This is a genomic window from Klebsiella sp. Lac1 (genome assembly GCF_009825425.1).
GTDB classification, from domain to species: Bacteria; Pseudomonadota; Gammaproteobacteria; order Enterobacterales; family Enterobacteriaceae; genus Klebsiella; species Klebsiella electrica.
In genome coordinates this window covers 56,009-517,381 of record NZ_VJZJ01000003.1, presented here as the reverse complement: position 1 = coordinate 517,381, position 461,373 = coordinate 56,009, and the positions used below count along the sequence as shown (strand labels likewise).

General features: G+C 55.9%; 419 protein-coding genes, 10 tRNA genes, 1 other RNA gene and 15 pseudogenes (2 of these 445 only partly in view). 238 read left to right on the top strand and 207 right to left on the bottom strand.

Annotated elements, in window-relative coordinates; genetic code table 11:
- Positions 1-110: the 3' portion of a 3,4-dihydroxy-2-butanone-4-phosphate synthase gene (gene ribB, locus FNY10_RS21475; protein ID WP_100683515.1), read on the top strand. The gene continues 544 nt to the left of window position 1, outside the view; the window shows 110 of its 654 coding nt (coding positions 545-654); its start codon lies off the left edge, out of view; its stop codon occupies positions 108-110.
- A gap of 58 nt (positions 111-168) precedes the next feature.
- Here the strand turns inward: ribB and zupT are convergent, their stop codons facing one another.
- Positions 169-936, bottom strand: coding sequence for a zinc transporter ZupT (gene zupT / locus FNY10_RS21470; RefSeq protein WP_100683514.1), 768 nt, complete (start codon positions 934-936; stop codon positions 169-171).
- A gap of 194 nt (positions 937-1,130) precedes the next feature.
- Between zupT and ygiD the strand changes: the two genes are divergently transcribed.
- Positions 1,131-1,922, top strand: coding sequence for a 4,5-DOPA dioxygenase extradiol (gene ygiD, locus FNY10_RS21465; RefSeq protein ID WP_141963398.1), 792 nt, complete (start codon positions 1,131-1,133; stop codon positions 1,920-1,922).
- Positions 1,923-1,969: 47 nt separating this feature from the next.
- On the opposite strand, the gene FNY10_RS21460 is transcribed toward ygiD, so the two are convergent.
- The 3 genes from FNY10_RS21460 to tolC all read right to left on the bottom strand — a co-directional run bounded on the left by FNY10_RS21460 (position 1,970) and on the right by tolC (position 5,448).
- The gene (locus FNY10_RS21460; RefSeq protein WP_100683512.1) at positions 1,970-3,130 is read right to left on the bottom strand and encodes a glutathionylspermidine synthase family protein; all 1,161 of its coding nucleotides are present in this window, start codon (positions 3,128-3,130) and stop codon (positions 1,970-1,972) included.
- A 5-nt stretch (positions 3,131-3,135) separates the two neighbouring features.
- Positions 3,136-3,804: a DUF1190 family protein gene (locus tag FNY10_RS21455; RefSeq protein WP_160704433.1), complete on the bottom strand. Its 669-nt coding sequence runs from the start codon at positions 3,802-3,804 to the stop codon at positions 3,136-3,138.
- Between the two features lie 171 nt (positions 3,805-3,975).
- The gene (gene tolC / locus FNY10_RS21450) at positions 3,976-5,448 is read right to left on the bottom strand and encodes an outer membrane channel protein TolC (RefSeq protein WP_141963400.1); all 1,473 of its coding nucleotides are present in this window, start codon (positions 5,446-5,448) and stop codon (positions 3,976-3,978) included.
- A 195-nt stretch (positions 5,449-5,643) separates the two neighbouring features.
- Between tolC and nudF the strand changes: the two genes are divergently transcribed.
- The 5 genes from nudF to parE are packed head-to-tail and all read left to right on the top strand — an operon-like array spanning position 5,644 to position 10,048.
- Positions 5,644-6,276: an ADP-ribose diphosphatase gene (gene nudF / locus FNY10_RS21445; protein WP_141963402.1), complete on the top strand. Its 633-nt coding sequence runs from the start codon at positions 5,644-5,646 to the stop codon at positions 6,274-6,276.
- On the top strand, positions 6,273-6,695 hold the full coding sequence (locus FNY10_RS21440) for a DUF1249 family protein (RefSeq protein ID WP_004867771.1): 423 nt from the start codon (positions 6,273-6,275) through the stop codon (positions 6,693-6,695). The genes nudF and FNY10_RS21440 overlap by 4 nt, the downstream gene beginning before the upstream one ends.
- 24 nt (positions 6,696-6,719) lie before the next feature.
- Complete coding sequence (gene cpdA / locus FNY10_RS21435) at positions 6,720-7,547, top strand: 3',5'-cyclic-AMP phosphodiesterase (protein ID WP_131048533.1); 828 nt, start codon at positions 6,720-6,722, stop codon at positions 7,545-7,547.
- A complete protein-coding gene (gene yqiA / locus FNY10_RS21430) occupies positions 7,547-8,122 on the top strand; it encodes an esterase YqiA (protein WP_100683507.1) in 576 nt (191 codons plus the stop codon). The genes cpdA and yqiA overlap by 1 nt, the downstream gene beginning before the upstream one ends.
- 30 nt (positions 8,123-8,152) lie before the next feature.
- Entirely contained in the window at positions 8,153-10,048 is a 1,896-nt protein-coding gene (gene parE, locus FNY10_RS21425) for a DNA topoisomerase IV subunit B (protein WP_131048534.1), read from the top strand.
- A gap of 69 nt (positions 10,049-10,117) precedes the next feature.
- Here the strand turns inward: parE and FNY10_RS21420 are convergent, their stop codons facing one another.
- The 4 genes from FNY10_RS21420 to qseB all read right to left on the bottom strand — a co-directional run bounded on the left by FNY10_RS21420 (position 10,118) and on the right by qseB (position 13,150).
- Positions 10,118-10,432: a putative quinol monooxygenase gene (locus tag FNY10_RS21420; RefSeq protein WP_004867760.1), complete on the bottom strand. Its 315-nt coding sequence runs from the start codon at positions 10,430-10,432 to the stop codon at positions 10,118-10,120.
- A 35-nt stretch (positions 10,433-10,467) separates the two neighbouring features.
- On the bottom strand, positions 10,468-11,049 hold the full coding sequence (locus FNY10_RS21415; RefSeq protein WP_100683505.1) for an NAD(P)H-dependent oxidoreductase: 582 nt from the start codon (positions 11,047-11,049) through the stop codon (positions 10,468-10,470).
- Positions 11,050-11,153: 104 nt separating this feature from the next.
- Positions 11,154-12,494, bottom strand: coding sequence for a quorum sensing histidine kinase QseC (gene qseC / locus FNY10_RS21410; RefSeq protein ID WP_141963404.1), 1,341 nt, complete (start codon positions 12,492-12,494; stop codon positions 11,154-11,156).
- Positions 12,491-13,150 (bottom strand): quorum sensing response regulator transcription factor QseB, encoded by a 660-nt coding sequence (gene qseB / locus FNY10_RS21405; protein ID WP_141963406.1) that lies wholly within the window; start codon positions 13,148-13,150, stop codon positions 12,491-12,493. Before qseB ends, qseC begins: the two co-directional genes overlap by 4 nt.
- Positions 13,151-13,300: 150 nt before the next feature.
- Between qseB and FNY10_RS21400 the strand changes: the two genes are divergently transcribed.
- The 6 genes and pseudogenes from FNY10_RS21400 (at position 13,301) to FNY10_RS21375 (ending at position 21,889) form a co-directional block, all read left to right on the top strand.
- Positions 13,301-13,708, top strand: coding sequence for a YgiW/YdeI family stress tolerance OB fold protein (locus tag FNY10_RS21400; RefSeq protein ID WP_131048537.1), 408 nt, complete (start codon positions 13,301-13,303; stop codon positions 13,706-13,708).
- A 72-nt stretch (positions 13,709-13,780) separates the two neighbouring features.
- On the top strand, positions 13,781-14,650 hold the full coding sequence (locus FNY10_RS21395; RefSeq protein ID WP_131048538.1) for an AraC family transcriptional regulator: 870 nt from the start codon (positions 13,781-13,783) through the stop codon (positions 14,648-14,650).
- A gap of 121 nt (positions 14,651-14,771) precedes the next feature.
- Complete coding sequence (parC, locus tag FNY10_RS21390) at positions 14,772-17,033, top strand: DNA topoisomerase IV subunit A (RefSeq protein ID WP_131048539.1); 2,262 nt, start codon at positions 14,772-14,774, stop codon at positions 17,031-17,033.
- Positions 17,034-17,348: 315 nt separating this feature from the next.
- On the top strand, positions 17,349-18,086 hold the full coding sequence (plsC, locus tag FNY10_RS21385; RefSeq protein ID WP_100683501.1) for a 1-acylglycerol-3-phosphate O-acyltransferase: 738 nt from the start codon (positions 17,349-17,351) through the stop codon (positions 18,084-18,086).
- An 84-nt stretch (positions 18,087-18,170) separates the two neighbouring features.
- Entirely contained in the window at positions 18,171-19,583 is a 1,413-nt protein-coding gene (ftsP, locus tag FNY10_RS21380) for a cell division protein FtsP (protein ID WP_160704435.1), read from the top strand.
- Between the two features lie 33 nt (positions 19,584-19,616).
- Positions 19,617-21,889 (top strand): annotated as a pseudogene (locus FNY10_RS21375) (YgiQ family radical SAM protein).
- Between the two features lie 96 nt (positions 21,890-21,985).
- Here the strand turns inward: FNY10_RS21375 and dkgA are convergent.
- Together dkgA and yqhD are read right to left on the bottom strand one after the other, a co-directional pair.
- Entirely contained in the window at positions 21,986-22,813 is an 828-nt protein-coding gene (gene dkgA, locus FNY10_RS21370) for a 2,5-didehydrogluconate reductase DkgA (RefSeq protein ID WP_100683498.1), read from the bottom strand.
- Positions 22,814-22,957: 144 nt separating this feature from the next.
- On the bottom strand, positions 22,958-24,121 hold the full coding sequence (gene yqhD, locus FNY10_RS21365) for an alcohol dehydrogenase (protein WP_160704437.1): 1,164 nt from the start codon (positions 24,119-24,121) through the stop codon (positions 22,958-22,960).
- Between the two features lie 53 nt (positions 24,122-24,174).
- On the opposite strand from yqhD, the gene FNY10_RS21360 reads away from it, so the two are divergent.
- On the top strand, positions 24,175-24,321 hold the full coding sequence (locus FNY10_RS21360) for a hypothetical protein (RefSeq protein ID WP_160704439.1): 147 nt from the start codon (positions 24,175-24,177) through the stop codon (positions 24,319-24,321).
- Complete coding sequence (locus FNY10_RS21355; protein WP_131048543.1) at positions 24,318-25,217, top strand: AraC family transcriptional regulator; 900 nt, start codon at positions 24,318-24,320, stop codon at positions 25,215-25,217. Before FNY10_RS21360 ends, FNY10_RS21355 begins: the two co-directional genes overlap by 4 nt.
- Positions 25,218-25,268: 51 nt before the next feature.
- On the opposite strand, the gene yghB is transcribed toward FNY10_RS21355, so the two are convergent.
- Complete coding sequence (gene yghB / locus FNY10_RS21350) at positions 25,269-25,928, bottom strand: DedA family general envelope maintenance protein YghB (RefSeq protein ID WP_100683495.1); 660 nt, start codon at positions 25,926-25,928, stop codon at positions 25,269-25,271.
- A gap of 130 nt (positions 25,929-26,058) precedes the next feature.
- Positions 26,059-27,246: a cystathionine beta-lyase gene (gene metC, locus FNY10_RS21345; protein ID WP_100683494.1), complete on the bottom strand. Its 1,188-nt coding sequence runs from the start codon at positions 27,244-27,246 to the stop codon at positions 26,059-26,061.
- Between the two features lie 249 nt (positions 27,247-27,495).
- Between metC and exbB the strand changes: the two genes are divergently transcribed.
- From exbB to FNY10_RS21330, 3 genes are all read left to right on the top strand, one after another.
- Entirely contained in the window at positions 27,496-28,227 is a 732-nt protein-coding gene (gene exbB, locus FNY10_RS21340; protein ID WP_141963414.1) for a tol-pal system-associated acyl-CoA thioesterase, read from the top strand.
- A gap of 6 nt (positions 28,228-28,233) precedes the next feature.
- Positions 28,234-28,659 (top strand): TonB system transport protein ExbD, encoded by a 426-nt coding sequence (gene exbD / locus FNY10_RS21335; RefSeq protein ID WP_160704441.1) that lies wholly within the window; start codon positions 28,234-28,236, stop codon positions 28,657-28,659.
- Between the two features lie 140 nt (positions 28,660-28,799).
- Positions 28,800-29,294: a TIGR00645 family protein gene (locus tag FNY10_RS21330; protein WP_100683491.1), complete on the top strand. Its 495-nt coding sequence runs from the start codon at positions 28,800-28,802 to the stop codon at positions 29,292-29,294.
- 39 nt (positions 29,295-29,333) lie between these two features.
- Here the strand turns inward: FNY10_RS21330 and mgrA are convergent, their stop codons facing one another.
- A complete protein-coding gene (gene mgrA, locus FNY10_RS21325) occupies positions 29,334-30,374 on the bottom strand; it encodes an L-glyceraldehyde 3-phosphate reductase (protein WP_131048545.1) in 1,041 nt (346 codons plus the stop codon).
- A 146-nt stretch (positions 30,375-30,520) separates the two neighbouring features.
- On the opposite strand from mgrA, the gene yghX reads away from it, so the two are divergent.
- Complete coding sequence (gene yghX / locus FNY10_RS21320; protein ID WP_142255832.1) at positions 30,521-31,408, top strand: YghX family hydrolase; 888 nt, start codon at positions 30,521-30,523, stop codon at positions 31,406-31,408.
- 78 nt (positions 31,409-31,486) lie between these two features.
- Positions 31,487-31,774 (top strand): DUF2623 family protein, encoded by a 288-nt coding sequence (locus tag FNY10_RS21315; RefSeq protein ID WP_100683489.1) that lies wholly within the window; start codon positions 31,487-31,489, stop codon positions 31,772-31,774.
- Positions 31,775-31,808: 34 nt separating this feature from the next.
- On the opposite strand, the gene yghU is transcribed toward FNY10_RS21315, so the two are convergent.
- A complete protein-coding gene (gene yghU, locus FNY10_RS21310; protein WP_100683488.1) occupies positions 31,809-32,675 on the bottom strand; it encodes a glutathione-dependent disulfide-bond oxidoreductase in 867 nt (288 codons plus the stop codon).
- A 116-nt stretch (positions 32,676-32,791) separates the two neighbouring features.
- Positions 32,792-33,352 (bottom strand): DsbA family protein, encoded by a 561-nt coding sequence (locus tag FNY10_RS21305; protein ID WP_131048546.1) that lies wholly within the window; start codon positions 33,350-33,352, stop codon positions 32,792-32,794.
- A 279-nt stretch (positions 33,353-33,631) separates the two neighbouring features.
- On the opposite strand from FNY10_RS21305, the gene gss reads away from it, so the two are divergent.
- Both gss and FNY10_RS21295 read left to right on the top strand, forming a co-directional pair.
- Entirely contained in the window at positions 33,632-35,503 is a 1,872-nt protein-coding gene (gss, locus tag FNY10_RS21300; protein WP_131048547.1) for a bifunctional glutathionylspermidine amidase/synthase, read from the top strand.
- 100 nt (positions 35,504-35,603) lie between these two features.
- Entirely contained in the window at positions 35,604-36,785 is a 1,182-nt protein-coding gene (locus FNY10_RS21295; protein ID WP_100683485.1) for a PLP-dependent aminotransferase family protein, read from the top strand.
- A 165-nt stretch (positions 36,786-36,950) separates the two neighbouring features.
- On the opposite strand, the gene FNY10_RS21290 is transcribed toward FNY10_RS21295, so the two are convergent.
- Together FNY10_RS21290 and FNY10_RS21285 are read right to left on the bottom strand one after the other, a co-directional pair.
- The gene (locus tag FNY10_RS21290; RefSeq protein WP_100683484.1) at positions 36,951-37,139 is read right to left on the bottom strand and encodes a hypothetical protein; all 189 of its coding nucleotides are present in this window, start codon (positions 37,137-37,139) and stop codon (positions 36,951-36,953) included.
- A gap of 171 nt (positions 37,140-37,310) precedes the next feature.
- The gene (locus FNY10_RS21285) at positions 37,311-37,643 is read right to left on the bottom strand and encodes a hypothetical protein (protein ID WP_100683483.1); all 333 of its coding nucleotides are present in this window, start codon (positions 37,641-37,643) and stop codon (positions 37,311-37,313) included.
- A gap of 671 nt (positions 37,644-38,314) precedes the next feature.
- Between FNY10_RS21285 and FNY10_RS21280 the strand changes: the two genes are divergently transcribed.
- From FNY10_RS21280 to argE, 4 genes are read left to right on the top strand one after another with little or no spacing between them, the layout of a single operon-like run.
- On the top strand, positions 38,315-39,580 hold the full coding sequence (locus tag FNY10_RS21280) for a flavin-containing monooxygenase (RefSeq protein ID WP_131048548.1): 1,266 nt from the start codon (positions 38,315-38,317) through the stop codon (positions 39,578-39,580).
- A gap of 28 nt (positions 39,581-39,608) precedes the next feature.
- Positions 39,609-40,031, top strand: a complete 423-nt coding sequence (locus FNY10_RS21275) for a RidA family protein (RefSeq protein WP_004867660.1) — start codon at positions 39,609-39,611, stop codon at positions 40,029-40,031.
- A gap of 9 nt (positions 40,032-40,040) precedes the next feature.
- Positions 40,041-40,715 carry a DUF1028 domain-containing protein gene (locus FNY10_RS21270; protein WP_141963420.1) on the top strand — a complete coding sequence of 225 codons (675 nt, stop codon included), beginning with the start codon at positions 40,041-40,043 and terminating at the stop codon, positions 40,713-40,715.
- Positions 40,708-41,859: an acetylornithine deacetylase gene (argE, locus tag FNY10_RS21265; protein WP_100683480.1), complete on the top strand. Its 1,152-nt coding sequence runs from the start codon at positions 40,708-40,710 to the stop codon at positions 41,857-41,859. The genes FNY10_RS21270 and argE overlap by 8 nt, the downstream gene beginning before the upstream one ends.
- 109 nt (positions 41,860-41,968) lie before the next feature.
- Here argE and FNY10_RS21260 read toward each other — a convergent pair whose 3' ends face one another.
- A complete protein-coding gene (locus FNY10_RS21260) occupies positions 41,969-42,571 on the bottom strand; it encodes a short chain dehydrogenase (protein WP_100683479.1) in 603 nt (200 codons plus the stop codon).
- 99 nt (positions 42,572-42,670) lie between these two features.
- Between FNY10_RS21260 and FNY10_RS21255 the strand changes: the two genes are divergently transcribed.
- A complete protein-coding gene (locus tag FNY10_RS21255) occupies positions 42,671-43,561 on the top strand; it encodes a LysR family transcriptional regulator (RefSeq protein ID WP_131048550.1) in 891 nt (296 codons plus the stop codon).
- Between the two features lie 290 nt (positions 43,562-43,851).
- Positions 43,852-44,430: a TetR/AcrR family transcriptional regulator gene (locus FNY10_RS21250; RefSeq protein ID WP_141963425.1), complete on the top strand. Its 579-nt coding sequence runs from the start codon at positions 43,852-43,854 to the stop codon at positions 44,428-44,430.
- Here FNY10_RS21250 and FNY10_RS21245 read toward each other — a convergent pair.
- A pseudogene (locus FNY10_RS21245) lies at positions 44,406-45,525 on the bottom strand (iron-containing redox enzyme family protein). The gene FNY10_RS21250 and the pseudogene FNY10_RS21245 sit on opposite strands and share 25 nt — an antisense overlap.
- A gap of 210 nt (positions 45,526-45,735) precedes the next feature.
- Here FNY10_RS21245 and FNY10_RS21240 point away from each other — a divergent pair.
- Positions 45,736-46,638, top strand: a complete 903-nt coding sequence (locus tag FNY10_RS21240; protein ID WP_160704445.1) for a DMT family transporter — start codon at positions 45,736-45,738, stop codon at positions 46,636-46,638.
- A 46-nt stretch (positions 46,639-46,684) separates the two neighbouring features.
- Positions 46,685-47,842, top strand: a complete 1,158-nt coding sequence (locus tag FNY10_RS21235; protein ID WP_160704447.1) for an MFS transporter — start codon at positions 46,685-46,687, stop codon at positions 47,840-47,842.
- A 217-nt stretch (positions 47,843-48,059) separates the two neighbouring features.
- Here FNY10_RS21235 and FNY10_RS21230 read toward each other — a convergent pair.
- A pseudogene (locus FNY10_RS21230) lies at positions 48,060-48,225 on the bottom strand (transposase); the annotation flags it as partial.
- A gap of 179 nt (positions 48,226-48,404) precedes the next feature.
- Here FNY10_RS21230 and FNY10_RS21225 point away from each other — a divergent pair.
- From FNY10_RS21225 to FNY10_RS21215, 3 genes and pseudogenes are all read left to right on the top strand, one after another.
- Positions 48,405-48,641: a type II toxin-antitoxin system CcdA family antitoxin gene (locus tag FNY10_RS21225; protein WP_100683473.1), complete on the top strand. Its 237-nt coding sequence runs from the start codon at positions 48,405-48,407 to the stop codon at positions 48,639-48,641.
- A gap of 2 nt (positions 48,642-48,643) precedes the next feature.
- Positions 48,644-48,958, top strand: a complete 315-nt coding sequence (locus FNY10_RS21220; RefSeq protein ID WP_100683472.1) for a CcdB family protein — start codon at positions 48,644-48,646, stop codon at positions 48,956-48,958.
- A gap of 151 nt (positions 48,959-49,109) precedes the next feature.
- Positions 49,110-49,505, top strand: a pseudogene (locus tag FNY10_RS21215) (aconitase family protein); the annotation flags it as partial.
- Positions 49,506-49,743: 238 nt separating this feature from the next.
- Here FNY10_RS21215 and FNY10_RS21210 read toward each other — a convergent pair.
- From FNY10_RS21210 to FNY10_RS21185, 6 genes and pseudogenes are all read right to left on the bottom strand, one after another.
- Positions 49,744-50,406, bottom strand: a pseudogene (locus tag FNY10_RS21210) (IS630 family transposase); the annotation flags it as partial.
- Between the two features lie 207 nt (positions 50,407-50,613).
- On the bottom strand, positions 50,614-52,560 hold the full coding sequence (locus FNY10_RS21205) for an AIPR family protein (RefSeq protein WP_141963433.1): 1,947 nt from the start codon (positions 52,558-52,560) through the stop codon (positions 50,614-50,616).
- 813 nt (positions 52,561-53,373) lie between these two features.
- Positions 53,374-54,462, bottom strand: coding sequence for a hypothetical protein (locus FNY10_RS21200; protein ID WP_141963435.1), 1,089 nt, complete (start codon positions 54,460-54,462; stop codon positions 53,374-53,376).
- Positions 54,452-55,090, bottom strand: a complete 639-nt coding sequence (locus FNY10_RS21195) for a hypothetical protein (RefSeq protein WP_141963437.1) — start codon at positions 55,088-55,090, stop codon at positions 54,452-54,454. Before FNY10_RS21195 ends, FNY10_RS21200 begins: the two co-directional genes overlap by 11 nt.
- Positions 55,080-57,176, bottom strand: a complete 2,097-nt coding sequence (locus FNY10_RS21190; protein ID WP_160704449.1) for a hypothetical protein — start codon at positions 57,174-57,176, stop codon at positions 55,080-55,082. Before FNY10_RS21190 ends, FNY10_RS21195 begins: the two co-directional genes overlap by 11 nt.
- 15 nt (positions 57,177-57,191) lie before the next feature.
- Positions 57,192-58,469, bottom strand: coding sequence for a DNA methyltransferase (locus tag FNY10_RS21185; protein ID WP_141963441.1), 1,278 nt, complete (start codon positions 58,467-58,469; stop codon positions 57,192-57,194).
- Between the two features lie 578 nt (positions 58,470-59,047).
- Between FNY10_RS21185 and FNY10_RS21180 the strand changes: the two genes are divergently transcribed.
- The 3 genes from FNY10_RS21180 to FNY10_RS21170 all read left to right on the top strand — a co-directional run bounded on the left by FNY10_RS21180 (position 59,048) and on the right by FNY10_RS21170 (position 60,871).
- Positions 59,048-59,992: an ArdC family protein gene (locus tag FNY10_RS21180; protein WP_141963443.1), complete on the top strand. Its 945-nt coding sequence runs from the start codon at positions 59,048-59,050 to the stop codon at positions 59,990-59,992.
- A gap of 319 nt (positions 59,993-60,311) precedes the next feature.
- A complete protein-coding gene (locus FNY10_RS21175) occupies positions 60,312-60,548 on the top strand; it encodes a type II toxin-antitoxin system CcdA family antitoxin (protein WP_141963445.1) in 237 nt (78 codons plus the stop codon).
- A gap of 2 nt (positions 60,549-60,550) precedes the next feature.
- Complete coding sequence (locus tag FNY10_RS21170; protein WP_141963447.1) at positions 60,551-60,871, top strand: CcdB family protein; 321 nt, start codon at positions 60,551-60,553, stop codon at positions 60,869-60,871.
- A gap of 216 nt (positions 60,872-61,087) precedes the next feature.
- Here the strand turns inward: FNY10_RS21170 and FNY10_RS26665 are convergent, their stop codons facing one another.
- The 14 genes and pseudogenes from FNY10_RS26665 to FNY10_RS21110 form a co-directional block, all read right to left on the bottom strand.
- On the bottom strand, positions 61,088-61,429 hold the full coding sequence (locus tag FNY10_RS26665; protein ID WP_141963449.1) for an FxLYD domain-containing protein: 342 nt from the start codon (positions 61,427-61,429) through the stop codon (positions 61,088-61,090).
- Positions 61,430-61,802: 373 nt separating this feature from the next.
- A complete protein-coding gene (locus FNY10_RS21165) occupies positions 61,803-62,465 on the bottom strand; it encodes an HAD-IB family hydrolase (RefSeq protein ID WP_160704451.1) in 663 nt (220 codons plus the stop codon).
- Positions 62,466-62,539: 74 nt separating this feature from the next.
- Complete coding sequence (locus FNY10_RS21160) at positions 62,540-63,232, bottom strand: AfsA-related hotdog domain-containing protein (RefSeq protein ID WP_227699459.1); 693 nt, start codon at positions 63,230-63,232, stop codon at positions 62,540-62,542.
- A 10-nt stretch (positions 63,233-63,242) separates the two neighbouring features.
- Positions 63,243-64,448, bottom strand: a pseudogene (locus FNY10_RS21155) (acetyl-CoA C-acetyltransferase).
- Positions 64,430-65,935 (bottom strand): FAD-dependent monooxygenase, encoded by a 1,506-nt coding sequence (locus tag FNY10_RS21150; RefSeq protein WP_141963453.1) that lies wholly within the window; start codon positions 65,933-65,935, stop codon positions 64,430-64,432. Before FNY10_RS21150 ends, FNY10_RS21155 begins: the two are co-directional and overlap by 19 nt.
- A 59-nt stretch (positions 65,936-65,994) precedes the next feature.
- Positions 65,995-66,534, bottom strand: coding sequence for an aldo/keto reductase (locus FNY10_RS27205; RefSeq protein WP_255493280.1), 540 nt, complete (start codon positions 66,532-66,534; stop codon positions 65,995-65,997).
- The gene (locus FNY10_RS27200) at positions 66,435-66,881 is read right to left on the bottom strand and encodes an aldo/keto reductase (RefSeq protein ID WP_416309070.1); all 447 of its coding nucleotides are present in this window, start codon (positions 66,879-66,881) and stop codon (positions 66,435-66,437) included. The genes FNY10_RS27205 and FNY10_RS27200 overlap by 100 nt, the downstream gene beginning before the upstream one ends.
- Positions 66,882-67,020: 139 nt before the next feature.
- Positions 67,021-67,989, bottom strand: a complete 969-nt coding sequence (locus tag FNY10_RS21140; RefSeq protein ID WP_004099053.1) for an IS5-like element IS903B family transposase — start codon at positions 67,987-67,989, stop codon at positions 67,021-67,023.
- Between the two features lie 185 nt (positions 67,990-68,174).
- Positions 68,175-69,767 carry an endonuclease NucS domain-containing protein gene (locus FNY10_RS21135; protein ID WP_160703280.1) on the bottom strand — a complete coding sequence of 531 codons (1,593 nt, stop codon included), beginning with the start codon at positions 69,765-69,767 and terminating at the stop codon, positions 68,175-68,177.
- 221 nt (positions 69,768-69,988) lie between these two features.
- The gene (locus FNY10_RS21130) at positions 69,989-72,385 is read right to left on the bottom strand and encodes an AAA family ATPase (RefSeq protein ID WP_167686214.1); all 2,397 of its coding nucleotides are present in this window, start codon (positions 72,383-72,385) and stop codon (positions 69,989-69,991) included.
- Positions 72,386-72,623: 238 nt separating this feature from the next.
- Positions 72,624-72,944 carry a hypothetical protein gene (locus FNY10_RS21125; RefSeq protein WP_019211386.1) on the bottom strand — a complete coding sequence of 107 codons (321 nt, stop codon included), beginning with the start codon at positions 72,942-72,944 and terminating at the stop codon, positions 72,624-72,626.
- A 226-nt stretch (positions 72,945-73,170) separates the two neighbouring features.
- Positions 73,171-74,691, bottom strand: a pseudogene (locus tag FNY10_RS21120) (IS3 family transposase).
- A 612-nt stretch (positions 74,692-75,303) separates the two neighbouring features.
- Positions 75,304-75,379 (bottom strand) — tRNA-Phe (locus FNY10_RS21115).
- A gap of 105 nt (positions 75,380-75,484) precedes the next feature.
- Positions 75,485-76,198 carry a DUF554 domain-containing protein gene (locus FNY10_RS21110; protein ID WP_131048567.1) on the bottom strand — a complete coding sequence of 238 codons (714 nt, stop codon included), beginning with the start codon at positions 76,196-76,198 and terminating at the stop codon, positions 75,485-75,487.
- A gap of 436 nt (positions 76,199-76,634) precedes the next feature.
- On the opposite strand from FNY10_RS21110, the gene FNY10_RS21105 reads away from it, so the two are divergent.
- Entirely contained in the window at positions 76,635-78,791 is a 2,157-nt protein-coding gene (locus FNY10_RS21105; protein ID WP_160703278.1) for an ornithine decarboxylase, read from the top strand.
- A 43-nt stretch (positions 78,792-78,834) separates the two neighbouring features.
- Here FNY10_RS21105 and FNY10_RS21100 read toward each other — a convergent pair whose 3' ends face one another.
- Genes FNY10_RS21100 through FNY10_RS26660 form a run of 3 tightly spaced genes read right to left on the bottom strand, consistent with a single transcriptional unit; the run spans position 78,835 to position 81,284 of the window.
- A complete protein-coding gene (locus tag FNY10_RS21100; RefSeq protein ID WP_100683455.1) occupies positions 78,835-79,527 on the bottom strand; it encodes a response regulator in 693 nt (230 codons plus the stop codon).
- Positions 79,517-81,154, bottom strand: a complete 1,638-nt coding sequence (locus tag FNY10_RS21095) for an ATP-binding protein (protein WP_131048569.1) — start codon at positions 81,152-81,154, stop codon at positions 79,517-79,519. The genes FNY10_RS21100 and FNY10_RS21095 overlap by 11 nt, the downstream gene beginning before the upstream one ends.
- A complete protein-coding gene (locus FNY10_RS26660; protein ID WP_202395387.1) occupies positions 81,063-81,284 on the bottom strand; it encodes a hypothetical protein in 222 nt (73 codons plus the stop codon). Before FNY10_RS26660 ends, FNY10_RS21095 begins: the two co-directional genes overlap by 92 nt.
- A 217-nt stretch (positions 81,285-81,501) precedes the next feature.
- Between FNY10_RS26660 and FNY10_RS21090 the strand changes: the two genes are divergently transcribed.
- Genes FNY10_RS21090 through citG form a run of 8 tightly spaced genes read left to right on the top strand, consistent with a single transcriptional unit; the run spans position 81,502 to position 88,812 of the window.
- Positions 81,502-82,863 carry a 2-hydroxycarboxylate transporter family protein gene (locus FNY10_RS21090; RefSeq protein ID WP_100683453.1) on the top strand — a complete coding sequence of 454 codons (1,362 nt, stop codon included), beginning with the start codon at positions 81,502-81,504 and terminating at the stop codon, positions 82,861-82,863.
- A gap of 17 nt (positions 82,864-82,880) precedes the next feature.
- Positions 82,881-83,744, top strand: a complete 864-nt coding sequence (locus tag FNY10_RS21085) for a fumarylacetoacetate hydrolase family protein (protein ID WP_160703276.1) — start codon at positions 82,881-82,883, stop codon at positions 83,742-83,744.
- A 13-nt stretch (positions 83,745-83,757) separates the two neighbouring features.
- Entirely contained in the window at positions 83,758-84,777 is a 1,020-nt protein-coding gene (citC, locus tag FNY10_RS21080; protein ID WP_131048571.1) for a [citrate (pro-3S)-lyase] ligase, read from the top strand.
- 16 nt (positions 84,778-84,793) lie between these two features.
- On the top strand, positions 84,794-85,084 hold the full coding sequence (citD, locus tag FNY10_RS21075) for a citrate lyase acyl carrier protein (RefSeq protein WP_100683450.1): 291 nt from the start codon (positions 84,794-84,796) through the stop codon (positions 85,082-85,084).
- Positions 85,084-85,959: a citrate (pro-3S)-lyase subunit beta gene (gene citE, locus FNY10_RS21070; protein ID WP_004867558.1), complete on the top strand. Its 876-nt coding sequence runs from the start codon at positions 85,084-85,086 to the stop codon at positions 85,957-85,959. Before citD ends, citE begins: the two co-directional genes overlap by 1 nt.
- 10 nt (positions 85,960-85,969) lie before the next feature.
- Positions 85,970-87,487 (top strand): citrate lyase subunit alpha, encoded by a 1,518-nt coding sequence (citF, locus tag FNY10_RS21065; RefSeq protein WP_160703274.1) that lies wholly within the window; start codon positions 85,970-85,972, stop codon positions 87,485-87,487.
- A 4-nt stretch (positions 87,488-87,491) separates the two neighbouring features.
- Complete coding sequence (citX, locus tag FNY10_RS21060; RefSeq protein ID WP_131048572.1) at positions 87,492-88,031, top strand: citrate lyase holo-[acyl-carrier protein] synthase; 540 nt, start codon at positions 87,492-87,494, stop codon at positions 88,029-88,031.
- Positions 88,009-88,812, top strand: coding sequence for a triphosphoribosyl-dephospho-CoA synthase CitG (gene citG / locus FNY10_RS21055; protein WP_141963475.1), 804 nt, complete (start codon positions 88,009-88,011; stop codon positions 88,810-88,812). The genes citX and citG overlap by 23 nt, the downstream gene beginning before the upstream one ends.
- An 89-nt stretch (positions 88,813-88,901) precedes the next feature.
- On the opposite strand, the gene FNY10_RS21050 is transcribed toward citG, so the two are convergent.
- The 4 genes from FNY10_RS21050 to mutY form a co-directional block, all read right to left on the bottom strand.
- Positions 88,902-90,158 carry a nucleoside permease gene (locus tag FNY10_RS21050; protein WP_131048574.1) on the bottom strand — a complete coding sequence of 419 codons (1,257 nt, stop codon included), beginning with the start codon at positions 90,156-90,158 and terminating at the stop codon, positions 88,902-88,904.
- Between the two features lie 240 nt (positions 90,159-90,398).
- Positions 90,399-91,481: a membrane-bound lytic murein transglycosylase MltC gene (gene mltC, locus FNY10_RS21045; RefSeq protein WP_100683445.1), complete on the bottom strand. Its 1,083-nt coding sequence runs from the start codon at positions 91,479-91,481 to the stop codon at positions 90,399-90,401.
- Between the two features lie 50 nt (positions 91,482-91,531).
- Positions 91,532-91,807, bottom strand: a complete 276-nt coding sequence (locus tag FNY10_RS21040; RefSeq protein ID WP_004867532.1) for an oxidative damage protection protein — start codon at positions 91,805-91,807, stop codon at positions 91,532-91,534.
- 27 nt (positions 91,808-91,834) lie between these two features.
- Positions 91,835-92,893 carry an A/G-specific adenine glycosylase gene (gene mutY / locus FNY10_RS21035; RefSeq protein WP_100683444.1) on the bottom strand — a complete coding sequence of 353 codons (1,059 nt, stop codon included), beginning with the start codon at positions 92,891-92,893 and terminating at the stop codon, positions 91,835-91,837.
- A gap of 136 nt (positions 92,894-93,029) precedes the next feature.
- Here mutY and trmB point away from each other — a divergent pair, with 136 nt between their 5' ends.
- The 3 genes from trmB to FNY10_RS21020 are packed head-to-tail and all read left to right on the top strand — an operon-like array spanning position 93,030 to position 94,845.
- The gene (trmB, locus tag FNY10_RS21030) at positions 93,030-93,749 is read left to right on the top strand and encodes a tRNA (guanosine(46)-N7)-methyltransferase TrmB (RefSeq protein WP_131048576.1); all 720 of its coding nucleotides are present in this window, start codon (positions 93,030-93,032) and stop codon (positions 93,747-93,749) included.
- Positions 93,749-94,075 (top strand): YggL family protein, encoded by a 327-nt coding sequence (locus FNY10_RS21025; protein ID WP_131048577.1) that lies wholly within the window; start codon positions 93,749-93,751, stop codon positions 94,073-94,075. The genes trmB and FNY10_RS21025 overlap by 1 nt, the downstream gene beginning before the upstream one ends.
- A gap of 50 nt (positions 94,076-94,125) precedes the next feature.
- Entirely contained in the window at positions 94,126-94,845 is a 720-nt protein-coding gene (locus FNY10_RS21020; protein ID WP_131048578.1) for a DUF2884 domain-containing protein, read from the top strand.
- 51 nt (positions 94,846-94,896) lie between these two features.
- On the opposite strand, the gene FNY10_RS21015 is transcribed toward FNY10_RS21020, so the two are convergent.
- From FNY10_RS21015 to FNY10_RS20980, 8 genes are all read right to left on the bottom strand, one after another.
- Entirely contained in the window at positions 94,897-96,144 is a 1,248-nt protein-coding gene (locus FNY10_RS21015; protein WP_160703270.1) for an ABC transporter permease subunit, read from the bottom strand.
- 4 nt (positions 96,145-96,148) lie between these two features.
- Positions 96,149-96,961 (bottom strand): ATP-binding cassette domain-containing protein, encoded by an 813-nt coding sequence (locus tag FNY10_RS21010; RefSeq protein ID WP_131048580.1) that lies wholly within the window; start codon positions 96,959-96,961, stop codon positions 96,149-96,151.
- Positions 96,962-97,022: 61 nt separating this feature from the next.
- Complete coding sequence (locus FNY10_RS21005) at positions 97,023-98,069, bottom strand: sugar ABC transporter substrate-binding protein (protein ID WP_100683438.1); 1,047 nt, start codon at positions 98,067-98,069, stop codon at positions 97,023-97,025.
- 312 nt (positions 98,070-98,381) lie between these two features.
- Positions 98,382-99,521: a radical SAM family heme chaperone HemW gene (gene hemW, locus FNY10_RS21000; protein WP_160703268.1), complete on the bottom strand. Its 1,140-nt coding sequence runs from the start codon at positions 99,519-99,521 to the stop codon at positions 98,382-98,384.
- The gene (locus tag FNY10_RS20995; RefSeq protein ID WP_100683436.1) at positions 99,514-100,107 is read right to left on the bottom strand and encodes an XTP/dITP diphosphatase; all 594 of its coding nucleotides are present in this window, start codon (positions 100,105-100,107) and stop codon (positions 99,514-99,516) included. The genes hemW and FNY10_RS20995 overlap by 8 nt, the downstream gene beginning before the upstream one ends.
- 12 nt (positions 100,108-100,119) lie before the next feature.
- Positions 100,120-100,410 (bottom strand): DUF167 family protein YggU, encoded by a 291-nt coding sequence (gene yggU / locus FNY10_RS20990; protein WP_032690761.1) that lies wholly within the window; start codon positions 100,408-100,410, stop codon positions 100,120-100,122.
- The gene (locus FNY10_RS20985; protein ID WP_100683434.1) at positions 100,407-100,973 is read right to left on the bottom strand and encodes a YggT family protein; all 567 of its coding nucleotides are present in this window, start codon (positions 100,971-100,973) and stop codon (positions 100,407-100,409) included. Before FNY10_RS20985 ends, yggU begins: the two co-directional genes overlap by 4 nt.
- Positions 100,974-100,990: 17 nt before the next feature.
- Complete coding sequence (locus tag FNY10_RS20980; protein WP_131048583.1) at positions 100,991-101,695, bottom strand: YggS family pyridoxal phosphate-dependent enzyme; 705 nt, start codon at positions 101,693-101,695, stop codon at positions 100,991-100,993.
- A 16-nt stretch (positions 101,696-101,711) separates the two neighbouring features.
- Here FNY10_RS20980 and FNY10_RS20975 point away from each other — a divergent pair, with 16 nt between their 5' ends.
- Together FNY10_RS20975 and FNY10_RS20970 are read left to right on the top strand one after the other, a co-directional pair.
- Complete coding sequence (locus FNY10_RS20975; protein WP_141963483.1) at positions 101,712-102,692, top strand: type IV pilus twitching motility protein PilT; 981 nt, start codon at positions 101,712-101,714, stop codon at positions 102,690-102,692.
- Between the two features lie 335 nt (positions 102,693-103,027).
- Positions 103,028-103,681, top strand: coding sequence for a LuxR C-terminal-related transcriptional regulator (locus tag FNY10_RS20970; RefSeq protein ID WP_160703266.1), 654 nt, complete (start codon positions 103,028-103,030; stop codon positions 103,679-103,681).
- A 70-nt stretch (positions 103,682-103,751) separates the two neighbouring features.
- On the opposite strand, the gene ruvX is transcribed toward FNY10_RS20970, so the two are convergent.
- The 8 genes from ruvX to metK all read right to left on the bottom strand — a co-directional run bounded on the left by ruvX (position 103,752) and on the right by metK (position 111,068).
- On the bottom strand, positions 103,752-104,168 hold the full coding sequence (ruvX, locus tag FNY10_RS20965; RefSeq protein ID WP_004867490.1) for a Holliday junction resolvase RuvX: 417 nt from the start codon (positions 104,166-104,168) through the stop codon (positions 103,752-103,754).
- Positions 104,168-104,731: a YqgE/AlgH family protein gene (locus FNY10_RS20960; RefSeq protein ID WP_100683430.1), complete on the bottom strand. Its 564-nt coding sequence runs from the start codon at positions 104,729-104,731 to the stop codon at positions 104,168-104,170. The genes ruvX and FNY10_RS20960 overlap by 1 nt, the downstream gene beginning before the upstream one ends.
- A 219-nt stretch (positions 104,732-104,950) precedes the next feature.
- On the bottom strand, positions 104,951-105,898 hold the full coding sequence (gshB, locus tag FNY10_RS20955) for a glutathione synthase (RefSeq protein ID WP_131048586.1): 948 nt from the start codon (positions 105,896-105,898) through the stop codon (positions 104,951-104,953).
- A gap of 20 nt (positions 105,899-105,918) precedes the next feature.
- Complete coding sequence (gene rsmE / locus FNY10_RS20950) at positions 105,919-106,650, bottom strand: 16S rRNA (uracil(1498)-N(3))-methyltransferase (RefSeq protein ID WP_100683428.1); 732 nt, start codon at positions 106,648-106,650, stop codon at positions 105,919-105,921.
- An 88-nt stretch (positions 106,651-106,738) separates the two neighbouring features.
- Positions 106,739-107,446: a deoxyribonuclease I gene (endA, locus tag FNY10_RS20945; RefSeq protein WP_100683427.1), complete on the bottom strand. Its 708-nt coding sequence runs from the start codon at positions 107,444-107,446 to the stop codon at positions 106,739-106,741.
- Positions 107,447-107,540: 94 nt separating this feature from the next.
- Positions 107,541-108,041: a SprT family zinc-dependent metalloprotease gene (locus FNY10_RS20940; RefSeq protein WP_131048588.1), complete on the bottom strand. Its 501-nt coding sequence runs from the start codon at positions 108,039-108,041 to the stop codon at positions 107,541-107,543.
- Positions 108,042-108,120: 79 nt separating this feature from the next.
- Complete coding sequence (locus tag FNY10_RS20935; protein WP_100683425.1) at positions 108,121-109,515, bottom strand: sugar porter family MFS transporter; 1,395 nt, start codon at positions 109,513-109,515, stop codon at positions 108,121-108,123.
- 398 nt (positions 109,516-109,913) lie between these two features.
- On the bottom strand, positions 109,914-111,068 hold the full coding sequence (gene metK, locus FNY10_RS20930; RefSeq protein ID WP_100683424.1) for a methionine adenosyltransferase: 1,155 nt from the start codon (positions 111,066-111,068) through the stop codon (positions 109,914-109,916).
- A 702-nt stretch (positions 111,069-111,770) separates the two neighbouring features.
- On the opposite strand from metK, the gene yqgB reads away from it, so the two are divergent.
- The 3 genes from yqgB (at position 111,771) to speB (FNY10_RS20915) (ending at position 115,023) form a co-directional block, all read left to right on the top strand.
- Positions 111,771-111,887, top strand: coding sequence for an acid stress response protein YqgB (gene yqgB / locus FNY10_RS20925; protein WP_117433773.1), 117 nt, complete (start codon positions 111,771-111,773; stop codon positions 111,885-111,887).
- Positions 111,888-111,895: 8 nt separating this feature from the next.
- The gene (speA, locus tag FNY10_RS20920; protein WP_160703264.1) at positions 111,896-113,872 is read left to right on the top strand and encodes a biosynthetic arginine decarboxylase; all 1,977 of its coding nucleotides are present in this window, start codon (positions 111,896-111,898) and stop codon (positions 113,870-113,872) included.
- 230 nt (positions 113,873-114,102) lie between these two features.
- Positions 114,103-115,023, top strand: coding sequence for an agmatinase (speB, locus tag FNY10_RS20915; protein ID WP_100683422.1), 921 nt, complete (start codon positions 114,103-114,105; stop codon positions 115,021-115,023).
- Between the two features lie 58 nt (positions 115,024-115,081).
- Here speB (FNY10_RS20915) and FNY10_RS20910 read toward each other — a convergent pair whose 3' ends face one another.
- Positions 115,082-115,840 (bottom strand): M48 family metallopeptidase, encoded by a 759-nt coding sequence (locus FNY10_RS20910; RefSeq protein WP_100683407.1) that lies wholly within the window; start codon positions 115,838-115,840, stop codon positions 115,082-115,084.
- Between the two features lie 277 nt (positions 115,841-116,117).
- On the opposite strand from FNY10_RS20910, the gene tkt reads away from it, so the two are divergent.
- From tkt to FNY10_RS20875, 7 genes are all read left to right on the top strand, one after another.
- Positions 116,118-118,109, top strand: a complete 1,992-nt coding sequence (gene tkt / locus FNY10_RS20905) for a transketolase (protein ID WP_160703262.1) — start codon at positions 116,118-116,120, stop codon at positions 118,107-118,109.
- A gap of 331 nt (positions 118,110-118,440) precedes the next feature.
- Positions 118,441-119,460 carry an erythrose-4-phosphate dehydrogenase gene (gene epd / locus FNY10_RS20900; RefSeq protein WP_160703260.1) on the top strand — a complete coding sequence of 340 codons (1,020 nt, stop codon included), beginning with the start codon at positions 118,441-118,443 and terminating at the stop codon, positions 119,458-119,460.
- A 77-nt stretch (positions 119,461-119,537) separates the two neighbouring features.
- Positions 119,538-120,701, top strand: coding sequence for a phosphoglycerate kinase (gene pgk, locus FNY10_RS20895; RefSeq protein WP_100683404.1), 1,164 nt, complete (start codon positions 119,538-119,540; stop codon positions 120,699-120,701).
- Between the two features lie 97 nt (positions 120,702-120,798).
- Entirely contained in the window at positions 120,799-121,878 is a 1,080-nt protein-coding gene (fbaA, locus tag FNY10_RS20890; protein WP_100683403.1) for a class II fructose-bisphosphate aldolase, read from the top strand.
- Positions 121,879-122,066: 188 nt separating this feature from the next.
- Positions 122,067-122,924, top strand: coding sequence for a small-conductance mechanosensitive channel MscS (gene mscS / locus FNY10_RS20885; RefSeq protein WP_100683402.1), 858 nt, complete (start codon positions 122,067-122,069; stop codon positions 122,922-122,924).
- Positions 122,925-123,056: 132 nt separating this feature from the next.
- Positions 123,057-123,698, top strand: a complete 642-nt coding sequence (argO, locus tag FNY10_RS20880) for an arginine exporter ArgO (RefSeq protein WP_160703258.1) — start codon at positions 123,057-123,059, stop codon at positions 123,696-123,698.
- 85 nt (positions 123,699-123,783) lie between these two features.
- Entirely contained in the window at positions 123,784-124,545 is a 762-nt protein-coding gene (locus tag FNY10_RS20875; protein ID WP_131048593.1) for an oxidative stress defense protein, read from the top strand.
- Between the two features lie 53 nt (positions 124,546-124,598).
- Here the strand turns inward: FNY10_RS20875 and argP are convergent, their stop codons facing one another.
- On the bottom strand, positions 124,599-125,492 hold the full coding sequence (argP, locus tag FNY10_RS20870) for a DNA-binding transcriptional regulator ArgP (protein WP_004867418.1): 894 nt from the start codon (positions 125,490-125,492) through the stop codon (positions 124,599-124,601).
- A gap of 167 nt (positions 125,493-125,659) precedes the next feature.
- On the opposite strand from argP, the gene rpiA reads away from it, so the two are divergent.
- On the top strand, positions 125,660-126,319 hold the full coding sequence (gene rpiA / locus FNY10_RS20865; RefSeq protein ID WP_004867416.1) for a ribose-5-phosphate isomerase RpiA: 660 nt from the start codon (positions 125,660-125,662) through the stop codon (positions 126,317-126,319).
- A gap of 267 nt (positions 126,320-126,586) precedes the next feature.
- The gene (gene serA, locus FNY10_RS20855) at positions 126,587-127,819 is read left to right on the top strand and encodes a phosphoglycerate dehydrogenase (RefSeq protein ID WP_131048594.1); all 1,233 of its coding nucleotides are present in this window, start codon (positions 126,587-126,589) and stop codon (positions 127,817-127,819) included.
- 378 nt (positions 127,820-128,197) lie between these two features.
- Here the strand turns inward: serA and FNY10_RS20850 are convergent, their stop codons facing one another.
- The 3 genes from FNY10_RS20850 to zapA all read right to left on the bottom strand — a co-directional run bounded on the left by FNY10_RS20850 (position 128,198) and on the right by zapA (position 129,451).
- A complete protein-coding gene (locus tag FNY10_RS20850; protein WP_100683398.1) occupies positions 128,198-128,794 on the bottom strand; it encodes a 5-formyltetrahydrofolate cyclo-ligase in 597 nt (198 codons plus the stop codon).
- A 102-nt stretch (positions 128,795-128,896) separates the two neighbouring features.
- Positions 128,897-129,080, bottom strand: a non-coding RNA gene (gene ssrS, locus FNY10_RS20845) — 6S RNA.
- A 41-nt stretch (positions 129,081-129,121) separates the two neighbouring features.
- Complete coding sequence (gene zapA, locus FNY10_RS20840) at positions 129,122-129,451, bottom strand: cell division protein ZapA (protein WP_004867406.1); 330 nt, start codon at positions 129,449-129,451, stop codon at positions 129,122-129,124.
- A 166-nt stretch (positions 129,452-129,617) separates the two neighbouring features.
- Between zapA and FNY10_RS20835 the strand changes: the two genes are divergently transcribed.
- From FNY10_RS20835 to FNY10_RS20800, 8 genes are all read left to right on the top strand, one after another.
- Positions 129,618-130,196, top strand: coding sequence for a YecA family protein (locus tag FNY10_RS20835; RefSeq protein ID WP_160703256.1), 579 nt, complete (start codon positions 129,618-129,620; stop codon positions 130,194-130,196).
- A gap of 23 nt (positions 130,197-130,219) precedes the next feature.
- Complete coding sequence (pepP, locus tag FNY10_RS20830; protein WP_131048596.1) at positions 130,220-131,536, top strand: Xaa-Pro aminopeptidase; 1,317 nt, start codon at positions 130,220-130,222, stop codon at positions 131,534-131,536.
- On the top strand, positions 131,533-132,711 hold the full coding sequence (gene ubiH, locus FNY10_RS20825) for a 2-octaprenyl-6-methoxyphenyl hydroxylase (RefSeq protein WP_160703254.1): 1,179 nt from the start codon (positions 131,533-131,535) through the stop codon (positions 132,709-132,711). The genes pepP and ubiH overlap by 4 nt, the downstream gene beginning before the upstream one ends.
- 10 nt (positions 132,712-132,721) lie before the next feature.
- Positions 132,722-133,924, top strand: a complete 1,203-nt coding sequence (gene ubiI, locus FNY10_RS20820) for an FAD-dependent 2-octaprenylphenol hydroxylase (protein WP_160703252.1) — start codon at positions 132,722-132,724, stop codon at positions 133,922-133,924.
- Between the two features lie 434 nt (positions 133,925-134,358).
- The gene (gcvT, locus tag FNY10_RS20815; protein WP_100683392.1) at positions 134,359-135,453 is read left to right on the top strand and encodes a glycine cleavage system aminomethyltransferase GcvT; all 1,095 of its coding nucleotides are present in this window, start codon (positions 134,359-134,361) and stop codon (positions 135,451-135,453) included.
- 25 nt (positions 135,454-135,478) lie between these two features.
- Entirely contained in the window at positions 135,479-135,868 is a 390-nt protein-coding gene (gcvH, locus tag FNY10_RS20810) for a glycine cleavage system protein GcvH (RefSeq protein WP_131048599.1), read from the top strand.
- 114 nt (positions 135,869-135,982) lie between these two features.
- Positions 135,983-138,856 carry an aminomethyl-transferring glycine dehydrogenase gene (gcvP, locus tag FNY10_RS20805; RefSeq protein ID WP_141963512.1) on the top strand — a complete coding sequence of 958 codons (2,874 nt, stop codon included), beginning with the start codon at positions 135,983-135,985 and terminating at the stop codon, positions 138,854-138,856.
- Between the two features lie 59 nt (positions 138,857-138,915).
- Positions 138,916-139,659 (top strand): SDR family oxidoreductase, encoded by a 744-nt coding sequence (locus FNY10_RS20800; RefSeq protein WP_131048601.1) that lies wholly within the window; start codon positions 138,916-138,918, stop codon positions 139,657-139,659.
- 240 nt (positions 139,660-139,899) lie between these two features.
- On the opposite strand, the gene FNY10_RS20795 is transcribed toward FNY10_RS20800, so the two are convergent.
- Together FNY10_RS20795 and FNY10_RS20790 are read right to left on the bottom strand one after the other, a co-directional pair.
- Complete coding sequence (locus FNY10_RS20795; RefSeq protein ID WP_141963514.1) at positions 139,900-141,333, bottom strand: 6-phospho-beta-glucosidase; 1,434 nt, start codon at positions 141,331-141,333, stop codon at positions 139,900-139,902.
- A gap of 119 nt (positions 141,334-141,452) precedes the next feature.
- Entirely contained in the window at positions 141,453-142,181 is a 729-nt protein-coding gene (locus FNY10_RS20790; RefSeq protein WP_131048725.1) for a MurR/RpiR family transcriptional regulator, read from the bottom strand.
- A 49-nt stretch (positions 142,182-142,230) separates the two neighbouring features.
- Here FNY10_RS20790 and yqfB point away from each other — a divergent pair, with 49 nt between their 5' ends.
- Together yqfB and trhA are read left to right on the top strand one after the other, a co-directional pair.
- Positions 142,231-142,542, top strand: coding sequence for a N(4)-acetylcytidine aminohydrolase (gene yqfB, locus FNY10_RS20785; RefSeq protein ID WP_160703250.1), 312 nt, complete (start codon positions 142,231-142,233; stop codon positions 142,540-142,542).
- Between the two features lie 161 nt (positions 142,543-142,703).
- Positions 142,704-143,363: a PAQR family membrane homeostasis protein TrhA gene (gene trhA, locus FNY10_RS20780; protein ID WP_131048604.1), complete on the top strand. Its 660-nt coding sequence runs from the start codon at positions 142,704-142,706 to the stop codon at positions 143,361-143,363.
- 115 nt (positions 143,364-143,478) lie between these two features.
- On the opposite strand, the gene ygfZ is transcribed toward trhA, so the two are convergent.
- The gene (ygfZ, locus tag FNY10_RS20775) at positions 143,479-144,462 is read right to left on the bottom strand and encodes a tRNA-modifying protein YgfZ (RefSeq protein WP_160703248.1); all 984 of its coding nucleotides are present in this window, start codon (positions 144,460-144,462) and stop codon (positions 143,479-143,481) included.
- A gap of 296 nt (positions 144,463-144,758) precedes the next feature.
- Here ygfZ and sdhE point away from each other — a divergent pair, with 296 nt between their 5' ends.
- Together sdhE and FNY10_RS20765 are read left to right on the top strand one after the other, a co-directional pair.
- On the top strand, positions 144,759-145,025 hold the full coding sequence (gene sdhE / locus FNY10_RS20770) for an FAD assembly factor SdhE (RefSeq protein WP_004867358.1): 267 nt from the start codon (positions 144,759-144,761) through the stop codon (positions 145,023-145,025).
- Entirely contained in the window at positions 145,006-145,416 is a 411-nt protein-coding gene (locus FNY10_RS20765; RefSeq protein ID WP_100684294.1) for a protein YgfX, read from the top strand. Before sdhE ends, FNY10_RS20765 begins: the two co-directional genes overlap by 20 nt.
- 5 nt (positions 145,417-145,421) lie before the next feature.
- On the opposite strand, the gene fldB is transcribed toward FNY10_RS20765, so the two are convergent.
- Positions 145,422-145,943: a flavodoxin FldB gene (gene fldB / locus FNY10_RS20760; protein WP_131048606.1), complete on the bottom strand. Its 522-nt coding sequence runs from the start codon at positions 145,941-145,943 to the stop codon at positions 145,422-145,424.
- 177 nt (positions 145,944-146,120) lie between these two features.
- On the opposite strand from fldB, the gene xerD reads away from it, so the two are divergent.
- From xerD to lysS, 5 genes are all read left to right on the top strand, one after another.
- Positions 146,121-147,017 (top strand): site-specific tyrosine recombinase XerD, encoded by an 897-nt coding sequence (gene xerD, locus FNY10_RS20755; RefSeq protein WP_100684392.1) that lies wholly within the window; start codon positions 146,121-146,123, stop codon positions 147,015-147,017.
- A gap of 22 nt (positions 147,018-147,039) precedes the next feature.
- A complete protein-coding gene (dsbC, locus tag FNY10_RS20750; RefSeq protein WP_160703246.1) occupies positions 147,040-147,753 on the top strand; it encodes a bifunctional protein-disulfide isomerase/oxidoreductase DsbC in 714 nt (237 codons plus the stop codon).
- Between the two features lie 5 nt (positions 147,754-147,758).
- Positions 147,759-149,492, top strand: a complete 1,734-nt coding sequence (gene recJ / locus FNY10_RS20745) for a single-stranded-DNA-specific exonuclease RecJ (protein WP_141963520.1) — start codon at positions 147,759-147,761, stop codon at positions 149,490-149,492.
- A 122-nt stretch (positions 149,493-149,614) separates the two neighbouring features.
- Positions 149,615-150,713 (top strand): peptide chain release factor 2 gene (gene prfB / locus FNY10_RS20740; protein ID WP_100684298.1). Its coding sequence is split into 2 segments (ribosomal slippage): positions 149,615-149,689 and positions 149,691-150,713, totalling 1,098 coding nucleotides; the frame shifts between segments, so codons are not numbered across the junction.
- Positions 150,714-150,722: 9 nt separating this feature from the next.
- Positions 150,723-152,240, top strand: coding sequence for a lysine--tRNA ligase (lysS, locus tag FNY10_RS20735; RefSeq protein ID WP_100684299.1), 1,518 nt, complete (start codon positions 150,723-150,725; stop codon positions 152,238-152,240).
- Between the two features lie 124 nt (positions 152,241-152,364).
- Here the strand turns inward: lysS and idi are convergent, their stop codons facing one another.
- The gene (idi, locus tag FNY10_RS20730; RefSeq protein ID WP_160703244.1) at positions 152,365-152,919 is read right to left on the bottom strand and encodes an isopentenyl-diphosphate Delta-isomerase; all 555 of its coding nucleotides are present in this window, start codon (positions 152,917-152,919) and stop codon (positions 152,365-152,367) included.
- 232 nt (positions 152,920-153,151) lie between these two features.
- On the opposite strand from idi, the gene actS reads away from it, so the two are divergent.
- A complete protein-coding gene (gene actS / locus FNY10_RS20725) occupies positions 153,152-153,874 on the top strand; it encodes an amidase activator ActS (protein WP_131048611.1) in 723 nt (240 codons plus the stop codon).
- A gap of 80 nt (positions 153,875-153,954) precedes the next feature.
- Positions 153,955-154,028, top strand: a tRNA-Gly gene (locus tag FNY10_RS20720).
- 391 nt (positions 154,029-154,419) lie between these two features.
- On the opposite strand, the gene xylE is transcribed toward FNY10_RS20720, so the two are convergent.
- From xylE to FNY10_RS20700, 4 genes and pseudogenes are all read right to left on the bottom strand, one after another.
- Positions 154,420-155,892: a D-xylose transporter XylE gene (xylE, locus tag FNY10_RS20715; protein WP_160703242.1), complete on the bottom strand. Its 1,473-nt coding sequence runs from the start codon at positions 155,890-155,892 to the stop codon at positions 154,420-154,422.
- Positions 155,893-156,007: 115 nt separating this feature from the next.
- Complete coding sequence (gene xylA, locus FNY10_RS20710; protein ID WP_141963526.1) at positions 156,008-157,324, bottom strand: xylose isomerase; 1,317 nt, start codon at positions 157,322-157,324, stop codon at positions 156,008-156,010.
- A 677-nt stretch (positions 157,325-158,001) separates the two neighbouring features.
- Positions 158,002-158,322 (bottom strand): polymorphic toxin type 44 domain-containing protein, encoded by a 321-nt coding sequence (locus tag FNY10_RS20705; protein WP_227699465.1) that lies wholly within the window; start codon positions 158,320-158,322, stop codon positions 158,002-158,004.
- 79 nt (positions 158,323-158,401) lie between these two features.
- Positions 158,402-158,856, bottom strand: a pseudogene (locus tag FNY10_RS20700) (Hcp family type VI secretion system effector).
- 307 nt (positions 158,857-159,163) lie between these two features.
- On the opposite strand from FNY10_RS20700, the gene FNY10_RS20695 reads away from it, so the two are divergent.
- Together FNY10_RS20695 and FNY10_RS20690 are read left to right on the top strand one after the other, a co-directional pair.
- Complete coding sequence (locus FNY10_RS20695) at positions 159,164-159,550, top strand: VOC family protein (protein ID WP_131048618.1); 387 nt, start codon at positions 159,164-159,166, stop codon at positions 159,548-159,550.
- A gap of 612 nt (positions 159,551-160,162) precedes the next feature.
- The gene (locus FNY10_RS20690; RefSeq protein ID WP_100684341.1) at positions 160,163-161,716 is read left to right on the top strand and encodes a peptide MFS transporter; all 1,554 of its coding nucleotides are present in this window, start codon (positions 160,163-160,165) and stop codon (positions 161,714-161,716) included.
- Between the two features lie 185 nt (positions 161,717-161,901).
- Here the strand turns inward: FNY10_RS20690 and FNY10_RS20685 are convergent, their stop codons facing one another.
- Positions 161,902-162,681: an acetoin reductase gene (locus FNY10_RS20685; RefSeq protein ID WP_131048619.1), complete on the bottom strand. Its 780-nt coding sequence runs from the start codon at positions 162,679-162,681 to the stop codon at positions 161,902-161,904.
- Positions 162,682-162,877: 196 nt separating this feature from the next.
- Here FNY10_RS20685 and FNY10_RS20680 point away from each other — a divergent pair, with 196 nt between their 5' ends.
- Positions 162,878-165,607 carry a LuxR C-terminal-related transcriptional regulator gene (locus FNY10_RS20680; protein ID WP_160703238.1) on the top strand — a complete coding sequence of 910 codons (2,730 nt, stop codon included), beginning with the start codon at positions 162,878-162,880 and terminating at the stop codon, positions 165,605-165,607.
- Positions 165,608-165,622: 15 nt separating this feature from the next.
- Here the strand turns inward: FNY10_RS20680 and FNY10_RS20675 are convergent, their stop codons facing one another.
- The 4 genes from FNY10_RS20675 to FNY10_RS20660 are packed head-to-tail and all read right to left on the bottom strand — an operon-like array spanning position 165,623 to position 170,313.
- On the bottom strand, positions 165,623-167,095 hold the full coding sequence (locus tag FNY10_RS20675; protein WP_202395382.1) for an MdtP family multidrug efflux transporter outer membrane subunit: 1,473 nt from the start codon (positions 167,093-167,095) through the stop codon (positions 165,623-165,625).
- 5 nt (positions 167,096-167,100) lie between these two features.
- A complete protein-coding gene (locus tag FNY10_RS20670) occupies positions 167,101-169,038 on the bottom strand; it encodes an FUSC family protein (protein ID WP_160703234.1) in 1,938 nt (645 codons plus the stop codon).
- A 9-nt stretch (positions 169,039-169,047) separates the two neighbouring features.
- Positions 169,048-170,076 carry a multidrug transporter subunit MdtN gene (gene mdtN, locus FNY10_RS20665; protein ID WP_131048623.1) on the bottom strand — a complete coding sequence of 343 codons (1,029 nt, stop codon included), beginning with the start codon at positions 170,074-170,076 and terminating at the stop codon, positions 169,048-169,050.
- Positions 170,077-170,082: 6 nt separating this feature from the next.
- Positions 170,083-170,313, bottom strand: coding sequence for a YtcA family lipoprotein (locus tag FNY10_RS20660; RefSeq protein WP_407081248.1), 231 nt, complete (start codon positions 170,311-170,313; stop codon positions 170,083-170,085).
- 313 nt (positions 170,314-170,626) lie between these two features.
- Here FNY10_RS20660 and yjdI point away from each other — a divergent pair, with 313 nt between their 5' ends.
- On the top strand, positions 170,627-170,857 hold the full coding sequence (yjdI, locus tag FNY10_RS20655) for a 4Fe-4S mono-cluster protein YjdI (protein ID WP_100684348.1): 231 nt from the start codon (positions 170,627-170,629) through the stop codon (positions 170,855-170,857).
- 11 nt (positions 170,858-170,868) lie between these two features.
- Positions 170,869-171,141 carry a GNAT family N-acetyltransferase gene (locus FNY10_RS20650; protein ID WP_100684349.1) on the top strand — a complete coding sequence of 91 codons (273 nt, stop codon included), beginning with the start codon at positions 170,869-170,871 and terminating at the stop codon, positions 171,139-171,141.
- A 161-nt stretch (positions 171,142-171,302) separates the two neighbouring features.
- On the opposite strand, the gene FNY10_RS20645 is transcribed toward FNY10_RS20650, so the two are convergent.
- On the bottom strand, positions 171,303-172,541 hold the full coding sequence (locus tag FNY10_RS20645; RefSeq protein ID WP_160703232.1) for an MFS transporter: 1,239 nt from the start codon (positions 172,539-172,541) through the stop codon (positions 171,303-171,305).
- Positions 172,542-172,719: 178 nt separating this feature from the next.
- On the opposite strand from FNY10_RS20645, the pseudogene FNY10_RS20640 reads away from it, so the two are divergent.
- The 3 genes and pseudogenes from FNY10_RS20640 to FNY10_RS20630 form a co-directional block, all read left to right on the top strand.
- A pseudogene (locus FNY10_RS20640) lies at positions 172,720-173,449 on the top strand (SDR family oxidoreductase).
- Between the two features lie 114 nt (positions 173,450-173,563).
- Positions 173,564-174,154 (top strand): YceI family protein, encoded by a 591-nt coding sequence (locus FNY10_RS20635; protein ID WP_160703230.1) that lies wholly within the window; start codon positions 173,564-173,566, stop codon positions 174,152-174,154.
- A gap of 245 nt (positions 174,155-174,399) precedes the next feature.
- A pseudogene (locus FNY10_RS20630) lies at positions 174,400-174,531 on the top strand (integrase core domain-containing protein); the annotation flags it as partial.
- Positions 174,532-174,787: 256 nt separating this feature from the next.
- Here FNY10_RS20630 and FNY10_RS20625 read toward each other — a convergent pair.
- The 11 genes from FNY10_RS20625 to FNY10_RS20575 form a co-directional block, all read right to left on the bottom strand.
- Positions 174,788-176,281: an EAL domain-containing protein gene (locus FNY10_RS20625; RefSeq protein ID WP_416309033.1), complete on the bottom strand. Its 1,494-nt coding sequence runs from the start codon at positions 176,279-176,281 to the stop codon at positions 174,788-174,790.
- Entirely contained in the window at positions 176,268-177,173 is a 906-nt protein-coding gene (locus FNY10_RS20620) for a fimbrial protein (protein WP_131048627.1), read from the bottom strand. The genes FNY10_RS20625 and FNY10_RS20620 overlap by 14 nt, the downstream gene beginning before the upstream one ends.
- A gap of 17 nt (positions 177,174-177,190) precedes the next feature.
- Positions 177,191-177,694, bottom strand: coding sequence for a fimbrial protein (locus FNY10_RS20615; protein WP_100684354.1), 504 nt, complete (start codon positions 177,692-177,694; stop codon positions 177,191-177,193).
- Positions 177,695-177,706: 12 nt separating this feature from the next.
- Entirely contained in the window at positions 177,707-178,237 is a 531-nt protein-coding gene (locus FNY10_RS20610; protein WP_131048628.1) for a fimbrial protein, read from the bottom strand.
- Between the two features lie 10 nt (positions 178,238-178,247).
- The gene (locus FNY10_RS20605) at positions 178,248-180,884 is read right to left on the bottom strand and encodes a fimbrial biogenesis usher protein (RefSeq protein ID WP_160703228.1); all 2,637 of its coding nucleotides are present in this window, start codon (positions 180,882-180,884) and stop codon (positions 178,248-178,250) included.
- Between the two features lie 73 nt (positions 180,885-180,957).
- Positions 180,958-181,683 (bottom strand): fimbria/pilus periplasmic chaperone, encoded by a 726-nt coding sequence (locus tag FNY10_RS20600; protein ID WP_160703226.1) that lies wholly within the window; start codon positions 181,681-181,683, stop codon positions 180,958-180,960.
- Between the two features lie 35 nt (positions 181,684-181,718).
- Positions 181,719-182,258, bottom strand: a complete 540-nt coding sequence (locus tag FNY10_RS20595) for a fimbrial protein (protein WP_131048631.1) — start codon at positions 182,256-182,258, stop codon at positions 181,719-181,721.
- A 71-nt stretch (positions 182,259-182,329) separates the two neighbouring features.
- A complete protein-coding gene (gene fimA / locus FNY10_RS20590; RefSeq protein WP_131048632.1) occupies positions 182,330-182,878 on the bottom strand; it encodes a type 1 fimbrial major subunit FimA in 549 nt (182 codons plus the stop codon).
- A 495-nt stretch (positions 182,879-183,373) separates the two neighbouring features.
- The gene (gene fimE / locus FNY10_RS20585; protein WP_131048633.1) at positions 183,374-183,970 is read right to left on the bottom strand and encodes a type 1 fimbria switch DNA invertase FimE; all 597 of its coding nucleotides are present in this window, start codon (positions 183,968-183,970) and stop codon (positions 183,374-183,376) included.
- A 532-nt stretch (positions 183,971-184,502) separates the two neighbouring features.
- The gene (locus tag FNY10_RS20580; protein WP_100684360.1) at positions 184,503-185,108 is read right to left on the bottom strand and encodes a tyrosine-type DNA invertase; all 606 of its coding nucleotides are present in this window, start codon (positions 185,106-185,108) and stop codon (positions 184,503-184,505) included.
- A 1,065-nt stretch (positions 185,109-186,173) separates the two neighbouring features.
- Positions 186,174-186,785 carry a LysE family translocator gene (locus tag FNY10_RS20575; protein ID WP_141963548.1) on the bottom strand — a complete coding sequence of 204 codons (612 nt, stop codon included), beginning with the start codon at positions 186,783-186,785 and terminating at the stop codon, positions 186,174-186,176.
- A gap of 151 nt (positions 186,786-186,936) precedes the next feature.
- Between FNY10_RS20575 and FNY10_RS20570 the strand changes: the two genes are divergently transcribed.
- Positions 186,937-187,410, top strand: coding sequence for an Lrp/AsnC family transcriptional regulator (locus FNY10_RS20570; RefSeq protein WP_100684362.1), 474 nt, complete (start codon positions 186,937-186,939; stop codon positions 187,408-187,410).
- A 387-nt stretch (positions 187,411-187,797) separates the two neighbouring features.
- A complete protein-coding gene (locus tag FNY10_RS20565; protein ID WP_160703343.1) occupies positions 187,798-188,754 on the top strand; it encodes a nickel/cobalt transporter in 957 nt (318 codons plus the stop codon).
- Here the strand turns inward: FNY10_RS20565 and FNY10_RS20560 are convergent.
- A complete protein-coding gene (locus FNY10_RS20560) occupies positions 188,751-189,257 on the bottom strand; it encodes a MarR family winged helix-turn-helix transcriptional regulator (protein WP_131048636.1) in 507 nt (168 codons plus the stop codon). The genes FNY10_RS20565 and FNY10_RS20560 overlap by 4 nt on opposite strands.
- 81 nt (positions 189,258-189,338) lie before the next feature.
- Between FNY10_RS20560 and FNY10_RS20555 the strand changes: the two genes are divergently transcribed.
- Positions 189,339-190,211, top strand: a complete 873-nt coding sequence (locus FNY10_RS20555) for an EamA family transporter (protein WP_100684365.1) — start codon at positions 189,339-189,341, stop codon at positions 190,209-190,211.
- A 95-nt stretch (positions 190,212-190,306) separates the two neighbouring features.
- Here the strand turns inward: FNY10_RS20555 and FNY10_RS20550 are convergent, their stop codons facing one another.
- On the bottom strand, positions 190,307-190,519 hold the full coding sequence (locus FNY10_RS20550) for a YdgH/BhsA/McbA-like domain containing protein (protein ID WP_015585822.1): 213 nt from the start codon (positions 190,517-190,519) through the stop codon (positions 190,307-190,309).
- Positions 190,520-190,904: 385 nt separating this feature from the next.
- On the opposite strand from FNY10_RS20550, the gene FNY10_RS20545 reads away from it, so the two are divergent.
- From FNY10_RS20545 to FNY10_RS20510, 8 genes are all read left to right on the top strand, one after another.
- The gene (locus FNY10_RS20545; RefSeq protein WP_160703224.1) at positions 190,905-191,231 is read left to right on the top strand and encodes an antibiotic biosynthesis monooxygenase family protein; all 327 of its coding nucleotides are present in this window, start codon (positions 190,905-190,907) and stop codon (positions 191,229-191,231) included.
- Positions 191,224-191,613 (top strand): amino acid-binding protein, encoded by a 390-nt coding sequence (locus FNY10_RS20540; protein ID WP_160703222.1) that lies wholly within the window; start codon positions 191,224-191,226, stop codon positions 191,611-191,613. Before FNY10_RS20545 ends, FNY10_RS20540 begins: the two co-directional genes overlap by 8 nt.
- A 6-nt stretch (positions 191,614-191,619) precedes the next feature.
- Positions 191,620-192,321 (top strand): winged helix-turn-helix domain-containing protein, encoded by a 702-nt coding sequence (locus FNY10_RS20535; protein WP_160703220.1) that lies wholly within the window; start codon positions 191,620-191,622, stop codon positions 192,319-192,321.
- Between the two features lie 481 nt (positions 192,322-192,802).
- On the top strand, positions 192,803-193,411 hold the full coding sequence (locus FNY10_RS20530) for a fimbrial protein (RefSeq protein WP_131048638.1): 609 nt from the start codon (positions 192,803-192,805) through the stop codon (positions 193,409-193,411).
- A gap of 93 nt (positions 193,412-193,504) precedes the next feature.
- A complete protein-coding gene (locus FNY10_RS20525) occupies positions 193,505-194,206 on the top strand; it encodes a molecular chaperone (protein ID WP_100684370.1) in 702 nt (233 codons plus the stop codon).
- Between the two features lie 11 nt (positions 194,207-194,217).
- Positions 194,218-196,704 carry a fimbria/pilus outer membrane usher protein gene (locus tag FNY10_RS20520; RefSeq protein WP_160703218.1) on the top strand — a complete coding sequence of 829 codons (2,487 nt, stop codon included), beginning with the start codon at positions 194,218-194,220 and terminating at the stop codon, positions 196,702-196,704.
- Positions 196,695-197,678, top strand: coding sequence for a fimbrial protein (locus FNY10_RS20515; protein ID WP_131048640.1), 984 nt, complete (start codon positions 196,695-196,697; stop codon positions 197,676-197,678). Before FNY10_RS20520 ends, FNY10_RS20515 begins: the two co-directional genes overlap by 10 nt.
- Positions 197,679-197,755: 77 nt before the next feature.
- A complete protein-coding gene (locus tag FNY10_RS20510; RefSeq protein ID WP_407081484.1) occupies positions 197,756-198,343 on the top strand; it encodes a fimbrial protein in 588 nt (195 codons plus the stop codon).
- 46 nt (positions 198,344-198,389) lie between these two features.
- Here FNY10_RS20510 and FNY10_RS20505 read toward each other — a convergent pair whose 3' ends face one another.
- The 6 genes from FNY10_RS20505 to FNY10_RS20480 form a co-directional block, all read right to left on the bottom strand.
- A complete protein-coding gene (locus FNY10_RS20505) occupies positions 198,390-199,106 on the bottom strand; it encodes an EAL domain-containing protein (RefSeq protein WP_131048642.1) in 717 nt (238 codons plus the stop codon).
- Between the two features lie 133 nt (positions 199,107-199,239).
- Positions 199,240-199,815 carry a response regulator transcription factor gene (locus FNY10_RS20500; protein WP_131048643.1) on the bottom strand — a complete coding sequence of 192 codons (576 nt, stop codon included), beginning with the start codon at positions 199,813-199,815 and terminating at the stop codon, positions 199,240-199,242.
- Positions 199,816-199,819: 4 nt separating this feature from the next.
- Positions 199,820-200,515 carry a flagellar brake protein gene (locus tag FNY10_RS20495; RefSeq protein WP_160703216.1) on the bottom strand — a complete coding sequence of 232 codons (696 nt, stop codon included), beginning with the start codon at positions 200,513-200,515 and terminating at the stop codon, positions 199,820-199,822.
- Between the two features lie 413 nt (positions 200,516-200,928).
- Positions 200,929-201,795: an aldo/keto reductase family oxidoreductase gene (locus FNY10_RS20490; protein ID WP_131048645.1), complete on the bottom strand. Its 867-nt coding sequence runs from the start codon at positions 201,793-201,795 to the stop codon at positions 200,929-200,931.
- A 116-nt stretch (positions 201,796-201,911) separates the two neighbouring features.
- Positions 201,912-203,141 carry an amino acid permease gene (locus FNY10_RS20485; protein ID WP_100684378.1) on the bottom strand — a complete coding sequence of 410 codons (1,230 nt, stop codon included), beginning with the start codon at positions 203,139-203,141 and terminating at the stop codon, positions 201,912-201,914.
- Positions 203,142-203,274: 133 nt separating this feature from the next.
- On the bottom strand, positions 203,275-203,736 hold the full coding sequence (locus FNY10_RS20480; RefSeq protein ID WP_100684379.1) for a multidrug/biocide efflux PACE transporter: 462 nt from the start codon (positions 203,734-203,736) through the stop codon (positions 203,275-203,277).
- 140 nt (positions 203,737-203,876) lie between these two features.
- Here FNY10_RS20480 and FNY10_RS20475 point away from each other — a divergent pair, with 140 nt between their 5' ends.
- The 3 genes from FNY10_RS20475 (at position 203,877) to FNY10_RS20465 (ending at position 206,991) form a co-directional block, all read left to right on the top strand.
- The gene (locus FNY10_RS20475; RefSeq protein WP_100684380.1) at positions 203,877-204,758 is read left to right on the top strand and encodes a LysR family transcriptional regulator; all 882 of its coding nucleotides are present in this window, start codon (positions 203,877-203,879) and stop codon (positions 204,756-204,758) included.
- 105 nt (positions 204,759-204,863) lie between these two features.
- A complete protein-coding gene (locus tag FNY10_RS20470) occupies positions 204,864-206,042 on the top strand; it encodes an acetyl-CoA C-acetyltransferase (protein WP_100684381.1) in 1,179 nt (392 codons plus the stop codon).
- Between the two features lie 253 nt (positions 206,043-206,295).
- Positions 206,296-206,991, top strand: coding sequence for an oligogalacturonate-specific porin KdgM family protein (locus FNY10_RS20465; protein WP_100684383.1), 696 nt, complete (start codon positions 206,296-206,298; stop codon positions 206,989-206,991).
- A 217-nt stretch (positions 206,992-207,208) separates the two neighbouring features.
- On the opposite strand, the gene FNY10_RS20460 is transcribed toward FNY10_RS20465, so the two are convergent.
- Entirely contained in the window at positions 207,209-208,384 is a 1,176-nt protein-coding gene (locus FNY10_RS20460) for an oligogalacturonate lyase family protein (protein ID WP_160703214.1), read from the bottom strand.
- Between the two features lie 536 nt (positions 208,385-208,920).
- Between FNY10_RS20460 and kduD the strand changes: the two genes are divergently transcribed.
- On the top strand, positions 208,921-209,682 hold the full coding sequence (kduD, locus tag FNY10_RS20455) for a 2-dehydro-3-deoxy-D-gluconate 5-dehydrogenase KduD (protein ID WP_160703212.1): 762 nt from the start codon (positions 208,921-208,923) through the stop codon (positions 209,680-209,682).
- 374 nt (positions 209,683-210,056) lie between these two features.
- A complete protein-coding gene (locus FNY10_RS20450) occupies positions 210,057-211,475 on the top strand; it encodes a sugar porter family MFS transporter (RefSeq protein WP_141963574.1) in 1,419 nt (472 codons plus the stop codon).
- Here the strand turns inward: FNY10_RS20450 and FNY10_RS20445 are convergent, their stop codons facing one another.
- Complete coding sequence (locus tag FNY10_RS20445; protein WP_100684387.1) at positions 211,476-212,471, bottom strand: LacI family DNA-binding transcriptional regulator; 996 nt, start codon at positions 212,469-212,471, stop codon at positions 211,476-211,478.
- A 245-nt stretch (positions 212,472-212,716) separates the two neighbouring features.
- Between FNY10_RS20445 and FNY10_RS20440 the strand changes: the two genes are divergently transcribed.
- The 3 genes from FNY10_RS20440 to FNY10_RS20430 all read left to right on the top strand — a co-directional run bounded on the left by FNY10_RS20440 (position 212,717) and on the right by FNY10_RS20430 (position 216,881).
- Complete coding sequence (locus FNY10_RS20440) at positions 212,717-213,958, top strand: MFS transporter (RefSeq protein WP_100684388.1); 1,242 nt, start codon at positions 212,717-212,719, stop codon at positions 213,956-213,958.
- Positions 213,959-213,976: 18 nt separating this feature from the next.
- Entirely contained in the window at positions 213,977-215,410 is a 1,434-nt protein-coding gene (locus tag FNY10_RS20435) for a glycoside hydrolase family 32 protein (protein ID WP_100684389.1), read from the top strand.
- Between the two features lie 118 nt (positions 215,411-215,528).
- Positions 215,529-216,881 (top strand): carbohydrate porin, encoded by a 1,353-nt coding sequence (locus FNY10_RS20430; RefSeq protein WP_160703210.1) that lies wholly within the window; start codon positions 215,529-215,531, stop codon positions 216,879-216,881.
- Between the two features lie 165 nt (positions 216,882-217,046).
- Here the strand turns inward: FNY10_RS20430 and FNY10_RS20425 are convergent, their stop codons facing one another.
- The 5 genes from FNY10_RS20425 to FNY10_RS20405 all read right to left on the bottom strand — a co-directional run bounded on the left by FNY10_RS20425 (position 217,047) and on the right by FNY10_RS20405 (position 222,094).
- Positions 217,047-218,333, bottom strand: coding sequence for an ABC transporter substrate-binding protein (locus tag FNY10_RS20425; RefSeq protein WP_100686135.1), 1,287 nt, complete (start codon positions 218,331-218,333; stop codon positions 217,047-217,049).
- Position 218,334: 1 nt separating this feature from the next.
- Positions 218,335-219,477 carry an ABC transporter ATP-binding protein gene (locus FNY10_RS20420; protein WP_131048652.1) on the bottom strand — a complete coding sequence of 381 codons (1,143 nt, stop codon included), beginning with the start codon at positions 219,475-219,477 and terminating at the stop codon, positions 218,335-218,337.
- Positions 219,478-219,489: 12 nt separating this feature from the next.
- Complete coding sequence (locus tag FNY10_RS20415) at positions 219,490-220,392, bottom strand: carbohydrate ABC transporter permease (protein ID WP_100686133.1); 903 nt, start codon at positions 220,390-220,392, stop codon at positions 219,490-219,492.
- Positions 220,385-221,275: a carbohydrate ABC transporter permease gene (locus FNY10_RS20410; protein WP_004115132.1), complete on the bottom strand. Its 891-nt coding sequence runs from the start codon at positions 221,273-221,275 to the stop codon at positions 220,385-220,387. The genes FNY10_RS20415 and FNY10_RS20410 overlap by 8 nt, the downstream gene beginning before the upstream one ends.
- Positions 221,276-221,773: 498 nt before the next feature.
- Positions 221,774-222,094 carry a cupin domain-containing protein gene (locus FNY10_RS20405; protein ID WP_141963582.1) on the bottom strand — a complete coding sequence of 107 codons (321 nt, stop codon included), beginning with the start codon at positions 222,092-222,094 and terminating at the stop codon, positions 221,774-221,776.
- Between the two features lie 140 nt (positions 222,095-222,234).
- On the opposite strand from FNY10_RS20405, the gene FNY10_RS20400 reads away from it, so the two are divergent.
- Positions 222,235-222,927, top strand: coding sequence for an aspartate/glutamate racemase (locus FNY10_RS20400; protein ID WP_160703341.1), 693 nt, complete (start codon positions 222,235-222,237; stop codon positions 222,925-222,927).
- Here FNY10_RS20400 and FNY10_RS20395 read toward each other — a convergent pair.
- Positions 222,914-223,840, bottom strand: a complete 927-nt coding sequence (locus FNY10_RS20395) for a LysR family transcriptional regulator (protein ID WP_100686136.1) — start codon at positions 223,838-223,840, stop codon at positions 222,914-222,916. The two genes, FNY10_RS20400 and FNY10_RS20395, sit on opposite strands and share 14 nt — an antisense overlap.
- Positions 223,841-223,975: 135 nt before the next feature.
- On the opposite strand from FNY10_RS20395, the gene lysA reads away from it, so the two are divergent.
- Positions 223,976-225,238 (top strand): diaminopimelate decarboxylase, encoded by a 1,263-nt coding sequence (lysA, locus tag FNY10_RS20390; RefSeq protein ID WP_100686129.1) that lies wholly within the window; start codon positions 223,976-223,978, stop codon positions 225,236-225,238.
- On the opposite strand, the gene FNY10_RS20385 is transcribed toward lysA, so the two are convergent.
- The gene (locus FNY10_RS20385; RefSeq protein WP_160703339.1) at positions 225,235-226,233 is read right to left on the bottom strand and encodes a LacI family DNA-binding transcriptional regulator; all 999 of its coding nucleotides are present in this window, start codon (positions 226,231-226,233) and stop codon (positions 225,235-225,237) included. The two genes, lysA and FNY10_RS20385, sit on opposite strands and share 4 nt — an antisense overlap.
- A gap of 219 nt (positions 226,234-226,452) precedes the next feature.
- Here FNY10_RS20385 and FNY10_RS20380 point away from each other — a divergent pair, with 219 nt between their 5' ends.
- Positions 226,453-226,932, top strand: a complete 480-nt coding sequence (locus FNY10_RS20380; RefSeq protein ID WP_131048655.1) for a GNAT family N-acetyltransferase — start codon at positions 226,453-226,455, stop codon at positions 226,930-226,932.
- On the opposite strand, the gene galR is transcribed toward FNY10_RS20380, so the two are convergent.
- A complete protein-coding gene (gene galR, locus FNY10_RS20375; RefSeq protein ID WP_141963591.1) occupies positions 226,893-227,909 on the bottom strand; it encodes an HTH-type transcriptional regulator GalR in 1,017 nt (338 codons plus the stop codon). The two genes, FNY10_RS20380 and galR, sit on opposite strands and share 40 nt — an antisense overlap.
- A gap of 703 nt (positions 227,910-228,612) precedes the next feature.
- Here galR and aas point away from each other — a divergent pair.
- On the top strand, positions 228,613-230,772 hold the full coding sequence (gene aas / locus FNY10_RS20370) for a bifunctional acyl-ACP--phospholipid O-acyltransferase/long-chain-fatty-acid--ACP ligase (RefSeq protein WP_160703208.1): 2,160 nt from the start codon (positions 228,613-228,615) through the stop codon (positions 230,770-230,772).
- Entirely contained in the window at positions 230,765-231,958 is a 1,194-nt protein-coding gene (gene lplT, locus FNY10_RS20365) for a lysophospholipid transporter LplT (RefSeq protein ID WP_160703206.1), read from the top strand. The genes aas and lplT overlap by 8 nt, the downstream gene beginning before the upstream one ends.
- 191 nt (positions 231,959-232,149) lie before the next feature.
- On the opposite strand, the gene FNY10_RS20360 is transcribed toward lplT, so the two are convergent.
- The 5 genes and pseudogenes from FNY10_RS20360 to FNY10_RS27075 all read right to left on the bottom strand — a co-directional run.
- The gene (locus tag FNY10_RS20360) at positions 232,150-233,190 is read right to left on the bottom strand and encodes an NADP(H)-dependent aldo-keto reductase (RefSeq protein WP_131048658.1); all 1,041 of its coding nucleotides are present in this window, start codon (positions 233,188-233,190) and stop codon (positions 232,150-232,152) included.
- A gap of 235 nt (positions 233,191-233,425) precedes the next feature.
- The gene (locus tag FNY10_RS20355) at positions 233,426-233,644 is read right to left on the bottom strand and encodes a YgdI/YgdR family lipoprotein (RefSeq protein ID WP_131048659.1); all 219 of its coding nucleotides are present in this window, start codon (positions 233,642-233,644) and stop codon (positions 233,426-233,428) included.
- A 124-nt stretch (positions 233,645-233,768) separates the two neighbouring features.
- The gene (locus FNY10_RS20350) at positions 233,769-234,482 is read right to left on the bottom strand and encodes a TerC family protein (RefSeq protein WP_100686121.1); all 714 of its coding nucleotides are present in this window, start codon (positions 234,480-234,482) and stop codon (positions 233,769-233,771) included.
- A gap of 63 nt (positions 234,483-234,545) precedes the next feature.
- Positions 234,546-235,241, bottom strand: a complete 696-nt coding sequence (gene mutH, locus FNY10_RS20345; protein WP_131048661.1) for a DNA mismatch repair endonuclease MutH — start codon at positions 235,239-235,241, stop codon at positions 234,546-234,548.
- Between the two features lie 88 nt (positions 235,242-235,329).
- Positions 235,330-235,470 (bottom strand): annotated as a pseudogene (locus FNY10_RS27075) (hypothetical protein); the annotation flags it as partial.
- Between the two features lie 453 nt (positions 235,471-235,923).
- Here FNY10_RS27075 and rppH point away from each other — a divergent pair.
- The 12 genes from rppH (at position 235,924) to recD (ending at position 254,345) form a co-directional block, all read left to right on the top strand.
- Entirely contained in the window at positions 235,924-236,454 is a 531-nt protein-coding gene (rppH, locus tag FNY10_RS20335) for an RNA pyrophosphohydrolase (RefSeq protein WP_100686117.1), read from the top strand.
- A gap of 12 nt (positions 236,455-236,466) precedes the next feature.
- Positions 236,467-238,713, top strand: coding sequence for a phosphoenolpyruvate--protein phosphotransferase (ptsP, locus tag FNY10_RS20330; RefSeq protein ID WP_100686116.1), 2,247 nt, complete (start codon positions 236,467-236,469; stop codon positions 238,711-238,713).
- Between the two features lie 264 nt (positions 238,714-238,977).
- Positions 238,978-239,853, top strand: coding sequence for a prolipoprotein diacylglyceryl transferase (gene lgt, locus FNY10_RS20325; protein WP_100686115.1), 876 nt, complete (start codon positions 238,978-238,980; stop codon positions 239,851-239,853).
- A gap of 6 nt (positions 239,854-239,859) precedes the next feature.
- A complete protein-coding gene (thyA, locus tag FNY10_RS20320; RefSeq protein WP_141963599.1) occupies positions 239,860-240,654 on the top strand; it encodes a thymidylate synthase in 795 nt (264 codons plus the stop codon).
- Between the two features lie 187 nt (positions 240,655-240,841).
- Positions 240,842-241,309, top strand: coding sequence for a prepilin peptidase-dependent protein (locus FNY10_RS20315; protein WP_131048664.1), 468 nt, complete (start codon positions 240,842-240,844; stop codon positions 241,307-241,309).
- Positions 241,300-241,863: a prepilin peptidase-dependent protein gene (locus FNY10_RS20310; RefSeq protein WP_160703204.1), complete on the top strand. Its 564-nt coding sequence runs from the start codon at positions 241,300-241,302 to the stop codon at positions 241,861-241,863. Before FNY10_RS20315 ends, FNY10_RS20310 begins: the two co-directional genes overlap by 10 nt.
- Positions 241,860-242,267 carry a DUF2509 family protein gene (locus tag FNY10_RS20305; RefSeq protein ID WP_100686111.1) on the top strand — a complete coding sequence of 136 codons (408 nt, stop codon included), beginning with the start codon at positions 241,860-241,862 and terminating at the stop codon, positions 242,265-242,267. Before FNY10_RS20310 ends, FNY10_RS20305 begins: the two co-directional genes overlap by 4 nt.
- A gap of 41 nt (positions 242,268-242,308) precedes the next feature.
- Complete coding sequence (locus FNY10_RS20300; RefSeq protein WP_255493289.1) at positions 242,309-242,575, top strand: prepilin-type N-terminal cleavage/methylation domain-containing protein; 267 nt, start codon at positions 242,309-242,311, stop codon at positions 242,573-242,575.
- A gap of 12 nt (positions 242,576-242,587) precedes the next feature.
- Complete coding sequence (gene recC / locus FNY10_RS20295; protein WP_160703202.1) at positions 242,588-245,959, top strand: exodeoxyribonuclease V subunit gamma; 3,372 nt, start codon at positions 242,588-242,590, stop codon at positions 245,957-245,959.
- A gap of 123 nt (positions 245,960-246,082) precedes the next feature.
- Positions 246,083-248,968 (top strand): pitrilysin, encoded by a 2,886-nt coding sequence (gene ptrA, locus FNY10_RS20290; protein WP_160703200.1) that lies wholly within the window; start codon positions 246,083-246,085, stop codon positions 248,966-248,968.
- Entirely contained in the window at positions 248,965-252,510 is a 3,546-nt protein-coding gene (gene recB / locus FNY10_RS20285; protein WP_160703198.1) for an exodeoxyribonuclease V subunit beta, read from the top strand. Before ptrA ends, recB begins: the two co-directional genes overlap by 4 nt.
- Positions 252,507-254,345 carry an exodeoxyribonuclease V subunit alpha gene (recD, locus tag FNY10_RS20280; RefSeq protein WP_141963610.1) on the top strand — a complete coding sequence of 613 codons (1,839 nt, stop codon included), beginning with the start codon at positions 252,507-252,509 and terminating at the stop codon, positions 254,343-254,345. Before recB ends, recD begins: the two co-directional genes overlap by 4 nt.
- A gap of 248 nt (positions 254,346-254,593) precedes the next feature.
- On the opposite strand, the gene argA is transcribed toward recD, so the two are convergent.
- Positions 254,594-255,925 (bottom strand): amino-acid N-acetyltransferase, encoded by a 1,332-nt coding sequence (gene argA, locus FNY10_RS20275; RefSeq protein ID WP_004867060.1) that lies wholly within the window; start codon positions 255,923-255,925, stop codon positions 254,594-254,596.
- A gap of 227 nt (positions 255,926-256,152) precedes the next feature.
- Between argA and amiC the strand changes: the two genes are divergently transcribed.
- The 6 genes from amiC (at position 256,153) to cobS (ending at position 262,740) form a co-directional block, all read left to right on the top strand.
- Positions 256,153-257,406, top strand: coding sequence for an N-acetylmuramoyl-L-alanine amidase AmiC (gene amiC / locus FNY10_RS20270; protein ID WP_100684484.1), 1,254 nt, complete (start codon positions 256,153-256,155; stop codon positions 257,404-257,406).
- Positions 257,407-257,420: 14 nt separating this feature from the next.
- Positions 257,421-258,506 (top strand): threonine-phosphate decarboxylase CobD, encoded by a 1,086-nt coding sequence (cobD, locus tag FNY10_RS20265; RefSeq protein ID WP_141963612.1) that lies wholly within the window; start codon positions 257,421-257,423, stop codon positions 258,504-258,506.
- Between the two features lie 374 nt (positions 258,507-258,880).
- Positions 258,881-259,840 carry an adenosylcobinamide-phosphate synthase CbiB gene (gene cbiB / locus FNY10_RS20260; protein WP_141963614.1) on the top strand — a complete coding sequence of 320 codons (960 nt, stop codon included), beginning with the start codon at positions 258,881-258,883 and terminating at the stop codon, positions 259,838-259,840.
- A gap of 97 nt (positions 259,841-259,937) precedes the next feature.
- Complete coding sequence (locus FNY10_RS20255) at positions 259,938-261,461, top strand: cobyric acid synthase (protein WP_160703196.1); 1,524 nt, start codon at positions 259,938-259,940, stop codon at positions 261,459-261,461.
- Positions 261,455-262,000, top strand: coding sequence for a bifunctional adenosylcobinamide kinase/adenosylcobinamide-phosphate guanylyltransferase (gene cobU / locus FNY10_RS20250; protein WP_141963618.1), 546 nt, complete (start codon positions 261,455-261,457; stop codon positions 261,998-262,000). The genes FNY10_RS20255 and cobU overlap by 7 nt, the downstream gene beginning before the upstream one ends.
- Positions 261,997-262,740 carry an adenosylcobinamide-GDP ribazoletransferase gene (cobS, locus tag FNY10_RS20245; RefSeq protein WP_131048674.1) on the top strand — a complete coding sequence of 248 codons (744 nt, stop codon included), beginning with the start codon at positions 261,997-261,999 and terminating at the stop codon, positions 262,738-262,740. The genes cobU and cobS overlap by 4 nt, the downstream gene beginning before the upstream one ends.
- Positions 262,741-262,982: 242 nt before the next feature.
- Here cobS and FNY10_RS20240 read toward each other — a convergent pair.
- The 3 genes from FNY10_RS20240 to FNY10_RS20230 all read right to left on the bottom strand — a co-directional run bounded on the left by FNY10_RS20240 (position 262,983) and on the right by FNY10_RS20230 (position 263,309).
- Positions 262,983-263,059, bottom strand: a tRNA-Met gene (locus FNY10_RS20240).
- A gap of 46 nt (positions 263,060-263,105) precedes the next feature.
- Positions 263,106-263,182: transfer RNA gene (locus tag FNY10_RS20235), tRNA-Met, on the bottom strand.
- 50 nt (positions 263,183-263,232) lie between these two features.
- Positions 263,233-263,309 (bottom strand) — tRNA-Met (locus FNY10_RS20230).
- A gap of 215 nt (positions 263,310-263,524) precedes the next feature.
- Here FNY10_RS20230 and mltA point away from each other — a divergent pair.
- Together mltA and tcdA are read left to right on the top strand one after the other, a co-directional pair.
- Positions 263,525-264,622: a murein transglycosylase A gene (gene mltA / locus FNY10_RS20225; protein WP_100684490.1), complete on the top strand. Its 1,098-nt coding sequence runs from the start codon at positions 263,525-263,527 to the stop codon at positions 264,620-264,622.
- Positions 264,623-264,754: 132 nt separating this feature from the next.
- Positions 264,755-265,573 carry a tRNA cyclic N6-threonylcarbamoyladenosine(37) synthase TcdA gene (gene tcdA, locus FNY10_RS20220; RefSeq protein WP_131048675.1) on the top strand — a complete coding sequence of 273 codons (819 nt, stop codon included), beginning with the start codon at positions 264,755-264,757 and terminating at the stop codon, positions 265,571-265,573.
- A gap of 430 nt (positions 265,574-266,003) precedes the next feature.
- Here the strand turns inward: tcdA and csdE are convergent, their stop codons facing one another.
- On the bottom strand, positions 266,004-266,435 hold the full coding sequence (gene csdE / locus FNY10_RS20215) for a cysteine desulfurase sulfur acceptor subunit CsdE (protein WP_131048676.1): 432 nt from the start codon (positions 266,433-266,435) through the stop codon (positions 266,004-266,006).
- The gene (gene csdA, locus FNY10_RS20210; RefSeq protein ID WP_141963620.1) at positions 266,435-267,640 is read right to left on the bottom strand and encodes a cysteine desulfurase CsdA; all 1,206 of its coding nucleotides are present in this window, start codon (positions 267,638-267,640) and stop codon (positions 266,435-266,437) included. The genes csdE and csdA overlap by 1 nt, the downstream gene beginning before the upstream one ends.
- A gap of 444 nt (positions 267,641-268,084) precedes the next feature.
- Here csdA and gcvA point away from each other — a divergent pair, with 444 nt between their 5' ends.
- The 3 genes from gcvA to rlmM are packed head-to-tail and all read left to right on the top strand — an operon-like array spanning position 268,085 to position 270,510.
- Entirely contained in the window at positions 268,085-269,002 is a 918-nt protein-coding gene (gene gcvA / locus FNY10_RS20205) for a glycine cleavage system transcriptional regulator GcvA (protein WP_015585849.1), read from the top strand.
- 19 nt (positions 269,003-269,021) lie between these two features.
- The gene (locus tag FNY10_RS20200) at positions 269,022-269,417 is read left to right on the top strand and encodes a DUF423 domain-containing protein (protein WP_100684494.1); all 396 of its coding nucleotides are present in this window, start codon (positions 269,022-269,024) and stop codon (positions 269,415-269,417) included.
- Positions 269,410-270,510 carry a 23S rRNA (cytidine(2498)-2'-O)-methyltransferase RlmM gene (rlmM, locus tag FNY10_RS20195; RefSeq protein ID WP_141963624.1) on the top strand — a complete coding sequence of 367 codons (1,101 nt, stop codon included), beginning with the start codon at positions 269,410-269,412 and terminating at the stop codon, positions 270,508-270,510. The genes FNY10_RS20200 and rlmM overlap by 8 nt, the downstream gene beginning before the upstream one ends.
- Before the next feature lie 145 nt (positions 270,511-270,655).
- Here the strand turns inward: rlmM and xni are convergent, their stop codons facing one another.
- Entirely contained in the window at positions 270,656-271,417 is a 762-nt protein-coding gene (xni, locus tag FNY10_RS20190) for a flap endonuclease Xni (protein WP_141963626.1), read from the bottom strand.
- Positions 271,418-271,537: 120 nt separating this feature from the next.
- Complete coding sequence (locus FNY10_RS20185; protein ID WP_141963629.1) at positions 271,538-273,481, bottom strand: sigma-54-dependent Fis family transcriptional regulator; 1,944 nt, start codon at positions 273,479-273,481, stop codon at positions 271,538-271,540.
- A gap of 271 nt (positions 273,482-273,752) precedes the next feature.
- Here FNY10_RS20185 and ssuD point away from each other — a divergent pair, with 271 nt between their 5' ends.
- The 8 genes and pseudogenes from ssuD to FNY10_RS20145 all read left to right on the top strand — a co-directional run bounded on the left by ssuD (position 273,753) and on the right by FNY10_RS20145 (position 283,259).
- A complete protein-coding gene (gene ssuD, locus FNY10_RS20180) occupies positions 273,753-274,925 on the top strand; it encodes an FMNH2-dependent alkanesulfonate monooxygenase (RefSeq protein WP_131048680.1) in 1,173 nt (390 codons plus the stop codon).
- 46 nt (positions 274,926-274,971) lie between these two features.
- Positions 274,972-276,369 (top strand): FAD/NAD(P)-binding protein, encoded by a 1,398-nt coding sequence (locus tag FNY10_RS20175; protein ID WP_141963631.1) that lies wholly within the window; start codon positions 274,972-274,974, stop codon positions 276,367-276,369.
- A 71-nt stretch (positions 276,370-276,440) separates the two neighbouring features.
- Positions 276,441-277,847: an LLM class flavin-dependent oxidoreductase gene (locus FNY10_RS20170; protein WP_131048682.1), complete on the top strand. Its 1,407-nt coding sequence runs from the start codon at positions 276,441-276,443 to the stop codon at positions 277,845-277,847.
- Positions 277,844-278,863 carry a methionine ABC transporter ATP-binding protein gene (locus tag FNY10_RS20165; RefSeq protein WP_131048683.1) on the top strand — a complete coding sequence of 340 codons (1,020 nt, stop codon included), beginning with the start codon at positions 277,844-277,846 and terminating at the stop codon, positions 278,861-278,863. The genes FNY10_RS20170 and FNY10_RS20165 overlap by 4 nt, the downstream gene beginning before the upstream one ends.
- Complete coding sequence (locus FNY10_RS20160; protein WP_141963633.1) at positions 278,860-279,558, top strand: methionine ABC transporter permease; 699 nt, start codon at positions 278,860-278,862, stop codon at positions 279,556-279,558. The genes FNY10_RS20165 and FNY10_RS20160 overlap by 4 nt, the downstream gene beginning before the upstream one ends.
- Positions 279,555-280,433, top strand: coding sequence for a MetQ/NlpA family ABC transporter substrate-binding protein (locus FNY10_RS20155; protein ID WP_141963635.1), 879 nt, complete (start codon positions 279,555-279,557; stop codon positions 280,431-280,433). The genes FNY10_RS20160 and FNY10_RS20155 overlap by 4 nt, the downstream gene beginning before the upstream one ends.
- A 170-nt stretch (positions 280,434-280,603) precedes the next feature.
- On the top strand, positions 280,604-282,025 hold the full coding sequence (locus FNY10_RS20150) for an MFS transporter (protein WP_141963637.1): 1,422 nt from the start codon (positions 280,604-280,606) through the stop codon (positions 282,023-282,025).
- A 10-nt stretch (positions 282,026-282,035) separates the two neighbouring features.
- Positions 282,036-283,259 (top strand): annotated as a pseudogene (locus tag FNY10_RS20145) (acyl-CoA dehydrogenase family protein).
- Between the two features lie 40 nt (positions 283,260-283,299).
- Here FNY10_RS20145 and FNY10_RS20140 read toward each other — a convergent pair.
- From FNY10_RS20140 to queF, 5 genes are all read right to left on the bottom strand, one after another.
- On the bottom strand, positions 283,300-284,235 hold the full coding sequence (locus FNY10_RS20140) for a sulfonate ABC transporter substrate-binding protein (protein WP_141963639.1): 936 nt from the start codon (positions 284,233-284,235) through the stop codon (positions 283,300-283,302).
- 146 nt (positions 284,236-284,381) lie between these two features.
- Positions 284,382-285,749: an L-serine ammonia-lyase gene (locus tag FNY10_RS20135; RefSeq protein ID WP_100684505.1), complete on the bottom strand. Its 1,368-nt coding sequence runs from the start codon at positions 285,747-285,749 to the stop codon at positions 284,382-284,384.
- A gap of 56 nt (positions 285,750-285,805) precedes the next feature.
- Positions 285,806-287,095 (bottom strand): HAAAP family serine/threonine permease, encoded by a 1,290-nt coding sequence (locus FNY10_RS20130; RefSeq protein ID WP_141963643.1) that lies wholly within the window; start codon positions 287,093-287,095, stop codon positions 285,806-285,808.
- Positions 287,096-287,639: 544 nt separating this feature from the next.
- Positions 287,640-289,007, bottom strand: a complete 1,368-nt coding sequence (gene ppnN / locus FNY10_RS20125; protein WP_131048691.1) for a nucleotide 5'-monophosphate nucleosidase PpnN — start codon at positions 289,005-289,007, stop codon at positions 287,640-287,642.
- Between the two features lie 111 nt (positions 289,008-289,118).
- Positions 289,119-289,964 carry an NADPH-dependent 7-cyano-7-deazaguanine reductase QueF gene (gene queF / locus FNY10_RS20120; protein ID WP_131048692.1) on the bottom strand — a complete coding sequence of 282 codons (846 nt, stop codon included), beginning with the start codon at positions 289,962-289,964 and terminating at the stop codon, positions 289,119-289,121.
- A gap of 68 nt (positions 289,965-290,032) precedes the next feature.
- Here queF and syd point away from each other — a divergent pair, with 68 nt between their 5' ends.
- From syd to FNY10_RS20080, 8 genes are all read left to right on the top strand, one after another.
- Entirely contained in the window at positions 290,033-290,578 is a 546-nt protein-coding gene (syd, locus tag FNY10_RS20115; RefSeq protein ID WP_131048693.1) for a SecY-interacting protein, read from the top strand.
- A 736-nt stretch (positions 290,579-291,314) separates the two neighbouring features.
- Positions 291,315-291,644: a YqcC family protein gene (locus FNY10_RS20110; RefSeq protein ID WP_131048694.1), complete on the top strand. Its 330-nt coding sequence runs from the start codon at positions 291,315-291,317 to the stop codon at positions 291,642-291,644.
- Positions 291,644-292,438, top strand: a complete 795-nt coding sequence (gene truC / locus FNY10_RS20105; protein WP_160703194.1) for a tRNA pseudouridine(65) synthase TruC — start codon at positions 291,644-291,646, stop codon at positions 292,436-292,438. The genes FNY10_RS20110 and truC overlap by 1 nt, the downstream gene beginning before the upstream one ends.
- A gap of 2 nt (positions 292,439-292,440) precedes the next feature.
- A complete protein-coding gene (locus tag FNY10_RS20100; RefSeq protein WP_100684513.1) occupies positions 292,441-292,884 on the top strand; it encodes a flavodoxin in 444 nt (147 codons plus the stop codon).
- Between the two features lie 493 nt (positions 292,885-293,377).
- Positions 293,378-294,730, top strand: coding sequence for a galactarate/glucarate/glycerate transporter GudP (gene gudP / locus FNY10_RS20095; RefSeq protein WP_100684514.1), 1,353 nt, complete (start codon positions 293,378-293,380; stop codon positions 294,728-294,730).
- Between the two features lie 2 nt (positions 294,731-294,732).
- The gene (locus FNY10_RS20090) at positions 294,733-296,088 is read left to right on the top strand and encodes an enolase C-terminal domain-like protein (RefSeq protein ID WP_141963645.1); all 1,356 of its coding nucleotides are present in this window, start codon (positions 294,733-294,735) and stop codon (positions 296,086-296,088) included.
- Positions 296,089-296,103: 15 nt separating this feature from the next.
- Entirely contained in the window at positions 296,104-297,444 is a 1,341-nt protein-coding gene (gudD, locus tag FNY10_RS20085; protein WP_141963647.1) for a glucarate dehydratase, read from the top strand.
- A 70-nt stretch (positions 297,445-297,514) separates the two neighbouring features.
- Positions 297,515-298,654: a glycerate kinase gene (locus FNY10_RS20080; protein ID WP_131048699.1), complete on the top strand. Its 1,140-nt coding sequence runs from the start codon at positions 297,515-297,517 to the stop codon at positions 298,652-298,654.
- Between the two features lie 77 nt (positions 298,655-298,731).
- Here FNY10_RS20080 and barA read toward each other — a convergent pair whose 3' ends face one another.
- Positions 298,732-301,485 carry a two-component sensor histidine kinase BarA gene (barA, locus tag FNY10_RS20075; protein ID WP_141963649.1) on the bottom strand — a complete coding sequence of 918 codons (2,754 nt, stop codon included), beginning with the start codon at positions 301,483-301,485 and terminating at the stop codon, positions 298,732-298,734.
- Between the two features lie 167 nt (positions 301,486-301,652).
- On the opposite strand from barA, the gene rlmD reads away from it, so the two are divergent.
- The 5 genes from rlmD to eno all read left to right on the top strand — a co-directional run bounded on the left by rlmD (position 301,653) and on the right by eno (position 309,472).
- Positions 301,653-302,957 (top strand): 23S rRNA (uracil(1939)-C(5))-methyltransferase RlmD, encoded by a 1,305-nt coding sequence (rlmD, locus tag FNY10_RS20070; protein ID WP_160703192.1) that lies wholly within the window; start codon positions 301,653-301,655, stop codon positions 302,955-302,957.
- 109 nt (positions 302,958-303,066) lie between these two features.
- Positions 303,067-305,304 carry a GTP diphosphokinase gene (relA, locus tag FNY10_RS20065; protein ID WP_100684520.1) on the top strand — a complete coding sequence of 746 codons (2,238 nt, stop codon included), beginning with the start codon at positions 303,067-303,069 and terminating at the stop codon, positions 305,302-305,304.
- A 136-nt stretch (positions 305,305-305,440) separates the two neighbouring features.
- Entirely contained in the window at positions 305,441-306,232 is a 792-nt protein-coding gene (gene mazG, locus FNY10_RS20060) for a nucleoside triphosphate pyrophosphohydrolase (protein WP_100684521.1), read from the top strand.
- A 223-nt stretch (positions 306,233-306,455) separates the two neighbouring features.
- Positions 306,456-308,093: a glutamine hydrolyzing CTP synthase gene (gene pyrG, locus FNY10_RS20055; protein ID WP_100684522.1), complete on the top strand. Its 1,638-nt coding sequence runs from the start codon at positions 306,456-306,458 to the stop codon at positions 308,091-308,093.
- A gap of 80 nt (positions 308,094-308,173) precedes the next feature.
- Complete coding sequence (gene eno / locus FNY10_RS20050) at positions 308,174-309,472, top strand: phosphopyruvate hydratase (RefSeq protein ID WP_100684523.1); 1,299 nt, start codon at positions 308,174-308,176, stop codon at positions 309,470-309,472.
- Between the two features lie 81 nt (positions 309,473-309,553).
- Here the strand turns inward: eno and FNY10_RS20045 are convergent, their stop codons facing one another.
- The gene (locus FNY10_RS20045; RefSeq protein WP_131048702.1) at positions 309,554-310,663 is read right to left on the bottom strand and encodes an SDR family oxidoreductase; all 1,110 of its coding nucleotides are present in this window, start codon (positions 310,661-310,663) and stop codon (positions 309,554-309,556) included.
- 464 nt (positions 310,664-311,127) lie between these two features.
- On the opposite strand from FNY10_RS20045, the gene queE reads away from it, so the two are divergent.
- Complete coding sequence (gene queE / locus FNY10_RS20040; RefSeq protein WP_160703190.1) at positions 311,128-311,799, top strand: 7-carboxy-7-deazaguanine synthase QueE; 672 nt, start codon at positions 311,128-311,130, stop codon at positions 311,797-311,799.
- A 38-nt stretch (positions 311,800-311,837) separates the two neighbouring features.
- On the opposite strand, the gene FNY10_RS20035 is transcribed toward queE, so the two are convergent.
- Both FNY10_RS20035 and FNY10_RS20030 read right to left on the bottom strand, forming a co-directional pair.
- A complete protein-coding gene (locus FNY10_RS20035; RefSeq protein ID WP_160703188.1) occupies positions 311,838-313,316 on the bottom strand; it encodes an FGGY-family carbohydrate kinase in 1,479 nt (492 codons plus the stop codon).
- 26 nt (positions 313,317-313,342) lie between these two features.
- Positions 313,343-314,641 (bottom strand): MFS transporter, encoded by a 1,299-nt coding sequence (locus FNY10_RS20030; protein WP_160703186.1) that lies wholly within the window; start codon positions 314,639-314,641, stop codon positions 313,343-313,345.
- A 319-nt stretch (positions 314,642-314,960) separates the two neighbouring features.
- On the opposite strand from FNY10_RS20030, the gene FNY10_RS20025 reads away from it, so the two are divergent.
- The 5 genes from FNY10_RS20025 (at position 314,961) to FNY10_RS20005 (ending at position 320,529) form a co-directional block, all read left to right on the top strand.
- Entirely contained in the window at positions 314,961-315,746 is a 786-nt protein-coding gene (locus FNY10_RS20025) for an SDR family oxidoreductase (protein WP_131048706.1), read from the top strand.
- A 192-nt stretch (positions 315,747-315,938) separates the two neighbouring features.
- Positions 315,939-317,393 (top strand): FAD-binding oxidoreductase, encoded by a 1,455-nt coding sequence (locus tag FNY10_RS20020; protein ID WP_131048707.1) that lies wholly within the window; start codon positions 315,939-315,941, stop codon positions 317,391-317,393.
- A 175-nt stretch (positions 317,394-317,568) separates the two neighbouring features.
- Positions 317,569-318,918, top strand: a complete 1,350-nt coding sequence (locus FNY10_RS20015; protein WP_131048708.1) for an MFS transporter — start codon at positions 317,569-317,571, stop codon at positions 318,916-318,918.
- On the top strand, positions 318,896-319,678 hold the full coding sequence (locus tag FNY10_RS20010) for an electron transfer flavoprotein subunit beta/FixA family protein (RefSeq protein WP_104895698.1): 783 nt from the start codon (positions 318,896-318,898) through the stop codon (positions 319,676-319,678). Before FNY10_RS20015 ends, FNY10_RS20010 begins: the two co-directional genes overlap by 23 nt.
- On the top strand, positions 319,675-320,529 hold the full coding sequence (locus FNY10_RS20005; protein ID WP_160703335.1) for an electron transfer flavoprotein subunit alpha/FixB family protein: 855 nt from the start codon (positions 319,675-319,677) through the stop codon (positions 320,527-320,529). The genes FNY10_RS20010 and FNY10_RS20005 overlap by 4 nt, the downstream gene beginning before the upstream one ends.
- Here FNY10_RS20005 and FNY10_RS20000 read toward each other — a convergent pair.
- The 4 genes from FNY10_RS20000 to queD all read right to left on the bottom strand — a co-directional run bounded on the left by FNY10_RS20000 (position 320,526) and on the right by queD (position 323,153).
- Positions 320,526-321,101: a glycerol-3-phosphate responsive antiterminator gene (locus FNY10_RS20000; protein ID WP_131048709.1), complete on the bottom strand. Its 576-nt coding sequence runs from the start codon at positions 321,099-321,101 to the stop codon at positions 320,526-320,528. The genes FNY10_RS20005 and FNY10_RS20000 overlap by 4 nt on opposite strands.
- Positions 321,102-321,187: 86 nt before the next feature.
- On the bottom strand, positions 321,188-321,448 hold the full coding sequence (locus FNY10_RS19995; RefSeq protein WP_048023744.1) for a ferredoxin: 261 nt from the start codon (positions 321,446-321,448) through the stop codon (positions 321,188-321,190).
- Entirely contained in the window at positions 321,439-322,710 is a 1,272-nt protein-coding gene (locus tag FNY10_RS19990) for an FAD-dependent oxidoreductase (RefSeq protein WP_160703184.1), read from the bottom strand. Before FNY10_RS19990 ends, FNY10_RS19995 begins: the two co-directional genes overlap by 10 nt.
- Positions 322,711-322,790: 80 nt before the next feature.
- Positions 322,791-323,153, bottom strand: coding sequence for a 6-carboxytetrahydropterin synthase QueD (gene queD, locus FNY10_RS19985; protein WP_100684525.1), 363 nt, complete (start codon positions 323,151-323,153; stop codon positions 322,791-322,793).
- 319 nt (positions 323,154-323,472) lie between these two features.
- On the opposite strand from queD, the gene cysJ reads away from it, so the two are divergent.
- From cysJ to cysH, 3 genes are all read left to right on the top strand, one after another.
- Entirely contained in the window at positions 323,473-325,272 is a 1,800-nt protein-coding gene (cysJ, locus tag FNY10_RS19980) for an NADPH-dependent assimilatory sulfite reductase flavoprotein subunit (protein WP_141963655.1), read from the top strand.
- The gene (cysI, locus tag FNY10_RS19975) at positions 325,272-326,984 is read left to right on the top strand and encodes an assimilatory sulfite reductase (NADPH) hemoprotein subunit (RefSeq protein WP_160703182.1); all 1,713 of its coding nucleotides are present in this window, start codon (positions 325,272-325,274) and stop codon (positions 326,982-326,984) included. Before cysJ ends, cysI begins: the two co-directional genes overlap by 1 nt.
- Before the next feature lie 98 nt (positions 326,985-327,082).
- The gene (gene cysH, locus FNY10_RS19970) at positions 327,083-327,817 is read left to right on the top strand and encodes a phosphoadenosine phosphosulfate reductase (RefSeq protein ID WP_141963657.1); all 735 of its coding nucleotides are present in this window, start codon (positions 327,083-327,085) and stop codon (positions 327,815-327,817) included.
- A 68-nt stretch (positions 327,818-327,885) separates the two neighbouring features.
- Here the strand turns inward: cysH and FNY10_RS19965 are convergent, their stop codons facing one another.
- Positions 327,886-328,929 carry an aminopeptidase gene (locus FNY10_RS19965; protein WP_160703180.1) on the bottom strand — a complete coding sequence of 348 codons (1,044 nt, stop codon included), beginning with the start codon at positions 328,927-328,929 and terminating at the stop codon, positions 327,886-327,888.
- Positions 328,930-329,176: 247 nt separating this feature from the next.
- Between FNY10_RS19965 and cysG the strand changes: the two genes are divergently transcribed.
- The 13 genes from cysG (at position 329,177) to rpoS (ending at position 340,379) form a co-directional block, all read left to right on the top strand.
- The gene (cysG, locus tag FNY10_RS19960) at positions 329,177-330,583 is read left to right on the top strand and encodes a siroheme synthase CysG (RefSeq protein WP_160703333.1); all 1,407 of its coding nucleotides are present in this window, start codon (positions 329,177-329,179) and stop codon (positions 330,581-330,583) included.
- Between the two features lie 9 nt (positions 330,584-330,592).
- Positions 330,593-331,501 (top strand): sulfate adenylyltransferase subunit CysD, encoded by a 909-nt coding sequence (gene cysD, locus FNY10_RS19955; protein ID WP_004866959.1) that lies wholly within the window; start codon positions 330,593-330,595, stop codon positions 331,499-331,501.
- A 9-nt stretch (positions 331,502-331,510) separates the two neighbouring features.
- Complete coding sequence (gene cysN, locus FNY10_RS19950; RefSeq protein ID WP_141963662.1) at positions 331,511-332,938, top strand: sulfate adenylyltransferase subunit CysN; 1,428 nt, start codon at positions 331,511-331,513, stop codon at positions 332,936-332,938.
- Entirely contained in the window at positions 332,938-333,543 is a 606-nt protein-coding gene (gene cysC / locus FNY10_RS19945; protein ID WP_131048959.1) for an adenylyl-sulfate kinase, read from the top strand. The genes cysN and cysC overlap by 1 nt, the downstream gene beginning before the upstream one ends.
- Positions 333,544-333,591: 48 nt before the next feature.
- The gene (locus FNY10_RS19940; RefSeq protein ID WP_100684533.1) at positions 333,592-333,918 is read left to right on the top strand and encodes a DUF3561 family protein; all 327 of its coding nucleotides are present in this window, start codon (positions 333,592-333,594) and stop codon (positions 333,916-333,918) included.
- A 140-nt stretch (positions 333,919-334,058) separates the two neighbouring features.
- The gene (gene ftsB, locus FNY10_RS19935) at positions 334,059-334,370 is read left to right on the top strand and encodes a cell division protein FtsB (protein ID WP_004866952.1); all 312 of its coding nucleotides are present in this window, start codon (positions 334,059-334,061) and stop codon (positions 334,368-334,370) included.
- A gap of 19 nt (positions 334,371-334,389) precedes the next feature.
- Complete coding sequence (ispD, locus tag FNY10_RS19930; protein WP_100684534.1) at positions 334,390-335,100, top strand: 2-C-methyl-D-erythritol 4-phosphate cytidylyltransferase; 711 nt, start codon at positions 334,390-334,392, stop codon at positions 335,098-335,100.
- Positions 335,100-335,579, top strand: a complete 480-nt coding sequence (gene ispF, locus FNY10_RS19925; RefSeq protein WP_131048958.1) for a 2-C-methyl-D-erythritol 2,4-cyclodiphosphate synthase — start codon at positions 335,100-335,102, stop codon at positions 335,577-335,579. The genes ispD and ispF overlap by 1 nt, the downstream gene beginning before the upstream one ends.
- Positions 335,576-336,625, top strand: a complete 1,050-nt coding sequence (gene truD / locus FNY10_RS19920; RefSeq protein WP_160703178.1) for a tRNA pseudouridine(13) synthase TruD — start codon at positions 335,576-335,578, stop codon at positions 336,623-336,625. Before ispF ends, truD begins: the two co-directional genes overlap by 4 nt.
- The gene (gene surE, locus FNY10_RS19915) at positions 336,606-337,367 is read left to right on the top strand and encodes a 5'/3'-nucleotidase SurE (protein WP_100684537.1); all 762 of its coding nucleotides are present in this window, start codon (positions 336,606-336,608) and stop codon (positions 337,365-337,367) included. The genes truD and surE overlap by 20 nt, the downstream gene beginning before the upstream one ends.
- Complete coding sequence (locus FNY10_RS19910; RefSeq protein WP_100684538.1) at positions 337,361-337,987, top strand: protein-L-isoaspartate(D-aspartate) O-methyltransferase; 627 nt, start codon at positions 337,361-337,363, stop codon at positions 337,985-337,987. The genes surE and FNY10_RS19910 overlap by 7 nt, the downstream gene beginning before the upstream one ends.
- Positions 337,988-338,111: 124 nt before the next feature.
- Complete coding sequence (gene nlpD / locus FNY10_RS19905) at positions 338,112-339,233, top strand: murein hydrolase activator NlpD (protein WP_160703176.1); 1,122 nt, start codon at positions 338,112-338,114, stop codon at positions 339,231-339,233.
- A 153-nt stretch (positions 339,234-339,386) separates the two neighbouring features.
- The gene (gene rpoS / locus FNY10_RS19900; RefSeq protein WP_004866938.1) at positions 339,387-340,379 is read left to right on the top strand and encodes an RNA polymerase sigma factor RpoS; all 993 of its coding nucleotides are present in this window, start codon (positions 339,387-339,389) and stop codon (positions 340,377-340,379) included.
- 55 nt (positions 340,380-340,434) lie between these two features.
- Here the strand turns inward: rpoS and FNY10_RS19895 are convergent, their stop codons facing one another.
- Positions 340,435-340,812, bottom strand: a complete 378-nt coding sequence (locus FNY10_RS19895) for a DUF4440 domain-containing protein (RefSeq protein ID WP_160703174.1) — start codon at positions 340,810-340,812, stop codon at positions 340,435-340,437.
- Between the two features lie 105 nt (positions 340,813-340,917).
- Between FNY10_RS19895 and FNY10_RS19890 the strand changes: the two are divergent.
- Positions 340,918-341,091 (top strand): annotated as a pseudogene (locus tag FNY10_RS19890) (LysR substrate-binding domain-containing protein); the annotation flags it as partial.
- Here the strand turns inward: FNY10_RS19890 and FNY10_RS19885 are convergent.
- Positions 341,088-341,507 (bottom strand): MarR family winged helix-turn-helix transcriptional regulator, encoded by a 420-nt coding sequence (locus tag FNY10_RS19885; protein WP_131048956.1) that lies wholly within the window; start codon positions 341,505-341,507, stop codon positions 341,088-341,090. The pseudogene FNY10_RS19890 and the gene FNY10_RS19885 sit on opposite strands and share 4 nt — an antisense overlap.
- 171 nt (positions 341,508-341,678) lie before the next feature.
- Here FNY10_RS19885 and FNY10_RS19880 point away from each other — a divergent pair, with 171 nt between their 5' ends.
- The 4 genes from FNY10_RS19880 (at position 341,679) to FNY10_RS19865 (ending at position 344,436) form a co-directional block, all read left to right on the top strand.
- A complete protein-coding gene (locus tag FNY10_RS19880; protein WP_142255837.1) occupies positions 341,679-342,272 on the top strand; it encodes a non-oxidative hydroxyarylic acid decarboxylases subunit B in 594 nt (197 codons plus the stop codon).
- Entirely contained in the window at positions 342,272-343,699 is a 1,428-nt protein-coding gene (locus tag FNY10_RS19875; RefSeq protein ID WP_160703172.1) for a non-oxidative hydroxyarylic acid decarboxylases subunit C, read from the top strand. The genes FNY10_RS19880 and FNY10_RS19875 overlap by 1 nt, the downstream gene beginning before the upstream one ends.
- A gap of 10 nt (positions 343,700-343,709) precedes the next feature.
- Positions 343,710-343,946 (top strand): non-oxidative hydroxyarylic acid decarboxylases subunit D, encoded by a 237-nt coding sequence (locus tag FNY10_RS19870; protein WP_141963672.1) that lies wholly within the window; start codon positions 343,710-343,712, stop codon positions 343,944-343,946.
- 337 nt (positions 343,947-344,283) lie between these two features.
- Entirely contained in the window at positions 344,284-344,436 is a 153-nt protein-coding gene (locus FNY10_RS19865; protein WP_100684545.1) for a Hok/Gef family protein, read from the top strand.
- Positions 344,437-344,560: 124 nt separating this feature from the next.
- Here FNY10_RS19865 and mutS read toward each other — a convergent pair whose 3' ends face one another.
- The gene (gene mutS, locus FNY10_RS19860) at positions 344,561-347,128 is read right to left on the bottom strand and encodes a DNA mismatch repair protein MutS (protein WP_142255838.1); all 2,568 of its coding nucleotides are present in this window, start codon (positions 347,126-347,128) and stop codon (positions 344,561-344,563) included.
- 126 nt (positions 347,129-347,254) lie between these two features.
- Between mutS and FNY10_RS27070 the strand changes: the two are divergent.
- Positions 347,255-347,419, top strand: a pseudogene (locus FNY10_RS27070) (integrase); the annotation flags it as partial.
- A 79-nt stretch (positions 347,420-347,498) separates the two neighbouring features.
- Here FNY10_RS27070 and FNY10_RS19850 read toward each other — a convergent pair.
- Complete coding sequence (locus FNY10_RS19850; protein WP_141963674.1) at positions 347,499-348,401, bottom strand: LysR substrate-binding domain-containing protein; 903 nt, start codon at positions 348,399-348,401, stop codon at positions 347,499-347,501.
- 102 nt (positions 348,402-348,503) lie between these two features.
- On the opposite strand from FNY10_RS19850, the gene FNY10_RS19845 reads away from it, so the two are divergent.
- Positions 348,504-349,988 carry a carboxylesterase/lipase family protein gene (locus tag FNY10_RS19845; protein ID WP_202395328.1) on the top strand — a complete coding sequence of 495 codons (1,485 nt, stop codon included), beginning with the start codon at positions 348,504-348,506 and terminating at the stop codon, positions 349,986-349,988.
- Between the two features lie 675 nt (positions 349,989-350,663).
- Here the strand turns inward: FNY10_RS19845 and FNY10_RS19840 are convergent.
- From FNY10_RS19840 to FNY10_RS19820, 5 genes are all read right to left on the bottom strand, one after another.
- Positions 350,664-351,452, bottom strand: coding sequence for a heme ABC transporter ATP-binding protein (locus tag FNY10_RS19840; RefSeq protein ID WP_160703170.1), 789 nt, complete (start codon positions 351,450-351,452; stop codon positions 350,664-350,666).
- Positions 351,445-352,440, bottom strand: coding sequence for an iron ABC transporter permease (locus tag FNY10_RS19835; RefSeq protein ID WP_160703168.1), 996 nt, complete (start codon positions 352,438-352,440; stop codon positions 351,445-351,447). Before FNY10_RS19835 ends, FNY10_RS19840 begins: the two co-directional genes overlap by 8 nt.
- Positions 352,440-353,258: a hemin ABC transporter substrate-binding protein gene (locus FNY10_RS19830; RefSeq protein WP_160703166.1), complete on the bottom strand. Its 819-nt coding sequence runs from the start codon at positions 353,256-353,258 to the stop codon at positions 352,440-352,442. The genes FNY10_RS19835 and FNY10_RS19830 overlap by 1 nt, the downstream gene beginning before the upstream one ends.
- Complete coding sequence (locus tag FNY10_RS19825; protein ID WP_160703164.1) at positions 353,255-354,286, bottom strand: ChuX/HutX family heme-like substrate-binding protein; 1,032 nt, start codon at positions 354,284-354,286, stop codon at positions 353,255-353,257. The genes FNY10_RS19830 and FNY10_RS19825 overlap by 4 nt, the downstream gene beginning before the upstream one ends.
- Positions 354,287-354,447: 161 nt before the next feature.
- Positions 354,448-356,820, bottom strand: coding sequence for a TonB-dependent receptor domain-containing protein (locus tag FNY10_RS19820; protein WP_160703161.1), 2,373 nt, complete (start codon positions 356,818-356,820; stop codon positions 354,448-354,450).
- Positions 356,821-357,037: 217 nt separating this feature from the next.
- Here FNY10_RS19820 and FNY10_RS19815 point away from each other — a divergent pair, with 217 nt between their 5' ends.
- Positions 357,038-357,331, top strand: coding sequence for a SelT/SelW/SelH family protein (locus FNY10_RS19815; RefSeq protein WP_160703159.1), 294 nt, complete (start codon positions 357,038-357,040; stop codon positions 357,329-357,331).
- 74 nt (positions 357,332-357,405) lie between these two features.
- The gene (locus FNY10_RS19810; RefSeq protein ID WP_141963686.1) at positions 357,406-357,756 is read left to right on the top strand and encodes a nitrous oxide-stimulated promoter family protein; all 351 of its coding nucleotides are present in this window, start codon (positions 357,406-357,408) and stop codon (positions 357,754-357,756) included.
- A gap of 71 nt (positions 357,757-357,827) precedes the next feature.
- Here FNY10_RS19810 and FNY10_RS27390 read toward each other — a convergent pair.
- The 12 genes and pseudogenes from FNY10_RS27390 to hypA form a co-directional block, all read right to left on the bottom strand.
- Positions 357,828-357,947 (bottom strand): annotated as a pseudogene (locus tag FNY10_RS27390) (metal ABC transporter permease); the annotation flags it as partial.
- 180 nt (positions 357,948-358,127) lie between these two features.
- Positions 358,128-358,985: an iron/manganese ABC transporter permease subunit SitD gene (gene sitD / locus FNY10_RS19800; RefSeq protein WP_416309032.1), complete on the bottom strand. Its 858-nt coding sequence runs from the start codon at positions 358,983-358,985 to the stop codon at positions 358,128-358,130.
- Positions 358,976-359,827, bottom strand: a complete 852-nt coding sequence (sitC, locus tag FNY10_RS19795; protein WP_160703157.1) for an iron/manganese ABC transporter permease subunit SitC — start codon at positions 359,825-359,827, stop codon at positions 358,976-358,978. Before sitC ends, sitD begins: the two co-directional genes overlap by 10 nt.
- Positions 359,824-360,645 (bottom strand): manganese/iron ABC transporter ATP-binding protein, encoded by an 822-nt coding sequence (locus tag FNY10_RS19790; RefSeq protein ID WP_160703155.1) that lies wholly within the window; start codon positions 360,643-360,645, stop codon positions 359,824-359,826. Before FNY10_RS19790 ends, sitC begins: the two co-directional genes overlap by 4 nt.
- Positions 360,642-361,559: a metal ABC transporter substrate-binding protein gene (locus FNY10_RS19785; RefSeq protein ID WP_160703153.1), complete on the bottom strand. Its 918-nt coding sequence runs from the start codon at positions 361,557-361,559 to the stop codon at positions 360,642-360,644. The genes FNY10_RS19790 and FNY10_RS19785 overlap by 4 nt, the downstream gene beginning before the upstream one ends.
- Positions 361,560-361,754: 195 nt before the next feature.
- Positions 361,755-362,183, bottom strand: coding sequence for a TOBE domain-containing protein (locus tag FNY10_RS19780; RefSeq protein ID WP_131048943.1), 429 nt, complete (start codon positions 362,181-362,183; stop codon positions 361,755-361,757).
- 38 nt (positions 362,184-362,221) lie between these two features.
- On the bottom strand, positions 362,222-364,294 hold the full coding sequence (gene flhA / locus FNY10_RS19775; protein ID WP_202395326.1) for a formate hydrogenlyase transcriptional activator FlhA: 2,073 nt from the start codon (positions 364,292-364,294) through the stop codon (positions 362,222-362,224).
- 323 nt (positions 364,295-364,617) lie between these two features.
- Complete coding sequence (gene hypE / locus FNY10_RS19770; RefSeq protein ID WP_131048941.1) at positions 364,618-365,628, bottom strand: hydrogenase expression/formation protein HypE; 1,011 nt, start codon at positions 365,626-365,628, stop codon at positions 364,618-364,620.
- Entirely contained in the window at positions 365,625-366,746 is a 1,122-nt protein-coding gene (hypD, locus tag FNY10_RS19765; protein ID WP_141963698.1) for a hydrogenase formation protein HypD, read from the bottom strand. Before hypD ends, hypE begins: the two co-directional genes overlap by 4 nt.
- Positions 366,746-367,018, bottom strand: coding sequence for a HypC/HybG/HupF family hydrogenase formation chaperone (locus FNY10_RS19760; protein ID WP_160703151.1), 273 nt, complete (start codon positions 367,016-367,018; stop codon positions 366,746-366,748). The genes hypD and FNY10_RS19760 overlap by 1 nt, the downstream gene beginning before the upstream one ends.
- On the bottom strand, positions 367,009-367,881 hold the full coding sequence (hypB, locus tag FNY10_RS19755) for a hydrogenase nickel incorporation protein HypB (protein WP_160703149.1): 873 nt from the start codon (positions 367,879-367,881) through the stop codon (positions 367,009-367,011). Before hypB ends, FNY10_RS19760 begins: the two co-directional genes overlap by 10 nt.
- 64 nt (positions 367,882-367,945) lie before the next feature.
- Positions 367,946-368,296 (bottom strand): hydrogenase maturation nickel metallochaperone HypA, encoded by a 351-nt coding sequence (gene hypA, locus FNY10_RS19750; protein WP_131048937.1) that lies wholly within the window; start codon positions 368,294-368,296, stop codon positions 367,946-367,948.
- 211 nt (positions 368,297-368,507) lie between these two features.
- On the opposite strand from hypA, the gene hycA reads away from it, so the two are divergent.
- The 9 genes from hycA (at position 368,508) to hycI (ending at position 376,333) form a co-directional block, all read left to right on the top strand.
- Positions 368,508-368,957, top strand: a complete 450-nt coding sequence (gene hycA, locus FNY10_RS19745) for a formate hydrogenlyase regulator HycA (RefSeq protein ID WP_100686458.1) — start codon at positions 368,508-368,510, stop codon at positions 368,955-368,957.
- Positions 368,958-369,039: 82 nt separating this feature from the next.
- Complete coding sequence (locus FNY10_RS19740) at positions 369,040-369,648, top strand: 4Fe-4S dicluster domain-containing protein (protein WP_100686459.1); 609 nt, start codon at positions 369,040-369,042, stop codon at positions 369,646-369,648.
- On the top strand, positions 369,645-371,471 hold the full coding sequence (gene hycC, locus FNY10_RS19735; protein ID WP_160703147.1) for a formate hydrogenlyase subunit 3: 1,827 nt from the start codon (positions 369,645-369,647) through the stop codon (positions 371,469-371,471). Before FNY10_RS19740 ends, hycC begins: the two co-directional genes overlap by 4 nt.
- Before the next feature lie 2 nt (positions 371,472-371,473).
- On the top strand, positions 371,474-372,397 hold the full coding sequence (locus FNY10_RS19730) for a respiratory chain complex I subunit 1 family protein (RefSeq protein WP_131048935.1): 924 nt from the start codon (positions 371,474-371,476) through the stop codon (positions 372,395-372,397).
- 16 nt (positions 372,398-372,413) lie between these two features.
- The gene (hycE, locus tag FNY10_RS19725) at positions 372,414-374,123 is read left to right on the top strand and encodes a formate hydrogenlyase subunit HycE (RefSeq protein ID WP_032690989.1); all 1,710 of its coding nucleotides are present in this window, start codon (positions 372,414-372,416) and stop codon (positions 374,121-374,123) included.
- Between the two features lie 9 nt (positions 374,124-374,132).
- Positions 374,133-374,675, top strand: coding sequence for a formate hydrogenlyase complex iron-sulfur subunit (locus tag FNY10_RS19720; RefSeq protein WP_131048934.1), 543 nt, complete (start codon positions 374,133-374,135; stop codon positions 374,673-374,675).
- A complete protein-coding gene (locus FNY10_RS19715; RefSeq protein ID WP_100686463.1) occupies positions 374,675-375,442 on the top strand; it encodes an NADH-quinone oxidoreductase subunit B family protein in 768 nt (255 codons plus the stop codon). The genes FNY10_RS19720 and FNY10_RS19715 overlap by 1 nt, the downstream gene beginning before the upstream one ends.
- A complete protein-coding gene (locus tag FNY10_RS19710) occupies positions 375,439-375,849 on the top strand; it encodes a formate hydrogenlyase maturation HycH family protein (RefSeq protein ID WP_141963714.1) in 411 nt (136 codons plus the stop codon). The genes FNY10_RS19715 and FNY10_RS19710 overlap by 4 nt, the downstream gene beginning before the upstream one ends.
- On the top strand, positions 375,842-376,333 hold the full coding sequence (gene hycI, locus FNY10_RS19705) for a hydrogenase maturation peptidase HycI (protein WP_160703145.1): 492 nt from the start codon (positions 375,842-375,844) through the stop codon (positions 376,331-376,333). Before FNY10_RS19710 ends, hycI begins: the two co-directional genes overlap by 8 nt.
- 152 nt (positions 376,334-376,485) lie before the next feature.
- Here the strand turns inward: hycI and FNY10_RS19700 are convergent, their stop codons facing one another.
- Complete coding sequence (locus FNY10_RS19700; RefSeq protein ID WP_131048931.1) at positions 376,486-377,910, bottom strand: 6-phospho-beta-glucosidase; 1,425 nt, start codon at positions 377,908-377,910, stop codon at positions 376,486-376,488.
- Between the two features lie 29 nt (positions 377,911-377,939).
- Positions 377,940-379,382 (bottom strand): PTS cellobiose/arbutin/salicin transporter subunit IIBC, encoded by a 1,443-nt coding sequence (gene ascF / locus FNY10_RS19695; protein ID WP_100686467.1) that lies wholly within the window; start codon positions 379,380-379,382, stop codon positions 377,940-377,942.
- A 266-nt stretch (positions 379,383-379,648) separates the two neighbouring features.
- Between ascF and FNY10_RS19690 the strand changes: the two genes are divergently transcribed.
- The 4 genes from FNY10_RS19690 to FNY10_RS19675 all read left to right on the top strand — a co-directional run bounded on the left by FNY10_RS19690 (position 379,649) and on the right by FNY10_RS19675 (position 384,627).
- Positions 379,649-380,662, top strand: coding sequence for a LacI family DNA-binding transcriptional regulator (locus tag FNY10_RS19690; RefSeq protein WP_131048929.1), 1,014 nt, complete (start codon positions 379,649-379,651; stop codon positions 380,660-380,662).
- Positions 380,663-380,809: 147 nt separating this feature from the next.
- Complete coding sequence (hydN, locus tag FNY10_RS19685; RefSeq protein ID WP_131048928.1) at positions 380,810-381,337, top strand: electron transport protein HydN; 528 nt, start codon at positions 380,810-380,812, stop codon at positions 381,335-381,337.
- A gap of 12 nt (positions 381,338-381,349) precedes the next feature.
- Positions 381,350-383,584, top strand: coding sequence for a carbamoyltransferase HypF (hypF, locus tag FNY10_RS19680; RefSeq protein WP_160703143.1), 2,235 nt, complete (start codon positions 381,350-381,352; stop codon positions 383,582-383,584).
- Complete coding sequence (locus FNY10_RS19675) at positions 383,581-384,627, top strand: HoxN/HupN/NixA family nickel/cobalt transporter (RefSeq protein WP_131048926.1); 1,047 nt, start codon at positions 383,581-383,583, stop codon at positions 384,625-384,627. Before hypF ends, FNY10_RS19675 begins: the two co-directional genes overlap by 4 nt.
- Positions 384,628-385,376: 749 nt before the next feature.
- Here the strand turns inward: FNY10_RS19675 and norW are convergent.
- Both norW and norV read right to left on the bottom strand, forming a co-directional pair.
- On the bottom strand, positions 385,377-386,510 hold the full coding sequence (norW, locus tag FNY10_RS19670) for an NADH:flavorubredoxin reductase NorW (RefSeq protein WP_160703141.1): 1,134 nt from the start codon (positions 386,508-386,510) through the stop codon (positions 385,377-385,379).
- Positions 386,507-387,946 (bottom strand): anaerobic nitric oxide reductase flavorubredoxin, encoded by a 1,440-nt coding sequence (gene norV / locus FNY10_RS19665; protein WP_131048924.1) that lies wholly within the window; start codon positions 387,944-387,946, stop codon positions 386,507-386,509. Before norV ends, norW begins: the two co-directional genes overlap by 4 nt.
- 187 nt (positions 387,947-388,133) lie before the next feature.
- On the opposite strand from norV, the gene norR reads away from it, so the two are divergent.
- The gene (norR, locus tag FNY10_RS19660) at positions 388,134-389,678 is read left to right on the top strand and encodes a nitric oxide reductase transcriptional regulator NorR (RefSeq protein ID WP_160703139.1); all 1,545 of its coding nucleotides are present in this window, start codon (positions 388,134-388,136) and stop codon (positions 389,676-389,678) included.
- Here the strand turns inward: norR and gutQ are convergent.
- The 7 genes from gutQ to srlA all read right to left on the bottom strand — a co-directional run bounded on the left by gutQ (position 389,641) and on the right by srlA (position 394,796).
- A complete protein-coding gene (gene gutQ / locus FNY10_RS19655) occupies positions 389,641-390,606 on the bottom strand; it encodes an arabinose-5-phosphate isomerase GutQ (protein WP_141963733.1) in 966 nt (321 codons plus the stop codon). The two genes, norR and gutQ, sit on opposite strands and share 38 nt — an antisense overlap.
- Positions 390,599-391,372 (bottom strand): glucitol operon DNA-binding transcriptional repressor SrlR, encoded by a 774-nt coding sequence (gene srlR / locus FNY10_RS19650; protein WP_160703137.1) that lies wholly within the window; start codon positions 391,370-391,372, stop codon positions 390,599-390,601. The genes gutQ and srlR overlap by 8 nt, the downstream gene beginning before the upstream one ends.
- A gap of 71 nt (positions 391,373-391,443) precedes the next feature.
- Positions 391,444-391,803 (bottom strand): transcriptional regulator GutM, encoded by a 360-nt coding sequence (gutM, locus tag FNY10_RS19645; protein ID WP_160703135.1) that lies wholly within the window; start codon positions 391,801-391,803, stop codon positions 391,444-391,446.
- 282 nt (positions 391,804-392,085) lie between these two features.
- Complete coding sequence (gene srlD, locus FNY10_RS19640; RefSeq protein WP_032691005.1) at positions 392,086-392,865, bottom strand: sorbitol-6-phosphate dehydrogenase; 780 nt, start codon at positions 392,863-392,865, stop codon at positions 392,086-392,088.
- A gap of 17 nt (positions 392,866-392,882) precedes the next feature.
- Complete coding sequence (srlB, locus tag FNY10_RS19635; RefSeq protein ID WP_160703133.1) at positions 392,883-393,245, bottom strand: PTS glucitol/sorbitol transporter subunit IIA; 363 nt, start codon at positions 393,243-393,245, stop codon at positions 392,883-392,885.
- Positions 393,246-393,258: 13 nt separating this feature from the next.
- Entirely contained in the window at positions 393,259-394,236 is a 978-nt protein-coding gene (locus FNY10_RS19630; RefSeq protein ID WP_160703131.1) for a PTS glucitol/sorbitol transporter subunit IIB, read from the bottom strand.
- On the bottom strand, positions 394,233-394,796 hold the full coding sequence (gene srlA / locus FNY10_RS19625) for a PTS glucitol/sorbitol transporter subunit IIC (RefSeq protein ID WP_100686499.1): 564 nt from the start codon (positions 394,794-394,796) through the stop codon (positions 394,233-394,235). Before srlA ends, FNY10_RS19630 begins: the two co-directional genes overlap by 4 nt.
- 304 nt (positions 394,797-395,100) lie before the next feature.
- Between srlA and mltB the strand changes: the two genes are divergently transcribed.
- The 20 genes from mltB to FNY10_RS19525 all read left to right on the top strand — a co-directional run bounded on the left by mltB (position 395,101) and on the right by FNY10_RS19525 (position 410,732).
- Positions 395,101-396,174, top strand: coding sequence for a lytic murein transglycosylase B (mltB, locus tag FNY10_RS19620; RefSeq protein ID WP_160703129.1), 1,074 nt, complete (start codon positions 395,101-395,103; stop codon positions 396,172-396,174).
- A 201-nt stretch (positions 396,175-396,375) separates the two neighbouring features.
- The gene (locus tag FNY10_RS19615; RefSeq protein ID WP_160703127.1) at positions 396,376-397,086 is read left to right on the top strand and encodes a metal ABC transporter ATP-binding protein; all 711 of its coding nucleotides are present in this window, start codon (positions 396,376-396,378) and stop codon (positions 397,084-397,086) included.
- A complete protein-coding gene (locus FNY10_RS19610; protein WP_160703125.1) occupies positions 397,083-397,946 on the top strand; it encodes a metal ABC transporter permease in 864 nt (287 codons plus the stop codon). Before FNY10_RS19615 ends, FNY10_RS19610 begins: the two co-directional genes overlap by 4 nt.
- 9 nt (positions 397,947-397,955) lie before the next feature.
- Positions 397,956-398,834, top strand: a complete 879-nt coding sequence (locus FNY10_RS19605; RefSeq protein WP_160703123.1) for a metal ABC transporter substrate-binding protein — start codon at positions 397,956-397,958, stop codon at positions 398,832-398,834.
- A 138-nt stretch (positions 398,835-398,972) separates the two neighbouring features.
- Positions 398,973-399,470, top strand: coding sequence for a nicotinamide-nucleotide amidase (pncC, locus tag FNY10_RS19600; RefSeq protein ID WP_100686503.1), 498 nt, complete (start codon positions 398,973-398,975; stop codon positions 399,468-399,470).
- 80 nt (positions 399,471-399,550) lie between these two features.
- A complete protein-coding gene (recA, locus tag FNY10_RS19595) occupies positions 399,551-400,615 on the top strand; it encodes a recombinase RecA (protein ID WP_100686504.1) in 1,065 nt (354 codons plus the stop codon).
- 69 nt (positions 400,616-400,684) lie between these two features.
- A complete protein-coding gene (recX, locus tag FNY10_RS19590) occupies positions 400,685-401,185 on the top strand; it encodes a recombination regulator RecX (RefSeq protein ID WP_160703121.1) in 501 nt (166 codons plus the stop codon).
- A gap of 254 nt (positions 401,186-401,439) precedes the next feature.
- Entirely contained in the window at positions 401,440-404,067 is a 2,628-nt protein-coding gene (gene alaS / locus FNY10_RS19585) for an alanine--tRNA ligase (protein ID WP_100686506.1), read from the top strand.
- Positions 404,068-404,305: 238 nt separating this feature from the next.
- Positions 404,306-404,491: a carbon storage regulator CsrA gene (csrA, locus tag FNY10_RS19580; RefSeq protein WP_000906486.1), complete on the top strand. Its 186-nt coding sequence runs from the start codon at positions 404,306-404,308 to the stop codon at positions 404,489-404,491.
- A gap of 324 nt (positions 404,492-404,815) precedes the next feature.
- Positions 404,816-404,908, top strand: a tRNA-Ser gene (locus FNY10_RS19575).
- 4 nt (positions 404,909-404,912) lie between these two features.
- Positions 404,913-404,989: transfer RNA gene (locus tag FNY10_RS19570), tRNA-Arg, on the top strand.
- 197 nt (positions 404,990-405,186) lie between these two features.
- A tRNA-Arg gene (locus FNY10_RS19565) sits at positions 405,187-405,263 on the top strand.
- A gap of 226 nt (positions 405,264-405,489) precedes the next feature.
- A tRNA-Arg gene (locus FNY10_RS19560) sits at positions 405,490-405,566 on the top strand.
- 62 nt (positions 405,567-405,628) lie between these two features.
- Positions 405,629-405,705, top strand: a tRNA-Arg gene (locus FNY10_RS19555).
- A 349-nt stretch (positions 405,706-406,054) separates the two neighbouring features.
- Positions 406,055-406,369, top strand: coding sequence for a BON domain-containing protein (locus FNY10_RS19550; protein WP_100685803.1), 315 nt, complete (start codon positions 406,055-406,057; stop codon positions 406,367-406,369).
- Between the two features lie 120 nt (positions 406,370-406,489).
- Positions 406,490-407,056: a fructose-1-phosphate/6-phosphogluconate phosphatase gene (gene yqaB, locus FNY10_RS19545; RefSeq protein WP_160703119.1), complete on the top strand. Its 567-nt coding sequence runs from the start codon at positions 406,490-406,492 to the stop codon at positions 407,054-407,056.
- Positions 407,053-407,481, top strand: a complete 429-nt coding sequence (locus FNY10_RS19540; RefSeq protein WP_131048913.1) for a YqaA family protein — start codon at positions 407,053-407,055, stop codon at positions 407,479-407,481. Before yqaB ends, FNY10_RS19540 begins: the two co-directional genes overlap by 4 nt.
- Before the next feature lie 198 nt (positions 407,482-407,679).
- A complete protein-coding gene (gshA, locus tag FNY10_RS19535) occupies positions 407,680-409,236 on the top strand; it encodes a glutamate--cysteine ligase (RefSeq protein WP_160703117.1) in 1,557 nt (518 codons plus the stop codon).
- Between the two features lie 163 nt (positions 409,237-409,399).
- On the top strand, positions 409,400-409,915 hold the full coding sequence (luxS, locus tag FNY10_RS19530) for an S-ribosylhomocysteine lyase (protein ID WP_004866815.1): 516 nt from the start codon (positions 409,400-409,402) through the stop codon (positions 409,913-409,915).
- 49 nt (positions 409,916-409,964) lie between these two features.
- Entirely contained in the window at positions 409,965-410,732 is a 768-nt protein-coding gene (locus FNY10_RS19525) for an AraC family transcriptional regulator (protein ID WP_160703115.1), read from the top strand.
- On the opposite strand, the gene leuA is transcribed toward FNY10_RS19525, so the two are convergent.
- From leuA to FNY10_RS19445, 14 genes are all read right to left on the bottom strand, one after another.
- Positions 410,711-412,387 carry a 2-isopropylmalate synthase gene (leuA, locus tag FNY10_RS19520; protein ID WP_160703113.1) on the bottom strand — a complete coding sequence of 559 codons (1,677 nt, stop codon included), beginning with the start codon at positions 412,385-412,387 and terminating at the stop codon, positions 410,711-410,713. The two genes, FNY10_RS19525 and leuA, sit on opposite strands and share 22 nt — an antisense overlap.
- 146 nt (positions 412,388-412,533) lie before the next feature.
- A complete protein-coding gene (emrB, locus tag FNY10_RS19515; RefSeq protein ID WP_100685808.1) occupies positions 412,534-414,072 on the bottom strand; it encodes a multidrug efflux MFS transporter permease subunit EmrB in 1,539 nt (512 codons plus the stop codon).
- A 15-nt stretch (positions 414,073-414,087) separates the two neighbouring features.
- Complete coding sequence (gene emrA / locus FNY10_RS19510; RefSeq protein ID WP_100685809.1) at positions 414,088-415,260, bottom strand: multidrug efflux MFS transporter periplasmic adaptor subunit EmrA; 1,173 nt, start codon at positions 415,258-415,260, stop codon at positions 414,088-414,090.
- Positions 415,261-415,389: 129 nt separating this feature from the next.
- Positions 415,390-415,920: a transcriptional repressor MprA gene (gene mprA / locus FNY10_RS19500; RefSeq protein WP_100685810.1), complete on the bottom strand. Its 531-nt coding sequence runs from the start codon at positions 415,918-415,920 to the stop codon at positions 415,390-415,392.
- 84 nt (positions 415,921-416,004) lie between these two features.
- A complete protein-coding gene (gene ygaH, locus FNY10_RS19490) occupies positions 416,005-416,346 on the bottom strand; it encodes an L-valine transporter subunit YgaH (protein ID WP_100685811.1) in 342 nt (113 codons plus the stop codon).
- Positions 416,336-417,064, bottom strand: coding sequence for an AzlC family ABC transporter permease (locus tag FNY10_RS19485; protein WP_100685812.1), 729 nt, complete (start codon positions 417,062-417,064; stop codon positions 416,336-416,338). Before FNY10_RS19485 ends, ygaH begins: the two co-directional genes overlap by 11 nt.
- Positions 417,065-417,271: 207 nt before the next feature.
- Positions 417,272-418,270, bottom strand: a complete 999-nt coding sequence (proX, locus tag FNY10_RS19480) for a glycine betaine/L-proline ABC transporter substrate-binding protein ProX (protein ID WP_160703109.1) — start codon at positions 418,268-418,270, stop codon at positions 417,272-417,274.
- A 71-nt stretch (positions 418,271-418,341) separates the two neighbouring features.
- Positions 418,342-419,406: a glycine betaine/L-proline ABC transporter permease ProW gene (gene proW / locus FNY10_RS19475; protein ID WP_131048906.1), complete on the bottom strand. Its 1,065-nt coding sequence runs from the start codon at positions 419,404-419,406 to the stop codon at positions 418,342-418,344.
- Positions 419,390-420,601 (bottom strand): glycine betaine/L-proline ABC transporter ATP-binding protein ProV, encoded by a 1,212-nt coding sequence (gene proV, locus FNY10_RS19470; RefSeq protein WP_100685815.1) that lies wholly within the window; start codon positions 420,599-420,601, stop codon positions 419,390-419,392. The genes proW and proV overlap by 17 nt, the downstream gene beginning before the upstream one ends.
- A gap of 355 nt (positions 420,602-420,956) precedes the next feature.
- Positions 420,957-421,919 (bottom strand): class 1b ribonucleoside-diphosphate reductase subunit beta, encoded by a 963-nt coding sequence (gene nrdF / locus FNY10_RS19465; RefSeq protein WP_160703107.1) that lies wholly within the window; start codon positions 421,917-421,919, stop codon positions 420,957-420,959.
- Between the two features lie 10 nt (positions 421,920-421,929).
- Positions 421,930-424,074: a class 1b ribonucleoside-diphosphate reductase subunit alpha gene (gene nrdE, locus FNY10_RS19460; protein WP_141963761.1), complete on the bottom strand. Its 2,145-nt coding sequence runs from the start codon at positions 424,072-424,074 to the stop codon at positions 421,930-421,932.
- Entirely contained in the window at positions 424,047-424,457 is a 411-nt protein-coding gene (nrdI, locus tag FNY10_RS19455) for a class Ib ribonucleoside-diphosphate reductase assembly flavoprotein NrdI (RefSeq protein WP_100685818.1), read from the bottom strand. Before nrdI ends, nrdE begins: the two co-directional genes overlap by 28 nt.
- Positions 424,454-424,696, bottom strand: coding sequence for a glutaredoxin-like protein NrdH (gene nrdH, locus FNY10_RS19450; protein ID WP_100685819.1), 243 nt, complete (start codon positions 424,694-424,696; stop codon positions 424,454-424,456). The genes nrdI and nrdH overlap by 4 nt, the downstream gene beginning before the upstream one ends.
- Positions 424,697-424,879: 183 nt before the next feature.
- Positions 424,880-425,311: a carboxymuconolactone decarboxylase family protein gene (locus FNY10_RS19445; protein WP_160703325.1), complete on the bottom strand. Its 432-nt coding sequence runs from the start codon at positions 425,309-425,311 to the stop codon at positions 424,880-424,882.
- A 111-nt stretch (positions 425,312-425,422) separates the two neighbouring features.
- Here FNY10_RS19445 and FNY10_RS19440 point away from each other — a divergent pair, with 111 nt between their 5' ends.
- Positions 425,423-426,784: a PLP-dependent aminotransferase family protein gene (locus FNY10_RS19440; RefSeq protein WP_160703105.1), complete on the top strand. Its 1,362-nt coding sequence runs from the start codon at positions 425,423-425,425 to the stop codon at positions 426,782-426,784.
- Positions 426,785-426,927: 143 nt separating this feature from the next.
- Here FNY10_RS19440 and FNY10_RS19435 read toward each other — a convergent pair whose 3' ends face one another.
- Complete coding sequence (locus tag FNY10_RS19435; protein ID WP_100685822.1) at positions 426,928-427,254, bottom strand: DUF883 family protein; 327 nt, start codon at positions 427,252-427,254, stop codon at positions 426,928-426,930.
- Positions 427,255-427,404: 150 nt separating this feature from the next.
- Here FNY10_RS19435 and FNY10_RS19430 point away from each other — a divergent pair, with 150 nt between their 5' ends.
- A complete protein-coding gene (locus tag FNY10_RS19430; RefSeq protein WP_100685823.1) occupies positions 427,405-427,767 on the top strand; it encodes a DUF2002 family protein in 363 nt (120 codons plus the stop codon).
- A gap of 88 nt (positions 427,768-427,855) precedes the next feature.
- On the opposite strand, the gene alaE is transcribed toward FNY10_RS19430, so the two are convergent.
- Entirely contained in the window at positions 427,856-428,305 is a 450-nt protein-coding gene (gene alaE / locus FNY10_RS19425; RefSeq protein ID WP_100685824.1) for an L-alanine exporter AlaE, read from the bottom strand.
- 715 nt (positions 428,306-429,020) lie between these two features.
- On the opposite strand from alaE, the gene stpA reads away from it, so the two are divergent.
- The gene (gene stpA / locus FNY10_RS19420) at positions 429,021-429,422 is read left to right on the top strand and encodes a DNA-binding protein StpA (protein WP_100685825.1); all 402 of its coding nucleotides are present in this window, start codon (positions 429,021-429,023) and stop codon (positions 429,420-429,422) included.
- Positions 429,423-429,506: 84 nt separating this feature from the next.
- Here stpA and FNY10_RS19415 read toward each other — a convergent pair whose 3' ends face one another.
- The 3 genes from FNY10_RS19415 to FNY10_RS19405 form a co-directional block, all read right to left on the bottom strand.
- Positions 429,507-429,686, bottom strand: a complete 180-nt coding sequence (locus tag FNY10_RS19415; RefSeq protein ID WP_160703323.1) for a hypothetical protein — start codon at positions 429,684-429,686, stop codon at positions 429,507-429,509.
- A gap of 93 nt (positions 429,687-429,779) precedes the next feature.
- A complete protein-coding gene (locus FNY10_RS19410) occupies positions 429,780-430,301 on the bottom strand; it encodes a rhodanese family protein (protein WP_160703103.1) in 522 nt (173 codons plus the stop codon).
- A 9-nt stretch (positions 430,302-430,310) separates the two neighbouring features.
- On the bottom strand, positions 430,311-430,610 hold the full coding sequence (locus tag FNY10_RS19405) for an ArsR/SmtB family transcription factor (protein ID WP_100685827.1): 300 nt from the start codon (positions 430,608-430,610) through the stop codon (positions 430,311-430,313).
- 242 nt (positions 430,611-430,852) lie between these two features.
- Here FNY10_RS19405 and FNY10_RS19400 point away from each other — a divergent pair, with 242 nt between their 5' ends.
- Complete coding sequence (locus FNY10_RS19400) at positions 430,853-431,449, top strand: undecaprenyl-diphosphatase (protein WP_160703101.1); 597 nt, start codon at positions 430,853-430,855, stop codon at positions 431,447-431,449.
- 7 nt (positions 431,450-431,456) lie between these two features.
- Here FNY10_RS19400 and FNY10_RS19395 read toward each other — a convergent pair whose 3' ends face one another.
- A complete protein-coding gene (locus FNY10_RS19395; protein ID WP_160703099.1) occupies positions 431,457-433,247 on the bottom strand; it encodes a sigma-54-dependent Fis family transcriptional regulator in 1,791 nt (596 codons plus the stop codon).
- Between the two features lie 250 nt (positions 433,248-433,497).
- Between FNY10_RS19395 and FNY10_RS19390 the strand changes: the two genes are divergently transcribed.
- From FNY10_RS19390 to FNY10_RS19370, 5 genes are all read left to right on the top strand, one after another.
- The gene (locus tag FNY10_RS19390) at positions 433,498-435,018 is read left to right on the top strand and encodes an aldehyde dehydrogenase family protein (protein ID WP_100685830.1); all 1,521 of its coding nucleotides are present in this window, start codon (positions 433,498-433,500) and stop codon (positions 435,016-435,018) included.
- 752 nt (positions 435,019-435,770) lie between these two features.
- On the top strand, positions 435,771-436,367 hold the full coding sequence (locus tag FNY10_RS19385) for a fimbrial protein (RefSeq protein WP_131048898.1): 597 nt from the start codon (positions 435,771-435,773) through the stop codon (positions 436,365-436,367).
- Between the two features lie 89 nt (positions 436,368-436,456).
- A complete protein-coding gene (locus FNY10_RS19380) occupies positions 436,457-437,122 on the top strand; it encodes a molecular chaperone (RefSeq protein WP_141963775.1) in 666 nt (221 codons plus the stop codon).
- A gap of 113 nt (positions 437,123-437,235) precedes the next feature.
- Complete coding sequence (locus FNY10_RS19375; RefSeq protein ID WP_227699456.1) at positions 437,236-439,695, top strand: fimbria/pilus outer membrane usher protein; 2,460 nt, start codon at positions 437,236-437,238, stop codon at positions 439,693-439,695.
- Between the two features lie 17 nt (positions 439,696-439,712).
- Positions 439,713-440,819 carry a fimbrial protein gene (locus FNY10_RS19370; protein ID WP_131048895.1) on the top strand — a complete coding sequence of 369 codons (1,107 nt, stop codon included), beginning with the start codon at positions 439,713-439,715 and terminating at the stop codon, positions 440,817-440,819.
- Here the strand turns inward: FNY10_RS19370 and FNY10_RS19365 are convergent.
- From FNY10_RS19365 to FNY10_RS19335, 7 genes are read right to left on the bottom strand one after another with little or no spacing between them, the layout of a single operon-like run.
- On the bottom strand, positions 440,816-441,781 hold the full coding sequence (locus FNY10_RS19365; RefSeq protein WP_160703095.1) for an ABC transporter ATP-binding protein: 966 nt from the start codon (positions 441,779-441,781) through the stop codon (positions 440,816-440,818). The genes FNY10_RS19370 and FNY10_RS19365 overlap by 4 nt on opposite strands.
- Positions 441,774-442,760, bottom strand: coding sequence for an ABC transporter ATP-binding protein (locus FNY10_RS19360; protein ID WP_131048893.1), 987 nt, complete (start codon positions 442,758-442,760; stop codon positions 441,774-441,776). The genes FNY10_RS19365 and FNY10_RS19360 overlap by 8 nt, the downstream gene beginning before the upstream one ends.
- A complete protein-coding gene (gene ddpC / locus FNY10_RS19355; protein WP_100685833.1) occupies positions 442,757-443,653 on the bottom strand; it encodes a D,D-dipeptide ABC transporter permease in 897 nt (298 codons plus the stop codon). The genes FNY10_RS19360 and ddpC overlap by 4 nt, the downstream gene beginning before the upstream one ends.
- On the bottom strand, positions 443,654-444,673 hold the full coding sequence (locus tag FNY10_RS19350; RefSeq protein ID WP_131048891.1) for an ABC transporter permease: 1,020 nt from the start codon (positions 444,671-444,673) through the stop codon (positions 443,654-443,656).
- Between the two features lie 54 nt (positions 444,674-444,727).
- Positions 444,728-446,284, bottom strand: a complete 1,557-nt coding sequence (locus tag FNY10_RS19345) for an ABC transporter substrate-binding protein (RefSeq protein WP_416309038.1) — start codon at positions 446,282-446,284, stop codon at positions 444,728-444,730.
- 2 nt (positions 446,285-446,286) lie between these two features.
- Positions 446,287-446,871 (bottom strand): D-alanyl-D-alanine dipeptidase, encoded by a 585-nt coding sequence (ddpX, locus tag FNY10_RS19340; protein ID WP_160703091.1) that lies wholly within the window; start codon positions 446,869-446,871, stop codon positions 446,287-446,289.
- Between the two features lie 37 nt (positions 446,872-446,908).
- Complete coding sequence (locus FNY10_RS19335) at positions 446,909-447,778, bottom strand: MurR/RpiR family transcriptional regulator (protein WP_131048889.1); 870 nt, start codon at positions 447,776-447,778, stop codon at positions 446,909-446,911.
- A gap of 315 nt (positions 447,779-448,093) precedes the next feature.
- Here FNY10_RS19335 and FNY10_RS19330 point away from each other — a divergent pair, with 315 nt between their 5' ends.
- Positions 448,094-448,855, top strand: coding sequence for a transporter substrate-binding domain-containing protein (locus FNY10_RS19330; protein ID WP_141963791.1), 762 nt, complete (start codon positions 448,094-448,096; stop codon positions 448,853-448,855).
- 47 nt (positions 448,856-448,902) lie between these two features.
- Here the strand turns inward: FNY10_RS19330 and FNY10_RS19325 are convergent, their stop codons facing one another.
- Positions 448,903-449,805, bottom strand: a complete 903-nt coding sequence (locus FNY10_RS19325; protein WP_160703090.1) for a LysR family transcriptional regulator — start codon at positions 449,803-449,805, stop codon at positions 448,903-448,905.
- A 135-nt stretch (positions 449,806-449,940) separates the two neighbouring features.
- Between FNY10_RS19325 and speB (FNY10_RS19320) the strand changes: the two genes are divergently transcribed.
- The 6 genes from speB (FNY10_RS19320) (at position 449,941) to FNY10_RS19295 (ending at position 454,446) form a co-directional block, all read left to right on the top strand.
- Positions 449,941-450,912, top strand: a complete 972-nt coding sequence (gene speB, locus FNY10_RS19320; protein ID WP_160703089.1) for an agmatinase — start codon at positions 449,941-449,943, stop codon at positions 450,910-450,912.
- A gap of 13 nt (positions 450,913-450,925) precedes the next feature.
- Positions 450,926-451,744, top strand: coding sequence for an ABC transporter substrate-binding protein (locus FNY10_RS19315; RefSeq protein WP_160703088.1), 819 nt, complete (start codon positions 450,926-450,928; stop codon positions 451,742-451,744).
- A 223-nt stretch (positions 451,745-451,967) separates the two neighbouring features.
- Positions 451,968-452,249 (top strand): PTS sugar transporter subunit IIB, encoded by a 282-nt coding sequence (locus FNY10_RS19310; RefSeq protein WP_032696809.1) that lies wholly within the window; start codon positions 451,968-451,970, stop codon positions 452,247-452,249.
- A gap of 3 nt (positions 452,250-452,252) precedes the next feature.
- Positions 452,253-453,617, top strand: coding sequence for a PTS galactitol transporter subunit IIC (locus tag FNY10_RS19305; RefSeq protein ID WP_141963794.1), 1,365 nt, complete (start codon positions 452,253-452,255; stop codon positions 453,615-453,617).
- Complete coding sequence (locus FNY10_RS19300; RefSeq protein WP_160703087.1) at positions 453,614-454,069, top strand: PTS sugar transporter subunit IIA; 456 nt, start codon at positions 453,614-453,616, stop codon at positions 454,067-454,069. Before FNY10_RS19305 ends, FNY10_RS19300 begins: the two co-directional genes overlap by 4 nt.
- Before the next feature lie 50 nt (positions 454,070-454,119).
- Positions 454,120-454,446, top strand: a complete 327-nt coding sequence (locus FNY10_RS19295; RefSeq protein WP_131048884.1) for a DNA-binding protein — start codon at positions 454,120-454,122, stop codon at positions 454,444-454,446.
- Positions 454,447-454,468: 22 nt separating this feature from the next.
- On the opposite strand, the gene FNY10_RS19290 is transcribed toward FNY10_RS19295, so the two are convergent.
- The 8 genes from FNY10_RS19290 to speB (FNY10_RS19255) all read right to left on the bottom strand — a co-directional run.
- Positions 454,469-455,263: an SDR family NAD(P)-dependent oxidoreductase gene (locus FNY10_RS19290; protein WP_160703086.1), complete on the bottom strand. Its 795-nt coding sequence runs from the start codon at positions 455,261-455,263 to the stop codon at positions 454,469-454,471.
- A gap of 86 nt (positions 455,264-455,349) precedes the next feature.
- Positions 455,350-456,282 (bottom strand): 2-hydroxyacid dehydrogenase, encoded by a 933-nt coding sequence (locus tag FNY10_RS19285; RefSeq protein ID WP_160703085.1) that lies wholly within the window; start codon positions 456,280-456,282, stop codon positions 455,350-455,352.
- 5 nt (positions 456,283-456,287) lie between these two features.
- Positions 456,288-457,016 carry a class II aldolase/adducin family protein gene (locus tag FNY10_RS19280; RefSeq protein WP_100685841.1) on the bottom strand — a complete coding sequence of 243 codons (729 nt, stop codon included), beginning with the start codon at positions 457,014-457,016 and terminating at the stop codon, positions 456,288-456,290.
- Entirely contained in the window at positions 457,017-458,537 is a 1,521-nt protein-coding gene (locus FNY10_RS19275) for an amino acid ABC transporter permease/ATP-binding protein (RefSeq protein WP_160703084.1), read from the bottom strand.
- Positions 458,538-458,570: 33 nt separating this feature from the next.
- Complete coding sequence (locus FNY10_RS19270; RefSeq protein ID WP_131048880.1) at positions 458,571-459,374, bottom strand: ABC transporter substrate-binding protein; 804 nt, start codon at positions 459,372-459,374, stop codon at positions 458,571-458,573.
- 9 nt (positions 459,375-459,383) lie between these two features.
- On the bottom strand, positions 459,384-460,460 hold the full coding sequence (locus FNY10_RS19265; RefSeq protein WP_141963798.1) for an isopenicillin N synthase family dioxygenase: 1,077 nt from the start codon (positions 460,458-460,460) through the stop codon (positions 459,384-459,386).
- Complete coding sequence (locus tag FNY10_RS19260; protein WP_131048878.1) at positions 460,457-461,320, bottom strand: sugar phosphate isomerase/epimerase family protein; 864 nt, start codon at positions 461,318-461,320, stop codon at positions 460,457-460,459. The genes FNY10_RS19265 and FNY10_RS19260 overlap by 4 nt, the downstream gene beginning before the upstream one ends.
- A gap of 12 nt (positions 461,321-461,332) precedes the next feature.
- On the bottom strand, positions 461,333-461,373 hold the 3' end of the coding sequence (speB, locus tag FNY10_RS19255) for an agmatinase (RefSeq protein WP_100685846.1). 910 nt of this gene lie beyond the right edge of the window; only the last 41 of its 951 coding nucleotides appear in the window; its start codon lies beyond the right edge, outside the window; it ends in the stop codon at positions 461,333-461,335.

The following is a 461,373-nucleotide window of genomic DNA, read 5'->3' as shown; positions in this document are numbered from 1 at the left end:
TGGCGCGCGCGCCGGAGTGCATTGCGTTCGCGCAGAAGCATGATATGGCTGTCGTCACCATTGAAGATCTGGTGGCCTATCGTCGCGAACATGAGCGCAAAGCCAGCTGATTGTGGCCCCGCATCATGGCAAAGCCCACCTCAGCGTGGGCTTTGTTGTTTTTTAGCCTCAGCCAATGCCCATGGCCTGCAGCACAACCAGGCTTAACCCCATCACCGACATCCCACACAGCACGCCATAACTTGGGTTGCTCTGCGGATCGATCTCTTTTGCCAGCGGCATCAGCTCATCAACCGACAGCGCCACCATGATCCCGGCAACGGCTGCCATAACGGCGCCCATTACGACGGGCGACACCAGGCTACCGAGGATCAGCCAGGCCAGCAGGCCGCCGAGAATTTCCGCCATCCCGGAAAGCCCTGCCCACAGTACCGCCTTATGCCGTGAACCGGTAGCGGCATAAACCGGGCCAGCCACCGCCAGCCCCTCGGGAATATTGTGTAAAGCGACCGCCAGTGCGACGCCCATCCCCAGCTCGAGGTTATTACTGGCCGTCACAAAGGTGGCGATCCCTTCCGGGAAGTTGTGCAGGCTGATGCCCAGAGTCAATAACATTGCGGTTCGGCGAAGATTACGTGGGCGCGGCATACCTGACAGCAGATCCTGCGGATGCGCGTGGGGCAGCATACGGTCGAGCGCAAAGTAGCCCAGCAGGCCGATGACAAACATGCCGTAACCGAGCAGCGGCGACATGCCTTGCGCGTTCAGCGCGGCGGGAAGCATCTCCATCAGTGAGATAAGCAGCATGATGCCCGCGGCAAAGCCGAGGGAAAATCCCAGCAGCCGGTTGGATGGCTTCTGACCGAGGACGCCGAAAATAGCGCCGATAAATGTGGCGCTACCCGCCAGCAGCGTCAATATTAAAGGTGACGACATTATTCATTTCCTTTGATAATGATTATCATTAATGATATCGGGATTCCCTGCTAACGGCGAGAGGGGGAGGCAGCCCTTTACAGCGAATTACATTCAAATTTTCTGACGATCATCATCATGCTTATCTGAGTTTATCCTGACGCAAAAACGCGTAATGTAAAGACATCACCATTCCTCTGTTTAAGGATATCACCATGTCCCGTACCCGAATGCCAGCGTTGTTTTTAGGCCACGGCAGCCCGATGAACGTGCTGGAAGATAACATCTATACCCGCGCCTGGCGGCAGCTGGGCGAAACATTGCCGCGGCCAAAAGCCATTGTTGTGGTTTCTGCGCACTGGTTTACTCGCGGTACCGGGGTCACGGCTATGGAAACGCCGAAGACGATCCACGATTTTGGCGGCTTCCCGCAGGCGCTGTACGATACGCATTATCCGGCTCCCGGTTCTCCGGAACTGGCGCAGCGTCTGGTTGAGTTGCTGGCGCCGGTCCCCGTGACCCTGGATAAAGAAGCCTGGGGTTTCGATCATGGCTCATGGGGCGTGCTGATAAAAATGTACCCCGATGCGGACATCCCGATGGTGCAGTTGAGCATCGACAGCACCAAACCGGCAGCCTGGCATATGGAAATGGGGCGTAAGCTGGCGGTGCTGCGAGATGAAGGCATCATGCTGGTGGCGAGCGGTAACGTGGTGCATAACCTGAGAACGGCACGCTGGCATGGCGAGAGTACGCCTTACCCGTGGGCAGAATCATTTAATGACTACGTGAAAAGCAACCTGAGCTGGAAGGGACCGGTTGCAGAGCATCCGCTGGTGAACTATCTGGCGCATGAGGGAGGCTCGCTTTCTAACCCGACCGCGGATCACTTCCTGCCGCTGCTCTACGCTTTGGGCACCTGGGACGGCGAAGAACCGATATCTATTCCGGTGGAAGGGATGGAGATGGGATCGCTGAGCATGCTGTCGGTGCTGATTGGGGCGTAGAAGAGAGTGTAATAACCCCGGCAGGCGTCAGCGCCGCCGGGGATATCTTATTCGACGAAAATGTGCGGGTAGAAACGCGACAGATCCTGGGTTATCAACGCCCGATCCTCGCGTACGCCGATACCGGCTGGCCGATCGTTGATGAGCCAGCTGCCGATCAGCGTGTAGCTGTCGCCAAACTTTGGCAGCGGATAGAACTCCTGCACGATGGTGCCTTCTTCTCCGTATGGACCCTCTACCGCTTCCAGCACTTTGCCGTTTTCCACGATCGACACGTTGGCTCCTTCACGGGAGAAAATAGGCTTAATGACGTACTTCTCCATTTCCGGATGCGCATCTTCGCTGAAGTAAGCTGCCAGCAGGTTAGGGTGGTTCGGGAACATCTCCCACAGCAGCGGAAGTAAAGCTTTGTTCGAAATGATGCTCTTCCACGCCGGTTCCAGCCAGCGTACGCCCGCGTCTTCCAGTTTGGTGGAGAACATCTCGCGCAGCATATACTCCCATGGGTAGAGCTTGAACAGGTTGCCAATCACCTGATCCTGCAGGTCGGTAAACTGACCTTTTTCACCCAGACCGATATCTTCGATATACAGAAACTCGGTGGCCACGCCCGCTTCTGCGGCACAGTCCTGCAGGTACTGCACGGTACCGCGATCTTCTTCCGTATCGCGACAGCAAGCCATATGCAGCAGTTGGAAGCCAAACTGCTCGCGCAGCTCGGCAAAACGCTCGATCAGCTTTTCCTGCAGGCTGTTGAACTGGTCGCTGCCTGCCGGCAGCTGGCCGGCGTTGATCTGATCTTCCAGCCAAATCCACTGGAAGAAGGCGGCTTCATACAGCGAGGTCGGCGTGTCGGCGTTGTTCTCCAGCAGCTTCGGCTCGCCTGTGCCATCCCACGCCAAATCGAGGCGTGAGTAGAGCGACGGCTGGTTGGTTTTCCACGACTGGCGCACGAAGCCCCAGGTATGTTTCGGGATGCGGAACTTCGCCATCAGCTCATCGCTGGCGATAACTTTTTCTACCGCCTGCAGACACATTTGGTGCAGGTCGGCGGTGACCTCTTCGAGCTTCTCAACCTGCGCCAGCGTCAGTTTGTAATAGGCCTCTTCGCTCCAGTACGGCTCGCCATACATAGTATGAAAGTTGAAGCCGTATTCGGTCGCCTTTTCACGCCAGTCCGGGCGCTCCGTGATGCTGATTCTTTCCATGTGATTTAGCCGCCCATTGAGCGGGAAGAAGAGGTACCCGCAGCGCTGCGCTGCATGGCGGATTGCTTCGCGACCGATTCACCAAACCCACCGCGGGTGACGGTGCTGGTGGTGGCCGGTTTTGGCGCCATCGCCGTCTTCGGTACGTTCATCGTCCGACCCGGTTGCGCCGCGCCGTAGCTCTTACCACCGGCATCGGTGTACTGACCATAGGCTGGGCTGGCCGGGTTTTTCGAGCTGAACAGCGGCTGCTGTGCACCCATGCCTCCGCCCATCAGACGGCCCATCATGTAGCCTGCCATCAGCGGCATCCAGAAGCTGCCGCTGCTTTGCGCCTGCGCCTGGTTTTCCGGCGCTACGCCCGCCAGAGCCGGCGTTTGCTGGCACTGGCCTTCGCCGAATTCAGCGACGCAATCTTCACGCGTGGCGTATTTCGGCGCGGTACGTACCGCTTCTTTCTGAGCATTGTTGAAAGCGGTGGTACATTCTGCGCTTTTTCCCGGATTGGCGGCAGAGCAGTCATCGGCGTTTTGGTACAAAGAAACCGTCTCGTCGGTTTTTTCACAACCGGCAAGCATAAATACGGCCGTAACGGCAAGGGCGACCGGTGTCAGATGGCGAGCGCTCCAGCTTTTACGGAACGAGGCATGATTAATATTTTTTGTCCGTTTCATATTTGTCTTCCAGGACCCAGTGGTATTGCAAATTGTTAACGCTCAGGATAGAGGATGAGTGGTGGAAAATGAAGCGAAGAGGGGCGGAAAGGAGGGGATCTTTACGTTGCCTTACGTTTAGCGCTTCGCTTAGCGGAATTCGTTAAGCGAAGCGCCATGACGTAATGACGATTACTGGCGGAAAGGATTGGTGCCGCTGGTTTTCGTGGCGCGGGTTGACGCCGATGTCGCCGCCGGGGCTGCATTGCTGCTGTAGCCATCAGCGTTAGCATCCTGCTGCGGGGTTTCCGGCGCGACGCTATCTGGCGAGGTCGACACAGGTTTGCCCAACGTGTTGTTCAGCGCAACCAGATCCTGCTCATTCAGTGTCCCGAGAGCAGATTTGACATTCAGCTGATTAATCAGGTAGCTATAACGTGCGCTGGAGAGCTGCTGTTTGGCGCTGTACAGGGCCGTTGTGGCATTCAGGACGTCGACGATGGTACGCGTCCCCACGGAATAGCCTGCTTCCATGGCATCAAGGGAGCTTTGCGCAGAAACCACCGCCTGTTTGTAGGCGTTGATGCTGCTGATAGAGGCATTGATGTTATTAAAGGAAGAACGCACGGTCTGAACCACGCTGCGATGCGCGCTTTCCAGCAGTTCGCTGGCGCCGACGAAGTTGTACTGCGCCTGTTTCACCTGCGAGTTAACCATCCCGCCCTGGTACAGCGGCAGCGAGAAATTCAGGCCGATTTTGTTCTGCCCGGCATCAGTGTCGCCATAGCGCGTTGGATCGTTGGTTTTTGAACCGTTGTAGGTGGTGTTCGAGATCCCGGTCGAGGCGGTTAAATTCAGGGTCGGCAGATGGCCGTCCTGCGCCTGGCGAATCTGTTCGCGGGCCAGATCCTGGCTCAGACGCGCCTGCAGCAGCGACAGATTGCGGTTTTCCGCTTCTTTCAGCAGCGCGTTCACCGTCTGCGGTTTGTTGGTTTTAAAACCGCCAATGTTCAGCGATGACAGCTGTGGATAGTAGTTGCCGGTTACCTGGCGCAGCGCTTCTACCGCGTTGTCGAGGTTGTTGCGCGCGGTCACTTCGTTTGCCAGTACGGAGTCGTATTGCGAACGGGCGTTCTGCACATCGGTGATCGCCACAAGACCAACGTTAAAGCGCTGGGTGGTCTGATCCAACTGGCGGTAGATGGCCTGTTTCTGTGCTTCGGTATAGGAAAGCGTATCAATGGCGTTCAGGACGTTAAAGTAAGCCGTCGCGGTGTTCAGAATCAGCGTTTGCTGGTTGGTCTGATAGGTGACGTCCTGAATGCCAGCTTGTTTTTCCTGTAGCGTCAGCGAGCGCCATTTCGACATATCGAAAAGAACCTGCGTTAACTGCAGCGAGCCGCTGGTGACGTTCGAGTTCACGCCGTTGCTGTCGCGATAACCATTGGTGTAAGTATAATCCGCGCCCAGGCCAAGCTGAGGCAGTAACGGGCTACGTGCTTCGTTGATCTTCTCGAATGCAGCATCACGATCGGCTGCTGATTTACGCAGGTCAGGGTTGCTGACGCGCGCCTGCTGATAAACCTGCATCAGGTTTTCTGCCTGGCTCATGGCGCTGAAGCCAGTCAGGCCCAGACCGATGAGGATGGGGAAAAGTTTCTTCATTTGCATTCCTTGTTGTGAAGCATAAAGCGCTGCCCAAATTCTAAAAATATTCGCTGATTGTATCGACTCTGCCGCAGTAAAAAGTTGGCGTTACGTGCCATCCGGCGGTAATTTGCACCAATCTAACATACGGACTGTAAAACGATAGCCAAACGGCTTATAAATCCTTACTTTCGGAGGCGCGGGACAGAGACAATGAGCAAGCTCAATCAGCAAGGAATTACCTTCTCGAAAAACGATGTAGAAATTATTGCACGCGAAACGCTTTATCGTGGTTTTTTTTCGCTGGATTTATACCGTTTTCGCCATCGCCTGTTTAACGGCGGGATGAGCGGCGAGGTGACGCGCGAAATTTTTGAGCGCGGGCATGCCGCAGTCTTGCTACCCTTTGACCCGATACGTGATGAAGTGGTGCTGGTCGAGCAAATCCGCATCGCCGCGTATGATACCAGCGAGAGCCCGTGGCTACTGGAAATGGTCGCCGGTATGATTGAAGACGGTGAAACCCCCGAGGACGTTGCCCGCCGCGAAGCGGTAGAAGAAGCCGGACTGGTCGTCGGACGGACAAAACCGGTCCTGAGCTATCTGGCAAGCCCTGGCGGCACCAGCGAAAGGCTGTCGATTCTGGTTGGTGAAGTCGATGCCACAACGGCAAAAGGGATTCACGGTCTGGCGGATGAAAATGAAGACATCCGGGTGCATGTGGTCAGCCGGGAGCAGGCTTACCAGTGGGTTGAAGAGGGGAAAACCGACAACGCGGCCTCTGTCATTGCCTTGCAATGGCTGCAGCTGCATTATCACAATTTACGTAATGAGTGGACAAAATGAAGCGTTATACACCTGACTTCCCGGAAATGATGCGCCTGTGTGAAACCAATTTTGCTCAGTTGCGCCGCTTGTTGCCTCGAACCGATGCAGCCGGCGATGTCGCGGGCTATCAGGTGGGCAATGCGCAATATCGATTAACTATCGTCGAGTCGACCCGCTACACTACATTAGTGTCAATTGAGCAGACGGTTCCGGCGGTAAGTTACTGGAGTTTACCGTCAATGACGGTACGCCTGTATCATGATGCGATGGTCGCTGAAGTGTGTTCGACTCAGCAGATCTTTCGCTTCAAAGCAAAGTATGATTATCCTAATAAAAAGTTGCATCAACGCGACGAAAAGCATCAAATTAATCAGTTCCTGGCGGACTGGCTGAGATACTGTTTAGCACATGGAGCGATGGCGATTCCGGTTTGTTAGCGTCGTGAAACCTAAGGACACCATTTGGAAAGCCTGTTAAATCTGCCTCTGGCTGGTGAGACCAGAGTCAGGATATTACAAATTACTGATACTCACCTGTTTGCTGAAAAACATGAAACGCTGTTAGGTATCAATACCTGGGAAAGCTACCAGGCCGTGCTGGATGCCATCCATGCCTCACAGCGTCCATGCGATCTTATAGTGGCAACAGGCGATCTGGCGCAGGACCATTCCGCCGCGGCCTATCAGCACTTTGCTGAAGGTATCGCGAGTTTTGCCGCGCCCTGCGTCTGGTTGCCGGGCAACCATGACTTCCAGCCGGCGATGTACAGCACGCTGCTGGAATCGGGTATTTCCCCGGCCAAGCGGGTCTTGCTGGGCGAGCACTGGCAAATCTTGCTGCTCGACAGCCAGGTGTTTGGCGTTCCCCACGGCGAGCTGAGCGACTTTCAGCTTGAGTGGCTGGAACAGAAGCTGGCGGAAGAGCCTGAGCGCCATACGCTGCTGCTGTTGCATCACCATCCGCTCCCTTCGGGTTGTAGCTGGTTGGATCAACACAGCCTGCGTAATGCCGGGGCTCTGGATCGCGCGCTGTCCGCTTTTCCGCGCGTAAAGCATTTACTCTGCGGCCATATTCACCAGGAACTGGACCTCAACTGGAACGGGCGGCGGATGATGGCCACGCCTTCGACCTGCGTACAATTTAAGCCGCACTGCGCCAATTTTACCCTGGACACCCTTTCTCCCGGCTGGCGCTGGCTGGAACTGCACGCCGACGGTACTTTGACCACCGAGGTTTGCCGCCTTAACGGCGTGAAGTTTCACCCGGATATCGCTTCAGAAGGATACTGATGGCTACGCTCCTTTATCTGCATGGTTTTAACAGTTCACCGCGGTCGGCCAAAGCGACGGCGCTGAAGGACTGGCTGACGCAGACCTTTCCCGAGATTACGATGGTGGTGCCTGAGCTGCCCGCTTACCCGGCAGACGCGGCGGAGATGCTGGAAGCCATTGTGCTGGAACGCGGCGGGGAACCGCTGGGGGTGGTGGGGTCTTCGCTGGGAGGCTACTATGCCACCTGGCTATCGCAGTGTTTTATGCTGCCGACGGTGGTGGTTAACCCGGCGGTGCGCCCGTTTGAACTGCTGAACAATTTCCTTGGCCCCAATGAGAATCCGTACACGGGGCAGCAATATGTGCTAGAGTCACGCCATATTTACGATCTCAAAGTCATGCAAATCGACCCGCTGGAAGCGCCTGATTTAATCTGGCTGTTGCAGCAAACGGGCGATGAAGTGCTTGATTACCGCCAGGCCGTTGCTTACTACGCCTCATGCCGGCAGACGGTAGAGGAGGGCGGCAATCACGCATTTGTCGGCTTTGAAGATCATTTCACTCAGATTATCGATTTTCTGGGTTTGCGTTAAGCATTCCTGGACTACCTACGAATACACACCATGACGCAATCTTCATATAACGCTGATGCCATTGAGGTACTCACCGGGCTAGAGCCGGTTCGCCGCCGTCCAGGGATGTACACTGACACAACACGTCCTAACCATCTAGGTCAGGAAGTTATTGATAACAGTGTGGATGAAGCACTGGCTGGCCATGCGAAACGCGTGGAGGTCATTCTTCATGCCGATCAATCGCTGGAAGTGATCGACGATGGCCGCGGGATGCCGGTTGATATCCACCCGGAAGAAGGGGTTCCGGCGGTTGAGCTGATCCTGTGCCGGCTGCATGCGGGCGGCAAATTCTCCAGCAAGAATTACCAGTTCTCGGGGGGGCTGCACGGGGTGGGTATTTCGGTGGTCAACGCCCTGTCGAAGCGCGTGGAAGTGAACGTCCGCCGCGATGGCCAGATCTACAGCATCGCCTTCGAGAATGGCGATAAAGTTGAAGATCTCCACGTCACCGGCACCTGCGGTAAACGCAATACCGGAACCAGCGTGCATTTCTGGCCGGATGAGCATTTCTTTGATAGCCCGCGCTTTTCCGTCTCGCGCCTGACGCATGTGCTCAAAGCCAAAGCCGTGCTCTGCCCTGGAGTCGAGATTGTCTTCCGTGACCAGGTAAACAACAGCGAACAGCGCTGGTGTTACCAGGACGGCCTGACTGACTACCTGTGCGAAGCGGTGAACGGCCTGCCGCTGCTGCCGGAAAAACCGTTCGTCGGCAACTTCTCCGGCGAAACCGAAGCGGTCGACTGGGCGCTGCTGTGGCTACCGGAAGGCGGGGAGCTGCTGACCGAAAGCTACGTTAACCTGATCCCGACCATGCAGGGCGGTACCCATGTTAACGGTCTGCGCCAGGGGCTGCTCGAAGCGATGCGCGAGTTCTGTGAATATCGCAATATCCTGCCGCGCGGCGTGAAGCTGTCTGCGGAAGATATCTGGGATCGCTGTGCCTACGTGCTGTCGGTGAAAATGCAGGATCCGCAGTTTGCCGGTCAGACCAAAGAGCGCCTCTCTTCGCGTCAGTGCGCGGCGTTTGTCTCCGGCGTGGTAAAAGATGCCTTTAGCTTGTGGCTGAACCAGAACGTTCAGGCCGCGGAGCTGCTTGCCGAAATGGCCATCTCCAGCGCCCAGCGCCGGATGCGCGCGGCGAAAAAGGTGGTGCGTAAAAAGCTGACCAGCGGTCCCGCGTTGCCGGGTAAGCTGGCGGACTGTACCGCTCAGGATCTGAACCGTACCGAGCTGTTTCTGGTGGAAGGGGACTCGGCGGGCGGTTCTGCCAAGCAGGCGCGCGATCGGGAATATCAGGCGATCATGCCGCTGAAGGGTAAAATCCTTAATACCTGGGAAGTTTCGTCTGATGAAGTGCTGGCGTCGCAAGAGGTCCACGACATTTCGGTGGCGATCGGTATCGATCCGGACAGCGACGACTTAAGTCAGCTTCGCTACGGCAAGATTTGTATTCTCGCGGATGCGGACTCCGACGGCCTGCACATTGCCACGCTGCTGTGCGCGCTGTTTGTGAAGCACTTCCGCACGCTGGTGAAACACGGGCACGTCCACGTTGCGCTGCCGCCTTTGTACCGTATCGATCTCGGCAAAGAGGTTTACTACGCCCTGACGGAAGAAGAGAAAGCCGGCGTGCTGGAGCAGCTCAAACGGAAGAAGGGCAAACCGAACGTCCAGCGCTTTAAAGGGCTGGGTGAGATGAACCCGATGCAGCTGCGCGAAACCACGCTTGACCCGAATACCCGCCGCCTGGTGCAGTTGATTATCAGCGATGAGGATGAGCAGCAGACCACGGCGATGATGGATATGCTGTTAGCCAAGAAACGTTCGGAAGATCGTCGTAACTGGCTGCAGGAGAAAGGGGATATGGCGGATCTGGAAGCCTGACCTGCTGCTTAATCAGAACTGGCGCCCCGCCAGTTCTGACTCACTTCGGGTGTTTTTCTTCGTGCGACCTTAAATGCCGGACTGCAGAATGCGGATGCTGGTCTCCAGCACGTCGCCTTTTACCGCTTCAGCGTAGGCTTTCATATGCGGAGTTTGCAGATGCGCTTCGAGATGGGCAACGCTTTCCCACTGTTCAACCATGACGATTGAATCCGGCGAGGTGCTCTGGAAACTCACGCCGGCGGCGTGGTCAACCAGCGGCGCATAGCCGTGGCAGCCCTCTTCCTGTAAAACGACCGGAACAAGTTTTGCAAACTGATCAAGTACCGCCTGGCGATGGTGTTGGCCCGGGCGTGTGCGAATTTCTGCGATCACTGTCAACATGATTAACTCAACTCCTTCTGTATGTAGATCTTTAGTTAACCAAAAATCTGCGCCAGATGCTTGCGATATTCTGCTATGTCACGCGGAACATCCGGCATTTTAATGACGTCGTTGGCGATAAAGGTCGGCAGAGGGGTCATGCCGAGGAACTGGTTGGCTTTATGGAACGGCAGATACACGCCGTCAACGCCCACGCCGTGGAAGAACTGATCTTTATCGGTGAAGGCATCCATCGGCGCGTTCCAGGTCAGGGAGAGCATGTACTGCTTGCCCTGAATCAGGCCGCCGGAACCGTATTTCTGGCTGGCGTCGGAGCGGGTGCGCCCGTCGCTGGCATACAGCGAGCCGTGGCCTTCGGTGAAGACATCATCAATATATTTCTTCACGGTCCACGGCGCGCCCATCCACCAGCCCGGCATTTGCCAGATAACCACATCGGCCCAGAGGAAATTCTGCACTTCTTGTTGGACGTCGTAATCGCTTTCCGCACGGACGATTTTAACATCATGCCCGGCGTCGCGCAGATAGCCATCCGCGACCTCGGTCAGGGTGTCATTCAACTGGCCGTTTGAATGGGCGAATTTCTTCGCGCCGTTGATAATCAGGATATTGCTCATTTTTTACCCTTCAGGTTTCGAGTTTGTCACTGATTTTATCCCGCAAGGCGGGGCGGTAAAATGAGCAAAATGTGCAAAGTCTTTTGCGTTAATTGCAATAATGGCTACCAGCGCACGCGCGCCGTAAAACCGCCTCCGGGCGCGTTGCTGAAGTCTGCCGTCATCCGGTGCAGCGCGGCAATGCGCCGGACGATTGATAAGCCCAGTCCGCTACCGGGCTCATCCTGGCCGGGAGGGCGATAGAAGCGCTCGCCGATGCGCGCTAGCGCTGCGGGGCTGACGCCTGGGCCATTATCGCGTACGGAAAACTCACGAGCATCAACAGTGATATCGACCTGGCTGCCGCGCGGGCTGTAGCGCACGGCATTATCCAGCAGATTGCGTACCAGCAGACTCAGTAGCAGCGGCTGGCCAGGCTGCGTGACCTGCGTTGCGTGCAGATGCAGGCGTAGCTCAATGCCCGCCTGTTGCGCAGTGTGGTACATCTCCATGACCGACGATTGCAGCAGCTCATCGATGGCAATCGTATGCACATCCTCAAGCTGCGCCAGAGAATCGAGGCGCGACAACGTTAAAAGCTGGTCTACCAGCCGGGTTGCGCGGTCAATTCCTTCATGCAGCTGCGCCAGCGCTTTCTCCCGCCCCTGCGGGTCGTCCATTGACAGCTGCGCGACTTCGGTCTGCACCTTCAGCGCCGCAAGCGGGCTGCGCAACTCGTGTGCGGCATCGGAGGTAAACCGGCGCTCGCGTATCATGGTGTCATGCGTACGAGCAAACAGCTGATTCAGGGCATCGACCAGCGGCCGGACTTCACTGGGCACCTTGTCGACGTTAAGCGATTCCGCCGAGTCCGGCGCGCGCAGGCGCAGCGTTCTGGCCAGCTGTTTTAACGGCGCCAGCTCCCGGCTCAGCAGCACAATCAGCAGCAGGAACATCAGCGGTAGCGCCACCAGCCAGGGAGTCAACTGGGAGGTGACGATATCCAGCGCCATTTCCCGCCGGTAGTCCCACTCCTGACCCACGACAATACGGTAGCGGCCATCGCCGGTGGTTAACTGCAGGAAGCGCCATTCATCATCATCGTTATCCAGATAGCCATCGCTGAAGCCTTCCCGACGATTTTGCCACGGGATGTCCTGACCATTCTCGCCGTCGTGAAGCAGACGCTTACCGTCAGCCGTGAAAATCGTGAACGCCAGCGCGTCGTCATCGAGATGGCCGTGTTTGATCTTCTTTTTTGTCTGCATCGGGGCCGTGAGCGCGTGTAGCTCGTCGAAATTGATGGCGCTCAGCCGACGGGCAAACAGCAGCTGTTGGGTATCAAAGAGCTTATCCAGCTTGTCCGTGGTGTGTTGCCAGGCAATAACACAGGCGATGCCCCAGGCCGCGCTGGTCAGCAGGAAAAAAAGCAGCGTCAGGCGGACGCGCAGGCTAAGTCGTTTCATGCATCACCGAGGGTATAGCCGATCCCGTGAACGGTACGAATAAATTCACTGCCGAGCTTACGGCGCAGGTGATGAACGTGCACCTCGACCGCATTGCTGGAGACATCGTCATCCCAGGTATAGAGTTTCTCTTCAATGAGCTTGCGCGGCAGAACGCGTCCGGCATTGCGCATCAGCAGCTCCAGCAAGGCGAACTCTTTTGGCTTCAGCACCAGGTTGTCGCCGTTCGTCGTCACGGTCAGGCCAATGGGATCGAGCGCAACGTGGCCATGGCACAGTTCGCTGCTGCTCTGGCCGTGGGCGCGACGAATCAGGGCCTCCAGCCGGGCGGCAACTTCAATCAGCGCGAAAGGTTTACACAGATAGTCATCGGCGCCGAGGCGCAGCCCTTCAACCCGCTGGCTGAGCGCATCGCGGGCCGTGAGGATCAGTACCGGTTCGTGGCGGCCCTGATTACGCCATGCACGCAGGATATCCAGCCCGTCGATGCCGGGCAGCGTCAGATCGAGGATCGCCGCATCATAGGGCGCCGTATAGAGCGCGGCTTTACCTTCTTCACCGCGGGTAAACCAGTCGATGCTGAAGCCCATTTTCGTCAGCCCGACTTTAATGCCATCGCCGATGAGCTTATCGTCTTCCACCACTAAAATGCGCATTGGCCGCTCCTGTGGCTGTCATGAATACGCGCAGTAAACCGCGTTGTGGCAGGCACTGTACAGGAATAAAATTTCTTTTTTCTGCTTAAGAAGTTGTTAAGTTTTGCCTGATGTAATCAGGGTCATATAACCAGACAAGGAGAACATCTTATGAAGAAAATGGCTGCAATGACCGCGATCGTCGCTTTAGTTTGTCTGCCGGTGCTGGCTGCTGAACAAGGGGGTTTTAGCGGACCGGGGGCGACGCAAACCAGTCAGACGTCAACGCAAAAAGGCGGTTTTATTGGCCCGGGCGGGAGCGTCACGACGGTGGAAAACGCCAAATCGTTGCGTGATGACACCTGGGTGACCCTGCGCGGTAAAATAGTGCAGCGGGTCTCTGACGATCTGTATAAATTCCAGGACGCCTCCGGGACGGTGAATGTGGATATCGATCATAAGCGCTGGAACGGTCTGACCGTCACGCCGCAGGACAGCGTTGAGATCCAGGGGGAGGTCGACAAAGACTGGAACTCGGTCGAAATCGATGTGAAGCAAATAACGAAAGTCGCACCGTAAGCCCGACATCGCGCAAGATCGGTCAGGAATCGCTATCCTCGCTCTGCCAGAGTATGTCCGCAGGAGGAGACGATGAACGAGACTAGGATGAACCCGGCGTACGTCGGGCGTTTTCAGCGCGTGTGTTTATACATTGAGCGTCATCTGGATGAGCCCCTGTCGCTGGAGACGCTGAGCGCGATCGCGCATTGCTCGCCGTATCACTTTCACCGGCAATTCACCGCCTGTAGCGGCGTACCGCTGTATCGCTATATCCAGTGGCTACGTCTGCGCCGCGCCTGCTGGCGCCTGGCGTTCAGGCCGCAGGATAAAATCATCGATATTGCCCTTGATGCCGGGTTTCAGAATCCGGAGTCGTTCAGTCGTGCCTTCCGTGCCGCGTTCGCTCAAAGCCCCAGCCAGTTCCGTCAACAGCCGGACTGGCAGGAGTGGCATCGACGCGTACCGAAACATACATTACAGGAGCAACATCCGATGACAGTTAAAATAGTCCAGTTCCCTGACACCCAGGTGGCGATGTTGCGCCACCGCGGCAGTCCTGATTTGGTCAATGCTACGGCGGCGCAGTTTATCGCCTGGCGCAAGGCGAGCGGGTTATCGCCGGTCGCCACCTGCGCGACCTGGGGCGTGTCGTGGGACGATCCTGCGACCACTCCCGCTGACGATTTTCGTTTTGATATCTGCGGGTCGGTCAATGAACCGATAGCGGAAAACGCCTTTGGCGTGGTGAATGGCGCTATTCCGGGCGGGCGATGCGCGCTGGCGCGTCACCACGGCTCTCTGGATACGCTCGCGCAAAGCGTCTGGTCTCTCTACCGCGACTGGCTACCGACGTCGGGTGAAACGCTACGCGATTTTCCGCTGTTTTTCCGTTACCTCAACTTCGTGCATGAAGTCGGCGAACACGAGCTCCAGACCGATATTTATCTGCCGCTGCGCTGATTAGCGCTAACGGAATCCTCAGCCGATCTCACGGCCTGTGACTCAGGGCGTGAGATCGGGTATTATCGCGGGTAGTTTTGCCGCCCGCACGGTCGGTACGCAGATTGAGGATTCACGATTAATGAGCGATATGGCAGAGCGCCTTGCGCTGCATGAATTTACGGAAAATGCTTACCTGAACTATTCCATGTACGTCATCATGGACAGGGCGTTGCCGTTTATTGGCGATGGTCTGAAGCCGGTCCAGCGTCGCATCGTTTACGCGATGTCTGAGCTGGGGCTGAACGCCAGCGCGAAGTTCAAAAAGTCCGCCCGCACCGTGGGTGATGTGCTGGGTAAATACCACCCGCACGGCGATAGCGCCTGCTATGAAGCGATGGTGCTGATGGCGCAGCCCTTCTCCTACCGCTACCCGCTGGTGGATGGGCAGGGGAACTGGGGGGCGCCGGACGATCCTAAATCCTTCGCCGCGATGCGTTATACCGAATCCCGTTTGTCAAAGTATGCGGAACTGCTGCTGGGCGAACTGGGACAGGGAACCGTCGACTGGGTGCCGAACTTCGACGGGACGATGCAGGAGCCGAAAATGCTGCCTGCGCGTCTGCCGAACATCCTGCTGAACGGCACTACCGGCATCGCCGTCGGTATGGCAACCGATATTCCTCCGCACAACCTGCGTGAAGTGGCGCAGGCGGCGATTACCCTGATCGAAAAACCGCAGACCTCGCTCGACGAGCTGCTGGATATCGTTCACGGGCCAGACTACCCGACCGAAGCCGAAATCATTACTCCGCGCGCGGAGATCCGCAAAATCTACCAGAACGGTCGCGGTTCGGTGCGGATGCGTGCGGTATGGAAAAAAGAGGACGGTGCGGTAGTGATTACGGCGTTGCCGCATCAGGTTTCCGGCGCCCGTGTGCTGGAGCAAATCGCCGCTCAGATGCGCAACAAAAAGCTGCCGATGGTTGACGATCTGCGCGATGAGTCGGACCACGAAAACCCGACGCGCCTGGTGATCGTCCCGCGTTCGAATCGCGTGGATATGGAACAGGTGATGAATCATCTGTTCGCGACCACCGATCTTGAAAAAAGCTATCGCATCAACCTGAACATGATCGGCCTCGACAACCGTCCGGCGGTGAAAAACCTGCTGGAGATCCTCGCGGAGTGGCTGACCTTCCGCCGCGATACCGTGCGTCGCCGTCTGAACTACCGCCTGGAGAAAGTGCTCAAGCGCCTGCACATTCTCGAAGGTTTGCTGGTCGCGTTCCTTAATATCGATGAAGTGATTGAAATTATCCGCCACGAGGATGAGCCGAAGCCGGCCCTGATGTCGCGTTTTGGCATCAGCGAAACCCAGGCGGAAGCGATCCTTGAGCTGAAACTGCGCCACCTCGCCCGACTGGAAGAGATGAAGATCCGCGGCGAGCAGAGCGATCTGGAAAAAGAGCGCGATCAGCTGCAGGCGATTCTGGCCTCTGAACGGAAGATGAACAACCTGCTGAAGAAAGAGCTGCAGGCCGACGCCGAGACCTTCGGCGACGATCGTCGTTCACCGCTGCGCGAGCGCGAAGAAGCAAAAGCGATGAGCGAGCACGACATGCTGCCGTCTGAGCCGGTGACCATCGTGCTGTCGCAAATGGGCTGGGTGCGGAGCGCCAAAGGCCACGATATTGACGCGCAGGGTCTGAGCTATAAAGCGGGCGATAGCTGGAAAGCGTCGTCGAAAGGCAAGAGCAACCAGCCGGTGGTGTTTATTGATACCACCGGGCGTAGCTACGCCATCGATCCGATCACGCTGCCGTCGGCGCGCGGTCAGGGCGAGCCGATTACCAGCAAACTGACGCTACCGCCGGGCGCCAGCGTTGAACATATGCTGATGGAAAGCGACGATCGCAAGTTGTTGATGGCCTCCGACGCCGGCTACGGTTTCGTCTGTACCTTTAACGATCTGGTGGCGCGCAACCGCGCGGGCAAGGCGCTGATTACGTTGCCGGATAACGCGCGCGTCATGACGCCGCTGGTGATCGAAGATGATGCTGACATGCTGCTGGCGATCACCTCTGCCGGGCGCATGCTGATGTTCCCGGTCAGCGACTTACCGCAGCTGTCAAAAGGTAAGGGGAATAAGATTATCAATATTCCGTCGGCGGAAGCGGCTTCCGGTCAGGATGGCCTGGCGCACTTGTTCGTGCTGCCGCCGCAGAGCACGCTGACTATCCACGTCGGGAAGCGCAAGATTAAACTGCGTCCGGAAGAGCTGCAAAAAGTCACCGGTGAACGCGGTCGTCGCGGCTCGCTGATGCGCGGACTGCAGAAAATCGATCGTGTGGAAATCGATTCGCCGCGTCGGGCCTCGTCGGCGGACGATAGCGAAGAGTAAGACGGGCATCCCCCTGCTGGCAGGCAGGGGATGCTAAAATTTGCCGCAAAATCGTTGTTTATTCAGGTGTTGCGATTAACAATAGGCGCAAAATCATTCAAGATACGTCGGGCGGTCAGCAAATGACACCCGACGCCTGCAATCTGCTAAACAGCGAGTCAGTACCCTATAGACGTGAGTGACGCTTAAACGCGACGACGAGCGTGACAGGCGCGTCGTGCGCTGACGATGTACCGGGCGATATCGCCGTTCGCGCGCATACGAGCTGAAGTTTAACGGGTATTATTCTAAGCGGTTTGGGTTTTAGAGGTAGCTATGCTATTTATTTTTCGACTAATTGTTGTTGTTATTTACTGTATCTTCGTGTGTATATTTGGCTGTATTTACTGCTTGTTCAGCCCGCGTAATCCTAAACACGTTGCCACCTTCGGGCATCTGTTTGGCCGACTCTCTCCGCTGTTCGGCCTGAAGGTAGAAACGCGTAAGCCCGCTGATGCACAGAGCTATGGTAATGCTATCTACATCGCTAACCATCAGAACAACTATGATATGGTGACGGCGTCAAACATCGTACAGCCGCCGACCGTGACCGTGGGTAAAAAGAGCCTGGTGTGGATCCCGTTCTTTGGTCTGCTCTACTGGTTGACAGGGAACCTGCTGATTGACCGTAATAACCGGGCGAAAGCGCATGGCACTATCTCGCAGGTGGTTGATACGTTTAAAAAACGCAAAATCTCTTTCTGGATGTTCCCGGAAGGTACGCGTAGCCGCGGTCGCGGTTTGCTGCCCTTTAAAACCGGCGCTTTCCACGCGGCTATTGCCGCAGGCGTGCCGATTATTCCGGTATGCGTTTCCAATACATCGAATAAAATTAACCTCAATCGCCTGAACAATGGTCTGGTGATTGTCGAAATGCTGCCGCCGGTCGATACCAGCCAGTTTGGTAAAGAGGGCGTACGTGCGCTGGCAACGCACTGCCGCGAGCTGATGGCGGCGAAGATTGAAGAGCTGGATCGCGAAGTTGCTGAGCGCGAAGCGGCGGCAAAGAAATAAACAGGAACTGCTGCGATAACGCGAGCGCAGGGCTAGCGGGAAACGAATTCCCTTTTTGATGAGTTAGTATTCCATGGAGTTAATATGTCACTCAGTCGGCGTCAGTTTATCCAGGCTTCAGGCGTAGCGCTGTGCGCGGGAGCCGTGCCGCTGAACGCACATGCCGCCGGCCAGCAGCCAGCCTTGCCGGTTCCGCCGTTGCTGGAATCCCGCCGCGGTCAGCCGCTGTTTTTAACTCTGCAGCGAGCGCACTGGTCATTTACCCCGGGAACGCGCGCCTCGGTATGGGGCGTGAACGGCCGCTACCTCGGGCCGACGATCCGCGTGTGGAATGGCGATGATGTTAAGCTCATTTACAGCAACCGACTGACGGAAAACGTCGCCATGACCATCCGGGGCCTGCAGGTTCCCGGTCCGCTGATTGGCGGCGCGGCGCGAATGATGTCGCCGAACGCCGACTGGGCGCCGGTGCTGCCGATTCGCCAGAGTGCCGCCACGCTGTGGTATCAGGCCAACACGCCAAACCATATGGCGAAACAGGTCTATAACGGCCTCGCCGGTATGTGGCTGGTGGAGGATGAGGTCAGTAAGAACCTGCCAATCCCTAATCATTACGGCGTGGATGACTTCCCGGTGATTATTCAGGACAAGCGACTGGATAATTTCGGTACCCCGGAATACAGCGAACCCGGCAGCGGCGGTTTTGTCGGCGATACGCTGTTGGTGAACGGCGTGCAGAGCCCGTATGTCGAAGTGTCGCGCGGCTGGGTGCGCCTGCGCCTGCTGAACGCCTCTAACTCCCGTCGCTATCAGCTGCAGATGAGCGATGGCCGGCTGATACACGTTATCTCCGGCGACCAGGGCTTTTTATCCGCCCCGGTTTCGCTAAAACAGCTGTCGCTGGCTCCCGGCGAGCGGCGAGAAATTCTGGTGAATATGACCAACGGCGATGAGGTGTCGATTACCTGCGGCGAAGCGGCAAGCATCGTTGACCGTATCCGTGGCTTCTTCGAACCGTCGAGCATTCTGATTTCTACGCTGCTATTAACGTTGCGTCCGACGGGCCTGCTGCCGCTGGTCACCGATAGTCTGCCGCTACGTCTGCTGCCGACGGAGTTCCTGCCCGGCACGCCGCTTCGCTCGCGGGATATCTCCCTCGGCGACGATCCGGGGATTAACGGCAATCTGTGGGATCCGCAGCGCATTGATATCACCGCCCAGCAGGGCACCTGGGAGCGCTGGACGGTGCGCGCCGATCGGCCGCAGCCGTTCCATATAGAAGGCGTGATGTTCCAGGTACGTAACGTGAACGGGTCCGCACCGTTCCCGGAGGACCGCGGCTGGAAAGATACCGTCTGGGTCGACGGACAGGTGGAGCTGCTGGTGTACTACGCGCAGCCTTCCTGGCCGCACTTCCCGTTCCAGTTCCTGAGCCAGACGCTGGAGCTGGCCGACCGTGGCTCAATTGGCCAGATGCTGGTCAACCCGGCACCATAATGGCGGATACCCTGGCCGAATCGCGGTCAGGGTATCCGAAAATCTCCCTTCATTTCTTTCGTCGATCCGGCTTATAATCGCCGCCCTTTGATTATTTTTTTATCACTTTTCCCGGAAGCAATATGAGCGCAATATCCCTGATCCAACCGGATCGTGACCTTTTTTCCTGGCCGCAGTACTGGGCCGCCTGCTTTGGCCCGGCGCCATTTTTACCAATGTCACGCGAAGAGATGGATCAACTTGGCTGGGATAGCTGCGACATTATCCTGGTCACCGGCGATGCGTATGTCGACCATCCGAGCTTTGGGATGGCGATTTGCGGACGCATGCTGGAAGCGCAGGGATTCCGCGTCGGGATTATTTCTCAGCCTGACTGGAACAATAAAAATGACTTTATGCGCCTCGGCAAACCGAATCTGTTCTTCGGGGTCACCGCCGGCAATATGGACTCGATGATCAACCGCTACACCGCCGATCGTAAACTGCGCCACGATGATGCGTATACCGCGGGCAATGTCGCCGGTAAACGTCCTGACCGCGCCACGCTGGTTTATACCCAGCGCTGTAAAGAAGCGTGGAAGGATGTCCCGGTGATCCTCGGGGGGATCGAGGCCAGCCTGCGCCGTACCGCGCATTATGATTACTGGTCTGATACCGTGCGCCGTTCGGTGCTGGTGGATTCGAAGGCCGATATGCTGATGTTCGGCAATGGCGAACGTCCGCTGGTGGAAGTGGCGCATCGTCTGGCCGCCGGTGAGCCGATTAGCCACATTCGCGACGTGCGTAATACCGCCATTATGGTTAAAGAGGCGCTGCCGGGCTGGAGCGGCGTGGACTCTACCCGTCTGGATACGCCGGGTAAAATTGACCCCATCCCGCACCCGTATGGCGAAGACCTGCCGTGTGCGGATAACAACACCGTTGCGCCGCCAAAACAAGAAGCCAAACGCGTCACCGTGCAACCGCCGCGTCCGAAGCCGTGGGAAAAAACCTACGTCCTGCTGCCTTCCTTTGAGAAGGTCAAAGGGGACAAGGTGCTGTACGCGCATGCGTCGCGTATTCTGCATCATGAGACCAACCCGGGCTGCGCGCGCGCGTTGATGCAAAAGCACGGCGAGCGTTATATCTGGGTTAACCCGCCGGCTATCCCGCTGTCGACGGAAGAGATGGACAGCGTTTTTGCGCTGCCGTATAAGCGCGTCCCGCACCCGGCATATGGCGATAGCCGTATTCCGGCTTACGAGATGATTCGTTTCTCGATAAACATTATGCGCGGCTGTTTCGGCGGCTGTTCTTTCTGCTCTATCACCGAGCATGAAGGCCGCATCATTCAGAGCCGTTCCGAAGATTCGATCATCAACGAAATCGAAGCGATTCGCGACACGGTTCCCGGCTTTACCGGTGTTATCTCCGATCTTGGCGGCCCGACGGCCAACATGTATATGCTGCGCTGCAAGTCGCCGCGCGCGGAACAAACCTGTCGCCGTTTATCCTGCGTCTATCCGGATATTTGCCCGCACATGGATACCAACCATGAGCCGACGATCAATCTCTATCGTCGCGCCCGCGATCTGAAAGGGATTAAAAAAATCCTTATCGCCTCAGGCGTGCGTTATGACATCGCCGTCGAGGATCCGCGCTATATCAAAGAGCTGGCGACTCACCATGTCGGCGGCTATCTGAAAATTGCTCCGGAACATACGGAAGAAGGCCCGCTGTCAAAAATGATGAAGCCGGGTATGGGAAGCTATGACCGTTTTAAAGAGTTGTTCGATACCTATTCGAAGCAGGCGGGCAAAGAGCAGTACCTGATTCCGTACTTTATCTCCGCGCACCCGGGTACGCGCGACGAAGATATGGTGAACCTGGCCCTGTGGCTGAAAAAACACCGTTTCCGTCTCGACCAGGTGCAGAACTTCTATCCGTCGCCGCTGGCCAACTCGACCACCATGTATTACACCGGCAAGAACCCGCTGGGTAAGATTGGCTATAAGAGTGAAGACGTTGTGGTGCCGAAAGGTGATAAACAGCGCCGTCTGCATAAAGCGCTGCTGCGTTACCACGATCCGGCGAACTGGCCGCTGATTCGTCAGGCGCTGGAGAGCATGGGCAAGAAGCATCTGATTGGATCGCGCCGCGACTGTCTGGTGCCTGCTCCGACGCTGGATGAGATGCGCGAAGCGCGTCGTCAGAACCGCAATACCCGCCCGGCGTTGACCAAGCATACGCCGATTACGCATCAGCGTTCGAACGGTGGGGAGACGGCGAGGAAGCCGATAAAACGCGGTAAGGTCGCCAGCCGTTAAGTTTGTCGGATGGCCCGGCGGCGCAGCGCTGACCGGGCCAGTAAAACGGTGAACCACCGGCCGGATCGGCATCCCGCCATCCGGCCTTTTTATATGTTATCCGCCGAACTGATCCGGATCCGGTCCCAGACGTTTGTTCTGGTCCAGTTTCGCCATCTCACCCAGTTCGTCTTTATCGAGACGGAAATCCCAGACGTTGAAGTTCTCCGCAATACGGGCGGGCGTCACGGATTTCGGAATCACCACCAGCCCGTTGTCCAGGTGCCAGCGGATAACAATCTGCGCGGGGGTTTTAGCGTATTTATCCGCCAGGTGATGAATAATTTTCCGGTCGAAAACGCCTTCTCCCCCCTGCGCCAGCGGGCTCCAGGATTCCGTTTGAATTTTATGCGTAGCGTTCCAGGCATGAAGCTGACGTTGCTGGAGTAAAGGATGAAGCTCTACCTGGTTTATCACCGGCACGATGCCGGTTTCATCCAGCAGTCGCTGGAGATGATGCACCTGGAAGTTACAGACGCCGATGCTTTTGACCAGCCCCTCTTTTTGCAGCTCAACCATGCCTTTCCAGGCGTCAACATAGTGATCAATCGCCGGAACCGGCCAGTGCATAAGATAGAGATCGACGTAATCGAGCTGCAGTTTACGCAGGCTCTCTTGTAGCGCCTCACGAGGACGTTTTTGGTCGTCGTTCCACAGTTTCGTGGTAATAAACAGCTGATCGCGGGGGATGTCTGCGCTGCGTAACGCATTGCCGACACCGGTCTCATTTTGGTAGGCGGCGGCGGTGTCAAAAGAGCGATAACCGACTTCCAGCGCCTTATGAATGGCGGAGACGACTTCCTCGTTGCCTGCTTTCCACACGCCGAGACCCAGTTGTGGCATCAGGTTGCCGTCGTGCAGTTTTATAACGGTTGGATGTGTCATGCCTTCCTCCTGTTAATGAAACTCAGCGGTGTACATTCCGCTAAGGGGTAGCATTAAGTCTGGACGAAATAGCTAAAAACGGTAGTAAAACTCTTCTCCTTCCCGCAAGTTCACGGCAAGGAGAAGAGAGAGGGAAAGGGAAACTTAGCGTGCCGCCTCGTAAATCCGGCGGCTGACCTCAAGGGTGATATCCTTATTTTCACCCAGCGCCGTCATGCCGTGCTCTTCCAGTTTAGCCAGTAACGCCGGAATGGAGCTACCGTCCAGACCGTAGTCGGAAAGACGGGTCGGTACGCCGAGCTGTTCGAAGAAGTGACGCGTCGCGGCGATCGCGGCATCGATACGTTCGTCTTCAGAACCCTCGGTAATATTCCAGACGCGGGCGGCATACTGCAGCAGCTTCGCGCGTTTAGTCTCGCGTTTTTCATTCCACAATACTGGCAGCACGATAGCCAGCGTCTGGGCATGGTCGAGGCCATGCATCGCGGTCAGTTCGTGACCCAGCATATGCGTTGCCCAGTCCTGGGGAACACCGGCGCCGATCAGGCCGTTTAACGCCTGGGTCGCGGCCCACATGATATTGGCGCGAACGTCGTAATTCTCTGGATCTTTCAGCGCTTTCGGGCCCTCTTCAATCAGGGTCAGCAGGATGCCTTCGGCAAAGCGATCCTGAATTTTGCCATCGACCGGATAGGTGACGTACTGTTCAACGGTATGGACAAATGCGTCAACAACGCCATTGGCCACCTGACGCGGCGGCAGGGTATAGGTGTAAACCGGATCGAGGATCGCAAACACCGGCTGCACATGAGAAGACATAAAGGCGCGTTTGTCGCCGGTGGTTTTACGCGAAACCACGGCGCCTTTATTGGATTCGGAGCCGGTTGCCGGCAGCGTCAGCACGGAGCCCATCGGGATCGCGCTTGTCACATGGCTGCCGTAGGTTTCGAGAATTTCCCACGGATCGACGTTTTCATCATAGTGCGCCGCCGCGGCGATGAATTTGGTGCCATCCAGTACCGAACCGCCGCCGACGGCGAGCAGGAAGGTGACGTTTTGTTCACGGGCGATTTTCACCGCCTTCATCAGCGTTTCGTAAGAGGGGTTTGGTTCAATCCCGCCAAACTCCAGAACGTCGAAACCGTTCAGGGCGTTGAGGACCTGATCGAGCACGCCGGTTTTCTTCACGCTGCCGCCGCCGTAGGTCACCAGAATCCGGGCATCCGCCGGGATTTGAGCGCGCAGGTTGTCGATGGCGCCTTTACCAAACAGGATGCGGGTTGGGGTATGTAGATCGAAATTATTCATTATTCGTGCCCTCAAAAAAAGAAAACTGCCGGCTGAGAGGAGGCCTCGGCCAGATGACGATCATTGTGGTCTCGTCGCCGGTTCCCCTCAATGCACATTCCTGCCGTTGTCTTGCCCATTTCTCCATCGGGCTGGAGAAAAGGCAGAAAGATGCGCACAATGCAGAGGTGAGAAAACGTCTGGAGAATTACCGAAAATGAACCGCGCCGAGATATGCCAGCTGCTGACGGAAAAGGTTAATGCACTGAAAGATAAAGAAGAAAATCTCAGCGCGCTGCTGCCCGATATTCGGCTGTTGTACGGCACGCAGCCGGGTACCCGCACGCCGGTAATGTACCAGCCAGGCATTGTTTTTCTCTTTTCAGGTCATAAAATTGGCTACATCAATGAGCGGACTTTCCGCTATGACACCAATGAATACCTGCTGTTGACGGTGCCGCTGCCGTTTGAGTGCGAGACCTTCGCGACGCCAGAGGTGCCGCTTGCGGGATTGCGCCTGAATGTGGATATTCTTCAGCTACAGGAGCTGTTGATGGACATTGGCGAGGACGCGCTGTTTCAGCCCTCGATGGCCTCCAGCGGCATCAACTCGGCGGCGCTATCGGAGGAGATCCTGTGCGCGGCGGAAAGGCTGCTGGATGTGATGGAGCGGCCGCTGGATGCGCGTATTCTCGGCAAACAGATCATCCGTGAGATCCTCTATTACGTGCTCACCGGGCCATGCGGCGGGGCGCTGCTGGCGCTGGTCAGCCGACAAACCCACTTCAGCCTGATTAGCCGCGTCCTGAAGCGCATTGAAAGCCAGTACACCGAAAACCTCAGTGTCGATCAACTGGCGGCGGAGGCCAACATGAGCGTCTCGGCGTTTCATCATAATTTCAAATCGGTGACCAGCACCTCACCGCTGCAGTACCTCAAAAGCTATCGCTTACATAAGGCGCGGATGCTGATGATTCATGACGGGATGAAAGCCAGCGCCGCGGCGATGCGCGTCGGCTACGAGAGCGCGTCGCAGTTTAGCCGTGAATTTAAACGCTATTTTGGTATGACGCCGGGAGAAGATGCGGCGCGGATCAGAACGATTCAGGGCATGTGACGGGAAATCAGTCCCGGGAAGGGCTGCTGCGCCACTCCCGGGAAGGCTCTGTCAGGCGTTACAGAATTTTTTCTTGATAACCACCACCAGGGTGCCCACCAGCCCGGCCACCAGCAGCGCGATCGGCAGAATCATCAGGCAGGTCATGACCTGGTCTTCATGTCGCTTCACGAACGGGATCATGCTGAGCGCATAGCCCAGACCGGTGACCACGCCTACCCACAGCAGCGCGCTGAGCCAGTTGAAGAACTGAAAGCGGCGGTTGGAGAGCCCGGAAATGCCGGCCATCGTTGGCAGCAGGGTGCGCACGAAGGCGAGGAAACGACCGGCCAGTAGCGCCAGAAGACCATGTTTATCAAACATACAGGTCGCGCGCTGATGGTACTTCTGCGGCAGATGGGCGAGCCAGCCTTTGACGGTTTCGGTATTGCCGAGCCAGCGCCCTTGCAGATAGCTCAACCAGCAGCCGAGGCTGGCAGCGGCGGTAAGGATGGCTAGAGTCGGCACAAAGTCCATGACGCCTTTGGCTATGAGCGCTCCGGCGAGCAGCAGCAGGCTGTCCCCGGGTAAAAATGAAGCGGGCAGCAGACCGTTTTCCAGAAACAATGTCATGAACATGACCAGATATACAACGCCCACGACCTGGGGGTTTGCCAGCGCGGCAAAATCATGTTGCCACAGGGCGGCGACAATCTCTTGAATGACAACCATGGACTTTCCTAAGTGGTACCGTATTTTTGACTAGTGTACTCCTGAAGAGCCCCGAACACCTTGATCTCGGGCGCAACAACAGCGGCCGCCTTACGTAAAACGTCCGCTATTGTTGCCACTCGCTGTCACTTTACACGATACGCGAGAAGCCTGCCGCTAAATCCGTCAACAGATCGTCAACATTTTCTAAACCGATATGGACGCGAATCAGCGTACCGCTGAAATCGACTTCAGCTTCCGGACGGATGGCGGCGATTTGTTCCGGCTGGTTAGCCAGAATCAGCGATTCAAAACCGCCCCAGGAATAGGCCATGCTGAACAAGCTGAAGTTGTCGAGATACGCAGCAAGCTCGGCGTCGGTCAGGCGTTTATTGAGGACAAATGAGAACAGACCGCTGCTGCCGGTAAAATCGCGCTTCCAGAACTCATGACCCTTGCTGCCCGGTAGCGCCGGGTGGTTGACGCGCGCGACCTGCGGATGTTGCGCCAGCCATTCGGCGATACGCAGGCTGCTTTCATGATGTTGACGCAGGCGGACGCCAAGGGTGCGCAGGCCGCGGCTGGTCATATAGGCGGTATCCGCATCGACCATTTGCCCCATCAGGTAGGCATTTTCCCGCAGCTGATCCCAGCAGCGCGCGTTGGATACCGCGGTGCCGACCATTGCATCAGAGTGGCCAATCAGGTATTTCGTCCCGGCCTGAATCGAAATATCGACGCCGAAATCCAGCGCTTTAAACAACACGCCGGCAGCCCAGGTGTTGTCGATCATGATAATCGCCTGCGGAGCAACGCGGCGGACGGCGGCAACAATTGCCGGAACGTCGTGAACTTCCATGGTGATAGAGCCGGGTGATTCCAGGAACACCACCCGGGTGTTCGGTTGAATCTGGCGGGCAATATCGGCGCCAGCTAGCGGATCGAACCAGCTGGTGGTGACGCCGAGCTTCGCGAGGATTTTAGTGCAAAAGTCCTGGCTGGGCTCATACGCGGTGTTGGTCATCAGGACATGGTCGCCTTGTTCGACGAAGGCCAGAATGGTATTGGCAACGGCTGCGGCGCCGCAGGGAAACAGCGCGCATCCCGCGCCGCCTTCCAGTTCGCACATCGCTTCCTGTAACGAAAAGTGGGTCAATGTCCCGCGACGACCGTAAAACAGTTCGCCTTTTGCCCGGTTGCGGGTGGCGTGCTTTTTAGCTTCGACACTCTCGAACACCAGCGATGAAGCCCGCTGAATCACGCTGTTGACCGAGCCCTGAGTATATTTTTTGCTGCGCCCGGCATTGACCAGCGCGGTATCAAGATGTTTATCAGCCATGTTTTTTACCTGGTTTTATACGTCTGGACGTCTAAACTAGCACGAATGGCTCACCCTGTACCGGGGAATGGCCGATACGGGCAAAAATTTTGCGAAATCCGCGGTCGGCCACTTTTTTACTGCGTAAGCGCAAGGAATCTAAACGTGATTTGCTGCACAGTGTAAATACTAATGAGAACCACTATCAATTCGGGGCTTTTTTGATATGATTGTGCTCAGATTTTGTGATTGACGTCCTGGAGATTCAGCGTGGGTAATAATTTGATGCAGGCGGACCTGTCCGTTTGGGGTATGTATCATCATGCCGATATTGTCGTTAAGGTCGTGATGATTGGCCTGATTTTGGCGTCGGTAGTCACCTGGGCTATCTTTTTCGGCAAAGGTGCTGAAATCCTCTCCAGTAAGCGCCGCCTCAAGCGTGAACAGCAGCTGCTCGGCGATGCGCGTTCCCTCGATCAGGCCAGCGATATCGCAAACAGTTTCCACCCGAAAAGCTTAAGCATCCAGCTTATCAATGAAGCGCAGAACGAACTGGCGCTCTCTGAAGGCGTTGAAGATAACGAAGGGATTAAAGAACGTACCGGTTTCCGCCTTGAGCGTCGCGTAGCGTTCGTGGGTCGCTACATGGGGCGCGGCAACGGTTATCTGGCGACCATCGGGGCGATTTCCCCGTTCGTCGGCCTGTTTGGTACCGTCTGGGGTATCATGAACAGCTTTATCGGCATTGCGCAGACGCAGACCACTAACCTTGCGGTGGTGGCACCGGGCATCGCGGAAGCGCTGCTGGCGACGGCCATCGGCCTGTTTGCGGCGATTCCAGCCGTGGTTATCTATAATATTTTTGCCCGCATGATCGGCAGCTACAAAGCGTCGCTCGGCGATGTCGCCGCGCAGGTGCTGCTGCTGCAAAGCCGTGACCTGGATCTGAGCGCCAGCGGCGTAAAACCGGTTCGTACCGCGCAAAAATTACGAGTAGGTTAATGCTTTATGGCAATGCATTTTAACGAAAACCCCGATGATAACGGCGAAATGCATGACATCAACGTCACGCCGTTTATCGACGTCATGCTGGTGCTGTTGATCATCTTTATGGTGGCGGCGCCGCTGGCGACCGTGGATGTGAAGGTCAACCTTCCGGCCTCCTCAAGTCAGCCACAGCCGCGTCCGGAAAAGCCGATTTATCTGTCGGTGAAAGCGGATAACAGCATGTTCCTCGGCAACGATCCGATCACCGAAGAGAGCATGATCGGCGCGCTGAATACGCTGACGGAAGGGAGGAAAGACACCACCGTCTTCTTCCGTGCGGATAAAACCGTGGACTATGAGACCATGATGAAGGTCATGGATACTCTGCACCAGGCGGGTTATCTGAAAATTGGTCTGGTGGGCGAAGAAAGCGTAAAAGCGAAATAACCCTCCCGACGACGTTTATCAGGCTGGCCATGTGCCAGCCTTTTTTATGCCCGATATTCAGCGGCGATATGGCGGGAGGTTGCAATCGCTGCGGCGGGTTGCGATATAATGGCGGACTTTTGCTTAACTCACAGGATCTTATGGAACGCTTTCTGGAAAATGCTATGTATACCTCCCGCTGGTTATTGGCGCCGGTTTATTTTGGTCTATCGCTCGGGCTGATTGCGCTGTCGATCAAATTTTTTCAGGAGATTTTCCACATCCTGCCGCACATCTTCAGCGTGAGCGAGTCGGATCTGGTTCTGACGCTGCTGTCGCTGGTCGATATGACGCTGGTGGGCGGCCTGCTGGTGATGGTGATGTTCTCCGGCTACGAAAATTTTGTCTCCCAGCTGGATATCAATGAAGGTAAAGAAAAGCTCAGCTGGCTGGGCAAAATGGACGCCACCTCGCTGAAAAATAAAGTGGCGGCGTCCATTGTCGCCATCTCCTCTATCCATCTGCTGCGGGTGTTTATGGACGCGCAAAACGTACCGGACAACAAGCTGATGTGGTACGTCATTATCCATCTGACCTTTGTGCTGTCGGCGTTTGTGATGGGCTATCTCGATCGTCTGACCAAGGTTAAGCACTGAGATACCTGCCCGGCGGCGCAGCGCCGCCGGGTGAGTGACTTATTGATCCGACGAGGTTTGCCATAAATTGAGCTGGCCATCCGCGACATGCTGGTCAATCTGCGCCAGCTCTTCTGCGCTAAACGTCAGATTATTCAGTGCCTGTACGTTCTCCTCCAGCTGCTGTGGGCGGCTGGCGCCAATCAGCACTGATGTGACCCGACTATCCTTCAGCAGCCAGCTCAGCGCCATTTGCGCCATACTCTGTCCGCGGCTGTGGGCCATCTCCTGCAGTAAGCGCAGGCTGTGCAGATTTGACTCACTGAGCATATTCTCCGTCAGGCCGCGCGCTCTTTTCCCTTCGTAGAACATCCGCGAACCTTCGGGGATCTGCTGTAGATATTTGCCGGTCAGCAGGCCCTGCGCCAGCGGCGTAAAGGCGATACAGCCGACGCCGTTCTCCTCCAGCGTATCCAGCAGCCCGCTGGTGTCGACCCAGCGGTTGAGCAGGTTATAAGACGGCTGGTGAATCAGCAGCGGGATCTTCCAGTCGCGCAAAAGCGCGGCCATTTGCCGCGTACGTTCCGGCGAATAGGAGGAGATGCCGACATACAAGGCTTTACCGCTCTGCACCGCCTGTGCCAGCGCCGCGGCGGTCTCTTCCATCGGCGTATTTTCATCGACGCGATGCGAATAGAAAATATCGACGTAATCCAGTCCCATCCGCTGCAGGCTCTGATCGAGGCTGGCGAGCAGATATTTTCGTGAACTACCGTTGCCATAGGGGCCTGGCCACATGGAATAGCCCGCTTTCGTCGCCACAATCAGCTCGTCGCGGTAGGCGGCGAAATCCTCGCGCAGCAGGCGGCCAAAATTCTCCTCCGCGCTGCCGGGCGGCGGCCCGTAGTTATTCGCCAGATCGAAATGGGTAATGCCCAGATCAAAGGCTTTGCGTAACAGGGCGCGTTGGTCATCCAGCGCGTGACCGTGACTAAAGTTGTGCCACAGTCCCAGCGACAAAAGGGGCAATTGCAGGCCGCTTTTACCGCAGTAGCGGTACTGCATGCGATCGTAGCGGGTGGGATCAGCTAACCAGGACATGCTCTCTCCTTATAAATTAAAACGTCGTTCCCATTTTAACTGGTATGGTACGCCAGCAGCGTTCGCTGGATCACAATGTGTAAGATTGCTGGCGTCACCGCGAGCTTCTGCTTTGCTTAAAGGGGGGAATATCCGGAGAAGAGATGATGACGCGACTGACGGCGAAAGATTTTCCGCAAGAGCTGCTGGAGTATTACGACTATTACGCGCACGGCAAAATCAGCAAGAGGGAATTTTTGCAGCTGGCCGGAAAGTACGCCGTCGGCGGCATGACCGCCCTGGCGCTGTTTAACCTGCTGAAACCGAACTACGCGCTTGCCGGGCAGATCTCGTTTACCGACCCGGATATCCATGCGCAATATATTCGCTATCCTTCGCCCGAGGGTCACGCCGAGGTGCGTGGTTATCTGGTGGTGCCGACGAAATCCAGCGTAAAACCGGCGTCGGTGATCGTCGTGCATGAGAATCGCGGACTGAATCCCTATATCGAAGATGTCGCCCGCCGGGTGGCCAAAGCCGGTTACATCGCGCTGGCACCGGATGGCCTGAGTTCGGTGGGCGGCTATCCCGGCAATGATGACGAAGGGCGCGAGCTTCAGCAGAAAGTCGATCCGCAGAAGCTGATGAACGACTTTTTTGCCGCCGTCGCCTTTATGGAAAAACATCCGCAGGCGAGCGGAAAAGTGGGGATAACCGGGTTTTGTTACGGCGGCGGGGTTTGCAATGCCGCCGCCGTGGCGATCCCGGAGCTGGCCTGCGCGGTGCCGTTTTATGGCCGCCCGCCGCCGATCGCGGAGGTCGGGAAAATCCATGCCCCGCTGCTACTGCACTATGCGGAGCTGGATAAACCCATCACCGATGGCTGGCCCGCTTATGAACAGGCGCTGAAGGCGCAGCATAAAGTGTTCGAAGCCTATATCTATCCGCAGGTGAACCACGGTTTTCACAACGACTCCACGCCGCGCTACGACCGGGCTGCCGCCGAGCTTGCCTGGCAGCGAACGCTGGCGTGGTTTGCCAAATATCTCGGCTAAAAGGGCGGAAATAGCGCTGGCACTCGCTCAAAAAATCGCTATATAATTTTATATATAGCGATTGAGGAGGGAAAAGCGATGGATAACCATTTTGGCAAAGGTTTAATGGCGGGGCTGAAGGCGTCTCAGGCGGAAAGCGCCAGCAACGCAGCCGGTTTTTGCGCGGATTATAAACGTGGCTTTGTCCTCGGTTATTCTCAGCGCATGTTTGAAAAAACCGGCGATCGCCAGCTTAGCGCCTGGGAGGCCGGGATCCTCACCCGCCGCTATGGCCTGGACAGAAACATGGTCATGGATTTCTTCAGGGAAGGACATTCCTGTATCGCGATGCGTTACTTTATGGCGGGATACCGGCTGGAAAGTTAACTACCGAAGGCCGAAGCCCCCGGTAGGCGAGAGGTTATGCCTGGCGCTTGTCTTCGGTCAGGGTATCAAAGTCGCTGGCGCTGTGGCGTTCGTGCAGCTGCTCGTTAAGCGGGCCGTTGGTCCGGTTGACGATTCGTCCGCGTTTGACTGCCGGACGATTGCCAATGTCCTGCGCCCAGCGCAGGACGTTTTTATAGCTGCCGGCGTCCAGGAATTCCGCGGCATTATACACCCCACCCAGCACGACATTGCCGTACCACGGCCAGATGGCCATATCGGCGATGGTGTACTCTTCCCCGGAAACATAGCGGTTGCGGGCGAGCTGTTTATCCAGCACGTCGAGCTGACGTTTGGCTTCCATCGTGAAGCGGTCAATCGCGTACTCGATTTTCACCGGCGCATAGTTAAAGAAGTGACCAAAACCGCCGCCGAGGAACGGGGCGGCGCCCTGTAACCAGAACAGCCAGTTCAGGGTCTCGGTCCGCCCTGCGGGATCTTTAGGCAGGAAGAAACCAAATTTTTCAGCGAGGTAAAGCAGAATGCTGCCGGACTCAAATACGCGCGTCGGCGGAGTGGTCGAGTGGTCGCTCAGCGCGGGAATTTTTGAGTTGGGGTTCACCTCAACAAAACCGCTGGAGAACTGATCGCCTTCGCCAATGCGAATCAGCCAGGCATCGTATTCCGCGCCGCTCACCCCAAGCGCCAGCAGCTCTTCCAGCAGGATGGTCACCTTCTGGCCGTTGGGCGTGCCCAGGGAGTAAAGCTGCAGCGGATGTGAGCCAACCGGTAGCGTTTTTTCATGGGTGGCGCCGGAGACGGGACGGTTGATGTTGGCGAACGCGCCGCCGTTGTTTTGCTTCCACTCCCACACTTTAGGGGGTTGGTAGTTATTCTCTGACATGAGGACCTGCCTTTTTAGTGAGCCGTTGAGGGAGTGTAGCAGGAGATTCCAGGCAGGTTTAACAGTGTGAGGCTTATTGGCCCCGGTCAGCGTCGCGCAACCGGGGCGAGGAGGACTCAGGCCATAATCCGCGCGGCCCATACGCTGATATCGTCGCCGCTGCCGAGGTCCGGCTGCACCAGGCCGTTGACCATAAAGGTCGGCGAGACATGAATACCGTTCTGTCGCGCGTATTTGCAATGCCATTTAATCTCAGCCTGCAGCTCAGGGCGGGCAAAGGCCGTAGAGAGCAGAACCTGGCTGTAGTGCTCAATGCGCTGGATAATCTGCTGCGGCGTGGTCTCCATATTCGGCCCGCTGCAATGATCGGTAAATTCAAACTCTTCGCGATGGTCGGCGACCGCTTTTAACACCCTGTGCGCCTGCTCTCTGCCGTGCGGTAGCGTCGAGGCGGCAAGAATGCAGCGCACGATGACGCCGGAGAAAAGATGCCACGGCTGCGACTGCAGGCGAATCTTGATAGTCACATTATCCGCGCCGACTTCGTCCAGCAGATCGTCAAGCTTATTGAACGCCCGGACGGAAAACGGGCAGGTTGGCTCAAGGAATACCTCAAAAGTACGTGGGCCGTGGCCCCAGACCAGCGGTTGAGCCTGCAGATGCGGTTGTGCGCTCATAATCAACTCCTGACGTTGTCTCATTCTTCGTTATGGTTCCCTGCATCATCCAGGCGGTTGTCAGCGGCAATGCAACCTGAAGTATTACGGGGAGATATTACAACTAACGATATCACTTTTACCCAAAGGCGCCGGGTTATTTTCCCGCGGGGCACGTTCGCTGAATCCAATGAGTGGTATCATCACTGCACCTCTGTCTGGTAAGTGCCTGCGGCAGGATAAGAAGAGGGAGTTTTGTTCCGCCAACTGCCCGGGCTGCATTAATTTGAGGTCAGGCTAATGAGCAAAGGATCGACAAGTAGTGATGCCCCTTTTGGTACGTTGTTAGGCTACGCGCCGGGGGGCGTAGCAATTTATTCATCGAATTACAGCAGTTTAAATCCGCGCGACTATCCGGATGACGCCACGTTCCGCAGTTACATCGACAATGAGTATATGGGGCACAAATGGCAGTGCGTTGAATTCGCGCGCCGTTTTTTGTTCCTCACCTACGGTTTTGTCTTTACCGATGTCGGCATGGCCTATGAAATCTTCTCCCTGCGTTTTCTGCGTGAAGTGGTTAATGACAATATTTTGCCGCTACAGGCTTTTGCAAACGGCGCCCGCCGTCCGCCGATAGCCGGTTCGCTGCTGATTTGGCAGAAGGGCGGCGAGTTTAAGCATACCGGCCATGTCGCGGTGATTACGCAACTGGTCGGCAATAAGGTCCGCATCGCCGAGCAAAACGTGATTCACGCGCCGCTGCCGCAGGGCCAGCAGTGGACTCGCGAATTAACGCTGGAAGTGAAAGACGGTTTCTACACCATCAAAGACACCTTTGCCGATACCGAAATATTAGGCTGGATGATTCAGACCGCCGATACCGAGCACAGTCTGCCGCAGCCAGTGCTGCCGGGCGAAGCGATGGCGATTCAGGGAGCGAGACTGCCGAATAAAGGCCAGTTCCGCGGTAACTGGCTGAACGAGAAAGATTCGCTGCAGAAAGCCTACGTGGCCGCCAATGGTCACTTCATCAATCAGGATCCCTATCAGTACTTCACCATTACCGAAAGCGCCGAGCAGGAGCTTATCAAAGCGACCAACGAGCTGCATTTGATGTACCTGCACGCCACCGATAAGGTGATGAAAGATGACCATCTGCTGGCGCTGTTTGATATCCCCAAAATTCTCTGGCCGCGCCTGCGTCTCTCATGGCAGCGACGCCGTCATCATATGATCACCGGCCGCATGGATTTCTGTATGGATGAGCGCGGGCTGAAGGTCTATGAATACAACGCCGACTCCGCCTCTTGTCATACCGAAGGCGGGCTGATCCTCGAACAGTGGCTGAAACAGGGCTATTACGGCAGTGGACACAACCCGGCGGAAAATCTGCTTGATGAGCTGGCGGGCGCCTGGAAACACAGCCGCGCCCGTCCTTTCGTGCATATCATGCAGGACAAGGATCTGGAGGAGAACTACCACGCGCTGTTTATCCAGCGCTCGCTCACGCAGGCGGGGTTCGAAAGTAAGATCCTCTTTGGCCTTGATGAGCTGCACTGGGACGCCGCCGGGCAGCTGATCGACGGCGACGGGCGTCTGGTGAACTGCGTCTGGAAAACCTGGGCCTGGGAAACCGCCATCGAACAGGTGCGCGAGGTCAGCGCCGATGAGTACGCCGCCGTGCCGATCCGTACCGGGCATCCGCAAAACGCCGTGCGGCTGATCGATGTGCTGCTGCGCCCGGAAGTGCTGGTTTTCGAACCGCTGTGGACGGTGATCCCCGGTAACAAGGCCATTCTGCCGGTACTGTGGTCGCTGTTCCCCAACCACCGCTATCTGCTGGATACCGATTTTGTGATCAACGATGAGCTGGCGAAAACCGGCTATGCGGTGAAGCCTATCTCTGGCCGCTGCGGCAACAACATCGATTTGATTGGTCCGCAAGATGAAGTGCTGGATAAAACCAGCGGGCAGTTTGTCGATCGTAAAAATATTTACCAGCAGCTCTGGTGCCTGCCGAAGGTGGATGGTAAATACATTCAGGTGTGTACGTTTACCGTCGGCGGTAACTACGGCGGTACTTGTCTGCGCGGCGATGATTCGCTGGTGGTCAAAAAAGAGAGTGATATCGAACCGTTAATTGTGCTGAAAGACAGCGACGGCCGGTAGCCGGCAGCCCGGACAGCGCCGTAAACGACCTGTCCGGGCAACAAATCCTGCAAATACGCTAAGTCACAAAGAAAACAACAAGACAGAAAAGGAAAATAATATGCACGACAGGCGACTCGCCGCCCGCGCGGGTGAACTCAAGCCCTCCGCCGTCCGCGAACTTCTTAAGCACAGTAAACTGCCCGGCGTTATCTCCCTGGGCGGCGGGATTCCGGCTCCGGAGTTGTTTGATACCGAAGGCCTGAATCTGGCTGTGCAGCAGGTGATGAGCGGGCGCTTTAACGATGCATTTCAGTATGGTTTGACCGAAGGCTATCCGCCGCTGCGTCAGGCCGTAAGTGAACTGTGTCAGGCGCGCGGCGTTGACTGCCAGGCCAGCCATGTCTATATCACCTCCGGCTCTCAGCAATCGCTGGATATTGTGGCGCGCACGCTGCTCGATCCGGGCGATGCGATTGTGGTTGAGCGCCCGACCTACCTGGCGGCACTGCAGGTATTCCAGCTGGCGCAGGCCAATATTCTCAGCGTCGATACCGACGATAACGGGATGTTGGTTGAACAGCTGGCCGACCTGCTGGAAACGACCCGCGTCAAAGCCGTTTATCTGGTGCCCACCTTCGGCAACCCCGGTGGAAAAACCCTGAGCGAAGATCGCCGTCGCCGTCTGGTGGCGCTGGCGAAACAGCATGATTTTGTCATTATCGAAGATGATCCCTATGGCGAAATCAGCTTTACCGATGAAGTCCGCCGTCCGCTGTATCAGCACGCGGTTGAGCTGGGCTGCGAAGATCAGGTGGTCTACACCTCCACTTTCTCCAAAATTCTCGCTCCGGGGATGCGTATCGGCTGGATTGTGATGCCGGACTGGCTGGCGCAGCAGACGGTGATCGTCAAGCAGGCGGCGGATCTGCATACCAATATGCTGTCGCAAGTGATCACGGCGGAGTATCTGGCGATGAATCGCCTGGATAACCAGATCGCGCTGATCCGTGAGGATTATCGTAAGAAGTGTGTGGCGCTGGCGGATGCGCTGGAGTCGCGTCTCGGGGAGCACATTGCCTTCAGCCGACCTAAAGGTGGGATGTTCCTGTGGGCTCGCTTCCGCTATTCGTTCGATACGATGGCGTGGATGAAGACAACGCTGGCAAACGGCGTGGTGTTTGTCCCCGGCGAAGCGTTTTATCACGATAATCCGGATACCCGTACGCTGCGACTGTCCTACTCGACGGTCCCGGAAGAAGGGCTGATGACGGCCGTTGAACGTCTGGCGAAATCGCTGTAGCTGTCTATAAATCACTCCGCGCCGCCGGGCGGCACGGAGTGTTAATCTGGTTTAGTCGCTTTCGGCGATGCGGTCATCGAGCCAAATCAGCATCAGTGAGGAGAGAAACGCCGTGCCGAGTGTGCCAATAAATAGCCACATAAAGAATCCCTCAGAGGTTTTTTATTATTTTTCTTTTTTTACCGGTGAGTGATTGTTTCTGTTGATCATCGTGACTTTAGTCGCGGACTGGGTGGTGGCGAGGGTGAAGAAATCATCAGCATCAATATCAAAATTCAGCACGATTTCCCTGTATTTCCCGCAGTGAATTAACTCTTTCGCTTCTTGCATACTACTGACTGTTATTGTCGGCATCGTCTTATCTCATGTGAAAAACTGGTTAGCAAAGTAAGAGCTTGTGCATGACAGATCAACTCTTTTTTATCGTCGCGGGCAAGAACGCTTTTCCTTACTATTTGAGTGGGAATGCGAGGACGGGACAGGGCGTCGCCCATTGCCGCCTGGCCCGCGAATACAAAAGAGTCGTTAACGCTGCTTTGCGCTCATCAACTGGCGGCAGCGCGACTGATCCTCACGGATGCTGTCCTGCTCTTCCTGACTTAACTGTAGCCAGGTCTGGCGCATTCGCTCGCCAAGTGCCGGGATATAGTGGTTTTTGTGCAGCGCATAATCGGAATTGCCGCCTTCGACAATGTTTTCCATATCACGGAGAAACGCCCGGCTGTCCTGGTGGTCGATGACGCAAAACACCGAGCGGTAGTAAGCCTCATCTTCTGCGCAATAGTGCGGCGTGCGCCACCAGACAAGCAGCGCGATCAGCGCCAGCAGCGGAATAACAAAAGGTAATTTCTTCAGCATCGATGGGGTCAGGAAGAGGAAACAGAGGGGATAGTGTACCTGCTGCGCAAACAGGATGTCATCCCGCAGGCATCATTTCACCTTCGCACCGCGCGAGCCAGGGCGATGCCCGGCTAACAAAGCGTCGCCGCATCAGTATTCTGAGTCATAGCAGGCATCGCTAAAAAATAAACAACAGCCGATCGTTACGCTGCTTATGGAATATATCAACGCCGGTACTGGCTTTTAATACTGAATTTTATCGATGACGTGAAGTGATGTTAACGGTGCTTCATTAACGATAGCGAAAATAACGGAAAGTATCGGCTTCGCAGGCAATTCCGAATCGCCGCAACATTCCGTGCCGTCGTGCCTGGTGGGGGGCCGTCTGGCTCGCCACAAGCGCATTGTCTGCATAGGAAAAAACGATTCTCTGGCGATATTTTTTATATGCCGAAGAACTTGCTATTTATTTTTTTTGAATAATTCGCCCTTTGACTCATTATATTTTTACCCGGTTTGCGGCGAAATATTGTTTTTACCTTGTAGATTCAATGTGCTGCACTCTGCATCACTATTTTATTCTCAGGTTCTAAATTTATAATAATTTACCTGCTTGTTACGGTTTATTAACCTCGGTCCTGTGCAGTGGTTTATTCCCGGCGATTGAACACCATTCGAAGGACACATTTATGACCGTAGAAGACACGAACATTGATACGTTGATTGTTGGCGGAGGTCAGGCCGGTATTGCCATGAGTGAGCATCTGACGACGCTGGGGATCTCACATCTGGTTATCGAGAAAAACCGCATCGCCGAGGCCTGGCGAACCGGCCGTTGGGACTCGCTGGTGGCGAATGGTCCGGCGTGGCACGACCGTTTCCCGGGGATGGAGTTTAAGGGGGGCAATCCCGACAGTTTCATTCCTAAAGACGATGTCGCGGCATACTTTGAAGATTACGTCAGGGCCTTCAATCTGCCGGTGCGTACCGGCGTTGAAGTCAAAAGCGCAGTGCGCAACAGCGGACGCCCGGGTTTTACCATCGAGACCACGGAGGGCATCATTGAAGCCCAGCGTATTGTTGCCGCGACCGGACCGTTTCAAAAACCGGTCATTCCCGCGATTGCGCCGAAAGAGAGCGGCATTCATCAAATTCACTCCGCCCGATACTACAATCCGCAGCAGCTTCCTGAGGGCGCGGTGCTGGTTGTCGGCGCGGGCTCTTCCGGCGTGCAGATTGCTGACGAACTTCAGCGCGCTGGCCGCAAGGTCTATTTATCCGTCGGCGCGCACGACCGTCCGCCGCGCGCATACCGCAACCGGGATTTTTGCTGGTGGCTGGGGGTGCTGGGCATGTGGGATGCCCCCGCCAGCGCGCCGGGCAAAGAACATGTCACTATCGCCGTCAGCGGCGCCCATGGCGGGCACACCGTGGACTTCCGCGAGCTGGCGCACCGCGGCATCACCCTGGTCGGGCTGACGAAAGCCTTTGAATCCGGGACGGCGACCTTCCAGCCGGATCTGTGCGACAACATCCGTCGCGGGGATGAGAACTACCTGGCGCTGCTGGATGCCGCAGATGCCTACATTGCGGCCAATGGCCTGGATCTGCCGGAAGAACCTGCCGCCCGCGAGTTTTTACCTGACCCGCCGTGCATGACTTCACCGCTCCTCTCCCTGAACCTCGCGCAGGCGGGGATTACCACCATTATCTGGGCGACCGGCTACGCCGTGGATTACAGCTGGCTCAACGTGAAGGCTTTTAATGAGCAACATCGTCCGCAGCATCAACGCGGCGTCTCCAGCGAACCTGGGGTCTATTTCCTCGGATTGCCTTGGCTGTCGCGCCGGGGATCGACCTTCATCTGGGGCGTCTGGCATGACGCGAAACACATTGCCGACCATATTGCCACCCAGCGTAAGTACAGCCAGTACCAGGCTGCCGATCGGCGCTAAACACGCGCCATTAAACAGGATAAAAAAGATGCCAACACATACCCGTATTCGCATGTTTAATACCAAAGAGACCTACCCCAACCAGAGCCTGGATAACGATTTATGCCAGGCGGTTCGCGCCGGGAATACCGTCTACGTGCGCGGTCAGGTGGGAACGGATTTTGCCGGTAACCTGGTCGGTTTGGGCGACCCGCAGGCTCAGGCCGAGCAGGCGATGAAAAACGTCAAACAGCTGCTGGAGGAGGCCGGAAGCGACCTGTCGCACATCGTGAAAACCACCACCTATATCATTGACCCGCGTTATCGTGAGCCGGTGTATCAGGAAGTGGGTAAATGGCTGAAGGGGGTTTTCCCGATCTCCACGGGGCTGGTGATTTCAGCGCTGGCGCAGCCGCAATGGCTGATGGAGATCGACGTGATTGCCGTTATTCCCGATGATTTCGTGAAGTAAGGGGCGACGATGACCTTTTCTATCGCAGCATATTGCCCGGAAAGCGGGCAGTTTGGTATTGCGCTCAGCTCCTCCAGCATTGCCGTCGGCGCCCGCTGTCCCTGGCTACAGGCCGGAGTGGGGGCGGTATCCAGTCAGAACATCACGTTACCGACGCTGGGCCAGCTGGCGCTGGCGCAGCTGGAACAGGGTTTAGCGCCGGACATCGCGTTGCGCAGGGCGCTGGCGGAGGATGATTTCAGCCGCTACCGGCAGATTATCGCCATCGACGCCAACGGACAAACCGCCGCCTTCAGCGGCGATAAAACCCTCGGTATCTATCATGTCGCCGAAGGCGAGAACTGCATCGCCGCTGGCAATATGCTGGCCAGCACGGCGGTCATTGAGGCGATGGTGGCCGGTTTCCAGCACAGCGAAGGTGAAATGGCGCTGCGGCTACTGGCCGCGCTACAGGCCGGTCTGGCCTGCGGCGGTGAGGCCGGCCCGGTTCACTCTGCGGCGGTGAAGGTCGTGGATGACTATTCGTGGCCGCTGGTGGATTTGCGCATTGACTGGAGCGAGGACGATCCCATTGGCGAACTGGCCGCGCTCTGGCAGGCCTATGAGCCGCAGATGCAGGCCTATATCACGCGCGCGCTCGACCCGCGGGAGGCCCCCAGTTACGGAGTTCCGGGCGATGAATAATGAGGTGCAGTCGATACTGGCAACGCTGCTGGCTTTTGATACCACCAGTCGCGAATCCAATCTCGAGATGATCGATTACATCAACCGCTTTCTTCGCGGTTTTGGCATTGCATCCCGGCTGTTCTACGATGATGACGGCAAAAAAGCCAATCTTTATGCCCGCCTGGGGCCACCGGGCGCGGGGGGAGTGATGCTCTCCGGTCATACCGACGTGGTCCCGGTTGACGGCCAGCGCTGGACGGTCCCTCCTTTTGCGCTCACCCTGCGCGATGGCCTGTGCTATGGGCGCGGCAGCACCGACATGAAGGGCTTTATCGCCTGTGTGTTGGCCTCTGTTCCCGCCTTCCTCGCACAACCGTTAAGTATGCCTCTGCATCTGGCCTTTTCCTATGATGAGGAGGTGGGATGCCTCGGCGTCCGCAGTCTGGCTAATCATCTTAAGGCCTCGAAGGATAAGCCCGCTCTGTGCATTATCGGTGAGCCGACGGAGATGCGCCCGGTCTACGGTCATAAAGGCAAATTAGCCATGCGCTGCCATATTCACGGTAAGGCCTGCCATTCGGCCTATGCCCCCGATGGCGTGAACGCTATCGAGTATGCGGCGAAGCTGATTACCCGCTTAGGCGTGCTGGGGGAAAAGCTGGCGCTCAGACAGGACGCGCGCTTCGACCCGCCGTACAGTACCGTGCAGGTGGGGCTGATTACGGGCGGCGCGGCGCTCAATATTGTGCCTGAGCGCTGCCAGTTCGATTTTGAAATCCGCCATTTGCCGGACCTGTCGCTCGACGAGACGCTCAGCGGGCTGCAGGCGTATGCCGAAGATGAACTGGTGCCGGCGATGCGCACGGTGGCGGCGGAGGCCACAATCCGTTTTCAGCCGCTCAGCCAGTATCCCGGCCTGCTGAGCGATCCGCAGTCGGCCTTTGCCGGCTGGCTGGCGCAATGGGCGGGCAATGATACGTTCTCCACCGTCGCCTTCGGCACTGAAGGCGGGCTGTTTGACGAAGCGGGCGTGGCAACGCTGATTTGCGGGCCGGGAAGTATGGCGCAGGGACACAAGCCGGATGAATTTATTGCCCTGACTCAGTTGGAATGCTGTCTGGCGATGCTGGATAATCTGCGCCACTGGATGGCGGTCTCCTGAATCTTTTGCGCCCGGGGTCGGGCGCCTTGTCGCAAGCCTCTTTCCCCGCTATTTCGCGGGGGGAGCAGGCAATGTCTGAGCGGGCAGATACTGCCCGCGCTCTTCGCGGTCAATAGCCGACGGTGTACACCCGTCCGCTCTGTATGCCTTCCACGCTGCGGCGATAGGCCTGGGCAACGGCGGCGGCGGGGACGCTGGAGAAACCGGGGAAGAAACCGTCATAAGCGGCGAGCGACTCCGTCAATACGCCAGGGCTTATCAGGTTGATGCGGATGCCACGCGGCAGTTCGCAGGCGGCGGCGCGGACAAAGCCCTCCAGCCCGGCATTCACCGTCGTGGCGTTGACGCCCTGGGCAATCGGCTCATGGGCCACGATGCCGCTGATAAGCGTAATCGAACCGCCATCATTGAGATAATGCTGCCCGGTAAGCGCCAGGCGCACTTGCCCCAGCAGCTTGTCCTGCAGGCCCTGGTTGAAATCGCGGTCCGTCATGGACGAAAGGGGGCCAAAGAACAGATTGCCGGTGGCCGAGACAATCGCATCGACCCGGCCGACTTTTGCAAAGAGAGCGTCGACGCTCGGCTGAGAGGTGATATCTACCTGAAGGTCGCCCTGAGTGCGACCGACGCGAATGACGTCATGTTGACGGTTCAGTTCTTCGGCGACGGCGCGCCCGACGGTACCGCTGGCACCAATAACGACAATTTTCATGACTGACTCCTGATCGGTTGTGAGCCTCTATTCTTTAATGAAACAGTTATCGGATAAACTGGCTAAAAGTTAGATGATTACTAACCAAAGGTTTGTAATATGGATAAGCTACGCGCAATGGAGACGTTTATTACCGCGGTGGAGTGCGGCAGTTTTACCGACGCGGCATCGCGACTGGAGATGTCGGCGGTCATGGTCGGTAAATATATCGCCCTGACGGAGCGAGAGCTTGGTACCCGCCTGCTTGAGCGCAACACCCGGCGCCAGAGCCTGACCGATGCCGGGCGAGTCTATTATGAAGAGGCCAAACGGGTACTTGAACAGGTCGCTATCGCCGAAAGCTCGGTCGAACGATTGCGGCTGGCACCGGCCGGGACGCTGCGTATCAGTGCGCCGACCTCTTTTGGCGCCTGCGTGATTGCGCCGCTGACCGCTTCTTTTTTACAGGCGTGGCCGGATGTTCGCATCGAACTGGATCTGACTAACCGGATGATCGATCTCGTCGATGAGGGCTTCGATCTGGCGATCCGTATTGGCGATATTCACCACACCGATCTGGTGGCGAAATATCTCTGTCCTTATCGGATGGTGATTTGCGCTGCGCCCGCTTACCTGGCTCGTCACGGTACGCCAGTCGTACCGGCGGATTTGGTCGATCATCTTTGTCTGTCCCATACGGTATGGACGGCGCGCAATGAGTGGACATTGCCGGGCGCGCAAGACGCGGTGCGCTGGAAGCGCGATGCGATTTTGCGCTGCAATGATGGTTACGGCCTGCGCATGGCGGCGATAGCCGGAGCCGGGCTATTGCTGCAGCCGGAGGTCTTACTGAGCGAGGCGCTGGCCAGCGGCAAACTGGTGCGCGTGCTGGAGGCCTATACTCCCCACCCACGCCCGGTACATTTACTCTGGCGGCAGGATCTTCGTCCGCTGCCGAAGCTGACCCGCTTCGTAGAGCATGTGCTGAACGAGGGAAAGCGCTATTTATAAGCGCCGGTTATCGGGTCGCTATTTCGGGGCCTGGACGAAAGCTGGTGCGCCAGCAGGCTGGCTTCGTTTTTGAACTGGCCTGTATAGAAAGCTCCCGGTCATCCTGGTAAGATTCTGACGTCAGCATGGAAGGGCAGGGGATTTTCCCCGGAACGGCATATCTTTGGAGATAAGGTCTTAGCGCTGGCGGTTTGTTGGGGGACGTGCGAAGTCGTCTATCAATTGAATGTTGAGCGCTTAATATTTCCAGCATAAAGCTGATATTGAATCCTTTCACAGGAAAACGATGTATGAAGCCAAAACAAGCGGAAATTCTCCGCCATTCCATGTCTCTGTTCAACAAAGAGGGGTATCAGTCGCCAAGCATTGACCGGATTTCGGAGAATGCGGGCATCTCCAAAATGACGTTCTACCGCTACTATCCGGATAAAGAAGCGCTCATCCTCGCCATTTTACAGCTGAAAGAACTCGAGTTTATGCAGGATCTGCAGAATATTGTTGCGGATAAAGCCTCGGCGCGGGAGAAGCTGTTTGCCGTTTTTGAATACTATAACGACTGGTTTAAATGCGAAGATTTTCATGGCTGCATGTTCACCCGCGCGCTCTTCGAATATGGCGCTTCTTCCCAGGCTATCCGGGTGACCTGCTCGACGTTTAAATCACGTCTCTACCAGTTTTTTTGCGACATTCTCGTGAGTGTATTGAAACCGGAACCGGCGGAACGGGTGGCGATGATGATGGTCATGCTTATCGATGGCGCAATCGCCGCTCAACAGGCTGAGTCATCTGAGTGCCGGGAGATTCCCCCGGGAATGACGGCCTGGAGTGCGGCGAAAGCACTTATTTATTCCGAAGGCGGGACGCTCTGATCATCGCGCCATGCCAGGTATTTCAAGTGCGCGTAACGTCTCCAGCAGGCGATCGTAGTAATCGTTACAGGTTTGCAGACGAAGCGCGGCGCCGAAGTACACTTCCTCCATCGCCGCGGGATGTCTTTTACCTGTCGGTACGATAACGTTATTCAGCCATCCGTCGGCGTGCCCGATATCAACCGTGATGTGTTCTGCATAATAATGCACATCGCGTTCTGTCATCCCAATACGCAGGCAACCTGCGACAAGTTTTTGATACTGGGGAGGATCGAGTAATTCTGTCATCGCCATCACGCCAAGCGATTTGTAGTAATGCTGCCGGTTAACCCCGCCAAGCATGAACGCGTTATAGCCAGCAAGTCCTTGCCAGTCATACAGATGGGTAAAATGATTATCGGGTAAGGCAATATCCCGACGCTTCAGTAAATCCTTATACAGATTGACGTGCGTGATTTCATGACTTCCCTGGCCTATCTCATCCCACAGATTCCGGGCAATTTCAGCGCGCGTTTCTGGCAGGGAACCGACAAGACCCATAGCGACCAGATCGAAAAAAAGCAGATTCAGCGCGCTGTCGCTTTTGAAGAAATAATCTATCTGTGTTGCGGAAGCTGATGTTGCGAGAAAGTCAAACAGAGGGTGATGTGAGGCCGGGTGCATCTCACACAGCTTACGCAGTTCTGCAACAATATTCCCGGCGTTGAGAACCGGTTTATGGCAAACCATGTGTTTCTTTTCCGCCCGCAGCCATTCGGACTCGATGTAATTCCGGATCCTGGTGAGCAGGGGGTGAAACTGGTTTTTGGCGGCCATGGATAGCGGCTCAGCCAGCCAGGTCTGGTAAAGCTGGAAAAGCGCGCCGAGGGCAAATTTTTTCGCCTGTAGATCGCCCGCAGTAAACGCCCTGATGCAGGTGTTTTCCATCAAATACCAGACCTTTTCTGCAAGCTGCGGAGTGGCCGTCAGCGTCAGCGAAAGTTCGTCACTGTTGATGAGCCGGTCAATCATTTCGTCCAGCGGCAGTTTGTCCATGTCAAAAGGATTATCGGAATGATGTTTGTTTCCGGCGAGAGGATTTTCAGCTGTGCGCATTAATTTATCCTTGTAAAGCGCATGGTATATATACGTTATAGTACCGATAATGGTGCTGCAAGTTTATTTTATAACTGGCGTGTATTTTTTATAATTAATTGATTTTAATGGTGTAACTTGTTTTATTTCAATAATATTAAAAAATAGTTGATGTTATTAAAAATAAAACGTTACTATTTAGTACAGTCTGAAGTGATGCAAGGAATCAGCATGCCTTACCTGTTACTCACGCTGGCGGCCCTGTTCTGGGGAGGGAATTATGTCGTTGGACATATTCTCGTTCAGGGTGCGGATCCGATTCTCATGACGGAAGCAAGATGGGCGTTAACGGCGCTGCTGCTGGTGGTGCTCTATCATCGACAAATTCGCGAAAGTCAGCAACTGCTTCGCCAGAATGCCTCTACGCTGCTGATTTTAACGCTGTGCGGGCAGGTGAGTTTTCCTTTAACCCTCTATATTGGCCTGCAGTCGACCTCCGCGCTGAATGCGGCGATTTACATGTCAGCGACCCCCTGCATGGTGCTTATTATTAATCGTCTGATTTTCCACGATCGGGTATCGGCGCGTAACTGGTTGGGCGTGATCTTTAGCACCGCCGGCGTGCTGGTCCTCCTGCTGCACGGTAACCTGAGGCAATCAGCGGGGCTGAAAAGTTTTAGCCATGGCGATCTATGGGCGATGGGATCGGCGTTGAGCTGGGCGTTGTATTGTTCGCTGCTGCGTAATAAGGATCGCCGCATACCCGCTAACGCTTTCGTTGCCGCCAGTTCATTTCTCGGCGCTCTGATTCTTCTTCCGGTGGTGACTTTCTGGCTGTGGCGACACCCGACGACCTCATTCGCCGCATACCACGATATCTATTTCCTCAGCGGACTGGCGTACCTGGTGATTTTTCCCTCGTGGCTGGCCTATCTGTTCTGGAACAAAGGCATCGCCGCCATTGGTGCAACGCGTGGTGAAATTTATACCCATATTATTCCGCTTTCTGGCGGCATATTAAGTATTCTTTTTTTGCATACCCAGCCACATCTTTATCACTTGCTGAGCACGCTGTTAATTTTGACTGGGATCGCCACCTGTTCACTGGCTAAAAAAGCCACAGTGCATGCATAAATAGTAATGGAATGATTTAAACTCATAATTTAAGGACGAATTAGCGATGTTCAGGATGTATTTGTATCTTATTCTCGCCGCAGCGGTTTCCGCGCTGGCCACGGATATGATAGTGCCAGCATTACCGATATTACAAAATGCTTTCAATACTGATTATTCGACCATTCAACTGACAATTAGCGGTTTTCTGGTGATATACGCCGGTAGCCAGTTATTATCAGGATTCATCGGCGAAAAACTGGGTAAATTACGGGTGCTGACGGCCAGTTTTTTACTTTTCCTCGCCGGAAGCATTCTTTGCTTTATGTCCGAAAGTTTAATGACGTTACTGGCTGGCAGAGCGTTACAGGCCGTAGGCGCGGGGGCCGGGCCGGTGCTTTCCAAAGCGATAGCAAAAGAGACGTTTTCCCCGCTGATCCTCAAGCGCGCGCTTTCCGATATCTCTTCGGCCAGTGCGGTTGTTCCTCTGATTGCGCCGCTGGTCGGGGCTTTGATTCTTGGGCATCTGAACTGGAACAGCCTGTTCCTTGTGATGGCCCTGTTTAGCGTCGTGACCCTGCTGTTGTCTCCGCGCGCCCTTGCGCGCCATGATGCGGCGGTGCTCCCCTCATCTTCCGGGTTTGTCACCCCGGCGTTTATCCAGGGGACGCTGCTGGTCTCACTTATCCTGAGTTCGCTGTTTTGCTATATCTCGCTGTCTCCGGCTATTTTTATGCAGCAGTTTGGTCTGAGTACGCTGAACTATTCTCTGCTTTTCTCAGCATCCGTACTGTTTTTTATCCTCGGAAATCAGATGGCGAAGTTCGAACGAATGATTAATCCGTGGGTATTGTTTATTGTTAATGCGTTGTCGGTTGTCCCTTTTATTCTTGGCAGCCATTCACTGCTCTTATGCATCGCCGGTGCGATGATTTTTAACTTAAGTCTTGGCGCTTATTACCCGACGGCGAATTTTATCGCCCTGCAAATTAAAGGCACGAAGACAGGTATTGCGGCATCGGTTACCGGGTTTATTCAGACTGTGAGCGCCGGAGCCATTAGCTTTTTCGCCGTAAAACTAACGGATACCGGTATGGGCTTCGGCAGGACGCTCGGGGTAAGCACTTTATTGCTGGCGATTTTGTCTCTGCTGGTGGTCACTACACTTAAGGTCGCACAATGGAAAACGGGCAAAAAAGAGAACACAGAGATCCCTGAAATATAAAGCCAGGGTCTTTTCTTCACATATTAATGAACTGGTAGTGGTAAAAAGGGAGGGCAAAGAAATCACTTATCGGTGATGGCAGAAAATGGGGGAGTTCATCTCTTGCTCGTATCCTGGACTCGCGACGCATGAAGCGCTGAAACAAGCGGTTGTCGATGATATCGACCGTTTTGGTATGCAGACGTCAGTCGCCATAACGCGGGAAGCAGTTCTTAGTCATCTTTTTGATATCAGAGGCTTCCATACCATCAGACTTCGCTTTCCAGTTGTTCAGAGATATCGGTTTCATGGCAGACATCCTTAACGGTACGTCCGGCTTCGACGGACTTCAGAACGGCAATGATCAGGGGTTTGGTGAATCGGGCTTTAGTATGTCGGAAGATCTCTAAAAGTGAATGATTCGTTTTGCAGGGATACTGACAATTGCTGTGGACGACGGAACAGGTATGACGACCGACTGTAAAATGTGAAGGGCGGCAATGGTCGCCGGGTCTGTTTTCAGTGCTATAATAAGTGCATTAGGCCGTGTAATTTGCACGGTATTCATTGCAGGGGAGGGACCATGGCAGCGAAACAGCGCAGCACACAGAGCGTGACCATGACGGTGGAACGCGCCTTACTGGCCCGGGCGCGTGAGGCAGGCATTAACCTGAGTGCGACCCTGACAGCCGCGTTAGATGCCGAACTTCGGCACCATGAAGCGAAAAAATGGCAGGAAGAGAACAGGGAAGCCATTGAAGCACTAAATCGTTTCCATGATGAGCATGGCTGTTTCAGCGATGAATACAGGACATTTTAACCATGCAATTCACCGTATATGCGAATACTGGTAAAAGCACCGTTTACCCTCTGCTGCTCGATGTCACCAGCGATATTATTGGACAACTGAACCGCCGGATAGTGATCCCGCTGCTGCCGGTTGACAGGTATCCGGCAGGCCACCGCCCGGATCGCCTTGTTCCCTTCGTCAGTCTGACAGACGGCAGAGAATACGCGGTAATGACCCACGAGCTGGCAAGTATCCCGGTTCAGGCGCTGGGGGCGGTGTTCTGCGATGCTGCGCAGTACCGTTCGCAGGTAAAGGCTGCAATTGATTTTCTCATTGACGGCATTTAGCCGTGATTGCCGGGCACCTGCTTCAGTTCGGCTATCGTACGCAGAAGAAAAGCTTCACTGTTTTTTGCGCCGAACGGAACTGACACATTGTTCCGTATCACTGTTTTGAAACCGTCAAACGGTCTGATTAACGACGCTTTGGTTTTTTCCTTTGTGGGTGGCTCCGCCAACCCGTATGGATGCGGCGCAGCTGACGGAAGAAGGCTACTACAGCGTGTTTGGTAAGAGTGGTGCGCGTATCGAAATCCCTGGTTGTTCCCTGTGTATGGGTAACCAGGCGCGTGTGGCGGACGGTGCGACGGTGGTGTCCACTTCGACCCGTAACTTCCCGAACCGTTTAGGGACCGGCGCTAACGTTTATCTGGCCTCTGCGGAACTGGCCGCGGTCGCTTCCCTGCTCGGCAAACTGCCGACGCCGGAAGAGTACCAGACCTTCGTCGCGCAGGTGGATGAGACCGCGGCGGACACTTACCGTTATCTGAACTTCAACCAGCTTTCCCAGTACACAGAGAATGCCGAAGGTGTGATTTTCCAGACGGTAGTGTAATCAGAAAGGAGTGGAAATAGTGCCAGGGGGGAGGGAAGGTGGCTGCCAGGTTGACCTGCATACTCAGACATCTACCAGAAGCCCAAAAGCAAAAACCCGCCTTGTGGGCGGGTTCTTTAAATAGTGGTGCCCGGACTCGGGATCATTCAGTTATCTATTAATTTGAAAATTAGCATAAATTTTATTCCTGCCTGTTGTCAAGACCCTTGGCTTGACCCGTATTTTCATATGTAGATCATGAATGCAGTGCGCCGGCCAGATAATGTTTCTGGTTTTGTCTCGGCGTGGCGATGCGTTTCTGATGCCCTTTAGGCATCCAGTTTGCGACAATTTTCGGGTTCAGGTCGATATCGACTTCATCCTGATAAAACATGGGATGGTTTATCTGCTCCTGAGCCATCGCCTGCCCGACGGCAAGCTGCTTTTCCTCATAGTGTGGGTCTTTGATTTTCAATGTTGGCGCGGTTCTGCACCAGACCATTCCCGCCTGTTTCAGGTAGCGGTGTAAGGTGGAACGGTGAAGAGTCACATCGAAAAGCCGGTTGACGATACGGGTCAGTAACTCTGTGCTCCAGCGCGAGTGCAGCCAGCCGAAATCCCCGGGGGAACGTTGTACCAACAGCGGCAAAGTCCGAAGGATATCGGCGACCGGCCACTGTGAAGCGCGCCCGGGCCGGAGGCTCTTTAAGCCGTCAACACCATATAAAGTTAACCAGTTTATCCATCTGCCGACGGACGAACGGGCGGCACAGAGCAGCCTGGCGACCTCGGTAACGGTTATTCCCCGATGCAGCATAAGCAGAGCAATAAGCCGCCGGGAATGGTTTTTATCGCGGGTTTGCCGGGCTTCTTTACGCATCAGTCGTCGTTCTTCATCAGTAATTGCTGTTATGATCGGCATTGCGCAGTCCGGTTAGTGGTTTGTTTTGATTTTGCGATTGATCAGAACGCTCAATCCGGACTGAGTTCCCTTCAGGTGATCTATTATTTTGAGAAGTTATTTAGATTTTATTTATAATTAAAAATGTGATTTATATAATAAATGAAAAGCAGCAGTGATGATACTAAATACTAACCCCATTAAATATATAATGGGGTGTATTGTTAATTAAATGGTATGTATGTAAGGCTCAACTGTAATTTTATCCTGTCTTATTTTAAATAGGACTTTATCTCCAGGCATTAATTTAAATACTTCATCATTAACAGCTTCCCCTTCTATTTTGAAAGGACCATGCTGAATTCTGATTTTTCTTTTATTGTGTATGATGTTATCAATTATCCCTATGTATTCGCCATTTTTTAAGGTGAAATTTTTATCTGATGCTTGTGATTTACCTTTTGTCTTTTTATCTATAGGATTTGTTGATAAATAGCGCATGAAATCGGCTATAAGTTTTTTAGTAATATCAGGGTTTCTGTTTTCTTTTGCATTTATTTTTTTTGATTTTAAGAAATTGGCTGCTATATTAAATGCTGATTCGATATTTTCATCAATCCTTATCATTAGCTGTAAAAATCTTTTGTCAATAATAGCCATCCCTCTACATAACTCAGGAGCAATGGCTCTTTTTATTAATAGAGCAAGATGGAAACTCCATTCTCTTAATTGGCGATCCTTATAGGCGTAGCCTTTTGTTCTGAAAGTAATATGATGGGCCGCAAAATATAATCCAGGATAATCATCTTCGGAAAAGAGTTCACTGGATTTATTCTGATTATATTCAGATAGTAATGTTCCATAGTAATAATGGACTTTATGGGGTTCTTCCAGAACTGTGGACACAAAAGATTTAATCAATGTTGGGGCGGAAGTAATAAATTGTTGTTTTATCTCTTGTTCATGATCATATTGATGAGGTCTGCGTTCATAATAATATTCATACCCAACATTGTTTCTCATCGCATTAAAAAAGTCTTCAACAAAGCGATGATATGGGCGAATTGTTGCAAATGCTTCTTTTGTAACTTGTGATTGACTGTTAGTGGTTGATATAACTTGCCCACTTAAATCAATGTCTGTGGTTTCGACAAGTTTTATTGTCACATACATATCATCAGTCAAAAGTGTTCTGTTATTATAAAGAACATGACTGGTTTGACACCCATTTACAACTTGGAATTGAGATAATTGGAAATTATCTCCAGATGGAATTATTCCCTTTGCGACGATAGTTAATCCGTTATTGAGTATAGCAAATCTGTCTCTTTCCTCTGTTTTCTTGATGGTTTGAGCTATATCATCATTAACTAGATTTTGATTACCAAGAAAGTCACGTACATTCTCAAAGAATAACCCTTTATTAATATCACCATTGCTCTTTTGTATTATCTTTACATAATCAGAACATTTTACCACACCTAAATAAGCCGATTTTGCTCCTTTTATTTTTGGGAGCGATACATGTCGTTCGAATGGTATTTCTACAAAAATGTCATTCTGTGTTTCTCTGTATAGTTTTGCAATTGCGTCTCCATCATATATATTGCATGTTACAGATGAAGATAAATATGGCATTGACCGCATATCTTGTAAGAACGTATCCTTTTGAGAAATGATGTCATTGTTACTATTATCAAAATGACCAGTGTAGACAAAATCTAATTCAATACTTGGTAAATGTTTTAATTTGGCGCTTTTATTATAAATATAGGTTTTAAGATCAAATGCTTTATGTAACTGAGTTGGTACCGCTTGTTTATCTTTGCCGAAAAAAGTCTTTACGGTTGAGGTGAATTTTAAAAAATCTCCGAAATCAAATTTAGTGGATGTTTTTGCTTGAGAAAATATGAAGTTAACCTCAAACTGTGCTCGTGTGAAATTCTCCAAATCAGTCATTTCATCAATAATTACTCCGCCAATTGAAATGGCAAAACCATCAACTCCAATACATTCGCCAGTACTGACTTTATCAAATTCAAAAGAATCATAATGATCAGATTTCAATAGGCAATAATTGACGAATTTTTCAAATTGTAAATCTTGATTATCATTTTCCAAATTGTTTTTAATTACAAACTCTCGAAGCATTCCCGATAAGATTATATTATCCATAAAATACCTTCATTAATAAATAAGTGAAAATAGATATGTTGTAACACTAAATATTGAGTCAATCAATGAAAATAATGTGGTTTATTATGCGGATTTATTTTTTCTTACAAAATTGCAGGTAAACGAAACATTAGTGCCGTTTTTCCTGTTAATTCTGCTTGCTGCCATTAATTAACCGCAGTATCCCCAATTCGTGCCTGAAAATTAAGGTTCCAGGCTTGACCTCCTGAAAACTGTTACAGGCGACATACGACTCGCCTGCATCTTTTTTTATGTCGTGCGCACGGCTACACCTCTGCCGCCCCATCTTAGTTATGATTTTATTTAAATTAGAGTAAGGTTAGTATAGCCTTTATTTTATACTTATAGAAGTGTTTTTATATAAAAACAGCAAGTGCAGGAGTTAGTAGAGATCTATGTTATGGTTATTTCTGGGTTATGAAGGTCACTCCGTTTGCTGAATTGATGACCCGCAATCTGGACGACAGCGTGCAGGACGCTATTACGGCGCGGCAGGCGTAGTAATATAACAAACTAATTCACTTAGGCTTGCTAGAATAATAGAAAGCATCATATTTTGATAGTGAATGTGTATGTGATCACAAATTAATGGGGTTGGTTCGCATCTTTTTGATTGAGTGAAATTTCACTAAATTTATTTAAGTTTTAGCAGGTAGGTCACTTGTTAATAATAGATAATCTAATTAATTCATGTGTAGATAAAAGTAATAATTTTTATTGGAAATACTTGGGTTGTGTTTTACTTTAAATGAACTCAAAGCCGCCAGAATTATTTCAAGCGGCAACGTGGAACTAGTCATCAATTGGACCAACTAGATTTTCTACTTCTTCATCTCGTGCTTGGTCTGTTTTGTTATACATTCTATAATTAATATATTTAACACTATACCTATTTGCTAGTTTAATGATTGAATCTATTTCAATGCACTTTTCTCTGCCATCGAAAGATAAAAGGTATTTTGATTTTGCATTTTTATCCGTCGCATAATCCCTTGCTTGTAAAACCCCCTTGTATAACCAACGTCTATCATGGTTTAGACCATTTCCGTTTCTTAAAACCTTTAGCTCTATAACACATGGGCCGTGTTCTTCTATCATTGCGCTAGGGCAGATGTATATATCCATTCGTCCGCTATTAACAGTTCCTTCTGATATGACGTTTTCTGGCCCTAGTTTATTTTGAAGACTATCCGCCAGCCTCGCAGATATTCTTGTCTCGGCCTTTTTGGTTAGAGTGAATTCTTTTTGACTATCCCATATCATCATTGTCGAACTAGGGTACATTAGTTCTTTTGAGTAAAAGTCATTAGTATGTCTTTCTAGATCGGAACAATTGTAAATAACCTTTTTCGTTATTATTGGGCTTGATTCCCCTTCATTTTCATCTCCTTCTGGGTATGAATTTAGAACGGAATTTTCATTTTCATATCGGGCATAGCAAAGCGTTTTTGGATTGAATTTTAATATATTATCTATCTCGGAAGAAAACATGTTCTGAATGTCAATATTACTATTGCATTTGTCATATTCAGTGTCTATTACTCTAACGCGGGATAAATTAGTATCTAATGAAAGAATTACTTTTCCTTTAATATCAATTGATGTGAATGAGAAAAAACGATTTACTTCTTGACCAAGATTTTCAAGATCACGTTTAATGTCATTAGGTACTAAGACAAATAAACAATCGCCAATGGATCTTATATCATTTGAAACTTTTATTCTATTATTTAAATAGGATTTTACTTTAACTATAAAACTATATGGATCTGCACTCGAGTTTGATGGCAGGCTACTACTTGATTCAGGGATGCTCTGTCGTGTTTTCTCAACACTATCTGGCTCCATAATGCTATTTAAATTATTTTTATTAATTTTCATTATGTTTAGCTCCCATGTTATCAAAAGCATTTTTTAAGTAAGCAATGTAACGATGAATTCCTTCTCTTGTGGTCTGACTGCGTTCTTGAGGAAATAAATGCGATATTGCTTCTTTTGTAAAATTATTATCGGGGGTAGATATATCTACACCAAGCCCATCGGAAACTATTTTATAGTGTATTTCAAAATTATTTATTTCGTGTATCTGTATTTTTGATAAATATGTTAAAGATCTGAAGAATTCACGCAAAAAGATTGAGTAGTTTTCAAGAATTGTATCGTCATTTATTTCTTCGGTTATATCTAACCCTTCCTTTGTTATTCTATAATTCCCTTTAAGCCAAAAACCATGTTCATCTTTTATCGCAACTACACTTTGTGACTCAACAAGTTGTTGGGCCACCAATATCCCAATATCAAGCTGAGCTCTTGGAAAATAAGGGCCTCGTCTGTGCTTTAATGTATAATGGTTAGGCATTTTCACATCAGAAACAGGGGACAATACATTTGCAAGATATATAAGTTTATGCAGCATATCCATGGCTATAGGATATATTCCATTTCTTTCAGCGGCCTCAAAAAATAAAAGTAACCATCCCCTTGACGAAAGTTCAATGTTATCTTTCATCTGCGATATCCTCATAGTCCTCAGGGTATACTGCTTTAGAAAACATTAAATTATACTCATTCCAATTATTTTTTAATGATAAATTTGGAGCCGCAAGATTTAGTAAATTAATAATATGTTTACTTCTATTTTCACGACAGATTCCATCTGCTGTTTTTATTGATGTTTCTTGGCCTAATTTATTAAGAATGATATCACTATCAGACTTATCGTATGTGGCAGGTGAAGAAATAGCCCCCAATAGAGCTGGAATCATTTCACTTTTATTTAAATTGGTGCTTGCTAAGAAAATGTTTTTCCCATCTTGGGCATTAGCAAACTCTCTGAATAATCTACTTGCTTCATGTATAAATAAGCTGTCCAAACTAGCTTCTGGTGTTTCCATAACAACCATTGCGGGTGATTGGTTTTCCGCACTAATAACATCAATCAGAGATAATCGAAATGCTAAGTCTATGAATTCCTTCTGAGATTCCGATACAGAGTCGGCAGTCTCTCTCTTTGATGGCTCTCTATCAAAAACACCAGATGTCATTAATACCTTAAAACATGGGAAATCAATTGCGGAAATTCCTTGGCCAATTTTTCTTGATTGGGTTTCATAACGGATAAAAACTCTTTCTGCTAATAGATTCTTGCTGTAATATTTAAACCTCTGCTCAAGCAGTTTCATTTTCACATTTAGTTTTTCATTATTAATTGTTAAAATTTTTAAATACTTTGCATTTGCTTCGTTTCGTATATTATTTTGCTCACGGAGTTCTATTTCTCTAAAATCTATTATGCGTTGGAGTTCCTGTTTTTCAGTTTCGTCTAGGGGCATGTTTTTTTCAAGATTTTTAACTCTGTTTTGAGATGCTTTCAATTCTAGCATTGAGTCTCTAAGTATGTTTTCAATTACATACACACCTTCTTTTAATTCTTCAATAATAGTTGTTTTAGAAGATATAGAATCTTCTAATATATCCATTTTTGCATATAAAATTTTAAGTTCATTATTTAAATGCTCAATGGAGTGATCATTTTTTTCTTTACCTTCTATTTGTGAATTACAAATAGGGCATCGCTTATCTAAAGAAAACTTTTTACGAAAATAATCAGGGCTGGCACTTTCGTTCCCACATGCCAGGCATCCGGCTCCAGAATTTAAGCTCTTTAGTATATACTCTAATGTCGCATCGTTATCTGGTAGGTAATGTCCATATATTAAATGCTGGTTGTAGTCTATTGCATATTTTAATTCATCTAGATCTCTGGAATAAGTCGCCTTTGCTAATCTTTCATCTTCCAATATGTTTTTTTGATTGATGTAATTATTTTGTGATTCTTTAAAGGCCTCTTCTAGAGCTGATAGTTTTGTTTTCTCCAATATATATGTGGCCCTATTTTTCTCTGATTCAGCATCGCTTTTTTCTTTTAATCTATCTCTAATTGTTGTTAACGAGGCATTTAAATTCCTGTATTTGCTATCTGCTTTTTGAGCGATATCATATTGTTTTACAGCTTCTCTAGATGATTCTGCGTCAAAAAATAAAATACGCATCATTTCAAATTGAGCTCGATTATCCCAAATAAGCTCTGTCCTATCTTCTAAGAAGAATAGCAAGTATTTAATTATATAATAAAAATCTACATAATCGGCTGCCCCGGAAAGTTCGATAATTTGTCTTTCATATTCATCCTGTGATGCTTCTAAAATAACCCCATTTTTAGATAACCCAACTACTTCAAGATTAGATAGTTTCCTTTCAATCTCGAGGATATTATCGCCAAATGATACTTTACATTTAATGAAAGAATTAATTGCTCCATCTTTAACTCGATTACGGAAGAATGAATTTTTTCTCCATTGTGCCAATGTATGGCCGGTACTTCCCAGAAGTGCCGTATCGCTTTTGGGGATATCTTTGGGACCTACTAAGAGTCTAAATAACGCACTTAGTAATGTTGTTTTTCCTAATCCATTTACACCAATAATTAAGTGAATGCCACCATTAAGCTCATGAGATATACCATCATTATTCTCATTTTTATATATCTGAAACCCTTTTATATCAATACTGCGTATTACAGGGAAACAAATCATGATATTGTCCTTTAATTATTTTTTTTCCAAAAATATAGCGGTCTCACTTAGATTTTTAGCCCATCCCTGCTGAGCACTGGATTTCATTATTCTAATTTCCTGTAGATCTTTGATAGTAAATCCAATTTCCTTTGCAAGCTCACAGGTTATTTTTGTTGTGTCTATTTTTATATCTGAATATCTACTGTCACCAATTACAATCACTGCCATTCCGTTATTCTCAAGAACGCGCATAGATTCTGTCATTATTACATTTATGTCATGAAAATAATAACTAATCATGTCGGGTATATTTTTGTTCCAAAGTTCTTTTCGCTTCCCATCTAATTTATCTAATGTCTCAGATAGCGTTGGTGAAATTGGTTGCGGTGAAGAAAACATTTTTATTTGAACATGAGAACGTAACGTGTTGGATCTTAATTTTTTATTATCTTCCGAATCATTTAAATAACCTAAGGCCCAAAGTTCAACATTATATATGTCAGTGTAATCAAACGTATTAGGATATGGCGGTGAAAATAATACCAAGTCACTGGTTTCCACTTCTGATATTAACTTCCTAGAGTCCCCTCTAAAAAGTCTATATTCTTCCGATTTTGTTTTTGAATAACGAACTATATCAAAAATAGCATCGTCAACTTTCTGGCGTAGTGCTGCATCAAAAGAATCTGTAGAGTATGTTAAAGACTGCCAATTTTTTCTATACCGCCTACCTTTACCATTTATTAGTACATTGCTAAAAGGGATAAGAATTGCTCCCAAAAGAACTTTTAACAAATTTTTATTTTCATTTTTTTCTATTTTTTCAAATGATTCTCTATATTGCGCGATTCTATAAATTATTTCTTTATTAAAGACCCACCTAAATTCTTCATTATTATGATAAAGTGTTTTTGGCGCGTTTTTATAAAGCAGAGCCAGGTTTGGGGTTTGAGTATCAACGATTTTCATAACATATGACCAATCGTCAATTAAGCTTTCGCTATTATAGCTAGTGAGCTTACTTTCGATCAAATCAGCAAGAAAGGGGTTGACCTCGATTGTTGTTGGCTTAATCCCCATGAGCTGAGATGTAAGTGCTGTTGTACCTGAACCACCGAAGGGGTCCAAAATATTTTTTACCTCGATAGAGGATCTTTGGATAACATCATGTACAAATTTGGGCGAAAATGCCTCTTTAAATTTGAACCATCTTTGGAACGGAACATTTCCTACACCTTGCGCAGTGCTTAACGGGGCAGATAGATCCTGCCATTGTAGTAGACTATCTACGCCATTCTTGTATCCACGCATCCATTAAATCTCTATAAAACAATTAGTTATATTTATTTTGGTGCGTTTATGATACACCACCACTCGTATATCATGAATTATTAACTAATAGAAATGTATGTCAACAGCGGGATGAGTTTTTGTAGATACTGGTTATTTATATTTTAGTGGATGTGTAATATTAATTCATTGAAATTATTGAGGTTTATTGTTTCATGAGTTTTCACTTTATGTACTAACAAATTTGGGGGTTGTAAGGATAACTATTTTAGTTGCGCGTACTTGGACCCTTCCGAATATCGGTGCCAAGATAAAAAGAGACTCCTGCCCAAACGTCTACATCTGAACGCTGTTTCACCAAACTTCATTTCACCGCTGCGGAGCAAGGGGCGCTAAGTCCAGCTATGCAGGGGCAGATTTTTTCTCCCGTGTGTTTCCCGTTCTCCGTATTCGCTTCCGGTTAATCGTTTCCCGGCACAACCCGTCCCGCAAGGGTAAATGGCACGCATTCTGCGCCCTTGCGGGCCAGAACGACGCCGGGAAAGCGAACCGTCAGGCGATACGAAGACGAAAATCACACCACTGACGGAGAAAAAACCATGACAATTTCCCTGCATACCCAGACCAGCGCCCCTAACACCGCAGCGGCGACCAGCGTATCCCCGCTGGACCCGTCAGGCTCCTCAAAAACGAAATGGTCTAAAACCAAAACCGACATTTATCAGACCGTCACCGATAGCATCATTAGCGCACTGGAAGCAGGCGTTAAGCCCTGGACGTGTCCGTGGCAGCGCGTACCGGGCATGTCCGGTTTACCTTCCAACTACGCCACCGGCGCGGCTTACAGCGGGATGAATATCATGTTGCTGTGGTGCAGTGCGTCAGAACAGGGATTCAGTGATTCACGCTGGATGACCTATAAACAGGCTCAGGCAGAGGGCGGGCAGGTTCGCAAAGGTGAGCATGGCACGACCGCTATTTTCTATACCACACTGGAGAAGGAGAACGACGCCGGAGAAATCGATCATATCCCGATGCTGAAAACCTTCACTGTGTTTAACGTTCAGCAAATTGACGGTCTTTCCCTGACTACTGAGGCAGTGAGTCCCGCTGAAACGTTCGAGCCGTTGCCGCAGGCTGAAAATCTTTTCCAGAGTAGCGGCGTAAACATCATAGAGAAAGGACAAAACGCCTTTTTCAGGCCCTCAACCGATGAGGTCTGGCTGCCGGAGCGTCAGCTTTTTTCCGATGCCGCTAATTTCTACGCCACCGGCCTGCATGAGCTGGTGCACTGGAGCGGTGGTAAAACACGTCTTGACCGTGAAATGAAAGGAAGATTCGGTAGTGAGGATTATGCATTTGAGGAGCTGATCGCCGAGCTGGGAAGCGCGTTCCTGATGGCGGATCTGGGAATTGTCGGAGAGGTTCAGCACGAAAGCTATATTGCTTCCTGGCTGAAAGCACTGAAAAACGACAAGCGCTATATTTTCAAAGCCGCCAGCGCAGCATCGAAGGCGCATCGTTATCTGATGGATAAGGTTTGAGTTGAAGAACGGGAAGCCGCAAAGGAATGCGGCTTTAACCTTATATTGGGGTAGGCAGAGTAACAGGGGGAGCAATTTCCCTGCGAATTTTCCGGGCATCGGGTGCCCGGAAAATTCGCAGGCTGCGGGTGCGGGCGGCAAAGAGCCCGCCCATCCCGCAAACGACATTTTATACCGGTGATTACTGTTGATAACGGAACAGGTATAACGACCCATTGTTAAATGTGAAAGACTGCAACGGTAGCAGGACCTGTTTTTGGTGCTATGATAAGTGCATCGGGCCGTGCAATTTGCACGTATTCATTGCGGGAGAGAAACCATGACAGCGAAACAACGCAGCACACAGAGTGTGACCATGACGGTAGAGCGAGCCTTACTGAGCCGGGCGCGTGAGGCAGGCATTAACCTCAGTGCGACCCTGACAACCGCCCTCGATGCGGAGCTTCGCCACTATGAAGCGAAAAAATGGCAGGAAGAGAACAGGGAGGCCATCGACGCATTAAACCGTTTTCATGATGAACATGGCTGTTTCAGTGATGAATATAGGACATTTTAACCATGCAGTTCACCGTATACGGGAATACCGGTAAAAGCGCCGTTTACCCACTGTTGCTTGATGTCACAAGCGATATTATTGGACAACTGAACCGCCGGATCGTGATCCCGTTGCTGCCTGTTGACAGATATCCGGCAGGCCGCCGCCCGGATCGCCTTGTCCCCGTGGTCAGACTGACGGACGGCCAGGAATACGCTGTCATGACTCACGAACTGGCGAGTGTCCCTGTCCGGGCGCTGGGGGTGATGTTCTGTGATGCTTCGCAGTACCGCACTCAGGTAAAGGCCGCTATAGATTTCCTCATCGACGGCATTTGGTCGTGACTGCCGGGAGCCTGTGCCAGTTCGTCTATCGTGCGGAAGAGAAAGATTTCACGTTTTTCTGCGCCGAACGGTATAGATACATTGTTCCATATCACTGTTCCGAAACTGTCAACCAGTCTGATTAACGACGCTTTGGTTTTTCGTTTGCGTAGTAATCAGACTGTATGATAAAAAATCCAGTCAGTTTAAGCTGGTAACGTATCGACTATAGAATCGTTAGTGGACAGAAACCTCTGTCACTTTGAAACTGTCGGGTTTGAGAGCAATGCTGTTATATACTGCGGATATTTTCCAGGTTTGCCCTGGTTCGATATGGTTGACCATGTCCACCGCCTGTCCAATAATTTGTCCGTTTTGGAGCAGATTGAACTTAATAATCACCATATCGATTTCATGATTGCTCTTATTGGTACCTGTTCCGGTTATATTCTTCAGGCCGTTTGGTGTGTCAGCGAGCTGAAGACTGGTGAGTTCAACATCTTTACTTATATTTTCTGCAAATACGGCCCCTGAAAACCCGGCGAAAAGGATAGAAATTATAGCGATTTTTCTTAACATTTATTAATCTCCATGAGCAAGAACAATATTACTGTATAATGGAAGTGTTTATTTGTTAATGACTGTTTTGTATTATATCCAAAAAGAAGTTGTCGTTTTATGAGGTGGGAACTCTAATTTATCTGATGGTTGATTTGATCTTTCCCCATTGCAAAGATATCCTAGAGTATGCTCATAAAGGGATAACTCATGCTTCTGTACAATTGGATTGAACACACAAATGATTTATATGCTATGAGATTTTTTGTTGTCCACAGGTTTTGGGATATGTAAGATTTGAAACCTGTGCTCATCCCGTTGCGAAAAATATAAATATGATTTTTTTGAAAAATTCAACTCCTCTGATTTGAATAAATTTATTTAATCTACTTTGTCACAAATGACCGCTACTCTGAGAATACAATATTGGCCAGCCTTGTCTTTCAGCTTCGGCTATTAGTTCGGGGGATGGATTGACAGCACAGGGATGACCAACCAACTGTAACAGCTCAATATCAGAAATATGATCACCATAAGCATAGCATTCTGCAAGCTGTTGATCATGATTTTGAGCGTAATGTCGGGCATATACGGCTTTATGATAACCAATGGAAACCTTAGTTAGCTCACCTGTATAGAAACCATTTGATACGATTGGTTCGGAGCATATCGAGTTTTTTACTTCCAACGCCTCCATTGCAGGGTGGATAATATCTGTCATTGCCCCGGAAACGAACACTACATCGTCATTTCGAGACTGATGGTATTTGATTTTTTTTACAACCTCAGGGTTGAAATTATAACATCCTTTATTGAATGATTTTTTAGCTAACATTCTAATCTGGAATTGTTCTTCACCTTTAAAGAGTGAATAATAATATCGGTTAATATCCTCGCGATCCTGCCCTGCGTTACTGAGTTCATGAATTTTTTTCATTATTTGAGATAACGATAATCCACATTTTAACTGAAAGTGTTCGGAATATTCCCGCAGGAATACGAACATGCTTTTTCCCGTTATAACGGTTTCATCAAAGTCAAAAAAAGCAATACTCATAATTTTAGATTCCGGTTAAATACTGACAAGATAGTTTTTATGGCAAAGAGATGCTTGCTCACATTCTTTTTTAGTTATGTAGTTAAGGTCATATACACAGAAGGTAAAACATACTTCTGCTTTCTTCGTACCTGTCTGTTCAAAACAGACAGTACATTCACATGCAAACTTACCATGTGATGAGCTTTTTTCGATAAAACGTTTAAAGTAACAGTTACAGGTAATGGAAATACGAAAGATGAAAACGAAACATTCAGCGATGTTAGTGTGAAATATTTTTCCGAAATCGTAATTCCTGCCTCCTGGAGTAAGTATTTCTCGGAAGTGGCGATGATAGTTTGTCTTGCCGCTTCAATAAGAACCATTCCTTGAATATGCTGACCCGTTTGATGATCGCATAATAATTCGGATGAATCTTGCAAAATCAATTTTGCACTGTAATTGTTACTATCTATTCTTTCGGGTGAGGTGATAAGGATATTTTCTTTTTTGCGTTTATGAACCAGCTTTTGATGATCTCTGTTATTTTGATAATAGAGTTCCTGGAGATTAACTATCTCATTGATTTTATCAGGGTAATGTTGACGAATGATGCAAATGGTTCGTGATATGTCGTCGAGTTCAACTCCTTGGCCGATGATGATTTTCTTAACATTTTGAATTTCACCAGACCAGACAAAACGTTCAAATTCGTTTACGGTCAGTACGTTTTCATTTCTTTCTGCGAAGTCTGTAAACTTCTCACCAACTACAATTAATTTTTCCATGTATCACCTCTCAGACGTTTTTCAAAATAAGTGCTATGCCCATACCACCGCCGATACACAACGATGCCAGTCCCGTTCCCTTTTTCTCACGATGCATTGAGTGAATCAAAGAAACGACTATACGGTTTCCAGAACAGCCCAGAGGATGACCAAGTGCAATGGCGCCGCCATTGATATTTAGTTTTTCTAAAATTTCGCTTTCCTGAACGTTATGTTCATGTGAGAGATTTTTGACGACGCCAATAACCTGGGCGGCAAAAGCCTCGTTGATCTCGAAGAGTTCAATATCCCTAAGAAGAAAGCGAGAACGGAGTAACGCATTTTGTATTGCTGGGACAGGCCCCAACCCCATGACTTTGGGATCAACACCTCCTTCACCAAATGATAAAATCTCAGCCATAGGGTTTAAGTTGTATTTCTTTACAGCCTCTTCTGATGCAAGGATCACAGAAGAAGCTCCATCATTAATACCAGACGAATTACCCGGCGTAACAGTACCGTCAGTCTTGAACACCGGTTTTAGTTTTTCAAGTTGTGCTAAAGAGATATCATGCCTGATATGCCCATCTTCTGTAACAAAAGTTGTTCCCCGTTTGTCTTGTACGGGCACAGGGATGATTTCAGATGAGAACAGTCCAGCCTTACTGGCACCTGAAGCTTTCTTATGGCTATTGAAAGCATATTCATCCTGTTCTGATCTTGATATTTTATATAGATCTGCAATAGATTCTGCCGTTTCTCACATTGGAATATGGGAAATTGCGTCAGTTAAACCATCTGTCTGGATGGAATCTACAGTCTGGAAGTTCCCATATTTAACACCAAATCTGATATCACCTTTTAGCAGGTAAGGGGCCTGACTCATGTTTTCCATACCAGCGGCTACAACGATATCCGAATATCCACATTGTATATGGTTCATTCCTTCAAAAATGCTTTTCATCCCACTGCCACATATCATGTTCAGCGTATAGGCCACCTTTTCTGCCGGGATTCCAGCTTTCAAGGCTACCTGGCGTGCTGGCCCCATGCCTTGCCCGGATGACAATACTGTTCCACATATCACCTCATCAACCCATTCCGGTTGGATTTTGGCTTTTTCCAGATTGCTTTTAACTGTTAAAGTTGCGAGTTCAACAGCGGATACAGGTTTTAATGCCCCAAGAAAGCTGCCGACAGGGGTACGGCATGCAGACACTATATAAACTTTTTCCATGATAATTCCTGGTCATATAAAAACGAAAGATATTTGGTTAAATCTGATTCGTTACCAGTAAATCCAATGTATCCATCTGGATTAAGAACGGTATACTCATCATTTTCTATGTTAAGTAACTTCATAAAATCAAAATCATCTTTTTCTACGGAGAAAAATCTGATGTATGAATTATTCTTTATTAGTGAAAGTGAAGAGCATTCTTTTTTAGTTGAGAAAATAATAACCTTGCCCGTAGCAAAAGCATCGTATGTGTTTTTAAATCCATATTTGTTGGATGTGAAATCAAAATATGGCACATGGTGCCCAGCCATACTCTCTGGTAAAGATTCCTGGATTGCCGAAAAACCAGCGTATTTTAGTGGTAAATCCTGTCGATAAAAATTACGGTTACAGTATTCGGGATAATAAACCGCATCAACACTTTTTTTGGGTAAAATCCCCGCAATCAGGCCCGTGTCATAGTCCGTCGAATTCAGGACTTGTTTTACAGCGGTGAAGCGTTGAGAACTGTATGTGTTTAATAGTTCAGCAGTTGCAAATCCTTTGATATAAAATGCGAGTTTCCAGGAAAGGTTTACAGCATCCTGAATCCCGGTATTCATTCCTTGTCCACCAATCGGACTAAACAGGTGGTATGAGTCTCCAGCAAGAAATACATTTCCCTTATGGTTTGCGTCAGCAATTCTGTTATAGAAGTTTGCACTTGATGACCATATCAAATCACACGCTGTACCTACCTGATTGTAGTATTTTGAAAGATAATAATTTATCTCCTTTAGATCTGGCACTGGGCGAGGAGACGGCAATTTTCCTTCTTTTTTAACAACAATCCTGACCATGTTATTCGGCATTGGCAGGAAAATAAGGAATCCTGACTCATCGATGTGATATGACGTCCCCGGTAAATCCACTTTATTATCAAACAATACATCTGCCATAACAAAATGCATGTCATAATCATGCCCGGCAAAACCAATGTTTGCTAATTCTCGGACGGTACTGGCAGCGCCATCAGCGCCAATAATGAAATTATATGGTAACGTATACTCTTTTTTGTTTTCATCTAAAAGCGATGTTTTATAAACTCCATTTTCTTTCGTCCAGGATATCAGCTTATGCCCGCGTTTAACACGGTGTCCGAAGCTGTAAAGGTAATCCTCAAGTAAACCCTCTGTCTCCGGTTGAGGGATGCTAACATGGAATTTATAACATGAAGGTATATACTTGTTATTTATATGAAGAAATTTGTTGTTCTTATAATAAGCATGTATTGAATCAACCTTTCGACCCTTTTCTATTAATTTTTCTGAAAGGTTTAATCCGTGGAATGCCTTGATGGTAGCGGGGCTTACACTCAAGGCTTTAGAGTACGTTGTGCTCTCTGTATTTTTATCAATAATATCAAAATCGATATTGTACTTATTCAGGTAGCAACCCGTCATTAAGCCTACAGGACCGGCGCCTACAATGAGAATTTTTTTCACGATAATACCTCTCTATATGCCCCGGGTGGGGCATATGAGTGCTGACTAATTAATATCCATTACGGATAAACATCACCTTCAATACGGCGGTCACCAGCGACATTGCAGATATGCCAGTAGGGATAAGGTTTTTCTTTATCACTCACTTTGTTGAGAATATCAATTTCCTCCTGGGTGAGATCCCAGGAAAGTGCAGCAATATTATCTTCAAGCTGCGAGAGTTTTGTTGCGCCAATGACAAGAGAAGTGATCCCTGGTCGGGTACGTAGCCAGTTAAGGGCCACCTGAGCAACGGTGGAATTATGCTGTCTTGCGATTTCTTGCATGACTTCCAGTGTCTGGTAAGCCTGCTCGCGGTTAGCTATAGGAGCTGATTCAAAGGGGGTGGCGTTCGCGAGGCGACTGCCCTCAGGGAAGGCCTGGTTGCGCGGATATTTCCCGGTCAGGAATCCTCCAGCGAGAGGACTCCAGACTGTAATTCCAACGTTCTGATCGACACTCAGTGGGACGATTTCATGCTCAAGCTCTCTCGCTGCAATATTGTAATATCCCTGATATACGCAGAATTTTTCCAGTCCGAGGCGTTCAGAAATGCCCAACGCTTTGCCAGTTGCCAGGCTGCGTAGTTAGACACACCGATATAACGGACTTTCCCTGCACGGATCAGATTGTCGAGGGTTCGCAGAGTATCCTCCAGTGATGTACGAGGATCAAAGCCATGCAGGTGATATATATCGATATAATCAGTTTTAAGGCGCTTCAGACTATCTTCGACTGCATTGATAATGTGGTAACGAGAGGCTCCCAGGGAGTTCGGATTAGGGTCTGTTTGCCAGCGGCCTTTGGTGCCGATGATGACTTTCTGACGATTTCCCTTTAGAGCATTACCCAGCAGTTCTTCACCCTGACCATTTTTATAGCAGTCAGCTGTATCGAAAAAGTTGATCCCGGCATCCAGCGCTTTGTAGACGAGGTCATAAGCGGTGTTTTCCGGAACAACACCAAATTCAGACCAGTTACGCCCTGGCGGGCTTTGTTGAATAAATCAGATTTCGGGTAAGTCTCCCCCGTAGCGGGTTGTGTTTTCAGGCAATACGCACGCTTTCAGGCATACCTGCTTTCGTCATTTTGTTCAGCGCTCGTACCAGGGCCATAGCCTCCGCAACCTGACCATCGTAGTCACGCAGCGTCAGTGAACCCCCGAACAGCTGTTTTACCCGGTACATCGCCGTTTCCGCTATCGAGCGACGGTTGTAATCTGTTGTCCATTTCCACCGCGCATTACTCCCGGTCATTCGCTGATTAGCCACTGCACGGTTACGGTCTGCATATTCACCGGGCCAGTAACCCGCACCTTTTCGGGGAGGGATAAGCGCGCTGATTTTCTTACGCCGCAGTTCATCGTGACAGAGCCGGGTGTCGTAAGCGCCGTCTGCCGATGCTGCCCTGATTTTTCTGTGAGTCTGCCGGATAAGACCCGGGAAGGCTTCTGAGTCCGTCACATTGTTCAGCGACAGGTCAGCGCAGATGATTTCATGTGTTTTACTGTCAACGGCGAGATGCAGCTTACGCCAGATACGGCGGCGTTCCTGGCCATGCTTTTTGACTTTCCACTCGCCTTCACCGAAGACCTTCAGCCCGGTGGAATCAATTACCAGGTGTGCGATTTCACCCCGGGTGGGCGTTTTGAAACTGACATTAACCGACTTTGCCCGCCTGCTGACACAGCTGTAATCCGGGCAGCGTAGCGGAACGTTCATCAGAGAAAAAATGGAATCAATAAAGCCCTGCGCAGCGCGCAGGGTCAGCCTGAATACGCGTTTAATGACCAGCACAGTCGTGATGGCAAGGTCAGAATAGCGCTGAGGTCTGCCTCGTGAAGAAGGTGTTGCTGACTCATACCAGGCCTGAATAGCTTCATCATCCAGCCAGAAAGTTATGGAGCCACGGTTGATGAGGGCTTTATTGTAGGTGGGCCAGTTGGTGATTTTGAACTTTTGCTTTGCCACGGAACGGTCTGCGTTGTCGGGAAGATGCGTGATCTGATCCTTCAACTCAGCAAAAGTTCGATTTATTCAACAAAGCCACAGCGCGCCTGTCGCGCTGGCCCCGAAGGGGTGAGCGGCTCGCCGCGAATAATCGAACCAAGGACACGGGGATTTTCAAAACTCGTGTCAGATTTAGAGAGAAAATGTTAGTAATTTAAGTATTGAATCATCCCCTGATGAGCTGGGAATTTTCAGTTTTTCATCCGAGTTTTCAACATTGTCGAGAACTCAAAATCAAAACTAGCTTCGTTGCTAATAGCATTCGACATGAAATCCTGACAAGACAGAATTTCGATATATTCCTTTCGAGAACTTTTTCTCTGAGAAAATGAAAGTCCTTGGAAAATAATTGGTTGAGCTGGCTCTTCATTGTCAAGCCTATCCTTATGAAGCAGAGTGTAGTTCAATCCCAATAATTCCATAATTTCCCCATTCAGTGAACGGATCGATCCAAAATGACGGTGAAACATAAGGTTACCAGCATCACCATCAAAATAAATATCAACCATATCCTTCCAGTTTGGACTATGTCTGTTCCACTCTATTACGCCTACAAATAATTCCTCGTGGTCCGCAAAGTTGAGCTTCACTATAAGATAAGGAAGATATCTCTGGGGATCAAATGGGGTCCAGACTAACGTTTTCAATATGTCGTCATTTGAGAAGGTTTTCAGTTCAAGTGATTCTGCTTTCCTATGAAGGGCATGGGCTACGATACTATGCACATTAGTCCTCCAGATTGGGTTAAAGAAAAACACGTCATCAGTAGCAGTTAAAAGCGCATCAATCTCAGGCTTATATGCTAAAGATGCAACAATATCCATATTATAGGTTGATCCACCTTGCATTCCTCGCAACTCAGCCAGTAGATCACGATCTGACAAGTTAGCTTCAACAAAAAGTCCAGACCGAATGATCTCAACATCTTTAACCATATCATCTGAGAGCCAATACTGAGCTTTTTCCGGATGGGAAATCTGTAATCCTTCTGCACCCATTTTTTCATATAATGAGATTTCTTCGTTGTCCTCCCAGACTTTGTCGGCGAGTTCACCTAAAATGTCACTGGGCTCGGACATCCCCTCCAGCCAGTCATTAAACTCCTCTAAAGCTTCTCCGAAGAAGCGTCTGTTTATTATTTCTTGGTAGAATTCAGCACTTTCCTCTTGTTGAGAAAAATATACAAGATGTGAGATGCCATGACTTCCATCGGCGAGCGTTATAACTGCGAAGATGAAGTTGTGCAGACCGATTCTCTGCATGTATTGGGTCCCAGCTTGCGCGCCAGCACGAGCTTTTTTAATATCGTTATATTCCCAAATGAAATGTCGCCGAGAAAAGGATCTCTCAGCCTGTTTTGGTAAAGGAGAAATCCATTTGATGTGTTCTGGGAGCCCATCGTTCCCCAATGAGATTTTCCCACCTTTCAGGGCGTAGCGAGTGTTATGATAGAATTCAGAAAAAGGAGTCAGCAATTCGTGCCATTCGACTGATAGTATGATCAACCTATACTCGGTCGATTTAATCAGAGATCTTGCGCGAACCAATGCTGCATACTTTGCTAGTTCTTGTAGGCCTTGACGTGCAGCAGCATCCGATTTTTTTATTTCAATGATAACGATTCGCCCTTTCTGATCACGGGCGAAAATATCAACGAAACCAGAGGCCCCATTGTCATTCTTTAAATACTGCTCTTTTTTCTGCAGCATCAATCCTGGCTCGATCATGTCGAGATTTTTGGCTAAAAAATCGCGAATATCTGCTTCACTTTTGGCTATTTTCATGACTTACACCATATGTTTTTCTAAAAATACCATCTATCTGTCGAAAAAGAGTTTTTATGGGGAATGCCCTCAAAATGTCGATGTATACATCACTAGAACCACTGCATGCCAATCATTAGAGGAGTAGATCGCAGCCGGTACTCTTCCGGCGTCTTTGAGAGACGCATTCCAGACACGAATGGTGCCTCGCTCACCGTTAAAAACTCTTTGTGCTCTGTTTCCTAAGGTGTCCTTGGTGGTTCGCCGATGCTTTTTAACAGGGAGTTGTATTGATGCGGATCTGCTGCATAAATTTTGTCCAATACGTAGTTTGCCACCTTGGAAATTTCTGGAATCTCCACGGGTCTGAATCCACGATCAGGGATCGATTCGAGATGTGAAAACTCGTTGTTAAGTCTATTCACAAGAGCTATCGCAGTCGGATCCTCATCGCCAAAGAATTTCTTGATCCGTTCAAAGGCATCGTTCTTGTCATCTTGGTGGGGGAACTTAAAGAATAAAAATGCCTCAAGGAACTTACGGAGGTTGTTACCAAATCCATAAAATGGTTCATGAGATTCATTCGCTCCACCTTGATTACGGCACTTGTAGATCTGATGAAATAGGTAGTTGAATTCTGTGATGTAGTCTCGCAGATACGAAGGCATCAGGGAAATCTGACTTGCCCCTCCGTTTCTCTCCACGATGAAATGTTGGCATCCGCCGTGATTCTTCTCATTCGGAAGTGATATTTTCTTTAGATACTTCAAGAAATCTAGGTTGTGGGTGGATATAAAAAGCTGCTTGTAGCGAAAGCTGTTTGTTCCATCTGCATTCTTGATGGGTTTCGCAATCAGGCTTTCAATCAAGCTGAACATGAAGAAGATGTGATTCCCGTCTAGGCTGGAAATTGGGTCATCTATATAAATGATCAGATCCTTACCTTTGCTGTCTGGCTCTTCCAGCTTGGCTATGAAGTAGCAGAAAGCAATCAGACTGCATTCGCCTTCGCTCAAGTTGTAGGCTGATTCACCATCTCTTGTGACTTCAAACTTAACCGAAGTCTGCTCAACATTGTCTTTGGCTTCAAGTTTGATGCCATCGTGACCAAAGAAGTGACTGAGTAGGTCATTCACTCGCTTCGCGCCCTTGCGTTCATCCTTCTGTTGGCCCTGTAGGCGGGTCACTTCGGCTTCTTGTTTGATAATTTCGACTTCTGCCTCGGTAAATGCAGTGTTGGCAGTGTCAGCATCTGTTTTGAGACTGGCAATACGGGTCAACTCAGTATCGTAGGTAATGTCTCCGATAAAGGAAGCCACATCGGTAAGTCGAAGAGATTCGCGAGCAGTATTTTTATCTTTTTCCAGTGAACTTGTACGGCTGTTGTTTCTACTGATCAGATTATTGATGTCGCCTACGCATCGCTGAATTGCATTCGAATCGTGAATGTAGACAGGTATGGCAACCTGCTGAAAAATGGTGTTCTTTCTCTTATCCAATGCAGCCTTCAGAGTTTTGATATCCTGCATGTAGCTATTCAGGTATTCAGCAAGTTCTCTCTTGCTGGCTTCAAATAAGATTTTTTCTTCTGCATAGAACTTATCACCAGTCAAAGTCAAGAAGTTAGGAATGGCTTGGATTTCGCTGGCGATGGAAGTCAGGCATGAATCGATACACGACTCCAGATCCGAGGATTCTTTACTGAAGTGAGAGTCTAATACCTGCCAGATGTCATGAGGAAGGTTCTGACGACAGAAGGCGCAAGTGTTCCGCTTATCTTTATGTAGAGGTATGCCTTGCTTCACCCACGTTTGAAGAGCCGCCTCATTCAACAGTTCCTGAATCGCCGTAGTTGGCTTGATCGATCTTGAAAGGAGTTCTTCAGCCACCTTTTTTATTGACTCAAAGTTGAGGCTTATCGATACGGTATCAGCGATATCAGGTAAGGCTTCTTGCTTCAATAGGTTGACCTTGGATGCTTGTTCTTCGGTTGTCAGCGGTATGAAGCTAGGTTTTTTGACTGAGTCAATGTCTCTTTTGATGCTGTCTATATTGTAAACAGCAGGGCCGTATATGCGGTTCTGCTTAATCTTACTGTTGGCATGAGAACGAAGTTTGCCTTCCAGAGCATCAGACGCAGTATTATGATTGCCTTTAGTTCGATCTCGTTCTTTCTTTTTAGCTTCAAGTTCATGTCGGAGGCCTGCCTCCGACTCAACACTGCCTAGCTTAGTTTGGATTGCGATAATGGCATCTTCGATCTCTTTATTCTTTTCACCAACGATAGCAAACGTCTTGATCTCTCCGTCGGTTTGATTGACCAAAAAGCTTAGGTTATCGCTCACAAAGTCCCGATTGTAGACCCGAACATCATAGCCATGACCGACAAGGCCTACCTGTGTCACATCACCTTTGTCACCACGAATAGTGAAATTTGGATCCACGTAGTTATGTGGAATGCGCCCCGTTTCCAAAGCGCGGAAAATCCGCGAGAGTGTCGTTTTACCAGAGTAGTTCCGTCCGTAGAGGATGTTGAGCCTCTTGAAATTCTGGACGTTGTTACCTGCATCCTTAAGGCTCTTTCTCCAACTGAGGCCCGCAAAACTACCGAAACTATCGATGTCAACCTGACTGAACATGAACACTCCCTTAGCGCTGGCTATTGGCTGCCGATTTGCAAGTGAAACAGATCGTTAGCTAGTTTACTCTGTGCTTAAGGAAGGAGTGAATAGGTTATTGATATAAGAAAGGAATTCTTATATATGAAGCGGAATTCAACACCCATCTAAAGATCCCTTTCAAACGTTCATCGACAGAGTTAGGGTATAAAGCCGCTAAATAGCGGCTGCAAGATAACCTTGATGCAGCCAATAGAACTCAGCTGTACTGGCCCCAATCCCTATCAATTACCCATGCTGGACGCCATGAAACAAAGGAACTAGGTTCAAAATGATCGCCTGTATCAATCATATACTCGATACGCTCTTCCCTTAAAGGGAGGGTGTGATTAGTTTTATCGCTCTCAAAATCCCAAACCCAATATCGTGGGATCCCATCTTTGATTCTAGTTCCGGCAGCGTGATCCATTGGTGCACATACTCTTTCAATGTAACGCCCATCGTCTTCAGAGTAGAATCGTATTCTTAGTTTCTTTTTGGTATGTATAGCGTCTATGAACACATCATGCTGATTGTGCATAACCCTTTCCTTACGTAGTCAATTAAAGATAAAGTTCCTTAAAATACGATACCTATCTTAGGGTTATCACAATTGTAGATCTGTGGTCAAACGCTCGAAAATGATACGATTCCTTGTTTCCATCTCGATAAATTTGTTGGTGCAGTATGGCAATCTGGTCGCGTATCAACGTGATGGGGTGTGGTATAGGCGGTAAGTGTCAAGGTAGTTGGCACCCTTAGTTAATTTACGCGGCCTGTTTTTCCCGTTCCGGATTCAGTGTTACAGAGCCCTGCGGTTGCCAGTTTCTTGTCTGACCTGACCAGCGCTCCGGGTGCGCTTTCTGTGCCTGCCTGTACAGGGTATCACGCTGTTTCAGCAGGACGCTGTCCTCACCCCGATGCCGCTCTCCCGGAGTCACATAGCGTATTCCACTGTGACGGTGTTCTTCGTTATACCACCGGGTAAATTTATCCATCCAGTGACGCGCATCCTCTAGTGTTCTGACCCCTGATGACGGCCACTGGGGCACATATTTCAGCGTCCGGAACAGCGACCCGGCATACGCGTTATCATTACTCACCCGTGGCCTGCTGTGGGAGGCCGTGATATTCAGTTCATACAGTTTCATCTGCAACGTCTGAGATTTCATCGCCGCTCCGTTATCGGCGTGCAACATCAGCGGCTGACGCCAGCAGCCTTCACGCAGAACGCTGCGTTGCATCAGTGCTGCAGCCTGTTCACCACTTTCTGTTTCATGCACCTCATAACCGGTGATTTTACGGCTGTACAGGTCGATTATCATGTACAGATAAAACCAGCGGCCACGCACCGTTGACGGTAACCAGGTTATATCCCAGGACCACACCTGGCAGGGCTCCATCGCCGTGTACGTTGTGGGTGGTGTCATTTTCTGCATCCGCGCCTGACGTCCTCGGCGGTGCACTTCTCCTGAGCGCCGCAGTACGCGGTAAAACGTCGATTCACTGGCCAGATAAAGGCCTTTGTCTGCCAGTCGTGGCACGATTTGGGATGGCGGCAGGCTGGCATATTCCTGCTGATGGCAGATATCCGATATCCCGTATCCGGCTTTCTTCCTCAGGAGATAGCCGGTTAAACGGTACCGGCCTGATGGTTTCAGTCCTGCGGTCACGGGGGCAGCACTGCCAGCGGCGCCAGGTACGCAGGCTCAGCTGAACTTCACGGCAGGCGATGACACGCCGGGCTCCGGCTCCCACGGCTTCATTAACCCACAGAATAAACTGCCGCCGCTCATCTTCCTGGGTCAGTCGTCCCCGTCCGTTTCCCCGTAGTAGTCCCTGAGCTTTTTTCGCAGAACCAGTATGGCAGCAGCCTCCGCGAGAGCCTTTTCTTTACGAACCCGCTCTTTTTTCAATTGTTTAATTTCTTTCTGGCTCTGTTTCAGGGCCGCTTTATCCACAGGCGCAGAGACCTGCAAAAAGCCCTGTTTCCACTGAATAAGTTGTTCCGGATAAAGGCCTTTTTTACGGCATTATTCTGCCACTTCAGCTTCGCTGAATGTGGCTGTTTCGACAATAGCGGCAAAACGCGCTTCTGCGGACCACTGGTCTGTTGTTTTGTCTGCGCCGGGCACCGGTTTTCCCTCTGATTTAGCCTGATTACGCCAGTTATACAGGGTAGCTTCGGATATTCCTTCCATCTGCGCAACAGCGGCAACGGTCATGTTGTAGGGCGGTAGCAGTTTTGCCAGTGTGCTGGCTTTTCGTTCAGGGGAAATTCGTTTCATTTGTCACTCCGTCGCCCTCAGATTGATTTTTCAGAGGGGGTGACAACTATCCTGACACTGAGGGCCGCCGGGCGGCTGAAGTGCAATCAGTCCGCTTCTGGCACGGAACGGACCTTCATTGACGCTATGCCAGACCTAAATTGCTGCTCAGCAGGGATTTTAACGCCGCCATTAACTTCACTTACTGGAGGCTTAACAGTGGCTGGGAAAAGTTGGTTGACGGAGGGCTGATAACCGATTTTATTGAGTACCGTGAGCAAGGCCGGGAATACTTTCCGGGATTGTGAAGGGTTGAGCAAGCCTACCAGCGCGGTAGTGTTTTGCAGAGCTCCGAAGTGAAGCGATGCTGCTTGTCTTCTCCTGACTGGACAAAGACCGGATTCTGCCTTGCAATGATCAATTCACCAATAGGTATACCTAATGGAAATAGTATTTATTGGCAGAGTGAAGACCAGCAGACGTTGGCACAGTGACCGGAAGGGCATCTATAAAGGACAATGCTCAGGAGGGCCCAAGGTGTAAAAGCAGTGTCTCCTGTGGTCGACACGACCAGAAATCTACCGGAACCCCAGAAAGCAAAAAACCAGCCCGTAGGCTGGTTTCTTTAAATAGTGGTGCCCGGACTCGGAATCGAACCAAGGACACGGGGATTTTCAATCCCCTGCTCTACCGACTGAGCTATCCGGGCAACGGGGCGCATTAAAACCGATTCGCCTCGCTTCGTCAACGAAATTTATTCAAATCGATGCAGACTGCACAATCTATCACCAGTTTGAATTAAAAGCACCCGTTTTCAGGTGAAAAAAAGCGTCCAGGCCGCTGAAATCGGCATTGCCAGAAGCAGGGCCGGCAGCATGTTCACCACCGCAAACATCTTAATTCCGCAGATGCGCAGCCCGGTCGCCAGCAGCAGCATGCCGCCGACGGCGCTGAAATCGGCCATCATCATCGGCGTGGTGAGCGGCATGATCAGCGACGCGCAGGCCGCCAGCGTGAGCTGAATGAGCAGCATCGGTACGCAAATGGCTGAAACGGCAAACCCCAGCGTGCAGGCGAAAATCGTGGCGGTGAAAAAGTCGAGGAAGGCTTTGGCGATCAGAATGCTGGCATCGCCGGTCATCCCTTCGCGCATAGCGCCGAAAATTCCGGTACCGCTGGCGCAGAACAGAACAATAATGGCGACATAGCTCTGAATAAATGACGTATTCAACTGCGCCTTTTTTTTGCCTGTCGGCGTGAGCCACTGCTGCAGTTTGCTGACCACGGTATTGATGCCTTTTTCCATATTGCAGGCTTCGCCAAGCAGCGTGCCGACCAGCGTGGAGAGCACCATCACCGGCAGGTTGGCGCATTTCACTACCAGCAAAATACCAATCCCTAATGAGGCCAGACCAAAAATAGAGGTCATCGATGTCCGAATCCGCTCCGGCAACCGCTGACTTAACAGCGCGCCCAGTACGCCGCCTAAAAGGACCGCGCCGGCATTAATAAAAGGTCCTGTCACCACAGCAGTGCTCCTGTAAATTATCCCTGACAACGGCATTATTATGACCCGAAAGCAGGGTAAAGGCCTGCAAATACGTATCGTATTTGCATACAGATTTCATCTTGCGCAGGTATGTCAAAGGTGACATTATTGCGCGAATTTTCTTCTCTTCAGCGATGAGGCCGCCGATGATCTCCCCCTCCGTACATCATCATTGCCGCTGTACGCGGATGCGTAAGCCGTCTCATCTTGCTACTCTGCATTCTGATTCCCTGCACCTCATGCGGTGAAGGCAGCGCAGGCTCACTGCAGGACAACAGTAAGATCGGACCCGGTCTGCTTTTACTGATGTCTGGCGGTCGGAGCTGGAATCCAGTCGGACCCTGACATTTCGTTGGGCAAGGTATTAACGCTTTGCCTGAAGCCTTTTACTCTCCGGAAACGGGTATTCGCGCTAATGAAATCACTGCACATTGCCGCCAGCCACGCGCTGGTCTCTCATCTCTCTACCCACCGCCGCGTAGTGGCGCTGGACAGTACTGATTTTACCGATGTGGCGGCAGTCGTCATTACCGCAGCGGACAGCCGCAGCGGCATCCTCTCTCTGCTGAAACGCAGCGGCTTTAACCTGCCGGTCTATCTGCTGACCGATAGCGACATGGAAAAGCCAGACGGCGTGACGGCGATGATCGGCGGGAAGGAGCAGGAGTGGCTCGAACTGGAGGCCGCCGCCTGCAACTATGAAGAGAATCTGCTCCCGCCGTTCTTCAATACCCTGACGCAGTACGTCGAGATGGACAACAGCACCTTTGCCTGCCCGGGGCATCAGCACGGCGCGTTCTTTAAAAAACACCCGGCGGGCCGCCAGTTTTTTGACTTCTTTGGCGAGAACGTCTTTCGTGCCGATATGTGCAATGCCGATGTGAAACTTGGGGACCTGCTGATCCACGAAGGCTCGGCGAAGCACGCGCAGAAGTTCGCGGCCAGGGTCTTTAATGCCGACAAAACCTATTTTGTCCTCAACGGCACCTCGGCGGCGAATAAAGTCGTATGTAATGCGCTGCTGACGCGTGGCGACCTGGTGTTGTTCGACCGCAACAATCACAAATCCAACCACCATGGCGCGCTGATTCAGGCGGGGGCCACCCCGGTCTATCTCGAAGCGTCGCGAAACCCGTTTGGCTTTATCGGCGGCATCGATAACCACTGTTTTGATGAACACTACCTGCGTAATCTGATTCGGGAAGTGGCGCCGGAAAAAGCCGATACGCCGCGGCCGTTCCGCCTGGCGGTCATTCAACTGGGCACCTATGACGGAACGGTCTACAACGCTCGTCAGGTGGTGGATAAAATCGGCGGCCTGTGCGACTACATTCTGTTTGATTCCGCGTGGGTAGGCTATGAACAGTTTATTCCGATGATGGCCGACTGCTCGCCGCTGCTGCTGGATCTGAATGAAAACGATCCGGGCATTTTTGTTACCCAGTCGGTGCATAAGCAGCAGGCGGGGTTCTCGCAAACGTCGCAGATCCATAAAAAAGATAACCACCTGCGCGGCCAGGCGCGATTCTGTCCGCATAAGCGGCTAAATAACGCCTTTATGCTGCATGCTTCTACCAGCCCGTTTTACCCGCTGTTTGCGGCGCTGGACGTGAACGCTAAAATCCACGAAGGAGAGAGCGGCCGCCGACTGTGGGCGGAATGCGTGGTGCAGGGGATTGAAGCGCGCAAGGCGATCATCGCCAGTTGCAAAATGATTCAGCCGTTTATTCCGCCGGTTGTGGCGGGGCGCCCGTGGCAGGATTATCCTACCGAGACGATTGCCCGCGAGCGGCGTTTCTTCAGCTTTGAACCGGGCGCCCGCTGGCACGGTTTTGACGGTTATGCCAGCGAGCAGTACTTTGTCGACCCGTGTAAATTGCTGCTGACTACCCCGGGCATTGATGCCGAAAGCGGCGAATATACCGGGTTTGGTATCCCGGCGACCATTCTGGCGCACTACCTGCGTGAGAACGGCATTGTGCCGGAGAAATGCGATCTGAATTCGATCCTGTTCCTGCTTACGCCGGCCGAGAGTACGGAAAAAATGGCCCGCCTGGTGGCGATGCTGGCGCAGTTTGAACAGCACATCGAAGCCGACACGCCGCTCGCCGACGTGCTGCCGACTATCTATAACAAATATCCGGTGCGCTATCGCGATTACACCCTCCGCGAACTGTGCCAGGAGATGCATGATCTGTACGTCAGCTTTGACGTGAAGGATCTGCAAAAAGAGATGTTCCGTAAGCACAGTTTCCCGCGCGTGGTGATGAACCCGCAGGATGCCAACCGCGAGTTTATTCGCGGCAACGTTGAGCTGGTACGGTTAAACGAGGCGGAAGGCCGGGTTGCCGCTGAAGGGGCGCTGCCCTATCCGCCGGGCGTGCTGTGCGTGGTGCCGGGAGAAATCTGGGGCGGCGCGGTGCTGCGCTATTTCCTGGCGCTGGAAGAGGGCGTCAACATGCTGCCCGGTTTTTCACCCGAGCTGCAGGGGGTCTATAGCGAGACGGACTCAGACGGCATCAAGCGGCTGTACGGCTATGTCCTGAACCAGGCGGCTGTGCGCCTTTCTTAATACCGGCCCCTCTCCCGCGAAGTGTCGGGAGAGGGGCGGCGGCTCAGCCCGCGCTATGTCGGTACATTCTGCGCGGATGGCCAATCTTGCCGTATTGCATCTCCACGCTGAGAAAACCGCTCTCCACGCAGTGTTCCAGATAGCGGCGGGCGGTGGTTTTACTCAGCCCCGTCGCACTCGCGACTTCGTCCACCGAAAAGCAGCGCAGCGTATGGTGGCTAAAGAGATTTTGCACCCGCGCCAGCGTATTCCCCTCGATGCCTTTGCTGCCGCTATCCTGGCGGTAGTTTTTCGCCTGCAGTTGATACAGGGAATCCACATTTTGCTGATCGACAATCTTCCATACCCGCTGCTGTTCAGCAAACTGCATAAAGCGCTCAAGCGACTGGTTCAGACGCTTCCACGATACCGGCTTGAGGATGTAGTCGAATGCGCCGTTGCGGATAGCCAGGCTACAGGTATCCATATCGCTGGCGGCAGTGATAAAAATGACCGAACAGTGGGTACGTGCCAGCATCGCATTATCGATAAGCGTGATTCCTTTTCCGTCCGGCAGGTAGTTATCCAGCAGCACCAGCTGCGGTCGCTTACTCTCAATTTGCGTCTGCGCGTCGGCCAGGGATGAGGCAATGCCCACCAGCCGCAGTCCCGGATGTTTGCCAATCAGCTCCGCATGCAGCAGCGCCAGGGCGTGCTCGTCTTCCACGATCAGTACATCGATAAGTTCATGTTGCATAGTCGGTCTCTTCCAGTTCCCGTTCCGGGCGCCAGGCGGTTCCCGTGGCGGGAATAAACAGTGAAAAAATCGCGCCGCGGGGCATATTGTCGGCGACTTCGATCGCCCCGCCAGCCTGGCTGACATAGCTGTCGATCAGGTACAGCCCGATACCGTGGTCGCCGCAGGTTTTGGTGGTGATGCCGCGCTCAAATATCCGCTCGCGCAAGGCGGGCGTAATGCCGACCCCCCGATCGGCCACTTCGACGATCAGCTCTTGCGCATTCAGCTTGATCAGCACCTCTACCGGCTCGTGCGGCAGCGGCGCGCGCTGCGTCGCCTCAATGGCGTTATCCAGCAGGTTGCCGATAATTGAAATCAGCTCTGATTCGGCAAGTTGCCCGAAGGGTCTTTCCATCCGGCAGGTCGGATCGAAGCTGAGTTGCACCCCTTTTTCGCGGGCGCGGGAGGCCTTGCCTAGCAGCAGACCGCACAGCGTTGGTGAATGAAAGCGCGACGAGATAAAGTCCAGCAGCTCCTGGGCATGTTCTGACTGGGCCTGAATAGAGTGGATGGCTTCCTCATAGCGCCCCATATGCAGCAGGCCGGAGAGGGTGGTCATGCGGTTGAGCTGCTCGTGGCGCATGATGCGCAGATTGTCGACGTAGCGTTTTACCTGGCTGAGCTGGGCGCTGAGGGTGTCTATCTCATTGCGATCGCGAAAGGTAATCACCCAGCCCTGCAGCGAATCTTCCAGCATGATCCGTACGCGGCTGGCGATCACCGTCAGATCGTTGAACCGACAGATCTCATCATGCGTGTCCCGTTGCAACATCGTTGGCGGCGAGAAAAAGGGGACGGGGGCGATCACCTGGCCGATCGGCTGTCCGCGTAGCTGTCGGGCGGGTTGGTTCAGGCCCAGCAGCTTCCGCGCCGCCTGGTTGATCACCTCGATCCGCAAATGGTCATCGATAGCGATCACCCCTTCGTAGATAGACTCCATCATCGCCTTTTGCTGGCGCACCAGCAGGCCGATTTCACGCGGCTCCAGCGAGAAAATTTGCTTCTTAATGCTGCGGGTGAAAAACCACGAGAACACAAACAGGGCCACGAGCAGCAAAATGGCAGCGATCAGGATATTGACGGCTTTACTGACGGTGATGGTATCAAGGTAGCTGGTGAGATAGCCCACGGAGACAATACCCACCACCTGACCATCTTCGCTGAAGACAGGTGCTTTGCTGCGCAGCGAAATCCCCAGACCGCCCTGGCGAATGGTGGTGGTGGTTTCGCCCTTCAGCACCTCCTCGTTATCGCCGCCGACAAGCAGAGTGCCGACCCGGTCGGCGAAGGCCGAATGAAACAAATGACGGCCCTGGTTATCGCCGACGACAATAAAACTGGCGTCGCTGCGCGCCGCTATTTTTTGCATAAAATTAGTGATTGCAGGAATATCCTTTCTGGCGATATTTTCGCGTAATACAGGGATGATGGCGATTTCTTCTGCTTGTATTTTTGCCCGCATGCTCATTTCCATATACAACTGTTTTTCGACATCAATATAATAATAGCCTCCCAACAGCACCAACAGTACTGAGAAAAAGGCCGTCAGTGAAATGAACAGCTTTATTTGAAATGACATTTTCATCGCTATCACGCAGGCTATCAATGGAAGTGGCTAATATATCATCTTTTTCCCGGCTGGCATCTGCTTTGCCGGAAACTTGTGATCCTTTGCACAAGCGCCCGGCACGCCGAAAATATTGCTGCCGCAGCATATCTTAAATTTACGTTAATAAATGTTATTCGTTTGTTCACTTTAGAAAATAAACCATAAAAACCACGCTGATAAATAAACTGTGAATCACATAAAATAAAAGAAACCATTAAAACCATAGCCCCCATTAAAGTTTCGGTTTTAATATGCTGAACCTCACATTAAGTCTGCTTTGGGCACATTAAGCTGCCTGCACAAAATAACCAAGGGGCTTAATTATGAGCACGACTGACGATTCTTTCTCTGTTACTCAGGACCCAATTGATATTCACAAACCTTCGTTCAAAGAGCGCTGGTGGCATATTATGGATAGCTGGAAAGTGGGGATCATTCCTTTACCGCTGTTTGTTCTTGCCGGGCTGCTTATCGCCATCGATTGTCTGGGGGGGAAGTTACCGAGCGATATCGTGGTGATGGTTGCCACGCTGGCGTTTTTTGGTTTTGCCTGCGGCGAGTTCGGTAAACGCCTGCCGATCGTCGGCAAACTCGGCGCGGCGGCGATTTGCGCGACCTTCATCCCTTCGGCGCTGGTCTACTATGGCCTGCTGCCGGATGTGGTGGTGGAGTCCACCACCAAATTCTACAAATCCACCAATATTCTCTACCTCTACATCTGCTGCATTATTGTCGGCAGCATCATGAGTATGAACCGCACGGTGCTGATCCAGGGCTTTCTGCGCATCTTCTTCCCGATGCTGTGCGGTGAAATTGTCGGCATGATCGTCGGCATGGGCGTGGGGCTGGCGCTCGGCCTTGAACCGTTCCAGATCTTCTTCTTCATCATCCTGCCGATCATGGCGGGCGGCGTGGGCGAAGGGGCGATCCCGCTCTCGATAGGCTATGCGACGTTACTGCATATGGATCAGGGCGTGGCGCTGGGACGCGTCCTGCCGATGGTGATGCTCGGCGGCCTCACCGCCATTATCATCTCCGGCTGTCTGAACCAGCTTGGCAAACGCTATCCGCACCTGACCGGTGAAGGCCAGCTGATGCCCAACCGCGCGAATAGCGATGAAACCGCTGCACAGCCTGCCTCCTCCGGAAAAGTCGACGTCACCACCATCGCCTCCGGCGCGCTGCTGGCGGTACTGCTTTATATGCTGGGGATGCTGGGTCACAAGCTGATTGGTCTGCCTGCACCGGTTGGCATGCTGTTTATGGCGGTGCTGGTGAAGCTGTTTAACGGCGTCTCCCCGCGCATTCTTGAAGGTTCGCAGGTGGTCTACAAATTCTTCCAGACCTCTGTGACCTATCCCATCCTGTTTGCCGTCGGCGTGGCTATCACCCCGTGGCACGAACTGGTCGCCGCTTTCACCGTCAGTAACCTGCTGGTGATTATCAGCACCGTCTCTGCGCTGGTGGCGACCGGTTTCTTCGTCGGCAAAAAGATTGGCATGCACCCGATTGATGTCGCCATCGTCTCCTGCTGCCAGAGCGGACAGGGCGGAACCGGCGATGTGGCGATTCTGACCGCCGGCAACCGTATGAGCCTGATGCCGTTCGCCCAGATTGCCACCCGTATCGGCGGTGCGATTAACGTCTCAATCTCGCTGCTGATTCTGGGCAACTTCCTCGTTTAAGTTTTCAGGAAAAAACAATGAAACTCGCAAGCTTTATCTATCAGGGCGTCCGCAGCTTCGGCATCGTCAAAGCGGAAGGCATCATTGATTTAGGTCGCCGTCTCGGCGACCGCTACAGCGACCTCAAGGCGCTGTTGCAAGGCAACGGGCTGGCGGAGGCCACCCGTTATCTCCATGACGCGGTGGATGTGCCGATGGAGGCCGTCACCTTCCTGCCGGTGATTGAACAGCCGGAAAAGATCCTCTGCGTGGGGATGAACTATGCCGATAAGCGCAAAGAGTTCGATCAGCACAACCCGGCGCCGACGCTGTTTGTCCGCTTTGCCGATTCCCAGACGGCGCACAACGCGCCGGTATTGAAACCGCGCCATTCCCGCGAATTTGACTACGAAGGCGAGCTGGCGGTGATTATCGGCAAAGGCGGCGAGAACATCCGCCGCGAGGAGGCGCTGCGCCATGTTGCCGGCTACAGCTGCTACATGGATGGCTCCGCACGCGACTGGCAGCACAGCTGGTTTACCGCGGGGAAAAACTGGCGGCAGACCGGCGCATTCGGCCCGTGGATGGCGACCGCTGATGAGATCCCGGATCCGCATCAGCTGACGATCCGCACCTGGCTGAACGGCCGCGTGGTGCAGGATGACAACACCAGCAGCATGATCCACAAGGTGGCGGAGCTGATCGAGTACATCAGCACCTTCACCCGCTTAAGCCCGGGCGATGTGATCATCACCGGATCGCCGGGTGGGGTGGGGAAAAAGCGTAACCCGCCGCTGTTTATGCAGGAGGGCGATCGCATCGAGGTTGAGATTGAGCATATTGGCCATCTCAGCAATGTGATCATGGAAGCGCCAGCCAACCCGCTGACGACGGCACACTGAGTAAGGCGTGAAGATGGACTCGCAACCCGCTATCGACTTTCGTTTCACGGAAGTCGCCCAACACCCGGAACGTCTGAGCCAGATTCGTTACCTGCTGACGGACAGCGGTCTGGGGATGGACAACGATATTACGCTGTTTGTTGAAGCCTGGTGCGCAAGGCAACTGGTGGGCTGCGCGGGGCTGGCCGCCAACGTTATCAAATGCGTGGCGGTCGATGAGCGGCTGCGCGGTGTGAATCTCAGCGCGCGGCTGCTGGCGGAAGTGGAAAACGTCGCCCTCGCGCGCGGCCATTTTCATCTCTTCCTCTGCACCCGGCCCTGTAACGAGGAGCGCTTTTCCCGCAGCGGCTTCTGGCCTGTCGCCCGCAGTGGCAATAACGCGGTATTGATGGAGAACACGCCGCAGGGCATCGCCCGCTACTGCCGTTCGCTGCGCGGTGAGCGCCGGCCCGGCAAGGATATCGGGGCGATTGTCATGAACGCGAATCCGTTCACGCTTGGCCACCGCCATCTGGTGGAACACGCGGCGGCACGCTGCGACTGGCTGCATCTGTTTGTGGTACGCGAAGATGCCTCCTTCTTTCCGTTCGCCGCGCGTCTGGAGATGGTTCGGGCCGGAGTGGCGCATCTGGCGAATGTCTCCGTACACGAGGGCTCGCAGTACATCATCTCGCGTGCCACTTTTCCGGCCTACTTCCTCAAAGAGAGCGGAAAAGTGCAGCAGGCGTGGAGCGAAATCGACGTGCTGATCTTTCGCGACTACATCGCGCCCGCTCTCGGCATTACCCATCGTTTTATCGGCTCCGAGCCGTTTTGCGATATCACCCGTCAGTACAACCAGACGCTGCATGAACGGCTGGCTGGCAGCATCGACGTGGTGGAGATGCCGCGCATCAAGGCGGCAGGGAGCGCCATTTCGGCCTCGGAAGTCCGCCGTTTACTGAAGACAGAACAGTATTCTCGTATTCGGGACATTGTCCCGGAATCCACTTTCGCGCATCTCGAAGCGCACTACAGCGCGGAAGTCGCTTAATTATCAGGAAACTACCATGAAAATTGTAAGGGAGGCGCTGGCCGGTACCCAGGAGTCCAGCGACCTGATGGTGAAAATCGCCCCCGCCGACGGCGAGCTGGAGATTGTCATCCACAGTGAAGTGATAAAGCAGTTTGGCGAACAGATTCGTCAGGTGGTTGAGGAAACGCTGCGCGCCATGGCGGTGCGGCAGGGATTGATTATCATCGAAGACAAAGGGGCGCTGGATTGCGTCATTCGCGCGCGCCTGCAAAGCGCGGTGCTGCGCGCCGCCGATGAGCCGCATATCGACTGGAGGACACTGTGATGAACAGGCTCCGTCGTAGCATGTTATTCCTGCCGGGCGCTAACGCAGCCATGCTCTCTACCGCCTTTATCTATCGTCCGGATTCGATCATGTTCGATCTTGAGGATGCGGTGGCGCTGCGCGAGAAAGACAGCGCGCGCCTGCTGGTCTGGCATGCGCTCCAGCACCCGATGTATCAGGATATCGAAACCGTGGTGCGCATTAACCCGCTCAGCACGCCGTTTGGCTTGCTGGATCTGGAAGCTGCCGTACGGGCTGGCGTGGACGTGATCCGATTGCCGAAAACCGATACCCCGGAAGATATCGACGAACTGGAAAGCCACCTGGTGCGTATCGAGCGCGACTGCGGGCGCGAAGTGGGCTCCACCCGCATCATGGCGGCGATTGAGTCGGCCGTTGGCGTCATTAACGCCGTCGCCATTGCCCGCCGTTCCCCGCGGCTGATTGGCATTGCGCTGGCGGCCTTTGATTATGTGATGGACATGCAGACCGAACGCAGCGATGGCACCGAACTGTTCTACGCCCGCTGTGCGGTACTGCATGCCGCGCGGGCAGCCGGTATCGATGCCTTCGACGTGGTGTGGTCAGATGTGAACGACGAAGCCGGATTCCTGCGCGAAGTCGAGTTGATCCGCAAGATGGGCTTTAACGGCAAATCGTTGATTAACCCGCGTCAGATTGACCTGCTGCACAATGCGTATGCGCCAACCCGGCAGGAGGTCGAACACGCGCAGTTAGTGATTGAGGCCGCGCAGGAGGGGGAACGCAATGGCCTGGGCGTGGTCTCGCTCAACGGCAAAATGGTCGACGCCCCGATAATTAACCACGCACAGAGAGTGCTGGAACGCGCGGCCGCCTCCGGCGTGCGCCGTTAAGGATAAAACAATGAACCAGACAGAACTTCTCCATGCGGCTTTCCCCCATCTGCGGGATTTAAAACCGTTTGATTCTGCCCTCAGCGCCACGCCATGGCTGGCCGACGTGGAGGAAAAACATCGTCGTAAGCTGTGTGAATCCCTCGAGGAGGCGGTGGCGCGCAGCGGCCTGCAGGATGGAATGACTATCTCTTTTCACCATGCTTTCCGTGAAGGCGATCGAGTGATTAACAACGTGGTGGCGCAGCTGGCGCAAATGGGTTTTAAAGGCCTGACGTTGGCTTCCAGTTCACTGATGACCTGTAACGATGCGCTTATCGAACATATCCAGAGCGGGGTGATTCGCCGCATTTATACCTCCGGGATGCGCGGGAAACTGGCGGAGGCTATCTCCCACGGCGTGATGGATGAGCCGGTGCAGATCCATTCCCACGGCGGGCGGGTGAAATTATTACAGGATGGTGAGCTGAACATTGACGTCGCGTTTCTCGGGGTACCGTGCAGCGATGAATTCGGCAATGCCAACGGCACCCACGGGCGCTCCTGCTGTGGTTCGCTCGGCTATGCGATGGTCGATGCGCACTTTGCCCATAAAGTGGTGCTGCTGACGGAAGAGCTGGTGCCGTTCCCCAATATGCCCGCCAGCCTGATGCAGGATCAGGTGGATTACATTGTGCAGGTGGATAGCGTGGGTGACCCGGCGAAGATCAGCGTCGGCGCGGCGCGCGTCACCAGCAATCCGCGTGAACTGATGATCGCCCGCTATGCGGCGGATGTGATTGAGCATGCCGGTTATTTCCGTAACGGCTTCTCCATGCAGACCGGTTCTGGCGCGGCGGCCACCGCCTGCACCCGCTTTATGGAGGAGAAGATGGAGCGCAGCGGCGTGAAAGCCCGTTTTGCGCTGGGGGGGATTACCGGCAGTCTGGTGGATCTGCATGAGAAGGGGCTGATTGAAAAGCTGCTCGATACCCAGTGCTTCGACGGTCAGGCGGCCGCTTCGCTGGCGCGCAACCCCAATCACGTGGAGATCTCCACCAACGTTTATGCCAACCCGGGCAGCAAGGCGGCGAGCTGCGACCAGCTGGACGTGGCTATTCTCAGCGCGCTGGAAATCGACGTCGATTTCAACGTTAACGTGATTACCGGTTCCGATGGCGTCATGCGCGGCGCGTCCGGCGGTCACTGCGATGTGGCGGCGGCGGCCAACCTGACGATTGTCGTCGCCCCGCTGCTGCGTAGCCGCATTCCCACGGTAGTGAAGCGAGTGACGACGCGGCTGACGCCGGGAGAAAGCATCGATGTCCTGGTCACCGACCACGGCATTGCGGTGAATCCGGCACGACCGGAGATCCGCGCGCGCCTGATTGCCGCCGGGATGAACATCGTCGATATCGACGCGCTGTATGCGCGGGCTATCTCGCTCTGCGGGGTTCCCAGACCGATTGAGTTCACCGACAAAATCGTCGGCGTCATTCGCTACCGCGACGGGCGGGTGATCGATACCGTGCGTCAGGTTAAGGAGTAGCAACATGATAACCGCGACACCCGTGGAGGCGGGTGTCAGCCTGGAGGCGTGGCTGGCGGCGAAAGAGTGCCGCGCGGCGCGCCAGGCTGACTGGCTAAGACGTTATCAACAGCCGATTATTTCGCTGACCCTGGTGACGCCGGGAACGGTAAAAAATAGTCTCCGTTACCGTAATACGATGGGCGTGGCGCTCCAGATGTGCGACCAACTGCTATGGGAGAATCGCTGGCCGGTGCGGGAGCGCCAGGTGCTGTGGCTCCCGACGGGGCCTGAAGCGATGTGGTCCGTGGCGCACCATGCCCCGGAGATTAAGGCTCACTGCGTGGCGCTGGAGCAGAGTCATCCGCTCGGCAGGTTGTGGGACCTGGATGTGATCTGCCCGCAGGAGGGCCACGTTGGCCGCCTGTCGCTGGGGCTGCACATGCGCCGCTGCCTGGTGTGCGATGAGCCAGCGCATGTCTGCTCGCGCTCGCGCAAGCATCCGGTCGGGCAGGTGGTGGCAGGCGTGGAGAAGATAATCAATGACTGGTTTGCTCGCGACTAAGTGCGGTGCCATTGACGTTCCTCGTCTGGCGGAAGAGGCCCTGTGGCAGGAGCTGGAGCTGACGCCCAAACCAGGGCTGGTCGACCGACTCAACAACGGGGCCCACCACGACATGGACCACGCGCTGTTTGCCCGCAGTATTACCGCGATTACGCCGTGGTTCTCCCGCTTTACCAGGCTAGGGAGCGACTGCGCCGACCAACCGCCAGGCGAGCAGCTGCGCCTGCTGCGCCCGATGGGCATGGCCTGCGAGCAGGCGATGTATGCCGCCACCGGCGGCGTGAATACTCATAAAGGGGGGATATTTTCTCTCGGGCTGCTCTGTTTTGCCGCCGGAAGAGTGCGGGAGGTGACCGCATCAAGCCTCTGTAGCGAAGTGGGGATGCTGTGTCAGGGGCTGGTGGCGCGCGAACTGGCGGGTCGCAGCGCGGCAGCAACCGCAGGCGAACGTCAGTTTCAGCAACTGGGCTTAACCGGCGCACGCGGTGAAGCGGAAAGCGGTTTTGCGACGGTGCGTCGTGTCTTGCCGCAGTGGAACGGCCGCCAGCTGCATGATTTGCTCCTGCGCCTGATGGCGGTGAATCCGGACAGTAATCTGGTGTCGCGCGGCGGCATTGAAGGGCTGCGCTACGTTCAGGGCTACGCGCGGGAATTACTGGCTAACGGCTGGGATCGCGAGACGTTGCTTAAGATGGATAAGGCATTGATTGAACGCAATCTGAGCCCGGGCGGCAGTGCGGATTTGCTGTCGGTGGGGTGGGTGCTCTCTGCAATAAAATAGCCGGGTGGCGCTAACGCTTACCCGGCCTACGGTTTGCGGTTTGTAGGCCCGGTAAGGCGTAGCCGCCACCGGGCACAACACATCAAGGATCAATGCGCAATCGGCTGCGCACCGTTCGGCACGCGAACGTGCTTGTACTTGAACAGCGCGATGAAGGCAATGGCCAGAACCAGCGAGTAGGCGGCGAAGATCAGCCACACGGGCTGCCAGTCGGTAATGCCGTTGGTGGTATACATCTCGACAACTTTCCCGCTCACCACGCCGCCGAGGATACAGCCGAAGCCGTTGGTCATCATCAGGAACATCCCCTGGGCGCTGGCGCGGATTTCGGGTCTCACCTCTTTCTCGACGAACACCGAACCGGAGATGTTGAAGAAGTCGAAGGCGCAGCCGTAAACAATCATCGACAGAACCAGCAGCACGGTGCCGAACGGTGTCGGATCGCCATAGGCGAAGAGACCGAAGCGCAGCATCCAGGCGAAAATACTGATAATCATCACGTTCTTGATGCCATAGCGGCTCAGGAAGAACGGGATAGTCAGTATGAACAGGGTTTCGGAGATCTGGGAGATAGACATCATCACCGATGCGTGCTCAACGATAAAGCTCCCGGAGAACAGCGGGTTATTATCGAAGCTGTGCAGGAAGGTATTCCCGAACATGTTGGTGATTTGCAGCTCTGCGCCTAACAGCATGGAGAAAATAAAGAAAATCGCCATCCGCTTGTTTTTAAACAGGGCAAAGGCGTCGAGGCCAAGCATGCTGCTCCAGCTCTGGTTTTTTTGCTGATTGGAGACCGGAATGTGCGGCAGCGTCAGGGTGAACAGCGCGAGGACCACGGAGAGCGCCGCGCCGATGTACAGCTGCATGTGGCTCAGTTCGAAACCTGCGAAGCTGACGCCCCACATCGCCATGATAAAGCCAATGGTGCCCCAGATACGAATCGGTGGGAAATCCGTCACAATATCAAGACCGGCGGATTTCAGGCGGTAGTAGGAAATCGTGTTGATTAAGCCCAACGTTGGCATATAGGCCAGCGAGTTAAGCAGAATCACAAAGAACATCTCCCCCGGCGTGGTGACCTGGGCCGCCATAAACAGCGTACCGGCCCCCACCAGATGGCACAGCGCGTAAACCCACTTCGCGCTGATCCACTTATCCGCCACGATACCCAGCAGCGTTGGCATCAGCACCGCCGCAATGCCGAGTGAGCTGTAAACGGCGCCGATAGACGCACCGTCGAACTTGAGCGTCACAAACATATAGGAGCCAAGTGTAGTCAGCCAGCTACCCCACAGGCAGAACTGCAGAAACGACAATATTTTAAGCTGCAGCTTAAGGTTCATGTTATTTTCCTCACGAGTAAGCGGGGGATGTGTTTTGATAATTACATTCGGGGTTGCAATTTGATGAAATCCTATCAGTTAACGCCGCGATGTTTTGTTACCTTCCGCAAAAAAATGCAATCCCCATTAATTTGCAGATTAGATTGTGATGCAAATAACATTTTCCTATGGAGAAGATGGGGGAAACGCGGGAAAACCTGGCCCTTTCACGTCTGGAAAGGGCCGGGCGAGGAGACAGACTTATTTCCGGCGATAGGATTTCTGCGCCGTATTGACCTTATAAAGATAGCGGCGCGATTCCGCCGACGGGTGACGGTTGGTGAGGGTGGAATAGACATCCCCCGGCGTCATGCTGTTGATAATATTGGCTGCCTGGATCTTATCGCTGGAGAACACCCGCAATACGCTTCCCGCGCCGCCGTTATACGCGGTGATCACGGCATAGCGGCGCGAGGTCGGATTATCAATACCTGACAGATACACATTATTCAGCATTGCCAGATAGGCGGTGCCGGTATCAATGTTATTCTCCGGATCGAAGAGATAGCTGCGGCTCGGCAGGCCCGATTTCCCCTGCGCGCGGAAGACATCTTTCCCGGCGCTGTGCTGCACAACCTGCATCAGGCCCAGCGCGTCAGCATGGCTCACGGCGTACGGGTTGAAAGAGGATTCGGTCTGCATAATCGCCAGAATCAGCGACTCATCGACGCCATACTTGCGCGCCGACTGGCGAACGTAGCCGATATACTTATGCGCGCGTTTGTCGAGGTGGTTCGGCACCAGATTAATGGTGATGCTGTAGATCATCCGCAGGCCGTTGCTGCGGCTTTTCAGCCGCGTTTGCAGCAGATAATCGGCATAGCGCGAGGCCCGCCACTCCCAGCGAATCGGATCGCCGTGGTTATCCACCACCTGTCCGTACAGGAACGGCTCTTTCGAAATCTGGATATCGTCGGCATCGGAATAGAGGTCGATTGACCCCGGATCGTCGCCCATCAACAGCGTCTTAATGATGGTCTGGCGTAAGCGCCCGGTCGGATCGGTACCGGCGATGGTCTCGACGGTGATGGTGCCCTCATCAAAGTTGATGTGGCTACGGGTCTGATACTGATCGGTATACTTAACGTAGTCTTTCGGCCCGGCGAGCAGGACTTCGTTATAACCCCAAATATTTTCGATGTTGTGGGCGAACTGGCCCATCAGGATATCGAAGCCGTTGGTGTCCTTAACCCAGGCTTCGTTATACCCATCGCCCTTTTTATTTGAGCTGGAACACGAAACGAGCAAAGGCGCAATGAGCGCTAGCGCTAAATATTTTTTCATCATTCCGGGAGTGTGCGTTGTGTTTGTTGTGCTTAAGAGTCAGAGGACTCTTACTTTTTTTCAGGCGGCGTGTAGCCTTCAATATGCACATCTTTCCCTTCAAACAGGAACTGGATCATCTCCTGTTCCAGCAGCTTGCGATGCTCCACGTTCATCATATTGAGCTTTTGCTCGTTGATTAACATGGTTTGCTTGTGCTGCCACTGAGCCCACGCCTCTTTCGAAATCTCGTTATAGATGCGTTTGCCTAACTCACCCGGATACAGCTGGAAATCCTGGCCATCCGCTTCACGCTGCAGGAAAGTACAAAAAATCGTTCTGCTCATTAGTCATCCTCTTTAGTCGCCAGAAAGCTATGCAAGAGCCCCAGCCTTCAACTGTTGCAACAAGCGCTCCACGGGAGCCGCCAGTCCAACCGACGGCGGCTGCGCTAAGTTATACCAGAGTGCGCTGCCTTCATCCATGCATGCGCCAGATGAATCTATGCTAAGCCACATCGGCACAATATCCAGATGGAAATGGCTGAAAGTGTGGCGGAACGCGGTCAATTGCGTCAGATTATCATCCTTTATCCCACGCTGAGCCAGCCATTCGCGCAGCGCGGCCTCCTCTTCAAACTGCGGAAAACAGAATAATCCGCCCCATAAGCCGACCGGTGGACGCTGGGAAAGCAACACCTCGTTGCCGTGCTGCATCAGCAGGAAATAGCCCGTTCGCTCCGGAATGGTCTGCTTCGGTTTTTTGCCCGGATATTGTGCCCATGTATGATTTGCGTAAGCGATGCAACCGTTACTTAACGGACAAAGTTCGCATTTCGGTTTTGAACGGGTGCAGACTATCGCCCCCAGATCCATCATTGCCTGGTTAAAGCGCTCGACTCCTTTTGCCGGCGTGACCTCTTCACTTATCTGCCATAATCGTTTCTCAACCTCTTTTTTCCCCGGCCAGCCGTTGACCGCATAGCAGCGGGCCAGCACGCGCTTCACGTTGCCATCGAGAATCGGGTAATGCTTGCCAAGGGAGAGGGATAAAATCGCCCCGGCCGTGGAACGCCCGACGCCGGGCAGCGCCGCCACTTCATCAAAGGTTTGCGGGAATTCGCCGCCGTGCAGGCTCGCCACCTGCTGCGCCGCCTTATGTAAATTGCGCGCGCGGGCGTAATAGCCCAGGCCGGTCCAGAGATGCAGCACTTCATCCAGCGGCGCCTCGGCCAGATCGATAACCGTCGGGAAGCGCGCCATAAAGCGTTCAAAATAGGGAATAACCGTGGCGACCTGCGTTTGTTGCAACATCACCTCGGAGAGCCATACTTTGTAAGGCGTTTTACCCATTTGCCATGGCAGGGTTTTACGCCCGTATTTGTCGTACCAGTCCAGCACCTGGGCTGAAAATTGCGTGGCGAGAAAAGTCAAAGCTACAGCTCCGGAATCGCGATATCAGGGTGGCAGATTGCAGCATAAGGGCGACAGGCTGTAAACCCTTGCATCCGTCGGTTAACTTTGGATAATGCCCGTTTTCCGCACACTCTCACAAGCAGACCTAACTTTTATGAAAAACGACGTCATATCTCCGGAATTCGATGAAAACGGCCGCCCGCTGCGCCGTATTCGTAGCTTCGTCCGCCGCCAGGGCCGCCTGACCAAAGGGCAGCAGCATGCGCTGGATAACATTTGGCCGGTGATGGGCGTTGAGTTCAACGATGCGCCGCTCGATTTCGCCGCGCTGTTTGGCCGCAATGCGCCGACGACGCTGGAGATAGGATTCGGCATGGGCGCTTCGCTGGTGGCGATGGCGAAAGCCAGGCCTGAACAGAATTTCCTCGGTATCGAAGTGCACTCGCCGGGCGTCGGCGCTTGCCTGGCCTCCGCCGAAGAAGAGGGCGTACACAACCTGCGCGTGATGTGTCACGATGCGGTCGAAGTGCTCCACACCATGATTGCGGATAATTCTCTTAACATGGTGCAGCTGTTTTTCCCTGACCCGTGGCATAAAGCGCGGCATAATAAACGCCGTATCGTACAGGCGCCTTTTGCGGAGCTGGTAAAAAGCAAGCTCAAGTTGGGCGGCGTCTTCCACATGGCGACCGACTGGGAGCCGTATGCCGAGCATATGCTGGAAGTGATGTCATCGCTGGAAGGGTATCGTAACCTGTCAGAAAGCAACGATTATGTACCGCGCCCGGAATCGCGTCCGGTAACCAAATTTGAACAGCGTGGTCATCGTCTTGGCCACGGCGTATGGGACTTAATGTTCGAGAGGGTGAAATAATGGCAAAGAATCGTAGCCGTCGTCTGCGTAAAAAAATGCATATCGACGAGTTTCAGGAAATCGGTTTTTCCGTCGCGTGGCGTTTTCCGCAAGGGAGTACTGAAGAGCATATCGATAGCACCGTCAATGACCTGATTGAGGAGGTGATTGAGCCGAACAAACTGGCGTTTGACGGCAGCGGTTACCTCTCCTGGGAAGGGCTGATCTGCATGCAGGAAATCGGTAAATGTACCGAAGAGCATCAGGCTATCGTGCGTAAGTGGCTGGAAGAACGCGGGCTGACCGATGTGCGCACCAGCGAACTTTTTGACGTCTGGTGGGACTAAGTTTGACAAGGGTCGGCAACTGCCGACCCGTTTTGTCTTAAGGGAGTTTTATGATGCGCAAAACGCTGCTGGCGGTGGCGCTGTCCGTTACCGCTCTGTCCGCCCACGCGGACTACCAATGTAGCGTCACGCCGCGTGACGACGTGATCCTCAGCCCGCATCAGGTGCAGGTCAAAGGGGAGAACGGCGATCTGGTGATTAAGCCGGACGGCAATCTGACCTATAACGGAAAACAGTATCCTCTGACTGCGGCCCAGCGCGAGCAGGCCGAGGACTATCAGGCCGGCTTGCGCAGCAGCCTGCCGTGGATTGATGACGGCGCGCGTTCACGCGTCGAAAAAGGGCGTCAGGCGCTGGATAAAATCATTACCGAACAGGTTGGCGCCAGCAGCAGTATGCATGGTCGTCTGACCAAACTTGATGCGCAGCTGAAAACCCAGATGAACCGCATTATTGAACGTCGCAGCGACGGCCTCACTTTCCATTACAAAGCGATCGATCAGGTGCGCGCCGACGGCCAGCAACTGGTTAATCAGGCGATGGGCGGCATTCTGCAGGACAGTATCAACGAGATGGGCGCGAAGGCGGTTCTGAAAGGCGGAGGCAATCCGCTGCAGGGGATCCTCGGCAGCCTCGGCGGCCTGCAAACGGCGATTCAGGATGAATGGAAAAATCAGGAAGCGGATTTCCAGAAATTTGGCAAAGACGTTTGTAGCCGGGTCGTCTCCCTTGAAGACAGCCGCAAGGCGCTGGTGAGTTCCCTGAAATAACGTTCTTTGCGGTGTGCCGCGGCTCTCGCCGGGGCACACCGCGTACACCTCTCAGGCGCGTCCGTGCGATACGCGGGAACGGCGGGCCAGCGAGTCAATAATCACCGCAATCGCCAGAACGCAGCCGGTAATGATGTAGCGCAGCGATGACGGCAAATTCAACAACGTCAAACCATTCGAAATCGACTGAATCACGATGATCCCCAGCAGAGCGGACCAGGCGCTGCCGCGCCCGCCGAACAGGCTGGTGCCGCCGATAACCGCCGCCGCAATGGCGTTCAGGTTCACGTCGCCGGTCCCGGCCTGTTGGCTTGCCGAGGCCAGCCGGGAAGCGGCCAGAATACCGCCGAAGGTGGCGAACGTGCTACAGAGCACAAAGGCGCTGACGTAAATAGCCCGCACGTTGATCCCCGAACGGCGTGCCGCTTCGCGGTTGCCGCCAACGGCAAACATGGAGCGCCCCCATTTTGTCCGCTTGAGCGCATAGTTGAGCAGCATCACGAAGGCAACGAACAGGCCGAAAATCCACGGCACGCCGCGCCCGAGATTGAGATAGAAAACGGCGGCTTCAAAAATCACCGTCAGCAGAATCGCGCGCAACAGCAGCGAGCTGACGGCTTCCGCCGACAGGTTCGCCGCCAGGCGGCGCGTACGCGTTTTGAGGCCAAATATCAGCATCGCCAGTCCGGGCAACAGCGCCATAAGATGAGAGAACCAGCCCGGCATCACCAGTAGCTGGCCAAAGCGCACCAGCGGCGAGGCGTAGGGCAGGTTAATGCTACCGCTGGGACCGAGGATATACAGCTGCAGCCCGAGCAGGGCCAGCAGGCCGGCGAGCGTTGCCACGAAGCTTGGCATACCGACGCGGTTATACAGCAGAGCGTAAAGCAGCCCGACGGCGAGACCGCACAGCAGCGCCACGGCAATCGCCGCGGCAACCGACCAGCCGGCATTAACCCACAGTACGCCAACGATCGCCGAAGAGAGCCCGCTCATTGAGCCCACCGAAAGATCGATTTCGCCGAGCATCAGTACGCAGACGATCCCCAGCGAGATAAATCCCACGGTAGCGCAGTCAAAAAGCAGGTTAACGAGGTTATTGGGGGCGATATAGACCGGGTTGAGCCAGGTGAAAACCAGGGAGATAACGATCAGCCCGGCGATGACCGGCGCGGTACCCAGATCGCCGGTTTTGATACGATTGATCTGCGCACGTACCACGCCGAACAGGCCGTCGTTGTGCCGGACGCGCTCATCGCTGCGATCAAGAGCGGGGCGGGATGCTGTCTTGCTGTTCATAAAATTAAATCACTCCGCAAGTGCCAGACTGCGATTTCCGTTCGACGCGACGTGACACGGCATTTTCTGTTGCGCCGGTAATGGCCGCCACCAGATCCTGGTTTGAGGCGTCGGGGGTAAAGATGCCTTTATTGCGTCCGAGCCGCAGCACCACGATGCGATCGGCCACCGCACGGACATCTTCCATGTTGTGGCTGATGATAATGACGCCGAGGCCGCGCTCGCGAACGCGCTCAATCAGGTTGAGTACTTCCGCCGTCTGGGCCACCCCGAGCGCGGCGGTGGGCTCATCAAGCATGATGATTTTCGGGTTCATCAGCAGCGAACGCGCAATTGCCACCGTCTGGCGCTGGCCGCCGGAAAGCGAGGCAATCGGCTCGCGCACCGACGGGATTCTGGCCGCCAGCTCCTGCAATAACGTCCACGCCCGTACCTCCATCGCCACTTCGTCCAGCTGCAATGGCGAAATCTCGTGGCCTAAAAACAGGTTCGCGACGACGTCGAGATTTTCGCACAGCGCTAAATCCTGAAAGACCGTGGCGATACCGTACTCCAGCGCCTTGCCCGGACTGTCGAGAGTGATGACCTTGCCGTCAAACTCAATAGTGCCGGTCGTGGGCTGGTGTACGCCGGCGAGAATTTTCACCAGCGTGGATTTTCCCGCGCCGTTATCGCCCACCAGCGCGACCACTTCGCCGGCATGAACCTCCAGCTCGATATCCGTCAGGGCGGAGACCGCGCCGAAGTGCTTAGAAACATGACTCAGTTTCAAAATAGGTTGCCTGGTGCTGGCGACAATGTCTTGTTGTTGCGACATAAAAAAGACCTCAATGATGGCGAAACTACGCCCGTCGGCGACGACGGACGCAGGGGCAGCATTACTTCTCAATACCTAATTTCTGGCAGGCCGCGGTGTATTCACCGGTACACACCTGAGCGTAGGTCTGGATCTTTTTATCGAAAATTTCCGCTTTGATATTTTTGGCGGTGATGACCGCCGGGGTAAACAGCTGAGAAGGCGTGTTGTACAGCGTGGTGCTCGCCTGCGGTTTCTTACCCTGCATGAGTTCCACGGCCACTTTCGCCGCCGCGGCGGCAACGATTTCTGACGGTTTGGAGATGGTGTTGTACTGGTCGCCAGCGATGATGAGCTGCAGCGCGGCAATCGTCGCATCGTTACCGGTGACCGGCGGAACCGGCTGTACGCCGGCGGCTTTAAAGGCGGCAATGGCGCCGCCGCCGGTGCCGTCATTGGCCGCGACGACGCCTTTAATTTTGTCCCCGAAGCGGGTTATTTGCCCGGCGGCCCACTCCTGCGCTTTTGGCGGCGCCCATTCCGGCGTATCAAACTCCGCCAGCGTTTTATACCCCGACTCTTTCAGGCCGCGATGGATACCGTCGCGAATCAACCCGGCGGCGGCATCGGTCGGCGAGCCGTTAATTTGCAGAACGCCGGCATCTTTCGCCACGCCGCTCGCTTTCAGATGGTCGACCAACGATTTAGCAATCGCATAGCCGATGCCTTCGTTATCAAACGAGACGTAAAAATCGGCAGGCTTGCCGGGGATCGGGCGATCGTAAGCGATCACTTTAACATCCTGAGCCTGGGCATTTTCGACCAGCGCCGCCGCCGCGGAGGAGTCCACCGGATCGAGGACGATAATTTTCGCCCCCTGGGCAATGACCGAATTGAACTGCTGCTGTTGCAGCGTCGCGCTGGCGTTAGCGTTTTGATAAATGACCTTACACTCTGCACACAGTTTGCTCATTTCCGCTTTGAAACCGGGGAAATCATGCTGCTCATAACGCGTGGAGGCCTGGTCGGGCATGAGAAATGCCACGGTAGCGGATTCGGCGGCTTGCGCCGAGGCGGCGATACCACCGGATATGGTGGCGAGTGCGATAAAAATATTACGGTAATTCATTATATTACCCTCTTTTTTATATGCTTGAGCCCGCCGGCCGGAGCCGACGTCATAAAGACTTTTTTAATAAGAGTTACTAATAATTCACATGTAGGATACTTCGGTTTTACATTTGCTCAACCGATGAAGCAGGATTACCACCGCGCTAAAACGGAGTCAAGAAATGGAAAAAAGTCGATGCGGATTTGTGATTGGCTGCAAAGAATTGCATAAAAAACGATCGGGCAATTTGACCGGTTCGCGGACAAAAAACGGACGGAGAAGTGGGGGAGCAAAGAACAACCACGGACGGTCGAGGACCGCCCGTGGGGATTACTCTTCGCTGAGAAACAGTTCCAGCAGCGAGTTTAAAAACAGCTTGCCGTGCTCGGTTATCTGCCAGTTGTGCTCATCTTCCGCCAGGTAGCCTTGGGCGATGGCGGCATCAATTTGCGGCCGGATCACGCATTCTTTCAGACCGGTATAGCGGCTGAATTCACTGCGTGGCGCCGCTTCCAGCAGACGGAAGCGGTTCATAAAGAACTCGAAGGGTTTGTCGGCGGCTGCCACGTCATGCTGGCGCTCGAGGTAGCGACCTTCCATATAGCCCCGCGGATGGCGCGTTTTTGCCGTACGCAGAATGCGCCCGCCCGGGAAGGTGATTTTCCCGTGCGCGCCGCAGCCGATACCAAGGTAGTCGCCAAAACGCCAGTAGTTGAGGTTGTGCTGGCACTGGTAGCCCGGCTTCGCGTAGGCCGAGGTCTCATACTGCTGATAACCTGCCGCCGTCAGCAGACGATGTCCCTGCTCAAAGATATCCCACAGGGCGTCGTCATCCGGCAGCACCGGCGGACGGGAGCCAAACAGGGTATTCGGCTCAATGGTTAGCTGATACCAGGAGAGATGCGGCGGATTCAGCTCGATGGCCTGACGCAGATCGTCCAGCGCCTCTTCCAGCGACTGATCCGGCAGGCCGTGCATCAGGTCGAGATTGAAGCTGCGCAGCCCGAGACCACTGGCCAGTTGCGCCGCCCGTTTCGCCTCTGCGGGGCCGTGAATGCGGCCCAGGCGTTGTAGTTTCGGTTCGCTAAAGCTTTGCACACCGATGGAGATGCGGTTGACGCCCGCCCGCTGGTACTCCACGAAGCGATCGGCCTCCACGGTGCCTGGGTTGGCCTCCATGGTGATCTCCGCACCCGCGGCCAGCGGCAGGCAGTCGCGCACGCCGTCGAGCAGGGTTTGCATCGCCGGCCCGGAGAGCAGGCTCGGCGTTCCTCCGCCGATAAAAATCGTGCCGATCTCACGTCCCTGGGCGTAGGCGGCATCGGCCCGCAGGTCGGTCAGCAGATGCTGCACATAATCGTCGTGCGGCACCTCGCCTTTTAGCGCATGCGAGTTAAAGTCGCAGTACGGGCATTTCTGCACGCACCAGGGAATATGAATATACAGGCTCAGAGGCGGCAAATTAGCCATTACGTAATGCTTCCAGTAACAGTTTTAACGCGCGCCCGCGATGGGAAATCGCGCTTTTTTCTTCACGGCTCAGCTCCGCCGCGGTCTTGCCCTCGGACGGAACAAAGAAAATCGGATCGTAGCCGAAACCACCGTTGCCCGCCGCCTGACGGGTAATGACCCCGGGCCAGCTGCCGTGACAAACAACCGGCGTCGGGTCGGCAGCATGGCGCAGATAGACCAGCACGCAGTGGAACTGCGCCTGACGCTGGTCGTCCGGGACCTCCTTCAGGGCATCGAGCAGCTTTTCCAGGTTCTGCTGGTCGCTGGCGTCTTCCCCGGAGTAGCGAGCAGAATAGATCCCCGGCGCGCCGCCCAGCGCATCTACCGCAATCCCTGAGTCGTCGGCAATTGCCGGTAAACCGGTTATCTGCGCGGCATGACGGGCTTTCAGAATCGCATTTTCGATAAAGGTCAGTCCGGTTTCCTCGGCGGAATCCACGCCCAGATCGGTTTGCGCAACGATATCCAGTCCAAAATCTTCCAGCAGCGAGGCCAGCTCGCGAACTTTCCCGGCGTTACCGGTGGCGAGAACAACTTTTTGCATCATTAATCCTGTCTATTTTGTCAGTGCCGCGACCGCAGTCGGGATCTGTTGCGGGTTGATGATTTTTATCTGTTTGTGGCGGCCAAGCTCCCCTTTTTCAAGCAGAACCTGGCTTTTCGCGACACGAAACTGTTTGGCGAGGAATTTAACCAGGTGGGCATTGGCCTGGCCATCTACGGGGGGAGCGGTAATGGCGACTTTCAGTTCGTCGCCATGTAAACCAACGATGCTGTCACGGCTGGCCTTGGGCTGAATATACAGCCGCAACACCAGCCCGTCGGCGCAGGCTTCGACGGCACTCATAGCGCCATCCACAGCCCCGGAAGCAGGACGTTACCCGTCGCCTGCAGCAGTTCGGCGATGCCCATATTGACCACGTACAGCAGCAGCACCAGCACCATCGGCGAGAAGTCGATACCCCCCATCGACGGCAGCATTTTGCGGATCGGGCGCAGCAGCGGATCGGCCAGTTGCATCAGAACAAACTCCACCGGACTACGACCCTGGCTTACCCAGCTCATGATAGCCATCAGCAGCAGCACCCAGAATATCAGCAGGCCGACGGTCTTTATCAGAATCAGCAGCGCGGAGATCCAGATAATCGGCTGGAAGGTGACCACCATAAACAGCACGATGGCTTTCACGACGCAGAGAATAAAGGCGACCAGCAGCGAGGAGCTGTCGATGGGCCCCATGGCCGGGATAATGCGTCGCAGCGGCCCCACGACAGGCTGGGTGACCTTAACGATAAACTGCGAAAACGGGTTGTAAAAATCGCAGCGTGCCCACTGCATCCAGACGCGTAGCAACATGATCATCGTGTAGAGTTCAATGACCGTTGCCAGCAGGAAAGTCAACGTCTTCATGGCGTTCCTCAGATTCCTTAATTTTTGCTGTAGTCGCGCGCACCGAAAATTGCGGTACCGATGCGCACCATCGTGCTTCCCGCCGCGATTGCGGCTTCCATATCATCCGACATGCCCAAAGACAACGTATCGACCGTAGGGTATTGCGTTTTCAATCGCGCAAATGCTACCGCCATTTGTTGGGCCACGGCAAACTGCCTTACATATTCTGACTCAGGCGCCGGAATAGCCATTAACCCGCGTAGCTGCAGGTTGGGCAGAGCGGCAATCTCCGCTGCCAGCGCATCCAGCGCTGACAGCGGAAGGCCCGACTTGCTCTGTTCGTCACTAATGTTTATTTGAATCAAGACATTAAGCGGCGGAAGATGCGAAGGGCGCTGCTCGCTAAGCCGCATGGCGATTTTCAGACGATCGACGGTGTGGCACCAGTCAAAATGTTCCGCCACCAGACGACTTTTGTTGGACTGCAGCGGCCCGATAAAGTGCCACTGCAGCGAACAGGTGCCCGCTTCCTGGAAGTAGCGGATTTTTTCCACCCCTTCCTGGACGTAGTTTTCGCCAAAAGCCACCTGGCCTGCGGCTATCGCTTCTTCAATCGCACTCGCAGGCTTAGTTTTACTCACTGCAAGCAACGTAATTTCTTCTGGAGCGCGGCCGCAGCGTGCGGCAGCGTCTGAGATTTTGTCCCGGACCTGTGCCAGGTTATGCGCAATATCGTTCATATTCCGAGGATGTGTTATGGAGCTGGAAGAAATCGTGGCCCTTAGTGTAAAGCATAATGTCTCCGATCTACACCTGTGCAATACCTCGGCAGCGCGCTGGCGTCGGCAGGGAAAGCTTGAGCCGGCGCCATTTCACACGCCGGATATCGTGAAATGGCTTGATACGTGGCTCGATGAGCATCAGCGCGCGCACTGGCTGGCCAACGGACAGGTCGATTTTGCCTTAGCCCCCGTCGGCGTACCGCGCCTTCGCGCCAACGCATTTTCTCACGCTCAGGGGATTTCGTTAGCGCTGCGCCTGTTGCCGGAAAGCTGCCCCCGGATTGAGGCGCTGCATGTGCCCGCGGCGCTGACGGAACTGCTGAATGAAGAAAGCGGTTTGATTCTGGTAACCGGCGCCACCGGCAGCGGTAAGTCGACCACGCTGGCGGCGATGGTCAATCATCTCAACCAGCAGCGCGAAGGGCATATTCTGACCCTTGAAGATCCGGTGGAGTTTGTCCATCACAGCGAGCGATGTCTGATTCAGCAGCGTGAAATCGGGCGCGACTGCCCCTCTTTTTCCTCGGCGCTGCGGGCGGCACTGCGCCAGGATCCCGATGTGATTCTGCTGGGTGAGCTGCGCGACAGCGAAACGATCCGCCTGGCGCTGACCGCTGCCGAGACCGGACATCTGGTGATGGCCACGCTGCATACCCGAGGTGCAGCGCAGGCGATTGAGCGACTGGTGGATGTCTTCCCCGCGCAGGAAAAAGAACCCATACGTAGCCAGCTAGCGGGAAGTTTATGTGCGGTGCTGGCACAAAAATTACTGCCGACAGCATCAGGGGGAAGAGTTGCGCTATACGAGCTTTTGCTGAATACCCTGGCGGTAGCGAATTTGATCCGCGAAGGGAAAACTCATCAACTGCCGGGGGTGATGCAAACCGGGCAACAAGCCGGCATGCTGACTTTTACGCAAAGTTTTCAACAGCGTGTGGCAGCGGGTCTGTTATAAGCGCTGTTTTAATATTCAGTTGTCATGCCAGTGCGTTGTTATCGTAATGTTTTATGAATGTTTGCGGTTATTAGGGATGAATATCACATACGACTAAATGACTACGTCAAATTAATGACCCCCATGAAATGGTAGTTGACATTTTTCTCGCAAAATAAAGAAAAAAATAAGATTATCTTTTGACACTTTTCATATGTTCGACTTATGCTGTTTGTGGAGATAGGACGTTTCCTATGAAATATTGTTTTAAAATGTAAATTTATTAATTTTTTGTAATTTTAAGTTTAATTCATTTAACCACTATGATGGTGGGTATTTGCTAAGGAGAGTTTTAAGTGATTAATTTTTCAGGTAATTCATCCAATTCTTGTCAGATTGTTTTTATTACTCATCCGTCAATTCAGAGTAAGGCGTTTGCCACTTACCTGACCGATACTTTGTCGGTTATGGTGACGCTTCATAATATTAACAAACCGCTAACTCAACGGTTGCCGAAAGAATCAGTAATATTATTTGATATTGCTGTATCGAATAAAAAGCTCAATGGGCTGTGGCGAGATCTTATTCGGTCTTATGCGGAAAATCCGCGACTGCTGATTATCAATAGCGCACAAAAATATGAGCTTTATGAAATGACGCAGTGGCCTGCGCTGTACGGCGTTTTCCGCCATGACGATGATGAATCGCGTTTAATTGAGGGCATTAAGGCCGTACTTAATGGCGAACAGACGGCTGAATTGAGCGTGATGCACCCGGCGATGTATGCCGTGGATCAGACATCGCTGCCGACGGAGAGGTCGCCGCTGACCGAGCGTGAATGTGAAATTCTCAATGAATTACGCTGCGGCGCAACCAATATGGATATTGCTCGTGCGCTGTTTATCAGTGAAAACACGGTACGCACGCATCTGTACAATGTTTTCCGTAAGCTGAGCGTAAAAAACCGCACCCAGGCCGTCAGCTGGGCGAATGAACATTTGCGTCACTAGGCATTAAGACAGGCGAAAGTGCGATGGCGCCACTTTGCAGAAGCGGGCGCCATCATCATGGCGAGCGGGATCAGAAGCCCTGCTCGAAGTAGCTTTCCAGGATTATCACCGCAGAGGCTGAATCAATACTGCCTTTGTTCAGGGCGCGGAACCCGCCGTGCTCAAACAGCCCGGCGCGGGCTTCTACCGTGCTCAAGCGCTCGTCGTGCAGCGTGATTTTCACCCCAAAGCGGCCGTGAATTTTATTGGCGAAGTTACGCGCGCGCGCGGTGAGCGGCTGCTCAGTGCCGTCCATATTCAGCGGCAGGCCGACGATGACCGCCTCTGGTTGCCACTCTTTAAGCAGCTTTTCGATAACGTTCCAGTCCGGTTTACCGTCCTGCGCTTTCAGCGCGGGAAGAGGGCGTGCGGTACCGGTAATGCGTTGGCCGACCGCAACGCCGATGCTTTTGGTGCCGAAATCAAAACCTAATAATGTTCCGCTCATTATGCGTGCCCCGCTATGCCGGGCATCGTCACAATATCAATACCGATCAGTTTCGCCGCCTCGCGCCAACGCTCGGCAATAGGCGTTTTAAACAAAATATTCTGATCCGCCGGGGCCGTCAGCCAGGCGTTATCAAGGATTTCCTGTTCCAGCTGACCCTTTTCCCAGGAGGAATAACCCAGCGCAACCAGGACGTTAGCCGGTTGCTTGTCCGTACCGAGCGTTTCCAGTACGTCGCGGGAAGTGGTGATCACCGTGTTATCGGAGATGCGAATGCTGGAGGAAAAATCAGAAGGCGGTGAGTGCAGAATAAAACCGCGATCTTCCGCCAGCGGCCCGCCGAGCATCACCGGCTTATCCAGACGAATCTCCGGATTGCGCGGTTCAGCGACAATGTTTAACTTTTCCAGAATTCCGTCAATCTGCAAGTTTTCCAGCGGCTTATTGATGATAATGCCCATGGCGCCATCGTCGTTGTATTCGCAGATATAGACCACGGAGCGGCGGAATATCGGATCCTGAAGAGCAGGCATGGCAATCAGAAAGTGATGCTGTAAATTCATTGTCAGAGGTTCTGTTCCTGGTTCAAAAAGCAGCACCCAGTATGCGGGTAAAGCAAGGACCTGTCGATTCAACTTTATCTTTCAGGCGACAGGGGCGTTGATTTCCTCGCTCAACCCGGTCACATAGTGGACTATGCTCCCGGGCACTCGCTGCGTCATCGCCTGCCTGTAGCCTGAAATCTTTCGTTGAATCTCGCGGCGTATCTTTCAGGCGACAGGTTATTTATTGAGGCGCTTCTCGATAGCGTCCATCAGCATACCGGTGATGGAGATCGGGAACGCCGCTTCAATTTCGCGTACGCAGGTTGGGCTGGTGACATTAATTTCCGTCAGACGATCGCCGATGATATCCAGACCGACGAAGATCAGCCCTTTGGCTTTCAGCGTCGGCCCGACGCGGCGCGCAATGGCCCAGTCGCTATCGCTCAGCGGACGCGCTTCGCCGCGGCCGCCGGCCGCAAGATTTCCACGGGTTTCCCCGCCCTGCGGGATACGCGCCAGGCAATAAGGCACCGGCTCGCCGTCGACAACCAGCACGCGCTTATCGCCATCTTTAATGGCCGGCAGGTAGTTCTGCGCCATGCAGTAACGGCTGCCCAGCTCGGTCAGCGTTTCCGCAATCACCGGCAGGTTCGGATCGCCCTCTTTTACGCGGAAAATAGAGGCGCCGCCCATACCGTCCAGCGGTTTGAGAATAATGTCACCGTGTTTTTCCCAGAAGGCTTTCAGCTGGGCTTTATTGCGGGTCACCAGCGTTTCCGGCGTCAGATCGGCAAACCAGGCGGTAAACAGCTTTTCGTTACAGTCGCGCAGGCTCTGCGGTTTGTTGACGATCAGCGTGCCTTTATCTTCGGCACGTTCAAGAATGTAGGTCGCGTAAATAAACTCGGTATCAAACGGCGGATCCTTACGCATCAGAATGACGTCGAGATCCGCCAGCGGCAGATCCTGCTCGCCGGTAAACTCGTACCACTTATCGTAATTCTGCTCCACGCTCAGCTTACGCGTACGGGCGCGGGCTTCGCCGTTGATTAAGTACAGGTCGTTCATCTCCATATAATGGAGTTCATAGCCGCGACGCTGGGCTTCCAGCAACATAGCGAAGCTGGTGTCTTTCTTGATGTTGATGGTTGCGATGGGGTCCATCACGATGCCGAGCTTGATCATTGTTATTCTCCGTTAACGCTTCAACCTAAGTCGCCAAAACGCACCTGCAGGGCGGTAATGGCAGTGAGCGCAGTTGTCTCTGTACGCAGAACGCGCGGTCCCAACAGAATATCAGTAAACTGGTAGCGAGCGGTCATCGCTATCTCTTCCGCTGACAGGCCGCCTTCCGGGCCAATCAGCAAACGAACGCGTTCAACCGGCAATGGCAGCGTGTTGATACTGGCGCTGGCGCGCGGGTGTAGATTGAGCTTCAGACCATTATCCGCTTCAGCGCACCAGGCCTCCAGCTGCATCGCCGGGCGAATCTCCGGCACCACGTTGCGGCCGCTCTGCTCGCAGGCGGCGATGGCGATTTTCTGCCACTGCTGGATCTTTTTCTGCAAACGTTCGGCGTCCAGTTTAACGCCGCAGCGCTCGGAAAACAGTGGCGTTATGAGGCTTACACCGAGTTCAATCGATTTCTGGATGGTGAATTCCATCTTTTCGCCGCGCGACATCACCTGGCCCAGGTGAATATGCAGAGGGGATTCGCGATCGTCTGTTTCGCTGCCGATCACGTCAACTAACACGTTTTTCTTGCCGGCTTCGGCGATCACCGCCTCGAAAACCTGATTGCTGCCGTCAAAAAGCTGGATGGCCTGGCCTTTGCCCATACGCAATACGCGGCCAACGTGATTGGCGGCATCGTCAGAGAGGGCGATTTGACTGCCTACGGTAACAGGTTCCGGGTGGTGGATGCGAGGGATGCGCATGCTGGGTATTCCGTTCTTCGCGCAGGCGCCGCTTTTCCATTTCGTGGGAACGCGGCGCCTGCAAATTAACAATTGCCGCTAGTGTAGGTTAGCTCTTTTGCGCCTGGCAAGCTCGCTGGACGTACGGATTGTGGTTGCCCTGTACTTTAGCGATGCGCTCGTCGCGTTCGCACTCCCAGGAGGTGACCGGATACAACTTATCCCAGGCGGTAAAAAGCTGGGTTTGCTGGCGGGAGAGGGTCAGCTGATAAGTATCGCGCATATAGAAGTAGGTACGGGCGATAGCACCGCGGGCGCGGGCGGGCGGCTCGGCAACCTTATCCTTAAAGTCGACCTTCATGGCGCACTGGCCGTACTGGCCTTCGCCGCCGTTCCACTGACCATACATAAAGTTGGCGCGGTCGCCGTTAACTTCGCCCACGGCCGGCTGCAGGTTGTGCATATCGCTTTCCATCTGGCGATAGACCGGGTCTTTGGCGCAGTTTTTCCGCCCGCCGTCCTGCCAGCACTGGCGCTGGTGGCCAAACTGCCAGGCCGGAACGACGTGCTCCCACTCGACCCGACTGGCGCGGTTTTCATTTTTACGCACTTTATAACCGCAAGATTCCAGATCGATAACGCCTTTTTTCCCCTGCCAGTCGATTTTACAGCCGCAGTAGAAATCGCCGGGGGCATCGGCATTGACCTTTACCCCGGCGGCTTTCGCCTGGGCAAAACTGGTGATTCCTTCGGCCGCGACCTGGCCGCTACAGGCGGCAGTCAGAAACGCCGCGGCAAACACATAAATACGGGACATCGTGAACTCCGTGTCAAAACGAGCCCGCAACGTAGCGAATGCGATTGTCAGATGCAATCAGTCAGATCAGAAAATTTCCAGTTGTAGCCGATATTTACTCTTCGGCGACCAGCAGATCGCCGCAGCGAACGCAGCGGTAAGTCGCTTCACCCCGAACGACGCGGTTGTGGCGACGGACGGTGAGCTGATGCTGCTGGCACTGGCAGCGGTAAGGAAAGGTGTTCCGGCGAACGGAGTCGAGTTCGAAACGATGGGTGCGACGGGCGGCGACACCGAGCACGCTCTCCATCATCCATTTCCACTCTTTGCCGTGCGGCGCCACGCGGCCGAAGTGTTTCCAGACCAGCAGATGCGCCAGTTCATGCGGGACGACTTCATCGATAAAGGCCTGCTGGTTTTCCAGCAGCAGCACCGGGTTGAGGCGAATTTCGTTCTTTTCCAGCCAGGCGGTACCGGCGGAGGTGCCGCGCTGCTGGTAAACCAGGCTCGGTTCCGGGTATTGACGGTCAAGCCTGAGGTTGGCCTGGGCGAGCTTTTCCCGCAGGCTGCGCATAACGGCCTGCTGAATGGCGATGGGAATTCGGGGCGTTTTCATAGCGCCAGAGGATAGTGCGCCGTGACGGGGAGAGCAAGAGGCAGACGCTTCCTCCCGCCAGGGGAGGAAGCGTTAACGGTCAGTCGCGAGCGCCGATTTCGCGCAGCGGGCGGCCTTTCATCAGGTTACGTTCGATGTGTTCCAGCGAAACGTTTTTGGTTTCCGGGATAAGCCACAGCGTCAGCAGAATGAACAGGACGTTCAGACCGCCGTAGACCCAGAAGGTGTTCGCGCTGCCCAGCGAGTTAAGCATGGTCAGGAAGGTGGCGCCGACTATCATATTGGCGATCCAGTTGGTGGCCGTAGAGCAGGTGATGCCGAAATCGCGGCCTTTCAGCGGCTGAATTTCAGAACACAGCACCCAGATCAGCGGGCCAGCGCTCATGGCGAAGCCAACGATAAACATCAGCAGCATCAGTACGGCGAAGTACTGGGCGGTGGCTGAGTGAATACCCATGTGCATCATCGCACCCAGCACGCCCATACCGGCGGCCATGACGATAAAGCCGAGGATCAGCGTTGGTTTACGCCCCCAGCGGTCAACCAGCCCGATAGCGATGAAGGTCGCCAGCACGTTGGTCAGACCGACGATGACGGTCCCCCACATCTGTTCGGTGGTATTGGCATAACCCGCCAGTTCAAAAATCTTCGGCGCGTAATACATGATGACGTTCATCCCGGTGAACTGTTGCATCACCTGCAGCAGGATGCCGAGGAACACGGCGCGGCGGAAGTTGCTGTTTTCTTTAAACAGCTCCCAGCCAGACTGCTTGATCTTCAGGCTTTCACGAATTTCATCCAGCTCGCGTTTGGCTTCAGCGCTGGTGTCGCGCAGGCGCAGCAGGACGCGTTCGGCGTCGACAAAGCGGCGCTTGGCCGCAAACCAGCGCGGGCTGTCCGGCAGGAAGATAACGCCAATCAGCAGCAGAATTGCCGGGATGATAATCACCCCCAGCATCCAGCGCCATGCGCCGCTGTAGCTGAAGGCGGTGTCCGACAGATAGGCGCCGAGGATCCCGATGGTGATCATCAGCTGGTACATGGAGATCATGCTGCCGCGGATTTTTTCGGGCGCAATCTCCGACAGGTACAGCGGTGCGGTGTACGACGCGACGCCAACGGCCAGGCCGAGCAGCACGCGGGAGACGAGCAGCACTTCAACGTTCGGGGCGGCAGCGGAGAACAGCGAACCGGCGACGAACAGGATCGCGCCGATCATCAGGCTCTTTTTCCGCCCGAGACGGAAGGAGAGCCAGCCGCTGCCGACGGCACCGACGGCGGCGCCGAACATCATGGAGCTCACCACCCATTCCTGAGTATGAGCGCTTATCTGGAACTCGTTGGCAATAAAGGGTAAGGCACCCGCAATAACACCGATATCAAGGCCGAAAAGCAGGCCCGCCAGCGCGGCGAGGAAACAGACAAAGAACGTCATCGTTTTGTTCGAGCGCCCTTGTTTTTTGTTGTCAGGCATAACGCCCTCCGGTTGAGTTATTGATACTGTCGATGCTTAGGGTAGGAGAGTCTATCGCAAAAAAACGTGATATCAATCACGGCTGTGTAATCGGTTACACTAAGGTAAAGAAACGTAATCTATTAAAATTCATTAATTTCAAATAGATAAATTATTATAGCTGTACCTGAAAAAAGCGCTACTCAGACAATCCTGAAACATCATGCAATATGATGAAAAATTGTTTCACTAATTCTTAATCTTAGTTGTTTTTTGGCCACAGATCTTATGTAATCGTTTTCATTTCAGGGGGCTGAAAAGGGATGCACGCCGCGACAATGTGGGATGGCGGAGAGGGCGGAAGGGGAAAATAAAAAGGCCAGCACGAGGCTGGCCCTGGCAGGAAAAAAACGTCGGGATTATTTCAGGCCGGCGGCTTCACGCAGCAGAGCGGCTTTGTCGGTTTTTTCCCACGGGAAATGTTCACGACCGAAGTGACCGTATGCTGCGGTCTCTTTGTAGATCGGGTGCAGCAGATCCAGCATCTGGATCAGGCCGTAAGGACGCAGGTCGAAGAATTCACGCACCAGCAGAGTCAGCTGCTCGGACGGCACTTTTTCGGTACCGAACGTTTCCACCATAATGGAGGTCGGTTCCGCCACGCCAATAGCGTAGGAGACCTGAATCTCACAACGGTCGGCCAGGCCAGCCGCAACGATGTTTTTCGCCACATAGCGTGCGGCATAGGCTGCAGAACGGTCAACTTTAGACGGATCTTTACCGGAGAACGCACCGCCGCCGTGACGAGCCATGCCGCCGTAGGTATCGACGATGATTTTACGACCGGTCAGGCCGCAGTCGCCCATCGGGCCGCCGATAACAAAACGACCGGTCGGGTTGATGAAGAATTTGGTCGCGCTGTTCAGCCATTCGGTCGGCAGAACCGGCTTGATTATCTCTTCCATCACCGCTTCCTGCAGGGATTTCTGATCGATGTCTTCCGCGTGCTGAGTAGACAGAACCACGGCATCGATACCGACGATTTTGCCGTCGTCGTACTGGAAGGTCACCTGGCTTTTCGCGTCCGGGCGCAGCCATGGCAGAGTGCCGTTTTTGCGCACTTCAGCCTGACGCTGCACCAGACGGTGGGCATAGGTGACTGGCGCTGGCATCAGAACGTCGGTTTCGTTGGTGGCATAGCCAAACATCAGGCCCTGGTCACCCGCGCCTTGCTCCAGCGGATCGGCGCGATCAACGCCCTGATTGATATCCGGGGATTGTTTACCAATCGCGCTCAGAACGGCGCAGGAGTTGGCGTCAAAGCCCATATCGGAATGCACGTAGCCAATTTCACGAACCGTGTTACGGGTTATCTCTTCGATATCAACCCATGCGCTGGTGGTGATTTCACCGCCGACCAGCACCATGCCAGTTTTGACATAAGTTTCACACGCGACACGCGCTTTCGGATCCTGTTCGAGGATCGCATCCAGCACGGCATCGGAGATTTGGTCAGCAATTTTGTCTGGATGCCCTTCTGATACAGACTCGGACGTAAAGAGGTGTTTTGCCATGTTTTGTTTTACCTGTTAAGTATTTGTGTAGCTCATACTGTTGTGTGGATTTACTTTGATAGATGATTCTACCAAAGCTTTCAGGTAGTGACACGAGCAGTCTGAGTGTTAATCAGTATAGACGGATTAACTTCTGGATGGCTATTCTAGGTCGAATCTTAATCCCATTTCCAGCCTTTTTTGATGCAGGTCGCATTGTTGAAAAATAGAGGGTGGCAATTTTTCCTGCCATTCGCGGCAACTCGCCCATTTTTATTTTGCATTTTAGCCGGCTTATCGGTATAAAACGCCGCGCGCGGCTCATTAAAAAAAAGCGCACGAAGCCCATCTCGTGTCGCCACTTCCAGCCGGGTTAAGCAGTCTGTTTTTACAGAAATCCGCAGCGGTATTTAGCGCCTTACTGCGGTATGTCTAGCTTTGGCTTGTCGCTGGCCCGTTTCGGGGCAGTGTGGAGGTGATATCAGATAATGAACCCACGTTTTTCATCCGACTCGTCGCGTCGTTCCGTCGCGCGTCGCTATCCCGCAATCTGCATCTCTTTCATGCAAATCAGCCGATGTTCTACCCGTCTCGGCGCTTCTCAGGATTCCAGAGCCGGCAGGCTATCTGAAAACTGAACAAGGGCGCTCTTGCTGTCGCAAGGGTTTTCTCGTGGTTTCTCCGGACTGTCATACTAAGTTCGGGTATGTGTTTTACTATGATATGAATAAGAAACCGGTCGCGCAGTCGCAAAGCCAGCACTATCTGCTGGGGTTTAGCACTGTTCATGGGTTGTTATCGCGTCTTCGGACTGCGATAGTAGTCAATATTACAATTTGAGGTTCGCTATGTCTGACGACATGTCTTCAGTTTCGCCTTCGTCAGCAGGCGAACACGGTGTACTACGTTCCATGCAGGAGGTTGCGATGAGCTCCCAGGAAGCCAGCAAAATGCTACGTACTTACAATATTGCCTGGTGGGGTAATAACTACTACGACGTTAACGAACTGGGCCATATCAGCGTTTGCCCGGATCCTGAAGTCCCGGAAGCGCGCGTTGACCTTGCAGAGTTGGTGAAAGCACGCGAAGCGCAGGGGCAGCGCCTGCCGGCACTGTTCTGCTTCCCGCAGATCCTGCAACATCGCCTGCGCTCGATTAACGCCGCGTTTAAACGCGCGCGTGAGTCCTATGGCTACAACGGCGATTACTTCCTGGTCTATCCGATCAAGGTTAACCAGCATCGCCGCGTGATTGAGTCGTTGATCCATTCCGGTGAACCGCTGGGTCTGGAAGCAGGCTCCAAGGCGGAGCTGATGGCGGTACTGGCGCATGCCGGTATGACCCGCAGCGTGATCGTCTGTAACGGCTATAAAGACCGCGAGTATATCCGTCTGGCGCTGGTCGGCGAAAAGATGGGCCACAAGGTCTATCTGGTCATCGAAAAAATGTCGGAAATCGCGATTGTGCTGGAAGAAGCCGAGCGCCTGAATGTCGTTCCGCGCCTGGGCGTGCGTGCGCGTCTGGCCTCGCAGGGCTCCGGTAAATGGCAGTCTTCCGGCGGTGAAAAATCGAAGTTCGGCCTCGCGGCAACCCAGGTTCTGCAACTGGTTGAGATTCTGCGCGCGGCGGGGCACCTGGACAGCCTGCAACTGCTGCATTTCCACCTCGGCTCGCAGATGGCCAATATTCGTGATATCGCCACCGGCGTGCGCGAATCGGCGCGTTTCTACGTCGAGCTGCATAAACTGGGCGTCAATATTCAGTGCTTCGACGTCGGCGGCGGTCTGGGCGTGGACTACGAAGGGACGCGCTCGCAGTCTGACTGTTCGGTGAACTACGGCCTGAACGAATACGCCAACAACATTATCTGGGCGATTGGCGATGCCTGTGAAGAGAATGGCCTGCCGCATCCGACGGTGATTACCGAGTCGGGTCGCGCGGTCACCGCGCATCACACCGTGCTGGTCTCCAACATCATCGGCGTTGAGCGCAACGAATACACCGAAGCGACCCCGCCTGCGCAAGACGCGGCGCGTCCGCTGCAAAGTATGTGGGAAACCTGGCAGGAGATGCACGAGACCGGCAACCGCCGCTCGTTGCGCGAATGGCTGCACGACAGCCAGATGGACCTGCATGATATTCATATCGGCTACTCGTCCGGTACCTTCAATCTTCAGGAGCGCGCCTGGGCGGAACAGCTGTATCTGAACATGTGCCATGAAGTTCAGAAGCAGCTCGATCCGAGCAACCGCGCGCATCGTCCGATTATCGACGAACTGCAGGAACGAATGGCGGATAAGATTTACGTCAACTTCTCGCTGTTCCAGTCGATGCCGGATGCATGGGGTATCGATCAGCTGTTCCCGGTGATGCCGCTGGAAGGGTTGAACATGGTGCCTGAACGCCGCGCGGTGCTGCTGGATATCACCTGCGACTCCGATGGCGCGATTGACCATTACGTGGATGGCGACGGGATTGCCACCACCATGCCGATGCCGGAATACGATCCTGAAAACCCGCCGATGCTGGGCTTCTTTATGGTTGGCGCCTATCAGGAGATCCTCGGCAACATGCACAACCTGTTCGGCGATACCGAAGCGGTGGACGTATTCGTCTTCCCTGACGGCAGCGTGGAGGTTGAGCTTTCCGACGAAGGGGATACCGTGGCGGATATGCTGCAATATGTGCAGCTCGATCCGAACACGCTGCTGACCCAGTTCCGCGATCAGGTGAAAAACTCCGGTCTCGACGATGCGCTGCAACAGCAGTTCCTCGAAGAGTTTGAAGCGGGGCTGTACGGATATACTTATCTGGAAGACGAGTAACCGTTGTTGCCCGGTGGCGCTGCGCTTATCGGGCCTACGAATGTAGGCCGGATAAGGCGAAGTCGCCATCCGGCAGAATGCTATACTCACTTGAACCCGTATGAATTAACGGCGATAATTCGCTCCAATAAGCAATTTACGAATCAATCCCTTCCTCGTCGGGCCTAACGACGCGGAGGGGATTTTTTTTCATCTGTTTTTAATGTATCGACTGTAAAAGAGGTCAGGACATGAGCACTTTAGGTCATCAATACGATAATTCCCTGGTATCTAACGCGTTTGGTTTTCTGCGTCTGCCGTTGAACTTCCAGCCGTACGACAGCGATGCGGACTGGGTGATTACCGGCGTGCCTTTTGATATGGCGACCTCCGGGCGCGCGGGCGGCCGTCATGGCCCGGCGGCGATTCGTCAGGTCTCCACCAACCTCGCGTGGGAACATAATCGCTTCCCGTGGAACTTCGATATGCGCGAGCGTCTGAACGTGGTTGACTGCGGCGACCTGGTTTACGCCTTCGGTGATGCGCGCGAAATGAGCGAAAAACTGCAGGCGCATGCGGAAAGACTGCTGGCGGCCGGGAAGCGTATGCTCTCCTTCGGCGGCGACCACTTTGTGACCCTGCCGCTGCTGCGCGCTCATGCGAAGCACTTTGGCAAAATGGCGCTGGTGCACTTCGATGCCCATACCGACACCTACGCCAACGGCTGCGAATTTGACCACGGCACCATGTTCTTTACCGCGCCGAATGAAGGCCTGATCGATCCGAACCACTCTGTGCAGATCGGTATTCGTACTGAGTTCGACAAAGATAACGGTTTTACCGTACTGGATGCCTGCCAGGTGAACGATCGTTCCGTGGATGACATCATCGCTCAGGTGAAACAGATCGTTGGCGATATGCCGGTGTACCTGACTTTCGATATCGATGCGCTGGATCCGGCGTTTGCGCCGGGGACCGGTACGCCGGTGATCGGCGGGCTGACCTCCGATCGCGCGATTAAGCTGGTACGCGGTCTGAAGGATCTGAACATCGTCGGTATGGACGTGGTTGAAGTGGCTCCGTCTTACGATCAGTCCGAGATCACCGCGCTGGCGGCGGCGACCCTGGCACTGGAAATGCTCTACATCCAGGCGGCGAAAAAAGGCGAATAAACCTTAAGCGCTCACTGCTGCTGCGCGACACATGCGCAGCAGCGTTCATTCGTGCTTCTTACTTAATGCCGTCTGCCTTCATGCGATCGCGGATATGCTGGGCACGCGCTTCGGAGGCCGGGTGATCGTCAAACATTGAGCTCTGGCGACCGGCTTCCAGCTTAGCCAGCTTCTCGAAGCTGGTGGCCAGCCCCACCGGGTTAATTCCGCGTTTACGCAGCAGATCGTAGGAGTAGTCGTCCGCTTCGGACTCCTGGCGCTGGGAGAACTGCGAGTTCACCAGTTTTTCGCCCAGATCGCCAAGCTGAGATTGCGACAGGCTGCCGACGATGCCGCCCGCCGAAGCGGCGGCGGCGCGAACGGCGTTGGTACCGAGCGCGACCTGCATACCTTTCTTCACGTGGCCGAGGGCGACGTGGCCCATCTCATGGCCGATCACTGCTTCAACTTCGTTATCGTTCATGATGTCCATCAGGCCGCTATAGACGCGGATGCAGCCGTTAGCCATTGCGAACGCGTTGACGTCCTTGGTTTCATACACTTTGTAATTCACCGGCTGACCGTTGATATTGTCGCCCAGCGCGGCGGCGATTTTGCTCAGGCGCTTGCTGTATTCGCTGCTGGCGGGCGAAATTGTGGCTTTGCTGTCCATCTCTTTGCAAGCCTGGTCACTTAAGCTTTTAACCTGGGCGTCGCTCAGGGAGTAAGCCTGAAAAGCTTCAGCGCCCGAACTGAGAAGGGCGTTGGAGTCCATGTTCTGGCATCCGGTGAGCGTTGCTGCGATCCCAAGGGCAAGAATAGTTGAGCGAATTTTCATTTTTATCTTCCACACTCGTACGATTTTCTGACTGAAAAAGGCAACAATAAGGTTGTCGCATCCTGTACAAATTATAAAGACTATTGTGTGACGCGGGCGAGAGGATTCCGTGGCAGCACAACGTGTTCCGGAGATTTCTTAAACCACAAAAGGATGCTCCATGTACATGCTTTCTCGCTTGGGTTACATTGTTGACACTTTTTTCTGGCGTAGCCCAAAACGCGCTCTCGTCAAGTCGTTAAGGGTATGGCCTTCAACAGTCCGAACTGGAGTCAAAATGTCCTCACGTAAAGAGCTTGCTAACGCTATTCGTGCGCTGAGCATGGATGCTGTACAGAAAGCCAAATCCGGCCACCCGGGTGCCCCGATGGGTATGGCTGACATTGCCGAAGTCCTGTGGCGTGATTTCATGAACCATAACCCGCAGAATCCGGCCTGGGCCGACCGCGACCGCTTTGTGCTGTCCAACGGCCACGGCTCGATGCTGATTTATAGCCTGCTGCACCTCACCGGTTATGATCTGCCGATCGAAGAGCTGAAAAACTTCCGTCAACTGCACTCTAAGACTCCGGGCCACCCGGAAGTGGGCTACACCGCTGGCGTTGAAACCACCACCGGCCCGTTGGGCCAGGGGATTGCTAACGCCGTGGGCATGGCTATCGCGGAAAAAACGCTGGCTGCGCAGTTCAACCGTCCGGGCCACGATATCGTCGACCACTTCACCTACGCCTTCATGGGCGACGGCTGCATGATGGAAGGGATCTCTCACGAGGTCTGCTCCCTGGCCGGTACCCTGAAACTGGGTAAACTGGTGGCGTTCTATGATGATAACGGGATCTCCATCGACGGTCATGTAGAAGGCTGGTTCACCGATGACACCGCGAAGCGTTTCGAAGCCTACGGCTGGCACGTGGTGCGCGGCGTTGACGGTCACGACGCTGACGCCATCAAACGCGCGGTAGAAGAAGCGCGTGCGGTTACCGACAAACCGTCCCTGCTGATGTGCAAAACCATCATCGGTTTCGGTTCGCCGAACAAAGCCGGTACTCACGACTCTCACGGCGCCCCGCTGGGTGATGCAGAAATCGCGCTGACCCGCGAAGCGCTGGGCTGGAAACATCCGGCCTTCGACATCCCGTCTGACATCTATGCGCAGTGGGATGCCAAAGAAGCCGGTCAGGCGAAAGAAGCGGCCTGGAACGAGAAGTTCGCGGCTTATGCCAAAGCCTTCCCGCAGGAAGCGGCTGAATTCACCCGTCGTATGAAGGGCGAAATGCCGGCTGACTTCGACGCCAAAGCCAATGAATTTATCGCTAAGCTGCAGGCTAACCCGGCGAAAATCGCCAGCCGTAAAGCGTCGCAGAATGCGATTGAAGCGTTTGGCCCGCTGCTGCCGGAATTCCTCGGCGGTTCCGCTGACCTGGCGCCGTCCAACCTGACTCTCTGGTCTGGTTCGAAAGCGATTAACGAAGACACCGCCGGTAACTATATCCATTACGGCGTGCGTGAATTCGGCATGACCGCGATCGCCAACGGGATCTCTCTGCACGGTGGTTTCCTGCCGTACACCTCCACCTTCCTGATGTTCGTGGAATATGCCCGTAACGCGGTGCGTATGGCGGCGCTGATGAAACAGCGTCAGGTGATGGTCTACACCCATGACTCCATCGGTCTGGGCGAAGATGGCCCGACTCACCAGCCGGTAGAGCAGGTGGCTTCCCTGCGCGTGACTCCGAACATGTCCACATGGCGTCCGTGTGACCAGGTGGAATCGGCGGTGGCGTGGAAATATGGCGTTGAGCGTCACGACGGCCCGACCGCGCTGATTCTCTCTCGTCAGAACCTGGCGCAGCAGGATCGTAGCGAACAGCAGTTGAAAGACATCGCTCGCGGTGGCTACGTGCTGAAAGAGTGCGCAGGTCAGCCGGAGCTTATCTTCATCGCCACTGGCTCTGAAGTGGAGCTGGCGGTTGCCGCGTGGGACAAACTGACTGCCGAAGGCGTGAAGGCGCGCGTGGTCTCCATGCCGTCCACCGATGCGTTCGACAAGCAGGATGCGGCGTACCGTGAATCCGTACTGCCGAAAGCGGTCTCTGCTCGCGTGGCCATCGAAGCCGGAATTGCTGACTACTGGTTCAAATACGTCGGCCTGAACGGCGCTATCGTTGGCATGACCACCTTCGGTGAGTCTGCGCCGGCAGAGCTGCTGTTCGAAGAGTTCGGCTTCACCGTTGACAACGTGGTCGCTAAAGCGAAAGCGCTGCTGTAGTCGTTATCTGCCCGGTTATCCGGGCGATAACCGCAGAACAAGCCGGGATAAACGCCCGGCTTTTTTTTCGCGCCGTTATTCCCGATAGCCGCCGACAGATTGCGTATTATTCCAACCAAAATGTGATTTACGTCAGATAACTCACTTCTTCCGCTGGACAGACATTCCTTTTATTCCTCGTTTCGCTTATTCTAGCTGAAGCGTTTCAGTCGTTTAAATGTTCGACAATTAATCAATCAGTCGCAGTTTGCGACGGGTAAGGTTTCCCTTCGGGCGTTGCTGGATTACTCTGTCAGCCATCTCAAATCAGGGACAACCTTGCAGGAGACCTATGACCATACGCATCGCGATTAATGGCTTCGGTCGCATAGGACGCAACGTGGTTCGCGCTTTATATGAATCCGGGCGTCGTGCGGAAATCACCGTGGTGGCAATCAACGAGCTGGCGGATGCGGCGGGCATCGCGCATTTGTTGAAATATGACACCAGTCATGGGCGCTTTGCCTGGGATGTTCGCCAGGAGAGAGAGCAGCTTTACGTCGGCGATGATGTCATACGTCTGCTGCACGAACCTTCGATTGAGGCGCTGCCCTGGCGGGAGCTGGCGGTTGATATTGTTCTCGATTGTACCGGCGTATACGGCAGCCGCGAACACGGCGAAGCCCATATTCGGGCAGGGGCGAAGAAAGTGCTCTTTTCCCACCCCGGCAGCAGCGATCTCGACGCGACCGTTGTATTTGGCGTCAACCATGATGAGTTGCGCCCGGAGCACCGTATTGTCTCTAACGCCTCCTGCACGACCAACTGCATTATCCCGGTCATAAAACTGTTAGATGATGCCTACGGCATCGAGTCAGGAACGGTAACGACAATCCACTCCGCCATGCACGATCAACAGGTGATCGATGCTTATCATCCGGATCTGCGCCGTACGCGCGCGGCCAGCCAGTCGATTATTCCGGTTGATACCAAACTCTCTGCGGGGATCACGCGAATTTTCCCGCAGTTTAACGACCGTTTCGAGGCGATTGCGGTCCGCGTACCGACGATTAATGTGACGGCAATTGACCTTAGCGTGACGGTGAAAAAACCCGTAAAGGCTAACGAAGTCAACCAGTTGCTGCAAAAAGCAGCACAAGGTGCATTTCATGGTATAGTTGACTATACGGAATTGCCGTTGGTCTCGATAGATTTCAACCACGACCCGCACAGCGCTATCGTTGATGGCACGCAAACCCGGGTCAGTGGTGCCCATCTGATCAAAACATTGGTCTGGTGTGATAATGAATGGGGCTTTGCTAACCGGATGCTCGACACGACGTTAGCGATGGCCGTTATTGGTTTCAGGTGAGACATCCCTGCGCAACATTGCTCGCGATGGAGCGCATGGCGTCTGCAAAACTTTAAGAATCATTGAGAGGATTCACCATGTCTGTAATTAAGATGACCGATCTGGATCTGGCTGGTAAACGCGTTTTTATCCGTGCCGATCTGAACGTACCAGTCAAAGACGGGAAAGTAACCAGCGACGCGCGTATCCGTGCTTCTCTGCCGACCATTGAGCTGGCGCTGAAACAGGGTGCTAAAGTGATGGTTACTTCTCACCTGGGTCGTCCGACCGAAGGCGAGTACAACGAAGAATTCTCTCTGCTGCCGGTTGTTAATTACCTGAAAGACAAACTGTCTAACCCGGTACGTCTGGTTAAAGACTACCTGGATGGCGTTGAAGTGGCTGCCGGTGAACTGGTCGTGCTGGAAAACGTTCGCTTCAACAAAGGCGAGAAGAAAGACGACGAAGCGCTGTCTAAGAAATACGCGGCGCTGTGCGACGTGTTTGTGATGGACGCTTTCGGTACCGCACACCGCGCTCAGGCTTCCACTCACGGTATCGGTAAATTCGCCGATGTTGCGTGCGCAGGCCCGCTGCTGGCGGCTGAACTGGACGCGCTGGGTAAAGCGCTGAAAGAGCCGGCTCGTCCGATGGTTGCTATCGTGGGTGGTTCTAAAGTTTCCACTAAACTGACCGTGCTGGATTCCCTGTCTAAAATCGCTGACCAGCTGATCGTCGGTGGCGGCATCGCCAACACCTTCGTTGCCGCTCAGGGCCACAACGTCGGTAAATCCCTGTACGAAGCTGACCTGGTTGACGAAGCGAAACGTCTGCTGACTACCTGCGACATCCCGGTTCCGACCGACGTTCGCGTGGCAACTGAGTTCTCCGAAACAGCGACCGCAACGCTGAAATCTGTTACTGACATCAAAGATGACGAGCAGATCCTGGACCTCGGCGACGTTTCCGCACAGAAACTGGCTGATATCCTGAAAAACGCGAAAACTATTCTGTGGAATGGTCCGGTCGGCGTATTCGAATTCCCGAACTTCCGCAAAGGGACTGAAATCGTGGCTAACGCCATCGCTGACAGCGAAGGTTTCTCCATCGCCGGCGGCGGTGACACCCTGGCCGCGATTGACCTGTTCGGCATTGCGGACAAAATTTCCTACATCTCCACTGGCGGCGGCGCATTCCTCGAATTCGTGGAAGGCAAAGTTCTGCCAGCAGTAGCCATGCTCGAAGAGCGCGCTAAGAAGTAATTCAGTTCAGGCGGGGTAACCCGCCTGTTTTTCAGCGCGCTTAAAGGCTCGCGAACCTTCTTCAACGGTCGAAGATACAGATACAGGATTAAGTAACATGTCTAAAATTTTTGATTTCGTAAAACCGGGCGTCATCACTGGCGACGACGTTCAGAAAGTGTTCCAGGTAGCTAAAGAAAATAACTTTGCTCTGCCGGCGGTTAACTGTGTGGGTACTGACTCCATCAACGCCGTTCTGGAAGCTGCTGCAAAAGTTCGTGCTCCGGTTATCGTTCAGTTCTCCAACGGCGGCGCTGCGTTTATCGCTGGCAAAGGCGTGAAAACTGACGTTCCTCAGGGCGCAGCAATCCTCGGCGCTATCTCTGGCGCACATCACGTTCATCAGATGGCTGAACACTACGGCGTGCCGGTTATTCTGCACACCGACCACTGCGCGAAGAAACTGCTGCCGTGGATCGACGGCCTGCTGGACGCGGGTGAAAAACACTTCGCTGCTACCGGCAAACCGCTGTTCTCTTCTCACATGATCGATCTGTCTGAAGAGTCCCTGCACGAAAACATCGAAATCTGCTCTAAATATCTGGCGCGTATGGCCAAAATGGACATGACGCTGGAAATCGAACTGGGTTGCACCGGTGGTGAAGAAGACGGCGTGGACAACAGCCACATGGACGCTTCTGCCCTGTACACTCAGCCGGAAGACGTTGATTACGCGTACACTGAGCTGAGCAAAATCAGCCCGCGTTTCACCATCGCCGCTTCCTTCGGTAACGTACACGGCGTGTACAAGCCGGGTAACGTCGTCCTGACCCCGACCATCCTGCGCGATTCTCAGGAATATGTTTCTAAGAAACACAACCTGCCGCACAACAGCCTGAACTTCGTCTTCCACGGCGGTTCCGGTTCTTCCGCTCAGGAAATCAAAGACTCCGTAAGCTACGGCGTTATCAAAATGAACATCGATACCGACACCCAATGGGCAACCTGGGACGGTATCCTGCAGTACTACAAAACCAACGAAGCTTACCTGCAGGGCCAGCTGGGCAACCCGAAAGGCGAAGACCAGCCGAACAAGAAATACTACGATCCGCGCGTATGGCTGCGTGCTGCACAGACGTCCATGGTGACTCGTCTGGAGCAGGCATTTAAAGAGCTGAACGCGGTAGACGTTCTGTAAGAAAAATCTTTTTCTTGCCCGAAAGCCCGCTGCACAGCGGGCTTTTTTTATGGTTGAACAACGCGATATCTCGCGGTGAACTGTGATCAACTTGGCAAAACACGGGCATATTGTTTACCCTTAGTTAACCTGTCGCTGTACAGGTTTGGTTTTTTATTCCCCCTACGGGTATTCATAAGGAAGATTAAATGGAAGAGTTGAACGTTGGCGATAGCCTACACAACGCCAGTTCCTGGCTGGTGCGCAATCAGGAAGTCCTGCTGAGCTATGCCGTCAATATCGTTGCCGCTATCGCGATTATTATCGTCGGTATGATTGTGGCACGGGTCATCTCTAATACGGTGAACCGACTGATGCTGGCGCGTAAGATTGATGCGACCGTTGCCGATTTTCTGTCCGCCCTGGTGCGCTATGCCGTTGTTGCGTTCACCCTGATTGCCGCATTAGGCCGCGTAGGCGTGCAGACGGCATCGGTGATCGCCGTCCTCGGCGCCGCCGGTTTAGCCGTAGGCCTGGCGCTGCAAGGCTCGCTGGCGAACCTTGCCTCCGGTGTGCTGCTGGTGACTTTCCGTCCGTTCCGCGCAGGGGAATACGTTGATCTTGGCGGCACGGCGGGGACGGTGCTCAACGTGCAAATTTTCTCCACTACGCTGCGCACGGCTGATGGAAAAATCATCATCATCCCGAATAAGAAGGTGATCGAAGGCAATATCACTAACTTCTCGCGCGAGCCGGCACGCCGTAATGAACTTATCATTGGCGTGGGGTATGACTCCGATATTGAGCTGGTGAAGAAGCTGATCACCGATATTATTGAATCCGACGATCGCATCCTTAAAGATCGTGAAAGGGTTGTCCGTCTGAATGAACTCGGCGCATCGTCCATCAATTTTGTGGTACGCGTGTGGAGTAAAAGCAGCGATCTGCAAAACGTCTACTGGGATGTGCTGGAACGTGTGAAGCGCGATTTTGATGCCAACGGTATCAACTTTCCCTATCCGCAGATGGATGTGAATGTTAAAAGTCTCAAAGAGCCTTCTGAGTAATCTCCCCCGGCCCGGCTTCTCCTGTCGGGCCTGTTATTAGCATCGCTAATAGTTAATAAATATTTTCCATTTCCTCTAATAAAAACGCCGCTGTATAGTCTGCGCTTATGACGAAAGAGTAGGGTTTTTATTATGCTATCTTATTATTTTCAGGGGCTTATGCTGGGTGCTGCGATGATCCTGCCGCTTGGCCCGCAAAACGCTTTTGTGATGAATCAGGGGATTCGTCGGCAGTATCATTTGATGATCGCGCTCCTGTGCGCGTTGAGCGATCTGTTGCTGATTTGCGCCGGTATTTTTGGCGGTAGCGCATTGCTGATGCAGTCGCCGTGGCTGCTGGTGCTGGTCACCTGGGGAGGCGTGGCCTTTCTGCTATGGTATGGTTTTGGCGCTCTGAGAACGGCGTTGAGCAGCAACCTGGAACTGGCCAGTGCGGAAGTCATGAAGCAGGGGCGCTGGAAAATTATCGTCACCATGCTGGCGGTCACCTGGCTTAACCCGCATGTCTATCTCGACACTTTCGTCGTGCTGGGCAGCCTGGGGGGACAGCTGGCCGTGGAGCCAAAGCGCTGGTTTGCGTTAGGCACCATTAGCGCGTCATTCCTGTGGTTCTTTGGCCTGGCGCTGCTGGCGGCGTGGCTGGCGCCACGCTTACGTACTGCGCGAGCGCAGCGGATTATTAATGTGCTGGTTGGTCTGGTGATGGGGTTTATTGCGCTGCAGCTGGCGAAAGATGGTCTCCAGCATGTCCAGGCCCTTTTTTACCAGGCTTAGTCCGATGGACTTTCGCTGCGGACGCGTTAAGCTTGCAGACATGCGTCCGTAGACGGGCGACCCAATGTAAGATGGAGAAACGACAGTGAAGTTAAAACTCATGGCCCTCGCGGCAGCAATCGGATTGAGTGCGGTGGCAGTACAGGCAAATGAATTGCCGAATGGCCCACACATTGTAACCTCGGGTACCGCCAGCGTCGCCGCTGTACCGGATATCGCCACTCTGGCGATTGAAGTGAACGTTGCCGCGAAAGACGCCGCATCGGCGAAAAAACAGGCCGACGATCGCGTGGCGCAGTATCTCTCTTTCCTCGAAAAGAATGGCATCGCCAAAAAAGATATCAACTCAGCAAACCTGCGTACCCAGCCTGATTACGACTATCAGAATGGCAAAAGCATTCTGAAAGGCTACCGCGCGGTGCGCACCGTCGAAGTGACGTTGCGTCAACTGGACAAGCTGAACGGCCTGCTGGATGGCGCGCTGAAAGCGGGTCTGAATGAAGTTCGTTCTGTTTCGCTGGGCGTTGCGCAACCGGATGCCTATAAAGATAAAGCGCGTAAAGCGGCCATTGATGACGCGGTACATCAGGCGCAAGAGCTGGCGTCAGGCTTCCACAGCAAGCTGGGACCGGTGTATAGCGTGCGTTACCATGTGTCAAACTATCAGCCGAGTCCGATGGTACGCATGATGAAGGCGGCCGATGCGGCGCCGGTTTCCGCGCAGGAAACCTACGAGCAGGCGACCATTCAGTTTGACGATCAGGTCGATGTTGTTTTTGAACTGCAGCCCGCTCAGCCCGCTGCGGCCCCCGCAGCGCCGGCTAAGCAGCCTGATGCGGCACAGTAAGCCATAAAAACAAAAAGCCACTTCATCTGAAGTGGCTTTTTTATCACCGGCGTTTAGTCCTGGCGCAGCACCTTGTGGCCGTAATCGATCAATGCATCGGTGACCCGACGCATCATCCGGCTTTCCGGCGCGAAGCGGTGCCAGTAGAGCATCCGACGCTGAAACAGCCCCGGCGTGAGGTCGATAAGCTCGCCGCTGTTGAGCTCTTTTTCAATCTGCAGATGCGGGATCATGCAGCAGGTGGTGCCCTGGCGCGCAAGCTGCACAAAGGCTTCAGAAGAGTTAACGATATGGCACGGGACGCTGCCCGGCGGCAAATCGAAGTTCTGCTGTAAAAACGCCTGATGCATATCATCCAGATGATCGAAAGCGACAACCGGCGCTTTCAGCAGCGCTGAGCGGGTGACGCCGTTAGGGAAATAGCGTTGCGCAAACTCTTTCGAGGCGACGAACAGGTAGTCCAGCGCCCCGAGTTGATCCACCAGACAGCTTGGCAGCGCCTGCGGCTGAATACTCACCGCGCCGACCACTTCGCCGCGGCGCAAGCGTTCCTGAGTTCGGGTTTCATCTTCCACCTGCAGATTGAGGCGGATAGGGGAGTCGGAAAGGACGTTAGACAGCGCGGGCAAAAGCCAGGTCGCCAGACTGTCGGCGTTAACTGCCAGCGACAGCAGCAGCGGCGTGGAGCCGGTCTGTTCATCGCCCAGCCACTCCTCTTCCAGCAGCTCAACCTGACGCAGCAGAGCCAGCAGTTTCTGTCCTTGTTCGGTCGGACGCGGCGGCACGGTACGGACCAGCAGCGGCTGGCCGAACATATTTTCCAGCTGTTTTATACGCTGAGAGACGGCGGACTGTGTAATGCATAGCTTCTGCGCGGCGCGCTCAAACCCACGTTCTCTGATCACCGCATCCAGCGCTTGTAATGTTCTGTAGTCCGGTCGTTTCATTATTCTGGCGTACCCCTATCACTTTTCATTAACTCGCACTATGACATAAATTCGCTTTTGATGAAGATGAAAAATGGTCTGTTCAGTTGTGTGACCGTGCCGCAGGGACAATTCCGCCCCCGGTGTTCTATAATGCGCCACAGGTATTCACATCTCGGACCATAATCATGACGCAAGATGAACTGAAAAAAGCAGTAGGCTGGGCGGCATTGCAGTATGTACAACCGGGCACCATCGTGGGTGTCGGCACGGGCTCCACGGCCGCGCATTTTATCGATGCGCTGGGCACCATGAAAGGGCAGATTGAAGGCGCTGTTTCCAGCTCTGATGCCTCCACCGAAAAACTGAAAAGCCTTGGCATTCCGGTTTTCGATCTTAACAGCGTGGACCGTCTGGGGATCTATGTTGATGGCGCTGACGAGATTAACGGCCATATGCAGATGATCAAAGGCGGTGGGGCGGCGTTAACCCGCGAAAAGATTATCGCCTCGGTAGCCGACAAGTTTATCTGTATCGCTGATGCCTCTAAGCAGGTGGATATTCTGGGCAAATTCCCACTGCCGGTAGAAGTCATCCCGATGGCGCGTAGCGCCGTTGCGCGTGAGCTGGTGAAGCTGGGCGGTCGTCCGGAGTATCGCCAGGGCGTGGTGACCGACAACGGTAACGTGATTCTTGACGTGTTCGGCCTGGAAATTCTGGATGCCATCGCGCTGGAAAATAAAATTAACGGTATTCCTGGCGTCGTCACCGTCGGCCTGTTTGCCAACCGCGGAGCGGATGTGGCACTGATCGGAACCGCCGATGGCGTGAAAACCATCGTAAAATAATATAATTGGGGGGGCGAATGGCTCCCCCGCAAATATTTTTTCTCCAGGCTGAATTTGGTGACTTCTGTCACATTTATGTGCCATGCCTTAGTAACAATCTACCTTTTCTTTTCTTTCTGGTGTTTTGTCCTGTCATTTCCCTCTGTGTGATATTTCTTCAGGTCGTCGACGCAAACGTTCATATTGCCGCGATAGTTTTTTTTGATATGTTGCTGAGAAGAACTTTCGTTCGGCACGACATCAGATAAGACAAAACAGGACGGGGAAATGGCTAAGGTATCACTGGAAAAAGACAAAATTAAGTTTCTGCTGGTTGAAGGTGTGCATCAAAAAGCGCTGGATAATCTTCGCGCGGCGGGCTACACCAATATCGAATTTCATAAAGGTGCGCTGGACAGTGAAGCGCTGAAAGCGTCGATCCGTGATGCCCATTTCATTGGCCTGCGTTCCCGTACGCATCTGACTGAAGAGATCTTCGCCGCAGCGGAAAAACTGGTGGCGGTCGGCTGTTTCTGTATCGGCACCAACCAGGTTGATTTAGACGCGGCAGCAAAACGCGGGATTCCCGTTTTCAACGCGCCGTTCTCAAATACCCGCTCCGTTGCTGAGCTGGTCATTGGCGAACTGCTGCTGATGCTACGCGGTGTACCGGAAGCTAACGCCAAAGCGCACCGCGGCGTGTGGAACAAACTGGCGGTCGGCAGTTTTGAAGCGCGTGGTAAAAAACTGGGGATTATCGGCTACGGTCACATTGGTACCCAACTGGGTATTCTGGCTGAATCTCTGGGGATGCACGTCTATTTCTATGATATTGAAAGCAAACTGCCGCTGGGTAACGCCACCCAGGTCCAGCATCTCTCCGACCTGCTGAATATGAGCGATGTGGTCAGTCTGCATGTGCCGGAAAACGCCTCCACCAAAAATATGATGGGTGCGCAGGAACTGGCGCTGATGAAACCTGGCGCGCTGCTGATCAACGCCTCGCGCGGTACGGTTGTGGATATCCCTGCGCTGTGCGATGCGCTGGCGCGTAAGCACCTGGCGGGGGCGGCGATTGACGTCTTCCCGACCGAACCGGCGACCAACAGCGATCCGTTCACCTCGCCGCTGTGCGAGTTTGACAACGTCATCCTGACGCCGCATATCGGCGGCTCGACTCAGGAAGCGCAGGAGAATATCGGTCTGGAAGTGGCCGGTAAGCTGGCGAAGTATTCCGACAACGGTTCAACGCTCTCTGCGGTGAACTTCCCGGAAGTGTCGCTGCCGCTGCACGGCGGTCGTCGTTTGCTGCACATCCACGAAAACCGTCCGGGCGTGCTCACCGCTATCAACCAGATCTTTGCCGCCCAGAGCATCAACATTGCAGCACAGTATCTGCAAACCACGCCGCAGATGGGCTATGTGGTCATTGATATTGAAGCTGAAGAAGATGTGGCTCAGCAAGCGCTGCAGGCCATGAAGGCAATCCCGGGCACCATCCGCGCCCGTCTGCTGTTCTAACTCCTTTTTTGCCAGCGGGCAGGTCATCGACCTGCCCCTTTTCTCCTGATAGACCCTTCTGCAATTTCCCGTCGCCATACCAAACGCTTTGCGAGTCTTGCCGCAAACGGTGATTAAAGCCGATTGAAGTCGTTGTGCCTGAAAGAAAGGAATCTACGATAAAGACTCAGCGTGGGGCTGAAACGGGAAAGCCCCTACCGAGGCAGGGGCTCTAAAAGGAAAGGGACGATGATGAGACTCTTCATCATGCTGCTTATCCTGTTAATCATTGCCTGGCCGGTATATTAACAGAGAGAATGCAGGAGGGAGGTTCGCCTCCCTCACCCTTTACCCAGGAATTTAGGTGAAAAAATCAGCAATGTCAATTGTTCGGGCATTTTACCAGAGCCAGGTTTTTGACGGCGTGATGACTGCGGGCAGCGGGATATCCCACTGCTCCGTCGGCAGCGCGTCGACCTGTTGGCAATCATGAGCGTAGCCGACCGGCTGCAGGCGATGCTGCCGCCAGTTTTGCAGCGTCCGGTCGTAAAATCCGCCGCCCATTCCCAGGCGCTGTCCCGCGGCATCAAACGCGACCAGCGGCGTTACCAGTACATCCAGCTGGCTCAGAGGGAGGACATCCCGGACGTCGAGCTTCGGTTCGCGGATTTTCAGGCGATTCACCACCAGATCGCTGCTTGGGTGGTAGTGCAGAAACAGAAGATTGCCGGGGCTGAACGGATGAAGCACGGGGAGATACACCCGTTTGCCCGCCCGCCAGAGCTGATCAATCAGCGCCCGCGTATCCAGCTCGCCATCAAACGAAAGAAATACCGCGACCGTATGCGCGAGCAGAACCGGCGTATACGCCATCATTCTGTCCGCCGCCTGGAGGGCGAACTGCGTTTGCTGCTCCGGCGTTAACGCGCGTCGGCGTTGTCGGATCTGCTGGCGAATTTGCTGCCTGGTATAGGGGGGATCTGACAGTAGAGTCATACCTGAGTCTCATCGGTAAGCAAACGATACAAACAGGCGTAGTTTAATACACGACGGCAAAAGCCGAAAATTAACTTAGGGGGGATGAAACGAATAAAGAAGGGAATCTCCGAGATGCCGCCGCAGGCTGTAACCCTTGAACCCTTGGTTCAAGGTGAATGCGTCGTCACAGTTTTAAGGCTTCTCGGACGGACCGAGCATGCTCACCAACCATGGAGCGCCACATTCTTGTGGTATGAAATATCGGCTCAGGGGACTGGCCCGCTTGCAAACATCTCAGAGAAATTTTGTTCTTGCGCTTACTCTAACACAGTTAACTGCAAAGTGTTATTCAAACTTCGGCCCGGTTCTTTCGCTTATGCGACCTTGCTCAAGCAACGCTTGTTCGATGGTCTGCTGAAGCATCCGAATACGCTGTTCCATGCTGGAGGCGTAATCGCGGGTTTTCGCTTTTTCCTGAGTCAACTCATAGCTGATGTTCAACGCGGCGATGAAAACCAGCTGCTCAGTATTTGTGACTCTAGTGCGTTCTTTTAAATCTTGCAACCGCTGATTCAGGTCATCAGCTGCCTGATTCAAGGCATCCCTTTGTTCAGGCGGGCAATTCACACGCAGTGAACGGCCAAAAATTTGGAGATCGACGGGTTGTGCAGACATGCCACCTTCCTGCTGATTGACTGCGCGGCCTTCACGCCCGAATCCGGGGCTGCAAAGGGGCGACACTATAGCTACCCTGGTGCGAAGGTACAAGCCCTATTCTGGTTCACCAGGGTCCAAAGTGGTAGCATATCATGAATATTCCTCCCAACGATGACGAATGCGCATGTCTATACAGAACGAAATGCCTGGCTACAACGCCGTAGACCAGTTACTGAACCAACAGGGCGTGGGCTTAACCCCGGCCGAAATGCACGGTTTGATCAGTGGGATCCTGTGCGGCGGCAATAAAGACAGCCGCTGGCAGCCGCTGGTGCACGACCTGACAAACGAAGGCCTCGCATTCGGGCATGAGCTGGCCGAGTCTCTGCGCGCCATCCATTCCGTGACCAGCGACTCGCTGGAAGACGACGGTTTCCTGTTCCAGCTCTATTTACCGGAAGGTGACGAGGTCAGCGTGTTTGAACGCGCCGACGCGCTGGCCGGTTGGGTTAACCATTTCCTGCTCGGACTGGGCGTCACGCAGCCTAAACTGGATAAAATCAAAGACGAGACCGGCGAAGCCATCGACGACCTGCGTAACATTGCGCAACTGGGGTACGACGAAGACGAAGATCAGGAAGAGCTGGAGATGTCGTTGGAAGAGATTATCGAGTACGTGCGCGTCGCTGCGCTGCTGTGCCACGAAACCTTTTCTCGCCAGCAGCCAACCGCACCGGAAGTTCGCAAGCCAACATTACACTAACGATAATTTGTTGAGGGGGCGTCATGACACAGCAGGAATTTCTTTCTCGTCGCCAGGCATTGCTGGCGCAGATGCAGCCAGGCAGCGCCGCGCTGATTTTCGCCGCACCGGAAGCGGTCCGCAGCGCCGATTCAGAATACCCCTACCGGCAGAACAGCGATTTTTGGTACTTCACGGGATTTAATGAGCCGGAAGCCCTGCTGGTGTTGATTAAAAGCGACGACACTCACAACCATAGCGTGCTGTTTAACCGCGTCCGCGATCTGACCGCAGAGATCTGGTTCGGCCGTCGTCTGGGGCAGGAGGCCGCGCCGTCAAAGCTGGGAGTCGACCGCGCTCTGGCGTTCAGCGAAATTAATCAGCAATTATTCCAGCTGCTTAACGGCCTTGATGCTATCTATTTTGCCCAGGGCGAATATGCCTATGCCGACAAAATCGTCTTCACCGCGCTGGAAAAACTGCGTAAAGGCGTGCGCCAGAATCTGCAGGCGCCCGGCTCAGTGATTGACTGGCGGCCGATGGTGCATGAGATGCGCCTGTTTAAATCGCCGGAAGAGCTGGAGGTGATGCGCCGCGCTGGCGAAATTTCTGCGCTGGCGCATACCCGTGCGATGCAGAAATGCCGTCCGGGCATGTTCGAATACCAGTTGGAAGGGGAAATTCTGCATGAATTCAACCGCCACGGCGCCCGTTTTCCTTCCTATAACACCATCGTCGGCGGTGGAGAAAACGGCTGTATTCTCCATTACACGGAAAACGAATCCGAGCTGCGCGATGGCGACCTGGTGCTGATTGACGCTGGCTGCGAATACCGCGGCTATGCCGGCGATATTACCCGCACCTTCCCGGTGAACGGTAAATTCAGCCCGGCGCAGCGCGAGATTTACGATATTGTCCTCGAATCGCTGGAAACCGCGCTGGAGCTTTACCGTCCTGGCACCTCGATTCAGCAGGTTAACCAGCAGGTGGTGCGCATCATGATTAGCGGTCTGGTGCGCCTCGGCATCCTCAAAGGGGATATTGACGAGCTGATGGTGAACAACGCCCACCGTCCGTACTTTATGCACGGCCTGAGCCACTGGCTGGGACTCGATGTCCATGATGTCGGCCGCTACGATGTCGATCGTTCGCGTCTCCTTGAGCCGGGCATGGTATTGACCGTCGAACCGGGTCTCTATATTGCCGTCGACGCCGATGTGCCGCCGCAGTATCGCGGCATTGGCGTGCGTATTGAAGACGATATTGTCATTACCGCAGACGGTAACGAAAACCTGACCGCTGGCGTGGTGAAAAAAGCCGACGATATCGAGGCGCTGATGGCGGCGGTGCGGCGGTCATGAGCGTCCTGATCGTTGGCGGAGGGATGACCGGGGCGACGCTGGCGTTAGCTATTTCGCGTTTAACCGACGGCGCGCTGCCGGTGCATCTGGTCGAGGCGGCGCCGCCGGATTCATCGCAGCATCCGGGGTTTGATGCCCGCGCGATTGCGCTGGCGGCGGGAACCTGCCAGCAACTGGCGCGTATCGGCATCTGGCAAGGCATTGCCGATTGCGCGACGCCGATTCAGCGCGTTCACGTCAGCGACCGTGGGCACGCGGGATTCGTGACCCTCGAGGCGCAGGATTACGGTCTGGCGGCGCTAGGCCAGGTGGTGGAGCTGCACGATATCGGCCAGCGCTTGTTTGCGCAACTGCGCGAAGCGCCGGGGATTACCTTGCATTGCCCGGCGAAAGTTGAAGACGTCACCCGACGGGAGGAGGGCGTCAGCATGACCCTCGACAGCGGCGAGACGATTGAAGGCCAGCTGCTGGTCGCCGCCGACGGTTCGCGCTCCACGCTGGGCGCCCGCTGCGGCATGAGCTGGCAGCAGCAGCCCTACGAACAGCTGGCGATTATTGCCAACGTCAGCACGGCGTTGCCCCATGAAGGGCGCGCCTTCGAACGCTTCACCGAACAGGGTCCGTTGGCCATGCTGCCGATGTCGCACGGACGCTGTTCGTTGGTCTGGTGCCACCCGCAGTCGCGGCGCGATGAGGTGCTGGGGTGGTCCGACGCACAATTTTGCGAGCAGCTGCAGCAGGCGTTTGGCTGGCGGCTAGGGCGCATCACGCATGCCGGGAAGCGCAGCGTTTATCCATTGGCGTTGACTACCGCTACGCGCCCGGTTTCCCATCGCCTGGCGCTGGTCGGTAATGCGGCGCAGACGCTGCATCCCATCGCCGGGCAGGGCTTTAATCTCGGCCTGCGGGATGTGATGAGCCTGGCGGAAACGCTGGCGCAGGCCTGCGCTAACGGCCAGGATCCCGGCGATTACTCGCTTCTTTGTCACTATCAGGCGCGGCGAGCGGATGATAAGGCCGCGACCATCGGCGTGACCGATGGGCTGGTGCATCTGTTTGCTAATCGTTGGGCACCGCTGGTGGCGGGGCGCAACGTGGGTCTGATGGCGATGGAATTATTCACCCCGGCGCGCGACGCGCTGGCGCAGCGTACCCTCGGTTGGGTTCCTCGTTAAGGAGTTGAACGTGCAAAGTGTTGATGTTGCCATTGTTGGCGGTGGCATGGTGGGCCTGGCGGTCGCCTGCGGTTTGCAGGGCAGCGGGCTGCGGGTTGCGGTGCTGGAACAAGCCGAGCCGCAGCCGTTAAACGCCGACGCGCCGCCGGCGCTGCGGGTATCCGCCATTAACGCTGCCAGCGAAAAACTGCTTACCCGGCTGGATGTCTGGCCGGAGATTATCGCCCGGCGCGCCAGCTGCTATCACGGAATGGAAGTGTGGGATAAGGACAGCTTTGGCCACATCAGCTTTGATGACCAGAGTATGGGTTTCAGCCACCTTGGCCATATTATTGAAAATGCGGTCGTTCATCATGCGCTGTGGCAAAAGGCGCAGCGTTGCGCCGATGTCACGCTGCTGGCCCCGGCTCAGTTGCAGCAGGTGGCATGGGGAGAAAACGAAGCATTTCTCAGCCTGCAGGATGGCAAGATGTTGACCGCCAGGCTGGTGGTCGGCGCCGACGGCGCGAACTCGTGGTTGCGCAACAAAGCGGATATATCGCTGACGTTCTGGGACTATCGCCATCATGCGCTGGTGGCCACCATTCGTACCGAAGAGCCGCATCAGGCGATTGCCCGTCAGGCGTTCCACGGCGACGGCATTCTGGCGTTTCTGCCGCTGAGCGATCCGCATCTGTGTTCGATAGTCTGGTCGCTAGCGCCGCAGGAAGCGCAGCGGATGCAGCAGGCCGACGAGGCGGTGTTTAATCAGGCGCTGAATATTGCCTTCGATAACCGGCTTGGCCTGTGCCAGCTGGCAAGCGAGCGTCAGACTTTCCCGTTGACCGGTCGCTACGCGCGCCAGTTCGCCGCCCATCGCCTGGCGCTGGTTGGCGATGCCGCGCACACCATCCATCCGCTGGCCGGCCAGGGGGTGAACCTGGGCTTTATGGACGCAGCGGAACTGATCGATGAACTCCGTCGTCTGCATGCGCAGGGCAAAGATATTGGTCAGTACCTGTACCTGCGTCGCTATGAACGTAGCCGCAAGCACAGCGCCGCGATGATGCTGGCGGGGATGCAGGGCTTTCGCGAAATGTTCTCCGGCAGCCACCCGGCGAAGAAACTGCTGCGCGATATTGGCCTCAAACTGGCGGATACGCTACCTGGCGTCAAACCGCAGTTGATCCGCCAGGCAATGGGCCTAAACGATCTTCCTGCCTGGTTACGTTAAGCGCGTCACACTTCTCTCTCCCGGCCCCGCGCCGGGTTTTCTCCTCTCATTTGAAATAATCTAATTTCACCCATTTTTTCGCATTAGTTTTATTAATGCCTCTCTTTTTTTGAAACAGAAATCAGGCCTCTTTTTTCGCATAAAATACCATCATGCTCGGTGTTGTCAGTCTCATATGTTAATTTTATGTGGCGTAAATCGCTTTTTTCCAGTCAATAACTCTGTAGTCTTTTTGGCGACTTTTAGTCATAAGCTAATGTGATGTCCTGATTTAGCTTATGGTTTAGCGCCGGGTTCGGTGGTAAGTTCAGGCCAAAGAGAACGTTTGCGTCGGCACCAGGACATCGCGTCGACGGCGGATTTCCTGGTGCGAAATCGCCCCAATGACATCGCCCACCCCAGTAGCGGGTTCCGTTTTATTCGATGAGGAAAAGATGGCTCAACAGACTCCGTTGTATGAACAACACACGCTGTGCGGCGCTCGCATGGTGGACTTCCATGGCTGGATGATGCCGCTACATTATGGTTCCCAGATTGATGAGCACCATGCGGTGCGGGGCGACGCCGGAATGTTCGATGTTTCGCACATGACCATCGTCGATTTCCACGGCAGCCGCATTCGGGAGTTCCTGCGCCATCTGCTGGCTAACGACGTCGCGAAGCTGACGGTGCCTGGCAAAGCGCTGTATACCGGCATGCTTACCGCGTCCGCCGGCGTCATCGATGACCTGATTGTCTATTTCCTTCGCGAAGATTATTTCCGCCTCGTGGTTAACTCCGCCACCCGTGAAAAAGATCTCGCCTGGATTACCCGGCAGGCTGAACCCTATGGCCTTGAGGTGACGGTCCGTGACGATCTTTCGCTGATTGCCGTACAGGGGCCGCAGGCGAAAGCGAAAGCGGCAACCCTGTTCACCGACGCACAGCGTCAGGCTGTAGAAGGGATGAAACCGTTTTTTGGCGTGCAGGCCGGCGATCTGTTTATTGCGACCACCGGTTATACCGGTGAAGCCGGGTACGAAATCGCTATGCCGAATGAGCAGGCCGCTGATTTCTGGCGTGGCCTGCTGGACGCTGGCGTGAAGCCGTGCGGTCTGGGCGCTCGCGATACCTTGCGTCTGGAAGCGGGGATGAACCTGTATGGTCAGGAGATGGATGAAAGCATCTCTCCGCTGGCGGCGAATATGGGCTGGACCATTGCCTGGGAACCCGCCGATCGCGCGTTCATCGGCCGCGAAGCGCTGGAACTGCAGCGTGAAAAGGGTACCGAGCAACTGGTGGGGCTGGTGATGACCGAGAAAGGCGTCCTGCGCGGCGGTTTGCCGGTGCGCTTTAGCGATGCAGACGGTAATCAGAAAGAAGGTATTATCACCAGTGGCACCTTCTCGCCGACGCTGGGCTACAGTATCGCGCTGGCGCGCGTACCGGCCGGTATCGGCGAGACGGCCATTGTGCAGATTCGCAACCGCGAAATGCCGGTAAAAGTGACTAAACCTGTTTTTGTACGCAACGGCAAAGCCGTGGTGTGATTCCCCCTTTTCTGGAGATTAATTGATGAGCAACGTACCAGCAGAACTGAAATACAGTAAAGAACACGAATGGCTGCGCAAAGACGCTGACGGCACCTACACCGTCGGGATCACCGAACATGCCCAGGAACTGCTTGGCGATATGGTTTTCGTCGATCTGCCGGACGTCGGCACAACTGTTGAAGCAGGCGACGACTGTGCGGTTGCCGAGTCGGTGAAAGCGGCTTCAGATATTTATGCCCCGATTAGCGGCGAGATTGTGGCGGTGAACGAAGAGCTGAACGACTCTCCGGAGCTGGTGAACAGCGACCCGTACGCAGACGGCTGGATCTTCAAAATTAAGGCCAGCGATGAAACACAGGTTGCGGCCCTGCTTGACGCGGCTGCCTATGCGGCACTGCTGGAAAACGAGTAAATATCTTACCCCTTCACGCTGCGGGCATCCGCTGCCGGCAGCGTGAATGATTTTTGTCTGTTCAGGTAAGTAAAGACACATACGATTCACTGCACGTTTCAGGAACCCTCGCTCATGACTCAGACTTTAGGTCAGCTTGAAAACCGCGGCGCCTTTATTGAACGTCACATCGGTCCGGATGCTCAGCAACAGCAGGAGATGCTGAATATCGTCGGCGCCGATTCGCTTAACGCTCTGACTGGCCAGATTGTGCCGCAGGATATTCAGCTGGCGACCCCTCCGCAGGTGGGTGACGCGACTACCGAATTCGCCGCGCTGGCGGAGCTGAAGGCGATCGCCGGTCGCAACAAGCGCTTCAAGTCTTACATCGGCATGGGCTACACCGCCGTGCAGCTGCCGCCGGTTATTCAGCGCAATATGCTGGAAAACCCGGGCTGGTATACCGCTTACACCCCTTACCAGCCGGAAGTTTCCCAGGGCCGCCTGGAATCACTGCTGAATTTCCAGCAGGTGACCCTCGATCTGACCGGGCTGGATATCGCCTCCGCCTCGCTGCTGGATGAGGCGACCGCCGGTGCTGAAGCGATGGCGATGGCTAAACGCGTCAGCAAGCTGAAGAATGCGAATCGCTTCTTCGTTGCCGCTGACGTACATCCGCAGACCCTGGACGTGGTGCGCACCCGCGCCGCAACCTTTGGTTTTGACGTCATCGTTGATGAGGCGGAAAAAGCGCTCGACCATCAGGACGTTTTCGGCGTACTGCTGCAGCAGGTGGGCACCACCGGCGAAGTTCATGACTACAGCACGCTGATCGCCGAACTGAAAGCGCGCAAAGTCGTGGTCAGCGTCGCCGCCGACTTCATGGCGCTGGTGCTGTTGACCGCGCCGGGCAAACAGGGGGCCGACATCGTCTTTGGCTCCGCCCAGCGTTTTGGCGTGCCGATGGGCTACGGCGGCCCGCACGCGGCTTTCTTTGCCGCAAAAGATGAATTTAAACGCTCGATGCCGGGCCGTATTATCGGCGTATCAAAAGATGCCGCCGGTAACACCGCGCTGCGTATGGCGATGCAGACCCGCGAACAGCATATCCGTCGCGAGAAAGCGAACTCCAATATTTGTACTTCCCAGGTACTGCTGGCAAACATCGCCAGCCTGTACGCGGTGTTCCACGGGCCAGAGGGCCTCAAGCGCATCGCCAGCCGTATCCATCGCCTGACCGATATTCTGGCCGACGGGCTGCAGAAAAAAGGACTCAGGCTGCGCCATGCCCACTACTTCGACACTCTGTGCGTGGAAGTGGTCGACAAAGCGGCGGTGCTGGCACGCGCCGAAGCGCTGGAAATTAACCTGCGCAGCGACATCCATAATGCCGTTGGCATCACCCTTGATGAAGCGACAACCCGCGAAGATGTGCTGAACCTGTTCCGCGCCATTATCGGCGACGATCATGGTCTGGATATTGAGACGCTGGATAAAGACGTGGCGCTCGACAGCCGCTCGATCCCGGAAAGCATGCTGCGTAACGACGCGATCCTGACGCACCCGGTGTTCAATCGCTACCACAGCGAAACCGAGATGATGCGCTACATGCATTCGCTGGAGCGTAAAGATCTGGCGCTGAACCAGGCGATGATCCCGCTGGGATCCTGCACCATGAAGCTCAACGCCGCGGCGGAAATGATCCCGATCACCTGGCCTGAATTTGCCGAGCTGCACCCGTTCTGCCCGGCGGAGCAGGCGGAAGGCTACCACCAGATGATCGCCCAGCTCTCCGACTGGCTGGTAAAACTGACCGGCTACGATGCCGTCTGCATGCAGCCAAACTCCGGCGCGCAGGGCGAGTATGCGGGCCTGCTGGCTATTCGCCACTATCACGAAAGCCGCCATGAAGGCCATCGCGACATCTGCCTGATCCCAAGTTCTGCGCACGGCACCAACCCGGCATCGGCACAGATGGCCGGAATGCAGGTTGTGGTTGTCGCCTGTGATAAAAACGGCAACATTGATCTTGCGGATCTGCGCCTCAAGGCGGAGCAGGCGGGTGAAAATCTCTCCTGTATCATGGTGACCTACCCGTCAACGCACGGCGTTTACGAAGAGACGATCCGCGAAGTGTGCGAGATAGTGCATCAGTCCGGCGGGCAGGTTTACCTCGACGGCGCCAACATGAACGCCCAGGTCGGCATTACCTCTCCGGGCTTTATCGGCGCGGACGTCTCGCACCTTAACCTGCACAAAACCTTCTGCATTCCGCACGGCGGCGGCGGTCCGGGTATGGGACCGATTGGCGTCAAAGCGCATCTGGCGCCGTTTGTTCCGGGCCACAGCGTGGTACAGATAGAAGGGATGCTGACCCGTCAGGGCGCGGTTTCCGCTGCACCGTTCGGCAGCGCTTCCATTCTGCCAATCAGCTGGATGTATATCCGTATGATGGGCGCCGAAGGGTTGAAGCAGGCGAGCCAGATGGCGATCCTCAATGCCAACTACATCGCGACCCGCCTGAAAGAGGCGTTCCCGGTGCTTTATACCGGCCGCGACGGTCGCGTGGCGCACGAATGTATTCTGGATATTCGTCCTCTGAAAGAGGAGACCGGTATCAGCGAGCTGGATATTGCTAAGCGTCTGATCGACTTCGGTTTCCACGCGCCGACAATGTCCTTCCCGGTTGCCGGTACGCTGATGGTTGAGCCGACGGAATCAGAAAGCAAAGTTGAGCTGGACCGCTTCATCGAGGCGATGCTGGCGATTCGTAGTGAAATCGATCGCGTGAAAGCGGGCGAGTGGCCGCTGGAAGATAACCCGCTGGTGAACGCCCCGCATACCCAGGGTGAGCTGGTGGCGGAATGGCATCATCCGTATACCCGCGAGCTGGCGGTATTCCCGGCTGGTCTGGCGAATAAATACTGGCCGACGGTGAAGCGTCTGGACGATGTCTACGGCGACCGTAACCTGTTCTGCTCCTGTGTACCGATGAGCGAATACCAGTAATCCACTGACTGGACTATCTTTTAAAGGCGCTTCGGCGGCTTTATTTTTTGGGGGAGAGGATGGCTATAGCACTGATTACCGGCGCCAGCCGCGGAATAGGTCAGGCGACGGCGCTGCTGCTGGCGCAGGAAGGGTATACCGTGGTGGTTAATTATCATCACGACATCGGTGCGGCGATGGCGGTGGTCAACGAGATCGTCGTCCTCGGCGGTAAAGCCGTTGCGCTGGGGGCAGATATCAGCGATGAGGCGCAGGTGGTGGCGATGTTTGACGGGATCGACCGTCTTGAGGAGCCGCTGACCGCGCTGGTTAACAACGCCGGTATCCTGTTTGCACAAAGCACCGTGGAAAACCTTACCGCTGCGCGGATTAATCAGGTGCTGAGTACCAATGTCACCGGTTATTTCCTCTGTTGCCGGGAGGCGGTGAAGAGGATGTCACATCGCCACGGCGGCAAAGGCGGGGCTATCGTTAATGTTTCATCGGCGGCATCGCGTTTGGGCGCGCCGGGGGAATATGTGGATTATGCCGCCTCGAAAGGGGCCGTGGATACGTTGACCACCGGACTGTCGCTGGAAGTGGCGGCGCAGGGGATTCGCGTCAACGGCGTGCGTCCCGGCTTTATCTACACCGGGATGCACGCGTCGGGCGGCGAGCCCGGGCGCGTGGATCGGGTGAAAGCGGGGCTGCCGATGCAGCGCGGCGGGCAGCCGGAGGAGGTCGCACAGGCCATCGCCTGGCTGCTGAGCGACAAAGCCTCTTATGTGACAGGTAGTTTCCTGGAGCTGGCAGGCGGCAAATAAGATGTGCGAACCCGGATGGCGGCTACGCCTTATCCGGGCTACAGCCGTAGGTCGGCGGCAAATAACGGCTACCATCCGGCACTTGTAGCCCGGCTAAGCGTAGCGCAAGCCGGGGATTATGATGCCAGTCACCGCCGCTCGGGCGAATGCGTTTTAGCAATGTTAAAAGCTGTAGAGAACTGTCTGTAAGACGGGCAATGCCCTCCCCTCTGGCGAGGAGGGGGCATTGCTGAGAGGGAATCAGAGATTTTCACCGTTGCTGGCAATGACCTCTTTATACCAGTTGAAGCTTTTTTTGCGCGAGCGGGACATGTCGCCGGTACCGTCGTCATGCTTGTTCACGTAAATAAAACCGTAGCGCTTGCTGTACTGGCCGGTGGTAAAGGAGACGCAGTCGATACAGCCCCACGGGGTGTAGCCCATCAGCTCGACGCCATCGTAAGTCACCGCTTTGATCATCTCTTCCACATGCGCGCGCAGGTAGTCGATACGGTAGTCGTCGTTGATGCTGCCGTCTTCTTCCACTTTGTCGTAGGCGCCGAAGCCGTTTTCAACGATAAACAGCGGTTTCTGATAGCGTTCGTACAGTTCGCACAGCGAGTAGCGCAGGCCCACCGGGTCAATCTGCCAGCCCCAGTCGGAGGCTTTGACGTGCGGGTTCGGTACGCTGCCTTCGAAGCCGGAGATGGCATCGCCGCTGCCGCCTTCCGCTTTGACCGCGTTGGTCATGTAGTAGCTGAAACCGAGGTAATCGCAGGTGCCTTCGCGCAGGATCTGCTCATCGCCCGCTGCCATCGCGATGTTAAACCCGCGACGCTCCCACTCATTGAGAACGTAGGTCGGGTAGTAACCGCGCAGCTGCACGTCGGTAAAGACGTAACGTTCACGCATCGACTCCTGAGCGAACATCACATCGTCAGGTTTACAGGAGAACGGATAGAGCGCCACCATTGCCAGCATGCAACCGACCTGCATCTGCGGATTGATGCGTCGCGCCGCCTTCACCGCCAGCGCGCTGGCAACGAACTGGTGATGCAGCACCTGGTACATGGTCTCTTCCGGGTTTTTGTGATCGGTATAGACCACGCCGGAACAGCAGTAGCCGAACAACGGGGCGCGCCAGTTGCGCTGGTTATTGATCTCGTTGAAGGTCATCCAGTATTTCACTTTGTGCTTATAGCGCTCGAAGACCACTTCGGCGAAGCGCACAAAGAAATCGACCACTTTGCGGTTGGTCCAGCCACCGTACTGCTGCACCAGATGCAGCGGCATTTCGAAGTGGGAGAGGGTGATAACCGGCTCGATGTTGTACTTCAGCAGCTCATCGAACATGTCGTCATAAAACTGCAGCCCCTCTTCGTTGGGCTGAGTTTCATCACCCTGCGGGAAGATACGGGTCCAGGCAATGGAGGTACGAAAACACTTGAAGCCCATTTCGGCAAACAGCCTGATGTCTTCTTTGTAGCGGCCGTGGAAGTCGATGGCTTCGTGGTTCGGGTAGTATTTCCCGGCTTCCACTTCATGGGTGATTTCGCGCGGCACGCCGTGGGCGCCGCCGGTCAGCACATCGCAAATGCTCGGGCCTTTGCCCTCTTTATTCCAGCCGCCTTCCACCTGGTGCGCCGCGACCGCGCCGCCCCATAAAAAGTCTTTTGGTAAGGTGATTTTTTTCATCTTTGCTCGTCTCGTCAAATAGCATCTGTTGGCGAGTCTAACAAAGGGGAAATAAATGTCACGATATAACAATTTCCCTCAGCTGGAATATGTTACATCGAAAAAACAGGGTGTTATTTTCAGCTGAGTTTACGGGCTAATTTACGCCCCAGGGATTCCAGAATATAAATAACCGGAATTTGGGTGGTAATATCATACACGCCGCCGATGCGGGTTTGCGGGACGTGCCAGGAGAGGTTAAAGTCCGCCAGCTTCGCCAGTCGGGAGTGCTCATGGCTGGTGACCGACATCACCTTGCAGTTATGCAGGCTGAACTGGCTGGCGAAGCGGAGAATCTCTTCGGTCTCCCCGGAAACGGACAAGACGATCGCCAGCGCGTTACGCGCCATGTCGTTGGTGACCGGGAAATAAGGGTCGTCGATATGATTGCTGAATTTTCCGACGTTGGAGAAAAAGCGTGCGCCATATTTTGCCAGCGCGCCGGAGGTACCTGCGCCGACAAATATAATACGTTCCGATGCGAGAATAATATCGACGGCGCGTTCGAGTAAATGATCAAATTCGTCATTGTTGACGCTTTTAAAAAAACTCATAATTTCGCTGGCGCCGATATTGGCCTGTTGAGGCTGGTTCTGCTCAAGATATAATTTAAAGCGGACGCGAAACTCCGAGTAGCCTTCGCACTGCAGTTTACGACAAAAGCGCAGGACGGTGGTCGTCGAGACCCCGGCGGCTTCTGCCAGCTCGCGGATGGTCATATACATCACTTTGTCACGATTTTTAATGACGTAGTGGTAGACCATCATCTCAAGATTATTGAGACTGGCGATCGCGGCGTGGGAGAACATACTCACAGTAATAACTCACAATTCATCATAACCAGGATGGAATTATACCATGCAGCCGAATGACATAACCTTTTTTCAGCGCTTTCAGGACGACATCCTCGCCGGGCGTAAAACCATCACCATTCGTAATGCCGCCGAGTCGCATTTTAAAACCGGCGACGTGCTGCTCGTCGGCCGTTATGAAGATGACGGCTATTTTTGCACGATTAGCGTGACGGCGACGTCCACGGTGACGCTCGACAGCCTCACGGAACGCCATGCCGAACAGGAGAATATGACCCTCGCGCAGCTGCGGCAGGTGATTACGGCGATCTATCCCGGCGAAGAGCAGTTTTATGTTATTGAATTCAAAAAACTTTGATAGAACAGCGAACGGCTGTTAGTTGAAATTTTAATGTAACATTATGATTTTACAATGTTTACAAATATTCATCTTTTTATTTTAGCTAACAGGTGTTCACTGGAATCATTCTCAGTTACCCTAGACGGGCATTGAAAGCGTTCTTGTTTTCGGAGTCAAATATGGTTCGCAAACCATTAATCACGCAGGGTTATTCTTTGGCAGAGGAAGTTGCCAACAGTATCAGTCACGGTATCGGGCTGGTGTTTGGCATCGTCGGTCTGGTCCTCCTGCTGGTACAGGCGGTAGACAGCAATGCCAGCGCAACGGCGATAACCAGCTATAGTCTGTACGGCGGCAGCATGATTATGCTGTTTCTCGCCTCCACCCTCTATCATGCTATTCCTCATCAGCGAGCCAAGCAGTGGCTGAAAAAATTCGATCACTGCGCCATCTATCTGCTGATTGCGGGAACCTATACGCCTTTTCTCCTGGTAGGGCTCAATTCACCGCTTGCGCGCGGCCTGATGGTGGTCATCTGGAGCCTGGCGCTGCTGGGGATCTTGTTTAAGCTCACCATTGCGCACCGCTTTAAGGTCCTCTCTCTGGTGACCTATCTGACGATGGGCTGGCTGTCGTTGATTGTGGTTTATCAACTGGCGATCAAACTGGCGGCAGGGGGCGTCACGCTGTTGGCGGTTGGGGGCGTGGTGTATTCGCTGGGGGTTATCTTCTACGTCTGCAAGCGCATTCCTTATAACCATGCTATCTGGCACGGTTTTGTGCTGGGCGGCAGCGTATGTCACTTCCTGGCTATTTATTTGTATGTTGGCCAGGTATAAATAAAACGTCGCATTATCGGGTAACTCCCCGGCGGCGGGGCTACAGGTCCGCGCAGTCCGGGCTGGTGCTGGCCGGGTAATAGCATCAACATCGCTATTACCCGGAAACGAAAATCTACTCTTCTTCCAGCGAGTATGGCAGTGGGACGATGTTTAATGTGCCGGCATCATCGCGCACGCGGAATACGCTGTCTGGCTCCATATCGTTATTCATCACCACCTGCACCAGCAGCTGACCATCATCCAGCAGCACCGCCGCCAGCACGGTGCCGGTCCGGCGCCAGTTTTCACCCATTTTCAGTTCAAGATCTTCTCCGGCTTCCGGGACGCGGCTCGCCTTTCCGGCCAGATACCACAGCGCGCGTTTGTTTGCGCCGCGGAATTTCGCCCGGGCGACCATTTCCTGGCCGGTATAGCAGCCTTTTTTGAAGCTGATACCGCCCAACGCCTGCAGATTCGTTGCCTGCGGGATGAACTGCGCGCTGTTGGCGCTGTCGATAACCGGCAGACCGGCTTCGATGTTGAGCGCCAGCCACTGCTGGCTGTTGTTTAGCTGCGCGTCGCTGCGCAACGCGTCGGCCACGCGGGTAGCGGTTTCCACATCGGTCACCAGCAGAAAGCGCTCCGCCGGATGTTCAAACCACAGCAGGCTGGTCACGCCATCGGTGATCAACGGTTTGTCGCTGCCCGGAAGTTCGCTGAACAGCGGCGCCAGCGCGGCGCGGGCCTGGAAACCGGCAACGCCCAGCAGGACGTGTTCATCATCGGCGGCAATGGTCACTTTGGAGAACACCGCATATTTCTTGAGTTCGGTGAGCTGCGCTTCGCGCAGGCTGCGGCGTTCAATCCAGGCGAAACCACCGCCCCGGCGGAAGACTCGCAGGTTGCTCCACATCTTGCCCTTGGCATCGCAGTGCGCGGCAAGCAGATGCCGATCGTCGGTTAACGCGCTGACATCGGCGGTAATCTGCCCCTGCAGATACTTCTCGCCATCCTGACCGGTAATCGTCGCCAGCGCCCAGTCATCCAGGGTCATCAGCGTTAACGGCAGACGAGCGGAAGAGGAGGGCTGACGCGGAGGAAAAGGTGTAAAAGCCATAGTCATGTCCTGAATAGCTTAACGCAGAGTGAATAGCTAATGGTAAAAGAGCTATGGTGCAATGCAAGCGCTTTTGGCAGGCCATTTGTGCCCTGAAAGCACAAATGGGGAAACAAAGGTGAGGGATAAGTCCATATCTTCGCTGTGGTTTTTGTGGAATGGCGTTCTCTGTTCTCGATATTGCTGTAAAGTAAGTGCAAAAAACGGGTTACACTAACCTATCAACAACGTCTGTTCAGGCCGCTTTTCGGCGCCCTGAAGGACGATGTCAGACTCTTTTATGCTGGAAGGACAACATGGACATTACGAATAAAGCCCGCATCCACTGGGCATGCCGCCGGGGTATGCGTGAACTTGATATCTCCATCATGCCGTTTTTCGAGTATGAGTACGATACGCTCAGCGATGAAGACAAACAGCTGTTCATCCGCCTGTTAGAAAACGACGATCCGGATCTGTTTAACTGGCTGATGAATCATGGCGAACCGGCTGATGCGCAACTGCAACGGATGGTAAAATTAATCCAGACTCGGAATCGGGAACGTGGTCCTGTGGCAATCTGATTTACGCATTTCCTGGCGTTCACAGTGGTTCTCGCTGCTGCTACATGGCGTTGTGGCGGCTATTGTGCTGCTGATGCCGTGGCCGCTGAGCTACACACCGCTTTGGCTACTGCTGCTGTCGCTGGTGGTGTTCGACAGCGTGCGCAGCCAGCGGCGGATCCACGCCTGCCGGGGGGAAATAAAGCTGATGACCGATTCGCGTCTGCGTTGGCAAAAAGCGGAGTGGGAGATTGTCGGCACGCCGTGGGTGATTAATAGCGGGATGTTGCTGCGCCTGCAGGATATGCAAACACGCCGCCGCCAGCATCTGTGGGTCGCTGCAGACAGTATGGATGCCAGAGAGTGGCGAGATCTGCGCCGGTTGGTGTTACAAAAACCGGCACAGGATTAAGCAAATCAGGCGAACTGCTCTGCCATTTCGCCGAGGATTTGTTCGCACCAGTTCTGGATGCGCTCGTCGCTCAGGTCATACTGGTTCGTTTCATCAAGCGCGAGGCCAACAAACAGCTGGCCATCGGCGATAATCGGTTTCTGGCTGGTGAATTCGTAACCTTCCGTCGGCCAGTAACCGATAAACTTCACGCCTTTGGCGCTCAGTTTGTCGTGCAGCATTCCCAGCGCGTCAAGGAACCATTCGCCGTAACCCAGCTGGTCACCCATGCCATACAGCGCCACAATTTTATCCTGCAGAACCAGCGTATCCAGCTGCTGCCAGACGGCTTCCCAGTCTTCCTGAATTTCGCCGAAATCCCACGTCGGGATGCCGAGAATCAACACGTCATACTGTGTCATCAGGGAAGGGGAATCATCTTTCAGATTATGCAGCGTCACTAATTCCGGGCCGATGATATCGCGGATCTTCTCCGCTGCCATCTCGGTGTAGCAGGTACTGGAGCCGTAAAAAAGACCTATGTTCATGGCGTAAACATCTCAATTCATGCGGTGATTTTGCGGCTAGTTTATCAGAAAGCCGTCGTCAGCCGCATACTTAAGCTGCTCTGTCAGGTCGCCGGCAAAAACAGCGCCGCCGTTTTTGCCCAGTCGGGCCACTTATTTGGGTATACTGAAGCCGTTTTAACGAGCAAAGAGGGCGATGTGAAAGAGGATCTCGCACGAATCGAACAGTTTCTTGATGCCTTGTGGCTGGAGCGCAATCTGGCGGAAAATACGCTGAGCGCCTACCGTCGGGATCTGACCATGGTCGTGGAATGGCTGCATCATCGCGGATCGTCGCTGGTTAGCGTGAGCGGCGAGGATCTGCAGGCGCTGCTGGCTGAGAGACAAACGGGCGGCTATAAAGCCACCAGTACCGCGCGCCTGTTGAGCGCCGTGCGCCGTTTCTTCCAGCACCTCTATCGGGAGAAAATCCGCCCGGATGACCCCAGCGCGCTGCTGGCGTCGCCGAAGCTGCCGCAGCGGCTGCCGAAAGATCTGAGCGAGGCGCAGGTCGATCGCCTGCTGCAGGCGCCGCTGGTCGATCAGCCTCTGGAATTGCGCGATAAAGCGATGCTTGAGGTGCTGTATGCCACCGGCCTGCGCGTGTCGGAACTGGTGGGTCTGACGATGAGCGACATCAGCCTGCGCCAGGGCGTCCTGCGGGTCGTCGGCAAAGGCAACAAAGAGCGGCTGGTTCCGCTTGGCGAAGAGGCGGTGCTGTGGGTTGAGAACTACCTGGAGTACGGGCGCCCCTGGCTGCTGAACGGCGTGGCATCCGATGTGCTTTTCCCCAGCCAGCGCGCGCAGCAAATGACGCGCCAGACCTTCTGGCATCGGATTAAGCACTATGCCGTGCTGGCCGGGATAGATAGCGCGAAGCTCTCCCCGCACGTTTTACGCCATGCGTTTGCCACGCATTTACTCAACCATGGCGCAGACTTACGCGTGGTACAGATGCTGTTGGGACACAGCGATCTCTCTACGACGCAGATCTACACCCATGTTGCGACCGAGCGTCTGAGACAACTTCATCAACAGCACCACCCGCGGGCGTGAGTGCTGAATAAAAGGACTGAGTATGAAAAAAGGTTTATTGATGTTTACGCTGCTGGCGGCGACGCTGTCCGGTGCGGCCCATGCGGATAACGCGGCTATCAAACGGTCGCTGGCAAAACTGGGCGTACAGAGTACGGATATTCAACCTTCGCCGGTTGCCGGAATGAGCACCGTACTGACCGACAGCGGCGTGCTGTATGTGACCGATGACGGTAAACACGTCATCCAGGGGCCGATGTACGACGTCGGCGGCCCACAGCCGGTAAACGTCACCAACGCGCTGCTGGTGGGCAAGCTGAATGCGCTGGAAAAAGAGATGATTATCTATAAAGCGCCGCAGGAAAAACACGTTATCACCGTTTTCACCGACATTACCTGCGGCTACTGCCACAAGCTGCACGAAGAGATGAGCGACTACAACGCGCTGGGGATTACCGTTCGCTACCTGGCCTTCCCGCGCCAGGGGCTGCAAAGCCAGACCGCGCAGGATATGAAAGCTATCTGGTGCGCCAAAGATCGTAACAAAGCGCTGGATGATGCGATGAGCGGTAAAGGCATCCAGCCGGCGAGCTGCCCGGTTGATATCAGCAAACACTACACGCTTGGCGTGCAGTTTGGCGTCAATGGAACGCCGGCGATGGTGCTGAGCAACGGCTACGTGCTTCCGGGTTATCAGGGGCCGAAAGAGCTGAAAGCCTTCCTTGATGAGCATCAAAAACAGACAAGCGGTAAATAATTCGCGTGAAACAACAGATACAACTACGCCGCCGTGAGGTGGTTGAAGGGGCTGAACTCCCCGCCGACCTGTCGCCGCTGCTGCAGCGGCTGTACGCCAGCCGCGGCGTCCTGCATGCGCAGGAGCTGGAGCGCAGCGTCAAAGGCATGTTGCCGTGGACGCAACTGACCGGCATCGAACAAGCCGTGGAGATGCTCTACGGCGCATTCAGGCAACAGCGGCACATTGTTGTGGTCGGTGATTTTGACGCCGATGGCGCGACCAGCACCGCGCTGAGCGTGCTGGCAATGCGCGCGCTCGGCTACAGTAATGTCTCTTATCTGGTACCCAATCGCTTTGAAGATGGCTACGGGTTAAGTCCCGAGGTGGTCGATCAGGCCCACGCCCGCGGTGCGCAGATGATTATGACCGTGGATAACGGTATCTCGTCGCATAGCGGCGTCGATCATGCTCATGCGCTGGGTATTCCGGTGGTGGTGACCGATCACCACCTGCCGGGTGAGACGCTGCCGGCGGCGGAGGCTATCGTCAACCCGAACCTGCGCGACTGCGATTTCCCTTCGAAATCGCTGGCCGGCGTCGGGGTGGCGTTCTATTTGATGTTGGCGCTGCGCACCTTCCTGCGTGATAAAAACTGGTTTGCAGAGCGGGGCATCGCGCCGCCGAATCTCGCCGAACTGCTGGATCTGGTCGCGCTCGGGACGGTGGCTGACGTCGTGCCGCTCGATGCTAATAACCGCATTCTCACCTGGCAGGGGCTGAGCCGTATCCGTGCTGGTAAGTGCCGTCCGGGGATCAAAGCGCTGCTGGAGATTGCCAACCGCGATCCGCAAAAACTGGCGGCCAGCGACCTGGGGTTTGCCCTGGGACCGCGGCTGAATGCGGCAGGCCGGCTGGATGATATGTCGGTCGGCGTGGCGCTGCTGTTGTGCGATAACGTCGGCGAAGCGCGGATGCTGGCCAATGAACTGGATGCGCTGAACCAGACGCGCAAAGAGATTGAGCAAGGGATGCAGGCGGAAGCGCTGACGCTGTGCCAGCAGCTTGAACGCAGCGGCGACACGCTGCCCGGCGGGCTGGCGATGTATCATCCGCAGTGGCACCAGGGGGTGGTCGGGATTCTGGCGTCGCGGATTAAAGAGCGCTTCCATCGCCCGGTCATTGCCTTCGCCCCAACCGGCGACGGGCTGTTAAAAGGCTCCGGGCGCTCTATCCAGGGGTTGCATATGCGCGATGCGCTTGAACGTCTTGATACGCTGCATCCGGGGCTCATTCTTAAGTTCGGCGGCCACGCGATGGCGGCGGGACTGTCGCTGGAAGAGGCGCGCTTTGAGGAGTTTCAGCAGCGTTTCGGCGACCTGGTCACCGAATGGCTGGATCCGGCGCTGTTGCAGGGGGAAGTGGTCTCTGACGGTCCGCTGGATGCGGCCGAGATGAGCATGGAGGTCGCGCATCTGCTCCGTGAAGCGGGGCCCTGGGGACAGATGTTCCCGGAGCCGCTGTTTGACGGTCGTTTCCGTCTGCTACAGCAGCGCCTGGTGGGCGAGCGGCATCTCAAGGTGATGGTCGAGCCGGTTGGCGGCGGCCCGCTGCTGGACGGGATTGCCTTCAACGTTGATACTTCGATTTGGCCGGATAACGGCGTGCGCGAAGTCACCCTGGCCTATAAGCTCGATATTAATGAGTTCCGCGGCAATCGCAGCCTGCAGCTTATCATCGACCATCTCTGGCCGGTCTGACGAAAAAGTCGGCAACAAACAGGCTGACGGAAGGCCGAAGTGTCTATAAAAGAGAGCGGGGATCCGGTACAATTCCGCTCTTATCACCGCATTTTGACCAATCCATTAAAAGAAAATCGATCATGTTTGAAATAAATCCGGTAAAAAACCGCATTCAGGACCTCACGGAGCGCTCCGACGTTCTTAGGGGGTATCTTTGACTACGATGCCAAGAAAGAGCGTCTGGAAGAAGTAAACGCCGAGCTGGAGCAGCCGGACGTGTGGAACGAACCCGAGCGCGCACAGGCGCTGGGTAAAGAGCGTTCTTCACTGGAAGCCATCGTTGACACGTTGGATCAAATGTCTCAGGGGCTGGAAGATGTTTCCGGACTGCTGGAGCTGGCTGTCGAAGCCGACGACGAAGAGACCTTCAACGAAGCCATTGCCGAACTTGACGTGCTGGAAGAGAAACTGGCGCAGCTTGAGTTCCGTCGCATGTTCTCCGGCGAGTACGACAGCGCCGATTGCTATCTCGATATTCAGGCCGGTTCCGGCGGTACGGAAGCGCAGGACTGGGCCAGCATGCTGACGCGTATGTATCTGCGCTGGGCCGAAGCGCGTGGCTTCAAGACCGAAATTATTGAAGAGTCTGAAGGCGAAGTGGCGGGCATTAAGTCCGTGACCATCAAGATTATCGGCGATTACGCCTACGGCTGGCTGCGTACCGAAACCGGCGTCCACCGCCTGGTGCGTAAGAGCCCGTTCGATTCCGGCGGCCGCCGCCACACCTCCTTCAGCTCCGCGTTCGTCTATCCGGAAGTGGATGAAGACATTGATATCGAAATCAACCCGGCGGACCTGCGCATTGACGTTTATCGCGCCTCCGGCGCGGGTGGTCAGCACGTTAACCGTACGGAATCCGCGGTGCGTATCACCCACATTCCGACCGGCTTAGTGACGCAGTGCCAGAACGACCGTTCGCAGCACAAGAACAAAGACCAGGCCATGAAGCAGATGAAAGCCAAGCTTTATGAGCTGGAAATGCAGAAGAAAAATGCCGAGAAGCAGGCGATGGAAGATACCAAATCCGACATCGGCTGGGGCAGCCAGATCCGTTCTTACGTGCTGGATGACTCCCGCATTAAAGATCTGCGCACCGGGGTGGAAACCCGCAATACTCAGGCCGTGCTGGACGGCAGCCTGGATCAATTTATCGAAGCAAGTTTGAAAGCAGGGTTATGAGGAACCAACATGTCTGAACAACAAGCACAGGGCGCTGACGCGGCAATTGACCTTAATAATGAACTGAAAGCCCGTCGTGAAAAGCTGGCTCAGCTTCGTGAGCAGGGTATTCCGTTCCCGAACGATTTCCGTCGTGACCATACCTCTGACCAACTGCACGCTGACTTCGATGCGAAAGAAAACGAAGAGCTGGAGGCACTGAACGTTGAAGTCTCCGTTGCTGGCCGTATGATGACCCGCCGGATTATGGGTAAAGCCTCTTTCGTCACTTTGCAGGACGTCGGCGGCCGCATTCAGCTGTACGTCGCGCGTGACGATCTGCCGGAAGGCGTCTACAACGAGCAGTTCAAAAAATGGGACCTCGGCGATATCATCGCGGCGCGCGGTAAGCTGTTCAAAACCAAAACCGGCGAGCTCTCTATTCACTGCAGCGAACTGCGTCTGCTGACCAAAGCCCTGCGCCCGCTGCCGGACAAATTCCACGGTCTGCAGGATCAGGAAGCGCGCTACCGTCAGCGCTATCTGGACCTGATCTCTAACGACGAATCCCGTAAGACCTTTAAGATTCGCTCCCGGATTCTGGCCGGTATCCGCCAGTTCATGGTGGGGCGCGACTTTATGGAAGTGGAAACCCCAATGATGCAGGTGATCCCCGGCGGTGCGTCTGCCCGTCCGTTCATCACCCATCACAACGCGCTGGATATGGACATGTACCTGCGTATCGCGCCGGAACTGTACCTGAAGCGTCTGGTTGTGGGCGGCTTCGAACGCGTGTTCGAAATCAACCGTAACTTCCGTAACGAAGGCATCTCCGTGCGTCACAACCCAGAGTTCACCATGATGGAACTCTACATGGCGTACGCGGACTATAAAGATCTGATCGAGCTGACCGAATCCCTGTTCCGCACCCTGGCGCAGGATATTCTGGGCAACACCGCGGTGCCTTATGGCGATCAGACCTTCGACTTCGGCAAGCCGTTTGAAAAACTGACCATGCGTGAAGCTATCAAGAAATACCGTCCGCAAACCGAGATGGCGGATCTGGATAACTTCGATTCTGCGAAGGCGATTGCAGAGTCCATCGGCATTCACGTTGAGAAGAGCTGGGGTCTGGGCCGTATCGTGACGGAGATCTTTGAAGAAGTGGCGGAAGCGCACCTGATTCAGCCGACCTTTATCACCGAATACCCGGCCGAAGTCTCTCCGCTGGCGCGTCGTAATGACCAGAACCCGGAAATCACCGACCGCTTTGAGTTCTTTATCGGCGGCCGTGAAATCGGTAACGGCTTCAGCGAGCTGAACGACGCCGAAGACCAGGCGCAGCGCTTCCAGGACCAGGTGAATGCGAAAGCCGCTGGTGACGATGAAGCCATGTTCTACGATGAAGACTACGTGACCGCGCTGGAACATGGTCTGCCGCCGACCGCAGGTCTGGGTATCGGTATTGACCGTATGGTAATGCTGTTTACCAACAGTCACACCATCCGCGACGTCATCCTGTTCCCGGCGATGCGTCCGGTTAAATAAGACCGACCGCCCAAAGCGCAACCCCGGCAATGCCGGGGTTTTTTGTTTGTGCCTCAGCCACCCGCTGCACGAGTCGAGAGAGGGGGCGGACAGGCGGCGAAAAAACCGCTATCCGGCATTACGGCTAATAGCGCAGCTGCGCGACATAGTTTCTTAACGCTTGTCGGGCGTTATCATCAGCCGCTTCGAGCACCATCCACGGGCTGTAGGCCCACGGCGTGAGCGCCAACGACTGCAGTAAATCCTCCAGCTCACACCATTGATAGTCCATAACCTCGTCGCTATTGGCCTGCAGCGGACTGATAATCCGTGCGGCGTAAACCGGGCAGACTTCGTTTTCGACAATCCCGTTTGGGGCCACCGCCCGGTAACGAAACGCCGGATGAACGGGGGTGATGTTGGCAATGTTAACGCCGAGTTCAAAACGGCTGCGCCGCGTCACGGCCTGGTCAAACGTCTCTCCGCTCTGAGGATGTCCGCAGACGGAGTTGGTCCAGACGCCGGGCCAGGCTTTTTTGCCCAGTGAACGACGCGTCACCAGTAGCTGGCCATGGTCATTAAACAACCAGCAGGAAAAGGCGAGGTGCAAAGGGGTATTGAGGGTATGGGCGGCATATTTTTCCAGCCTGCCAACAGGCTTATCTTGCTCATCGAGCAAAATGACATGTTCCCCGGTCATGACAACTCCTGATAATAAAAGTGACCCGGCATACACTCGCCTGGTCACGTACTCGCCACTAGGGTAGCCGATAACCGCGTGAAAGGCATTACCAAAACACGCTGTCGGCACTGCTGAGGGGGGATACCCGAATCCGCCAACACAAGCGTATCGATTGGGGATCTGCCTGCGGGCTGGTATGATAGTCGTCCGTTGTGAAGAGATGAGAGCTGTGCTGAGTGCAGGACGCCTGATGAGAAAACGCTTTTTTATCATGATGATGTTGGTCAGCAGCCTGGTGATTGCAGGGTGTTCCAGTTCATCTGATTCCGGTTCCGTCTACACCGTTAAACGCGGCGATACCTTGTACCGTATTTCCCGGACGACCGGTACCAGCATTAACGATCTGGCCCGACTGAATAATATCTCCCCACCGTATACCATTGAGGTTGGACAGCGTCTGAAGCTGAATCCGGGTTCGGGTACCACAAAGGGTGGCTCATCCGCGAAGAGTCGCGCCGGTACGCGCACCGCGGCCAGTAAGCCGCCGGCGACGCTGCCGCCGGTCTCCTGGCCACCGGTGGGGCAACGCTGCTGGCGCTGGCCGACCAGCGGTAAAGTTATTCTGCCTTATTCATCAAATGATGGCGGTAATAAGGGGATTGATATTGCCGGCACGCGCGGCCAGCCGGTCTACGCGGCAGGGGCGGGTAAAGTGGTGTACGTCGGTAATCAGCTCCGCGGCTACGGTAATCTGATCATGATTAAACACGGTGAGGATTACATCAGCGCCTATGCCCATAATGACAAAATGATGGTCAATAACGGTCAGAATGTGAAGATTGGCCAGCAGATAGCCACAATGGGAAGTAGCGACGCCGATTCTGTGCGCCTGCATTTCCAGATTCGCTACCGGGCGACGGCCATCGATCCACAGCGCTATTTACCGCCGCAGGGCAGTAAACCTAAGTGCTAAGAGGTTATTTTATCAGCAGTTAGCAAGATTCAGTCTTGTAAGACGGTGCGTAAGGTCTATAATGGCCCTCGCACCTCAAAGCGGGCGTAGTTCAATGGTAGAACGAGAGCTTCCCAAGCTCTATACGAGGGTTCGATTCCCTTCGCCCGCTCCAGATCTCTCCGCCTGACGGAGAAGCCTTAAAACCTTTCTCTATCAGTAACTTAAATAACCTTCTGTTTTGTCTCCTGTGGGCTCTACCATTGTGATCCGTCCTTAGCCACTGTCACGCTAAGTTATAGGGTGAGATGACAGTAAAACTCAGCTTTGGCGGCAGTCGCATCCTCATACAGCCCAAAGAAAACGCCTTAAGTATTTTTCTGTAGGAAATAAAAAGGCCCTTCCGAGCCTTTTTACATAAAAATTATCCGTAATTCATTGATATTGTTGTTTATTACTTATATTTCCGCACTCAACGCAATAAGGTAACGTTGTGTGCATGGAAATAACGGTACTATCCAGATACATCACAGGTACGCATAGTCAGTTCTGTTTTAAAGACAACTTTATACAACCGGCTTTCTATGTTTATACGAGTCAGGTTTTTTCCAGAGTGCTTCCAGTTCCTCCAGAGTTTTACCCTTAGTTTCTGGGACGAATTTCCACATGAACAGCGCGGCCAGAATCCCCATAACACCATAAACCCAGTATGCGAATCCGTTGTTGAAATGAGTTTGCAGGTAGGTGGACTTCGCCATCATCGGGAATGTCCAGCTTACGAAATAGTTTGCGATCCATTGTGCAGCTACCGCAATAGCCAGTGCCTTTGAGCGAATACGGTTCGGGAAAATTTCCGCCAGCAGAACCCAACAGACTGGCCCCCAGCTCACCGCAAACATGGCAACATACAGCAGCATAGCGAAGAGTGCGACACCGCCAGCCCAGTGAGCATAGAACGCCGTACCCAGCAGCAACATCCCGAAAGCCATCCCCAGCGCTCCGATGATCTGCAGTGGCTTACGCCCAAATTTATCCACAGTCATAATAGCAATCACCGTAAACAGCAGATTGATAATGCCAACAATGATTGTTTGCAGCAACGCTGTATCCTGGCTTGAACCAATTTCTTTAAAAACTTCTGGCGCATAATACAGCACCACATTGATCCCCACGAACTGCTGGAATACCGACAGCATCACGCCAATTACAACAATGGCAATACCAAAGGAAAAGAGAGGGGCCGATTGTACGGTATCGACGCTTACTGATTTCACCACATTCTTAAATTCAGCCTGACCCGCAACTTTACCCAACAGTTTTTCCAGAATAGCGGACGCCTGAGCATTCTGACCACGGGTTGCCAGCCAGCGTGGACTTTCCGGTACGGTAAATAACAGCGCAAAGAAGATCAGTGAAGGTATTGCCCCGGAAAGGAACATATAACGCCAACCCATAGTATCCAGCCACTCCTGCGTACCGCTGCGGGCAATGAAATAGTTAACACAGTAAACCAATAGCTGACCAAATATAATAGCAAACTGGTTAAAAGAAACGAGCCTGCCGCGTATGTTAGCTGGTGCTATCTCCGCAATATACATCGGTGAAATCATCGAGGCTATCCCAACCCCAATACCGCCGATAATACGATAAATAACAAACGTACTTACATAGTCACTCAGATAAGTTGGTACGCCTGCCGTACTATCGATCGCGTGATGCCCTATTTCCGGAAATGATGACCCCAGTGCGGAAATAAAAAATAAAAGACCAGCAACCATTAATGATCTTTTTCGGCCAAACTTACTGCTTAATATTCCGGCCAGCCCACCACCAATAATACAACCAATTAATGCACTGGCAACACAAAAACCTAACAATGAGTTAGCGGCCCCTTCAGCTAAATCCCGGGGTACAACAAAAACATTGTTAAGCGATCCGACTGTGCCAGAAATTACTGCCGTATCATAGCCAAACAGCAGTCCTCCGAGGGTGGCGACTAACGTGACACCCAGCGTGTACGAGTTCATTTTTGTGCTCATATTTAATCCTGTAGGGCGGAAAGATCTCAGCCAAATAAATCTATTTGTGGTTCAGAGCATTAACGGATAATCCGCTGATATTTATCAGCGGATTATCCTGTTTTATAAAGCTGGATTAACTGAAAATATAAGCGTTAACGAGATTTTCCATTGCTTCCTGATGACCGCTGGTGTGTTGCGGACGGAAGTTTTCTGTTTCGGCAAATTCCGCCAGTTGGGACAGACTCATATCACCAGAAAGGATTTTTTGTCCCAGTTCCTGATTCCATCCGGCATAGCGGGCGATGACAGACTGCTCAAGCGCGCCATCCTGGAGCATTCGGGCCGCGATTTTCAGAGATAAAGCCATGGTGTCCATCGCGCCAATATGGCCGAGGAACAGATCGTATTTATCTGTGCTTTGACGACGGACTTTAGCGTCAAAGTTCAGTCCACCGGTGGTGAATCCTCCCGCTTTCAGTATTTCATACATGACCAGTGCATTTTCTTCGACGCTATTCGGGAACTGGTCAGTATCCCATCCCAGTTGAGGATCGCCACGGTTAGCATCAACAGAACCAAATATCCCCAGCGCAATGGCAGAGGCAATTTCGTGGTGGAAGGAATGCCCGGCAAGTGTGGCATGATTGGCCTCAATATTTACCCGGATTTCATCCTCCAGCCCGAATTGTTTCAGGAACCCGTAAACCGTCGCCACATCGTAATCATATTGATGTTTGGTTGGTTCCTGAGGTTTGGGCTCAATCAGTAGTGTCCCGGTAAAACCCGTTTTATATTTATGCTCAACAACCATTTGCATAAAACGACCAATCTGCTCACGCTCCTGGCGTAAGTTTGTGTTCAGTAGGCTTTCATAGCCCTCACGGCCTCCCCACAGCACATAGTTTTCACCGCCAAGTCGTTTTGTAGCATCCATCGCATGAGCAACCTGAGTCGCAGCGACCGCAAACACTTCAGGATTTGGATTTGTTGCCGCACCTGCCGCATAGCGTGGGTTAGAGAATGCGTTAGCCGTTCCCCAAAGCAACTTCAGGCCCGTTTCTTCCTGTTTCTGGGCCAGAATATCTGTCATGACCGCCAGGTTCTGGCGATATTCGCTGAGACTATTGCCCTCTGGTGAAACATCCGTATCATGGAAGCAATAAAAAGGCACATTCAATTTTTTGAAGAATTCAAAGGCGACATCGGCTTTTAATTTCGCCATTTCCAGCGCATTACCAGGCTTCTGCCAGGGGCGGTCGAATGCCCCCAGACCAAACATATCCTGCCCATTCCAGCAGAAATTATGCCAGTAGCAGGCAGCAAAGCGCAGATGATCTCTCATACTTTTACCGAGGATGATCTCATCCGGATTGTAATGACGGAAAGCAAGAGGATTATATTTTCCAGTACCTTCGAATTTAATTTGTTCAACTTCAGGGAAATATGACATTGGTTAGTCTCCAGTTCAGTTTTGATATCCCTGATATAGACACCTCTCACTTTATCATACAATTGAGTTTTTTCGCATCTCGATTATAAAAATGAGTTACCGTGATATTCGTCACATTTCCTCTGATTTAAATATATTCGTTAATTAAGATTAAATACGTATTGACCACATCCTGTCATTAATTTAATTAAGTGGATTGAGTGTTAATCTCATCCGCTGACTGTTTTTTTATGTAACAAAATATATTAATCATGGCTGTTTTATTAAATCATAAGAAATAGCCAGCGTGAAAGCTGGCTACGCTTTTAGAATGGTGAGGCATTCAGGTAGATTGTGGTTGAGTAGCTCGCCCCATTAGTGAAGCGATATATGTTGCCTTTCACGTTCAGGTGAATAGCGCCATCACTTATGTCTACCTTTGCGCTTGCGTCAGATGTTGATAAAAAGGCGTGATACTTATCTCCCACACCTTTCAGGAAAGCGTCTTTGCTAACTTCTGGAGGGACTAAATAAAACTGTTACACAAATTTTGTCGTAGCACCGCGCTGCCCTCTGTAATGTATAGTGACACCTTAGAATTGATTTTCTCAACCTTATAAACAGTCTGAATGACTGGAGAGTTGAGCGCTTTATACACACCGTAGCAAGCCACGATACCCATCAGTACCGCAACCCACCTAAAAATCCGAACGTTTCGCATCGTCTATACCTGCCCTGATCCAGGTTTGATCCTGAGGGTCATCACCATATGAATTAGGGCCCGGATAATCTGCAAACTCAGCTCTGCTTGTACCTGCGAGAATTTGCGCTGCACCTGCACCACGTAGCAAGATCTGAGCCGGGATGCCCGCTGCTGCTCCAACCGCACCATAGTTAAAGTTACTAAAGGCGGCGTATTGGCTGCCACGCTGTTTGTAGTCCCACGGTCCATGATTCCTTACCTGATAGTAAAACCAAACATAGGTCAGGGCTGACGGGCCACGGTGAAAACGAGCCATCATCATGTTATTGACGACACTCACACCGGGCGGGGTGATACATACGGTGGGTGAGGGTTGGCTGCTAATGTTGGATACCTCATGCTTGCGCTCGTTCATTCCAGCTATCGGTGAACATATGTTGCCGTCGCAGTGCTTCCTGGTGATCTTCTCATAGCGGAACTCGACACACTCAAGGTGGTTATGCTTCTCCTTGCTTGCGTCTTTGGTATCGTGCATCACTGGAGAAATGCCGACAATTTTCACACCTTCTAATAGCATGTTGAAGTATTCCGCTTCCTGTCCTGCGTCGTTGATCTTGTACCATTTGAACTCAGCAGACTTTAGCGTTTGACCAGTGGCAACGGCTTTGTAGAGATAAGGAGAGGAGCTATCAAATTCCTTTTGGATAATCAGCGCTGGGTCAGTTGGGATGTTTAAGCTGTGGGAGAATCCATTGATCTCAATGCTGCCGTCACGGTCCTGGACGTCGACAGAACCCTTAATGTCTGCGCCGCCGTCATCTTTAAGCCATAGGTAAGCTGGAATAGCCATTTTTCCTTTTCCTCATATTGTTATAAAAATCCTTATAAAAAGTGTACCTTTTTTGTGGGGTGGGCAGTAAATGATCAAATGTAAGAAAAACATTAAGTTAGCGTGTGATCTGTCCCCAGCATTAGATACAACGGTCAATCAGGAATATCTGAACTCTGATTCTGTCCTCTGAGGAGAGGACCATGTACAAGGTCCGGTTTACCAAAACCACGGCTCTTCTCGACAAATCGCCATCTGAAACCCGGGTACAGTAAGGGCGATGTTGCCCATTCCGGAAACTTATTTTGCCCCGCGGGAGCCCGTTATCATGTTCAGCCATATGCGAATTGCCCGACCCGTCACCAACCTTGAACGTACCTGCGCCCTCTATACTCAAGGGCTGGAGCTCATGCGAATCGCGGACTTCGTCAATCATGCCGGCTTTAGCGGGGTCATGGTGGGCCGTCCGGAGCTGGCCTGGCATATCGAGTTCACCCACTGTCACGAACATCCGCGACACCCTGCGCCGACCGATGAAGACCTGCTCGTGCTGTATTACCCCGATAAAGCAGACTGGCAGCGGGCGTGCGCCAGGATGACGGCGGCGGGTTTTCGGGCGCTGAGTTCGTTTAACCCTTACTGGGATATCAATGGCAACACCTTCGTCGATGATGACGGCTATCGGGTGGTGCTTCAGAACCGGGAATGGCCATAGACTGGAGGCCCGGGACAGAACGGCGGTTCAGCGTGGCCCTGTCCGCTGGCAAGGGCGGGCAGAACCCAATGCGCGGAGTACGGTATTTGTTATTCTGCACCGCGTCAGGTTATTGAAGAGATTGAGAAATGGAGTCGTTTATAGCCGTCGCCTGCGTCATATGGCTTCTGTCCGGCTCGCCGCCGTTGGCGTACGCGAGCATCACGCGGTGACTAAATCATCAAGAGCGTGATTTATCGAGACTTTCCCCTGTCGTGAAGACCAACCTCGTATTTACCCTACTTTTTATCGCGTTTTATCCGCGACGCATGCTATCCATGAGTATGAATGCATAGTTTATTAACTTGTTGTTTATAAACAAATAATCCTATGCATTATTATCATTTGAGATGTCAATCACATTTTGTTGTCAGCCAACTTTAAATCTATAAAAGTAGACGTTTGTCGACTTTTCATCTAAAAGATGGGGGTAAGGGGCTAGACAAAACCAGATACTGGTTATCAAATAGTTAAAAAACATCATGCCCCATGTAAATGATTGGCCAGTGTAAAAATGGCTAACACACTTTCCGCGGTCTCTCTGTGCTGCGGTGCACCTTATCTGGAGAAGTTATGCATTCCTCTGTGAATAAAAATGAAAGCCGGACCTTCTTTGGTCATCCTTATCCGCTGGGTTCGTTGTTCTTTACCGAAATGTGGGAGCGATTCTCGTTTTACGGCATTCGTCCCCTGTTGATTCTGTTTATGGCCGCCACGGTTTACGACGGCGGAATGGGGCTGGCGCGTGAAAATGCCTCGGCGATCGTCGGTATCTTCGCCGGCAGTATGTACCTCGCGGCATTGCCGGGCGGCTGGCTGGCGGATAACTGGCTGGGCCAGCAAAAGGCGGTCTGGTACGGGTCGATTCTCATCGCGTTGGGTCATCTGTCGATTGCCCTGTCAGCGGTGCTGGGCGACAACCTGTTCTTTATCGGGCTGATGTTCATCGTGCTGGGATCGGGTCTGTTCAAAACCTGTATCTCGGTTATGGTTGGCACGCTGTACAAGAAGGGAGATGCGCGTCGTGACGGTGGATTCTCACTTTTCTACATGGGCATCAACATGGGGTCGTTCATCGCGCCGCTGATTTCCGGCTGGTTGATTAAATCACACGGCTGGCACTGGGGCTTTGGCATCGGCGGCATCGGGATGCTGGTGGCGCTGGTTATCTTCCGGGTCTTCGCGGTACCGGCGATGAAGCGTTACGACAGCGAAGTGGGCCTCGATTCAACCTGGAACAGTCCGGTGGCGAAGAAGAACGGCGTGGGCGCCTGGCTGCTGGCGCTGGCCGTGGGCGCCGCGGTGATTATCACGCTGATTGCGCAGGGCGTGATTGTGGTTAACCCTGTTGCCGTTGCCAGCATGCTGGTATACGTGATTGCCGCTTCGGTCGTTCTCTATTTTATCTATCTGTTTGCCTTCGCCGGACTGAGTCGCAAAGAGCGCGCCCGTCTGCTGGTGTGCTTTATTCTGCTGGTTTCCGCCGCCTTCTTCTGGTCAGCATTTGAACAGAAGCCGACCTCCTTCAACCTGTTCGCCAATGATTATACCAACCGTATGATCGGCAGCTTTGAGATCCCGGCGGTCTGGTTCCAGTCAATCAACGCGCTGTTTATTATTCTGCTGGCGCCGGTATTTAGCTGGGCATGGCCGGCGATGGCGCGTAATGGCGTCCGCCCGAGCAGCATCAGCAAATTCGTCATCGGCATTCTCTGCGCCGCAGCGGGCTTTGGCCTGATGATGCTGGCGGCACAGAACGTGCTGAACAACGGTGGGACCGGCGTATCACCATTCTGGCTGGTAGGCAGTATTCTGATGCTGACGCTGGGCGAGCTGTGCCTGAGCCCGATTGGCCTGGCGACCATGACGCTGCTGGCGCCGGAAAGAATGCGCGGCCAGATGATGGGGCTGTGGTTCTGCGCCAGTGCGCTGGGTAACCTGGCGGCTGGCCTGATCGGCGGCCATGTGAAGGCCGACCAGTTGGATATGCTGCCGGACCTCTTCGCGCGTTGTTCGATTGCGCTGCTGATCTGCGCCGCCGTGCTTTGCGTGCTGATCGTACCGGTGCGTCGGATGCTGGAAAACACCCAGGACAAAGCCGCACAGAAACCGCTGACCCAAGCCTGATGGCAACGGAAAGCGACACTCTGCAGGCTGGCGCGTGATGCGCCAGCTTTTTTTTCGCCTGCAGTTTAACGGCAAATAGCCATCAGCCAGCGCGAGGAGGCACGCGCTCAGGGGAGGTCTGCGGGTGTGTAAGAAGAAGAGGGCGGGAAAACGGGCCGTCTGTCTGAGACGACCCGCAGCGGGCATTAACGATAAACAATCCCGCCATCGATCAGGATCGACTGGCCGGTAACATAGTCGGAATCCGGGCCTGCCAGATAAGAGACCAGGCTCGCCACATCGTCCGGCGTTTCCGCACGGCCGAGTGCAATCCCTTCAACATATTTTTTATAGGTCTCGCCGACCGGCGCACCGGTAATTTCGGCAAAACGCTTATCGATTTCGGTCCACATGCCGGTCCCCACAATCCCCGGACAGTAGGCGTTTACGGTGATCCCACGGCTGGCGTACTCTTTCGCCGCCGCCTGGGTCAGGGCGCGAACGGCAAATTTAGTGGCGGAATAGATCCCCAGCAGAGCAAAACCGTCGTGGCCGGCAATGGAGCAGGCGTTGATAATTTTGCCGTTTTGCTTACGGTCGATGAATTTTTTCGCCGCGGCCTGGATGCCCCATAGCGTCCCCTGAACGTTGATACGCATGATGCGATCGACCTCTTCAGGCGTCACGTCGGCGATCGCCTGCACCTGGGCAATCCCCGCGTTGTTGACGATGATATCAAAACCACCCAGCTCTTTTTCCGCCTGGTCAATGGCGGCATACACCTGGTCACGTTCGGCAATATTCGCCACAAAGGTGGCGGCCTTACGACCCAGCGCTTCAACTTCGGCGGCAACCGCCGCAATCCCTTCCGGGTTCACGTCGACGAGCATTAACGACGCACCCTCTTTGGCCAGACGTAAAGCAATACCGCGGCCAATGCCTTGACCGGCACCGGTGACTAAAGCAACTTTATTTTCGATAGCCATTTCTGTACACACCTTGTACTGATTAAGAAACGATGGATGCCTGATGGAGAAAGGTTCGCTGTACGCAGGCGCAGACCTGGCGTATCGCCCATCGGTGGCAAAGGATAAAACTACTTTATAGGTATGGATAAACGTGGCCTACCCCCCGGTTGGGGGGGATAATGGCGTATGCATGGGATGAGGAGGTCATGGCGCTATGGAATTGTTACCCCCGACGGATGACGCATTGAGCGGATTTGTTCATCAAGAACCGTTCCGCCTTGCGCGCACCTTGCCGCTTATTGCGACTCGCTTTACGCCGCCGCGTTCGCCGGGGGTATTGCAGCCGCGCGAACGTCTGCTGCAGCGGCTGGACGCCTCGCTCGCCAGCACGCTGACGCTGGTATGCGCCCCCGCCGGGTTCGGCAAAACCACGCTGCTGGCCCAGTGGTATCAGCATCGACAGCAGCAGGGCGATTCGCTGGCGTGGCTGAGCATTGACGAAGATGACAATACGCCCTTGCTGTTTATGCGCTATCTGCAGGCGGCGCTGCGGCCGCTCTGGCAAGCGGAGAAGGCTCTGCCGGAGGGCGCTCCCGGGGACGACTTCCGGCTGTTTCTCGCCGGGCTCGTCAACCAGCTGCATGATTATCCGGCTCCGCTGTCTCTGATTCTCGATGATTACCAGAATATCGCCCACCCGGAGATTCATGATGGTATGAACTGGCTGCTGAATCACGCGCCGCCGTCTCTGCATCTGATTATTGCCAGTCGCAGCCAGCCGCCCCTGGCGCTGAGTCGTCTGCACATGCAGGATCGGCTGGTGGAGATCGATGATCATGCGCTGCGGTTTAATGTCGCGGAGGCCAGAACCTATTTTTCAACCTCGATCTCCCCGGCGCCGGACCCGCAGGAGATCCCACGCCTGATTGCCCGCACGGAGGGGTGGGTTGCCGGTATGAAAATGGCGGCTTTAGCAAGCGGCAGCGCCCGTTATTGCCCGACCGACGGCAAGCTGAATACCACCTCCCGCGCGCTCTCCCGCTATCTGGAAGAGGTGATCTTTGCGCCATTGCCCGCCGGGGTGTTGGACTTTCTTCTGCGCACCTCAATACTCAACCGCCTGCATCCGTCGCTGTGCGATGCCGTGACCGGGAAACGCAACGGAGAAGCCATGCTGGCGTGGATAGCCCGGCACAATCTGTTTCTCTCCGCCCTTGATACGGACGGGTTCTGGTTCCGTTACCACCCGCTGATGCGTGAAGCGCTGCTGTATCGTCTGCAGCACAGTGCGCAGGTGGATATCCGCGTGCTGCATGAACAGGCCAGCAACTGGTTTGCCGGCCAGCAGCTGTGGGCGGAGGCGATTCGCCATGCGCTGGAAGGCGGAAAAACGGGCGCCGGGCATGCGGAAGCCGGCGTGCAGTCACTGGCGGAAGAGGGCGATATCGAGACGATGGTGCGCTGGATCCGCTATCTGCCGGCCAATCTGGACCCTTCCCGTATCGAGCTGCAAACCAATCTCGCCTGGGCGCTCGCGCACCGCTTTCGCTTTCACGATGCCCGCCAGCTGCTGGACGCCATTGAGTCGCTGGCGGTCGCCAACCGCAGCGAGATTGCCCACAGTTCATGGGTGAAGCTCCGCGTCGTCCGGGCTATCTGCGAAGCCTTCGCCGACAATATTGCCCGGAGCATAGCTATCGTGGAACCGCTGCTGCATGAGGTGCCCTGCGGCGATATCTGGGTGGATGGTCTGGTATGCAATATTCTCAGCTACTGCCATCTGGCGAACGCCCGGCCACAGCAGGCGCTGGATGTCCAGCAGCGGGTATCGGGCGTGCGGGTGGCGAATCGTAATCTGTTCGTGGAGGTCTACCGGGCGTTTGTCATGGCCCAGGGATACCTGCGCCAGGGCAATCTGGCCGAAGCGCAGCGGCAGGCGGAGCGGGCGCTACAGTATGCCGAACAGCAGACCGGTCCTCACTCCAGCAGCGGCGCCACCCTGGCGCCGATTCTGGCCGAAATCGCCTGGGAGCAGGGGGAGGTGCAGCGCATCCCCACTCTGCTGACGCTACGTCTTGAGACGATCGATGACTTTTGCCCGCCGGATGGGTTTAGCCGCTGTTACATCGTGCTGGCGAGGCTGGCGCAACGTCATGGGCAGACGGATGAGATGACATCGCTGCTGCTGCATGCCGAAGGTCTGGCGGTTCAGCGCGGATGGCTGCGGGCGCAGGCGCCGCTGCTGGCTGAGCGTATTGCCAATGCGCTCCACGTCGGCGATAGCGCGGCGGCCGACAGTTTGCTTCTTCGCCTGCAGGGGCTGTCCCCCGGCGCGGAGAAAAATGACGTGGTGAGCGCCTGTTTAACCCTCAGCCACAGCCGGATGCTGATGGCCGGCGGACAACCGCTGGCGGCGGCGCGGCAGCTCGATACGCTGGCCACTGAGCAGGAGCGCGGCGGCGAGTGGCTGTTTGCGGTACGCCTGCGGCTTATGCAGGCCATTGCCCTGTGGCGCGCCGGAGAACAGGAGCGGGCGATAACGCTGGGGATCCCGACGCTGCGTCGCGCCTTTCAGCAGAAGCTGTGGCGCAGCCTGCTCGATGGCGGAGAGGAGATGGCCTCATTGCTGGCGGCAATTCAGCAACGCGGGGGGCACGATGAGGGCTTCAGCGAGGCGCTGGCGCAGTATCTCGCCAGATTCAGCGCGGCCGGAGTCCTGCCGCTGGCCAGCCGTCGGGCGCCCGCGCAGCTTCGCCTGACCGAGCGGGAGCAGCAGACGCTGGGGCTGATCGCCGAAGGCTACTCCAATAAAGAGATCGCCCGGGCCTTAGGAATTACTGCCGAAACCGTGAAATGGCATCTCAAACAGCTGTACGAAAAGCTACAGGTCAATGGTCGGATTCAGGCGTTGAATCGGGCGCGCGAGTGGCAGTTATTCGACTGACGCGCAAGCCGCGCCTCAGCGCGCCTGTTGCCCCAGATTCTCCAGCGCCGGGCCGCGGTAATCCCCGCCTAAGGCCTTAATCAGCGTAATGTCGCTGCTCAACCGCTGCGCCTGGATATCCAGCAGGAGCAGTTGTTGAGCGATGACGGGCCGACGCGCTTCCTGAGCCGCATAGTAGCTGACCAGCCCTCGCTGATAGTGGGCGCTGGCGCTGCGGGAGGTGGCCATGGCGGCCGTCACCTTCAGCTTCTGTAACACCACCTGCTGATTCAGATCGTTCAGCTCGCTGGAGCCGATCGCCACATCGCGCACGGCATCCAGTACCGCCTGGTTGTACTGCTTGATCAGAATATTGCTGGCGGTACGGACCGATTGCAGATTGGCATTCAGTCGGCCGCCGTCGAACAGAGGCAGATACAGGCCCGGCAGCAGGTTGAACTGCTGAAAGGACGATTTAAACAGATCCCCGACGCTCAGGGCGTTGTATCCCCAGAATGCCTTGATATCAAAGTGCGGGTAAAATGCCGCTTTCGCCGCATCGACCTGGCTTAACGATGCCGTGACATAGCCGCGCAGCGCCTGGAGGTCCGGGCGGCGGGCCAGCAGTTCAAAGGAGAGCGAGTCGGGCAGCGTCTCCTGTAGCGTCGGCAGCGGGACCGGGTGGATCTCCGGCATGCTGTGCGCATCGGCGCCGATCAGCGCCCGCAATGTTTCCCGGTACTGCGTCAACGTCCCGTTTGCCGTAATCACCTGTTGTTGCGCCGCCAGCAGCTCGGCCTGGGCATTGGCGATATCCACGCTATCCTCAACGCCGCGCCGGGTGCGGTGCTCATGCGCCTGCACAGAGAGACGGGCAATCTCTTCCAGTTGATGCAACAAGGCAATCTTCTGGAAGGTGGCCTGCATGGCAAAGTACAGCTGCGCCACGCTGCTGGCGAGATCCAGCTCGATTCCGGCCGTTTCGGCCTGTCGCGCATTTTTCTCGCCAATGGCGGCGGCAACGCGGGCGCGATCGGCTCCCCACAAATCAATATTCAGCGTGGCGCCGACGCCGACGGTATTCAGCGTGTACCACGGACCGTTTTTATCGACCGGCAGTGAGTAAGAGTAGGGCCAGGTGAACTGTTTGTTGGTAACCCGCAGCCGGTTCTGGGCCGCCACGGCGGTGGCCTGGACACCCATTGCCGACTGCGCCAGCTCAACGGTGGACTGCGATTGCGCAATCCGCAGCCGGGCGGCCTGCAGGGTCGGGGAGTTTTGCAGCGCGCGGTTGACCAGCATATTGAGCTGGGCATCGTGATAGCCTTCCCACCATCTGGCCGCTGGCCAGCCGCTGTTGGCGAGGTGAATCACCTGCGCGAGTTCAGCCTGCTGCGGGTTTACGATAGTGACCTGGCCCGGATCGTCCTGAATTAAGGCGCAGCCGGTAACCAGCGTCAGGGCGAAGGCGAGCGGTGAGTAGCGCAGGAAGCGGGCTGCGGTGTCCATTTTTCTCATGACTTATCTGCCTGTCGCGAAAGCGCTGAAGGGGCGGACGACCAGCCTGGCAATGTCGTCAGCAGGGTGACCAGCGGGGGGCCAAAAGGATTGCCGGGGTCGGGCCGAAGCTCGCCGAACGGCATGGGCGTCTGCTGCTGGTCGATATCATCGGCGTAGGTCTCAAGCGACCCGGCGCAGCGGCGCAGAAAGGTATCTCCTGGGGCGGCGTACAGCCGGTAGCCTTCGCTGAAGCGCACGATTTCGAGGGCCTGCGTCCAGGTGGCCTTCACCGGCCAGGTTTTCGCCTCGGGATGCGGGTGGGCATAAGCATTCAGCGGTTCAGCCGCCACCCGATGCATCAGCGTTTCGGCGCGGTTCAGGGCGTGAAACAGCGGGACTAATTTCACCTCGTCGCGACTGGCGCGCAGGTCATTCGCAATCCGCCGGTAGAGGTCGGCCAGCCGCGATTTGAGCTGCGGGGCTTCACTATCCGGCCACAGGTAGAGGTGGACAATCGAAGAGACCAGCACGCCGAGCAAAATACCGATGACGCGATCGCGCAGTTCGGTCAAATTGGTCAGTGGCCCAAACCAGCTGAGAAACGCCAGCGAGAAGGTAAAACCGATCTGAATCCCGGCGTAGGCGATGCGTTCAGACCCCGCGGCTATCCAGGCCGACAGCGCCATCACCGGCAGAGTCATCGCCAGCAGACCGACGAGTGATTCGCTATGCGGCTGAATAAACACGATCATTAGCAGCGCCAGCAGGGTAGCGAGCAGGGCGCCGCCGATGCGCAGCCAGGTCTTCTGCAGCGTCGCGCCGAGCCCCGGCTGAGCGACAATCACGCAACTGAGCATAATTGTGTGGATCCCCTGCCAGTCGGCGGCGGTATAAAAAACGTAGCACAGCAGCGTTGCCAGCAGCGTTTTGAGCGCGAAGTGCAAATAGGCGGGGTTCGACCAGGCGTCAGGCAGCAGCAGGGGCGCTTTTTCCTCTTCCCCCGCCGGTAGCGGCACCGGTTCGCCGCGCGCCAGCTGGTTCAGCGTAGTCGCCATCTCCTGCAAAATAACAGGGTTTGCCGTATCCCGCGCAGTGGCCTCCGGCAGGATTGCCGGGAGCGTGCTGACGTCCAGATTCTGCGCCAGCGTCGAGAGCGCGGTGGCAAGCTGTAGACGCCCGGCGGAAGGGGCCTCTTCCGGCTGAAGCAGCGCGGCCAGGTGATAGCAGTGAAGGGTGGCGGCCATCAGGGATTGCCACGCCTGCGGGCTGTCGGCTATCTCGGGGCTGGAGCGGGTCGCCTGCTTATACAGCGACTGAAGCTCGGCGAACTGTCGGGCAATTTCTTTGAACGTCGGCGCAGAGCTGGCATTCGGTCGGGCGAGAAGCGTCGCCACCTCGCGGAGCAAAACCACCATCCTCGCTTTGAACTGATAGCCGGGAAAAGCCTGCTGAAAACCGGCGTTGACCAACAGCGTGACCACAATGGCGAGGTTGATGGCTACCCACAGCCAGAGCAGCAGGCGCACCAGAATCTCACTTTGGCTGGTCATCGAGGGGAACGTCTGCGCGTAGATAACCACCAGGGCGACCACGAAAAAGGCCATTCCCAGCTTGCCCAGCACCCGCATCAGATAGATGGCGCCGAAAAACAGCACGACCGAGGCGACCAGGCGGATCAGCGGGTAGTCATAAGTCCATTTGATGATCAGCAGCACACCGCCCAGCGCCACGCTGACGGTGAGGAAAAAGACCACGCTCACCAGCTTTATCATCAGCACGTTGGGCTGGCTGACATAAAACACCACGATCAGCGCCACGGCTAAAAAAGGGATCTGCAGGGTCATAAACAGGACGATCAGCACCGCGCAGCTCAGGGTCAGACGCAGGGTGTAGTTTGCCCGTCCCGGCGCGTCGCGGAGTTCGCGGGTGAGAAATGACCAGAGGTTCTGCATAGCGCCTCCTTACTGAGGCTGAAGAACGGCGCTGGCTGAAGCGCCCATGCGGAAGAGTTCGGGGTCAGGATCTTTCACCGCGATCTTCACCGGGAAACGCTGCGACACATGAACCCAGTTGATGCTCTTCTGAATAATCGGCAGGCCTTCAATCACGCTCCCGCCTTCAGGCAGCACGCCGGAGCCGACGGAATCGACCACGCCGGCGAACGATTTATCATGGTTGGTCATGATGGTGACTCTGGCCGCTACGCCGGGGCGGACGTTTTTAAGATCGGTTTCGCGGAAGTTGGCGATGACATACCAGCGATCGTCATCCATTAAGGTAAACACCGGTTTTAACGCCGAGGCGTACTGGCCGACGGTGGTTTTCAGCGCCACCACCACGCCGTTAAATGGCGCCCGGACTTCGGTAAACTCCAGGTGCAGTTCCGCCAGCGCGATCTGCGCCAGAATCCCCGCCCGCTGGGCAACCATGGCGTCAACGCCGGTGACGGCGGCCGAGGCCTGTTTCGCTTGCAGCAGGGTGGCGTCGAGTTCCGCGCGGGCGGCTTTTTCGGCGGTTCGCGCCTGGTCGAGATCTTCTTGCGACGCGAAGCCCTGCGGGACTAACGGCTCAAGACGCGTACGTGACGAGGTGGTCTGTTTAACCAGCGCCTTTGCGCGCTCTACCGCGGCGGCGACGGACTGGGCGTTGTACTCCTGGGCCTTGATTGTGCGCCGGGTCAGCATGATTTGCGCATCCAGGGTGGTCAGCCTCGCCCGGGCATCATCGAGCATCGCCTGATACGGGCGCGGATCGAGACGAAACAGCAGATCGCCTTTTTTCACCCGCTGGTTGTCGCGGATCGGCATCTCCACGATCCGGCCGCTCACCTCCGGCACCACGTCGATGGTATCGGTGTAGACGTAGGCATCGTTGGTTTCCGGCGAGGTCTGAAGCTGCCAGATAACCAGGATAAGCGCCACGATTGCGGCGAGGACGAGGGCCAGCAGAGGCCACTTTTTCCGTAATACGCTTGAGCTGGAGTTTGTCATAGGGGCTTAGTACACAAAGAAAAGGAACCACAGGAGCGTGGCGAACAGGAACATCAGAGCCAGGTAGCTAAATACCAGCGGAGAAAAACGCGATTGCCAGCCTTTGCGGACGATCAGGATATGACAGGGTATGAGTAACAACACGCCGCCCAATAAACAGAAGAACCAGCCAGGAAATGCGGCGCCTAATACCGGAATCGCTGGTGATAATGAACAACCAGAGAGAAAGGAGAACATAAATAATAGCGCCGGGCGGGCCAGCTTCACTCGATAATTCAAAGGATAGTTCCTGAGCACTCATACCATTGTGGTGTGAGTTTAATCGCCCTTTCGGCGAAATAAAAGCGAATGGGGAAATTCGCATGCGCTATTTTAACTGGGTAATCAAGGTCGAGGCTGAGGTTGTAGTGAATATAAAATCGTTTATTTCGCATTAATACAGACAGTTCAGCACAAATATGAGCGGAGGTTTTGGGATATCCTCATAGCTGGTCTGTGCTGGCAGGACTATGCTTAGCTCCTGAACAATAAAAACAACTGAGGCAATGTCATGGATAAGGAATTACTGGAGGCGGGCTACCGCGCATATACCGGAGAGAGGATTGATGTCTACTTCAACACGGACATCTGCCAGCACTCGGGAAACTGCGTTCGCGGTAGCGCAAAACTCTTCAACCTGAAGCGTAAACCGTGGATCATCCCGGATGAAGTGGATGTCGCCACCGTCGTGCGGGTAATCGACACCTGCCCGAGCGGCGCCCTGAAGTATCGCCAGAAATAAGCGAGGAAATGATGGAAATACTGGAAGGTCATAACAAGTTTTACGTCAATGATGCGGCGGGGAATCAGGTGGCGGAAATTGTTTTTGTCCCCACCGGCGAGCATCTCAGCATTATTGAACATACCGATGTCGATGAGAGCCTGAAAGGGCAGGGGGTGGGTAAACAGCTGGTGGCGAAAGTGGTGGAAAAGATGCGCGCAGAGCAGCGTAAAATTATCCCACTCTGTCCCTTCGCTAAACATGAGTTTGATAATACCCGCGAGTACGATGATATCCGGGCCTGAAATAAAGGCACCGGTCTCAGCCGGTGCTCAATTATTGGTGATGAAGGGCGGTTGCATCCGGGATGCCTGTTTTTGCCGCTGATGGCGAATAATAGTCATGCGCCAGCATGGCTCCGGCGTATCGCATAATGTCCATCATCGCTGTCGGCGCGTTTTTGCAATCAGCTCGCGCCTTCATTTTCCAGCTTCTGCCTTTTGCGCAGATGCGGGAAAATGGTCATCCATATCGCGACCACCACCAGCGTGCCAATCCCGCCAAGCGCCGCGGCCGGTACGGCACCGATCCACGCCGCCAGCAGGCCGGATTCAAATTCCCCCAGTTGGTTTGAGGTATTAATGAAGATGGCGTTTACCGCATTCACGCGACCGCGCATATCGTCTGGCGTATCCAGCTGCACCAGCGCGCCGCGAATCACCATGCTCACCATATCAAACCCGCCCAGCGCGGCCAGTGCCAGCAGGGAAAGCCACAGCCGGGCAGAAAGCGCAAACACCAGCGTCGCCAGGCCAAAGCCGGCCACCGAGGCGAACATGATCAGACCCACGTTCTTCTCCAGCTTGTGGCGACTGAGCCAGACGCCCACCAGCAGCGCGCCGACCGATGGCGCACCGCGCAGCATCCCCAGTCCCCAGGGGCCGGTATGGAGAATATCCTGAGCGAAGATCGGTAACAGCGCCGTCGCGCCGCCAAGAAGGACGGCAAACAGATCGAGCGAAATCACCCCCAGCACATCTTTTCGCTCGCGGATAAAATGTACCCCGGCAAACAGGTTCTTGAGGTTCATCGGCAGGCGGGTTTGCGGCGGCCGCTCGTAGCGCAGTTGGCTCACCAGCACAAGAGAGAACAGATAGAACAGCGCGGATACGCCATACACCACGTCCGGACCCGCCACGTACAGCAGACCGCCAAGGGTGGGGCCGATAATCACCGCCGCCTGTCCTCCGACGGAACTGGCCGCCATCGCGCGCGCAAGGATCGGCGGCGGCACCAGCGTCGGCAGCATCGAAGTGATCGCCGGCCACTCCAGCGCTTTTGCCACCGAGATTAAAAAGACCAGCCCCCAGATTTCAATTTTGTCCGCCCAATGCAGTAGCGTCAGGGCGACCAGCCCGAGTAATGCGACCCATTCAATAAACTGCCCAAGCAGCACGATCCGCCGCCGATCGAACTGATCCGCAAGGTGTCCCGCAGGGAGAGCCAGCAGGACCGAGGGTAAGAATTGCATCAGACCGATCATCCCGAGCGCCATCGCGCTATGGGTGATGGCGTAAATTTGCCAGCTAACGGCAACCGAAAACATCTGAAAACCAAATGATGAACAGGTGCGCGCCAGCCAAAAGGTGACGAACGACCTGTGCCGCAGCAGTGAATCTTCCGCTGCGGATACCTGTGAACCCATAGTCTTATCCCATTTAAAGCCAATATTCCGCCCGGCATCATCGTGGCGGTCTGGTGTGAAGTCCGTCAGGGACTTTCATTATTTTTACCACCTGACAAGGTGCGGCATCTTGTGTCTTCGGGCAGTGGCAAGGCGTGCGCTTTGCCACCCGGCGCTTAGCGTAAACTGGTTTAAGTCTATGCCCCTGGTCGCAGGCGTGTTATTTGCGGAGCGAGACGGGCATAGACTGTGCGTGTGGCTGGCTCGTGAGGGCGTTGAGGTGGCTTTTTGCGCGCGGTGGGCTGAGGATATTCAAAAAACCTGCGGCATCATCACTGTGGAAGGTGGCATCGCCAAAGGGTATCCCTGTGATTTAGCCCGGCCTGAATCTCTTTCTCACTTTTCTGCCCGGCTGTCAGCTTCAGACAAGCTCATCGACATTTTAATCCTCAATGCTGCGCAGCGGTTGTCAGGCACATCTGACGGGTATCCTAAAGCAAAAATTATCACTACCGTCAGTTCAGTCCTGATAGGTTCGATTCTGCTGATGCAGGCCTTGCTGCCCGGGCTACGGCGTTCAGAGAGTGCGGATATCGTCGCGATCATCTCTACATGCGGTATGCCGAATTTTACGGATTCCATTACTCATCCCGCTTTTTTCGCCAGTAAACATAAGATTCGCGGGTTTGTAACTAAGTTGTCACAGCAGCTCCCGGAAGAAAATGTACGGGTTACCGGGCTCTACCCAGCGGATTTCGAACTGACGGGATTAGATACCATTATCAGGAGTCAATCGAGAATGGGGGAGCGTCTGATGAACGGGCGGTCGGTCTGGGAGAGGATGCGTTTTGTGCTGGCTCAACCGCGTAGTTGCCATAATAAGTCACATCTACTTCCAGGGCCCAACCCACGAAGCACTGCAATCGTAGTGGGTGAAATCGAACTTCCCGCGCGCGCAGCACTTCAGGCTAAGTACAAGGGATGATCGAATAAAAAAGAGGGTTGACACGTTTACACGTTAAACATCCCCAAGGATTATCAACATGACGCGTATCGTGCCTGCCATCGACCTGGAATTTCTGCTCAGCTCCTTTTCGTTATATGCCAGCCCGGTTGACTACCTTATCAACACGCAGGAAACCACCATTACCCTCTCCTGGCATGCATTTGGCGATATGTCTGAGGCCACTCTGAGAAATGTAACGGGTGATATCTCACTCAATGCCGGAAACGATAGAGACGACAATATCCATGTTGCCATTCCGGTGGCGACGCTGAATGCCTCTAACCGGCTGTTAACCTATCAGATGAAAAGCGCTCTCTTTTTTGACGCTGAACGCTATCCGAACATTACGTTCACCAGTAGTCGGGTGGTGGCTCTGGGGCAGGGCCATTATCGGATTCTGGGCACCCTGGCGGTTAAGAATGTCGCGCGCCCGGTCATTCTGGATGCCTCACTGAACGGGAAAACCGCCGGACCTGGCGGGGCGGAGAACATTTCCCTGGATGCATCAACAACGATTTCACGCTCAGCATTCAACATGGCCAGTTTCGCGGTGTTGGTTGATGACAACGTGACAATCAATATTGCGATTCAGGCCCGCCTGCACCAGGCACGTCTAAACGTGCATTAACTGGCGCGCCTCTTTTGCTATGAAAGCGCCGCCTGCAAGGTGAGCGCGTTTTGCTTCAGTTGGGAAGCGGGGTTACGCACTGCTTTGTCGTACTGTCATACACCTGCCCGCTGGGGCAATCCGGCGTTTTGCTGTCGCTGTTATCCTCCCCGGCGGCAAAAACTGGAGCGATCGCAACATTTTCGTCGTAAGGGAAAACAGCGGCTGCCAGTGCATAACCCGGCACCACTGGCGACGCCGCAAGCCGGACAGAAATCCTGGATTTTTACCTGTTCAGAACACGGAATGAAGCGCGGGAAATCACACAACGCTGGCTGGGTGAATATAACAGTGAGCGACCTTATGAATCCCTGAATAATCTGACGCCGGAAGAGTAGCGGCTGATGGCTGAAAAAGCGGAAATCTCAAAAAGTGCGTGGAACTAAAACAGGTGTGCTTACACCCGCTGCTGCTCATCGATAACTGGCGGACTACTCCCGTTAGTCCCGCTGCGACGGCGAACCCGGTGCCAGGGGTTCTGCCATCAATCCGCAATGGCGGTTTCAATCGGCATCGGGACTGAGGCTTAAATGAGAATCCCGACCCGGATGGTCGGTTTTTTCATGCCGGGCGGAAGTGGAACTCGAGGGCGACTTATCCGGCAATACTGGTAGGGTGGCGTCCTGGTGAAAAGCGCTGAATAAGATCCTCCAGGTTATCGCCAGTGACCGGCGGTGAGATGAGATAGCCCTGGAAACGATCGATTCCCAACGCCTTCAGCATATTGAATTTTTCCAGGCTATCGACCCCCTCAGCAATGCAGCGACTGCCGGAGAGCTGGCAGTAATAGATCAGGCTCTTGATCAGCGCCAGCGCGTGCGGATCCCGCTGCAGATCGTTCACGATACTGATATCCAGCTTGTACTCATTAAAGCGCACGGTGCGGACCGGAAACAGGACGCTGCTGCGTGAAAAGCAGTCGTCGAGCATGATGCGAAAGCCCTGCTGCTGTAAGTGGGTGATCGTGTCGCCCGTTTTACTGTGCAGGTTAAGATCGACAGTTTCGGCAAATTCCAGTACCAGCCTCTCGCCCTGCTGCGGTTCCTGTAACTGCTGACGCGCCGCCTCCATCATCCGGATAATGTTGGCGTTGGTGGCGATGATCGGCGGGATGTTAATCGCGAAATAATAGTCGCCCGGGTATTGATTGATGTTCTGCACGGCCTCCTGCAGGACGAACGCCGTGAGCAGCAGCCAGGCATACTCCGAGTGTATCTGCGGCAAAAACTCGCCGGGCAACAGCACATTGCTATTGCGTCGCCAGCGCGACAGCACCTCGATGCCCTGCAACATCAGGCGACCATCGGTGATGGGCTGAAACACCGGGAAAATTTGCCGACAGTGAATGGCATGGATGAATTCACGTTCAAAAGCGGAGAGCGCGGCGACCGCGCTCGTTTTCTGCCCTTTGGTGTGGCTGCCGGGGAAACGGCTGGCCAGATGGGGATGATGTTCAACCATCTTTTTCAGTCCTGAGCTTCTCTGGGTGTAGAGGGTTTTGTGACTAAGCCCCCGACGTTGCGCCTGATCATTGATGCTGAATCCCCGCAGCCAGTCCAGCGCGGTACTCAGTTCCGGTTTGCTCACGCCGGCGGCTGGCTTAGCGCAGATGACCCTCTCCTGAGACGCCAGCTGCGCCAGCAGGGGATAGCTTTGCCCGCCGTCGGGCCTGAGCAGCTCCGCCAGCTGTCGGCAGGGTAAATCAGAGGCGACGGCCCGTACCCAGGCCAGATGGCGCGGTCTGCCGACCTGGTGTAACAGCGTTTGCCACAGCCAGTTGGCCGGGCTACGGCTGAGGATCAGCATCGGCAGCGGAACGGCGCTGTGTTTCAGCAGCAGCGCCGCCTGCCGCAGGGTAAGCAGCAGCCAGAACGGATCGTCGGGGAGAAAGACCACGATACGCCTGACGGTCACGATGTCGGGGATTAACAGCGCCTCGTGAAGCTGAGGGAACAGGCGCCTGGGCGGCGGCAGGCCGCCGTCGTCGTCCATCATTGCAGACAACCCCTCGCCAGCCATCGCACACGGCGAGAGGATATAGTCTACCGGCGGGGAGGCCTGCGTCGCATTGCCATTACTGGTAGACAAATGTCACCCCGATAATGGACTGCACGTTCCCCGCCGTCACCTGACCCGTGGTTCGCGCATAGGTGGCGGTTAACCCCAGATTGACCGGCGAAGTGCCGACCGTACCCAGCGACACCGTGCTGTTGGCGGGGACGATGCTGCCGTTACGCGTCATCTGCACGCCAATCCCCTGCGCCGCCGACGTCGACGCGGTATTGCGGAAGACCGAACTGGCGGTATCGGCGGTAGCGCCGGAAAGGTAGTAGCCGAGATTCTGGTTTTGCGCGCAGTGGACCGTGACCGGAACAGCCATGGAGCCAGGATAATCCGGCAGCGTCACCGTGACATCGCGGGCGGAAACATCGCAGCCGCCGGTCGGCACCACCACATCATTGTTGGCGTAAATGTTCCAGACAAACTGATAGGAGTCGCCGTTATAGTTGTTGGTCTGGTGGAGAATCAGCACGGCGATCAGGGAGCCGGAGGCGATCGCTATCCCGCCGGCGGTACTGATCGGCGTCAGATAGAGCACGGTTGGCCAGGGTTTATCGGCGGTTGAATTGTAGATAACCCGCGAGGTTTCCGTGGTGGTAGGGAAGGGGTAGGAGGTGCCGTTATACTTTACGGTACCGGAAAAACTCGACAGCACCCCGCCATAGGCGGAGCCTCGCTGCAGGGTCACGTAGTCGGTAATGGTTTGCGGATAGTCGTTATGGCAGAAGATTTGCGTGGAGAGATCGACCACCAGGTTCTGCCCGACGTTCACCGCTGGCGTCAGGTTGACGTAAACGTTCGCGCTGCCGCCGCCGATGGGGATCGTCGCCCCGGTGGCCGTTTTGCAGGCAAAGGACCAGGCATTCACCGACCAGCCCAACAGTAGCAGCGTGGTCAACAGGGTTATCATTTTTTTCATCAACTTACTCTCCTGATTCAGGCGTAGGTGTAGGTGACGCTAATCACCGCCTGAATGGTTCCCTGAGTGGCGCCGCCGTTGACCGTCAATGCTCTGACCTTCAGCGGGAAGCGGGCGGACTGCGTCGAGTCATCCACCTGCACCGATTTAGTGGCGCCATTGTTCAGCGTGGTTCCGCCGTCATCCTGCAGCTCCAGCTGGATATTGCCGGCGGTCCCCTGGTTTTTGTAATACCCGGTGGCGTCCGCCGTACCGCTAAAGCTGGCGGTGACGCGCGAGGTACCGACGGGGCAGTTGCTCAGATCGAGCGCCACGCCGTGCCAGGCCGAAGCGGCGCCCGCCGGGATCAGACTGAAGGTATACAGGTCGCCGAGATCGACGGTGGCGTTTTTCGTGGAAACCGTGCAGGGTCTGGCGACCACTTTGCCGTTAACGGTGATCCTGATATCGGCCGCCTGCAGGGGAGAGCAGGCCAGAGCCAGCGCGCCCGCCAGAAGCCATTCTCGGGGGATCCATTTCATCTCAACCTCCGGTTACTGAAATTCCAGCGTGAATGTCGCTGTCGCGTTGACGTGCCCGGCGGTCACCGGCACCCGGGTGGCCATCAACCGCGCATAAAAGTTCAGGGTATTGGTCTGCCCGGGCGTCAGAGTCGTCCAGGCGATTGCCGTTGCGGGGGCATTCAGCGGCAGCATCGTCTGCTGACCATTGAGAATCTGCACCCCCATGCCCGCTGCAGCCGATGCGCCGCTGTCCAGCTTCAGCAGGCTGGTATTGTCGTTATCCGCCACGCCGGTAAAGCCCACCTTGACCGCCGTCACCGAACCGCCGCAGGGCGACAGCACGATGCGAAACGGCACCACGGGCGTTGTCGCGCCAATGGTGTTGAACTGTTTAGCGGCGTTATCCATCAGGTCGACGGTAAAGTCTTTCGACTCGCCCGCCACCGCGCAGGCGTTATCCCGGACATATCCGCTGATGGTGAGGGTACTGTCGGCGGCGAACGCGTTGGCGATGGTCAGCGACAGCACGGCCCCCAGCAGATACAGCGATTTGGTCATCATCATTTCTTCCTTAGCGACAGACGGCAGACAGCTGGCTCAGCGCCTGCTGCTGGCTCTCTTGCGGCAGCTGATATTCGGCCACGCAGCTGGCATCGGGGCCTTCACCCCATTTCACCTGTACTTTGCCGGCCAGCGGCATACCGCTCAGGTAAACCTGCCCGTTATCGGCCACGATGCTGCTGCTCTGGTTACTGGCTGAGGTCACCATGGCGCCAAACGGGACCGGCTTGCCATGACGGGTCAGCGTCAGCAGCAGCTTCATCCCGACGTGTGCTTTAAAATCCGCACGCACGATGGCGCCGTGCGTGGGCACCACGCTGACCACCGCATCATCCAGGTCGACGTTGTCAGCCAGCGTGTTGGTGTCCAGCGCCACGCGGTTCTCACGATATTCGGTGGCGTATGGCAACACCGCATAGCCGCGCCAGTCGGTACGTACCCCGGTCTGGTTTTCCACTTTCACGTTGTCGGCCCCCGGGGCTTTAATCAGCACCACCGTGTCGTTCAACGGCTGGCTCAGGGTGATGCCGTTGCCGTGGGCAAGCACGCCGCCGCTCACGCCGTAGTACAGCTGTTTCAGACCATCGCTGCGGCTGTAGCCGACGTTGGCGTTACCGTAGCCGCCACGATAGTTCAGCGCCGCGTATCCGGTGCCGCCGCTCCCGCCGTTGCCGCCGCCGGCATAGCCGGTCTGCACGCTGTAGCTCAGGTTGTTGTCCTCCAGTAGCGTGCCGTACAGCCCGGCGAGGTTGGTCATCCGGCCATCAAGATCGTGCGACATACTGTAGCTGGCGCTGGCGTGTCGCCACGCGGACTGGCTGTCGGAGCGCATCCAGTGGCTGAACGGAATATTGACGTTGACCGCCAGCATCTGATCGCGTCCTTCCTGCCAGGCGTTTTTGGTCACGCTGTAACTCAGGGTCCAGTTGATATCGTCGACGGCGGCGTTCAGCCCCGCCTGCAGCTGTTCATCGGCTTTGCCGCTGCCCCAGTAGCTCTGATGGCTGCCGCTTAAATAGAGCGTGGAGGTACGCCCGATCTGCTGAGTCACGCTGACCTGCACCTTGCCGCGTTTGCTGTAGGCGAGGTTGTAGTAGTCAGTAAACTTCGGCTTCACCTGAATCACGCCATCCTGGGTCACCACGTCGTAGCCGCTCATCTGGCTGTAGGTGGTATCGGCGAAGCTGAAATAGCCGCGCGTGGAGTAGCGATAGCCGACCAGCTGAATGTTGGTGCCCACCTCATTGAGTGATTTGTTATAGAGGAAGCGCAGCGACTGCCCCTGGCGATCGCTGTCATCGGGGAGCGTGGCGTTGGCCTGGGTGATGTCCAGCGATACGGCGCCGAATTCGCCCATATTTTTCCCCAGCCCGAGGTTAAATGCCCGGTAGCGGTCTGCCAGCTGGGTACCGCCATACAGCGTCCAGCCTGCCGGTAAGCCGTGCAGCAGCGTGCCCTGGAAGAAGGTGGGCTTCTCCTGCCGATCGTTGCCGCTGCGGTATTCCCCGGCCGTCAGGGCAAAACGCGTATGGCCTTCACGTTGCAGGACCGGCACGGTGGACCAGGGGACGGTGAACACCTGGCGGGTGCCATCGGCTTCTTTTACCGTAACCTGCAGATCGCCGCCGTTCCCGGCGGCATAGAGATCGTCGATCGTAAACGGTCCCGGCGGCACCGTACTCTGATAGATCTCATAGCCGTTTTGTTTGATCGAGACCTGCGCCGTGCCGCGGGCGATACCGTGGATCACCGGGGCAAACCCCTTTTGGCTGTCCGGCAGCATATTGTCGTCAGAGGCCAGCTGGGCGCCGCGGAAGTTGATGCCATCGAACACGTCGCCGTTGGTATAGCTGTCGCCCAGCGTCAGGCGCGAGCGCAGGGGAACGATGTCCCGCTCGATCCAGCTATTGACGTGCTGCCATTTATTCTCGTTGTTCGATGAACTGCCGCCGCTGCTGTAGCTCCAGGTGGTGTTATCGCGCAGGCGCCAGGCACCGAGGTTGAGGCCGCTTTGCAGATTCAAATACGCATAGTTGCTGCTGCCGCCGATGTCGTTATGGACATTGTTGCCGGTAAAGTTGTAGTTCAGCAGCCCGGCGGTGATGCCGTCATCCCACAGTTCGGGCGGGATATATCCGCGCGCGCGATTGCCCATAAAAGCCTGCGGCACGGTCAAATACAGGCGCTGCTGGCCGATGTCGAAACGGTTGGTCGACTCTTTGATCATCTCCGACATCGGCACGCAGGCATCGGCCGCGAGGGCATTGATGCCGGACACGGCGGCGGTGTTGACGCCCATGCTGGCCAGCTGGCCGCGGGTCAGGCAGGGGGTCAGACCGTGGTGGTTCTCTCCGCTCATGAAGGTCACATCGCGGGTGGTCATAAAGCCGTTATTCAGATAGATATCGACCCGGTAGGTGCCAGGCGGCACCTCCTGACCCTTTTCGAAACCCGACAGATCCGCCACCGCGGCAGGATCATCGGCGAGAAAGCGTGGGTTAAAGTACAGTTCCGCCTGCGCGGAAAAGGCCTGCATGGCCAGTAAAAGGGCAAAAGGGAACCGGGCAAATACGCGAGCCGATCCCGACGCGTGGCGCCGCACATACCGGGCGCCCTGGCGGTCCGATCCATATTTCAGATGTGACATAGTCCCTCCGGTCCGAAGTCGCCCGGCTGTCAGTTCTTTTTATATTTCTGGGGAGAACGCGATTTCCCCGTGGTTATTGCAGTACGCCCTTCATCCGTGGGGTCAGTGCGCCGTAGTCGTTAATCGTCCGGTAGGTGATGTCTCGTCCGGCGTCGGACGGGATTTTTACCGAGGCTTCCCCCATCGGCGGGACCAGCGCATTTTCCAGCACCCGGGTGCCGGCATTGAGTTCGGTCACCGTCAGGTAGTAGGGCGTGGGATTCTTCAGCGTCAGCGTGTTGGCGCTGCGGCGAAACGTCAGCTTCTCCGCCGCCTGATCCGGCGATAGCGCGAGTTTCCCCGGGCGGTAATAGAGCTTGATGCGGCTGATAATCGCCAGCTGCAGCGTGTTATCGCTAAGCTTTGATTTATCCATGGAGGGGATGGCTTTCACGTTCATCCAGAACAAACTTTCCCGATCCTGCGGCAGCGTGTCGTTGGTGGCATCGATAATGCGCAGCGTATTCTCTTTTTTGCCCTGCATGGCGAACAGCGGCGGGGTAATCACAAAGCGCCCGTCTTTTTGACCCCCGGCGTTTTCAACCCACGACTGAATCAGATAGGTGCTGTTGTCGTCATTGTTGGTCACCGCCAGCTGCACCTGTTTTTGTCCGGCGGGATAAATAACCCGGGTGGCTCCCAGCGCCACGCCCGCTTCGGTACACGCAGCGAAACCGGCGGTCGCTATCATCAATAAGCCCGCCAGTAAGCAGCGTGTCATCCCCAGTGTTTTTCTCACGTTTTCCCCTTTTATACTCACCGTTATGTCCTGCATCCGGTATGCCTGCTGGTTAATTACTGATAGGTCAGAGAGAACCAGGCCTGAGCATTTGCGGCTCCGCCGGTAACCTGATGTCCGGTCGCCCGATATTTAGCGACAAAATGGAGCGTGGTGGGGCCGGTATACAGTCGTGACCAGGCGCCCGGTGGGCTGTTGAGCGGGATCAGGCGATCTTCTTTGTCGAACAGCGCGACGCCGATACCGGTTGCGATGCCGGGGCCTTCGCCAACCGAGAGCACGTCCGGATTTTTGCCATCGGCGACGCCATGAAAGGCGACACCAACCCGTTGACTGACGGCGGTGCTGCAATCCTGGAGATGGATATCGAAAGGAACAGGGTCAGTATCTTCCCCTGGCGAATGAAACCGATTGCTGCTGATCTGCCCCATGTTGACCGTCAACTGCTGGTCTCCTGCTTCAACGCGGCAGGATTCGGCAATAATGACGCCCTGAAAGCGCATGTTTCCGCCGGGTAACGTCACATTCCAGTGGTTTCCGGCCAGCGCGAGCGGCGACAGTAAAAAAAACAGCAGGCCAGATTTCATTCCTTGCATCGTTATCACCCCAGTCCTGTTGTTGATAACGGGCCATCCTGGCCCGGCTGCGTCCTTGCGTAATGAGTGAATTATTCGTACTGCACTTTGAAGGTTGCGTCGGCGTTAGCAATACCTGCGGTTGCCGCGCCAGTCGCGAAGTAGCGAGCCTGGAAAGGAATAACGTTGGTGCCGTCGTTCAGGGTAGTCGCCGCACCGAAGGTTGCGCCGTCCAGCGCCAGCGGAGTACCGGTGCTGTCGAGGATCTGTACGCCGACGTTGGTTGCGCTACCAGCAGCAGAGTTCTGCAGCGCCAGAACGGTGCTGTTGGTGCTGTTTACGGCAGTACCGGAGAACGCAACGGAAGCTTTGGTTGCAACGGTAGTATCGCAATCATCCAGCTGGATGTTAAAACCGACCGCAGAGCTGGTGCTGCCTGCAGTAGCGAGTTTGGCTGAACGAACCTGGCCCAGTTGAACGGTCTGATCGATAGAGCCAGCATCAACGGCACAGGCCGCGTTGACCACTTCTCCTTTGAAATGCACTGTGCCGCCATTAACCGTGGTGGTGTCAGCCAGGGCCGCCGCGGAACTCAGAGACAGGGCTGACAGAACAACGATAGCCAGTGTTTTGATTTTCATGCTGTTTTCCTTTAAACAATGTCGATATTACGAACCGAAATTGGCAGTCGTCGTGCCTTCCAGGCATTCCATGTATCAGCCGAATGGTTCGACTGCCGGCTCTGCGCAGTTTTCGCCCAACTGATGAGTCAATTGGGGCCATTTTGACTCATTGAGATAAATATCTAATTTTTATGTTTTTGTAGACTATTTTTGGTTTATTAATCTATTTTGTTTTTGTTTATTAGTTTCATTGTCTGATTTTTTGTTTTGAAGAGTGTCAGTTGTCGGGCGAGGCCAGCGCGGATGAGGTGGCGGGTAAGCGGAAAGGATGGAGAGATAAGTAAAGTTTCTTAAAGGTAAAATGTGATTGTAATCAATCAGATGAAATTAATTTGTGAGAATATATGTACTTGCCGGTTGCAAAAGTTTGCAAAACATTTTTATGATATAAACAGTTTGGCCCCAATTGACTTGTTCGTTTTTAAATTTATCTTTATTTATTAAATAGATAAATCATTTCTTTTGACCGTGAGAATTTTCTTCAAGCAAGTTATTTCTTTCCCATAACCCCGCGAAACGCGCGGCATTGCTGGCGGTATAACGTACTGTATGCCGAATATTGCGATGACCCAGATAATCCTGAATTAAACGTGTATCTGTGCCTCTTTCCGCCAGTTCATAGCCGCAGGCATGGCGCAGCATATGCGGGTGGGTATGGGTAGCGGTTCCGGCCTCTTCTCCGGCGCTACGGATGATCCGATAGGCCTGCTGGCGGGAAAGCTGGGTGCCGCGGCGTGAAATAAAAATCGCATTGGTTTTTTGTGCCGCCTTCCAGCCGGCGCGAACCTGGGTCCAGCGCGCAATCGCTTCCAGCTCGTCGAATCGCAGTGGGTGGATGGTCGAAAATCCATTCTTCAACCGACGGACGTTGATGCGGCCCTCATTGAGGTCAAGATCGCGATAGTGCAGATCCAACAGTTCGCTGATGCGCATCCCGTGACGAAAGGCCAGCAGGATAAGGCAATAATCCCGCTCTCCGGTTGGTCCCTGCCGTGCCGCCTGCATCATGGCCTGAACTTCTTTGGCGGTAAGAAAACGACGTCGATTCACAACAATGCTCCTGAAATTAATTTGCACGAAGACAGCGCCCTGAAGCAATTATCAGGACGGTTAAAAAATAATCCGCAGTGTGACGGGCGTATTATATAAAGGCACAGATACAGTTCATTCTTCACGTTGCCATAAGGTTGGAACTGTAAAAATAGATGGTCACATTACATTTACACATAGTTAAAATATAGCCAGACGACAATTCTTATTTTTATAGATTTTATGACATATCACAACAGGAGCATCAAGGCTTCTCGCCAGGTACATCAAATCACAAGGAAAAAAGTTAATCAGGGGATGGGTTTAGACAGAAAATATAATGCTGAATGGTTTTATCAGACAATAAATAACGAACTTAAATCCTGAGTATTTACAAGGGTATCAAGCGGAAGCGGATTATGAATGAAATAAGAACTTGCGGGAACAATAATCGTAATTAGCGTATGGTTAATATTGATTAATGTGTTCGGCTGCTGTTCATTTTCACACCATCGACAGTATCGGGCGTCAACTCCTTTTGACGCCCGGAGCATCATTGCAAAATGCTGTTACGTTGCTTCTGTTTGGCATTGTCCCAGATGCCGTAAAAGCGCCCGGCATTGCTCGCCGTATACCAGACGGTATGGCGGATATTTCGGTGGCCGAGGTAGTCCTGAATAAGGCGGGTATCGATGCCCATATTCGCCAGCGCAAATCCGCATGAATGGCGAAGCATGTGGGGATGAATTTCAATGGTTAATCCAGCGGCGCCTCCGGAGGAGGATATAATCTGGTAAAACTGTTGGCGGGAAAGAGGATTGCCTTTACGCGATAAAAACAGCCATTCACTGTCGGCATGTGGATAGGTTTTTCGAATATCCAGCCAGTTTTTTAGTGCCTGAATCTCTTTATTCAGTAAAGGATGGGTAGTGGAAAAACCTTTTTTAAGTCGATGGATATAAATACACTTAGAGCGTAAATCAATATCGGATATTTGCAGGCGACAAATTTCGCTGGCGCGGAATCCATGAATAAAACAGAGTAATGTCAGACAATAATTGCGGGCAGCATGTGCCCCGGTATTCGCTGCTTTAAGAAGCGACTCAATCTCATTCTGAGTAAGGAAGTTCCTTTTTTTGATATCGGCATTATTCTTCATTATATTCCCTTTTAATTGCAGGCGTACATTACGAACTATTCGTTGTCGTCAGGTCAGTATTGTTGTCCAGTTGAACATTTTTTCTCTTATATTTCGCCATCGCGCCAGGTACTTTTAAAACGTGTCACGCACTTCAGCTCGTAGCAAGCTGAACCGGGTCATCAGAAGGCAGGTAGTGAGTTGAATCATGAAGTATCTCCACGTGCTGGAACGGACGGCTTCATGTAACGCAATGAATTAAATATTCTTTTGTTAAACAATGATGCTGTTCCTGGGGGGTAGCCTGTCCCGATCATTCTTCATTCCTCCTGGTTGCGAACGCCGGGGATACTGAGGCGCAGGGCCTTGCTCCGACGCCAGCCCTACGGATATCAACATCCTTATACATACCGCTGTGCCAGGAGATATCGCGATTTGCGCATCTCTCAGCAGAGGGGGATGGATAAATCATCTCCGGGTTCTCCCTTGTCGCCGCGGCGCAGGTTGAATGATTTTCGTGTCTGATCTGCTAATAATTAAATGCTCGTTAAACCGCGGCCATTCCTCACTAAAGTGAATTCCGGCTGTGGTCTGGTGAATATTCTGCGAAGCACTTCGCAGAATGCGAAGAACGATATACTCGCCTGGATAGCATTCACCGCATCACTACAACAGCGCCTAAACCATACTGCAAAATTATGTTTGAGAATAGTCATAATAAGCCCGCAGACCTCAGCGCTCCCTCGCCGCAGGGCTTAATTTCGCTAAAGGAGTAGGGGGCGATTTGGTCAGCACGGCGCGCTGAAAATGGAGAAGGCTATGGATTTACTGGAGTGATTTGACTCCTTTCGCTTGCGATGGCTAGCTATCCCATTGTTTGTTAAGCAGCGGTTTTGCGATTTTATGGAGGTTACTGGAGTTATCTGGAGTCCTTCACCGGTAGCGGAGGGAAACGGTGTTTTTCACGGCAAATAGATGCAAAATCTCGTTGCGAAATATTCAGCCGGGGCGATGGCCCTCCTGTCGGGAGGGCACAAATAACTTAAACTGAGGTCAATCTATTTTGTTCATCCCGGGTCTGCGGCTTTATTTCAGCTGGCTGTAGAAGAGTAAAATAGCTATCGCGACCATCATTGCTCCGGAAATCATGCTGACCCTTCTTGCCGCTGCTGGCCGGTGGGTTAATAGCCTTTTTGACCCGTAGCCAACCAGAAAATAGATCAGTGTGCAGGTCAGCAGGTGAATACTGCCCAGAGCCGACATTTGCAGCGCCAGCGGCCAGCGTCCTTCAGGATCGGTAAATTGGGGCAGCAGGGCGAGGAATAAGAGAAAGACTTTTGGATTCAGCCCGCTAATACATAACCCTTTTAGCGCCCAACGGTTCCAGCTTCCGGCCTGCTGCGGTGCGGCGTCAGGCGTGGCGGGATGCCGCAAAATCGCGATCCCCAACCACAGCAGATAGGCCGCGCCCAGCAGAGTGATCAGCGACAACACCAGCGGGTGACTGGTGACGGCCACGCCGATCCCGGCGATCACGATCATGGCCGCCAGCAGATGCCCGGACATCAGCCCGACAACCGCAGGGAGCACCCGTTGTCCGTGTATGCCGGCGCTGATGGTGTAGGCCCAGTCGGCGCCGGGCGTGATGATCAGCAGGAAAGAGACCACCCAGAATCCGGCGATAAAACTCATCTCCATGATCGGTTCTCTCCACCGTGTTTTAAGGTCTTGCGCATAACGATCCCCCGTCTGTATCCGTATTCTGTTGAGGAAAAGAATATCGGGATTTACGGGAAATAAGCTTTCAATGTTATGCTGAAAATAACCTTTTTAAGAGAAAATCTTCCAAATGGATAGCATAGATCGAAAAATTATTGCTGAGCTGCAATCCGATGGTCGTCTGTCGATTACCGAGCTGGCTGAAAGGGTCAATTTGAGCCTCTCGCCCTGTCATCGACGGCTGCGGGCTTTGGAGCAGGAAGGGGTTATCACCGGCTATCGGGTTAACCTGGATCCCCTGAAAATGGGCTTTAATTTCCTGGCCATCGTGTTTGCGACCTTAAAAGAAGGCGATAAAAAAGCGGTGAGCGCGTTTGAAGAGGCGGTTGAAGAGATCCCCCAGATCGTGCTGGCCCAACGGCTGTTTGGCGATCCGGACTACCTGATGCACGTGGTCACCCGGGATCTCCAGGCGTTTCAAAAACTGTATGACGACAAACTCTCGGCGATGCCCGGCGTGCAGCATTTGCGCTCGACGCTGGTGATGAAAACCGTGGTGCAGGATCGTCCCTTTCCGCTGGAAAGCGTAAACCTGACGCGTTGATCTGCCCGCTGGCAGGCGGGCATTGCTGCTAAAGGGCGAGATGTTGCGCTGAATCTTAAGGGGCGGGCGCGGCAACCGCGCCCTCGATAAACGCAGGGTCATCAGGGAGATTGGCGGCAGAATAGCGATGCGTTCATCGGCTGGCAGCAGACGACTCAGAAAGGTACGGGTGGGTCATCCGTCGGGAAATCACAGGACAGCGAAGAGCCGGGCTGCCTGTCGATTTTTTTCATTCGATTTCCATCAACTGCGTATACTTTGCATAAACGTTGACCACCCAGAAGAAGGGGAACTCTTCTTTATGAAAGCGGCTCTCGTGGCTGTCTGGTGGCGCCGCTTGTCGCCACCGCCGGGCGACAATTCAGATTCACTTAATGGTAAAAAATGATGACAACTCGCATGCTTACCCGTGACTGGCGTCTGCTGTCGCTGGGGTTACCACTGCTGGCGCTGCTGTGGGCCGGACTGACGCTGTATGCACACTGGGGGGCTTTTTTACAGTGGTGTCTGGCGACGCAAATTACGCTCCATCGCTACCTGGTGATGTATCTTTTGCAGCTTAATAACCATCAGTATAGCGGCGGAATGTGGCTGCTGGGTGGCGCATTCCTTTATGGGGTGCTGCATGCCGTTGGCCCCGGGCACGGTAAATTTATCGTCACCACCTACCTCAGCACCAACAAAGAGAGCCTGCTGGCGGCGCGGGTGGTGCCATTTCTTGGCAGCCTGATGCAGGGGGTGAGCGCTATCCTGTTTGTGTTTATTCTGGCCGTCGGGCTGAATCTTGCATCCGGCGATCTCAGCACCAGCCGCTGGTACGTAGAGAAAATCAGCGCCCTGATGGTGGGGGCGTTTGGCGCATTTGTGATTTATCAAACGCTCAAAAGCCTGCGGCCGCGAAAAATGACGATCGCGACGCTGACTCCGCTGCATGAACATAGCGAAAACTGCGGCTGCGGGCACCATGGCGTTGGCCGCGAGCTGGCGAATGTTGACTGGAAAACCCGGCTCGGCGTGGTCCTGGCCATCGGCGCCAGACCCTGCAGTGGGGCGATAATGATCCTGCTGTTTTCCAATGCGCTGGGCATCGTCAGTTGGGGAATTGCCGCGGTCATGACGATGTCGCTGGGGACAGCATTATCGATTCTCGGCCTCTCGCTGGCAGTACGCTATGCGCGTGAGCGGGCGGTCAGCCTGGTGGCCTGGGATGACGGTCGCCTGAAATGGCTGCTGCCGGCGGTAAAAATTGCCGGCGGCGTCCTTCTGATGCTCTTTGCCTGCGTGCTGTTTCTGACCGTAGTCCCGATGAGCGCCAACGGCGATTATATTGCAGCCGGTTGCTAGGGCCCTTCCAGCAGGCGCATAAAGACCTTGAGCGCCTGATCCAGCTGCTGGCGCTGCTCTGCGGAGAGTCCAGCCAGCAGCTGGCGTTCGTTTTCCACGTGGCTTTCCACCGCCTCATCGATCCGCGCGCGTCCCGTTTCAGTCAGGGCGACCAGCAGGCTTCGCGCATCGTCAGGGTCGGGTAAGCGGGTAATAAATCCGCGTTTTTCCAGCGCCTTAAGCCGATGCGTCATGGTGCCAGAGGTGATCATTAGCGTAGAGAAAAGCTGGGTCGGAGAGAGGATAAACGGCGCGCCGGACCGGCGAAGGGTGGCCAGCATGTCAAACTCCCAGCGCACCAGATCGTGGCGAATAAAGGCGGACTCGATGCGCGGTTCCAGCAGGAGAGTACAGCGCTTCAGGCGCCCGATGGGGCCCATCGGGCTGCAATCGAGATCCGGGCGCTCCCGTTGCCACTGTTCAAGAATCCGATCTACGGCGTCAGCCTGGGATGATTTGTCCAATTGTGCTCACTTATCTTGATATCAAGATATTTATCGATACATACTTTGGCCACTAATTTACCTTGATATGAAGATAAAATCATGACCTTTTTCTCACGCTCGCCCGTTATCGATTTGCTGTTGACTGCCCTGGCCCCGGCTATCTGGGGGACGACCTACATTGTCACCTCCCAGTTTTTGCCGCCGGACAGACCTTTTATTGCGGCGCTACTGCGGGTGCTGCCCGCAGGGATCGCGCTGCTTATCTGGTGCCGCCGTTTTCCTCTGCGCAATGAGTGGTGGAAGCTTATCGTGACCGGGATCCTCAATATTGGCGCTTTTCAGGCGCTGCTGTTTATTGCCGCTTACCGTTTACCCGGTGGGCTGGCGGCAGTGATTGGGGCCATTCAGCCGCTGCTGGTCATGATGCTGGCATGGTGTGTCGACAGGCAGCGTTCGCCGTGGGTGGCGGTGCTCTCGGCCGTGACCGGCATTATCGGCATGGCGCTGCTGCTGCTGTCGCCGCATACGGTGCTGGATCCGCTGGGGATCATGGCGGCGTTTTCAGGGGCGGTCAGCATGGCGCTGGGTACCTGGCTGTCTCGTCGCTGGGCGATTTCGCTGCCGGTGGTGGCGCTGACCGGCTGGCAATTGCTGACTGGCGGCGTGGTGCTGGCTCCCGTGGCATGGCTGGTGGATCCGCCGCTGCAGGGGGTGACGTTGACTCAGGCGGCAGGCTATCTGTGGCTTTGCGTGGCTGGCGCGATGATTGCGTACGGGCTGTGGTTTCGCGGCATTAGCCGTCTCCCATCGGTCGCTGTATCCGCGCTCAGCCTGCTGAGCCCGGTAACGGCAGTGCTTCTGGGATGGATCTTTCTCGGTCAGAAGATTGAAGGGGTCGCGCTGGTGGGGCTTATCGTGGTGTTGCTGAGCGTGCTGTCGATACAGCGCGCCTTAACAAAAAAAGCCCCATAAAGGGGCCCGACATTGCTAGGGGGTTAGGGGGCGGTGGGAGCGAAACCAGCCGCCGTCTGGCGGCCTGTCCGGCAGCTCCCTCTGCAACCATTCTCTTATTTCGACAGCTCAGCGGTCATATGAACCTGGTTACCGGTATAGGCTTCGGTAATGTGGTAAGACGCGCCTTGATCTTTAGCGATGGTCGCAATTTTCGCTTCTGCGCTGTCGAGGGTATCAGCCGTTACGCTGACCGGGTGCTGAGCGAAGCTGGCGAAAGAAACCAGAGAGAGCATACCGGCGGCGGCAAGTAATTTTACGTTTTTCATGGTGTTTTTCCTTTTAACTTTTCAGGTGGAAAGCGTGGTGCTTTCGATGTGCTTATAATAAGCCTGCTAATTATAAGCGGGGTGGCAAAAAGTGCGATTTAGATCACACTTTCATGTCAGTAAGATGACTAAATCTTGAAGGTATTTTTATTTTTTAATTAAAAAACAACGTGTTGCTCTGTTCTTAACGGGTGTTATGAATGGAAAAATATTGTTATCGCTATGTGCTTTTTTTGAAAAATTACGCAAAGGGATTGCCTGAATGAATGTACGGGCGGCCTTTTTCCCGCTTTCCTGGGATGGGCATACTTCGTTTAGCAGCGAAGTATTGGCCTGTAGGGATACGATAAAGTGGCGTCACTGTGGATTGAGGAAGGACGACACGATGATTGCGGTACTCTTTGAAGCCAATGTCACCCCGGCAAAACAGGCCCGTTACCTGGCGCTGGCGGCGGAGCTGAAGCCGTTGCTCGCTACGCTTGACGGCTTTATTAGCATTGAACGTTTTCAAAGCCTGACCACGCCGGGCAAGATCCTGTCCCTGTCCTGGTGGCGCGATGAACAGGCGGTGCGGGCCTGGAAAAACAATCTCTGCCATCAGGCGGCCCAGCAGGAGGGGAAAGCGACCCTTTTTGCCTCTTACCAGATTCGCATTGTGCAGGTCATTCGCGCCTGGGGCTCAGAAGTGCGGGAGGAGCGCGGCGATGTATGATATTCATGTGATTCTGCCAGATAGTCCCGGCCAGCTGGCGCGGTTAGGTCACACGCTGGGGAAACATGGCGTGGGACTTGAAGGGGGAGGGGTTTTCACCGTCGGCAAGCAATGCCATGCCCATTTTCTGGTGACCGAGGGGGAGCGGGCCAGAGCGGTGCTGGAGCAGGCAGGGATCCCGGTAACGGGCGTTTACCTGCCGCTTATTCGCCGCTTAAAACAGGAACAGCCCGGCGAGCTGGGGGCGATAGCCCACGCGCTGGCCGCCCACGGAGTGAATATCCTGACGCAATACAGCGATCATGCTAACCGTCTGATTCTGGTGACCGATAACTTTCCACTGGCGCAGGAAGTCACGCGTTCCTGGGCCACGACGTTGTGAGGCGTTATGCTAAAACCCGCCCATGTTATTGAAGATGATGAGTCGCTGGCCGTTGCCATCACGGCGCTGGCATCTGCCATGGCCGATGCGTCACAGATGAAAATGCTTTGTGCATTGATGGATGGGCGCGCGTGGACCGCGACGGAGCTGGCGACGGTGGCCGAGGTCTCGGCCTCGACCGCCAGCGCCCATCTCAGCCGTCTGGTCAGTTCCCGTTTGCTGGTTTGTCTGGCGCAGGGGCGGCATCGCTATTACCGGCTGGCGGGCGCCGATGTCGCCGGACTGCTGGAGAATATGATGGCGATGGCCGGAAAAAGCGCCATTGTGCTGACGACCCGGACCCCGGCGAATCTGCGTACCGCCCGGACCTGCTACGATCACCTTGCCGGTGAAGTGGCGGTGGCTATCTATGATTTTCTGTTGCGCGAGGCGTGGATCGTGCCGGACGGTAGCGCGCTGACAGCATTCGGCGAGACGCAGTTTGCCCGTTCAGGCATTATCTTGCCGGGCGGGAACCGGCGCAGGGTATGCTGCGCATGTCTGGACTGGAGCGAGCGGCGTTTCCATCCCGGTGGCGCCGTGGGGGCCGCATTGCTGGACCATGGTCAACGAAAAGGCTGGTTCACCCTGACGCCGGGATTTCGCGAAGTAAGTATCACCCGCGCAGGCCGGCTCGCGCTGCGCCAGCACTTCGACCTGCAGCTGTAGCGGGCCGCTCAACGTCAGATGGCCAGGATTAAAAACTTTTTTTACCAGCTTTATGCTATTTCAGTAACCCACCTCTCAGTATTATTCAGAGTGTTCTCTATAGTCATGGCTTCGTATTATTTACCATGATAATTCCCGTTCGAAATATCTCCCTCGCGCCTTGTCCCTTCTGATGTAAACAATCTGAGTGTTGTTTTTAACTATTGTTTCATGGTTATTGATAATTTAAATCTATCATGGGGCCGGTGTAACAAGTTATAAGCAAATGTATATTTACCAACGAAAATAGCATTCTTTGACGCCGACAGCATTAACGGATTCTTTACGGAATTCGCGTCCTGACGCCTTAAATATTGCGGCTTCCGGTCAGTCGAAGTTTCTATTCACAGTTGCACAAGTGAGCATCGCATAACGCTTCTGACTCTGTGCAGATTTACTGTTGGTTCATTGATATAAAACTCACTCTGACAAGGAAATGGCAATGAAAAAGGTTCTTCTCTCTGCAGCGATGGCAACAGCATTTTTCGGTATGACCGCGGCGAATGCTGCTAATACTACCGTGGGTGGTGGCCAGGTTAATTTCTTCGGTAAAGTTACCGATGTATCTTGTACTGTTTCCGTCAACGGTCAGGGTAGCGATGCTAACGTATACCTGTCTCCGGTTACGCTGACCGAAGTGAAAGCTGCCACCGCAGACACCTACCTGAAACCGAAATCGTTCACCATCGATGTTTCCAACTGTCAGGCTGCCGACGGTACTAAGCAGGATGACGTGAGCAAACTGGGCGTGAACTGGACCGGCGGTAACCTGCTGGCAAGCGCAGCGGGCAAGCAGGTTGGCTACCTGGCTAACACCGAAGCGGCTGGCGCGAAAAACATCCAGCTGGTTCTGTCTACTGACGCTGCGACCAACCTGAGCAACAAAATCATCCCGGGTGACAGCACTCAGCCTAAAGCTACCGGTGATTCTTCTGCCGTTCAGGATGGCGCACGCTTCACTTATTTCGTTGGTTACGCGACCAGTACTCCGAATACTGTAACTACCGGTGTGGTTAACAGCTACGCGACCTACGAAATTACTTACCAGTAATTATCGCCAGAAATAAAACCGCCTTGTTCCAGGCGGTTTAAAACAATGATAAAGCGGCCATTGCTGCCGCTTATTTTTTCTTCTGAGGTCAGCATGAAGCATATTGTCCTTTTTTTCTGTTTCATTTTTAGTTTTGCGGCCAGTGCCAATAATATTATTGTCAACGGCACCCGCTTTATTTATCCGGGAAATGAAAAAGAAATAACGGTACAGCTTTCTAATACCGCAGACCGTCCGGCGCTGGCGCAAGCCTGGCTGGATAACGGCAATGCCGATGCTACGCCGGATACGATTACCACACCGTTTATTATTACGCCCCCGATTTCACGCGTCGATGCAAAGAGCGGCCAGACTTTACGTATTAAATTGGGTAGCGCCGCCGGACTGGCGCAAAATAAAGAAACGCTGTGGTGGCTGAATCTGCTGGAAATCCCGCCGGTAGAAGCTAATAAAAAAAATGAAGGGCAGAACATTCTGCAACTGGCGATCCGTTCGCGCTTTAAGTTCATCTACCGTCCTGCCGGGCTGGGTAACCGCGACGCGGCGCCGGAGAAATTAGCGCTTTCAGCCAGCGGGAGCAGCCTGTCAATCAGCAACCCTACGCCATTTTATCTCACCGTAAGCCGTATTTCCCGCGATGGCAGTCAAGCCCTGAACAGCAAAACGGTGATGCTTGCTCCGCAGTCCAGTCAGACCGTGGCCCTCTCTTCTTCCGTGAGCCGAGGCGAGACCCTGACTATCAATAATATCAATGACTATGGCGCAGATGTGGCAGTGAAAGTAACCGTTAAATAAGGGACACTATCATGAAGCAGAGGTCTATCTGCCCGGGAAGATTAAGTACAGCGATCGCCGTGGCGCTGTTCTGCTTTCCGCCATTTTCCAGCGGACAGGAAAGCGCGGGAACGGTTTACCAGTTTAACGATGGTTTTATCGTTGGTAGCCGGGAAAAGGTCGATCTGTCTCGCTTCTCCGCCAGCGCCATTACGGAAGGGACCTATTCGCTCGATGTGTATACCAACAATGAGTGGAAAGGGCGCTATGAGCTGAATGTCACCCGCGATAAAGATGGCAACATGGGGGTCTGCTACACCCGTGACATGCTTGAGCGCTATGGCATTTCGGCAGAAAAGCTCAATCCTCAGCTCAGTCAGCAGGAAGGTTACTGTGGACGTCTGAAGGAGTGGCGTAATGAAGAAAACGTCAAAGATAACCTGATACAGTCCTCTCTGCGGCTGGAAGTTTCCGTACCGCAAATCTACGAAGATCAACGCCTGAAAAATTTTGTCAGCCCGGAATTCTGGGATAAAGGCATTGCGGCGCTCAATCTTGGCTGGATGGCGAACACCTGGACCAGCCACAGCTCAGCGGCGAACGGTTCGGATAACAGCAGCGCCTATCTCGGCATGAATGCCGGTCTGTCGTGGGATGGCTGGCTGCTCAAGCATATCGGCAACCTCAACTGGCAGCAGCAGCAGGGGAAGGCGCACTGGAACAGCAACCAGACCTATCTTCAGCGCCCGATCCCGCAAATCAACTCGATTGTCAGCGGCGGGCAGATATTTACCAACGGCGAATTCTTCGACACCATTGGCCTGCGTGGGGTCAACCTGTCAACCGATGACAACATGTTCCCGGACGGGATGCGCTCCTATGCACCTGAAATTCGCGGCGTCGCGCAGAGCAACGCCCTGGTGACGGTGCGCCAGGGCAACAATATTATTTATCAGACCACGGTACCGCCGGGGCCTTTCACTTTGCAGGATGTTTACCCGTCCGGATACGGTAACGACCTTGAGGTTTCGGTAAAAGAGGCCGATGGATCGGTGCAGGTCTTCAGCGTGCCGTATGCGTCGGTGGCGCAGTTGCTGCGTCCCGGCATGACCCGCTATGCGCTGTCGGCCGGTAAAGTCGATGATAATTCGCTGCGCAATAAGCCTATGCTCTACCAGGCCACCTGGCAGCGTGGCCTGAGCAACATGTTTACCGGCTACACCGGCGTGACGGGTTTTGATGATTATCAGGCGTTTTTGCTGGGTACCGGGATGAATACCGGTATTGGCGCGCTGTCATTTGACATTACCCAGTCGCGGTTGAATAGCGATACCCTTGATGAAAAAGGGCAGAGCTATCGCGCCACCTTTAACCGGATGTTTACCGATACCCAGACCAGCATCGTGCTGGCGGCGTACCGCTACTCCACGAAAGGCTACTATAACCTGAACGACGCGCTGTATGCCGTCGATCAGGAGAAGAACCGCAATAGCAACTATACCCTGTGGCGGCAGAAAAACGGGATGACCTTCACCGTTAACCAGAACCTGCCGGACGGCTGGGGCGGTTTTTATCTCAGCGGCCAGATTGCAGATTACTGGAACCGTTCGGGTACCGAGAAGCAGTACCAGCTTAGCTACAACAATATGTTCGGCCGCCTCTCATGGTCAGCCAGCGCGCAGCGTGTGTATACGCCGGATAATGCCGGCCACCGGCGTGACGATCGCATCTCGCTGAACTTCAGCTATCCGCTGTGGTTTGGCGAAAACCGCACCGCCAACCTGACGTCGAATACCTCGTTTAATAACTCGCGCTTTAGCAGCTCGCAGATAGGGATCAACGGCTCGCTGGATAGTGAGAACAACCTCAACTACGGCATTTCAACTACGGCGGCGAGCGGTGGTCAGCATGATGTCGCCTTAAACGGCAGCTACCGCACGCCGTGGACCACCCTTAACGGTAGCTATAGCCAGGGCGAAGGTTACCGGCAGAGCGGGCTGGGTGCCAGCGGGACGCTGATCGCCCATCGTCATGGCGTGGTGTTCTCACCGGAGAGCGGCAACACCATGGCGCTGATTGAAGCCAAAGATGCCGCAGGCGCTATGTTGCCAGGCTCGCCGGGTACCCGTGTCGACAGCAACGGCTATGCCATCCTGCCTTATCTGCGCCCGTACCGGATTAACGCCATCGAGATCGACCCGAAGGGCAGCAAGGATGATATTGCCTTCGATCGTACCGTGGCCCAGGTAGTGCCGTGGGAAGGCAGCGTCGTGAAGGTCTCGTTCGGCACCACGGTACAGAACAACATGACGATTCAGGCGCGTCAGGCGAATAACCAGCCGCTACCGTTCGCAGCCAGCATTTTTGATCCGAGCGGCAAAGAGATTGGCGTTGTCGGCCAGGGCAGCATGATGTTTATCAGCGATGCCAGCGTTCAGCGCGCGACCGTTAAGTGGAGTGGCGGACAGTGTTCGGTAAATTTAAGTCAGGCAAAAACAAAGGAAACGCTATGTCGCTGAGTAAACGACTGACACTTTTTATTGGCTTGCTGGTGCTGGGAACCACCTCTGCCTGGGCTGCCTGTACCCGTGGTCCGGCACCTACGGTTCAGCTGGATATGGCCATAGGCAGAGTGGTTGTGAATCCTGACTTAGCCGTGGGGAGCGTCATCGCCACACAAAACTGGACTATGCCTGCGGGAACTGGCGTTAACTATCGATGCTCCGGTACCACCGTTTTCAAAGCCAGCATTGTTGCTCCAGGGGTCACTGACCTGGGAAACAAAGTTTATTCCACCAATGTACCTGGCATCGGACTGCGTTTCAGTCGCGGTGGTTCAACAGTCAATATTGTCTATCCCGGTTCGTTTACGACAGGGGGGGGGAATTTTTCTCTTGAAGGGTCGCGTTTTACGCTGGAGGTCATTAAAACCGCGAGCGTCACCGGCAGCGGTACGTTAGCGGCGGGCAAATATACCTCCTATGACTGGGAATACGGTAATAACCCGATCCTGGTGACGTTTCTGAGCGCCAATGCCATAACCGTGGTTTCGCCGTCCTGTTCGGTACTCAGCGGGAAGAATATGAACGTTGATGTCGGGACCATTAAGCGCAGCGATCTGAACGGCGTCGGCACTTACGCCGGCGGCAAAAATTTTAATATTGAGCTGCAGTGCAGCGGCGGGCTAAGCGCATCCGGTTATGCCAATATCGAAGCCTCATTCTCCGGTACTCTGGCAACCGGCACTACCGTCACGCAGGGAGCGCTGTTGAACGAAAAAGCCGGTAGCTCTATTGCCAAAGGGATTGGGATCCAGGTACTGAAATCTGGCGCGCCGGTTGAGTTCAACAAAAAGTACAATATCGGTACCTTAAACAATCAGGAAACTCGCTACATCACGTTGCCTTTCTTTGCGCGTTTTTATCAGTATGCGGCGGCCACGAGCACCGGCGAGGTGGAATCGCACATGATCTTTAACCTGACGTACGATTAATTCAGGAGGCGGGCATGAAGCAATATGGATGTGGCACATATAGCCAACAATGCATCAGGCTGGCCGTTGCTGGCGCGATGCTTGCCGCTTCGTCGGCCTACGGTTTTATGACCAATTATGATAACGGACGCGTTGATTTTGTTGGCCGGGTAACGGATATCTCCTGCAGCGTCGCGCTTAACGGCGGTAATAATGCCGGTAGCGGCAACGTCTGGCTGGCGCCGGTGAACCTGGCGGAAGTCCACGACCGCGGGGCCGGCGCCTTTATGAAGCCGCAGTCTTTCACGCTTGAGTTGTCGAATTGCCAGCTCCGCCACGATGGCGGCGCGGCGGATAAAAATGAGATTCGTGCGGTGAATGTGCGCTGGATTGATGGATTTACGATCAAAGCTGTCGCGAATGAAAATGCGGGCTATCTGGCGAACACGCTACCGGATGGGGCGCGAAATATCTATCTGGCGCTGTCAACGAATGATAACAATACGCTGGATAAGAGTAATAAAATTGTCCCCGCCGATCCGCAACAAAACCGCGTGCCGATTGTTGAAAAATCGGTTAATGGCGGCGTATTTACTTATTATATCGGCTACGTCACGCCGTCCCCGGAAAAGGCGACAACCGGTCCACTGACCAGCTGGGCAACCTGGGAACTGGTGTATAATTAAGCGTGCGGTATTTAGCGTATAAAAATACCGCATGACCCCGGTATTTTTATGCGCTAACCTTTTCCTGAACCAGTTGTTCAATGCTGACTTCTTTCCAGTAATGACCCTGAATAGCAAACCACTCCATTCCTTGCAGCCAGTTTTTATGCGCTTCGCTCTCGACACCTTCAATAATAACATTGTGGTTATTGCGTGAAAGGAAGGTCACCAGGGCATCCATCAGCGGCCGCCCGTATTCTTTCTGCATGAGGTGCCAGAATAAATCTTTGTCAATTTTGACATATTCAAAATGATATCCGCGAATAGCACTAATGCCGGCATAACCAGAACCAAAATCGTCGAGCCACAATGTGGACGTCTGCGGACCGTTCCAGCTGGCTAATGCATTATTAAGCAGGCCTTTGGCATTTTCCGTAACTTCAAAATGCACACACTTCAGGTGGTTAATGTAGGCTTCGATTTGCGGCTGATGCAAAATGCCAAGAATATGATCGTCGACATTGATTGTGGCGGAGATGCCATTATCAATAAACCATGCCTGATGCTTTTCAATCAATGCCAGTTGCTCCATGAAAATACTTTCACGAAGCGCTGCATTGGCATGACGGAAGAAAAATTCAGGGGCCACAGGAATAGAGTCGAAGCGGCTTAAACATTCCACTGCAACGAGGGTGTCCTGCGGAGAGAACATTTTTTGAAAAACATAGCGAACAGAGATGTCGTCACGGGATAAGTTATGGTCAGAAAATATTTTAGCGTTCATTTTTTCGTGTCAGGAATTTTACAGAACATTACTGCAGGGTGAAAATATTATAAGTGACATACCTGCAGTTTGGAATGTTTATTAAAAGTAACCTTTCAATTAATTGTCCGGTTGTGATTGGGGTATGGTTTTTCTAGCATTGATACATGTCGACGATTCTATCGTGCATCGCCCGCGAGCTATGCATGCCTAGTTTTTGCATGATATGAATCCTGTGGCTGTAAACGGTTTTATGGTCAATATTCAGGAGGCTGGCAATCTTTTTGTTGTTATGGCAGGCCATGGTCAGCTCCAGCACCTGGCGTTCTCTGGCGGAGAGCTTCTTCGGCAGGGAAAAATCGCCGCCGTCAGCGCTTGCGCTGACGGCGCGATAAAAATCGTGTAACGATGTTTTTTCTGTAAGAATCATAGTGTTATCTATTGTTATTAGCTCGCTGAACAGGCTGGCGATATCGCTTCTGACCACCAGGATTACCCGGGTGCAGTGCAGAAGACACCAGCGCATATTGTTGAGCAATAACATCGTGTTGGCAGCAGAAAAGTCCTTATGAATGACGTTAAAAATAACGATCCCAGACAGGGGAGCGATTGCCCCCTGAGTGATATCCTGATAACGGAAGGTGGTAATGTCTTTATTGTTATCAACTAGATACCTATGAATTGATTGACCGATTAAATTATCATCGGTATACAGAAATATCCTGTCCAAGGGGTCAGACTCTCTTTTTTCGCTTAGCTTCCAGAATCAAATCGAGCAGCATTTTCTCTATTCTGGTCTTATCTTCGCGGTGGCGGAATTTAAACTGACAGGAAACCTGGTGATAGCTTTCACTGTCTTCATCGAAGGTCATTTCAACAACATTTTTAATGGCTAAATCAATGGTGATTTCACCATACTCAGCCAGAGACAGAACTGAATTTTTGAGGATTGAATTATGCGTGAGGAACTTCAGATTCGGGCTTTTCGCCATCAGCGCGCAGCCGCCATCCGAAATATCTTTAATCTCGAAAAGATAGTTTTCGCCATTCCTGTGTCGACCACGGCAAAAAAAGTCATAACGGTTGTGCAGACGAATGCGGGGATCGCGGCGTCTTTGTACCACGTGAATGCATTCCGGTAAGGCAAAGGAGACTTTATTGCCACGCTCCGCATCGGTGTTATAACTCTTCTTTAGCGTCGAACTGAATTCAATCTTTCCTGAATCACTATGCAGGATGAATTTATATTTATGTCCGGGTGGGATCTTGCTATGAGTGACGATATGGAACTCAGCAAAATCTACCCGGGTAATCTGGGTCATGATGTTTTTGTTATTAAAGAAAATCTCTATCCCGGAGCGTTTTCTCAGTTCCTCCCTGAAAATAGCAATGATTTCATACCGACTGGTCTTTATTGTTCCCTCTGTCATGTAAAATCCTTGTTGATTTTTTATTGTGTGTAGTTAATTTTTCTTATGCCTATACCAACATTCTGATTGCATTAACCAGATGTTTTTATGAGCGTCCGATGTTATTGGCTATCTTTATCGCAAAATTGATTTGTATAAACGTCGAATCAGATATTGTTTTTCCTGTAATTAAGCGTTGAAAAAATTCCGGGGAAGGCATAAACGACAAAAGTCCCCAATAAGGAGACTTGTCAAAAGAGTATAAATCAATGCTATATATAGGGTTGTTGAGCGCAGAATAGTGCAAACATATCGCCGTTTTTAGGATATATAGTGCCAGCCGCGTTGGGCTAATTCCAGACAAATAGCTGGAGAGAAAATGGCGTCCGGCACGGACCTGCGCACAGGGAAATGCACAGGCGTGCCGATGGGGGTCAGCGCTGCAGTTTTGCTAATGTAGCGATGGCTTGCGCAGGCAGGGTTAACGCGCCTGCGGCCAGGTTCTCCTGCAGGTGCTGGAGCGAAGAGGTGCCCGGGATCAGCAGAATATTAGGCGAACGCTGCAGCAGCCAGGCGAGCGCAACCTGCATCGGCGTCGCCTCCAGCGCGGCGGCAACGTCGTTCAGCTCCTGGGCCTGCAGCGGGGTAAATCCCCCCAGCGGAAAGAAAGGGACGTAGGCAATATTTTGTGCGGCAAGTTCATCAATCAGCGCATCGTCTGCGCGACTGGCGACGTTATATTGGTTTTGCACGCAAACAACGGGCGTCATCTTTTGCGCATCGGCCACCTGTTTTGCGGTCACGTTGCTAAGGCCGATGTGGCGGATAAGGCCACGCTCTTTAAGCTCAAGCAGCGTGGTCAGCGGTGCTTCCAGCGAACCTTCTACCGGTCCGTGGGTACCAAGCATACTGCGCAGATTCACGATCTCCAGGACATCGAGTCCCAGATTACGCAGGTTATCTTCCACCGCCTGCGTGAGCTCCTCAGGCGACATCGCCGGTAGCCAGTTGCCCTTTTCATCGCGACGCGCGCTGACTTTCGTCACGATACAAAGATCGTCGGCATAAGGATGGAGCGCTTTGCGAATCAGCTGGTTAGTAATATGCGGGCCGTAAAAATCGGAGGTATCAATATGATTGACTCCCGCCTCTATCGCGGCGTGCAGGACACGGATAGCGGCCTGCGGATCGGCTGGCGGGCCGAATACGCCGGGGCCAGCTAACTGCATGGCTCCGTAGCCCAGACGATAGACCTGGCGCTGACCTAATGTTCCGCTTCCGGATAATTTTACGCTGGACATGACGACTCCCCCCTGATGTGCAAACCCTAAGTGTAAACCTGGCGAAGAAGTCCGGATGGCAGGAATATTGGCAGAACGTGCGGCGGCGGTGATAACCGCCGCCGCAGAGGGGAAGATTAGCTAAAGAACATGACCGAAACGCACAGCAGTCCGACCACCAGGGTGATGAAATTACCCACTGAACGGTAGGGTTTGAGCGCGGGAATGATATAGGTCGACAGCGTTGGCATGATGAACAGGATCATGGCGATCAGCGGGCCGCTGATGGCGTAGATCATGGAAATGGCGTTCGGATTGATAAAGCAAACCATGAACGTCAGCGTCGAGACCAGCAGAATCGACATCGCGCGGTTAAAGGCGCGGCTTTTGCGAATGCCGACCTGATTGAGCGACGTTTTCACGATTTCGCTGGCGCCTTCAATCACGCCAAAATAGGTGCCGAGAAATGACTTCGACATGGCCACGACGGCGACCACGATGCCTGTTACCGACAGCCACGCCGGGGAGCCTGGCATCATCGACAGCGCGGAGAGGATGGTCACCCCTTCGTTACGTGCGTTTTCGATATAGGAGACCGGTATCGCCAGCAGGCAGCTGAAGACAAAAAACAGCACGCTGGCGCAGATGATGGTATAGGCCACTTTCATGATTTTTTTGCATTTACCCATCGCCAGCTCACCATATTTCTCCTGCTGATCGACAGCAAAAGTGGAAATGATGGGTGTATGGCTAAAAGCGAAAACCATCACAGGAATCGAGATCCAGACCTGGTGAAAGGTCTGTGAGGTCAGCTGCAACTGGCTGGTGAGATGCTCTGGCTGCCAGTCGCCGATTAAATAGAGAGACAAGAACAGGAAGCAGGCAATCAGCGGGAACACCAAAAAACCCATCACCTTAATCGTGATATGGCGACCCATCAAAAAGATCAGGTTCAACACCATGACCACGGCCAGACTTAGCATGGCGCGAACGACGGGGGTAATCGGCGTATGCCTTGCCAGCTGCTCGGCGAGCGAGTTGGTGATGGCCACGGCATAAATTAGCACCACCACGAAGAAGGCGAGGAAATAGAGCGCGGTGATCAGATTACCCACTTTCTTGCCGTAGTAATGGTTAACCGCCCCGGTGATCCCGACGCCGGGCGCAGCTTTCGCGGAGAGGATGAACTGACTCAGCGCTTTGTGCGGCCAGTAGGTTAACGGCCAGGCGACCAGCGCGGTGATAAACAGAACAATGGCGCCGGCAGACCCCAGTTGGATCGGCAAAAACAGGGTGCCAGCGCCTACGGCAGTGCCATATAAGGCAAAACTCCAAAGAGTTTCTTCTTTAGACCAAATTTTAGACATTGTGTGAATTTATCAACCGTAAGAACAAAAAAAAGGAGTGTAATTTACCACAACAATGAATGGGCCGTTGCGATACTTTCGGATGACAAATAAGGCCGGGGGCGCCGGGTATCCTCCCGGCGATGAAGAACCGTTAGCTGCGCGCCAGGATCCGCTGCTGGCGATACTTCAGTACGCGCTCGCGCAGCGTATCCCATACCCAGTTAAACAGCATGGTGTAGGGCAGGAAGAACAGCATAAAGCCGATTTCCAGCATAAACGCCTGGATCAGCGAGACCCCGAGAAGCAGCGCCACGGCGGTGATCCCGATAACAATAAACCCGGACTCGAAGCCGATGGCGTGCAGCGCGCGGACTTTCAGGGTCCGCGCCACGCGAGATACCGGCCAGAGGCGGTCAAAAGCGGCGTTGTATATCAGGTTCCATACCATCGCCAGCGTCGCGAGCAGCACGCTCAACCCACCCATTTCAAGAACCGAACGCTGCATCAGCCAGGCGGCGGTCGGGGCGAGAATTAATGTGGCGAGTCCTTCAAAACTGACCGCATGGATAATGCGCTCTGTCAGCGTCTTGCGCTGAAATGTGTTCTGTTGCATGGCTTGCTACCTCCGAAAAAGCCGTTGTTCTGACCGGTTCTTCTGCGACAGGGAGAGAACCGATTCTGAGAAATTCCTCCGCATTTTATGGATAAATATGATAAAAAAAAGATAGATTCCATCGATAAAGTAGATAGTTCATGCGCTATTCTCCTGAAGCTCTCACCGCATTTGTTGAAGCCGTGGCCTGCGGGTCGTTTTCCGCCGCCGCCCGTCGGCTGCGCAAAAGCCAGTCCACCATCAGCACCGCCATTTCCAACCTTGAAGCCGATCTGGGCGTCGCGCTGTTTGACCGCACGACCCGCCATCCCACGCTGACGCCGCAGGGCGAACAGGTTCTGAGTTACGTCAAAGCGATTCTGGCGGCCAGCGATCGGCTCGATGAGCTGGCGATTTCCCTGTCTGATGAAACGGAAGCGCGCCTGACGTTTGTGCTTTCCGATACGCTGCACCCGGATGTGCTGGAGGATCTGCTGCAGCAGTTCGATAGTCGTTTTCCCCACACCGAGTTTGAGTGTCTGATAGGGGAAGATGAGGATGTCATTGACCTGTTGCAGAAGGAGCGCGCGCAGGTGGGGCTGATTGAGGCCAGGGATAGCTATCCGACGGAGATTGGTAGTACCCGCCTGCCGTTACAAACGGCGATGGCTATCTACGTGGCCCCCGCGCATCCGTTGGCGGCACAGGGGCGGGTCGCCTGGGATGAGCTGCATAGCTGGCGAGAACTACGCCTGAGCACTTTTCTGGCCAGCTCGCTCGAGCCGGCGAAAGGGCAGGTCTGGTCGGCGCCGAACTATTTACTGCTGCTCAGTATGACGGTACAGGGGCTGGGATGGTGCATTTTACCCTGCGCGCTGGTGGAGGAGTTTGCCGGTTCAGGCACGCTGGTGGCGCTGAACATTCCCGGCTGGCCGCGGGCGATTTCCGTTGATTTACTGTGGAATAAGAAGGCGCCGCCGGGGAAAGCCGGAAGCTGGCTGCGTCAGCATTTACAGCGCCAGGAACCCGCCACGCGGGGCTAATCTTTGTGATTTGTCTCACTTTTTTTAAACAATTGCGAAATTTTTTGATAACAATTCTCTACTATGTTGCTGTTTCTTTGCGCAGAGGCAGGGCAGAGGTAGAGGATGAAAGATGTCGTAATCGTTGGTGCGTTGCGCACCCCTATCGGGTGTTTTCAGGGGACGTTGTCGCGCCACTCTGCGGTAGAGTTGGGCAGTCTTGTGGTTAAGGCGCTGGTGGAACGTACCGGCATCGATCCGCAACGTGTTGATGAGGTGATCCTCGGGCAGGTACTGACCGCGGGGACCGGGCAAAACCCGGCCCGTCAATCGGCGATCCGCGGCGGGCTGCCGAATACCGTTTCCGCCATTACGATTAACGATGTCTGTGGTTCCGGACTGAAGGCGCTGCATCTGGCGACACAGGCAATCCAGTGCGGCGAAGCCGACGTGGTGATTGCCGGCGGCCAGGAAAATATGAGCCGGGCGCCGCACGTTCTCACCGATAGCCGTACCGGCGCTCAGCTGGGCAACAGCCAGTTGATTGACAGCCTGGTTCACGATGGCCTGTGGGATGCCTTCAACGACTACCACATGGGAGTCACGGCGGAAAACCTGGCGCGTGAATATGGTATCAGCCGCGAGCTGCAGGATGCCTGGGCGCTGAGTTCACAGCATAAGGCCCGGCGGGCGATTGATTCAGGGCGCTTTCGCGACGAGATTGTGCCGGTGATGACCGAGCTGAACGGAGTGCCGCGCACCGTTGATACCGATGAACAGCCGCGGGTCGATGCCAGCGCCGAAGGGTTGGCCAGCCTGCTACCCGCCTTCGATCGGCTGGGCTCGGTGACCGCGGGCAACGCGTCCAGCATCAATGACGGCGCGGCGGCGGTCATGATGATGAGCGAATCGAAAGCGCAGGAGCTGGGGCTGCCGATCCTCGCGCGGATCCGCGCTTTTGCCAGCGTCGGCGTCGATCCGGCACTGATGGGGATCGCGCCGGTACACGCGACGCGCCGCTGTCTGGAAAGGGCGGGCTGGCGGCTCGATGAGGTCGATCTTATCGAGGCCAATGAGGCATTTGCCGCCCAGGCGATTTCTGTCGGCAGAGTGCTGGAATGGGATGAGCGCCGGGTCAATGTCAACGGCGGAGCGATTGCGCTGGGTCATCCCATCGGGGCATCCGGCTGTCGTATTCTGGTTTCTCTGGTGCACGAGATGATTAAACGCGATGCCCGCAAAGGGCTGGCTACGCTCTGTATCGGCGGCGGTCAGGGCGTTGCGCTGGCGGTAGAACGCGCCTAATTCCTCTTTGCTTTACCTGCTTCTCAAGCCTCCTTGCGGAGGCTTTTTTATTGGTTTTTCTTCCCGCAGAACCGGGAAAATTCAGCGAAACAGGGGCGATAAAGGCCCTTTTTGTTGAGCGTGGTCACGTCCTGCTGTGCCATGTTTTTTGAAACAAATAATTACGATCTTGATCACTAAAACTATATTCCTTAAAAAATAAAATACAGTTTCATAAAATAGAAACATAATTTTAATTTTAAAGGGGTATCCTATGTTTGCAAGATCTCTGGCCCTTGCTACGCTCTGTGCCGCAGCCTTTTCCGCTTCCGCCGTCACGGTTGATTTGCGTCATGAATTTATTGATGGAGGTAAGACGGATAAAACCAATGCCGACCGCGTCTCGGTCTCCCATCGCTTTGCCAACGGATTCGGCTTCTCCGTTGAGGCGAAGTGGAAGTCAGGCGGCGATAATACCGCGCAGCCGTATTCAGATTTTGTCGGCAATGGCCACGAAGAGACCATTAGCTGGCAGTGGAAGGCGAATCAGAACTTCTCCGTGACGCCGGGGTTTAATATTGAGAGCAACGATAGCCGCTCAATCTACAAACCCAATCTGCGCGTCCAGTACAGCTTCGATAATGGTTTCTACGTGGCAGCCCGTTATCGCTACGACTATACCCGCTACCCGGCGAACGCCGGTAAAGAAGACGATAAAGTGAACCGTGGTGATGCGTGGGCCGGGTTTGTGATGGGCAACTGGCGTACCGAGCTGAACTATGTTTATGCCCGCAGCACCGAGGGCGTGAAGCGCAACGACAACAAGCCGTACTCCCAGGAGTACAACGTGAAGCTGGCCTATAAGCTGGACAAAAACTGGGCGCCATATGGTGAAGTGGGCAACGTGGGCGTAAATGACCGCAGCGATCGCCAGACCCGTTTCCGCGTCGGGGTGGCTTACAGCTTCTGATAAAACCCTTTTCCGTCATGACCCCGGAGCCGTCAGCCGGGGTTTTCTGTTTTGTGGTCCGGCGGCGCTTCCTTTCGCGTTGATTGAGGTGAAAGCGTGTTTTGCCGCTCGCGTTGTTGCGAGGGCCTGCGGAGGGACGGGTCACATGCAGCAAAAAAGCCCTCCGTGTAGGAGGGCAAGGCCAGTAACAGAAACACACTCAAAAACGATACGGATGCTACGCCTGCAGCATCTCCGGGTGCGCTGGCAGTTTCGCCAGGTAGATAGCCGGTTTCCCGTCTTTGTCCGAACTGAACAAAATCGCGCTATCGTCCGGCGTAAACGAAGGATGCGGATGGGTGACCTGACGGCTATTGGCGACCGTCGCCCAGGAGGTATCATGCCGGGCAACGCGGAAGTAAGCCTGTTTCGCAACATCAAAGACGTAGAGATACGGGTCGTTATCAATGGTGTAGCCGCTGGTATCTTTGACATCCACCGGCGTACCAGAGCCATCCCCAACCAGCAGCGTACCGTCGAAATTGCTCATCAGATGCGAGCAGGCGGGCATTTGCATCAGCGCGGTATTGATGCCGGTATCCGGATCGAAACGATAAATCGTCCGTCCCTGCTGACCTTTCAGATAGGAGACATAAATCAGCGCCGAACCGTTCGGGACCCAAAACTCGTGCGTGCAGCTTTCGCCAGCGGCATGCTCTTTGACTTTCCGCACGTGGCTGCCATCTTCGTTGACCATCCACATCCGGGCGTCGACCAGGTCGTGCGGCCCTTCATGGCAGAAAGCGACGGTATTGTCATCGAACGGACGATAGATAGGATGACCCAGCCATTTTTTCTCTTCATGAATAACGCGGCTTTCGCCGCTTTGCAGGTCAACGCGCAGCAGACGGCAGCGCGGGCCTTTATGGAAGAAGTCGTGGAAAATCTGCCAGTCGTTAAGCGGCGTCCAGTCGCTTTTGGCGATCTCAATGCCGACCAGTTTGCTGCAGTCGCTGTTGGCGACCCAGGTACCGTAGCCGACCCACTCATCCGGGACGCGATAGACCTGACGTTCCTCGAGGGTGGAAAGGTTGACTTCCAGCAGCGTGCGGTCGTTTTTCACGTAATAGAGCGCGGAGTCATCCGGCGAGAGGAAGCCGCCAAAGGTATTATCACCGGCGCCTTCGGTGAGCTGTACGGCCTCGGCTGTCGCGATATTTAACAGATAGTAGTTCCAGTGGCCATCAAACTCGCCGGCGAACAGCAGGTGGCTACCGTCATTAAAAAAACACTTCTGATAGAAATAGTTACGATGACAGGTGACTTCCGGAGGGGTTAAGCGGGTGATCTCCGCGCCGGTATCCGGATCGCGACTGACTGCATAATTCAATTTTACCCGCATGCCTTTAGCCATGATGTACTCCTTTTCCTTCCCGCGATGTCGTCTGTCGGCAGGGGACGTATAGCCAGGGAAGTTGATTTAAAAGATGGGTGTTAATTTATCAAAACATTGTTTCATTTTTTGTGATGACGAACGCAATTCACTATAAAATCTTGCACTGGATCGCGGTTTTTTTGCTCTTTCTTCCGCTTTACCGAGGCTAACTTTGTTTTCATACCTGCTTTTTGCGTTTTGTCGCCATCGTTCAAATATCAATTAATTTATTGTATTTTATCATTTTTATTTCTTTTACTGTCTCTCTCCTGGCGATCTGTTTTGTATTTTTGCTAAACAGACCACAAAAATATGAAACGTTGTTTTAATAAAAATTGAAAACGACTTTCCCCGAGGGTAAGATGTCGACAACAGTAAAACGAAACTGTGTTTTATTTTTTAGGTGGGTCATACCCAGAGCGTTTTCCCTGGCGTAAGCAACCGTGAGGGATGCGGATCGGACAAATAGAACCTTGCCTGTGTTGTACGGGCTCTGAAAGATTAAGGAACAAAGTATGATACTCGATGCATTCTCTCTACAGGGTAAAGTGGCGGTTGTCACCGGCTGTGATACCGGGCTGGGTCAGGGTATGGCACTCGGTCTGGCCGAAGCGGGCTGCGATATTGTCGGCATTAATATTGTCGAGCCGGTAGAAACGATCGCGTGCGTCACCGCGCTGGGGCGTCGTTTCCTCAGCCTGACCGCCGATTTGCGCCAGATTGATGGTATTCCTCAACTGCTGGAGCGCGCGGTGGCCGAATTTGGCCATATCGATATTCTGGTCAACAACGCCGGTCTGATTCGCCGTCAGGATGCCCTTGAATTCAGTGAGAAAGACTGGGATGACGTGATGGATCTGAATATCAAGACCGTGTTCTTTATGTCCCAGGCGGCGGCGAAGCATTTTATTGCCCAGGGTAACGGCGGCAAGATCATTAACATCGCGTCGATGCTCTCTTTCCAGGGCGGCATTCGCGTACCGTCCTACACCGCATCAAAAAGCGGCGTGATGGGGGTGACCCGCCTGCTGGCGAACGAATGGGCGAAGTACAACATCAACGTCAACGCGATTGCACCGGGCTATATGGCAACCAACAATACCCAGCAGCTGCGCTCCGATGAACAGCGCAGCGGGGAAATTCTTGACCGCATTCCGGCAGGGCGCTGGGGTTTACCGGGCGATCTGATGGGGCCGGTGGTCTTCCTCTCCTCCCGCGCAGCGGATTACATTAACGGCTACACCGTGGCGGTCGATGGCGGTTGGCTGGCGCGCTAAGCCGGCGCGGCGACAGGCGATAAACCCTGCTTTGACGGCAGGGTTTTTTTATTGCTGGCGGCGGGCGGGCCACTTCCCGATGCGGCAACCGACGCAACGGTGATGAAAGATGAACATTAATTATCCATATTGATATGGTGAGGGATTTAAAAATCGTCCATATCATTTCATCGGGATCTCATCAACATCCCAATAGATAAAAGGGGTTAATAAAAATAGATTGATGAAACGGGAATAATAGAAAGTTTAATGTCCATCACAAAACAAGTCCTTCCAGCAATTTAATCCATATTTTTGACGTCTCATCCCTGACACCTTGTCGCACCGATCGCGTACTTTCACTGCACGTCTTACTTTGCTCAGGCAGGAAAAAAATGACCTCAATCAGTGACGGCTCGACGGTGCTGGCGCGTAGCCAGCGTGATACCCGACGTATGAATCAGTTTGTCTCTATTGCCGCTGCGGTGGCTGGATTGCTTTTTGGCCTCGATATTGGGGTGATTGCCGGGGCGCTGCCCTTTATTACCGATCATTTTGTCTTATCCAGCCGACTGCAGGAGTGGGTGGTCAGCAGCATGATGCTGGGGGCGGCGGTTGGCGCGCTGTTCAACGGCTGGCTCTCCTTCCGCCTGGGACGTAAATACAGCCTGATGGCGGGGGCGATATTGTTTGTGGCCGGGTCAATCGGATCGGCGTTTGCCGCAAGCGTCGAAATGCTGCTGGCGGCGAGGATCATTCTCGGTATCGCCGTGGGCATTGCCTCTTATACCGCGCCGCTGTATCTTTCTGAAATGGCGAGCGAAAACGTGCGTGGCAAGATGATCAGTATGTATCAGCTGATGGTGACGCTGGGGATCGTCATGGCCTTCCTGTCCGATACCGCATTCAGCTACAGCGGTAACTGGCGGGCGATGCTGGGCGTGCTGGCGCTGCCGGCGATCCTGCTGATCGTTCTGGTGATTTTCCTGCCGAACAGCCCGCGCTGGCTGGCGGAAAAAGGACGCCATATCGAAGCGGAAGAGGTGCTGCGCATGCTGCGCGATACCTCGGAAAAAGCCCGTGATGAGCTCAATGAAATCCGCGAAAGCCTGAAGCTGAAGCAAGGCGGCTGGGCGCTGTTTAAGATCAATCGCAACGTCCGCCGCGCGGTATTTCTTGGCATGTTGTTGCAGGCGATGCAGCAATTTACCGGCATGAATATCATCATGTACTACGCGCCGCGTATTTTTAAAATGGCCGGTTTCACCACCACCGAGCAGCAGATGATTGCCACGCTGGTGGTGGGCCTGACCTTTATGTTTGCGACCTTTATCGCGGTCTTTACCGTCGATAAAGCCGGGCGTAAACCGGCGTTGAAAATCGGCTTTAGCGTGATGGCTATCGGCACGCTGGTGCTGGGTTACTGCCTGATGCAGTTTGATAACGGTACCGCCTCCAGCGGCCTGTCCTGGCTTTCCGTCGGTATGACCATGATGTGTATAGCGGGCTATGCGATGAGCGCCGCGCCGGTGGTATGGATCCTGTGTTCGGAAATTCAGCCGCTGAAATGCCGCGACTTCGGCATTACCTGTTCAACTACCACCAACTGGGTGTCGAACATGATTATCGGCGCCACCTTCCTGACGCTGCTGGACAGCATTGGCGCGGCGGGGACCTTCTGGCTCTATACCGCGCTGAACGTGGCGTTTATCGGCGTGACGTTCTGGCTGATTCCGGAAACCAAAAACGTTACGCTCGAACACATCGAGCGCCGACTGATGTCCGGTGAAAAGCTGCGCAACATCGGTAATTAATTACAGGGATGCTCTTGGTAGCCACGGACTGGCTACGCGTATCGTTTCCCGATGGCTATCGCCGTTAATAATATGCAGGGCGCTCAGGCGCCCGATATCATAGTGCGGCAGCTGCACCGTCGACAGCGGCGGTAAAAACAGATCGCCAATGCCGACCATATTATCGTAGCCCACCACCGCAACATCCTGCGGGATCCGCAATCCCTGCGCCAGCAGCGTCTGATAGACCATAAAGGCGATACGATCGTTACCGCAGATAACCGCATCGAATCGCGGCTTTCCCTCGCGGAGATGGCTCTGCACCACGGCGGGGATATCATGGTAGTGCTGATCGCCGAAGGCCATATAGCTGTGCACCAACGTATCCGGGTCGATACCGGCTTCGCGGCAGGCGCGCTCCAGCCCCTGGCGACGGCGCACGGTGGCGAGATGGTTAGCCGGAAGGTGTAAACAGAGCGGATTACGATAGCCTGCGGCGAGCAGGGCTTTTACCGCAACGTACTGACCCTGTTCATCATCAGGAATATAGCTGGCGATCGGGTCGTTAAGACTTTCGCAGTTGGCGAGGACGCAGGGGAGCGTCAGCAGCTTGGCCGGAACGGGCACCTGGCGCAGCCCCATGGTGGTGTAGATGATACCGTCAGGGCGGTGGGAGAGCAGCAGGTCGACGATGTTTTCCGGGCTGTCATCGGAAAACATGTTCACCACGAAGCTGTTCCAGCCGTGCGCGCGGGCGGTCTCTTCGATAGACAGCGCGATCTCAACCGAAAACGGCGTGGTGACGGTATCCAGCGCCAGGACGCCAATGGTATTCGGCGTGGCGCGCGCGCCGCGAATTTTCTTGGCTGACAGGTCGGGGACGTAGTTGGTCTGCTCGATAGCAGACTGAACGCGAGCCAGCGTTTCGGGTTTCAGACGTTCCGGGTTGTTCAGCGCCCGTGAAACCGTCATCAGAGATACGTTTGCCAGTTTTGCCACATCTTTCAAGGATGCCATATTTCCCACTCCACCGTTGCCGCCGTGCAACAGGCTATACAACTAAGTCGCTGATGTAAAAGGATCATACGATATTCTATCGCACGTCGTGTTCTGTCAGTGGAGCGGATTCTTTGATCGCGATCGCACCTCTGCTATGTTAACGTTAACTTTTGTGATTAACATCATGTATCTCAGTAAAACGGCATGATTTATGTTTTTTGTTAACGTTACCATTGCATGCATTACCCCTACACGAGAATGTCATGATGAAAGCCCATCACTCTCACAGCTATCCGTTACTCAGCGCGTTACTGTTTTTCTTTTTTGTCACCTGGTCCTCTTCCGGCTCATTGCTCTCTATCTGGTTGCACCAGGAAGTGGGGCTTAAGCCGGGGGATACTGGGATCATCTATGCCGTGCTTTCCGTATCAGCGCTGTTTGCCCAGGTGTGTTACGGCTTTATTCAGGACAAGCTCGGGCTGCGTAAAAATCTGCTCTGGTATATCACCGTGCTGCTGATCCTCTCCGGACCGGCGTATCTGCTGTTTGGTTATCTGCTGAAAATAAACGTGCTGCTCGGCAGTATCTTTGGCGGGATCTATATCGGCTTAACCTTTAACGGTGGTATCGGAGTCCTCGAATCCTACACCGAACGCGTGGCGCGCCAGAGCCAGTTTGAGTTTGGTCGGGCGCGTATGTGGGGCTCGCTGGGCTGGGCGGTGGCGACCTTTTTTGCCGGGCTGCTGTTTAACATCAACCCGAAACTCAACTTTGCGGTCGCCAGCGGTTCCGGCCTGGTGTTCTTTATTCTGCTGGCGCGACTGCGGGTCTCTTCCGCGCCGCACGCCATGCAGGAAGCGGTATCCGGCGGTAAAGTGACGCTGGAAGACGCCCTGCGTCTGCTGACCCTGCCGCGTTTCTGGGCGCTGGTTTTCTTCGTGATTGGCACCTGTATCTACGGCGTTTACGACCAGCAGTTCCCGGTCTACTTCTCTTCCCAGTTTGCGACCTTGCAGGAAGGCAATGCGATGTACGGCTACCTGAACTCCTTCCAGGTGTTCCTTGAAGCCGCCGGGATGTTCTGCGCGCCGTGGCTGGTTAACCGCATCGGCGCGAAAAACGGTCTGATCTTCGCCGGGATGGTGATGGCGATGCGCATGGTGGCCTCCGGGCTGGTGGAAGGGCCGCTGCTGATTTCCATCACCAAGCTGCTGCATGCGGTGGAACTGCCGGTACTGCTGGTCGCCATCTTTAAATACAACAGCTTAAACTTTGATAAACGCCTCTCTTCCACGCTGTATCTGGTGGGCTTCGCCTGCACCAGCTCGGTGATTGCCACGGTGCTGTCGCCGCTGGCGGGCTACAGCTATGAGAAATACGGCTTCGCCCAGTCCTATCTGATTATGGGACTGCTGGTGTTCTGCACCACCTTTATCTCCATTTTCTTGTTGCGATCCAGTCGTTCATCTTCCGATCCGATGATGTCGCAACCCTCCGCTATCTGAATGAAAAGAGTGAAGAATATGATGTACACCGTTGCTAACGCTGAACAGGAACTGCAGGCGAAACGCGAGACGTTAAACCTGCGCTGGTATCCACGCTACCATCTCGCCGCCCGCGCGGGCTGGATCAACGATCCCAATGGTCTGGTCTGGTTTGACGGCTGGTATCATGCCTTTTATCAGCATCATCCTTACTCCACGCAGTGGGGGCCGATGCACTGGGGTCATGCGCGCAGCAAGGATTTAGTCCATTGGGAACACCTGCCGGTGGCGCTGGCGCCGGAAGGGCCGGAGGATAAAGATGGCTGCTTCTCCGGCTCGGCCGTGGTGGATGGCGATACGCTGGCGCTGATCTATACCGGACATAAATTCCACGGCGATCCCAGCGACGAAGCCAACCTTTATCAGGTGCAGTGTCTGGCGACCAGCCGCGACGGCATTCATTTTGACCGTCAGGGTATGGTGCTGGATACCCCGCCGGGCCTGCACCATTTCCGCGACCCGAAAGTGTGGCGCGAAGGGGATAGCTGGTACATGATCGTCGGCGCCCGCGTTGGCGATACCGGTCAGGTACGGCTGTATCGTTCCGCCGATCTGCGCCAGTGGCATGACGAAGGGATCCTTGATGAAGCCGAAGATAAGATGGGCTTTATGTGGGAATGCCCCGACTTCTTCCCCCTCGGCGGTAAGCGCGTGCTGATGTTCTCTCCGCAGGGGCTGGCAGCACAGGGCTATCACAACCGTAACCTGTTCCAGAGCGGCTATCTGCTCGGCGACTGGCAGCCCGGGCAGCCGTTTGTCCGGGAAGGTGAATTTGTTGAGATGGACCATGGCCATGATTTTTATGCTCCGCAGAGCTTCCTCGCTCCCGACGGGCGCCGCATCGTTATCGGCTGGCTGGACATGTGGGAATCACCGCTGCCGGAACAGCAGGATGGCTGGGCAGGCATGCTCTCTCTGCCGCGTGAGCTGACGTTGAGCGCCGATAACCGTCTGCAGATGCGTCCGGCGAAAGAGGTGGAGTGCCTGCGCAGGGCCTGGTTCCCGTGGCCGGTCAGCACGCTGAAAAACCAACGGTCGCTGATGGCGGAAAACGGTGAGGCGATGGAGGTGATCCTGCACTGGGACTGCGCGGGCAGTACGGCAGAACAGTATGGGCTGAGCTTCGGCGAGGGGCTGCGGGTCTACGTTGATGCGCAGATGCAGCGCCTGGTGCTGGAGCGACACTATCCGCAGCACGGTCTGTGCGGCGTACGGAGTGTCCCGCTCTCGATGACATCGCCGTTAAAACTGCGTCTGTTCTTTGATAGCTCTTCAGTCGAAGTATTTGTTAATGATGGCGAGGCCTGCCTGAGTAGCCGTATTTATCCGCAGGCGGCGCATCGGGAATTATCCTTATTTTCCTGGAGCGGTACCGCTTTATTATCGGAAGCGGGTGCCTGGCAATTAGAATAAATTAAAAGAATGTTGTTAATAACCCGTTCGTGGCGACGGGCGGGTTATTATTGTCGCTGTCGCCGGTTTTACCATAAATAAAAGTACCTTCCTTGAAATAATAATAAAGGGTTTGCCGATGAAAAATATCTGGGTCGGATGTTTACTGACGTCTATATTGATTCCCGCGGTGAGTGCGCAGGAGTCCGTTTCGCTTGAAGAGCGGCTGGCGCAGATGGAGCAGCGCCTGAAAGCGACAGAGCAACGGGCGAGCAGCGCGGAGGCGGAGATTCGTGCGCTGAAGCAACAGCCGCAGCCGCCGGCCGCGGCGGTGACGGCCGCCGCCGGGGCGAAGAAGCCGACATTGCAGCTTAATGATTATGGCGAGTTAAAATTCTATGGTGACGTTGAGTTTAATATGGATGGCGCCAGTCGGACCGGCAGCCTGACGTCGGTAAAAACTTCGGCTAATAAAGACTGGGCGCCGGGAAATAAAGAACGCTGGGATATTAATGGCCGAATCTTGCTGGGTTTTGATGGCCTGCGTAAAGGGGCGGACGGAAAATATGCCGGATTCAGCGTGCAGCCGCTGGCGGATCTGCGCGGAAAAATGAATCTTGATGATGCGGTATTTTTCTTCGGTCGTGAAAATGACTGGAAAATAAAGGTCGGGCGCTTTGAAGCCTATGATATGTTCCCGCTGAATCAGGATACCTTTATTGAATATTCCGGCAATACGGCCAACGATCTGTACAGCGACGGCTACGGCTATATCTACATGATGAAAGAGGGGCGCGGGCGTAGCAGCAGCGGCGGCAACTTCCTGCTCAGTAAAAACAGCGATAACTGGTATTTTGAGCTGAATACGCTGGTGGAGGACGGCAGTTCGCTGTTTGTGGATCAAAACTATCACGGCAACGCGCTGGATAACCGTAAAAACGTGGTGTACGTGCGTCCGGTCGCGGCCTGGCAGTCCGGGGCCTGGTCGGTGGCGGCGGCCATGGAGAGCAACCTCGTTAATAATGCTTACGGCTATCAGAACCAGAATGGCCGCTGGGTCGATCAGTCCAGCCGCACCGGCTACGGGATGACCATGAGCTGGAACACGCTGAAAACCGATGCCGAAAATGGGGCGGTGGTGAATTTGAGCTCCGCCTATCTTGATGCGGCGGATGAGAAAGATTTCAGCGCCGGTATCAACGCATTATGGCATCGGGTAGAGCTGGGCTATATCTATGCGCATAACAAAATCGATAAGTTCAATATGTCCGGCGTGAGCGCGGAGTGCGATGGCGACTGCGCGATTCTGACGCCGGGGCGCTATGACATCCACACCATTCATACCTCATGGCAGTTGCCGAATATCATGGATATGCCGAACTTTAATATTTATCTCGGCGCGTATGCGTCATGGCTGGATTCATCGGCGGCAAAAAGCGGCAATACCGATGAACGCTACGGTGCGCGGGTAAGATTTAAATATTTCTTCTGACAGGTTTCCCGGGTTGCGGCGTAAACGCCTTACCCGGGCTACCAGGCACAAGATTGCGGCGCAATGCGTCTTAACCGGGCCAGCGGCCCGCAGACGGCGGTGAACCGGTAGCCCGGCTAAGCGCCGCGCGAGCCGGGGCCGTAGGGCAGAGAGAATGAGCCACCGTTAGCGCATGGCGCGTTTCAGAATACGATCGGACTGGCGCTGGAAGTCGGCGGCCGTCTCTTCTACGCTTTTCTGCCCGTAGTCGATGTACTGCAGCGATGTGCCAAACTGGGCAACGATCTGCGGGTCATCAAAATAAGGCGATACCGGGAGTTTCGTCGGCAGCGACTGCGCCAGCTTCAGCCCGGATATGGCCGGATTGTCGGTTTTGATCGTGCCGTCTTCGGTCAGGTAGTGCACCGCCACTTTGCTTAACGGCACGCCGCGCTCAAGGCCCAGCGTATCCACGCCCTCTTTGCTGTTTAGCAGGAAGTTAATCACTTTCGCCGCCGCTTGCGGGTTCTTCGTCGATTTGCCGATGGAGAGCATCTGCGCCGGTTTAAAGAACAGGCCAGCATCGGTGGCGCCCGGCAGCATCGGATAGTCGCCCAGCGCCAGCTTCGCCGGCGGCTTCAGGTTGTCGGAGTATTTGTTGATGGTGGAGTTCCACATATAGGTCCCCGCCCATTCGCCCTGAATCCACGGCTTCATTTCGTACATGTTGCTCTTGCCGAACGAGGCATAGTATTTGGTGTCCGGCATCACGTGGCTGTCGATGAGCTTTTTATACATCTGGAAAAATTCGACCCACTGCTCTTTGCTGTAGGAGAATTTCTTCGTTTTCTCGTCGATGGCCGGCTGGTTGTATTTCTGAACCATGTAAGAGTTCAGCAGCGCCAGCGTATCCTGATGCTCCAGCACCACCGGGTAATACTGCTTACCCAGCTTGCTCTCAAAGGTTTTGCCCGCCGCCATCAGCTCGTCCCAGGTTTTCGGGAAGGCGACGCCGGCCTTTTTCCAGGTTTCGTCGTTAAAGTAGAACACCCTGGCGGTCACGGAAATCGGGATACCGTTGAGCTTGCCATTGACCGTGGTGGACTGCAGCTCTTTGGCATCGAACTGGCTGAGGTCGATGATATCCTTCATTTTGTACAGATCGTAAAAACCCTCGCCATTCTTCGAGAAGATCGGCAGCCAGTTCCAGTTGGTCTGCATCACGTCCGGCTCGGTCCCGCCGGCGATTTGGGTGGTCAGGCGCGAAAGATGGCCGTCCCAGCCGGTATATTCGGCTTTAACGTTGATGTCCGGATTCTGTTGATGAAACTCCTCCAGCGCTTTCAGGGTGACCTGATGGCGGCCGTTGCCGCCCCACCATGACATACGCAGATCGACATCTTTTGCCAGAGACGGTAACGCGGTAAGGCCCAGAGTGGCGGAGATTGCGGCGCTTAAAAGCACTTTTTTCATTTTAATACTCCAGTGATGACAGAGAGATGTTCTGTTCGGTAGCGGCATCAAAGAGATGGCACTTATTCATGTCGAATTTGAACCACACTTTGCGATGCAGCCCTTTTTCAATCATCGGCTTAGCCTGGTCAGAAGGGACGCGGGCGGTCAGTTCATAGTCGGCGACTTTCAGGTAGACGAAAAACTCGTGGCCCATGTTCTCGACCCGCACCATTTCGCCCGAGCAGCCGCCTTCGGCGAACGGTTCATCGGCAATGGCGACAAACTCCGGGCGCACGCCGTAGAACAGCGGCTGGTTTGTATGGCTGCCGACTTTATCCTGCAGGGCCGCACTTAACGGCAGCCGCTCATCGCCGATAGTCAGGTGCAGGCACCCGGCCTGTTCAACCAGCTTGCAGGGGCGGATGTTCATCTCCGGGGCGCCAATAAAGCCGGCCACGAACATGTTTTTCGGTTTGTGATACAGGTTGTCCGGGGTATCGACCTGCATGATATGCCCGAGCTTCATGACGCAGATCCGGTCGCCCATGGTCATCGCTTCTGTCTGATCGTGGGTGACGTACACGGTGGTCGCCGGCTTGCCGGATTTCTTCAACTGCTTGTGCAGATCGGAAATACGGATCCGCATCGAGGCGCGCAGCTTGGCATCAAGGTTAGAGAGCGGTTCATCAAACAGGAACACATCCGGTTTTTTGACAATCGCCCGGCCAACCGCCACGCGCTGGGCCTGGCCGCCGGAAAGCTGGCGCGGCAGACGGTCGAGCAGCGCTTCCAGCTCGAGGATTTTGGCGGCCTCGTTAACCTGGGCGTCAATCTGATCTTTCGGCAGCTTGCTCAGCTTGAGGCCAAAGGCCAGATTCTCGCGCACCGTCATATGCGGGTAGAGCGCATAGTTCTGGAACACCATCGCAATACCGCGTGATTTTGGCGCGAGGTTGTTGACTATCTTCTCGCCGATACGCACTTCGCCGCCGCTGATGGTTTCCAGCCCCGCCAGCATGCGCAGGGTGGTGGATTTCGCGCAGCCGGATGGCCCGACGATCACCATAAACTCGCCGTCCGCGATTTTCAGGTCGATAGCATGTACCGCTTTGAAGCCGTTGGAGTAAACTTTTTCCAGTTTGTTGAAAATAACTTCAGCCATGATATTTCCCTCTTAACCTTTGATTCCGCTGCTGGTCACGCCCTGTACGAAGTAGCGTTGTGCCAGGAAGAACACGATGATGGATGGCAGAATGGAGATACTCGCCATTGCCAGAATTTCGTTCCACGGAGCGCCTTCCGTGACGTCGATGGACATTTTCAGCGCCAGTGCGATGGGATACTTATCGACGCTATAGACGTAAATCAGCGGGCCGATAAAGTCGTTCATCGACCACATAAACTGGAACAGCGCCACCGAGATAATCGCCGGTTTCAGAATCGGCACCACCACGTACCACAGCACCTGAATCGAGTTGCAGCCGTCAATCTGCGCCGCCTCTTCCATATCGCGCGGTACGCCGCGCAGGAACTGGATCAGCATGAAGACGAAGAATCCCTGGGTGGCGAAGGCCAGCGGCAGGTACAGCGGCAGATAGCTGTTCAGCATGCCCATTTCACGGAACATCAGGTATTGCGGGATCAGCAGCACGGTGCTCGGCAGTAGCATGGTGGTGATAAGCGTGGCGAACCAGAACTTCTTCCACGGGATTTCGAAGCGGGCAAAGCCGTAGGCCACGATGGTGGAGGAGATAATGGTCAGCAGGACTTTCGGGATCACATACTTAAAGGTGTTCAGCATGTAGTGACCGAAGTTGTACTCGGTGCCGGTTTTCCAGCCGTTAATAAAGCCGTCCCAGGTCGCATGGGCCGGCCACAGGCTCAGGGTGGTGAAGATCTCATGGTTCGGTTTGAACGACGCCGAGAACATCCACACCAACGGGTAGAGCATCAGCAGGCCGACGAACAGCAGGATGACGTAACGGATTGTCCGGCTGATTTTTTCACGGCGCAGGGTGCGGGCAACTTCGCGTTCCGCAATTTCCATTGCCGGGGTGATGTGTTGAATATCAGCCATTTTTGCCTCCCTTATCGGCGGAGTAGAACACCCAATATTTCGATGACTTAAAGGCGATGGCGGCAAAGACCGCGACCACCAGGAACAGCACCCACGCCAGCGCCGCGCCGTACCCCATATCGAAGTACTTAAAGGCGGTGTCGTAGATATAGAGCGAGAACAGATAGGTGGAGTAGGTCGGGCCGCCGCCGGTGATGACGTACGGACCGGTAAACTCCTGGAACGCCTGGGTGGTCTGCATAATAAAGTTGAAGAAGATGACCGGCGTAATCAGCGGCACGGTCACTTTCATGAACATTTGCCACTTAGACGCGCCGTCGATCATCGCCGCTTCATATTGTGACTGCGGGACGTTTTGCAGCGCGGCAAGGAAGATGACCATCGCCGAGCCAAACTGCCAGACGCGCAGCAGGGTGACGGACATCAGCGCCAGCGACGGCTCGCCGAGCCAGTTCACCGGGTCGAATCCCAGCACGCCGATAAAGCTGTTCAGTAGGCCGTCGATAGCGAACAGCGCACGCCACAGGACGGCAATCGCCACCGAACTGCCGAGAATGGACGGAATGTAATAAGCGGTACGGAAAAAGCCGATACCGCGCAGCTTAAAGTTGAGGACAAACGCAATACCCAGTGCGAAAGCCAGTTTTAACGGAATGGTTAAAAAGACGTAGGCAAAGGTCACGCCCATGGATTTCCAGAAGAGGCCATCTTCGGTCAGCATGTAGCGATAGTTTTCAATGCCGTTAAATACCGGCGGGCTCATCAAATCGTACTCAGTGAAACTGAGGAAGAAAGATGAAACAAAGGGAAAAGCGGTAAAGACTATCAGCCCGATGATATAGGGCGATATCCATGCCAATCCCAGCATCTTGTTTTCATTCATACATACCTACCTGGCTTACGAGTTTGTAAAACGGATTCGGGGTCATGGTTTTCTGTGTCCGGTCACGGCCAGAAAGTGAATCGGTGTCTGGTTCATCTGCTGGCGTTGGCTTCCTTTTTAACATTTTGTTTGTTATATATTTTTTCGTTCGGCTTCCCTGCTGAACCTCAATATTTCGCTTGCTGCGGGTCCGGAGATTCAATTTTATAAAACGCTGTTTTAAATTTATTTTATTACGATTTATTACGTAGTCATTCGATTCATAGCGGAAATGTGATCGAAGTCGAAACGATGTTTCAAAAATTGAGATGGCGAGCGTTTTCCAGAAATGATGAGTTGTCGGGGAAGATGGCGAAGCTAAGAACTTATGCCGGAGCGAGGAGGGTGAGTGGCAGGCTAATCATTTTGTTGTTACATATTTACTAACAAATTATTCTGGCGGAAAGGAAAGAAGGGATCAACAAGGGGCACGTTGAATATGCCCCGGCAAGCGGCGTTTTACAGGAAATCCTCACGCACGGGCGTAAAGGTATCCAGCAGGATGCCCGCTTTCAGGCAGAGGCAGCCGTGCATAATATGCGGCTTTTTGTAGAGCGTATCGCCGGCGCGCACCACGCGTTTCTCTTCACCGATGGTGAACTCAAATTCGCCGGATAGCACATAGGTCAACTGCTCGTGGGGGTGATTGTGCATTGGACCGATGGCCCCGGCGTCGAAATTGACCTCCACGGCCATCATGTTGCCACCGTGCGCAAGAATGCGACGGGTCACGCCATTGCCCAGATCTTCAAGGGTGGTCTGGTTATGAAAAATAAACATCCGGTAGTCCTGTTGTTAAATGAAACAATGTTTCATTTAATTTATCGCAGAATCGTCGGCAAAGAAACGAGCGACGACAAAAGTGGAAAGTTGATCACAAGTTTGTTTCACTGGAGCAAAGCATAAATCAGGAGCGGATGATGAAAACGATTGGCCTGTTGGGCGGCATGAGCTGGGAATCCACCATTCCCTATTACCGTTTGATCAACGAAGGTATCAAAACACATTTGGGTGGCCTGCATTCGGCGAGTCTGCTGCTGCACAACGTCGATTTCCATGAGATAGAAGCCTGCCAGTCCGCAGGGGACTGGGATCGCGCCGGCGAGATGCTGGCGCAGGCGGCATTTGGCCTGCAGCAGGCGGGCGCGGAAGGGATTGTTCTGTGTACCAATACCATGCATAAAGTGGCGCAGGCCATCGAAACGCGCTGTGAAGTGCCGTTCCTGCATATCGCCGACGCCACCGGGCGTGCGATTACCGCCAAAGGCCAAAAGCGAGTCGCCCTGCTCGGAACGCGCTATACCATGGAGCAGGATTTTTATCGTGGACGCCTGCAGGCGCAGTTCGCTATCGAGACGCTGATTCCGCAAGCTGACGATCGCGAACGCATCAACCGGATCATTTTTGATGAGCTGTGCCTGGGCACGTTTAACGACGACTCCCGTGATTATTACCTGCAGGTGATTGACGCGCTGGCGGCGCAGGGCGCGGAAGGGGTTATTTTCGGCTGTACCGAGATTGGCCTGCTGGTGCCGGTGGAGAGTAGCCCGCTGCCGGTGTTCGATACCGCCGCGATTCACGCCGCGGACGCGGTGACATTTATGCTCTCTTAAGCACCGCGTCCAGCGGGCCTTGAATCCGCTGCAGACTCCCTTGCAGGTGCTGAACAAATGTCTCGACCAGCGCCGATCCCGGGCGGTGTAGCGGGCGGATCAAGCTGACGGTGAACGGCACATCGACGCTAAAGCGGCGCACCGCCACGCCGCTTTCGGCATAGTCGAGGGCAGTCAGCGGGTTGACGACCGAGAGTCCGACGCCCGCCCGCACCATCGCACAAATGGAGGCCGCGCTGTGGGTCTCCACGACCATCCGGCGCTTCACCTGGTGCTCAAGAAACAGGGCATCAAGCAGCTGGCGATAGCTGTCAGTACGCGACAGGCTGATATAGTTTTCACCGTGGAAATCGGCCGGAGTCAGCACCGGCTTGCTGGCAAGCGGGTGGCTCCGGGGCAGTACGCACACCTCGTTGAGCGTTAACAGCGGCGTGCGTTCGGTCCCGGCGGGCGTGTGCAGGGTTTCCGTCAGACCGAGATCGTGACGTTGGGCGGAGAGCCACTCCTCCAGCAGGGGGGATTCCTGCGGCACAATCTGCAGGCTGACCTCGGGATAGCGCGCCAGAAAGGGCTGTAGCAGCAGCGGCAAAAACGACTGGGAAAACACCGGCAGGCAGGCGACAGACAGTTCGCCCTGGCGAAATTCGCGCAGGCTCTCGGCGGCGCTGACGATGCGGTCCAGTCCGTACCAGGAACGCTGAACCTCCTCAAACAGCCGCAATCCCTGCACCGTTGGCTGCAAACGCCCGCGGGTGCGCTCAAACAGTTGCAGCCCGATCACCTTTTCAAAACGTGCCAGTTCGCGGCTGACGGTCGGCTGAGAGGTGTTCAGCAGGCGAGCCGCCTCGGTCAGGTTGCCGGTGGTCATCACCGCATGGAAGATTTCGATATGGCGTAAATTGACGGCGGGCATGGCGGCTCTCGGCGGATTGGCGGTATCCATATCATTTTTGCATAGAGTCACGATAAAACGATATTTTTTATTCTCTTCAGCCTATGGCGTAATCATAAAAAAACACGCACAACACAGATAACGCCGGAGTTCATTATGCCACGCTCGCTTTACGCCACCGATACCGACCTGACTGCCGGGAACCTGCTCCGCCTGCCTGGCGAATTTGGCTGCCCGGTGTGGGTCTACGACGCGCAGATTATCCGCCGCCAGATAGCCCAGCTTAGCCAGTTCGACGTGGTGCGCTTTGCCCAGAAGGCCTGCTCCAATATCCATATTTTGCGCTTGATGCGTGAACAGGGCGTCAAGGTGGATTCCGTCTCCCTCGGGGAGATCGAACGTGCGCTGGCGGCGGGTTATGACCCGCAGCAGCATCCGGAAGATATCGTTTTTACCGCCGACCTGATCGACGAGGCGACGCTGGAACGCGTCAAGGCCCTGCAGATCCCGGTTAATGCCGGTTCAGTCGATATGCTGAGCCAACTGGGGGAAGTCTCTCCCGGTCATCGCGTCTGGCTGCGCGTCAACCCGGGCTTTGGACACGGCCACAGCCAAAAAACCAACACCGGCGGCGAAAACAGCAAACACGGGATCTGGTACAGCCATCTGCCGGCGGCGCTGGAAATAATGCGTCGCTATCAGCTCCAGCTGGTGGGGATCCACATGCATATTGGCTCCGGGGTTGATTATGGCCATCTGGAGCAGGTTTGTGGCGCGATGGTGCGTCAGGTGGTGGAGTTTGGCCAGGATCTACAGGCGATCTCTGCCGGCGGCGGGCTGTCGATCCCTTATCGCGAAGGTGAAGAGGCGATCGATACCGATCATTACTATGGCCTGTGGAACGCCGCGCGCGAGCAGATCGCCCGACATCTCGGCCATCCGGTGAAACTGGAAATCGAGCCGGGTCGCTTCCTGGTGGCTGAATCCGGGGTGCTGGTCTCTCAGGTCCGTAGCGTCAAAGAGATGGGCAGCCGCCACTTTGTGCTGATTGATGCCGGTTTTAACGATCTGATGCGTCCGTCAATGTACGGCAGCTATCACCATATTACCGCCCTGGCGGCGGATGGCCGCAACCTGAGCGCCGCACCGCTTGTCGACACCGTCGTGGCCGGGCCGCTGTGCGAATCGGGCGACGTCTTTACTCAGCAGGAAGGGGGCAAGGTAGAGACGCGTTTGCTGCCTGAAGTCGCGCCGGGGGATTATCTGGTGCTGCATGATACGGGGGCCTACGGCGCGTCAATGTCCTCAAACTACAACAGCCGCCCGCTGCTGCCGGAAGTGTTGTTCGACAACGGCAGCGCACGGCTGATCCGTCGTCGGCAGACGATTCAGGAGCTGCTGGCCTTAGAGCAGTTCTAAAAATAGGGTCCCGTCGTTACCGACTCCCGCAATACCAGGGTGCCGGTAAACGGCGGGATCGTTTCGATCGGCTGGTCGTTGGCGAGCTTGATCGCCTGATCGATAGCGGTGGTTATCATATTATCGATCGGCAGATAGACCGTCGACAGGCCGGGCTCCAGCCATTTCGCGCTCGGGGCATCGTCGAAGCCGAACAGCGAAACGTCCTGCGGGATTTGCAGCCCCGCCTGGTGCAGCGCTTTTGAGGCGCCCAGCGCCATATCATCGTTACACGAAAACAGCGCGCTGAACGTTGTGTTCTCAGCAAGCAGCTCGCGGCACAGTTCATAGCCGCGGGTCATCGTAGAATCGCCGTATTTAACTTTCGCCGGATCCCAGGCGATACCGTGCTTTTTCAGTGCCTTGCGGTATCCTTGCAGACGGGCCTTCCCCGTCGGCGTGTGCATTGGCACGGTGATGCAGGCGATATCCCGGTGCCCTTGCGTAATCAGATAACTGACCGCCTGAAAAGCCGCATCTTCCTGCTCGAAGAACACGCAGCGTTCCCGCGCCAGGCTGACGTCGCGGTTAATCACCACCAGCGGCGTATCGATGGATTCGATAAGCGACATGATCTTCTTTTCGCTCATGTGGCGGGTATAGAGGATGATGGCGTCGCACTGGCGGTCGGCGAGCATCTGTACCGCCTCTTCTTCGCGTTCCGGGGCATCGTGGCCGTCGGTGACGATCAGCTGTTTTCCCCAGGCTTCCGTCTGGCGTGAAGCCTGTTGCAGCAGGCGGCCAAAATAGAAACCATCGAAGGTCGAAACCACCAGTCCGATACTGTTGCTGGTGCGGTTCGCCAACGAACGGGCGAGAAAGTTTGGCCGGTATCCCAGCTCTTCCATCGCTTTGAATACCTGTTGGCGGGTGCTCTCTTTTACCTGACCTGTGCCGTTCAACACGCGGGAAACCGTCGCTTTAGAGACGCCTGCGCGAATTGAGACATCCAGCATTGTAGCCATTCATCGATTCCTGATTTCACGTGATAAACCGCAGTTTATCACAGACATTCAGGGGGATATGCGCCCAACCGGGGGCAAAGAACTATCGCGATCACGCTTTTTGCAGGAAATGCCCGCAAAATGGTTCTTCCACGCGCTGACCTCCTCGCCACCGACCGCTGCGGGCGCGGTATACTGGCTGCCAGAGAATTTTTCAGCAGGAGATCGGTTATGCATATTCAGCCCTTATACGCCGCGCCGCAGCACGCCGAACAGGTGGCGATGTGGCTCTGGCAGGCCTTTGGCGGCGAAACGCTGCCGCTGCCTTTTTTTGCTACTCTCATTGCCCACAGCCAGACGCCGGAGGCGCTGCCGCTGACCTTTATCGCCGTCGAGGGCGAGACGCTGGCAGGGACGGTGGGGCTGTGGCGCTGCGACTTAATCAGCCGTCAGGATCTGTTCCCGTGGATGGCGGCGCTGTACGTCGCCCCGCACGCGCGCGGACGGGGCATCGCGGGAAAGCTGCAACAGCATGCTATCGACTATGCGCGCCGGCTCGGGCACCCGCAGCTGTATCTCTACTCCGCCTGCCGCGATTTTTATGAGCGTTTTGGCTGGCAGTATATTGGTGAAGGGCTGGATTACCCGGCCACCCCCGTCAGCCTGTATCGTTACGACTTATCGCTTTCCGACGGCGCCATCACCGAGTGACGGCGAACCAGCGTCGGGCTGAATAAGTGGGTGATTTCAGGCGCCGGGCGCTGATCTGCCAGCGCCAGTGCCAGTTCGGCGGCCTGCGTTGCCATGGTGACGATGGGGTAACGCACCGTCGTCAGGCGCGGGCGAACATAGCGCGAGATCAGCACATCATCGAAGCCAATCAGCGAAATCTCGCGCGGGACGTCGATACCATTATCATTCAGCACCCCCATTGCGCCGGCGGCCATCGAGTCGTTATAACAGGCGACAGCGGTAAAATTTCTGCCGCGCCCCAGCAGTTCGGTGATGGCCTGCTCGCCGCCGCTTTCATCAGGTTCGGCAAAGGTCACCAGCCGATCGTTGCAGGGCAGGCCGCTCTCCGTTAACGCCGAGTAATAGCCTTGCAGACGATCTTCAGCATCCGAAATCGCGTGGTTGGAGCAGAGGTAGCCGATACGGGTATGCCCCTGTTGGATCAGATGACGGGTCGCCAGCCAGGCGCCGTAGCGGTCATCCAGCGCCACGCAGCGCTGTTCAAAGCCCGCCAGAATACGGTTGATCAGCACCATGCCGGGGATCTGTTTCATCAACCCGACGAGCTCATCATCGGGGATCATTTTCGCGTGTACCACCAGCGCAGCGCAGCGATGGCGGATAAGCTGCTCAATCGCCTGACGCTCTTTTTTAATGCTGTGATACCCGTTGCCGATCAGCAAAAAGTTACCGGTGTTGTAGGCCACCTGTTCGACGGCTTTGACCATGGCACCGAAGAAAGGATCGGACACGTCACCCACCACCAGCCCAACGGTCTCCGTTGACTGCTGCGCCAGCGCGCGCGCGTTCGCATTGGGATGATAATTGAGCGTTTCCATCGCCGCAGTCACCGACTGGCGCGAGGTTTCACTGGCTTTGGGGGAGTTGTTGATTACGCGGGATACGGTAGCGACGGACACTCCAGCGAGTCGGGCTACATCCTTAATTGTCGCCATACCAGACCTTTTATAGGGTAAGCGTTTACATAACGGTTATGTTACGGGAAAGTGCGGCAGATTCAAGGCTGGAGGCGTCTGGCGTTACGCAAATGTGATGCAGATTGACCTTCATGGTGAAAAAGTTACACAGCGACAAGCGCAGTGGCACAGACGAATGAAACGGCGGAGGGAAGATTCACACCTTTGCTTACACTTTGCGATTAGCTGTTGCGAATGTTCGCTGGTTTATCCATTCATTGCATTGATATTCTGGCTATCCCAGAGGTATTGATAGGTGGAGCTAACGTAACGTTAGCCACTCTAATTACACCAGCCTGCGCAGATGCGCAGGTTTTTTTTTGCCCCTCGTCTGAACATGCCGCGTTCGCCCCGTGACAGGCCCTCGGCACCCTCAGCGGATGGCTCTCTTCCTGTCCGCTGCTCGCCGCTGTTACAGATAGCGAAAATGGCAATAACTGGTTGCACTTAGGTTTATTCCCTTGCGTTTTATCGCTGGTGCGGCAGGGGCAAAAAACCGGACAATCAGGGTCCCAGAGGTATTGATAGGTGAGTTTTTAAGTACGCATTTCGTACTGATTATCTTGCACCGGCCTGCGCAGATGCGCAGGTTTTTTTTCTGCCAGACATTTCTTCCGCACTGCTTTCAAACGCCTTCTCGTGTAACCTGCAATGACTTAATCACCGGTCAAATGGAGTTGTTATGCTGTTGGCATTTTTCAGGCTGTTGTTCAAAGGGTTGTATCGGGTCAGATTGACCGGTGACACGCAGCCCTTGCAACAACAAAAGGTGTTGATCACCCCGAATCACGTCTCGTTCCTCGATGGGATCCTGCTCGCCTTATTCCTGCCCGTCCGACCGGTCTTTGCGGTGTACAGTTCTATCAGCCAGCGCTGGTTTATGCGCGTGCTGACGCCGCTTATCGACTTTGTCCCGCTCGACCCGACGAAACCGATGTCGATAAAACACCTGGTGCGGCTGATTGAGCAGGGGCGTCCGGTGGTTATCTTCCCGGAAGGGCGTATCTCGGTTAGCGGTTCGCTGATGAAAATCTATGACGGGGCGGCGTTCGTGGCCGCAAAGTCGCAGGCCACCATTATCCCACTGCGTATCGAAGGCGCGGAGTTGACTCCGTTCAGCCGCCTCAAAGGGCTGGTCAAACGCCGTCTGTTCCCACGGATCCAGCTGCATTTGCTGCCGCCAACCCGCATTGAAATGCCTCAGGCGCCTCGCGCCCGCGATCGCCGCAAAATTGCCGGAGAGATGCTGCACCAGATCATGATGGAAGCGCGCATGGCGGTGCGCCCGCGAGAAACGCTGTATGAATCGCTGCTGGCGGCGCAGGATCGGTTCGGGGCGCGCAAACATTGCGTGGAAGATATTAATTTCCAGCCAGATACCTACCGCAAGCTGCTGACGAAAACTCTCTTCGTGGCGCGCATCCTCGAAAAATACAGCACGCAGGGCGAGAAAATCGGCCTGATGTTGCCCAACGCCGGAATCAGCGCGGCGGTGATTTTTGGCGCCATTGCCCGCGGGCGGATTCCGGCGATGATGAACTACACCGCCGGGGTAAAAGGGCTGAGCAGTGCGATAACCGCCGCTGAAATTAAAACCGTATTTACCTCCCGCACTTTCCTTGATAAAGGCAAACTCTGGCACCTGCCGGAGCAGCTCACGCAGGTGCGTTGGGTCTTCCTTGAAGACCTGAAGGGCGACATCACGACCGGCGATAAGCTGTGGATTTTCGGCCACCTGCTGGCGCCGAAGCTGGCGCAGGTCAAACAGCAGCCGGAAGATGCGGCGATGATCCTGTTTACCTCCGGTTCGGAAGGCAACCCGAAAGGCGTGGTACACAGCCACAAAAGCCTGCTGGCTAACGTCGAACAGATTAAAACGATTGCTGACTTTACCGCCAACGATCGCTTTATGTCGGCGTTGCCGCTGTTCCACTCTTTTGGCCTGACGGTGGGGCTGCTGACGCCGCTGTTTACCGGCGCAGAAGTGTTTCTCTATCCCAGCCCGCTGCACTACCGCGTGGTGCCGGAGCTGGTCTACGATCGTAACTGTACGGTGCTGTTCGGGACCTCGACCTTTCTCGCGAACTACGCGCGCTTTGCCAACCCGTATGATTTCTACCGTTTGCGCTACGTGGTGGCCGGGGCGGAAAAGCTTCAGGAGAGCACGAAGCAACTGTGGCAGGACAAATTTGGCCTGCGCATTCTCGAAGGCTATGGCGTCACCGAATGTGCGCCGGTGGTATCGATTAACGTCCCGATGGCGGCGAAGGTGGGCACCGTCGGGCGTATTCTGCCGGGGATGGATGCGCGCCTGCTGGCGATGGCGGGTATTGCAGAGGGCGGACGCCTGCAGTTAAAAGGGCCGAACATCATGAATGGCTATCTGCGGGTGGAGAATCCGGGCGTGCTGGAAGCGCCGGCGGCGGAAAATCAGCATGGCGAAGTGGAAAGCGGCTGGTATGACACCGGGGATATCGTCACCTTTGACGAGCAGGGCTACGTGCGCATTCAGGGACGCGCTAAGCGCTTCGCGAAAATCGCCGGCGAAATGGTGTCGCTGGAAATGGTCGAACAGGTGGCGTTGGCCGTCTCACCTGACAAGATGCATGCCACGGCGATTAAACAAGATGCCGCTAAAGGCGAGGCGCTGGTGCTTTTTACCACCGATAATGAACTGAACCGTGAAAAACTGCTGCGTTACGCCCGTGAGCATGGCGTGCCGGAGCTGGCGGTACCGCGCGACATTCGCTGGCTGAAGCAGTTGCCGGTTCTCGGCAGCGGCAAGCCGGACTTTGTCACCCTTAAAGGTATGGTTGAGCAGACGGAAGATTCTGATGAGTGAGTCAGTACACACTAACACCTCGCTGTACTCAAAAGGGATGATGGCGGTCATCTGCGCCCAGTTCCTCTCGGCATTTGGCGATAACGCGCTGCTGTTTGCCACGCTGGCGCTGATGAAACAGCAGTTCTACCCGGACTGGAGCCAGCCGGTGATGCAGATGCTGTTTGTAGGCGCTTACATACTTTTTGCGCCGTTTGTCGGCCAGTTTGCCGACAGCTTTGCCAAAGGGCGAGTGATGATGGTCGCCAACGGCATGAAGCTGGTTGGCGCAGGCTGCATCTGTTTTGGCCTGAACCCGTTTATCGGCTATACCCTGGTGGGGATCGGCGCGGCGGCCTATTCACCGGCCAAATACGGCATCCTTGGCGAGCTGACCACCGGGGATAAGTTAGTGAAAGCTAACGGTTTGATGGAGTCGTCGACCATTGCGGCGATTTTGCTGGGATCGATGGCCGGCGGTATTCTGGCCGACTGGCACGTGCTGGCCGCGCTGGTCATCTGCGCGCTGGTGTACGGTGGGGCGGTGATCGCCAACCTGTGGATCCCGAAGCTGCCGGCGGCGCGTCCCGGCCAGTCATGGCGGTTTACGCCGATGACCTACAGTTTCTTTAGCGCCTGTAAGACGCTGTGGCGTAACGGGGAAACGCGCTTTTCACTGACCGGAACCAGTCTGTTCTGGGGCGCTGGCGTGACGCTGCGTTTCCTGCTGGTGCTGTGGGTACCGGCGGCGCTTGGCATCACCAGCAACGCCATGCCGACCTATCTTAACGCGATGGTGGCGGTGGGGATTGTGCTGGGGGCCGGGGCTGCCGCGAAGCTGGTGACGTTGCAAACCGTGTCCCGCTGCATGCCTGCCGGGATTTTAATCGGCGTGGCGGTGATCTTCTTTGCCCTCCAGCAGTCGCTGCTGCCCGCATTTGCTCTGCTGTTGCTGCTCGGTATTTTTGGCGGCTTCTTTATTGTGCCGCTTAATGCGCTGCTGCAGGAACGCGGTAAGCATACCGTAGGTGCAGGCAATGCTATTGCGGTACAGAACCTCGGTGAAAACGTGGCGATGCTGCTGATGCTGGGGCTCTATTCGCTGGCGGTGAGTATCGGTATTCCGGTGGTTGGCGTCGGGATTGGCTTTGGCGCGGTGTTTGCGCTGGCGATTGCCGCGCTGTGGATCTGGGGACGGCGTAAATAATTTCCCGGAGGCGATGCTACGCATCTGTCCGGGCTACAAGTTCGTGCGGTTTTGTCGCCCGGATAAGGCGTTTACGCCGCGACCCGCGAATCTCCCCGGCTCGCGCTGCGCTTAGCCGGGCTACCGTATCCTGCATGCGGCGGTTTTGTAGCCCGGGTAAGGCGTTTACGCCGCGACCCGGGGTTACGGTCTTACGGTGCCGGGTAGGTATAGACCTGGTGCACCGCTTCAATTTCCGCTAACACCTCTTCACTCAGCTCAAGATGCAGGCTCTCAACGTTGGTTTTAAGCTGCTCCAGCGTGGTGGCGCCCAGCAGGGTGCTGGCGACAAACGGCTGACGACGGACAAAGGCCAGCGCCATCTGCGCCGGGTCGAGGTTATGGCGTCTGGCGATATCGACATAGGCCGCCACCGCTTTCTGCGACTGTTCGCTGCTATAGCGCGTGAAGCGGCTGAAGAGCGTATTGCGCGCGCCGGCCGGTTTTGCGCCATGAAGATACTTGCCGGTCAGGGTGCCAAATGCCAGGCAGGAGTAGGCCAGCAGCTCAACGCCTTCATACTGGCTGACTTCCGCCAGACCCACTTCGTAGCTACGGTTCAGCAGGCTGTAGGGATTCTGGATGGTGACGATGCGCGGCAGGTCGTGTTTATCCGCCAGGTGCAGGTAGCGCATCACGCCAAAGGCCGTTTCGTTGGAGACACCGATATAGCGGATTTTACCGGCGCGCTGGAATTCGGTGAGCGCTTCCAGGGTATCCAGCAGGGTGACGACCGGCGCGGAGTCGGTCCAGGTATAGCCCAGTTTGCCGAAGCAGTTGGTCGGGCGCTGCGGCCAGTGAACCTGGTAGAGGTCGAGATAATCGGTTTGCAGACGCTTGAGGCTGTCGTGCAGCGCGTCACGGATGTTTTTACGATCCAGCGCATGGTTGGGGCGAATGCTGCTGTCGTTGTTACGCGCGGGGCCGCTGACTTTAGAGGCGATAACCAGCTTTTCGCGATTGCCGCGTTTCGCCAGCCAGTTGCCGACGTACGTTTCCGTCAGCCCCTGGGTTTCCGGGCGCGGGGGGACAGGATACATCTCAGCGACATCAATCAGGTTAATGCCCTGGCTGACTGCGTAGTCGAGCTGTTGGTGCGCGTCGGCCTCGCTATTCTGCTCACCAAAAGTCATAGTGCCCAGCCCGAGCGTGCTGATTTCAAGAGAACTGTGTGGGATACGGTGATACTGCATAGCCGGCTTCCTTTTTTATTAACAAGGTCAGGAGTTCCCCGACAAAGGAGTATCAAAATGGCAGAGGGGGAGAAAAAGAGGAAGTAAAAAAATCAAAAAAGCCGGGGTTTCAGAATCCGAAGACGCGATGCCGCGGAGGGTTCAGAGGATCCCGACTCTTTATTAAGAGGGTCCGCTGTCGGGGAAGGCGGCCTCACCAGGCAGGTGCTGGCAGGCGGCTGGCCGACGAAAAGTCTTAACGTTTAATAATCTGCGAAACATCGTCGCGGTTGATCTGCATTTTATTGCCCTGCTGATCTTCGTAACTGATGAGGCCGGTATCATCATCAACGGCTGGCTTACCATCGGTCAGGATCATGCGTCCGTCTTTTGTCGCCATCACGTAATCGCTGCTGCAACCGGAAACCGAGAACGTCAGTCCTACGGCTGAAATCAATACTGCCCATTTTTTCATCGTCATTACCTCTTGAATGGTCGTACCCCGCACCAGTGTATTAATAGCCTGATTTGTGAGACATAAAAAGCAGGAAAGTCTTAAAAAATTTTGCAGCCCAGGGTTTGGGCTGCATTTCTGTGGGTTACAGAGGATTTTTTTTATTACGCAGCAGGTTAAGGCTTTCGACGGCAATCGAAAAGAACATCGCGAAGTAGATGTAGCCTTTCGGAATATGTATTTCGAAGCTTTCCAGCATCAGGGTAAAGCCGACCAGAATCAGAAATGACAGGGCCAGCATTTTTACCGACGGATGACGGTCGACAAAGTCGCCAATCGGTCGGGCGGCGAACATCATTACGCCGACGGCAATGACCACCGCGGCCATCATGATGAACAGATGATCCGACAGCCCAACCGCGGTAATCACCGAGTCGAGGCTGAAAATGATATCCAGTACCATGATCTGCACGATGGCGCCCATAAATGAATGGACATTGGTTTTTAGCCCTTCCTCTTCGCCCTCGATCGACTCGTGGATCTCTTTACTCGCCTTCCAGATAAGGAACAGACCGCCGAGCAGTAAGATCAAATCGCGAAACGAGATCGCGTGGTCGAAAACGGTAAACAGCGGATGGGTGAGCTTAACGACCCAGGCGATAGAGGCCAGCAGCCCCAGACGCATCAGCATCGCGCCCATCAACCCGATACGTCTTGCGTGAGCACGCTGGGCGGTAGGCAGTTTGGCAACAACCAGAGAGAGAAAAATAATATTATCGATCCCCAGCACTATCTCCAGCAGCGTCAGCGTACCGAGCGCCAGCCAGGCGTTGGGATCGGTTATCCATGCAAATAACATTGTTCAAAGTCCTGCAAAAAAGAAAGTCGCAATTATATGCAAGCTGGCAGGCAGAACAAAAAATTAATCGTGGCCGAGGAGAAAATGACGGGCCAGCAGGGCGGCGGTGAAATTCTTCTTCAGGTAGAAGCCGCGTGGCAGCGTGAGAATCGGCTCACCGCGGGCGCCAATCGCCTCGGTTAACGCTTTGCTGTTGGCGGCCTTCGGGCGCAGCTGCAGCACCTCGCCATGACGAGCGGTGATGCGTTCCACCTGACCGAGCACGATCAGATCCATCAGTTCCTCCCAGTCCATTCGCAGCTGGCGATCCTCTTCTTCATTGGGGCTCCACAGCAGCGGGGCGCCGACGCGGCGTTCCGCCAGCGGAATGGCGCGATCCCCTTCCACCGGTATCCACAGGACGCGTTTAAGCTTATGGCGCACGTGGCTGCTCTCCCAGGTCACGCCGCTGTTACCGGTAAGCGGGGCGACGCAAACAAAGGTGGTTTCCAGCGGACGACCCTGGCTATCGACAGGTATGGTCTTCAGCTCGACGCCCAGCGCGGCGAAATCCTGCTCGGGTTTACTGCCGGCGCTGGCGCCCAGCCAGATCTCCAGCAGAATACCGATCCATCCTTTATCGCGTTTTAAATCGCGTGGAATGGCAATCCCCGCCAGCGCCGCCAGTTCGCCCAGCGAGTAGCCCGCTAACCCCTGCGCCTGGGTCAGGAGCTGCTGCTGGGTGTGCGGTGGAGATGCTAGCGGCGCGATGGCGGGCATACGGTAAAACCTCTGGTTAAAAAGTGAACGCTAATTCAGCGCATTGTGGATAGAGTTTACCTTTTTCTGGGTAACTATGACAATTTGATGATTCGTATGGATTTTTTTTCATTTTTTTGTCGTTGTGAAAACAGTGAAAGCGGGTTTTCCAGAACTGGTCACTGGCAATGAACAGGATCTTACACCATGTTATCCACAGAAAAATGGGATAACTGGGGAAAAGTGGCACTACTGTTTTCATTTACAGCCTTGACGTGCGACGAAAATCGAATTTTTAGACAAAATGTGCCCAGTGGACTCGGATAATCTGTGGATAAAATCGTCATTGCTCGATCTTTCATCAGTTCCAGGATCACATGTGTGATGATCATCACGTTTAACTGTAATTATTGAAAGGTATATGTGCTAACATAATGAATGTAATGCCATTATTAAATGATATGATTCGTAGGCGATTCGGACTACTCCGGGTTTTCCCTGGGTAATTCCATACTTCTTCACAACTCTATCCACAGAAAAAGTGAATAAAATGGGGTCGCGATCGCTTTCGTTGTTTATAACTCTGCTGATTACTGTGAGTTATTCAAATGTTATTCGGCGGCACAGTGGCAACAGAGTGGTTTACCGTTCACAGCGAGTGTGAAACAATCGTTCACATTGAAGATTATTTTGAGGTAGTCCGGTGATTGATGACGATGGCTACCGCCCAAATGTCGGTATTGTAATCTGTAATCGCCAGGGCCAGGTGATGTGGGCCAGGCGCTATGGTCAGCACTCGTGGCAGTTCCCGCAAGGGGGCATTAATCCAGGTGAATCAGCCGAGCAGGCCATGTATCGGGAATTGTTCGAAGAGGTGGGGTTAAGTCGTAAAGATGTGCGAATCCTGGCCTCAACCCGTAACTGGCTGCGTTACAAGTTGCCTAAACGTTTGGTGCGTTGGGACACAAAGCCGGTTTGTATCGGCCAGAAACAGAAGTGGTTTCTCCTGCAGTTGATCGGCAGCGATGCGGAAATCAATATGCAAACCAGTAGTACGCCTGAGTTTGATGGTTGGCGCTGGGTAAGTTACTGGTACCCGGTTCGTCAGGTGGTGTCGTTTAAGCGCGACGTGTACCGCCGGGTGATGAAAGAGTTTGCCAGCATGACCATGTCGCTGGCGGAAAGTGCACCTAAACCGCAAAGCGCGCCTGCTTATCGACGTAAAAGAGGTTAAGCCACGCATATTATGCTCACTCGGTTACGAGAAATCGTCGAGAAGGTCGCGAGTGCGCCGCGTTTAAACGAGGCGCTGGATATCCTGGTCACCGATATCTGCATTGCGATGGAAACGGAAGTTTGTTCGGTTTACCTGGCCGATCACGATCGACGATGTTATTACCTGATGGCCACTCGCGGGCTGAAAAAACCTCGCGGGCGTACCGTTGCGCTCGCGTTTGACGAAGGCCTCGTTGGCCTGGTCGGGCGCCTTGCCGAGCCTATCAACCTTGCCGATGCGCAAAAACACCCCAGCTTTAAATACATTCCGGCCGTTAAAGAGGATCGCTTCCGCGCGTTTCTTGGCGTGCCGATTATCCAGCGGCGTCAGCTGCTTGGGGTGCTGGTGGTGCAGCAGCGTGAGCTGCGTCAGTTTGACGAAAGCGAAGAGTCGTTTCTCGTCACCCTGGCGACGCAAATGGCCGCCATTCTTTCCCAGTCTCAGCTGACCGCGCTGTTTGGCCAGTATCGACAGACGCGTATTCGCGCGCTGCCCGCCTCCTCCGGGGTGGCGATTGCCGAAGGCTGGATGGACATCAGTCTGCCGCTCATGGAGCAGGTGTACGAAGCCTCGACGCTGGATACGGCTTCCGAACGCGAACGCCTGACCGGCGCGCTGGAAGAAGCGGCGAGCGAGTTTCGTCGCTACAGCAAGCGCTATGCCGCCGGGGCGCAAAAAGAGACGTCGGCGATCTTCGATCTCTATTCGCACCTGCTTTCCGACGCGCGTCTGCGCCGCGAGCTCTTTGCGGAGGTCGACAAAGGCGCGGTGGCAGAATGGGCGGTGAAAAAGATCATCGAGAAATTCGCCGAACAGTTTGCCGCCCTGAGCGACGGTTATCTGAAAGAGCGGGCTGGCGATCTACGTACTCTCGGCCAGCGCCTGCTTTTCCACCTCGACGATTCCATTCAGGGCCCCAATACCTGGCCGGCGCGTATTGTGCTGGTGGCGGACGAGCTGTCGGCCACGACGCTGGCGGAAGTTCCGCAGGACAGGCTGGCGGGCGTCGTCGTCCGCGATGGTGCCGCGAACTCCCACGCCGCCATTATGGTGCGGGCGCTGGGGATCCCGACGGTTATGGGGGCGGATATCCAGCCTTCGCTACTCCACGGCCACATGCTGGTGGTGGATGGTTACCGCGGCGAACTGCTGGTCGACCCGGAACCGGCGCTGCTGCAGGAATATCAGCGCCTGGTCAGCGAAGAGAATGAACTCAGCCGGCTGGCGGAAGACGATCTGGAACACACTTCCGAGCTGAAAAGTGGCGAGCGGGTGAAGGTCATGCTGAACGCTGGCCTGAGCCTGGAACATGAAGAAAAACTGGGCAATTTTATCGACGGCATCGGTCTGTACCGTACGGAAATTCCGTTTATGCTGCAAAGCGGTTTCCCGTCGGAAGAGGAGCAGGTCGCCCAGTATCAGGGCATGCTGCAGATGTTTAATGAAAAGCCCGTGACCCTGCGTACGCTGGATATCGGCGCCGATAAGCAGCTGCCGTACATGCCGATCAGCGAAGAGAACCCGTGCCTCGGCTGGCGCGGGATCCGTATTACCCTCGATCAGCCGGAAATTTTTCTCATCCAGGTACGCGCCATGCTGCGTGCCAATGCGGCGACCGGCAATCTGAGTATTTTGCTGCCAATGGTGACCAGCCTTGACGAAGTGGATGAAGCGCGTCGCCTGATCGATCGCGCCAGCCGTGAAGTCGAAGAGATGATTGGCTACGCCATTCCTCGCCCGCGTCTTGGCGTGATGCTGGAAGTGCCTTCGATGGTCTTTATGCTGCCGAACCTCGCCAGCCGCGTGGACTTTATTTCGGTTGGGACCAATGACCTGACTCAGTATATCCTCGCCGTCGATCGTAACAACACCCGGGTCGCCAGCATGTATGACAGCCTGCATCCCGCGGTGCTGCGGGCGCTGGCGATGATTGCGCATGACGCCGAACGCTTCGGCATCGACCTGCGGCTGTGCGGTGAAATGGCGGGCGATCCGATGTGCGTGACTATCCTGATTGGCCTTGGCTATCGCCATTTGTCGATGAACGGTCGCTCGGTGGCGAGGGTTAAATACCTGCTGCGGCGTATCGATATTGCAGAAGCTCAGGAGCTGTCGCGCCGGAGCCTTGAGGCGCAGATGGCCACGGAAGTTCGTCATCAGGTGGCGGCTTTCATGGAGCGACGCGGCCTGGGCGGCTTGATCCGCGGCGGCCGGTAGCCGTCAGAGAGCGGTAGGCCAGGTAAGCTTAGCGCCACCCGGTAAAAGAATGGCGCACTCAGGTAGCCCGGAGAGACGATCGGTGCCGCCTTTGGAAAACTGTCGTGCGCTGTTAGCATTCATATACATATCTTTTACAACAACGGCACGGCCAGCGAATTAACCTTATGCTATTATTCGCCCCCTTGGAGCACCCGTATTGGTCGGGCGTGTATGATTACCGCTGTCCACTTTCGGCGGAATAACAAGTCTTTATGGTGACAGATGAATAGTGGCTACCTGCATTTCCCGGATTTTGATCCGGTGATATTTTCCGTTGGGCCGGTCTCCCTCCACTGGTACGGTTTGATGTACCTGGTCGGGTTTGTTTTTGCGATGTGGCTAGCCACCCGTCGTGCCAACCGTCCGGGCAGCGGCTGGAGCAAAAACGAAGTTGAAAATCTGCTGTATGCCGGGTTCCTTGGCGTTTTCCTCGGTGGCCGTATCGGCTACGTCCTGTTCTATAATCTGCCGGTTTTCCTGCAGGATCCGCTGTATCTGTTCCGCGTCTGGGACGGCGGCATGTCGTTCCACGGTGGTCTGATTGGCGTCATCCTCGTGATGATCATTTTTGCCAAACGCACCAAACGCACTTTCTTCCAGGTCTCCGATTTTATCGCGCCGCTGATCCCCTTTGGCCTCGGGGCGGGGCGTCTGGGCAACTTTATCAACGGCGAGCTGTGGGGACGCGTCGATCCGAGCTTCCATTATTCGATGATTTTCCCCGGCTCGCGCGCGGAAGATCTGGCGCTGCTGCCGTCTCATCCGCAATGGCAATCGCTGTTTGATACCTACGGCGCACTGCCGCGTCACGCTTCGCAGCTATACGAACTGGCGCTGGAAGGGGTCGTCCTGTTCCTGATCCTGAACCTGTTTATCCGCAAACCGCGCCCGACCGGGTCGGTATCCGGTCTGTTCCTGATTGGCTACGGCCTGTTCCGCATTATCGTGGAATTCTTCCGCCAGCCAGACCAGCAGTTCACCGGCGAATGGGTACAGTACATCAGCATGGGGCAGATTCTTTCGATCCCAATGGTGCTTGCGGGTATCATTATGATGGTCTGGGCGTACCGTCGTCGTCCGCAGCAACAAACTTCTTGAGGAACCATGAAACAGTATCTTGATTTGATGCAGAAAGTGCTCGCCGAGGGCACGCAAAAAAATGACCGCACCGGTACCGGCACGATCTCCATTTTCGGCCATCAGATGCGTTTTAACCTGCAGGAAGGCTTCCCGCTGGTGACGACCAAGCGCTGTCATTTACGCTCCATCATCCATGAACTGCTGTGGTTCCTCCAGGGTGACACCAACATCGCGTATCTGCATGAAAACAATGTCACTATCTGGGACGAGTGGGCAGATGAAAATGGCGATCTGGGGCCGGTTTACGGCAAACAGTGGCGTTCCTGGCCTGCGCCGGACGGCCGCCATATCGACCAGATCAGCACCGTGATGGAACAGCTGAAAAACGACCCGGATTCACGTCGCATCATCGTTTCTGCGTGGAACGTGGGCGAGCTGGATAAAATGGCGCTGGCGCCGTGTCACGCGTTTTTCCAGTTCTACGTCGCGGACGGTAAACTCTCCTGTCAGCTCTATCAGCGCTCCTGCGATGTGTTCCTCGGCCTGCCGTTTAACATCGCCAGCTATGCGCTGCTGGTGCACATGGTCGCCCAGCAGTGCGATCTGGAAGTCGGTGATTTTGTCTGGACCGGTGGGGATACTCATCTCTACAGCAACCACCTTGCACAGACGGATCTGCAGCTGAGCCGCGAACCGCGTCCGCTGCCGAAGCTGGTCATCAAACGCAAACCGGCGTCGATTTTCGATTACCGCTTTGAAGATTTCGATATCGAAGGTTACGACCCGCATCCGGGAATTAAAGCGCCGGTGGCGATTTAATTCGTCCGGCACAGGATGCCATAGAAAGCTAAAAACCGGTGCCTGAGGCGCCGGTTTTTTTTACCTGCGCAACCACGCTCCCTGATTTTCTGCAACCATCTGCAAGGCTGACGCCTGGCTTCGGCACGCCTCGCGAAACGCTATTTTGTCCGTCGTCTTCGCGCTGCCTTTTCCCCATACTCGCGGGATGAACAGACAACGCGGCTATACCCTTATTGAAACGCTGATCGCGCTGGCGCTGATATTCATCCTCAGCGCCGGCGGAGTCTACAGCTGGCAGAGCTGGCAGCAGCAACAGCGTTTATGGCAAACCGCCAACCAGGTGCGCGACTATCTGGTGCTGCTACGCGACGACGCAAACTGGCATAACCGCAACCGGCTGGTGAAGGTGGGGCAACGCGGCGGCGGCTGGTGTCTGAGCGCCGAGGAGACACTTGCGGAGTGTGCGACAGCAACGCCGTTTACGCTGCACCCACGCTGGCCGGAAGTGGCGCTCAGCCATATCACGCCGGGATTAGGTTTTTACGGGCTGCGTAACAGCGCCTGGGCCGGCCATATCCGGCTGCAAAGTGCGGGGGGGAGCTGGAATATTATCGTGTCGGACTGGGGACGAATTCGCCTGTGTCGTAATGAGGAGACCGCATCGTGCCTTTAATTCCCCGAGGTTTTTCGCTGGCCGAGACGCTTATCTCGATGGCCATCAGCGCTATCTTACTGATGGGCGCAGCGCGTTTTTTGCCTGCTTTGCAGCGACAGGCGCTGCGGCAGACTCAGCAACAGTCGCTGGATAATGAACTCTGGCAGCGCGTATATACGGTAGCGAAACATCTGCAGCGTGCGGGCTATTGCGCCGGGGAGTGCGTGGGACAACCGTTGCTCATCGCCAGTGGGGGGCACTGTACGATCGTCCGTTGGGACAGTAATAGCAACGGCGCGTGGGATGCCACGCCGGAAGCAATGTCTGAGGCGACAGGATTTCGTTTGAACAGCGGGGCGCTGGAAACGCGACGCGGCGCCACCAGTTGCAGCGATGGCGGATGGGAAAAAATGACAAATCCCGGTGCGCTCAACGTGACCCATTTTCAGATTACCCGCCAGGATATCGCCGGATTTGCTCCCGAGTTCATCGTCATGCTGGCGGCGCACGCGGTGGCGGATCCCCGGATTTCGGCTCAGGCGGAATATCGCGTGACCGGGTATAACTTATGAGCCGTCAGCGTGGGGGCTCCTCGTTGCTGATGGTGCTTTTGCTGCTGGCGCTTGGCAGCATGTTATTACAAGGGCTGAACCAGCAGCAGCGCTCTCTGCTGGCGCAAACCGCGGGGGAAACTCAGGCGATCCGCGAAACGGCTGGCGCGCACTCCGCGCTACAGTGGGGAAAAGCTCTGGCGTGGACGATACAGGATGCCAACGCCTGCCGTTACTCTGCTGCCGAGGGCTGGCGCGCCTGCCTGCGCATTTTTGACGATGCATCGGTCCTGTTAATCGCCAGCGGCGGTCGCATTTTGCTGTGGCAATCCGGCCGGGTTGAAGAGGGCGTCGTGCGCTTTTCTCCCCATGGCTGGAGCGACTTTTGTCCACTAACGGAGGCGAATCTGTGTCGGATGCCGTGAACAATGAGCAGGGTTTTAGCCTGCCGGAAACGCTGCTGGCGATGACCTTACTGGTTATGGTGGTCACCGCGCTTGGCGGCTACCAGCGTGGGCTGGCCACGGGTTTTATTCAGTTGAATCAATATCGCCAGCTGTGGCGAGACGCATGGCGCTATGGCCAGATGAACCCACCGCAGATTCCCCCCGGCGGGTCCGTTACCCGCTTGCAGACATCGGCGGCCAGATGTGTCAGCATCACGGTAACGATCACCATGCCCGTTGATAAACGGGTGCAGATGACCCGGCTGCATTGCCCGGTCAGTCAGTAGTCAGGAGCGAATATGTTAAGGGTGTACCACTCAAACCGTCTGGATGTTCTTGAAGCGTTGATGGAGTTTATCGTCGAGCGCCAGCGGCTGGACGACCCTTTCAAACCGGAAATGGTGCTGGTGCAAAGTACCGGGATGGCGCAGTGGCTACAGATGACGCTGGCAAAACGGTTTGGCATTGCCGCCAACATCGACTTCCCGCTCCCGGCGAGCTTTATCTGGGACATGTTTGTCCGCGTATTGTCGGATATCCCCGGAGAAAGCGCCTTCAGTAAGCAAAGCATGAGCTGGAAACTGATGACCCTGCTGCCGCAACGTCTTGACGATGAGGCTTTTACGCTGCTACGCCACTATCTCCGCGACGACAGCGACAAGCGCAAACTGTTTCAACTGGCAGCCCGGGTCGCCGACCTCTATGACCAGTATCTGGTCTATCGCCCTGAATGGCTAATGTGCTGGGAGGCCGATGAACGCGTCAATGGCCTCGGTGACGCCCAGCAGTGGCAGGCGCCGCTATGGAAGGCGCTGGTCGAACATACCGCCGCGCTGGGGCAGCCGCTCTGGCACCGCGCCAATCTGTACCAGCGTTTTATCAACACGCTGGAGGCGGCGGATGAGCCTCCGGCCGGGCTGCCTTCACGCGTCTTTATTTGCGGGATTTCGGCGCTGCCGCCGGTTTATCTACAGGCGCTGCAGGCGTTGGGCAAGCACGTCGATGTGTATGTGCTGTTCACCAACCCCTGTCGGTACTACTGGGGCGATATTAAAGATCCGGCCTTTCTGGCGAAACTGATGTCGCGCCAGCGCCGCCATCATCGTGAACCGCGCGAACTCCCGCTGTTTCGCGATAGCGGGCAGGCGCCAGGGTTGTTTAACGATGCAGGGGAACAGGACGTCGGTAACCCGCTGCTCGCCTCATGGGGGAAGCTGGGTCGCGACTATATCTATCTGTTGGCCGGGCTGGAACGTTATGAAGAGCTGGATGCTTTTGTCGATATTACGCCCGATAATCTGCTGCACAATTTACAGGCGGATATTCTCGATCTGCGTAATGCCGCAGTGGCCGGGCGAAGCGCGGAAGAGTTCGCCCACAGCCACAGTAAACGCTCGCTTGCTCTGGACGATCGTAGCCTGACTCTTCATGTCTGCCATAGCCCGCAGCGTGAGGTCGAGGTGCTGCATGACCGGCTGCTGGCGATGCTGGAAGAGAACCCTGAACTGACGCCGCGCGACATTATCGTGATGGTGGCGGATATCGACAGCTACAGCCCTTACATTCAGGCGGTATTCGGCAGCGCCAGCGGCGAGCGCTGGCTACCGTGGGCGATTTCCGACCGGCGCGCCACCGAATCGCATCCGGCTCTGCAGGCGTTTATTACGCTGCTTTCTCTGCCCGACAGCCGCTTTGCCAGCGAAGATGTGCTGGCTCTGCTGGATGTCCCGGTGCTCGCCGCGCGCTTTAACATTGATGAAGAGGGGCTGCGCTATCTGCGTCAGTGGGTTAATGAATCCGGCGTGCGCTGGGGAATGGATGACGATAATGTGCGCGAACTGGATCTGCCCGCCACCGGGCAACATACCTGGCGCTTTGGCCTGACGCGCATGCTGCTGGGCTATGCGATGGACAGCAGCCAGGGCGAATGGCGGTCGGTCCTGCCGTACGATGAGTCCAGCGGGCTGATCGCTGAGCTGGTGGGTAATCTGGCTTCGTTGCTGATGCAGCTCAACCTGTGGCGGCGGAAGCTGGCGCAGGAACGACCGCTGGCGGAATGGCTGCCGCTTTGTCGCGAACTGCTCAACGACTTTTTCCTGCCTGACGTCGATACCGAAGCGGCGCTGGCGCTGATTGAACAGCAGTGGCAGGCGGTGATTGGTGAAGGCGCCCAGGCACAATATGAGCAGACCGTCCCTCTGTCTTTATTACGCGATGAACTGGCGCAGCGGTTGGACCAGCAGCGTATCAGCCAGCGTTTCCTCGCCGGGCCGATCAATATCTGCACCCTGATGCCGATGCGCTCCATACCGTTCAAAGTGGTGTGTCTGCTGGGGATGAACGACGGCGTTTATCCGCGGACGCTGGCGCCGCTGGGCTTCGATTTAATGAGCCAGAAACCGCAGCGCGGCGATCGCAGCCGTCGCGATGATGACCGCTATCTGTTCCTGGAAGCGCTGATGTCCGCCGAACAGACATTATATATCAGCTACATTGGCCGCTCGATTCAGGACAATAGCGAACGCTACCCTTCGGTGCTGGTGCAAGAACTGGCGGACTATATTGGCCAGAGCCACTGCCTGGCCGGGGATGAGGCGCTGGATTGTGACGCCAGCGAGCGACGCGTCAAAGCCCATATCACCCATCTGCACACGCGAATGCCTTTTGATGCGGCCAATTTCCGCGATGATGAATATCAGAGCTACGCCCGGGAGTGGCTGGCGGCCGCCAGCCAGCAGGGCGAGGCGCATAGCGACTTTATCCAGCCGCTGCCGGCGCAGGCTATCGAAACGCTACCGTTTGAACAGCTGCTGCGATTCTGGCAGCACCCGGTGCGCGCCTTTTTCCAGCAGCGCCTGCGGGTTAACTTCCGCTCTGAAGAGAGTGAGATTCCGGATGATGAGCCGTTCACCCTCGAAGGACTTAGCCGTTATCACCTGAACCAGCAGCTGCTGAATACGCTGATTGAACAACAGGATGCGTCGACGATGTATCGCCGCTTTCGCGCCGCGGGAGAGCTGCCCTTTGGCGCTTTTGGCGAGCTGGCCTGGGAGGCGCAGCGTCAGGAGATGCAAAACCTTGCGGAGCGGGTCATTGCCAGCCGACTGCCGGGGCAAAGCATGGAAATCGATCTGCAATGCAACGGAGTCAACATTACGGGGTGGCTACAGCAGGTACAATCTGACGGCCTGTTGCGCTGGCGGCCGTCGCTGCTGAGCGTCGCACAGGGGATGCAACTTTGGCTGGAACACCTTGTCTACTGTGCTAGCGGCGGAACCGGTGAAAGCCGGCTGCTGGTGCGCAAAGAGGGCGAATGGCGTTTCCCGCCGCTGGCGCAGGAACAGGCCAAAGCCTACCTTGATCAGTTGGTAGAGGGTTACCTGCAAGGCATGTCCAGACCGCTGCTGTTACTGCCAGAAAGCGGCGGTGCATGGCTAAAAGTCTGTTATGACGCTGAAAAGGATGTCATGTTAACGGACGAAGAGACGCAACAAAAAGCGCGTAGCAAATTTCTTCAGGTCTATGAAGGCAATATGGTGGTCAGCGGCGAAGGGACGGATGTCTGGTATCAGCGCCTCTGGCGCACGCTTGAACCGGCCTGCTATGAAGAAATTATTACGCAAACACAGCGCTACCTGTTGCCGATATTTCGTTTCCATCAGCCCGAATAAATTGGTAATAGTATAAAAATTGCGCAAAATAAGGTGTTCAATTATTATGCGCAACCTATCACGGACTGATGTGCATAACGCTGATGCTGTCAGCGCAAAGTTTGTTAATGATGAGGTTCGTGAATGCCCCGCAGTGTATGGTTCAAGGTTATTTTAGTGCTGGCGGCCCTCTGGGCGCCGTTAAGTCAGGCAGATACCGGATGGCAACCGATTCAGGAAACCATTCGTAAAAGCGAAAAAGATCCCCGACAGTATCAGGCCATTCGTCTGGATAATGGCATGGTGGTCCTGCTGGTTTCCGATGCGCAGGCGGTGAAATCGCTGTCTGCGCTGGTGGTGCCCGTGGGGTCGCTGCAGGATCCCGTCGATCATCAGGGGCTGGCGCATTTTCTCGAGCACATGACGCTGATGGGCTCGCAAAATTATCCGCAGCCGGACAGCCTCGCCGAATTTCTGAAAATGCACGGCGGCAGCCATAATGCCAGTACTGCGCCTTATCGCACCGCGTTCTATCTTGAAGTCGAAAACGATGCCCTTGACGGCGCGGTCGATCGTCTGGCGGATGCCATTGCCGCTCCGCTGCTGGATAAAAAATATGCCGATCGCGAGCGCAACGCGGTCAACGCCGAGTTGACCATGGCGCGCACCCGTGACGGGATGCGCATGGCGCAGGTGAGTGCCGAGACCATTAACCCGGCGCACCCGGCTGCGCATTTTTCCGGCGGTAACCTCGAGACGCTTAGCGACAAGCCCGGTAAACCGGTGCTCGACGCCCTGCATGCTTTCCGCGACAGCTGGTACTCGGCGAACCTGATGAAGGCGGTTATTTACAGCAACAAACCGCTGCCGGAACTGGCGAGCATCGCGGCGAAAACCTATGGTCGGGTGCCAAACCACAATATCAGTAAACCGGAAATTACCGTCCCGGTGGTGACCGATGCGCAAAAGGGCATCATCATTCACTACGTCCCGGCAATGCCGCGCAAAGTGCTGCGCGTTGAATTCCGTATTGATAACAACAGCGAGCAATTCCGCAGCAAAACCGACGAGCTGGTGACCTACATGATCGGCAACCGCAGCCCGGGAACCTTATCTGACTGGCTGCAGCAACAAGGCCTGGTCGAGGGGATTCGCGCGGATTCCGATCCGGCGGTTAACGGCAACAGCGGCGTACTGGCGATTTCGGCGACCCTGACCGACAAAGGGCTGGCGCACCGTGATGAAGTGGCGGCGGCGATCTTCAGCTACCTTAACTTATTGCGTAGCCAGGGCATCGACAAACGCTATTTCGATGAGCTATCTCATGTTCTGGCGCTTGATTTCCGCTATCCGTCGATCAACCGCGATATGGACTATGTGGAATGGCTGGCAGATACCATGATCCGCGTCCCGGTAGAGCATACGCTGGACGTGGTCAACATTGCCGATCGCTACGATCCGCAGGCGATTAAAGACCGGCTGGCGATGATGACGCCGCAAAATGCGCGCGTCTGGTATATCAGCCCGCAAGAGCCGCATAACAAGAGCGCTTACTTTGTGAATGCGCCGTATCAGGTCGACAAGATTAGCACGCAAACCTTTAACGACTGGCAGCAGAAGGCGAGCGCTATCGACCTCAAGCTGCCGGTGTTGAACCCTTATATCCCTGACGATTTTACGCTGATTAAAAGCGATAAAGCCTACCCGCATCCGCAGCTGATCGTGGATGAGCCGATGCTGCGGGTGGTCTATGCGCCCAGTCAGTACTTCGCCAGCGAGCCAAAGGCTGACGTTTCGCTGGTGCTGCGTAACCCGCAGGCCATGGACAGCGCCCGTAGCCAGGTCATGTTTGCGCTGAACGACTATCTGGCGGGTATTGCTCTCGATCAGCTCAGCAACCAGGCGGCGGTGGGCGGCATCTCCTTCTCAACCGGCGCCAATAACGGCCTGATGGTCAATGCCAATGGCTACACCCAGCGGCTGCCGCAGCTGTTTACCGCGTTACTGGACGGCTATTTCAGCTATACGCCGACCGAAGAGCAGCTGGAGCAGGCTAAATCCTGGTATGCGCAGATGATGGATTCTGCGGATAAAGGCAAAGCCTACGACCAGGCAATCATGCCGGTTCAGATGTTGTCCCAGGTACCCTATTTCCAGCGCGAGGAACGCCGGGCGCTGCTGCCGTCAATTAGCCTGAAAGAGGTACTGGCCTATCGCGACAACCTGAAAGCGAAAGGGCGTCCGGAACTGCTGGTGATTGGCAACCTCACCGCCGAACAGTCCACCGCCATGGCGCGTCAGATTCAGCGGCAGCTGGGATCTGATGGCAATGAGTGGTGTCGCAACAAAGACGTGCTGATCAACAGCCAGCAGCTGGCGATTTTTGAAAAGCCCGGCAACAGCACCGATTCGGCGCTGGCCGCCGTCTTCGCCCCGCCGAACGTGGATGAATACAGCAGCTCCGCCGCCAGCTCCCTGCTCGGGCAGATTATTCAGCCGTGGTTCTATAACCAGCTGCGTACCGAAGAGCAGCTTGGCTACGCGGTCTTTGCTTTCCCGATGAACGTCGGGCGCCAGTGGGGGATGGGCTTCCTGTTGCAAAGCAGCGATAAACAGCCCGCTTTCCTCTGGCAGCGCTTCCAGGCATTCTTCCCGACCGCGGAAGCTAAGCTGCGGGCGATGAGCCCGGCAGCGTTTGCGCAAATCCAGCAGGCGGTGATAAGCCAGATGACTCAGGCGCCGCAAACGCTGGGCGGCGAAGCCTCTCAGCTGAGCAAAGATTTCGATCGCGGTAATATGCGCTTCGATTCACGTGATAAAGTAGTGGCTCAGATAAAACTGCTGACGCCGCAAAAACTTGCCGACTTCTTCCATCAGACGGTGGTGGTTCCGCAAGGCATGGCGATCCTGTCCCAGATTTCCGGCAGCCAGAATGGCAAGACCGATTACGTCCACCCTGAAGGTGGCAAAGTCTGGGAAAGCGTCAGCGCGTTGCAGAAATCCTTACCCCTGATGCGAGAGAACGAATGACCGAAACCGCCGAGCCTTTGGATCCCCTGCGCTTGCCCTTAACGGGCGAGCGCCTGATAGAAGCCTCTGCGGGCACCGGAAAAACCTTTACCATCGCCGCACTGTACCTGCGGCTGCTGCTGGGGCTAGGCGGGGAATCCGCCTTTCCTCGTGCGGTCAGCGTGGAAGAGCTGCTGGTGGTGACCTTCACCGAAGCGGCCACCGAAGAACTGCGTGGCCGCATTCGCAGCAATATTCACGAGCTGCGCATTGCCTGCCTGCGCGACAGCGCGACCGATCCCCTCTATAGCGCTTTGCTGGCTGAAATTCCGGATAAGAGCCAGGCGGCGAAGACGCTGCTGCTGGCGGAACGCCAGATGGACGAGGCGGCGGTATTTACCATCCACGGTTTTTGTCAGCGGATGCTGAGCCTCAATGCCTTTGAGTCCGGGATGCTCTTTGAGCAGCAGCTTATTGAAGATGAATCGCGGCTGCGCTATCAGGCCTGCGCCGACTTCTGGCGTCGACATTGCTATCCGCTGCCGCGGGAGATTGCCGCCGTCATTCATGAGGCGTGGAAAGGACCGCGCGATCTGTTGAAATCCCTCGATCGCTGGTTGCAGGGCGAAGCTCCGCAGCTCAAATCCCCACCGGCGGCGGAAGAGACGCTGGCCGAACGCCATCAGCAAATCATTGCGCGCATTAACGCCCTGAAAACACAGTGGCGGGAACAGGTCGCTGAGATTGAAGGCGTGCTGGAGAACTCTGGCCTCGACCGCCGTAAGTTCAATCGCGGTAACCAGGGAAAGTGGATAGAGAAAATCAATGCCTGGGCGCAGGAAGAGACGCTCGGCTATCAGCTTCCTGATGCGCTGGAGAAATTCTCGCAGCCCTTCTTACATGAACGAACCAAAGCGGGCGCTGAGCCGCCGGTACATCCGCTGTTCAGCGCGGTTGAACAGCTGCTGGCTTCTCCGCTGACGCTGACGGATCTGGTTATCGCCAGGGCGATGGTGGAGATCCGTGAAGCGGTCGCGAGGGAGAAGCGTCGGCGCGGCGAGCTGGGTTTTGATGACATGCTCAGTCGCCTTGACGACGCGCTGCGCGGCGACAGCGGAGAAGCGCTGGCCAGCGCCATTCGTCAGCGTTTCCCGGTGGCGATGATCGATGAATTTCAGGATACCGACCCGCAGCAGTACCGAATTTTCCGCCATATCTGGCGTCAGCAGCCGGAGACGGCGTTGCTGCTTATCGGCGACCCCAAACAGGCCATCTATGCCTTCCGCGGCGCGGATATTTTCACCTATATGAAAGCGCGTGGCGATGTGGCGGCCCACTATACGCTGGATACCAACTGGCGTTCTGCTCCTGGGGTGGTTGAAAGCGTTAACCGCCTGTTCAGTCTGAGCGATAACCCCTTTATGTTCCGGGAGATCCCTTTCTTGCCGGTTAAAGCGGCCGGGAAAAACCACGGGCTGCGTTTTACCGTGGATAACGACGCGGTTCCTGCCATGAACATCTGGCTGATGCCGGGCGAGGCCGTGGGCTCCGGTGATTATCAGACGTATATGGCGCAGCTGTGCGCGGCGCAAATTCGCGACTGGCTAAGCGCCGGTCAACAGGGGAGCGCGCTGCTGTGGCGGGGGGAGAAAGCCCGCGCGGTTCAGGCCTCCGATATCACGGTTCTGGTACGTAACCGTCAGGAAGCCTCGCTGATCCGCGATGCCTTACGGGGGCTGGCTATCCCGTCGGTGTATCTCTCTAACCGCGATAGCGTTTTTGACACGCCGGAAGCACAGGAGATTTTATGGCTACTGCAGGCGGTACTGGCTCCCGAACGAGAAAATACGCTACGCAGTGCGCTGGCAACATCTATGTTCGGCTTGAATGCGCTGGATATTGAACGCCTCAACCAGGACGAGCGCGCGTGGGACGCGCTGGTGGAAGAGTTCAGCGGCTACCGGCAAATCTGGCGCCAGCGCGGGGTGATGCCGATGCTGCGGGCGCTAATGAGCGCGCGGCAGATGGCGGAAAACCTGCTGGTGACGGTCGGCGGTGAACGCCGTTTAACCGACATCCTGCATATCAGCGAACTGCTGCAGGAGGCGGCCAGCCAGCTGGAAAGCGAACATGCGCTGGTGCGCTGGCTGACGCAGCATATCGCCGAACCGGACAGCAATGCGTCCAGTCAGCAGATGCGCCTGGAAAGCGATAAGCATCTGGTGCAAATCGTCACCGTGCACAAATCAAAGGGGCTGGAATACCCGTTGGTCTGGCTGCCGTTTATTGCTCGTTTCCGCAAACAGGATCAGGCGTTTTATCACGATCGCGACTCGTTTGCCGCGGTGCTCGATCTTGCTCAGGACGAGGGCAGCCTGGAGCTGGCGGAAGCGGAGCGCCTGGCGGAAGATTTACGTCTGCTGTACGTCGCGCTGACCCGCGCGGTCTGGCACTGTAGTCTCGGCGTGGCTCCGTTGAGCAGCCGACGCAGCGACAAACCCGGCGCCAGCGATTTTCATCACAGCGCGCTCGGGCGCCTGCTACAAGGCGGCGAAGCCATGGATGCCGCCGGGCTGGCTGCGTGTTTGCAAACCTTCTGCAGCGGGGATATCGCGCTGCAAATGCCCGCCGCCCCGGATGCTACGCCCTGGCAGGCGCCGCAGGAGACGCTGCCGCCGCTGTCCGCCAGGAGCCTTGGACGTCAGGTTAGCGATGACTGGCGGGTGACCAGCTATTCCGGATTACAGCAGCATGGTCAGAGCGCGGCTCAGGATCTGTTGCCGCGCCTTGACGTTGATGCCGCTGGCGTCGGTGACGTCGCCGCAGAACCGCAGCTCACGTCGCATCAGTTTCCGCGCGGCGCATCGCCGGGGACATTCCTGCACAGCCTGTTTGAAGATCTCGATTTTACCCAACCGGTCCCCGCTGACTGGATGGCGGAAAAGCTGCAGTCCGGCGGCTTAGGCGAGCAATGGACGCCGGTGCTGACGCAATGGCTGGATGACGTGCTCCGGACTCCGTTGCCGGGCGCCGGGATTGCGCTGAACCAGCTTTCCACCAATGATAAGCAGGTCGAAATGGCCTTCTATTTGCCGATCGAACGGCCGCTGGAACCGCAGCGGCTGGATGCGCTGATTCGCCGCTTCGATCCGCTCTCCGTCGATTGCCCGCCTCTCGACTTCCGTCAGGTCCGCGGAATGTTGAAAGGCTTTATCGACCTCGTTTTCCGTCATAACGGCCGATATTACCTGCTGGATTATAAATCGAACTGGCTGGGGGAAGACCGCGAGGCCTATACCCGCCAGGCGATGGAGCAGGCGATGCGGACTCACCGCTACGATCTGCAGTACCAGCTTTATAGTCTGGCGCTGCACCGCTACCTGCGCCACCGCATTGCGGATTACGACTACGAACGCCATTTCGGCGGCGTGATTTATCTCTTTTTACGCGGCATGGACGGGCAGGGCGGCGAGCAGGGCATTTTCACCACTCGCCCCGTGCAACCGCTGGTTGACGGTCTCGATGCGCTGTTTGCCGGAGACCTACAGGAGGTTCTGTCATGACAATGGATGAACTGTTGCTGGAAGCGGCCAGTCAGCGCCTGCTGCGCCCGTTAGATGTGCAGTTTGCCCTGATGGTGGCGCAAGAGGCGCATCCGGCGGTGAAACTGGCGGCGGCGGTACTCAGCCGCGATGCCGGCGAAGGGCACGTTTGCCTGCCGGTATCGCGTCTGCAAACGGACGAGTTCCTGAGCGGTAAAACCAGCGAACTGCGAGAACAGCTGCTGGCGCAGGCGGGCTTCCCCGATGACTGGCCTGCGCTTCTGCTTGCCTCAGAGGCGGTCAGCGGCGGCGAACGTCCGACGCCGATCGTCCTGTGCGGCGACCGGCTCTACCTCAACCGGATGTGGCGTAATGAGCTGACCGTCGCCCGCTTCTTCAACGACGCTAACCAGGTGGTGGACGTTGACGAGGCCCTGCTGGCCCAAACGCTGGATGCGCTGTTCCCCGCCAGCGATGAAACAGACTGGCAAAAGGTCGCCGCCGCGGTGGCGTTGACCCGCCGTATTTCGGTGATTTCCGGCGGTCCCGGCACCGGAAAAACCACCACCGTCGCCAGGCTGCTGGCGGCGTTGATTCAGACCACCCGGCAACCGCGCTGCCGCATCCGACTGGCGGCGCCGACCGGGAAAGCGGCGGCGCGATTGACGGAATCGTTGGGGGAGGCGCTGAGTCGCCTGCCGCTAACCGATGAGCAGAAGGCGCTGTTGCCTACCGAAGCCAGCACGTTGCATCGTCTGCTGGGCGCTCAGCCCGGTAGCCAACGGATGCGCTACCACGCCGGTAATCCGCTGCACCTCGATGTGCTGGTGGTGGATGAAGCTTCAATGATTGACCTGCCGATGATGGCGCGGCTGATTGATGCCCTGCCGGAACACGGGCGGGTTATTTTCCTCGGCGACCGCGATCAGCTGGCGTCGGTGGAGGCCGGAGCGGTGCTCGGGGATATTTGCGCCTGGGTCAATGCCGGCTATACCTCCGGACGTGCGGCGCAGCTGGAGAGGCTGACCGGCCACCCGGTGCCGGCGGGTGAAAGTGAGGTTGCCGGCGCGCTGCGCGACAGCCTGTGCCTGCTGCAAAAAAGCTATCGTTTTGGCAGTCATTCCGGCATCGGTAGCCTCGCCCGCGCCGTGAACAATGGCGATCGCCACGGCGTCAGAGTGACGCTACGCCAGGCCTACGAGGATATTGCGCTGCATCCGCTGAGTACGACTGAAGAGTATGAAGCCATGTTAATGCAGTCGCAGGCGGGATACGGTCGCTATTTGCAGCTGCTGCGCGAGCGGGCCGAGCCGGAGGCGCTGATTGCCGCCTTTGGTGAATTCCAGCTACTGTGCGCCCTGCGCGACGGCCCTTACGGCGTCAGCGGGGTGAATGAACAGCTGGAGCAGATGCTTAACCGTCGGCGGGCGATAACGCTGCCGAGGCATTCACGCTGGTATGAAGGGCGTCCGGTGATGATTTCGCGCAACGACAGCGCGCTGGGGCTGTTTAACGGCGATATCGGTATTGCGCTGGAGCGGGGAGAGGGGCTGCGCGTCTGGTTCCCGATGCCGGATGGCAGCATTAAGTCGGTGCAGCCAAGTCGTTTGCCGGAGCACGACACCGCGTGGGCGATGACGGTGCATAAATCGCAGGGGTCGGAGTTCGACCATGCGGCGTTGATTCTGCCCGCCAAAATCGTCCCGCTGGTCACCCGCGAGCTGGTATACACCGCAATCACGCGGGCAAAACAGCGGCTCTCGATTTATGCCGATGAGCAGGTGCTTACCCAGTCCATCGTCGCCCGTACCGAGCGGCGCAGCGGGCTGGCAGAGATTTTCGCCAACCGCACATAGTCTTCTTCGGTCTCCCTCCATGGCTTGCGCTACGCTTACCGGGGCTACGTGGGAATGGTAGCCCGGATAAGGCGTTTACGCCGCCATCCGGGGAGGGACCTGCCGCGGCCCGGGAATGGCTCCCCGGTGGCGCTACGCTTACCGGGGCTACATGAGACCGGTAGCCCGGATAAGGCGTTTACGCCGCCATCCGGGGCTAAGCAGGCTTAGCTTTCAGCCGCTTGCGTGGCTTCGGGGCGGAGGTGACATCAGCCGAGGTCGGCCATCATGACTTTGGAGCGGCGCTGGTAGTTGTACATCTCTTTCTTACTTTCCGGCAGCAGATCGATATCGACCGGCGTGAAGCCGCGCTCCTGGAACCAGTGAATACTGCGAGTGGTAAGGACAAACAATTTGCTCAATCCCATCTGCTTCGCCTGGGTGGCAATGCGGTTCAGCAGCACTTCCCCGCGCGATGAGCTACGATAGTCCGGATGCACCGCGACGCAGGCCATTTCGCCGATTTTCTCTTCCGGGAACGGATAGAGCGCGGCGCAGGCAATCGTGGTGTTATCGCGCTGAATAATCGTGAATTTATCGATTTCCATCTCCAGCTGCTCGCGGGAGCGGCGCACCAGAATGCCCTGTTGCTCCAGCGGGCTAATCAGCTCAAGAATACCGCCGATATCGTTAATGGTAGCGCGACGAATCTGCTCGGCGCTTTCCATGACGATCTGGGTGCCGATACCGTCGCGTGAGAACAGCTCCTGCAGCAGCGCCCCGTCTTCCTGATAGCTGATCAGGTGACAACGCCGCACGCCGCTGCGACAGGCCTTCACGGCACCGCGCAGAAAACGCACCGTGCCGGAGTTGTAATCCTCTTCCGCCTCCAGCTCTTCCACGCGCGCCTGAGCTTCGTTGGGGAACAGTTCGGAAACAATCACCCCATCCTGGTTGTAAACCCCCTGCGAAGAGCAGAAACCGATCATCTTTTCGGCCTTCAGCTTAACGGCCAACTGAGTGGCAATCTCTTCCGAGGTCAGATTGAAGCTTTCGCCGGTGACCGAAACGGCAACCGGGCCCATCAGCACGATAGCGCCGTTATCCAGCTGGCGATGGATCGCCTCTTCATCAATACGGCGGATGCGCCCGCTATGGCAATAATCCACGCCGTCGTCGACGCCCAGCGGCTGAGCGATAATAAAGTTGCCGCTCACCACGTTGATATGGGCGCCCTGCAGCGGGGTGTTATTCAGGCTCATCGACAGACGCGCGGTAATTTCCAGCTGCAGCATGCCCGCAGCCTGCTTGACCAGTTCAAGGGTTTTGGCATCGGTGACGCGGGTCTGTTTATGGTAGACCGGCTCGTGGTGATGCTCTGCCAGATTGGCGTCAATCTGCGGGCGCGCGCCATAGACCACCACCAGGCGGATGCCCAGGCTATGCAAAAGGCCAATGTCATTGACAATACTGGAGAAATTCTCATGCTCGATTGCTTCTCCGCCGAGCATGATGACAAACGTTTTTCCCCGATGAGCGTTAATATAGGGGACAGAATGGCGGAATCCTTCTACCAGTTCGGTGCGACGCTCCTTCACCATGACTCAACCCTCAATGCATGATTATTCGTAATTAGTGTATTTTTATTCTGTTTCGTAGCTAAACGCAAGTCTAAATTTGCGACGAAACTGAGAAAAATCTGTGATCAAATGCGTATTGCCTGAGATTGTTTACCCTTTTATTGATGACAGGTTATGCAGCTTTCGTTAAAGTTTCCGGTCAATCTGTCTGTTTTGAGTTCGAATACGTTTTTTTGCTTGGGAGTGGCATGCCGGGATACAAGTCAGGATTAAGCCGTCGTCGTTTTTTACAGGGGGCAGGCGCAATGTGGTTAATGAGCGTCAGCCCGCTGGGTTTAGCGGCTGCCGCGCAGGTCGTCGCCGTGCGCGTCTGGCCGTCGTCGACCTATACGCGTGTAACGGTAGAATCCAGTCATGTGCTGAAATATCGGCAGTTTGCGTTGAGCAATCCGGAACGGCTGGTGGTGGATCTCGAAGGCGTCAATCTTAACTCCGTGTTAAAGGGGATGGGGGCGAGTATTCGCGATGATGACCCTTATATTAAGTCCGCGCGCGTCGGCCAGTTTGATCCGCAAACCGTGCGCATGGTCTTTGAACTCAAGCAGAACATCAAACCGCAGCTCTTTGCCCTGGCGCCGGTGGCCGGCTTTAAAGAACGTCTGGTGATGGATCTCTATCCTGCGAACGCCACCGATGTTCAGGATCCGCTACTGGCGTTACTGGAAGATTACAACAAGGGCGATCTTGAACGTCAGGTTCCTCCGGCAGAAAGCGGGCCGAAGCCGGGTAAAGCCGGGCGCGATCGGCCTATCGTTATCATGCTTGACCCAGGCCACGGCGGCGAAGACTCCGGCGCGATCGGCAAATACCATACCCGTGAGAAAGATGTGGTGCTGCAGATTGCCCGTCGGCTACGGGCGCTGATCGAAAAAGAGGGCAACATGCGCGCCTACATGACCCGCAATGAAGATGTCTTCATTCCGCTGAAGGTTCGCGTGGCCAAAGCGCAAAAGCAGCGCGCTGACCTGTTTGTGTCGATTCACGCCGATGCCTTTACCAGCCGACAGCCGCGAGGCTCCTCGGTATTTGCCCTGTCAACCAAAGGCGCCACCAGTACCGCCGCGAAATTCCTCGCGCAGACCCAGAATGCCTCTGACCTGATCGGGGGCGTCAGCAAGAGCGGCGATCGCTATGTCGACCATACGATGTTCGATATGGTGCAGTCGCTGACCATCGCCGATAGCCTGAAGTTTGGTAAAGCGGTTCTGCAAAAAATGGGCGGAATCAATAAGTTGCATAAAAATCAGGTCGAGCAGGCGGGCTTTGCGGTGCTGAAAGCGCCGGATATTCCGTCGATCCTGGTGGAGACGGCGTTTATCAGTAACGTCGAAGAAGAGCGGAAGCTGAAAACGGCAACCTTCCAGCAGCAGGTGGCGGAGTCGATTCTGGCGGGGATTAAAGCCTACTTCGCCGACGGCGCCACGCTGGCAAGGCGCGGATAATACGGGAGCGGAAGATGGCGCTACTGAAGAGCGTGCACGGCGGTAATACCCGGGAAGCCGCTGCGCTGCTGGGCATTGAGGCGCAGCAGCTGCGGGATTTCAGCGCCAATATTAATCCTCTTGGCATGCCGGAAAGCGTCAGACGTGCGCTTATCGATAATCTTGCCCTGGCGGAGCGCTACCCTGACGTTGAATACCAGCAGCTGCACCTTGCGCTGGCGGAACACCACCGTATTCCCGCATCGTGGGTGCTGGCTGGCAATGGCGAAACCGAATCCATTTTTACGCTCGTGCACGGGCTGAAGCCGCGCACGGCGATGGTGGTGAAGCCCGGTTTTGCGGAATATCGCCGCGCGCTGCAGACGGTGGATTGCACTCTCCTCGAGTTCGCGCTGCGTGAAGGGGATGGCTGGCAGTTGACCGACGCGATTCTCGATGTGCTGACGCCAGAGCTGGACTGTTTGTTCCTCTGTACGCCCAATAATCCGACCGGCCTGCTGCCGGCACGCCCGCTGCTTGACGCGATTGCCGCCCGCTGCCGGGACGCCGGCATCGCGCTTATTCTTGATGAAGCGTTTATCGATTTCATTCCCGAGCAGCCGGGATTTATCCCCTTTCTACAGCATAATCCGCATATCTGGGTGCTCCGCTCGCTCACCAAATTTTACGCCATTCCCGGCCTGCGTCTGGGCTATCTGGTTAACAGCGACGAGCGGGCGGTGGCCCGACTGCGTGAGAAACAAATGCCGTGGTCGATCAATGCGTTTGCCGCTCTGGCGGGGGCAATAGCGCTTAAGGATCGCGCCTATCAGCAGGCCACCTGGCGATGGCTGGCGCAGGAGGGAAGCCGCTTTTATCAGACCCTCCGCCAGCTTCCCGGCCTGACCGTGTATCCCGGGCGGGCGAACTATCTTTTTTTACGTTGCCACCTCCCGGGGCTCGATCTGCAACAGGCGTTGCTGCAACAGCATATTCTGGTTCGCAGCTGCGCTAACTATCCGGGACTGGAAAACGGCTATTATCGCGTGGCGATTCGCAGCCCTGAGGAGAATCAGCAGCTGCTTACGGCACTCAGCGCCATCCTCGCCGCCGCCGTCTGACGGCAAGCGACCGGCTCCGGCGTATGGCATAATAGGCCGCCTGCTGTTTCAGACTCCCCGGCTGACGAGAGCCCGCATGCAGCGGCAGGAGACCAACAGGTGCCAGGTCGCAGCCCCGCGGCTGTCATGCTGACAACCCCGTAAATCCCACCGGCCGCTGATCCGGAAAGGGCGAGGAAGACGCTAAGCCAGCAAACCTGTCTGTCGGTCATGACCAACAACTTCGGTGGGAAGTGGGGCTCAGATGCGTGCCGTCGCCAAACGGCGTCAGGCGCACTGTGACACCCCGACCACCCTGAACAGGAACAGGGTATGGCGGTACGACTGCATTCATCCATTGGCGCCCGTATGCTGGCGGCTACGAGGCCCGGGCGATGACGCTACTTGCCTGGTGCGTGGCCTGGATTCTCGATTTTATCATCGGCGACCCGCCGCGCTGGCCGCATCCGGTACGCTGGATAGGCAATCTCATCACCTTGACTCAACGTATCGTGCGCTGGTATTGCCATAGCGACCGCGCGCTGCGCGTCGGCGGCGCGCTGATGTGGCTGACGGTGGTCGGCCTGACCTGGCTCCTCGCCTGGAGCGTACTGAAACTGGCGGCAAGCCTCCATCCCTGGCTGGGCTGGGGCGTTGAAGTGTGGATGATCTTTACGGTCCTGGCCGGACGTTGCCTTGCGGATTCCGCACGGGAAGTCGAACGCCCGCTGCGCGCGGGCGATGTGGCGCTAAGCCGGGAAAAGCTCTCATGGATTGTCGGGCGCGAGACCGCGCGGCTACAACCGGAACAGATAAATCGCGCGGTGGTGGAGACGGTTGCAGAAAACACCGTCGATGGCATTATTGCGCCGCTGTTCTTCCTGCTGCTGGGCGGCGCGCCGCTGGCGATGGCCTATAAAGCGGTCAACACCCTCGACTCCATGGTGGGGTATAAACATGAAAAATATCGCGCCATTGGTATGGTCAGCGCCCGGCTTGACGATGTGGCGAACTGTCTTCCCGCGCGTCTGAGCTGGCTGCTGTTGAGCCTCGCGGCGTGGCTATGTCGCTACGACGGCGCGGGCGCTCTGCGTATTGGCTGGCGCGATCGCTATCAACACAGCAGCCCCAACTGCGCATGGTCGGAAGCCAGCGTCGCCGGCGCGTTAGGTATCCGACTCGGCGGCCCGAATGACTATTTTGGCCAGCGGGTGGACAAACCCTGGATTGGCGACGCCGTACGCGATATTTCGGTCGAGGATATTCCTCGCGCCCTGCGCCTGATGTGGGTCGCCTCGACGCTGGCGCTGGCGATGTTTATGGCCGTGCGGTATCTATGGACAGGGATGGCCTGAGAAGAGATCCGCATGGCCTTCTGGCAGCGGGGCGGTAGCAGCATAAAACAGAGCAGGATGGGAGAATAATGCGAGAAAACACGAGCGAGGAGGGCTCATGACGCAGGCAATCATGTTGCAGGGAACGGCGTCCGATGTCGGTAAAAGCGTGCTGGTGGCCGGTTTATGCCGCATTTTTTATCAGGATGGCCGGCGTACGGCGCCGTTTAAATCGCAGAATATGGCGCTTAATTCGGGGATCACGGCGGACGGTAAAGAGATGGGCCGGGCGCAGATCTTTCAGGCCGAAGCCGCCGGTATCGAACCCGACGTGCGGATGAACCCTGTCTTGCTGAAACCCACCAGCGACCTGAAAGCTCAGGTGGTGCTGATGGGCAAAGTGGCGACCGATATGGATGCGGTGAGCTACCACGAGTATAAACCGCGCCTGCGCGAACAGATCCTCTCGGTCTATCGCAGCCTGGCGCAGGAGTATGAGGTGCTGGTTCTGGAAGGGGCCGGTAGCCCGGCGGAGATCAACCTGCGCGATCGCGATATCGTCAATATGGGGATGGCGGAGATGGCGCAGTGCCCGGTTATCCTTGTTGCCGACATCGACAGAGGGGGCGTCTTTGCTGCGATCTACGGGACGCTGGCGCTACTTGAGGAACGGGAGCGCGCGAGGGTGAAAGGGGTCATTATCAATAAATTTCGCGGTGATATCGCGCTGCTCTATTCTGGAATCGAACAGATCGAAGCATTAACTGGCGTCCCCGTGCTGGGAGTGCTGCCGTGGCTGGAGGTCGATCTGGAGGATGAAGACAGCGTGGCGCTGCAGAAAGGCAAGTATCTGCGTACCGCGCAGCGCGAAATCGACATCGCGGTCGTGCAGCTTCCCCATACCTCAAACTTCACCGATTTCAATGCGCTGGCGGCGCAACCGGATGTTCGCGTGCGCTATGTACGGCACCCGCAGGATCTGACGCAGGCCGATCTGGTTATCCTGCCCGGCAGTAAAAATACGCTGGGCGATCTGCTGTGGCTGCGCGACAGCGGAATGGAGACGGGCATCTTGCAGGCGCATCAGCAGGGGATTCCGCTGCTGGGGATTTGTGGCGGCTATCAAATGCTGGGTGAGGCGATTGTCGATGAAGTGGAGTCCGGTCTGGGAGCGCTGCCCGGACTCGGCCTGCTCGACACAGTGACGCAATTTGCCCGACATAAAACCACCACTCGGGTCGAGGCGACAATGGCAAGCGCGCTGCCGGACTGGCTGGCGGGAGCGTCTGCCCTGCGGGTGCGCGGTTACGAAATTCATATGGGGGAAACGACCCTTAACGGGCGCTGCCGTCCGGTGATGCAACGGGAGAAAGACGGCGAGCAGACGGCGGACGGCGCGATGACGGACGACGGGCTGGTGTTCGGAACTTACCTGCACGGCCTGTTCGACAGCGATGATTTCACCCGCGCACTGGTCAACGGCCTGCGTCGGCGCAAAGGGCTGGAGGCGCTGGATACCACGCTTCACTATGCGCAATATAAAGCGCAGCAGTTCGATATCCTGGCCGCCGCCATGCGCCAGCATATTGATATTGAAAAGATTTACCGCATTATGCAGCAGCATCAGGAGCCATCATGCTGATTCTGGTTACCGGCGGCGCCCGCAGCGGGAAAAGCCGCCACGCCGAGGCGCTGATCGCCGATTCAGCGCAGGTTTTGTACCTCGCGACCTCGCAGATCGTGGATGACGAAATGGCCCAGCGGGTCCAGCACCACCGCGATAGCCGCCCGGCGCACTGGTGCACCGTCGAGCGCTGGCGCCATCTCGATGAGGTCATTACGCCGCATAACGATCCGCAAGAAGCCGTGCTGCTGGAGTGTATGACGACCATGGTGACCAACATGCTGTTTGCCGAGGGGGGCGAGCGCTCCCCGGACGACTGGGATTATGCGGCAATGGAGCGGGTGATAGACGATGAGATTCACTCGCTGATTGCCGCGTGCCAGCGCTGCCCGGCAAAAGTGGTGCTGGTGACCAATGAAGTGGGGATGGGGATTGTCCCGGAAAACCGCCTTGCGCGGCATTTTCGCGATATTGCCGGCCGGGTTAACCAGCGCCTGGCGGCGGCAGCGGATGAGGTCTGGCTGGTGGTATCAGGTATTGGAGTCAAAATTAAATGATCAAATTATTCTGGGCAACGCTCTCTTTTCTCAGCCGCTTACCGGTGCCGGATCGCTGGTCGCAGGGGCTTGAGATCGATCGGTATGTCCGGGGGATCGTCACTTTCCCGTTGGTCGGGGCGTTGCTGGGAGGGTTAAGCGGGCTGGTGTTTCTTGCCGTTCAATCCTGGTGCGGTCTGCCGCTTGCCGCGCTGTTTAGCATTTTAGCGCTGGCGCTGTTGACCGGTGGTTTTCACCTCGATGGTCTCGCCGATACCTGCGATGGCGTCTTTTCCGCACGCCGTCGGGAACGGATGCTGGAGATTATGCGCGACAGCCGACTGGGAACCCACGGCGGACTGGCGCTTATTTTTGTTTTACTGGCAAAAGTGCTGGTGGTCAGCGAGCTGGCGCTGCGTGGAACGTCGGTGCTGGCCGCACTGGCGGCCGCCTGCGCCGCCGGGCGTGGCGTCTGTGTGCTGCTGATGTACCGCCATCGTTACGCCCGCGAAGAAGGGCTGGGTAACATCTTTATCGGCAAGGTTAACGGGCGGCAAACCTGCGTCACGTTGGGCTTAGCGGCAATTCTCGCCGCCATATTGTTGCCCGGCATGCACGGCGTGGTGGCGTTGGGGATCGCCATAGTGGCCATTTTTATCCTCGGCCAGCTGCTGAAACGTACGCTGGGCGGGCAAACCGGTGACACGCTGGGGGCGGCGATTGAGCTGGGCGAGCTGATTTTCCTGCTGGCTCTGCTGTGAGTCTGGCAACACGATAAGCCGCATCGGGGCTATTCGTCAGCGCGCCATGTCCGCTGCGCAACGGAAGGCGATGGCGCGTCTGGCATTATGCGGGCAAGAACAGGCGAGCCTTGACGCGGACAGAGAACGCGCGGTTGACTAACGCCAGTAAGTCGGTCTGTTGTGAGAACGGGAGAGGACGCTGGTGCAACCGTGAGCGGTACGCAGAAACAAAAAAACACCCGTCAGGGTGTTCATTGTGTTGGTTGCGGGGGCCGGATTTGAACCGACGACCTTCGGGTTATGAGCCCGACGAGCTACCAAGCTGCTCCACCCCGCGTCCGTTTTTACTCTTCATCGAGTAAATTGCGCATCAGATTTTAAATTGGTTGCGGGGGCCGGATTTGAACCGACGACCTTCGGGTTATGAGCCCGACGAGCTACCAGGCTGCTCCACCCCGCGTCCGTCTTTACTCTTCCATCGAGTAAAGCTTACTGCTATCTGATTTTAATTGGTTGCGGGGGCCGGATTTGAACCGACGACCTTCGGGTTATGAGCCCGACGAGCTACCAGGCTGCTCCACCCCGCGTCCGTGGAAGCGCACTATACTCCGCTCGCGTTTTGATGCAACCCTTTTTCAGTAAAATCATCAAATTTGTAATAAATGCTGTATAAAGAACCACTTTCGGCTGGTTTTTTGCGCAATGTTGTATTTGTGGTGCTTTCGCGCATTTCAATAGCCCTGGGGGTTTGTTATCTTCCCTCATCACGAACCGCGGCTAAGCAGCATAAAGAAGAGATACCATGAAAGGATGTTGGGCAAAGTATATAGCGACAGGAGCAATGCTGGCGATGCTCGCCGCCTGTTCCTCAAAACCGACCGATCGCGGCCAGCAGTATAGTGAAGGGAAGTTTACCCAGCCGTTCTCTTTGGTTAACCAGCCTGATGCGGTCGGTTCGCCAATTAACGCCGGGGACTTCTCCGAGCAGGTCCGTCAGATCCGCAGCGCGTCTCCGCGCCTTTATAATAGCCAGAGCAACGTCTATAACGCGCTGCAGGAGTGGCTGCGTGCCGGTGGTGATACCCGCACCCTGAGCCAGTTCGGCATTGATGCCTGGCAGATGCAGGGCGCCGATAGCTACGGTAACGTTCAGTTCACCGGTTACTACACCCCGGTGGTGCAGGCGCGCCATACCCGTCAGGGTGAATTTCAGTACCCGATTTATCGCATGCCGCCGAAGCGCGGTAAGCTGCCGTCCCGCGCCAGCATTTACGCTGGCGGCCTGAGCGACGCCTATGTTCTGGCCTACAGCAACTCGCTGATGGACAACTTTATTATGGACGTTCAGGGCAGCGGCTATATTGATTTTGGCGACGGCTCGCCGCTGAACTTCTTTAGCTATGCCGGGAAAAATGGCTGGTCATATCGCAGCATTGGTAAAGTCCTGATCGATCGCGGTGAAGTGAAGAAAGAAGACATGTCGATGCAGGCAATCCGGGAATGGGGCGAGAAACACAGTGAAGCCGAAGTTCGCGAGCTGCTTGAACAGAACCCGTCGTTCGTCTTCTTTAAACCGCAGTCCTTTGCTCCGGTAAAAGGCGCCAGCGCGGTGCCGCTGATTGGTCGCGCCTCGGTGGCTTCCGATCGCAGCATTATTCCGCCGGGAACGACCTTGCTGGCGGAAGTGCCTCTGCTGGATAATAAAGGCAAGTTTAACGGCCAGTACGAGCTGCGTCTGATGGTTGCGCTGGATGTGGGTGGGGCGATTAAAGGCCAGCACTTCGATATCTACCAGGGGATCGGCGCAGATGCCGGCCACCGCGCCGGTTGGTATAACCACTATGGTCGCGTCTGGGTGCTGAAAAATGCCCCGGGCGCCGGCAACGTCTTTAGCGGTTAACGCGCTACCGTCCATTTTTTGTCGCCCGGACTGGCGCAACGCGCCGCCTCCGGGGTTACCTGGCGGTCGCATCTATTTTTTATTCGCACGACGGGGCTTGCGCTGGCAGGCCCTGATGCATTCTGAGGTTTTATGTCTGTTGTAATCAGCGATGCCTGGCGTCAACGCTTTGGCGGCACGGCGCGTTTATATGGTGAAAAAGCGCTGCAATGTTTTGCCGGTGCGCATGTTTGCGTGGTCGGTATCGGCGGCGTGGGCTCCTGGGCGGCGGAAGCGCTGGCAAGAACCGGGATTGGCGCGATTACCCTGATTGATATGGATGATGTCTGCGTCACTAACACTAACCGACAGGTTCATGCCCTGGGGGGCAACGTCGGCCTGGCGAAAGCCGAGGTGATGGCCGAGCGTATTCGCCTGATTAACCCCGAGTGTCGGGTGACGGTCGTGGACGATTTTGTCACGCCGGAAAACGTCGCGGAGTATCTCGGCGTCGGCTTCAGCTATGTGATTGATGCGATTGACAGCGTACGGCCCAAGGCGGCGTTAATCGCGTACTGTCGCCGTTATAAGGTGCCGCTGGTGACCACCGGCGGCGCGGGCGGGCAAATCGACCCGACGCAGATTCAGGTAGCCGATCTGGCGAAAACCATCCAGGATCCGCTGGCGGCAAAGCTGCGCGAGCGGTTAAAAAGTCAGTTCGGGGTAGTGAAGAACAGCAAAGGTAAGCTGGGAGTGGATTGCGTCTTCTCGACCGAAGCGCTGGTCTATCCGCAGGCCGACGGCAGCGTTTGCGCCATGAAGAGCACCGCCGATGGCCCGAAACGGATGGATTGCGCCTCCGGATTTGGCGCAGCGACGATGGTCACCGCGACCTTCGGTTTTGTCGCCGTGTCCCATGCGCTGAAGAAAATGCTGGCGAAGGCGGAGCGAGAAGCGGATTCAGCCGGGTAATTCCCCAGACGATGATACGGCGCAGACCGTCGCCCCGGTAAGCGCAGCTCCACCGGGGAATGTACCCGCTCGGCGGAGTAGGAAGATGTACCCGGGCTGCGGGTAACCCCTTGCCCGGGCTACGATATAGCGCAGACCGTAGCCCCGGTAAGCGCAGCGCCACCGGGGGAATGACCCGCTCGGCGGCGTAGGAAGATATACCCGTGTGACGGAGTAGGAAGATATACCCGGGGCGGCGGGTAACCCCTTGCCCGGGCGACGATATAGCGCAGACCGTAGCCCCGGTAAGCGCAGCGCCACCGGGGGAATGACCCGCTCGGCGGCGTAGGAAGGTGTACCCGGGCGGCGGGTAACCCCTTGCCCGGGCGACGATATAGCGCCGATTGTAGCCCCGGTAAGCGTAGCGCCACCGGGGGAGGTTTAAGAGAAATTAAGCCTCGCGGGCGGCGGCGAGAACTGCTTCGCTCAGCGCGCTCAGCCCCTGACTGCGCGAGGCGCTCAGCTGACCGCGCAGCCCCAGCTCATCAAACAGCATCAGCGGATCCTGAGCCAGCAGCTCGGCGGCGCTTTTCCCCTCTACCGCAGTGAGTAGCACCGCCAGCATACCGCGCACAATCCGGCCTTCGCTATCGCCGAAGAAGTGCAGCTTACCCTCAGCATCAACGGTATGGCCCAGCCAGACGCGGTTTTCACAGCCGGCAATCTCCTTCGCCCGTTCTTTCAGGTCATCCGACAGCGCAGGCAGCCGCTTACCCAATAAAATCAGCTGGCGATACTTATCTTCCCACTGGCTGAGCGGGATAAACGTCTGGCGTAAGGTCTCTGCGGTGATGCCGGTAGCAAAAGGGTGAGAAGTTGTCATTAATCCACCAGTATTTCCAGAGCGCGGTCAACGGCATGCACCAACGCGTAAACATCATCCTGTGTATTATAGGGGGCAAACGAGGCGCGCAAGGTACCGCTGACGCCCAGCGCCGCCAGCAGCGGTTGGGCGCAGTGCTGTCCGGCTCGCAGCGCAATCCCTGACTCCGCCAGCAGAGTCACCATATCGCTGTGATGCACTCCGGCGAAATCAAATGCCAGCAGGCTGGCCTCCTGACAGCGGAAGGAACGAAAGCCTGGCCGCTTCGCCAGCTCATCTTCCGCCAGCGTCGCCAGGCTACGGCTCCAGTTTTCAGCCTGGGCGATATCGGTCTCTTCCAGCCACTCCAGCGCCGCGCTCAGGCCAATGACGCCGGCAATATTTGGCGTCCCGGCCTCCAGACGATAGGGGACCGGCTGAGTGGCAAACCCGGCGAAGGTGACCTCGGTAATCATTTTGCCGCCGCCGAGCCAGGGAGACATGGCATCCAGCAGCGCGCTTTTGCCATACAGCGCGCCAATCCCCGTCGGTCCGTACAGTTTATGGCCGGAAAACGCATAAAAATCGATATCCAGCTGCTGAACGTCGGCGGGAAAATGCACCGCCCCCTGGGCGCCGTCAACCATCACCACCATACCGGCGTCATGCGCATGGCGGATTGCCGTTGCCAGGTCCGGACAGCCGCCGGTGACGTTGGACATCTGGCCGATGGCCAGCAGCCGACTGCGCGGCGTACTAAGAGAAGGCAGGAGGGCGACGTCGGGCAGGCGATCGGCTCCGATGGGCAGCTTCACTACCCGGGCGCCGGTTTGCTCTGCGACCATCAGCCAGGGAACCAGGTTGGCATGGTGCTCCGCTTCGCTGACGATGATTTCATCGCCGGGTTGCAGGCGCGGGCGAAGATAGCTCTGCGCCACCATATTGATGGCTTCGGTGGTGCCGCACGTCCAGACGATATCTTTCGCGTACGGAGCGTTCAGCAGCGCCGCCACGCGCTCGCGGGCATTTTCATAGCGTTCAGTCAGACGCTGTGCGGCGGCAAACTGGCTACGGTGAACGTTGCCCGCGCTGAGGCGGTAAAACTGGTCGCTGGCGTCAATCGTGGCGAGCGGCTTCAGCGTCGTCGCCGCGCTGTCAAGGTACACGCCGGCATCGGCCAGCGCTGGAAACTGGGCGCGAAAGTGAGCAGGATTGAATGCGTTCATGGAGTTCCTCGTTGCAATACGCCGATCGTCGCGCAATTTAGTCATCAGGGCAAGGCTGGCGATAAGGAAGAGAGGAGGAGATTCTGGTCAGTGCGGCGGCAGACAGGCAAAAAAAAGCACCGCTTGTTGCGGTGCTACATTAAATCACTATGGACAGACAGGGTAAATGTACAGGAAGTGAAAAGGGTAGCTTAACTACCATGGTCTGCAAACACAGACCAATTGCAAACACAACAACACAACATCACAACCGTAAGCCAAAAGCTTGTTGGAACACGCATTCCAAAAAAAGCTCTTCGTTCCGGCTCAGGAAGTGCCGCCACTATAGGTATTTGCTGGTAGAACCTCAACGGACAAATTATAATGGCTCAGATAAAAAAAACTAATAGGTTAACTGTTGTTTCCTGTTTGTTAAAACGCCTTAACATCTAAGCCAGAATAACCATGTCAAAGCGATTACCGCCCCTGAATGCATTACGTGTTTTTGATGCCGCCGCACGTCATCTAAGCTTCACTCGCGCAGCAGATGAGCTTTTTGTGACGCAGGCCGCAGTAAGTCACCAAATCAAGTCACTAGAGGATTTTCTAGGGCTGAAGCTGTTTCGCCGCCGCAATCGATCGCTGCTGCTGACGGAGGAAGGCCAGAGCTATTTTCAGGATATTAAAGAGATTTTTTCGCAGCTGACCGAGGCAACGCGTAAACTGCAGGCGCGAAGCGCGAAAGGGGCCTTAACGGTGAGTTTACTGCCCAGTTTTGCTATCCAGTGGCTGGTGCCGCGACTCTCAAGCTTTAACTCAGCTTATCCGGGGATTGATGTCAGAATCCAGGCCGTGGACCGTCAGGAAGACAAACTGGCGGATGACGTCGACGTGGCGATTTTCTACGGTCGCGGCAACTGGCCGGGTCTGCGCGTCGAAAAATTGTACGCCGAATATCTGCTGCCTGTCTGTTCGCCGGCGCTGCTTACCGGAGACAAAGCATTGAAAACCCCTGCGGATCTGGCGCAACATACGCTGTTGCACGACGCTTCCCGCCGCGACTGGCAAACTTATACCCGTCAGCTGGGTCTAAGCCATATTAATGTGCAGCAGGGGCCTATTTTCAGCCACAGCGCGATGGTGCTGCAGGCGGCTATTCACGGGCAAGGGGTCGCGCTGGCCAATAATGTGATGTCCCAGTCCGAAATCGAGGCCGGCCGGTTGGTCTGCCCGTTTAATGATGTTCTGGTCAGTAAGAATGCGTTTTATCTCGTTTGTCATGACAGTCAGGCTGAACTGGGTAAAATAGCCGCTTTCCGACAATGGATACTGGCGAAAGCGGCGAGCGAACAAGAAAAATTTCGTTTTCGTTACGAACAATAAATGATTGTAGGGTAAAAACATGACCAGCCGTTTTATGCTGATATTCACCGCGATAAGCGGTTTTATCTTTGTTGCTCTGGGCGCCTTTGGCGCGCACGTGTTAAGCCGGTCGTTAGGCGCGGCGGAAATGGCCTGGATTCATACCGGGCTTGAGTACCAGGCCTTCCATACCCTGGCTATTTTGGGTCTGGCGGTGGCGATGCAGCGCCGTATCAGTATCTGGTTTTACTGGAGCAGCGTCTTTATGGCGCTCGGTACCGTTTTGTTCAGCGGCAGTCTCTATTGCCTGGCGCTGTCGCATTTACGCCTGTGGGCGTTCGTAACGCCGGTCGGAGGCGTGAGCTTCCTCGCCGGTTGGGTTTTAATGTTAATTGGTGCAATTCGTCTGAAACGTAAGGGCGTTGTTCATGAATAAGGTTGTCCTCTATTGTCGCCCCGGGTTTGAGAAGGAGTGCGCAGCAGAAATTACCGATAAGGCCTCCCGCCTTGAGGTGTTTGGTTTTGCCCGGGTGAAAGAAGACTCCGGCTATGTCATTTTTGAGTGCTATCAGATGGAAGATGGCGACAAACTGGTGCGTGAACTGCCGTTCAGCTCGCTGGTTTTCGCCCGTCAGATGTTTGTAGCCGGCGAACTGCTGCGCGACCTGCCGCCGGAAGATCGCATCACGCCGATCGTCGGGATGCTGCAGGGCGTGGTCGAGAAGGGCGGCGATCTGCGGGTGGAAGTGGCCGATACCAATGAAAGCAAAGAGCTGATGAGGTTCTGCCGTAAGCTGACGGTACCGCTGCGCGCGGCGCTGCGTGACGCGGGCGTGCTCACTAACTATGAAACGCCGAAGCGCCCGGTGGTGCATGTGTTCTTTATTGCCCCCGGCTGCTGCTATACCGGCTACTCGTACACCACCAACAACTCGCCGTTCTATATGGGGATCCCGCGTCTGAAGTTCCCGTCCGATGCGCCGAGCCGTTCTACGCTGAAGCTGGAAGAGGCGTTTCACGTCTTTATCCCGCAAGATGAGTGGGACGAGCGTCTGGGCAACGGGATGTATGCGGTGGATCTGGGGGCTTGTCCCGGCGGCTGGACCTATCAGCTGGTGAAACGCAACATGTGGGTCTCTTCCGTGGATAACGGCCCGATGGCGCAGAGTCTGATGGATACCGGACAGGTGACCTGGCTGCGTGAAGATGGCTTCAAGTATCGTCCAACGCGCAACAACATCTCATGGATGGTGTGCGATATGGTGGAGAAACCGGCGAAAGTGGCGGCGCTGATGGCGCAGTGGCTGGTGAACGGCTGGTGCCGGGAAACCATCTTTAACCTGAAGCTGCCGATGAAAAAGCGCTATGAAGAGCTGTCGCGTAACCTCGCCTATATCCAGGAACAGCTGGATGAACACGGGGTTAATGCCCAGATCCAGGCGCGCCAGCTGTATCACGACCGTGAAGAAGTGACCGTTCACGTCCGTCGCCTGTGGGCGGCCGTTGGCGGTCGTCGCGACGAACGCTAAGCCCGCGTCGCGTCCCGGATAACGGCTTCGTTATCCGGGTTCTGCCACCATCTGCGCATCCGAAACAATGTGCGTCACATCACAGATGGTCAATCCTGGCCTGTACGATTGCAGGCTACATCACCGGGCGGCTTCGCCCTGTCTGTTACGCCTGGGGGGCCAGCCGCAGCTGCTGTAAATTGCCGTCGAGCTGTAAATCGGTCTGCAGGCGGGCTATCTCGCGGCAGGTAAAGGCCATCTCTTTATGCTCTTCCAGTTTTTTACGCCATTTTTCAGGCACTTCTGCCAGCTGAGCATAGATGCCCTCCAGATCCTGATACTCCGTTAACAGTTGCGCCGCGCTCTTCGGTCCGATTCCGGCGACCCCCGGGACTTTTGAACTGCTTATTCCCGCCAGTCCCCAGTAATCAGGCAACTGCTCCGGCGTGACGCCGAACTCGTTGGCGATGAAAGGGGCGTCCAGCCAGCGTTTCTGAAAGTAGTCGCGGATCAGAATCGTCGGCGACAGCAGCTGGCAATAGCCTTTATCGGTCGAGACGATCGTCGCCTGATGTCCGGCATGGGCGACTTTGCATGCCAGCGTGGCGGCGAGGTCGTCCGCCTCGTTGCCTGCTAAAGCCCAGCAGCGGATCCCGCGCTGCTCAAAGGCCGCGCGCAGGGCGGGCATTTCGGCGTCGAGGGTTTCCGGCATGGGCGCGCGTCCGGCTTTGTATTCCGGCAGGCGCTGGTGTCGCCAGCCCTGCGCGCGATCTTCGTCATCAAAAACCGCCACGGCATGGGTGGGCTGGCTATGAATGATGAGCTGCTCCAGCGCGTGCAGGCAGGTGTCAACGCAGGGGGACCCCTGCACCGCATGAATGCGGCGGATCAGATTGAGTGCGTCGACAATTAACAGATGAACGGCCACAGATACCTCCTGGCGAGCCTGTCGAAACCGGCCCTTATTCACAGAACCTTAAGGGTATCATTGCCGTGGCGGAGAGGCTATCGGCACGGGGTCATTCGGGAAGAGGCGCCGCAAAGAGGCTTACTCGGCGTGCAGCAGCAGGCCCGCTTCGCTGTTGGTGGCCTCGCCGTACCAGACCGCTTCGCGGACTGATACCGGCTTGCCAATCAGACCCAGCGCATAAAAACGGTCGGCAATAGTTTGCTGCGCGCGGATCACTTTGAGGTCCATCATCCGCGGGCGATGGCTGCGGCGGGCCAACGCCAGCGAGAGCGATGCGACGTTAATCCCCAGCTCCGCCGCCAGCAGCCCGGCGGCTTCATCCCGCCGACGATCGATAAACTGCCCGGTTTGCGTCAGCTCGTGCAGCAGGCGCTGCATGATATCGCCGTGGCGCGTCACGTAGTCGCGGCGCGACAGGTAGAACTGATGGTTTTGCACCCGACCTTCGCCGTTGGCCACCACCCGTAGCTCCCCGGTGTGTTCGGCGTCGCTTAACAGCGGATCCCACATCATCCAGGCATCCACCGCCAGATAGTCGCTGGCGGTCAGCGGGTATTTGGGCGGGGTGTAGACAATCCTGACGTCATTTAAGCCCAGCCCCGCCTCCTCGAGAATCTGCAACAGCAGCCAGTGTACGTTTGACCCTTTATTCAGCGCAATACGTTTCCCGCGCAAATCGGCAATTGTGCGGATCGCGCTATGCTGCGGGACAACCATCGCGACGCTTTGCGGCGCGGGCGGTTCCCACGCCACGTACACCAGCTCGCTGTTGCTGGACTGGGCAAAGACCGGCGGCGCTTCGCCGGTGGTGCCAAAATCGATTTCGTGACAGGCGAGGGCGTGCAGCAGCTGCGGTCCGGCGGGAAATTCGCTCCACAACACGCTGACGCCAAGATGGGCGAAGGCGCTCTCCAGACTCTGCCGGGCCTTTAAAATGCCCAGATTGCCAAAGCGCTGATAGCCAATTCGTAACTCGCGGTCGGCGGAAACGGCGCCGGACAGCGGGCGCGGCGGGATTTCTGGTCGCCGACGGCTTTTAATCAGTCCAATGTTGGCCAGCTGCGTGCGTAAGGTATGGCGACTGATGCCCAGCAGCGCCGCCGCCTGACTTTGGTTGTCATCGCAGCGGGCCATCGCCCCGCGGATCAGCGCCCCGGTCATGCGCTCCCACAGCGCCTCGCCGGGTTGGTTAAGCTGCTGATAGATAAAACTATCCAGTTCGTTGTCCGTGGCGGTCGCCGGCGTATCGTGCAACGTGCTCAGCCGCAGCTGCGCGGGCGTGATCTCCTCCTCTTTGCTGAGCAGAACCGCGTTATGCAATGTATTTTCCAGTTCGCGGATATTGCCGGGCCACGGATAGTCCATCAGTCTCGCCAGCGTTTCCGGCGCCAGGCGGCGGGTCGGGCGGCCCAGGCGGCGGGCATATAGCGTTAAAAAGTGATTGGCCAGCTGAGGAATATCCTGGCGGCGCTGGCGCAGCGGCGGCAGCGGCACAATGGCGATATTCAAACGGTAGTAGAGGTCTTCGCGAAAGCGGCGTTCGCGGATCGCCTGGGCTAAATCGACATGGGTGGCGGCGATGACCCGCACATTCACTTTGATGGCCTTGCGCGAACCGACGCGGGTAATTTCCCGCTCCTGCAGCACGCGCAGCAGCTTAACCTGCAGCGGCAGGCTGAGTTCGCCGATCTCATCGAGCAGCAGGGTCCCGCCCTCGGCGGCTTCAAACCAGCCGGGGTGGCTCTGCACCGCGCCGGTAAAGGCGCCTTTTTCATGGCCGAAGAGTTCAGCTTCCGCCAGGCTTTCGGTCAGCGCGCCGCAGTTAACGGCAAGAAACGGCTGGTGGCGACGCGTGCTGTGATGATGAAGATAGCGGGCGACCACCTCTTTACCGGTGCCGGTTTCGCCGACGATCAGCACGGTGGCTTCCGTGGGCGCCAGTTTATCCAGCAGGCTCTGAAACGCTTTCGACGCCGGGTCGATGAGCACGGGCGTATCGGACAGGGATTCAGGATTGAGCATGGCGGACCTCCGTTAAATGACGCTTTGAACTTATCCTTTGCCGGCGGCAGACACCAGAGGGGGACGCCGCCGGTTTGCTGCAAAACCGACAGCGCCCACGCAGGCGCTGACGCATTTGCAACAGCTGAGACGCCGGACGTGTTTTTTAATACATTGATTTTGTTTTATTTATTTTCATCTCGTCGTTGGCACGATAATCGCTAACAGTCATATAACCAAATTAAAACATCTCTTCGATAAATATCGAATATGGTTATATAGGAAATGGATAATGACGCAGAAAGCGAACGATAAGATCAATGTGTTCTGGTTTTTGCCCACCCACGGCGATGGCCGTTATCTGGGCACCACTGAAGGCGGCCGCCCGGTGGATCTACCTTATCTCCAGCAGGTCGCGCTGGCCGCCGATAGCCTTGGCTATTACGGCGTCCTGATTCCGACCGGAAAAAGCTGCGAGGACTCCTGGCTGGTGGCGTCGGCGCTGGCGCCGTTGACCCGTCGCCTGCGTTATCTGGTGGCGGTGCGCCCTGGGCTACAGCCGCCGACGCTGGCGGCGCGAATGGCGGCTACCCTCGATCGTTTGTCGGAGGGGCGGCTGCTGATCAACGTGGTGACCGGCGGCGATCCGGTGGAGAACAAAGGCGATGGGATCTTCCTCAATCACAGTGAACGCTACCAGGTGACCCGCGAATTTCTCGACGTGTACTCCCGTTTGCTGAAAGGCGAAAAGGTGGACTATCGCGGCAAGCATATTCATGTCGAAGGGGCGGAGGTGCTGTTTCCGCCGGTGCAGGAAGATGGCCCGCCGCTCTATTTTGGCGGCTCGTCAGACGACGCCATCGACGTCGCCGCTGAGCATATCGACAGCTACTTAACCTGGGGCGAGCCGCCGGAAAAAGTGGCGGAAAAGCTGGCTATCGTCAGTGAACGCGCCGCCGCCCGTGGACGCACCCTGCAATACGGTATTCGCCTGCACGTGATTGTCCGTGAAACGGAAGAGGAGGCCTGGGCCGCCGCCGACCGGCTGATTGCCCACCTGGATGATGACACCATTGCCCAGGCGCAGAAGATTTTTGCGCGCATGGATTCCGCGGGCCAGGCGCGGATGAGCGCCCTGCACAACGGTTCCCGCGACAATCTGCGTATCGCGCCAAATCTGTGGGCCGGCGTTGGGCTGGTGCGCGGCGGGGCGGGGACGGCGCTGGTGGGCAATCCGCAGCAGGTGGCGGAGCGCATCCGTGAATATCAGGCGCTGGGGATCACTAACTTTATCTTCTCCGGCTACCCGCATCTGGAAGAGGCGCACCGCTTTGCCGAGCTGGTGATGCCGCTGCTGCCGCTGGCCAGCAACGCGCAGCCAAAGGCGCGCGGTGTCAATACCGGGCCGTTCGGTGAAACCATCGGCGGCGATAAGCGCCCGGTAAAACAGGTCAGCGCCAGCTGAGCGGGGGTCGCTATGTTTCGCTTCTTCTTTTATAAGGCGGTGGCCTATGCCCGCTGAACCTCACATCGTTATTGTCGGCGGCGGCTTTAGCGGCGCGGCGGTGGCGATTCATCTGCTTGGCCTGATGCCGCAAGGGCTACGGGTGACGCTGCTGGAGCCGCGTAGCGTTGTTGGCGCAGGCGTCGCCTATTCCACCGCGGAACCCAGCCACCGCATCAACGTGCCCGCCTCGCGGATGCAGTTGGCCGGTGAGGAAGAGGGCGCTTTTGACCGCTGGTACCGTAGTCAGCCTGCTTTTGCTGACGACCCGCAGGCGCGGCGTGAAGACGGCGCGCTGTACCCCCAGCGCGGCCAGTTTGGGCGCTATGTCAGCCAGCGTTTCGCCGCGGCGGTACAGGCGAGCGGCGGACGGCTGGTTCACCTGCGCGAACAGGCGCTGAGCGTTGACGAAAGCGGTCTCATCACCGATACCGGTCGTCGGCTGCAAAGCGATGTGCTGATTCTGGCGACTAGCCATCCGCCGCCGGCGCTGCCGCGGCTGGCGGCGCCGTTTCACGACCATCCGGCGCTGATTGCCAACCCGTGGCGCGCGGACAGTCTGGCGACAATCGCCCCGTATGCGCGGGTGGCGGTGATGGGAACCGGGCTGACGATGGCGGACTGCATCGCCACGCTATCCCGGCTCGGCCACCGCGGACCGATTAGCGCCTTTTCGCGCCACGGTCTGCTGTCCAGGGGCAACACCGGCGGCGCTGCGACGCCCTGGCCGGGCGAGTACGCTCAGGGCTCGCTCCGTCAGCGGCTGCGGCAGGTGCGCGCCGATGTTGCCCGCGCGGCAGAGCAGGGGCTTCCCTGGCAGGTGGTGCTCGACGCGGTGCGCCAGCAGGGACAACACATCTGGCAGAGTCTGACGTTTGCCGACCGTCAGCGCTTCCTGCGTCATCTGCGGCGCTACTGGGATGTGCATCGTTATCGCATTGCGCCGCAGGTCGCCGAGGTGCTTGAGCAACGTCAGCGCGAGGGGAGTCTGAAGGTGCTGGCCGCACGGCTGACGGCGCTGGAGAGCGAAGCGCGTTCTCTGAGACTGACCCTGACCGCGCGCGAAGGTGCGCGCATCGCCCTGACGGTCGATAGCCTGATTCTGACGACCGGCCCGGCCCACGGCGGGCTGATCGACAGCCAGCCGCTGCTGCGCGAGCTGGCCCGGCGCGGTCTGATTCGCGTCGATAAGCTGGGTCTTGGGCTGGACGTTGATGCTCGCTCCCGGGCGATTGGCCGAGAGGGGCGCGCGTTGCCCAATCTGCTGATCTCTGGCCCGGCGGCGCGCGGCTATTTTGGCGAACTGATGGGGCTGCCGCAGGTGGCCGACCATGCCGCCGCCGTCGCCGCTGAAGCTTTACAGGCGCTGGGGATTGGGCAATTCGCCCGATGTCCCACGATCTAACCCCCATTCCCCCTTTTTCTTTGATGTATTAAGCGTGCGTTCCGTTGAAGGAATGCACCGTGGAGAGCCCTATGTCATCACAACGTGAAATTCGCCTGAATGCTTTTGATATGAACTGCGTCGGCCACCAGTCGCCGGGTCTGTGGACCCATCCGCGCGACCGCTCCTGGCAGTATAAGGACCTTGATTACTGGGTTGACCTGGCGCGCCTGCTGGAACGCGGTAAGTTCGACGGCCTGTTTATTGCCGACGTACTGGGGATTTATGACGTACTGAATGGCAACGGCGATGCCGCCATTCGCCAGGCGACGCAGGTGCCGGTGAACGATCCGCTGGCGTTGATTACCCCGATGGCGCTGGTGACGGAGCATCTGGGCTTTGGCCTGACCGCGTCGCTGTCGTTTGAGCACCCGTACCCGTTTGCCCGCCGTCTCTCGACCCTTGATCACCTGACCAAAGGCCGGGTGGGCTGGAACATCGTCACCTCGTATCTGGAAAGCGGGGCGCGCAACATTGGTCATCAGGCGCAGACTGATCACGATGCGCGCTATGACTACGCCGATGAGTATCTCGACGTGGTTTATAAGCTGCTGGAAGGGAGCTGGGAGGATGGCGCGGTGCTGCGCGATCGCGAGCGGGGGATCTTCAGCGATCCGCAAAAAATTCATCCGATCAACCACCAGGGCAACTTCTTCACCGTGCCGGGGATCCACCTCTGCGAACCGTCGCCGCAGCGCACGCCGGTACTGTATCAGGCCGGCGCCTCCAGCCGGGGTAAACAGTTTGCCGCCGGTCACGCCGAGTGCGTGTTTGTCGCCGCGCCGTCGAAAGTGCTGCTCAAAAAGACGGTGGCGGATATTCGCCGCCGCGCCGCCGAAGCCGGACGCGACCCGCGCAGCATCCTGATTTTCAACCTGCAAACGGCGATCGTCGGTGAAACTGACCGCGAGGCGCAGGCCAAATGGCAGGAGTATAAATCGTACGTCAGCTATGAAGGGGCGCTGGCGCTGATCTCCGGCTGGACCGGGATCGACTTCGGCCAGTATCAGCCGGATCAGGTGCTGAAATACCTGCATACCAACGCCATTCAGTCGGCGGTTGAAGCCTTTTCCACCGCCGATCCCGATCGCCAGTGGACGGTACAGGCGCTGGCCGACTGGGTCGGCATTGGCGGCTTCGGCCCGCTGATTGTCGGCAGTGCGCAAACCGTCGCCGACGAGCTGCAATCGTGGGTTGAGGAGACCGATGTTGACGGTTTCAACCTGGCGTATGCCGTTACCCATGAAACCTTCCGCGATGTGGTGGAACTGCTTATTCCCGAACTGCAAAAACGCGGCGTCTTTAAGCAGGAGTATCGCGAAGGCACCCTGCGCGAAAAACTGTTTGGCGCCGGGCCACGGCTGGTGGCGCCGCATCCGGGCGCCGGATACCGGCGTGGCGCCCGCATCGACGTCGGGACAGAGGAGAAGGTGACATGATCGAAATTGACAACCTGCATAAAAGCTATCGTACCGCAGACGGGCGGGTCAGCGAGGTGCTGAAGGGGCTGTCGCTGCGGGTGCCGACCCGCTCGATCACCGCGGTGGTCGGGCCGAGCGGCGCGGGAAAATCGACCCTCGCGCGCCTTATCAGTCTGCTGGAGCGCCCCGACAGCGGCAGTATTCGGGTTAACGGCAACGACCTGTCGTTGCTCAGCGGCGAGGCGCTGCGTCGCGAGCGACGCACCATCGGCACCGTTTTTCAGTCCTCCGCGCTGCTCAGCCGTAAAACGGCCTGGCAGAATATCGCCCTGCCGCTGGAATATCTCGGGGTGGTTGAACGCGATATTAAAGCCCGCGTCGGCGAATTGCTGGAGAGCGTGGGGCTGAGTCATAAGGCGGATGCCTGGCCGGCGCAGCTCTCCGGCGGCCAGCGCCAGCGGATTGCTATTGCGCGTGCGCTGGCGCTGCGCCCGTCAGTGCTGCTGGCGGATGAGGCCACTTCGGGGCTGGATCCGCAGGCCACCGCAACGGTGCTGAATTTGCTCAAACGCCTGCGCGATGAATACCGCCTGGCGATCGTGCTGATCACCCACGAGATGGATGCGGTACGGGCGGCGGCGGATGCGGTGGCGGAAATTCGCGATGGCGCGATTGTCCAGTCCGGCCAGGTGAAAGAGCTGCTGGCGCGCCCGGATTCGCTGCTGGGCCAGCAGCTGCTGCCACTCTCTCCGGTTACGGTCGCCAGCGATCTGCTGTTGCGGCTGAGCTATCGCTGGGATGTTCCGGTGGCGACCGACTGGATCAGTCGTCTGAGCCAGCAGTTCGCCCTGCAGATAGATGTGCTCGGGGGGCACGTTGAGTTGATCAACGACCGGCTGGCGGGAAGGCTTCAGGTGGGCGTGCGTTTCCAGGGCGAGCGGCTGCCGCCGTCGAGGGTGCTGGCGCTGCTGGCCCAGCTTGGTATCGCGGCGCAGGTGCTGGATGGCGCGCCGGAACTCAAGGAGGCGGTATGAAACCCACGGTGATAAGCCAGGATACCCCCTGGAGCGAGATCCATACGCTGCTGCTGCCCGCGTATGGCGAAACCTGGCTGATGGTGGCCATTGTGATGCTGTTTGTGGTGACCCTTGGCGGGGTGGTCGGGGTGGTGCTGTTCAATGCCTCGCCGCGCGGATTATTCCCGCATGTCGCGCTGTACCGGGTACTGAACTGGCTGGTGAATATGGGGCGCTCTCTGCCGTTTCTGGTGCTGATGGCGGCGATTATTCCCTTCACCTTCTGGCTCACCGGGACGACGATCGGCATCCCGGCCGCTGTGGTGCCGATGATTGCCGCCGGGGTGCCGTTTTTTGGCCGGCTGGTGGAAAACGCGCTGCGCGAACTGCCGGCGGAGGTCACCGCCGTGGGGATCGTCTGCGGCGGCTCGCGCTGGCAAATTATCCGCAGCGCCCAGTTGAGCGAAGCCCTGCCGGCGCTGGTGGCGGCAGTGACGCTAAATCTGGTCTCAATGATCGAATATTCCGCGATTGCCGGCACCATCGGCGCGGGAGGCATCGGTTATCTGGCGGTGGTTTACGGCTACCAGCGCTTCGACAACCACATCATGATCGCCACCATTATTGTGCTGATCGCCACGATTCAGCTGATTCAATTTTTCGGTGACCGCCTGGTCACCAAACTTCGCCACACGCAGGGGATCGCTTCATGACAACAGAACCGTTTGAATTACGTAAGGCCCGTCGCTGGCCGTGGCTGGCGGCGCTGCTGGTGATAGTGGCGCTGGCCGTCGCCTTCTGGTGGTGGCGGGGACAGGCCCAGTCGCAGCAGGTGGTGTTTGGCACCACCCTGAAAATCCACTATGAACCGGCGATGGCCGGCGAACAGAGAATTATCGAGTACATCGGCCAGCATATTGCGCCGGATTATGGCCTCAAGCTGGAGGCGGTGGGCGTGCAGGATCCGGTGCAGGCGGATCGCGCGGTGGCGCAAGGGGAGTACGCCGGAACCATCTATCAGCATCAATGGTGGCTGAAGCAGGTGGTGGATGCCAACGGCTTCGCGCTTTCCACCACGGTGCCGGTGTTCCAGTGGGCCTTTGGCATCTACTCCGATCGCTATAAATCGGTTAAGGATCTGCCGAACGGGGCGACGATCGTGGTGCCGGATGACGGCGCTAACCAGGGGCAGGCGCTGTGGCTGCTGCAGCGTATTGGCCTGATTACGCTCGACCCGGCGGTGGAGCCGCGTACGGCGAAGCTGAAAAATATCGTCGGCAACCCGCATCAGTTTCATTTCAAAGAGCTGGACCTGTTAACCATGCCGCGGGCGCTTAATTCGGTGGATGCGGCAATCGGCTATGTCTCGCAGTTTGATGCCGGAAAAGTGCTGCGCGAGAAGGGCATCTTATTCCCGCCTGCGCCGCGGACTTTTGCGTCGCAGTTGGTTATCGGGACGCCTTATCTGTCGCAGGAGAATATCGTCAAATTGCAGCAGGCGTTTTCCGACCCGCGCATTCAGAGCTGGTTGAAAACCACCGACGACCCGCTGGTTAAGGATGTGCTGGTGCCGGTTTCTGCGGAATAAGTTTGCCAATCGATGACCTTGCAGGACGGGCGAAAGCACGTCCTGATTTTGTTGTTTTATTTTTTTAACTTATTGAATATATTGATTTTTATATGCGTTTTTGTTGGTTTCACTTTATCGTCTGACGGCCTATAACTGCGATCACCTGCACAACATAATAAGGTGAAAACATGAGTACGCTGTCTGTTGATAATCCCGGCGTGGCCTCCGCTCCGGTGAGTAGCGTCGGGGATGTGGCGCGGCTGATCAATTCGGGCAAGGAACAGGCTAAATATGCGCGGATGATTGTCTTCCTCGCTCTCGGCGGCGTCTTTCTCGACGCCTATGATCTCACCACCCTCTCCTACGGCATCGATGACGTAGTGCGTGAATTCCAGCTCTCGCCGCTGCTGACCGGCCTGGTCACCTCATCGATCATGGTGGGTACCATTATTGGCAACGTGATCGGCGGCTGGCTGACGGATAAATATGGCCGCTATTCGGTGTTTATGGCCGACATGCTGTTTTTCGTCGTCTCGGCCATCGCTGCGGGTCTGGCCCCCAACGTCTGGGTGCTGATTGGCGCGCGTTTCCTGATGGGCATCGGCGTGGGTATCGATCTGCCGGTCGCTATGTCCTATCTCGCTGAATTTTCGCGTTTTACCGGCAAAGGTAATAAAGCGGCGCGCCTCGCCGCCTGGTGCCCGATGTGGTACGCCGCCTCGACGGTCTGCTTTCTGATTATTTTCGGCCTCTATTTCCTGCTGCCACAGGAGCACCTCGACTGGCTGTGGCGCGCCTCGCTGCTGTTTGGCGCCGTTCCGGCGCTGCTGATTATCGCCGTGCGCAGCAAGTTTATGAATGAGTCGCCGCTGTGGGCGGCAAACCAGGGGGACCTGACTTCAGCGGTGAGGATTCTGCGCGACTCTTACGGCATTGCCGCCCATGAGGCGCCGGCTGAACATCGCGCGCCGCCGCCGAAAGTGAGCTTCCGGGTACTGTTCGAAAAACCGTACCGCGAACGTACTATCGTCGCCGGGGTGATGAATATCTGTATCGCCTTTGAGTACACCGCCATCGCTTTCTTCCTGCCGTCGATTCTCGCCCGGTTTCTCGGCGCCGGGGTGTTTGAAACCCTCTCCGCCTCGCTGGGACTGAATGCGCTGTTTGCCTTTACCGGCGGGTTGCTGGGGATGCATCTGGCGTGGAAATACCCGTCGCGCCATGTGGCGATTGCCGGGTTTGCGCTGCAATTTATCGCCCTGATTGTCCTTGCCCTCGTCGGGCAGCCGCAGGCCACCGTCGGCGTAGTGCTGGCGATTGCGATGCTTGGGCTGTGGCTGTTTGCCGAGGGGTTTGGCCCCGGCGCGCAGCTGATGATTTATCCGGCGCTCTCCTATCCCACCGCGATTCGCGCCACCGGCGTCGGTTTCAGCCGGGCGCTCTCCGGGATCGGCAGCGCGCTGGCGCTGTTTGTGCTGCCGCTGCTGCAGGCCTCTCTCGGCACGCAAATGTTCTGGGTGGTGTCGCTGGCCGCCATTATTCCGATTTTCTTCCTGCTTGCGGTCCGCCACGAGCCGACGCGTCACGATATTGACGACAGCCACCATTGAGGAACAGATTATGACATTACTCTCTACCGGCACCGATTATGAACAGCTGGCCGCGGCTTTCCGGCCAATTTTTTCCCGTATTGCGCAGGGGGCGGCGAACCGCGAACAGCAGCGTATTTTGCCCGATGAGCAGATTCGCTGGCTGAAGGAGGCGGGGTTTGGCACGCTGCGCATTCCGCGGGAAAAGGGCGGCTGGGGCGCATCGCTGCCGCAGTTGATTGCCCTGTTGATTGAGCTGGCCCAGGCTGACTCCAACCTGCCGCAGGCGCTGCGCGCCCATTTTGCCTTTGTTGAAGACCGTCTGAATCAACCGGACTCCGCGCAGCGCGATCGCTGGTTTCAACGTTTTCGCGACGGTGAGCTGGTGGGCAGCGGCTGGACCGAAACGGGCGGGGTTAAACTTGGGGAGGTGATGACCCAGGTGACGCCGGATGACCACGGCTGGCGTTTAAACGGCGAGAAGTTTTACAGCACCGGAACGCTGTACGCCGACTGGATTGATGTTTTTGCCCGCCGCAGCGACAACCACGGCGACGTCATCGCGCTGGTCAGCACCCGGCAGAATGCCGTTGAGCGGGAGGATGACTGGGATGGCTTTGGTCAGCGTCTGACCGGCAGCGGTACCACCCGCTTTAAGCAGGCGCAGGTTGAGCAGTAGCATGTCTATGATTTTGCTGAACGCTTTCGCTATCAGACCGCCTTTTATCAGCATATCTTACTGGCGACGCTGGCGGGAATCGGCCTGGCGGTAGAGCGCGACGCGGCCGAGGGGGTGAAAAAACGCCGCCGCATGTACAGCCACGGCAATGCCGCCGTGCCGCGCGACGATCCTCAGGTGCTGCAGGTGGTGGGGCAAATCAGTAGCTGGGCGTGGGCGACCCGCGCGGCGGTACTGCAGGCGGCGGAGTCTTTGCAGCAGGCCTATATTGTTCATGCCAGCGGCGATGAGGCGCTGATTGAGCAGCGCAACCGGCTGGCGGAGGTCGAAGCGGCGCAGGCGCAGGTGGTTGCCAGCGAGTGGGTGCCGCGCGCGGCGACCGAGTTGTTCAACGCCCTCGGCGCGTCGGATACCCGGGTGGGGAAAGCGCTCGACAGGCACTGGCGCAACGCGCGCACCGTGGCCTCGCATAACCCGGTTATCTACAAAGCGCGCAATATCGGCAACTGGCTGGTCAACGGCGAAGCGCCGACCTTTATCTGGCAGATTGGCGATGGCGAAAAGGCGCAGGGTTAGCAAGAGGGAAGGCGACGGGGAGGCCCGTCGCCGGCAAGGGTTATTTATCCTGCGACCAGCTGGCGCTGCGCACGTCCACTTTCACCGGCAGCAGGCCGATACGGGTGAAGGTATCCGCCAGCGCCTGCTGCTCGTTATACACTTCAGGCGTCATGCGTTCAGCGCCGTAGGGCAGGCGGGCAAGGGCTTTCAGCCAGATAGCCTTGTCCAGCCCGGTTGAGGTTGACAGAATGCCGGCGGCATCCTCCTGGTGGGTGTTGGCCCAGTCGCTTAGCTGACTTAACTCATCCACCACCTGTTTTGCCGTCTCAGGGTAGTTTTCGGCAAATTTGCGGCTGGCGAGATAGAAGGTGTAGTGCGGCACCAGCCCTTCAGCGTTGCGGAGCTGTCGCGCCCTGGCATTGGTTTCGACTTCGGCAAGGTACGGATCCCAGATAACCCACGCATCAATGGCCCCGCGCTGGAAAGCGGCGCGGGCATCGGCCGGAGGCAGGTAAACCGGAGTGATATCTTTATAGCTCAGTCCGGCTTTTTCCAACGCGGCGACCAGCAGGTAGTTGACGTCAGAGCCTTTATTCAGCCCCACGCGCTTGCCTTTCAGGTCGGCCACGTTGTGAATCGTCGAGTTTTCCGGCACCACGATGGCTTCAGTTTTGGGGTTGGCCGGCGAGTGCGCGAGGTAGACCAGATCCGCCTGTGCCGCCTGGGCAAAGGCCGGCGGCGCATCGCCGGTGGCCGCCAGGTCAATACTGCCGACGTTCAGCCCTTCCAGCATCTGCGGGCCGGCGGGAAATTCAATCCAGCGCACGGCGATTCCCTGCTTTTTGAAGCTTTCATCAAGGGTGCCGCGATATTTCAACAGGGCGAAGATATTGGCCTTCTGGTAGCCGATGTTGACGGTTTCCGGCGCTTTCGCCAGCGCGGAAGTGGATAAGCCAGCCAGCAGTAGCAGCGCGGCGCGGGATAATCTGTGCATGATTCGTTCTCCTTGAGCGGTTTTGCGTAAGGTAACAAATCGTCTTTATAACCAATAAATAACTAAATTATCATTTATATAACATAAATGAAGGGGGAGGCGGGGAGAGGAGAGCCCGGCATGCCGTAGCATACCGGGAGGGGGCGTTAATCGCAGGCGACGATTTTCATCGCCAGGCCACCGCGCGAGGTTTCGCGGTACTTGGCGTTCATATCTTTACCCGTTTCGTACATGGTTTCGATGACCTTATCGAGGCAGACGCGCGGTTCGCTGGTACGGCGCAGCGCCATTCGCGCGGCGTTGACCGCTTTGACGGCGGCGATGGCGTTACGTTCGATACAGGGAACCTGTACCTGGCCGGCAACCGGATCGCAGGTCAGACCCAGGTTATGTTCCATGCCGATTTCCGCCGCGATGCACACCTGGCCTGGGCTGCCGCCCAGCAGTTCCGTCAGGCCGGCCGCCGCCATTGAGCAGGCTACGCCGACCTCGCCCTGGCAGCCAACTTCGGCGCCGGAAATCGAGGCGTTCATCTTATACAGCGAGCCGATAGCGCTGGTTACCAGCAGGTAACGCGCCAGCGAATTGGCATTCACCTTGCGGATAAACTTGTCGTAATAGGCCAGCACCGCCGGCACAATGCCGCAGGCACCGTTGGTGGGCGCGGTCACTACGCGTCCACCGGCGGCATTCTCTTCATTGACCGCCAGCGCAAACATGTTGATCCAGTCAACCACCGCCATCGGGTCGCTGTTGGTATTGTCCTGGCTGACCAGCATCCGGCGCAGGGCGGCGGCGCGACGCGGTACCCGCATCTTGCCTGGCAGTACGCCTTCGGTGGTGATCCCGCGCTCAATACCGCTGCTCATCACTTCCCAGACGGCGGCGAAGTGCTGTTCCAACTGCTCTTTGCTGTGCAATGCCAGTTCGTTTTGCATCATCAGACCGGAAAGCGAGAGCCCGCTTTCGCGGCAGTGTCTTTGCAGGTCGGCCGCATTTTTGTACGGGTAAGGCACCACGGGCGGCGCTTCATTGCTCTGGCCGAAATGTTGTTCATCGACAATAAACCCACCGCCGATGGAGTAGTAAGTCTGGCTGTAGAGAACCTTGTCGCCGCCCAGGGCGGTAATGCGCATGCCGTTCTCATGCAGCGACAGGTTATCGGCATGGAAATTCATGCACTGGTCAACCGGGAATTCAACTTCCTGCTGACCGTTTGCCAGCATCAGGCGGCCGTGGGTGTTGACGTCCTGAATAAATGCCGGGATGGCGTCGATATCAACGCTGTCAGGCAGGTTGCCCGCCAGGCCCATAATAATTGCGATGTCGGTATGGTGGCCTTTACCGGTGAGGGAAAGGGAGCCGTAAACGTCGACAACGACTTTGGTGACGTCGGCAAGCAGCCCGCGGGCGATAAGATCGTCCGTGAATTGCTTGCCCGCTTTCATGGGGCCAACGGTATGGGAGCTGGAAGGGCCAATGCCGATTTTAAAAATATCGAATACGCTGATCATGTTGCATCCAGTACTGTCGGGGAGCGCGCCGCCTGCTGGCGGCGCGGGGGGAGAGATTAGCTGAACAGAGAGTAGAAAATCGCGGAGATAGCAATCAGGCCCATGAGCACCACGAAGACGTTGCTGATGTGGCCGCTGTATTTGCGCATGGCCGGGACTTTCTGAATGGCATACATCGGCATCAGGAACAGAATCATCGCGATAATCGGGCCGCCGAGGGTTTCGATCATCCCGAGGATGCTTGGGTTCAGCGTCGCCACAATCCAGGTGGTCACCAGCATGAACAGCGCCGTGATTTTGTTCAGTTTATTGATTTCGATGGATTTGCCTTTACCGCGCAGGGATTTAATCACCATGCCGTTAAAGCCTTCACGGGCGCCCAGGTAGTGGCCGAGGAAGGATTTAGTGATGGCGATCATCGCGATGATCGGCGCCATCCAGGCAATGACCGGTGCGTTAAAGTGGTTCGCCAGGTAAGACAGAATCGAGATGTTCTGCGCTTTTGCCTCCGCCAGGTCGGCCGGAGACAGGCTCAGTACGCAGCTGAAGACGAAGAACATCACGGTCAGTACCATCATGATATGAGCGCGAGCCAGGATGCTGGAGCACTTCTTCTCTGCGTCCTGACCGTACTCTTCACGCTTCGCCACGGCGAAGGAAGAGATGATCGGCGAGTGGTTAAAGGAGAAGACCATCACCGGAATCGCTAGCCAGAGAGTCATCCACAGACCATTGCCGCTAAAGGTGCTGCTGCTCAGGGAGAGGGTTTCCAGCGCCGCGCCGTTCCACTGAGGAATCAGGTACAGCGCGAGGATCATCAGCGCGACAACGAACGGGAACACCAGAATACTCATCGCTTTCACAATCATCTGCTCGCCGAAACGCACGATGGTCATCATGCCCACAATCAGAATCAGCGACAGGATCGCACGCGGCGGTGCGGTCATCTGCAGCTGGTGGGTCATAAAGCTCTCGACGGTATTGGTAATCGCCACGCTATACACCAGCAGAATCGGGTAGATGGCGAAGAAGTAGAGCAGAGTAATCAGTTTGCCTGCGCCGATACCGAAGTGCTCTTCCACCACTTCCGTGATGTTTTCCCCCGGATTCTTACCGGAAAGGACAAAACGGGTCATTCCGCGGTGGGCGAAAAAGGTCATCGGGAAGGCAAGAATTGCCATGATGATCAGGGGGATCATGCCGCCGACACCGGCATTAATCGGCAGGAACAACACGCCCGCACCGATTGCCGTACCGTACAGCCCCAGCATCCACATGGTATCTGTTTTGCGCCATCCGCTACGGGTTTCGCCCGATACGATAGTGCTGGTTTGAGTGGTTTCCATCTGTATCTCCTGGATGAAGCGACCAAATATAATGATTAAAATCAATTAAGTAATATGAAATGCGTTCGATTACGGTTTTTTAATGATTTTCTCCGTAACAAGTGGGGCGGAAAGATACATTTATCTGCTAAATGCATCAGTGATCGCGATCCCAATTGCAATAATCCACTTTCTGGGTGGGTATTTTTAGTTCAACAGTCTGTATCTGGTGATCAGCCAGGTATTTGTGGCGCGAAGGCTACCATTTACAGGATATGAGATAAAAGGAGGGAGGCTTAATAACGATGTTTTTACTGTAAAAATGAGATACTGGCGATGTTTTCACGTTTAAATGACTTTTTATCAGTGATATTTATTGCTTTTTACGTAAACGCAAACGATTGGCTTTGTAAGAATGTTACAAAGCATTCTTAAAATATATGGATCAATGGGAGCCTGGGCCGGGGAAGTTCAAGAGGCTAAAGGGAGTTTAAGATGGCAAGAAAAGGAGAAAGCGGATTACGCCAGCGCGTGCCGTAATCCGCAATGACGGGTTAACCCGCTATCAGGAACCGATTTCGTAGCAAGGGATATAAGCGGTGCCGCCCGGCAGCTTCATACGGTGCTGGGCGACGAAGCCTTGCAGCAGGTCGTCCATCCGACGCATCATCTCCGGATCGCCGTGCAGCTTGTAAGGGCCGAATTTTTCAATCGCCTGGATACCCACCTCTTTGACGTTGCCGGCCACGATGCCGGAGAACGCGCGTCGCAGGTCTGCTGCCAGCAACTCGACCGGCTGATCGGGATAAAGCTTGAGGTTGGCCATGTTTTCGTGCGTCGGATCGAAGGGCATTTGCAGATCCGGGGTGATACGAATCGACCAGTTAAAGCTGTAGGCATCGTCGGTTTCCCGGCGGCTCTCTTTCACCAGCGGCATCGCTTTCTTCATCTGGCGCGCCACTTCGCTGGCGTCGTCGATGATAATGCGATAGTGGCGACGCGCCGATTCGCCCAGCGTATGGACGATGAACTCATCCAGCACGCGGAAATAGTCGGCGCTCTCTTTTGGACCGGTGAGGATCAGCGGCAGGACCTGCGATGTGTTGGCCGGGTGCATTAGAATCCCCAGCAGATAAAGCAGCTCTTCCGCGGTGCCGACGCCGCCCGGGAAGATAATAATGCCGTGGGCGATACGGACAAACGCCTCAAGACGTTTTTCGATATCCGGCATGATCAGCAGTTCGTTAACCAGCGGGTTAGGCGGCTCGGCGGCGATAATTGATGGCTCGGTCATGCCGATAAAGCGGCTGTCTTTGTAACGCTGCTGGGCGTGGCCGACCGCGGCGCCTTTCATCGGCGCTTCCATCGCGCCTGGACCGCAGCCGGTGCAGATATTCAGTTCGCGCAGACCCAACTGAGTCCCGACGCGACGGGCGTACAGATATTCGTTTTCGTTAATTGAGTGGCCGCCCCAGCAGACGATCATATTCGGCGCTTCGCCGACGTGCAGCGCACGGGCGTTACGCAGAATAGAGAACACCAGGTTGGTGATATGCACTGAACTTTCGAGGTCGAGATTCGGGAAACGCACGGTGTTGTGAATCTGCCCGTAAACGAACAGGATATCGCGCAGTACGGCAAACAGGTTGGCCTGCAGGGAGCGGATAATGCGCCCGTCAACAAAGGCCTCTTCCGGGGGATTAATCAGTTCCAGCTTCACGCCGCGTTCACGACGCAGCACGTTGATATCGAAGTTTTCAAAACGAGACAGCAGCTCCTTGCTGTTATCGGTCAGGCTCCCCGAGTTGAGTACAGCAAGCGAGCAGTTACGAAAGAGTTGATAGAGATCACTGCTGGCGGTGCGTTTAAGCATATCCACTTCCAGCTGTGACAGCATATCCATTGAACCAAGCGGGCTAACGTGTGTAATCAAGTGAACTCCTTACAGGACGATTATCGTCTTCCTGTGATTACAATAGCCTTGCTGATGGCGTTTTCACAACCTTGCGCGCGGGTTAACGCACGCAAATTGTGAAAATGTTTATTATTGCCGCGCGAGGCGACCGGTGGCCGGAACAAAATCGGTGTTGCTGCGCCACGGGTTGATGTCCAGGCCGCCGCGTCGCGTGTAGCGCGCATAAACGGAAAGGGTTTCCGGCTGGCAGAAACGTTGAATATCGTTGAAGATGCGCTCTACGCACTGCTCGTGGAATTCGTTGTGGTGACGGAACGACACCAGGTAGCGCAGCAGCTTTTCGCGATCGATTCTGGAACCGCGGTACTGAATTTGCACCGAACCCCAGTCCGGCTGATGGGTAATCAGGCAGTTGGACTTCAGCAGATGGCTGACCAGCGTCTCCTCGACGACTTTGCCGCTTGCGGCATCCTGCAGATAGTCGGCGCTGAACTGGTAGTTATCGATTTCAATATCCTGAAAGTCGATGCAGGTGCCGTGCAGATGTGCGACCGGCTGGCCTTCGAGTTCGTCGAGGCGATAGAGTGAAACCGTGACTTCCCCCTGCGCGCAGGCGCTGAGATCGTGCGTCAGCGTCGCCTGAACCTCATGCCAGCTGGCAAAACGGGTCTGGTTAAAGCTGTTGAGATAGAGCTTAAAGCTCTTCGACTCGACCAGGTTCACGGTGGTGTCATTGAGTTCAACATGGCCCACGGCGACCTGCGGCAGCCCTTTAGCGTTGAGCCAGGAGAGTTCGTACAGCGTCCAGATATCGCCACCGTGAAAAGGCAGATTGTCCGCGTGCAGGCCCAGCGGATCGCGGTTCAGACTGCGCGGTACGCCCTGTAGCAGCGAGGCATCGTAAGTATCGCGGTAATCGGTTGATTTACCGAGCGTCAGGCCAGCGAGCGCCTGATGATTATCGTAAGAAGACATGTTTCACCATAGTAAAGCGGGTACACTATACGCCAAGTGTATCCTGTCTGACGTGAAGAGAGAAACCGGTGGACTATCAAACCGCAGAAGCGCTGCAAGCCTTCACCCAACGTTATTGCGCTGCCTGGCAGCAGCAGCGCGCCAGCCTGCCGCGTAGCGAAGAGCTTTATGGCGTACCGTCACCCTGCATCAGCGCGACGGACGACGACGCCGTTTTCTGGCAGCCGCAGCCTTTTACCGCGGAACAAAATATCAGCGCGGTTGAACGGGCACTGGATATTGTGGTACAACAGCCGATTCACAGTTATTATACCACTCAGTTCGCTGGCGATATGGCCGCGCGTTTTGCCGGTGAGACGATGCTGCTGCTGCAAACCTGGAGTCCGGATGACTTCCGGCGCGTGCAGGAGAATTTAATCGGCCATCTGGTGGTGCAAAAACGGCTGAAGCTGTCGCCAACGCTGTTTATCGCCACGCTCGAGAGCGAACTGGAGGTCATTTCGGTGTGCAATCTGAGCGGCGAAGTGCTTAAAGAGACGCTCGGCACGCGTAAACGCACCACTCTTTCGCCTTCCCTGGCAAGCTTCCTTGAGCAGCTTGAGCCGGTGCTGTAATCCATTTTTCCCCACCCGTTTGTGAGAGATCTCTTACAAGACCTGTAAGAGATCGTCATCATTTAAGCCAATTTTCCGAAGCTTTATTTCTTATAAATCAATACAATTCAGTGAGTTATTCTTCCTTTTGCCTGTTCAGCCAGGGATTAACCTTAAGAGATTCTCTTAAGAAGGCTTGTAAGACGAAGCGGAATCAGGGATCCTATGTGTGTCGACAGGAAGTCGCGAAATGAAGTGAACATCAGGATGATGACTCTTCATGCAGGACCCGCCGGGAAGGCGTTGCAAGGACAGGCTTCAGGATGAAGCGCAGGATAACGCAGGAACGCGTAAAGGACACCTCCAGGATGGAGAATGTGAGCCGCTCATGATGAACGGTGGATCAGGAAGATCGGGACAGACTTAAGGATAAGTGATTTCACATCGGGGTGGTGTGGGAGCAGGATGCACAGGTTTACGGATGAACATGGTCAGGAGACCTCAGGAAAAGTTTTCATGGACGAGCAGGGAGCACCAATGTAGCTGGATTGCTGCAAAACGAACCGGGAGCACTGTTTATACAGTGCTCCCTTTTTTTATGCCTGTTTTTTATTGCAGCGCCTTTGGCCGGGGGCATTTGAGCGAAGGCCGCATCGCCTGGGACAGCTTCAGGCCAGGCCAGGCGCCATGATTTTGAGTAGTTTTCGCCGCTGTATTTGCTATCCTGCGTCCGGTTTACAACTCATCGAGGTTTCCCATGACTCTTCACCTTAGCGTGCGCGAGCGTTTGCACGCCCTTGAAGCGCTGCTGCGCGAAACGGACCACTGGCAAGACAATGCGCCGGAAAGCGGCGCTTTTGCCAGCCAACAGCCTTTCTGTATGGACACGCTTGAACCGCTGGAGTGGCTGCAGTGGGTCCTGATCCCTCGTATGCACCACTTACTCGATAGCGAACAGCCATTGCCGCAGGATTTCGCCGTTGCGCCCTACTATGAGATGGCTCTCGATGCCGCGCATCCGCTGCGCGAGCGGATACTGGCTGAGCTGCTGCTGCTGGATACGTTATTTGCCGGTGATGACGCCTGATGCTGGAGATTATCTATCGGGATGAGTGGCTGGTGGCGGTGAACAAACCCTCCGGCTGGCTGGTTCATCGCAGCTGGCTGGACCGCGATGAAAAAGTGGTGGTGATGCAAACCGTGCGTGACCAGATTGGTCAACATGTGTTTACCGCCCATCGCCTTGACCGCCCGACGTCGGGTGTCCTGCTGATGGGGCTGTCGAGCGAAGCGGGAAGGCGCCTGTCTCAACAGTTTGAGCAGCATCAGATACAAAAGCGCTACCACGCGGTGGTGCGCGGCTGGCTGACCGACGAAGCGGTGCTCGATTACCCGCTGGTGGAAGAGCTGGATAAAATCGCCGATAAATTTGCCCGTGACGATAAAGAACCCCAGCCGGCGGTTACGCGCTATCGCGGAATGGCGACCGTCGAAATGCCGGTGGCCACCGGACGTTATCCGACGACGCGCTACAGCCTGGTTGAGCTGGAGCCTGAAACCGGACGTAAACACCAGCTGCGCCGCCACCTTTCCCATTTACGTCACCCGATTATCGGCGACAGTAAACACGGCGATCTCCGGCAAAACCGCAGCGCCGCAGAGCATTTTTCCGTTGACCGCTTGATGCTTCACGCCAGCCAGCTATCGTTAACGCATCCCTTTACCGGCGAGCCGTTGACGATCCGTGCGGGCCTTGACGAGGTCTGGATGCGGGCGCTGTCGCAGTTTGGCTGGCGCGGCCTTCTGCCGCTAAATGAAAGGGTTGAGTTTGCTGACGACAGCGGTCAGGATGAAGAAATTGAGGTCAATTCAGGGAGATAATCATGGCAGATATCGGTATTTTTGTAGGCACGATGTATGGAAACGCGCTGCTGGTGGCCGAAGAGGCTGAAGCCATTCTGAGCGGTCTCGGGCATAAAGCGAAGGTGTTTGAAGACCCGGAGGTTCAGGACTGGGAGCCGTACAGCGGCAAATATGTGCTGGTCGTCACCTCCACCACCGGTCAGGGCGATCTGCCGGACAGCATCGTCCCGCTGTATGAAGGGATGAAAGACATGTACCAGCCGCACCTGCGCTACGGGATTATCGCGCTTGGCGATAGCACCTACGCTAACTTTTGCGGCGGCGGTAAGACCTTCGATGCATTGCTGCAGGAGCAGGGCGCCAGACGTATCGGCGACATGCTGATGATCGATGCCAGCGAGGACCCTGAACCCGAGAGCGTGTCTAACCCATGGGTTGAACAGTGGGCGAGCCTGCTCGAATAAACCAATCCATCAACGGATAAAAGTTGCGCCCTCTCCCTACATCGAGGGCGTCACTTCCTGATGCCAGTGCCAGATAAACGGTCGATAAAATGTTAACCCTTTTACCGGTCCCGGACATCGGGCATTTGCACGACAAGCGGTTCACGCGGACGATTTATTCCGGGAGTTTCCACCGGGTCAAGTGAGGCATTTCACACTCCTGCCGTTTGTCTCGCCGTTTCCGCTGTTCCTCGCCTCCGCTTTTCATTTCCGTGAACTACCCCCCATCCCGTCAGGCATAAGCCATAAATCTATTGCTAAATCTCCGCTAAAGCTGTGTGTATGCACGGTGAGCCGCTCGGGCCCTCTTTTTATACTTTCCCTGCCAGTTAAAAAAGCAGCACGCCAGATAAAACGAAAACAATGAAAAACTCAAACACGTCATTCTGACTCCCCTACAGGTTGTGCCATTCAGAATGAACGTAGCTAACGGCTATGATTCAGGAGTGCAACAATGAGTACATTAAGTCAGGCGGCTAGCGGCGCAGAAAAACGTACCAATGCCCGCTACTGGATAGTGGTGATGCTGTTTATCGTCACCTCTTTCAACTACGGCGACCGCGCAACGCTGTCGATAGCCGGTTCGGAAATGGCCAAAGATATTGGCCTGGACGCGGTGGGCATGGGCTATGTTTTTTCCGCGTTCTCATGGGCCTACGTTATCGGTCAGATCCCCGGCGGATGGTTGCTGGACCGCTTTGGTTCAAAGCGGGTCTATTTTTGGTCTATCTTCATCTGGTCGATGTTTACCCTGTTACAGGGCTTCGTCGATATCTTTAGCGGCTTCGGTATTATTATCGCGCTGTTTACCCTGCGATTTCTGGTCGGGCTGGCGGAAGCCCCCTCGTTCCCCGGCAACAGTCGAATCGTCGCGGCCTGGTTCCCGGCGCAGGAAAGGGGAACCGCGGTGGCGATATTCAACTCCGCGCAATACTTTGCCACCGTTATCTTCGCGCCGATCATGGGCTGGTTAACCCATGAAGTGGGCTGGTCGCACGTCTTCTTCTTTATGGGAGGGCTGGGGATTGTCATCAGTTTGGTATGGCTTAAAGTCATCCATGAACCGAATCAGCACCCCGGCGTAAACAAGAAAGAGCTGGAGTACATTGCCGAAGGCGGCGCGCTGATCAATATGGATCAGAAGAAAAATGTCCGCAAAGTCCCGCTTAGCGAAAAATGGGGGCAGATCAAACAGCTGATTGGCTCCCGGATGATGGTCGGGATCTATATCGGCCAGTACTGCATCAACGCCTTGACCTACTTCTTTATCACCTGGTTCCCGGTCTACCTGGTGCAGGCGCGCGGCATGTCGATTCTGAAAGCCGGCTTTGTCGCCTCGGTGCCGGCAATCTGCGGGTTTGCCGGCGGAGTTCTGGGCGGGATTATTTCCGACTGGTTAATGCGTCGCACCGGCTCGCTCAATATTGCCCGTAAAACCCCGATTGTCGCAGGCATGCTGATGTCGATGGCTATGGTGTTCTGTAACTACGTTAACGTGGAGTGGATGATTATCGGCTTCATGGCGCTGGCCTTCTTCGGCAAAGGGATTGGCGCCCTCGGCTGGGCGGTGATGGCCGATACGGCGCCGAAAGAGATCAGCGGTTTGTCGGGCGGATTGTTCAATATGTTCGGCAATATCTCCGGCATCGTGACGCCGATTGCGATTGGTTACATCGTCGGAACGACGGGCTCATTCAACGGCGCGCTGATTTACGTCGGGGTGCATGCGCTGGTGGCGGTACTGAGCTATCTGGTGCTGGTGGGCGATATCAAACGCATTGAACTTAAACCGGTCACGGAGCGCTAATCATGAATACTCAATCCAGTCCGACAATCACCGATATGAAAGTCATTCCGGTGGCTGGCCACGACAGCATGCTGTTGAACATCGGCGGGGCGCATAGCGCCTGGTTTACCCGCAATATCGTGGTACTGACCGACAACGCGGGGAATACCGGCGTCGGCGAGGCGCCCGGCGGTGAAGTGATTTATCAGACGCTGGTGGACGCTATTCCGCTGGTGCTGGGAAAAGAGGTCGCCCGCCTGAATAACGTGGTTCAGCAGGTCCATAAAGGCAACCAGGCGGCGGATTTTGACACCTTTGGCAAGGGGGCCTGGACCTTTGAACTGCGGGTTAATGCGGTCGCGGCGCTGGAGGCCGCGCTGCTGGATCTGCTGGGCAAAGCGCTGAATGTCCCGGTTTGCGAACTGCTGGGGCCGGGTAAACAGCGTGATGCGGTCACCGTGCTGGGCTATCTCTTCTATATCGGCGATCGAAACAAAACGGACCTTCCTTATCTGCAGAGTACCCCAGGAGATCATGAGTGGTACCGCCTGCGTCATCAGGAGGCGCTGACCAGCGCTGCGATAGTGCGCCTTGCCGAGGCCGCGCAAGATCGCTACGGCTTTAAAGATTTCAAACTGAAGGGCGGCGTTTTACCCGGTGAGCAGGAAATTGAAAGCGCGCGTGCGCTGAAACAACGCTTCCCGGATGCGCGGATTACGGTTGACCCGAACGGTGCCTGGCTGCTGGATGAGGCGATTGAACTGTGCACGGGCCTGCAGGAGGTGTTGACCTATGCGGAAGATCCGTGCGGCGCTGAACAGGGCTTCTCCGGGCGGGAGGTGATGGCGGAATTTCGTCGCGCCACCGGGCTACCGGTCGCCACCAATATGATTGCCACCAACTGGCGGGAAATGGGGCATGCGGTGATGCTCAACGCGGTAGACATTCCGTTAGCCGATCCGCACTTCTGGACGCTCTCCGGCGCGGTGCGAGTCGCCCAGCTGTGTGATGACTGGGGGCTGACATGGGGTTGCCACTCGAACAACCATTTTGACATTTCACTGGCGATGTTTACTCACGTGGGCGCCGCCGCGCCGGGCAACCCGACGGCAATCGATACTCACTGGATCTGGCAGGAAGGCGACTGCCGTCTGACCAAAAATCCGCTGCAGATTGAGCACGGCAAGATTGCCGTACCGGATGCGCCCGGCCTCGGTATCGAGCTGGACTGGGCGCAGGTGCAAAAAGCCCATCAAGCCTATCAGGCGCTGCCGGGAGGCGCGCGTAATGACGCGGTGCCGATGCAGTATCTGATCCCCGGCTGGAAATTCGACCGCAAGCGTCCCGTGTTCGGCCGCACCGCTGTCGCCAATCAATAACAAAAGGATTTCATCATGACCACGCAGTTTTCTACCCCCGTCGTCACCGCGATGCAGGTTATTCCGGTTGCCGGCCACGACAGTATGCTGATGAATCTTAGCGGAGCCCATGCCCCGTATTTCACCCGCAATATTGTGATTATCAAAGATAACTCAGGCCATACCGGCGTAGGGGAAATCCCCGGCGGCGAGAAAATCCGCCAGACGCTGGAAGAGGCCGCTGAGCTAGTCGTCGGGAAAGCGCTCGGCGAGTATAAAAACGTCCTCGGGGCGGTACGCCGCCGCTTTGCCGACCGCGACGCCGGCGGCCGCGGGTTGCAAACTTTTGATCTGCGTACCACCATTCACGTTGTCACCGGGATTGAGGCCGCGCTGCTGGACCTGCTGGGACAGCATCTGGGCGTCAACGTCGCCTCCCTGCTCGGCGATGGCCAACAGCGTTGCGAAGTCGAAATGCTGGGCTACCTGTTCTTCGTCGGTAACCGTCATGCCACGCCGCTGGCCTATCAAAGTCAGGGCGATGAGAAGTGCGACTGGTACCGGCTTCGTCATGAAGAGGCTATGACGCCGGACGCCGTCGTGCGTCTGGCGGAGGCGGCCTACGAAAAATATGGCTTCAACGATTTCAAACTCAAAGGCGGCGTGCTGGCGGGCGAAGAAGAGGCGGAGTCGATAGTGGCGCTGGCTAAACGTTTCCCACAGGCGCGCGTAACGCTCGATCCCAACGGCGCCTGGCGCCTGGATGAAGCCATCAACATTGGCAAACAGCTGAAAGGGGTGCTGGCCTATGCGGAAGATCCCTGCGGCGCTGAACAGGGCTTCTCGGGCCGCGAAGTGATGGCGGAGTTCCGCCGCGCCACCGGCCTGCCGACGGCCACCAATATGATTGCCACCGACTGGCGTCAGATGGGGCATACTTTGTCTCTGCAATCGGTGGACATTCCGCTGGCGGATCCGCACTTCTGGACCATGCAGGGATCGGTGCGCGTGGCGCAGATGTGCCATGAATTTGGTTTGACCTGGGGCTCGCACTCCAACAACCATTTCGATATCTCGCTGGCGATGTTCACCCACGTTGCGGCGGCGGCGCCAGGCAACATTACCGCCATCGATACCCATTGGATCTGGCAGGAAGGCAATCAGCGATTGACCCGGCAACCTTTTGAGATCAAAGGTGGTATGGTGCAGGTGCCCGCCACGCCGGGCCTCGGCGTCGAGCTGGATATGGACCGCGTGATGCAGGCGAATGCGCTGTACGAAAAGCACGGGCTGGGCGCGCGTGACGATGCGATGGCCATGCAGTACCTTATCCCGAACTGGACGTTTGATAACAAGCGTCCGTGTATGGTGCGCTAAGGAAAATCCGCTTCCTGCGGGAACCTGAGTGGTTTTGCTACCGGATGTTTGTGCATATTAAGGACAGCGGATGAAAATAGTGATTGCACCGGATTCATACAAGGAGAGCCTGAGTGCTCTGGATGTTGCAACGGCGATAGAAGCGGGGTTTCAGGAGATTTATCCTGATGCGGAGTATGTCAAGTTGCCTGTTGCCGATGGCGGAGAAGGGACCGTCGAAGCGATGGTTGCCGCCACTCAGGGGCGTCTGGTGCCGGTGACGGTGACCGGCCCGTTGAACAAACCGGTGCACGCTTTCTACGGCCTTTCCGGCGATGAGCGCTGTGCTTTTATTGAAATGGCGGCGGCCAGCGGACTGGAAAGCGTACCGCCGACGTGCCGTAACCCATTGGTAACGACCACCTGGGGAACCGGGGAACTGATTCGCCACGCGCTGGATGCCGGCGTCCAGCAGATTATTATTGGTATTGGCGGTAGCGCGACGAATGACGGCGGCGCCGGAATGGTGCAGGCGCTGGGCGGAAAGTTGCTGACGGCGGATAATCAGCAGATTGCCGTCGGTGGCGGCGCGCTGGAGCAACTGGCGCGCATTGATCTGAGCGAACTGGATAGCCGTCTCGCCGATTGCCGCATTGATGTGGCCTGCGATGTGACCAATCCGCTAACGGGGCCGGAAGGCGCTACGGCGGTATTTGGGCCGCAAAAAGGGGCGACGGCAGAGATGATAGTCCGTCTCGATCGCGCGCTGGCGCATTATGCGCGCATTATTCAACGTGATTTAGCCGTTGACGTGCTGCATCTTGAGGGCGGCGGCGCGGCAGGCGGCATGGGCGCCGCCCTGTATGCATTCTGTGGCGCGCGGCTGCGTCCGGGCATTGAGATTGTGACCGATGCGCTGCGCCTGGCGGAGCTGGTGGCGGACGCAGACCTGGTTATCACCGGCGAAGGGCGCATTGACAGCCAGACGATCCATGGCAAGGTGCCGGTGGGGGTGGCGAAGGTTGCGCAGCGCTATAACGTACCGGTTATTGCTATTGCCGGCAGCCTGACCGCGGATGTGGGGATTGTTCATCAGCACGGGCTGGATGCGGTATTCAGCGTGATTTATTCGGTCTGTACACTGGAGGAGGCGCTGGAGAACGCAGCCGATAACGTGCGCATGACGGCGAGAAACGTTGCCGCGGTGCTGAACATGGGACGCAAGCTGTAAGACGCTTCCCCGGTCACGCGCCGCCCGCCGGGGCGGCGTCGTTTGCGCCATAGCCCGCGCAAGCCGGGGAAGACGATTTATATGCCCAGCATTTTGCACGCTTCCCGCGTGACATTATCCATTTCATCCAGCAGTTCCAGCAGCTCCGGCTCCAGCTCTTCGGCGGCGGTCCCGGCGCGCAGCTGGCTTTCGAGGGTCTGGCACAGCTTTTTCAGCCGCGGAACTCCGCTATAGCTGCAGCTTCCATGAAGTTTATGAATCAAATCCAGCAGCCCCTCCGGCTCTTCGCCAACCAGCTGTTCTTCCACTTTATTACGCACCTCTGGCATAAAGGCGAGCAGCATTTGCAGCATCTCCCGCGCCAGATCCGGTTTCATGGCGGCCTGGCGTAGCGCCAACTGCCAGTCGAGCGTCACGTTACAGTCGATGGGGGCTTCGACAGGCTCCACCGCCCGCCGCGGCACGGTATGCCTTCCCGGCTGATAGCGCAGTAGCAAGCTGTGCAGCTTATCCTCTTCGATGGGCTTCGCCAGGTAGTCGTTCATCCCGGCCTTCATCAGTTTCTCTTTTTGCCCGTCAAAGGCGTGGGCGGTGACGGCGATCACCGGCGTTTGCTGCTGATGGGGAAGGTGGCGAATCAGCTCGCAGGCGCGAATACCGTCCATATCCGGCATCTGAATATCCATCAGAACCAGATCCAGCTGCATCTCTCTGGCCTGCTCGACGGCGCGCTGACCGCTCTCACACAGCGTGACGTGCTGGACCAGATCTTCGAGCAGCACGCCGATAAGCTTCAGGTTCGCCGGATTATCGTCCACCGCCATCACCGTCATCGGCAGCTTGTGACTGTCAGTATGGGGCGCGATTATCGGCGTTCGGCTGCGGCAGGAGGCGGTGAGCGCCGGGATTAACCGCGTGGCGGTCAGCGGCTTGAGCAGGCAGGCGGCGACGCCGTCTTGCTTCAGGGTTTCGCCATTGATATGCGCATGGCAGGGGAGTGCCAGCAGTAAGTTGTCGGCCATGGCGCAGGCTTTCGTCAGGTTATCCTTTTGCTGACTCAGGTCGCGCATTGATACCGGAAGGCCGGCCAGCAGGATATCGTAGTGTGCTTCCGGCAGCGCGGAAAATGTCGGGCTGTACACCACCTCCAGCGGCAGGGTCGCCAGCAGCTCCATGGTGCACTGCGCCGCCGCCGCATTGGCCTCGACGTAGGCCAGCGTTTTGCCCGCCAGACCTTGGGTCGGCGGACTCTCCTGAACCGCGTTGGGATTGAGGTCGAGGTTGATATGGAACCAGAATGTGGAGCCGCGATTCGGCTGGCTGTGGAATGAGATATCGCCGCCCATCTCTCTGACCAGCCGCTGGGTAATCACCAGCCCGAGCCCGGTGCCGCCGTGACGACGGGAAATACTGGCATCGGCCTGACGGAACGCCTGGAACAGACGGGACTGATCGCGTTCCGGGATCCCAATCCCGGTATCGTGGATTTGAATTTCGATTTGTACGCTGGTGTTGCTCAGCGCGCGCTGTTCGACCAGAACATCAATATTGCCATGTTCGGTAAACTTGATGGCATTGCCCACCAGGTTGGTGATGATCTGCTGCAGGCGCAGAGGGTCGCCGATAATATTATCCGGAACATCATTTTTGATGTTCAGCGTCAGCTCCAGTCCCTTATCGTGCGCGGAGTGCGCCAGCAGCGTCACAACCTCATCCAGCGCATTACGCAGCAGGAACGGAATGCTCTCGAGAATCAGTTTACCCGCTTCCAGCTTCGAGAAGTCCAGCACGTCGTTAATGATAGCGAGCAGGTTGTTCGCCGAGCGCTCGATAGTGGTGAGGTGGTCGCGCTGAGTGGTATTTAAATCGGTCTTCAGGGTCAGGCGGGTAAAGCCAATAACGCCATTGAGCGGCGTTCGTAGCTCGTGAGACATATTGGCGAGGAATTCTGATTTGATGCGGGCCGCCTCCTGGGCGCGCTTCTTCGCCAGATCCAGCTCAACGTTCTGAATCTCCATCTGTTCGAGGGTTTCGCGCAGATCGGAGGTCGCCTGGTCAATATTGTGCTGCATCTCTTCGTGGTAGGCCGCCAGCGACATAGCCATGGAGTTGATGCCGTTTTTCAGCATATCCAGTTCGCCGAGCATAAACCCTTCGACGCGGCTGTCGAGCTGGCCGCGACGAATGCGGTCGACGGTATTCACCATATTGCGGATCGGCCCGGTGACATCGCGCATCAGGCGCCAGCCGAAAATCAGCGCAATGCCGATGCAGAACAGCATCATGACGCTGGAGATGAAAATCTCTTTGTACTGCTGCAGCCGCACTGATTTGAGATCCAGTTCGAGGGCGACATAGCCCAGCATGTTGCCGGGCATTTTGGCATCGGACATCGGCGATTCATCGGGTGAATAGCTTTCTGAGACGATAGGCGTACGCAAAATCATGACGTCGCCCTTGCGCACCGCGCTTAGCTGGCGAGGAAATTTCGCCCCATTTTCCAGACGCAGCTCGCTGGGGTTGAGCTGAAAATTAGAGGTGACGAATAGCCGGTTTTGCGAATCATAAATCGAAATAGCGCGTACGATATCGGAATGGCGGCGATGCAGAACGCTAATCAGCTGGCCGATGGACTCGCGGTTTTGCAGATTCATACCATATTCACTGGAGACCGCCAGCGGTTCAATAATACTGGCCCCGGCGTCTTCCAGCTGACGCTGCAGGTCGTGATAGCGATGCGCGACGAAGAAAATACTGAGCAACAAACCGATCAGTACGGTTGGCGCCAGGATAAGAATCATCATGCGGGCACGTAGGCTGTAGTTGGTCATGCGGTTCCATTATGGGAGAATATACCCTTCATCCATCAAGTGCTCTGCGTTGGCGGTTCCTGCGACGGGCCACTCTTCGCCGCCGGGGACGCTGACTGGCCGCCCTGACGCACTTTGTATGGACTCGTGTATAGAGTCAGTTTATTTGATTGAGACAAATCTCTACGATGGCGCAATTCTACTCTGCAAAACGGCGTGTGACGACGCGCCAGATCATAACCGTTACAGTCAATGACCTCGATCCCTTTGGTCAGGGCGTTGCTCGTCACCATGGTAAAGCGCTATTTATTCATGGCTTATTGCCCCAGGAACAGGCTGACGTTGTCGTGGTTGAAGACAAAAAACAGTACTCCCGGGCGCAGGTCAAACGCCGTCTTAATGACAGCCCGCAGCGCCAGGCGCCGCGCTGCCCGCATTTCGGTACCTGCGGTGGCTGCCAGCAACAGCATGCCAGCGTAGAGCTCCAGCAGCAAAGTAAACGCGCCGCGCTTGCCCGGCTGATGAAGCGCGATGTTGACGACATTATAGCCGCTTCGCCGTGGGGATATCGTCGGCGCGCACGTCTGAGCTTGAATTATCAGCCAAAGACCTCACAATTACAGATGGGCTTTCGTCAGGCTGGCTCCAGCGAGATAATCGACGTGGTGCAGTGCCCCATTCTGGCGCCCGATCTTGAGGCATTGCTGCCGGCGGTGCGCGAGTGCTTGTCCGGCCTGAAATCAACGCGTCAGCTCGGGCATGTCGAGCTGGTGCTGGCGGACAATGGCCCGCTGATGGTCCTGCGCCACACGGCAGCATTACCGGCCGGCGATAAAGAAAAACTGGAACGATTTTCGCAATCTCACGCACTCGCGCTGTACCTGGCGCCGCAAAGCGAGAAACTGGAACATATTAGCGGGGAATCCCCCTGGTATACTTCCGACGGGCTACGCTTAATGTTTAGCCCGCGCGACTTTATCCAGGTGAACGATGGCGTCAATCAGCTGATGGTGCAAACGGCGCTGGCGTGGCTGGATATTCAGCCTCAGGACCTGGTGCTCGATCTGTTCTGCGGGATGGGGAATTTTACCCTGCCGCTGGCTACGCGTGCGGCCAATGTCGTGGGCGTTGAAGGCGTCCCGGCGCTGGTTGAGAAAGGGCGGGAAAATGCCGCGCTCAATCAGCTGCACAACGTGACATTCTTTCATGAAAATCTGGAAGAAGATGTGACCCGCCAGGCCTGGGCGCAGCATGGTTTTGATAAAATATTACTCGACCCGGCGCGAGCCGGGGCGCCGGGCGTGATGTCACACATTATAAAACTTGCCCCGCGTCGCGTCGTCTATGTCTCCTGTAATCCGGCGACTCTGGCGCGCGATAGCGACCTGCTGCTGCAGGCGGGATATAAGATTCAACGCCTGGCGATGCTGGACATGTTCCCGCACACCGGACATCTGGAATCAATGGTGTTGTTTGAGCACAGAGATGCATAGAATCGTTCGGATCAGACCGAGGCAGCCAATCCCCCGGCGTACCGAAGGATGAAGTGTCAACGTTGAGGCTTGCCGACTTCGGCAGGCCAGGTCCCTTAAGGAGAGGACAATGGTTGCGGTAAGAAGTGCACATTTAAATAAAGCTGGTGAATTTGACCCGAAGAAATGGATCGCGAGTCTGGGAATTTCCAGCCAGCAGTCGTGTGAACGCTTAGCCGAAACCTGGGACTATTGTCGCGAGAAAACGCAGGGGCATCCTCGAGCGGATTTGATCTTATGGCGCGGCGTAGAGATGGTGGAAATCCTTTCTACGCTAAGCATGGATATCGATACGCTGCGGGCCGCGATGCTGTTCCCGCTGGCGGATGGCAACGTCGTCAGCGAAGAGGTGATGCAGGAGAGCGTCGGTAAGTCCGTCGTGACATTGATTCACGGCGTGCGCGATATGGCGGCGATTCGCCAGCTTAAAGCCACCCATACCGACTCGGTCTCATCGGAGCAAGTTGATAATATTCGCCGCATGCTGCTGGCGATGGTCGACGATTTCCGTTGCGTGGTCATCAAGCTGGCCGAGCGGATCGCCCACCTGCGGGAAGTCAAAGATGAGCCCGAAGACGAACGCGTACTGGCGGCAAAAGAGTGCACCAATATCTACGCCCCGCTGGCCAACCGTTTAGGTATTGGCCAACTGAAATGGGAGCTGGAAGATTATTGCTTCCGCTACCTGCATCCCGATGAATATAAGCGGATTGCCAAACTGCTGCACGAGCGGCGCATCGATCGTGAACACTACATTGATGAGTTCGTCGGCCATCTGCGTGTCGAAATGAAAACCGAAGGGGTGAAGGCCGAAGTCTATGGCCGGCCGAAGCACATCTACAGCATCTGGCGCAAAATGCAGAAAAAACATCTCACCTTTGATGAGCTGTTTGATGTGCGCGCGGTACGTATTGTCGCCGAGCGCCTGCAGGACTGCTATGCCGCATTGGGGATAGTGCACACTCACTATCGCCATCTGCCGGATGAGTTCGATGATTACGTTGCCAATCCCAAACCGAATGGCTATCAGTCGATTCATACCGTGGTACTGGGGCCGGGCGGTAAAACGGTGGAGATCCAGATTCGTACCCGGCAGATGCATGAAGATGCCGAGCTGGGCGTCGCCGCGCACTGGAAGTACAAAGAAGGCGCTGGCGCGGCGGCAGGCGGCGGACGCGGCTATGAAGATCGTATTGCCTGGCTGCGTAAGCTGATCGCCTGGCAAGAAGAGATGGCGGATTCCGGCGAAATGCTCGATGAGGTGCGCAGCCAGGTCTTTGACGACCGGGTATATGTCTTTACGCCAAAAGGCGACGTGGTCGATTTACCTGCCGGCTCCACGCCGCTCGACTTCGCCTACCATATCCATAGCGACGTCGGCCACCGCTGCATTGGCGCCAAAATCAGCGGGCGCATTGTACCGTTTACCTATCAGCTGCAAATGGGCGATCAGATTGAAATCATTACCCAGAAGCAGCCAAACCCAAGCCGCGACTGGCTGAACCCCAACCTCGGCTATGTCACCACCAGCCGCGGACGTTCCAAAATCCACGCCTGGTTCCGCAAGCAGGATCGCGACAAGAATATTCTCGCCGGGCGACAGATTCTCGATGATGAGCTTGAGCACCTGGGGATTAGCCTCAAGGAGGCAGAGAAACAGCTGCTGCCGCGCTACAACTTCAATGAGCTGGATGAGCTGCTGGCGGCCATTGGCGGCGGAGATATTCGCCTTAACCAGATGGTCAACTTCCTGCAGTCGCAGTTCAATAAGCCGAGCGCCGAAGAGCAGGACGCGGCGGCGCTGAAACAACTGCAGCAGAAAACCTGGGCGCCGCAGAATCGTAGCAAAGACAACGGTCGCGTCGTTGTGGAAGGGGTGGGTAATCTGATGCACCACATCGCGCGCTGCTGTCAGCCGATTCCAGGCGATGAGATCGTCGGTTTCATCACCCAGGGGCGCGGGATTTCCGTGCACCGGGCAGACTGCGATCAGCTGGCTGAGCTGCAATCGCACGCCCCGGAGCGTATCGTTGACGCGGTCTGGGGAGAAAGCTATTCCGCTGGCTATTCGTTAGTCGTTCGGGTCGTGGCCAACGATCGTAGCGGCCTGCTGCGCGATATCACCACCATTCTCGCTAACGAGAAGGTGAATGTGCTGGGCGTTGCCAGCCGTAGCGACACCAAACAGCAGCTGGCGACTATCGATATGAACATTGAAATCTACAACCTGCAGGTCCTCGGCCGCGTGCTCGGGAAACTGAACCAGGTTCCGGATGTGATTGATGCCCGCCGTCTGCACGGCGGCTAACCGCTTTGCCTCCCATGCTGACCCTCTCTCTGACGGAGAGAGGGTTTTGCGCGTCTTTTACCCGCGAACTGCGCTGATTTTTCCCGTGTTTTAGCCGGGGAAGGTAAATAAAACCAATATGTTGCAAGGAATCACTATGACCCAAATCGATCGCCTGCTTGGCATTATGAAACGCCTGCGTGATCCGGAAAACGGCTGTCCGTGGGACAAAGAGCAGACCTTCGCCACTATCGCCCCGTATACCCTTGAAGAGACGTACGAAGTGCTGGATGCCATCGCCCGTGAAGATTTCGACGATTTGCGCGGCGAGCTGGGAGACCTGCTGTTTCAGGTGGTGTTCTACGCCCAGATGGCCCAGGAAGAAGGTCGCTTTGCATTTGACGACATCTGTGCCGCCATCAGCGACAAGCTGGAGCGCCGTCATCCGCATATCTTCGGCGAGGCTACCGCCGGCAACAGCGCTGACGTGCTGGCACGCTGGGAGCAGATAAAAAGCGCTGAACGGGCGGAAAAGGCGCAGCATTCCGCGCTGGACGATATTCCGCACAGCCTGCCGGCGCTGATGCGTGCACACAAAATTCAGCGTCGCTGCTCGGCGGTAGGGTTTGACTGGACATCGCTCGGCCCGGTGCTGGATAAAGTGCATGAAGAGATCGATGAGGTCATGCACGAAGCGCAGCAGGCGGTCGTCGATGAAGCTAAACTGGAGGAGGAGATGGGCGATCTGCTGTTCGCAACGGTCAATTTATCCCGCCATTTAGGGGTAAAAGCTGAAGTCGCCTTGCAGAAAGCGAACCTGAAATTCGAACGTCGTTTCCGTGAAGTTGAACGAATCGTCGCCGCTCGCGGCCTGGAAATGACCGGTGTAGACCTCGATACCATGGAGGAAGTGTGGCAAGAGGTAAAACGCCAGGAAACTGATCTCTAACGAAATTTTGCGATAAAGCGCTATTTGTGTGATTTTTTAAATGACAAGCGCTTGATTTGCGTCAAAAACATTTACCCAAAAGGGGCTATTTTCTCACTCCTTATGTTTGTCATGACCTGGAAAGGAGACGGAGAATGAAAGTTTGTGGCGCTCGCCGTGTTCGGGTATACTACTTTCCCGTCCTGGTTATTCCATCGTTTCACCCTAACTTCTCAGGTTCAGCATGACAACGAACTATATTTTTGTGACCGGCGGGGTCGTATCCTCTCTGGGTAAAGGCATTGCCGCAGCCTCCCTGGCCGCTATTCTCGAAGCCCGTGGGCTTAACGTAACCATGATGAAACTGGATCCGTACATCAACGTCGATCCGGGCACCATGAGCCCAATCCAACACGGGGAAGTGTTCGTTACTGAAGACGGCGCTGAAACCGATCTGGACCTGGGGCACTACGAGCGTTTCATCCGTACCAAAATGAGCCGCCGCAACAACTTCACCACGGGCCGTATTTACTCCGACGTTCTGCGTAAAGAGCGCCGCGGCGACTATCTGGGCGCAACCGTACAGGTTATCCCGCACATCACTAACGCCATTAAAGAACGCGTGCTTGCCGGTGGCGAAGGCCATGACGTGGTGCTGGTAGAAATCGGTGGTACCGTCGGCGATATCGAATCCCTGCCGTTTCTCGAAGCTATCCGTCAGCTGGCGGTAGATATCGGCCGTGAACACGCGCTGTTCATGCACCTGACCCTGGTTCCTTATCTGGCGGCAGCGGGTGAAGTCAAAACCAAACCGACTCAGCACTCTGTAAAAGAACTGCTGTCCATCGGTATTCAGCCTGACATTCTGGTGTGCCGTTCCGATCGTGCGATTCCGGCTAACGAACGTGCAAAAATTGCATTGTTCTGTAACGTGCCAGAAAAAGCCGTTATTTCGATGAAAGATGTCGATTCCATTTATAAAATTCCAGGCCTGTTGAAATCTCAGGGCCTTGACGATTATATTTGTAAACGATTCAGCTTGAACTGCCCGGAAGCAAACCTGGCCGAATGGGAACAGGTGATTTACGAAGAAGCTAATCCGGCTGGTGAAGTCACGATCGGTATGGTCGGCAAGTACATTGAACTGCCGGACGCGTACAAGTCAGTGATTGAAGCGCTGAAACACGGTGGTCTGAAAAACCGCGTGACCGTTAACATCAAGCTGATTGATTCGCAGGATGTGGAAACGCGCGGCGTTGAAATTCTGAAGAATCTCGACGCTATCCTGATCCCTGGCGGCTTCGGCTACCGCGGTGTTGAAGGGAAGATCGCCACTGCACGCTATGCGCGTGAAAATAATATTCCGTATCTGGGTATTTGCCTGGGTATGCAGGTTGCGCTGATTGAGTTCGCGCGCAACGTCGCGGGGATGGAAAACGCCAACTCCACAGAATTTGTGCCAGACTGTAAGTATCCGGTCGTGGCGCTCATTACTGAATGGCGTGATGAAGAAGGCAACGTTGAAGTGCGCTCTGAGAAGAGCGACCTCGGCGGCACCATGCGCCTGGGCGCGCAGCAGTGCCAGCTGGACGACGCGAGCCTGGTGCGCCAGCTGTACGGTGAGTCAATCATTACCGAGCGCCACCGTCACCGCTACGAAGTCAACAACATGTTGTTGAAACCGATTGAAAATGCGGGCCTGCGTGTTGCAGGCCGTTCCGGGGATGATCAGTTGGTCGAGATCATCGAAGTGCCGAATCACCCGTGGTTCGTTGCTTGTCAGTTCCACCCGGAGTTTACTTCGACGCCGCGTGATGGCCATCCGCTGTTTGCCGGTTTTGTGAAAGCGGCAAGCGAGTATCAAAAGCGTCAGGCGAAGTAAAAGAGTTAGAACGGCAATGCACCCCTTCGGGTGCATTGTTTGTCTGGAGTTTTAGTTTAACTTGTACTGAGGAAAACCTAATGTCCAAAATCGTTAAAGTCATCGGTCGTGAAATCATCGACTCCCGTGGTAACCCGACTGTTGAAGCCGAAGTACACCTGGAAGGTGGTTTCGTTGGTATGGCAGCAGCTCCGTCAGGTGCTTCTACTGGTTCCCGCGAAGCGCTGGAACTGCGCGATGGCGACAAATCCCGTTTCATGGGTAAAGGCGTACTGAAAGCTGTTGGCGCGGTCAACGGCCCGATTGCTCAGGCTATCCTTGGCAAAGACGCCAAAGATCAGGCTGGCATCGATAAAATCATGATCGACCTGGACGGTACTGAAAACAAATCTAACTTCGGTGCGAACGCCATTCTGGCTGTGTCCCTGGCTAACGCCAAAGCAGCCGCTGCCTCTAAAGGCCAGCCGCTGTACGAACACATCGCTGAGCTGAACGGCACTCCGGGCAAATACTCCATGCCGGTTCCGATGATGAACATCATCAACGGTGGCGAGCACGCTGACAACAACGTCGACATCCAGGAATTTATGATTCAGCCGGTTGGCGCTAAATCCCTGAAAGAAGCCGTACGTATGGGTTCTGAAGTGTTCCACAACCTGGCTAAAGTTCTGAAAGCTAAAGGTATGAACACTGCAGTGGGTGACGAAGGTGGCTACGCGCCGAACCTGGGTTCCAACGCAGAAGCGCTGGCTGTTATCGCTGAAGCGGTTAAAGCAGCAGGTTACGAGCTGGGCACAGACATCACTCTGGCGATGGACTGCGCGGCGTCTGAATTCTACAAAGACGGTAAATACGTTCTGGCTGGCGAAGGCAACAAAGCGTTCACCTCTGAAGAGTTCACTCACTTCCTGGAAGACCTGACCAAACAGTACCCGATCGTTTCTATCGAAGACGGTCTGGACGAATCTGACTGGGCTGGTTTCGCATACCAGACTAAAGTCCTGGGCGACAAAATCCAGCTGGTTGGTGACGATCTGTTCGTAACCAACACCAAGATCCTGAAAGAAGGTATCGACAAAGGCATCGTTAACTCCATTCTGATCAAATTCAACCAGATCGGTTCCCTGACCGAAACTCTGGCTGCGATCAAAATGGCGAAAGACGCTGGCTACACTGCCGTTATCTCTCACCGCTCTGGCGAAACTGAAGACGCGACCATCGCTGACCTGGCTGTGGGTACCGCTGCAGGCCAGATCAAAACCGGTTCTATGAGCCGTTCTGACCGCGTTGCTAAATACAACCAGCTGATTCGTATCGAAGAAGCGCTGGGCGAAAAAGCACCGTACAACGGTCGTAAAGAGATCAAAGGTCAGGCATAAGCCTGTCTTTATCTGATATGAAAATGCCAGTCTTCGGACTGGCATTTTTTTTACCTTTGCTGTTTATCTTCGCGCCGGCGATTACTTAAAGTCGACCGCCATCTGCTGCGGAATCGAAAGCCCGCGGGTGGTCTGTACGCAGCGATCGATATAATCGGTAAAGCGCGGCGGCTTCGGCATTCCCAGGCTGAGCAGCTTATCGTTGCTGAAGCGTACGTTAAGGGTCGCGAAGGCGCCATAGAGGCGCATGGCTTTGAGCATCAGACGTTCATTGCAGGGTCCGAAGATATCCTTCAGTTCGCGACGCATCTTGACCAGCGTCTCATAGCTGACCTGCGCATACTTATCGCCGACGGGCACCTGTTCCAGCGCAGAGGCCATGGCGCGATCGATCTCCGCAAATTTCACGCTATTTTCTTCGCCTGCCGAAATGTGCACGACTTCGCCGCGCGCAAGCTGGTTATCAAGCAGCATCATCAGCGCATCGGCGCAATAGTCGACGGGAATCACATCGATCCGATCTTCCATCGAGCAGAGGAATTTTTGCAGCATTAAACCCATGCTGAATACCCAGAAGATACTGCTGGAGGGCTGACAGCCGTGATGAGTATGGCCCACCACAATCGACGGGCGAGCGATCGTCAACGGAAGCGTCGGACAGGTCTGCTGCATCAGTTGTTCTATTGCGGATTTGGAGTGAGTGTACTCGACAAGGTGTTCAGCGCGCTCACGGAATTCGGCGCTTTCCGCCACCAACGAGTCAGGTTCAGGCGAGCATGACATTGCCGTGCCGACGTGCAGAAAGCGCTGTAATCCGGCAACCTGGGACATGCGTTGGGCAAACTGCAGGGTGCCTTCTACGTTCACCTTCCAGATGAGCGGGTTATTGCCAAAGGAGGCGACGGCAGCGCAGTTGAGGACGTGAGTCACCTGCTCCAGGCGCGGATCGTCAAGAAACCCTTGTGGATTGACCAAATCACCGAGGAGGATATTCCGCGGGGTCAGCGCCGCCAGTTTTTCCTCAGCAATGTTGAATTTGCGCATGTTTTCTTTCACGCGGTTAAGAGCCGCTTCGGCATTTTCGGCACGAACTAAAAGCAGTAGATTAATCCCTTTTTTTTGATTCAGGATATTCTCTAAAACCGCTCCCCCCAGAAATCCGGTAACGCCTGTAATTAATAATGTATTCATGAATGCAGTCTCAACATGGTTAGTCGACTGGATTTTAAGCGGGGAAAACTAAACAGTAAATCAATAGAAAAAGGGGATTTAAATGGCTTCTTAAGACTAAATTAAGGTTACTAGCCGATGCGGATTAGATAAGACATTCTGACATTTAAAAAGATTCCATTTATTATGTATCCATTTGTACTATGCTGATTTTTATAAATATTTTATTTTTCTTTTCGAGTTTTATAGTTTCATATAAATGTCATATATAAAATATTTTGTTACATCAATGGAGAGAAAAATAAAACGGCTGAGCCAATCAGGTGAAGCAATGTTCTGAATATCCTGTAAGGCGCCGGAAGAAATGGCTCGCGACAAGCAGTATAGAACCATGGATAGCGGGTAATGTGCAATCACTGCTGAAGACAAGACCCCGGGCGCTAAATCTGCGATAATGCGCGTTTCGAACTTAAACAGAGATGATTATGCAGTACCCGATTAACGAGATGTTCCAGACCTTGCAAGGCGAGGGTTACTTCACCGGCGTGCCTGCCATTTTTATTCGTCTGCAGGGATGCCCGGTTGGTTGTGCCTGGTGCGATACTAAACATACCTGGGATAAGCTTGCGGATCGGGAAGTGTCGCTGTTTAGTATTCTGGCGAAAACCAAAGAGAGCGATAAGTGGGGCCCGGCAAGCGGCGAAGACCTGCTGGCGATCATTGGGCGTCAGGACTGGACCGCCCGTCACGTCGTGATCACCGGCGGTGAACCCTGCATCCACGATTTAACGCCGCTGACTATGCTGCTGGAGCAGAACAGATTCAGTTGCCAGATTGAAACCAGCGGTACTCATGAAGTGCGCTGTAGCCCCAATACCTGGGTAACGGTATCGCCGAAGGTCAACATGCGCGGTGGCTACGATGTGCTGTCGCAGGCGCTGCTGCGGGCCGATGAAATTAAGCATCCGGTAGGGCGCGTGCGGGATATCGAAGCGCTGGACGAACTGCTGGAAACGCTGACCGACGACAAGCCGCGGATTATTGCTCTGCAGCCCATCAGCCAGAAAGAGGATGCGACGCGTCTGTGTATTGAGACCTGCATCGCCCGCAACTGGCGGTTGTCGATGCAGACGCATAAATATCTGAATATTGCCTGATAAACCGCCGGGTAGATGTGCACTACCCGGCGCGTCCGCTACGCGTTCGACCAGCTTTGAATCGCGTCAACGTTTTCCAGACTACCATGGGTGACCGCATACGACTTTTTCAAAATCGTATCCGTATAGGTAGTTAACTCCCTGAAAATTCCCTTATTTAACGCCTCATACCGGCTGGCATTCTTCTCTATTGGCATAAAGATATCTTTTACCCGCACCATATTTGCCACCGCTGTCGCGTAGGAGGGGTACAAACCCAATCCCACCGCGGCGTTGATTGCCGCCCCGAGGCTGGCACAGCCGTTAATCGCGTTGCGCCTGGCCGGTAGGTTAAATACATCGGCGAAGATCTGCATAAAGAGATCGCTGTTCGAACCGCCGCCGGTGATGATGATATGTTTAGCGAAGTGATTCATTTCATTGCACATATTGTCGTAGTTATTTTTCAGCGTCAGCGCAACGCTCTCCAGAATGGAGCGATAAATCCACGCGTAATCCATGCTGGAATCAAAACCGATCATGATCCCGCGTTTATAGGGCTCCCAGGGGTTCGTTAACCAGTCCAGTACGGTCATTAGCCCGTTACAGCCCGGCGGCACCGTTGCGGCCTTTTTATTTAATAGATCTTCCGGCGACAGGCCCTGAGCCCTGGCGTCCTGAATTAAGGATTCGCCCAACATGTCCCGCAACCAGCTAACCGTCCACATCCCCTTACGAATACCGTACCCCTCGTACAGCAGCGTTTCGGGGATGGAGGACATAATCGGCCAGTAGGCGACGGGATCTTTCGGCAGCGCTTTGCCGTTCATCATCAGGGCGATATAGGTGCCTAATGAGATAACCGCCGTTTCGTCATCCAGCAGCCCTGCGCCGAGCGCCTCAACTGGCTTATCGCTGGTGGTGCAGATCACGGGTAATCCTGACGGGAAGCCGGTTGCGCGGGCGGCCTGATCGGTGAGATGACCCAGAATCGAGCCGGGCATCTGCACGTCGAATAGCATCCGGCGCGGAATATTAAACTGCTTAACGACCTCGTCGTTGTCGCTCCACCCCCAGGTTTTATAATCCACCGGCCACTGGCCAAAGTAGTTGGCGATATTGTCCTTAAACTCGCCGGTTAAGCGGTGCGACAGATAGCCGGAAAATGAGGTGACCCAGGCCACGTCGGGATTGGTATGCTCATAAGGCCGGGTGACGCGGGCGTCCTGCCAGCTAATGAGCGGTTCGGCGGGCGTACCGTCGGCTTTAAGGAGCGCGCGGCAGCAGCGGATAGAGCCGAGACCGATGCCGACAATATCCTCTTTCTGGCCGGTAAACCGGCTCATCAGATCCTTCCCGGCGCAGCATAGCGAAGTCCACAAATCATCATCAGGGTGCTCCGCCGTATCGGCGTCCGGCGTGTGCATTGGCTGCAGCAGGCCTTTTCCCTCGCAGACCACATTTCCCTGCAGGTCGTACATCACGATCTTGGTGCTCTGGCTCCCGCCATCGATTCCAATGATGTATTTCTTCGACATTATTATTCTCCTTTAAATTTTCATCCTCACTCGCCGGCAGTCTCTGCGGCAAGCGATGCCTCGCGTTCTGTCGCGGCGTCGGTGCGGCGTATTTTTCGAAACAGCAAAAAGGTAAAGAGGATCACCATGCATAGCGCGGCGAGGCCCATCAGCCACATGTTGCGGTAGGCGTCCGCGGTGGGGAGGGTGTCCTGCCAGTGGCCAACGATCGGATAGACAAAAACGTCGGGCAGGAAGCCAATGACTGAGCAGATACCGACGGTTGTTCCCATGATGTAGCCCGGAGTCCGCGCTTCGCCGGGGCAGGCCCAATAGAGCCCGCGCGAAGCGTAGCAGGTGAAGCCCAGCAGCAGAATCAGGCCGATCCCCATCGCCACGGAGTGCGGGTTTGAATTGGTAGCCAGTAGCGCAACAAGCGCCAGAACCCCCACGATCGACAGCAGCTGAATGACGCGGGTTGGGGATTTTACTCTGCTGTAGGTGGTAATAATGCCGCCCAGTGGGCCGCAAATCGCGCGGAAGATTTTGTTGATGACAATCCCCATATAGCTCGCAGCCACCAGCGACATACCGTACATTTCCGTCAGGTAGTTGGTGGAGTAGCTGAGGATGGCGTAGATGGTAAAGACGCCAAAAATGACCATGCTGCAGTACCAGGTTGTGCTAATGCGCAGGACGGCGAGAATATCGCTTAGCTGAAACGCTTTTTTCTCTTCCTGCGCCGCGCCACCGCGCTGGGGCGCATCGCTGACAAAGAACCAGCACAATATCCCCAGCAGGATGTAAACCACGCTGTAAATCAGGATAACGACCTTCAGACTATTGCTATCGTCGGGCGCGAAGCGGGAAAATGCCCACATGGTAAATACCGCCAGCGACATAACGCCAACGCCGCGTAGCCCCTCCATCCAGCCCATGATTTTTCCCTGCTCGCTATGATTGCCGAGCAGTGAGGCGGCTTTAATTGAAACGGACCACAGCATCAGAATGGTGGTGATGGCAAAGGCGACCTGAATGCAAAGCATGGCCCACAGCGGTGGATAGGTCGTCATTATTAAGCCGAGCAGGCCGGTCACGATCATCGCCGAAGTAATCATTTTGCGATGCGAGAATTTGTCGGCAATAACCCCGCTGGGCGCATAGAGAATAATGGCGGTAATACCAAAGGTGCTCATGATTAAGCCTATTTCGGTATTGCTAAATCCCATGAATTTTGCCATTGGGATTTGATAAATATAGCGTAAATAGGCAAGGTCAAAGCTGACTCCGCCGCTAAAGCTAATAATGGCAAGTGTTATCCAACGGCGATATGAATTCTGTTGCATATCGTGATCTCATTTTTAATAGACGAAAAAAAGAGAAAAGTAAACCGCCTTTGCAGGTGGATTACTTTTCTCTGGTCTCTAGTAATTGCAGTTAGGAATAACATGCCGACATGGGTTTTAGTGTGAGAATAATCACGATTCGTAGTTTTATGCGTAATTTATGAATGAAATATTTATCTGTGATTACGATCACATTAGGTGTTCGGGCGCTGTGCTAAAAAATTAGCTCAGTTGCCAGAGATAATGAGAAAGGTAACTTCCCTCTCGTGGGGGGAAGTTACCTTTCTTTTTTTTTGCCTAAAAAAATTTGGAGCCAACTATGTCAATCGAATCTCTTAACGCGTTCTCAATGGATTTCTTCTCTCTGAAAGGTAAAACGGCGATTGTCACCGGCGGTAATAGCGGACTGGGTCAGGCCTTTGCCATGGCGCTGGCGAAAGCCGGCGCGAATCTGTTTATTCCAAGCGTCGTCAAGGATAACGGAGAGACAAAAGAAATTATTGAAAAACAGGGTGTTGAAGTTGAGTTTATACAGGTGGATATTACCGCTAAAGGCGCACCGCAGCAGATCATCGCCGCCTGCTGTGAACGCTTTGGCACGGTCGATATCCTCATCAACAATGCCGGAATTTGTAAGCTGAATAAAGTGCTGGACTTCGGGCGTGTGGATTGGGATCCGATGATCGATGTTAACCTGACTGCGCCTTTCGAACTCAGCCATGAAGCGGCAAAAATTATGATTCCGCAAAACAGCGGTAAAATTATTAATATCTGCTCGTTGTTTTCTTATCTCGGAGGTCAGTGGTCACCGGCTTATTCGGCGACAAAACATGCGCTGGCTGGTTTCACTAAAGCATATTGCGATGAGTTAGGTCAGTATAATATTCAGGTCAACGGCATCGCCCCTGGCTATTATACTACCGATATTACGCTGGCTACCCGCAGCAATCCGGAAACCAATCAGCGCGTGCTGGACCATATTCCGGCAAACCGCTGGGGTGATACTCAGGACCTAATGGGTGCAGCGGTATTTTTAGCCAGTCAGGCATCCAATTATGTTAACGGCCATCTTCTGGTAGTCGACGGCGGCTATCTGGTGCGTTAATTCTTAACCGGTGGTTTCTGTATTTGTATTAATTATGTCACACAATATCATTCAGGATGCGTTGGGGCCGCAAATAATAAATCTCCGGTAACATAGAGCGCAGTGTTATTGGGGTTTATACCGGTCATTAATAAATAAGCAGTTTGAAGGATGACGTGTTTATTCCGAATTCATTATCAGGAAGGTATTACTATGTCTTTATCCCGTGAAGCGATTGTTGACCAGTTAAAAGAAATCGTCGGTTCCGATCGCGTGATCACCGATGAAACCGTTTTAAAGCGCAACAGCATTGACCGCTTTCGTAAATATGCCGACATCCACGGCGTCTTTACGCTGCCGCTGCCCGCCGCGGTCGTTAAGCCAGGCTCAACCGAACAGGTTTCAAGCGTGCTGTCGTTTATGAACCAGCATAAGATCAACGGTGTACCGCGTACCGGCGCCTCGGCGACCGAAGGCGGCCTCGAAACCGTCGTGGAAAACTCGGTGGTGCTGGACGGCGCCGGGATGAACCAAATCCTGAATATTGATATCGAAAACATGCAGGCAACCGCGCAGTGCGGCGTGCCGCTGGAAGTGCTCGAAAACGCACTGCGGGCAAAAGGCTACACCACCGGCCACTCGCCGCAGTCTAAGCCGCTGGCGCAGATGGGCGGCCTGGTGGCAACCCGCAGCATTGGCCAGTTTTCCACGCTGTACGGAGCTATCGAAGATATGGTGGTCGGGCTGGAGGCCGTGCTGCCCGACGGTACCGTCACCCGCATCAAAAACGTTCCGCGCCGCGCCGCCGGGCCGGATATTCGCCATATCATCATCGGTAACGAAGGTGCGCTGTGCTATATCACCGAAGTAACGGTGAAAATCTTCAGGTTCACGCCGGAAAATAACCTGTTCTACGGATACGTGCTGGACGATATGAAAGTGGGCTTCAGCATCCTGCGCGAGGTCATGGTAGAAGGCTATCGTCCGTCGATCGCCCGCCTGTACGATGCCGAGGACGGCACCCAGCACTTTACCCATTTTGCTGATGGTAAATGCGTACTGATCTTTATGGCCGAAGGCAACCCGCTGATAGCGAAAGCAACCGGCGAAGGGATTGCGCAGGTTGTTGCGCGATATCCGCAGTGCCAGCGCGTAGACAGCAAGCTGATCGAAACCTGGTTTAATCACCTCAACTGGGGCCCGGAAAAGGTGGCTGCCGAACGCGTACAGATCCTCAAAACCGGTAATATGGGCTTCACCACCGAGGTATCAGGCTGCTGGAGCTGCATCAATGAGATCTACGAAAGCGTGATCAACCGTATCCGCTCCGAGTTCCCGCACGCCGACGACATCACCATGCTGGGCGGCCACTCTTCTCATAGCTATATGAACGGCACCAACATGTACTTCGTCTACGACTACAACGTGGTGGGCTGTAAGCCGGAAGAGGAGATTGATAAGTACCACAACCCGCTCAACAAGATTATTTGCGAAGAGACGATTCGCCTCGGCGGCTCTATGGTGCATCACCACGGAATTGGTAAGCATCGCGTTCACTGGAGCAAGCTGGAGCATGGCAGCGCGTGGCCGCTGCTGGAAGGGTTGAAGAAGCAGTTTGATCCAAACGGAATTATGAATACTGGAACGATTTACCCGATTGAAAAATAATAGCGGTAGCCAAAATAATACGAGTTGCCTGCGGGCGGTAAAAGAGTCAATTCCCTGGGGCATAGATAGCGGTGTGACAAGGGGAAGCAAACGTAGCAGACGGCTTGAAGTATGGCGGATATACACGGCTTCCCAGCGGGGAAGCCGTTTTTGCCGGACCATGAAGGGGGGAGAAATGAACGCTTCACCGGTGCGAATGGACGACCTGCCGCTTAACGGCTTTCACTGCCGTATTGCCGCGCTAACCTTCGGCGCGCATCTGGTTGACGGCTACGTCCTCGGCGTTATCGGTTACGCCATTATCCAACTGACCCCCGCCATGCACCTGACGCCTTTTATGGCCGGGATGATCGGCGGGGCGGCGCTGCTTGGGTTGTTTATCGGCAGCCTGATCCTCGGGTGGGTCTCGGATCATATTGGCCGACAGAAGATTTTCACCCTCAGCTTCGTCCTGATTACCGCCGCCTCTTTTCTGCAGTTTTTTGCCACCACCCCTGAACAGCTTATTGGCCTGCGGATCCTGATAGGCATTGGGCTGGGCGGGGATTACTCCGTAGGCCATACCCTGCTCGCCGAATTCGCGCCGCGCCGGCATAGAGGCATCCTGCTCGGGGCGTTTAGCGTGGTGTGGACTATCGGTTACGTACTGGCAAGCCTCGCCGGGCACCATTTTATTAGCGACAACCCGGACGCCTGGCGCTGGCTGCTGGCCTCATCCGCGCTGCCGGCCCTGCTAATCACGCTACTGCGCTGGGGGACGCCGGAGTCTCCGCGCTGGCTATTACGCCAGGGCCGCTTCGCCGAGGCTCATGCGGTGGTGCGGCGCTGCTTTGGTCCGCACGTGCTGCTCGGCGACGAGGTGGTGACGGCAACTAATAAACGGATCGGAACGCTGTTTTCACCGCGCTACTGGCGGCGAACGGCATTTAACAGCATCTTCTTCGTCTGCCTGGTAATCCCGTGGTTCGTTATCTATACCTGGCTGCCCACCATCGCGGAAACCATCGGTCTTGAAGATGCGCTGACCGCCAGCCTGTTGCTGAATGCGCTGCTGATCGTTGGCGCTCTGCTGGGGCTGGTATTAACCCATTTGCTGGCCCATCGTCACTTCCTGCTCGGCAGCTTTCTGCTGCTGGCGACGACGTTAATCGCCATGGCCTTCCTGCCGGCAGGCAGCCCTTGGACGCTGCTGCTTTTTATCCTGTTTAGTACCACGATTTCGGCGGTCAGCAATCTGGTGGGGATCCTTCCGGCGGAAAGCTTTCCTACGGATATCCGCTCGCTGGGCGTTGGCTTCGCAACCGCCATGAGCCGGCTTGGGGCCGCGATCGGCACCGGCCTGCTGCCCTGGACCCTGGCGCAGTGGGGGATGACGGTCACCCTTTTGCTACTGGCCGGCGTACTGCTGATCGGCTTTGTGGTGACCTGGCTGTGGGCCCCGGAAACCAAAGCGCTGCCGCTGGCCGCTGCCGGGAGCGGCGACAAAAGACAAGGAGGAGCGAATGAACATTCTGTTGGCGTTTAAGCCGGAGCCTGACGCCGGCATGCTGGCGGAAAAGGACTGGCAGGCCGCCGCGCTGGATACCTGCGGGCCGGATGTCGCACTATTGCGCAGCGCTATCGGCGCCGATGAGCAGGCTGCCGCCGCGCTGCTGTTGGCCCAGCGCAATGCGGGCTGCGAGATGACCTTGAGCGCATTAAGCATTGGCGATGAGCGCGCGCTGCACTGGCTGCGCTACTTTGCCGCGCTGGGGTTTGACCAGCGGGTGCTGTTGGAGACGGCAGCGGATCTGCGTTTTGCGCCATCGTTTATCGCCGGACAGATCGCCGACTGGCAGCGTAGCCACGGCGGGGAGCTGATCGTGACCGGCTGTCAGAGCAGCGAGGGGCAAAATGGCCAGACGCCGTTTCTGCTGGCGGAAATGCTCGGCTGGCCCTGCTTCAGCCAGGTTGAACGCTTTACGCTCGAACCGCTTTTTGCCGTTGTCGAGCAGCGCACGGATTCCGGCATCCGCCGCTGCCGGGTGCGGCTACCGGCGGTGATTGCGGTCAGGCAGTGCGGCGAAGTGGCGCTCCCGGTACCCGGCATGCGCCAGCGCCTGGCGGCGGCAAAGGCGGACATCGTGCGTCAGGCGGCGACCGTTGAGGCGACGCCTGACGTTCAGTGCCGGCGCTTGACGCGACCAGCGCAGCGGCGCGCGGCCGTTATCGTTGAGGGCGCGACGGTGCAGGAGAAAGCCGGGGCGCTATGGGAGAACTATTTATGCCGGAGGATGCGGCCATGAAGATAGCGATGGTTATGGCGGCCGACGATAACGCCGCGATGGGAGGCTGGCTGGCGGCAAACGATCTCGCTGCGGAGGATCTGCAGCGCTGGACGCCAGATGATGAGGTGGAGGTTGCGGGGCAGCTTCTGGATGCGCTGGTCGATCAGTGGCGACAGACGCCGGTCGACGTGGTGCTATTCCCGGCGGGAGCGCTGGCCGATGAGCTGGCCACGCGGCTGGCCTGGCGCCTGCGAGGAGGCAGCGTATGCCAGGTGCTATCGTCGAATGCGCCGGAGGGTCGGGTAACGAAGTCTCATTGGGGCAATGCGCTTACGGCCACGCTGGAGGTGAGCGCCCGGCCGCTGTGCCTCTCCCTGGCGCGCCAGCCCGGAGGGAATGCGCCCGGGGATTTTCCTGACGGTTTGCCGGAGCGCCGAATCGTACCGGCGGAGCAGCCCGAGTGGCTGACGGAGATTGAGCGCGTTGAGCGCGCGGGCGCGCACCCTTTGCTGGCGGCGGAGCGGGTGCTGGTTGTCGGGCAGGGCAGGGAAGAGGCCGATGCGGGAGACATTGCGTCGTTTGCGCAAAACCTGGGCGCGGAAGCGGGCTACAGCCGAGCGCGAGTGATGAATGGCGGCTATGATGCCGATCGCCTGGTGGGTATTTCCGGCCATCTGTTGGCTCCGGATATCTGCATTGTGGCTGGCGCATCAGGGGCGGCGGCGCTGATGGCGGGAGTGCGTGGGAGCCGATTTATCGTGGCGATTAATCATGACGCCAGCGCGCCGGTATTTTCTCAGGCGGATGTCGGCATCGTGGATGACTGGCTACCGGTACTGAAAGCACTGGTAGCCTGTACGCAGGATTAATTAAGCTGCTTCGCTAATTTCCAGACGCTGGTGTTGGTGGTCGACAGGGCCGCAACGCCGGCTTTCATCGCATTACGCGCATCTTCTTCATCGCAGACCAGGCCTCCGGCAATCAGCGGCTGGCGAATTTTCTCCGTTACCCACCCCAGCACTTTTGGCATGCAGCCCGGCAGGATTTCAATACAGTCCGGGTTAGACTGCGCCACCTGCTTGTCAATATTGTGAAAGGAAATCGAGTCGACGATAAACAGGCGATGAATACAGAAAAAGCCTTCCGCTCTGGCCGCTTTTAGCATCGGTGCTTTGGTGCTGATGATGCCGTCGGCTTCGGTAACCAGCTTCAAAAACTGAATCACCACCTCTTTATTCGACGCCCCCTCCAGCAGGTCGACATGAATAAACGCGTATTTACCGGCGTTTTTGATTTTCTTCACGATGTTGCTGATGGTGCAGATATTACCGTACAGCACGGAAATAAACTGGCACTCGGAATCGATGGCTAACTGCAGGCTGGCGTTATCTTTGACGGCCGCGATGACCGGATTTTGTCGTAGCAGGTGTAACAGGGGCATGGTGTGTCCTTCGTATTTTACTCGTCATAATTCAGGCTGCGGGGGCGCTCGCTGTCCTGCAACCTGAATTATTTCGCGTCATTTCATTAGCCGAAACGGAACGTAATACCGAATCCAGAGTCAGGATAGCGCCATTCTTTTAGCGTTGCCTCATCGCATAATAGCCGGCAGGTGCCGCACTCCAGACATCCGCGGTAGTCGATCTGCACGCCGCCTTCCGCAGCTCGTGAGAAAAGCCCGGCGGGACAGGAGGCAATAAGTAGTTCGACGACTTCCCGGTCGGGCGTAGCCGTCGGGACAATATGCGGGGCGTCGGCGGGACGCCAGACGTTACGTGCTACAGACATCGTAAGCTCCGGACAAGATCGCCTGCCAGATGGCGCAGGCCGTGACGGTGAAGATGACGCCAGACTATCTGGCGCAGCGGCGGGACCGGGCCTTCGCCCTGCTGCCAGAGTTCGCGGGAGATATCGTCCATCAGCGCGGGCCAGCGGCGATACCAGCCGGGGCGCTGCAGCAGAGCGGGAACGTGCCGGTAGCGCTGGAGCACGTCCCACAGCAGGCTGCGCTCGATCTCCTGATGGTATTGCGTAAACAGATTTTGCGGCTCGCCGTGCCGACAGGCCAGGATTAACGTTTGTGCCGCCGCCTGGGCGCCGATTAAGGCCATGTCCATCCCTCGTACGGTGAAGCCGGTATTGACGCAGGTGCGCAGCGCGTCGCCCACCAGCAGCCAGCCTTCTCCGGCATACTGCGCCGGCATGCTGTGCAGGCCGCCTTCAGGTACCAGATGCGCGCCATATTCCAGCGTTTCACTACCCTGCAGCAGAGGGCGCAGAGCTGGATGCGATTTGAGACGATCCAGCAGTTTGGAGGCAGGAACCGCACCTTTTCCCAGCGTGGAGAGTGGACATACGATACCGAATGAGATCGTCTCCTGATTGGTATAAAGGAACGCGCCGCCGGGTAAATCGCCGCAGACCCCGCCGGTAAATAACATGGCCGCCCCCTCGTTGCCCTCAAGGCGGAAACGATCCTCCAGCGTCTTGCGCTCCATCGCCAGCACCGCTTTGATCCCCAGCGCCATGGCGGTTGGGGACGGACGCGGAAGTAAACCGTGACGCTCCGCCAGCTCGCTATTGGCCCCTTCCGCCAGCACCACGTAGCGGGCGCGCAGCGTTTCGTTATCGCAAATGACCCCGCAAACCCGGCCGTTTTCGCGATACAGCGACGCCACCGTCGCGCTGGTAATGCACTGGACGCCTTCGCCTTCGGCCTGGCTAACCAGCCACGGATCGAAGCGGGCGCGCAGTAAACTCCAGGAGTCGCCGCCGGGCTGCAGGCTGGAATAGGTTGTGGCGCCATCGTCGGTCAGCAGGGTCAGGTTTTCCTGGGTGATACGGCGTTCAAGCGGCGCGGATTGTTGAAAATGAGGGAGCAGTTCGGCGAGCGCGCGGCAGTACAGGCGCCCGCCGGAGAGATTTTTACTGCCGGGAATTTCGCCGCGTTCGAGCAGCAGGACCGAAAGCCCCGCCCGTGCGCAGCGTAGAGCGCAGGCGGTGCCGGCTATTCCTGCACCGATGATAATAATATCAAAATCGTCAGCCATGTTGCGCCCCAGTGACCCAGAACGCATAGGCTAACATGACGTTATTTAAGGAATATTGACCATCGACACAAAGGCTTTAATCACTCGCCGCGATAGATGCAGCCTGCGGTGCAGGTCTCTTTAATCATCACGGCGCTCAGCAGCGGCACCAGCGGTTTCATCTGCTGCCAAATCCACTTCGCCAGCACTTCGCTGGTTGGATTTTCCAGGCCGGGAATATCGTTCAGGTAGTAGTGATCCAGGCGATCGTAGGTCGGTTTAAACGCGGCCTTGAGTTCGGCAAAATCCATGATCCAACCCGTATGGGGATCGACTTCACCGGTAATCTCCAGTCGCACCATAAAAGAGTGGCCGTGCAGGCGACCGCACTTATGACCTTCCGGTACGTGAGGCAGGCGATGGGCGGCTTCGAAGGTGAAATCTTTAAACAGGGTGGTGGACATCTTTTACTCTCAATAAGACAAAAAAACCGCCGTAGGGTACCGGAAAGCGATTTTTTTATCATTAACTAAAACGGCCCTGAGCAAAATATCGACGTATTCGCCAGCTGTTTACATAATATTCTTTTTAATTTCATGAGCTTAATTAATCGTTTTTGTTGTTAATAACTATAACTAAAACAGGTTAGTCCATTTGGTTATTTGTTATTTCCATCCCTTCTTTAATTGTTACTATTAGCGCCGTTAACCTTACATTCTCTTCTGTTTTTGCCGCGCTGACAGGGTGCGAATAACAGCTTTGCTTACTGGAACATAACGACGCATGACGACACAGGCCCCACCTTCCAATTTGCTTCCGCTGAACCCGGAGCAACTGGCGCGCCTTCAGGCGGCCACGACAGACTTCACGCCGACTCAGCTTGCCTGGGTTTCGGGCTACTTTTGGGGCGTGCTGAATCAGCACGCCGGCGCGGCGACAGCGGTTCCTGCGCAGGCGGCAGAAATGCCGGGCATTACCCTTATTTCCGCATCGCAAACCGGCAACGCCCGCCGGGTGGCGGAAGCGCTGCGTGACGATCTGCTGGCAGCACAGCTGAACGTGAAACTGGTGAACGCAGGCGACTATAAATTCAAACAAATTGCCTCCGAAAAGCTGCTGGTTATCGTGACGTCGACGCAAGGTGAGGGCGAGTCGCCGGAAGAGGCCGTTGCGCTGCATAAATTCCTGTTTTCCAAAAAAGCGCCGAAGCTTGAAGGCACCGCCTTTGCGGTATTTGGCTTAGGCGATACCTCCTACGAATTCTTCTGCCAGTCCGGGAAAGACTTTGACAGCCGTCTGGCTGAGCTGGGCGGTGAACGCCTGCTGGATCGCGTTGACGCTGACGTCGAATACCAGCCTGCGGCGGCGCAATGGCGCGCGCGCGTGGTCGACGTGTTGAAAGCCCGTGCGCCAGTCGCGGCTCCGGCCCAGGCCGCGGTAAGCGGGGCGGTGAATGACATTCACTCCAGCCCGTATACCAAAGAAGCGCCGCTGACGGCGACGCTGGCGGTGAATCAGAAAATCACCGGCCGCGATTCTGAAAAAGATGTGCGTCATATTGAAATCGACCTCGCTGACTCCGGTCTGCGTTACCAGCCTGGCGATGCGCTGGGCGTCTGGTATCAGAACGATCCTGAGCTGGTGAAAGAGCTGGTTGAACTGCTGTGGCTGAAGGGCGACGAGTCGGTAACCGTCGAGGGCAAAACCCTGCCGCTGGCAGAAGCCCTGCAGTGGCATTTTGAACTCACGGTCAACACCGCCACTATCGTCGAAAACTATGCCACCCTGACCCGTAGCGAAACGCTGCTGCCGCTGGTGGGCGACAAAGCCCAGCTGCAACAGTATGCCGCCAACACCCCAATCGTCGATATGGTGCGTTTCTCTCCGGCGCAACTGGATGCTGACACCTTAATCGGTCTGCTGCGTCCGCTGACGCCGCGTCTCTACTCCATTGCTTCATCGCAGGCGGAAGTCGAAAGCGAAGTCCATATCACCGTTGGCGCCGTTCGCTACGACATCGAAGGCCGCGCCCGCGCTGGCGGTGCGTCCAGCTTCCTGGCCGATCGCCTGGAAGAAGAGGGCGAAGTTCGCGTCTTCATCGAGCACAACGACAACTTCCGTCTGCCTGCCAACCCGCAGACGCCGGTGATTATGATTGGCCCGGGGACCGGTATTGCACCGTTCCGTGCCTTCATGCAGCAGCGTGCGGCGGATGGTGCGGAAGGCAAGAACTGGCTGTTCTTCGGCAACCCGCACTTTACGGAAGATTTCCTCTATCAGGTGGAATGGCAGCGCTATGTCAAAGAAGGCGTGCTGAGCCGTATTGACCTGGCCTGGTCCCGCGATCAACAACAAAAAGTCTATGTTCAGGACAAGCTGCGCGAGCAGGGGGCCGAACTGTGGCGCTGGATTAATGACGGTGCCCATATTTATGTCTGCGGCGATGCCAATCGTATGGCGAAAGACGTTGAGCAGACGTTGCTGGAAGTGATTGCCGAATACGGCGCGATGGACGCCGAAGCGGCGGACGAATTTTTAAGTGAGCTGCGCGTTGAGCGCCGTTATCAGCGAGATGTCTACTAATGAGCGAAAAACATCCAGGACCTCTGGTGGTCGAAGGTAAACTGACCGACGCCGAGCGTATGAAGGTAGAGAGCAACTACCTGCGCGGCACGATCGCAGAAGACTTAAACGACCCCCTCACCGGCGGCTTTAAAGGCGACAACTTTCTGCTGATTCGCTTTCATGGCATGTATCAGCAGGATGACCGTGATATCCGCGCCGAGCGCGCGGCACAGAAGCTGGAGCCGCGTCATGCGATGCTGCTGCGCTGTCGTCTGCCGGGTGGCGTTATCACCACCACGCAGTGGCAGGCGATTGATAAATTTGCCGCCGATAACACCATTTACGGCAGCATTCGTCTGACCAACCGTCAGACGTTCCAGTTCCACGGCATTCTGAAGAAGAACGTGAAGCCGGTGCATCAGATGCTGCACTCGGTTGGTCTGGACGCGCTGGCCACCGCCAACGACATGAACCGTAACGTGCTCTGTACCTCTAACCCGCACGAGTCTCAGCTGCATGCTGAAGCCTATGAGTGGGCGAAAAAGATCTCTGAGCACCTGCTGCCGCGTACCCGCGCCTATGCGGAGATCTGGCTCGATCAGAAAAAGGTCGCCACCACTGACGAAGAACCGATCCTCGGTCAGACCTATCTGCCGCGTAAGTTCAAAACCACCGTGGTGATCCCGCCGCAGAACGATATCGATCTACACGCCAACGACATGAACTTCGTGGCGATTGCCGAAAACGGCAAGCTGGTCGGCTTTAACCTGCTGGTGGGCGGCGGATTGTCTATTGAGCACGGCAACAAAAAAACCTACGCCCGTACGGCGAGCGAGTTTGGCTACCTGCCGCTGGAGCACACCCTGGCGGTCGCGGAAGCCGTTGTCACCACCCAGCGTGACTGGGGCAACCGTACCGACCGTAAAAATGCGAAAACCAAATATACGCTTGAGCGCGTCGGCGTCGAGACCTTCAAGGCCGAAGTGGAGCGCCGGGCGGGGATCAAGTTTGAACCGATCCGTCCGTATGAGTTCACCGGTCGCGGCGATCGCATCGGCTGGGTCAAAGGGATCGACAAAAAATGGCACTTGACGCTGTTTATTGAAAACGGACGTATTCTTGATTACCCAGGCCGTCCGCTGAAAACCGGTCTGCTGGAGATAGCGAAGATCCATCAGGGCGAGTTCCGGATCACGGCGAACCAGAACCTGATTATTGCCGGCGTTCCGGAAACGGAAAAGGCGCGGATTGAGAAGCTGGCGCGCGACCACGGGCTGATGAATGCCGTCACCCCGCAGCGTGAAAACTCAATGGCCTGCGTCTCCTTCCCGACCTGTCCGCTGGCGATGGCCGAAGCAGAACGCTTCCTGCCGTCGTTTATTGATAGGGTCGACGGGATCATGAGCAAGTACGGCGTGAGCGATGAGCATATCGTGACGCGTGTGACCGGCTGCCCGAACGGCTGCGGTCGTGCGATGCTGGCGGAAGTCGGGCTGGTGGGTAAAGCGCCGGGTCGCTACAACCTGCATCTCGGCGGTAACCGCAGCGGGACGCGTATTCCACGGATGTATCGCGAGAATATAACCGAGTCGGAGATTCTCGATTCAATTGACCAACTGGTAGGGCGCTGGGCGAAAGAGCGCGAAGCGGGTGAAGGCTTCGGCGACTTTACGGTGCGTGCGGGCATCATTCGCCCGGTGCTCGATCCCGCACGGGATTTCTGGGAGTAACACCCAATTGCCCGGTGGCGCTTTGCTTACCGGGCCTACGGGTTTAGTAGGCCGGGCAAACGCAGTGCCGCCCGGCAAAACAGGCTAACGAGGTCTTTATGTCCGTACTCGATCTAAACGCGCTTAACGCATTGCCAAAAGTCGAACGTATTCTGGCTCTCGCAGAAACCAACGCGCATCTCGAAACGCTGGACGCCGAAGGGCGCGTGGCGTGGGCGCTGGAAAACCTGCCGGGTGACTATGTGCTCTCGTCGAGCTTTGGTATTCAGGCGGCGGTGAGTCTGCATCTGGTCAATCAGGTACGGCCGGATATTCCGGTCATTCTGACCGATACCGGCTATCTGTTCCCGGAAACCTATCGCTTTATCGATGAGTTAACGGACAAGCTCAAGCTGAACCTGAAGGTCTATCGGGCGAAGGAGAGCGCCGCCTGGCAGGAGGCACGCTACGGTAAGCTGTGGGAGCAGGGCGTTGAAGGCATTGAGAAATACAATGAAATCAACAAAGTCGAACCGATGAACCGGGCGCTGGAAGAGCTGAACGCGCAAACCTGGTTTGCGGGACTCCGCCGGGAACAGTCCGGCAGCCGTGCCACGCTACCGGTGCTGGCGGTACAGCGCGGCGTGTTTAAGCTGCTGCCGATCATCGACTGGGATAACCGGACGGTATACCAGTATCTGCAAAAACACGGCCTGAAATACCATCCGCTGTGGGATGAAGGTTATCTGTCGGTAGGGGATACCCACACCACCCGCAAATGGGAGCCGGGCATGGCGGAAGAAGAGACCCGTTTCTTTGGTCTTAAGCGCGAGTGCGGACTGCACGAAGGCTAAGAGACGGTTTCCTGAGACAAAGCCCTCAGTCTGAACGACGAGGGCTTTTCATATCGTCGGCCAGCAGATTAGCTATGCTTCTCTGCCTTCGCCAGCTCTTTTATCAGCGGCAGCATCACCTTGACGACATCGCGGCTGCGGCGTTCGATACGCCCCGGCAGAGCTTTATCAATATACTGCTGGTTATCGAACTGCACGTCATGCCAGAGGGTTCCTTGCGGGAAGGCGGCGGATTTGTTGCGCTGCTGATGGCCATCTTTCTTACCCGGCGACCAGTTCGTGGCCTCCACGGACAGGACCGGGATCCCCGCGCTATCAAAAATGCTGGCGTCATTACAGCAGCCGGTCCCCTGCGGAGAATCATGATTGAGGCCTGGATGGGTATAGGCGGCGATCCCTTTGCTGCGCGCAATGGCCAGCGCGCGGTCTCGGGTGAGTTTGCGAATCGAGGCGGGAGTGCTGCGCCCGCTATTAAAATAGAGCTTATCGCCAACCACCAGGTTATCGAGATTAATCACCAGCAGCGTATTTTTCTTCTCCGCATCGTTCATTCGTTTCAGGACATTTTGCGCGCCGAGATTACCTTCTTCTTCGCCGCTTGAAGCAATAAAGCGGATGCCATAGTGGGTGGGCACACTTTTCAACCGCTCAGCCAGCTCCAGCAACACGCCGACGCCCATGGCATTATCGTCGATGCCCTGCAAAGTCAGACCGCCAAGGTTGCGTTCGACGTCAGCATCGCTCATCGGGGCATAGGTATCGAGATGGGCTATCACAATGATCTGCTGGCGAGCCGCGCCTTCGTGGGCGGCAATGACGGTGCTGCCGGTGACGTTTTGCCAGTTTTTCCGTTTATCCGTATTGCTGTAGATATAGCGCGCATGGAAGCTGCGGATGTCGCTTTGATAGCCCATTTGGGCAAACTGCTGACGCACATAGTCCGCTGACAGCATTTCTGCGGGTGAACCGGTCATTCTTCCGGGAAAAACAGTCGCGATATGACGAGCCTGGGTATTTGCGGTTTCGCCGATGGCGCTGAAAGCCGGGGCGGAGAAGACAAAACCTGCGCCAAGCGCCAGGGGAAGGAGGCGGCGGCACAACGCGGAAAACATAGCGGGGGTCCTTTCTCGAGGGAAATATTTAACGCCCTTAGTATGAAACTGTGACTGCGGTTAAACAATTTCATTTCCTCTTAAATAGCGGAAAAGTCGCGCGTTAAGCACTTTTTGATATTTGCTTTTTCAGGTCGTTATTCTTTTGGGTAACTACTCATTCCATTTAGTAATTTCATTTGCTCTAAACAGCACCCTATAGTCGCTCTATGACTGATTGTAAGCGGGTTGTTGCAACGTGGACTATTTGCCCTTATTTGCTGAACTGAAAGCAAAACCGGTGCTGGTTATTGGCGGCGGGGACATTGCGGCGCGCAAAATTATGTTCTTGCGGCGGGCAGGAGCCAACGTGCAGGTCGTGGCGGCAGCCTTATGCGAAGACGTCGCCGCTCTGGTTGAGCGTCAGGAGATTCAGTGGCGGGCCCACGAATTTGAAGAACCCCAGCTCGACGACGTCTTTTTAGTGATTGCCGCGACCGACGATGACGCGCTCAATCAGCGGGTTTCCGCTGCCGCCAGCGCCCGTTACCGGTTGGTGAACGTTGTCGATAATCAGCCGCTCTGCTCGGTGGTTTTTCCCTCCATCGTCGACCGCTCTCCGCTGCTGATCGCCATTTTCTCCGGCGGTTCAGCGCCGGTACTGTCCCGGCTGATTCGCGAAAAAATTGAAGCTTTACTGCCGACCAATCTCGGACGCGTTGCCGAAGCGGCAAGCTACTGGCGGCAGCATATTAAAACCCATCTGACGACCACCGCAGCGCGGCGGCGCTTCTGGGAGCGGGTCTTCAATGGCCGCTTTGCCAGTCTGATGATTGCCGGAAATAAAGCCGCCGCCGATAAGGCGCTGGAAGAAGAACTGTATCAGCCGGAAAAACGGCTGGGTGAAATTATTCTCGTCGGCGCCGGACCGGGCGATGCCGGGCTGCTAACGCTGCGCGGCCTGCAGGCGGTACAGAAGGCGGACGTGGTGTTTTATGACCATCTGGTGACGCCGGAGATCCGCGAGCTGGTGCGCCGCGACGCCGAGATGATTTGCGTGGGTAAACGCGCGGGCGAACATTCGGTGCCGCAGCATGAAACGAACCAGATGCTGGTCGATGCGGCGCGAGAAGGCAAAACGGTGGTGCGCCTGAAAGGCGGCGATCCGTTTATTTTCGGACGCGGCGGCGAAGAACTACAGGCCGCCGCCGATGCAGGGATCCCGTTTCAGGTGGTCCCGGGCGTAACGGCTGCCGCCGGGGCAACGGCCTATGCCGGCATTCCGCTGACCCATCGCGATTACGCCCAGAGCGTCACCTTCGTCACCGGTCATTACAAGGCTGACAGCGCCGCGCACGACTGGTCGCTGCTGGCGCAGAGTCGTCAGACGCTGGCTATCTATATGGGCACGATGAAAGCGGCGGAAATTAGCGCGCAGCTTATCGCCCATGGCCGGGACAGCAATACGCCGGTGGCGGTAATTTCTCGCGGCACCCGCGCCGATCAGCAAACGATAACGGGCACATTACAGCAGCTCGAAGAGCTGGCGAAAGATGCTCCGATGCCCGCTCTGCTGGTGGTGGGCGAAGTGGTGCAATTACACCAACAGCTCGCCTGGTTTCAACAAACAACTCAAGCAGATGCGTTTAACGCGTCTGTGGTGAATCTGGCTTAAGGAACGGTTATGGACCAAAAACGACTCACTCACCTGCGGCAACTGGAGGCGGAAAGCATCCATATTATTCGCGAGGTGGCCGCCGAATTCTCTAACCCGGTGATGATGTACTCCATCGGTAAAGATTCCAGCGTTATGCTGCATCTGGCGCGTAAAGCGTTTTATCCGGGAACCTTGCCTTTTCCGCTGCTGCACGTTGATACCGGCTGGAAATTCCGCGAAATGTATGAATTCCGCGACCGTACTGCCAAAGCCTACGGCTGCGAACTGCTGGTGCACAAAAACCCGGAAGGGGTGGCGATGGGGATTAACCCGTTTGTTCACGGTAGCGCCAAGCACACCGACATCATGAAGACCGAAGGTCTGAAGCAGGCGCTGGACAAATACGGCTTTGACGCCGCGTTCGGCGGCGCCCGTCGTGACGAAGAAAAATCCCGTGCCAAAGAGCGTATCTACTCTTTCCGCGACCGTTTCCACCGCTGGGATCCGAAAAACCAGCGTCCGGAGCTGTGGCACAACTACAACGGCCAGATTAACAAGGGCGAAAGCATCCGCGTGTTCCCGCTCTCCAACTGGACCGAGCTGGATATCTGGCAGTACATCTATCTGGAAAATATTGAAATCGTTCCGCTGTATCTGGCGGCCGAGCGTCCGGTGCTTGAGCGCGACGGTATGCTGATGATGATTGATGACGATCGTATCGATCTGCAACCGGGCGAGATGATCAAAAAGCAGATGGTGCGCTTCCGTACGTTAGGCTGCTGGCCGCTGACCGGCGCGGTGGAATCCAACGCGCAGACGCTGCCGGAGATTATTGAAGAGATGCTGGTCTCCACCACCAGCGAGCGTCAGGGTCGTATGATTGACCGCGACCAGGCCGGCTCCATGGAGCTGAAGAAACGTCAGGGGTATTTCTAAGGAGCCGCCATGAACACGACCATTGCCCAACAAATTGCTAATGAAGGCGGCGTAGAAGCTTATCTGCACGCGCAACAGCACAAAAGCCTGCTGCGTTTCCTGACCTGCGGCAGCGTCGATGACGGGAAAAGTACCCTGATTGGCCGCCTGCTGCACGATACCCGGCAGATTTACGAAGATCAGCTCTCATCGCTGCATAATGACAGTAAGCGTCACGGTACGCAGGGTGAAAAACTGGATCTGGCGCTGCTGGTGGATGGCCTGCAGGCTGAGCGCGAGCAGGGCATCACCATCGATGTCGCCTATCGCTATTTCTCCACCGAGAAACGCAAATTTATTATCGCCGATACGCCGGGGCACGAGCAGTACACTCGCAATATGGCCACCGGCGCTTCCACCTGCGATCTGGCAATTCTGCTGATGGATGCGCGCAAAGGCGTGCTCGATCAGACCCGTCGCCACAGCTTTATCTCGACGCTGCTGGGAATTAAAAACCTGGTGGTGGCGGTGAATAAAATGGACCTGGTGGATTTTAGCGAAGAGACGTTTAATCGCATTCGCGAAGAGTATCTCTCTTTTGCGGAGCAGCTGCCGGGCGATGTTGATATTCGCTTTGTTCCGCTTTCTGCCCTCGAGGGGGACAATGTCGCAACCCAGAGCGCCAGTATGCCGTGGTACAGCGGCCCGACGCTGCTGGAAGTGCTGGAAACCGTTGAAATTCGTCGCGTGGTGGAAAGCCAGCCGCTGCGTTTCCCGGTCCAGTTTGTTAACCGGCCCAACCTCGATTTCCGCGGTTTCTCCGGTACCGTGGCTTCCGGCAGCGTGACGGTCGGACAGCGCCTGAAGGTACTGCCGTCGGGCGTGGAGTCGAGCGTGGCGCGTATTGTGACGTTTGACGGCGACCTGCAGGAAGCCGGCGCCGGTGAAGCCATCACCATCGTGTTGAAAGATGAGATTGATATCAGCCGCGGCGACCTGTTGGTGGATGCGCAGGTGACGCTGCCTGCGGTGCAAAGCGCCAGCGTGGATGTGGTGTGGATGGCCGAACAGGCGTTATCCCCGGGTCAGAGCTATGACATCAAAATTGCCGGCAAGAAAACCCGCGCTCGCGTCGACGGGATTCGCTATCAGGTTGATATCAATAACCTGACCCAGCGTGAAGTCGAGTCGCTGCCGCTGAACGGGATTGGCCTTGTCGATTTGACCTTCGACGAGCCGCTGGTACTGGACAAGTATCAGCATAACCCGGTCACCGGCGGGCTGATCTTCATCGATCGGCTGACCAACGTGACGGTGGGCGCCGGTATGGTGCGCGAACCGCAGGAACAACGTCAGGCGTCGGCATCCTCCTACAGCGCGTTTGAACTGGAACTGAACCAGCTGATCCGTAAACACTTCCCGCACTGGGATGCGCGCGACCTGCTGGGAGGCAAGTAATGGCCCTGCATGACGAAAACGTCGTCTGGCACGCCCATCCGGTCACCCGGCAGCAGCGCGAACAGCACCACGGCCATCGCGGGGTGGTGCTGTGGTTTACCGGGCTGTCCGGCTCCGGTAAGTCTACCGTTGCCGGTGCGCTGGAAGAGGCGCTGCATCGACTGGGCGTCAGCACCTATCTGCTGGATGGCGATAACGTGCGGCACGGCCTGTGCAGCGATCTCGGTTTTAGCGATAGCGATCGTAAAGAAAATATTCGTCGCGTCGGGGAAGTGGCGAAACTGATGGTTGATGCCGGGCTGGTGGTGTTGACCGCCTTTATCTCTCCGCACCGCGCTGAACGCCAGATGGTGCGTGAGCGCCTGGGCGAAGGGACCTTTATCGAAGTGTTTGTCGATACGCCGCTGGCTATCTGCGAGGCGCGGGATCCAAAAGGGTTATACAAGAAGGCGCGTGCGGGTGAATTGCGCAACTTTACCGGGATAGATTCGGTGTACGAATCGCCAGAAAAGGCGGAAATTCATCTGGATGGTGAACAATTGGTAACAAATTTGGTGCACCAACTATTAGACCTCCTCAGACAGCAAGATATTATCAGATCCTGAAACGGCGGCGGCATTGAGATGCCGGTCGCCAGGTCAACAGGATTCGATATGCGCAATACCCAGAACATCAGTCTTATTCGTCCGGAACCGCCCGCGGTGTCCCATGACGAGACCACCTGGTCTTTGTCAGGCGCCGCCGTGGGTTTTATTTCATGGCTGCTGGCGCTGGGTATTCCCTTCCTCATGTATGGCAGTAATACGTTATTTTTCCTTCTCTACACTTGGCCCTTTTTTCTCGCCTTAATGCCGGTCGCCGTTGTGGTTGGGATTGCGCTGCACTCGCTGTTGAGCGGTAAGCTCCTGTACAGCGCATGCGCGACGATTTTGACCGTGGGGATGATGTTTGGCCTGCTGTTTCTCTGGCTGCTGGGATAGTCCTTTCTGCGTATGAATCAAGCCTGGGTATCGGCGACAGAAATGTGTTACAGTCCCCGCGTTACGCGGCGTCGTCCGCGCGTCGGAGTGAAATACTCGGGCGAGTTATGGGATGATGATGCCGTTTTTCAGGGGGCAGAATGGGTAAATTAACGCTGCTACTATTGGCTTTGCTGGTCTGGCTACAGTACTCGCTGTGGTTCGGTAAAAATGGTCTGCATGACTATAGCCGGGTGAATGATGACGTCACCGCGCAGCAAGCCACTAACAGCAAATTAAAGGCGCGCAACGATCAACTCTTTGCGGAAATCGATGACCTTAACGGCGGTCAGGAAGCGATCGAAGAGCGTGCACGCAATGAACTAAGCATGACCCGCCCGGGCGAAACATTTTATCGTCTGGTCCCGGATGCGTCTAAGCGCAACCAGGGGTCGACGCAGAACAATCGATAAACAAGCCCAGGATGACGACATGGCAGCCACTTTTCCGGGTGTTTGCGCCGTGGTGCCGGCGGCCGGTTTTGGCCGCCGTATGCAAACGGAATGCCCGAAACAATATCTCTCAATCGGTAACAAAACGATTCTCGAACATGCGGTCGCCGCGCTGCTGGCGAACGCGTGCGTGCAGCGCGTGGTGATTGCCGTCAGTCCCGGCGATATCCGCTTTAGCCAACTGCCGCTGGCCACCCATCCACAAATTACCGTCGTCGACGGCGGCGCCGAGCGCGCTGACTCCGTACTGGCTGGTCTGCAGGCGTTGCCCGAAGCCGAATGGGTGCTGGTGCACGATGCCGCGCGCCCGTGCCTGCACCAGGACGACCTCCGGCGCCTGCTGGCGCTGCGCGAAACCAGTCGCGTGGGTGGCATTCTCGCCGCGCCGGTGCGCGATACCATGAAACGCGCTGAACCCGGCAAGGGGGCTATTGCGCACACCGTCGATCGCAATGACCTATGGCATGCGCTGACGCCGCAATTTTTCCCGCGTGAATTACTCCTCCAGTGCCTGACGCGCGCGCTTAATGAAAGCGCGACCATCACCGATGAAGCCTCGGCGCTGGAGTACTGCGGCTTCCATCCCGAACTGGTGGCCGGACGAGCTGATAATATTAAAGTGACGCGCCCGGAAGACCTGGCGCTGGCAGAATTTTACCTTACCCGTTCCCGACACCAGGAGAAGGCTTAATGCGAATTGGACATGGTTTTGACGTACACGCTTTTGGTGGTGAAGGCCCAATCATTATTGGTGGGGTACGCATCCCTTACGAAAAAGGGCTGTTGGCCCATTCCGATGGCGACGTGGCGCTGCACGCGCTGACCGATGCCCTGCTGGGGGCGGCGGCGCTGGGGGATATTGGCAAGCTGTTCCCGGATACCGACCCGGCCTTTAAGGGCGCCGACAGCCGCGAACTGCTGCGCGAAGCCTGGCGGCGGATTCAGGCCAAAGGCTATACCCTCGGAAACGTGGATGTCACCATCATTGCTCAGGCGCCGAAAATGCTGCCGCATATTCCGCAGATGCGTGTCTTTATCGCCGAAGACCTCGGCTGCCATATGGATCAGGTCAACGTCAAAGCCACCACTACCGAGAAGCTCGGTTTCACCGGCCGCGGTGAAGGCATCGCCTGTGAAGCGGTGGCGCTGCTGCATAAGGTTCAGTCATGATCGCTTTCAATGACCTCACCTGGCTGCACGGTAAACCACAGGGGCAGGGGATACTGAAAGCCAACCCGGAAGATTTCGTGGTGGTCGAAGATCTCGGCTTTGCGCCGGATGGCGAAGGTGAGCATCTGCTGGTACGGATTCTGAAAACGGACTGCAATACGCGGTTTGTGGCTGATGCGCTGGCTAAGTTTCTTAAAATCCATGCGCGTGAAGTGAGTTTTGCCGGGCAGAAAGATAAGCATGCCGTGACCGAACAGTGGCTGTGCGCCCGACTCCCGGGCAAAGAGATGCCCGACCTGAGCAAGTTTCAGCTGGAAGGTTGCCAGGTGCTGGAATACGCGCGGCATAAACGCAAGCTGCGGCTCGGCGCGCTCAAGGGCAACCAGTTTACCCTGATTCTGCGGGAAATCAGCGATCGCGACGATGTCGAGCGGCGTCTGCAGGCTGTTGCCGCGCAGGGGGTGCCGAACTATTTCGGCGCCCAGCGCTTTGGTATTGGCGGCAGTAATCTGCTGGGCGCGCTGCGCTGGGCGGAGAGCGGCGCAGCGGTTCGCGATCGCAATAAACGCAGTTTTTGGCTGTCGGCGGCGCGTAGCGGCTTGTTTAATCAACAGGTCAGTATTAGATTAAAAAAACCGGAATTTAATCAGGTTGTTGATGGCGATGCGCTACAATTAGCGGGGCGCGGGAGCTGGTTTGTCGCCACCTCTGAGGAGCGCATGCAGCTGCAGGAGCGGGTTGATAACCGTGAACTGCTGATTACGGCGGCGTTACCGGGAAGCGGCGAGTGGGGCAGCCAACGCGAGGCGCTGGCCGCCGAGCAGGCGGCTGTTGCCGAAGAGACGCCGCTCCAGGCTCTGCTGGTGCGTGAAAAAGTCGAAGCGGCGCGCCGGGCGATGCTGCTCTATCCGCAGCAGATGAGTTGGAACTGGTGGGATGACGTAACCGTTGAACTGCGTTTCTGGCTACCAGCGGGCAGCTTCGCCACCAGCGTGGTAAGGGAACTTATCAATACAACGGGTGACTATGCGAATATTGCTGAGTAACGATGACGGGATTCATGCGCCGGGCATTCAGACCCTGGCGAAGGCCTTACGGGAGTTTGCTGAGGTCCAGGTAGTTGCACCCGATCGTAACCGCAGTGGCGCATCAAATTCCCTGACCCTCGAGTCTTCGCTACGCACTTTCACTTTCGATAACGGCGATATCGCCGTCCAGATGGGGACGCCGACGGACTGTGTCTATCTCGGGGTCAACGCCCTGATGCGCCCCCGTCCGGATATCGTGGTTTCCGGCATTAATGCCGGTCCCAATCTCGGCGATGACGTTATCTACTCCGGCACTGTCGCTGCCGCAATGGAAGGCCGACATCTCGGCTTTCCGGCCCTGGCCGTCTCCCTGAATGGCCATCAGCACTATGACACCGCGGCGGCCATCACCTGCTCTATCCTGCGGGCTTTAAGCCGCGAGCCACTGCGGACCGGCCGTATCCTCAATATCAATGTGCCCGATCTGCCTCTTGAGCAGATTAAAGGCATCCGCGTGACCCGCTGCGGTAGCCGACATCCCGCCGATCAGGTTATTCCGCAAAAAGATCCGCGCGGCAATACGCTGTACTGGATTGGCCCGCCGGGAGAGAAGCACGATGCCGGGCCGGATACCGACTTTGCCGCCGTCGACGAAGGCTATGTCTCCGTGACGCCGCTGCACGTTGATTTAACCGCCCACCAGGCTCACGGGATGGTGGCCGACTGGCTGGATCGCGTCGGAGTGGACACTCAATGGTAAGCAAACGTGTTGAAAGCCTGCTGAATCAGCTGCGTACTCAGGGCATTGTTGACGAGCGCGTGCTGGAGGCGATAGCCCAGGTACCGCGTGAAAAATTCGTTGATGAAGCCTTCGAACACAAGGCGTGGGAGAACACGGCATTACCTATCGGCCAGGGGCAAACCATCTCGCAACCCTACATGGTGGCGCGGATGACGGAGCTTCTGACGCTGACGCCGGAATCGCGGGTGCTGGAGATTGGCACCGGTTCAGGCTACCAGACGGCGATACTGGCACACCTCGTTCATCATGTGTGTTCGGTCGAACGAATTAAGAGTTTACAGTGGCAGGCGCGTCGTCGCCTGAAACAACTTGATTTACATAATGTTTCAACCCGTCATGGCGATGGATGGCAGGGTTGGAAGGCACGCGCTCCCTTTGATGCGATTATCGTCACCGCCGCACCGCCGGAAGTGCCGCCTGCGCTGCTGGCGCAGCTGGATGAGGGAGGTGTGCTGGTATTACCGGTCGGCGAGGTGCATCAGTTTCTGAAACGGATCCGTCGTCGCGGTAATGAATTTGTGATGGATACCGTTGAAGCCGTACGCTTTGTTCCCCTGGTGCAAGGGGAGCTGGCATGAGACCCGGATTAATCCAGGTTTTTTTTGCCTGACTTTAGGCGTAGGGTGGACACATTTTCAGTGTCCTGGCCGGGTGTTGTCCGGTAAGCAAGATATTGGCTGTTAACATATTCCTGGGGGATAAATGAGCGCGGGAAGCCCAAAATTTACCTTAAGCCGTATTGCGGCGTTATCATTGGTTTCACTCTGGCTGGCGGGGTGTTCAAACACCAATCATCCGCCAGCGCCGGTTAGCACGGCGGGTGGAGCCCCATCCTCGGGAACGAATTCCGGGATGTTGATCACTCCGCCGCCGCCGACAGGATCCGCCATTGTTCCGCGCACACCTCAGGTACAGCCGGTTCAGACGCCAGCGCCGCAGGTTCAGCCGATGGCCCAGCAGCCGGTGCAGACCGTGAACGGTAAGATAGTCTATAACCGTAAATATGGCGATATTCCGAAAGGCAGCTATACGGGCGGCAGCACCTATACCGTGAAACGCGGCGATACGCTGTTCTATATTGCATGGGTAACAGGCAACGATTTCCGTGACCTCGCGCAACGCAACAACATCCCCGCGCCGTACGGCCTGAATGTCGGTCAGACGCTGCAGGTTGGCAACTCTGCAGGCCAGCCGATCACCGGTGATAACGCCGTTGCTGCGGCAAGCGTGCGGGCAAGTGGAGGTGCGACGGCGGCCTCAAATACTGCACAAAAATCGACCGCGGTGGTTGCGTCACAACCAACTATTACGTATTCTGAATCCTCAGGTGAACAGAATGCTAATAAGATGTTGCCGAACAATAAGCCAGCGACGACTGTCGTTGCGCCAGTGACGGCTCCCGCTGTTAGCAGCAACCAACCGACTGCAAGCAGTACGTCAACCAGTTCGCCTATCTCCACATGGCGCTGGCCGACTGATGGCAAGGTTATCGAGAACTTTAGTGGCGCAGAAGGCGGCAATAAAGGTATTGATATTGCAGGCAGTAAGGGACAGGCTATTGTCGCGACCGCTGATGGGCGCGTCGTCTATGCCGGTAACGCGCTGCGCGGTTACGGTAATCTTATTATCATCAAACACAACGATGATTACCTGAGTGCCTACGCTCACAACGATACAATGCTGGTCCGGGAACAACAGGAAGTTAAAGCGGGGCAGAAAATCGCTACCATGGGTAGCACCGGCACCAGCTCTACAAGATTGCATTTTGAAATTCGTTACAAGGGGAAATCCGTCAACCCGCTGCAGTATTTACCGCAGCGATAATTTGGCGAAGTACGGATAAGCGTCGCATCAGTTAACCGACGTCAGGCCGGTCGCAACTGCCCCTTCACCGGGGCAAAACGTCTCCGTCTGGCGTCGTTGAATGATGTATCGCGAAGGTGCTTTGCTCAGGGATCACGGGTAGGAGCCATCTTTATGAGTCAGAATACGCTGAAAGTTCATGATTTAAATGAAGACGCGGAATTTGATGAGAACGGAGTCGAGGTTTTCGATGAGAAAGCCTTAGTAGAAGAGGAACCCAGTGATAGCGATCTGGCCGAGGAAGATCTTCTGTCGCAAGGCGCCACGCAACGCGTGCTGGATGCGACGCAGCTCTATTTGGGTGAGATTGGTTATTCCCCACTGCTGACGGCCGAAGAAGAAGTTTATTTCGCCCGTCGCGCATTGCGTGGTGATGTGGCTTCACGCCGCCGGATGATTGAAAGCAACCTGCGTCTGGTGGTGAAAATTGCTCGTCGTTATAGCAATCGTGGTCTGGCGTTGCTGGATCTGATTGAAGAGGGCAATCTGGGGCTGATCCGCGCGGTTGAGAAGTTTGACCCGGAACGTGGGTTCCGTTTCTCGACCTATGCCACCTGGTGGATTCGTCAAACGATTGAACGGGCTATCATGAACCAAACCCGTACCATCCGTTTACCTATCCATATTGTCAAAGAGCTGAACGTCTATCTGCGTACCGCGCGTGAGTTGTCCCATAAGCTGGACCACGAGCCGAGTGCGGAAGAGATTGCCGAGCAGCTGGATAAGCCGGTTGATGACGTGAGCCGTATGCTGCGTCTCAATGAGCGTATTACCTCAGTGGACACGCCGCTGGGCGGCGATTCGGAAAAAGCGCTGCTGGATATTCTGGCCGATGAGAAAGACAACGGTCCGGAAGACACCACGCAGGACGATGATATGAAACAAAGCATCGTTAAATGGCTGTTCGAACTGAACGCCAAGCAGCGTGAAGTCCTGGCGCGTCGTTTTGGCCTGCTGGGCTACGAAGCCGCTACGCTTGAAGATGTTGGTCGTGAAATTGGTCTGACCCGCGAGCGCGTACGTCAGATCCAGGTAGAAGGCCTGCGCCGCCTGCGGGAAATCCTGCAAGGACAGGGGCTGAACATCGAAGCGCTATTCCGCGAATAAGCCATTTTCCTCTCAAAAAGGCCCGATCGGACGATCGGGCCTTTTTCTTTGCATGCTACGCCTGTCGGGTCTCGTGTAAATGACGCCACAAAATGCGCCCTTCAGCTTTCCTGAATAAAACCGTTGACCAACGGATGGTCTCGCCCTGTTCGGGCAAACGCTGCCTTTCCCGATAGCATATCACCGCGCCATCGTGCCATTCGGCGAGCGTGGTCGTGCTATCAATGGCGATGCGCAAACCTGGACGACTGCCGCCTGAGGTAGCAAAGAAAGCGCTGAGCGCCTGATGGTTCATCACGTTTCCGCCGATACCGATCATTGAAAAATCAGGGGAAAAGCGTGCCATTAGGGCCTCTACCGCGCCTTGTTTCTGACTCAGCCAGTTTTCAATAGCCACATGGGCGTCGATCGTTTCCTGAATATACGGGTTCATGGGGTCTCCATTTTTTTGTGCAGGCGCGTGACTATCGCTATTGTTACGATCCACGCGACGGCTCACGCTCACCGAGGCGGGGTCGCTGTTCTATCATCGCGGCCTGGCGTTACCCTGCTGCCCGAGTGACTGGTGGCACCGGCGCTGGCGGAGCACAAACTGGTGCAGGTGGTGCCGGAGTTTACCTTTCCCCCGCAGGGCGTGTATGCGCTCTATCCGGACGCGCAGCATGTCCCGACCAGGGGCCGGGCGTTTATCGATTTCTTACGCCAGCGCTAATCTTTTGTTTCTTGCGCGATCAGCTTGTGGATGATTTGCGAGAACTGTTGGCGCTCTGCGTCGCTCAACCGTCCCAGGAACTCGTCATCGACGGCATTTCCCAGCGGTACTGAATGTGCCAGCAACGCTTCACCTTCCGCGGTTAAATAGACAAACCGGCGACGTTTATCCGCCGGATCGTGTTCGCGACGGACCAGTCCGCGGCTCTCCATACGGCTGAGCATTTCCGCCAGCGTCGCTTTCGTACTGACTGCCGCTTCCGTCAGCGTGACCTGTTCAATTCCCGGGTGCTCTGCAATCGAGCGCATCACCGCATACTGGGGCTTAGTCAGCTCCGGCAGTTCGTGCTGCCAGCGGGCGGTGTGCTGCTGGAAAAGCTGGCGCAAGAGGTGGAACGCCTCGTTTCTTAACTCCATGGGAACTCCGTAAAAAAACGTCGGCTCTATAATAGCCGTTTGCGACGCTTTTACGCATCTTTCCCGCATTTGATTAAAAATGCGGCCAACCGTGAACGCACTTGCACGCGATGGGTATCAGGCGTAGTTTTAATAAAAACGTTCGTATACGAACGATATGTGGAGGAAATGATGAAGCTGATTGTCGGGATAACCGGTGCCACCGGTGCTCCGTTGGGTGTCGCGCTGCTTAAGGCGCTTCGCGGGATGCCGGAAGTGGAAACCCATCTGGTGATGTCGAAGTGGGCTAAAACCACGATTGAACTGGAAACGCCGTATAGCGCTCGTGAAGTGGCTGAACTGGCCGATTTCTCACATAGCCCTGCTGACCAGGCCGCCATCATCTCATCAGGCTCCTTTCGTACCGCGGGCATGATTGTCATCCCCTGCAGTATGAAAACGCTGGCCGGAATTCGTGCGGGTTATGCAGAAGGGTTGGTTGGACGTGCGGCGGATGTGGTGCTGAAAGAGGGGCGCAGGCTGGTGCTTGTCCCACGGGAAATGCCGTTGAGCACTATCCACCTGGAAAACATGCTGGCCCTGTCCCGTATGGGGGTGGCGATAGTGCCGCCGATGCCTGCTTATTACAACCATCCGGCAACGATTGAAGACGTGACTGACCACGTTGTCACGCGAGTTCTGGATCAGTTTGGTCTTGAGTACCACAAAGCGCGTCGCTGGAACGGACTACGGGCCACAGAGAATTTTTCACAGGAGGATAAATAATGGCTTTTGATGATTTGCGCAGCTTTTTACAGGCGCTGGACGACCAGGGGCAATTGCTGAAAATTTGTGAAGAAGTGAACGCCGAACCGGATCTGGCTGCCGCGGCTAACGCCACCGGGCGTATCGGCGATGGGGCACCGGCGCTGTGGTTTGACAATATTCGCGGCTTTACCGATGCCCGGGTGGCGATGAATACCATCGGTTCGTGGCAGAACCATGCTATCTCGCTGGGTCTGCCGGCTAACACGCCGGTGAGGAAACAGATTGATGAGTTTATCCTCCGCTGGGATGCATACCCGGTCACGCCGGAGCGCAGGGCTAACCCGGGGTGGGCGGAGAATACCGTCGACGGCCAGGATATTAACCTGTTTGATATTCTGCCGCTGTTTCGTCTGAACGATGGGGATGGTGGTTTTTATCTCGATAAAGCCTGCGTCGTCTCGCGCGATCCGCTCGACCCCAACCACTTTGGCAAGCAGAACGTCGGAATCTATCGCATGGAGGTGAAGGGCAAACGCAAGCTCGGCCTGCAGCCTGTCCCCATGCATGATATCGCGCTACACCTGCACAAAGCCGAAGAGCGCGGCGAAGATCTGCCAATCGCTATTACATTAGGCAATGACCCGATTATCACGCTCATGGGCGCAACGCCGCTGAAGTACGATCAGTCGGAATATGAAATGGCGGGTGCGCTGCGTGAAAGCCCGTATCCGATTGCCACCGCACCGCTGACCGGTTTTGATGTGCCGTGGGGGTCGGAGGTGATTCTTGAAGGCGTTATCGAGAGCCGCAAACGTGAAATCGAAGGCCCGTTCGGTGAATTTACCGGTCACTACTCCGGCGGGCGCAATATGACGGTGGTGCGCATCGATAAAGTTTCTTATCGCACGAGACCGATTTTTGAATCGCTGTACCTCGGTATGCCGTGGACCGAAATTGATTATCTGATGGGCCCGGCGACCTGCGTACCGCTATATCAGCAGCTCAAAGCTGAGTTCCCGGAAGTGCAGGCTGTCAATGCCATGTATACCCACGGCCTGCTGGCGATTATCTCGACCAAAAAACGCTACGGCGGTTTTGCGCGGGCGGTTGGCCTGCGGGCAATGACCACGCCGCACGGCCTGGGTTATGTGAAGATGGTGATTATGGTTGATGAGGACGTTGACCCGTTCAACCTCCCTCAGGTGATGTGGGCACTGTCTTCGAAGGTCAATCCGGCGGGAGATTTGGTACAGCTACCGAATATGTCCGTGCTGGAGCTTGACCCTGGCTCCAACCCGGCGGGAATTACCGACAAACTGGTTATTGATGCCACCACGCCGGTTGCGCCGGATCTCCGCGGCCACTACAGCCAGCCGGTGCGGGATCTCCCTGAAACCAGAGCCTGGGTTGAAAAACTGACCGCCATGCTGGCCAACCGTAAGTAAGGAGAAAAAGATGATGTGTCCACGTTGCGCCGATGCGCAGATTGACGTGCTGGCGAAGTCGCCGGTAAAAGATGTCTGGACTGTGTTCCAGTGCCAGCACTGTTTCTATACCTGGCGCGACACCGAACCGCTGCGCCGTATTAGTCGCGAGCACTACCCGGAAGCATTTCGGATGACCCAGAAAGATATTGATGAGGCGCCGATGGTGCCGAGTATTCCGCCGCTGCTGGCGGAAGATAAAGGCTAAATAAACGGGGCCGCGCAGTCGGGCCCTTTTTATATTTCTCTTATCAATGAAAAAATCTTTATTAATTAAAATTCAAAATAACGTAAAAGATTAACGGCATATCAATATTTGCGAGTCTTCTCGCAATCTAAAATAATTCCATTCCGTTTTATTCCGGTGGGGTAATTTTGTCGACCAGGTGAGTATAGAATAACGGCGGGTGCTTGAGGCTGTCTGGCTTTGAGCATTGACAGGGTTCAGACAGGCGAAAGCCCCAGGAGATATTTCTATCAACTGAGGCTGGCGTTTGAACCTGAACAATTCAGATGTTAGTCTCTTCTTTGCAGGGAGGCAAGACATGCTGACAAAATATGCCCTTGTGGCAATCATTGTACTGTGTATTACGGTGCTGGGATTTACGCTAATGGTACGCGGCTCATTGTGCGAGCTGAATATTAAAGAGCGTAGTATGGAGTTTAAAGCTGTTCTCGCTTACGAACCGAAGAAGTAGCAACCGCGCGGGGGCGACCCCGCGTATTGGTTGTCAGGTCGCATCCTCTCGCACCCATTTATTTTTGTAAAAGGGCAGCGCTTAGCGGGCTGCCCTTTTGTCGCTTCAGCGGAACAAGAAGGCGTTACACCAGGCTCTTCAGCCGGTAAATCCACTCCAGCGCCTGACGCGGGGTCAACGAATCCGGATCGAGGTTCTCCAGGGCTTCTACCGCCAGCGAGGTCTCCTCCGGGGCGGAGAGCAGCGACATCTGCGTACCGTCGACCTGCGTGGCGGCAACGCCTGGGGCAATGCTCTCCAGTTCGCGCAATTTCTGCCGCGCGCGCTTAATCACCTCTTTAGGCACGCCCGCCAGCGCGGCAACCGCCAGACCGTAGCTTTTGCTGGCGGCGCCATCCTGGACGCTGTGCATGAAGGCGATGGTATCGCCATGTTCCAGCGCATCAAGATGGACGTTCGCCACGCCTTCCATTTTCTCCGGCAACTGGGTCAGTTCGAAGTAGTGGGTGGCAAAAAGGGTCAGTGCCTTAATCTTATTGGCCAGGCTTTCCGCACAGGCCCACGCCAGCGACAGGCCATCGTAGGTAGAGGTCCCGCGGCCGATTTCATCCATCAGTACCAGGCTGTGTTCGGTGGCGTTGTGCAGAATATTGGCGGTTTCGGTCATTTCGACCATGAAAGTGGAACGGCCGCTTGCCAGGTCATCGGCCGCGCCGACGCGGGTAAAGATGCGATCGATGGGGCCGATTTCAACTTTTTCCGCCGGGACGTAGCTGCCTATCCAGGCCAGCAGCGCAATCAGCGCAGTCTGACGCATATAGGTACTTTTACCGCCCATATTCGGGCCGGTAATAATCAGCATCCGCCGCTGCGGGACCAGATTTAATGGGTTGGCGATAAAAGGTTCTTTCAAAACCTGCTCAACCACAGGGTGGCGGCCTTCACTGATGCGGATACCCGGTTTATCGCTAAAGGTCGGGCAGCAGTAGTTCAGGGTTTCCGCACGCTCGGCGAGGTTTACCAGCACATCCAGCTCCGCCAGCGCGCTGGCGCTTTGCTGAAGGTCGGCAAGGTGCGGCAGCAGCATATCGAACAGCTGCTCGTAGAGCTGTTTCTCCAGCGCCAGCGCTTTCCCTTTCGACGTCAGTACTTTGTCTTCATACTCCTTGAGTTCCGGAATAATGTAGCGCTCGGCGTTTTTCAGCGTCTGGCGACGGACGTAGTGAATCGGGGCGTGCTGGCTTTGGCCGCGGCTGATCTGGATGTAGTAACCGTGAACGGCATTGTAACCGACCTTCAGCGTGTCCAGCCCTAGCCTTTCGCGTTCGCGAATTTCCAGCTTATCGAGATAATCGGTGGCGCCATCCGCCAGCGCGCGCCATTCATCGAGCTCTTCATGGTAGCCGGGGGCAATAACGCCGCCGTCGCGCACCAGCACCGGCGGCGCATCGATAATCGCGCGTTCGAGCAGTTCGCGCAGTTCGCTGAACTCGCCCATTTTATCGCGCAACTTCTGGACCGGCGCGCAGCTGACGTCGGCCAGCATCTCGCGCAGGGTAGGCAGCTGCTGGAACGCATGACGCATGCGGGCGAGATCGCGCGGACGCGCGGTGCGCAGCGCCAGTCGCGCCAGAATACGTTCCAGATCGCCCACCTGACGCAGCACCGGCTGCAGTTCGCTATAACGCTCCTGCAGTGCGCCGATGGTTTGCTGACGTTCGACGAGCACCACCGTATCGCGCACCGGCATATGCAGCCAGCGTTTGAGCATCCGGCTGCCCATCGCGGTTACGGTGCAGTCGAGCACCGACGCCAGCGTATTGTCGAAACCACCGGCCAGATTCTGGGTTATCTCAAGGTTACGGCGGGTTGCCGCGTCCATGATAATGCTGTCCTGCTGGCGCTCCATCGTGATGGAGCGAATATGCGGCAGGGAGGTGCGCTGGGTATCTTTGACGTACTGCAACAGGCAGCCGGCGGCGCAAAGACCCCGTGGCGCGTTTTCGACGCCGAAACCGACCAGGTCGCGGGTGCCAAACTGTAAATTCAGCTGCTGGCGCGCGGTGTCGATTTCAAACTCCCATAGCGGACGGCGGCGCAGGCCGCGGCGGCCTTCAATCAACGCCGACTCGGCAAAATCTTCGGCATACAGCAGTTCAGCCGGGTTGGTACGCTGCAACTCGGCGGCCATGGTTTCACGGTCGGCCGGTTCGCTCAGGCGAAAACGACCGGAGCTGATATCCAGCGTCGCATAGCCAAAGCCTTTGCTGTCCTGCCAGATAGCGGCCAGCAGGTTATCCTGACGCTCCTGCAGCAGCGCTTCATCGCTGATGGTGCCGGGCGTGACGATACGCACCACCTTGCGCTCGACCGGACCTTTGGTGGTGGCCGGGTCGCCAATCTGTTCGCAAATGGCTACCGATTCGCCCTGATTGACCAGTTTGGCAAGGTAGTTTTCCACCGCATGGTGTGGGATTCCGGCCATAGGGATCGGCTCGCCCGCCGAGGCACCGCGTTTGGTCAGCGAAATATCGAGCAGTTGCGATGCGCGTTTCGCATCGTCATAAAACAGCTCGTAAAAGTCCCCCATACGATAGAACAGCAGGATCTCCGGGTGCTGAGCTTTCAGCTTAAGATACTGCTGCATCATTGGCGTATGGTCTGAGAGATCCTTGTCGACAGACTCTTGCATATTAATTTTACTCATTTTTTAAGTTTTGCGATTCCCTATGTAGCCCCATGTAAAACCGCTTTAAACCCATATAAATCGATAAATTTGTATACCAGAAGTATTCTGACGACTATCTGGGATACATTGATGAAAATGACACTCAATCAGTCGATTATAATCAATAAGCTATCTATCGACGTCAAACCAGGTCTGGACAAAGCTGGAAAAGTTGTCTACTTACCCAATCCAGAGCGAAAACCGTATCTTATCACTGACAGCCATCGTGATTCATCCGTTGGGTTCGGTGCCAAAAATAAAGGCTGTCCCTGGCCGGGTCGCGCGCTCTCGTTATATGTTAATATAATGTTGCAATTTATTGAGGCTACTTAAATCACCCATGTTCAAAATGCTGAGTTCTGGCAAGCAATAGATCTAAGAACCTGCGGGCTGCGACGGTGATAACTTTATTACCCGGATGGAGGGCAAAGAAGGTGACAGGAACGGGCTGCCAGTGCGGCAAAACGGGCACCAGCTTACCTTGTTGCAGGTCGTCCTGGATTAACAGTCCGGGCAATGACGCAATCCCCATTCCTTGACGGGCGGCATGCAGCAATGCCGTGGGCTGAGTGGCGATAAATGCGGGCTTAAAATAAAACCGGGAGATCTGCTGCTCATTTGTCAACTCCCAGACCCCGTTGAGCGTGCCTTCTCCCAGCGCCAGACAGTTGAATCCAGCCAAATCCTGAGGGTGGACTAACGCCGGTTTACCAGCCAGTACATCAGGGTGGGCAACTAACGCATAAGATGAAATAAGAAATTGGCGAGCAACGAGGGTGGAGTCTGCCAATGGTTTAAACGCCGGATAAATCACAATATCTGCCTGCGAACTTCTCGGATCGTAGATGCCGGTTGTCTCTTCAAGATAAAGTTGAACCTCTGGCGCAAGACAGGCGAATTCCGCCGCTATTTCTTCTATCACTAATGAACCTATCATCGGCGGGCAAATGATATGTAGTCGCCCCGCCGGGTGTGCACGCAACTGTTCCGCCATACTGTGGATCTGTTCTGCCTGATCCACTAATGCCGTGCATTTCTCGTAACACGCGATGCCAAAGTGCGTGAGCTGAAATTGGCGCGGGCTATGGTGGAACAGCTTGACCCCCAGACGTGATTCCAGGGCATTGATTCGCCGGGAAAGGGTGGATTTTGCGATGCCCAGATGACGGGAGGCTGATGAAATACCATTACAATCAACAACCTGTTTAAAAAGATAGAGATCGTCAAGATAATCCATGATTGTTCCATATATGGGACGAAACAGGATTGATAATAGAACGAAGGTCGCCTCGGTTCAATTTTATACTGTGGGAACTCAGCCATTGTGGAGGAAACTCAAATGTCGGATATGAACACAGTCAGCAGCGTCATTGCAGAAACGCCATTCGGAAAAGTACGTGGTCTATGTGTGGATGGGATCAGTGCCTTCCGGGCAATCCCCTATTCGCAGCCGCGTAGCGGGGTAAGCCGGTTTGATAAGCCATCCTCTCCCCCATGCTGGGATGAGGTTTATGATGCGACCCAACCTGGAACGGTCTGCCCTCAGCTCCCGTCACGCCTGGATGCCGTGATGGGCGCCAGTCATTGCCGCCAGGACGAAGATAGCCTGCACGTCAATATCTGGGTACCTCAAAACGTCGATCGTCCCGTCCCCGTCCTGGTATTCATTCACGGCGGCGCGTTTATGACCGGAGGCGGTTCGCTATCCTGCTACGATGGCCATGAACTGGCAAAAAATAGCGGGATGGCGGTGGTCACGATGAATTATCGTCTGGGCATATGGGGATTTATGCCTGTTCCTGAACTCGATGCGGTGAACCTTGGGCTTCACGATCAGATTGCGGCTTTACGATGGATACGGCAGGCCATTGGAGCGTTTAAGGGCGATCCCCAACGCGTCACCGTCGTGGGGCAGTCAGCAGGGGCATACAGTATTGCCGTTATGCTGGGCACGCCAATCGGACAATCGCTTTTTGATCAGGCGATCCTGATGAGTGCCCCGCTGGGTTTATCGCTGAAAACGACCGAGGAATCGACAGCATTTCGCTCCCTCTTGCTCAAAGAGCTGGGCTATCCCGCAGATGCGGTGGATAAATTGCGGGTTCCCACCTCCCGGGAGCTACTGGCGGCGTTACAACGTATTAAGCCGCCGAAAACCGTTGACGGGGATATCACACCACCCTTTATGCCGGTTATTGATGGCTACCTTATTCCACGCGATCCCATACAGTCTATTGCCGCAGGAAGCGCCGCGTGGTGTAAGACGGTTATTGGCATCACCCGGGAAGAGTACTTTTCATTCTCCCTGGGCCACTCGCCGCTTGATAGTTTGACGGACAGCCAGCTGACCGCGCTGTTTGAGAAACAGTACGGTAAAGACAAGGGGGCCTTGATGCTAAAAACAGCCAGGGCCAGGCGCATTCCGGATACCCCGCGTAATGTGGTCGCAGACATGCGAAGTGAGGCTGATTTCATCCGCCCGGCTTTTACATTTGCCGATAGCCAGATAGCCTGGAAGCAACCGCAGACCTATTTCTATCATTTTGACTGGCAATCACCTCTGCCGGAACTTGGCGCCGGACATTGCCTCGATCTGCCATTCTTATTTGGCAACCCTGGAGAGTGGGCCGCTGCGCCAATGCTACAGGGCGCTAACCAGCGCGAGCTGGAGGCGCTGACTGAGCGTTTTCAGCAGGCATTAAGCGCCTTCGTCTATACGGGGGAACCCAACGGCGAAAACATACTGTCCTGGCCCAGCTATCAGGAGCAGCGCGCCGTCATGCATTTTGATAAGCGGATAAGCGTTATCCACCATCTCAAATAGCTTCAGATAGCGCTCCCGATGGGCAAGGAGGTTCGCCGGGAGCCGGGGCAAAAATCAACCTGCGCGCTTCTGCAATTTCCGATGGCATAAGCACGAGCAAGAAATATAAATGCCAGAACCTGGTTTGGCTCCGTTTGCCATTGGAAAAATTAATTGCGGCGGCATCACCGGCACAGGAAGTCGAATGTAGGCTTTCATTTTTCACCCAGTATTTTTTGGACTATCCTCCTCAAGCCTTTACTTACATAACAAATACACTATCCAGTTTATATCGGGAACTCTATGATGAAGCAATCCCGGTCTTCAACTCTAGAACATCTGAAATCAGCGAGGTGCAGGTGTTGGCTATCATTCATTTTCACAGGCGCAAAAAAGATAGCGTTCTGCGCGATTGTAATATCTTCAGATTGCTTCATTTACATATAAATAAATTCGTATTTCACGCTGTAAGCTCCAGTTTTATTTTCGAAGTAATGACTTTTATTCATTATTATACTTTTGTATCTGTCAAAATATAAAATAGCCTTGCCACGTAAGGCTATGTTAACTGATTAATCTGAATGTGCCTCCTTTTTCGACTTAAATTTTAAATAGCGTGTAATGAGCAAGATAGATGTCGTGATGCGCATTGCAACTAAACGGCGGACGAGTACCTGCGGGAGTACTCGTCTCCTGCTATGGCGCCAGATACACCTGGGGGATGGCGACGTCGGGATGCTCACCCATTCGCACTTCAGCACCGTACCAGCGGCTGATAACCGACTGACGAATGACCTCCTGCGGCGTTCCCTCGGTGACCAGTTTTCCCTGATGGAGGAGTAGAATGCGGTCTGCCCACAGCGCGGCGAGATTGAGGTCGTGCAGCACGATGCAGACGTGCAGCTGGCCGCTGCGGGTCAGCCGTTTCAGCAGACGCAGCAGATGCTGTTGATAGTAAAGATCCAGCGCCGAGGTCGGTTCGTCGAGAAACAGCCAGCCCCGTGGCGCGTCGGCATACCACAGCTGAGCGAGACAACGGGCCAACTGGACCCGCTGCTGCTCGCCGCCGGAGAGCGAAGGATAACGTCTGCCCGCCAGATGATCGCAGCCGGTTTCCGCCATCACCTGCTGAATCATCTGCGGGTCCGGGTGTTTACCCCATGGAGAGCGCCCCATGGCGATAACCGTTTCCACCGGCCAGTCGGCATGAAGCTGTGTGCGTTGCAGCATCACCGCCCGGCGACGGGAGAGCGCTTCCGGCGACCAGTGTTCCAGCGGGCGTCCTTCTACATAACGTTCACCGCCATTCGGGGATAAGAAACCGGTCAGCAGCCGCAGCAGCGTTGATTTCCCGGCGCCGTTTGGGCCAATCAGCGCAGTCATCTCTCCGTCGCACAGCCGGACCGACACATCGTCGATGACCCGGCGTTTACCCAGCTGCAAAGAGATTGACGTGGCGCGCCAGGTGCTGTCACGATTATCCATACGTCGTCCTCTGCTGGCGGAAAATCAACCATAAAAACCACGGCGCGCCGAGCATACTGGTCAGCAGACCGACCGGCATTTCGGCGGGGGCGGCGACGGTGCGGGCGAGGGTATCGGCCAGCAGCAGCAAGATCGCCCCGGCCAGCAGCGAGCCTGGCACCAGCGCGCGGTGATCCGGCCCCAGCCACATTCGTATCAGGTGCGGCACCACGAGGCCAATAAAGCCAATCACGCCGCTGATCGCCACCGAAGAGGCCACCAGTAGCGCACTGCACAGTAGCAACAGACGCTGCACCGCCCGGACGTTAATTCCCAGGTAGTGGGCTTCTTCATCGCCAAGCTGTAGCAGGTTGAGACGGCAAGCCATCAGCCGGATGACCAGTGAAGCAGGAAAGATCAAGGTGGCCGCGACCAGCAGCGTGGGCCACTCTGCCTGGCCGAGACTGCCCATCCCCCACAGCGACAGCTGGCGCAGCTGGGTGTCATTACTTATCCACGCCAGCACTCCCACCAGCGCGCCGCACAGCGCATTGATGGCGATACCGACCAGCAGCAGGCGCGAGAGCGAACCTTCACCGGTCCGGCTGAGGATAAAAATGACCACCATGACCGCGATACTCCCGATAAACGCCGCCAGCATCGGGGCATACAGCGCCACCAGCGCCGGAACCGACAACGGCAGGACCAGCCAGCAGGCCACCGCCAGCGCCGCGCCGCTGCTGACCCCCAGCAGGCCCGGATCGGCCAACGGGTTGCGGAACAACCCCTGCATGACGCAGCCGGAGAGCGCCAGCGCGGCACCGACCAGCAGCGCCAGCAGGACGCGCGGCAGACGAATAGTTAGCCAGATATGGCGTAGCACCTCATCCCCCGGCGGCCACAGGCTGGCAAGCGGCAGAGACATCGCGCCGAGAGTGGTCGCGAACAGCGTCAGGCACACCAGCAGCAAGGCCATTAACCACAGATGGCGAGTGAGGGTGGGGCGCATCAGGGGAGCTGCTCCGCTTTTTTCCGCAGCGCGCTGACCGCCTGCGGCGTCCGCGGGCCAAAGCCGAGCAGGGCCATCTCATCAACCACCAGCACCTGTTTATGGCGACCGGCAGGCGTTTGCGCCAGCCCCGGCAGCTTCCATAAACCGGCCTCGCCGCCCATGTCTTTAAGCCCGTCAGCGGAGATAACCACCAGCTCCGGCAGACTGGCGATCACCCCTTCCTGCGACATGCTGCGATAATGGTCAAATCCCTGCATCGCGTTCTGCAGCCCGACGGCCTGAATAGCGCCGTCCGCCGCGGTCTTTTGCCCGGCGACCATGGTGTTCATTCCGCCGTGGCTGAGAATAAACAGCACCCGTTTACCGACCGGCTGCGTGGGGATTTGCGCTATCTGAGCGGCGACGATGCGGCGCAGGGCGTTGCCTTCAGTCTGCTTACCCAGTGCGTCGGCGACCGCGGCGATTTTTTTGTCAATCGCCGACAGATCGTTACCGCCCGGGATATTGACCACTTTTACCCGACTGTCCTCTACCTTTTGTAAGACCAGAGAAGGCTGGGCCTGCGCGCTCGCCAGGACGAGCGTCGGGCGTAACGACAGGATCCCCTCGGCGTTCAGCTGACGGATATAGCCGACATCCGGCAGCGATCGCGCGGCGGCAGGCCAGGTGCTGGTGCTGTCTTTGGCGACCAGCTGCTGCTGCGCCTCCAGGGCATAGACGATTTCCGTGACATCGCCGCCAAGGGAGATAATGCGTTCGGCAGCGGCATGCGCAAACAGCGGCAGAGCGGCAAACAGTATCAGCCAGCGTTTCATGCGCTCTGTCCTTCCGTCGTCAGGCAGGCAACCTGGCTACGCCATGTTGCCTGCTCCGGGTGCCCTTCGCTACGCTGCCCGTACAGTTGGGCGATTTGCGTACCGTCCAGGGCAAACAGCTCCACGCTGGTGACGTGACCATCCGAGGTTGGCTTACGGGTTACCCAGATTTCATCAATGCTGTCTGCGCGCAGGTGCAGGGTGAAGGTGGTATTGAAGATGTTGAGCCAGCCGCGCATCGGGGCCAGCTTTTCGAGGGCGCCGGTGAAGATTTGCACGCAGCCGCGGTTGCCAACGAAAATCATGATCTCATTGCCCTCTTCGCGAATGGTTTCCAGCAGGTGCGGCAGGGCATCGTGGTCAATGCGGCAGGCCAGGTCATCGCTGACCAGACGGAAAGCCTGCTGACGGGAGAGGTTATATTTTCGCAACAGCCCGAAGAACTGATGGACGTCGGTCATGGCGCGCCATTCATTTTCCAGCGCCGCGCCGTCGGCGGAAGCGGCGTAGCGGGGAGCATCAACGGGGCGGATAGCTAATGGGGTCGGGGCGGCATGGGTTTGCCCAGCAATCAGCGCTTCCCACGCCGTCATATCGGTTTGCGCGGTCGCATAGACTTTCAACAGCGCGTCGCCGTGATGGTCGAAGAACTGAATGCTCTGGCGGCCGTTATCACTCAGGTGGAAGGCGCTGGCCCACTGGCTGAGGAACAGGCGCAGATCGAGCGCCCGCGGGTTCAGCACCAGTCCGGCATGGCCGCTCAGATGCTGGTGGGTAAACTGGCCCACCTGCTCATGGACCGCATATTGATTACGGCAGATGCACCTGGTCTCGCCGACGCTTTCCAGCCCGGCAATGATCGCCCGGATGTCGTCCTGCAGGCGAACCGCATCGTGGCCAACGCGAGCGGCGGTTAATTCCGCTTCGCTAATGCCCATTTCAGCGGCGATATCGCGGGCATATTTAACGCCAGCCTGCGCTTTGGTGGTCTGATAGCGCTGCCACAGTTCGTTTGCGTTGTGTTGCATAATTCATATCCTTCTCTACGATGAATATCCCCGGCCGTGGCCAGGGAGCAGGCTGTCTTTCAGCATGATGCGCGCGGGCTGTCGGATCACTCACCTGAGTCTGCGTATCGCGACTCCCGCCGGCAGGCTGAAATCCATGGGATGGATTATTCTGCGGGCCATCAGAAATCGACGTTGACGCCCAGTTGCCAGGTCCGGCCCGGCATCGTCGCCAGCGCTTTATCGTAGGCGTCCTGATTCGTCGATGTCTCAATATTGCGGCTGCTCAGGTAATCCCAGTATTGCCTGTCGGTAATGTTGTAAACGCCGCCGTTAAGCCGCACGTTTTTCGCCACCTGCCACCAGGCCGTCAGGTCCAGCATGCCGTAGCCTGGCACACGCATGTATTCGCTGGAGGCGTTGGTAATAGCGGCACCGGTGTTGATATAGCTTTCGCGGTTAGTGGCGCTGGCTTGCTTACCTTTCACGAAGGTGGCAGTCAGCGCGGTCCCGTAGCGCTTCGCCGGATCATTCCAGGCCACGCCGACGATAGCCTTCATCGGCGCCACGCTGTCGAGGTCGATATACTTGTCGCCGAGATAGCTGGATTTCGATTTCCCTTCACTATAGCCATAGGCCAGCGTCGCGCTCAGGCCGTTAACCTCGTCAAACCAGCTGCCGAAGTTGAATTTGGCGCTGATTTCGCCGCCGTAGATATAGGCTTTATCGCGGTTTTCCGCCTGATAAATCGTATAGATATTCGACGGGACGTTGGTGAAATGGTCCGGATTGCCAGAACGGGTATAGCGGCTATAGGCGATGAAGTTCTTGTAGTTGTTGTAGAACAGGGCGGTGCGCAACGTGATCCCTTCGACCACTTCGCCTTTTAAGCCCCACTCGACGTTGTCGCTGGTTTCCGTGTTCAGATCGGTGTTACCGATCAACGCATACTGCGCTCGTCCGGCGTAGCTGGAGCCGAGGTTCCAGGAGCCGTACAGCTGGCTGGCATTGGGGAACTCGGCACCGCGTTTATACTGCAGGTAGGTCATGGTATGCGGAGTGATATCGTACTGGAACGTCAGGGACGGCAGCACCTGAGTATCGGCGTTTTTGCCATACAATCTGGCGACGGAGGACTCCGTCAACACGCTGCTGTTGGTGGTCAGATCGCCGAGACTCTCCGGTTTGGTAGATTGATGCACCACGCGCACGCCGGGGATCACGGCAAAGTTGTGGCTGTCGAGATCGAAGTTGATCTTATCCTGAACGAAGCCGCCCAGAGTGTAGCCCCGGTTGTCGGCTTCCGGCTGCATGATTTCGCTGTAGATGCTCGGGGCCGGTGACTGGCTGAACGGACGCTGGGTTTTGATGGTGCTGGCGTTGAGTCCGGCACTCAGGTCGTGGCGGCCGATGGATTTCGCCAGCGTAGTCTGAATGCCCCAGGTGTCGGTATCGTAGTTGGAGTTGACCGTTTCCATGGCTCTGGCGGTGCTGTCCGGCATCCAGGTCCAGTCATGGGCCTCGGTGTGCTGGTAGTAGACTTTGGTCGACATGCTGTCGAGGTAGTCATTCATTGGCGTCCAGTCGTCTTTCAGACTGATGCCCCAGCGACGAGTCTGGCTGGTCTGGTTGGCCTCGCCAGTGATGCTGTTGCCGTTGTTATCCCAGCTGTCAAAATGGCTATGGTTGGTTTTATGGTAGTAGTCGAGCGTGCTGGTCAGCTTGTGGTCATCATTCGGCTGCCAGATGCCGGAGGCCATAAAGGCATCGGAGTGCCAGTTGGCCGGATAGGCGTCAATCTTATCGCTGTTATTTGCCGTTTCCTGACCATCACGGCGACTGTAGACGAAAATACCGCGCAGGGTTTCATCTCCGCCGGCCACCGTCACGCCGTTATGCCAACTGCGGTCAGCTGAGTCGTAGCCGCTCCGGTAGCCGAAGGCGCTGGTTTTCCCCGGATGCAGGTAGTCATCGGCGGATTTCGGCTGGAAGGAGACGCTGCCGCCTATAGCGGTGTTGGCGGTTTCCGTCGAGGTGGCGCCGGACTGAATATGGATGCTGCCGTACATATACGGGTCGATGTAATCGCGTCCGATGCCAAAGGTATTCAGACCGGCACGGCCGACGTAGCCGCGTCCGGTCGCATCCGGTTGCGCGATGCCGTCGACATCAATCCCTACGCGGTTGCTTTCCAGCCCGCGAATGTTATAACCGGTATAGCCACCGCGGTCGAAGCCGCTTTTGCCATTACCCGAGCCGCCGCTGGCGCCGGTTGCGCCGATCAGGGGTTCATAACGCATGACGGAACCAAAATCTTTGGCTCCTTTGTCCTGCAACTCCTGCGTGCTGACCGAATGTTCGCTGCCGGCTTTAAGCAGAGGAGCGGGTGCGGTGACGGTCATCTGCTCGGAGCTATCCAATGATGCATTGCTGGTGGTGGTGGTGTGTGCGGTGGTATCAGCTGCCCCGGCGGTCGTCTGATAGATTGCTGCAAGCAACGAAGTCACCAGCAGGCTTTTCTTAAACCAGGCCGGTGAGTGAGTGGATTTATACATAGTAGCCACGCCTTGATAATTATTAGTATCGGCTCACGCGTTACTTCCAGATTTGCAGGCGAGTCCCGTTGCTTCCGTTAGCGGACTCTTTTTCTCCATGATTTATAATTGCGAATGGTAATGATATGTATTATCATTTGCAACAAAATAATCATGTCTTCCTCATTTAATCTGCAAGTTGTTTACAATCAGTCCTTTTAGATACAGCGAGAAAATCATGAGTCACAAAGCCGCGATTACGATCAACTATTGCTCCCAATGCAACTGGATGCTGCGCGCCAGCTGGATGGCGCAGGAGCTGCTGCATACGTTCAGTACCGATATCGGCTCGGTCACGCTGGCCCCGGGCACCGGCGGCATCTTCACTATTACCGTCGACGACGTACAAATCTGGGATCGCAAGCAGGATGAGGGTTTCCCGGACGCGGCGGAGCTTAAGCGCCGGGTACGGGATGTCTGTTTCCCGGAGAAGTCGCTGGGCCACGTCGATAAGTCAGCCGATCCGGCGTAAGCGCCAGGGAAAACGGCTGCGCCAGAGGCTATAAAGGTGTATTATTTTTGCATCTTTATTGATGGAGAAGCGCCATGGCGGGTCAACGTATCGACCGGGAAAAAAAGACTATCCGCAGCATGATTTCGCTCTATCAGCGCCGCTGCCCGGACGCGCAGGCCGATGTGGAACATTATCAGGCGCTGAACGCCTATGCCGATAAGCGGCTGGATAAGTGCGTGTTTGGCGAAGAGAAACCGGCCTGTAAGCAGTGCCCGGTCCATTGCTATCAGCCGGCAAAACGCGAAGAAATGAAGCAAATCATGCGTTGGGCCGGGCCGCGAATGCTCTGGCGCCATCCGATTCTGACGATTCGCCACCTGATTGATGACCGACGTCCCGTGCCAGAGCTTCCGCAAAAATACCGGCCTAAAAAGCCGCGGTAATTTTCCCGGCTTGCGCTGCGCTTAGCCGGGCTACACTGCGTGCGGTCGGTCGGAGTAGCCCGGGTAAGGCGTCAGCCGCGACCCGGGGCCTCACCGGAGTGGGCCGTGGTTCGCTTATCGCGAACCGAACTCCAGACAAAGGTGATAATAAACAGCGCGGTAAACAACACCACGATAGTCGGTGCCGGGGCAATCAGCAGTAAAGTAGCTCGGGTAAGGCGTCAGCCGCGACCCGGGGCCTCGCCGGAGTGGGCCGTGGTTCGCTTATCGCGAACCGAACTCCAGACAAAGGTGATAATAAACAGCGCGGTAAACAACACTACGAGAGTCGGTGCCGGGGCAATCAGCAGTAAATTAGCCCGGGTAAGGCGTCAGCCGCGACCCGAGGCGGCGCCGGAGTGGGCCGTGGTTCGCTTATCGCGAACCGAACTCCAGACAAAGGTGATAATAAACAGCGCGGTAAACAACACCACGATGGTCGGTGCCGGGGCGCTATCCAGGTAAAACGACAGCCACATGCCGCCCAGCGAACAGCTCACCGCAATCGCCACCGCCAGCAGCAGCGCGCGGATAAAACGCCGGGTCAGCAGCAGAGCAATGGCGCCGGGGGCAATCAGCAGCGAGATTGACAGAATAATTCCCACCGCTTTGAGCGTCGCCACGATGGTCAGGGCAATCATGCACAGCAGTCCGTAGTGCAGCAGGCCGCAGCGTAACCCGCTGGCTTTAGCCTGATGCGGATCGAAGGCGTGAAGCAGAAAGTCACGCCACTTTAGTCCGATAATCAGCGCAATTACTAGTGCAATCGCCGACGTTTGCCCAATATCGCTGGCGGAAATCCCCAGCATGTCGCCAAACAGAATATGGTCGAGATGGACTTCGGACTGAATGGCGACATACAGCACTAGCCCGGCGCCAAACATGCCGGAAAAGACAATGCCCATAATGGTATCGCGCTTGATGCGGCTGTTATCGTCGAGATAACCGGTCGCGATGGCGCAGAATAGCCCGGCAACAAAGGCGCCAATGGCGAACGGAATGCCGAGAATATAGGCCACCACCACGCCGGGAAAGACCGCATGACTCATCGCATCGCCCATCAACGCCCAGCCTTTCAGCACCAGAAAAACCGACAGCAGCGCGCAGGGAATGGCAACGATAACCGCCACCAGCATGGCGTTGACCATAAACGAAAACTGCAACGGTTCGAGAAGCGTGCTCAGCAACATGAGGCCTCCCTGGCGCGGCGGCGGTTGGCCAACAGGCCGTGTTTTGGCGCAAAGACAAAGGTCAGCAGAAAGAGCAAGGTCTGCGCCACGACGATAATGCCGCCGGTGGCGCCATCCAGATAGTAACTTAGCCAGGCGCCGAAAAAGCTGGTCAGACTGCCAATCGCGACGGCAATCGCCAGCAGGCGCGGAAAGCGGTCGGTCAGCAGCCAGGCAGTCGCTCCCGGGGTGACCACCAGACAAATGACCAGAAAGGCGCCCACGGTTTGCAAGGCCGCCACGGTACAGGCCGCCAGCAGGGTGAAGAACAGCAGCTTCAGCGCCGTGGTGTTCAGGCCAATGGAACGGGCGTGGTTCTCATCGAAAAAGGTCACCATCAGATCTTTCCATTTCAGCAGCAGAAGCGCCATGGAAATCGCTCCGATGGCCGCCAGCTGAATAATATCTTCCGGGGCGATCGCCAGGATATTGCCGAGAATAATGGTCTGGATATTCACCGAGGTAGGGTTGAGCGACACCATAAACAGCCCGATACCGAAGAACGACGAAAAAATCAGGCCGATAATGGCATCCTCTTTGAGCTTCGAACGCTGGTTGAGAAACAGCATGCTCCCCGCCGCCAGCCCTCCGGAGAGAAAAGCGCCGATGGCGAAGGGCAGGCCGAGCATATAGGCTCCCGCCACGCCCGGTACGATGGAGTGGGAGAGAGCATCGCCAATCAGCGACCAGCCTTTCAGCATCAGGTAGCAGGAGAGAAAGGCGCACACGCCGCCCACCAGCGCCGAGACCCACATTGCATTCAGCATATACTGATAGCCGAACGGCTCGATCAGCCAGCTCATCCTTCACCTCCCGTCGTCCGGCGGCTGATAAACGGCCGTTCATCGTCGGTGATAATCTGCTCTTCGCCGCCGCTGAGCACCACGTGGCGCAGCACGCCGCTGAAAGCGAGTTCGAGATTGGCGGCGGTAAAGGTCGTTTCCGTCGGCCCGCTGGCCAGCACGGTACCTTTGACCATCACCGTGTAATCGCAAAACTCGCTGACCGAACCGAGATTGTGGGTCGAGACCAGCAGCGTGCAGCCGTCATCACGCAGCTCGCGCAGCAGGGCGATGATTTGGGTTTCGGTCTGGACGTCAACGCCGGTAAACGGCTCATCCAGCAGAATGACCTTGCCCTGCTGAGCGATGGCGCGGGCAAGGAACACCCGTTTTTTCTGCCCGCCGGACAGCTCGCCGATTTGCCGGTGGCGATAGTCGCTCATCCCGACGCGGGCCAGCGCCGCATCAACAACCTCCCGGTCATGGGCTGTGGCCCGCCGCAGCCAGCCCATATGCCCGTAGCGGCCCATCATGACGACATCCTCTACCAGTACCGGAAAGGTCCAGTCAACGTCCTCTGATTGCGGGACATAGGCCACCAGATTCTGGCGCAGCGCGCGATGAACCGGCTGGCCGAGTATGGCAATCTCGCCATGGGCCAGGTGAACAAAGCCCATCAGCGCTTTAAACAGCGTCGATTTTCCCGAACCGTTGATGCCCACCAGCGCGGCAATTGAGCCGCACGGGACGCTGAAGGTGGCATCGCGCAGCGCGGTGTGACCGTTGCGATAGGTCACGCTGACCCGGTTGACCGCGAGGCCCGGCATATCAGCGCTCATGGCTGTTTCCTCATCCCGTCATTGATGCCCTGGACGATGGTTTGCGTCGTGACCCGCAGCAGATCCAGATAGGTCGGAACCGGGCCATCGGCGGCGCTCAGAGAGTCAACATACAGCACGCCGCCATAGTGGGCGCCGGCTTCCCGCGCCACCTGGCGCGCCGGTTTATCTGAAATGGTACTTTCACTAAAGAGAGTCGGGATATGCTCTTTTTTCATGATATCGATAGTTTTACGTACCTGCTGCGGCGTGCCCTGCTGGTCGGCATTGATTGGCCACAGGTAGCACTCCTTCAGCCCGTTGTCGCGGGCCAGGTAGGAGAACGCGCCTTCGCTGGTGACCAGCCAGCGTTTCTCTTGTGGTAGTTTCGCCAGCTCCGCCTTCAGCGGCGCCATGGTCCGGCGGATTTTCTCTTTATAAACGGCGGCGTTTTGACGATAGGTCTGCGCATTCACCGGATCGTACTTGACCAGCGCATCACGAATATTATCGACGTAGATCAGCGCGTTATCCGCCGACATCCACGCATGGGGGTTGGGTTTGCCGTTATAGGGGCCTTCGCTGATCCCCATTGGCTGAATGCCCTCGCTGACGACCACTTCCGGGACCCCGTTCAGATGCTGATAAAAGCGGGCGAACCACAGTTCGAGATTCAGGCCGTTGGTGAGGATCAGCTGTGCCCCCTGGGCGCGTTTTATATCGCCGGGCGTCGGCTGGTATTCGTGGATCTCGGCACCGGGTTTGGTAATCGAGCTGACCTCGGCCGCCTCCCCGGCGACGTTTTGCGCCATATCGGCAATCACCGTAAAGGTGGTGATCACTTTGAATTTTTCACTGGCCTGAGCCGGGGCGATCGCCAGCAGGCCCAGCAGAACGGTAAAGAGCAGGTGCTTCAGAGGCGGCAGGTGTAGCATAGGATCCCTCACATCAATGTGGTTAATTAATCATCTGTTATAGCCATTGCTATGTTATATAGCACAGGCTATTTATAAATGAAAATGATTATTATTTGTAAGTTGAGGGTGACGCCGTGGAAACCGTCTGTCGCGGGGAAAGTGGCAAGATGTTTCGAAGAACGCCGTTTCGTGTGAAGCGGCGTTTGCAGCGGATTACGCGCGGGTGGCGATGAGAATGGCAGAGGCTTTGATCAGCGCAATCACCCGGCTGTCCTCGACCAGCTTCATCTCTTCCTGACTTTCATTGGTGACGACGGCGACGATATCGAAACCCGCGTCGGTTTTGATGTGCACCGTTGCGTTGACCGCCCCTTCTGTGATGCGGGTGACGCTACCGGCAAACTGGTTGCGTGCGGAGAACTTCAGACCGCAATCCTCGGTAGCCAGCGTGACCCACGGCGCTTTAATCAGCGCGATGGCTTCTTTACCGGCGACCAGACCCAGCGCCTCCTTGCTGCTGTGGGTGACGATCGCCACCAGTTTTGCGCCGCCCGCAAGGGTCAATTCCACTTCATCGTTGACCGCGCCGGCGGCAACTGCGCTGACCGTACCGGTCAGCTGGTTACGTGCTGATATCGCCATAAAATCTCCTTGTGTGGCTGATTAATTGACTACCGGATTTATACTAGCTCATCTTTGTTAATACCCAGACGTTTCATGCGCGAAAGCAGTGTCGTACGCTTTAACCCCAGCCGCTGCGCCGCCCCTTTCGGCCCGGCAACCACGCCGTTGCTCTCTTTCAGCACCCGGACGATCAGCTGATATTCATCCTCGCCCTCTTGCGCAAGCACCTCCGCCGTTATCGTCTCCGCGTCGATATTCATCTCTGGCAGCGACAATTGCAGCACGCTACCGCGGGTTAACAGCACCGCGCGTTCAATCACGTTTTCCAGCTCACGAACGTTGCCCGGCCACTCCATGCGGCTCAGCGTGCGCAGGGTTTCTGCCGGAATGCTGTCGATGTTGCGCCCGAGGCGGCGGGCGATTTTAAAGGTAAACGCTTTGACCAGCAGCGGGATATCGTCCGGACGCTCGCGCAGTGGCGGCAGGTGGATCGGAAAGACGTTCAGGCGATAGTAGAGATCGCTGCGAAATTCGCGATCGGCGACCATCTGCCTGAGATCGCGGTTGGTGGCGGCGATCAGCCGGACATCGGTGCGGATCAGCTTGTTGCTGCCGAGGCGCTCAAACTCCTGTTCCTGCAGAACCCGCAGCAGCTTCGGCTGAAGTTCCAGCGGCATATCGCCCACTTCATCGAGGAATAACGAGCTTTTATCCGCCAGTTCGAAACGGCCGATACGCTGGGCGCTGGCTCCGGTAAACGCGCCGCGCTCATGGCCGAAGAGATCGCTTTCCAGCAGCCCGGCGGGCATCGCGGCGCAGTTCATCTTCACCATTCGCCGCGCGTTACGTCCGCTGAGGTTATGAATAGCGCGGGCAATCAGCTCTTTGCCGGTGCCGGTTTCGCCGAGGATCAGGACGGTACTGTCGCTCTGGGCGACCATCTCGACCTGTTTGAGTACGCTGTGCATGGCTTCGCTGCGGCCAATAATTTCGCCAAACTCGCTCTCGACATTATTCAGCTGTTCGGTGAGCGCCAGATTCTCATCCACCAGCCGTTCTTTTAGCCGCTGAATTTCGCGGTAGGCGAGGGCATTATCAACGGCGATCGACACGCGCTCGGCAATTTGCCGCAGCAGCTTGAGGTTGGTGGTGGTGAACACCTTCTCATCGCACTGCGCCAGCTTCAGCACGCCCAGCAGCGTATTGCCGGACATCAGCGGCAGCAGGCACAGGGTTTGAATCTGGTTACCCCACATCTCAAAAAGCATTTTCTCATACGGGGCCAGCGAGTCGTGCTCGTGCAAATTGAGCAGCAGCATCTCTTTGCTTTTGAACACCCGTTCGGTCAGCGTACCGGCTTCATTCACCTCGCTCTGATCGTGAACCGGATGGCTGGCGTCGAGATAATGGGTCGAGTAGATATTCAGTTTGCCTTTGCGGCTGCTGTGTAGCACCACGCTGATCGCGTCGATGCGGAAATAGTGGTGAATCTCTTTGGCCACTTCGCTGACCAGCTCGTCGATATCTAGTCGGGAGAGCACGGCGTTAGTGATAGCAACCAGAATGCGAAAGTTGTCGCGCTCGTGGCACAACAAATCGTAATCGACGTTATTGCTGACCCGGCTCTGGATCTGCTCAGTCACCACCGCAACCAGCTGGGTAAACGTATGCAGCCGCTGGAACTCTTTCTCGCTCCACGGTCGGGCGTCGTTACGGATAAACTCGCAGCCGCCAAAGATGCGGCCTTCCGCCGCCAGCGGCAGCAGGCCGTAATAGCCAAACGGTGGATAGAGTCCGCTGCTGGCCAGTTGAGGCCAGGCCTCGACAAAGGTCGCCTTGTCGCAGTGCAGCGCATCGGGACGCGACAACAGGCGACGCACCGGCCCGTGCGCCAGTAAGGTCTCATCTTCGTAGCTGACCGGCAGGCCCGCTTCGTCACAGCCGTACCTTGCCGCACGATGGTTCCCGGCGTTCCACAGAATAATCGCCGCCCGATCCGCCAGCGCGGATTGCTGCACCAGGCGGGTCAGCGTTTCACTCAGCGCCGCCAGATCGGGCTGCTGTAATAAAATGCGGGTGATATCGAATAGCCCTTGCTGCCCGAAATCGCCCAATGGTGTATACGACATTACTGAGGTCCAAAACGCACCTGCAAAGCGGCGCGTAAGAAAGTGATGACACAAATAATAGTATGTTAATAAAGCGGTTGTTGCCGCTGCCAACCCATCCGTAGCTGCCCGCGGATTTGGGCCGGATAATGATGCTGGCTTTTCCCGGCTCGCGCTGCGCTTAGCCGGGCTACAATCCTGCGCTTAGCCGCGCTACGGGTCCGTACGTAGCCGGTAGCCCGGATAAGGCGCCAGCCGCAATCCGGGAACCCGTTCCCGTTCACAAATCCGCGGCAGCCGGTAGCCCGGATAAGGCGTCAGCCGCAATCCGGGAACCTGCCCCGTTAACAAATCCGCGGCAGCGGCTCGGCGTGGGGAAGGTCCAGCGTCCGCTTCACGCCGTACAGGCCGATCGTACGCACCCCGGCACGCTCGACCACGTCGCCGATAATCGCGGCGCGGCGGCCAAGCGGGTGGCTTTGAAGCTGCGCCAGCGCGGCCTCAGCCGCTTCCCGGGCGACGGCAATCACCAGCTTGCCTTCATTGGCGAAGTTAAGCGCGTCCAGGCCTAACAGTTCGCACACCCCGCGCACGGTCTCGTTCACCGGCAGCTTTTGTTCGTGCAGCTCAATACCGCAGCCGCTGGCGGCAGCAAATTCATGAGCCACGGCGTTCACTCCGCCGCGGGTCGCATCGCGCAGCGCTTTAATGCCGGGAATAGCGCACAGCGTCTGAATTAAGGGCGTCAGCACCGCGCAGTCGCTGGACAGCGCGCCGTCCAGTCCCAGCTGTTCGCGGAGGTTGAGAATGGTGGCGCCGTGGTCGCCCAGCGTGCCGCTGACCAGCAGCACGTCGCCGGGAGCAATCTGCTGCGCCCCCCAGCGAATACCCGCCGGAATAGCGCCGATCCCGGCGGTATTAATAAACAGTTTATCCGCCGCGCCGCGCGGCACGACTTTGGTATCGCCGGTGACGATGGCTATCTCAGCGGCCTGCGCGGTACGGGCCATGCTGTTGACCACGCGTTCCAGCGTGGCCATCTCCAGCCCCTCTTCGAGGATAAATCCGCAGGAGAGGTAGCGCGGCAGAGCGCCGCTGACCGCCACGTCGTTGGCGGTGCCGCATACTGCCAGCTTGCCGATGTCGCCGCCGGGGAAAAACAGCGGATCGATAACGTAGCTGTCGGTGGAGAAGGCGAGACGATCGCCCTGAGCGGTCAGTTGTGCCAGATCGAGACGCGCTTGATCTTCCTGCTCCGCCAGCCACGGGTTGGCGAAAGCCTGCATAAACAGGGAGGCGATCAGCTGCTGCATTGCCTGACCCCCGCTACCGTGCGCTAACTGGACGCTTTTCATACTTCATTTTCCTGACTGCGATATTGATACCAGGCGGCGCAAGCGCCTTCTGATGAGACCATCAGCGCGCCAAACGCGCTTTGTGGGTTACAGACTTGGCCAAACAGCGGGCACTGATGCGGCTTACAGCGGCCGGTCAGCACATCGCCACAGCGCGCGCGCGGATCGTCGCAGACGCGCTGCGGCGCCGGCTGAAAATGGGCTTCAGCGTCAAAGCGCTGATAGGCGGGCGTCAGGCGCACGCCGGAGTTGTTGATGACCCCCAGCCCGCGCCACTCGCTATCGCCGGACAGGCAAAAAACGTCGGCAATCGCCGATTGCGCCAGCGGGTTGCCTGCATCAGGCACCACGCGGCGGTACTGATTTTCGACCTGGCTGCGCTGCGCTATTGTCTGCTCAACCAGCATCACCGCGCCTTGCAGTAGATCAAGAGGTTCGAAACCAGCCACCACTAAAGGACGTCGGTAGTCGCTGGCGATAAATCCGTAGGCCTCGGTGCCGATGACCATACTGACATGGCCCGGAGCAAGAAAGGCATCGATGCTGTTATCAGGCTGGTCGAGCAGACTGCGCAGGGTCGGGAGCAGGGTGATGTGCTGACAAAAAAAGAAGAAGTTATCCACGTTGCGCTCGCGAGCCTGACGCAGCGTCAGCGCGGTAGCGGGCATGGTGGTTTCAAAACCGAGGCCGAAGAACACCACTTCCCGTTGTGGGTTCTGCTGCGCCAGCTTCAGCGCATCCATCGGTGAATAGACGATCCGCACATCGGCGCCGCGGGATTTCGCCTGCAGCAAGGAGCCGTTTTTACCGGGCACACGCATGGCGTCGCCGAAGGTGCAGAAAATCACCCCCGGGCGGCTGGCGATATCGATACAGGTGTCGATTCGCCCCATCGGCAGGACGCAGACCGGGCAGCCGGGGCCGTGAATAAATTCGATATTCTCCGGCAGCAACTGGTCGAGACCGAATTTAAAGATGGCGTGCGTATGGCCACCGCACACCTCCATAATGCGCAGCGGATGCCCGGCGGTATGAGGCAGCAGATGCGCGCGCGCCTGAAGATGCTCAACCAACTGCATCACCTGCTCCGGCGCGCGATATTCATCAACAAAACGCATTATCGCTCCTTGCCGTACAGCAGCGCGCCCACGTCAGGCTCGACGTCAAACATATTTTGCAATGCCTCAAGGGTATCGCGGGCTTCCGCTTCATTAATGATGCTCATGGCGAAGCCCACGTGGACCAGTACCCACTGGCCGAGGCGCGGCTGCCCCCGTTCATCCACGCTTCCCACCAGCGTCAGATCGACTTCGCGCTGGATGCCGCACACTTCGACCTTCGCCAGATGGCCGTCAATGGCGCAGATTTGCCCCGGAATGCCTATGCACATGTTTGCGCCTCCAGCCAACTGAGCCATTTATCCATGCCTTCGCCGCTGGTGGCGGACAGCATAATGATCTCAATATCGGGATTGACCTCGCGCGCGCAGGCAAGGCACTTCGCAACATCAAAGTTGAGGTACGGCAGCAGGTCGATTTTATTTAGCAGCATCAGGCTGGCGGCGGCGAACATATGCGGATACTTCAGCGGCTTATCTTCGCCTTCGGTGACCGACAGCACCGCCACCTTGTGACGTTCGCCGAGGTCGAAGCTCGCCGGGCACACCAGGTTGCCGACGTTTTCAATAAACAGAATGCCATGATCCGCCAGCGGCAGACGCGGGGCGGCATCGGCAATCATCTGCGCATCAAGGTGGCAGCCTTTGCCGGTATTGACCTGAATAGCCGGGGTGCCGGTGGCGCGAATGCGCGCGGCGTCGTTGACCGTCTGCTGGTCGCCTTCGATGACCGCGCAGGCGGTTTTTCCTTTCAGCCGCAGCAGGGTTTCACTCAGCAGCGTGGTTTTGCCGGAGCCGGGGCTGGAGACCAGGTTCAGCACCAGCTGGCCGTGCGCGGCAAAGCGTGCGCGGTTGCGGGCCGCCAGAAGGTTGTTTTTATCCAGCACGTCGATTTCCACCTCGAGCATCCGGCGCTGGCTCTGGCCCGGCGCGTGGGTTCCTGCCTCGCCGTGGCCGTAGTGCAGGTCGCCACTCTCTGAGCGGGTGGGGGAGAAGCTATCGGTTTTGACGCCGGTAATCGTCATGGTCTGGCGCGGGGCTGGCGCGAAGGGGGCGCTGCGAAACGCCGAGTGGGGGTTATGCTCATCACCTTCGATATAAAGGTTGCCTTCCCCACAGCCGCAAGTGGTACACATAGTTTACTCCTGATCTGTCCCGTCATCGTTCACGTTGTTTTGGTCTCGTCGGAAACAACCCGAATCAGTCGGGGCTTACTTCTATTCGTTGGATCTGTAAGCCGTCGTCGGCGACGATTTGTAAGGTGTCGCTCTGGCACTGCGGGCAGCGCCGCACGTGCTGCGAGATGAGATGCACGTACTGCTGGCAGGATTCACACCAGCATTCGGCCTGTTGTTCGGCAATATGCAGTTCGCAGCCTTCCGCCAGCGTGCCGCGGCACACCAGCTCAAAACAGAAGGTCAATGCGCTGGCTTCCACGCAGGAAAATGCGCCGACCTTCAGCCACACGCCGGTCACCCGACGCGCGCCGGCCTGCTGCGCCTGCTGTTCAATAATTTCCAGCGCCCGCTGGCTAAGAGTGATTTCGTGCATGGTCGCCTCCGTATCGCGATGGGCCATATATGCAATAACGATGCCAGGTCATCTCTACTGTCGGATGAACTGTCGATGACGACAGCTGACGGATGTCATCGACATGTCAGTACGGCGCGGGCCTTTTATTAAAATCATTAAATATCAATTAATTAAATTTTGGCATGGAAAATGCTTGTACGGTGCATCTCATGCAACCGGGGACACCGAGATGACTATTTGGGAAATAAGTGAAAAGGCGGACTACATCGCCGACCGTCACCGTCGCTATCAGGATCAGTGGCGTCAGTACTGCAATTCGCTGGTTCAGGGCATCACCCTGTCAAAAGCGCGTTTGCATCATGCGATGAGCTGTGCGCCGGATAAAGAGCTGTGCTTCGTCCTGTTTGAACATTTTCAGGTGTATGTCGCGCTGGCGGAAGGGTTCAACAACCACACCATCGAGTACTACGTCGAAACGCGCAATGGTGAAGATAAACGCTTGATTGCTCAGGCAACGCTGGCTTCCGACGGCACTGTTGACGGCCGGTTCAGCAACCGTTCGCGCGAACAGGTGCTGGAACATTATCTGGCCATTATTGCCAGCGTCTATGACCGTCTGTATGACGCCATGGAACACGACCAGCCGGTGGATTTAAGCCATCTGGCGCTGGCCCATTAATCGTAAGGTGTCGACAGGTGTCGAAAATGACAGCTGAACTCCCTGATTTCGTCAAAAATGACTTTCACCCGAGGATTGCCCGGTGAACCGTTTTGTAATTGCTGACTCCACCGTCTGTATCGGCTGCCGCACCTGCGAAGCCGCCTGCTCAGAAACGCATCGCCAGCACGGCCTGCAGGCCATGCCGCGACTGCAGGTCATGCGTAATGAAAAAGAATCGGCGCCGCAAATGTGCCACCACTGCGAAGATGCCCCCTGCGCCGCGGTGTGTCCGGTTAATGCTATCAATCGCGTCGATGGCGCGGTTCAGCTGAATGAAAGCCTGTGCGTAAGCTGCAAGCTGTGCGCCATTGCCTGCCCGTTCGGGGCGATTGAATTTTCCGGCAGCCGTGCGCTCGATATTCCGGCCAACGCCAATACCCCGATGGCGCCCGCTGCGCCCCCGGCGCCAGCTCGCGTCAGTTCGTTGCTCGACTGGGTGCCCGGTGTACGCGCTATCGCCGTGAAATGCGATCTGTGCCATTTCGATGAGCAGGGACCGGCCTGCGTGCGTACCTGTCCGACGAAAGCGCTGCTGCTGGTGGATATCCGCGATATCGCCCAGGCCAGCAAGCGCAAGCGTGAGCTGACCTTTAATACCGACCTCGGCGATATGTCGCTGTTTCAGTCGCAACCGGAGGGCGTGAAATGAGCGTGATTTCTTTAGTGAACCAGGCGGTGCTGTGGTATGCCGTCAGCGGCGTGCTGGCATTTATCTTTACCCAGAGAAAACCGTTAAGCGGGGCGATTGCCGGGATCGGCGGCGCGGTGGCCAGCGCCATGCTGATCGTCGCCGCTATCGCGACGCTGATAACCCCGGAACGGCTGAACGACGGCATGCTGCCGATGCTCTCTTTGCCGGTTAGGGTCAACGGTATCAATGCGCTATGGCTGCTCGCCATTGGCCTCAGCGCCCTGCCCATCGCCCTGTTTAATATTGCCTGGCACCGCCATCCGCAGGTAAAAGCCAACGGCCTGCTGGTGAACCTGCTGCTGGCTTCGGCAACCTGTGCGCTGGTGGTGACCAACCTCGGCACGCTGGTGGTGATGGCGGAGATAATGGCCCTGTGCGGGGCATTTCTGACCGGCTGCGCGCAATCGGCAAAGCTGTGGTTTGCGTTGGGACGCCTGGGAACGCTGCTGATGGCGTGGAGCTGCTGGCTGGTGTGGTCGTTGTACGGCACCCTGGACCTGGCGCAGATTGGCCTGCTCGCCGCCCACGGCCCGCAAAATATGCTGATGTGGCTACCGGCGCTGGTCGGTTTCGCGCTGCTGGCGGGCGTTATCCCGCTGCACGGTTGGGCGCCGCAGGCGCACGCCGGGGCCAGCGCGCCGGCGTGCGCGCTGTTCTCCACGGTGGTGATGAAAGTGGGGCTGTTTGGCATGCTGACGGTCTCGCTTGCCGGGAGCGCGCCGCCGCTGTGGTGGGGTATCTTGCTGCTGGTCGTGGGGATGGTCACCGCATTGATCGGCGGACTGTATGCCCTGATGGAACACAATATTCAGCGCCTGCTGGCTTATCACACTCTGGAAAATATCGGCATTATTCTGCTGGGGCTTGGCGCCTTCGTCACCGGCCTGGCGCTCAACAGCAATAGCCTGATGGCGCTGGGCTTTATCGGCGGGATGTACCACCTGATCAACCACAGTTTATTCAAAACGACGCTGTTCCTCGGTGCCGGCGCCGTGTGGTTCCGTACCGGCCATCGCGATATCGAAAAACTGGGCGGGATAGGGAAAAGAATGCCGCTGATTTCGCTGGCGATGCTGGTCGGCCTGATGGCGATGGCCGCTCTGCCGCCGCTGAACGGTTTTGCCGGCGAATGGGTTATCTACCAGTCCTTCTTCAAACTGAGCACCAGCGACGCCTTTATCGGCCGCCTGCTTGGGCCGCTGCTGGCCGTTGGCCTGGCGATAACCGGCGCGCTGGCGGTGATGTGTATGGCAAAAGTCTACGGCGTCACCTTCCTTGGCGCACCGCGGACTCCGGAGGCGGAGAGCGCCACCTGCGCGCCGCGGCTGATGACGGCAAGCGTCGTACTCGCCGCGCTGTGCTGCGTGGCGGGCGGGGTCGCCGCGCCGTGGCTGTTGACCCTGGTCATCAGGGTTTTACCGGTGCAGGCGCAGATCGCAAGCGTGGTGTCGCAGCCGCTGATCGCCATTCTGCTGCTGGCCTGTCCGCTGCTGCCGTTCCTGCTGATGATCTTCTTTAAAGGCGACCGTCTGCCGGCCCGCTCTCGCGGTGCGGCATGGGTCTGCGGCTACGACCATGAAAAATCGATGGTCATCACCGCTCATGGTTTCGCCATGCCGGTTAAAGAGGCCTTTGCGCCGCTGCTGAAATTGCGTCACTGGCTGAATCCGGTGCGTCTGATCCCCGGCTGGCAGTGCGCCTCGGCGCCTGCGCTGTTCCGCAGCATCGCGCTGGTTGAGCTGGCGGCGCTGGTGGTTATTGTCATTTCGCGAGGAGCCTGAGAATGAGCGTTTTAATTGCACTATTGCAGGCGCTGGCGCTGTTCGCCGCCGCGCCGCTGTTGTCCGGGCTCACCCGCGTGGCGCGCGCCCGCCTGCACAATCGCCGCGGACCGGGGGTGCTACAGGAGTATCGCGACATCCTCAAACTGCTGGGTCGTCAGAGCGTCGGTCCTGATGCCTCCGGCTGGGTATTCCGCCTGACGCCGTATGTGATGGTAGGCGTCATGCTGACCATTGCCAGCGCGCTGCCGGTCGTCACCGTCGATTCGCCGCTGCCAGGGCTGGGCGACCTGATCACGCTGATTTACCTGTTTGCTATCGCCCGTTTCTTCTTTGCTATCGCCGGTCTGGACACCGGCAGTCCGTTTACCGCGCTCGGGGCGAGCCGCGAAGCGATGCTTGGCGTACTGGTGGAGCCCATTTTGCTGCTTGGCCTGTGGGTGACGGCGCAGGTCGCCGGTTCCACCCATATCAGCAGCATCACCGACACCCTTTATCACTGGCCCGCTGCCCACTCGGTACCGCTGGTGCTGGCGCTGTGCGCCTGCGCATTTGCCACCTTTATCGAAATGGGCAAGCTGCCGTTCGACCTGGCGGAAGCGGAGCAGGAGCTGCAGGAGGGGCCGCTGACCGAATACAGCGGCAGCGGTTTTGCGGTCCTGAAGTGGGGCATCAGCCTCAAGCAATTGGTGGTGCTGCAGATGTTTGTCGGCGTGTTTATCCCGTGGGGGCAGATGACTCACTTTAGTGTCGCCGGCCTGCTGCTGGCGCTGGTCGTCGCCATCGGCAAGCTGGTGGTGGGCGTGCTGGTTATCGCCCTGTTTGAAAACAGCATGGCGCGTCTGCGTTTTTGTGCCACTTCCCGCGTCACTTGGGCCGGTTTTGGCTTTGCGTTTTTAGCTTTCGTCTCCTTGCTGGCGGCGTGATTAAGAGAGTTTGAGCATGTCTGAAGAAAAAATCGGTCAACACTATCTCGCCGCGCTGCATCAGGCCTTCCCGGGCGTGGTGCTCGACGAGGCCTGGCAGACCAAAGATCAGCTCACCGTGACGGTGAAGGTCAACTATCTCCCGGAAGTCGTGGAGTTCCTCTACTACCAGCAGGGCGGCTGGCTGTCGGTGCTGTTCGGTAACGACGAACGTAAGCTTAACGGCCATTATGCCGTGTATTACGTGCTGTCGATGGAGCAGGGCACCCGCTGCTGGATAACCGTGCGCGTCGAAGTGGATGCCGACAAACCGGAATATCCGTCGGTGACGCCGCGCGTGCCTGCCGCCGTGTGGGGCGAGCGCGAAGTGCGCGATATGTACGGTCTGATACCGGTAGGGCTGCCGGATGAGCGTCGCCTGGTACTGCCGGACGACTGGCCGGATGAACTCTATCCGCTGCGTAAAGACAGCATGGATTATCGTCAGCGCCCGGCGCCGACTACCGATGCGGAGACCTACGAGTTTATCAACGAGCTGGGCAGCAAGAAAAACAACGTGGTGCCGATTGGCCCGCTGCACGTCACCTCCGATGAACCCGGCCACTTCCGCCTGTTCGTTGACGGCGAGAATATCATCGATGCCGATTACCGCCTGTTCTACGTCCATCGCGGCATGGAAAAGCTGGCGGAAACCCGCATGGGCTACAACGAAGTGACCTTCCTGTCGGACCGGGTGTGCGGGATCTGCGGCTTTGCCCACAGTACGGCCTATACCACTTCCGTCGAGAATGCGATGGGCATCGTGGTACCGGAACGCGCGCAGATGATCCGCGCCATTCTGCTGGAGGTGGAACGCCTGCACTCGCACCTGCTGAACCTCGGCCTCGCCTGCCATTTCACCGGCTTTGACTCCGGGTTTATGCAGTTCTTCCGCGTGCGTGAGACGTCAATGAAGATGGCGGAGATCCTCACCGGGGCGCGTAAAACCTACGGGATGAACCTGATTGGCGGCATCCGTCGCGACCTGCTGAAAGAGGACATGATCCAGACAAGAGCGCTGGCGCAGCAGATGCGCCGTGATGTGCAGGAGCTGGTGGATATGCTGCTCAGTACGCCGAATATGGAACAGCGTACCGTCGGCATCGGTCGTCTTGACCCGCAAATCGCCCGCGACTTCAGCAACGTCGGCCCGATGGTACGCGCCAGCGGCCACGCCCGCGACACCCGTGCCGATCACCCGTTTGTCGGTTACGGCCTGCTGCCGATGGAAGTGCACAGCGAGCAGGGTTGCGATGTGATTTCGCGTCTGAAGGTACGTATCAACGAAGTCTACACTGCGCTGAATATGATCGACTTCGGCCTCGATAACCTGCCGGGCGGCCCGCTGGCGGTGGAAGGCTTTACCTATATCCCGCACCGTTTTGCGCTGGGCTTCTCGGAAGCGCCGCGCGGGGATGATATCCACTGGAGCATGACCGGCGACAACCAGAAACTGTACCGCTGGCGCTGCCGTGCGGCCACCTACGCCAACTGGCCGACCCTGCGCTATATGCTGCGCGGCAACACCGTCTCCGACGCGCCGCTGATTATCGGTAGCCTCGACCCGTGCTACTCCTGTACCGACCGCATGACCGTGGTCGATGTGCGGAAGAAAAAAAGCAAAGTGGTGCCGTACAAAGAGCTGGAGCGCTACAGCATCGAGCGTAAAAACTCGCCGCTGAAATAAGGAATCGCCATGTTTACCTTTATCAAAAAAGTGATCAAAACCGGCAACGCGACGCACGCTTATCCGCTGGAGCCGATGCCGGTAGATAAAAACTTTCGCGGCAAACCGGAACATACGCCGCAGCAGTGTATCGGCTGCGCGGCCTGCATTAACGCCTGCCCGTCGAACGCGCTGACGGTGGCGACGGACCTGGTGACGCGCGAGCTGGCGTGGCAGTTCGACCTCGGGCGCTGCATTTTTTGCGCCCGCTGCGAAGAGGTATGCCCGACGGCGGCCATCAAGCTGTCGCAGGAGTATGAGCTGGCGGTATGGAAGAAAGAGGATTTCCTCCAGCAGTCGCGCTTTGCCATCTGCCACTGCCGGGTGTGCGAACGCCCGTTCGCCGTACAAAAAGAGATCGACTACGCTATCGCGCTGCTCAGGCACAACGGCGATACGCGCGCTGAACTGCATCGCGAAAGCTTCGAGACCTGCCCGGAGTGTAAACGCCAGAAGTGCCTGGTGCCGTCCGACCGTATTGAACTGACTCGCCATATGAGAGAGGCCAGCTGATGAGCAATTTACTGGGCCCGCGCGATGAAAACGGCATTCCGTTGCCGATGACGGTGGAGGAGTCCATCGCCAGCATGAAGGCATCGCTGCTGAAGAAAATTAAGCGTTCCGCCTATGTCTATCGCGTGGACTGCGGCGGCTGCAACGGCTGCGAAATTGAGATTTTCGCCACCCTGTCGCCGCTGTTTGATGCCGAACGCTTCGGGATCAAAGTGGTGCCGTCACCGCGCCATGCCGACATTCTGCTGTTTACCGGCGCGGTCACCCGCGCCATGCGTTCACCGGCGCTGCGCGCCTGGCAGTCGGCGCCGGATCCGAAAATCTGCATCTCCTACGGCGCCTGCGGCAACAGCGGCGGTATTTTCCACGACCTTTACTGCGTGTGGGGCGGCACCGACAAAATTGTCCCGGTGGACGTCTATATTCCGGGCTGTCCGCCGACCCCGGCCGCGACGCTGTACGGCTTCGCCATGGCGCTGGGCCTGCTGGAACAGAAAATACATGCCCGTCTGCCGGGCGAGCAGGATGACAAAGCGGCGGAGATTCTCCACCCCGGCATGGTGCAACCGCTGCGCGTGCGTATCGACCGCGAAGCGCGTCGCCTGGCGGGTTACCGCTACGGGCGTCAGATTGCCGATGACTATATGCGCCTGCTGGCGCAGGGGGATAGCCAGGTGGTGCGCTGGCTGGAGGCGGAAAAAGATCCGCGTCTGACCGAGATAGTCACCCATCTGAACCTGGTGGTCGAGGGGGCGCGTATCCGATGAGCGAGACGGTGGTGTTCAGTCAGCTGAGCCGTAAATTTATTGATGAGAACGACTCCACGCCGGATCAGGCGCAGCAGGTGGTCTATTACAGCCTGGCGATTGGCCACCACCTCGGCGTCATTGATTGTCTGGAGACGGCGCTGAGCTGCCCGTGGGAACAGTATCTGGCGTGGATAGCTACGCTGGAAGCTGGCAGCGCCGCGCGGCGCAAAATGGAAGGCGTGCCGAAGTACGGCGAGATTGTGATCGACAGCAACCATGTGACGATGCTCGCCCACGCCTTTGATAAAGCGCAGGCCCGGCAGACCCCCGAACAGCAGGCGTGGAGTAAAACCATGCTCAGCATGCTGCATGATATTCACCAGGAAAGCGCCATCTACCTGATGGTGAGGAGACTCCGTGACTGACGTTTTACTCTGTGTTGGCAATAGCATGATGGGCGACGACGGCGCAGGCCCGTTGCTGGCGGAGATGTGCGCCACCAACCCGGTCGGTGAATGGGTAGTGATTGACGGCGGCAGCGCCCCGGAAAACGACATCGTCGCCATTCGCGAGCTACGTCCCGATCGCCTGCTGATCGTCGATGCTACCGATATGGGGCTCAACCCCGGTGAAATTCGTCTCGTCGACCCGGACGATATCGCCGAAATGTTTATGATGACCACCCACAATATGCCGCTCAATTATCTGATTGACCAGCTGCAAGAGGATGTTGGCGAGGTGATTTTTCTCGGGATTCAGCCGGATATCGTCGGCTTTTATTACCCGATGACCCAGCCGATCAAGGACGCGGTCGAACGGGTGTATCAGAAGCTTAACGGCTGGCAGGGCAGCGGCGGATTTGCGCAGCTTGAGGCGGCCGAAGAGGCGGTATCCCCCGGCTTGCGCTGACGCGTAGCCGGGCTACGGGCTGACCGGGCTACAGTACCCTGGTAGCCCGGCTAAGCGCAGCGCAGAGCAGGCAGGGAAAACCCCGGAGGGCGGCCGGTGCAATCGCAGTGTGTAGGCCGGGTAAGGCGCAAGCCGCCACCCGGCAATACAGGCTACTCCAGATCCGCCCCGTTGCTGGCAATCACCTTCTTATACCACCAGAACGATTTTTTACGCTTACGCGCCAGCGTACCGTGACCGGCATCGTCGCGATCAACGTACACAAAGCCATAGCGCTTGCTCATTTCGCCGGTAGAGGCGGAGACCAGATCGATGCAGCCCCAGCTGGTATAGCCCATCACCGGGATCCCGTCGGCAATAGCGTCGCGCATCGCTTTGATATGCTCGCGCAAATAGCTGATGCGGTAGTCATCATGAATCTCGCCGTTGGCGTCGATCTCGTCCCGGGCGCCGAGGCCATTCTCCACCAGGAACAGCGGCTTCTGATAACGGTCATACATCATATTCATGGTGATGCGCAGACCAAGCGGGTCAATGCCCCAGCCCCATTCGCTGGCCTGAATATGCGGATTCTTCAGTGACTTAACGATATTGGCGGCGTTGGTGTTACTGGCGTTCATCTCCGCTGAGGCGCAGCGCGAGGCGTAATAGCTGAAAGAGACAAAATCAACGGTATGCTTGAGAATCTCGTCATCGCCCGGCTCTTTGGCTATCACCACCCCTTTTTCACGGAATACCCGCGCAGCCCACACCGGATAGGCACCGCGCGCCTGCACATCGATAAAGAACAGGTTTTCGCGGTCCTTTTCCAGCGCCATCCACACATCTTCCGGCTTACAAGAGTACGGATAAAAATTGCCGCCCGCCAGCATACAGCCGACCTGGTTGTGCGGGTTGACCTCGTGGGCGATTTGGGTGGCCAGCGCGCTGGCCACCAGCTCGTGGTGAGCCGCCTGGTACTTGACCTGCTCCTGGTTCTCCCCCTCTTCAAACACCAGCCCGGCGCCGGAGTAGGGGCTATGGAGCATAATGTTGATTTCGTTGAAGGTGAGCCAGTACTTCACCAGCCCGTCGAAGGCTTCAAAGCAGGTACGGGCGTAGCGGGTAAAGAACTCCACCATTTTACGATTGCGCCATGAACCGTATTCAATGACCAGATGCATCGGCACATCGAAGTGGCAAAGGGTCACCAGCGGCTCAATCCCGTACTTTTTGCACTCTGCAAACAGCGAGCGATAAAAGGCGATCCCTGCTTGATTCGGCTCCAGCTCATCGCCATTCGGATACAGACGACTCCAGGCAATTGAGGTGCGGAAGACGCGAAAGCCCATCTCCGCCATCAGAGCGATATCTTCTTTATAGCGATGATAAAAATCGATGGCCTCGTGGCTCGGATAAAATTCATCATCACGTAGCTGAAAACGCTTCTCCAGCCCGAGCTTTACCGGCATGCGGTTCGCGCCGTGGGGCAGCGTATCCACGGTGGTCAGCCCTTTGCCGCCCTCGAGATACCCTCCTTCAGACTGATTTGCGGCCAGCGCGCCGCCCCATAAAAAGCCGTGTGGAAAAGTCGACATGCGTTACCTCGCTTGCAAAAAAATAGTGTTCAGACGTGTGATGGCCGGGTCGTGGTCTGGCGCGCTCGGGCATCGGCGGCGGCCTCTTCCACCGGGATATCTTCAAAGCCGAGCAGCAGCGTCAGCACGAAGGAGAGCACCACCGCCAGCGCCATCACCCCAAAGACCCAGACGATGGTCATCGGGTTAGCCGGATCGAAAAACTGGACGCTGGTGAACAGGCCCGGTGCCGCCATCGAGTGGCTGGCAAGCCCGGCGATACCGGCCACCGCGCCGCAGATAAAGCCGCTGATCAGGCTGGCGATCAGCGGACGTTTGAGGCGCACCGCGACACCGTACAGCGCCGGTTCGGAGATCCCGGCCAGAATGGCGGAGGCCGCGGCCGCCAGCGCAGTCTGGCGCAACTCCGGATTTTTGGTTTTCCAGGCTACCGCCAGCGATGAGCCGCCCAGCGACAGGTTGGCGCCGATTTCTGACGGCATTACCATCCCTTCTTTACCGGTTTCGGCAATGGTCTGAATAATGGTCGGGGTGAAAACGCGGTGCATCCCGGTCATCACCAGCAGCGGCCACAGGGCGCCCATAATCGCCACCGACAGCCAGCCCAGATAGCTATGAATGGTGTACACCAGCGCGGAGATGGCGCTGCCGATCCAGATCCCAAGCGGGCCTATCAGCAGGATCGCCAGCGGCGCGGCAATCAGCACGATCAGCATCGGCTTAAGGAAGTTCTTCGTCACCGCCGGGGTAATTTTATCTACCCAGCGTTCGATATATGACAGGCACCAGGTCATCACCAGTGCCGGAATAACGGTATAGGTGTATTTCACCGCCGTCACCGGAATAAAGGCGAACTCAACGTGCTCGCCCTGAGCCGCTTTCGCCATCAGCTCAATAAAACTCGGATGGACCAGCACCCCGGCAATGGCGATCGCCAGCGACATATTGGTTTTGAATTTTACCGCCGCGGAGGCGGCGACCATCAGCGGCAGGAAGAAGAACGCGCCGTCGCCGATAACGGTCAAAATGGTTAGCGTGGGCGAACCTTTAGGCAGAACGCCGCTCATCTCAAGGATCATCGCCAGCAGTTTGACCATCGATCCGCCGATGATGGCGGGGATCAGCGGCGACATGGTGCCGATCAGCGCGTCGAGGATCCCGGCGCCGATACGTTTTAACGTCAGCGGCGGTTTACCCTCAGGTTCCGCGGGGCGCATATCGTCCGGCAGGAGGTTGACCACTTCGCGAAACGCCTGCGATACCGTATTGCCGATAATGACCTGGCACTGGTTGTCGCTGCGCACCACGCCAAGCACGCCTTTCAGGCTTTTCAGCGCGGCGCTGTCCACCCGCGCGTTATCTTTGACCACAAACCGCAGACGGGTCATACAGTGGGTGACAGCCGCGATGTTATCCGCCCCGCCTGTTGCCGTCAGAATTTGCTTCGCCAGGGCTGCGTAATTTTTAGACATCGGATTTTATCCTGTTTAATCAATAGGGTACTGGCTAGTTATCGCACCTGAGGAGCGTGCGCTATCTGAGATACATAGGAAACCGGTTCCACAAAATCATGATGAGTTTCATTTGTTCTAACAAGATCTAAAAAAATCATTTTTCCGTTTTGTGATTTCGATCGCTATGTGAGGCGGGAAAGAATCTGCGTTGCGCGCGAGTCAAAGCTGTAAAACGGCGAGGCGTGCAGTACACTGCGGGCATCTTTTGCAACAGGAAGAACAACATGGCAACGATGCTGGAGGTGGCGAAACGCGCGGGCGTCTCGAAGGCGACCGTTTCCCGGGTGCTGTCGGGCAACGGCTATGTCAGCCAGGAAACGAAAGATCGCGTATTCCAGGCCGTGGCGGAAAGCGGCTACCGGCCGAATCTGCTGGCGCGTAACCTGGCCACCAGAAAGAGTCAGACGCTGGGGCTGGTGGTGACCAACACCCTTTATCACGGGGTCTATTTTAGCGAGTTGTTGTTTCACGTTGCGCGGATGACGGAAGACAAAGGACGCCAGCTGATTCTGGCCGACGGCAAGCACAGCGCCGAAGAAGAGCGCGCGGCGATCCAGCACCTGCTCGACCTGCGCTGCGATGCCATTATCATCTATCCGCGTTTTCTCAGCGTTGATGAAATGGACGAGATCGTGGAAAACCAGGCGCAGCCGATTATGGTGCTCAACCGCCGCCTGCGGCGCAATGCCAGCCACTGCGTCTGGTCCGATCAAAAAGCCTCGGCGTTTATGGCGGTCGAAAAGCTGATTACCCGCGGTCATCGCGATATTGCGTTTATCACCGGCTCGCTGGACTCGCCAACCGGGATTGAACGCCTTTCCGGCTATAAAGATGCGCTGACGAAACACGGGATTTCGCTGAATAATGAGCTGATTGTTGAGGGCCGGTGGACGCCGGAAACCGGCGCGGCCGGCGTAGAGACGCTGCGTCGGCGCGATGTCCGTTACAGTGCGCTGGTGGCGAGCAATGACGACATGGCGATTGGCGCGATGAAGCAGCTACATCAGCAGGGCGTGCGGATCCCGCAGCAGGTCTCGGTCATCGGCTTCGATGATATCGTGCTGGCACCGTATATGGTTCCGGCGCTCTCCAGCGTCAAAATACCGGTGACGGAGATGATCAAGGAGAGCATTAACCGACTGATCTTTATGCTCGACGGCGGCGATTTTAAATATCAGCAAACCTTCCCTGGCGAGTTGCTTGAACGTGACTCGATAGCCCCGGGACCGTTCGCCTGACGTCGTCACCTGTCATCGTCAGATGTGACGATGACAGAATCGGTTCTTCGTCTTTATATTATTCATTTCCTTTAATATCAGTGTGATAAAAACTGGAACGTATTATGCATACTCCGCCGCGTAACCTTCTTACTGCTGGAGAAATGGATGAACCGTTTCATTATCGCCGACGCAAGCAAATGCATCGGCTGCCGCACCTGTGAAGTGGCCTGCGTGGTCTCTCATCAGGAAAATCAGGACTGCGCCGCGCTGACGCCCAAATCCTTCTTACCGCGTATCCATGTGATCAAAGGCGTTAACGTCTCGACGGCGACCGCCTGTCGTCAGTGTGAAGACGCGCCGTGCGCCAACGTCTGTCCGAACGGCGCTATTAGCCGGGATAAAGGCTTTATCCACGTGATGCAGGAGCGCTGCATCGGCTGTAAAACCTGCGTGGTGGCCTGTCCCTACGGCGCTATGGAGGTGGTCGTGCGTCCGGTGATTCGTCATAGCGGTGCCGGGCTGAACGTGATGGCGGAAAAAGCGGAAGCCAATAAATGCGATCTTTGTCATCACCGCGAAGAGGGGCCCGCCTGTATAGGGGCCTGCCCGACGCATGCGCTGGTTTGCGTGGATCGCAATAAGCTCGAGCAGATGAATAGCGAAAAACGTCGTCGTACGGCGCTGGCCTGGTAAGGCTATGGCACGATGAACGGGGTGCAGATTCGCATTCGCGGTAAAGTGCAGGGGGTGGGCTTCCGCCCCTTTGTCTGGCAGCTGGCGCAGCAGTCAGCACGCTGCGGCGACGTATGTAACGACGGTGACGGGGTACTGGTGCGCCTGCTGGGCGATGAGGCGGCGTTTCTCGCCGCGCTGACCCGCCGCTGCCCGCCGCTGGCGCGCATCGACAGCGTGGAAACCCGGCCGTTTCACTGGTGTAGGCAGCCGCAGGATTTCGCCATCCGCGAAAGCGGCGGCGGCAGTATGCGTACCCAGATTGTGCCCGATGCGGCCACCTGTCCGGCGTGCCTGGCGGAGATGAACAATCCGCAGGAGCGCCGCTACCGCTATCCGTTTATTAACTGTACCCACTGTGGGCCGCGTTTCACCATTATTCGCGCGATGCCCTATGACCGTCCCTTTACCTCAATGGCCCCTTTTCCCCTCTGTCCGCGCTGCGAGGCCGAGTATCGCCACCCTGGCGACCGACGTTTTCATGCTCAGCCGGTGGCCTGCGCCGACTGCGGCCCGCGTCTGGAGTGGCGTACTGAAGCGCAATCGCTGACCGGAGAGGCGGCCTTGCAGGCGGCCATTCGCCAGTTGCAAGACGGACTGATTGTCGCCATCAAGGGGGTGGGTGGTTTTCACCTGGTGTGTGACGCCGGGAATCCGCGCGCGGTGGCGTTGCTGCGCGCGCGCAAACATCGTCCGGCAAAGCCGCTGGCGGTGATGCTGCCGACGGCAGACAGCCTGCCGGAAGCGGCGCAGGCGTTACTGACGTCACCCGCAGCGCCCATCGTATTGATCGAGAAATCACAGGTTGATGGCCTGTGTGACGACATTGCGCCCGCGCTGCATGAAGTGGGGGTGATGCTGCCATCTAATCCGTTGCAGCATCTGGTTTTGCAGGCGCTGGCACGACCTTTAGTGATGACCTCCGGCAACCTGAGCGGACGGCCGCCGGCGATCGCCAACGCCGATGCGCTGCGCGATTTGGCCGGGATTGCCGATGGCTTTCTGCTGCACAATCGCGACATCGTGCAGCGGATGGATGACTCGGTGGTGCGGCAAAGTGGTGAAATGCTACGTCGTTCGCGGGGCTATGTGCCCGACGCGATGCCGCTACCGCCGGGGTTTCGTGACGTGCCGCCGCTGCTGTGCCTCGGCGCCGATATGAAAAATACCTTTTGTCTGGCGCGTGGAGAGCAGGCGGTACTGAGCCAGCACTTCGGCGACCTCGGCGATGAGGGCGTAGAACAACAGTGGCATCAGGCGCGGCGTCTGATGCAAGAGGTTTATGGTTTCACCCCCAGCCTGGTGGTCAGCGATGCGCATCCGGGCTACCGCTCGACGCAGTGGGCGGCCTCGTTGGCGCTGCCGGTTGAGCGTGTCCTGCATCACCATGCCCATGCCGCCGCCTGCCTGGCGGAACACGGCTGGCCGCTGGACGGCGGCGAGGTGATAGCCGTGGTCCTTGACGGTATCGGTATGGGGGAAGACGGCGCGTTGTGGGGCGGCGAGTGCCTGCGGGTCAACTACCGGCAGTGCGAACGCCTCGGCGGACTACCGGCGGTGGCGCTCCCCGGCGGCGATCTGGCGGCTCGTCAGCCGTGGCGCAATCTGCTGGCCCACTGCCTGGCCTACGTCGACGACTGGCAACACGATGCGCAAACCGCGGCGCTGCGCCGGCACAACTGGCCGCTGCTGGCACGGGCTATTGCGCGGGGGATGAATGCGCCGAAGGCGTCGTCCTGCGGGCGATTGTTTGATGCGGTGGCCTGCGCGCTGGGCTGCGCGGCGGACAGCCTGAGCTATGAGGGGGAGTCGGCCTGTCGGCTGGAGGCGTTAGCCAGCGCCTGCGATGGCGTCACGCATCCTGTCCGCTTGCCGTGGCAGGCGGGCGAACTGGATCTGGCCACCTTCTGGCCGCAGTGGCTGGGATGGCGGGCGAACCGCGAACAAAAAGCCTGGGCCTTTCACGATGCGCTCGCCTGCGGAGTGGCTGCGATGGCGCGCGATTGTGCGACGTCGCGGGGGATAACTACGCTGGCATTCAGCGGCGGCGTGTTGCATAACCGGCTGCTGGTCTCACGATTGACCTTTTATCTGGCGGATTTTACTCTGCTGTTTCCGCAGCAGCTCCCTGCCGGCGATGGGGCCATCGCGTTTGGTCAGGCGGTCGTGGCCGCAGCCCGCTGGCAGGCTCACAGGGCATCATCATGATAGTGACAATTTTACGCCAGCAGCCGCGTGCCGCCGCGCTGGTGCTGGGACTGATTGTGGCAAATCTGCTGGCCTGGTGCTGGGCCTGGCAGGCGTTTGGCGATAGCGGCGCGCTGATGGCGGCGAGTCTGTTGGCCTGGGGGTATGGATTGCGCCATGCGGTCGATGCCGACCATATCGCGGCGATCGACAGCGTCACTCGCAAAATGATGCAGCAGGGGTGTCGACCCTTTGCCGTCGGAGCCTGGTTCTCATTGGGTCACTCGTCGATTGTGGTGCTGGCTTCGGCGGCGATTGCCGCGACCGCCACCGCTTTCGGTCGGCAGATGAGCTGGCTTCACGATACCGGCAGCGTGATTGGCACGGCGGTCTCGGCGCTGTTTTTATTACTGATGGCGTTTATCAATCTGGTGATTTTACGCAGCGTCTGGCGCAGTTTTCGCGCGTGGAAGAGAGGCGGCAAGGTGAGCGATGAGGTGGCGACCGGCGGCGGCATGATGAGCTGGCTGTTCGGTAAAACCTTTCGTCTGATTAGCCGTAGCTGGCAGATGTATCTGGTGGGCTTTCTGTTCGGCCTCGGATTTGATACCGCCACCGAGATCGGCGTGCTGGGGATTTCTGCCGCCAGCGCGTCAAGCGGCATGTCCATCTGGTCGATCATGGTCTTTCCGGCGCTGTTTGCCAGCGGGATGGCGTTGGTGGATACCCTCGATAATGTGCTGATGGTCGGCGCCTACGGCTGGGCATTTAGCAAGCCGCAGCGCAAGCTCTATTACAATATGACCATTACCGGCACGTCGGTGGTAGTGGCATTATTTATCGGTGGTCTGGAAGCGCTGGGGCTGCTGATGGACAAGTTTTCGCTTAGTGGCGGGCTATGGCGCTGGGTCGGCGCGCTGAACGATAATCTCGGCGACGCCGGTTTTGTGGTTATCGGGCTGTTTGTCGCCTGCTGGGCGCTGTCGGTGCTCAACTACCGCTGGCGCGGTTACGATAATCTGGCGTGCCAGGCTGGGGATTCCCCCGGCTCGCGCTGCGTTTAGCCGGGCTACCTGAGCCAGGCTGGCATGATGCCCGGCGGCGCTGCGCTTGCGCGGGCCTACGGGATGAAGGTCGAGCTGTAGGCCAGGTAAGCATCGCGCCACCCGGCAAAATACCGGCGCAGAAGCGTAGCCCGGGTAAGGCGCTTGCGCCGCAACCCGGGAATAACGTTCGTTTGGGCAGGTTAATACGGGAATAATGCCCGTCCGGGCAGGTTGATTCCCCCCGGCTTGCGCTGCGCTTAGCCGGACTACCTGAGCCAGGCTGGCATGATGCCCGGCGGCGCTGCGCTTGCGCGGGGCTACGGGGTGAAGGTCGAGCTGTAGGCCGGGTAAGCATCGCGCCACCCGGCAAAATACCGGCACAGAAGCGTAGCCCGGGTAAGGCGTTTACGCCGCAACCCGGGAATAACGTCTGTCCGGGCTGGTTGATTTCCCCGGCTTGCGCTGCGCTTAGCCGGGCTACCTGAGCCAGGCTGGCATGATGCCCGGCGGCGCTGCGCTTGCGCGGGCCTACGGAGCGAATGCCGACCGGTAGCCCGGGTAAGGCGCTTGCGCCGCAACCCGGGAATAATGCCCGCCCGGGCTGGTTGATTTCCCCGGCTTGCGCTGCGCTTAGCCGGGCTACCTTAGCCAGGCTGGCATGATGCCCGGCGGCGCTGCGCTTGCGTGGGTCTACGGGACGAATACCGACCGGTAGCCCGGGTAAGGCGCTTGCGCCGCGACCCGGGAATAATGTCCGTCCGGGCAGGTTAACTCACCAATTGTTTGAGCAGCGCAAAGGCCTCTTTCATTTTGTCTTCGCTGACGACAAAGGCGCGCAGTTGGTTAGCGGCATCCACCCCTTTCGCCACCAGCCCCTCTTTGGCGGCAAGCAGATTCCACGTCAGATCGTCTCGCTGCATCTCACCGGCCAGATGCAGCGGCAGATCCGGCGTTTTGACCTTTACCAGCATCGGCGGCAGGGTCAGTTCGCTCGCCTGCGCCAGCAGGTTTTTCGCAAGGCACATCGCGCTCAGTAAAATTGGCTGTAGAAACGGCAGGACGCTGCCATTGATTTCCGCGCAGTCGCCGAGGGCGTAAATGGCCGGATCGCTGGTCTGCAGCCGGCTGTTCACCACCACGCCACGACGAATCATCAACCCGGCATGGCGCGCCAGCGCCGTTTCCGGGCGCAGACCGGCGGCGGCCACGACCGCATCGACGGTGACGCTGCGCTGACGATCAAGGCTGATGCGTATGCCGGCGGCGGTTTGCTCCAGTCCTTCAAGCTGCGTTTTCAACATCAGGTGCACGCCCATATCGGTGAGCCGATGCTGCAGACGACTGCTGACTTCCGGCGGCATCAGCGCAGAGAGCACGCTGGCGGAGTTATCGACCACCGTCACCGCTTTCCCGGCGCGGCAGAAGTCCATCGCCAGCTCGCAGCCAATCAGGCCGCCGCCGACGATCAGCACGCGTTGCGCATCGTGGAGCTGACTCTGCGCGGCGCCGTATTCGCGCTGGCTGTTGAGGGTCTGCATCAGCTCGTGCCCCCGCACCGGCGGAATAAACGGCGCTGCGCCCGTCGCCAGCACCAGCTTGTCGTAGCGCCATTGACGATCCTCACTTTTCACCACTTTCGCTCCGGCGTCGATGCCACTGACCCAGGTGTGCGGAAACAGACGCAGATGGTACTGTTCGGCGAATTCGCCCGCCGTTTGCAGGGTCAGATCGTCGGCACGTTGGCCGCGGCTGACCACATGGCTGAGGTCCGGTTTGTTGTACTCATCCATGCTGTCGGCGGCGATCAGCGTCAGCGGAATGTGGGTATCCTGCTTGCGGATATTTTTCACCAGCTGACGGGCCGCAAAGCCCGAGCCGATGATGACGATGCCATCACTCATTTTGCCTCCGTCGCCAGTACGTCAAATACCTCTTTGCCGAGAGAGCATTCCGGGCACAGGAAGTTATCCGGGACCTCGCTCCACGGCGTCCCCGGCTGGACATCCTGGTTCGGTTCGCCTTTCGCCGGATCGTAAACCCACTGGCAGACGCTGCACTGCATCGACGGGCCGAGATCGGCTGCTGCTGCACAGGCGCAGTTTTCCTGTTCCACCGGGGTGGCTTCGGCGACCGGCAGCGGTGAGAGCGCCCACTGGCGGGCAATTTCGCGGCCGTGTTCGCGGCAAATTTCCAGCGCGTCGAGGTCCGGGCGCCATTTGGCCTTCAGGCTCAGCGACATTTCAAAGCCGGCATCCTGTAAGCGGGTGGACAGGCGATCGACCGCACCGCCGCTCCAGCCGTGAGAGCCGAAGGCGCTGGCGCGCTTGTTGCGAAAACGCAGGCCGGTCATCTCTTCAACCAGTCCGGCTATTTTCGGCATCATCACATTATTCATGGTCGAGGTGCCGACCAGCACCCCTTTTGAGCGGAAGACGTTGGTCAGGATTTCGTTTTTATCGCTGCGGGCGACGTTGAAGATTTTCACCGCCACGCGCGGGTCCATGTCGGTAATTCCCTGGGCTATCGCATCGGCCATCATGCGGGTATTGTTCGACATGGTGTCATAGAAGAGCGTGATGCGGTCTTCCTGGTAATCTGCGGCCCATTTCAGGTACAGCTCAACGATTTGCGTCGGGTTGTCGCGCCAGACCACGCCGTGGGAGGTGGCTATCATGTCGACCGGCAGGTTAAAGCCGAGGATTTCGGTGATTTTTGGCGTCACCAGGCGGCTGAACGGGGTCAGGATGTTGGCATAGTAGCGCTGACACTGCTCGAACAGCTCGCTCTGATCGACTTCGTCATTAAACAGGTGCTCGTCGCAGTAGTGCTGGCCGAAGGCGTCGTTGCTGAACAGCACCGCATCGCCGGTCATATAGGTCATCATGCTGTCCGGCCAGTGCAGCATCGGCGTTTCGACGAAGATCAGCTGCTTGCCGTTACCGATGTCGAGGCTGTCCCCGGTTTTCACCACCTTAAAGTTCCACTCCGGGTGATGGTGATGGCCGGTTATGGAGTCAATGGCGTTGGCGGTGCAGTAAATCGGCGTATCCGGGATACTGTTCATCAGCTCGGTCAGCGCGCCGGCATGGTCTTCTTCCGCATGGTTAATCACGATGCAGTCAATATCGGCAAGATCGATCTCGCTACGCAGGTTCTGCACGAACTCGCGGCTGAATTTATGATCGACGGTATCAATCAGGATATTTTTCTCTTCACGGATGAGATAGCTGTTGTAGCTACTGCCGCGCAGCGTTTTGTATTCAGTACCGTGAAAATCACGCACTTCCCAGTCACGTTGGCCAACCCAATGAATATTATTTTTAACCACAACAGACATAGCCACCTCAATTAATTCAGCGTGTTCAGATAAGATGAATTGCTTATATCAAGTTGCATGCCAACTTTTTAATTTATTGATTTTAAATGTTTTTATATTTTCTTCTTAAAGCGGTTGATGTCAAAATGACAATGGTTAAAATAGTCGTTATGACAATGATTAATGTCAAAATGACAATGGGGCTGCAATGAGCTTTTCCGTAGAGGTACTGGCGAAAATCGCCATTGATTTACAAAGCGATATTGGTCACGCCGACCGGTTCTCGCGTTTGATAGCCACCCTGCGGCAGGTGCTGGGATGTGATGCCTCGGCGCTGCTGCGCTACGATGCCCATCAGTTTGTGCCGCTGGCGATCGACGGACTGGCGCAGGATGTGCTGGGGCGACGCTTTGCATTGGCCGGGCACCCGCGGCTGGAGGCGATTGCCCGCGCGGGGGACGTCGTGCGCTTTCCGGCGGACAGCGATCTGCCCGACCCTTATGACGGGTTGATTCCCGGCCAGGAGAGCCTCAAGGTTCACGCCTGCGTAGGGCTGCCGCTGTTTGCCGGACAAACCCTGATAGGCGCTTTGACTCTCGACGGGATGGACGCCGACCGTTTCGATAGCTTCAGCGATGAGGAGCTACGGCTGATTGCGGCGCTGGTGTCAGGGGCGCTGAATAACGCGCTGCTCATTGCCCGCCTCGAAAATCAGAACGTGCTGCCGGAGGCGAGCGCGAGCTATACGCCTCCCGACCGCCAGGAGATTATCGGCCTGTCGGCGCCGATACAGCAGTTGAAAAAAGAGATCGATATCGTCGCCGCGTCGGATTTGAACGTGCTGATTAGCGGAGAAACCGGCACCGGCAAAGAGCTGGTGGCGAAAGCGGTCCATCAGGGATCGGCGCGGGCGGCCAATCCGCTGATCTATCTGAACTGTGCGGCGCTGCCGGAGAGCGTGGCGGAAAGCGAGCTGTTCGGGCATGTGAAAGGGGCGTTTACCGGGGCTATCAGCAACCGCAGCGGCAAGTTTGAAATGGCCGATAACGGGACCCTGTTTCTTGATGAAATCGGGGAGCTGTCGCTGGCGCTGCAGGCCAAGCTGCTGCGCGTATTGCAGTACGGCGATATTCAGCGCGTGGGCGACGATCGCAGCCTGCGGGTCGACGTGCGGGTACTGGCGGCCACCAACCGCGATCTGCGCCAGGAGGTGATCGCCGGCCGTTTTCGCGCCGATCTCTATCACCGCCTGAGCGTGTTTCCGCTCTCGGTGCCGGCGTTGCGCGATCGTGACGATGATGTGGTGCTGCTGGCGGGGTATTTCTGCGAGCAGTGTCGCCTGCGGATGGGGCTGGCGCAGGTGGTGCTGAGCGATGCCACGCGGGCAAGGCTGCGCAACTGGCCGTGGCCTGGCAACGTGCGTGAGCTGGAACATGCGATTCATCGCGCGGTGGTGCTGGCGCGGGCGACGCAGGCTGGCGACGAGGTGCGGCTCTCCCCGGCGCATTTTCAATTTGCCGTCGACGCGCCCGGGCTGCCCGCCGCGACACCGTCGGCGCCGATGCAGGCTATCAATCTGCGCGCGGCGACCGAGGCCTTCCAGCGCGAGGCGATTTCCCGCGCGTTAGCGGATAACCATCGCAACTGGGCTGCCGCCGCCCGCGCGCTGGAGCTTGATGTCGCCAACCTGCACCGGCTGGCGAAGCGTCTGGGGCTTAAAGAATCCCGGCCTGATAGAAGTTCTGCAGGTTAATCGCCCCAACCAGAAGGCCGTTTTCGTCGACCACCGGGGCGGCGCTGATTTTGTGCTTCATCAGCCGCTCTTTGGCTTCGACCGCGCGGCTTTCTGCCTGCAGGGTGACGCCATTGCGGGTCATCGCCCGGGCAACGGCATCGTCGAGCGTTCCGCCGCCGACCAGCCAGCGGCGCAGGTCGCCATCGGTGAAGACGCCCTGTACGCGGTTTTGCGTATCGCAGACTGCGACCAGACCGAGCCCGGTCCGACTCAACTCCAGCATCGCGTCCATCACGCGGGTATCCAGATCGACGCGCGGGACATCGTCGTCGCGGCGCATCAGATGATGAACCTTGTTCAGCAGCCGCGCGCCGAGGGCGCCGGCGGGGTGTGAACGGGCGAAATCTTCTTCATTGAAACCGCGGGCCTGCATCACCGCCATCGCCAGCGCGTCGCCGAGCATCAGAGTGTTGACGGTGCTGGAGGTGGGGGCCAGATGCATCGGGCAGGCTTCGCGTTCGACGGCGATATCCAGTACCGCTTTTGCCGCCAGCGCCAGCGGGGATTGCGATTTTCCGGTCATCGCCAGCAGCGGGATCCCTTTCTCTTCCAGACGCGGGACGATGAGATCCAGCTCTTTGGCGCTGCCGGAGTAGGAGATAAACAGCATCACGTCGCGGCCATCCAGCATCCCGAGGTCGCCGTGCAGGGCCTCCGCCGGATGGACAAAAAAGGCCGGGGTGCCGGTACTGGCGAAAGTGGCCGCCAGCTTTTTGCCAATATGGCCTGACTTACCGATACCGGAGACCACCAGTTTCCCTTCGCAGTGGATGATGGTTTCCGCCGCGCGGATGAAGTCGTCGCCCAGGCGTTCAGGCAGACGGCTGGCCTCCTGTAGCTCCAGCATCAGAGTCTGGCGTCCGGCTTCTAACAGAAAGTTACTCATGTTCTTCTCCAGTGATAATCACTTCGATGCCTTGCTCTTCCAGCGCCCGCTGGAATGTCGGGTCAATACCGGCATCGGTAATCAGCTTGTCCACCCGCTCAAGGCCGCAGACGATATTCGGGCTCTTACGGCCAAATTTTGATGAGTCAGCCATCAGGATCACTTCTCTGGCGGCATTGCACATCGCTTTACTGACGGTATAGACCTCGTTGAAGGTGGTCACGCCGGCGTTCAGGTCGATGCCATCGCTGCCCATAAACAGTTTGTCGAAGCTGAACTGCTCGAAGGCGTTTTCCGCCAGCTGTCCGTGGAAGGAGGCAGATTTTTTACGGAAGGTGCCGCCGGGCATCAGGATCGTTTGTTCATTATCCAGTTCGGACAGCGCGTTGACGATATGCAGGCTGTTGGTCATGACCGTGATGTTATTGAAGCGGCTGAGCAGCGGCACTATTTGCAGCACCGTACTGCCGGCATCGAGGATGATCGAATCGCCGTCGTGGATGTAGCGCACCGCGGTTTCGGCGATCAGCGCTTTTTTATGGGTGTTAATCAGCGTCTTATGATCGATAGGCGGGTCGGACTCATCTTTGTTGAGGACCACGCCGCCGTAGGTACGAATAACGGTACCGGCATTTTCGAGGATCACCAGATCCTTGCGGATGGTGGTGCCGGTGGTGTCGAAGTGTTGCGCCAGCTCTTCAACCGAGCATTTACCCTGCGCTTGCAGGTGCTCAACAATAGCTGCCTGGCGCTGACGTGGTTTCATAACGGTAGTATCCTATCCTGCGTTAAGTTTCGAAATGATAATTTCGCAAGATATTTACTTTTACAACGAAATTATACATGTTTCGGTTTAAGCGCTAATGATAGTGCATTCTGGCAGAGCGGATCCTGGGGAAAGATCATATCTGGCTGCAATTGCTCACGATATTGCCCGTTTATCGCGGGGATTTTTTGCGGGCGGGCGAAGACGGTCACTCCTCGCATCAGCAGCGTATCGCTGACGCGATCGTGGTCGTCAAAGGCGATGGCGACGATCGCGCGCGGTTTGAAGCGGCCCGCAGAGCGCCCGACGCCGACCCGTCCTTGCAGGCAAAGTCGGTCAAAGGCGCGGTTAAACTGGCGAATCTGCCAGCCGCCAAGCCCCAGCTGCGCCAGCCAGGCGATGGCGGCGACGGTGATTAATGCGGTAACCATAACAGTCTCCTTCCTTAAGCGATGTTGTCGGGAAGTACCCGGGTCGCGGCGCGAGCGCCTTACCCGGGCTACCCGTCGGCAAGCCGCGCGGACCTGTTGTTTGTAGCCCGGTCAGCGCAGCGCCACCGGGGAACGCACCTTTACCAGCGGGCTATTTCCCGGAGGCGGTACTACGCACCTGTCCGGGTGACCCGTCGGCAAGCCGTGCGGGCCTGTTGTTTGTAGCCCGGTCAGCGCAGCGCCACCGGGAGAACACGACATCCCGGCCCGATGGCGCTGGGTTTAAAACATCACCTGACCGCCGGTGATGTTAATCGACTGCCCGGTGCAGTAGGAGGCCTGTGGGCTGGCATAAAACATCAGGACGTTCAGGACATCCTGATAGTCGCAGCCGCGCTTCAGCGGCACCTTGTCGATGTAATACTGTTCGACTTCGTCCTCGGCAATGCCCAGTTTGCTGGCATATTGCGGCAGCAGTGACTGGAACATCGGCGATTTCAACAGGTTGCCCAGCATCAATGCATGAACGGTAATGCCGTATTCCGCCAGATCCAACGCCAGCGACTGGGTCAACCCGACGCCGCCAAACTTCGCCGCGCTATAGCCGGAATTGTGCTTGCTGCCGACTTTGCCGGATTTAGAGTTGATCTGAATAATGCGCCCCTTGATGCCATCGCGAATCATCAGCCGTGAAAATTCGCGAGCGCAGAGGAAGTAGCCCACCAGATTCACCTGCAGCGAGCGGTCAAAATCGCCGAGCGCGAAATCGCTGATAAAGGCCGCTTTGGCGATCCCGGCGCTGTACACCAACAGATCCACCCGGGCGAAAATTTCGTCCACGCCGCGGGCGAGGGCCATCACGCTGGCTTCGCTGGTGGCATCGGCGCCAAAGCCGTACGCCATTCCTTCGCCATACTCGTCGTTGATAGCCTGCGCGACGCGCGTGGCTTTATCGCTTTGGATATCCACAACCGCAACCCGATACCCCTGAGCGGCAAGGCCCCGGCTCAGAAACTCGCCTAAGGTTTGTCCACCGCCGATGACAACTGCAACCTGATTCATAGTCTTCTCCTGACAACTCATGCAACAAATTTCAATATACAGCCGGGGGCGATTGCCTCCGGCACGGGGCCAGCCACGTGGACCGTCCCCGGAAACTCCGCTTCGCGATGACCATCAAAGCGCAGCGTGATATGGCCCAGCTCGCGCAGATTCTGTTCGGCGACATCGCCGACGGCGGTGACCGGATAGCGTTGTTCGCCAAGCTGGAGTTCCGCGCCCGGCGACAGCGCGCCGGAAAATTCGCCGTGGTTATGAATAAAGCAATACTCTTCAATGTCTGCCGGTGCGCCTTCGCGAAAGGTAATCAACATCTGTTCTTCAAGCGCCATCGTCGCGCTGGCGCCGATGCGCGTAATCGTGGTCTGGTAAATCACGGCCATCTTCAGGAACCTCTTATTGGTAAATAAATCCGGACACAAACCAGGCTATAAGCACCGTTGGCGCGCCGGTCAGAAAACGTCCCACCAGTACCGAAGGAACCCCGACGCGTACCGTGTCCTGACGGGCTTCGGCAAGCGACAGCCCAACCGGAATAAAATCGCAGGCGGCCTGGGCGTTAATGGCGAACAGCGCCGGGAGTGCAAGGTGCGGGGGAATATTGCCGAGGCCAATCTGCACGCCGATCAGCACGCCAATGACCTGAGCGATAACCGCGCCAGGGCCGAGGAACGGCGACAGCAGCGGGAAGGAGCAGATCAGCGCCAGCGTGACCAGGCCCAGAGGATGACTGGCGAGCGGGGCCAGACCGTGGGCAATCCAGTCGCCGATGCCGGAGGCCATGATGATGCCGATCAATGCCGAGACGAAAGCCATAAACGGCAGGATCGTTTTCAGCACCGTGTCGATGGTGTCGCGTCCGGACTGGAACAGCACCGCCACCACCGAGCCCATTCCCATGCCGACCTTCGCCAGCAGGCCATCGCTCTGCTCGGTAATTTTTTTGCTGGTATCGTAATCCCGCGGGGCTGGCTGGCCCGGCTTCGTTTCTGGCGCGGCTGCGCCATCGCGGGTCAACAGGCGAATGTTCTCCTCTTTTACCCCGGAGACGTAAATATCTTCGACGATATATTGCGCCAGCGGGCCGGATTTGCCGGTGGCGTGGATATTGACGGTCGGGATACGACGCTTCGGATAAAGGCCGCAGCGTAAGGTGCCGCCGCAGTCGATAATGGCGACGCCGATCTCCTCTTCCGGCGGCTCGCCTTCTTTGAACCCGTCGACGGCCTGCCAGCCGGTCAGACTGGCTATCTTGTCGACGATTGCCGGACGGGTGCCGGCGGTAATGTAGACGATCTTTTTACCGGCAACGGCATCCAGTTCCAGGGGGCCGCCCCAGCCGCTGGCGCCTTTTTCAATACGAATACGGGTCATGAGGTTGCTCCGGAAAGATGAACTTTTTGCTCAAGCTGAATGCCCATTTTTTTCTCAAAAATCGAGGTGGTCAGATCGGTGACCCAACCGCGGAAGAAGTTGGTGACCAGACCCACCAGCAGATAGCTCACCGCCAGCGGACCTAACGGCAGGCCAAGCGTGGTCAGGCCGCTGGCAATCCCGAGATAGACAAACAGCTCGCCAGGGTTGATATGGGGAAACAGGCCATTCATGGAGTGACAGCTGTAAGAGGCTGCCGCGTAGTAGCTGGGCTTGTACTTCTCGGGCATAAAGCGCCCGAGGCTCAGGGTCATCGGGTTACAGAACACAAAGGTGCCGATGCAGGGCAGCAGCAGATAGCGCGAGACAGGATTACCGGCGCAGCGTTGCGCCAGCTTTTCGATCCGCTGCTGACCGATAAAGTTGATCAGCGCGTTCATGATAACCAGCAGACTGATCAGAAGCGGCAGGATCCCGGTAACCATACCGGTAAACACCTCGCCCCCCTTCTGAAACAGGCCGATAAACCATTCGGCGCCGTGGGTAATGACTTCAATCATGGTTCTCTCCTTCAGATTCAGAGTGTTATTTTTCTTGCTAACTGGCAGCTTATTTTAATCACTTTGAAAGATTTAAAAGTGTTAAATTGATCGCAAAATGAAAGGTAAATATTTTATTTTGAAAGTTTGTGCGCAAGGAGGGCGATATTTGCCGACGCAAAGGGGGGATAAACGGGCGGATAATGAACCGGAAAGGGGGGGGCTGTCGGGACTATTTTGTCCGCCAGTACATTGCCGCTTCCTTGTTGATGGCCGCATGCTTTACCATAATTATCCTTTGCCAAATTTGTTAAACGGATGTCCCATGTTGAAGCGTCGCTATCTGGCTTTACTTCCCCTGTGTGTTCTCCTCGCTGCCTGCAGCAGCAAACCTAAAATCAGCGCAGAAACCCAGACGGCGGGAGGCGGCGGTTTTTTGCTGGAGCCGCAGCATAATGTGGTGGAGATGGGGGGCGATTTCGCCAACAACCCGGCGGCGGAGCAGTTCATCGATAAAATGGTGAGCAAGCATGGCTTCGACAGACAGCAGCTGCATGAGATCCTCTCGCAGGCCAAACGCCTGGATTACGTTCTGCGCCTGATGGACCGTCAGGCACCGAGCGGACTACCGCCGTCAGGGCCTAACGGCGCCTGGCTGCGTTACAAAAAACAGTTTATTACCCCGGATAACGTGCAGAACGGCGTCGTATTCTGGAACCAGTATCAGGATGCGCTGAACCGCGCCTGGCAGGTGTACGGCGTGCCGCCGGAAATTATCGTCGGCATTATTGGCGTAGAGACCCGCTGGGGGCGCGTGATGGGTAAAACCCGCATCCTCGACGCCCTGGCGACGCTGTCGTTTAGCTACCCGCGCCGTGCCGACTATTTCTCCGGCGAGCTGGAAACCTTCCTGCTGATGGCGCGCAGCGAGCAAGATGACCCGTTAAACCTGAAAGGATCTTTCGCCGGAGCAATGGGTTACGGTCAGTTTATGCCGTCTTCTTATAAACAGTATGCGGTGGACTTCAACGGCGACGGGCACATTAACCTGTGGGATCCGGTGGACGCTATCGGCAGCGTGGCGAACTATTTCAAACAGCACGGCTGGGTGAGTGGCGATCCGGTTGCGGTGCAGGCGCTGGGTCAGGCGCCGGGTCTGGAGAATGGTTTCAAAACCCACTACAGCATTGCGCAGCTTACGGCTGCAGGTTTGACGCCGATGCAAGCGCTGGGCAACCATCAGCAGGCCAGCCTGCTGCGCCTGGATATCGGTACCGGTTATCAGTACTGGTATGGTCTGCCGAACTTCTACACCATCACCCGCTATAACCACAGTACCCACTACGCGATGGCCGTCTGGCAGCTGGGTCTGGCCGTGGCTCAGGCCCGCGGACAGTAATCCTTCCCCGATACTCCCCTCTCGATGAGGGGAGTTCTGTTACATTTTGCAGCATTTCCCGCCGTTGACGCGGATTTACATTTTTCCGTCGATCTAATATTGTTACGTTATAACATATTGATCGGGTAAAGCTGTGACTTCTCTTTTTATGACATCCGCCGCGGTACGCGCAGGAATCGCCTGCGTACTTCTGGCGCTACTGTGGCTGGCGACCTGGTGGGCGGTAACCCTGCCATGATTGAACTGGATCACCTGGTAGCAGGTTACGAAGAGCTGGCAATTACGCCAGCCCTGAGCGGCGTTATTGCGGCAGGCAGCATGACGGCCATTGTCGGCCTGAACGGCTGCGGTAAATCAACGCTGTTGAAAACGCTGGCCGGTTTTATTCCTCCGGTCAGCGGCAGACTGCGCTGGACGGTCTCGCGTCCGGTGATTGGCTGGCTGGCGCAGCGCCATGCTCTCGAATCGCAGTTTCCGCTGACGGTACAGGACGTGGTGAGTCAGGGGGCCTGGCCGCATGTCTCTTTGCTGAGCGGGATCCGCGGCGAGTTCCGGCGGCGGGTCGGTGCCGCACTGGAGCGCGTGGGGCTGGCATCGATGGCGAAAACGCCGATTGAGGCGCTCTCCGGCGGGCAGTTCCAGCGCATGCTGTTTGCCAGAGTCATCGTGCAACAGGCGCCGCTGGTGATGCTGGATGAACCCTTTACCGGGATTGATGAAGCGACCAGCCGCGAGCTGATGGGGCTGATCCTTGAGATGCATCAGCACGGGCAGACGATACTGGCGGTGCTGCATGATAACCAGCGCGTCGCTGAATATTTCCCGGAAACGCTGTTGCTGGAACCGCAGCGCGCCCGCTGGGGGAATACGGATGATGTACTGCCCGCCTTCGGCTCTGCGAGGCTGGCATGATCTGGCACACCTTTTTCCAGCCCTTTATTGAATTCGGCTTTATGCGCCGCGCGCTGCTGGTGTGCCTCGCGCTCTCTCTGAGCACCACCATGCTTGGCGTCTTCTTACTGCTGCGACGAATGAGTCTGATGGGCGATGCGCTGTCGCACGCCATTTTACCCGGCGTGGCGGTGGGCTACCTGGTGAGCGGTATGTCGCTACTGGCCATGACTATCGGCGGTTTTATCGCCGGAATTGTCGTGGCGCTGGTGGCGGGCTGGGTCAGCCGACGCACGCCGCTGAAAGAGGATGCCAGCTTTGCCGGGTTTTACCTCGGGTCGCTGGCGCTGGGAGTGACGCTGGTGTCGCTGCGCGGCTCCAGCGTTGATCTGCTGCATCTACTGTTTGGCTCGATTCTGGCGGTGGATAACGACGCTGCGCTGTTTGTCAGCGGGGTAGCCAGCCTGACGCTGCTCTGCATCGCGCTGCTTTATCGTGGGCTGGTCAGCGAAGCCTTTGATAGCGCCTGGCTACAGGTGAACCACCCGCGGCTCCCGGCGCTGCTGCACGGGCTGTTCCTGGCGCTGCTGGTGCTCAATCTGGTTGCCGGATTCCAGGTGCTGGGGACGTTGATGGCGGTTGGCGTGATGATGCTGCCGGCGGTGGCGGCGTGCTGCTGGGCGCGAACCTTGCCCGGTACCTTGCTGCTGGCGGCGCTGATGGGCGGCTTTTGTGCCTGGATGGGTTTAAGCCTGTCGTGGACGGCAAATTTACCGGCCGGGCCGTCCATCGTGCTGACCGCCAGCGGGATCTTTTTTATTTCGGTGTTTTTTGGCACGCGCAGCCGACTAGTCGTCAGCTGGCGTAAATTAATGGGGTAAGGAAATATGATGAAACGTACCGCAGTCATTCTGGCGCTGGCGTTAGGCCTCGCAACGCAGGGGGCGATGGCGAAAACGCTTAACGTGGTCAGTAGTTTTTCCGTGCTGGGCGATATGGTCCAGCAGGTGGGGGGCGAACATGTCCATGTTGATACGCTGGTGGGACCGGACGGCGATCCGCATACCTTTGAACCTTCGCCGCAGGATAGCGCCTTGCTGAGCAAAGCCGATGTGGTGGTGGTTAACGGTCTGGGACTGGAAGGCTGGGTCGACAGATTAATCAAAGCTTCGGGTTTTAAAGGTGAGCTGGTGGTGGCGTCTGTCGGGGTAAAAACCCACACCCTCAATGAGGATGGCAAAACGGTTACCGACCCTCATGCGTGGAACAGCGCCGCTAACGGCGCGCTTTACGCGCAAAATATCCTCAACGGCCTGATCAAAGCCGATCCGCAGGATAAAGCTGCGCTGGAGGCATCCGGGAAACGCTACATCGGTCAACTGACGGAGATCGACGGTTGGGCAAAAAATCAGTTCACGGCAATTCCGCAGGCCAAACGCAAAGTGCTCACCAGCCATGATGCGTTTGGCTACTTTGGTCGTGCCTATGGCGTGACCTTCCTGGCCCCACAGGGGCTGTCGTCAGAAAGCGAAGCCAGCGCGGCGCAGGTGGCGGCGCTGATTCAACAAATTAAGGCCGACGGCGTCCATACCTGGTTTATGGAAAACCAGCTCGATCCGCGTCTGGTGAAACAAATTGCGGCCGCTACGGGGGCGCAGCCGGGTGGGGAACTTTATCCGGAAGCGCTTTCGAAACCGGGCGGCGTGGCGGATAGCTACGTGAAGATGTTGCGCCATAACGTCGAACTGATCGCCGCCAGCATGAAGTAAAACACGTCCTGATGGTCCCGGCGTCGTCGGGGCCGCTCATTTTCGGAACCTCCCTCGTAAATTCGTGACCTCATCCCCATATCGGTGCTGAAAGTGCTATCTTTGATGGCCTCTTTATCTGGCTTAAACGGGGCGATAATGACAGATTCTGAATTAAAGCAACTGAGCGAGCAGGTTGGGCTGGCATTAAAAGCTCGCGCTGCGACGGTGACCACGGCAGAGTCCTGTACCGGCGGCTGGGTCGCGAAAGTGCTCACCGACATCGCCGGCAGTTCCGCGTGGTTTGAACGCGGGTTCGTGACCTACAGTAACGAAGCCAAATCGCAGATGATCGGCGTCAGCGAGACCACGCTCCTCGGCCACGGCGCGGTGAGCGAGCCGGTGGTGGTCGAGATGGCCGTTGGCGCCCTGCGCGCGGCGCGCGCCACCTATGCTATTTCGGTGAGCGGCATCGCCGGGCCGGATGGCGGCAGTGCGGAAAAACCGGTCGGCACGGTGTGGTTTGGCGTGGCCTGTGCGAACGGGCAGGGCGTGACCCGGCGTGAATGTTTTGCCGGAGACCGGGAGGCGGTGCGTCGTCAGGCAACGGCTTACGCGCTTAATCTCCTCTGGCAACAATTTCTACAAAATACTTGATACTGTATGACTATACAGTATAATTGCCTCAACAGAACAGCATTCACCACCCGGTTTCACCCGGCATGACAGGAGTAAAAATGGCTATCGACGAAAACAAACAGAAAGCGTTGGCGGCAGCACTGGGCCAGATTGAAAAACAGTTCGGCAAAGGCTCCATCATGCGCCTGGGTGAAGACCGTTCCATGGATGTGGAAACTATCTCCACCGGTTCGCTTTCACTGGATATCGCCCTGGGCGCCGGCGGTTTGCCGATGGGCCGTATCGTCGAAATCTACGGGCCTGAATCGTCCGGTAAAACGACACTGACCCTGCAGGTGATCGCCGCCGCGCAGCGTGAAGGTAAAACCTGTGCCTTTATCGATGCGGAACACGCGCTGGATCCGGTTTATGCGCGTAAGCTGGGCGTCGATATCGACAACCTGCTGTGCTCTCAGCCGGATACCGGCGAACAGGCGCTGGAAATCTGTGACGCGCTGGCGCGCTCTGGCGCCGTAGATGTTATCGTTGTCGACTCCGTAGCGGCGCTGACGCCGAAGGCGGAAATCGAAGGCGAAATCGGCGACTCTCACATGGGCCTCGCGGCACGTATGATGAGCCAGGCGATGCGTAAGCTGGCCGGTAACCTGAAGCAGTCCAATACGCTGCTGATCTTCATCAACCAGATTCGTATGAAAATTGGCGTGATGTTCGGCAACCCGGAAACCACCACCGGTGGTAACGCGCTGAAATTCTACGCCTCTGTGCGTCTGGATATCCGTCGTATCGGTGCGGTGAAAGACGGCGACAACGTTGTCGGCAGCGAAACCCGCGTTAAAGTCGTGAAAAACAAAATCGCTGCGCCGTTCAAACAGGCTGAATTCCAGATTCTTTACGGCGAAGGTATCAACTTCTTCGGCGAGCTGGTTGACCTGGGCGTGAAAGAGAAGCTGATTGAGAAAGCGGGCGCATGGTACAGCTACAACGGCGATAAGATTGGCCAGGGTAAAGCCAATGCTATCTCCTGGCTGAAAGATAACCCGGCTGCGGCAAAAGAGATTGAGAAAAAAGTGCGTGAGCTGCTGCTGAATAATCAGGATTCCACTCCTGATTTCGCGGTTGACGGTAACGGCGAGGGTGCGGAAGAAACCCACGAAGATTTCTGATAATCTCATGAAAAGATAACGAAGGGCTGCGCATGCGGCCCTTTTGCTTTTTTGATTGTCGAGGTGCCCGTGACTGAATCTTCATCCCGCCGTTCCGGCTATGCCCGTCTGCTGGACCGCGCAATCCGTATCCTGGTGATGCGCGACCATAGCGAACAGGAGCTGCGGCGTAAACTCGCTGCCCCGGTGCCGGGAAAAAATGGCCCGGAGACGCTGGACGTCACGCCGGAAGAGGTAGACACCGTTATCGCCTGGTGCATTGAGAACCGCTACCTTGACGACGGCCGCTTTGTTCGCCAGTTTATTGCCAGCCGTAGCCGCAAAGGATATGGCCCGGCGCGTATCCGCCAGGAACTCAATCAGAAAGGTATCCCCCGCGACCTCAGCGAAAGCGCGATGCGCGAGTGCGATATTGACTGGGCCGCGCTGGCGAAAGAGCAGGCGCAGCGTAAATATGGCGAACCGCTCCCGACGGTATTTGCCGATAAAGTCAAAATCCAGCGGTTTTTGCTGTATCGTGGCTACCTGATGGAAGATATTCAGGAAATCTGGCGAAATTTTGCAGATTGACCCATCGGGTATTTTACTTCCCAGTAAAGAAAACTTATCTTATTCCCACTTTATTCCGTCCGGTCGCTGGCTGTTAACAGGCAATCAGCGCCCACGACGATTATTCCTTATACACAAAATCATTCGCGCTGCGTCAAGGCCGCAGGAGAGTGAGTGACCTGGAGCGTACAAAGGTACGTGGCCGGGGCGAACGAGCGCAGCCCGCGCAGAGGCAGCGTGAAAGGTGAAGTGTATAGCTTGATTTCAGGATAATTATGAGCAAGAGCACTGCTGAGATCCGTCAGGCGTTTCTCGATTTTTTCCATAGTAAGGGACACCAGGTCGTTGCGAGCAGCTCCCTGGTGCCGCACAACGACCCGACCCTACTGTTTACCAACGCCGGGATGAACCAGTTTAAGGATGTTTTCCTGGGTCTCGACAAACGCCACTATTCGCGCGCGACGACCGCACAGCGTTGCGTTCGTGCGGGTGGTAAACACAACGATCTGGAAAACGTCGGTTACACCGCGCGTCACCACACCTTCTTTGAAATGCTGGGTAACTTCAGCTTCGGCGATTACTTCAAGCAGGATGCCATCAAATACGCATGGGAACTGCTGACCGGGGAAAACTGGTTCGCGCTGCCGAAAGACAAACTGTGGGTTACCGTCTACGAAACCGATGACGAAGCCTTCGATATCTGGGCGAATGAAGTCGGCATTCCACGTGAGCGTATTATCCGTATTGGCGATAATAAAGGCGCGGCGTTCGCTTCTGATAACTTCTGGCAGATGGGCGATACCGGTCCGTGCGGCCCGTGCACCGAAATCTTCTTCGACCACGGCGACCACATCTGGGGCGGCCCTCCGGGTAGCCCGGAAGAAGATGGCGATCGCTACATTGAGATCTGGAACATCGTCTTCATGCAGTTTAACCGTCAGGCCGACGGTACCATGGAGCCGCTGCCGAAGCCGTCCGTCGACACCGGTATGGGTCTGGAGCGTATTGCTGCCGTTCTGCAACACGTCAACTCCAACTATGATATCGACCTGTTCCGCACTCTGATTGAGAACGTCGCGAAAGTCACCGGCGCAACCGACCTGACGAACAAATCGCTGCGCGTTATCGCTGACCATATTCGTTCCTGCGCATTCCTGATTGCCGATGGCGTCATCCCGTCGAATGAAAACCGTGGCTACGTGCTGCGTCGTATTATTCGCCGTGCCGTGCGTCATGGCAACATGCTGGGCGCGAAAGAGACCTTCTTCTGGAAACTGGTTGCTCCGTTGATTGACGTGATGGGCGCCGCCGGTGAAGAGCTGAAGCAGCAGCAGGCTCAGGTTGAGCATGTGCTGAAAACCGAAGAAGAGCAGTTCGCGCGTACGCTGGAGCGCGGTCTGGCGCTGCTGGATGAAGAGCTGAGCAAGCTGAAGGGCGACACGCTGGATGGCGAAACCGCTTTCCGTCTGTACGATACCTATGGTTTCCCGGTTGACCTGACCGCTGACGTTTGCCGTGAGCGCGATATTAAGGTCGACGAAGCGGGCTTTGAAGCTGCAATGGAAGAGCAGCGCCGTCGTGCGCGTGAGTCCAGCGGCTTTGGCGCAGACTACAATGCGATGATTCGCATTGACAGCGCTTCTGAATTTAAAGGCTATGACCATCTGGAACTGAACGCGAAAGTGACCGCGCTGTTTATCGACGGCAAAGCCGTTGATACCGTGGCCGCAGGCCAGGAAGCGGTGGTTATTCTGGATCAAACGCCATTCTATGCGGAATCCGGCGGCCAGGTGGGCGATAAAGGCGAGCTGAAAGGCGCTGGCTTCTCCTTCGCGGTTAACGATACGCAGAAGTACGGCCAGGCCATTGGTCATATCGGTAAACTGACCCACGGTGCGCTGAATGTGGGCGATGCGCTGGAGGCTGATGTCGATCGGGCTCGCCGTCAGCGTATTCGTCTGAACCACTCGGCGACTCACCTGATGCATGCGGCATTACGTCAGGTTCTGGGGACGCATGTGGCGCAGAAAGGCTCGCTGGTGAATGACAAAGCGCTGCGTTTTGACTTCTCTCACTTCGAAGCCATGAAGCCGGAAGAGATTCGCGCGGTGGAAGATCTGGTCAACGCTCAGATCCGCCGTAACCTGCCGGTTGAAACCAATATCATGGATTTGGATGCGGCAAGAGAGAAGGGCGCTATGGCGCTGTTCGGCGAGAAATATGACGATCGCGTTCGCGTACTGAGCATGGGCGATTTCTCCACCGAGTTGTGCGGCGGTACTCACGCCTCACGTACCGGTGATATTGGCCTGTTCCGTATTACCTCTGAATCCGGTACCGCTGCGGGCGTTCGCCGTATTGAGGCGGTGACTGGCGAAGGCGCCATTGCGTATCTGCATGCGCAGAGCGATCTGCTGGGCGATATTGCACAACTGCTGAAGGGCGATAGCCATAACCTTGGCGATAAAGTGCGTGCCGCGCTGGAACGTACCCGGGTGCTGGAAAAAGAGCTGCAGCAGCTGAAAGAGCAGGCGGCAGCGCAGGAGAGCGCAAACCTCTCCAGCAAAGCGGAAGAGATTAACGGCGTCAAATTGCTGGTCAGCGAGCTGGCCGGCGTTGAACCGAAAATGCTGCGTACCATGGTTGATGACCTGAAAAACCAACTGGGTTCTACGGTCGTTGTGTTAGCTACGGTGGCGGATGGTAAGGTTTCTCTGATTGCCGGTGTGTCTAAGGATGTGACAGATCGCGTGAAAGCAGGGGAGCTGGTTGGAATGGTCGCCCAGCAGGTGGGTGGCAAAGGGGGCGGTCGTCCGGATATGGCTCAGGCCGGCGGTACCGATGCGTCAGCTCTCCCTGCAGCGTTAGCCAGTGTGAAAGGCTGGGTCAGCGCAAAACTGTAATAACTATAAATGCATAGCTACCGCTATCCCCGGATAACGGTAGCTTGCGAGAGAAGCACTGATAACGATAAAGTCGGGTTGAAGTTGTGTATATCGGCTAAACTTAGGTTTAACAGAATGTGATGCCGTGACTGCTTACACCGCAAGGTGTTTGTCATCGCTTACTTTTTGGCGTTATATGATGGATAATGCCGGGATACGAGAGACCCGACTCTTTTAATCTTTCAAGGAGCAAAGAATGCTGATTCTGACTCGTCGAGTTGGTGAGACCCTCATGATTGGAGATGAGGTCACTGTGACAGTTTTAGGGGTTAAGGGTAACCAGGTACGTATTGGCGTGAATGCCCCTAAAGAAGTCTCCGTGCATCGTGAAGAGATCTACCAGCGTATCCAGGCTGAAAAATCCCAGCAGTCCAGTTACTAATGTTTTCGCGCCTCGCGATTCCGTGAGGCGCATCCCCCGTTCCCGTCCTTTTTTCTGGCTTTTCTTCTTCTGTTACCTCGTTTTTCTGTTTATCGCTCATTGTGCGCAACATTTATCTTTTGCCTGCCGCTGGCCGAAATCCCTGAATTCCTGTTGATAAAACACTCTTTTTGCCGTTTTTGCAGGCTAATTGCGCGGTAAGTGTGCAAACGGAAAAAGGTCTCGAAAAATTGTTTGACTTATAAGTACCAGAAAGTAATATGTGCGCCATCGCAGCGACGAAGAGCAGAAACAAGTTCTTCGAAGCACTCGTAAGAGGCGTGTGGTGAGGTGGCCGAGAGGCTGAAGGCGCTCCCCTGCTAAGGGAGTATGCGGTCAAAAGCTGCATCCGGGGTTCGAATCCCCGCCTCACCGCCATTTTGCATCCGTAGCTCAGCTGGATAGAGTACTCGGCTACGAACCGAGCGGTCGGAGGTTCGAATCCTCCCGGATGCACCATATTATCCATTACTTCAGCAATGAAGGGGTGGTTGAGGTAGCGGTGATAACCGCAAGCACCAGGAAGGATAACGTTGCATTAGCAACGGCCCGCAGGGCGAGGCGAAAGCCGAGTCATCCTCCCGGATGCACCATCTTACTCAGTGTGGCAAGTGTTAGATGTGACACTGACGCGTAGTAAAGCAGTTCTCCCTGATGCATCCGTAGCTCAGCTGGATAGAGTACTCGGCTACGAACCGAGCGGTCGGAGGTTCGAATCCTCCCGGATGCACCATCTCTCTCTGAGATAACAGCAAGACTGTTGTTTCATGGTCTGCGAGATAATCGCCAGAACCAGGGATGATAACGTTGCGTAAGCAACGGCCCGTAGGGCGAGCGAAGTGAGTCATCCTCCCGGATGCACCATCTTCTCCGAGATAACAGCAAAACTGTTGTTTCATGGTCTGCGAGATAATCGCCAGAGCCAGGAAAGATAATGTAGTAAAGCAGTTTTCCCTGATGCATCCGTAGCTCAGCTGGATAGAGTACTCGGCTACGAACCGAGCGGTCGGAGGTTCGAATCCTCCCGGATGCACCATCTTACTCAGTGTGGCAAGTGTTAGATGTGACACTGACGCGTAGTAAAGCAGTTCCCCTGATGCATCCGTAGCTCAGCTGGATAGAGTACTCGGCTACGAACCGAGCGGTCGGAGGTTCGAATCCTCCCGGATGCACCATCTTCTCCAGATTCACATCAAATTTATCGCTTCATGGTCTGTGAAATTATCGCCAGCACCAGAGAGGATAACGTTGCGTAAGCAACGGCCCGTAGGGCAAGCAAAGTGAGTCATCCTCCCGGATGCATCCTCTTCTTCAGATTCTCCTTTTCCTTAAAACCCCAAAAATCCAAACCGTTTACCCTTTCTCTGTCTGCTTTTCTGGCAAAAGGCACTCAGGTCATCCCGGCGGTGAATCTCTTCAACAACGCTTAGTGAACTTTTTTTATTAGCAAGTGATTCTTTCCACTATAATTTACCCGTATGTGTCGGCCTGATTTGGGTGAGATGAGTGCAAGGAGAGAAATCCATGAAATGGTTCAAAGCAATACCTGCGTTTTGTGCGACGCTTCTGGTCGCCGTATCATTAGCTGGCTGTGCGGGATCGCCTACGAAGGAAAGTACCGGTGGCTATATTGATGATACCGTCGTCACCACGAAGGTTAAAACGGCGCTGTTTAACGAAAAAGACATTAAATCTTCTGAAATCAGCGTACAGACCTTTAAAGGGCGCGTTCAGTTAAGCGGTTTTGTCTCATCAGCGAAGGATGCCAGCCGCGCGGTGGAAGTGACCCGCAGAGTGCAGGGCGTTCGTGTGGTTGAGAATGATTTAAGAATCAAATAAACCACGATATGACTCAGATAAAGGCGCCCGAAGGCGCCTTTATTGCCTGAGGCGCTGGCCGCGACAACATGCCCCTTTTGCGATAAAGTAACGTTTTCTTACCCGGTTTGTGAGAACTCGATGTACGAACGTTACGCAGGACTGATCTTTGATATGGATGGCACTATCCTGGATACCGAACCGACGCATCGTAAGGCGTGGCATGAGGTTCTGGGTCGTTACGCAATGCGTTTCGACGAGCAGGCGATGGTCGCGCTCAATGGTTCTCCGACCTGGCGTATAGCCCAGGCGATTATCGAACTGAATCACGCTGATTTAGATCCTCACCGCCTGGCGGAGGAAAAAACCGTGGCCGTGAAGGCCATGCTGCTGGACAGCGTGCGTCCCTTACCGTTGATAGACGTTGTGAAGGCATGGCACGGGCGTCGTCCGATGTCGGTCGGTACCGGGAGCGAAAGCGCTGTCGCTGAAGCGCTGCTGGCGCATCTCGGCCTGCGGCACTACTTTACGGCGGTGGTTGCCGCCGATCATGTCCAGAATCATAAACCGGCGCCCGATACCTTCCTGCTGTGCGCGGAGCGCATGGGCGTCGCGCCGGAAACATGCGTCGTTTTTGAAGATGCGGATTTTGGTCTGCAGGCGGCGCAGCGCGCGGGAATGGATGCCGTGGATGTTCGGCTGCTGTGAGCGACGCGCTGTCGCTGATATCGCTGTTTGCCAGTAGTTTTTTGAGCGCCACATTACTTCCCGGCAATTCGGAAGTTGTGCTGGTTGCGATGCTACTGTCGGGGGTAAGCCAACCGTGGGCCCTGGTATTAATAGCAACAATCGGCAATAGCCTTGGAGGGGTAACTAACGTTATTCTGGGGCGTCTGTTTCCGCTGCGCAAAACATCGCGCTGGCAGGAAAAAGCAACCGACTGGTTAAAGCGCTACGGCGCGGTCACATTATTATTAAGCTGGGCGCCGGTCATCGGCGATTTACTGTGTCTGCTGGCGGGATGGATGCGCATCTCCTGGGGGCCGGTACTTTTTTTCTTATGCCTTGGCAAAGCGTTACGCTATATCGTCATTGCGGTGGTAACGCTTCAGGGCATGACGTGGTGGCACTAATTGTGGAACTAAGACTATCCCGGCAGGCCGTGTTACCGGTTATTTTGCACCTGGGCTGTGCCCGAAATCCGCGCGTACTGCCAGTGCGCTTCGGTTTTCGTGCGCGGAACCGGCAACAGTAACGTCTTCTGGGATAACCTGTATGGTCACCATTACAATTATGCTTATTCAAACGATTTTGACAGGCGGGAGGTCAAATTGATCCCGGATGTATCACAGGCGCTGGCCTGGCTGGAAAAAAATCCACAGGCTCTACAGGGTATCCAACGTGGTCTTGAGCGCGAAACGCTGCGCGTCAATGCCGATGGTTCACTGGCGACGACCGGTCACCCTCTGGCCCTTGGCTCGGCGCTGACCCACAAATGGATTACTACCGACTTCGCTGAAGCGCTGCTGGAGTTTATTACGCCGGTTGATGGCGACATTCAGCATATGCTCACCTTGATGCGCGATGTTCATCGCTATACCGCACGTCACCTGGGCGATGAGCGGATGTGGCCACTGAGTATGCCTTGCTACATTGCCCCTGGTCAGGGCATCGAACTGGCGCAGTATGGCACCTCGAATATTGGCCGTCTGAAAACGCTGTACCGCGAGGGGCTGAAGAACCGCTATGGCGCGCTGATGCAAACCATCTCCGGCGTGCACTATAACTTCTCGCTGCCGATGGCCTTCTGGCAGGCGAAGTGCGGCGTTGACGATGCGGAAAGCGGCAAAGAGGCGATTTCCGCCGGCTATTTCCGTTCAATTCGTAACTATTACCGCTTCGGCTGGGTGATCCCCTACCTGTTCGGCGCTTCTCCGGCCATCTGCTCTTCGTTCCTGCAGGGGAAACCGACGACGCTGCCGTTTGAGAAAGCGGAAAATGGGATGTACTACCTGCCTTATGCGACCTCTCTGCGCCTGAGCGACCTGGGGTATACCAATAAGTCGCAAAGCAATCTCGGGATTACGTTTAACGATCTTCACGAGTATGTGGCGGGATTGAAGCGGGCGATTAAAACGCCGTCGGAAGAGTATGCCCGGATTGGCATTGAGAAAGACGGTAAACATCTGCAAATCAACAGCAATATTCTGCAGATTGAGAACGAGCTCTACGCGCCCATTCGGCCGAAGCGGGTGACCCGCAGCGGCGAGACGCCTTCCGACGCGCTGCTGCGCGGCGGCATTGAATACATCGAAGTCCGCTCGCTGGATATCAACCCGTTCTCACCGATTGGCGTTGATGAGCAGCAGGTACGTTTCCTCGATCTGTTTATGGTCTGGTGCGTACTGGCCGATGCGCCGGAAATGAGCAGCGACGAGCTACTGTGTACGCGCACCAACTGGAATCGCGTGATTCTGGAAGGTCGTAAGCCGGGGCTGACGCTGGGTATCGGCTGCGCAAGCGCGCAGTTCCCGCTGGCTAAAGTGGGTAAAGATCTGTTCCGTGATTTGCGCCGCGTGGCGCAGACGTTAGATAGCATCCACGGCGGCGAAGCCTACCAGCAGGTGTGCGATGAGCTGGTCGCCAGCTTCGACGATCCGGAATTAACTTTCTCAGCCCGCATTCTGCGTTCTATGCTTGAAGAAGGGATTGGCGGCACCGGTAGGGAGCTGGCCGATCAATATCGTACGATGCTGCGGGAAGAGCCGCTGGAAATTTTGCGTGAAGACGATTTTATCGCCGAACGTGAAGCTTCAGTGATGCGTCAGCAGAAGGTGGAAGCGGAAGATAGCGAGCCGTTTGAAGCCCTGTTAGCAAGACACGCGTAGCAAAGAGCGATACAAAAGAAAAAGGCCACATCAATGTGGCCAAACTTTCATCTCTGATTCAGGGATGATGATGATAATAAATGCGCGTCTTTCATATACTCAGACTCGCGGGTATAAGAAGAGTTCATTTTATTTTAAAAAAAATCACTATCGGAGGTGAAGAATGCCGTTGTTAGATAGTTTCACAGTCGACCATACCCGCATGGAAGCACCGGCGGTGCGCGTTGCGAAGAAAATGAACACGCCGCACGGCGATGAAATTACCGTTTTCGATCTGCGTTTTTGCGTACCAAATCAGGAAGTGATGCCGGAAAGAGGGATTCATACTCTTGAGCACCTGTTCGCGGGCTTTATGCGCGACCACCTGAACGGCAATGGTGTGGAAATTATCGACATCTCTCCGATGGGCTGCCGTACGGGCTTCTATATGAGCCTGATTGGTACGCCGGATGAGCAGCGCGTAGCCGACGCCTGGAAAGCGGCGATGGCCGATGTGCTGAAAGTGAAAGATCAGAAGCAGATCCCGGAACTGAACGTCTACCAGTGCGGTACCTATACCATGCACTCGCTGGAAGAAGCTCAGGAGATCGCGCGCCATATCATCGAGCGCGATGTGCGCATCAACAGCAACGATGAGCTGGCCCTGCCGAAAGAAACCCTGCAAGAACTGCATATCTAGTTCTTCTGTCGGCCCGGCTATCTTCGCCGGGCCGCTATTCTGCGCCGCCATGTCGACGACCGTAACCTTCTCGTTTCAACACCGCGCCCTGGTGCCGTTCGCCCATGATTACGCTCACGGCGATAGCGAACCGTGGCATCAGCATGACTGCGCCCAACTGCTGCATATCCTCAGCGGTGTGGTGCGGGTTGACACGCCGGTGGGCTACTGGGTTGTCCCGCCCGGACGCGGCGTCTGGCTACCGGCTGGCACGCCCCACGCGCTGCGTATCACCGGACAGGTCGCAGCCCGCACGCTGTTTATCGATCCGCTCGCCCGCGCCGATCTGCCGTCTGCGTGCCAGATCGTGCAGATCACGCCGCTGCTGCGTGAGCTGATCGTCACCTCGCTGGCCCTCGCTGAGCGCTATGAACCCGGCAGTCGCGATGAGCGCATTTATGAACTCATTCTCGATGAGATTCGCGGTATGGCGGTGCTGCCTTTTGGCCTGCCGGAGCCCCGGAGCGAGACGCTGCGCCGTTTATGTCACAAGGTGCGGGAAATGCCGGGGGAAGTCTGGAGCAGCCAGCAGGCGGCGAAAGAGAGCAATATGAGCGAACGCACGCTCAACCGCCACTTTCAGCAGCAGACCACGCTCACCTGGAGTGAATGGGTGCGCCGGGCGAAGCTGATGGAAGCGCTGGTTCGCCTGGCGCAGGGGCAGTCGGTGCTGCGGGTGGCGCTGGATCTGGGCTATGGTAGCCATAGTGCCTTCAGCGCCATGTTTCGTCGGGTTATCGGGATGGCTCCCAGCGATTATTTCCGCTCGCCGGAGTGATCGCCTGCGCTGAGCGCATTGCACAGCGCCTGTAACGAGGCGCGCGCGACGTCGTTATCGATGCCGACGCCCCAGCGGCTGCTGCCATCGGGGAAGATACAGCGAATATAGGCCACCGAGCGGCTGTCGCTGCGTTCACCGAGAGTGTGCTCATGGTAGTCCTTTATGACAAACGCTTGCTTTAGCAGCGCGCTGAGACCGTTGGCGGCGGCGGAGAGCAGGCCATTGCCATGCCCCTGTAGGCGACGCGTCTCACCGTTGACCCGCAGCGTACCTTCCAACGCCAGTTGGCCGTCCTGCCGGCTGTCGGTTTTATACTCCAGCAGCGCCAGCGGCGGCTGAGCGACCAGCCCGTAGCGGGAACGGAACAGCTGCCAGAGCGCATTCTGCGTCATCTCTTTGCCATGCGTATCGGTTTCCTGCTGAACGTGCTGGCTGAAATCCTGCTGCAGCGCGCGGGGCAGTTTCAGTCCGTGATTCTGTTCGATTAACCAGGCGCTGCCGCTCTTACCGGACTGGCTGTTGACGCGGATAACCGCTTCATAGCTACAGCCGATGTCCTGCGGGTCGACGGGCAGGTAGGGCATCTCCCAACGATCGCCGGGCTGGCGGGCATCGAATCCCTTCTTAATGGCATCCTGATGAGAACCGGAAAAGGCGGTGTAGGCGAGGCTGCCGGCCCACGGATGGCGCGGGTGAACCGGCAGCTGATTGCAATTCTCCACCACTTCCACCACCCGTTTCATCTCCGGGAAGCTGAGTCGCGGCGTAATCCCCTGGCTGTAGAGGTTCATGGCCAGGGTGACCAGACAGACGTTACCGGTACGCTCACCGTTGCCGAACAGACAGCCTTCTACGCGGTCGGCGCCGGCCATCACCGCCAGTTCGGCGCTGGCAACGCCGGTTCCCCGATCGTTGTGCGGATGCACGCTGATGCAAACATCGGCGCGGCGGGAGAAATGGCGGCAGAAAAATTCAATCTGATCGGCGTACACGTTCGGCGTGTTGACCTCAACGGTGGCGGGCAGATTAATAATCATCGGGCGTTGTGCGCAGGGCTGCCAGATGTCCGCCACCGCTTCACAGATCTCAAGAGCAAACTCCGGCTCGGTAAAACAGAAGGTTTCCGGGGAGTATTCATACTGCCAGAGCGTCTGCGGCTGCGCTTCGCACTGCTGGCGAATCAGACGGGTGGCACGGGTCACCAGCTCAATGACCTGCGCTTTCTCCATTCCGAAAACCAGCTTGCGGAACAGCGGAGCGGTGGCGTTGTACAGATGGACGGTGGCGCGATGGGCGCCGCGCAGCGACTCAAAGGTCCGCAGGATAAGATCTTCCCGCGCCTGGGTCAGCACCTGAATGGTGACATCTTGTGGAATGCGCTGTTCCTCAATCAGCTGGCGGACGAAGTTGAAGTCGGTCTGCGATGCTGCGGGGAAGGCGACTTCAATCTCTTTAAATCCGCACTCCAGCAGCAGCTCCCAGAACTGCAGCTTACGTGCGCCGTCCATCGGCTCGGCCAGCGCCTGGTTGCCGTCGCGCAGGTCGGTGGAGAGCCAGCGCGGCGCATGGGTTATCGGGTTGTCCGGCCAGCGGCGGTCGGGCAGGGAAATGGGCGGCCAGGGGCGATATTTTTCACCGGGATTTGTCAGCATTGTTCTCTCCTTGTGTCGGATCTTTATCCTGCCGAAGCGCAGAGCGGCCTGCTTTAGCAAACTGGACAGAAACTAGCGAGAACTGGACAAGGCTGGTGTAGCGCCGGCAATAAAAAAGGGATCCGCAGATCCCTTCAGGTCAAACTTTAGTGCGCGCCGCCGCCCCCGCCCCCGGCGCTAAACGGCGGTCTGGCAAACCACACCAGCCCCAGCAACAGGATAAATATCGCCGCCGATAACCAGAAAATTTCGTTGGCGGAGATAATCAGCCCCTGGTTAGTTATCTGCTGCGCTATCCAGCCGGACGCCTGCTGTTGAGTCATCCCTAATCCCTGCAGCTGGTCATACATCTGCTGGGCGTTGGGATTATAGGGGGTCACCGACTCGGTGAGCTGCGCATGGTGCAGCGCCTCGCGGTTCGTCCACATGGTGGTGGTAATCGAGGTGCCTATTGACCCTGCCAGCGTACGGGTGAAGTTCGACAGGCTCGAGGCCGCCGCCAGCCGTTCCGGCGGCAGGCCGGACAGGGTGATGGTGGTCAGCGGCATAAAGAAGCAGGCCACCGCGAAGCCCTGGATAAACTGCGGCCACGCCGAGGCGCCGAAGTCCATGCCGGGCTCGAAAGTCCAGGCGCGCCAGTAGAAACACACCGCGTACATAATAAAGCTGAAGGTGACCAATCGGCGCATATCGAGCTTATGGGCAAAGCGGCCGATAATTGGCGACAGGATAACCGGGATAACCCCCACCGGTGCGGAAGCCAGACCGGCCCAGGTGGCGGTATAACCATATACCTCCTGCAGCAGCTGCGGCAGCAGCACGATGGCGCCGAAGTAGAGCATATAGGCGAGGCTGATACACAGACAGCCGATGGTGAAGTTTCGCGACTTGAAAAGCGACAGGTCGACTATCGGGTTATCGTCGGTCAGTTCCCAGACTATCAGGAAACTGATGGCGATCACCGCCACGATTGTCAGCACAATAATCTCGTTGGAGGCGAACCAGTCCAGCTCTTTACCGCGGTCGAGCATCACCTGCAGACTGCCGATACCGATGATCAGCAGCGCCAGGCCAACGCCATCGATTCGCCGCTGTTCCGTTTTGGTTTCACGGCTGCGCAGGGTTTGCAGCGTCATCACCACCACCGCGATGCCAATCGGTACGTTGATGAAGAAGATCCAGCCCCAGTGGTAGTTGTCGCTGATATAGCCGCCGAGAATAGGGCCGCAAATCGGCGCGACGATCACCGTCATCGACCACAGCGCCAGCGCGATAGAACGTTTTGCCGGCGGATAGTTGCTGAGCAGCAGACTTTGCGACAGCGGAATCAACGGACCGGCGACGATCCCCTGAATCACGCGGAAGAAAATCAGCATCGTCAGGCTGTTGGACATCCCGCAGGCCCAGGAGGCGATGGCGAACGCCACCGTCGACCACAGGAACAGCTTCACTTCCCCGACGCGTTTTGCCAGCCAGCCGGTGATCGGAATAGAGATGGCATTCGCCACCCCGAATGAGGTGATAACCCAGGTCCCCTGGCTCAATGATGAGCCAAGGTTACCGGCAATGGTCGGAATGGCCACGTTGGCGATAGTGGAGTCCAGCACCTGCATGAAGGTCGCAAGCGACAGCGCAATGGTCATGATGACCAGTTGCGCGCCTTCCAGCGGTTTTTGCTGTTGCATTACGCTCACTCCGAATTATCCCGCGTTAGCCTGGATGATACCCTCGATCAGTTTGTTCACCGGCTCCAGGGCGATTTCACGGGCATTGCTTTCATAAACCGGGGATTTGCGCGTCTGGTTAGCCAGCATCTCGCCGTCGCGGTTGGTGGTGTTCACCTCAACCAGCGTTGAAAGACCGATGCGCAGAGGGTGCTCTGCCAGCTGCTTTTCATCCAGTTCGATACGTACCGGCAGGCGCTGAACCACTTTGATCCAGTTGCCGGTGGCGTTCTGCGCTGGCAGCAGCGAGAAGGCGCTCCCGGTGCCCATATCGAGGCCGACCACTTTACCGGTGTACTTCACATCATCGCCGTAAATATCGCTGATCACGGTAGCCGGTTGGCCGATGCGCATATGCGCCAGCTGGGTCTCTTTAAAGTTGGCGTCGATCCACAGATTGGTGGCCGGTACCACCGCCATCAGCGGCGTGGTCGGGCTAATCTGCGCGCCGGGCTGCACGGCGCGACGGGAAACGTAGCCGCTAATCGGGCTGACGATTTGCGTCCGCTGCAGCGCAAGCCAGGCGTTACGGACATCCGTCGCCGCCTGCAGAACCGCCGGCTGTTGCTCCAGGCTGGTGTTCAGCACGATAGCCTGGTTGGCATTGAATTGCTGAATGGCGACATCCAGTTCGGCCTGCGCGCTGGCAACCGTATCGCGCGCGTGCTGCAGCTCTTCGCGGCCAATCAGGTTGGCGGCGCCCAGCGGGATACGCCGGTTAAGGTCGGTCTGCGCCTGAGAGAGCGCGGTTTTCTTGACGTCGATATTGGCCTGCAGCTGTTTGCTGTTGATCATCTGCTGACGCGTCTGACGAACGCTGGCGGCCAACTGGGTTTTCGCCTTTTCAAATCCCTGCCGGGCGTCGGTCTGGTCAAGGGTGACCAGCGGGTCGCCCTGCTGCACGAAATCGGTGTTGTCGGCCCAGACTTTCGTCACGCTGCCGGACACCTGCGCCATGATTTGTACCTGGTTCCCTGCCACATAAGCGTCATCGGTTTCTTCATAATGACGTAGTACCAAAAACCAATAAATTCCGTAGGCCACGGCAATAATAATAAAGAGCAAGGTTAACAACAGCAGGGCGCCTTTGCGTTTGCCCTTCTTGCTGTCCGGTTGCTGCGGGATTTGGCTCTGCGCATTCGCGCTCATGTTATTCTCCACGATCTTATTATTTCACATCGGCTGAGCCGACCTGTTTATCAGAAAGGCCAGCAAAAGATCTGCTGGCCTGTCTGTTTTCCTTGTCAATCCAGAAAAAGTTTTGCGCGGTTCCCGCGCTTAGCGCAGCGACTCCGCCAGTACGCCGTCCTCTTCCATCTGGTCAAGGCGACTAAGCAGTTTGCGGGTGATGTGCTCGAGCTGGTCTTTCTCGCTGGAGCTCAGGGAAGACCAGAGCTGATGCAGGCAGTTGTGCTGCGGCGGTAAAACTTCGCGCAAAAACTGATGACCTTTGTCGGTGAGTTGCAGATGCAGGCAGCGACGATCGTTATCGCTTTCGCGACGCTCAATCCAGCCGCGTTTTTCCAGTTCATCGGCAATACGGGTTGCGTTGGTTCGTGACGATCCCAGCGCGCAGCTCAGCTCGGAAGGCTGAATGCTGTGGTTTTCCTGAGACTCCAGGGTTATCAGCGCCATAAATAATGTCTCGTTAATCCCCTGCGCTTTCAGCATCTTATTGCGGTTTTCCAGTAGCTTGCCCTGCATGTGCATGCACAGGCGGGTGAGCAGAATCTCCTGGAAAGGGAAATCTTCGTGACGGCTGGCGCGGAACTTGAGCATTTGCTCAATGGGGGTAAACGAACTATCCATTTGGGTATGACCTCATTAATTACAGCTGATATAATAACTATTGTGACAAATAAATCAAATCAATTATTGACTAAAATTGATACTTTAGACGTATAAAAACGCCGTGATTTTCCATGCTACGCCATAGGCCAGCGCGCTCAGTAGCGTCGGTATAATAATGCTGCGCGTCTTCCAGAACGCCAGTCCCAGCACCGCGAAGCCGACCAGTGTCGGCAGCAGCCGCCGGGAATCGCTGAGGATTTCCGGCACGCTGGAGACGATCAGCAGGGCACAGATGGAGGCGATACCGATAGTATCGAGCAGCACGCTGAGCGGGCCGCGACGACCGGTACGGGCATGACCTGCGCGCAGGCGCAGCGGCAGATAGCGAAACAGATAGTTCACGCAGCCGACCACTATCCCGATAATCAGCACGTTATTGTTCATCGGGCATCCCCTGAATGCTGGCCTGCAGCAGCGCAGTCAGACAGCCGCAGACAATCCCGGCGAGGATCGCCGCCGGAATCGAGAACAGAATCATGCCGCCCAGCGCGCCCGCCAGCGCTGCCGTTACGCTGAGAGACTGTTTACGCTGGAATGAAGCCAGTAAGAAGCTCATAAACAGCGCGGGTAGCATAAAGCTCAGCGCGGCCTCCACCGCCGGAAAACCGACCAGCAGGCCGCTACCGGAGTAGGCGCCGATCAGCGTGCCGAACACCCATGATATCCAGGAGGTGAAGGCGATGCCGAGCATCCAGTTTTCGCTCCAGCGGCGGTTGTCGCGAACCAGCTTTGCGGTGGCCGCCGCGAACACTTCGTCGGTCAGGCCAAAAGCCCAGAGCGCGGTTTTGCGTTTATCCAGCGCGCGATGAAGGCGGCTACGTAGCGAAGGACCGTACAGCACGTGACGCACATCCATCGCCATCACGGTGAGGGCCGCCACCCACAGCGAACTGCCTGCGGCGAGCATCGTGGTGATGACAAACTGGCTGGCGCCGGCGTAGATGATGCAGGAAAAGAACAGGCTTTCCAGCGGCGTAAAGCCGAGTCGGGTGGCGTTCAGGCCAAAGGCGAAGGCCACGGGAATATAGCTAATCACAATCGGCAGGCTGTCTTTAATTCCTTCAGGCAGCGTGGCCTCGCTGGCGGGGGCGGGTTTTTCCATAGGGTGTTATTTATTGATAATTCACGTGAATATCACATGATTGAACAGGTGAGATTACCTTAGCAGAGACCGGGGGCTTTGACACCTTGTTAAGCGGCGCGGGCCAGGCGGGCGAAAGCGTCTGCATGTTGCCCCGAACAGTGCCGGAGCAACAACGTGGCGCGATCGGACACCCGGATAGCGCCACTATCCGGGTCTGAGGGAAGATTACTTCTGCGCGGCCAGCGCTTCTTTCACCCAGCCGTCAAACTGCTGCTGGTGGGCTTTGATCCAGCCATCAACGTGACCCTGAATATCCGCTTCCGAGGCGTGACCTTCATGCATCATGGCGTTTTCGGCGTTAATATCGGCAATGGGCAGCTTCATGATGCTAAACAGTTTTGCCGCCGCCGGGTTTTTCTCAGCCCAGGCTTTGTTGGCCACGATATGCATCGTGCTTACCGGGAAGCCATAGTTCGCGCCGTTCGCCAGTTTGGTATCGATATTTTTCTGCACCCCCGGCAGGGAGGAGAACGGAACCTGCAGCCAGACCACATCTTTGCCCGGCTTCAGCACGTCGCTGACCCAGTACGGTGTCCAGGTGTAGTAGATAACCGGCTTACCTTCTTTAAAGCGGGCAATGGTATCGGCCATCATCGCCGCATAGTTCCCCTGATTGTGCTCCACCGTTTTGCTCAGGCCATAGGCATCAATCTGATGATTAATGACCGCTTCGCAGCCCCAGCCCGGCGTACAGCCGGTCAGATCGGCTTTGCCGTCGCCGTTGGTGTCAAACAGTCTGGCGATTTTCGGGTCTTTGAGCCGATCGATGGATTTGATGTGATACTGTTCGGCGGTTTTTTTGTCGATCAGGTAGCCCTGCGCCGCGCCATTCACATAAACGCCTTCACGGTAGAAGCTTTTGTCGCCCCCGGCGGCGGCGTACATATCGTCGTGCAGCGGTTGCCAGTTGACGGCGGTAAAGGTCGCGTCGCCGGAGGCAAGCGAGGTATAGCCGACGTTGTAGTCCACTTCGCTGGGTTTATCGACGGTGTAGCCCAGTTTTTCCAGCGCGCGGCTTACCAGCAGGGTCTGGAAGGTCTCTTCCGTAATGGTGCTTTGAATGGGTTTAACGGTAATGCCTTTTCCCGGCAGGTCGGCTGCCCAGGCGGCGCTGGTGGCGAGAAGCGTGGCAAACGTTGTGGCAATAATCGTGTTATGTCGCATCGTTATTCCTTATCAATGAGAAGGGAGTGCTGCGGGCCCGGCAGGCGCAGTGCCGCCGGGCGATGAGAAGCTTATTTACAGAACGGGCGGGTAATCAGCCCCAGGGGGCCGGTCGCGTACCAGCGGCGGTTGCCGCGGCTGCGGGAATCGCGGCCGACGGCCTGGGTCAGGCGGTCGAGAATAATCGCCAGAATGACGATCCCGACGCCGCCGACGCTCGCCAGCCCCATATCGAGGCGGCCGATCCCGCGCAGCACCATCTGGCCCAGGCCGCCCACGGCGATCATCGAGGCTATCACTACCATCGACAGCGCCAGCATCAGCGTCTGGTTAACCCCGGCCATGATGGTCGGCATCGCCAGCGGGAGCTGCACTTTAAAGAGCAGCTGACGCGGGCTGGCGCCGAACGAGCGCGAAGCCTCAATCAGGTCCGCGGGCACCTGGTTAATCCCGAGGATGGTCAAACGGACGATAGGCGGCAGGGCGAAGATAATGGTCACCACCACGCCTGGCACGTTACCAATCCCGAACAGCATCACAATCGGCACCAGGTAGACGAACGCTGGCGTGGTCTGCATGGCATCCAGCAGCGGGCGAATAATTTTCGCCGCCCGTGGGCTACGCGCCAGCCAGATCCCCAGCGGCAGGCCGATCAGCATACAGAACAGCAGTGCGGTCAGGACCAGCGCCAGGGTCACCATCGCCTGCGACCACGCGCCGATGGCGCCGATGGCAACCAGAGAGAGAAGCGTTGCCGCGCCCATCCCCACGCTGGAGATTTGCCAGGCGATAAGCGCGAACAGCACAATGGCGACCGGTGCCGGCATACCGAGCAGTAGTTGCTGGAAGGCGCTGAGGATATAGTCCACCGGCACGCGGATACCCTGAAACAGCGGGCGGAAGTGCACCACGATCCAGTCGATACCGTGCGTCACCCAGCTGTCGAGCGGAATCAGCGTTTTATGGAACGGATCCAGGATGTTGAAATGTTCCGGCTGCGGCGCCGGCGCGCTGTTGAGCCAGTCGGTACTACCGCCATCGGTCGGCGCGGATGGCGGGGAGCCCCAGGCATCGGCAGATTGCGCGGCGCTATCCGCCGCCGGAGCGCTATCCCACGGGTTAGATTGATCGGTCATTGTTTGCCCCCTCGCGATCTAAAGCTTTCAGCAGCATGCCTTTAGAAATAATACCGATGTACTGGTGCCCTTCATCCACAACCGGGACCGCGCACGGTGCCAGGCCGACGTGGGAGAGCAGGTCGCTGAGCGATGTTTGCGCATCTATCGCCTGCGGGGAGGCGAGTAACGCCGCATCAATTCCCTGACCTTCGCTCAAGGCGGATTTCAGTGAATCAATAGAGACAATACCGACAAACTTATTACCACGTTCAATCACATAACCATATTCACGGTCTTCGTCCTGCAATAATTTCAATGCCGAACGCGGACCGAAACCTGGCGTTTTACGAATTAAGCCCACCGGGCTTCGACGGGCAATATCTTTAGCGCTGAATACCTGGCTAATATCGACGCCGCGGAAGAAGGTTTTGACATAATCATTAGCCGGATTATTCAGTATTTCATCCGGGGTTCCGACCTGAATGACTTCGCCATTTTGCATGATGGCAATCCGATCGCCAATGCGCATGGCTTCATCAAGATCGTGGGAAATAAAGACTACGGTACGCTGATGTTGCGCCTGTAATTTTGTCAGCTCATCCTGCATCTCCGTGCGAATTAATGGGTCAAGGGCCGAAAAGGCTTCGTCCATTAATAAGATATCAGGGTTGATGGCCAGCGCGCGGGCGAGACCGACGCGCTGGCGCATTCCGCCGGAGAGCTCATCCGGGTAAGCATGCGCGTAATTCTCCAGGCCGACCTGACGCAGCGCCTCCAGCGCTTTCTGCTGGCGCTGCTGGGTCGGGATGCCCGCCAGCTCCATGCCAAAGGCGGCATTGTCGAGCACGGTCATATGCGGCATCAGCGCAAATGACTGAAATACCATAGCGATCTTTTTTCTGCGCACCTCACGCAGCTCGGCTTCTGAGATTTTGGCGATATCGACGCCATCTATCAGCACCTGCCCGCGGGTGGGTTCAATCAGGCGATTGAGAAGGCGAACCATGGTGGATTTTCCTGAGCCGGAAAGCCCCATGATGACGAATATCTCGCCTTCTTCAATGGCCAGACTGGCGTCTTTTACGCCAAGCGAAAGTCCCGTTTTTTCCAGTAGTTGTTCTTTAGTAAATCCTTTTTCAATATATTTGAACGCTCGCTGTGGATGCTCGCCAAATATCTTATAGAGATTCTTGATTTCTAATTTAATTGCCATGCAATAGAGGGTTTCCTGTTATTTGTATTCTGTCAATATAGTACCTGGTGGAGATAATTGCCTTTTTACACCCTAACATACTCAGATTCTGTGACAACCCTCAATGTCCCGCTGGCGGTGAAATGAGAGGGGGCATCTTCGACGTATTCCCCATGATAGAAGGGCTGGGCCTTGATAATTGGCAGGTAATATTTTTTGCTGATGGCGGGAAAATAATTGGTGAACCACGCGATTCCCGCTAAATATTACGGCAAGATGTCAGGGAAATATCAGGTGGTTTTTTTGTGTGATGAAAGTCATTAATGTGAAATAGATCACCAGGAAAACGGGCAATATTTTCCTGGTGAAAGTAAGGTTAAAAATCCCAATCGTCGTCGGCGGTTTCTTCCGTTTTGCCCATCACATACGAGGAACCGGAGCCGGAGAAAAAGTCGTGGTTTTCATCGGCGTTTGGCGAAAGCGCTGCCAGAATTGCCGGGTTAACGGCGGCCATCTCTGCCGGAAACAGCGCCTCGTAGCCGAGGTTCATCAGCGCTTTGTTGGCGTTGTAGCACAGGAAGGCGTTCACCTCTTCAATCCAGCCGCTGTCGGCGTACAGATCCCGGGTATAGGCCAGTTCGTTATCGTACAAATCCATCAGCAGATCGAAGGCGAAATTCTTCAGTTGCTCCCGCTCGTCGGCGGCGATGTTGGCCATCCCCTTTTGATACTTATAGCCGATGTAATAACCGTGTACCGCTTCATCACGGATAATCAAGCGAATCAGATCGGCGGTATTGGTCATTTTGCCGCGGCTTGAAAAATACATCGGCAGCCAGAATCCGGAATAGAAGAGGAAGGATTCGAGAAACACGCTGGCGATTTTCTTCTTCAGCGGATTATCCGCCTGATAATACTCCAGCATCAGCCGGGCTTTGTGCTGGAGCGGCGCGTTCTCTTCGCTCCAGGCGTAGGCGGCATCGACATCTTTGGTCTGGCACAAGGTGGAGAAAATCGAGCTGTAGGAGCGGGCGTGCACCGCCTCCATAAAGCTGATGTTGGAGAGCACCGCCTCTTCGTGCGCGGTCAGCGCATCCGCCATCAGCGCCGGCGCGCCGATGGTGTTCTGAATCGTATCGAGCAGCGTCAGTCCGGTGAACACGCGAATAGTGAGCTGCTGTTCCGCCGCGGTCAGCGTCTGCCAGGCGGGAATGTCGTTGGACAACGGCACTTTCTCCGGCAGCCAGAAGTTGCTGGTCAGACGGTTCCAGACCTCAAGGTCCTTATCGTCCTCGATTTTATTCCAGTTGATAGCGCTGATACGTGATAAATGGGTCATCCTGTTCTCCTTACAGCGCGCAGGATACGCAGCCTTCGATTTCGGTACCTTCCAGCGCCAGCTGGCGCAGGCGGATGTAATACAGTGTCTTGATGCCCTTTTTCCACGCGTAGATCTGCGCCTTGTTGATATCGCGGGTGGTGGCGGTATCGGGGAAAAAGAGCGTCAGCGACAGCCCCTGATCGACGTGCCGCGTGGCTTCGGCGTAGGTGTCGATAATCTTTTGCGGGCCGATTTCCCAGGCATCCTGATACAGCGCCAGGTTGTCATTGGTCATAAATGGCGCGGGATAGTAAACCCGCCCGGTTTTCCCCTCCTTGCGGATCTCTATCTTCGAGACAATCGGGTGGATACTCGACGTCGCATGGTTGATATAGGAGATCGAACCGGTGGGCGGGATGGCCTGCAAATTACGGTTATAGATGCCGTAGCGCATCACGTCATCGCGGAGCTTCAGCCACATCTCGCGGTCGGGCAGGCGGATCCCGGCGCGGGCGAATAGCGCACGCACTGTTGCCGTTTTCGGCTGCCAGTCGCCCTGCAGATAGCGTTCGAAGTATTCGCCGCTGGCATAGCGCGATTGTTCAAATCCGGCAAAATGCTCACCGCGCTCGCGGGCTATCTGCATCGACGTGTGCAGCGCGTGCCAGGTGACGGTATAAAAATAGAGGTTGGTAAAGTCCAGCCCTTCCGGGCTGCCGTAGGCGATGCCTTCCCGGGCCAGATAGCCATGCAGGTTCATCTGGCCCAGACCGATGGCACGGGAGGCGGCATTGCCCGCCGCCACCGATGGCACCGAGCGTATATCGCTCATGTCGGACACCGCCGTCAGGCCGCGTACCGCGACGGCAATCGTGCGGGCAAAATCCGGCGAATCCATAGTATGCGCAATATTCAGCGACCCGAGGTTGCAGGAGATATCCTGGCCCACGCTGGCATAATCCAGATTTTCATCAAAGGTCGACGGGGTGTTGACCTGCAAAATTTCCGAACACAGGTTACTCATGTTAATGCGCCCGGCAATCGGGTTGGCGCGGTTAACGGTATCTTCAAACATGATGTAGGGATAACCGGACTCGAACTGAATTTCCGCCAGCCGCTGGAACAGATCGCGGGCGCGGATCCAGCGTTTGCGGACCCGCTCGTCGGCGACCAGCTGCGCGTACATCTCGCTGATGGCGACATCGCCAAACGGTTTACCGTACAGACGCTCGACGTCATAGGGCGAGAACAGCGCCATCTGCGCGTCGTCTTTCGCCAGCTGGAAGGTGATGTCCGGGATAACGACGCCAAGCGACAGGGTTTTGATGCGGATTTTCTCATCGGCGTTTTCCCGTTTGGTATCGAGGAAACGCAGAATATCCGGGTGATGGGCGTGCAGGTAGACCGCCCCGGCTCCCTGGCGCGCGCCGAGCTGGTTGGCGTAAGAGAAGGCGTCCTCGAGCATTTTCATCACCGGCACCACGCCGGAAGATTGATTTTCAATGCGCTTAATCGGCGCACCGGCTTCACGCAGATTGGACAGCAAAAACGCCACGCCGCCGCCGCGTTTTGACAGTTGCAGCGCCGAGTTCACCGCCCGGCCAATCGACTCCATATTGTCTTCAATACGCAACAGGAAACAGGAAACCAGCTCGCCCCGCTGCTGTTTACCGGCGTTGAGGAAGGTGGGCGTCGCCGGCTGAAAGCGCCCGCTGAGGATCTCATCGGTCAGTTGCCGGGCCAGCGCTTCATCACCCTGCGCGAGGGTGAGGGCGACCATGCAGGTGCGATCGGCAAAATGTTCAAGGTAGCGTTTGCCGTCAAAGGTCTTCAGCGTATAGCTGGTATAGAATTTCCAGGCACCGAGAAAGGTCCGGAAGCGGAACGGGTAGCCCTGTGCGTGGTCAAACAGCGCCAGCACAAAACGGCGATCGTAGCGTGCCAGCACGCTGGCATCGTAATAGCCTTCGGCGATCAGCCATTCCAGTTTTTCATTCTGCGATGTGAAAGAGACGGTATGGGTCAGCACGTGCGTCGCCATAAAGGCGTCTACCGCCTGGTGGTCTTTTTCAAACGGAATACGGCCATTGCTGTCATACAAATTCAGCATCGCATTGAGGGCGTGGAAATCCGCCGCCCCGGTGGTCAGACGTTCTGCGGTTGTCGTTGCCAAAATTCGCTTACTCCTTTACGCACATTATCGACATCGGTAGGGGTGCCCATCAGCTCAAAGCGATACAGATACGGTACGCCGCATTTTTGCGCGATGATGTCGCCGGCCCGGCCATAGGCGTCGCCGAAGTTACGGTTACCGGCGGCAATCACGCCGCGTATCAGTTGACGGTTATGCGGGTCGTTTAAAAAGCGGATCGCCTGTCGCGGCACCGCGCCAGCCGTACCGCCGCCGCCGTAGCTGGGGACAATGAGAATGTAGGGAGCGTCTACCTGGATGCGTTCCCGCTCGTTAAGCGGAATACGCACCGCGGGCAGCCCCAGACGCTGGACGAACCGATGCGTATTTTCGGAACTGCTGGAGAAGTAGACGAGAAGGCTCATGCGTTGGCCACCGGTTCAGGGCGCAGGCGGTTAATCATATCCGGGCGAAAACCGGACCAGCGGGTTTCACCGGCTATCACGACCGGCAGCTGACGAAAGCCCTGCTCGCGCAGCATGTCAGCGGCGTCCGGATGATGCTCGACATTCACCATCTCGAAGGCAAACCCGCGGCTTTCCATGGCCCGCTTAGTGGCATGGCACTGGATGCAGTCATTTTTAGTGTAAATAGTAATGCGCATGATTCGTATTTCCATTTAAGATGGCGGAGCGGCGCAAAAAAGTGCGGCGGCCGCTATCGGTTAACTGTTCAGGAAATACTAGATGTAGTTATCTAAAAGTTCAACCACGCAATATATAGCGTTTTTAGATAAGTGGAACCCTCACGGAACACTGCCGTGAGGGCAGGACGGGTATGCCTGAAATTACAGGCGCATGCTGACCGCAAGGCGGTTAAACGCGTTCATCAGGCTGATGGCGAAGGTCAGGTCGCTGATCTGACGCGCGCTGAAATGCTCCAGCAGCGGCAGGTAAACGTCATCTTCTGCATGGGTACTGGCAATATGCGTCACCGATTCCGCCCACGCCAGCGCCGCCTGCTCTGCGGCGCTGAAATGCCCGCTTACCCGCCAGCCTGCCAGCGCATCCAGTTTAGTCTGCGCCACGCCCGATTTACGCAGCGCTTGGCTGTGCATTTCCAGGCAGAAGGCGCAGCCATTAATCTGTGATACCCGCAGGTAAACCAGCTCCAGCAGGGCACTGTCCAGTTCGCTTTTCTCCAGCGCAATCCTGGCCTGTACCAGCGCGTGATAGACTTCCGGGCTCAGTTCGTTATAGGGCTGACGGAGTGTGCTCATCATGTTTTCCTCAATGATAAATTGCGGGGAATGGGTTCTAAGACCGCAGCAAAATAGCACTATAATGGACTGCAAAAGATAGCCATATTTTGATGAAAAAAGCAGACCATAATGGAACTCAAAAAAGTCCCGCACTATCAGCGTATTGCCAGACAGCTCAAATCTGCGATTGAACACGGCGAACTCGCGCCGGGCAGCCGCCTGCCCGCCAGCCGGGTGTATGCGCAGGAGCTGGGCGTCTCCCGCGCAACCGTGGAGAATGCCTGGGGTGAGCTGGTGGCCCAGGGCTGGCTGGAGCGGCGAGGGCAGGCGGGCACCTTCGTCAGCGAGCGCCTGAGTCCGCTACGGGGGGAAGCGCCGCGTCTCCCGGCGGGCATCGAACCGACGGCGCCGCAGCCGTTTCAACTGGGGCTACCGGCGCTGGATCTTTTTCCCCGCGGCCTGTGGGCGCGGGTGATGGGGCGGCGACTGCGAACGCAAACGCGTTTTGATCTGGCGCCCGGCGATCCGTGCGGCGAGATGATCCTGCGTCGGGCCATTGTCGATTATCTGCGGCTTTCCCGCAGTATTGAGTGCCTGCCCGAACAGGTGCTGGTGACCGGCAATTATGCCGCCTCAATGAGGCTGCTGCTCCGCACTCTGGCGCGGCCAGGTCAGCATATGTGGATGGAGGATCCGGGTTTTCCGCTGATTCGGCCGGTGATAACCCAGGAAGGCGGGGTTATCGATCCGGTTCCCGTTGATGACGAGGGGATGGATGTGGCGTGGGCGCAGCGCCATTACCCTGATGCGCATTTTGCGCTCCTCACTCCCGCGCACCAGAGTCCGCTGGGCGTGGCGCTGTCGCTGGCCCGACGCAGGCAACTGCTGGCATGGGCTGCCCGCCGCGACGCCTGGATTATTGAAGATGATTACGATAGCGAGTTTCGCTACCGGGGCAAGCCGTTGCCGCCGCTGAAAAGCCTTGATGCCCCTCAGCGGGTGATTTACGCCGGCACCTTCAGTAAATCGCTTTTTCCGGCATTACGCGCCGCCTGGCTGGTGGTGCCGTTGCCGCAGGTCGCCGCCTTTCGCCAGCAGGCCGAATGGATGAGCTGTAGCGTACCGACGCTGTGGCAGCAGACGCTGGCTGACTTTATCCACGAAGGCCATTTCTGGCGTCATCTGAAGAAAATGCGCACCTGCTATGCGCAGCGCCGACAGTGGCTGGAGTCTGCGCTGTTGGCGCAGGGGTTTGGCGTTGTCCCTCAACTGGGAGGGATTCAGCTGGTGATCGCGGTAAACGGTGACGATCGGGCGCTGGCTCAGAAAGCCCGGCAGGCCGGACTGTCGGTACAGGCGCTGAGCGACTGGCGGATGCAAAGCCGCGGCGAAGGAGGATTGCTGGTGAGCTTTACCAATCTGACATCGCCGACGATGGCGACGGAGGTGGTGGGGAAGCTGAACGTCGCGCTGTTTTCTGCTGACCAATAAAGTCGCCGACTGAGAAAGCGCGGATTCAGGCCATCCTTCTAAAACAGCGATTTACCTCCCCATGCGCTGAGACAACAAAAAGCCCCCGGGCCAGAGGCTCACAGGGGCAGACGCGTATTTGTTATCTTCATTTATCGTCTATATTATCGACGTAAATTCAATAATACGCCAATAAATAGTCCTACTGCGGCAGCGGTACCGACGCTCTGCCACGGTTTATCCCGCACATAGCTATCGGCGCAGCCTGCGGCATCGCGAGCGGCCTGCTGTACCCGGTTATTGCCGTTCAGACGGGCACGCGTCTCTTTTAGCAGCGCCTGGGCTTTTTTCCGTGCGGCGTCAGCTTCATCTTTCGCATCACTGCCCCATGATTTCAGCACCTCTTCGAGCGTATCTGCTAATTGGCTGACATCGTTATGAATATCTTCAGCGCTTTCATCGACATTGTTGCGGTTCAGACGGTTAGCCATCGATTTCTCCCTTAATTCCGTTGAGTCATTAAGTGTAGAACAAGATTTTGAATTATGCTTTTGTCGTGCCGTTTCTGGAATTTTCCGAAAGCACTATCAATGATGAATAAGGTAAGGTAAATGAGCGGTAAAAGATAAAGAGGAATGAGTATGTATTTAAGACCCGATGAGGTGGCGCGTGTTCTTGAAAAAGCTGGCTTCACCATGGATGTTGTGACGCAAAAAGCGTACGGCTATCGCCGTGGCGATAATTATGTTTATGTGAACCGCGAAGCGCGCATGGGGCGGACCGCTTTAATTATTCATCCGGCGTTAAAAGAGCGCAGTAATTCGCTGGCGGAACCCGCCTCGGATATCAAAACCTGCGATCATTACGAACAGTTTCCGCTGTATTTAGCCGGAGATGTACAGCAGCATTATGGTATTCCACACGGCTTCAGTTCACGCATGGCGCTTGAGCGTTTTCTGCAGGGACTATATGGCGAAGCGCAGCCGAGTCTGTCCCATAACTAACCGTGTGATGGCCAGCGCCTGGAATGTAAAGCGGGGAATATAGACGAGCAGGCGACTGACAGCGGTCAGTCGCAGATTGCGTCGGGACTCAGGCTTTAGCCTGCTGGTAAGCGCTGACGCGGAACAAGCGTCGGCAGTAATCGAGGAAGTAGCCGTAAACCGCCCCCATCAGCATTGATATCGCAATATTTGAACTCACCGCCGCGGCAATCTGGTGCCAGTCCGCACCGACGGAAAATAAGATAGCGACATAGACCGGCGACTGAAATGTCACATAAGCCACAACGTCGGCAATACTCTTCATCCAGGCAGAAGGGCTAACGCGATGCGCCAGACGCATGGCGCGGTCGCGGTAAAACCCGTACGGCACGGCAATAATAATGTTCACCGGAATCGCCACCAGGCGTGAAGATAACGACTGCTCAAAGGTCATTCCGGAGAGAAAAATTTCGATCAACATGTTCACAACGGTGCAGTAAACCACCATCGCAAAGGTGTCTGCTACCGCATGACGCAAGCGGGACTGCGCAGAGAACATCGGTGTGCTCCTCGAAAATGAAGTCTGATACGCCAAAAGATGCGCTCTTTAACAGCGTTTTGGGTTGCCTGTTTTGATGTGCGTAGATTATCTCTCTGCATCAAAAGAGACAACTAGCTGTAAATTTTTATTTAATGGCTTTTTGTCGATAAAATACTCTGCGAAAGGCGGTTTTTTCTTCGCTGCGCTACTTTTGTCCTGATGCTTTATCTTTTTATTATTTATCAATATGTTATGTTTTTTCGTGAACGGGGCGTCACGAGCGCGCGGAGCCGCGATTGTGTCGACTGCCGCCTGAAATCACGTTTTAATGTGATGACGGTCACTTTTAGAATAATTTATGCCATAAAGGCGATTTAGTTAGCATTAGATCCTGTTTTTCTTTGTTGGTGTATATTCTGTTTTCATGCATGTTCATTCACTGGTGGCCGGTTGTGCTCTCGTCCATCCGCCGGGCGTATCCCGCTAACCTGTTGACCATCCAGGTAATATACAGACTGACGATAATTTTGCGGTTTTTTTATCTTATTCAAAATAGCCGTGAATTAATTTCCGTCCCGAACTGAATGACTTTTGGGGTTATTTTAAATAAAGTATTAACATCGTGGCCTGAATATATTTATCAGGCATCATTAAAGGTGGTAATAAATGGTTTAATATATTAAAGTACCCCGCTAGTATTGCTTATATATAATTCAGGATCGTTTAATAATTTATGTCTTTAATGTTACAAAAATTGAATAATATCCGCTCACTGCGGGCAATGTCGCGTGAATTCTCCATTGACGTACTTGAAGAAATGCTGGAAAAACTCAGGGTCGTCACTGAAGAAAAACGCTCAGAGCAGCACTCTACCCTGCAACAGCAAGCAGAATACCAGGAAAAAATTAATACCTGGCTGGAATTGATGATTGCCGACGGCATTACGCCTGATGAACTGGTCACGCAGAATGCGGGGCCGTCGAAGGCGGTGAAAAAACGCCAGCCGCGGCCGGCAAAATACCGGTTTAGCGATTTTTCCGGCGCGCAGAAAACCTGGACCGGCCAGGGGCGTATGCCGAAGCCGATCGCCCGTGCGATTAAGGCTGGTGCGACGCTGGAAAGTTTTCTGATTTAAGCGTTAGCGAAAATGAGATCCGGCAGGCGTTCAGGCGACTGCCGGATAGCGAAAAAATAACGGTGGGGAATCCCACCGTAGGTATTAGCAAACGCCAAAATCACCTTCTTCTTTATAAGGTGTGACGTCGGCGGGCTTCAGCGTATATTTCTCACCCTGTTCATTACTGGCCCGCACGGCGACAATATGATCTTCACCGACGGCCACAATCTTGAGTTTTGGTCCGCCCATGCGGGGCTGAACCAGATCGCCTACTGAATACATCGTTTTTCTCCTCTGGCATGGATAAATGCCGCTGTTCGCCTTCACTTTAGCGTAGCTGAACATCTGCATACAACGGGCCTGATGCCGCAGGCATCAGCGTCGGTTCCACGGCATGACGGCCAACAGGCGCGCCATCCCACAAAAACCGGTGATACCGGCGAAAGTTAAGCCGGCGCCGACGAAAGCGCTGAGCAGGAAAAAGCCGCTACTGACGCCATAGCCCAGCGCCACGCCCAACAAAATGAGTATGCCCGCGGCGATTTGCACCTGACGCATTAACGGCAGCGGCTGCGTTTTATCCTCTTTGACGGGCAGCCCCGCCGCTTTCCAGGCCTGAATACCGCCGGCCAGCAGTTTGACCTGTGCCGGAGCCGCCGCCGCCAGCAGACGAATGGCATTATTTTGCGTACGCGATCCGGCCTGACAATGAAAAATCACCGTTTGATCCGCCGTTGCGTGCAGCGTCGCGCCGTTATTCAGGGCGGCAAGCGGCACCAGTTCGGCATCGGGGATGTGCTCGCGGGCGTATTCATCGGCATCGCGAATATCGATTAATCTGGCCCCTTGCGCGATTTGCGCCCGGGCCTCTTCAGGAGAAAGGGTGGCGATAGTCATGACGGCTCCTTATGGGCAATAAATGGTCTTCAGCGTGGCGATGATTTGCTGAACCGCTGGGTGGGCGATGAAGTAGTGGATGCGTTGCGCCTCGCGCTCGCAGCCAATCAGGCCCTCCTCGCGCATGCGCGCCAGATGCTGCGAGGTGGCAGAAGGACTCAGGCCGGTGATCCGCGCCAGTTCGCCTGCGCTGGTGCGCGGCGTCTCGCACAGCATGCACAGAATCATCAGCCGGTGCGGATTACTCATGGCTTTCAACAGGGCGGCGGCTTCCCCGGCGCTGGACTGCAGTTGTTCTGGTGTATTCATATATTTTAGTCTTTTCTAAATTTAGATAAGTCTAAAATAAAAAGCGATGCGACGCCAGCGCAGAAAATGCCGTTGCCGGTCGCGCAGAAAATTCGGGCCACTATTGATGCGCTGCTCGCCGCACCGGATGCGCCTGACCGGGGCTCGTCAATCAAGCAAGTTCTCTTTTCGGCGCGGGGTTAAGCGTAACTTAAGAGAACATCGCGATAATGACAGTAATATGACTGGCATGGGCCCTCGCAATGAACATACTCGAAACGGTTAACCAAAGCGCTTTTCTGGCGCTGAATGCTCAGCCGGGGAGGCCGGATATCCTCCTGGCGTTGGCCCGCTTCTGCGCCAGCGGAACGATCTTTATCGTGCCGGTTATTTTGCTCGCTCTGTGGTTTTTAGGTGGCCGCGAGGGGCACCGGCAGGCGCTGTTTTGTACGCTGAATATTCTGATAGCGCTTGCGCTGGGCTATCTCTGCGGCTCGCTGTGGTTCCATCCGCGGCCATTTATGATGCCGCTGGGCCATACCTGGATCAGCCATCCGGCGGATAACGGCTTCCCGAGCGATCACGGGCTGGTGATGTTCAGCGCGGCGTTTGCGCTGCTTACGCTGCGCCTGCGCGCCCTGGGGCTGTTTGTCCTGCTCGCATCGCTGCCGGTGGCCTGGTCACGCATTTTCCTCGGGGTCCATTTCCCGCTGGATATGGTGGGGGCGGCGGCGGTCGCGGCGGCGGCCGTCTGGGTGAACAAAGGGGTCTGGCAGGTCTGTGGACCGGCAATGGTGCGGATGTGCGAAGCCATCAGCCAGCGCATGTTTTGCTGGCTGCCGGCCCGTTTTACGCCGTAGCTAAGGTTTAGTTTCTTGCCCGCGCGGCGCGTCGGTAGAGCGTGCTGCGCGCGACTCCCAGAGCCTGTGCCGCTTTACTGACGTTACCGTTATACGTCGACAGCGTATCGGCAATCAGCTGCGCATCATGCTGCTGCAACCCACGCGCCGGTGTCGGAGCCGGGGCCGACTGATACTCCGCCGGTAAATCCGCCACTTCCAGTTGCTCTCCTTCGTCAGCCAGCGCCAGCAGCACCTTCATCAGGCTTTGTAGCTGGCGCACGTTGCCCGGCCAGGGAAGGGTACAGAGGTGCGCCAGGAGCGCGGGCGAGAGCTGTACGCGTCGCGCTCCGGCGCCGAGGGTGTGCCATAGCTGCTGAAGAAACGCCGGTAGCCGGGGCCACTCCCGCAGCGGTGGAATAGTGAGAGCGAATTCGCGCAGGCGATAGAGCAGGTCCTCGCGAAACGTACCGTCGGCAACATGCTGCGTCAGGTTACGGTGGGTGGCGCAAATCAGCGCAAAGCTCACCGGGGCGCTCTGGCTGGCGCCGAGCGGCGTAACCTCTTTCTCCTGTAGCACCCGCAGCAGCCGGGTCTGAAGCAGCATCGGCATATCGCCAATCTCATCGAGAAACAGCACGCCGCCGTCCGCCTCGCGAATTTTACCGATATAGCCATTTTTACTGGCGCCGGTAAAGGCGCCAGGCTGGTAGCCAAACAGCTCCGATTCAATCAGCGATTCAGGGATCGCCGCACAGTTGATAGCCACGAATTTACCGTGACGCCAGCGGCTGTGCCGGTGCAGCGTGCGGCTGACAAACTCTTTGCCACATCCGGTTTCGCCCTCAATACACAGGGCAATGCCGGCATTCAGCAGACGCACCATCTTTTCCCCCTCGCGCTGACTGGCGAAAGGCAGCTCGATAGCCGGCGGCGTCGGAGCCGGGGCCGGTACCGTGACGTGGGTACGGGTCGGCGCGCGTAAACGGTAGTAATAGGTTTGCTGCTGGAGGGAGAGCGGCAGCGGAACATTGACCGCCGTTTGCGTCAGCTGAGGAAACAGCTGCTGAAAGGTGATGTGGCCAAGTTGTCCGCTATCCAGACCCAGATCGCGCATCGCCAGGCGGTTTCCGGCGGTCAGCACGTTATCGGAAAAGACCAGAAGCAGCTCTTCAACGCTGTCGAGTTTATGGGGGTGAAGGTGCAGGCTCATCAGCCACTGCTGCGGATGGAGACTCTGTTTTACCCACAGATATTCAATCTGCTTCGCGGCCTCTTTGACCCACGCCAGCGTGTGGGGATGGGGGAAGTGGGCCGGGCCGGAAATATCCAGCACGCCGGCAATTTTTCCGTCCGGGCTCTGAACCGGCATCGCGGCGCAATAAAGATCCTGATTGCGGGTGAGGAAGTGCTGGCGGCCGCCGATTTCGCAGCTGTCGTCAATGGCCAGCGCGGTACCGATGGCGTTAGTGCCACGCCCGCTCTCGCTCCACAGGTTTCCGGGAGCCAGCGCGAAGCTTTGCGCTTTCTGCATCGCGTGCATGTTGCCGAAGGTTTGCAGCACCAGACCGCTGGCATCAGAGAGGATAACCACCGACTGGAGATCGCTCACTTTGCGCGACAGGGTATTCACCACCGGCTGGGTCAGCTGCTGTAACCGGGTATGGCTGGCCAGCGCATCCGCCAGTTCGCCGGAACCCAGGCGCGGGAAATCATCCGTCGCGGGATCCAGGCCGTACTGCTGGCTACGAAACCAGGAATCGCTGAGCAACGGGCTGGTTTTTACCTCGGGATCGAGGGTAAACGAATTGCCTTGCACGGAGCACCTCGTGGTCGGATGGATGATGTTGCAATATTGTAGCTTTATAGTTTCTTATGTGTTGCGATGTGCGACACATAAGCAAAATTAGCGCCCCCTGTGAGACAGGTTTATATATTAAGATATTGAATTAGTTGTTTATTTTTTCCTGCGAAAAATCTGGCATAACCTCTGCATAAGCCTCTGTGCAGCAGGCAACAGCAAAAAACCAATACGCCGCTGCGCCTCAACCCTACAGAAGGAGATTGCAATGCGTTATGCACATCCTGGCACCCCGGGCGCCTTAGTTTCATTCAAGTCCGCATACGGTAACTATATTGACGGCCAATTTGTCAAACCGATCGGCGGCGAATACTTTATGAATACCTCCCCTGTGGACGGGAGCGACATTGCACAATTTCCCCGCTCCGATGCCAAAGATATCGACTTTGCTCTTGATGCCGCGCACCGCGCCGCCGAAGCCTGGGGGAAAACATCGGTCCAGCAGCGTTCCAACCTGCTGCTCCAGGTCGCCGACCGGATTCAGGAGAACCTGGAATATCTGGCGGTGGCTGAAAGCTGGGACAACGGTAAACCGGTACGCGAAACGCTGAATGCCGATCTGCCGCTGGCGGCCGATCACTTCCGCTATTTTGCCGGTTGCCTGCGGGCGCAGGAGGGGAGCACGGCGGAGATTGATGAAACCACCGTGGCCTATCACTTCCATGAACCGCTGGGCGTGGTCGGGCAAATTATCCCGTGGAACTTTCCTCTGCTGATGGCGGCGTGGAAGCTGGCGCCGGCGCTGGCGGCGGGGAACTGCGTGGTGCTCAAGCCAGCGGAGCAGACGCCGCTGAGCATCACGCTGCTGCTGGAAATTATTGGCGACCTCTTCCCGCCGGGCGTCCTGAACGTGGTGCAGGGCTTCGGGAAAGAGGCCGGTGAAGCGCTGGCAACCAGCAAGCGTATCGCCAAAATCGCCTTTACCGGTTCAACGCCCGTCGGGCGGCATATTCTGGCCTGCGCGGCGGAGAACATTATCCCCGCCACCGTTGAGCTGGGCGGCAAGTCGCCAAATATCTATTTTGCCGATGTGATGGACGGAGAAGAGGAGTTTATCGAGAAGGCGGTCGAGGGGCTGGTGCTGGGCTTCTTCAACCAGGGCGAGGTGTGTACCTGCCCATCGCGCGCTCTGATTCATGAATCCATCTACGAGCCGTTTATGGAGCGGGTCATGGCGAAGGTCGCCCAGATTCGCCGCGGCGATCCCTTTGACACCGACACCATGATCGGAGCGCAGGCGTCACGCCAGCAGTTTGATAAGATCCTGTCGTACATTAAGATTGCCCGCGAAGAGGGGGGACAGATCCTGACCGGCGGAGAGCGCGCCAGTATCGCGGCCGAACTGGATAATGGCTACTACATTCAGCCGACCCTGATTAAGGGGCGCAATGATATGCGCAGCTTCCAGGAAGAGATTTTTGGCCCGGTCATCGGCGTCACCACCTTTAAAGATGAGGCGGAAGCGCTGGAAATAGCCAACCAGACCCAGTTTGGGCTCGGCGCCGGCGTCTGGACCCGCGACAGCAATCTGGCGTACCGAATGGGGCGCGGAATTAAAGCCGGTCGCGTGTGGACCAACTGCTATCACATCTACCCGGCCCATGCCGCGTTCGGCGGCTATAAACAGTCAGGCGTCGGCCGCGAAACCCATAAAATGGCCCTTGATGCTTATCAACAGACGAAAAACCTGCTGGTGAGCTACGGTACCGCGCCGTTAGGACTGTTTTAACCGGGCGCGCCATTATCCGCCCCTGTCCGTCTGACAGAACCGCGACCTCAGCAATAAGGTCGCGGTTTTTTTTTCGCTGATTGACGATGGGGTTATTTTTTGCACTGTACTTTTTTAATAAAAATGAGATATGCCTGAAGCCTCTTTTTTATTCTGTCGACAAACATGAAATTTATTCAATAATAACTTTCATTTGAAAATCATTTCGCCATGATAAGGTTATTTTTCATTGCTCAGTAGGGTGATTATTTCGGGGGTGACAAAAAGAAAATAAAAATAATCGAGAAGAATCTTAGTTTTTGTCGAGTCATCGGACGCCCGCTGGGTCAGTCATTCCACCCGGAATGATATTTTTTCATTAAATTTGTTAAATAATATAAAATCTTATTGTGGTTTGTTATTGATGAGTTGTTTTTCTTTGCATTTAGAATGAATGATTTTATTGTGATTTATAGTATTTACCTGGTGTGTAAATTAAAACATTATTTCATTAACAAAATAAATCATTGCGTTTGATTTGGTCCAGGAATATTATTCATTTTAATATTAAATGCTGTGAATAAGTTCCCGCCTGAGAAAACGTTGCCGCCGATGCACGCAAGCAATCAGCCGGAGTTTCCTGTTATGCGTTTAATATCCTGCGGATGGAACGCGAATATTATTAACAAGGAGGAAGGTCAGCAGATTCCTTCAGGCTCATTATGACCCTGAGATTAATCTGTCATCAATCTATGTCAGAGATGAGATAAGTAATGAAAACCCAGTTTCGTATTATGGCAACTATTGTCGGTATTCTGCTATCCGGCGCCGTCGTAGCCGCGCCTTCACAACCCGCCCGTTCTACCTTAAGCGTTAATCCGGGCACCAGTGCGGGTGTGCAAAGCACCGGTGGCCAGATTGAATTCTCCGGTTCGATTACCGATACTTCCTGCGATATTGATAGCACCAGCGCCAACCAGATTGTCGATCTGGGGAAATGGGCGAGCAGCTACTTTACGGGAGCCGGTTCTGAAACGACCAAAACCGCTTTCCATATTAAAGTGAAAGATTGCCCTGCCACCGTGACGAAAGTATCGGTATTGTTTGATGGCGCCCGGGACAGCAACAACAGCAACCTGCTGGCGGTAAATGGCGGGGCGCAGGGGGTGGCGATTAAACTGTATGAAGATGATAAAGCAACGCCGATTAACATCGGTACAGAATCTCATGATCAGGCGGTCATTGCCGGTACCAGCGCCAGCAACAGCGGGACGGCGGATCTGGAGTTCTTCGCTGATTATATCTCTACCAGTGCGGTATCCGCCGGTGCGGCAAACGGCACGGCAAACTTCAATATGATTTACAACTAAGAAATAAATGAGCAGGATAACCTGCTCATTATTATTGGTATGTCTTTCTCCTTCAGTTATATTCCAGATATTACATGACGGTTGCGATTATGAAACATATTATCGCCGCGGCAGCGGCTGCCTTTTTACTGTTATCCACCACGGTACAGGCCGGTATTGTTATGGGCGGAACCCGTGTTATTTATCAGGAAGGGAAACGCGAGGCATCAATTTCTGTCACCAATGCTGATGTTCATTCACCTTATTTAGTGCAGTCATGGATAGAGAACTATGCCGAAAATGATAAAGGTAAGGTGCCTTTTATTGTCACGCCGCCGCTGTTCCGCCTCGACCCGGAACAGGAAAACGTATTGCGAATTAATTTTATTGGTGCCGCTCTGCCCCGCGATCGTGAATCCGTTTTTTGGCTGAATGTGAAAAGTATCTCCCCGACGCAAAAAGGCGATGTGAATAAATTACAGGTCAATATTAAATCTAAATTTAAAATTTTCTACCGGCCGAACGGTCTGACGGGCGATCCGGCGAAAGCCTGGCAGATGTTAACGTTTAAGATTGTTGGCAACCGGCTGGTGGCGCAGAACCCAACGCCCTACTTTGTTTCCTTTTTTACCCTCTCGGTCGGCGGGCACGAGATTGATGAACCGGGAATGATTGGCCCTTTGACGCGTAAAGAGTGGCCGGTCAACGGCGCGGGGGCGGTGAAATGGCGCGCCATCAATGATTTTGGCGGCATTACCGATTACGCGCAGCAGTAATTGTTGCTATTTTTGCCTTCGTCGGTCAGAACATTGTGAACAGAAAGGCCCCGGTTTTCCTTCATCCCTATTGCGCAATGCCTGTCTCCCTCCGGGGCGCCTCAGGCGCGGCGATGTTTCCTGTGCTGCTGTTTTTTCTCTGCCAGAGCGGTACGTCGCGGGCTGATGACTACTTCGATCCTGCGGCCTTAGAGTTTGCCAACCCACAGCAAAAGATGGCGGATTTGCATTATTTTGCCAAATCCGGCGGGCAGCAGCCGGGAACCTATTCGGTGAGTATCTGGGTTAACAACCAGCAGGTCGCCGAGGAGCCAATGGTATTCGTCGACGATCGCGGGGTACTGCGGCCGGCGTTAACCTCAGCGAAGCTGGCGGAATATGGGGTCAACGTTAGCGCTTTTTCCGCATTGACCCGGCTGGATGACGGTGAAACTTTTACCCGGATTGAACAATTTATTCCAGATGCCAGCAGCCGTTTCGATTTTGCTACCCAGCGCCTGGACTTAAGCATTCCGCAGGCGGCGATGAATGTGCAAAGCCGCGGTTACGTCGATCCGGCGCGCTGGGACGACGGGATCCCGGCGGCATTTATCAACTACAACCTGACCGGCGAACAGACCCGCCAGTCGGAAACGCAAAGTCGCTCCAGCTACCTGAATTTACGCAACGGGGCCAATCTCGGGCCCTGGCGTTTGCGTAATATTTCATCCATGCAGTATGACCAGCATTACCGCTGGCATTCGCAAAGCACCTGGCTACAGCGCGATGTGAAATCCGTTAAAAGCCTGCTGCGGATTGGCGACACTTTCACCAGCGGCGAGGTCTTCGATAGCGTGCAGTTTCGCGGCGTTCAGCTGATGTCCGATGATGAAATGCTGCCCGACAGCCAGCGCGGTTTTGCCCCGGTGATTCGCGGCATGGCGCACAGCAACGCCAAAGTGACGGTCTCGCAGCACGGCTACGTTATCTACGAAACCTTTGTCTCTCCGGGGGCGTTTGCGATAAGCGATCTCTATCCTACGGCGCAGAGCGGCGATCTTGAGGTACAGGTTAAAGAGAGCGATGGATCGGTACGCTCTTTTATCCAGCCATACTCCACCGTCCCTTTTATGCTCCGCGAAGGGCGGAACAAATTTAGCCTTAGCGCAGGGCGTTTTCATGCGAGCCAGCGTCAGGTCAGATCGCCGCAGTTTGTCCAGGGAACGCTGTTCTACGGTTTGCCTGCGGAGTTCACCCTCTATGGCGGCGCCCAGCTGGCGCAGGATTATCAGGCCTGGTCGCTGGGCATTGGGCGTGGTTTTGGCGAGCTGGGGTCGTTGGGCAGCGATGTGACCTGGGCCAATACCGCGACGCTCCCTGACAGACACAATGTGGGGCATTCATTGCGCGTGCAGTATCAAAAGGATTTTACCTCGACGGGGACCTCGTTCAGCCTCGCCAGCTATCGCTACTCCTCCGGCAACTATTATAGCTTCAGCGAGGCTAACGCCCTGCAAAGCCCTGGCGAGCGGTTGGACAACAAGCGTCAGCGCGAAGAGATCTCTGTCGCGCAGTCCTTTGGCAGCGCCAGCAGCCTGGCGATTTCCGCTTATTCGCAAACGTACTGGCGCAGCAACAGCAATGATGAAACGGTACATCTTGGGTTCTATAGCGCCTGGAAAAGCGTGTCGTGGGGCGTGGGCTATTACTACACCCAATCTTCTGACCGGGAAAAAGCCGATCGCTCGTGGTCATTTAACCTCAACATCCCGCTGGGCGGCGGGCTGGCGGAGAACTCGGTCAGCTACAGCACCACCTCCGATAATCACGGCCGCTCATCACAGCAGATGTCGCTGTACGGCGCGGTGCCTGGGCGTACCAACCTCGATTATTCGTTGCAGCAGGGCCATGCTAACGCCGGGCAGGGGAGCAACAGCAGCGCAGCGCTCGATTATCACGGCGGATATGGCAGCGCCCAGCTGGGTTATCGTCACGATAGCGCCAGCAACCAGCTGACCTGGGGAGCCTCGGGCTCGGTAGTGGCGCACCCGCATGGCGTCACGCTCGGGCAACCCGTTGGCGACAGTTTCGCCATCGTCCGCGCGCCGGGGGCGGCGGACGTGGCTATCGAGGACGGGACTAACGTACATACCGACCGGCGCGGCTATGCCGTGGTACCGGCCTTAACGGTATACCGCAAAAACACCATCACGCTGGATACCGAATCGATGAGCAATGACACCGACGTGGATCTACAAGGTCAAACCGTCATCCCCGGCGGCGGCGCGGTGGTACTGGCGAATTACCAGACCCATATCGGCTACCGCGTGCTGTTTACCCTGCGCGACAGGGACGGGGCGATTCCGTTTGGCGCCAGTGTTCATCTGCGCCAGGCGGGCGACGAAGCCGCTACGGCAGCGGGAGGGATGGTCGCCGATGGCGGTCAGGTGTACCTCAGCGGGATACCGCAAGAGGGGACGCTCGACGCGACCTGGGTCGATAACAATATTTCGCGCAAATGCTCACTGCATTTTCATCTTACCGATCGTCAGCAGCAGAATGCGGTGAAAACTGCGGCGGGTCTTTGCCTGTAAACCGAGGAGAAGGAGCGATGCATCGTGGTTTTCGCTTATTACAGTTTGTGTTCCTGCTGATCGCAGGGATGTATAGCCAACATGGCTGGGCCGAGAGCTGCGGCGGCAGCGTCGGGCAGATGACGATTAACGTGCCGAATATTAACTATCTGCCCACGCTGCGAACCAATACGCAAATGAGCAATGCGCTGGCGGATAACGGCAGCGGCATTCATTTTGTCTGCGATTTACAACTGCCGAGCGCGGACTGGAAACGCATCGTCTATCAACAGCGCGTCACCACCGGTTCGCCGCAGATAATTAACGGCCAGCATGTGTATGCCTCTGCGCTGAGCGGAATGGGCTATGCGTTGGGCTTTCAGTGCGGCGGCGGCCCGATTCGCTACATTGACGGTAGCGATGCACCCGCCGGAAGCGAATCAATGACGGTCTGCGACAGTACTCAGCTCCCGGCGTTACTGACCCAGCGCGAGATAGTGGTCAAAGCGTATATCATCTTTTATAAAACCGGCGATGTGCCGCTAACCAGCGGCAACCATGTCAGCGTTTCGGCGCAGCCGCAGGTGGGCAACTTATCTATTGAGACCCAGGAGGGGAGTCATGCCTCCCGCATGGCGAGCGCGCCGGTCAGTATCGATCTTGCCGCCCTCAACGTTGATATTGGCGCCAGCGGCAGCTGTCAGGTGACCCGCGCCTCTATCGGCGTCAATATGGGAACGGTGAATAAAGCGGAGTTCAAAGGCAAGAGCGCGACCGCCGGCGCGGCACAGACCTTTAGCATTCCGGTGTATTGCAGCACGCCGACCGACATCCGGATTGGTTTTTTTGGCGTCACCACCGACTCTGGCACCGGCGATGCCCTGGCGCTGTCCCAGGTAGACGGCGCTGCCAGCGGGGTGGGGATAAAGCTGAGCTATGGTAATAATCCGCCCCCGGCGCCGTCCGCCGGAAGCGATGTGAAAATGAATGTCTCCAGTAATCTGCCGGTGCTGAAACACATTACCGCCAGTAGCGCCGCCGCGGCCGAAAGCATCAACTTCACCGCCCGATACGTGCAAACGGGAGATACCGTGACGCCCGGGCGGGCTAACGCTCTGGCGACCTTCGCGCTTGAATACAACTAGCGGGCCTCCCCGGCGGTAAGCGGCTGACCGGCCAGCGCCTCTGCCTGCCAGCAGCGGGTGACGCTCCCGTTGCCGAGCGGGCGTAGCGGCTGCGGTTTCTCACAACCCGCACCGGCGAACGGGCAGCGATCGCGGAAGTAACAGCCCTCGGGCAGATGGCGGTTGCCGGGTAATTCCGTGTTGCGCGGCGCTTCGCCCAGCGCCGAGCCGATACGCGGCACCGAGTCCATCAAAAGCCGGGTATAGGGATGGGCCGGGTTATCGAGGACCTGACGCGCCTCGCCCGTCTCGACGATTTGCCCGAGATACATTACGGCGACGCGATCGCTCATGTGGCGTACTACGGAAACGTTATGCGAAATCAGGATATAGGTCAGGTTCTGCTGCTTTTGCAGCTCGACCAGCAGATTGAGGATCTGCGCCTGTACCGAAATATCCAGCGCCGAGGTCGGCTCATCCAGCACGATAATATCCGGCTTTGCCGACAGCGCGCGGGCAATCGCGATGCGCTGGCGCTGGCCGCCGGAAAACTCGTGCGGTAAGCGGTCGAGATACTCCGGGCGGATACCGACCTGCAACGCCAGTTGCTCCGCCAGAAGGCGCCGGGCCTTTTCGCTGGGGCGCGACTGGATCCACACCGGCTCGGTGATGGTGCGCCACACCGGGAGCCGCGGATCCAGCGAGGAGAGCGGATCCTGAAACACCATCTGCATACGCCCGCCGCCGGACGCCGTCGCGCGTTCAAACTGGCCGTGAGAGGGTTTAAGCATGCCCATCAGCAGCTTAGCGAGGGTGCTTTTTCCGCAGCCGGATTCGCCGACGATGCCCAGCGTTTCGCCGCGCCAGGCCGCCATATCCAGACCGTTCAGCGCATAGACGCGTTCGACGACCTTGCCGCGCCAGTTCTTGCGCGCCGGGAAGTTAAGATGAACATCGTGCAGTTTCAGCAGCATCTCAGACATGCGTTTTCTCCCGTTGCGGGTACCAGCAGGCCGCCTGCTGCCCGGTCTGTTCTATCGGGCGGAGCACCGGGGTGATGCCGCAGCCCTCGCCAGCGGCAAAGCAGCGTTCGCGAAAGGCGCAGCCGCCCGGTAATCGCGCCAGATTCGGCACCGTGCCGGGAATCGAGCGCAGCAGCGATCGCGGCTCGCCGTTATCCGGGGCGCTGTCGAGCAGGCCAACGGAGTAGGGATGCAGAGGATGGTGCAGCACCTGCTGAGTTAATCCGCTTTCAATCACCGCGCCGGCATACATGACGTACAGCCGATCGCAGACCTGTGAAACCACCGCCATATCGTGGCTGATAAACAGTACCGCGGTGCCCGTCGCCAGCGCTTTCTGTTTTAGCAGGCGCAGTACCTGGCGCTGAACGGTCACGTCCAGCGCGGTGGTCGGTTCATCGGCAATCAGCAGGTCGGGCTCGCAGGAAAAGGCGATGGCGATCATCACCCGCTGGCGCATCCCGCCGGACAGTTCGAAAGGGTAGCGTTCCATCACCCGCTGCGGATCGGCTATCTGCATATCCGCCAGCAGCGCCACCGCCCTGGCGCGCGCTTCGCGGGCGGAGAGGGGGCGATGCTGACGAATCACGTCGACCATCTGCTTGCCGATCCGCCGCGTTGGATTCAGCGCGGTCATCGGCTCCTGAAAAATCATCGCCACCCGCCGGCCGCGGATGTCGCGCATCTCTTTTTCCGATGCTTTGAGAATATCGTGACCCATCAGCGTCACCTGGCCGCTGTGAATCTGATAGCTTCCCGGCGGCAGCAGACGCATCGCCAGCATGGCGGTGACGGATTTGCCGGACCCCGACTCGCCCACCACGCCCACAATTTCGCCGCGGTCGATATGCAGAGAGACCGCGTTCAGTACATGTACTTCCCCCTGGTAGACCGGGAAGCTCAAACGGACATTGTCGATTGTCAGAACCCGGTTACTCATGCGTTGCGTCCTCCGGACTTCGGATCCAGTAAATCCTGGATCCCATCGCCAAACAGATTAAAACCGACGGCGGTGATCAGGATCGCCGCCCCCGGAAAGGCGCAGTACCACCACTGATCGAGAACGTAGTTGCGGCCGTTCGCCACCATCGCGCCCCACTCGGCGGTGGGCTGCTGCGCGCCGAGGCCGATAAACCCTAGCGTCGCCGCCATCAGAATGGCGCTGCCGATATCCAGCGATGCCTGCACCACCAGCGGCGGCAGGGCGTTGCGTAAAATATGCCAGCTGATCAGGTGCCAGCGGGAGGCGCCGAAGGTCAGCGAAGCTTCGACGAAGCTGTGCTGGCGCACTACCAGCGTCTGTCCCCGCGCCAGGCGGACATAAAACGGAATGCGCACAATAGCGATCGCCAGCATGGCGTTGAATAAGCTCGGGCCTAACGCGGCGGCCAGCGCCATCGTCAGCACCAGCGAAGGGATCGACAGCATGATATCCATCAGCCGCATGATCAGCGCATCGCTGCGCCCGCCGAGTACGCCGGAAAGGCAGCCCAGCAGCGAGCCGCTGATCCCGGCGATCAGCACCACCGCCAGACCGGCGGCGATCGATTGCCGGCTACCGATCAGCACCCGACTGAACAGATCGCGACCGACCTCGTCGGTACCGAACCAGTGGGACAGCGACGGCGCCTGCAGGCGGGCGGTGAGATCGATAGCGTTGGGATCGTGCGGTACCAGCCACGGCGAGAAGATCATCAGAAACAGCATGATCAGCATAATGGCGCCGCCGATCAGCGTCAGCGGGCTTTTGCGCACCAGCCACAGACGGCGCTTCCACACGGTGTTGCGGCGGGTTTTTTCGATAGCGCCGGGGCGTTCCTGGGTCATCATCACTTAGTTTTCTCCCCGACCCATGCGCGGGTCTATCCATAAATAGAGCAGGTCGACGAGCAGGTTGACCAGCACGTAAGCAAAGGACACCACCACGGCGAAGCCCATCACCGCGGGGAAATCGAGCGCCTGAATAGAAGAGACGACGTAGGCGCCCATTCCGGGCCAGGCAAAGACGGTTTCGGTCAGCACCGCGCCGTACAGCAGATCGCCCAGCGCCAGCCCCAGCACCGTGACCGACGGAATCAGCGCGTTAGGCAGCGCATAGCGCATCACGATGGTCCATTTCGTCAGGCCGCTGGCCAGCGCGGTGCGGATGTAATCTTCACTCAGCTGCTCCAGCATCGCGGAGCGAATTTGTCGGGCGACAATCCCCAGATGGACGAAGGCCAGGGTGGTCGCCGGCAAAATCAGATGCTGCAACGCGTTAAAGAACACGTCGATGTTGCCTTCCAGCAGCGCGTCGATCAGATAGAAGCCGGTCACGCGGGTCGGCGGATCAAACCAGTCGTCAAGACGTCCGCTGCCGGGCAGCCAGTCCAGCTTGCCGTAAAACAGGACAATCACTCCCAGCCCCAGCCAGAACGCCGGGGTAGAGATTCCGGTCAGCGCCATCAGGCGAACCAGGTGATCGGTCCAGCGGTTGCGATACACCGCCGAGAGCACTCCCAGCGGAATGCCGACCACCAGCGCGATAAACAGGGCGCAGATCGCCAGTTCGAGGGTCGCCGGGAAAAAGGTCTTTAAATCTTCCAGTACCGGGCGACCGGTGCGGATAGAGGTCCCGAGATCGCCGTGTAGCAGGGCGTTGACATAATGAAAAAACTGCTGCCATAACGGTAAATCCAGCCCCAGCTGCTGGCGGATATGGCGGACGATTTCGTCGCTCGCGCGATCGCCTGCCAGCAGGCGCGCCGGATCGCCGGGAATGAGGTGCGAAATAATAAAGGTGATCACGCAGACGCCGGCGACGACGAGGACCAGCCCCCAACTGCGTTGTCGAATTAAACCCCAGAAACTCATGATGACGCCCTCAGCCGGGCCCGCGACGGCCCGGCATGACAAGGTTAAGATGCGCTACTTATGCATATCGGCAATATTGAAAATCTGCTCAAGCATCGGGTTGAAGACGAAGCCCTTGACCTCTTTGTTCATCGCCACCTGGTAGTTTTTCTGGAACAGATAGACGTAGGCGGCCTCATCGATAACGGTTTTCTGCGCCGCCTGATAATCCCGGGTGCGTTCTGTCTGGTCGGTAGTGGCGACCGCCTGTTTGAGCAGCGCGTCAACCTGCGGATTGGCATAGAACGAACGGTTGCCCGGCAGCCCTTTCTTATCCGACTCGAACCAGTAGTTCATGAACATATAGGGGTCGGCGAAATCCGGGCTCCAGTTGCCGATGGCGATATCGTAATCCCCTTTACCAACGCGCTCGCGCATGGTGGCGTTGGCCAGTTTTTCCAGCTTCACCTGGATGCCGAGGGTTTGCAGATTCGCTTGGGTGGAGAGCGCGATCGGCTCCCAGTTCGGGTCGTTATCCGAGTAGAGGAACGACAGGGTTTTCGGCTTATCGCTGACTTTCGCCAGCGCGGCTTTGGCTTTATCCAGATCAAGGGAATACTGCATTGCGCTCGGGTCAAAGCCCCACATGCCGTCGGGGATCGGGCCACGCATCTGTTTGCCGTTGCCGCCGAGAATGCCGCTGACCATCCCTTGATAATCGGTGGCCCAGGAGACGGCGCGACGTAAATCGACCTGATTCATCGGCGCCTTGCTGTTATTGAGATACAGGTAGGTCACGCGCAGCGCCGGATAGTCATACACCGCCACGTTATCCTGTTTCTTCAGGGCCGCAAACTGGTCGACCGGCAGCGCATCGGCAATATCCAGATCGCCCTTGGTCAGCTGCAGACGGCGGGCGGCGCTTTCGCCAATAATCTTCACCGTCACCCGCTTAAAGGCCGGCTTCGCGCCGCTGAAGTGCGGGTTGGGTACCAGCACCAGCTGCTGGCCTTTCTGCCAGCGCTGTAACATATAGGCCCCCGAGCCGGCGGTGTGTTCCGCCAGCCAGGCGCGGGCGTCATCGCCGGCGTTGGCCTTCAGAACCGCCGGGTTGATAATCGACGCGCCGTCATTGGCCAGGGTGTGGAGGAACGGGGCGAATGAGTCCGGCAGGGTGAAGCGCACCGTGGCGGGATCCACGGCCTCAATTTTCAGCCCGCTCGGGAAGGCTTCGGAAGGCCCCTGCTTAATGCGCATCAGGCGTTCGAAAGAGAGCTTTACCGCTTCGGCGGTGACCGGCGTACCGTCGTCAAACAGCATGTTTTTGCGCAGCGAAAAGGTCCAGGTTTTGCCGTCATCAGAGACCTTCCAGCTTTCGGCCAGGTCGCCCTCGACGTCCGTTGAGCCTTTCCCGTCCTGGGTTTTGTATTTGACCAGCCGCTGATAGGCCGGGTAGGTGACCGTCCAGTCGTTATTATCAATGGTGACGGCCGGGTCGAGCGTCTGCGGATCGGCGGCTTTACCGATGACCAGCATATCTTTGGGCACGGCAGCATAAGCCGGGGCGATAGCTGCCGCCAGCGCAACGGCCAGCAGCAGCGGGCGAAAACCGGTGAGAGAAGTGCGACTCATATTCATGGCATGACTCCGTCAGGGTGAGCGGGGGACAGGCAGGTGAAAACATCATCAAGGAGCGGATAACCGGCCGCATCCGGTAATTCGAAGTGCCACCATTCCGTGGAAATACCCTTAAAGCCGCCGCCAAACATAATGGCGTTCAACAGCAGGCGGTTACGTTGGGCGGCCTGGGGAACCGCCGGGTGATAAGGGTGAGAGAGATCGTCCATCTCATCGAAGGCGGTGCCCATATCCAGCGGCTGGCCGTTTTCGTCGATTAACGTCACATCAATAGCGGTACCGCGGCTGTGGTTCGAACCCAGCGCAATCGGCACCACGTAGTCCTGGTTCGGACAGGCGTCCCACAGGCGCTGCTGCGCCTGCTGCGGACGATAGGCATCGAACACCAGCAGGTTCAGACCCGCCAGCTGCGCGATGCGCAGCGACTTCTCCAGCGCCGCCGCCGCATCCGGGTGCAGCAGGCAGCGGGCTTCGCTATAAATGGGCTGGCCGGTAATGTTATCGGCGCTGGCATATTTGAGATCGACAGGCAGAGCCGGAAAGCGCGCGCTGATATCGACCAGGGTGAGTTGCTTATTCATTTATTGTTTCCTGTCCTGAAGCCTGACGCGCAGGCGCTTATTCACGTTCAAATTGACCAAATTCCTGCTGCAGCGCCCGGTTTTCGGCCAGCCGACGCGACAGCGACGGCCCGAGTTGCTCGACGACCGCGGAGAGCAGCAGGTTGAAAAGACAGCTGATGGGGGCAAGGGAGTCCCAAAAATGACCGGTATCGGTTTTGACCTGCAGCAGATCGACCGGATAATCGCGGGCCCACGGACACCAGATATCGGTGACCAGCGCGGTGGCAATATGCCGCTCGGCGGCAACCCGACAGAACTGGCGCGCGGTGCTGGAATAGGCGCGGGTATCGGTCAGGATGATGTAAGGATGTTCATATTCGGAGTTCAGCGACTCCAGCCAGCTACCGGAGCTGCCGTCGGCATAGGTCACGCGCGGGCGCAGGTATTCGAGATGGCTAAAAAAGCTGTTGGCGATGCCCCGGGTGGACTGGATCCCGAGCACCATCACCGCATCGGCCTGGGCGATCCGCCTGCTGACCCGGGCGAAGGTCTCTTCCTGCGCCAGCTGATAGACATAGCGGATCGCATCCAGCTCCATCTGTAGCGACAGGCTGGCGCGATCGGGCTGGGTTTGCTGCTGCGCCCAGGAGTCGAGGCGGTCGATGACGCCCCAGTGTTTATAGGGCGCCGGGGTATGTTCTTTCAGACCGTTTTTGACATCGTCGAGGTTGCGATAGCCGAGTTTGCGCAGGCAGCGGCCGACGGTGATCCCGCTGGTGCCGGTTGCCAGCGCGATGCTATCGGCCGTTTCATAAGGGATATGTTCCCGATGGCTCAGCAGCCAGCTGCCGATGCGTTTTTCACTTGGCGTCAGCTGGCTAAATATCGACTCGATGGTGCGAAACAGCCTGGAGTTATCGTTCATACCCGCCTCTCAATGAGATTTCTCTCTCATGAACCCGCATTGTGTTACTCAACTAACAAAGCACGATGCATGCCAGCTATTCCGGAAAACCGTTTTTTGCGCTATCACTGGGGAAATGCGCGAGGCAGGCGAACTATGAGCGTATATTTTCGCCAAAATATGCACAAAGAAAGTGCAACGTTTCCTGGTTGTGCATCACAAAAATAAAACATACGATTAACAACGCCGTAATTTGTGCAACAAATGAGCCGGGGATAACGCGCGGCAAAATCGCGCAACCTCTTCAACAACGCACGTACTAATAAGGATGAGGGTATGAACTTAAAGGTCTGTCTGGCCCTGGTACTCGCGAGCCTTGCCTGCGCGAGCCAGGCGCGGGATCTGCAGGCGATTCAACAAAGCGGCGAATTGAAAGTGGGCGTTCCGGGCGACTATGCCCCGCTGGCGTTCCACAACGCAGCGGGTGAGCTGCGCGGTTACGACGTGGATATGGCAAAGGATCTGGGGCAGAAGCTGGGGCTAAAAGTCAACTTTGTGCTGACCAGCTGGCCGACGCTTTCCAGCGATCTGAAGGCCGATAAGTTTGATATTGCGATGGGCGGGGTCACGGAAACCCCGGAGCGGGCAAAAGATTTCGCCCTCAGCCATCCGGTGGTGGCAAACGGTAAGATAGCCCTGGCGAACTGTATGGCGGCCCCGGCACTCGGTAGCCTGGAAAAGATCGACCGCCCCAATGTGAAAGTGATTGTTAACCCGGGCGGCACCAACCAGAGCTACGTCGATGCTCATATCAAACATGCGCAGATTATCAGGGTCAAAAATAACGTCGATAATCTTGAGGCGTTACGCCAGAAAACCGCCGATATGATGGTTACCGACCTGATTGAAGGCGTCTATTACCAGAACAAAGAACCCGGCGTCTTCTGCGTGGCGACGGATAAACCCTTCCCGGGCACCGCCAGTTTTAAAGTCTATATGATGAACAAAGATAATCAGCCGCTGCTGGAGAAGGTGAACCACTGGCTGGACAGCCAGGATAAAAATATCCTCAAACAAAAATGGAAGATTCACGAGTAGGTGCCGGCGGTCGGGAGTAAGCGTCAGATTTTTCCGCCCTGCGGCCTTTAGCCTTTTCGCCCTTTCACGCGAGCGCGGACGGTATCCCGCATCGCGCGAATTAACGTCTCTTTGCTGCGCCCGCGGCGAAAGATCAGCGAAAAGGGAGCCTGGTAGCCATATTCTGTCGGCAGCAGGGCGCGCAGATTTTGCGCTTGTACCCACGGCAGCGCATAGTGCTCCGGCAGATAGCCGATATATTTGCCGGACAAGATGAGCATCAGCTGTGCTTCCATACTTTCGGCGCTGGCTTCGCTCTGCTTAAAGCCTTTACGCCCCAAATCACTGCTGCTCCAGTAGCTGCGGGTGACCATCCGCATCGGCGAAATCAGCGCTTCCGTCAGATGTTTAACGGTAAAGAGCGGGTGCTTATCGCCGCAGTAGAGCCAGTTTTGTTCGCGATAGAGCGGATGAGAAATCACGCTTTTGGCCTGAAGTGAGAAGGTCCCGACGGCGAGATCCAGTTCGTTATTCAACACGCCCTGTAAAAGCGCGTTCGGACTTCTGACCTGCAGGTTTATCTGTACCCGCGGGAAGCGTTCGCTGAATGTCGCAATAATATCGCTCATGGGCAGCATCGGATCGGTAATCGTAGAATCGATGACGCCAAGATTAAAGATCCCGGTTTGCTCGCCCCGCAGAGTGGCCGTATTGCGTTCGAAATCCTCCAGCGAATTTAGCAAATCGATACTTTGCTGAAGAACGGTTTCCCCTTTTTCCGTCAGCGAGAATCCGCCTCTGCCACGGCGACACAGAATGATTCCCAGCTTCTCTTCAAGCTCACTCATATAGTTGCTGATGGCCGAAACCGTCAGGTTAAGCTCCTGCTGGGCGTTGGCGTAGCCCTGATATTTTGCGACGGTGATAAAAACGTGTAACAGGCGCAGATTGGGAAATTTGCCCACTGACATAGGGGAATACTCCACTGTAAGTCCCGGGTTTTGTTTTTATTTTTCTAAACTAATTTTTTGGCTTTGACTATTTTTTCTCTGTACTACGTTCCGCAGTATCTCTTTATCGCCCCGATAAGCCATGGAGAAACTGCAATGACATCCGCAACTGAACATGAGTACCCGCAGCCGCAGGATGGTGAAATTCCGCGCTTCAGCGGATTACCGACCTTTTTCCGTCTTCCTTTTGCCCCGCAGACCACCGAACTGGATATCAGCGTGGTGGGGGTGCCGTGGGATGGCGGAACCACTAACCGTGCCGGCACACGCCACGGGCCGCGCGAACTGCGCAATGCCTCCAGCCTGGTGCGCCGGATCCACCCGGTGACCCGCCGCTCTCCCTACGATTATGCGCGGGTGGGCGATCTGGGCGATGTGCGAATTAATCCCGTGGATATGCAGGATAGCCTGGCGCGCATTGAGGCCTGGTATCACGCCCTTAATCAGCAGCAGGTAATGCCGTTAACCGCGGGGGGCGACCATCTCACCACCTTGCCGATTTTGCGGGCGCTGGGACGGAATAAGCCGCTGGGCATGATCCATTTTGATGCCCATTCGGACACCAACGACAGCTATTTTGGCGGTGAGCGCTTTACCCACGGCACCCCGTTTCGCCGCGCCGTGGAAGAGGGGGTTCTCGACCCGAGACGCACGGTGCAAATCGGTATTCGCGGCGCGCTGTTCTCCGCGGATGAACACCGCTGGGCGGAGGAAAACGGCATCACGATTATCCGTATGGAGCTGGTCAATGAACTGGGCGTCGAGCGGGTGATGCAGCGGGCGCGGGAGATTGTCGGCGACCAGCCCACCTACATCAGCTTTGATATCGACGTGCTGGATCCGGTCTATGCCCCCGGCACCGGAACGCCGGAAATTGGCGGTATGACCACCTTGCAGGCGCAGCATTGTCTCCGCCAGCTTGCCGGGTTGAACCTGATTGGTGCCGACCTGGTGGAGGTGTCGCCGCCGTTTGACCAGGGCAATCTCACCAGCCTGACCGGCGCGACCCTGATGTTCGAACTGCTTTGCCAGCTTGCCGATGCTCATCATCGGCGTATTTCTGCTTAACCGGAGCCAACTGATGAAAAAATGTCTCTCATTAGGTTATCTTGCGACCACGCTGGGACTGGCGTTGGGGCTGGCATCGGCGGCCAATGCGACCGATGCCACTCTCTCACCGGGAAAAATAAAAATAGCTATGGAAGTGGCCTACCCGCCATTTGAATCCTGGCAGGATGACGCCATCGTGGGGTTCGATGCCGAACTGGCGGCGCTGCTCAGCCAGCAAACAGGCTTAACGCTCCAGCTGGTGGATACGAAATTCAGCAGCCTGATCCTTGGTCTGAGCGGCGGGCGCCAGGATGCGGTGATCTCGGCGCTCTATATCACCGAGGAACGTACCCGTCAGGCGGATGCTATCCCGTACGCCAACACCGGGGCCTATATTATGGTGCGCAGCGACAGTCCCGTGGCGCCGCAAACGGAACACGATCTCTGTGGGCTAACCGTCGGACTACAGCAGGGGACTTCATGGGTGAAAAAGCTGCAGGCGCTTTCGGCAGGCGATTGCCAGCGGCAGGGCAAAGGGGCTATTGAGATTAAAGAGTTCCCGACCTCGCCGGAGACGCTGCAGGCGCTGCTCTCCGGAAATATTCAGGCCCAGGTGGATATCGCTGGCGTGGTCAGCCTGTTTACCCAGCGTAGTAAAGGCCGCCTGAAGGTGAGTTCCCCGCAGACGATTTACCCGCAAACGCTGGGGATTTACGTTCGCAAAGGCAACACGGCGCTGGCGCAGCAGCTGACTTCGGCATTGAAAACGCTGCGTGACAACGGGGAATATCATGCTTTGCTGCAGAAATATGCCGCCTACGGTATTACGGATAACGCGCCGCAGCCCTGAGATGAAAAGCGGAAATGTTGTGATGAACGAGCCATTTAATGAGATCTATATCACGGTTTTTGCCTGATTATCGTTCAGATAAAACTTAATTCTCATAGTTATCAATTGATTACTGTCTTTTTACCCTCCTTTGTGTATTCAGTGTGTAAAATTACACACTGATCACAATTCCTCTCCCCTCCGCATGTTTTAATTCCCCTCACCAAAACAGAGAGGAATTCATATGAAACACATGATGATTTGCTGCGGCGCTGGCGTAGCGACCAGTACCGTCGCCTTAAATAAACTGCAGGACTTCCTGAAAAAAGAAAATATCCTCGATAAGGTTCGTATTTCACAAGGTACCGTTGCGGAAGCCAAAACCCGTGACGATGTCGATTTTATCGTCTCGACGTCGCCCGTTGCGCTGTCCGTTCCGGTCATTAACGCTCTGCCGCTATTAACCGGCATGGGTACCGATAAAGTGTTCAACAGCGTGAAAGAATTAATTCTCGCCGAGGGTTAAGCTATGTTTATTGTTGATTACATCGTGGGTTTAGGCGCATCGGTGATGATGCCGCTGATATTTATGCTCCTCGGTCTATTATTACGTCTGTCCCTCAGTAAAGCCCTGAAAGCGGGCTTAATGGTGGGGATCGGGTTTATCGGCTTAAGCATTACGGTGAACCTGATGATCGATTCTCTGACGCCCGTCAGCCACGCGCTGGTAGAGCGTTTCGGTCTGAATCTGAACGTGCTGGATGTGGGCTGGCCCGCGGCAGCGGCGGTGGCGATGGGGACGCGCGTCGGAGCGCTGGTGATTCCGGTGTGCGTGGCGATTAACGTGCTGATGCTGTACACCAAAACCACCCGGGTGTTGAACGTCGATATCTGGAACCTGTGGCATCACGCGTTTACCGGCTCACTGGTGACGATTATTACCGATAGCCTGTGGCTGGGGATATTTGCCGCCGGGATTAACTGCATTATTACGATGGTGATTGCCGACCGTACCAGCGGCGATGTTGAAAAATATTTAAATCTGCCCTCTATTTCGGTGCCACACGGTTTCTCCGCTTCATTTGTTCCGGCGGCATGGCTGGTGAATGCTATTGTCGACCGTATTCCGGTGGTGCGTGATATTAAAATTGATACGGAAGTGATTCAGCGGAGATTATCTATTCTCGGCGACCCGGCTTCCCTCGGGGCTATTATCGGCGCGCTGCTCGGCATTATTTCCGGCATTGAAGTCAAGGCTATTTTGCAAACTGCGATTACCATGGCGGCGGTGATGACCATTATTCCGCGGATGGCGAAGATGCTGATGGAAGGGGTCTATCCGATCAGTGAGCGTATTCAGGAAATTGCCCAGTCACGAGCCGGATCGTTCGGTAAAATTGCCATTGGTCTGGACTCTGCCGTCAGCGTCGGGCATCCGGTCACGCTGTCCGTTTCGATGCTGATGATTCCGGTGATGCTGGTTCTCGCGGCCATCATTCCCGGCAACCAGTTCCTGCCTTTTGCGTCATTAACCGGTTTACCCTTTGCCTTTGTTCTGGTAACGGCGGTATGCCGCGGCGATATGTTCCGCACGCTGCTGACCGGGCTGTTAACCCTGAGCCTGGCGCTGCTGATTGGTACCAACCTGGCGCCGATTGTCACCAGCACCGCGGTCAGCACCGGCTTCTCGCTGCCGCAGGGCACCACCAGTATCAGCAGCGTGGATTATGCCGGGGCCATGTTGCCGTGGGCGATTATCCAGAGCTTCCACCTCAAAGAGATTGGCGTCGGGATTCTGACCCTGTGCACCCTCGCGCTGGTGTTGTGGAATCGCCGCAAACTGGCCCAGGAAAATGAACAGCCGGCAGAAGCGGCGACGGAGGCAGGAAAATGATGTTTAGCGCTCAACGAGTGGTGACATTTAACGAGGCCGTGAGTCGGATGGCCTTACTGACCCGCCTTGCCCAAAGTCTGCTGGCGGATGGTCTGGTAAAACCGAGTTTCACCGACGGCGTGCTCGCTCGTGAGGAGCGCTATCCGACGGGGATCTTTATGGAGACCCACAGCGTCGCCATTCCGCATACCGAGTTTGAGCATGTTAACCACACCGGGTTTGCCATCGGTATCAATCGGGCCGGCGTGGCGTTTCACCGTACCGATGAGCCGGAAGAGAGGGTGGTGCCGGAGATCGTGGTCATGATGGCCATTGATAAAACTTGCGAAAAAGTGGCAATTATTCAATCCTTATTCGCATTATTAGCCGATCGCGATCGCGTTAACGATATCGTTAAAATGACGCCAGAGGAGATTGCAAAAGTGTTCACCGATGCCGTCGTCACGCAGTAAGATAAAATGATGGGCGCCAGACGGTGAGGCCGGAAGCGGAGAGGGGCAAGATGTTACGAATCAGCGACGTCATAGAGTTAGCGATGGTCAGTCGCAAGACTATCTATAACGCGATCAACAGCGGCCGGCTGAAGTATCAGCTGGTGAATGTTGATAACCGCCAGGTTCGTATGTTCCTTGAAGAGGATGTGTTTGAAGCCTTTCCAAAAACCAGCCGCAGCACCACGCAAGAGCAGGAGATGCAGGCGCTACGGGAGGAGGTGGCTTCCCTCAAGTTTGCCCTCGCGGAACTGCAAAAGGCGGTCAACGCCATGGACCCTGAAGGTCAGTTCGAAATGACGTCGGTTAACGAGCCGGCCAAAAAGCCCGGCCGCTAGTCAGCGGGCGGGCGCTAAGCGGTCAGACAATATCATCTACCACGCCGCCATCGACGCGCAGCGCCGCGCCGGAGGTGGCGGAGGCCTGAGTTGAGCAGACGTACACCACCATATTCGCCACTTCATCAACCGATGCCGCCCGCTGAATAACCGAGCTGGGACGATGGGCCAGCACAAACTCTTTGGCGAGCTGATCCAGCGGTTTACCGGTTTTCGCCACCTCGTCTTTCATCATTTCGGCAAAACCATCGGAAATCGTCGGGCCGGGCAACACGCTGTTCACCGTCACGCCGCTACCGGCTACAAATTTCGCCAGCCCGCGCGCCAGCGACAGCTGAGCGGTTTTGGTCACGCCGTAGTGGATCATGTCCGCCGGAATATTGCGCGCCGACTCCGAAGAGATAAACACCACCCGGCCCCAGCCTTTTTGCACCATCGCCGGCAGCAGCGCACGCGACAGCCGTACGCCGGACATGACGTTGGTCTGCCAGTAGTTTTCCCAGATGGCATCGTCGGTGTCGTAGAAATCCAGCGGGCCATAAATCCCGGCGTTATTGACCAGGATATCGACGCCGTTTACCGCTTGCAGGAGCTGCGCGACCCCTTCGGCGTCGCTGAGGTCGGCAACGGCGGCGCGCGGTCTGGCGCCGGGTACCTCGTTTTGCAGACGGGCGATGGCCTCGTTGACGCTACGCTCGCTGCGCCCGTTCACCACCACCTCCGCGCCGCTGGCCGCCAGCCCTTTGGCGATAGCAAAGCCAATTCCGGCCGTGGATGCGGTCACCAGCGCAACTTTCCCCGAAAGATCAATTTTCATAACTCCGGCCTTAATGTGTTGTCAGACAGACCATTAAGCGTAGCAGCTGATGGCGGATGCCGGGCGGGGAATCGGCAGCGCAGGGGTTAATAGCCCCGCTGTTTATCCACCAGATTGTGCAGCGGCAGCGCGCGTTGCTGGCGGTGAATGTTCTCCAGCAACTGGCGGGCAATCACCTGCGCCGGGGCGATCGAGGCCATATGGGGGGTGATGACCACCTGCGGATGCTGCCAGAGCGGGTCATCCTGCGGCAGGGGTTCGACGGGGAAGACATCCAGCACTGCGCCCGCCAGTCGACCGCTATCCAGCGCCTGCAGAATATCGTGATTCACCATATGTTCGCCGCGTCCGCAGTTGATTAACACGGCGCCTGTGGGAAGCTGGTCGAGCAGCGGCTGGGCGAGAATACCACGGGTCTGTTCGGTGAGCGGCAGAACGTTGATCAGCGCATCCAGCTCAGCAAAAAATTCACCGGCCTGCGCATCGCCGTGATAGCACCGGACGCCGGGGAGCTGTTTCTCACTGCGCGCCCAGCCGGAAACGTGATACCCCAGCCCGGCGAGGCGGGTGGCGATGTAGCCGCCGATTTCGCCAAGTCCCATCACGCCAATACGAAAGTCGGCGGCGGCCCGCTGCGGATAAATCTTCCATACGCGCTCACGCTGGTGCGTCAGCGCGCGATCGAAACTGCGCTGGAACCACAGCACGCCCCACAGCGCGTACTCGAACATCCCGTGGCGGAAATCCTCATCTACCACCCGGCACAGCGGAACAGAACTGGCGAACAGGTTATCGGGGAGATGGTCTACCCCGGCCGAGGCGGCCTGAATTAATTTTAACGCCGGCGAACGGGTCAGCAGGCTGGCATCGGGAAACCAACAGCTGGCATATTCTGCGCTGCGTGCCGCCGGATCTTCGGGCAGGACCGCGGTTACGTCCGGGAACAGCTGCAGCGCTTCGCAAATCTCGCGGGCATAGTTCTGGTCATTGCAATCGACAACGATAGTCAGGTTTGGCATAGGCGTTAGTCTTTGTAAGAAGTGTCGAGACGGTTCAGGCGGCGCAACCACGCCTGCCAGACCAGTTGGCGTTCATGTTCCACGCCCATCAGCTGTTCGCAGGCGTGCTGGCTCAGGTGCGCAGGAATGGTGTGGATGGCGCTGAGCGGAGCGAGCTGTGCGCAGGCCATTTGAATTTCGCAGGCGCGGTTGAGGTAGTACATGATGTAAAACGCATCGGCGACGGTGCGCCCCACCGACAGCAGGCCGTGGCTTTGCAAAATCATGGCGATATGATTTCCGAGCGAACGCTGGATTCGCTCGCGCTCGTCGAGGTCAAAGGCGACGCCCTCATACGGGTGGTAGCCGACGCGCTGATAAAACTCGGTGCTGATCTGGTTAAGCTGTAACAATCCCTGCTCACAGGCGGCGACCGCCATGCCCGGCAGCGTATGGGTATGGATGACGCAATGCGCATCTTCCCGCGCCATATGTACCGCGCTGTGGATGGTAAAGCCGGCTGAGTTGGCCGGAGCGTGGCCCTCCACGACCTTTCCCTGCATATCGACGACGATGAGATTACTCGCCGTCACCTCATCGAACATCATGCCGAACGGGTTAATCAGAAACCGCGGCTCGCCGTCGCCCGGCAGGCGCACGGAAAAGTGGGTATACAGCGTATCTTCCCAGCCAAACAGCGCCGCAAGCCGGTAGGCGGCAGCCAGATCCTGGCGTAGTTCACGTTCAGTCGTCATTTATTGCACTCCCATAAATTCACGTATGCGGCTCAGCGCCGGGTCTGCCGCGCCGTTGCGGATGCGCTGCGGATGCACATCGCTCGCCACGACGCCGTTTTCCATCATCACCACCCGGTCAGAGATGGATAAAGCGAAGTCCATCTCATGGGTGACGATCAGCATCGTCATCCCTTCGCGGGCAAGAGACTGAATCACCTTCAGCACTTCCCCTACCAACTCGGGATCCAGCGCCGAGGTGGGTTCGTCAAACAACATGATGTCCGGTTTTAACGCCAGCGCCCTGGCGATGGCGACGCGCTGCTGCTGGCCGCCGGAAAGCTGCCAGGGGTATTTTTCGGCATGGGCCAGCAGGCCGACGCGATCCAGTAGATAGAGGGCCTGCTCTCTGGCCGCCTGCGGCTCAACCAGCTTGTGATACAGCGGGGCGAGCATGACGTTATCGAGCACCGTGCGGTGAGGAAACAGATTGAAACTCTGGAAAACCATGCCGATACGCCGCACGCCGGCGCGCATCTGCGGTTTATCCACGATTGCCGCGCCCTTAAGGTAATCTTCGCCATAGAGCACGATCTCCCCGGCATCGATGCTTTCCAGCGCGTTAATGGTGCGGATAAGGGTGGTTTTACCGGACCCCGACGGCCCGATAATGCTGATGACCTGACCGTTTTCGACTTTCAGGTCGATACCTTTCAGTACCTGATGCTGGCCCCAGGATTTCTCGATCGCGCGCAGATCGAGCGCCGGCGGGCTGCCGCTGGTGGGTTCGGCTTTTGCCGTAGGCTGCGGTGCCTTCAGCGACTGACGCAGGGCTTCACACTCGGCGTCGTTGAAGGTCTGCGGGCGCTTTTGCTGAATATCCAGCATATTCTCCAGCGCCCGGAACAGCCAGGTGAAGACCGTCACCACCATGACGTAGTAGACCGCGACCGCCAGCAGCGTCTCCATGACGAGGAAGTTTTGCGCATACAGGCGCTGGCCGGTGAGCAGCAGCTCCGGAAGTGAAATAACCGATAATATTGAGCTGAGCTTAATAATCGTAATGTATTCATTAATCAGCGTAGGTAACGAAATACGAAACGCCTGCGGAATAATAATTAAGCGCTGAATGCCAATAAAGCTGAAACTTAATGCGTGGCCGGCTTCGCTTTGTCCTTTCGCTACCGACATTAATCCGCCGCGATGGATTTCCGCCATATAGGCGGCTTCGGTCACGGTCATCGACACTAATCCGGCAATAAACGGAATACCAAGCAGCGGCTGCGTGGCCGGGAAGAGCTGCGGCAGGTTATAGACAAAGACCAGCAGCACCATTAACGGCACGCTGCGGAAAAACCAAATATAGAGTTCGACGGGAACCTTTAACCAGCGCGGGCCGGAGAGTTTCGCGCAGGCTAACAAAAATCCTAACACCAGGCCAATAAACCAGGACAATGAGCTGACGACAATGACGGTGACACACGCCTGCCAGAATGCCCCAACGCTAAATAATGAGAAAAAGTATCCCCAATCGAACTCCATACTAACTCCTGTTGCTCATGTGCTTTATTGTATTTAATCGATGCGCTCTAAATTGTATTTCTTGATAATGGCGTCATATTTTCCATTGGCTTTTAAGGTGGCTAATGTTGATTTAATGGCGGCCGCCAGTTCGTTATTTCCTTTCGCAATATAAATACCCAGCGGCAACGGGTAGACCAGCCGCGTGGAGCTGATAGCCAGGCGACCACGACTCTTATCGACAATGATTTGCGCCGCCGGGGCGATTTCTAACTGCGCGTTAATGTTTTTCGATAGCAGGGCCTGCGAGGCTTCCGGCGCCGTCGGGAACTCCTGAATGCCGATCGCCGGCTTGCCGTTCTTCAGGCAATACTCATCGGAGTGATTTTTCAGGCTGGCGACCCAGGCGGTGCCCTGTTGCAGTCCCACCTTGACGCCGCAGAGTTCGTCTTCCGTTTTGGGTTGAATCGTGCTGCTCTTGAGGGCAATGATCGACGCGCCGGACAGGGCGTAAGGGATCGCATCGGCCTGTTTCAGGCGCTCCGGCGTGACGTACATACCGGATATCACCGCGTCATATTTCTTGCCGATGCCTAAAATCAGACTGGTGAATTTGGTGTCGATCAACTGCGGCTTCGCTTTTAGCTGTTCGGCAATCAGCGCGGCAAACTCCGGATCGAGGCCAACGATGTTGTTGTTGCTGTCATAGGATTCAAACGGCGGATAGGTGACCTCCATGCCGACTTTGAAGACGCCATCGGTCAGCAGTTCAGCTGCCTGGGTCAGCGGAGAAAAGCAAGCGGCGACGGCGATGCCCAAAGCCACACGGCGCGAGAGCGTCTTAAGGGTTTTTTTCATCATGTATCCTCACGGGTTATTAACGGTTTTTTGCTGTGCTTGTTTCTTCAGGTGACCAAAGGTGTGGGTGCCGCGGGCGCGCTCCGGAAGCTGTAGTTCGCCACGGGTGACTTTCTCACGCAGGTAGCGATAGGTTTGCAGCGCCTGGCTCCACATATGCTCGCCAATGCTTAATTCCTGGTAGTCGCTGGCTTCCCCGGCGGCTAAAAAATTGGGCAACGGCCGGATCAGCGTGTGGTAATCGCAGGCGAAAAACAGCGGGAAGGAGTAGCGTTCCTGCGGTACCTTGCGAACACGGTGGGCTGTAGCAACAAATGTGCCAGCGCTTAATACTTCCAGCATGTCGCCGATATTGATCACGAAAGCCTCTTCACCGGCGGCGCTCTTCACCGGCGGCGCATCGATCCAGACGCTTTCTTCGTTCAGCACTTCCAGGCCCGGCTGGTCGGCGAGCAGCAGGGTGAAGCACTCGTAATCGGTGTGTGCACCAATACCGGGAACATCCTCGGCGCTGGCATCAAAGGGGTAGTGAATCAGGCGCAGCTTGGACGGCGGGCAGGTCACCAGCGCCTTGAAATATCCTTCCTGCAGGCCAAGGGCGAGGGCGAAGGCGTCAAACAGGCGATGGCCGAGGGCGAAAACCGCGTCATAGTAGGCCAGTACCCGGGATTGAAATTCCGCCAGTTCCGGCCACTCGTTGGCACCAATCAGCGGCGTGCCGGCCAGCACAAACGGATGGTCGTCCGCCGCCTGGAAACCAATATCGAACGCCTCTTTATGGTCCGGTTTGCCGGAGCCGTAAATCTCTTCGCCTTCGGGGACGTAGCCTTTATGGCTGCGCGAATGGCCAATGTAGTACTGCATCTTTTGTTCCATCGGCAGGGCGAAGAGCGTTTTGGCCGCCGCGCGGATGCCAGCGATCAGTTCAGGGGCAATACCGTGACCGGTGATATAGAAAAAGCCGACTTCGCGTGCCGCTTTGCCAATCGCATCGGCGACGGCCTGGCGCTTTGCCAGACTGCTGCTGCTCAGGTCGCCAATATCGATGGTCGGTAATTCAGTGAAAGAATTTTTCGCAACGCTCATTTCTGCAGTTCCTTTTCGGTTAACGATAAAAACTCGGCAAAATGCTGCTGTTCATGTGTAGCCATCCACGCATTCAGCGACCACAGGTCGGCCACCGGGACGTTGGTGAACGGTAGATGATGCAGATAGCCATCGGGGCCGAACTCGGGCGTCAGCGTGGTGTGCTGATACCCGCGTCGGCGCTGCGAGTGCCAGATTTGCTGCCAGAAACGCTGCTGAAACTGCAGCGCAGCCTGATATTCCGGGGCCGCCGGATGGGGCACCTGCGGCCCCTGGTCGTAACCGGCGCGGGCCTGAATGTGGTGTACGCGGTCGATAAACGCGCTGAAATCATCGCAGGGGTCATCCAGCAGACGCTCGCTCACCACAAGCCAGTGGCTGATGTCGGCGGTAAACCGCAACTGCGGCAGCTGCTGGATAATCTCGAGAGTCAGCCACGGGCTATACAGCGAGGTGGCGCGATGGGTCTCAAAGCTGCAGGTCAGCTCATAGGCCGCCGCCAGTTCGTGGGCCTTGCCGAGGAAATCCACCTGCTGCGCCAGCGGCCAGCGGTCGTTACCGGCCAGCAGATTAACGAAGCGCGGGTTCAGCGCTTTGGCGTCATCAAAACGACCTTTCAGGCGTTCAAGATGCTGCCGGGGCGTGTCGGCCTGAGCGGGGATCACGCCACCGCCGCTGAACACGATAGCGATATACTCCAGCGCCGATTCCTGCAGGCGTCGGGCCAGCGTCTGCTGCTCTTCCGGGGTCAGCGGTACGCGTGCTTCGATGCCGCCGCAGCCGACGCTTTTCAGCTCGCTGACCGTTTGCTGCCACGGGGTGGTGACGCCCCAAAGCGTACGAAAAACCGTGAGTTGCATGAGCCGAATCCCCTATGGATATTTCACGCCGGGCAGGACGCAGAGCATTTCGT

Coding starts and splice junctions, on each gene's coding strand:
- FNY10_RS20975 (WP_141963483.1), top strand. CDS start 101,712: ATGGAGCTGGAAGAAATCGTGGCCCTTAGTGTAAAGCATAATGTCTCC.
- FNY10_RS19825 (WP_160703164.1), bottom strand. CDS start 354,286: ATGCAACACAACGCAAACGAACTGTGGCAGCGCTATCAGACCACCAAA.
- ubiH (WP_160703254.1), top strand. CDS start 131,533: ATGAGCGTCCTGATCGTTGGCGGAGGGATGACCGGGGCGACGCTGGCG.
- FNY10_RS20615 (WP_100684354.1), bottom strand. CDS start 177,694: ATGAAATGGATCCCCCGAGAATGGCTTCTGGCGGGCGCGCTGGCTCTG.
- FNY10_RS19910 (WP_100684538.1), top strand. CDS start 337,361: ATGGTAAGCAAACGTGTTGAAAGCCTGCTGAATCAGCTGCGTACTCAG.
- FNY10_RS21420 (WP_004867760.1), bottom strand. CDS start 10,432: ATGTTGACAGTGATCGCAGAAATTCGCACACGCCCGGGCCAACACCAT.
- nrdF (WP_160703107.1), bottom strand. CDS start 421,919: ATGACCCATTTATCACGTATCAGCGCTATCAACTGGAATAAAATCGAG.
- FNY10_RS20435 (WP_100684389.1), top strand. CDS start 213,977: ATGATGTACACCGTTGCTAACGCTGAACAGGAACTGCAGGCGAAACGC.
- thyA (WP_141963599.1), top strand. CDS start 239,860: ATGAAACAGTATCTTGATTTGATGCAGAAAGTGCTCGCCGAGGGCACG.
- FNY10_RS19835 (WP_160703168.1), bottom strand. CDS start 352,440: ATGCGCCCCACCCTCACTCGCCATCTGTGGTTAATGGCCTTGCTGCTG.
- cobD (WP_141963612.1), top strand. CDS start 257,421: ATGGCGCTACTGAAGAGCGTGCACGGCGGTAATACCCGGGAAGCCGCT.
- FNY10_RS21165 (WP_160704451.1), bottom strand. CDS start 62,465: ATGAGTATTGCTTTTTTTGACTTTGATGAAACCGTTATAACGGGAAAA.
- xylA (WP_141963526.1), bottom strand. CDS start 157,324: ATGTCATATTTCCCTGAAGTTGAACAAATTAAATTCGAAGGTACTGGA.
- FNY10_RS19335 (WP_131048889.1), bottom strand. CDS start 447,778: ATGAACGATAACTCCAGGCTGTTTCGCACCATCGAGTCGATATTTAGC.
- FNY10_RS19995 (WP_048023744.1), bottom strand. CDS start 321,448: ATGTCTGTAGCACGTAACGTCTGGCGTCCCGCCGACGCCCCGCATATT.
- FNY10_RS20045 (WP_131048702.1), bottom strand. CDS start 310,663: ATGAATACATTATTAATTACAGGCGTTACCGGATTTCTGGGGGGAGCG.
- FNY10_RS20610 (WP_131048628.1), bottom strand. CDS start 178,237: ATGATGACCAAATCGCTGTATCTGCTGGGGGCCGTGCTGTCGCTGACC.
- ispF (WP_131048958.1), top strand. CDS start 335,100: ATGCGAATTGGACATGGTTTTGACGTACACGCTTTTGGTGGTGAAGGC.
- FNY10_RS19895 (WP_160703174.1), bottom strand. CDS start 340,812: ATGAACCCGTATATTCAGGAAACGATCGACGCCCATGTGGCTATTGAA.
- FNY10_RS19865 (WP_100684545.1), top strand. CDS start 344,284: ATGCTGACAAAATATGCCCTTGTGGCAATCATTGTACTGTGTATTACG.
- FNY10_RS20140 (WP_141963639.1), bottom strand. CDS start 284,235: ATGCACAGATTATCCCGCGCCGCGCTGCTACTGCTGGCTGGCTTATCC.
- gcvA (WP_015585849.1), top strand. CDS start 268,085: ATGTCAAAGCGATTACCGCCCCTGAATGCATTACGTGTTTTTGATGCC.
- FNY10_RS20985 (WP_100683434.1), bottom strand. CDS start 100,973: ATGAAGACGTTGACTTTCCTGCTGGCAACGGTCATTGAACTCTACACG.
- FNY10_RS19360 (WP_131048893.1), bottom strand. CDS start 442,760: ATGAGTAACCGGGTTCTGACAATCGACAATGTCCGTTTGAGCTTCCCG.
- FNY10_RS20595 (WP_131048631.1), bottom strand. CDS start 182,258: ATGCAAGGAATGAAATCTGGCCTGCTGTTTTTTTTACTGTCGCCGCTC.
- FNY10_RS20940 (WP_131048588.1), bottom strand. CDS start 108,041: ATGAAAACGCCCCGAATTCCCATCGCCATTCAGCAGGCCGTTATGCGC.
- srlA (WP_100686499.1), bottom strand. CDS start 394,796: ATGATTGAAGTCATTACCCACGGCGCCGAATGGTTTATCGGCCTGTTT.
- FNY10_RS20415 (WP_100686133.1), bottom strand. CDS start 220,392: ATGGCTGATATTCAACACATCACCCCGGCAATGGAAATTGCGGAACGC.
- FNY10_RS20355 (WP_131048659.1), bottom strand. CDS start 233,644: ATGAAAAAATGGGCAGTATTGATTTCAGCCGTAGGACTGACGTTCTCG.
- FNY10_RS20995 (WP_100683436.1), bottom strand. CDS start 100,107: ATGCAAAAAGTTGTTCTCGCCACCGGTAACGCCGGGAAAGTTCGCGAG.
- rpiA (WP_004867416.1), top strand. CDS start 125,660: ATGACGCAAGATGAACTGAAAAAAGCAGTAGGCTGGGCGGCATTGCAG.
- galR (WP_141963591.1), bottom strand. CDS start 227,909: ATGGCGACAATTAAGGATGTAGCCCGACTCGCTGGAGTGTCCGTCGCT.
- FNY10_RS20525 (WP_100684370.1), top strand. CDS start 193,505: ATGAAGCATATTGTCCTTTTTTTCTGTTTCATTTTTAGTTTTGCGGCC.
- FNY10_RS20535 (WP_160703220.1), top strand. CDS start 191,620: ATGCTAAAACCCGCCCATGTTATTGAAGATGATGAGTCGCTGGCCGTT.
- mltC (WP_100683445.1), bottom strand. CDS start 91,481: ATGAAAAAATATTTAGCGCTAGCGCTCATTGCGCCTTTGCTCGTTTCG.
- FNY10_RS20505 (WP_131048642.1), bottom strand. CDS start 199,106: ATGAACGCTAAAATATTTTCTGACCATAACTTATCCCGTGACGACATC.
- FNY10_RS19435 (WP_100685822.1), bottom strand. CDS start 427,254: ATGGCTAACCGTCTGAACCGCAACAATGTCGATGAAAGCGCTGAAGAT.
- mdtN (WP_131048623.1), bottom strand. CDS start 170,076: ATGACAAACTCCAGCTCAAGCGTATTACGGAAAAAGTGGCCTCTGCTG.
- FNY10_RS20430 (WP_160703210.1), top strand. CDS start 215,529: ATGAAAAATATCTGGGTCGGATGTTTACTGACGTCTATATTGATTCCC.
- norW (WP_160703141.1), bottom strand. CDS start 386,510: ATGAGTGATGGCATCGTCATCATCGGCTCGGGCTTTGCGGCCCGTCAG.
- lysA (WP_100686129.1), top strand. CDS start 223,976: ATGCCACGCTCGCTTTACGCCACCGATACCGACCTGACTGCCGGGAAC.
- FNY10_RS20405 (WP_141963582.1), bottom strand. CDS start 222,094: ATGTTTATTTTTCATAACCAGACCACCCTTGAAGATCTGGGCAATGGC.
- nudF (WP_141963402.1), top strand. CDS start 5,644: ATGAGCAAGCTCAATCAGCAAGGAATTACCTTCTCGAAAAACGATGTA.
- rlmM (WP_141963624.1), top strand. CDS start 269,410: ATGAATAAGGTTGTCCTCTATTGTCGCCCCGGGTTTGAGAAGGAGTGC.
- FNY10_RS20570 (WP_100684362.1), top strand. CDS start 186,937: ATGGATAGCATAGATCGAAAAATTATTGCTGAGCTGCAATCCGATGGT.
- plsC (WP_100683501.1), top strand. CDS start 17,349: ATGCTATTTATTTTTCGACTAATTGTTGTTGTTATTTACTGTATCTTC.
- pepP (WP_131048596.1), top strand. CDS start 130,220: ATGACACAGCAGGAATTTCTTTCTCGTCGCCAGGCATTGCTGGCGCAG.
- citD (WP_100683450.1), top strand. CDS start 84,794: ATGAAAATTGTAAGGGAGGCGCTGGCCGGTACCCAGGAGTCCAGCGAC.
- FNY10_RS19260 (WP_131048878.1), bottom strand. CDS start 461,320: ATGCAACTCACGGTTTTTCGTACGCTTTGGGGCGTCACCACCCCGTGG.
- FNY10_RS20030 (WP_160703186.1), bottom strand. CDS start 314,641: ATGCAACAGAATTCATATCGCCGTTGGATAACACTTGCCATTATTAGC.
- ddpX (WP_160703091.1), bottom strand. CDS start 446,871: ATGAATAAGCAACTCACCCTGGTCGATATCAGCGCGCGCTTTCCGGCT.
- FNY10_RS20150 (WP_141963637.1), top strand. CDS start 280,604: ATGAGTACGCTGTCTGTTGATAATCCCGGCGTGGCCTCCGCTCCGGTG.
- zupT (WP_100683514.1), bottom strand. CDS start 936: ATGTCGTCACCTTTAATATTGACGCTGCTGGCGGGTAGCGCCACATTT.
- FNY10_RS20515 (WP_131048640.1), top strand. CDS start 196,695: ATGTCGCTGAGTAAACGACTGACACTTTTTATTGGCTTGCTGGTGCTG.
- FNY10_RS20620 (WP_131048627.1), bottom strand. CDS start 177,173: ATGAAAAAAATGATAACCCTGTTGACCACGCTGCTACTGTTGGGCTGG.
- FNY10_RS19690 (WP_131048929.1), top strand. CDS start 379,649: ATGGCAACGATGCTGGAGGTGGCGAAACGCGCGGGCGTCTCGAAGGCG.
- rsmE (WP_100683428.1), bottom strand. CDS start 106,650: ATGCGCATCCCTCGCATCCACCACCCGGAACCTGTTACCGTAGGCAGT.
- FNY10_RS20550 (WP_015585822.1), bottom strand. CDS start 190,519: ATGAAAAACGTAAAATTACTTGCCGCCGCCGGTATGCTCTCTCTGGTT.
- FNY10_RS21275 (WP_004867660.1), top strand. CDS start 39,609: ATGCCAACACATACCCGTATTCGCATGTTTAATACCAAAGAGACCTAC.
- queF (WP_131048692.1), bottom strand. CDS start 289,964: ATGTCTTCTTACGATAATCATCAGGCGCTCGCTGGCCTGACGCTCGGT.
- FNY10_RS21040 (WP_004867532.1), bottom strand. CDS start 91,807: ATGAGCAGAACGATTTTTTGTACTTTCCTGCAGCGTGAAGCGGATGGC.
- FNY10_RS19280 (WP_100685841.1), bottom strand. CDS start 457,016: ATGACGACTGAACGTGAACTACGCCAGGATCTGGCTGCCGCCTACCGG.
- FNY10_RS21100 (WP_100683455.1), bottom strand. CDS start 79,527: ATGCAACATGAACTTATCGATGTACTGATCGTGGAAGACGAGCACGCC.
- argE (WP_100683480.1), top strand. CDS start 40,708: ATGAATAATGAGGTGCAGTCGATACTGGCAACGCTGCTGGCTTTTGAT.
- FNY10_RS19885 (WP_131048956.1), bottom strand. CDS start 341,507: ATGGAGTTAAGAAACGAGGCGTTCCACCTCTTGCGCCAGCTTTTCCAG.
- truC (WP_160703194.1), top strand. CDS start 291,644: ATGCTGGAGATTATCTATCGGGATGAGTGGCTGGTGGCGGTGAACAAA.
- FNY10_RS20005 (WP_160703335.1), top strand. CDS start 319,675: ATGAAGATAGCGATGGTTATGGCGGCCGACGATAACGCCGCGATGGGA.
- FNY10_RS20545 (WP_160703224.1), top strand. CDS start 190,905: ATGATTGCGGTACTCTTTGAAGCCAATGTCACCCCGGCAAAACAGGCC.
- FNY10_RS19810 (WP_141963686.1), top strand. CDS start 357,406: ATGGCGGGTCAACGTATCGACCGGGAAAAAAAGACTATCCGCAGCATG.
- gudP (WP_100684514.1), top strand. CDS start 293,378: ATGAGTACATTAAGTCAGGCGGCTAGCGGCGCAGAAAAACGTACCAAT.
- mutS (WP_142255838.1), bottom strand. CDS start 347,128: ATGCAAGAGTCTGTCGACAAGGATCTCTCAGACCATACGCCAATGATG.
- FNY10_RS20705 (WP_227699465.1), bottom strand. CDS start 158,322: ATGGCTCGTTTTCACCGTGGCCCGTCAGCCCTGACCTATGTTTGGTTT.
- FNY10_RS19875 (WP_160703172.1), top strand. CDS start 342,272: ATGGCTTTTGATGATTTGCGCAGCTTTTTACAGGCGCTGGACGACCAG.
- FNY10_RS21190 (WP_160704449.1), bottom strand. CDS start 57,176: ATGATTTGTTTCCCTGTAATACGCAGTATTGATATAAAAGGGTTTCAG.
- pgk (WP_100683404.1), top strand. CDS start 119,538: ATGTCTGTAATTAAGATGACCGATCTGGATCTGGCTGGTAAACGCGTT.
- yqgB (WP_117433773.1), top strand. CDS start 111,771: ATGAATAAGAAACCGGTCGCGCAGTCGCAAAGCCAGCACTATCTGCTG.
- FNY10_RS19840 (WP_160703170.1), bottom strand. CDS start 351,452: ATGGATAATCGTGACAGCACCTGGCGCGCCACGTCAATCTCTTTGCAG.
- FNY10_RS20480 (WP_100684379.1), bottom strand. CDS start 203,736: ATGCAACAGAACACATTTCAGCGCAAGACGCTGACAGAGCGCATTATC.
- nlpD (WP_160703176.1), top strand. CDS start 338,112: ATGAGCGCGGGAAGCCCAAAATTTACCTTAAGCCGTATTGCGGCGTTA.
- FNY10_RS20520 (WP_160703218.1), top strand. CDS start 194,218: ATGAAGCAGAGGTCTATCTGCCCGGGAAGATTAAGTACAGCGATCGCC.
- FNY10_RS20080 (WP_131048699.1), top strand. CDS start 297,515: ATGAAAATAGTGATTGCACCGGATTCATACAAGGAGAGCCTGAGTGCT.
- queE (WP_160703190.1), top strand. CDS start 311,128: ATGCAGTACCCGATTAACGAGATGTTCCAGACCTTGCAAGGCGAGGGT.
- cysI (WP_160703182.1), top strand. CDS start 325,272: ATGAGCGAAAAACATCCAGGACCTCTGGTGGTCGAAGGTAAACTGACC.
- FNY10_RS21255 (WP_131048550.1), top strand. CDS start 42,671: ATGGATAAGCTACGCGCAATGGAGACGTTTATTACCGCGGTGGAGTGC.
- actS (WP_131048611.1), top strand. CDS start 153,152: ATGAGAAAACGCTTTTTTATCATGATGATGTTGGTCAGCAGCCTGGTG.
- FNY10_RS20380 (WP_131048655.1), top strand. CDS start 226,453: ATGCATATTCAGCCCTTATACGCCGCGCCGCAGCACGCCGAACAGGTG.
- FNY10_RS19880 (WP_142255837.1), top strand. CDS start 341,679: ATGAAGCTGATTGTCGGGATAACCGGTGCCACCGGTGCTCCGTTGGGT.
- FNY10_RS19610 (WP_160703125.1), top strand. CDS start 397,083: ATGATCTGGCACACCTTTTTCCAGCCCTTTATTGAATTCGGCTTTATG.
- FNY10_RS19385 (WP_131048898.1), top strand. CDS start 435,771: ATGAAAACCCAGTTTCGTATTATGGCAACTATTGTCGGTATTCTGCTA.
- gudD (WP_141963647.1), top strand. CDS start 296,104: ATGACCACGCAGTTTTCTACCCCCGTCGTCACCGCGATGCAGGTTATT.
- cobU (WP_141963618.1), top strand. CDS start 261,455: ATGCTGATTCTGGTTACCGGCGGCGCCCGCAGCGGGAAAAGCCGCCAC.
- FNY10_RS19850 (WP_141963674.1), bottom strand. CDS start 348,401: ATGGATTATCTTGACGATCTCTATCTTTTTAAACAGGTTGTTGATTGT.
- FNY10_RS20800 (WP_131048601.1), top strand. CDS start 138,916: ATGGCTATAGCACTGATTACCGGCGCCAGCCGCGGAATAGGTCAGGCG.
- relA (WP_100684520.1), top strand. CDS start 303,067: ATGGTTGCGGTAAGAAGTGCACATTTAAATAAAGCTGGTGAATTTGAC.
- ptrA (WP_160703200.1), top strand. CDS start 246,083: ATGCCCCGCAGTGTATGGTTCAAGGTTATTTTAGTGCTGGCGGCCCTC.
- qseC (WP_141963404.1), bottom strand. CDS start 12,494: ATGAAACGACTTAGCCTGCGCGTCCGCCTGACGCTGCTTTTTTTCCTG.
- ygfZ (WP_160703248.1), bottom strand. CDS start 144,462: ATGGCTTTTACACCTTTTCCTCCGCGTCAGCCCTCCTCTTCCGCTCGT.
- FNY10_RS20850 (WP_100683398.1), bottom strand. CDS start 128,794: ATGACTCTACTGTCAGATCCCCCCTATACCAGGCAGCAAATTCGCCAG.
- FNY10_RS20160 (WP_141963633.1), top strand. CDS start 278,860: ATGAAACCCACGGTGATAAGCCAGGATACCCCCTGGAGCGAGATCCAT.
- FNY10_RS21050 (WP_131048574.1), bottom strand. CDS start 90,158: ATGAACCTTAAGCTGCAGCTTAAAATATTGTCGTTTCTGCAGTTCTGC.
- citE (WP_004867558.1), top strand. CDS start 85,084: ATGAACAGGCTCCGTCGTAGCATGTTATTCCTGCCGGGCGCTAACGCA.
- FNY10_RS20445 (WP_100684387.1), bottom strand. CDS start 212,471: ATGGCATCCTTGAAAGATGTGGCAAAACTGGCAAACGTATCTCTGATG.
- yggU (WP_032690761.1), bottom strand. CDS start 100,410: ATGAGTGCCGTCGAAGCCTGCGCCGACGGGCTGGTGTTGCGGCTGTAT.
- FNY10_RS20420 (WP_131048652.1), bottom strand. CDS start 219,477: ATGGCTGAAGTTATTTTCAACAAACTGGAAAAAGTTTACTCCAACGGC.
- surE (WP_100684537.1), top strand. CDS start 336,606: ATGCGAATATTGCTGAGTAACGATGACGGGATTCATGCGCCGGGCATT.
- gcvT (WP_100683392.1), top strand. CDS start 134,359: ATGGCTCAACAGACTCCGTTGTATGAACAACACACGCTGTGCGGCGCT.
- FNY10_RS20695 (WP_131048618.1), top strand. CDS start 159,164: ATGTTCAGCCATATGCGAATTGCCCGACCCGTCACCAACCTTGAACGT.
- FNY10_RS19630 (WP_160703131.1), bottom strand. CDS start 394,236: ATGACCCGTATTCGTATTGAAAAAGGCGCCAGCGGCTGGGGCGGCCCC.
- FNY10_RS19700 (WP_131048931.1), bottom strand. CDS start 377,910: ATGTCGACTTTTCCACACGGCTTTTTATGGGGCGGCGCGCTGGCCGCA.
- FNY10_RS19370 (WP_131048895.1), top strand. CDS start 439,713: ATGCATCGTGGTTTTCGCTTATTACAGTTTGTGTTCCTGCTGATCGCA.
- mltA (WP_100684490.1), top strand. CDS start 263,525: ATGAAAGGATGTTGGGCAAAGTATATAGCGACAGGAGCAATGCTGGCG.
- srlB (WP_160703133.1), bottom strand. CDS start 393,245: ATGGCCGTGATTTACCAGACCACGATTACGCGCATCGGCGCCAGCGCG.
- FNY10_RS20165 (WP_131048683.1), top strand. CDS start 277,844: ATGATCGAAATTGACAACCTGCATAAAAGCTATCGTACCGCAGACGGG.
- FNY10_RS21220 (WP_100683472.1), top strand. CDS start 48,644: ATGCAATTCACCGTATATGCGAATACTGGTAAAAGCACCGTTTACCCT.
- csdA (WP_141963620.1), bottom strand. CDS start 267,640: ATGAACGCATTCAATCCTGCTCACTTTCGCGCCCAGTTTCCAGCGCTG.
- FNY10_RS20485 (WP_100684378.1), bottom strand. CDS start 203,141: ATGTCTAAAATTTGGTCTAAAGAAGAAACTCTTTGGAGTTTTGCCTTA.
- lgt (WP_100686115.1), top strand. CDS start 238,978: ATGAATAGTGGCTACCTGCATTTCCCGGATTTTGATCCGGTGATATTT.
- ssuD (WP_131048680.1), top strand. CDS start 273,753: ATGACGCAGAAAGCGAACGATAAGATCAATGTGTTCTGGTTTTTGCCC.
- citC (WP_131048571.1), top strand. CDS start 83,758: ATGGACTCGCAACCCGCTATCGACTTTCGTTTCACGGAAGTCGCCCAA.
- gss (WP_131048547.1), top strand. CDS start 33,632: ATGAGCAAAGGATCGACAAGTAGTGATGCCCCTTTTGGTACGTTGTTA.
- yghX (WP_142255832.1), top strand. CDS start 30,521: ATGACGCGACTGACGGCGAAAGATTTTCCGCAAGAGCTGCTGGAGTAT.
- mprA (WP_100685810.1), bottom strand. CDS start 415,920: ATGGATAGTTCGTTTACCCCCATTGAGCAAATGCTCAAGTTCCGCGCC.
- FNY10_RS19820 (WP_160703161.1), bottom strand. CDS start 356,820: ATGTATAAATCCACTCACTCACCGGCCTGGTTTAAGAAAAGCCTGCTG.
- FNY10_RS20175 (WP_141963631.1), top strand. CDS start 274,972: ATGCCCGCTGAACCTCACATCGTTATTGTCGGCGGCGGCTTTAGCGGC.
- FNY10_RS21005 (WP_100683438.1), bottom strand. CDS start 98,069: ATGAATTACCGTAATATTTTTATCGCACTCGCCACCATATCCGGTGGT.
- FNY10_RS21180 (WP_141963443.1), top strand. CDS start 59,048: ATGACAATTTCCCTGCATACCCAGACCAGCGCCCCTAACACCGCAGCG.
- FNY10_RS20645 (WP_160703232.1), bottom strand. CDS start 172,541: ATGGGTTCACAGGTATCCGCAGCGGAAGATTCACTGCTGCGGCACAGG.
- FNY10_RS20025 (WP_131048706.1), top strand. CDS start 314,961: ATGTCAATCGAATCTCTTAACGCGTTCTCAATGGATTTCTTCTCTCTG.
- FNY10_RS19440 (WP_160703105.1), top strand. CDS start 425,423: ATGGAACTCAAAAAAGTCCCGCACTATCAGCGTATTGCCAGACAGCTC.
- FNY10_RS20460 (WP_160703214.1), bottom strand. CDS start 208,384: ATGGCTAAAGGCATGCGGGTAAAATTGAATTATGCAGTCAGTCGCGAT.
- FNY10_RS19720 (WP_131048934.1), top strand. CDS start 374,133: ATGTTTACCTTTATCAAAAAAGTGATCAAAACCGGCAACGCGACGCAC.
- FNY10_RS20090 (WP_141963645.1), top strand. CDS start 294,733: ATGAATACTCAATCCAGTCCGACAATCACCGATATGAAAGTCATTCCG.
- FNY10_RS21315 (WP_100683489.1), top strand. CDS start 31,487: ATGGATAACCATTTTGGCAAAGGTTTAATGGCGGGGCTGAAGGCGTCT.
- FNY10_RS21090 (WP_100683453.1), top strand. CDS start 81,502: ATGAGCACGACTGACGATTCTTTCTCTGTTACTCAGGACCCAATTGAT.
- FNY10_RS20680 (WP_160703238.1), top strand. CDS start 162,878: ATGGAATTGTTACCCCCGACGGATGACGCATTGAGCGGATTTGTTCAT.
- srlD (WP_032691005.1), bottom strand. CDS start 392,865: ATGAATCAGGTTGCAGTTGTCATCGGCGGTGGACAAACCTTAGGCGAG.
- gutQ (WP_141963733.1), bottom strand. CDS start 390,606: ATGAGTAACTTTCTGTTAGAAGCCGGACGCCAGACTCTGATGCTGGAG.
- nrdI (WP_100685818.1), bottom strand. CDS start 424,457: ATGAGCCTTCTCGTCTACTTCTCCAGCAGTTCCGAAAATACGCATCGG.
- FNY10_RS20130 (WP_141963643.1), bottom strand. CDS start 287,095: ATGGAAACCACTCAAACCAGCACTATCGTATCGGGCGAAACCCGTAGC.
- FNY10_RS20490 (WP_131048645.1), bottom strand. CDS start 201,795: ATGTCCAGCGTAAAATTATCCGGAAGCGGAACATTAGGTCAGCGCCAG.
- qseB (WP_141963406.1), bottom strand. CDS start 13,150: ATGCGCATTTTAGTGGTGGAAGACGATAAGCTCATCGGCGATGGCATT.
- argA (WP_004867060.1), bottom strand. CDS start 255,925: ATGGTGAAGGAGCGTCGCACCGAACTGGTAGAAGGATTCCGCCATTCT.
- eno (WP_100684523.1), top strand. CDS start 308,174: ATGTCCAAAATCGTTAAAGTCATCGGTCGTGAAATCATCGACTCCCGT.
- barA (WP_141963649.1), bottom strand. CDS start 301,485: ATGACCAACTACAGCCTACGTGCCCGCATGATGATTCTTATCCTGGCG.
- FNY10_RS21225 (WP_100683473.1), top strand. CDS start 48,405: ATGGCAGCGAAACAGCGCAGCACACAGAGCGTGACCATGACGGTGGAA.
- sitC (WP_160703157.1), bottom strand. CDS start 359,827: ATGAGCTGGCTGATCGAGCCGTTCGGCTATCAGTATATGCTGAATGCA.
- lplT (WP_160703206.1), top strand. CDS start 230,765: ATGAGTGAGTCAGTACACACTAACACCTCGCTGTACTCAAAAGGGATG.
- FNY10_RS20565 (WP_160703343.1), top strand. CDS start 187,798: ATGACAACTCGCATGCTTACCCGTGACTGGCGTCTGCTGTCGCTGGGG.
- FNY10_RS21415 (WP_100683505.1), bottom strand. CDS start 11,049: ATGAGCAATATCCTGATTATCAACGGCGCGAAGAAATTCGCCCATTCA.
- pncC (WP_100686503.1), top strand. CDS start 398,973: ATGACAGATTCTGAATTAAAGCAACTGAGCGAGCAGGTTGGGCTGGCA.
- FNY10_RS19790 (WP_160703155.1), bottom strand. CDS start 360,645: ATGAGCGCTGATATGCCGGGCCTCGCGGTCAACCGGGTCAGCGTGACC.
- nrdH (WP_100685819.1), bottom strand. CDS start 424,696: ATGCGCATTACTATTTACACTAAAAATGACTGCATCCAGTGCCATGCC.
- FNY10_RS26665 (WP_141963449.1), bottom strand. CDS start 61,429: ATGTTAAGAAAAATCGCTATAATTTCTATCCTTTTCGCCGGGTTTTCA.
- trmB (WP_131048576.1), top strand. CDS start 93,030: ATGAAAAACGACGTCATATCTCCGGAATTCGATGAAAACGGCCGCCCG.
- FNY10_RS21020 (WP_131048578.1), top strand. CDS start 94,126: ATGATGCGCAAAACGCTGCTGGCGGTGGCGCTGTCCGTTACCGCTCTG.
- FNY10_RS20170 (WP_131048682.1), top strand. CDS start 276,441: ATGTCATCACAACGTGAAATTCGCCTGAATGCTTTTGATATGAACTGC.
- citG (WP_141963475.1), top strand. CDS start 88,009: ATGACTGGTTTGCTCGCGACTAAGTGCGGTGCCATTGACGTTCCTCGT.
- FNY10_RS20000 (WP_131048709.1), bottom strand. CDS start 321,101: ATGCCCCTGTTACACCTGCTACGACAAAATCCGGTCATCGCGGCCGTC.
- stpA (WP_100685825.1), top strand. CDS start 429,021: ATGTCTTTAATGTTACAAAAATTGAATAATATCCGCTCACTGCGGGCA.
- cysD (WP_004866959.1), top strand. CDS start 330,593: ATGGACCAAAAACGACTCACTCACCTGCGGCAACTGGAGGCGGAAAGC.
- FNY10_RS21240 (WP_160704445.1), top strand. CDS start 45,736: ATGCCTTACCTGTTACTCACGCTGGCGGCCCTGTTCTGGGGAGGGAAT.
- FNY10_RS19285 (WP_160703085.1), bottom strand. CDS start 456,282: ATGCCAAACCTGACTATCGTTGTCGATTGCAATGACCAGAACTATGCC.
- yqaB (WP_160703119.1), top strand. CDS start 406,490: ATGTACGAACGTTACGCAGGACTGATCTTTGATATGGATGGCACTATC.
- FNY10_RS21440 (WP_004867771.1), top strand. CDS start 6,273: ATGAAGCGTTATACACCTGACTTCCCGGAAATGATGCGCCTGTGTGAA.
- FNY10_RS19310 (WP_032696809.1), top strand. CDS start 451,968: ATGAAACACATGATGATTTGCTGCGGCGCTGGCGTAGCGACCAGTACC.
- FNY10_RS20155 (WP_141963635.1), top strand. CDS start 279,555: ATGACAACAGAACCGTTTGAATTACGTAAGGCCCGTCGCTGGCCGTGG.
- mutH (WP_131048661.1), bottom strand. CDS start 235,241: ATGCCCGCCATCGCGCCGCTAGCATCTCCACCGCACACCCAGCAGCAG.
- FNY10_RS20100 (WP_100684513.1), top strand. CDS start 292,441: ATGGCAGATATCGGTATTTTTGTAGGCACGATGTATGGAAACGCGCTG.
- FNY10_RS20510 (WP_407081484.1), top strand. CDS start 197,756: ATGCTTGCCGCTTCGTCGGCCTACGGTTTTATGACCAATTATGATAAC.
- FNY10_RS21400 (WP_131048537.1), top strand. CDS start 13,301: ATGAAGAAAATGGCTGCAATGACCGCGATCGTCGCTTTAGTTTGTCTG.
- leuA (WP_160703113.1), bottom strand. CDS start 412,387: ATGCTGACAAATCCCGGTGAAAAATATCGCCCCTGGCCGCCCATTTCC.
- srlR (WP_160703137.1), bottom strand. CDS start 391,372: ATGAAACCACGTCAGCGCCAGGCAGCTATTGTTGAGCACCTGCAAGCG.
- FNY10_RS20425 (WP_100686135.1), bottom strand. CDS start 218,333: ATGAAAAAAGTGCTTTTAAGCGCCGCAATCTCCGCCACTCTGGGCCTT.
- FNY10_RS19525 (WP_160703115.1), top strand. CDS start 409,965: ATGTCGACGACCGTAACCTTCTCGTTTCAACACCGCGCCCTGGTGCCG.
- truD (WP_160703178.1), top strand. CDS start 335,576: ATGATCGCTTTCAATGACCTCACCTGGCTGCACGGTAAACCACAGGGG.
- recB (WP_160703198.1), top strand. CDS start 248,965: ATGACCGAAACCGCCGAGCCTTTGGATCCCCTGCGCTTGCCCTTAACG.
- FNY10_RS21085 (WP_160703276.1), top strand. CDS start 82,881: ATGAAACTCGCAAGCTTTATCTATCAGGGCGTCCGCAGCTTCGGCATC.
- FNY10_RS19430 (WP_100685823.1), top strand. CDS start 427,405: ATGTATTTAAGACCCGATGAGGTGGCGCGTGTTCTTGAAAAAGCTGGC.
- tcdA (WP_131048675.1), top strand. CDS start 264,755: ATGTCTGTTGTAATCAGCGATGCCTGGCGTCAACGCTTTGGCGGCACG.
- ptsP (WP_100686116.1), top strand. CDS start 236,467: ATGCTCACTCGGTTACGAGAAATCGTCGAGAAGGTCGCGAGTGCGCCG.
- proW (WP_131048906.1), bottom strand. CDS start 419,406: ATGACCGATCAATCTAACCCGTGGGATAGCGCTCCGGCGGCGGATAGC.
- FNY10_RS19675 (WP_131048926.1), top strand. CDS start 383,581: ATGATAGTGACAATTTTACGCCAGCAGCCGCGTGCCGCCGCGCTGGTG.
- FNY10_RS19305 (WP_141963794.1), top strand. CDS start 452,253: ATGTTTATTGTTGATTACATCGTGGGTTTAGGCGCATCGGTGATGATG.
- fbaA (WP_100683403.1), top strand. CDS start 120,799: ATGTCTAAAATTTTTGATTTCGTAAAACCGGGCGTCATCACTGGCGAC.
- FNY10_RS19265 (WP_141963798.1), bottom strand. CDS start 460,460: ATGAGCGTTGCGAAAAATTCTTTCACTGAATTACCGACCATCGATATT.
- metC (WP_100683494.1), bottom strand. CDS start 27,246: ATGGCTGATAAACATCTTGATACCGCGCTGGTCAATGCCGGGCGCAGC.
- FNY10_RS21290 (WP_100683484.1), bottom strand. CDS start 37,139: ATGCCGACAATAACAGTCAGTAGTATGCAAGAAGCGAAAGAGTTAATT.
- rpoS (WP_004866938.1), top strand. CDS start 339,387: ATGAGTCAGAATACGCTGAAAGTTCATGATTTAAATGAAGACGCGGAA.
- FNY10_RS20495 (WP_160703216.1), bottom strand. CDS start 200,515: ATGACAGAGGGAACAATAAAGACCAGTCGGTATGAAATCATTGCTATT.
- hycE (WP_032690989.1), top strand. CDS start 372,414: ATGTCTGAAGAAAAAATCGGTCAACACTATCTCGCCGCGCTGCATCAG.
- FNY10_RS19845 (WP_202395328.1), top strand. CDS start 348,504: ATGTCGGATATGAACACAGTCAGCAGCGTCATTGCAGAAACGCCATTC.
- FNY10_RS20790 (WP_131048725.1), bottom strand. CDS start 142,181: ATGTTCTCCCACGCCGCGATCGCCAGTCTCAATAATCTTGAGATGATG.
- FNY10_RS21200 (WP_141963435.1), bottom strand. CDS start 54,462: ATGAAAATTAATAAAAATAATTTAAATAGCATTATGGAGCCAGATAGT.
- FNY10_RS20690 (WP_100684341.1), top strand. CDS start 160,163: ATGCATTCCTCTGTGAATAAAAATGAAAGCCGGACCTTCTTTGGTCAT.
- emrA (WP_100685809.1), bottom strand. CDS start 415,260: ATGAGCGCGAATGCGCAGAGCCAAATCCCGCAGCAACCGGACAGCAAG.
- parC (WP_131048539.1), top strand. CDS start 14,772: ATGAGCGATATGGCAGAGCGCCTTGCGCTGCATGAATTTACGGAAAAT.
- argP (WP_004867418.1), bottom strand. CDS start 125,492: ATGAAACGACCGGACTACAGAACATTACAAGCGCTGGATGCGGTGATC.
- serA (WP_131048594.1), top strand. CDS start 126,587: ATGGCTAAGGTATCACTGGAAAAAGACAAAATTAAGTTTCTGCTGGTT.
- FNY10_RS19380 (WP_141963775.1), top strand. CDS start 436,457: ATGAAACATATTATCGCCGCGGCAGCGGCTGCCTTTTTACTGTTATCC.
- ispD (WP_100684534.1), top strand. CDS start 334,390: ATGGCAGCCACTTTTCCGGGTGTTTGCGCCGTGGTGCCGGCGGCCGGT.
- FNY10_RS21205 (WP_141963433.1), bottom strand. CDS start 52,560: ATGGATAATATAATCTTATCGGGAATGCTTCGAGAGTTTGTAATTAAA.
- FNY10_RS20465 (WP_100684383.1), top strand. CDS start 206,296: ATGTTTGCAAGATCTCTGGCCCTTGCTACGCTCTGTGCCGCAGCCTTT.
- FNY10_RS19315 (WP_160703088.1), top strand. CDS start 450,926: ATGAAAAAATGTCTCTCATTAGGTTATCTTGCGACCACGCTGGGACTG.
- yghB (WP_100683495.1), bottom strand. CDS start 25,928: ATGGTTGTCATTCAAGAGATTGTCGCCGCCCTGTGGCAACATGATTTT.
- FNY10_RS21235 (WP_160704447.1), top strand. CDS start 46,685: ATGTTCAGGATGTATTTGTATCTTATTCTCGCCGCAGCGGTTTCCGCG.
- FNY10_RS20385 (WP_160703339.1), bottom strand. CDS start 226,233: ATGCTGGATGTCTCAATTCGCGCAGGCGTCTCTAAAGCGACGGTTTCC.
- FNY10_RS19300 (WP_160703087.1), top strand. CDS start 453,614: ATGATGTTTAGCGCTCAACGAGTGGTGACATTTAACGAGGCCGTGAGT.
- FNY10_RS20650 (WP_100684349.1), top strand. CDS start 170,869: ATGGAAATACTGGAAGGTCATAACAAGTTTTACGTCAATGATGCGGCG.
- FNY10_RS20935 (WP_100683425.1), bottom strand. CDS start 109,515: ATGCCTGACAACAAAAAACAAGGGCGCTCGAACAAAACGATGACGTTC.
- mltB (WP_160703129.1), top strand. CDS start 395,101: ATGTTGAAGCGTCGCTATCTGGCTTTACTTCCCCTGTGTGTTCTCCTC.
- FNY10_RS19815 (WP_160703159.1), top strand. CDS start 357,038: ATGAGTCACAAAGCCGCGATTACGATCAACTATTGCTCCCAATGCAAC.
- FNY10_RS20530 (WP_131048638.1), top strand. CDS start 192,803: ATGAAAAAGGTTCTTCTCTCTGCAGCGATGGCAACAGCATTTTTCGGT.
- hydN (WP_131048928.1), top strand. CDS start 380,810: ATGAACCGTTTCATTATCGCCGACGCAAGCAAATGCATCGGCTGCCGC.
- FNY10_RS21395 (WP_131048538.1), top strand. CDS start 13,781: ATGAACGAGACTAGGATGAACCCGGCGTACGTCGGGCGTTTTCAGCGC.
- alaS (WP_100686506.1), top strand. CDS start 401,440: ATGAGCAAGAGCACTGCTGAGATCCGTCAGGCGTTTCTCGATTTTTTC.
- FNY10_RS19350 (WP_131048891.1), bottom strand. CDS start 444,673: ATGAGTTTCTGGGGTTTAATTCGACAACGCAGTTGGGGGCTGGTCCTC.
- FNY10_RS20675 (WP_202395382.1), bottom strand. CDS start 167,095: ATGGACACCGCAGCCCGCTTCCTGCGCTACTCACCGCTCGCCTTCGCC.
- norV (WP_131048924.1), bottom strand. CDS start 387,946: ATGTCTGTTGTGGTTAAAAATAATATTCATTGGGTTGGCCAACGTGAC.
- proX (WP_160703109.1), bottom strand. CDS start 418,270: ATGCGACATAACACGATTATTGCCACAACGTTTGCCACGCTTCTCGCC.
- FNY10_RS20450 (WP_141963574.1), top strand. CDS start 210,057: ATGACCTCAATCAGTGACGGCTCGACGGTGCTGGCGCGTAGCCAGCGT.
- FNY10_RS20110 (WP_131048694.1), top strand. CDS start 291,315: ATGACTCTTCACCTTAGCGTGCGCGAGCGTTTGCACGCCCTTGAAGCG.
- speB (WP_160703089.1), top strand. CDS start 449,941: ATGACATCCGCAACTGAACATGAGTACCCGCAGCCGCAGGATGGTGAA.
- FNY10_RS20685 (WP_131048619.1), bottom strand. CDS start 162,681: ATGGCTATCGAAAATAAAGTTGCTTTAGTCACCGGTGCCGGTCAAGGC.
- FNY10_RS20580 (WP_100684360.1), bottom strand. CDS start 185,108: ATGAAGAATAATGCCGATATCAAAAAAAGGAACTTCCTTACTCAGAAT.
- FNY10_RS19270 (WP_131048880.1), bottom strand. CDS start 459,374: ATGAAAAAAACCCTTAAGACGCTCTCGCGCCGTGTGGCTTTGGGCATC.
- FNY10_RS20475 (WP_100684380.1), top strand. CDS start 203,877: ATGCGCTATTCTCCTGAAGCTCTCACCGCATTTGTTGAAGCCGTGGCC.
- trhA (WP_131048604.1), top strand. CDS start 142,704: ATGGTTCGCAAACCATTAATCACGCAGGGTTATTCTTTGGCAGAGGAA.
- FNY10_RS21010 (WP_131048580.1), bottom strand. CDS start 96,961: ATGTCGCAACAACAAGACATTGTCGCCAGCACCAGGCAACCTATTTTG.
- luxS (WP_004866815.1), top strand. CDS start 409,400: ATGCCGTTGTTAGATAGTTTCACAGTCGACCATACCCGCATGGAAGCA.
- hypA (WP_131048937.1), bottom strand. CDS start 368,296: ATGCACGAAATCACTCTTAGCCAGCGGGCGCTGGAAATTATTGAACAG.
- xylE (WP_160703242.1), bottom strand. CDS start 155,892: ATGAGCACAAAAATGAACTCGTACACGCTGGGTGTCACGTTAGTCGCC.
- csrA (WP_000906486.1), top strand. CDS start 404,306: ATGCTGATTCTGACTCGTCGAGTTGGTGAGACCCTCATGATTGGAGAT.
- FNY10_RS20555 (WP_100684365.1), top strand. CDS start 189,339: ATGACCTTTTTCTCACGCTCGCCCGTTATCGATTTGCTGTTGACTGCC.
- cysJ (WP_141963655.1), top strand. CDS start 323,473: ATGACGACACAGGCCCCACCTTCCAATTTGCTTCCGCTGAACCCGGAG.
- FNY10_RS21160 (WP_227699459.1), bottom strand. CDS start 63,232: ATGGAAAAATTAATTGTAGTTGGTGAGAAGTTTACAGACTTCGCAGAA.
- dsbC (WP_160703246.1), top strand. CDS start 147,040: ATGAAAAAAGGTTTATTGATGTTTACGCTGCTGGCGGCGACGCTGTCC.
- FNY10_RS19550 (WP_100685803.1), top strand. CDS start 406,055: ATGAAATGGTTCAAAGCAATACCTGCGTTTTGTGCGACGCTTCTGGTC.
- FNY10_RS21355 (WP_131048543.1), top strand. CDS start 24,318: ATGAACCGCGCCGAGATATGCCAGCTGCTGACGGAAAAGGTTAATGCA.
- FNY10_RS19730 (WP_131048935.1), top strand. CDS start 371,474: ATGAGCGTTTTAATTGCACTATTGCAGGCGCTGGCGCTGTTCGCCGCC.
- FNY10_RS19410 (WP_160703103.1), bottom strand. CDS start 430,301: ATGACTATCGCCACCCTTTCTCCTGAAGAGGCCCGGGCGCAAATCGCG.
- FNY10_RS21460 (WP_100683512.1), bottom strand. CDS start 3,130: ATGGAAAGAATCAGCATCACGGAGCGCCCGGACTGGCGTGAAAAGGCG.
- FNY10_RS19415 (WP_160703323.1), bottom strand. CDS start 429,686: ATGTATTCAGTAGGCGATCTGGTTCAGCCCCGCATGGGCGGACCAAAA.
- fldB (WP_131048606.1), bottom strand. CDS start 145,943: ATGAACATAGGTCTTTTTTACGGCTCCAGTACCTGCTACACCGAGATG.
- proV (WP_100685815.1), bottom strand. CDS start 420,601: ATGGCAATTAAATTAGAAATCAAGAATCTCTATAAGATATTTGGCGAG.
- hypB (WP_160703149.1), bottom strand. CDS start 367,881: ATGTGTACCACTTGCGGCTGTGGGGAAGGCAACCTTTATATCGAAGGT.
- FNY10_RS21175 (WP_141963445.1), top strand. CDS start 60,312: ATGACAGCGAAACAACGCAGCACACAGAGTGTGACCATGACGGTAGAG.
- FNY10_RS20635 (WP_160703230.1), top strand. CDS start 173,564: ATGACGCGTATCGTGCCTGCCATCGACCTGGAATTTCTGCTCAGCTCC.
- epd (WP_160703260.1), top strand. CDS start 118,441: ATGACCATACGCATCGCGATTAATGGCTTCGGTCGCATAGGACGCAAC.
- FNY10_RS20255 (WP_160703196.1), top strand. CDS start 259,938: ATGACGCAGGCAATCATGTTGCAGGGAACGGCGTCCGATGTCGGTAAA.
- FNY10_RS19445 (WP_160703325.1), bottom strand. CDS start 425,311: ATGAGCACACTCCGTCAGCCCTATAACGAACTGAGCCCGGAAGTCTAT.
- FNY10_RS19405 (WP_100685827.1), bottom strand. CDS start 430,610: ATGAATACACCAGAACAACTGCAGTCCAGCGCCGGGGAAGCCGCCGCC.
- hypE (WP_131048941.1), bottom strand. CDS start 365,628: ATGAAAAGCGTCCAGTTAGCGCACGGTAGCGGGGGTCAGGCAATGCAG.
- FNY10_RS21250 (WP_141963425.1), top strand. CDS start 43,852: ATGAAGCCAAAACAAGCGGAAATTCTCCGCCATTCCATGTCTCTGTTC.
- FNY10_RS20020 (WP_131048707.1), top strand. CDS start 315,939: ATGTCTTTATCCCGTGAAGCGATTGTTGACCAGTTAAAAGAAATCGTC.
- FNY10_RS21295 (WP_100683485.1), top strand. CDS start 35,604: ATGCACGACAGGCGACTCGCCGCCCGCGCGGGTGAACTCAAGCCCTCC.
- cysH (WP_141963657.1), top strand. CDS start 327,083: ATGTCCGTACTCGATCTAAACGCGCTTAACGCATTGCCAAAAGTCGAA.
- fimA (WP_131048632.1), bottom strand. CDS start 182,878: ATGAAAATCAAAACACTGGCTATCGTTGTTCTGTCAGCCCTGTCTCTG.
- citF (WP_160703274.1), top strand. CDS start 85,970: ATGAACCAGACAGAACTTCTCCATGCGGCTTTCCCCCATCTGCGGGAT.
- FNY10_RS21015 (WP_160703270.1), bottom strand. CDS start 96,144: ATGAACAGCAAGACAGCATCCCGCCCCGCTCTTGATCGCAGCGATGAG.
- FNY10_RS20470 (WP_100684381.1), top strand. CDS start 204,864: ATGAAAGATGTCGTAATCGTTGGTGCGTTGCGCACCCCTATCGGGTGT.
- rlmD (WP_160703192.1), top strand. CDS start 301,653: ATGGCGCAATTCTACTCTGCAAAACGGCGTGTGACGACGCGCCAGATC.
- FNY10_RS21330 (WP_100683491.1), top strand. CDS start 28,800: ATGGAACGCTTTCTGGAAAATGCTATGTATACCTCCCGCTGGTTATTG.
- FNY10_RS21130 (WP_167686214.1), bottom strand. CDS start 72,385: ATGTTCAGTCAGGTTGACATCGATAGTTTCGGTAGTTTTGCGGGCCTC.
- flhA (WP_202395326.1), bottom strand. CDS start 364,294: ATGTCGTATACACCATTGGGCGATTTCGGGCAGCAAGGGCTATTCGAT.
- FNY10_RS19290 (WP_160703086.1), bottom strand. CDS start 455,263: ATGAAAATTGATCTTTCGGGGAAAGTTGCGCTGGTGACCGCATCCACG.
- exbD (WP_160704441.1), top strand. CDS start 28,234: ATGGCAATGCATTTTAACGAAAACCCCGATGATAACGGCGAAATGCAT.
- argO (WP_160703258.1), top strand. CDS start 123,057: ATGCTATCTTATTATTTTCAGGGGCTTATGCTGGGTGCTGCGATGATC.
- FNY10_RS19785 (WP_160703153.1), bottom strand. CDS start 361,559: ATGCTACACCTGCCGCCTCTGAAGCACCTGCTCTTTACCGTTCTGCTG.
- hypF (WP_160703143.1), top strand. CDS start 381,350: ATGAACGGGGTGCAGATTCGCATTCGCGGTAAAGTGCAGGGGGTGGGC.
- FNY10_RS20835 (WP_160703256.1), top strand. CDS start 129,618: ATGTCTATACAGAACGAAATGCCTGGCTACAACGCCGTAGACCAGTTA.
- yghU (WP_100683488.1), bottom strand. CDS start 32,675: ATGTCAGAGAATAACTACCAACCCCCTAAAGTGTGGGAGTGGAAGCAA.
- FNY10_RS20305 (WP_100686111.1), top strand. CDS start 241,860: ATGAGCCGTCAGCGTGGGGGCTCCTCGTTGCTGATGGTGCTTTTGCTG.
- FNY10_RS21025 (WP_131048577.1), top strand. CDS start 93,749: ATGGCAAAGAATCGTAGCCGTCGTCTGCGTAAAAAAATGCATATCGAC.
- recC (WP_160703202.1), top strand. CDS start 242,588: ATGTTAAGGGTGTACCACTCAAACCGTCTGGATGTTCTTGAAGCGTTG.
- alaE (WP_100685824.1), bottom strand. CDS start 428,305: ATGTTCTCTGCGCAGTCCCGCTTGCGTCATGCGGTAGCAGACACCTTT.
- hypD (WP_141963698.1), bottom strand. CDS start 366,746: ATGCGTTTTGTTGATGAATATCGCGCGCCGGAGCAGGTGATGCAGTTG.
- FNY10_RS21305 (WP_131048546.1), bottom strand. CDS start 33,352: ATGAGCGCACAACCGCATCTGCAGGCTCAACCGCTGGTCTGGGGCCAC.
- FNY10_RS21095 (WP_131048569.1), bottom strand. CDS start 81,154: ATGAAAATGTCATTTCAAATAAAGCTGTTCATTTCACTGACGGCCTTT.
- FNY10_RS20400 (WP_160703341.1), top strand. CDS start 222,235: ATGAAAACGATTGGCCTGTTGGGCGGCATGAGCTGGGAATCCACCATT.
- FNY10_RS20410 (WP_004115132.1), bottom strand. CDS start 221,275: ATGAATGAAAACAAGATGCTGGGATTGGCATGGATATCGCCCTATATC.
- yjdI (WP_100684348.1), top strand. CDS start 170,627: ATGGATAAGGAATTACTGGAGGCGGGCTACCGCGCATATACCGGAGAG.
- FNY10_RS20350 (WP_100686121.1), bottom strand. CDS start 234,482: ATGTTATTTGCATGGATAACCGATCCCAACGCCTGGCTGGCGCTCGGT.
- ygiD (WP_141963398.1), top strand. CDS start 1,131: ATGTCCCGTACCCGAATGCCAGCGTTGTTTTTAGGCCACGGCAGCCCG.
- yqhD (WP_160704437.1), bottom strand. CDS start 24,121: ATGAATAATTTCGATCTACATACCCCAACCCGCATCCTGTTTGGTAAA.
- FNY10_RS19940 (WP_100684533.1), top strand. CDS start 333,592: ATGCGCAATACCCAGAACATCAGTCTTATTCGTCCGGAACCGCCCGCG.
- FNY10_RS20360 (WP_131048658.1), bottom strand. CDS start 233,190: ATGCAGTATCACCGTATCCCACACAGTTCTCTTGAAATCAGCACGCTC.
- FNY10_RS19990 (WP_160703184.1), bottom strand. CDS start 322,710: ATGGCTGACGATTTTGATATTATTATCATCGGTGCAGGAATAGCCGGC.
- queD (WP_100684525.1), bottom strand. CDS start 323,153: ATGTCCACCACCCTGTTTAAAGATTTCACCTTCGAAGCCGCCCATCGC.
- FNY10_RS19330 (WP_141963791.1), top strand. CDS start 448,094: ATGAACTTAAAGGTCTGTCTGGCCCTGGTACTCGCGAGCCTTGCCTGC.
- gshB (WP_131048586.1), bottom strand. CDS start 105,898: ATGATCAAGCTCGGCATCGTGATGGACCCCATCGCAACCATCAACATC.
- citX (WP_131048572.1), top strand. CDS start 87,492: ATGATAACCGCGACACCCGTGGAGGCGGGTGTCAGCCTGGAGGCGTGG.
- FNY10_RS20015 (WP_131048708.1), top strand. CDS start 317,569: ATGAACGCTTCACCGGTGCGAATGGACGACCTGCCGCTTAACGGCTTT.
- amiC (WP_100684484.1), top strand. CDS start 256,153: ATGCCGGGATACAAGTCAGGATTAAGCCGTCGTCGTTTTTTACAGGGG.
- cysC (WP_131048959.1), top strand. CDS start 332,938: ATGGCCCTGCATGACGAAAACGTCGTCTGGCACGCCCATCCGGTCACC.
- FNY10_RS21285 (WP_100683483.1), bottom strand. CDS start 37,643: ATGCTGAAGAAATTACCTTTTGTTATTCCGCTGCTGGCGCTGATCGCG.
- yqiA (WP_100683507.1), top strand. CDS start 7,547: ATGGCTACGCTCCTTTATCTGCATGGTTTTAACAGTTCACCGCGGTCG.
- FNY10_RS20395 (WP_100686136.1), bottom strand. CDS start 223,840: ATGCCCGCCGTCAATTTACGCCATATCGAAATCTTCCATGCGGTGATG.
- FNY10_RS20575 (WP_141963548.1), bottom strand. CDS start 186,785: ATGGAGATGAGTTTTATCGCCGGATTCTGGGTGGTCTCTTTCCTGCTG.
- recA (WP_100686504.1), top strand. CDS start 399,551: ATGGCTATCGACGAAAACAAACAGAAAGCGTTGGCGGCAGCACTGGGC.
- yqfB (WP_160703250.1), top strand. CDS start 142,231: ATGCAGCCGAATGACATAACCTTTTTTCAGCGCTTTCAGGACGACATC.
- FNY10_RS21270 (WP_141963420.1), top strand. CDS start 40,041: ATGACCTTTTCTATCGCAGCATATTGCCCGGAAAGCGGGCAGTTTGGT.
- FNY10_RS19760 (WP_160703151.1), bottom strand. CDS start 367,018: ATGTGCATAGGCATTCCGGGGCAAATCTGCGCCATTGACGGCCATCTG.
- kduD (WP_160703212.1), top strand. CDS start 208,921: ATGATACTCGATGCATTCTCTCTACAGGGTAAAGTGGCGGTTGTCACC.
- FNY10_RS20670 (WP_160703234.1), bottom strand. CDS start 169,038: ATGCAGAACCTCTGGTCATTTCTCACCCGCGAACTCCGCGACGCGCCG.
- aas (WP_160703208.1), top strand. CDS start 228,613: ATGCTGTTGGCATTTTTCAGGCTGTTGTTCAAAGGGTTGTATCGGGTC.
- zapA (WP_004867406.1), bottom strand. CDS start 129,451: ATGTCTGCACAACCCGTCGATCTCCAAATTTTTGGCCGTTCACTGCGT.
- FNY10_RS19965 (WP_160703180.1), bottom strand. CDS start 328,929: ATGTTTTCCGCGTTGTGCCGCCGCCTCCTTCCCCTGGCGCTTGGCGCA.
- recD (WP_141963610.1), top strand. CDS start 252,507: ATGACAATGGATGAACTGTTGCTGGAAGCGGCCAGTCAGCGCCTGCTG.
- FNY10_RS21195 (WP_141963437.1), bottom strand. CDS start 55,090: ATGAAAGATAACATTGAACTTTCGTCAAGGGGATGGTTACTTTTATTT.
- ygaH (WP_100685811.1), bottom strand. CDS start 416,346: ATGAACAATAACGTGCTGATTATCGGGATAGTGGTCGGCTGCGTGAAC.
- FNY10_RS21360 (WP_160704439.1), top strand. CDS start 24,175: ATGACGATCATTGTGGTCTCGTCGCCGGTTCCCCTCAATGCACATTCC.
- mgrA (WP_131048545.1), bottom strand. CDS start 30,374: ATGTCCTGGTTAGCTGATCCCACCCGCTACGATCGCATGCAGTACCGC.
- FNY10_RS20440 (WP_100684388.1), top strand. CDS start 212,717: ATGATGAAAGCCCATCACTCTCACAGCTATCCGTTACTCAGCGCGTTA.
- ruvX (WP_004867490.1), bottom strand. CDS start 104,168: ATGAGCGGAACATTATTAGGTTTTGATTTCGGCACCAAAAGCATCGGC.
- ftsP (WP_160704435.1), top strand. CDS start 18,171: ATGTCACTCAGTCGGCGTCAGTTTATCCAGGCTTCAGGCGTAGCGCTG.
- gcvP (WP_141963512.1), top strand. CDS start 135,983: ATGACTCAGACTTTAGGTCAGCTTGAAAACCGCGGCGCCTTTATTGAA.
- FNY10_RS19710 (WP_141963714.1), top strand. CDS start 375,439: ATGAGCGAGACGGTGGTGTTCAGTCAGCTGAGCCGTAAATTTATTGAT.
- cobS (WP_131048674.1), top strand. CDS start 261,997: ATGATCAAATTATTCTGGGCAACGCTCTCTTTTCTCAGCCGCTTACCG.
- gutM (WP_160703135.1), bottom strand. CDS start 391,803: ATGGTTACCGCATTAATCACCGTCGCCGCCATCGCCTGGCTGGCGCAG.
- FNY10_RS19780 (WP_131048943.1), bottom strand. CDS start 362,183: ATGGCGATATCAGCACGTAACCAGCTGACCGGTACGGTCAGCGCAGTT.
- FNY10_RS20980 (WP_131048583.1), bottom strand. CDS start 101,695: ATGAACGATATTGCGCATAACCTGGCACAGGTCCGGGACAAAATCTCA.
- FNY10_RS19605 (WP_160703123.1), top strand. CDS start 397,956: ATGAAACGTACCGCAGTCATTCTGGCGCTGGCGTTAGGCCTCGCAACG.
- FNY10_RS20200 (WP_100684494.1), top strand. CDS start 269,022: ATGACCAGCCGTTTTATGCTGATATTCACCGCGATAAGCGGTTTTATC.
- hycC (WP_160703147.1), top strand. CDS start 369,645: ATGAGCGTGATTTCTTTAGTGAACCAGGCGGTGCTGTGGTATGCCGTC.
- hemW (WP_160703268.1), bottom strand. CDS start 99,521: ATGGCTAATTTGCCGCCTCTGAGCCTGTATATTCATATTCCCTGGTGC.
- tkt (WP_160703262.1), top strand. CDS start 116,118: ATGTCCTCACGTAAAGAGCTTGCTAACGCTATTCGTGCGCTGAGCATG.
- FNY10_RS20010 (WP_104895698.1), top strand. CDS start 318,896: ATGAACATTCTGTTGGCGTTTAAGCCGGAGCCTGACGCCGGCATGCTG.
- sitD (WP_416309032.1), bottom strand. CDS start 358,985: ATGTTGCTGAGCACGCTTCTCGAACCGTTGCAGTTTTCGTTTATGGTC.
- FNY10_RS20540 (WP_160703222.1), top strand. CDS start 191,224: ATGTATGATATTCATGTGATTCTGCCAGATAGTCCCGGCCAGCTGGCG.
- FNY10_RS21280 (WP_131048548.1), top strand. CDS start 38,315: ATGACCGTAGAAGACACGAACATTGATACGTTGATTGTTGGCGGAGGT.
- pyrG (WP_100684522.1), top strand. CDS start 306,456: ATGACAACGAACTATATTTTTGTGACCGGCGGGGTCGTATCCTCTCTG.
- lysS (WP_100684299.1), top strand. CDS start 150,723: ATGTCTGAACAACAAGCACAGGGCGCTGACGCGGCAATTGACCTTAAT.
- FNY10_RS20605 (WP_160703228.1), bottom strand. CDS start 180,884: ATGTCACATCTGAAATATGGATCGGACCGCCAGGGCGCCCGGTATGTG.
- dkgA (WP_100683498.1), bottom strand. CDS start 22,813: ATGACACATCCAACCGTTATAAAACTGCACGACGGCAACCTGATGCCA.
- speB (WP_100683422.1), top strand. CDS start 114,103: ATGAGCACTTTAGGTCATCAATACGATAATTCCCTGGTATCTAACGCG.
- FNY10_RS20795 (WP_141963514.1), bottom strand. CDS start 141,333: ATGAAAAAAATCACCTTACCAAAAGACTTTTTATGGGGCGGCGCGGTC.
- FNY10_RS19375 (WP_227699456.1), top strand. CDS start 437,236: ATGTTTCCTGTGCTGCTGTTTTTTCTCTGCCAGAGCGGTACGTCGCGG.
- FNY10_RS21125 (WP_019211386.1), bottom strand. CDS start 72,944: ATGCACAATCAGCATGATGTGTTCATAGACGCTATACATACCAAAAAG.
- tolC (WP_141963400.1), bottom strand. CDS start 5,448: ATGAAGAAACTTTTCCCCATCCTCATCGGTCTGGGCCTGACTGGCTTC.
- metK (WP_100683424.1), bottom strand. CDS start 111,068: ATGGCAAAACACCTCTTTACGTCCGAGTCTGTATCAGAAGGGCATCCA.
- FNY10_RS19400 (WP_160703101.1), top strand. CDS start 430,853: ATGAACATACTCGAAACGGTTAACCAAAGCGCTTTTCTGGCGCTGAAT.
- FNY10_RS20035 (WP_160703188.1), bottom strand. CDS start 313,316: ATGTCGAAGAAATACATCATTGGAATCGATGGCGGGAGCCAGAGCACC.
- csdE (WP_131048676.1), bottom strand. CDS start 266,435: ATGACAACTTCTCACCCTTTTGCTACCGGCATCACCGCAGAGACCTTA.
- ascF (WP_100686467.1), bottom strand. CDS start 379,382: ATGTCTAAAAATTACGCAGCCCTGGCGAAGCAAATTCTGACGGCAACA.
- FNY10_RS19365 (WP_160703095.1), bottom strand. CDS start 441,781: ATGTCTGAGATGCTGCTGAAACTGCACGATGTTCATCTTAACTTCCCG.
- FNY10_RS21170 (WP_141963447.1), top strand. CDS start 60,551: ATGCAGTTCACCGTATACGGGAATACCGGTAAAAGCGCCGTTTACCCA.
- gcvH (WP_131048599.1), top strand. CDS start 135,479: ATGAGCAACGTACCAGCAGAACTGAAATACAGTAAAGAACACGAATGG.
- FNY10_RS20315 (WP_131048664.1), top strand. CDS start 240,842: ATGAACAGACAACGCGGCTATACCCTTATTGAAACGCTGATCGCGCTG.
- FNY10_RS19715 (WP_100686463.1), top strand. CDS start 374,675: ATGAGCAATTTACTGGGCCCGCGCGATGAAAACGGCATTCCGTTGCCG.
- FNY10_RS19870 (WP_141963672.1), top strand. CDS start 343,710: ATGATGTGTCCACGTTGCGCCGATGCGCAGATTGACGTGCTGGCGAAG.
- FNY10_RS21105 (WP_160703278.1), top strand. CDS start 76,635: ATGAAATCACTGCACATTGCCGCCAGCCACGCGCTGGTCTCTCATCTC.
- FNY10_RS19345 (WP_416309038.1), bottom strand. CDS start 446,284: ATGAGTCGCACTTCTCTCACCGGTTTTCGCCCGCTGCTGCTGGCCGTT.
- FNY10_RS20960 (WP_100683430.1), bottom strand. CDS start 104,731: ATGAATTTACAGCATCACTTTCTGATTGCCATGCCTGCTCTTCAGGAT.
- hycA (WP_100686458.1), top strand. CDS start 368,508: ATGACTATTTGGGAAATAAGTGAAAAGGCGGACTACATCGCCGACCGT.
- parE (WP_131048534.1), top strand. CDS start 8,153: ATGACGCAATCTTCATATAACGCTGATGCCATTGAGGTACTCACCGGG.
- idi (WP_160703244.1), bottom strand. CDS start 152,919: ATGACCGGGGAACATGTCATTTTGCTCGATGAGCAAGATAAGCCTGTT.
- FNY10_RS19325 (WP_160703090.1), bottom strand. CDS start 449,805: ATGTCAGTGGGCAAATTTCCCAATCTGCGCCTGTTACACGTTTTTATC.
- FNY10_RS19295 (WP_131048884.1), top strand. CDS start 454,120: ATGTTACGAATCAGCGACGTCATAGAGTTAGCGATGGTCAGTCGCAAG.
- FNY10_RS26660 (WP_202395387.1), bottom strand. CDS start 81,284: ATGCTGCGGCAGCAATATTTTCGGCGTGCCGGGCGCTTGTGCAAAGGA.
- FNY10_RS19485 (WP_100685812.1), bottom strand. CDS start 417,064: ATGGAAAAACCCGCCCCCGCCAGCGAGGCCACGCTGCCTGAAGGAATT.
- cysN (WP_141963662.1), top strand. CDS start 331,511: ATGAACACGACCATTGCCCAACAAATTGCTAATGAAGGCGGCGTAGAA.
- mazG (WP_100684521.1), top strand. CDS start 305,441: ATGACCCAAATCGATCGCCTGCTTGGCATTATGAAACGCCTGCGTGAT.
- speA (WP_160703264.1), top strand. CDS start 111,896: ATGTCTGACGACATGTCTTCAGTTTCGCCTTCGTCAGCAGGCGAACAC.
- FNY10_RS19275 (WP_160703084.1), bottom strand. CDS start 458,537: ATGGAGTTCGATTGGGGATACTTTTTCTCATTATTTAGCGTTGGGGCA.
- endA (WP_100683427.1), bottom strand. CDS start 107,446: ATGTCCCGTATTTATGTGTTTGCCGCGGCGTTTCTGACTGCCGCCTGT.
- FNY10_RS21455 (WP_160704433.1), bottom strand. CDS start 3,804: ATGAAACGGACAAAAAATATTAATCATGCCTCGTTCCGTAAAAGCTGG.
- norR (WP_160703139.1), top strand. CDS start 388,134: ATGAGCTTTTCCGTAGAGGTACTGGCGAAAATCGCCATTGATTTACAA.
- FNY10_RS21185 (WP_141963441.1), bottom strand. CDS start 58,469: ATGCGTGGATACAAGAATGGCGTAGATAGTCTACTACAATGGCAGGAT.
- mscS (WP_100683402.1), top strand. CDS start 122,067: ATGGAAGAGTTGAACGTTGGCGATAGCCTACACAACGCCAGTTCCTGG.
- FNY10_RS20135 (WP_100684505.1), bottom strand. CDS start 285,749: ATGATCAGCGTATTCGATATTTTTAAAATCGGCATTGGCCCTTCCAGC.
- FNY10_RS20660 (WP_407081248.1), bottom strand. CDS start 170,313: ATGTTCTCCTTTCTCTCTGGTTGTTCATTATCACCAGCGATTCCGGTA.
- FNY10_RS21135 (WP_160703280.1), bottom strand. CDS start 69,767: ATGAAAATAGCCAAAAGTGAAGCAGATATTCGCGATTTTTTAGCCAAA.
- FNY10_RS20300 (WP_255493289.1), top strand. CDS start 242,309: ATGACCTTACTGGTTATGGTGGTCACCGCGCTTGGCGGCTACCAGCGT.
- ftsB (WP_004866952.1), top strand. CDS start 334,059: ATGGGTAAATTAACGCTGCTACTATTGGCTTTGCTGGTCTGGCTACAG.
- FNY10_RS19830 (WP_160703166.1), bottom strand. CDS start 353,258: ATGAAACGCTGGCTGATACTGTTTGCCGCTCTGCCGCTGTTTGCGCAT.
- emrB (WP_100685808.1), bottom strand. CDS start 414,072: ATGCAACAGCAAAAACCGCTGGAAGGCGCGCAACTGGTCATCATGACC.
- FNY10_RS20185 (WP_141963629.1), bottom strand. CDS start 273,481: ATGCTCAATCCTGAATCCCTGTCCGATACGCCCGTGCTCATCGACCCG.
- sdhE (WP_004867358.1), top strand. CDS start 144,759: ATGGACATTACGAATAAAGCCCGCATCCACTGGGCATGCCGCCGGGGT.
- FNY10_RS21260 (WP_100683479.1), bottom strand. CDS start 42,571: ATGAAAATTGTCGTTATTGGTGCCAGCGGTACCGTCGGGCGCGCCGTC.
- FNY10_RS19390 (WP_100685830.1), top strand. CDS start 433,498: ATGCGTTATGCACATCCTGGCACCCCGGGCGCCTTAGTTTCATTCAAG.
- cbiB (WP_141963614.1), top strand. CDS start 258,881: ATGACGCTACTTGCCTGGTGCGTGGCCTGGATTCTCGATTTTATCATC.
- FNY10_RS20910 (WP_100683407.1), bottom strand. CDS start 115,840: ATGAAAATTCGCTCAACTATTCTTGCCCTTGGGATCGCAGCAACGCTC.